Below are 461,373 nucleotides of genomic sequence, written 5' to 3' on the forward strand. Positions count from 1 at the left end.
GCACACCGTATTCGACCTCCCTGTTGATCCGAGGAAAGGAAGATCGCACGCTCATCGATTGCGGAGGCGGCCCTTCCGTGTACACCTACTTGTCCCAACAAGCGATCAAACAAATTTACGTCACGCACTACCATCCCGATCACATCGGAGGGCTTTCCCAGTTTCCCTCCGCGCAAATCGTTACGAATCCGTTTGATTACCAGCGACTGGCTGATCCAGCTGAGATGGCAAAGACGAGCCCGTTCGACCTTGACGAGATCAACAGTCGCCGTAAATACGCCCAGCCGCTAGGGAAGCCGCATCTGATCTATCCGTATCATCAAGAAATCATCCTTTCGGGTACCAGAGTGGTCATGATCCATGCGCCTGGGCATTCGGAAGGCTTTTGCTGCCCCTACTTTCCCGATCACGGCGCGGTTTTGGTCGGCGATTTTGACCTGACCTCATTCGGGCCCTGGTATTTCTCTCCTGACAGTGACATCGACCTGTTCATGGAGTCAGCCCGTGCCATGCTGCGCGTGGATGCGGACCATTACATCACATCTCATCAAAAGGGAGTGGTGAGCAAAGAAGAATATCGGGAGAAACTGGAGCCGTATCTGGACATCATCGAGCGTCGGGATGAAAAGATACGGAGGCTCGTGGAAGGGGGATGTCCGCCTGCGGATCTCGTGTGGCAAGACGTATTCTTCTTCCGGCAGCATCTCGAGAAAAGTCCAGGGTTGCTCTGGATGGAAAGGATGGGAGTGGCGAAGCACCTGACCCGCATGATCCGAAGGGGAGAGCCTTTCGGGGAATACCTGAAGCTGTTTGCCGCTGCTCATCGGCTGCGAGAGGAATACATCGATTGCTTTCGGCCTCCGAGCTTTACCGGAAACGCCTATATGCTGATGCAAAAATGACTTCCCGATACAAATTCGACTTGGTTTCCTGGCAATTCCCACACCTTTTTCCGTTCACGGTAAGTCATAAATAAATCAATAAGTTGGGGAGCGCCACGGAACCAGATGGGCGCTCTTCACTCCCCATGCATCTTCCTTTTGGTACGGGAATTGCTAGATTCCATAGTGACAACCATGGGCATGGCAAATGTGATCGCAGGGGAGAGGGGTGGAGAATTTGCGTTCAGAACGTATTGCGGCCATCGTCGGGGTGGCCGAGTCAGATTTGGGCGTGACACCGGGAAAAAATGTGCTGCAGCTTCAGGCTCAGGCTGCAAAGGCAGCACTGGCCGACGCAGGGTTTGAGAAGGAAGAGGTGGATGCGATCTTCACCGCCGGAAACTGGGCGTGGTCCCCGAATCTGATGCTGGCAGAGTACCTCGGGATCCAGCCCAAGTACACAGATGGGACCAATATTGGAGGTTCTTCATTCGAATCCCACGTCGGCCATGCGGTGGCCGGGATCCGTGCGGGTCTGTTCGACGTGGCGCTGATCACATACGGCAGCACGCAGCGTTCGGATCAATCCCGGAACAGGCCGACACCCGTCGTGCAGTTAACCGATCAGTATGAGCGTCCTTTTGGCTTGCCCCTGACGGTTGGGGCGTACGCTCTGGCTGCCATGCGGCACATGCATCTGTACGGGACGACTTCCGAACAGCTCGCGGAGATCGCCGTAGCCACCCGGAAATGGGCGACGCTGAACGAAAAGGCGTTCAAAAGGGAGCCGATCGAGATCAAGGACGTCCTCGAGTCCCGCATGATCGCGGAACCGCTGCACCTGCTCGATTGCTGCCTCGTGACGGACGGGGGAGGCGCAGTCATCGTGGCGTCTGCCCGAGCGGCAGCCAGGGCGAAAAAGAAACCGGTCTGGATCTTGGGGCACGGCGAGACTCACACGCATCAATCGATTGTCAACATGCCGGATTTGACAGTGACAGGAGCGCGTGAATCAGGGAAGCGAGCGTTCGAAATGGCAGGGGTCACACACGACGAGATCGACGTAGCCGAGATTTACGACTCCTTTACCATCACCGTGCTCCTGACGTTGGAAGCATTGGGCTTCTGTCAGCCGGGGGAAGGAGGAGCTTTTGTCAGTGGTCAGCGAACGGCACCCGGCGGAGATTTTCCGATGAATACCAATGGCGGCGGCCTATCCTACTGCCACCCCGGCATGTACGGGATCTTCCTGTTGATCGAAGCGGCCAGACAGCTCCGGGGCGAATGCGGAGCGAGACAGGTGGAAAACGCCAGATTGGCAGTGGTCAACGGGACGGGCGGGGTGCTCTCGTCGACATCGACATTGATTCTGGGGAGGGACTAATATGGCTGGACAATTTCCGAAACCGTTGATAGATACAGATTCCCGGCCTTATTGGGAGGGGCTGGAAAGGCAAGAGCTGCGAATTCAGCAGTGCGACGATTGCCATCGCCACATCTTTTATCCGCGCCTGCTCTGTCCGCACTGTTTCTCGGACCATGTATCGTGGACCCAGGCGAGCGGACGCGGGCAAATCTACAGCTTTACGGTCGTCCACAAGGCGTTTGGGCCATTTGCGGAGCAAGCCCCTTTTGTCGTGGCGATCGTCGAGCTGGAGGAAGGCGTCCGCATGATGACTCGGATCGTCGGAGAACGGGAGACCATCCAGATAGGCGCGTCTGTACAGGTCCTCTATGAAAAAGTCGAGGAAGACTTGGTGTTGCCTTATTTTGAGGTCATCCGGACGTAAGCAAGCAAGGATGGCCATTGTTCGTGCTCTTGGCTAGGCTGATCAGGGTGGGTTACGTTTTCGTGCCGATGACCACTGTGGCATCGAGCTCCTTTGCATGTGCCACTTTTGTGGAGAGGCCGTTCCGGGCAAATAAATCGACGGTTAGCGGTACCTGCCGCTCGCTTGTCTCGACGAGCAGGTGACCGCCAGCAGTCAGCCAGGATGGGGCTTCTTCAGCCACTCTTCGCTGGATGTCTACCCCGTCTTCTCCACCGTCCAGCGCTACCAGCGCCTCATAGGAACGAGCCTCATGGGGGAGCAGTCTGATCGAGTCGGTGGGTACGTATGGAACATTGGCAATCAGGATGCCGACGCGCCCTCGCAAAAATTTTGGCAGCGGATCGAAAAGATCGCCGTCATAGACGAGGCCGCCAAGTCCAGTTACGTTTTCCTTTGCGCAACGAACCGCTGCGGGGTCGATATCTACGGCATGCAGCTCGATTCTTTCCAGAGCAGCAGCCAATACGGCGCCCAGCGCTCCCGAGCCGCAGCCAAGGTCCACTGCAACGGAGGCTGACTGACCGAGAGCGATGGCCAGGCGTGCGAGAAATTCGGATCGTTTGCGCGGGATGAAGACTCCGGGTTCCACTGCAATCCGCAGACCGCAGAACTCCGCCCAGCCGATGATGTGTTCGATCGGCATCCCCGCAGCGCGCCTCTCGACCATGGAAGCGAGGTCCGTCGGATTCTGTGCGGCGGAGAGGAGCAGCCGTGCCTCCTCTTCAGCGTAAACACAGCCGGCTTGCCTCAGGCTCGTAACGATTCGGGACTCCATGTCAAACTCGCTGCTATCGATTGCTGCACTTTTCTTTACGACGGAAGATTGTTTCCTAGCCATCACGATATTCCTCTCTCCAAGGGGCATATCAAGATCCCTTGAGCCATTCGGCATGCGTATAGTGGGCTTACCAGGGAAGAACCCCAAACGAGCAAGGATCGGGCCGTTTGGGGTTCTTCTTTTGCTGCAGCCGGATGAACCCGGCGTCGCCCCTTCCTGAAAATCAACCGCGGGTCAATTCCCGTACCCCCTGGATAAACCGTTCCACCTCTTCTTGTGTGTTGTAAGGGGCGAGTCCGGCCCGAATCCAACCACCGCTTTCGTTGATCCCGAGTTTGTCCGCCAATGTCGTTGCATAAAAGTCCCCGTCAGCGATAAAGACACCGTACTCCTCGCACATCCGTTCACAGAAAGCCTGCGGGGTCCATCCAGAGACCCGGAAGGCAATTGTGGGAGTTTTGGGTACTTCAGACGACGCCTGATACAGGGTGACGGCACCGTTCTGGGACAAAGCGTCGCGGATGTTTTCCGCCAGGGCGTTTTCATAAGCCTCGATCGCTTCGTAACCGGAGCGAATGCGCTCCCGCAATTCTTGACCCTTGCCCAGACTGGCGATGAATTCGATGGCAGGACGGATGCCCGCGATCCCCTCATGATTTTGCGTCCCCGTCTCCAGCTTATCCGGTATGTAGGCAGGGGCGGGCTTCAGCTTGTAAGGCTGAATCTGCTCAAACAACGCTTGGCGGATCACGGCGATTCCCACGTGGGGGCCGAAAAATTTATAGGCCGAGCAAAGCAAGAGGTCGGCACCAAGCGCATCCCGATCTATCGCGAAGTGAGGTGCCGCATGTACGGCGTCTACGGCGACAGGGATGCCCAGCGCATGCGCTTTTTGCGAGATCGTGGCGATGTCATTGATGGTTCCGACTGCGTTGGAAGCCAATCCCACTGCGATCAGGCGGGTTTTCGGCGTAAGAAGCGAGTCCAGTTCTTCGAGGCGCAATGTAAGCGAATCGGGATCGACGGGGAGCCAGCGTACCTTCATGCCTCTATCCGCCGCAATGGTCAGCCAGGGATCGACATTGGCCCGATGGTCGAGCTCTGACACGATGATCTCGTCGCCCTCTTTCCAGTTGCGTCCCAATGCCCGTGCAATGGCGAACGTCAAGGTCGTCATGTTTGCGCCGAAAGCGACTTCCTGCGGCTTCGCGCCAAAGAGGGCAGACACGGCTTCTTTCGCCTCGGCGATGACCTGCTCGGTCTCCCTGCTGCTGGGAAAAGACCCGTGGAGGTTGGCACCGCCGTTCGCCATGTACGTGTAGATCGCATCCATGGAGCTCTTTACGACTTGTGATCCTCCGGGGCCGTCAAAATAGACGGCAGGCTTGCCATGATACGTTCGGCTCAGTGCCGGAAACTGCTCGCGAACCGCGGCAATGGGAAAAAGCTCAGTCGTTTTCGTCATCTTCCACGTCTCCTTTTGGCTACCTGTATTTTCCTACTACCTATATATTATCACAATTATTCATCAATTATGGGAAAACCGTGCAAGGGAAGGGCTCGAGTTTACCGGCAAACCGGAGAAAACCGGATCCCAAACCGATTTGTGCGAATGCATGGAAGGGGATCCGTGCTTTCAAAAAATGACTTCGCGATTGTACAAACCAGAAAAGGGTATCTATACTGGTAGAAGAAACGTATTACTACATAGGAAGACGACAAGTGCCTTCTTCGTACCAAGATGTTGATGAGAGGGATACCATGCAGACGTGGATTACGACTTTTATTGAGCAGTTCAGCTATATCGGCATTTTTTTGCTGATGGCTTTGGAAAATGTGTTTCCTCCGATTCCTTCCGAAGTGATTCTGACCTTCAGCGGGTTCATGACGACCTATACAGCCCTTTCGATCCCAGGTGTTATCGTCTCGGCTACCTTGGGGTCAGTGGCGGGTGCCGTTATTCTCTATGGTATCGGCTATTTTCTTGAAATCGAAAAAATAGAAGCCATCGTGGATCGTTGGGGGCACGTCCTGCGCCTGAAAAAAGAGGATATTGCGCGAGCGAACGCATGGTTTGACAAATACGGATACTGGACGATCTTCCTGTGCAGGATGGTCCCGCTGGTCAGGAGCCTGATTTCCGTGCCCGCGGGGATGACGAAAATGAATTTCTCGCTGTTTTTGCTGTTCACGACGCTCGGAACGCTCCTATGGAATGTGGCGCTGGTGCTTCTCGGCTCGTTTTTGGGCCAGTCCTGGGAAAAGATATTGAACTACATGGAAATGTACTCTACCGTGACCTACGTAATCATCGGAGCGGGAGCCGTCGTATTTCTCATCGTGTTTCTGCGAAAGAGAATGGCCAAATCGTAGAGAGGCATGCTGTTACTCCTATTCCGATCCCAGTAGCCTGATTCGCCGTCAGTGGAGGGGCAGCCGTTTAATCGCGGCCGAACCGGGAAAGCTATCTCCTAGGACATCAGTACATGGCCGAACGAAAGGGATAGGTCTATGATTTCGCTGCTCATTACGGTAAGGCATCTCATCCGCTCTTTCTTTCATGCGATGCGGGATAAAGAGTTTTTGGGTCTCTTGCTGCTAACCTTGACCACGCTCTTGTCGGGGACGATTTTTTACTCGACCGTCGAAGGGTTTCACTGGCTCGATGCGCTCTATTTCAGTGTGACGACCTTGACGACGGTGGGCTATGGTGACCTCTCGCCTAAGACCGAGCTGGGAAAGGTCTTCACGATTCTCTACCTGTTTACTGGTCTGGGAATCATCTTCGGCTTTGTCCGAAAGCTTACGGAGGCGAGGACGAACAGAAAAGGCGAAGAAGACGAATAGAAAGAATCAGGCAAGACGCGTTCTATGCGACGCGTCTTTTTTGTACAGATCGGAAAGTATCAAACTCCGGTCCCGTATAAGGGCACCCGCGGCTCCGCCAAAAGGCATGGCAAGTCAGATTTACCTCATTGCGAGGCTGGCGGTGAGAATGAAATAGTCAGGAGGCTTCCCGGCTGTCATCATGGAAGAAATTGGCATGATGCGATGGTGGGCACGAGGGGCGTATCGTTTATGTTGCGGAGGGAAATGGACAAGTAGCAGGCTGGACCCTTGCACACGAACGGATCTTGATCGAGTCCGAACCATTCATCGAGATCGGCGGGCATCGCTTTTGGCCGAGAGAAAGGATCGGGGCTCGGCTGGGTGCATCGTCGTCTTTCCGCTTTGGATGGCAAGAGAATGGCCAGCGCCTTTATCATTTCCTGGAAAGATGGTACCATGGACTCACTACGGAGTATGGGAAGTGATGTAGGATGAGCGCAGACAATTCCATGCAGACGATCAGCCGCACGATCCAGATCCTGCGATCTTTTTCCAGGGAGGAAAAAGAGCTTTCCTTGGCGGAGTTTCATCACAAGCTGGGGCTGTCCAAATCCAGTCTGCAACGGATTTTGAATACACTCGTGAACTATGGCTTTTTGGAAAAGGACGAGAAAAGAAAGACGTATCGTCTCGGAAACGAGCTGTATTACCTGGGCAAGCTCGTGGAGGAGCATTCTCACCTCCTGACGGTGACGAAGCCGTACCTGAAGACAGTGCGGGATCGGCTGGGCGAAAGCGTCTACCTGAACATCGTGGAACACGGCGAGAGAAAGTGCATAGCGTTTGAGGAAGGGAAGCATGACCTCATGACGATCTCGTACATCGGGCAGACATCGCCATTGTACGCCGGAGCGTCAGCCAAGCTGCTCCTCGCTTATCAGCCGCCGGAGAAGATGACGCAATATTTGGAGCAAACCGCACTTCGGCCCCTTACGAATGCGACGGTTACCGACAAGGACAAGCTGCTGGAAGAACTCCGCGAGATTCGGACCAGGGGGTATGCCAGCAGCCGGGGGGAACGCGTGATCGGCGTATGCTCTGTCAGTGCGCCCATTTTCAACCGGTGGGGAGAAACGATTGCGGGGGTCTCCATATCGGCGCCGATCATCCGTGTGCCGGAAGACACGTACCGGGAATTCGTGCGAATAATCACGGAAACGGCAAGGAAAATCTCGGAGGAATTCAAATTTGCCGATTCATGACAACCGATTTCGCAATAGAAAGCACTGTCTGCGGGCAGTGTTTTTTTCTGCCCCCAGCTCCGCTTCAGATTTGAATTATCTGCAAATTCAACAAATTCTGTTGATTGCACCATCCAGATCCTGTATTATTTCAATTATAGGTATGTCGTACCGATAAACGGTATGATATTGAATCAGTTGCCTTTATTCTTTGATGAGGAGGGACCGCATGGGCAGCCTGCACTTGCCAATACAGGAACGGTCGGAACAAACGGAAGAAATCCGTGGGCATGTTCGCGAATTTTTGCGTCAGGAGAGGGAAGCAGGGACGTTCGTTCCGAAATGCGATACGTGGCTGAGTGGATTTTCGCCTGAATTCAGCCGCAAGCTGGGCGAGCGAGGGTGGATCGGGATGACGTGGCCGAAACGATACGGCGGGCACGAAAGGTCCGCGATCGAGCGCTATGTCGTCATCGAGGAGCTGCTGGCGGCTGGAGCGCCTGTGGCGGGGCACTGGATAGCGGATCGACAGACGGGGCCGCTCCTGCTTCGCTACGGAACCGAACAGCAGCGCATGTCGTTTTTGCCGCGGATCGCACGCGGTGAGTGTTACTTTGCCATCGGGCTCAGCGAACCGAACGCAGGGTCCGATCTTGCTGCCGTCCGCACCCGTGCAGAGAAGGTAGAGGGTGGCTGGATCATGAACGGCAGCAAGACGTGGACGAGCGGAGCCCATCATGCCCATTACATGATCACGCTTTGCCGGACATCCCCTTACCATCCCGAAAACCGGCACGAGGGCATGAGCCAGCTGCTCGTAGACTTGTCGAGTCCGGGCGTTACGATCCGGCCGATCTTACTTATGACGGGCGAGCACCATTTCAACGAGGTGTTTTTTGAGGATGTGTTTGTGCCGGATGACATGCTGATCGGACAGGAAGGAAACGGCTGGAAGCAGGGGATGACCGAGCTGGCTTTTGAACGCAGCGGGCCGGAGCGCTTTCTGAGCACATTCCCTTTGCTGGAGGAGTTGGTGAACCGCTTGCGGCAAAGCGGTCAAAAGCATCTGATGGCTCAGGCTGCCAAGCTCGTCTCGCGGCTGTGGACGCTGAGGCATATGTCCATCGGGGTCGCCCACCTGCTCGAAAAAGGGGAGACGCCAGATGTTGCTGCAGCGCTGGTCAAAGAGATGGGAACCACTTTCGAGCAGCAGGTGGCCGAGGTCGTTCGGCTTCTTTTGCCGACGTCGCCATCCGTCGACGCGGCAGACCGTTTGGATCAGCTGCTGGCGCAGTCGATCCTCCACGCCCCGGGATTTACGCTTCGCGGAGGCACGACGGAAATCCTGCGCGGCATCATAGCCAAAGGGGTGATCGCGAAATGACCGACCTCACGAAAATGCTGGTTAAATCCACGACCAAGATCATGAAAGACATCTGCACCAAGGAATTCATTGACGAAGCCGAACGAGGAAGGTGGGCTGCCGAGCTGTGGGAGGTACTGAGCGAAGCCGGGATGTTGACTGTCGCCGTACCCGAAGAGCTGGATGGAACGGGCGGCACTTTCGCCGAAGCATATGAAATTCTGCGACTGGCAGGCAAATACGCAGCGCCTATTCCGCTCGCGGAGACGTACATGGGCAACTGGATCATGGCCGATCTCGGACTCGCGGCCACTTGCGAACCGCTGGCGATCTTGGCAAATGAAGGCGAGCCCTTCCAGTTCAAGAAAGAGGGGGCGGGATGGAGCGTTACCGGAAAAGCGAGAAGCGTGCCGTGGGGGAGGCATGCCAGGCTGCTGCTCGTCTTGGGGGAAACGGAAACAGGATCGGTGCTCGCACTGATGTCTCCGACGGAGGCGAAAGTAACGACGGGGCAAAATTTGGCGGGCGAGCCGCGGGATACCATGGTCCTGGAGGCGGCACCAGTCGCGGATGAACATCTGTTTGCCGTAGATGCGAGACAGGTGCATTCCCGACTCTTGTCTACGGGGGCGCTTTGCCGTTCGGTCATGATGGCCGGAGCACTGGAGAGGATCGCGGAATTGACGGTCAAGTACACCACGGAGCGCTCGCAATTCGGCAGGCCGCTGCATCGTTTTCAGGCCATTCAGCACCATCTGGCGTCGCTCGCGGGGGAGACGGCTGCGGCGAATACAGCGGCAAGCTACGCCGTGGCGGCAAGCAGGCGAGGACCGGACGAAAAGGCGATTGCCATGGCGAAAATCCGTATCAACGAAGCGGCAGGCATCGTCGCTCCTGTGGCCCATCAAGTGCACGGCGCCATCGGATTTACGCATGAACACGTGCTGCATCAGTGCACGCGGCGGGTCCTGGCATGGAGAGACGAATGGGGCACGGAGACACAGTGGGCCGAAAAACTGGCGGAGCAGCTGATGCTGCTGGAGGAGAATGGCCTATGGCCGTACCTTTCGGAATAAGGATAGCAGCATGGTAGAAGAAAGCGCGTACCTGCTCATGCGGATGGTCTCAGCAAGCCAGCTGTAAGCGAACGTATCGCACGATGGATGAAGATGAACAGGAAGGGGAGAGGGAAATGGCAGACCTGCTTTTTCGCGTGGAAAAAGGAATTGCCCGCATCACCCTGAATCGCCCGGAAGCGCTGAATGCCTTTAGCACGGAAATGATCGACTTGTGGATTCGGGCGTTGGAGACGGTGCGCGACGACGATGCGATTCGTGTCGTTGTGTTGACCGGAAACGGAAGGGCTTTTTGCAGCGGAGGAGACATCAAGGCCATGGCAAGAGGAGAAGGATTCCTGCACAAATCGGTGGAAGCGGACGAAGATCTCGCTTCGACGGGGCTCGCCCGCAAAAAAAGTCTGTGGAAGAGAGTGCAGCGCATCCCGCTGTTGCTGCAGGAGATTGACAAGCCGGTCATTGCCGTGCTCAACGGCCTCGCGACAGGAGCTGGGCTTGACATGGCGCTCATGTGCGACATCCGGATCGCGGCAGCGAGCGCAAACGTATCAGAAGGCTACATAAAAGCCGGTATCGTTCCCGGGGACGGCGGGGCATACTTCCTGCCGCGTCTTGTCGGGGTGGACAAAGCGCTGGAGATGCTGTGGACGGGTGACAGCTATACAGCCGAACAGGCCAAGCAGATGGGGCTCCTTACCCATGTCGTACCGGATGAAGAACTGCCCGCATTTGTGGAGGCTTATGTACAGCGGCTCGCCGAAGGGCCGCAGGAAGCGATGCGCTTCATGAAGAGAGCAGTCTATCAAGGGCTCTCCACGGACTTGCGCACCTCGCTCGACATGATCTCCTCGGCTATGGGGCTGGTGACGGAACTGGACGATTACCAGGAAGGCGTCCGTGCAATCGCGGAAAAACGGAAACCGACGTTTACCTAAACGGATCGGCAAGACGAGCGGAGGTGGAACCCTTGCAGGCATTGGATGGCGTACGTGTGCTGGATTTGTCAAGGACGTTGGCAGGACCTTTCTGCACGATGCTGCTCGGTGACATGGGAGCGGATATCATCAAAGTGGAGCAGCCCGAAGTAGGGGACGAAACGAGAAGATTCACTCCCCCGACCTGGGATGGCATCAGCAGCTACTACCTGGCTTCCAATCGAAACAAGCGCAGCTTGACGGTCGACCTGAAGTCGGAAGCCGGCAGAGAAATCATAGGCGCGCTGGCAAAGACGACAGATGTGCTGGTGGAAAATTTCCGCACGGGCGCGCTTGATCGGCTTGGACTGGGGTACGAGCAGCTCAAAGAGATCAACCCGCGCCTGATCTACTGCTCTGTATCCGGATTCGGGCGGACGGGACCGGAGAAAAACCGCGCAGGCTACGATCTGCTCCTGCAAGGGTACGGCGGCCTGATGAGCATTACAGGCGAAGCTGGCGGTCCCCCGGTCAAGGTCGGGACCTCGCTCGTGGACATGAACGCCGGGATGTTCGCGGTCTACGGGATACTGTCCGCCTTGATCGCCAGAGAAAAAACGGGCTTGGGCCAGTTCATCGATGTGAGCTTGCTCGACGGCCAGGTCGCACTGCTCAACTTCGTGGCCACCAGTTATTTTGCGACTGGCAAACCGGCGGGGCGCATGGGAACCGCTCATCCGTCCATCGTCCCCTACCAGGCATTCGCTGCGAAGGACGGGGACATCATCCTTGCGATCGCCAACAACAGGCTGTGGCAAAGGGCGTGTCAGGCGTTGGACTGGGGTGATCTGCAGGAAGATCCGAGGTTTTGCACGAACGACGAACGCGTCGCCCACCGGCACCTGTTAATCGGCATCATCCAGGAACGGATCGGGAGAATGGAAATCCGGGAAATCGTGGAGAAGCTCGATGCAGTCGGGGTCCCATGCGGCCCCATCCATACGGTGGATCAAGTCTTGAACCATCCGCAAGTGCTGGCCAGGGAAATGGTTATCTCCGTCGAGCACCCGGTTGTCCGCGATTTGAAAATGCCGGGTTTTCCGGTCAAGCTGTCGGAAACGCCGGCGCAGCTAAAAAGACACCCTCCGCTCCTGGGGGAACATACCGACGAGATTTTGCGCGAATTGGGCTATCACCCCGAACAGATCAACTCGCTGCGTGAGCATAAGGTCATCGGCTGAGAGGCATGCAGGAAGGATGATTTTGATTAGAGTCGTTTTTTCCCCACCTGAACGATCATCGCTCCCTTACAATGAAAAGAAGAGGAGTGATGATCATGCCAAACGAATCTCCCCAAGTGGAGTTCCAGCAATGGCTGGACGAGTGGAGCGCAAAAAGAGATGGGTGCGGAGTCCAGGTAGCCGCTTACGTCAAAGGCAAGCTCGTCATTGACGCCTGCGCCGGCATAGCCGACCCTGCTTCGGGACAGCCGGTAGATAAGGACACGTTGTTTATTGCCCAATCCTGTTCCAAAGGGGTGACGGCTACGGCCATCCATCTGCTGGTCCAGCAGGGAAAGCTGGCCTATGACGATCCAGTGGCAGCATACTGGCCCGAGTTTGCAGCAAATGGAAAAGCAGGGATTACGATCCGGCACGTGCTGTCCCATCAGGCCGGGATCCCGCATATGCCCAAACACGCCGATATGGCCTTGATCTGCGATTGGAACGCAATGATTCATGAGATGGAACAGCTTTCGCCGATTTGGGAGCCCGGAACCAAAACGGGGTATCATGGACTCACCTACGGCTGGATCCTGGCAGAAACAGCTGCACGGGCAGACGGACGTCCTTTCTCCAGAATCGTTCAGGAAGAAATTAGCGCCCCATTGGCGATTGCCAGCCAGCTTTACATGGGTGCTCCTCCGGAGGCGGAGAGGCGAATTGCCAAAATAAGCGGGGAAGCGGTGCCGATTGCCCTCTTGCCCGAAGATCATCTGTTGAGAAGGGTGCTGCCGCCAGCTGTGGTGCCGATTGTCAATCCGGAATGGAACGATCCGGCGTTTCATCAGGCCGTGATTCCGGCGGTCAATGGCGTGATGACGGCAAACGCGCTCGCCCGTATGTACGCTTCCCTGATCGGCGATGTCGTGGACTGTGTGCGTCTGCTTCAGCCAGCCCGCATGCAGGAGGCGACCAGTTTGCAAGCGGATCGGCTGGACGAAGTGTTCCAGGTGAGCAATCGCATCGCGCTCGGGTATTATTTGGGCAACCCGGCCAACATGCAGGCGATGGGCGACGACCCGCGTGCGTTTGGCAATGGAGGTATCGGCGGGATGATCGGATTCGCCGATCCGGCAAAAGGTTTTTCTTTCGCCGTATTGACCAATCACATGACGAGCGAGCGGGCCGCACAGCCTCTCGATGTTCAAATGGCGGCAAAGGTCAGGGAATTGCTGCAGCTTGATTCTACCAGGTGAAATGAGAGAGTCGCTTGCTGGCGGCTCTTCTTTTTTGTATGGGGTCATCCAGTTTTTTCCCATTCCACATGAAAGCGGAGGTGGTATACTTGGGAAAAGTTTGCAGGTCGTAAGGCAACAATCGGATCACGATTATGGGGAGGTGTACCCGGACATGGAAACAAACGGGGATGGGAAAGAGCGATTGATCGAGCTTCATCAAATCGGGAGAGCGGATACCCGCGATCTGGGGGAAGTGAAGCAGCTTTTTTTGGAATATGCGGCGTCCCTGGATCTCGATCTTTCCTTCCAAGACTTTGCGTCAGAAAGCGAGACTTTGCCAGGCAAGTACGGAGAGCCGGATGGCGCCCTGCTCATCATGCGAGTAGACGGAAAAGCGGCGGGATGCATCGCTCTTCGAAACATTGCGGATGGGATCTGTGAAATGAAGAGGCTATATGTACGGGATGCTTACAGGGGGTTGGGGCTGGGGAAAATCCTGATTCAGGCGGTTATGGAAAAGGCAGCTCAGCTTCAATATGCCTATATCAGACTGGATACGCTGCCTTCCATGGCAAAAGCGCAGACGTTATATCGCTCTTTTGGTTTCTATGAAATTGAACCTTATGTATTCAATCCGATAGAAGGAACCAAATTCATGGAGGCCAAGCTATTATCCAATGCCCCAGATCCGACAAAATAGGCACCCTCATTGGGCTCTTGAATAAGATAGCGAAGAAGTTCCCTTCTTCGAGTTTGATCCTTGCGGGGTGTACGAATGGGCAACAAAAACATCGGCCAAGATCTAACGCTGATAGGTGTGTGGTTAACATTGATGGCCGACTTCTTCGCTGCCATAGGGACGACTGTGTTGACCGAACCGGAAGGCGGTTCAGACAATAACGGACAGCAGCAAATGACCGATCTGCAATCGCAATTGAAAGATCAGCAAAAGCAAATCAAAAAACAGCAAGTCCAGTTCGAATTGCTTCAGATGCAAATCGAGCTTCGCGAATTGGAGCAGCAAGTCAAGCAACGAAAGAGGTAGCTTGATTCATCCATCACTTTTGGCAAGAAGGGGATCCCGATGTCGTCTTGTAAAGATGATGATGTAGCCGTCATCGCTCTATGGATCATCGCCATTGGCGTTATCATATTGGCGATCGATAAAACGACGAGACTGAACAATCAATCGGATAGCAAGCAAATGGCGCCACCCACCTGTGCCCCGTGTCATTCATCGGAAGACCAGCAATGGGATCAGATCCAGAAGCAACTCGCACAGCTAAAAGACGGGCTGAGCCAATTGAAGAAAATCTGCAAGTCAGAAGATTGACACCCCTTCACTCCTTTTGAGAAAAGTTGGACGAGTCTATGAACAAAAAGCGGCATGATACTGGCCAAGAACTCGACTGGTTCTGGCCTTTTTTATGGGAACGGGAGAGTGTGTTCGCGTCCTGATCCGCTTTCCGGAGATTCTCTCCACTTCTTGCAGAAAAAAAGGATATTTCCAAAAATGCGCCATAAAATGTATCACTATTCTGAAAAATGACAAGAAAGGTGCTTGGTGACGCGTGCACACACCCGTAGCGATCTGTGAGCTTTCTATCAAGATCAGCAGTTACGTCAAATCATTGACCAAGTCTGAAAAGAAAGTGGCGCTTTACGTTCTCGATCATTTTGAAGACATCCTCAACATGTCGGTGACGGATCTGGCCGAGCAGGCCAACGTCGGGGAGACGACCGTACTCCGCTTTTGCCGCAAGCTGGATTTCAAAGGGTACCAGGAATTCAAGCTGGCGCTCGCCAAAAGCACGGTCCACCCGCTCGCAAACCTGCACAGCCAGCTCACGGAAAGCGATCCGTTTCAGGTCATGCTGCAAAAGGTCAACGCGTCCAACGTGCAAGCGATTCAGGAAACGACAGGCATGGTCGATGCGAAAGAGCTGAATCGGGCCGTCGAGCTGATCTTGAACAGTCGCAAGATCCATGTATACGGGGCAGGCGTATCCGGGGTGACGGCACTGGATGCCAAAAGCCGTTTCATGCGGATCGGTTTGTCGGTAGACGCCTTTCTGGATGCGCATCAACAGGCGATGGCGGCGACGACGCTGTCCGAAAACGACCTGGCTATCGGCTTTTCGGTATCGGGAAGCACGAAGGATACAGTGGACGCTCTTCGCATCGCCAAGGAAAACGGCGCCAAGATTATTGCCGGAACTCATTTCGCCCGCTCACCCGTGACAAAAATGGCGGATGTCGTACTGCTGCACGGCGGGAGGGAGACGCCGTTGCAGGGCGGGTCGCTGGCGGCAAAAATCGCGCAGCTGCACGCAGTCGATTTGCTGTATACCGGCGTCGCGCTGCGGATGAAGGAAAAAGCGCTTTACTTCCGGGAAAAGGCTGCGAAAGCCGTCGCGGACAAAGCGTATTGAACGATGCGGCCAACTCCCAAACGAAATGATCAAACTGGCGAAGAAAGGATGCGACGATGCTGGAGAACTTGCGGGGCGGTCTGGTGGTTTCGTGCCAGGCTCTGGCAGATGAACCGCTGCATGGACCGCAATTCATGGAACGAATGGCGTTGGCGGCAAAGCAAGGCGGGGCTGTCGGGATTCGGGCGAATGGGTATGCGGACATCCGCGCCATCAAAGCGAGCTTGGAGTTGCCGGTCATCGGGATCAACAAACGGAACATCCCCGGCTTTGACGCATTCATTACCCCTACCAAGGAAGATGCGCGAATCGTGCATGAAGCGGGAGCGGATATCATCGCCGTGGACGCGACGAGTCAAAGTCGTCCGGAATCCTTGGCGGAGCTGGTCCGTTACATCCGATTCGACCTGGGCAAACCGGTGATGGCCGATGTGGCAACACTCGAGGATGGCGTCCGTGCCGAGCAGCTCGGCTGCGATCTCGTGGGAACGACATTGTCCGGCTATACGCCGGCTACTCGTGGAGGATCGGGAAGGGGGCCGGATTTCGAACTGTTAAAGGACTTGGTGGCGCGCCTGCGTATTCCAGTGATCGCAGAAGGACGGATCCACACGCCTGAGCAAGCGAAAGAGGCATTGCGGCTGGGTGCGTTTTGCGTCGTGGTCGGGGGCGCGATTACCCGACCCCAGGAAATCACCAGACGTTTTCTGGAAGGGATGAAGGAATGAAGAAAGCCATCGGGATCGATGTGGGGGGCACGAAGATTCGAGGGGGGATCGTTCGGGAAGACGGCCAGCTCCTGAAGGTACAGGAAGTACCGACGGAAGCGCACCTCGGAGGAAAGGAAATGGTGGAGAGGATCATTCGCCTCATTCATCAACTGGGCACAGTGGAAGTGGCTGGCGTCGGAGTGGGGACGTCCGGACAGGTAAGTCTGCAAGGCGAACTGCTGTCGGCGACCGATTTGTTTCCGGAATGGGCGGGAATTGCGCTGCAACGCGTATTGCAAGAGAGGCTGCAGCTTCCCGTTCGGGTCGTGAACGACGTGCAGGCAATGGCGCTGGGCGAACTGGCTTTTGGTGCTGGCCATCGCTACAAGGATTTTCTTTGCCTCGCGCTTGGAACCGGTGTGGGCGGGGCGATCGTTTACAAGGGCAGACTCATGCGCGGAGCCAATGGAGCGGCAGGCGAAGTCGGGCACATGCTGCTGCATCCCGGGGGCCGCCGTTGTCCGTGCGGCCAAGTCGGGTGCTTCGAGGCTTACGTCTCAGGCAGGGCGTTGGAGGAACGCTATCTGGAGAGGACGGGCGTTCGCCAGACAGGCAGTTCCATTCTCCAGAGTCCATGGGAGGGTGACCCGCGCGCGAGCGGTCTTTTGGAGGAATATCTCGAAGATTTGTGCAAAGGGATCGCATCGCTGGTCGCCGTTCTCAATCCGCAGGCGGTCATTCTTGGAGGCGGAGTCGCCCGGAGCTTGCCGCCCTATGTACCGCAAGTGGAGAAGAAGGTGCTCAGTCTCCTCAGCAGGGCTGCGGCACAGAACTTTTCTCTGGTTCTGTCGGAATTGGGCGACAGCTCGATGCTGCTCGGAGCAGGCAGTTTGTTGTTCGATCAGAAGGAATGAGGGCAAAGGAGGAAGGGGCATGAAACACCATGGAAAATGGCTGTCTGCACTCGTGACGGCAGGAATGCTCGTCGCGCTCAGCGGCTGCTCGGGCTCATCCGGTCAGCCATCGGCACCGAGCCAGCCAAGCACGGAGCCGGGGACATCGAAACCCGTCGAGAAACAAACGGTGACGATGCTGTACTGGCCGGGTCCGGAAAGCGACGCCATGCAGAAGGTCGTCGATCACTACAATCAGATGCAAGGGGCTACCGATGGGGTCGAGGTCAAAATGGCGCCTGCCCCTCGCGAAGGATTTTGGGAAAAGGAAGCCGCGATGATGGGGGCAGACAATAAGGATATCGACGTGTACTTTACCGCCAGCTACAAGATCGGGGAGCATAAAGACGACTTGCTGCCGCTCGACGAAAAGCTGGGCGACAGCCTCAAGCTGTACATTGGGACTACGATCGACTCGCTGAAAAACGGTGGGCAGACGTATGCGATCCCGACAGACGTATCCAACCATTTCATGTACTACCGAAAAGATTTGATCGACCGACTGCTCACCGATGCGAATTGGCAAGCTGCATACAAGGAAGTGAGCAAAAAAATAACAGGCAAGGAGCTTGTGCCCAAAAAACCGGAGGAGTGGAACTGGGACGACTTCACTGCGACCGCCGCCTTCTTTACCCAGAGCATCCATCCGGACTCTCCGACCCAATACGGCACGGTTCTCCAAGCGAAAAACCTGATCTACAACGTCATGATCTGGGATGACATCCTCTACTCTCTGGGCGGCTCGTGGTACACAAGCGACGGCAAAGCTAACTTTGATACCCCGGAGACGAGAAAAGCGCTGGAGGTGTACGCCAGCCTCACGAAAAACGGGATATCGCCGGCAGCAGCATCGACCTTTGAATATCCCGAGACCAATCAGGCGTTCCAGTCCGGCAAGGCAGCCATGATCCTGCAATGGAGCGCGGCCTATCACGAGCTGACGGATCAGGCCAAGAGCGGACAGATCTTCGACAAAGTCGGCATCGCTCCCATCCCTGGCGACCAGCACAAGACCCATGTGCATTCCCTCGGCGTAGGCATCAACAAGCATTCCGACAAGCAGGAAGCGTCCCTGAAGTGGATGAAATACCTGGCGACGAAGGAAGCGATGCAAACCTACGCGGAAAACGGCGGGATCCCGCCAGTGGCCGACGTCTTGAACGGCATGAAAGAGAAGCGGCCGGAGTTTCCCGCAATCGCGCAGCATGTGGATCAGTACGGGTATGTCGTCGACACCAGCGAGAAAGTGTTCCCCATTCTCGAAGTGCTGGCGAGGCATTTTTCGGCGGTCTGGGCCGGGCAAGCCGATGCGGATGCCGCAGCGAAAAATGCGCAGGCGGAAGTCACGACCTTGCTCGGGAAGTAGCGGCCGTTGCTGTACACGAGAAAACAGGCGTACTGGATGATGGCTCCTTTGGCAGTAGTGGTGATCGCGCTGGTCGCGTTTCCCACCCTGTACGCTTATTTCGTGAGCGTGCATGATGCCCGGCTGTCGGGAGCATCTGCCTCCTTTATCGGTCTAAATAACTACACGGCGACGCTGACAAACGGATCGTTTTACGGCTCCATTTGGTACAGTGCAAAGTTTGCGCTGTTTGCGACCATCGCGGAGCTGATCGCCGGAGTGGGGCTCGCCCTCTTGTTCAATCGGACGTTTCGGGCAAAAGGACTGTTTACGAGCTTGCTCCTTCTCCCGTTGATGGTGGCACCATCCTTGTTTGCCCTTATCTTTCGCCTCATGCTTAACGATTTCGTGGGAGTGGTGCCGTACTACTTGAACGAATGGGGAATAAGGGTGCAGCCCTTTGACCCCGCATTGGTAAACACGACGCTGATCGCGATCGACGCTTTGCAGTGGACGCCATTCGTTTTCGTGATCGTCTACGCCGGCCTAGCGACCATTCCCGACGAGCTGTACGAAGCGGCGCGAGTGGACGGGGCGAGTCCCGTGCAGAGCTTCGTTCGGATCACGCTGCCGCTGCTCGTACCGACGCTCGCGATCGTTGCTTTTCTGCGGGGGATCGACGCGTTCAAGATTTACGACATGATCTACGTCCTGACCAATGGCGGGCCGGGAGAGCTCACGACGAGCGTCAGCCTGTTCATTTACAAAAAGGCGTTTCTGGAAGGCAATATCGGAGAGGCAGCAGCCGCGAGCATCCTGTTGACCTTCATTCTGGCCCCGCTGCTGGGCCTGGCCGTGAAATTCATCGTGAGGAGGGGAGCCTAGCCATTGAAAACAGCAAGACGAATGGTGTTTTGGCTGCTGCTCGCGGCGATCCTGCTCGTGTTCCTGTTTCCCTTGCTGCTGGATTTCCAGACGTCGCTGAAAACGGAAGGCGACATCGCTTCATTCCCGCCCAAATGGGTGTTCACACCGACTCTGGAGCATTATGAAAACGTCTTTTCGGGCTCCGGTTATCCGTTTGGCCAGTTTTTCCTCAACAGCTTTGTCATCGCGTCCGGCACCAGTATCGTGACAGTACTCGTTTGCATTCCTGCGGCTTACGCAATGGTGCGGTTTGGGGTCGGCCTCAAAAAGTTCTTTTCGTTCATCATCAGCCTCAAGCTGCTTCCCCCGATCGTCTTTGCCATTCCGTACTTCGCCTTGTACCAGTTTGCCGGCCTCCTGGATACGCGAACGGGCCTCATCTGGGCAGCCGTCGTCATGAACGTGCCGCTCACGCTGATGCTCATGGTCGGGTTCATCCAGGAGCTTCCGGTCGAAATCGAGGAAGCAGCCCTGATGGACGGCTGCTCGCCGGGCGGCATTCTGGCGCGCATTGTCTTTCCGCTCATCGGACCCGGTGTGGCCGCTGCCGCTATCCTCACGTTTATTTTTACGTGGAACGAATTTTTGTTCGTTCGCATCCTCAGTGACGCGCGGGCGATGACGACCACGGTCGGTTCCACGCTGTTCATCCAGGCGTACGGCATACGCTGGGGGGACATCGCCGCAGCGATTGCCTTGTCTGTATTGCCGCCGCTCGTCTTTACGTTTTTCGTCCAACGCTATCTGGTGAAAGGACTCTCGATGGGGGCTGTAAAAGGATAGCCCGGAGGTAGGCACGCTGTCCGCAGCGTGTCTTTTCTTTTGAGAGCTGCTTCCCGCGGAGCGGCAGCTGCAAGACCCCGTTATTCACTGAAAATGAGAACCGCACTGTACAGCAAGAGGAGCCCCATAACGGTATGAAAGGCTTTATGGTATTTCGCCAACCATTTTTGAAAGAGAGCGCCGAAAATCGCCCAGCTGGACGTGCTCAAGAAGCCGACGAAACCGAGGAGCAGCGAAAACAGGAAAAGGCTCGAGCGGGAATGGTAGAACGGCAGGATGAATGTGGAGACGGTCGTGATCCCGTACAAAATGACTTTCGGATTGACGAACTGCAGCAGCAAACCAGCGAAGAACGAGTTCCCTTTTTCACGCTGCTCACGGCTTTCACCCGGCTTCGCTCGCAGCAGCTTGACAGCGAGGTAGACCATATAGCATGCTCCCAAAATGCTCAGCCAAAATTTGATGGAGGGAAGATAAGCCGCCAGCAGCAATTGGAAGAAGCTGCATGCGGCTGCGATCACTGCCGTACCGATGGCCACTCCCGAAATGAATCGCAGCGTCTGCCGATAACCAAACCTCGTCGCACTTACCATGGACATCATGTTATTCGGACCAGGCGTAAACGAAGTGACGAACACGTACAGCAAAAACGGAAACCATTCCATGTATGACCAACCCCTTTGTGTGTTATGATGAATAAAATGTACGTTTTAACGTATGTGCTATATGATTATACAATTTGTACGTTATGGAGCACAAGAGGGGGATTGATCGATGGAAAACATTAGCGCTGTGTTTGCAGAGAATCTGAAGGCTTTGCGTGTAAAGAAAAAGCTCAGTCTGGATAAGGTGGCCGAATTGACCGGAGTCAGCAAAACCATGCTCGGACAGATCGAACGGGGAGAATCGAATCCGACGCTGAATACGGTCTGGAAAATCGCCAATGGCTTGAAAATATCGTTCACATCTCTCATCCATCAGCAGCAGCCCGATACCGTGGTCATCACCAGGGAAGACGTCCAGGCCATATCGGAGGATCAAGGAAGATACCGGATCTATCCCTATTTTCCTTTTGAGGAAAGCCGAAGATTCGAAATGTACACGGTAGAAATCGAGAAGGGCGGATACGTTAGCGCGGATCCGCACGGGGAGGGGACAGAGGAATTGATTACGGTGTTCGATGGAGAAGTGACGATCCGAATCGAGCACGAGGAGTTTACCATTCGTGAGGGCGAGTCGATCAAGTTCAAGGCCGACCGTGACCATGCTTATCATAATTCAGGCGATACATTGACACGTCTGAGCATGGTTATTTACTACCCGGCTTGAAAAACGAAAAAACAAGAACCAACCCATTTCCGGACAGCAGAGATGGGTTGGTTCTTTTCCGGATCATCCTATAAGACGTGGGTGAGCTCCTTCAGTGAGTGGATTTCATATGTTGGTCGTATTCCCAGCGTATTCTCCTTGCGTTGGGGATTGAACCAGCAGGTGTCAATCCCGTAATTTACACCCCCCTGGATGTCGGAGGTGAGAGAATCTCCTACGATGAGCACTTTCTCTTTATCCACAATCTGCAGCTTGGCAAACAGATAGTCGAAAATCCCGGGGGCAGGCTTCTGGAACCCGGCTTCTTCCGACGTGACCAGCAGCTCAAACGAATCGCAAAGAGGCGAACCGGCGATCCTGGACTTTTGGACCTCGGTAAATCCGTTTGTAATGATGGCCAAACGATATGCCGAAAGGGAGTTGCACAGTTCGACGGCTCCTTCGGTCAGATGGACCTCTTTGCCCAGGTTACCCAGATACTCTCGGTTGAACAATTCCGGGTCGATTTCGAGATCGTTGGCGAGGAACAGCCTGCGAAACCGTTCCACCCCCAATTCCGCAATCGAAATGCCGCCTTGCTCCAGATCCCGCCATAACCCTGCGCTGATCTCTTTGTAGGGAGGCAGGTAATCGGTCCAGTCAGTCCCCGCGCCAAACAGCTGAAACGTCTTTTGCAGCGCCTCTCTCTCGGTTTTCGCAAAATCGAAAAGGGTATCATCCACATCGAATAAAATGATCTCGTATTTCATCATGATGCCTCCATTATCTGTCTCGTTCGATTCCGTACCTCGCCAAAGCCATCGCGGCGCTCTCCAGCATCCGCTGCTGCAGAATGCTGCCTTCGACGACCTTCACGCGCTTTCCCAAAAAGCGGAGACGCGACAGGATGTATTCGCGTTCGTCTGCCAGAAAGGTCAATGTAATGCGGTACGTATCCGTTTCATCGTCGTAGTCGACGTCTTTGTCAAAGCAGGAAAACGCGTAGAGGATGCGGGACAATTCCTTGTTGTATACAGGAATGACCTCGACCTTCGCCTGTTCTTTCCGTGACTCCCACATTCTATCGATTTGGGCGAAGAGGTCCATTGCCTTTTCGGAGGACAGCGCCTCTTCCTGAACAAACCGGATATGCGTGAACCGCGTGGACTTGATGGTCTCGTTACGTAAATCATACCAGAGCAAGTACCATTCCCTTTTCGCAAGGGAGTACTGCAGCTTGAAAGGGACACCGGAGCGAAAAGGACGTATGCGCCGGTGATTGTTGGTATAGGTGATACGGATCCCTTGTCGGCGTTCGAGAATCCGTCTCAGCTTGCGCAAGAGAGGATGGTAGACTTGCTTCTCCACGCTTTTTGCCTTTTCAATAAAGCTCCCGGAGAGGTCGATGGATTCTTCCTCCGCCAGCAGTGCTCGCAATTTTTCCAGGGTGGCCGGTGTAAAGGCGTCCGCAGCTGCCGGATGGGACAGCATCGTTTTCAACCAGGCTCGCTCATGCGAGGTGAGGGTGATCGCACCCGATTCTTTCAGGCGGGAGATGACCTGGTAGTTAAAGATTTTCTCGAAAGGATTCATAATACGATTGAATCTCCTTCCATTCCGCGATGAACTCCCTCCGCAGGTAGGCAGGCTCCAAGACCTCGCAGCTGGAGCCAAAGCTGCGGAGCCACGGTTTGATTTCCGTGGTTCCGTTCACCGTGATTTCGTAGACGAACGAGCCTTCGTCTTCCTCCGTGATCATCCCCCATTGTCCCTGAAGCAATACCCGTTCCTTGATGAAATTCGACCTCGACTCGGGCGGATTGTAGAAGCGTACTCTCACCAACACCTGCCTGCCCGTGTCCACAAGCCAACTATACCGGATGCTCTCCTCAAGCTTTCGGAGCTTGCCGGAAAACTCAAGCTCGGAAACGGCGTCCGCCTCCTCAATCTGGGTGAGTCCTTCCATCCGATATTTCACGATTCCAAGCCGAGGGACGTCTCCGAGCAAATACCAACGTCCGTATTGATGGTCATAGACTACCTTGAGCGGGAGGACGAGCTCCTGTTTGCCCGCCGACTCTTTTTCAAAGAGTGGATTCGTATTTTTTGAATCATAGCTTTGACGCAGTTTGGGCGAAAAGTAACGGAACCGAATCCTTCGCCGATGACGGATGGCATGGAACAGCGAATAGAGGTGGGCTTCATCCAGGATGCGGGAGTGATAGTGATATTTGTAAACGAGATGCTCTGTAAAGCTGTTGCGCTGGATTCGCGCTCGCTTGATCTGGTCGCGCAGCAAATAGCCTTGAACGGAGGGGACTTGCGTATTCGCCATGACGTCCACGAAGTCATACAGGTCCGTGAGCTCCTCATCCGTGAGCGCATTGATCAATTCGTTGCGAATGGAATAACGGACAGGACGGCCCGCGTTGGCTCGGGCGATCGCCCCGACTTCCTCCAAATACTTGAGATCGGAGCGAATGGTTTTTTCATCGGGCAAGGGCATCTCAGCCGGCAGAGCATTGCAGCACGCTTCCAACACTTCTGCTGCGGTCATGGCCTGCTCTTGCAAGGCGGTCAGGATCGCGGACAAACGAAAGCTCTCCGATTCCTTCAGCGACTTGGCCCGGAACAGAAACAGCAGGGCAGGGTCGGATGAGTCGGAATCGGGGGATTTGACCAGCTGGGTCATGTCCGATCCAAGCGGGTCGGCAGAATCCTTGTAGATCGTATGGAACACGTCTTTTAAACGCCGGATCGTCTTGTCAAACGTATGGACCGAGATCCCCAGTCGCCGAGCAAATTGCTGCCGGTTGTAAGCGCCGCTGGTGAGAAAGAGCATGCGCAGGAACTGGATTTCCTTGTCAAAGCTTTCTTTTGCCATGTGAATATCCTCACTTTTTGCACCAGTCTTCCATGCTCATTGTACCGGGCTGGAGGAACGATTGGCAAATTTCCGCCTCGTCGTAATACTTTTGCCATGTTCTTCCGGGAGCTTTTCAGCGAAGATGAGGGTGTGAAACAAGTAGAAAGGTGTGGCCTGCATGTCCGATTACCGGCAAAAAATCATGCGCGAGCTCGGCAAGATCGAACGGGAAGAAAACGTCCGCATCCTCTATGCCTGTGAATCTGGGAGCAGAGCGTGGGGATTTCCTTCCCGGGATAGCGATTACGATGTTCGCTTTCTCTATATACGTCCGCACGAGTGGTATATGTCCATTTTCGACAAGCGGGATGTCATCGAACGCCCCATTGACGATCTTCTCGATATCAATGGCTGGGATTTGCGAAAAGCGCTGCAGCTTTTCCGCAAGTCGAATCCTCCGCTCATGGAGTGGCTGTGCTCTCCGATTGCCTACATGGAATCGTACTCGGCAGCCGAGCGATTGAGGAGCCTGGCCGAGCTTGCCTATTCGCCCAAATCCTGCCTGTATCATTATCTTCATATGGCGAAAGGAAATGAGCGGGATTACCTTAGAGGGGAAGTCGTCCGGATCAAAAAGTACTTGTATGTCCTGCGGCCGCTACTCGCATGCTCCTGGATCGAAACATACGGGAGCCTTCCGCCTGTGGAGTTTGACCGGTTGGTGGAGGCGCTCGTCCCGGATGGGAGCGAACTGAAAAGGGCCATCGGCGATTTGCTCGAACGAAAGCGGGCGGGGGAAGAATTGGACGCCGGTCCGAGAATCGAGCCCATTCACGCTTATATCGATGAGAAGCTCGCCCATTTTGACAGTGTGACTGCGTCCATCGCGCATGGACAAAAGGTCAGTGACGATCAATTGGATCGGCTGTTTCGCTCGACGCTCCAGGAAGTATGGAGCGTCTGAGCCCCAAATTGAAACGAAAAGGAGGAGTGCCTGATGGCCATCGTACAAATTCGCTCGGAGAACCCCCAGTTCTCCTTTCTGATCAAGAAAAACCCTCGCTCCGGGCTCAGCCTGCGCTCGATCCGCAAGGGAATCGCTTACGGCTGGTACGCCGATGAATCCACGTACAATGTGTACTTCAAGGATGGGGATAATGAGATTTCCTACAAACAGTTTGAGGAGGAACGGTTCGAATACTTGAACGTGTCGCGCTACCAGACGCCTTTGTTCCCGCTGAATGCGATTTCCGAGTTTTTCTCGGCTCCGCTCAAATCACGGGATGAAAAAGACGCAGAAGGATTCGAGCACTCGTTTTGGATCAACATGATCCACATCGAAGTGCCGCACTACCTGGATTTTTTCGAGAAGCACGTAAAAGGGTTTACTTTCGAGACCCGTCATCTTGCGCACAAAAGCTACACGCTGCGGGTGACGACACGGCGCAGTCTGCACGAGCTGCTGCACGTAGTCAATGTGTTGTGCCTGTTCCTCGCCATGTTTGGCAAAGAGCATCTGGATCTGTCCGAAAGCGCTCTGGACAAATATGTAAAAAGCATCCTGGCCATCGAGGCGCCCTTCTACATCCGCAGCCTGTTCGCGAGAAATTTTCTGACCTCCCGCGAACGCTATCAGACGTATAAGCAAGAGCTGGAGAAGTCGTCCGCATACGAGATCCATCTCGCTTTTGGGAGCACGGCCCAGCAGCGAAGGAGCTACATCTCGCGCGTCCTCCCTTTTGACAAGGCGATCCTGGACATCGGCTGCGGAGAGGGGTTTTACGCGATCCCGTTCGCAGCAAAGCTGGAACATTGCTATTACGCCATCGATGTCCGCGAAGAGATGATCGAAACGGTCATGCGCAAGGCAGCCCGAAAAGAAATGGACAATATCATCCCGTTTCTTTCCCTCGAGCATTTCTTGGCCGATTACAACGGGGAGAGCGTGGATGTCATCTTGACCGAGGTCATTGAGCACATGAGCATGGAAGAAGCCAAACAATTGATCCTGTTGGTATGCGAGCAGATTGACTTCGACCATTTCATCATCACGACGCCAAATGCGGACTTCAACGTGTTTTACGAAATCAGCGGGTACCGCCACGAGGATCACAAGTGGGAGATGGGACAAAGCGAGTTCCAGGGCTGGTTCCAGTCGATTGCCCAAGAAGCGGGCACTCCGTTTGCATTCATCTCGATTGGCGACGAGGTCAACGGAATCCCGACGACACAAGGCGTCATCCTCAGAAAAAAGGAGGGATTATCGTGAGAATCACGACCAATGTCCACACCATCTTTATGCTGGTCGGGCCGACAGAATGCGGCAAAACGACCTTTGCCAAGGAAGTGCTGATCCCGGGATTGCGCTTCGAGGACGAATCCAGACATCTGCGGGCAAATGTACAGTACTTGTCATCGGACGGCATCCGTCAAGAAGTGCTCGGGCATGAGTACGACAAATACGATCCCGTCATGCTGGAGGCTAGCGAGCAGGCCTTTCACCTCTTGTTTGAAAAGCTGAAAATGGCCACGTCCTTTCCCATCAATGCCGAATTCATCGTTTTGGATACGACAGGACTCGCGGAAGATTTCCGGGAAAAGGTCCGCACGATCGCCAAAGAGAACAACTACCATCTGGAGGTCATCCTGTTTGACTACCGCAATCGGGAAGATTACTACGCATCCGAGCGTTCCCGAAAGCTCATCAGCAGCCATATTCATCGCATGAAAAAGGAGGTGTTGCGCGCTGTCACGAGAGAAGGGTACACACATGTCCACCGCGTACGTGCGAAAGATTTCTTTTCACCGAAAGACGCTCAGGCAAACCCGGCCTATGAAATTGTGATCGAGAATCGCGAGGAGTACCTGTCCACCATTCTGCCTGTTCATCAGAAATATGTGGTTGTGGGCGATGTTCACGAGTGCGTGGAGGAACTGAAAGGACTGCTGCTCAGCCATGGCTTCGCATGGGATGGAAGCAGGCTCGTGGAGACCGATAAAGTCCGCGACACAAAGGTCATTCTGGCGGGCGACTGGATCGACAAAGGGAAAAACACCCGAGAAATCATTTCCTTTCTCGCAGCGAACCAGGAGCACTTCCTGTTTGTGGCAGGGAATCACGAAAACTTCGTGTACAAGTATTTGCGGGGAGAGGCAAAAGGGGTCGACCCGGATTTGTTGGAATCGTTCTTCGATTCCATCCAGGTGCTGGACGAAGACGAGGAACTGAAAGAAACATTCTATCAGCTTTTCTCCCTGGCAAAGCCGTTCTATCGGTCGATCGCACGGACAGGGCCGTCCTTTTACGTGACACACGCTCCATGCAAAAAGAAATACTTGGGCAAGCTGGATGCCAACTCCGTCCGTCACCAGCGGAATTTCAGAATCGACCGCTCCGCTTCCCTGGAACAGCAGCTCTCGTTTTTGAGGGAAGAGGCGGTCAGCAATCACCCGTTTCATATCTTCGGGCACATTTCCGCCAAACAGCCGTTTCGTATCAAGAACAAGATTCACATCGACACGGGATGTGTCTACGGTAACACCCTGACCTCTGTCGTCATTTCGCACAAGCCGCTGTACAAATCGCAGAAATCCCGCAGGATGGTCCAAGCCGAAGAGCTGAATGCCTTGTTCCAACGGGAAGAGCAGGTGTCCATTCAGGAGCTGGAGCCGGCGGAGCTGCGGAAATTGCACACCTGCATGGCAAACCAGGTGAATTTCATCTCCGGGACGATGGCGCCGGCGGACAAAGAGGAGCAGGCGATGGAGCTGGAGTCCTTGCGGGCAGGCCTGCGCTACTACGAGGACCGCGGAGTCGAGCAGGTCGTGCTGCAGCCGAAATACATGGGTTCCCGCTGCAATCTGTATGTGCACCGTGAGATCGACCGCTGCTTTGCGGTCAGTCGCAATGGGTACCGGATCAACCAGGTCGATCTGACGGAAGTCTACCGCAGGATGCTAAGCCGGTTTGGGTCGTATATGGAGGAGAATCAGATCGAGATGCTTCTCCTGGATGGGGAGCTGCTGCCGTGGCGGTCGATCGGAGAAGGCTTGATCGAGAAACAGTTCCGAGTCGTCGAAAAAGCATTGGAGAGCGAGCTGGCCTTTTTGCAGGCCAATGGTTTCGAGCAGGCGTGGGGGAAGCTCGTGGAGGAGTATGAACAAAGCGGATTCGAAAAAGACCAGTTCCATCACCCCAAAGGAGAGTTGATCGAGAAGTACGGACCCGCTCTTTACCAAAACTACAAGCATATCCGGGAACAAAAGGAAATGTACGTCCCACTGGAGCAGCATATGGAAGCCTGCCAGACGTTCAAAAAGCAGCTGGAGCTGTACGCGGGAGAGGGCGAAATCGAATACAAGCCGTTTGCTCTGTTAAAAGCGGTCTACGCAGACGGAAGCGAACAGATTCCACAGGGGAAAACGTCCGAGCTGTTTTCGTTCGTATCGGATGACGAGTGTCTTGTCGTTACTTTGTCTGAGCCAAAAGCTTATGAGCGGGCGGAGCATTACTACTCGAACGTCACGCAGGATAGACAAATGGAAGGAATCGTCATCAAACCCGAGAGACATGACAGGGCGGTCGCTCCCTTTCTCAAGGTGCGCAATCCGGATTACTTGTCGATCGTCTACGGATACGATTACCGCTTCCCGCACAAATACCGGAAGCTGATGAAGCAAAAGAGCATCACCCAGAAGCTGAAAACCTCCATGCAGGAGTACAGACTGGGAACGGAGATGCTCGCCATCCGCTTTGCGGACATTTCGCCGGCAAATGACGCGTACCGGAATGTCGCCGCTTCTCTGCTGTTTGAAGTGGCGAAGGAAAAAGAGATCGACCCTCGCCTGTAAGGGGGCAAAATAGCAGTCAAACAAAAAGCACAGCTCGCGAAAAAGCGCAGGCTGTGCTTTCTGTTTCGGTTAAAAGGATTACCCGCTGTATCTTCCGAGGCGATCGAAGAACTCCTTGAGAAAATCGTAAAACAGCTTTTCCGAAGGCGGCAGCTCCCTGTTTTTCGGGATGATGATCCCGACCGTGCGAGTGACGTTCGGCTCCTTGATCCGCAGCTTTACGGTTTCCCGAGGCACGTTGTCGGCCAGGGTCAGCTCCGGCAGCAGGGTGACGCCCAAGCCGGCGGCAACCAGGCCCTTGATCGCATCGATGTCTTCCCCTTCGAAGGCGACCTTCGGCTCGAAGCCCATCTGGGCGCACGCATTTACAGCGATGCTGCGCAGGACGAAGCCGGGCGGGAACAGCACGAACGTATCCTGCATCAGCTCGTCAATGCGAATGGCCTTTTGACCCGCGAGCGGATGTTTTGCCGGCAGCAGCGCGACGATCTCTTCCGCGAAAAAAATGTGGCTGTGCACGTTTTTCTCCTGGGTCGGCACCGGGCCCAAAAATGCGATGTCGATTTCCCCCTTGATGACAGAATCGATCAGGGCGAGGTACGCGCCTTGGCGCAATTGAAACCCGATCTCCGGATACCTTGCGCGAAACGCCGAGATGACGGCGGGAAGCGGGTTGGCGGCAAGACTGCTCGTAAATCCGACGCGGATCGTTCCGCGCTCCGGGTCGAGCATTTCGTTGATCTTCTTTTTTGCCTTTTCAATTTCCGCCAGCGAAGACTCCGCATGCTCCAGGAAGATCTTGCCGATGTTGGTCAGCTTTACATTGCGGCCTTCGCGGATGAATAGCGAGACGCCCAATTCCTTTTCCAAAATGGCGATGTGCCGACTGAGCGCGGACTGGGCGACGTGCAAAGAATGGGCTGCCTCTGTGTAATGCTCGCGTTTGGCCACTTCGATGAAGTACTGGAGCTGTCTGAAATCCATTTTGCTACCCCTTCTACACGACTCATCTCATTTTGAGATTGATTATTCACTAATTATATATTGTTCAAATAATTTACTCAATCTAAAATGAATCCTAACAGAGAGAGTGAAGGAGTGGAGTAGGATGAATATGCGAGGATTGCCTGAACGACAGGGACTTTACGACCCGATGTACGAACACGATGCCTGTGGGATTGGCTTTATCGCCAACCTGAAAAACAAGGCGAGCCACGAGATGGTCAGCAAAGGATTGCAAATTCTCTGTCATCTCGAACACCGCGGAGGTCAAGGCAGCGACCCGGAAACAGGGGACGGTGCCGGGATATTGACTGGCATCCCGCACGCCTTCTTTAAAAAGTCGTGCGAATCGCTGGGCTTCAAGCTTCCAGCCCCAGGCAAGTACGGCGTCGGCATGCTGTTTCTTCCGATGGAAGAGACTCTCCGTCAAACGTACGAAAAGCAGCTGGAGGAGATCATCGAAAAAGAAGGACAGAAGCTCCTGGGATGGAGAACTGTGCCTATAAATGAAGAAAAAATCGGAAAGACCGCAAAGGCGAGTCAGCCTTTTGTCCGCCAGGTATTCATCGGAGCGGCGGGTGCAGGTGCGAAAGACCAGCTCGGCTTCGAACGCAAGCTGTACGTCATTCGCAAGCAAATGGAACAGGCCGCGGGAGAGGGCTTTTACGCCGCTTCCATGTCCAGCCGGACGATCGTATACAAAGGCTTGGTCACCCCGGAGCAGCTGGACCAGTTTTACACCGATTTGCAGGATCCGCACTACGCGTCCACCTTTTCCGTGGTGCACTCCCGGTTCAGCACGAATACATTCCCGACCTGGGAGCGCGCCCATCCGAACCGCTATTTGATCCACAATGGCGAGATCAACACCTTGCAGGGGAATATCAACTGGATGCGCGCCCGCGAGCAGATGTTCCTGTCGGAAGCATTTGGAGAAGATCTGCAAAAAGTGATCCCCGTCATCGATCTGGAGGGCAGCGACTCAGCCATTCTGGACAACTGCATCGAATTTTTCTCCCTCGCCGGACGCTCCCTGCCGCATGTGGCGATGATGATGATTCCCGAGCCGTGGGACCAGGATGGGAGCATCGACCCGGCCAAACGGGCGTTTTACGAGTACCACAGCTGTCTGATGGAGCCGTGGGACGGCCCGACGGCGATCTCCTTCACCGACGGAAAGCAGATCGGCGCGATCCTCGACCGGAACGGTTTGCGTCCGGCCCGCTATTACGTCACTTCTGATGATACGATTATTTTCTCGTCAGAGGTAGGGGTTTTGGACGTTCCGGATGAAAAAATCGTGAAAAAAGGCCGACTGAGCCCGGGACGCATGCTGCTGGTCGATCTCGAAGAAGGCCGCATTGTCTCCGACGAGGAAATCAAGCAAAAGATTGCCAGCGAGCAGCCGTATGCCGATTGGGTGCAAAACAATCTGGTGTCGCTGTCGAAATTGCCGAAAGCGGTTGCGCCCCAGCGGATCGCAGGGGATGCGCTTCTCGCCCGCCAAAAGGCGTTTGGCTATACGCAGGAGGAGCTGGGCAAAGTGCTGACGCCGATGGTCGCGGACAAAAAGGACCCGATCGGTTCCATGGGAATCGATACGCCGCTCGCGGTACTATCGGATCTCCCGCAGCTTTTGTATAACTACTTCAAGCAATCGTTCGCCCAGGTGACCAACCCGCCGATCGACGCCTTGCGAGAGGCATGCGTGACCTCTACTTTGTCCTATTTGGGGGCAGAGGGCAACCTGCTCGCGCCGGATGATCGCAACTGCCGGAGAATCCGCCTGAGCTCGCCGCTTCTCACCCATGAGGACCTGGCCAAGTTGGCATACAATCCGCACGGGGAATTCAAGGCAAAGACGCTGCCTATCCTGTTCCCGGCTGACGGAGGAGCCGCCGAGCTGGAAAAAGCGCTGGACGACTTGTTCGCAGGAGCGGACCAGGCGATCGCCGAAGGCTTTACCTTGCTGGTCTTGTCCGATCGCGGCATGAACGAAAAGCTGGCGGCCATTCCGGCACTGCTTGCAGGCAGCGGTCTCCACCACCATCTGGTGCGAAAAGGGACGCGGACGATGGCCAGTATCATCGTCGAATCCGGCGAACCGCGCGATGTCCACCAGTTCGCCATGCTGATCGGCTACGGTGTCGACGCGATCAACCCGTATCTCGCCATCGATTCGCTCCTGGAGCTGGCTGCTACTCAAAAAGCAAGCGGAATCACTGCTGAAGATGCGGCTGCGACCTATTTGCGCACGGCGATCGAGGGTGTCGTGAAGGTCATGTCGAAAATGGGCATTTCTACGGTCCAAAGCTATCGGGGAGCGCAAATTTTCGAAGCCGTTGGGATTGATTCTTCTGTCATTGACCGTTACTTCACGCGGACACCGTCCAAAATCGGTGGAATCGGGCTCGACATCATTGCCAAAGAAACGCAGCTTCGCCATGCCAAAGCGTTTTCTCCAGAACATTCCGAAGAATCACTGGATCCAGGAAGCGATTTCCAATTCCGCAGAGACGGGGAATACCACCTGTTCAATCCAAAGACGGTGCATGCTTTGCAAAAAGCGGTGCGGGAAGGCAGCTACGAGCAGTACAAGGTATATTCGGAGATGGCAAGCGAGCAGCAATTCGCTTTCCTGCGTCACCTGCTCGACTTCAAGTCCGATCGCAAGCCTGTCCCGTTGAATGAAGTCGAATCCGTCGATTCCATCGTGCATCGCTTCAAGACAGGTGCCATGTCGTACGGATCCTTGAGCAAGGAAGCGCATGAGACCCTTGCCATTGCGATGAACCGCCTGGGTGCGAAAAGCAACAGCGGCGAAGGCGGCGAAGATCCACAGCGCTATATCATGGATGAAAACGGCGATCTGCGGCGCAGCGCCATCAAGCAAGTGGCATCCGGCCGTTTCGGCGTCTCCAGCCACTACCTGGTCAATGCCAGCGAGATTCAGATCAAAATGGCGCAAGGCGCGAAGCCGGGCGAAGGAGGCCAACTGCCGGGGAACAAGGTGTATCCGTGGATTGCCGAAGTACGCAAGTCCACACCGGGCGTAGGACTGATTTCACCGCCGCCGCATCACGATATTTACTCCATCGAGGATTTGGCCCAACTCATCTTCGACCTGAAAAACGCCAATCCGCGGGCACGCATCAGCGTAAAGCTCGTGTCCAAGGCAGGAGTCGGAACAATCGCGGCAGGGGTCGCGAAAGGCCTGGCTGATGTGATCGTCATCAGCGGGCACGACGGAGGTACCGGCGCATCGCCGAAGGGAAGCATCAAGCACGCGGGCTTGCCTTGGGAGCTGGGACTCGCCGAGACGCATCAGACGCTGCTTCTGAACCAGCTGCGCGACCGCGTGGTGCTGGAGACGGACGGAAAAATGATGACCGGCCGAGACGTCGTGATCGCAGCCCTGCTCGGGGCAGAGGAATTCGGTTTTGCGACTGCGCCGCTCGTGTCGATCGGCTGCGTCATGGCGCGGGTCTGCCACATGGACACCTGCCCGGTAGGCGTCGCCACGCAAAACCCGGACTTGCGCAAGAAATTCAAGGGAGATCCGCAGCACGCCGTCAACTTCATGCGCTTCGTCGCGCGGGAAGTGCGGGAAATCATGGCTGAGCTCGGCTTCCGTTCGCTCGAAGACATGATCGGACAGAGCCATCTGCTCACGATGAACGAAAAAGCGAAGGCTCACTGGAAGGCAAAGCACGTGGACCTGTCCTTACTCCTGTTCCAGCCGAAAACGCCGGAAGACGTGGGGAGATTCCACCAGCGCAGCCAAGACCACAAGCTGGACGCGACGATGGACCGCAAGCATCTGGTGTCGCTGTGCAAGCCAGCGCTGGAAAGGCAAAGCCCGGTCGAGCTGACCCTCCCGATCAACAACACCAATCGGGTCGTCGGGACGATTCTGGGCAGCGAAGTGACCCGCCGCTACGGTGAGCACGGACTGCCGGAAGACACGATTCGCCTGAACTTCCGCGGCTCTGCAGGCCAAAGCTTTGGCGCATTCGTCCCGCGGGGGATGACCATGAAGCTCGAGGGGGATGCCAACGACTACGTCGGGAAAGGACTGTCCGGCGGCATTATCGCAGTCTATCCATCCCAAAAAGCCACCTTTGAGCCTGAGAAGAACATCATCATTGGAAACGTCGCTTTCTATGGCGCAACATCCGGCGAAGCCTACATCGGAGGGATGGCAGGCGAACGCTTCTGCGTCAGAAACAGCGGGCTTACGGCCGTAGTGGAGGGCGTCGGCGATCATGGCTGCGAGTACATGACAGGAGGTCGGGTCGTCGTACTCGGCGAGGTCGGGAAAAACTTCGCGGCGGGAATGTCGGGCGGCACCGCTTACGTGCTGACGGAATGCAGAGAGGCATTTGCCGCATCGTGCAACCAGGAAATGGTGCTGCTGGAAGCTCTCGATGACGAACGCGAAGCCGCAGAAGTCAAAAAGCTGCTGGAGAAGCACGTCGCCTATACCGGCAGCCAGCATGCGCAAAGGCTGCTCGATCAGTGGGAGCAGACGAAGGCGAAGTTCGTCAAAGTAATTCCGAAAGACTACAAGCAAATCGTCCTGACGATGGAAGAACTCCTGCAGTCCGGGATGAAGCGCAGCGAAGCGATTCTCGCCGCGTTTGAACTGAGCCAAAAGAATCATTCGGAGAAGTCTCCGAAAGCCCTAACCGAAAAGCAAGTGGCCGCTTCCTTAGGGAAGTGACGAAAAGCCGATCGTTTCCCGACGTCTGGGGGGCGGTCGGTTTTTTCTATGGGGGAAAACGATGCCTGTTCGCTAAAAGGGGCACGCTGCGGGCAGCATTTACCGTTTTCTGGGAGAAAAACCACTTGCATTTTTGCAAAGCCCAGTAGAAAATATTAGTGATATTGATAATTATTATCAATTATTCATTGGTTTCCCGTACTGTTTCCAAGCATAACGAACTGGATGGTGAAGACTGTGTCGAAGACGAACGTGCGAGTCACGATTGATTCCCGTGTAAGCAATGAGCAGGAGCGAGCAAAGCTGGTAGAGCTGCATCGATTGATCCTGATGCACGTGATGAGCCTGGAGCTCCGTGAATGTGTCAAGGTGTCAATGGAATTCGACCGCCAGCAAACGGCAGTGTCTGGAGAGCATGGCAAGGAAAAAGCCCGGATGTGGGCCAAGCTGAGCGACAGACAGCAGCAGATTGCCGGAATGCTATGCGATCATTACTCGATCAAGCGAATTGCAGACGAGCTTTACGTCAGTGTCAACACGGTGAAAAAGCATATCCAGAACATGAAAAAAGCGCTCCACATCGAACTGTCCGGAGCCGATTTCATATACGCGCTGGAGCAGATGATGAAGAGCGGCGCAGGTGATGGCGATACACGTACTTTCCCAAAATAACAAAGATTATCCATTTGGAGAATTTACTCTGACAGGGCCTTGTTGGTATTCTGGAAACGTAGCAAATGATATTGATAATCAATATCATAATTAAGATACAAGCGTCGAAGGAGTGGTTCGAGTGGGGCCCGTTTTTGCTATTGAACATTCTGGAAACGAACCGTTTTTGAGAAGCCAGGCAGCGAGGGAATCCAACGCGAGATCCTACCCCAGGAGAATCCCCATCGCCATCGGGGAAGCGGAAGGGATCCATGTCAAGGATATGGACGGCAAAGTCTATTACGACTGCTTGTCCGGAGCGGGCACTTTGGCCCTGGGACACAATCATCCCGTGGTCGTGGCTGCCATCAAATCGATGTTGGACAACAAGCGCCCGTTGCACACGCTGGATCTGACCACGCCGCTCAAAGAGCAGTTCGTGGATGAACTTTTCGCGAGTCTGCCGGAGGAATTTGCGAAAAACGCGCGCATCCAGTTTTGCGGACCGACGGGGGGCGATGCGATCGAGGCGGCGATCAAGCTGGTCAAGACCGCTACCGGCAGGCGCAGCATTTTGTCGTTCCAGGGAGGCTACCACGGCTCGACACATGCGGCGATGAGTCTCAGCGGTACATTGGGCCAGAAAGAAAAAATCAACGGTCTCGTCCCGGATGTCCACTTCCTCCCGTATCCGTACGCGTATCGCTGCCCGTTTGGAAAAGGCGGAGAAGAGACGCACCGGATCAGCAGTGCGTACATCGAAAAGCTGCTAAGCGATCCGGAAAGCGGAATCGTCTCGCCGTGCGGAATGATCCTGGAGGCGGTCCAAGGAGAAGGTGGCTCTATTCCCGCTCCGGTGGAATGGCTGCGAGAAATGCGCAGGATCACGCAGGAGCGAGACATTCCTTTGATCATCGACGAAGTGCAAACAGGGCTGGGACGTACGGGCAAGATGTTCGCCTTCGAGCATGCAGGGATCATCCCGGATGTCCTCGTCCTCTCCAAGGCGATCGGAGGAAGCCTGCCGCTGTCTGTCGTGATCTATCACCAGAAGTACGATGTGTGGAAGCCGGGTGCCCACATCGGGACGTTTCGCGGGAATCAGCTGGCGATGGCGGCAGGTCTCGCTACCTTGCAATACATAAAGGAGAACGAGATCCCGTCAAAAGTCGAGCAGCTCGGCAGCCGGCTTGCCAGTCATTTGCTTGCGCTGAAGCAAGACGTCGGGTATATCGGTGATGTCCGTGGACGCGGGCTGATGATCGGAGTGGAGGTGGTAAACATCCGGGAAAAGCCGGATGCAATCGGGACGTTCCCGGCATACCCGCAGCTGGCCAGCAGGATTCAGCGGGAATGCCTTGAGCGCGGCCTGATTTTGGAAGTGGGCGGCAGACATTCCGCTGTCATGAGATTCCTGCCCCCGCTCATCGTCACCGAGCAGCAGATCGATGAGATCGCCTGCATTTTCAGCGAAGCGGTCCATGCGGCTTGCACAGCCCTGCACTCGGCAGGGGCGGTATGACAATACGGAAAGACAGCCGCCTGCAAGGGGCTGCATCCACCATCCATGAGAAGGGGAGGCGGGAAGAGTGGCAGGACAACAGACGGACACAACCGTTTCGCTTCGCTCGGCAGAGCTGGCGGAGCAGGCAACCGTCCGCGCAGTTCTCAACAGTTATGTGCGGGAGACGGGGGCCGCGAATCTCCATGCGGATGGAGCATTCCTTCTTGCACTCCGTTCCGTCGGCAAGACGATCAGAGGGACACTGACATACGTATCCCTCATCGGCCAGCATGGGTACGGTCCACATTTTTACGAGGTCGGGCCGGATGGGCGTGATCGGCTGCTGGGTACCGCTGAACTTATCGAGCTGCTGTTGGAGGAGCTGAGCGTTCGGGCAGAAGGCGGTTTGCGCAAAGCGCTCGTGAACCAGATGAAGGAGCGAATCGAAAACAGCCGCCGCAAGATGGGCATTTACGTGGATCATGTGATGAGCCAGCATCGGCAGGCAGGAGACACCTTCGACTGCATCCGCTCAGAGCAATCCCTCTATTTCGGACATCCGTTCCATCCGTATCCGAAGAGCACGGAAGGGTTTGCCGAAGGAGATCTGGCGGCCTACTGCCCGGAGCTGGGAGCTGCCTTTCCCCTTCATTATTTCGCGGTACATAGAGAGTGGGTCAGCGAAGAGTGGCTGGATGGTCACGGCCCGGTTCTGCCGCCTGTCGTCATTGACAGCGCCGAGCAGCACTTGGGAGTCGAAGCTTCCGAGTATGCGATCGTACCGATGCATCCGTGGCAGGCCGATTACGTGTCGCAGCTGCCGGAATTCCAGTCGTTGCAGCATCGCGGCTATATCGTTAGCCTCGGACAGCTCGGGCCCTTTCTGTACCCGACGTCCTCGGTCCGCACGGTCTGGGATCCGGAGGGAGGGTACGGATACAAGCTGCCGCTGCATGTTCGGATCACCAATTTGCTGCGGGAAAACACGGAGGAACAGGTACGCCGGACGATGGATGGGGCGAAAGTGATTCACCACCTGAAAGCAGAGCTCGAAACGGACTCCTTTCAGATTCTGTCTGAAACAGGATACGTGAGCGTCCGTCTCGGAGCATCCGAATCCAGCACGTTTTCCCCGGCGCTGACCGTCCTGCATCGTCCGATGGCAGTGGACACTACTTCGACCTACGTCATGGCCTCTTTGCTGGAATGCTTTCCGGGCGAGGCGGAACCGAAGCTGATCCAGGCGATGAGGCAGAGTACTTCCGGCCGGGTGCCTGACCTGAAGATCTGGCTGGGACGCTATCTGGAAATCTCCTTGCTTCCCCAGCTCCGCCTGTTTGCGCAATTCGGAATCGGCTTCGAGGCCCATCTGCAAAACTCCTTGCTTTCCCTAAAGAACGGCCTGCCGCATTGCTACTACGTACGCGATCTCGAAGGAGTCAGCATCGTTCGTCACCTGGCTGAAGAGGCAGGCTGGATCGACACCCTCGTCTCTCGCGACAGTGCCGTCCTGTACGACGAGTCGGAAGTGTGGAGGAGGATCCAATACTATCTCCTCGTCAACCATTTGGGGTCGCTGCTTCATGTGATTGCCGCCTACCTAGGCGAAGGAGAGGAGCGCTGCTGGCAGGTCGTCCGAGAGCTTTTGCTTCGTGAACAGGCAGGTGCGAGCGGGAGGCTCTTCTCTTGCATAGACGATCTGCTCCATGCAGAAACCTTGCCGGCAAAAGCGAACTTCCTCAGTTGCTTTCTCGATCGGGGGGAGAGGCCGCTGTTTATCGGGATTCGAAATCCGCTGAAAGCGTAGCGAAACCCTCGAGCTCCTCCAGCCGTTGCCAAAGCCCCGCGATCGACCCGTTCCAGTCGTCTCGGGGTACGTGAGAAAGGAATGTGTCGCCGCCGTGGAAAAGTGGAAGCGAAACTTGTTTATCTTGTACGTCGGCCAATTCCTGGCTATGGCGTCGCTGAGCTGTGTGACGCCGTTTTTGCCTCTTTATCTGCAGGATATGGGAATGAGAAACCACGATGAGGTGGTCATGTGGTCGGGGCTGATTTATGGGGCGAATTTGCTGACCGCCTTCGTTTTTGCACCGCTCTGGGGCAAACTCGCCGATCGCTACGGCCGAAAGCTGATGATCGTCCGTTCCGGCCTCGGGATGGCCATCACCATTACGCTGATGGGAGTGGCGACCAGCCCTGTCCACCTCTTGCTCCTGCGCCTGGTAAACGGGGTGTTGTCCGGCTTCGGACCGGCCGCTGTCGCTTTGACTGCCACAAACACCCCAAAGGAAAAAAGCGGCTACGCGCTGGGCATTTTGCATTCGGGCTCGGTGGCAGGTACGATTTGCGGTCCGCTGATGGGAGGGTTGCTGGCAGACGAGTTCGGCTTCCGTGCCGTTTTTTTCTCGACCGGAGGCTGTATCCTCGTCGCAACGCTCATTGTGATTTTCTGGGTGAGGGAGCATTTCGAGAAGATCGAGCCGACTGAAGAGCGTACTGCCTTCGTGCAAGACTTCAAGCGCATTGTCTCTCAAAAGCCAATCGGCTCTCTGATCGTCTCCGCAGCGATTGTCCGTACAGCCATGATCGGCACGCTCCCATTGATCCCACTGTACGTTCAGCTATTGGCGCCGAACCAGGAAAACGTGGTCGTCTTTGCGGGGATCACTGCGGCGGCTATGGGGATCGCGAATATGATCACGGCGCCGCAGCTCGGGAAGCTGGGAGATCGGATCGGCTCCCACCGTGTATTCTTCGCTGCGGTAGGCGGGGCGATCTTGTTTTCCATCCCGCAGGCGTTTGTCCAGCATCTGTGGCAGCTCATCGTCCTGCGCTTTTGCACCGGGGCGTGCCTCGGCGGACTGATGCCTTCCGTCAATGTGCTGATTCGGCATTACGCGCCTGCCGGAATGGAGAGCCGCACGTACAGTTACGTGAATTGCGCCTGCTTTCTGGGCGGTTTGGCGGGATCGTTCGGCATGGGAGCCATTGCCTCCGGGTTTGGCCTGCCGATGATCTTTTTCTGTTCGGCGGGGCTCTTGTTCATCACGTTGGTCTGGATGAAATGGGCCGTCTATCCGCAGATCGGCCGGGTGGAGCAAGTCAAGCGATTAGACAGTGAAAAAATGGCAAAGTGAGGTGTGTCCATGATTACGCGTGAAGGGATTCAGCCGGATTTGTCCAAGATTGGCGAAAGGGTCCAGGATCGGGTTTTGTGCCAACTGATCGAAGCCGTAGCATACGAGGAAATCATTCTCCCCCGGGAGCTGCTGTTTCCAGGCGGCATGATGGGAGGACGGGTTGCGATTCCGGGAAAAACCAAGCTCGGAGAATCAGTCGACTACGTGTTTGAGGGCAAGCGGCAATTTACATTCGACCGGATTCGGGTGCGAAGAGGGACGGTAAGGCGCCGGGATTCTCGCGGCATGCAGACGGCAGCCACGCTGCCGCTGTTCGTCCAGGAAGTGCTGGGCCAAGTGCTGCCCGATGAGCGTCTGGCAATACTGCTGGATGAGCTGGAGCAGACGCTGGTGAAGGACATCCAGGCGCAAATGCACAGGGCTGCTGCTCCAGCGTCCCGCAACGAACCGACCTACGACGAGTGGGAAAGCCTTCTGGACGGACATCCCTACCATCCTTGCTACAAGTCGCGCATCGGTTTTCATTTGCGGGAAAACCAGCTGTACGGCCCGGAGTTCCAGGCGGATCTGCGGCCCATCTGGCTGGCGGTAGCGAAGACCGACAGTGTTCTTTCCTCTCTGGACGGCATCGATTATGTGGCGCTTGTCAAGGAGGAACTGGGGAGCGAGACCTTTGCGGCGTTTGCCGCCAGACTGCGCGAGAGAGGACTGGAGGAAGCGGACTACTGGCTGATGCCTGTCCACCCCTGGCAGTGGGAAAACGTCGTTCTTCCCGTTTTTCACTCGCAGCTGGCCGACCAGACGATCGTCATGCTCGGGACGGGAGAAGACGTGTACCGCGCCCAACAGTCCATTCGCAGCTGGGCCAATGCCACCGCTCCCGAAAAGTCGTATCTCAAGCTGGCACTCGGCATCACAAATACGTCGACCAAGCGGATGCTGGCCAAGCATACGGTGTTGAATGCGCCGCTCGTCACGAACTGGCTGCTCGCTCTGGCACAGGAGGACGAGACGATCCAAGAGCTCGGCGTTCAGTTCCTGGGCGAATTTGCCGGAATCACGTACGAGTATGAAAAGCTTCCTGCCGCCGCTCAGTTGCAGGCCTATGGAAGCCTCGGCGTCATCTGGAGGCAAAGCGTGCATCGCTTTGTAGATGCGGAGGAACAAGCACTCCCGTTTCACGCGCTCAGCCTGATGGTTCGGCAGGAGCCGGCGATCTCCCCATGGATCGGCAAGTATGGTCTGGAAGGGTGGACACGCCGACTGCTTGATGTGACGGTCACGCCTTTGATCCATATGCTGTATGCCCACGGGCTGGCTCTGGAATCCCATGCCCAAAACATCATCCTGATCCACCGAGACGGCTGGCCAGCGCGTGTGGCCCTCAAAGATTTTCACGATGGCGTACGGTTCTCCAAGGGACATCTGCCAAGGCCGGACGTTTGCCCCGACCTTCACAGGGAACCCGCCCATCATCGGGCAATCAACCGACATTCGTATATGCAGACCGACGATCTTCCAGCGGTCAAAGACTTTTTGCACAGTGCGTTTTTCTTCGTCTGCCTCGGCGAGCTGTCCATTTTTTTGGCGGAGTCTTACGGGCTGCCGGAAGAGGCGTTTTGGAAAATGGTTGCGGACGTCATCTATCGCTACCAGGAAGAACACCCGCAGTATCGGCAGGCCTACGACTGGTATGATTTGTTCTCGGAAACGATCATGGTCGAACAGCTAGCGCGAAGAAGAATGTGGAAGAATGCGGAAGTGGAGCCCAAGCCAGTGCCCAATCCGCTGTACCATTACCGAAGAAGGCGAGGAGGCGAAGCATGAGGATGAATGCGACAGGGAGCGATGCGGAAAGGCTCGTCATGGAGGATCTGGTCAATGCGCTGCTGGCGGAGCAGTTTTTCCTTGGGCTTCCAGATGCGGAGCTGTTGTCTCCGGAAGCGTGGCTGGCAACAGCTCCATGCCGTCCCGTGCTGCAAGCCCTGCGAGACTGCTTGGGAGCATCGTTGGATCAGGCTTACGTTTTCCATTGGAATTGCGGAGAGGAAGTAGAAGGAACGATTGTTTTTCCGTTGGAACCCGCAATCGTTCAGCCGTACCGTTTCAAGGCTGAGCTTGGACTGTATGAAGCGAGCCTGGATGAGCGCCATCACGTTATGCTCCAAAAGCTCGGACCGAAGGAGCTGATGGTGCGTTTGCGTGAGCGTTACGAGAGTCAGCCCGGCATCATCGATCCGGCCAGTCTCGAACAGTTTTTGCACATGCTGGAGGGGACGCTGCTGCAAACCTCTTGGTCGCTGGAAAACGAACTGCCCGAGCAGGTGCTTTCAGCTCCATCTTCCACCGCATTTTTGCAGGCGGAGAAGAAGGCCGCTTTCCGCGATCGCCCGTTTCACCCCGTATCCAAGGTCAAGCTGGGATGGGGGAAGGATGAGTGCCGCAGCTATACGGTGGAGTACGGCGGCCAGATTACTCTGCATTGGATGGCGGTGCATCGAGAGCGGTTGATTTGCGGCCAGCCCCAGGCTGCTGCTCCGATGACTCTGTTGCTTTCGGAAAAGGAACGCAACCCCATCCTTGAGGAAATGAACGAAAAAGGACTGGATCCGGAAAGCTTCGTTCTGCTTCCTGTCCATCCGTGGCAAATGGAGAACGTACTGCCTGGGCACCTGGCGAAGGAGATCAAAGAGGGGATTTGCATACCGCTGCGTGCGCAAGCCGGCGCATTCTCCGCCACCTCGTCGGTTCGCTCGTTGCTACCTGCCGACGCCGGCAGTCACCACGTCAAGCTGCCCCTGGGGATTCGCTCTTTGGGTGGGCTGCGCTACCTATCTGCGGTCAAGCTGATGAACGGCCAACGTGCGGAACAGCTGCTGAGGAAGGCCGTAGAAGGGGATGACGTACTGAACAAGCGACTGTTCTTGTGCGACGAGACGAACTGGTGGGCCTATTTGCCGGAGAACCGCGATTTGTTTGCAGACTCGCCGCGCCATCTGTCCGCGCTCGTTCGGCAGTATCCGGCTGCATGGATGGAAGACCCGAACATTCGCCTGGTACCGATGTCGGCTTTGGCTGTATGCGGGAGAGGCGAAGCCGGGCACTTGTTTGACGAATGGCTGGCGCTCATCGGGGAAAGGCGGAGCGAATCGGCGATTCATCAGCTGCTGCGCGAAGTCATCCAGCCGTTCTTTGACGTGTGCGTCCGCCTGTTCGCACGCGGGATGATGCCGGAGGTTCACGGGCAAAACGCGGTGCTGGTCTGGCGGGAAGGCAAGATCATCGGGCTGCTGCTGCGCGATCACGATTCGCTCCGGGTGCACGTTCCTTGGCTGCTGGGCAATGGTTTGGAGGATCCGAAGTACACCTTGCGTCCCGGAGTGCCAGAGTCGCTTTACCACCAGACGCCCGAGAGCCTGCTTTCCTTTTTCCAAATGCTCGGGATTCACGTGAACAGCTATGCGATCATCGAATGCTTGTCTCGCCACTACGGCCTCGGGGAAGACAAACTGTGGCAGACTTTGCAGGAATGCCTGGAGGCAGCCGTGAGTCAAGCGACTTTGGCAGAGGAAGTGCAAGCCGTTTTGCAGCAGGAGCTGTTTGGTAAAGCAACGTGGCCCTGGAAACAAATCATCCGGCCGCTCTTGAAGCATCATGCGAAGGTGCCCAGCAGCATGCCATATGGAAAAGGCGAAGCGCCGAATCCGTTTCATGCGAAAGCCCGCGTGTTTACCTAAGAGGACAGGGGAGGATGCCGCCATGTTTCATGTTCAACCGAGAGTGCAGGGAGTAACGCCGGAGCTGCTCGAGTTGTATCGTCAGATCAGTCCTTCGACGATTGGGCATTTGACTGATTTCGGCTTTCTGAAAGGTCTGCAGCCGTTGTTTCGACCGATCCGCCTGCTGGGAAACGCCGTCACCGTCCGAATCCCCCACATCGACTCGACGGCCATCCGCTACGCGCTCGAATTGGCTCAGCCAGGGGATGTCCTCGTGGTAGATATGTCAGGCGATGAGGAGCGAGCGTGCTGGGGGGAATTTCGGACCTATGCAGCCTTGCAGAAAAAGCTGGCGGGGGTGATCGTGTCCGGGTGCGTCGCCGATGTCCGCGTGATCGCAGGGCTGGGTTTTCCGGTCTACTCCAAGGGAATCAGTGCGCTCAATACCCGGGCGCTGGAGCTGCAAGGAGAAGTCAACACGCCCATCAGCGTCGGCGGGGTGAGCGTTCAGCCTGGCGATTTGATCGTGGGCGACGACGACGGTGTCTTTGTCGTACATCCTTCGCAAGCGGAGGAAATCGGGCGCCGGGCCATGGAAAAAGAACGCAGGGAAGCCGTGAAGCGGCAAGAGTATGGATATGCAGATCGGAACGGGGAGAGAGGGACGTGAACGAAGAGAAGAGAGAACACCCAATGCACGGTTTAGATCCGTTCACGCGGCTCGCTTCGTGCTTGTACCGCGTACTAGATATCCAGCACGAGACCGCTTGCCCTCTTGAATATCAACACGACAATTCGCACGATGGATGGCTGCTGATTCATGCAGCGGAAGGCCGGATTGCGGTGAACGGGCGGACGTATAGCCTGCGTCAGCCAACATTATTTTGGCTGACGCCGGGCGCAACCGTCCAGTTTTTCCTTCCCGCAGAGGACCAGGCTGCGTACGACCGCGTTCGTTTCCAAGCCTTTGAATCAGACGGCCACGGGGGTCTCGTCCCGGCACATCTGCCGAATTTGGAACCGATCTCTCCCGGGAATGTTGACTCTCTGGCCGAAAAGATCCGAGAAGCCAAGCAAATGCTGCAAAGGGGAGACGCGTGGGAAGCCATGCGAGCCAACATCCTCTTTCAGGAAATGATCCTTGGCCTCCTCCGTGAGCATGCTGCACCGCCAAAGCCTGACGCAAAGCGAGGGATCGCGCTGACCCTATCCTATATGGAAGAGCATTATCCCGCTGCGATCAGCCGGGAGCAGCTCGCTAGGTTGGCCGGACTGCAACCGGATTATTATTCACGGGCGTTCAAGAAGCTGGTCCGCCTGAGCCCGTTGGAGTACTTGACCGGCATCCGGATGAAGCACGCCAGACAGCTGCTTGTACAATCCAAGGGCGAGTCGCTGCGGACAATCGCGCACAAGGTGGGCTTTAGCGACGAGTTTTACTTTAGCCGCAGGTTCAAAGCCGAGACCGGACATTCGCCTGCCGCCTTCGTCAAAAAGATCCGGAGCGGCTGCAAAATTGCCGCGTTGAACCATCAGGCTACGGGCCATTTGCTGGCACTTGGGATCGAGCCGTATGCCGCCGTCGTGAACGGCGCTTTTCCACTCTCGGCCCGGCTGAAGCGCACCATCGCGATCGGAGATTCATTCCCCGACCTGGAAAAGCTGGTGAGGGCCCAACCGGACGTCATGGTCACCCGCATTCTGCCGGAGAGAGAACCGACGGCAAAGGAAAAGCTTTTGGAGCAGATTGCCCCGACGGTTGCCCTTTCCCAGGCAGACGACTGGAGAACGCACTTTCAGACGATCGCCAGCATTGTGGGAAAAGAAGAGAGAGCCCGGGAATGGCTGGAGCGTTACGACCATCAGGCGGCAGAGATTCGCCGGCAGCTCCAAAGGGTGATCGGCGATGAATCGATCCTGGTCGTCGGGATCGGGGTCGGGAAGATGTGCGTATACGGCATGCGAAACGTGGGAGCCGTGCTTTACGGAGACTTGGGAGTGCAAGTGCCGAAGGGAGTGGCAGAGATCGGACATTACCGGGAAGTGACGATGGCGGGGTTGACCGCGTTTGAAGCGGACCGGATTTTGGTTACGAGCTACAGGCATGATGGCAGCAAGCGCATGGACGAGGCTGTCGGAAAGGAAATCACAGCTTTGTCATCCTGCACGGAATGGCAAGGCTTGCAGGCGGTCCAAACCGGAAAGGTCTCCTTTTTGCATGACGCCCGGCATCTGTACACGAGCTACAACGCCCATTCCCATGACCTGCTCCTCCAAAAAATGGCCCAATTGCTGCTTCCTGCTTTTGCTGACCACAATCTGTTGACGAGGTGATAGTAGTGAGTCAAGCCAAGAGACAACTGCATCTGAACCTGTTTATTCTCAGTACCGGACACCATGAAGCATCGTGGCGCCATCCGGAAGCGTCGCCCCATCTCGCTACGAGCGTCGACTACTACCAAAAACTGGCGCAAACAGCAGAGCGGGGGAAAATGGACTCGGTCTTTCTTGCGGAAAAGTACCGGCTGACAAAAACGATCCAACACCGGGTCATTCCACAGATGGAAGCGTTCACGCTGCTGTCTGCCATAGCGGCCGTGACCGACCGGATCGGGCTGACGGCCACAGCATCGACTACGTACAACGAGCCGTACCACCTCGCCCGGAAGTTCGCTTCCCTGGACCACATCAGCGGAGGGCGAACGGGCTGGAACATCGTCACCTCGACAGGCGACGCGACGGCGCAAAACTTCAGCCGGGAGCGGCATCTGGAGCATCGGGAGCGCTACGACAAGGCCAGGGAATTCGTAGAAGTAGTCAAACGGCTGTGGGACAGCTGGTCCGAAGAAGCGCTGGTGATCGACAAGGAGTCGGGACTCTATGCGGACATCGAAAAAATTCGCCCCGCGGATTTCCACGGTAGCCATTTTTCCGTTCGCGGAGCCCTCAATATTCCGCGTTCCCCCCAGACTTATCCCGTTCTGGTGCAGGCAGGCTCCTCCGAGGACGGAAAAGAGTTTGCTGCCGAATTGGCAGAGGTGGTATTCACGGTCCAAAACACACGGGAAGACGCGATCGCCTTTCGCTCCGATGTGAAAAAGCGGATGAAAAAGTACGGTCGCAGCGAGGAACAAATGAAGATTTTGCCGGGCTTTATCCCGTATATCGGGGATACGGAAGCGGAGGCGAAGGAAAAGGAGCGGGAACTGAACGAGCTGAGCGTGTCGGCCTACGGCCTGCAATGCCTGTCGGACACGCTGCATACGGACTTGTCCGCTTACCCGTTGGACGGCCCCGTCCCTCTTGAGGCTTTGCCGGACATATCCCAGATCAAGGGCCAGCAAGCCCGCTTCCAGCTCTATGTCGATCTGGCACGGAGGGAAAGCTTGTCGATTCGGGAGTTGATCATTCGGACGGCAGGGGGACGAGGACACTTCACCTTTGCGGGTACGCCCGTACAAATTGCCGATGTGATGGAGAGCTGGCTGCTAAGCGGCGCGGCAGACGGCTTCAATCTGATGCCGCCGCTTTTGCCGATCGGTTTGGACGACTTCGTGAACAAGGTCATACCGGAGCTGCAAAATCGGGGGATATTCCGGACGGAGTACACAGGCCGTACGCTGCGCGAGCACTATGGGCTGACACGAGAGAGTCTGCACCAGAAGGTCTGAATTGTCCAAAAGAAAGTCGGTTTTCTCCATGTTCAAGTTGGAGTGTTCATCTCTATAATCAATAATGAGAATCAATATCATCCAAGAAGTTGAATGGGGGAAAACAGAGATGGATCAAAGAAAGATGTTCCCGTATGTCCTGGCGTTGATGCTTGCCCTTGTTTTCGCGCTCGCCGGGTGCGGGTCGGGAACGGAGAGTGCTTCCACTGCTCAGACTTCTACACCGCGATCTGCGGAAGCGCCGAAATCAGAGGCGCCGGGGCAGCAGGCGCCAGCGTCCGATGCGAAAGGCCAGGAGGTTCGCACTGTCAAACACGCGATGGGGACGACCGAAGTCAAAGGCACTCCAGTGCGGGTCGTGACACTGTATCAAGGGGCTACGGATGCCGCGCTGCTGCTCGGAGTCAAGCCGGTAGGCGCAGTCGAATCGTGGATCGAACAACCTTGGTACAACTACATACGGGACAAAATGGAGGGCGTCACCAATCTCGGCTCGGAGAATCAGCCGAATATCGAGGAGATCGTCGCACTCAAGCCGGATCTCATCATCGGCGCCAAAACCCGGCATGAAAAGATTTACGAACAGCTCTCGGCAATCGCACCCACGGTCATGGAGGAAGAAGTGCATCTGTGGAAAAACACGCTGCAGCTCTCTGCCGAAGCCTTGAACAAAAAAGAAGAGGAGCAAAAATTTCTCGCCGATTGGGGGAAACAGGTCGCCGATTTCAAACAAAAGATGGGTGACAAGCTGAATTTGAAGGCCGGGATTGTCGACTTCCGCCCCGACCACGCGCGCATCGTCTATACCGGCTTTTCCGCGCTCGTTCTGGACGAATTGGGGATCGCTCGCCCTGCGGCTCAAAAGGGGGAAGAGTGGGGAGTCAAGCTCACCTCCAAAGAAAACATCCCGCAGATGGAAGCGGATATCATCTTCGATCAGACAAGTACGACGAGGGATGACGGAAGGCTGGATTTGCGCAAGGAGTGGACCGGACATCCGTTGTGGAAAACCTTGACGGCTGTGAAAAACAATCGCGTCTACGAGGTAGACACGGCTGTGTGGAATAACGGATCAGGCCCGCTGGCCGCGCAAGAAATGCTGAAGGATTTGGTTGAGTTTTACGGTTTGAAATAGCGGGAGCCATTCATGAGGCTGTTGACCATCACCGGTGTCAACAGCCTCGGCTGGGTTTCCCGGCGTATCATTCGAATGCTTCGATAAAGGAGGGTGCTTGTGCGTCCGTTGTTTCACCAGACCTCGTGGAAAACAGCAGGGTTGGTGTTTGGTTTCCTGCTTCTGATCGTTTGCTTTCTGCTCAGCATCGCCCTCGGCTCGACGCCGATCGGCTTTCTGACGACGGTGGAGTCATTCATCCATTTCGATCCATCATCGACTGACCATGTCATCATCCTCACCACCAGACTTCCACGCGCCATCTTTGCCATGCTGATCGGGGCGAATCTGGCGGTAGCGGGGGCACTCATGCAGGCGTTGACGCGCAATCCGCTGGCCTCGCCGAGCATTTTCGGGATCAATGCAGGGGCCGTCTTCTTTGTTGTCTTGGCCCTGGCTTTCCTGCCGATCACCTCACTGGACCAGCTCGTCTGGGTTGCCTTTGCGGGGGCAGCCGTCGCCGCGATGGCCGTCTACTTCCTCGGTTCGCTGGGCAGGGACGGGTTGACTCCTGTCAAGGTCGTATTGGCCGGGGCAGCGATGTCGGCCTTGTTTTCTTCGTTTACCCAAGGCATGCTGGTGCTGGATGAAGCCGGCTTGCAGAGCGTCCTGTTCTGGCTGGCCGGGTCGATTGCGGGCAAAGCGACAGAAGGGATTGTTCCCGTGCTCCCATACATGCTGCTCGCCGGGGTCTGCGCGCAGGCGCTGGCTCAGCCAGTGAACATCCTCACGTCCGGAGAGGATGTAGCCAAAGGGTTGGGGCAGCGAACCTTCGCGGTGAAGGTACTCGTCGCCATCACCGTTGTTTTGCTTGCTGGCAGCTCGGTGGCCGTGGCGGGATCCATTGGCTTTGTCGGTCTCGTCATTCCGCATATTTCCCGCTTCTTCGTCGGAGTCGACTATCGCTGGATCATCCCTTATAGCGCGATACTCGGTGCCATATTGCTGCTGCTCGCGGACATCGCGGCGCGTTTTTTGATCATGCCGGGCGAAGTGCCGATCGGAGTGATGACGGCGGTGATCGGGGCGCCGTTCTTTGTCTGGATCGCACGGAACGGGTTTCACTCGAAAGGGGTCTCGTCATGAATCAACTGCTTACGTACCGTAGCAAAACAGGACTGGTTTCGTTCCTGGTGCAAAAGCGAACCGTCGTTGTGCTTGCTGCCCTGATCCTTTTCACCATTGTCTTCGTCATCTGGAGCATCGGGGTGGGCAACAAAGGAATCGCACCAATCGACGTGATCAAGGCGCTGGCAGGACGGGGGACTGCCGAGCACGCGATGGTGATCCATACCCTCCGGCTTCCGAGAATTCTGTTGGCGCTGTTGGTCGGAGCGGCTCTTGCTGTGTCCGGCTTGCTTTTGCAAGGGATGATCCGCAATCCGCTCGCGTCGCCGGATATCGTAGGAATCACAGGGGGAGCGACGATTGCCGCGGTTGCCTTTATTACGTATCTCGCCGGCACTGTCAGCATCCGCTGGCTTCCGGTTGCCGCCTTTTTGGGCGGTGCATTGGTGTCCTTCCTCATCTATGTGCTGGCCTGGAACAAAGGAGTCACCCCAACGCGGCTCGTCTTGATCGGTATCGGCTTTTCGGCGGCGACCGGTTCCTTGTCGATGTTCATGCTGATTCTCAGTCCGGCCCAAGCTGCGAGTCGCGCATACATCTGGCTTACGGGAAGCATTTACGGAGCCTCCTGGGAAAACGTGTATACGCTGCTTCCATGGGTGGCCGCATTCATTCCGCTCGCATTCGTCTTTGCCCGCAATGTCAACGTCCAGGAGCTCGGGGACGATCTCGCCAAAGGGTTGGGGGCATCCGTACAGCGGCATCGCTTTCTGCTGCTGCTGTTTAGCGTCGCGCTGGCTGGTTCGGCGGTAGCTGTCGCAGGGGCAGTGGGATTTGTCGGTCTGCTCGCACCGCATATTGCGAGAAAGCTGGTCGGCCGGTCCTTTGCCGCCCTGATCCCGGTGGCTGCGCTGGTCGGCAGCCTCATGCTCGTCATGGCTGATACGCTGGGCAGGACAGCGTTTCTGCCTCTTGATGTTCCCGCAGGCGTCTTTACGGCGGGAGTAGGCGCACCGTTTTTCATATATTTGCTGTATCGCAATCGGAATCGTTGAACATTTCCCCGTATCTCTTTCCTACCGAAATCTGCTATCATTTTCTTGGAACAAGACAACAGCAGATCGAGAAGATAGAAGGATGGATGAAACATGGCAGTGAACTTCTGCGTATCATGCGGTCATTCGATGGAGACCCGCATGATTGACGGTGTGGAGCGGAGAGCATGTCCGTCCTGCGGCAACGTCCATTGGGGAAATTACAGTGTCGGAGTGGGAGCGCTCGTATTCAAGGACCAGAAAATGCTGCTCGTACGAAGGGCGCAAGAACCGGGCAAGGGAAAGTGGACCAATCCGGGAGGGTACATCGAACAATTGGAGCCCATCGAGGAGACCGTCGCACGGGAAGTGTGGGAGGAGACGGGAGTCCGGGCGGAGGTCAGAAGCATCGTGGCGCTGCGGGATCAACCAAGAGCGGTTCACAACGTATACATCGCGTTCGAAATGGAATACATCGAGGGCGAGCCGAAGCCGGATGAGAGAGAAGTCGATCAAGCGGGATTTTTCTCCCTGGAGGAAATGCAGGACATGGACGTGGCCAGTTTTACCCGTTGGCTGATCGATGTCGCTCTCCATGCGAAAGAAGGAGGGCTTGCCATCGATCGGAAGGCGACGGGCCAGGGCAGTGGGGATGTCTATTTCAGGCTGTGACGTTGTCCTCTTTCATAATGAATAGGGAGGAATACATATGACAACCACTCCACATGAAATCGTCGTTCAGGAGGACGCGGTCCGCGGCGGCCATGTGAACAACGTCAAGTACTTGGAGTTTCTGGAGCGCGCCCGCCAGCCCTGGTACCAGGCTTTCGGACAGGTGGGCATCCGCTCGTTTATGGCCCATCTGAGCGCCTCGTACAAAAAAGAAGCGTTTCTCGGCGACCGTTTGCAGGTGCATACCGCTTTGATCCGTGTAGGAAATACGAGCTTCGTTCTCCAGCATACGATCGTCAACCAGAATGAAGAGCTCGTATTGGAAGCGGAGGCGACGCTCGTTTCCATCGATGCAAAAACCGGAGAAAAAATTCGCGTCCCGGATGAGATACGCCGGCTAGCGAGGTAAAAACGCAGATCAACCCCCGTGTGTTTCGGTAGAGCCCGACATGACACGGGGGCATTTGTATGTGCAGGGAGGACCGATGAACCATTGATGCAGCTGGGTGGGCTACGGAAGCAGGTTCTCTTCCCACGGTTGGCTTTCGTCTAAGCCCTCCGCTTTCGTCATGCGAATGAGACGGTATAAATAGGCGATACCCCGAATCTGGGATGCATTGACTTTATCGAGAAACGCGAGGATATTTGCGGCAAGCTCCTGGATTTGCGGGATATCGGTTTGTTCCGCTGCAGCTATGGATTGCTTGAGCTTCACGGTGGTCTCGGAATAGACGGCGCTTTGCAAGACTTGCAGCAACCGGATGACAAACAGATGAGGAGTTCGGTATCGCCTGTACTCATTCGCGGGATCTCGCTGCACGGCGAGAAGGCCAGCCTTTTCCCAGTAACGAATGGCGGACTTGGGAACTCCTGTGCGTGCGGCTGCTTCCCTGATCGTGAGCCACTCTTCTGCTTCAGAAGCCCCGTTGGCGCTCGCATACCGCTCCATTTCCCGGACCAGCTGTACCAGCTTCCCTTTTCCCTCGTACAACGACACTTCCTTTTCCTTGACGATCCACAACGCTTCATGCAGCTTGTCTTCGCGTAGTCGATGCAGCGCCTCGGTCGTCACTTCCATGCCAAAAGCCGGGGACATGGCTTGAATACATGCCAAGTAAGCCTCGTGTATCTCCGTAAACATCCGGTAGCCGTTTACCCCTCGCTCTGCGGGAGGGATCAATCCCTTGGCTTCGTAATTTCGCAGGGTGCTGGGGCTTATCATAAATTTCGCTGCGATTTTTTGCGGATAGCAAGTCAACGCTCCATCTTTCCCTTCCTGGTCATCCCATTATCAGTAAAGCTTACACTTGATTATAAGCTTTTGCAGAAATCTCGCCTAGTTTGTTCGCCAAAAAGCCGATAACCTTCCAATTGGCTTGCATGTTATACAATAAAGTGGCAGGTAAAAATTGGAGGTGCGTATTTGTGAAAGAACATTTCCCGACTTTCTCGCAAGACATGACCATCGAGGAAATTGGCGAAGCTGGTAACCGCTATATTGCTTTGCAATGGAGAGCGTTGTATGGGTCTATGCACAAACAACTGACGGCAGCCTTTCGCGAGATCGAGGACGCTGCCTACGGTCTCTATTTGGATCAGCTGATGCCTGTGCTGTTCGAGCGGCTGGAGGAAGCTGGCTTCGGCGTGATGGAAGAGACCGAGAAACATGACTTCGTGATCGGCAAATGCCTGGTTTTCCGAAACTCGCTGGAAAAATGGGGTGCGGAAGACAACCGATCCAGAGTGTTCTGGAATGTGATCCAAAATCCACAAGGCCAACCGCTCGGGACGCTGTTTACGGACATTCCCCACTCTCATCTGAAGTTCGATATTCCGTCGCCGCCGGTGCTGTACACATTGCGCGAGAGTGATCGGGAGCAGATCGTACAAGGAATTCGGCGTATCAAGGAATAATTGGTCACATAGGCTTACTGCGAACGGGCAACGTCTGGTAGACGATGTGTAGAAAGGTTGCCAATATTTGATTTGGCAGCCTTTTGCTTTCGGACTATATCCAAAAAAGGAAAAAGGGAAATCTTGTGAAATGGTTAAGAGGAAGAAACAAGCAGTCCAAAGCGAGAGGAGCAATTCCATGTTGAAAGACAGGAAAATAATCGTGACTGGCGCCGCTTCCGGAATCGGTAAAGAAATAGTCAAGCAGTGCTTACAGGAAGGCGCTTCCGTCATTGCCTGCGACATTCAGGAAGAGTCCATCCGCGAATTACAACGGTCAATGGATTCCCATCATGCGCTACATACCTATCGGCTAGATGTAAGCAAATATGAACAGGTCGCTGCCTTTTTTCAAGAGGTGGAAAGGGAGCATTCCGACATCGATGGTTTGGTGAATAATGCCGGCATTTATTTCGGAAAAAATATACTGGACTATCAAACCGCTGAAATCGATCAGGTCCTGGATGTGAATCTAAAGGGGTTTATTTATTTCTCCCAAAAATTCGGAAAGCATTTGCTCGAGAGCAAACGTAAAGGTGTGATCGTGAATATGTCATCGGTGTCAGGACTGGAAGGCAGTTCCGACGCCATTTATGGATTGTCAAAAGCCGCGATCCTGGGTTTGACGAAAAGCTGCGCGATCAATTTCTCCCCGTATATTCGCGTGAACGCAGTTGCTCCTACGATGGTGAAGACGCCCATGATGGAGATCATACCGGATTGGAGGAAACAGGAGTATGAAAGTCACCAGCTGATTGATACGCCGGTTTTACCCGAAGATGTCGCCGATACAGTTGTGTTCTTGCTGTCAGAGAAGTCGAAGCATTATACAGGGGCGACGTTCGATCTGAACAATGGAGGATATCTGAGGTAATTTTATGCTAGGTTCAACCCACTCCAAAAGCTGGAATTGCGAAAAGCAATGACCAACGGCTGTAGTGAGATGTAGGCTCTGCGCTGCAAAATCATGATCGTATTACTTGCAAAATGACTGGGAAAGAAAAGTGTCTGAGGATGACTCGCATTTGTGGGGCCATCTGCAGATGCTTTTTTTGTTCGAGATAGGGTACTGGGGGAAAGAGGATGACCTGCTCATACGGACATGGAGTTTCCCGTGAAATAAGCCGAGAACTAACGTTGACGTAAACGTTACCACTATGCTACCTTATACCTGATGAAGCACCAACAGTCGAAGGGAGCGATGTCATGAACATCTATAAAATCGAGGAAGTGGCAAAGGAATGCGGGTTGACGAAGCGCACCGTTCGCTATTACGAGGAAATCGGCTTGTTGTCTCCGCCAGAACGCAGCGAAGGGGGATACCGCCTCTATACAGACAAGCACGTGGAGATGCTGAAGAAAATCATCAGCGCGCGTGAGGTCCTCGGCTTTTCCTTGCCTGAACTTTTGGAATTCCTCAAGATGAGTGAAGAGTTCGACGCCCAGCGTACGGAAGCGAAGCAGACGGAAGACATCGCCTTGAAGCTGGAGAAAATTGCCGTGCTGGAGCAGACGCTGGGAAAACAGCTTCAGATGATCGACCAAAAGCTGGAGAAGCTCGCGATGTTTCGGACGGAATTGCTGGAATTGGAGCAACGCGTCCAGGCGGCTAAGGCGAAATACAATGCAATCCGGGAGTGAATCAGAAGATGGCGCATTCTTCAGAAAAAACGGCAATCCGTGATCATGCTGCCGATTTGCAGGAAGCGAGTCTGCTCAAGCAGCCTCGTTCGGTTTGGGCGGTTTTCTTTGCGGGCATCATCGCGTTTATGGGGATCGGATTGGTAGATCCGATCTTGCCGGCGATCGCGGAGAAGATGAATGCCACGCCGAGCGAGGTTAGCATGCTGTTTACCAGTTACAACGCCGTCATGGCCGTCGCCATGCTGTTCACAGGGACGATCGCTTCCCGCCTCGGTGTCAAAAAGACGCTTTTGACCGGAATTATCATTATTGCGTTATTCTCATTCCTGGGAGGTATTTCCAATCACATCTGGCTGCTTGGATCGCTGCGCGGAGGGTGGGTCTCGGGAACGCGCTCTTCGTCGCCACGGCACTGACCGCCATCGTGTCTTTGTCCAGAAGCGGTGTGACCAAAGCCATTATTTTATACGAGGCGGCCATCGGGCTCGGGATCTCGGTGGGACCGCTGCTGGGAGGCGAGCTCGGAGCGATTTCCTGGAGGGGCCCCTTCTTCGGGGTAGCGGCATTGATGGTGGTAGCGTTCATCGCGCTTACCATTCTGATGCCTGCGGAGGCAAAAGGCGCTGCATCGGTGAGGAAGAAGACGTCCCTGCTCGATCCGTTCCGCGCAATGAAGCATCGCTCCCTGGTCGTTTTCGGACTGACGGCGTGCCTGTACAACTTCGGTTTTTTCACCTTAATGGCTTACGCTCCGTTCGTGCTCGGCCTGGATGAACACGGTCTCGGATACGTCTTCCTCGGATGGGGGGTCCTGCTTGCCATCACATCGGTATTCATGGCGCCGAAGCTGCAGCAGAAATTCGGAACCGTCAAATCGATGTCGGCCATGCTGACCTTGTTTGGCCTGACGCTGCTTGCGATGGGCATCTGGACGAACACCCAGGCTGTTGTAATTGCGGCCGTCATCTTCTCCGGGGCATTGCTGGGTAACAACAATACCCTGATCACGACGGGTGTCATGAACGCTGCTCCGGTAGAACGTTCCACAGCGTCTGCCACTTACAGCTTCCTGCGGTTCATCGGAGGGGCGATCGCTCCGGTTATGGCGGGCAAATTGGCCGAGTGGTTCAATCCGCACGTCCCATTTATCGTAGGGGCAGGATTTGTACTGCTGTCCGTATTGTTCGTCACACTCAACAGCCGCTATGTCAAGCATGTGGACCAAGCCGGCTCCGGCCATTGAAAGCGGCCGCATCACCTAAACGAAATTTCAACCAAGACGAGAGCTCCGCGAATCTGCGGGGCTCTTTTGCTGATTGGACGAGATCAGAAAGGATGGGGAGGGGAATGGAAGAAACGGACATGTTATTTGACATGCAACCTTTTGGCTGCATATAATAGATTCCATGGACAAAGTATTCAAAGCTCTTGCCGATGCCAGCCGTAGACGTCTTTTGGACCAGCTCTTCCTGAAAAACGGACAGACACTGACCGAACTGTGCGACCATCTCGACATGAGCCGCCAATCCGTTACCAAGCATCTCGGAATTCTGGAGGAGGCCAATCTCATCGTCGTGGAATGGCAGGGGCGCAGCAAGCGGCATTATTTGAATGCGGCCCCCATCGGCGAAATTTACGACCGCTGGATCGGCAAGTTCGAGCGACACCGGGTTGCGGCCTTGCAGGAATTGAAAAGAACGCTTGAGGAGGAGAACAATGGCTGAGACGACTTTTGTGTACGTCACCTACATTGCGACTACACCGGAAAGACTTTGGGAAGCATTGACGAGCAGCGATTTTACAGAAAAGTACTTCTTCGGGAGCAAAATCGAGTCCGACTGGAAGGAAGGGTCGCGGATTACGTATTCGCGGGATGGAAAAGTGTCCGATTACGGAACAATTCAGAAGTGCGAGCCGTACCGCGTGCTTTCTTTTACGTGGACCTATGTCGGAGACAAAGCCATTCGCGATCAGCCGTCCCTGGTCACCTTTGAGCTGAAGCCATTGGAGGGGACGGTAAAGCTGACGCTTCGCCATGAAAATCTCGCACCGGAGGACATTGTGGACCGGGACGACACCTTCGAAGGATTGAACAACGGCTGGCCGGCCATTCTAAGCAACCTGAAGACACTGCTCGAAACGGGCAACACGCTTCCACCGGTAACGCTCTGATCCGCGTGGCTTGATACAGTACCGCGGAGCTGGGTAGCACAACAAGCTGGATTTATTGCAGAATGTGTCGGTTTTTCGCATGCTTCAAATGGGGCGAAGCGGCGCGAGATACCGTTCGGCGCAGCACCTTGATGACTCTCATCCTGCATGACAGGAGCTTGTTCCATCGGCCAATATCAACTCCTGTTCGAAGCAGCCGCAGCAAATGCGGCTGTTTTTCATTTCTTCCTCCATTTGGGGGAATTGCCACCCCTAAAATTGGTAATATTCTGACACCAGCAAAAATCATACACTTCTGGTAAAGAGCGTGAACCATTCGGGTAAAGGGGGAAGGAACATGGCATCTTTCCAGCAAACAGACGAAGGCGTGTCAACGACTTTTGATGCCGTCGTGGTAGGGGCTGGATTCTCGGGTTTGTACATGCTGCACCGGCTGCGGGAAGCGGGCTTTACCGTGCAGGTGTACGAAGCGGGAGAAGGCGTGGGAGGAGTATGGTACTGGAATCGCTATCCAGGGGCCAGGTGTGATTCCGAAAGCATCTATTACAATTACATGTTTTCTGAAGAGCTCTATCGGGAGTGGACCTGGTCTTCACGGTTCCCGGAGCAGCCGGAGATCCTTTCCTACCTCAATTTCGTGGCGGATAGGTTCGACCTGCGACGGGATATTCGCTTCCAGACTCGGGTCGTTTCCGCGTGCTTTGATGAAGAGAACAGCCGCTGGCAGATTGGGACGGATGATGGGGCCACGGTTTCCGCTACCTATTTGATTACAGCAGTCGGCTGTCTGTCCACCGCCAATGTTCCCACGTTCAAAGGTCTGGAGAGATTCCAGGGAAGGTGGTACCACACCGGTAACTGGCCGCACGAAAAAGTGGACTTTCGCGGGAAGCGGGTCGGCGTCGTCGGAACCGGCTCGAGCGGCATCCAATCGATCCCGGTGATTGCCGAGGAAGCAAGCCATCTCACCGTCTTTCAACGGACGCCTCAGTACAGCGCTCCTGCCCAAAATCACCTGCTGGAAGAGGAGGATATTCGAGAAGCGAAGGAACGCTTTCACGAGACGAAACAAAAGATGCGGGAATCTCCGACCGGTTTCCCAAGGGAGCGATCGGACCGTTCCGCATTGGAAGTCACCGAGGAAGAACGCCGGCGCGTCTACGAAGCCGCCTGGGAAAAAGGAGGACTGATCCTCTCCAGTACATTTAAAGACTTGACGATCAGCGCAGAGGCGAACGAAACGGTATGCGAATTCATCCGGGGCAAAATCAAGGAAACGGTCCGCGACGTAAAAGTGGCGGAGATGCTATTGCCGAGCTACTACTTCGCCACCAAACGACCGGTGCTGGACACTCATTATTTCGAGACGTACAACCGTGACAACGTGTCGCTGGTCGACGTGCGAAAGGAACCGATCGTCGAGATCACCCCCAAAGGGATCCGAACAGCGGAGACCGAATTCGAGCTCGACATCCTCGTATTTGCGACCGGGTACGAGGCGATGACGGGCTCGCTCCTCAAGCTGAATATCTCCGGAAGAGGCGGGGTGACGCTGCGAGAGAAGTGGGAGGACGGAGCCCGCCCCAAGACGTACCTGGGACTCGCCACCGCCGGCTTTCCCAATCTGTTCATGATCACGGGGCCGGAGAGTCCCTCCGTCCTAAGCAACATGCCAGTCTCCATCGAGCAGCACGTCGAATGGATCGGCGACTGCATCGAATACCTTCGCGAGCATGGACTGGACCGCATCGAAGCGAAGGAGGAGGCGGAAGAAGCCTGGAGCAGGCATTGCTGGGAGGTCGCCGATTCCACCTTGTTTACGAAAGCGCAGTCGTGGTACACGGGAGCGAATATTCATGACAAGCCGGTCGGCTTCCCCATCTATCTGGGCGGCGTCGGCCATTACCGAAACATTTGCACCGAGATCGCAGAAAAAGGGTACGAGGGCTTCGCCTTGCAATCCGCTGCGAAAAGCAGTCAAGCGCCGCTGTAAGAGTGACAAATTTCCCCTAATATGAAATGGGCTGGCTCCGCAAGACTGGAGACAGTCCTTTTTCTGTTCGGCCTCCTGAAAGCGCATTCAAGAATTTAGGAAAGGATCCCTTTGCGAAACAGTTCCGCTACCGCTTGCGCGCGATTGTGGGCCCCGAGCTTTTGGATCGCGGTTTTGACGTATTGCTTTACAGTCAGCTCGCTGATTTCCATGGCCTGCGCCATTTCCTTCAGGCTGGCTCCGTTTGCGACGCGTTGCATGACCTCCAGCTCCCGCCTGCTCAATTGAATGCTTCTTTCGGGAGGACCGCTCGTTTCCATGACCCGGCCTACCATTTTTCCAAACAGCGTACAGGAAGCCAGCAGGTCCTCGGTAACGGGGCGATTCTCAACAAACCGAGTGCTGACGATATAGCCGACGACCGTCGAACCGAAGAAGATCGGGGCGACCAGGAGGGAGTTCTGCGGCGTTGCGTATCTGCGATTCATCTCCTGCAAGTAGGTATGCTTGGAAATATAGCGGGCTTTTCTCTCGCGGATGGCCTGGTAAATGCCAGGAATGGAGCGAACGTCGTCCCGGATGCCGCGTATGTGGTCGATCCCTGTGACGTCCATCGAGATAATCCCTTCTGCGATGAAATCGAAAGGGGAGTATCGGAACAGAAGCGCGTTGGAAACGGGAAAAATGTCGATGAACGACTTCACGATCGATTCCAATTTCAGTTCGTGGGAGGAGAGTCCTTCCAGCCTGCGTACATGGATCTGCATCTCTGCCTGGGAGATCATCAGAAATCACCTCGTTCTCGCTTGTCCTCTTCTTTCCAGCAAGATCTGAATTCGGCCGGTACGATATTTCCGTTCGTTCGCGGAGCCCTCCCATCAGCGTATCTTCAGGCTCCGTTTCTTTCTGACCAAAGTCGAGATATTCACCCCGAGCTTGTCGGCACACTCCTGCAACGTACCGCTCTGCTGTAAAATGCGCTGGATGTACGCCCGCTCGAATTTTTCCACAGCGTCTTTCAGCGGCACGGCCTGGTCCGTTTCGGCGAGGTGGAGAGGCAGTGTCGCCTGTTTCGTCGTTCGAATGGGGGAGGGGAGTTGGTCAATGGCAATTCGTCCGTTTTCGCTCATGTGATATGCGCGTTCCACGACATTTTTCAGCTCGCGCGCGTTTCCCGGCCAATCATACTCCATGAGCGCTTCCAGTGCCTCCGGCTCCATGCGCATTTCCCGTTGGTACTTTTTCTCCAGCGAGCCGAGAAAGGTAAAGACCAAGGCGGATATGTCCTCGCGGCGCTCACGCAGGGGAGGAATCGTCAGGGCGAGCACATTGAGCCGATAATACAGATCCTGGCGAAATTGCTTTTTGGCAACCATAGCTTCCAGGTCGCTGTTGGTCGCAGCGATGATGCGCATATTGACGTCGCGCGACGATTTGGCCCCCAGCCTGCGGATTTTTCCATCCTGCAGGACATTTAGCAGCTTGACTTGCAGAGGGAAGGGCAGATCGCCCACCTCGTCGAGGAATATCGTGCCGCCGTCCGCTAATTCGAACAGACCTTCTTTCGCTTGGCTTGCTCCGGTAAACGCCCCTTTCTCGTACCCAAACAGCTCGGATTCGAGCAGGTGATCGGGTATGGCTCCGCAGTTGATCTTGACGAAGTCCCCGGTTCGCCCGCTTTTCGAATGGATATAGCTTGCCAGCACGTCCTTGCCGACACCGGATTCCCCCAGCAGCAGGACGGGGGAGTCGTTTTGAGCGAAGCGTTCCGCCAAAGAGACGATGCGAACCATGATTGTGCTGCGATAGACCAGCTGTCCTTCGACGTGCAGGTCGTGTTGCATCTGCTCCAGCGCCAGCTGATAGGCGGTGTTGACCTGGCGCGTCTCCTCGAGCTCCAGCTGCAGCTGGTTCAGCTCGGTGATATCCCGGACGTTTCCGACCACAAAGAGCAGCTCCTGATTCTCATCGAGCACTGGCGTGGCTGTATTGATGGCTTTCCTTCCGTTGGGGTAGTCGATGACGAGGCTGTGGGTCTGCTTCGTTGAGATCGCCTTTGCGGCAGAAGAGTCCGGTACCAGCTGCTTTTCTTTCTGTTCGACAAAGCTGTACCGGTTCAATACGTCTGCGGGTACGCCGGTAATTTGAAGATACGCCTCATTGTACAAGAGGACGTACCCGTTGCGGTCGCATATCGCCAGCCCGTCATGGGAGGTATGGAAAATGGTCGTGATCAGTTTGACGAGTTCCTCGTTGTCGCTCGCCTGATAAAAACGGGTTTGGTTCATGGGAGCCCCCTTTGTCCGCGGTTGAAATCAAAATAGTCAGAATTGATCATTCTTGCGCAAGATTGCCTATGCAAAAATGATCATAGAACCACAATTGCTGCGCAATTCGACATCGATTCCTTTGGCATGAAAATTGCTGATTTGAATTTTCGGAACGATTCGGAAAGAGAGGGATGTGTGAATGCTTCCATTATATCAGGTATTGACCCCGGAGGGTGAACTGGCGCAAGACATCCATGGATCGCTCGACGAAGCCACGATGATAAAAATGTATGAGAATATGGTGACTGTACGCATGTTTGACCGCAAGTCCATCAACCTGCAGCGGCAGGGGAGAATGGGCACCTATGCTCCGTTTGAAGGCCAGGAGGCTTCCCAGGTAGGAAGTGCGATGGCCCTCGCTCCCGGCGATTGGCTGTTCCCGACCTACCGCGATCACGCTGCGGCCATCGTGCACGGCCAATCCATGGCTCGCGTGTTTCTCTACTGGATGGGACATATGGAAGGGAGCCTCAGCCCAAAGGATCTGCACATCATGCCTCCGTGTGTGCCGATCGCGACACAGCTCGTCCATGCAGTCGGGACGGCCTGGGCGAGCAAGCTCAAGAACGAGCAACAGGTCAGTCTCGCTTACTTCGGCGATGGAGCGACTTCGGAAGGCGATTTTCACGAAGCGTTAAACTTCGCCGGCGTCTTTCAAACCCCCACGATCTTCTTCTGTCAAAACAATGGCTATGCCATCAGCGTACCTTTTTCGCAGCAGTCTGCTTCCAAGACAATTGCGCAGCGGGGGGCGGCTTATGACATTCCTGGAGTGAGGATCGATGGAAACGACATTTTTGCCGTTTGGATGACAATGAAGGAAGCGAAAGAACGTGCGTTGGCAGGAAAAGGGCCGACACTGATCGAGGCGATCACCTTCCGTTACGGTGCCCATACGACTGCTGACGATCCGAAAAAATACAGAGATCAGGAACAAGTGGCTGAGCAGTGGCGGCGGGAGCGCGATCCAATCGCACGGCTTCGGACGTATTTGGAAAGAAGCGGGCTCTGGAACGAGCAGAAGGAAAACGAGCTGACAGCAACAGCGGGAGCCAAAATCGATGCCGCGCTGGCCGAAGCGGAGAGCTACCCGAAATCCCGTCCGGAAGACATGTTCCAGCACGTCTACGCTGAACCGACGTGGATGGCATCGGAACAGAAAAACGAGCTCGTGCAGCCTGCCAAAAAGGAGGATATTCCTGCATGAAACGCAAACTGACGATGGTTCAGGCGATTACAGAGGCGATGGACCAGAAAATGGCGGAAGACTCCCGAATCATGCTGCTTGGTGAAGATGTGGGTATGAACGGTGGCGTGTTTCGGGCGACGGAAGATCTCCTGAACAAATACGGGGCGAATCGGGTGGTGGATACGCCGCTTTCGGAAGCGGGAATCATCGGCGCAGCCATTGGCCTGGCGATGAATGGGCTGATCCCGGTCGTGGAGATCCAGTTTTTGGCTTTCATCTATCCAGGCTTCGAGCAGATCGTCTCGCACGCTGCCCGCATGCGATACCGGACCCGCGGCCAATACCATGTGCCGCTCGTGATTCGTACGCCCTACGGGGCAGGCATCCGCGGGCCCGAGCTGCATTCGGAGAGCGTGGAGACGTTTTTTGCCCACGTACCCGGGTTGAAAGTGGTCGCCCCGAGCAACCCTTACGATGCGAAAGGTCTGCTGGTATCCGCGATGGAGGACCCGGATCCGGTCATTTTCTTGGAACCGACCAAGCTGTACCGGGCTTTCAAGGAAGAAGTGCCGGAGGAGTTGTACCGCGTGCCGATCGGGAAAGCCAAGGTCGTGCGCCAGGGAACCGACTTGTCCATTTTCGCCTGGGGGGCGATGCTCCGTGTGGCAGAAGACGCTGCGAAGCAAATGGAGCGTGAACAGGGAGTGAGCTGCGAGGTCATCGACCTTCGAACGATCTACCCGTTGGATCGCGATGCCATCGTGCAATCGGTAAAGAAGACGGGGCGTGCGCTCGTCGTGCACGAAGCCCACAAAACGGCAGGCATGGGGGCGGAGATCATCTCCATCATCAACGATGAAGCGCTGATTTACTTGAAGGCGCCCGTGAAGCGCGTCACCGGCTTTGACGTACCGGTTCCTCAATTCAGCATCGAGGACGATTACTTGCCGACCCCTGCCCGCGTCATGAACGGAATTATGGAAACGCTTACGTTTTAAAGGAGGAGCGAGGGCAATGGTGGAGTTTAAGCTTCCTGATGTGGGGGAAGGGATGCACGAAGGCGAAATCGTGAAGGTTCTGGTACAGGCGGGCGAAAGCGTCACGGAGGACCAGCCGCTGCTGGAAGTGCAGACGGATAAGGTCAATGCAGAACTGTCTGCGCCTGCTGCAGGCGTCGTTCAACAGATTTTCGTAACCGAGGGAGAGACGGTGGAAGTAGGCGCGACCCTGCTCGTCATCGATACGGGATCGGGAGCGGACTCAAAGGAGCAAGAGGATCCGGCTTTATCCGCTCCCACGCCGGATCAAGCGAAGGAAACGGCGGCTTCCGTACCTTCCCGCCACGAAGTGCGGCGCTCGCTGGCTACGCCGTATGTCCGCCAGCTGGCTCGGGAGCTGAATGTGGATATCGAGCAGGTTCAGGGTACGGGAAAAGCGGGAAGGGTGACGGAGGAGGACGTTCGCCGCTTCACAAATGCCAAGGCTGAAACAGTCAAAACAGCTGCTTCGCAAGCGGCTAAACATCCGCAAGGTACGCCCGGGGTGAAACAGACGGCAGCGGTCGCCTCTTCGCAACGGGAAAAGCCGGGACATGAGATGATCGAGCGCCTGCCTTTGAAGGGAATCCGGAAAAAAATTGCGGAACACCTGGTGAAGTCCGTTTCGGTCATCCCGCATGTCACGTCCGTCGACGAACTGGAAATGGAAGGGCTGTACGAATGGCGGGAGAGACTGAAGCCGTATGCGAGCAAGCGCAATATCAAGCTGACCTACTTGCCGTTTTTCATCAAGGCTCTGGTCATCGCCCTGCAGGAATTCCCGGTGATGAACGCTTCCATCGACGACGAAACCAATGAGATTTTGCTCAAGCGCTTCTACCATATCGGCATCGCGACGGATACGCCGGACGGGTTGATCGTCCCGGTCATCAAGGATGCGGACCGCAAATCGCTCTTTCAGATCGCTGACGAGATCAGTCGGCTCGCCCAGTCCGCGCGAGAAGGCAAGCTGACGCTGGATCAGATCACTGGCGGGACGTTTACGATCAGCAACGTGGGGGCCATCGGCGGACTGCAGGCGACTCCCATCATTAACCACCCCGAAGTCGCCATATTGAGCCTGCACAAAATGGAGAAGCGATGGGTCGTTCGCGACGATGAAGGTGTCATACGCCGGATGATGAACCTCTCTCTTTCCTTTGACCACCGCTTGATCGACGGAGTGACGGCCGTGCGCTTTACCAATCGAATCAAGGAATTGCTGGAAGATCCGAATCTGTTGTTTGCGGAGATGGTATAGATGGTAGTCGGTGAAGTAGCTGTGGAAACAGACGTAGTTGTCATCGGGGGCGGCCCGGGGGGATACGCTGCAGCGATACGGCTCGGTCAGTTGGGATTCTCCGTGGTCCTGGTAGAAAAGGAAGCGCTTGGCGGCGTCTGCCTGAATCGCGGGTGCATTCCATCCAAAGCGCTGATTCATGCTGCATGCGAGTTCGCGAAGCTGACGGGTTTGGCAAAGCTGGGAATTCACCTGCCGGAAGGAACGCCTGCGTTTCACATGTCGGGGTGGCAGGCGTGGAAGGAATCGGTTGTCGGGCAACTGAGCAGCGGAGTGGAACAGCTCTGCCACGCGAACGGCGTCACGGTGGTCAAAGGCACAGGAGCCTTTTTGTCAGATGATCGGATCGGGGTGGAAACCGGTCGCGATTTTGAGACCTACAAATTCCGCCATGCAATCATCGCTACAGGATCTCGTCCATTCGCGCCGGCATTTCTGAAACCGGACGGGAAAAACATCCTGGATTCTACGGATGCGTTGAATTTGCGGAAAGTCCCCGCGGCGCTCGCGATTATCGGCGGGGGATACATCGGAATGGAGCTGGGGATGGCTTTTGCCAAACTGGGCAGCAGCGTGACGGTGGTGGAGGCAGCGGAGCGCGTCTTGCCGCAGACGGGAGCACATCTCGTGCAGGAGGTAGTGAAACAGGCAAAAAAACGGGGCATGAAGATAAAAACCGGGACAAAGGTAGAGTCTGTCTTTGCCGGGGAGGAGGGGGTCTCACTCGAACTTGTATCCGAACGAGAGGGGCGTGAACAGATTTCCGCGGACAAGGCTTTGGTCACGATCGGGCGGTTGCCCAACACAGGCGAAATCGGTCTGACTCAGGCGGGGGTGGAGGTGGACGAGCGAGGCTACATCTGCGTCGACGAAGCGGGCCGCACAAACAAGCCGAACATCTTCGCGATTGGCGACGTGACGACTGGTCCTGCACTTGCTCACCGCGCCGCCAAACAAGGAATCGTGGCTGCCGAAGTGATCGCCGGAATGCCCAGCCGAATGGATTCACCCTATATACCCTACGTGATCTTTACGGAGCCGCAGATCGCCGGAGTAGGCTTGACGCGAGAAGAAGCACTGCAGCTAGGGTACCGTGTCAAAGCAGCCACGTTCCCGTATCGGGCCAATGGGAAAGCCTTGGCCATCGATGAGAAAGAAGGCTTCGCGGAAGTCGTCGTGGACGAGCAGACACATCTTCTCCTGGGGATGCACGCAGTAGGGGCAGACGCCTCCAACCTGATCGGCGAAGGCGTGCTCGCCCTTGAGCTGGCAGCGCGCGTGGAAGATCTGGCGCTGACCGTCCATCCGCATCCGACGCTGAGCGAGGTCTGGCTCGAGGCGGCAGAAGCTGCTCTGGGTCACGCCATCCACATCGTCAACAAGAAGTGAATCGAGCGAGGAAGCGTAAAGATGACAACCTCCTGAACGACACGCGGGTCGGAAAGGAGGTTTTTTGTCAGCCAAAACGCTTTCAGACAGTCGTCTGTTCCACGGACATGCCCTTCTACGGTCTCCTCCAGTTCATCCGGGTTATTCGAAGACTGTATCGATACAGTTGAGGCTTTCTCTATTATAATGTAGGGAGAGAGGGGGCGACGGCATGAAAAAATTCATGTCCATACAGTCCGATCTGGAGCGCAAACTGCAGGAAGGCCATTACCGGTCAGGGGAAAAGCTGCCCTCCGTTCGGGATGCCGCGAAAATGTACGGATGCAGCATCAGCACGATCATCCGGGCTTATGCCGAATTGGAAAGCCGCCATGCGATCTATTCGATACCGCAGAGCGGCTATTATGTGGTGGAAAAGCCGGGAGGTCAGGAACATGCCGTACCCAAAAAAGATATCGACTTCGCTTCCGCGTCGCCGGATGTGGATGCGTTTCCCTATTTGGATTTCCAGCATTGCCTGAACAAGGCGATCGATACCTATAAATACCATCTGTTTACCTACGGGGAACCGAAAGGACTGGAAAGCCTGAGGCACAGACTAGTCTCTCACTTGGCGGACCATCAGGTGTTTGCGCATGCCGAGCGGATTGTCGTGACGTCCGGTATTCAGCAGGCATTGGAAATCCTGGCGAAGATGCCGTTTCCCAATGGGAACCGAACGATTTTGGTGGAACAGCCGAGTTACGATCTGTATTTGCGATTTTTGGAGGCGGAAGAAATCCCGGTCACCGGAATCGCCCGCAGCGCGTCGGGAATCGATTTGCGAGAGTTGGAGGAAAAGTTCAAATCGGGCGGGATCAAATTCTTTTACACGATGTCGCGATACCATAATCCGCTGGGGACTTCTTACACTGTCGAAGAGCGGAAAGCAATCGCCAGCCTGGCCAGCAAGTACGATGTATATGTCGTAGAAGACGACTATATGGCCGACCTGGGGGAAGAACGGGGGTTTGACCCCATTTACGCATACAACCGAACCGCCCACGTCGTGTATTTGAAAAGCTTTTCAAAGATCATCTTCCCAGGTCTCCGTTTGGGAGCCGCCGTTTTGCCGGGACCGCTGCTGGATGCCTTTTCCGCTCACAAACGGTATGCCGACACCTCGCTGTTGTCCCAGGCAGCGCTGGAAGTGTACATCAAAAATGGCATGTACGAGAGGCATAAGCGGACGATTTCCAGGAAGTACGCCACACGGTTGAACGTACTCGCTGAGGCTTTGCAACCATACGTGAATGCCGGATGGGTCCACACGTCCGGTGTCAGCTCGTGGGTATACCTACAGCTGAGGCTGCCGCAAACGGTGAATGTGGAGCGGCTGACTCAGCGGCTTGCGGCCCGAAAGATCAGCGTGATGCCTGGAAAGCCGTTTTATCTTTCGAGCTGGATGGAACGGGAAAAGTTTTTGCGGATCAGCATCTCCCGGGCACAGGTTGAACAAATCCCGTCCGGGGTAGAAGCCATCATGGAGGAGATTCGCAGGGGAGGCTCGTAGAACGGAAGTGAAGATCGCTTTTCAGCAGGCAGGAAAAAGACTGAAACGGACAGAATGATCTGGTAAACGGGGGGTGTTGGATGATGATGGAAAATCCAGTGAAACAAAAACTGCGAAATGGCGAGAAAACAGTAGGAGCGTTTCTCGGAATCTACTGTCCCGAGCTGGTTGAAATGATCGGCTATTCCGGCTTTGAATTCATCATTATCGATGATGAGCACGGAGCTTTCAGTCCGAGGGAGCTGGAACACATGATTCGGGCGGCGGAAAACGTAAACCTCGTTCCGATCGTCCGCGTCTCCTACGATCCGTCCGGTATCCAGAAAGCATTGGACCGTGGAGCCAAAGGAATCCAGGTCCCGATGGTCAATTCAAAGGAAGAGGCAGAGCAGGTGATCCGCCGTGCGAAATTTCCGCCTGCCGGGCAGAGAGGGGCGGCTTTCATCACAAGACCTGCGCGCTACGGGCTTGATCACGGAAAGCCGTATGTGGATGCGGCAGATGAAAACGTCCTGGTGATTGTGCATATCGAGACGCCTGAAGCAGTGGAACGCTTTGAGGAAATCGTTGGCGTGCCTGGCATTGATCTGGCTTTCATTGGTCCCACGGACTTATCGATTTCCATGGGGTACAAAGAAGAGGGAGCGAGCCATCCGGAGGTGCAGAAAACGATCCGGCAGCTGCACGAACGCGCTCGCAAGCAAAACATCCCGCTCGGCACGATCGTAGCGAATGCGGCTGGCGTGCGCCAGGAACTGGAAGCGGGTACTTCTCTGGTGGCCGTGGTCGTTACGTCGGTCATCATGTCTGCTTTTACCGAATTGGTGAAGGCGGAGTCCGAGTGGAAATAGCCCGTCATTTGCGGGGGAGTGAGGAGACGGGGGGAACGGCTGCTTCTTTTGGGGAGCAAACCTCGGACCGAACTCAGAGAAAGAGAACGAGAAAGCCGGGGAGAAGCCGCTCCCCGGTTTTTTAGGTGCTTCGTTGGCTGGACATGAAGGAGTGCAAACGATTGCTCGGGTAAACGACTCGCGTATTTGCGAGAGTCTGCGAGTTTATACTACGACGACTACCTCCAGTTTCTCGCGGAGAGGGAAGGTCAGCCATCATGGTTTTCGACTTTGCATAGAAAGGAAGGCGCTGAGTGAAAGTCATCACGACCGGGCAGTGGGAAGAAGAGCTATGGTATCAGGCTGAAGCCATCTACAATGCGGCTTTTCCCGAGGATGGCCGGAAGAGCAGGGGCATCATCCGCAATATGTTTGCCCAAAACTTATGCTACCTCCACGTCGGTTATCTCCAGGGTCAGGCAATCGCAATGGCAATCACAGGCAAAACGGAGGATTCCCGCGCCTTGATCATCGATTACTTTGCGGTAGACGAGAAGCGGCGAGGCACGGGGATCGGGGGCACTTTTCTGGAGGAAATCAAGAAGTGGGCCATCGCTCTTCGGCGGATCCAGTTTTTGTTGATCGAAGTCGAATCGGATGAAAGCGAGGAGAATGACAGGAGATCGCGCTTTTGGGGCCGCCACGGCTTTCGCAGCACCGCGTACGTTCACCAGTATATATGGGTTCCCGAGCCGTACCGCGCGATGTATTTGCCGCTGATTCCCGGACAGTTTGCTTTCGATGGACAAGAGCTGTTTGCTTCCATCACCCGTTTTCACCAAAAGAGCTTCAAGTGGCGAAAAGAGGCTTTTGGTCCTGACCCGACGAATGGTTAGAGGACAGACCTTGGAATCCTTTCCATGGATGGCAAGTGAAGAAAGGAAGGTGTTTGCATGAAAGTCGACTTTGACGAAATCGTCAACCGCAGAGGCACGTATTCCCTCAAATGGGACGGCGGCGCGTTCATCAAAAGCGCGGGCCTGACGGAACGGTACGACGAAGAGACGTTGCCTCTGTTTACCGCGGACATGGATCTTCCCGTTCCCCAGCCCATGATCGATGCCCTTCATAAAACGGTGGACCACAGAATCTTTGGGTATTCGATCATTCCGCCGGAGTACTATGAGGCGATTCAATACTGGTTCCAGAAAAGGCATGACTGGGAAATCCGGCAGGAGGAGATCGTGTACAGTCCGGGGACGGTCCACGCACTGAACGTCGCGGTGAAGGCATTCACGGAACCGGGAGACGGGATCATCATTCAGCGTCCGGTTTATCCGCCGTTTACCGCCGTCATCGAAGGCAATGGAAGACAAGTGCGCAACAACGCCTTGCTCTGTGACGAAGACGGCTACTATACCATCGACTTCGAAGATTTTGAAGCAAAAGCCAAAGAGGAAAACACAAAGATGTTCATCTTGTGCAACCCGCACAATCCGACAGGCAGAATCTTCACTAAAGAAGAGCTGAAAAGAATGGCAGACATTTGCGCAGCAAATCAAGTCGTGATCGTCGCGGATGAAATCCATGGAGATTTGATTCGATGTAACCAGACGTTCATCCCCATGGCAAAAACCGTGGAGAATGCAGACCACATCATTACGTGCACGGCGATCAACAAAACCTTTAATGTGGCGGGTCTCCATTGCACCAATGTGATCATTCCAAATCCTGCTCTGAGGGAGACCTTCACCAAAGTCTTGGGCTTCCAGCTGGCGTCGCCCTTTACCATCTCCGCTCTCATAGCGGCTTACAGGGAGAGCGAGGATTGGCTGGAGCAATTGAAGGAGTATATCGACGGTACAATGGAGTATGTCGTTAACTTCCTGCGCGAAAACATGCCGCAGGTCAAGACGAGAATTCCGGAAGGCACCTACCTGATGTGGCTGGATTTTAGCGGGTATGGTTTGCCGCCCGAGGAAGTCCATGACCGGATTTACAACAAAGCGAACGTCATTTTGGAAGACGGAAAAATGTTTGGTGAAGAGGGCCTGCAATATCAGCGGATATGCATCCCTTCTCCCAGACCGATGATCCGCGAGGCGCTGGAGAGAATCGCGAGAGAGTTTTCTTGAAGGAAAGGCACCTGATCGACCCGGTACGGTTTCAAATCGCTCCGGTGTCAGTCGGGTGTTTTTTTTTGCCCACCAATTCACAATGGGCAACTTTTTTTCGAAATGGTAAAATATGCCCGAAGACTCACTGTTTCAGATTCAGGGGGGCACCATCATTAATGGCCAGCTATTTCAAAGATTTCCTATTGAACATTTTCATTATTTTTTCCCCGCTGTTCCTTTATTCGTACATGTACAAGCTTGCGGCAAACGAACGTAGTTATCGGCTTTGGGTGTGCATCCTCTTTACGTTGACGTTGATCCTGACGATGTCCTTTCCCGTACATGTCAATGGATTTACGTATGATTTTCGTTCCATTCCCTTGACAGTCGGCTCGCTGTACGGAGGTCCAGCCGTTTCCCTTTTCCTGTACGGATCACTGATTCTGTATCGCTTCTTGATGGGGAACCCGGAAAATCTTCTCTACGCTTTGTCGATCCTGCCCAGCTTTGCCTTTGTGTGGTTCTGGCAAAGAAGGTACTTTGGCATGAAGCTGTCACAAAAAATCGGGGTGGCTGTCGGACTGAACTTCGTGATTAAGGTCATCGCGTTTTTGCTGTATCTGTGGCTGACCCATCAGCAGGGCCTTCTGCTGGACAATCTGCTCGTTACTCTCCAAACCTACCTGCTCCAAGCCCTGATCGTCGGGCTGTGTGTCTACCTCGTGGAATTTCTTCATTCGCACTATCACATGCAGGAAGAGATGGTCAAAAACGAAAAGGCAAAAATCGTGAGCGAGATGGCGGCATCGGTGGCTCACGAGATTCGGAATCCGTTGACGACGGTGAGAGGCTTTCTTCAACTGTTCGGCTCGGATGACATCGATAGCGCCAAGAAACAGTTTTATCAAAAAATTTGTTTGGAGGAACTGGACCGCGCTCAAGCCATCATTACCGATTATCTCTCCTTGGCAAAACCCGATCCGGAAATGATAGAAAAGATTGAAATCAATGCCGAGATTACTTATCTTTCCAATGTGCTTCTTACATACGGAAATTTCAATAACATTGAAATCAGGCAAGATTTTCTGCCTGACGATTCCCTCGCAATTGTCGGAGACCGATACAAATTCAGACAAGCTTTGATCAATATTGGCAAAAACGCCATAGAAGCCTTGCAGCATGGCGGTTTGTTGGAAATCAGGGCCAGCAGCTCGAACGGCCAGATCCAGATCGTGATCCGAGATACTGGCATCGGGATGTCCGCAGAGCAAATCAAGAGGCTGGGAACTCCTTACTACTCGACGAAGGATAGGGGGACGGGCCTCGGGACCATGGTCTCATTCGGGATTCTTCGAAAAATGAACGGAAAAATTGAAATAGACAGCGAACTGGGAATCGGTACAGAGTATCGATTGACCTTTCCTCTTGCAGAGTAATGAAACTAAGCAACATTCGACAAACATCGAGAAAGGAAACGGGACGAAGCAGGTCGAAGTCGTGTGAAAGCGGGCGACGCACATACGTCAGATGCCGTTCTCATAAAAATGGAAGTAGCGTGCGCAACCGTTTGCTAGCCATGACCAGCCAAAAGCAGCGGCAGTCTCTCTTGTTTGGACAATGAATCGACAGGGGGAAAGGGAATGAAGAGTATCTCCGAGTTTAAAATGACGATCAACGGTCAAGCGGTCGGAACCAAAGACGTTCTGCCCGTCGTCAATCCGGCTACGGAAGAAGTCATCACGTATGTGCCGAACGCAAACGAGAACGATTTGAATGCGGCCGTTAAAGCTGCGAAAGAGGCTTTTCCGGAGTGGGCGGCGAAACGGATCGAGGAACGCAGCGAGTTCTTGTCCAAACTGGCGGACGCCATTTCTGTAAACAGGGAAGAGCTGGGAACGCTGTTGACGCTGGAAATGGGGAGACCGAGAGCAGCAGCGATCAGTGAAATCGACGGAGCCTGCTATTGGCTCAGAGAAGTAGCCAAGCAGCGATTGAAGCGGGAAGTCCTCGAGGAGACAGAAAATCACCGTGTGGAACGATATCACACGCCTCTGGGTGTCGTCGGCGCCATCGTTCCCTGGAATTTTCCGTTCGCTCTGTCCATTTGGAAAATTGCCCCTGCCCTGTTGACAGGAAACACCATTGTCGTAAAGCCATCTCCCTATACGCCGCTCACCGCACTCAAAATCGGAGAAATCGCGAGCGAGCTGCTGCCGCCAGGCGTTCTCAACGTCGTTTCAGGTGGAGACGACTTGGGAAGATGGCTTACGGAGCATCCCGATGTGAATAAAATCAGCTTTACCGGATCGTCTGCAACCGGCAAGAAAGTCATGCAAAGCGCAGCACGCAATTTGAAGCGGGTCACCTTGGAGCTCGGTGGAAACGACGCGGCGATCGTCCTTCCAGACGCTGATCCCAAGAAAGTCGCCAAATCGCTTTTCTGGGCCGCATTCCGCAACAGCGCGCAAATCTGCGTCGCGACCAAGCGCATGTATGTGCACGAAGACATCTACGACGAGGTGCTGGCCGAGCTTGTGGCTTATGCCGAACAAGTCAAGGTGGGCGATGGCATGGATCCGACGACAGACATGGGTCCTGTGCAAAACAAGATGCAGTATGAAAAAGTAATCGGATTGATAGAAGATACAAAGAAAATCGGTGCCCGTATCGTGACAGGCGGGCATATTGAAGACAAACCGGGCTATTTCATTCCGGTCACAATCGTCGACAACCCGCCGGAGGATTCCCGCGTCGTAGTGGAGGAGGCCTTTGGTCCAGTCCTTCCCGTATTGAAGTACCGGGATTACGAGGATGTCATCGCGCGTGTCAACAACACCAACTACGGACTCGGCGGATCGGTGTGGGGCGAAGATCTCGAGCTGGCCACCGCCATCGCGGACCGGCTGGAAACCGGAACGGTATGGATCAACGAAGTCGGCGTCATTTCCCCTCATTATCCGTTTGGCGGGCATAAGGAATCCGGTCTTGGCATCGAACATTCGCTGGACGGCCTCGCCGAATACACCAATTCCAAGACCATCATGGTGAACAAGAAGAAGAACCGATAAAGAATGGAAAAAGCTCCAGGGCGAGGCATCGGATGAATCCCGCTTCATGACAGGGGCGGAACTCGTCATCGTCGGCGGCTGGACGGCTTTGTAAACGAGAGCGGATAAACGGGCAGGCGGAATGCGCACTGCCCGTTTTTTTATGGCTTTTCAGCGAATCTGCTGCTTCTTAAATGACAAGCCAATTGTATTTTCAACATATCTTCGTGACTGTCAAAGCTGAGCGCGAGCCTCTCTTCGATCCGTTTTAAACGCTGGTACAGCGTATTGATATGAATATGCAGCTTTTTTGCGGTGGCAGCTGCTGAGCGGTTGGAGCTGATGTAGACCAATAGCGTTTTCTCCAGCTCGTTGCTCGTCTGTTGGTCGGAGCGCAGAGGGAGAAAAATCTCTTCGGTAAACTTCTCGATTTCTTGTTCGGATTGGTTCAAAAAGAAACGATTGACCCCGATTTCCTCGTAGCGCATCAGACCGGATTGGTTTCTCCCCAGCAAAAACGAAACGGTTTTTTGCGCTTCCTCATAGCTCTTCGCGATGTCCTCCATATTTTTGTAGGCAGTTCCGATCCCCCCGTAAAAAAAGTGCGAAGCCGTTTGGTTCCATTCGTTGACGATGGCCATCAACTGGGAGATGACCATTTTGATTTCCCATTCATTTTGAACCGAAAACAGCAAGGTTACTTTGTTATGAAACCCGTAAATCAGTTTGTTCACAACTGACAGTCTTTGATTGACTATCGATAAAAATCGCTGGATTCTCGCCTCCACCTCGTACGGTTCAAACGAGCCCGGGATTTCACAGAACGCCACAAAACTGCAGGAAGCGATTTTAAAGTTAAGAGACAGCCCTTGTGAAAGCAGCTTGTCGGGATCCTGCTTTTCCAACAGTTGAGTGAAAAAGTTGTGCGCTTTCTTGTAGGTCAACTCGGTCATCGAGATGTTTTTGACGACCTCCAGCGCGAGGACCGATCCACTTTGCTCGATTGTGACCATCTCCATTTGCGTTAGGGGGCTGGACAGCCTGACGATCATGCAGCCCAGCAGCACGGATCCGATGACGATCGGGTAAAGAAAGTAATCTTGCTGAGAAAAACTCGCGGTTCCCGCCTCGATTCGCTGGTGATCGAAATAGGCGGAGACCCAGTCGAATTGGATGGGCCATGGGTCGCTCTTTCCCGGATAAATACCGGTATCCAGAAAATCGACGTAGGCGACAGGCCTGTCCAGCATCCGGTTGATGGCGGCGATCAGCTGGTTGATCCCTTTATTTTTCAAGGATAGCTGGGTAAGCGTCTCGTGGACGCTGATTCTTTTTGCAAGCAACTGATTTTTCTCATGCAGCGCGGAGCTGAGCTGAGTGGCCTCATCCAGATGGGTCCGGGCTTCTTTGTAGAGGGTGGCGTTGTGGTAGGCGATTGCCACTTGGGATGAAAAGCCCTGCAATAGTTTGAGGTCTCGTTCCGTAAAATTCTTGCTCTTCGCAAATTGAAGAACAGCCAGTGTTCCGATGCAGCTTTCCCCGAGCAGCACGGGCACGACGATCATTGCTTTGGCAAACCTGCTGTTTCGCACAAACTCCTCGTTTTCCAAAGACAGATGGGTATGATCGGAACGCATTTCTTCTGTGGTGTTGTAGATACGGGGGGTCCCGTCCACGTACACTTTGCCCGAGACATTTTCTCCAGGCTTTGTCTTGTAGTGCAAATAAGCATCAGGAAGCCCGACGATTGCAAGCGGAGTCAACAGGTCGGAATTGGAGTCATACAGGCGGAAAACGCCGGCATCCCCGGCAGGAATTACATTCAAGGCGAGCTGGAGTATTTTTTGCAAGAGGTCGGACAAGTCCAGGGTGGACGTGAGCATGTGCATGCTGTCGATCATTTTTTCCAAATCCCGCTTGAGCGGTTTCTGGATCTCCTCATGGTACAGTCCGCTGCATAGCAGATAGAGATGGCTCTGTTCCGCTTCGGATAGAAGAGCGGTGTCCGTATCCGCAAGGCAAATGACAATCTGGTAATCCAAATCCACATCTGCCGCAAAAATAGCATCCTTGTCCGCTTGCCAAAACGAATAGGGATGGTTCAGACTGTCGCGTCGAAGCTTTGGCGGCTGCTCCTGTTTGCCGGGGCCATTCGAGTAGCACAGAACCAGGGAATCCGGATGACCGATCCAGATCCGATAAGGTGTCTGCTGTACGAGAGCGGCGTTGAGAAAGGTATGAAGTGGTTCGAGATTTTGCATGGCTTTCAACCCCTTATGTAAAAACCTACAAGTATAGATTGATTTTTCGTTTAAAAACTACATAGTGTTCCTCCTATCTTAATTGAATAATAGATTTGGGTAAACCAAATGATGAATATTCTGAAAGGGGACATCATTTGGAAAAAAGAAGGCGGGAGTGAACCGGATGAAGCAGGGGTCGTTCAGTCAGAAGAAGTACGTCTTATTGTTGCTGCTGTTCTTGGCACAGATTCTAAATTTCATTGACAAGACCGCGATCAATTTCGCGGTGATTCCGATCTCGAAGGAGTTGCAGCTGTCAACGGATCAGGTAGGGTTGATCCTTAGCAGCTTTTTCCTCAGCTATGCGATCATGCAGCTGGTGGGAGGATATTTGGCTGACCGATTCGGGATCAAAAAGGTTTTGAGCGGAGCCGTCTTTCTCTGGTCGGCCGCCACAGTCCTGACGGGGACAGCGCGATCGTACTTCTCCTTGATGGCGTCGCGTTTCCTTGTCGGCGTGGGGGAAGGAGCCTTTCCGGCCAGTACGTCGGTGGCGATCGTCGATCATTTTCAAAAAGAGGTGCGGGCCCGCGCCAAATCGGTGATATCAGCCGGTGCTTCCGTGGGGTTTATGTTCGGCTCCATCGTCGTGACGCTGTTGATTGCGACATTTGACTGGCGGCTGATGTTCACCATTTTGGGCCTGATCGGAGTGGTTTTGGCGGCCGTGCTCTGGTTTCTCCTGAAGCCTGGCGAAAAGAAAGGGGAACAGGATCCAGGGGCTGCCAGCAAGTCAATCGACAAGACTGCGATCAAGCTGCTGCTCAAGAATCCGTTGATCTGGAAACTCATGCTGGCCGCCATGTTCACGAACATTGTCTTCTGGGGCCTCCAGAGCTGGCTGCCGTCGTACTGGGTAAAAGTGAAACACATGGACATGGTGTCCATGGGCCTGTATTCGTCCGTCCCGTACATTTTGGGCTTCGTTTCCTTCCTGGTCAGCGGCTGGGTCTTGGACAAGTTCCTTCCAGGCTACGAGAAGTACATGTTTATTGGAGGCGCTTTCTTCTCCGCGCTGTTTCTCTTCCTGATGTTCCAGACGGATTCCATTGTTCTCGCCTTTGGCTACCTGTCCTTGTCCAACGTGTTTCTGAATGCGATGAACATCACGGTGTTCGTACTCCCCATGAAAATGATCAGCGAAGCTTCGGTTGGTACTGCCACAGGGATTATCAACACAGGTGGGCAGATTGGTTCCGTGCTGACTCCGACCATTGTCGGCTTCCTGATCAACGCGTTTGACCAGAACTACCATGCCGCTTTTATGTTCCTGGTCGCCTCTGCCCTTGTTGTGCTGGTCGTCGGCCTGAGTATCAGCACCCGCAAAGCCGCAGCGAACCCAGCAGGAAATCTGGATGGAGAGACCCTCTGACCTATCTATTCACAAGGAGTGTTGACACATGAACGATCAGCAATTCGTAACCGATTTGATCGAGCAAAAAAGACAGAACTTCATCGACATCAGCGACCAAATTTGGGAGTACAGCGAGACCAAATACGAGGAAGTGCAGTCTGCGGCGCTACTTTGCCAAGCGCTGGAGGAAGAAGGCTTTCATGTAGAGCGGAAGGCAGGCGGGATTGAAACTGCACTAGTCGGGAGCTACGGCGAAGGAAAGCCGGTCATCGCATTCTTGGGAGAGTTCGACGCCTTGTCTGGACTGAGCCAGAAGGCGGGCGTGCCAGAGAAAGATCCGCTCGTCCACGGCGGGAACGGACATGGGTGTGGACACAATTTGCTGGGGGCCGGTTCCTTGGCTGCCGCGGTTGCGGTCCGGCACTACCTGGAGCAGACCGGTCAAAAGGGGACGGTACGGTATTACGGCTGCCCTGCCGAGGAAGGGGGCGGGGGGAAGGCGCACATGGCCCGGGCCGGATTGTTTGATGATGTGGACATCGCGTTTACCTGGCATCCATGGGATGAAAACCTGGCATACAACTGCCGGATGCTCGCTACTTGCCAGATGTATTTCAAATTCAAGGGAGTGAGCAGTCACGCTTCCTTCAGCCCGCATATGGGGCGGAGCGCACTGGATGCCGTGGAGCTGATGAACGTCGGGGCCAATTTTTTGAGAGAGCACATCATACCGGAAGCCAGACTTCACTATGCGATTACGAATGCGGGCGGTTTCGCGCCGAACGTCGTCCAGGCGGAGGCGGAGGTCTTGTACAAGATTCGTGCCCCCAGATCCCATCAGGTCAGCGAGATCTTGGATCGCGTCTGCGACATCGCCAGAGGCGCGGCGCTGATGACACAGACCGAGGTGGAAATGCAATTCGATGCGGCATCGGCCGACCTGATCCCCAATATTACGCTGGGCTCGCTCATGCATAAGCACTTCGAACAGATCGGCGCAGAGAGCTATACCGAGGAAGAGAGGGCTTTCGCCAAAGCTATTCAGGATACGCTCTCCGAGGAAGAAAAGAAAACGATCCGCAAACAAAACGGCAAAGTGCTTTCAGAAAACGTGAACCCGTATTCTGTGGAGCCGGGCTTCATCCCTGCTTCCACGGATGTCGGCGATGTGAGCTGGATCGTGCCGACGGGGCAAATTTACGTCACGACCTGCGCGTTCGGTACCCCGTTCCACAGCTGGCAGCTGGTGACGCAAGGGAAAACGTCCATTGCACACAAAGGGATGCTGCTGGCGGGGAAAGTAATGGCTGCTTCCGCTATCGATCTCATGAAACATCCCGAGTTGATCAAGAAAGCGAAGGCGGAGCACAAGGAACAGTTGGGGGGAGAAGAATACCGATCCCTGATCCCGCTTGGAACCAAGCCCATGCCGGTAAAAAAAGGATAACCGGAAAAGACAAGCCTTCTGCACGGAGGCTTGTCTTTTTGCTGGAGTGGGGATTTTGGGCGATCAGTGGCTTGTGACGAACGGTACTGCGAGATTCGAGAGGGGAGTGCGGACTCTTCCCACGAGAGATTTCCGCCCCGGTATATCGCATCCCACGTCAATTTCACTGGAAGAGGAGCTTGCGAGAGGACTTTCATCAAAAGAGCTTCTGCCTCTGCATGCACCTGAGCCGGTTCGACGACCTGATTTACCAGTCCGATTCGGAACGCTTCTTCTGCGCTCTAGGTACAAGTAGCAAACAAACAAATAGACTGTCTTTTCAGTTTATTATATAATGTCATAAGACGTAATAGTAAATCTGGGGAGGAATGGCTATGAAACTGATTGCGATTGGCGATAATGTGGTGGATTACTACAAGGACCGCGGAGAGATCTTTCCGGGAGGCAATGCCTTGAATGTGGCGGTGATGGGCAAACGGTACCATGCAGCCTCTTCCTCCTATATCGGGATCCTCGGCAGCGACCGGGCCGCCGAGCATGTCAAACAGACCCTGCTTCGCGAAAACATCGACATTTCGAGAATCAGGCAAGCCGTCGGGCCAAACGGAGAAGCGGTAGTATCGCTCAATCCGGAAGGGGACCGCGTGTTCGTCGGCTCCAATGCCGGCGGGGTGCAAGCGTTCATGGGACTGCGATTGAATCAGGAAGACCTTGACTACATAAGCTCCCATGATCTTTTGCACACCAGCATTTACAGCAATCTGGAGCAATACCTTCCCACATTGCAGGAGCGGATCCCCATCTCGTTTGACTTTTCTACCCGCTGGACAGAAGCGTATTTGCAGAGAGTCTGCCCCTACATCGACTACGGCTTCTTCTCGGGGAGCGACCTTTCGGAGGATGAGTGCCACCAGTTGATCTCCCGCGCGCATCACTTGGGAACGAAGGTCGTCGGGATTACCCGCGGAGCGCTGGGCGCGATTTTTTCCGAGGAAGGAAAGCTGTACCGCCAGCGCATCGTAGAAACCGAGGTCGTGGACACCCTGGGGGCAGGCGATTCCTTTATCGCCATGTTTCTGATCCAGTATCACCAACATCGAGATGTGGCCGAAGCGTTGGAGCTCGCCGCTGCGGCTGCAGCCAAGACCTGCGGACATTACGGAGCATTCGGATACGGGATACCCAAAGTGGGGTAATCGGAATGGGATAAATTCGATCTGTACAAAAAAGAAGCTAGAGTATAAATCTAGCTTCTTGTTATCCTTTGATCCCGCCGGTCGTGAGCCCTCTGACAAAGTACTTCTGCATGAAGAGAAACAGGAGGATGATCGGCAGGGCCGAGATGGTCAGGCCCGCCAACAGGACGCCCCAATCCGTCTGCAGCATATCCCGGAAAGCCATGAGTCCGGACGGGATCGTCTTCAGTTTGTTGTCGTCGATGAAGATGATCGAGAAGAGAAATTCATTCCAGGAGAAATAGGCGGTAAGCAGGGTGGACGTGAGCAGAATAGGCGTGCTCAGCGGGAGAAAGACCCGCGTGAAGACACCAAAGCTGCTGCAGCCGTCCAGGTAAGCCGCTTCTTCAATTTCTTTCGGAATGGTCAGAAAATGCGCCCGGATCAGCAGGATCGTAAAGGGGAGACGGTATGCTACGTATGGAATAATCAGCGCCCAGTACGTATTGAACAGTCCCAGGTTTTGAATCAGCTTGTAAAGCGGGATCAGACTGACCTGCGGAGAAAGCATCAAGCCGCCGAGAATGAGGATGAGGATCACCTGTTTTCCACGGAACTGAAATCGAGTCAAGCCATATGCGCCAAGCGCACTGAGGAAGACAGTCAAAAAGCAGGTGACAGAGGTGACGATCACGCTGTTCAGGAAGTAGTCCGAAATGCCTTGCTGCCAGGCCGTCACGTAATTTTCGAACAGCCAGCGAGTCGGCAGGCCCCAGCTATCGCTGAAGATTTCCGAGGATTCCTTGAGCGAGCTCATCACCATCCAGAAGAGGGGATAGGCGATGGCGACGAAATACAAAAGCAGAACAAGAAACAGACTAGAGGTGCCCGCCAGTGAAGAGCGAGAAGCTCTTTTCTTTTTGGTGAGAGGCACGAAGGGAGTGGCGCTTCGCTCTGAAACCGTCTCCAATTCTCTGTCCATGCTCGTCACTCCTCTCCGGTTTTGGACAGCTTCATCTGGATCAAGGAAATGAGGAGAGTGATAGCCAGAATGACATTGGCGATGGTAGACGCGTACCCCATTTGATCGTTGATGAAAGCAGATTGATACAGATAGGTTCCCAGTACCTCGGAGGCATGTCCCGGGCCGCCGCCGGTCAATATGTAGACTTCGTTGAAGACCGTAAACGCGCCCGCAAGCGTAATGGTCGAGGTAACGAACGTCATCTCTCTGACTTGCGGTACGGTGACGTGGAAAAACATCTGGATTTTGCTCGCACCGTCGATTTCGGCTGCCTCGTACAGCTCTTGCGGGATTTTTTGGATCGCGACGATGAACAGCATCATGATGTAGCCGATGCTTTGCCATTGTGAAACCGCGATTGCCGCGAATATGGCCGTCGTGGAATCTCCTGCCCATGCTCTTGTCCAGCTTTCCAGGCCGATCGCCTCCAAAAAGCCGTTCAGAAGGCCGACCTGCGGATGATAGATGAAGTCGAACAAGAGAGCGATGACTGTGATGGAAATGATGACGGGCGTAAAGAAAACCGTTCGGAAGACGGGCGAGATTTTTCGAAAGACCCTATCCTCGAGTACTGCCGCCAGAACCAGGCCGCCGAAGACTTGAAAGATCAGGGAGATGATCGCGTAGTATATGTTGTTGGTCAGGGCCGTGTAAAAGATCGGGTCGTGGAACAATTGCACGTATTGGCTGAGCCCGACAAATGTCATCTCCGGGGAAAAGGCACTCCATTCGAACAGGCTGTACTCGATGTTTTCGACGATGGGGTAGTAGATGAAGACAAGAATCATCAGGAAACATGGAAGAACGTACCAATAACCGGTCATTTTCCGCTGGATCATACCATCCCCCCTTGACGGTGTAGGAAGAGACAGCGGAGCCGTCGGACTCCACTGTCATCTTCAAATGCGGCAAGTTTCCTTGCTATTTCTGCGAGCGAACCTGCTGCGCTGCCTTGCGTACGTCCTGCATGACCTCTTCCGGTGTTTTTTCTCCGTTCAGCATCTGCTGGGTCCCGGCCAGATAAGCATCGACGATCTTGATATCCAGATCGGTGTCGAGCCACAGCGCCAAGCCTTCCGCACTGGTCACCCGATGCACGGCCTCGATGCCGAGCGGTGATGCGGTGCTTTCATTGACGGCGCCCTTGACCGCACTGTATTTGCCGACTTCCTTGACGAATTTTTCGGCTTGGGCTTTGGAGGTCAAATATTTCAGGAACTCGAACGCTTCCTTCGGGTGTTTGGTAGCTGCGGAGATCATGAAGCCTTCCGGCGCGCCGGTCAAATAGTTGGGATTTCCTTTGCCACCTTCGATGGAAGGAAAGTCGAGGAAGCCCCACTGGAACTTTGTCTTTGGTTCTACCAGGCGGACTTCAGCCGTTTCCGCGTAGAGGATGGCTGCTTTTTGATCGATGAACATCTGCCGGGCGAACTCATGGTCCAAACCGTTTGCGTCTTTGTTGAAGTACGGGACGAGCTCCTGCAGTTTTGCAAGGGCCTCCACGTAAGCAGGATCCTCGAATGAGCCGGTAGCGCGGTTGTAGTCGTTCTTGCGGGTACTCTCGTCCACCATGCGCTGGTTCAACGTCCCGATGTAGTGGGAAGAGGCCCAGGGCGCCTTGTTTCCGAAAGCGATGGGGGTGTACCCGTTGTCTTTGATCGTCTGGAGCGTCGTGATAAATTCCGACCACGTCTTCGGAACTTGCAGGTTCAGCTTGGAGAAGATCTCCTTGTTGTAAAAGAACGTCTTCCCGTCGATGGTGAGCGGCACGCCATACAGTTTGCCATCCAGACTGAACGGCTCCAGCTGTGACGCCATCAGCTGGTCGTGCCACGCCTTGTCTTGCTGGGCATAGCTCGTCAAATCCAGTGCTTTGCCTCCGCGTACGAATTTGTAGGCGTATTCGCCACTCCAGGAAAAGTAGATGTCGGGTGGATTGTTCGTGCCCAGCAGTACGCTGATTTTTTCCTTGTAAGCATCATTGAGAACAGCTTCCGTCTCGATGTGAATCTGGGGATGCTCCTTTTCGAAGTCCTTTACCACTTGTTCAAAATAGGTCTTGTCCGGATCGCGCGGCCAGCGGTGGAAAAAACGCAAGGTGATTTGGTCCCCGGAAGCGGGGGAAACCGCGTTGCCATCGGAAGCGTTGGACGGTTGCTGCTTGGCCGAATCAGTGGTGGAACAACCTGTTGCGAGAGAAAAAACGAGCAGTAGACCAGTGGCGAATCTGGAAAACTTCTTCATGACAGTGCCCCCTTTTCATCTGGCAAGAACGAAAAACTTCTATATCATAATATAACATCATAATATGATATAGAATTGGCAATTGTCAAATAATTTGTACGCAGCCGATTAGTAGGGGACTTTCCACATGTATCTTCTCGTCGAAAGCGGATGATTGCGGGCTTCCGCAAGCTCATTGGCAAACTGGCGCAAGACGGTGTTGAGCACGAGGGGGGCGATGTAACCGCGCAGACCCTCATCTACGCCGGAGAGATCAAACTCTGTGGCATCGAGTACGGTGAGCTTTTCACCGTATTGCTTGCTGAATTGCAGGGCACGCTCTTCCAAGGGGCGTGTCTCGTCCAGACCGAGCAGCAGGATGATCGGAACGTTTTTGTCGAGGATTTCAAAAGGGCCATGGAAATACTCGCCGGCGTGAATCGCGTGGGAGTGAATCCACTGCATTTCCATCAGGATGCAGATCGCAAAAGAGTAGGCTACACCGAAATTGGCGCCGCTTGCCATCGTGTAGATGAGCTTCTCGTCCTTGTGAGCGGCAGCGAATGCTTTCGCCCTTTCCGCGAACTGGGATTTCGCACGGTCATACACGGCTTGCAGGCTTTGCAAGGAATGAAGGAGCTGATGGAACTTCTCATTTTCTTCCTTGATGGAGAGCAGTCCGACGACCAACTGGTACATGATCGAGTAATTGGTCTCGAAAGCCGGAGCTTCTGGCCCATACGAGTATGTAATGACGTGCTCGGATGCTTCGGCCAGAGGAGAGGTCGGTTCATGGGTGAGAGAAACGGTGAGGGCGCCTTTGCTTCGGGCAAACTTGGCTGCTTCGACTGTCTCCGGCGTGTTGCCCGAGTGGGAGCAGAGGATGACCAGGGAGTGAGCCCCGATCGTCGCCGGATTGCGATGGATGAACTCGTTGGAGCTGTACAGGTCGGAAGCGATGCTCTTCGCTTCGCGGTCCAGCAAATACTTGCTCGGATACATCAAAGCTGAGGAACCGCCGCATGCGACGAGAAAGACATTTTGAATTGTGCGGGTGCTCATCGCGTCCAAAGCTTGCTGTACTTGTGGATGGATCATGGAAAGGCCTCCTTAAATGGATGTAGTGATTATATAACAATATATAACATCATATCAAAATACATTCAACTGATTTTTTGGAATTGTTCTGAAACTGGTTTTGCAAAGCAAACAAAAAACACTGGATTGGCATCGTCCAGTGTCAATTGTTGCGACGGGGACCGGTTTGGCCGGTATTGATCGTGAAGGTGACGCGATCGGTTGGGATGAGTGAACACGAGGAGTGAAAGGGATGGCCGTCTTCATCATAGGCGACCTTGTCGATCTGGTACAGAGGCGTGCCGATGGAACAACGCAGCAGCTTGGCTTCGTCCTGCGTGGCCATGATGACATTCAAGGTTTTCAGGTTGTACGCCGGCTCGACGTCGTAGTATTTCTTCAGCACCTGATAGGTCGAAATGGATTCGGCGATATGCTTTTCGAGATCAGGGAATCTGGTAAGGGGATAGTACACGGTTTCCCAGACGAGCGGGACATCATTCACGTAATGCAATCGCTTCAGCTGGAGAATGGCAGTCCCGGGCGGAATTTGCAGGGGGGTGGCGATTGCTTCCTCTGCATCCATGATCGTCGTAGACACGATCTGGGGCTGCGGAGACTTACCGGTTTGCGTGAGAAATTCAGAAAAGCCGTTGACGGCGATCAATTCTCGTTGCAGCTTCATGGCCGTGACGAAGGTGCCTTTTCCTTGCTGGCGCTGCAAAATCCCTGCTTCCACCAGCTCGGTAATCGCCCTGCGCGTCGTGATCCGGCTGACTCCGTACATCTCGCACAATTCTCCTTCGGGAGGGAGCTGCTGGCCGACTTTGTATACACCACGGTTGATATCTTCTTTGATAATTTCTTTCAGCTGGAGATACAGGGGCTTGAGACTTGCGTTATTTAATTTCATCGCTTCGACTCCGATCAAAAAAATTTCAAATCGTCTTATAATAATATATCACATTTGAAACGAGCAAGCATTTTCCCGGCAGCTCAGCCCTGATTCAAGGTGGAAAAGGGAGGAACGCCTTGCTACACTTAGAGGATGGAGAGGAGGAGCCGGACGTTGGAAAAAAAAGTACCCATGCATGTCCAATTGCGCGAGTTGATTCGGGAAAAAATCGCAGAAGGAGAATACGGGTTCGGGCAGGCCATCCCTTCGGAACGGGAATTGGCCGCCATGTACGGGCTGAACCGCATGACGGTGCGAAACGCGATTGAAGCGTTGGTCAAGGAAGGACTCCTCAAAAAAGTGCAAGGAAAAGGCACTTTCGTCGCTCCCTCGAAAATCAGCTCCGATCTATACAAGCTGCAGGGGTTTGGCAAGATGCTTCTGACGAAGGGCATCAAGCCGTCAAGCAAGATTCTCTACACGGGAAAGCGCAAGGCCGGGAGCAAATACGCTTCCGTGTTCGGCCTCGACGAGGAGGCGGAGCTGTTTCGCATCATTCGTTTGCGGCTGGGGGACGATGAACCTTTCGCGTTGGAGGATACGCTCGTCCCATACGATCTCGTCAGCGAAATCGAGCTCGTCGACTTTCAAATCCATTCGCTTTACGACTTTTTGGCGGGGAGTGGAATTGAGCTGGAGATGGCTCACGAGACGCTGACTTTGGTGAAGGTCCGGGATGTCGAAGCGAAACTCCTTCAAGTACCGCCCGGAAGCCCCGTCTTTTTGCATGAATGCAAAAGCTGCGACCGCATGAATCGCGTCGTGGAATTTACGAAGTCGTACACCAACGGACAAAAGAGCTATTTCATTGCGGACAAGCCGTGAGCCATATCTATTTGACGGATTCACAGTCTACAATGAAATGGATAGGGAGGCCTCCTTTCCGTGACGCCAGCCGCGTGTAACGGAAAGAGAGGTTTTTTTGCATGGGCGGATTTCCATTTTTTTGTTGACGGAAGAATGCGACTGGTATAGTATTCGAATCAAGTGGTATGTATTTAAAAGTGGTATAGAGTCGTTTCTTGGTAGATGAGTATACCAGTTGGGAGATGGCAGGACCATGAGGAAGTACGATACTGTCCGTTCGGATCTCACGGAAAAGATCGAGGCGTACATCCAGGAGCACCAGTTGAAGGCACATGACAAGCTTCCATCGGAAAGGGAACTCAGCGAAATCTGGGACGTGAACCGGATGACCCTCAGAAGTGCCACCCGGCGTCTTGTCGACGAAGGGATTCTCTACAGTGTTCCTGGCAGCGGCACGTATGTCGCTGCCAAGAAAATCAACCGAAACTTGTGGCAGTTCCTCTCCTTTTCCGAAGCCATGAAAGAGGCAGGACTGGATGCCCGCACCAACGTGATTTCCTGCAGGCAAATCGAAGCGAACAAGAAGCTGGCGCAAACCTTCTCGATCCTGCTTGGCACACCAGTGATCGAGCTGAAACGAATCCGGATCGTGGAAGAGGAGCCTTTCTCGCTGGAGACGATTTACATCCCGTCCCGCTTTTGCCCCGGGCTCGAGAAACACGATCTGGAAAAACAGTCGCTGTACGCGGTTTTGCGAAACGTGTACGGCATTGAGCTCACCCGAAGCAGACAAGAAATCAGCCTGACGTACCTGACCGAAGAGGAAGCGGCTTTCCTTGGTGTGGCTGAGGGCGAAGCGGCTGTATGCACCAAAGTGGTGACAGCCACTGAGGAAAAGCTCCCTGTCGAGTACACGATTGAAATCGCTAGAGGTGACCGCTGCCAGTTCAGTACGATCCTGAGATGACTGGACGTGCAGCCCTGCCTGGTTTTAGAGCCAAGCGCTTTAAAATAAAAAGCCATTATCGTGGGGAGGAATACGGATGTTGAAATTCGATTCACAGCTGTTTCTTCAGACAGTAGGGAAGGACGCCATTGCGCAGCGGGAAAACATCGAGAAGATCGTCGACGAAATTTCTGCGAGAGGCTTCCGCAACCTGTTTCTGATTGGCGCAGGCGGCACCATCGCAATGATGTACCCGTACGAGTATATCTTCAAGTCCAGCTCCACGCTGAAAGTCCATGCGGAAATCGCTGCGGAATTCATGGTCATGAATCACAAGCATTTCGGCAAAGATTCCGTCTGTATTTTCGCATCGGTATCCGGCACGACCAAAGAAACGGTCGCCGCGGCGCAGTATTGCAAGGATAGAGGAGCCACGACAATCGGGCTGGTCGCGGATCCCGACACTCCGCTCGCAAAAATCGTCGATTACTGCATCTCGACCGGACATGAGAAGCATTCGTTTGACACGTTCTTCCTCCACCTGTACATGCTGACCTTCCGCTTCATGCACAACAACCGCGAATTCCCTCTGTACGAACAGTTCACCTCGGAGGTCGCCTTGCTTCCCGAAGCCATGCTCGAGGCGATGGAGTCGTTCGAGCAGCGCGCAGAGGCATTTGCGATCCGGCACAAGGATACGGATTACCATATGCTGGTCGGCGCTGGCAACCTGTGGGGCAACACGTATTCGTACGCGATGTGCATTCTGGAGGAAATGCAGTGGATTCGTTCGAAATCAATCCATGCAGCGGAATTTTTCCATGGCACGCTGGAGCTGGTCGAGGAGAATACCAGCGTCATTCTGCTCAAAGGGGAAGACGAGACTCGGCCTTTGGTCGAACGGGTGGAGCGTTTCGCCGAAAAAATCACGAAAGAACTGTTCATCCTCGATACAAAAGAATTTGCGCTGGAAGGGATTAGCGAGGAGCTGCGACAATATTTTGCGATCAGCCTCAACTGGGCGCTGCTGAATCGGATCAGCGTGTACCTAGAGCGCGAGCGGAACCATCCGCTGGAGACAAGACGATACTACCGCAAGATGGACTACTGACCGGCAGCCGTATTCAAGAGGAGCACTACAGAGGTAGTGCTCTGTTTGGCAAAGGGATGAAAGCGGTTTCGGGCAAAAGGGAGAAAGCGAGGAGGCAGCTACATGAAAGTAATCGGCTTTGGCGACAATGTCGCAGATGTCTATCTCCACACCAGGACGCGATATCCGGGAGGCAACTCCGTCAATTTTGCCGTCTATGCGAAGCAGCTGGGGATTCCTTCCGCGTATCTAGGCGCGTTTGGCAACGACGAGATCGCTGCTTTCATCCGGCAGGAGCTGACGTCAATCGGCATCGATCTTTCGCGCTGCTTGCAGCGAGATGGTGAAAATGGCTACGCCGAGGTCAATCTCGTCGATGGAGACAGGGTGTTTGTAGGTGGAAACAAAGGCGGCATCTCTACGCAGCTGCCACCCGTCCTGAGCAAGGACGATTTGACGTACATGAAAGACTTCGCACTCATCCACTCCGGCTGCTACGCCAACGTAGAGTCCGAGCTGCCCAAGCTGCGCCGCCTGGACGCATTGGTCGCCTACGATTTCTCGGAAGAGTCAAAATTCAGGACGGACGACTACTTGGGGCGAGTGTGTCCGCACATCGACTTTGCCTTGTTTTCAGGCGGGCATTTGACGGAAGAAGAAATTACACAGCTGGCCAGCCGTGTGAGAGTGTACGGAGTCGATGGGATTCTCGTCACGCGAGGATCGAGGGGACCGCTTTTCTTCTGCGGAGGAGAGACGTACGCCGGGACTGTCGAATACGTGGAGCCCGTCGATACGATGGGAGCCGGAGATTCCTATCTGACCGCCTTTCTCATCCATTTGGTGCAGTCTGGCTGGAAGAAAAACCAGCTTCCTTCCCGGGAAGCCATTTTGTCCGGCTTGCAAAAAGCCGCTTCGTTCTCGGCAAAAACCTGCCTGATTGACGGGGCATTCGGTCATGGGCAATCATTTTAAATACGAACTCGCCCGCACTTGACAGAATCGTCAGATAACTTCATGATCGCTATAAAGGTATATACCAATCAGGAGAAGGTTGAGTCGGCATGGAACCACGCACTAGTGATAGCACTCCATTCTATAAGCAGTTAAAGAACAAAATCCTGGACGAGATCGAGAGCGGAAAGCTTTCCAGCGGAGACAAGCTGCCATCCGAAAGGGAGCTTGCGGACTTGTACGGGATCAGCAGAATGACGGCCAGACATACCTTGTCCATCCTGGAGAGGGAGGGAGTGGTCGAGCGCAGGGTAGGATCGGGAACATTCGTTACCAACAAGAAGATCGAGATGGACTTCATTACATTCAACAGCTTTACCAAAAATATGCTTGGCAAGGGGCTTCGACCGAACACACAGCTGCTCTCCGTCCGGAAAGATCTGGCGAAGCCATCCCTGGCGAGGAAACTGAAAGTGCCGGAGGGGGAAGAAGTGATCGTGTTCAGGCGCCTGCGATTGGTCGACGGGACGCCGGTGGCCATCGAGGAGTCGTTCCTTCCGTACGGGTACTGCCCGGGAATCGAAGAGCACATCGCGGATGACACCTCTCTTTATCAAGTATTGGAAGACGTCTACCAAATCGTGCTGGTGAAAGCCCGGGAGTACATGCAAGTCACATTTTCCGACGAAGCGGAAAGCAAGCTGCTGCGGATCAAACCGGAGAGCCCCTGTATTTTGCTGGAAGCAGTCGCTTATGACAAAAAAGGGCGGGAAATCGAGTTTTCCAAGTCGATCACACGCAGCGACATTGTGCGGTATTACTCGGAATTACACCTCAAATGAAAGAATCGGAGGCAAACAAATTTTTTTAGAAATAATGGTATATACCATTAAGGGGAGGAATCGTCGTGTTGACCTGTACACGAAAGCTGGCTCTACTCGGTACGTTGGTTTTGTCGTTGATCGCAAGCGGTTGTTCCAGCCCGTCCTCCACGGCAGGCGAATCCGCGTCAGGATCCGGTGCCGACGGAAAGATCGAACTGAAAATCCTGCACAAGTGGCCCCAGCCTGAGTACGCTCCTTACTTTGAAGAAGTTGTCAAGGAATTTGAAAGCCAGAATCCTTCCATCAAAATCAAGATAGAGGCGGTAGCCGACGAACCGATGAAGGACAAACTGAGAGTCATCATGGGTGGAGGCTCCGTTCCGGACATCATGTTCTCATGGTCGGGAGAATTCGCCAGGAAGTTCGTACGCTCGGGAGCCGCCATGGATTTGACGGAAGCATTGAATGCCGATCCCGAGTGGAAAAACAGCTTCATTCCAGCCTCGCTTCAGCCGTTCGTCTCGGACGGCAAAAACTACGGGGTACCGCTGCGCTTCAACGGGAAGTTCTTCGTCTACAACAAGGAGATCTTTGACAAGTATCAGCTGCAAAAGCCGAAGACATGGGGTGAATTTTTGCAACTTTTAGACAAGTTGAAGCAGGCAGGGGAGACGCCCATCGTGCTCGGCAACGCGAGTCCCTGGGCAGCCATTCACTATTTGACGGGACTGAACCAGAAGCTGGTACCGGGCGACGTACGGATGAAAGACTACAATCCCAGCTCGGGAGAATTTACGGATCCGGGTTATATCAAGGCTTTGGAATATTTGAAGGAACTTAACGACAAGGGATACTTCAACGACAACATCAACTCGAGCTCCCATGATATGGCCACCCAGATGTTCTTTGCAGGGAAAGGTGCGATGATGTACCTCGAGCTGGAGGAATTCCAGGAAGCGCAAAAAAATATGCAGGCGCCGTTTGACTTCTTCCCGTTGCCTTCCATCCCGGAAGGAAAAGGAAATCAGAACTACATTACCGGAGCGCCCGACGGGTTTATCGTATCATCGAAAACCGAGCATCCGAAAGAAGCCATCGCATTCTTGAAGTTCTTGACCAGCAAGCAAAATGCGGAAAAGCTGGTCAAGAGTATCGGCTGGCCCAGTCCGATCGTGGGAGCGACGAATCCGGATACGGCAATGAAGCAAGTCGCTGAAGCCGTTGACATGATGAAGAGCGCCGAAGGCATGGCCGAATGGCTGGACACCGATGTGCATGCCAAAGTGGCGGATGCGTACCTCTCCAACATCCAGCTGCTTTTGGATGGCACCAAATCGCCGGAAGACGTCATGAAAGAAGTGCAGGCAGTGGCACAAGAGGTCAAACAGGAAGTGAAGCAGTAAGTCATTCGGGGGAAAGCAGCCCTTGCACTGCTTTCCCTCTCCCCAGGAGGGAGCATGATGTTGAAATCGTCATTTTCCAATGCCCGGTCCGCACTCCCTTTCATCATACCGGCCCTTCTCCTCATCGTGCTGTTCGTCTTCCTTCCGATCGTGTTCAATCTGTATTACAGCATGTTCCGGTGGAGCGCATTTGACATGAATGGCGAGTTTGTCGGGCTGGATTACTACACGAAGCTGTTCCGAGACCCCGTCTTCTACATCGCATTAAAAAACAACTCGCTGTATGCGGTCATCTCCCTTTTGTTTCAGGTAGGAGGAGGGCTGGTAATCGCCGCCATCCTCGAGGAGAAAATCATCCGACGCTGGCAGCCTTTTTTTCGGACCGTATTTTTTATGCCGGCCGTCATCTCTATATCGGTAGTCGGTCTCATGTGGCAGCTGTTGTACAACCCCGATATCGGACTGATCAATGGTGCGTTGAAAGCGATCGGCCACAACGACTGGGCGCGCTCTTGGCTGGGTGACAGCAAAACGGCGATTTACGCAGTCGTGGCTGTCTCTCAATGGCAGTATACCGGCTACATGACGATGCTTTTCCTGATCGCGATGCACAAAATTCCCGGAGAATTGTACGAGGCCGCGATGATGGACGGAGCCAGCCGGATCCGCACGTTTTTCCACATCACGATTCCCCAACTGAAGGAAATGATTTTGGTCGGAAGCATGATCACGGTCATCGGAGCGTTCAAAGTGTTCGATGAAGTGTACGTCATGACCTTCGGAGGACCCGGCCGTTCTACCGAAGTGCTGGGAACGATGCTGTACCGGGCAGCGTTCCGCAATGATGAAATGGGGTACGCTTCGTCCATCGGGACTGTGATTTTTGCCATTACGCTCCTTTTGTCTCTCTTGCAAATGCGCATATCCAAAACGGGCAGGGAGGTGTAAATCGTTCTGATGACCGGGCTGAACCGACTCTACCGCATAGCGATCTGGCTATGGTTTGCCGCCTATGCGATCTGTATCCTGTACCCGCTGTTCTGGCTTGCCATGAATGGCTTCAAATCCAATCGAAATTTCTTCCTTGACCCTTGGGGGTTGCCTGAGAAGTGGCAGTGGCAAAATTACGTCTCCGCCTGGAAGGCAGGGATCGGCCACTACTTCCTGAACAGCGCTTTCGTCACCGTCGTCTCGGTGTTCCTCGTGCTCCTGATCGGCTCCATGGCTGCATTCGGACTTAGCCGCTTTCGCTTTAAGGGAGCCAACCTTCTCTTGCTGATTGTCGTGAGCGGCTTGATGCTGGCTCCGCAGGTGAGCCTGATCTCCCTTTACAAAATGCTGCAGATGATCGGGCTGTACAACACACACTGGGGGTTGATCGTCCCGTATGTCGCTTTTCAGTTGCCGTTTTCAATCTTCCTGATGCGGTCGTACTTCCTCTCCATCCCGAGAGAGCTGGAGGAGTCGGCGACGATTGACGGCTGCAGCACCTGGCAGGTCTATTGGCACATCATTTTGCCTATGGGCAAGCCGATCTTGGCTTCTGCCGCCTTGCTCACCGGTATGAATGTCTGGAACGAGTTTATGTTTGCGATGGTATTCATCGAAGACTCCGCACTCCGGACGATTCCGGTCGGCCTCATGAACTTGAGGAGCCAGCTGAACACGGATTTCGGCGTCCAGCTGGCAGGTCTGGCGATTTCCGCTTTGCCCATGATCATCGTCTTCATCCTGTTCCAAAAACAGTTTGTACGCGGCATGATGGCAGGCAGTGTAAAAGGATAACCAATCGCTCGGGAGGGGTAAGATGGCTGCAATCAAACGATCGCAAATCACCGGCATGAACTTTCATTACCTTCACTATCCGTTGACCTACTTTCTGGATTCCATGGTCCGCTACCAATTCGAGCACATCGAGCTCTGGGGTGCGGCGCCGCATTGTTATGTGGAGGATTTGTCGTCAGGCGACCTCAAGCAAATCAGAAGAGAGCTGGATGTTCGCGGACTTACGGTCGTGTGCTTCACACCGGAGCAGTGCATGTATCCTGTCAACCTCGCCGCCAAAGAGAACGCAGTCAGGGAAAGAAGCCTGCAGTACTTTCAAAAGTCCATCGAGGTGAGCGCCGAGCTGCAGTCCCCGATCGTTTTGGTGACCGCAGGCTGGGGCTATCGCAATGAACCCAGAGAGGAAGCGTGGCAGCGGTCGTGCGATTCCTTGCGGCAGCTTGCCGAGTATGCGCAGCAAATGGGGATCACGCTCGCTTTGGAACCGCTCCAACGCATCGAATCCAACCTGGTTTGCGATCGGTCCGACTTGACGCGCATGCTTGGGGAAATTGGGTCTGCTTCTGTCAAAGGCATGGTCGATACGGTAGCGATGGCCGTGGAGGGCGAGGATTTGGAGAGCTATTTCGAGCAGTTTGGCGACGATCTGGTCCATATCCATCTGATCGACGGAAAGCCGGGCGGCCATTTGGCCTGGGGAGATGGACACCTTCCGCTCGCGGACTACATGGAAGCTTTGGGGAGAAACAGCTACACCGGTGCATTGTCGCTGGAATTCACATCATCGCAGTACCTGCTGGATCCGGACAGGGCAGTGGAAGCGTCTCTGAAGCTGCTCGAGCCGTATTGGGCGTAGGCAAAGCAAGTGACTAAAGACCCATCAATGGAGGAGGAGAAACACATGCTGTCTGAACAAGTAGGTCGCGTACTGGAGGAGCTGCAACGAAGAGAAATAGAAAAGGTGTACCTGGTCGCCTGCGGCGGTTCCTCTGCGCTCATGTACGCCAGCAAATATGCGCTGGACCGCGAAGCGAAAAGGATCGATTCGGACCTGTACAGCTCCAACGAGTTCGTCTACCGAAACCCCGCAAGGCTTGGGGAGAAATCGCTCGTCATCCTCTGCTCTCATTACGGAAAGACGTCCGAAACCGTGGAAGCCGCTCGCCACGCGAGAAAGAAGGGGGCGATGACCGTCTCTCTCACGAACGAGGCCGACTCGCCGTTGGCACACGCATCCGAATTCGTGATCGTGTATGAGGAAGGAAAGGAACATCCCTTTCTGAACGACCCGCACGCGATCATGTACGAGCTTGTCTTCGGTCTTTTGCACATCCAGGAGGGGAATCGGAAATTTGATACGTTGATTCGTTCTTTGGCGGAGCTGAGACCCGTGTTGGAGAAGGCGAAGGAGCAGGCCCGGGCGGCAGCGAAGGATTTCGGCCGCACCTTTCGGGAAGCAAACATCATCTACACTATGGGCAGCGGAGCCAACTATGGGATCGCCTACTGGTTTGCCATTTGCATCTTGATGGAGATGCAGTGGATTCACTCCCATGCGATTCATGCCGGCGAGTATTTTCACGGGCCTTTTGAAATCTTGGAGAAGGATGTGCCGATCATCCAGCTGCTCGGACTGGATGAGACTCGCCCTGTGGAAAAACGCTCGCTGGCATTCTCGCAGAAATACGGAGAAAACATCATCGTCGTGGACGCCAACGATGTTGACTGGGGGCAAATAGACGAAAGCGTACGGGGATACCTCGCGCCCATCGTCTTGCAGCGGGTGCTCAGAGTCTATGCCGAAGAACTGGCCGAAGCTCGCCAGCATCCCCTGAGCACCCGCCGTTACATGTGGAAGGTGCCTTACTGAAGCGAGAGAGATCACAGAATACTGGGGACGGCGCCTTTCGCGCGGGACTAAGTGGTCGGCTGACCTCGTCGTGCGAAAGGCGTATGCGCGTGGATGGTGGATAGGAGGAGAAAAGAGATGATCAAAGGAATCGTTTTTGACTTCGACGGTTTGATTCTCGATACGGAAACCGTCTGGTACGACTCGTTTCGTGAGGCATTCAGGCAATTGCATCTGGACCTGCCGCTGGAGGACTTTGCCTCCTATGTGGGCACACACGGCGCTGACTTCGATCGCTATCTGAAAGAACGGATCGGAAACGAAGAACTTCTGATGGCGGTCAAGCGCACGGCAAAAGAACTTCATCGCGAGAAGATCCAAAAGCTGGATGCGCGAGAAGGGGTACGGACGTATCTAGAGGAAGCAAAGGCACTGGACATGAAAATCGGTCTGGCGTCCAGCTCGGATCGGGCCTGGGTACGGGGGTTCCTCGGGCAGCTACAACTCCTCTCGTTTTTTGACGCGATCAAAACGGCGGATGATGTGGCGAGAGTGAAGCCAGACCCCGAGCTGTATCTGCAGACAATCGAGGCTCTCCAATTGACACCGGGTGAAGCAATCGCGTTCGAAGACTCTGCGCCTGGTGCAAAAGCGGCGACCACAGCCGGATTGCATTGCGTAATCGTCCCCAATCCGGTTACGGGTCACCTCTTATTTGAGCGGTACGATCTGCGGCTGACTTCGATGGCAGAGCGTCCTTTGTCGGAAATTGTGCGCGAACTGGAGAGAAAGGCGAGTGAACGACCCCGTGGCCTCATTTGAGAGGAAGCTGCTGTTCATTTCCCTCGCCAGCATGCTATTCTTCGGTTCGATTGATGCCTTGAGAAGCATGGTCACTCCTATGATGCAAGCGGACTTGCAGCTGAATTATCTGCAAATCAGCGCCGCCTTTTCTCTGGGATCAGTCGGATACTTGACCGGTTCGTTCACAGGAGGTCTCGCGGTAGACCGGTTCGGATTAAAGGCCGTGACCTTGTGGGGAGGCGTACTGATCGCCGCAGGGCTGCTTCTCTACATGAACGTAGCAGCCTATTTCTGGTTTGCAGCGGGTTTTGTCATTGCGGGCATCGGGGGAGGCATTCTGGAAATCGGCATCAACGGAGCCGTACCGGCTGTCTCGCGTTCCGCCGACGATCAGGCCCGCTATTTTAACTGGCTGCACGGTTTTTACGGGATCGGGGCGACGGGACTTCCGTTATGGAGTGTGTGGATCCTGGAGCATTTTAACAATTGGCGCAGCGGGTTTTGGCTCGAAATCTCCTTGCTGGGCTGTATCCTGCTCTTTGCGGTTTTCTTTCGCTACGGACATGTGACGACGAAAAGGCAGGAGAGAAGAAGCGATCCCGTTCCCATTTCGAGGGCAGGAGGCTATCCCAAACTCATGAGCCTGCTTGCGGCTATTATGACGTATGTGATGGCTGAGGTAGGTTTCGCTACCTGGCTACCATCCTATGTCGTTCAGGTGAGTAAACTGACATTGACAGAAGGGGCTTTCTGCTTGTCGGGTTTTTACCTGATCTTTACGCTCGGGCGTCTGAGCGCACACTGGTGGATGAACCGAATCGGTCAAGAGAAGGCTGTCATGATCAGTTCGACAGCAGCCATTGTAACGCTGGGGATCGCCATGTCGGGGAATCGGGCGACGCTTGCCTTGTTCATCGTGGCAGGACTGTGCTTTTCCGTCATTTTTCCGACCATAGCGTCGATTGCCTGTCATGTCTACGCCGATCACGCGGGGAAAGTCCTCGGCTACTTGTTTACCGCTTCAGGTATCGGGGCGATGCTGGGAAACGGTATCATCGGGCTCCTCGCCAACCATTTCGGGCTGAAAGCGGGCTTTTCCGTGATTTTGTTCTTTCTCGGCTGTGTCCTTATCTGTATGTGGATCGTCATTCGCTTGAACAAGTCCGCCGTGCTGGCAGTGAACGCAGGGGAGCGGCTCGAACGATAGGGTGATCGATAAAAATAGTGGCATGCTTGATCTACGGATCAGGGAGAAACGACGGCTCCATAAAAAAAGGCGCTTCCTAATGAACTGCACCCCATTTGTTAGACACATCTAACATTTGGAGGTGCAGTTTTTCTATGGCCAAATTTACATCTGACGATAAATTGTCGGCGGCTCAGCGCTATTTAGATGGTACAGAGAGTTATGAATCGATTGCTGCAATCCTAGGTACAACAGAAAGCGTCGTTCGGAATTGGGTGAAGCAATACGAGCACAATGGTGTAGAAGCATTTAGAAAATCCTATACAAGCTACTCAGCCCAATTTAAACTAGACGTACTCAATTATATGAATCATTTTGGGACGTCTCCGAATGAAACTGCTGCCATTTTCCAAATCACCTCTCCTGCCTTAATTCGGAAATGGATGAATAGACGCCCTACAATCAAAGAAAAAGGGGCGTCCAACCGTGAAAAAGGAAACCAAAAAGGGAATACCTGTTGAGGGATCAGTCGAGGCATTACGGGAAGAAGTAGAGCGTTTACGCATGGAGAATGCTTACCTAAAAAAGTTGAGTGCCTTAGTTCAAAGCAAGGAAAAATTACAAAGCAAGACAAAGCGCAAGTAATTTTTGAGCTAAGGACAGAATTTCCTATAAAAGCTTTATTGAAACTCGCTGGCATTCCACGCAGTACCTACTATTACTATGTGAAAATAAACAGTCGTCCAGATAAACATGCTGAATTAAAAGCAATCATTCAGGTCATTTACCATGAACATAAAGGGCGCTACGGGTACCGCCGTATTACTCATGAACTGAGGAATCGGGGATATCTGGTAAATCATAAAAAAGTTCAGAGATTAATGAACAGGCTAGGTTTAAAAAGCATAATTCGGATGAAAAAATATCGCTCGTATAAAGGGAAAGTTGGAAAGACGGCACCGAACATATTGAATCGTGATTTTCATGCAGAAAAACCAAACGAGAAATGGGTAACAGATATAACTGAGTTTAAATTATTCGGTGAAAAGCTCTATTTATCACCAATGTTGGATTTGTATAACGGAGAAATTATCGCTTATACAGTTGATTCAAGACCAAGGTATTCTCTTGTGTCTAAAATGTTGGCACAAGCGTGTCAACGACTAACCGCTAAAGACAGATTGCTGATTCACTCGGATCAAGGTTGGCATTACCAAATGAACCAATACCGACAGGTATTGAAAGACAATAACATCACCCAGAGTATGTCGCGAAAAGGAAACTGCTATGACAACGCTGTGATGGAGAGTTTCTTTGGAACTTTAAAATCAGAATTCCTGTACACGCAAGAGTTTGAAAGTGTGGAACAATTTAAACGAGAGCTAGCAAAATATATCTATTACTATAACAACAAGCGTATCAAGACAAAATTAAAAGGTCTGAGTCCAGTGCAATACCGAACTCAAACCTTACTCGCTGCTTAACAAAAACTGTCTAACCTTTTGGGGTCACTTCATAAGGGAGCGTCTTTGTTATTTCCGGAACGTATGTTCGTTTTGTGGAACATTCAAAAACATGTGGTGGATGTTCAACTCTCATATTATTAGTATAAAACATTCTGAATCATAAGTCTATATATTTTTTGATTGATGCTTTATAGTTTGGATACCCGGCCGGGAAATTACCATCACCTTTGTTTTGGGAAAAGGGGAGTGTCTCGTGCAAATAAGGCTATGGGATCACAATTTGAAAGTGCGGTTGATTGGAGAGGCTTTGTTCAATATGCTGTTTTGGATGTACTTTCCGTTTTTGGCCGTCTATTTTGGCGAGGCGCTCGGCCACCATATCGCAGGGCTGCTGATGGCAATCCCGCCGGTTTTCAGCTTGATGGGAAGCCTGCTCGGCGGAGCGATGGCAGACCGGTTCGGACGGCGCCCGGTCATGCTGTTCGGAGCTCTTCTCCAGACGCTGATGTTCGGCTGCTTTGCCTTGTCGACATCTCCTTGGTTTGATTACTTTGCCTTCATCGGCATCGGGCTGGGTGGAGCCGTCTATCGGCCCGCCAGCTCTGCGATGGTCGCCGACCTGGTTCCTGCACCCTACCGCCGCCAGATTTTTGCTACCTTTACGACTGCCAACAACGTCGGGGCCGTGCTGGGGCCAGCGCTGGGAGCTGTATTCTTTTTTCAATACCGCCAAGAGCTGTTGTGGACCTGCTCGCTGGTCTTGCTTCTGTACGTGATCGCGATTTTTTTCCTGGTACAGGAAACGCTGTCGCCAACTATGAAAAGTCAGGGAGGCAGTTCCTCGATCACTCGCGTATTCAAGGAGCAGTGGAACGGCTACGGCTTCATTCTTCGTGATCAAGTGTTCCTGGTTTATACGCTGGCGGGCATTTTTGCTTTGGTTCCCATCATGCAGCTCGACCTGTATTTGGCTGTCTATATCATCAATGAGGTACCTGCCCAACCGCTTCTCCCGTGGTTGAGCCATTCGCCCATGCTCACAAGTACGGACATATATGGATGGGTGTTAGGGTTGAACGGCCTTTTGTTCGTGCTGTTTATCCTTCCCGTGACGAAATGGCTCCAGCATTGGAAAGAGCGCGATGTATTCCTATTGTCGTCGCTGCTTTCCGGAATCGGTACGTTTGCCCTTGGGCTACATACCCAGCTCTGGTTCTTGTTTTTCGTAACGATCGTCTTTACGTTTGGCGAGATGGTCCGCTCACCGGTGACACAGAGCTTCATCAGTCGGTATGCCCCGGCGCATGCGAGGGGGCAATATATGGGAGCGGACAGTCTGCAGGCAACAGTCGGGCGTTTCTTGGCGCCAGTGACGGTCTTCCTTTCCAACTGGCTGTCTCCGTTGGGTATTTTCAGTATCATTCTTGGGTTTGCCTTGATCAGTATCGTGCTATACATCCAGCTATTCAGAATGGATGTACATACCCCAGAGACAATAGATGGACGGAAGGATTGAACGGTGGTGTCCAGCTCTCTTGTGGGATGGCGACCGAATAGGCATGGCTTATCGCAGACAAGCTGTTTCCATTTACAAGGCAGCAGCTTGTTTATTTTTTTGGGAATAAACGGCCGGGTTCGACCATGGCTCCCGTACGGACGATCTTCTATATTCCGGTTAATTGCAGCGATGGGAGGATATACTAATCCCTAATTGTTTCCGCGAGGGTCCGTCAAGCTAGGGAAAAGCCCATCAGGAGTGAATGTGATGAAGGAACATCGTTGGTTTTCCAAGACTGCCGACCTTCAAATCGAGCATATAGACGGAGTGGGGGGCCGTCTCCGGCTGTTCTATCTGGAGAGTTTGGCAGACAGCGACGTGGTCTATAAGCACTTGCTCCCCCTTTTGAAAAAATGCGATCTTTCGCATATCACCATTCACGATATTGAGCAGCAGATTGGCGTGACGCCCGATGAACGCCTGTACAACGAAGAGCAGGTCATCGAAAGCTTGATCAGGGGAGGCATTTACATCCACCTGGATCATGCGGAGTACGGGGTCTACTTTCCGTCGGATGGGACGCAGGATCGCCAAATCAATTCACCGGAAATCGAAACGAATATCCTGGGACCGCAAAATTCTTTTGTGGAAGAACTGAATGTCAACCTGTCCTTGATTCGCAAATACATTGTTTCCCCTCGGCTCCTTCATGAACGCATCGTGATCGGGGAGACGGCGCCAGCCGAAATTGCCCTGCTTTATATGGATGGGATCGCCAACGAGGAGAACGTTCAGACCTTGAGGCAGCGTGTACAAGAGCTGGTGGTGGAGAGTGTGGTCGATTCGAGTATGCTCGCCCAATACATCAAGGACAATGAGTACTCCGTATTCCCGCAATTGATGATGACGCAAAGGCCCGACCGGACAGTGGCGGGCTTGCTGCAAGGGCAAGTGGCTTTATTGGTGCAAGGCAGCCCGTTTGCGATTCTCGGTCCCGTCACCTTTATTCAACTGTTCCAGGCTACGGAGGACTCGTATTTTCGCTGGAGCATTGCCTCATTCCTGCGCCTCCTTCGCGCATGGGCGGTATTGCTTGCCTTGCTGCTCACCCCGACCTATGTCGCCGTTCTCACGTATCATTACGAAATCATACCTGCGGATCTCTTGATTTCGCTTGCCCAGTCCCGTTCACGAGTTCCCTTTCCGCCGATTATGGAGGCCATTTTGCTGGAGGGAATCATCGAGCTCCTGAGAGAAGCGGGAGCGCGGCTGCCGACCAAGATCGGGCAAACCATCGGTATCGTAGGTGGTATCGTTATCGGACAAGCCATCGTGCAGGCTGGCTTTACGAGCAACATCCTCATCATCATCGTCGCTCTCGGTGCGCTTTCGTCATTCAGTTCCCCCAACTATATATTGGGCGCCGCTATTCGGGTGCTTCGTTTCCCCATTATTTTGTTGGCGGGATTCTGGGGAGGATTCGGGATTGCCATCGGGATGAGCTGGCTGCTGACTCATTTGATTCGACAAACCAGTTTGGGACGGCCCTATCTCCATCCGGTTTATCCGCTTCGAATCATGGACATCAAAGACAGCCTCATTCGAATGCCCATTTCTTTTTTCGGAATACGGCCGCAAATTTTTCAGCCGAAAGACGACGTTCGGTTTGATCCGTCCAGGGGAAAGATGACAGAGGACATCGACGATTAGGGGAGAGAGTGCATGCAGATTAATGTGTATCCCAAGGAATCCAATCAAATTCCCGCCTATTTGATCGCCTTTCTCATTCACTCGAACCAAGTGGGTGTGGGTATTCTTGGCTTCCAGAGGGTCATCGCCAAAGAGGCCGGTCATGACGCCTGGATATCGGTTGCGATTGCCGGGATTGCGGTTCACCTCGTCGTGTGGGTCATCTTCATGACGTTGTCGAGATACCCGTCAGCCGATTTGTACGGGATCAACCGCGATGTATTCGGCAAATGGCTCGGCAATCTGATCAACCTGCTCTACATGATCTATTTCACCATGGCAGCGATCGTGGTCCTCCGCTCCTACACGGAGGTGGTACAGGCATGGATGTTTCCCGAAGTATCGACGTGGTCGCTGTCTGCCGTTATTCTAGGCCTGACTCTGTATACCATTTTGGGTGGAATCCGGGTGATCACGGGCTACACTTTTATCAGTCTGCTCGTGACCTTTTGGCTGATCACAGACCTCTACTTTCCATTGGAGTACGCAAGATGGTCATATTTATACCCCGTGCTACAGGCAAAAATGACGGAGATTCTGCACGGATCGGTTTCGATGAGTTTGACCATCATCGGCTTTGAAGTCGCCTATGTACTGTATCCGTTTTTAAAAGAGAAGCAAAAGGCAGGGGTTTTTGCTCAAATGGGCGTCCTCTATACGAACTTATCTTATCTCGTTCTGATGATTGTCTCGCTTACGTTTTTAGCAAAGAGCAATTGATGAAAACCATTTGGGCCACGTTGAATTTGCAGCAGATGGTTTATGTGCCCCTTCTCGAACGTTTTGAAATTCTGTTGACGCCTCTTTGGCTGCTGATTATTTTGCCGAATCTGATGCTTTATACATGGTCCGTTTCCCGCGGACTGAAAAGGATGTTCCAGTGGTCGCAAAAACGGAATATTTACCTGGTGATGCTGGTCGTTCTTGTTGTCTCACCGATCTTCGTTAGACGATCTGAGATTAATGCATTGGACAATATCGTGGCCAGAGTGGGGATCTACGCCGCCTTTGTCTACCCGCTTTTTCTCTTTTTGATGGTGGAAGTGAAACGCATCTGGCGCAAACGGGCGATGGGAGGGCAAAGCAGTGAGGATAAACAAGCGTAAGCCGCATTCGGGCAGTAAGGGACTGGCTTTCGTAATGACGCTCATGCTATCCATGACGCTCATTGGTTGTGAGCCCCCCCGGATACTGGATGAGACGGGCCTGATCACGGTTATCGGTTTTGATCAGTTAGAGAAAAAACGGATTCGGGGAACTGCCGCCATCCCGGTCGTCAATTCCATGGCGAAACAAAAAGTCCAGATCATTTCAGGGACAGAGACTACGCTGAGGGGGATCTTGAACGACCTCGATTTTCAATTGGACCGCAAACCGCGACTGGGGCAGATGCGAGTCGCAATTTTCAATGAAGACATGGCGAAGAACGGAATCATCCGCTTCGTAGGCGGATTGGACCGGACGGAAGTGGGAAGCCGTCCCTATCTGGCAGTGGTCCGTGGTAAAAGCTACGATCTGGTGAACGCATCCTTTCAGGAACAAGGGAACATTGGCTTGTATCTGTACTACTCGATTTTCAAAAACGTACGGGGCGAACAGCTCATCTCGCCGACTCTGCACGAGTTTTTGCGTGCGTATTACAGTGAGGGCAGCGACCCCTGCTTGCCATACCTTGAGCGAAAAGGCGATGACATCAAGATTCTGGGGCTCGCCCTGTTCAAGGATGATCGGTTTGTGGACTGGATTAAGCCTCATCAATCGTTTTATATCAAGCTGATCCGCGACCAGTTCCGCACAGGCACTTTCCAGACCACTCTGCCTAAGCATATAATCAAAGCGCGAGGCTACCCAAGCGTAAGCCCAACCCTGAAAGTGCAAGAAGTCCCGGTCGTCCTGGATACGATCGCCAGCAAATCGAAAGTGAAACTCACTTCTGTCAATCCGCCGGCATTTGATGTGGAAATCAAGATTCGCTCCCGTTTATCGGAAATCGGAATCAAGACGAATCTGGAGAGCACTCAGGTCCTGAATCAGCTCAACCACGGTATCGAAAAGAAGATGGAGAAGGAAATGGAACAACTGATCAAGTTTCTTCAACAAAAAGAGATCGATCCGATTGGTTTCGGAGAGCAATTCCGGGCCCAGACCCGAGCCGAGGAACTGAAAAAAGAAGAGTGGCGAAAACGGTACAAGCAGGCAAAATTTACGTTTCGGGTGCACAACGACATCATCCGCACGAGCATCACTGACTAACAGGCACGAGGACGAATCCATTCAATGGAAGGCGCTATAGGCGTCTTTTCCATCCCCAGCCGCGTTCGAGTATTTGCTTGCGTACGCACCTAGCATTCTGTTTGTGGAGCACGACCGTGAATTCACGAACCAGCTCGCCACGAAAGTCATCGAACTTGAAAACGGGTATTCATAAAGCATAGCCTCAGTCGTGCGATCTCAGAAATCGGCGGCTGCTGTCTGGTAGCGTGAACAAACAGCAGCCGCTTTCCCCTCACTTCTTCTATTCCAAACAGTCAGCCTCGTCTTCCGAAAACAAGTAGTTCCTTTGCAATTCGATCTCCTAGAAAGGAAATACTATAATGAAATAGAAATTTTATAAATATAACTAAAAATGTAGAAAAGGAGAGGGGAAGGGATGTATCCACATGTAAAGAAAGAAACGGAAGGCGGAAGTGAGACCCATTTGGTTCAGTTGGCGTCGGTAGGGCAAATTGCAGCAGGAATTGCCCATGAAGTGAAGAATCCTTTGACTGCTGTCAGAGGTTTTTTGCAGTTGCTGCAGGAGGAACACAATCAAGAGTATTTAAAAATCGCTCAATCGGAATTGAACAATGCACTGATGACCATCGAAAACTTGTTGCAGGTTTCCAAGCCCGATTTGGACAATGAGCCGTTTCAATTGATAAAGATTGCCGTGGAATTGGAATCGTTGATCTCCCTTTTTCAGGATCAAATGTACCGGGTATCGATCGAGAAGAGATTGCTGGATGGCGACGTCACCATCTACGGCAAGCGGAATCAAATCAAAAAGGCGCTGTTCAATTTGCTGAAAAACGCCTTTGAAGCCATTCCCGGGCAAGGCACCGTCAAAGTGGAACATTACGTAGAGCAAGACTACGTCGTGATCATCATCGAGGACACAGGGGTTGGCATTTCCCAGCAAAAGCTCAGCATGCTTGGAACGCCGTTCTTTACCACAAAGGTGGACGGAACCGGGATGGGGCTCACCCAGGTTTACTCTGTCGTGCATGAGCATAAAGGGTTTATCGAAGTACATAGTTCGGAAAATCGCGGTACTGCCTTCATTATAAAACTGCCAAAAGAGTCGAATCGGGAATACGCTGGGGTGACTAACTTGAATGTGGAATACGAGGATGACCAAGACCTGCAAAGCTTTTTTTCGAAAAACCGAAAGCTGTTCGAGAAGCGTCTCCTGAGCGAGGCTGTCACAGTCAAGGACAAAATCGACGAAATTTTGCAAATAGGGAACATCGACTTAGTCGCAAACGCCTATCGGCTCGTTCTGTACGTCGTCGAGGGGCGAGAGCTTGAGATGATTTCCTTTGCGAAACAGGAAGGAGTCGCGTGGGCAAAATATTCCTTGACCCTTGCTTTCAAATTGGAATGGGTCCAGACGGTGCGAAGGGTGCTTTGGGACTTTTTGTACAATTACGACCGGCTGAAAGAGACCGAAGCCGTTCGTGAACATTTTTTCATGCAGGAAAAACGGATTAATAATCTCATTGATCAATTCCTCAATCATTTCTTCGTGAGCTATTCCGAATACAAGGACAAATTGATCCAGGCGCAGAAGGAAATCGTCGATGGGCTGTCGGTTCCCATCATCCCATTGAACCGAACCACGTGCATCCTTCCATTGATTGGTCATATCGACGACCACCGGGTACATATATTGGAGGAAAAAGTCCTCCATTATATCGGGACATCGAGGATCGAGAGCCTGATTATCGACTTATCCGGAGTCGTTGAGATGGAGAGCGATGTGATCACCCAGCTGCTGCATTTGATCGATGGCATGAGCCTGATGGGATGCAAAACGGTGGTGACTGGCATGCGCGCAGAAGTGGTAAAAACCATCATTCGAAACGGAATTGCTTTTGACAATAAAGTGACCGTAAAAGGAACGCTGGAACAAGCATTGGGGGATTATCTCCATACATAGCGGTGTTCGAATGCAGCAGCAACATCCCTCAAGGGAAACTTCGCCTGCCCATTTTAAAGGCAGGTGTCGGTTAGCAAAAAGCAGCAGGAGTTCAGGACTTGTCTATAGTCCAGAGCTTCCGCTGCTTTTTCGTTTGGTCAGTTTCATGAACTTGGAAATGTTGACAGAATCTTCGCGTGTTTCCGCAGATTTTTTCGACGGGGCCATCAACCATCTAGCAAAATGGGGCTGCTTGCCTCTTTTCCATTCGACGAAAAAACGGCTGGATCATCAGTCGTGATGCCTATTTAACCCCTGCGAGTTCCTTCGCAGACTGGATATAGCGGGTCAACGTATCCATAAACGCCCGGGCGGCAAACCCCAAGTATTTATCGGAGCGATAGACCATACAGATATCCTGACTGGGGGTAGGATTCTTTAGCGAAACGACCGCAATCGCCTTGTTGCCCAAAGATTCCAAAAGAAGCCGCGGCAGGATACATGCGCCGATCCCTTGCTCCACAAGAGAAAGCAGGGAGGATAAGGTAGTGGTTTCGATATGGGGCTGCAAGCGAAAGCCTTCCTGCAGGCAGTATTGGCTAATCAGCTGCCTGATTTGGTGGTCGGGGGGAAACATGACCATTTTCAAGTCCCGAAGCCGTTCGAAGGCGACCTCCCTTTCCCTCGCAAGCGGATGATCCAAACGGACAGCCAAGGAGAATTCCTCGTGAAACAACGGCACAACCGTCATGCGCTCGTCTGGCGGAGGTGTCGTCGTGACGCCGATATCGATGGAGCCGGCTGCCACCTGATCGAGGATTTTGGTCGATTCGATAACGGACAAGGACAATTTGGGGTAAGTCTGGTGAAATTGCACGAGCAACGAATTGAACAGCAGGTCCGCATCCCCTGGCAGGACACCGATCGTAAGCGTGCCGCCCTGTATGTTTTTCATCTCGGCGATCGCATCACGCGCGTACGTGATGTGGGAAAAGACTTGGCGGCTTTGCTCGAGCATGACTTTTCCGGCATCTGTCAAGGCGATTCGTTTTCCCAACCGATCAAATAGGGGAACGCCCAGCTCATTCTCCAGGAGCTTGATCTGTTGGCTGAGATTGGACTGGGTGGTACATAGCTTTTCGGAGGCTCTTGAGAAGTGCATTTCTTCGCAAACGGCCATAAAGTACTCGAGCTGTCGAAGCTCCATGGATCCACTCTCCCGGTAAGAGATCATCACTGCTACTAATGATTATAATCGGAAACACGCGATTGTTGGATGTTTTTGTAAGGCGTACACTTGGTTTGACGGTAAGCACCGCACAGTCAATCAAGGAAATCGGAGGAGATCCATTATGTCGAAAAGCATGATTCATACTGCCATTTCTGTTCGCCAGCTTGCTCTGCATCAGATTCAATCGATTCCCGAGGAATTTTTTGATAAGCAGCCTCCGCAGTTTTCCAATACGATCAGATGGAATGTCGGACACATCGCGTTTTGTCTCGATTACTTTCTATCGCTAGGACTCCCTTACACCTCCAGCCTGCCGGAGAGCTACGCGGCCTTTTTCAATGCCGGGACGAAGCCGGCCGATTGGACAATGGGACCTCCAAGCAAGGAGGAGCTGGTCCAAGCTTTGTCGGCCCAGCTGGCGAGTTTATCCGAGATCTCCTCCGACTTGCTTGGGAAAAATCTGGAAACCCCCTTTGAAATGGGACCGCTGCGCTTCGAAACGGTGGGTGAGGTATTCAACTTCGCATTCATCCATGAAACGATGCACGTCGCGACCATATCCTGCATGTTGAAAGTGCTGCAGCACGAACCAGATGGGGAGCGGTGAAGTCATTCGCTATTTGTCCCGCTACGGTTCGGATCGTGTTTCCCGGCTTGCCATCCTGTCCGGCACTGCGCCGTTTTTGCAAAAGACGGAGGACAATCCGGAAGGGATCGAACCGAGCATGTACGATCAAATGGTCGAGAGGCGGACCCAAGATCGTCCGAAATGGTTCGCCGACAACGCCCCCCCATTTTTCGGTGCAGGCTTGCCAGGGATTTCCACATCGCCGGAACGGATGCAATGGGGCGTGCAAATGTGCCTGCAATGTTCGGCAAAAGCTACGATCGACTGTTGCGAAGCCGTTTACCAAACGGATTTTCGAGCAGAGATGACGGACATAAAACTGCCGACCTTGATCATCCACGGAGATGCCGACCAGTCGGCGCCCGTCCACCTATGCGGCAGAAAATCGTCGCAGCTCATCCTAGACAGTCGGTACATCGAGTATGAAAATGGACCGCACGGATTATTCATTACGCATGCAGACCGCCTGAATGCCGACCTGTTGCATTTCATTTGCGGTTCGTCTCGCATGGCAGCGCCAGCCTCTCGTTAGGCTGGCTTTTTCATGGCCAGAAAGTGCCTTCGCCGCACCCCAGATTTCAATTTCCAGCAGAAAGCGGCGATGGTAAAATCGAAAGGGAAATGGAAGTTCGTGAAGCGAAAATGGACCACTACTTACCGCACGGAGCGTGATGAAGATGACAAAGATGAGACGGCTGCCTCTGTTCGCATGGATCTTCCTTCCGATCACATTGATGGTTTCCTTCGTTTCCCCTGCATCAGGCGCCAGCCCAGTCCCTGTTCTCGAATACCACTCCATCCAGGACAACCAAAAGGACCCGTATTGTGTGGCCCCAGCCAAATTTGAAGAAGAGCTCAGATCGATCCTGCGCATGGGATACCATCCGATTACCGCTACGGAGCTCTTGCAGATGTGGACCAAGCATCAAGCCGCCGTGCCCAAGCCTATTTTGTTGACGTTCGATGACGGCTATGAGGACAACTATACTCACTTGTATCCAATCCTGAAGAAATATCACGTCAAAGCAACGATTTTCCTGGCTACATCCTTCATCGGCCGCCCGAACTTTTTGACGTGGGATGAAATCAAGCAAATGCAGCAAAGCGGAATCGTCGATTTCGAATCGCATACCGTTCACCATCCGAATTTGCTGAAGGAGAAGACAGATGAAGTCAAGGCTGAATTTGAGCAATCCAGGAAGGTCCTGGAGGCGCACCTGCACAAACCGGTTCGCGTATTGGCGTATCCTTTCGGGAATCACAAAACATACATGTACCCCATGCTGAAAAAGGCAGGCTATCAGATGGCTTTCGATTCGGATCCAGGGTTGGCCAGCGAAAAGCAAGGGATGTTCGCATTGCATCGGATTGAAACGACAACGGATCGCTTTTTCCCCATTGGATAAAAGCCGCTGTGTGCTCGAAAGTTTCAGGTACGATTCCCCCATATATGTCAGAATGAATAGAGGGGAGTCACATAGCTGGATTGTTCCCTGGTCATCCTACCATCAGGAGGGATGATGATGGATCACGATTTGCAATTGATGAAGGAATTGACAGAGACGGCGGGACCCCCGGGATTCGAGATGAGGGTGCATCGGTTCATGAAGGAGCGCCTCTCTCAAATCACCCCCAACACGCAAGAGGACAATTTAGGGAGCATCGTAGGACAGCATGGAGATAGCGGCCCGAAGATTTTGATGGCAGCTCACTTGGACGAAGTAGCTTTCATGGTCACCCACATCACGAAGGACGGGTTTCTCCGCATCCAGGCGCTTGGGGGCTGGTGGGGGCATGTCATGCTGGCTCAACGGGTGAAGGTTTTGACTCGAAAGGGAGATCTTACGGGCGTCATTGGATCGAAGGCCCCTCATGTCCTTTCCATCGAGGAAAGAAAAAACGTCCTGGACATCAGCAATATGTTTGTGGACATTGGAGCGACAAGCAAGGAAGAAGCGGAGAGCTTTGGTGTCGTGGTCGGCGATCCGATTGTTCCGATTTGTCCTTTTGAAGTATTGCCCAACCCCAAAATGCTTATGGCCAAAGCGTGGGACAATCGAGCCGGATGCTACGTCACCCTGAAAGTGCTGGAGCAAATTCAAAATGAATCGCATCCCAATACCGTCTTCTGTGGAGCTACCGTCCAGGAAGAGGTCGGGCTTCGCGGCGCTGTCACCTTGTCTCATCAGATTTCACCGGACATTGCGTTTGCATTGGATGTCGGCGTGGCGGGCGACACCCCGGGAATGAGCCAAAAAGAGGGGCATTCCAGATTGGGCGGAGGACCTCTGCTCGGTTTTTACGACAGCAGCATGATTCCGCATTTGAACCTGCGTGATTTCGTCATCGATACGGCGAAAGAACATCACATTCCGTATCAGACGGACATCATGCCAGGGGGCGGCACGGACGCGGGCAAGTTCCATATGACTCACAATGGCGTGCCCTCCATGGTCATCAGTGTGCCTGCCCGTTACATTCATAGCCATGTCTCCATCGTGAGTCGCGATGATTTGGATCTGGCTGTGAAGCTGTTGGTAGCGTTGATCAAGAAGCTCGACGAAAAAACCGTCAAGGAAATCAAGGGAATGGACAGACGGATTTAATAAAGAGGAGCCTACTGCATGATTGATGGCAAGGGGCTCCTTTTTTGTGGAAAACAGGCCCCGATCGTACCCAGAATAGCCCACTATGTGCAGGAGAGACTAGTACTGTTCATGCAACCCTACTGGAGGTGGTTTTTCTATGAATAAACTCACCCTTGCCGCACATGAATCGATGGAGCTCCATGAAGCCCTCAATTTCAAAACGCTTTGCCTGGCCAAATCCAAGCTGATGCAAGGGCTCGTTTTCGATCAGGAATTGAAGGCACTGATGCAGAAGGACGTCGAGCAATCCATTCAAGCGATAGCCGAGCTTCAGGCCGTCTACAAAAAGGCCCCGTTCGAAGCGCCTGTCCCTCAAAATCGTCCGACTCCCATTCTGAGTTGAAGGAGTGCTTCCCGTGAACGACTATCAAGATCCGAGCAATTCGCTTCACATGCCGGAAATGGCGGATATGACGTTCGCCATGGACTTTCTCATTCGTGCCAAAGAAGGCGTCCGCAATACTGCCATTGCCCTGACGGAAACGGTAACCCCGGAAGCGAGAGCGGTCCTGCGAAAGCAGCTTCACCAAGGAATCGCCCTTCATCAAGAAATTGCGGAGCTGATGATCCGAAAAAAATGGTTCCACCCATACGAACTGAATGAACAGTACCAACTAGACCAGCTGTCGGCTATGAATACTGTCCAGATAGGGCAAATGATGCTTTTCCCAGAGGATACCTCTCGCAAAGGCATGTTTGATCGGACGCCGGACGAGGCGTAAAGGGGGAGGAACGAGAGATGAAAGCCGTGACGTACCAAGGGATTAAGAACATCGCGGTCAAAGAAGTCCCGGATCCGAAGATCGAAAAGCCGGACGACATGATTGTCAGGCTCACGAGCACCGCAATTTGCGGGTCGGATTTGCATTTGCTGCATGGAATGATCCCCAATCTGCATGAAGACTATATTATTGGACATGAGCCGATGGGCATCGTGGAAGAAGTGGGTCCCGGCGTGACCAAGCTGAAAAAGGGCGACCGTGTCGTCATTCCATTCAATATCGCCTGCGGAGAGTGCTTTTATTGTAAAAACCATTTAGAGAGCCAATGCGACAATTCCAACCAGAACGGAGACATGGGCGCGTTTTTCGGCTATACAGGCACGACAGGCGGTTATCCCGGAGGTCAAGCGGAGTATTTGCGGGTGCCCTTTGCCAACTTCACCCATTTTAAGGTGCCGGACGACTGTGAAGTAGAGGACGAAAAGCTGTGCCTGATTGCAGATGCCATGACAACGGCTTTTTGGAGCGTGGATCATGCTGGCGTCAAAAACGGCGATACGGTGATTGTCCTGGGCTGCGGGCCGGTTGGCCTTCTCGCCCAAAAGTTTTGCTGGCTGAAGGGCGCAAAGCGTGTGATTGCGGTCGACTACGTCGATTACCGCTTGCAGCACGCGAAGCGAACGAACCACGTGGAAATCGTCAATTTTGAACAAGAGCAAAATATCGGGAACTACTTGAAAGAAATGACGCAAGGGGGCGCGGACGTCGTCATCGACGCCGTGGGCATGGATGGAAAAATGTCCGATCTGGAGTTCCTCGCGAGCGGCCTGAAACTGCAGGGAGGCGCATTGGGGGCCGTGATCATCGCTTCACAAGCCGTGCGCAAGGGAGGAACCATCCAGATTACCGGCGTTTATGGCGGGCGATACAACGGGTTTCCGCTCGGTGACATTATGCAGCGCAATATTACCATTCGCTCCGGACAAGCCCCGGTGATCCACTACATGCCGTACATGTATGAGCTCATCACGACGGGCAAGGTGGATCCGGGGGACATCATCACCCACGTGATTCCATTGAGCGAAGCAAAACGCGGCTATGAGGTTTTCGACACGAAAACGGACAATTGCATCAAGGTCATTCTGAAACCGTAAACCGATGAGAAGGGGGGGAGCACCGCGATGGCCTACGGATTGCACGAGCAGCTGGAGGTGCACGAGATTGCCGCATTCAAGACCCTTTGCATGACCAAGTCCAAGACGATGCAAGCTTTGGTATCGGATGAAGCGCTCCGACAAATTCTCGCGGACGATGTGGCAGTGTCTACACGTCAGCTTCAGGAGCTGGACACGATTTTGTCAAAAGCGACTACATAGGAGGAAGTAGCGATGACTGGCATTCTTCAAAGTTTGGCCGGTATGGGTGGTCTGACAGATCAGGTAGTGGCCATGGACTTGCTGATCTCGGCAAAGTCTGGCGTGAGGAATTATGCAATGGCGATCACCGAGACCGGCTCGCCGGAGATCAAAGCCACACTGGCGAAGCATTTGGACGAGGCAATTGACCTTCACGAAAAAATCAGCACGTATATGATCGAGCGGGGCTGGTATCACCCCTGGAATGTGGACGAGCAGATCAAGCTGGACCAGCAAAATATTCAAACCGCATTGAATTTGCCATGAAGCACCTCACGGGGTGCTTTTTTCTTTTGGGAGTTCTCCCGATTCATATGGAGTTCACATTGGCATAGTAAGTTGATTTCGGGAAACAAAAGTGTGAGAAATTGGGAGGAGAATCCAATGAAAAAAGTCATATTGCGTATCGTTCTTTATTTGGCCATGGTAGTTCTCGTCGTAGGCGGAAGTGGAGTCCTCGGCTATATCGCCGAGCAAAAAGCGTATTGGTACGCCTTTCGTCAGGAGCCAGTCCCTTTGGGGTTGCAGCCGATTTCGATCCCGAAATACGATCCGAAGAAGCCGACAGCGGCGGTTCTGTTGGGAAGCGCATCGACTGAAGTTTTCGATTTTATGGTGCCGTACGAAATGCTCGCCATGACAGAAGCTTACAACGTGTACGCTGTAGCTCCCACCAAGAGTGTGACGCCGCTCACTGGCGGACTCGACCTGATGCCGCATTATACGTTTGACGAAATGGATCAACTGTTGGGCAAGAGTCCGGATCTGATCGTCCTTCCCTACATGCCGCTCGGTGATCCGGAAAAATATCAGCCGGTGCGACAGTGGATTCAAAAGCACTCCCACACCTATATCCTGAGCATCTGCGGGGGTGCGATCAATCTGGCTGATTCAGGCTTGCTGAAGGGCAAATCATCCACGGTCCATTGGCAGTACTTCGATCAGACCAAACGCTTTTTCCCGGAGACGAATTGGATCCGAGATCAGCGGTATGTAATCGGTGCCGAGAAGATGGTTTCTTCGGCTGGTCTGACATCCGGGATAGATGCCACCCTCTATGTCATCTCCAAGCAACTGGGGGAGGATAAGGCCAAACAAATCGCTGAGACATTGAAATACCCGTCCTACCACTTTGTTCAACACCCGCAAGTCGATCCCTATTCCATTGATGGGAACGAAATCGTTTATTTGCTGAATCAAGCCTTCCAATGGAACAAGAAAAACATAGGTGTCCTCCTCTATGACGGCATGGATGACGGGGAGCTGTCTACAATCTATGATACGTATGCCGCGTCTGGTACATCGAGGGTGATCTCGCTCGCTGAAACGGTTCAACCCATCGTGACCAAGCATCATCTGAATTTGATTCCCAAATACGCAATGAAAGAAGCACCGGACCTGGATCGACTGATCGTCCCGGGCAAAGAGGCGGAGGCATTGGCGGCGGGGGCTGTGAAACAATGGAGGGAAAAAGCAGGGGCAACGAAGCCGGAATTTTTGCATCAAGGCTCGGCTGACCGATTCATGTTCGATGCTCCCCTTGAGGATTTGGCTAGGCAAGAGGATCAACTGACAGCCAAGTATGGGACCAAACGGCTTGAATATCGAGCGAATTCCTTGCGTTTCGAGGGGATGCCATTCTCTGTGGAATCGTTCGGTGTACCTCTACTGCTTGCTATTTCTGCGCTCGCAGCAGCCTTCCTGATTGAACGACGGTTTATCGGGAAGGATGGCAGGCAGATGGCAAGCCAGAAGTAACCCCGGCGACGTTTACCTTCCTTCTTCCCTCATGAGCTTCACCGTGGTTCAAAGGAAGGGCGTCAACCTTGATGCTGCCTGAGGGCGAAAAGCCCCTGGAGAGTGCGATCGACTCACTGCCCATTCGGAAGGAAACACGCTATCCATCGTTGAATGCGTGTTTCCCTGTACAAAGGGCCAAATACTGGGGGAGGCTGATTACAGATACGAGCCCCCGCTGGCATCAATACACTGGCCGGTGATCCAGCTCCCGTCCGGCGAGGCGAGAAATGCGGCAATGCTCGCGATGTCTTCTGGCTGTCCCCATCGGCCAAAAACGGAGAAATTCGCACCGAACTGCCGCATATTCGGATCTTGGAGCATCCCCGCATTCATGTCGGTTTCCACAAATCCCGGGCAAATTGCGTTGACTGTGATTCCGCGCTGTCCAAGCTGCTTGGCCAGCGTGAGTGTCAAACTATTGATCGCCCCCTTGGACATGCTGTAGGCGAGAATATCCGGAATCGCAATCCGGGTAGTTGCGGATGACGTGTTGATGATGCGCCCTCCATTCCTGAGCCGCGGCAATGCATGCTGGATCAGGAAGAACGGCGTTTTCGCGTTGACGGCCATCACTTGATCGTAAGCCGCCTCCGTCGTTTCCTCGATGGAGGACATCAGGGCTGCCCCCGCGTTGTTCACGAGGATATCCAACCGGTTTTCTCCCGTGCGCGCTTGCAATTCGGCATCAAGCGCCTCGTACAACGCCCCGATGCTTCCTTCGACGCGAAAATCAGCCCCCAATGCGAAAGCCGATCCGCCTTCCAGTTCGATGCGGCGAACCGTTTCGTCTGCAGCATCCCGATTGCTGCCGTAATGGACGGCGACCATCGCGCCTTCCTGCGCCATCCGCAACGCGATAGCGCGCCCCATTCCACGACTGGCTCCCGTGACCAATGCGATTTTCCCTTGCAACATACTCATGGATTCAGCTCCTCACAATCCGTTCTAGACGACTGCACAGCCTTCATGTGCATTTGAGTCGTCCTGTAGATGGTTATATCATGGAGTCTGTTTTGAAATGTTGCTGCCATATTGCAAGGGGAGAAGCGGGAAATGCCATTCAAACATGAAAAGCAGTCCCTTTGCGGTACCACGACGCATGGGGACTGCTTGTTTTTGGGCTTTACGAAGCGGATGTAGATTCCCCGCCAGTCGGTGCGGCTTTCCGATTCAGGACACCGCCCAGCAGGAACGTCCCGAGCGAAACTGCCAGGCACGCCGCAGCGAAGTAGCCGATCGACGAATAGCCTCCGGCGTAGGCATACAGCACCCCGGCCAACCATGCGCCCAGCGTATTTGCGCCGTTCATCGTCGAGTTGGCGAGACTGGAGATCGTTCCGCGAATGGAGGCGTTCATTGAAGTGAGCGCCCCCATGACGATCGGGAAGATCACCCCAAGTATGCCGAAAACAACCAGAAATACGATCGTCACGAAAGAGAGGTTCGGCAATTGTGGCAACACCGTGTACAGAACCACGAGTGACGACATTCCTGCCGCTACTGCTTTGATATCTCCCAGCCATTTTGTTGCATAGGGGCTGACCATGCTTCCGAGCAGCGTGCCAAATCCGAGGAACATCATGACGGTACCCACCTCCCCGATAGGCATTTCGAAGCGGTCGGACATCCACTTGCCTGCGAAGGCGAACGCTGTTCCGCTACCCAGGTGAAGGAGCAGGTAGGCAAGAAAGCCGCTCCGAGCCCTTCCGCTTGTCAGCAGCGGGACGTATCGTCCGAGAATCGATCGAAGGCCCCCCTTGCTCATGCCGGGTTTCATGTCGGGAAGCAGGAAAAAGGCCAGCGCGACCAACAGCAAAGAAGCGGAGCCAATCGCCCAGAAGGGGACAGACCAGTGTGCAGCCGCGAGCCAGCTTCCGATCGGAACACCTAGCGCTTGGGAGGCAGCGAGCCCCCCGAATGCAATACCCATCGTCTTTGACACGCTGGATGCCGGCATGACAACCGGAATGGAGGCCCACACCTGGGGTGCAGTAAACGCTGCGCTGACCCCGGCCAGGAAGCGAAACAGGCACATCGTCCAAAAGCTGTCCGCAAATCCGCATAAAATCGTCGACACAGAGAATCCAAGCAAGCCGCCGAGCAAAACCGTTCTCCGGTTCCAGCCATCGGACAGGGGGCCAGCGATCAAGGCGAATACGGCCGAACCGAGCGTGTAGGCGCCAATCATCCACCCGGCGTTACCCGTCGATACGCCGAATTCCGTCTGCAGAACCGGCAGCAAGGGAGAAATCAGGAACGTATCTGTGCCAATCATGAACATGATGAGGAAAAAGAGGGCGATATACTTCCCCATGGTGCATCACTCCTATTCAAATAGTGTTGCTTGCAGGATCTATCGTAAGACATAATGGTGACAGAACCTGTCATTGATTCTCTTTCTGATAAAAAAATAGGAGGGATGGGCATGCCCAAATCCCAAAGGCTAATGGAACTGATGATGGCCGTCAACCGCAAGCGGCGGTTCAAGGTCCAGGAGCTCGCCGACGAGTTCGGTGTCTCCAAGCGTACGATCCTACGGGACTTGCAGGAGCTGAGCGAGCTTGGAGTCCCTCTATACTCGGAAGTAGGGCCAAACGGGGGGTATCAGGTGCTAAGGGAAAGGGTGCTGCCTCCCATCGCATTCACGGAGGAGGAGGCCGTGGCGATGTTCTTTGCTGTTCACGCCTTGCGTCATTACTCGTCGCTGCCATTCGAGGCCGAATCCGTTTCGGCATTGAAAAAGTTTTACCTGCATATGCCCGGCGACGTGCGCGATCGCATCGACAGCATGAAGAATCGGGTCGACTTCGTCACACCGACAAGGCGGGGAGACGCCCCATGCTTGTCCGTGATTCTCGACGCGGCTGTACATCAGAAGGTGCTCCTCATCGAATACGAGTCAAAGGAGGAGGGGGAGAGCTGTCGGCGGATTCAACCCGTCTGTATTTATGCAAACAACGGCTTGTGGTATTGTACAGCTTACTGTTTTCTGCGCGAGGGCTTCCGTGTGTTCCGGTGCGACCGGATACGGGAAGCGATCGATGACCCGGGCACAGTGCCGCTAAACCTCGGCGACATTCGCCAAAGCCGTCGGGATGCCGCAGAGCCATCGGATCCCATCCGCCTTCGAGCTCAGCTGAGCCGAGCCGGTGTCCAGCGCTGCGAAGCCGAGCTGTGGCTAGCCCCCATGCTGCAGGTCCGCGACGATGGGAGCGGAACGATTGATCGCGATGTGTCGCGAGGGGACATCCCTTTTTACACGGAGTTTTTCATCGGACTGGGAAATGAAGCTGTCTTGGAGGGACCAAAGGAATTGAAAGAGGCGATTCGGCAGAGGCTTGCCGAGATGCTGGCACGATACCAGTGAATGGACTTCCGATGAGAATGGGAGGGGAGGTAAGAAAAAAGCCTTCACCTAAAGGTGAAGGCAAACATCAGTCAGCAGGGCTATTATTTTCTGCAGCACGCTCTCCTGGGGCGGAGAACATTTGATTTTGTTCTCTTTCCATTGCAGCAGATTCATCCGGTGAAGTGTTTTGGATTGCTTCCGATGCTTGATTAACAGTCATTGCTGCAGGTGTTTCATGTTCATCGCGATTTGCCATAGTTAGGTCACCTCCTCATCAATCATAATTTGCGCAAGTGTTGGGAGGATTATCCAAAATGTAAGGTGCATTTGATCACCGAGAGTTGGATCGTTTTCGTTCCTAGTATCGCTATCAGTAGCGAGGAGAAGGAAAACGGAAGCTTTCAATGGAAACCGGATAAAATGGTAGCTGGAACGCAACAATAATGGAAAATGCGTAGCAAAGGGATGAATCCATTTGCCTTACTGGCTGCAGGCTATCATCTTGTTTTTGGCGGCAAACGTGTTGTTTCGAATCAGTGGAAAACAGTCGATTTCATCCATGAGAGTGGATGAGGTGGTCATTATGATTGGGCTTGCCTCCGTTTTGGTTGAGCCCCTCAAATCAAAAAATTTGTGGATGTGTATTTATACTGGAGCCATTCTGATTTTTCTCATGTTGGGCATGACGTATTTGGAAATTTTTTTTCCCAGGTTGAAACGGTGGGTGATGGGAGATCCGATCGTTCTGATCAAGAATGGAGAAATGAATCTCCAGAATTTAAAACGAGCTCGAATGACTGTGGACGAGCTTAAAATGCGGGTACGTGTTGAAAAGATTGCGGATATATCCCAGATACGGTTTGCCACGCTTGAAGCAAGCGGTAGACTCGGAATTGACTTGGACCCTGAATACGCGGTTGCCACCAAGAAAGATATTGAAGATCTAAAGCAAGCGATTCAACTAATCGGTAGTCGATTAAACACTTCTGTACAGTATACGATCCCCCCAACCCATCCCGAAAAGAATCTCTTTATCCAGGCCGATCAAGTGCAGGAACAGGATCCGCTGCAATAAATGCTTTCAGAGAACGGTCACGGGGAAAATACATCCGACAAAACATAAATCAAGCAGCGGGTGTGTACTGCGAAAGGTATTGAGGCGGATAACGCCTTAAAACCAAATCCAATTCATCAAAAAAAATTGATGTAATGCTTGCGTGATCCTGGAAAACGTGCATATAATTAAAATATCAAAAAAAATTGATGAATGAGGTTGTATCCATGAACCATCCCAAACAAAAACTGGAGCAATATGAGAAGAAATTCAAAGCCCTCGCCGATCGGAAGCGCTTAGAAATTATGTATGAGCTTTGCCAGAGAGGAAAAACATGTGTCTGTGATCTTACGGAGGTATTTGATATGCCACAATCGAAGTTGTCCTATCATCTCAAGATTTTGTTGGATGCAAACCTCATTCGTAAGGAAACAAAAGGCACTTGGAGTTACTACGATCTGAATGATGCCGAAGTGAATCACCTTTTATCGGAAGAGCTCTGCTGTATATTCAGGAAAACCGGTAAGGGCAGCTGCTGCTAATTTTTTTAAGCATTTCATTAATTTTTTTTGATGAATACAATTTGGGGAGGAACTTGAAATGAAGTATGCTCATGTAGGGATTCACGTGACAAATCTCGAGAGTTCCATTGTGTTCTATCAGAAGTTATTCGCGGAGAAACCAGTAAAAGTAAAAGCAGATTACGCAAAGTTTTTGCTAGAAACTCCGGGACTCAATTTCACATTAAATCTTCGGGACACCGTCGGCGGAAATCAAGTGAGCCACTTTGGGTTTCAAGTGGAGAGCGCTGAGGAAATCACCATTCACAAGGAGAGGTTAGGAAAGGAAGGCTTCCTGACACGTGATGAGATGGACACAACTTGTTGCTATGCTTTGCAGGACAAATTCTGGGTCACAGATCCGGATGGCAATGAGTGGGAATTCTTTTACACAAAGGCAGATCGTGACGTTCGAAATAATGCCTCCTGCTGCGCAGATTCAAAAGTTGAAGTACGTAGCGCATCTTGCTGCTAAACTCATAAGCCCGGTTTCAATATTTTTGTGGGCCATCCTCTATCAATGGTCCTCTTATGGAAGTTCCAATGGTTCTCACGAAAGCACTTTGATGAAGCCCGTTCAAATTGATGCGCAAAAGAGGAATGACCATGGAAAACAAGAAAACCATCTACTTCTTATGCACAGGAAATTCCTGCCGTAGCCAAATGGCGGAAGCATGGGGAAAGAAATACCTAGGCGATCATTGGAATGTCTTTTCTGCAGGGGTGGAAGCCCACGGCGTTAATCCGAATGCGGTTCGAGCAATGCAAGAAGTAGGAATGGACATATCCAATCAAACATCTGATCTTATGAATCCTGACCTTCTAAGTAAAGCGGACTTGGTCGTGACACTTTGCAGTCATGCAGACGCCAATTGCCCCGTCACCCCTTCTCATGTAAAACGGGTTCATTGGGGATTTACTGATCCAGCCGGAAAAGAGTGGTCCGTGTTTCAACAAGTCCGTGATGAGATCGGTGCACGCATAAAAAGATTTAAGGAAACAGGGGAGTAATTCTTTGCGGAATAAAGGGCTGTCGAGAATACTCTCACAGCCCATCCATGATCTCTTTGTTCGTTCCCCTCGGTTTCATCCAAACGCTTCGCTCGTACCCCCCCGATAGTAATGAATGTGTCCGTCGTCGTAAGTGGTTTGTCCCGAAAACTCATGATAATGATTGCCGTTTGGCAAGGGGATGGGGGGACCGGTCCACCCTCTGTAATGGTGAACATGCCCATCATCGTAGGAGGTCGTGCCCTCGTAATAATGCACATGTCCATAGCCTGTGCCTTCTGGGGGCGATGTTCTTCCCCGCATTCGATGACGGTGCCGTCCTGTTACCGAAGTCTGTGTGTCATAGCCGTGGATGTGGCCAGGGTGCTCGAAATGCCTGACAAATCGCAACGAGTGACTGTGCTTCTCTTTCAACTGGGTGGACTCCTTTGCAGTTGAGATGGAAAACTCGCAGGAAAACGACCGAGCGACACTTTTATTCGTTTACTCGATGTATTTCTATGTGTGCACCCAATGATTGGAATGGATGTTTGCCCACCGTCTTCCATGCAATAAAGCCCATTTCGCACCGCGTCCCCGGCGGCATCACTGATATCATGATCGAGCGCCTCTCCCCTTGCACCAGGCCGGCCGCTTACGACTCCCTTCGCAAATGACATGCCAGCTGCACTTTTAGCACGTCATCTGGCTGACGTAGATCGATCAAAAGCAGTTCTTCAATTTTTCGCAGCCGCTGATAGAGCGTATTCACATGGATGTGGAGCTCGCGTGCAGTTTGTTGGGGGGATTGGCTGCACGCCATATAGGCGAGCAAGGTATGCTCCAGCTCTTGATGCTTTCCGCGGTCCTCCCAGAGTGGGCCGAACACTTCGAGGATGAAGGCATCGATTTCCTCCTTTGACTGATTGAGGATCAACCGGTTTACACCGAGATCCCCGTAGCGTGCCACTCCGAAACGCCCTCGGTTCAACAGGTAGTGCGCTGCCTTCTTGGCCTCATCAAAGCTTTTTCCAATCCGCTCGATGCCTGGGAAGACACTGCCGACGCCAATGGAAAGAGAGGCTTCCCCGCTTTGCTCCCAGTCTTCTACTGCACTGTGCAGCCGCGCCGTCATCTCTTTGAGCTCAGCTGTTGTTTTCGGCTGAGCCAGCATCGTCACGTGATTATGAAAGCCGTATACCAGGATTTGGCAGGCAGAGAATTCCCATTTCCATCTCGTAACCAGCCGATGGAGGTTCGCCTCGAGGACAGACAAGTCATGGCATCGGCTGACGTAGGCAAAGACGACGAGGGTAGGTGTGTGAAGGTGCAGCCCAAGAACCTGGGCGCGATCCTGCAGGTCGGCTCCTCTGCTGTCCAGAAGCCCCAAAAAGAGGTCGTGCGCGCGTTTGTACATAATGGAGCTGAGCGATTGCTTTTTTACCAAATCCAATGTCAGAACCGCACTGCCTTGCTCGATGGTGACGCGCTGGAGTTCCGTTAGCTCCCTGCCGGTCACCGTGAGGAGCAGGCAGCCCAAAAAGGCGCTGCCATTTCCCAACGGGTAGAGAACATACAGCTGATCGTCGTTGCCGACTGTTCGAAGACGGACCGAGACGGGCGTTCTTTTGTGCCCGACCAGCAAGAACAGTTCCTCCCAAGCGAACGGCATCCAGCTGTCCTCCGGATAGTGGCGCTGCTCCAGCCAATCGGCAAACAGGATGGTCGTGGAGGTCATCCGAGCCAACGCGCGAACGATCGTTTCCGTTCCTTTGTTCTGCATAGACAATTGCTTGAGCGATTCATGGATCTCGTTTCGTTTGACGAGGGCGTCATGCTTTGCCCGGGCGTCGGCGTACAGTTTGGCGTTTTGCAGCGCGATGGAGGTCTGGTCTGCAAAGCCTTGCAGGACGGACAGGTCATGATCGGTAAACACCTTGTCCTGATGAAACTGGTGAAGGACGAGGACACCGATCCGCTCGCTTTCGACGGTAATGGGAACGCACATGAGGCCGTTCAGGTCCCCGAGCTCCTTTGCCTCGTTTAAAAAGCGATAGTTTTCTTCCGAGAGGTCCATCATGGCCTCTCTGGTATCCGGATGGGTGCGATAGATTCGCGCTTTGCCGTCTTGATAGACTTTTCCCGCGATCGATTCGCCGATCCGCAGCTTGAAATATTGGAACACCCGATCGTGAAAGCCCACCGTCGCCTTCGGAACGAGCCGATCGATGGCTGAATCGTACAGATGGAGCAGACCGGCATCCGCTGCGGGAATGACAGCCAGCGCATTTCCGATGATGTCACGGACGATGCTGTCAATATCAAGCTTTGACGAGATCGACCGAATGCCTTGCAACAGCTTCGTCCACTCATCTTTTTGAGCGCGTATGGTTTCTTCCGCCAGATAGAGCTGAAAAGACAGCCAGAGGATCTCCATGCTATCAGAGGAGAGGGTACGCGTGTCATCGGGCGCCAGGACGACCGCGGCTTGACCCGCTTGGGGAAAGAAAAAACGAAGCAGGACGCAAGCGCCCAAGTGCTCCCATTGGTACCTTTCGCCATTGGCGGGGCTGGCCTCTCCCGCAGACTCCATGGAGGGCCTGTGAGCGTCTGCAAGATCCTCCTCCTGATACAGGAGTCGAAACCGGCGGTCATGGGGAGCGAGCAGCCATAGGGTGAATGGCTGGTGGGGGAATGCTTGACGGAATCGATCGAGCAGCAGGGCAAGAGCGTCCATGCTGGAACCCCCTTTATAGAGAATCACACACAGAAAGAAAGGGAATTATGTGCGCATCCACATTGTACGAAATGTTTTGAATATATACAATCCTTGTAAAAGCAAGGAAAGGTGGCTGACGAGATGACAAAAACCTATCAGAACTACATCAATGGGGAATGGGTAGCGAGCCATACCGGAAAGGTGTTTCCCAGCACGAATCCGGCCAATATCCATGAGGTTTTGGGCTATTTTCAGCAGTCGGACGGAGAGGATGCCCGTGCGGCGATCGAGTCTGCGGCCAAGGCGTTTCCTCAATGGTCAAAGACGGCTGCACCGGTTCGCGGAGAGTTTTTGTTTGCCCTGATCCGCTTGCTGGAGCAACGAAAAGAGGAGTTGGCCGAGATCATCACGCGCGAGGTGGGGAAAACCTTGCGGGAAGCGCGTGGAGAAGTGAACAAAACCATCGCGTCCATGAAACAGCTGACGGGCGAAGCTACACGACTGACGGGGCAAACGGTGCCATCCTTCGATGAGCGCGTGGTCGGCTATACCGTTCGGGAACCGATTGGCGTGTTTGCCATCATCGCACCATGGAATTTCCCATTGGGGATCGGGCTATGGAAAATCGTACCGGCCATCATCGCCGGCAATACCGTCGTCTTTAAACCGGCGAGCAATACGTCGCTGATCAGTGTCAAGCTGATAGAGCTCCTGATTGAAAGCGGAGTACCCGCCGGCGTCGTCAATATGGTGACCGGTCCGGGTGCCGTCATCGGCGAAGAGCTTGCGAACAATCCAACGATCAAAGGAATCTCGTTTACCGGCTCCTCCGAAGTGGGTCTGGCACTGGGCAAGGCTGTCGGCTCTCGCGGCGGCAAGATTCAGGCGGAGATGGGGGGCAAAAACCCGGCGATCATCCTTGCCGATGCGGATATCGATTTGGCGGTCGATTGCATCGTGACAAGCGGATTCTTCGACAACGGCCAACGCTGCACGGGTACCAGCCGCGTACTGGTTGTTCCGGAAGTGGCTGAACAAGTAAAGGCCAAACTGATCGAGCGTGCGAAAAGCATGAAAGTTGGCGACGGCTTTGACCCCGAAAGCCATAACGGCCCGGTCGTGGACGAGCATCAGTTGAACCTGTATTTGCATTACGTCCAAAAGGGAATCGAAGAAGGGGCGACTCTTGCCTGCGGAGGACAGCGTCTCACGGATGGAAAGCGGGGGAACGGCTATTTTGTCGCACCGACCGTGTTTACCGGGGTGACACAAGAAATGACGATTGCAAACGAGGAGATTTTCGGGCCAGTCATCGCCGTCATCGACGTGGAATCCTTTGAGCATGCCATGGAAATCGCAAATCAAGTGGAATTTGGCTTGTCCTCCACTATTTTCACCAACGATTTGCGCAAAGCGTTCGAATTCGTCAAGGGGATTCAATCGGGTGTGACTCATGTGAATATGCCATCGACGCACTTCGAATCGCAGTATCCGTTTGGCGGCAAAAAAATCTCCGGTTTGGGTCCGAGAGAACAGGGTGAATCTGCGCTCGACTTTTACGTGGAGACGAAAACGGTCTACATTCGGCCATAAGGCTTATCCTGATGGGGAGAAAGGAGGATTCGAGATGAATGCGGTAGGTGTGATTGGAATCGGAGCGATGGGCAAGGGAATGATCGGCAGTTTGCTGCAAAAAGGCTACCGGGTCTTTGCATACGATCCGATTCCCGCTGCCCAGCAATGGGCCAAGGAAAGAGGAGCTGAGGTAGCCGATTCGCCGGCAGCGGTGGGAAGAATGGCAGGAGTCGTCATTACTTCGCTGCCAGGTCCTGCGGTCGTGGAGCAGGTGCTTCTGGGGGCGGACGGACTGTATGCGACTCTAGCATCGGGCAGCTACGTACTGGATGCCAGCACGATTGATCCGGCGACAGCAAGGCGTATGTATCAGTCAGGCCGGGAAAAAGGAATCGCCTATTTTGATTGTCCGGTGAGCGGTGGTCCGGCGGGCGCTGCCGCAGGGACCTTAACCATCATGGTCGGCGGGGACGAATCCAAGCTGCCCGAAATCATTCCGTACTTGCAGGGAATTGGCAAAGAAATCTTTTACCTGGGGGAATCCGGTTCTGGCCAGGTCGCAAAGCTTTGCCATAATTCCGTGGTGGCGGTGATCACCGCTGCGCTGGGAGAAGCGCTCACCGTGGGTGCAAAGGCGGGGGTAGATCCGCATAAATTGGCGGCGGTCATGGACAAAGGCTCCGCCCATAACCGTGTCCTTTCCATTTTCGGCCCGAACATCTTGTACGGAACTTATGAAAAGACGATTTTTTCTCTGGATCATATGCACAAGGACCTTACGCTTTACACCAAGGCGGCTCAAGAACAGCAGGTTCCGGTCTTGGTCGGGGGCACGGTTTCCCAGATGTACGAAGCGGCAAAAGCGCAAGGGAAGGGCGCGTGGGACTCTTCAGCCGTATGTTCGGTTACGGAAGAACTGGCCCACGCCACCATATCCAAATCCTGACTCCATTTGCTCCTCCTCCCGCAATTGCTCCCTACTCAAATGGCCACGTCCATATCCGCGCTGAGTGCAGCGCGGTTTTTTCATGCAGAAAAGCATATTGCGATACCCCAAATGGGCAGAGAGAGGGGGCAAGACGTTTCTGCCTTTTTCACCTGAAAATCGATGGGGGAGTAGCGTTTACCGGTTGACAGCTCCGTTCTCCGCGAAATATTCGACGACGAACTCGCAAAAATTCCGGGCAGCCTGGGACAGATACCGTTTTTTATGCCAGATCATTTGAAAATGACGCTGGCAAACCGGCTCCGTGATCGGAAGCAAGACGAGCTTCGGGTCTGCCTCTTTGCTGACACAGCCAAATAGAGCTACTCCGAGGCCGGCCCGCACCAATTTTAAGATCGAGGCAGGATCGTCTACCCGGCAGGCAAAATTCGGGGTGAAGCCTGCCCGCTGAAAAAACGGATCGTACAGCTTCTGGGTGGGGAAGTCCTCCTTGTATCCGATAAACGGGTCTTCGGCAACGTCAGCCAAGCGAATGCTGCTCTGCCGGGCGAAACGATGGCTGCTGGGGACAGCCACATAAATTTCTTCCTTCAACACGGTCTTCACGTAGACATCCGGATGCTTAAGCGGAAGGTGGCTAAAGCAAACGTCGACTTCTCCCGACTCCATGAGGCTGGCCATTTCCTCCGAGTTGGCCTGCGTGATCTGAAAGTGGACGGAGGGATGAAGCGCCAAAAACTTGCCGAGGGGTTCCGCCAAAATATCCAGAGTCGAGACCGCCAGATGAACACTGCCTTGCTCCAGTCCGGCGAGCTCGGAAACCACTCTTTGCCCTTCCTCCAGCAGATTGAGGGCTTTTTCCACCCGCTCCAGGTACGCCTTTCCAAACGTATTGAGCCGAATTCTCCCGCGTTCCCGGTCAAAGAGGGGGACACCGATATCTTCCTCCAGACGCGCAATGGTCTTGCTAAGGGCCGGCTGAGCAATCCGCAGCTCTTGAGCGGCTTTTGTCATGTGCTGCCACTTCGCAACCGTCCGGAAATAATGCAGCTGCAACAATTCCATGGATCCTCCACTCCATATACTCAAGTATATAGACTACATATAAGAATATATATTTTCGTTTATTCAGAAAGAATTATAAACTACAACTTGCAAGGTATACAATCACCTTCCCGGGAAGCAATCTGATGAATTTGTGAGGTGCTTGGACTTATGCAAGACATATCCCAGCCGTATGCTGGCGACAAGCTGGTTCGTATTCTCGCGTTTACGCTGATCATCACGGTGATGAGTGCCACGATGTTCAATATCGTGCTGCCGGAAATCAGAAACGATTTTCATTTGACGTTTAGCCAGGTCAGCTGGGTGACATCCGCTTATTTGCTGATCTATGCGGTAGGAACTGTGATTTACGGGAAGCTGGCCGACACCTGGAAGCTCAAAAATTTGCTTACCTTCGGGCTCACGTTGTTTGCACTTGGCTCCTTGATTGGTTTTTTCTCTCACCAATTCGGAACTGTGCTCATCGGCCGTATCGTGCAAGCGATTGGAGCGGCAGTCGTCCCTGCCACGTCGACACTGATTCCGATCCGCTACTATCCTCCGGAAAAACGGGGGAAAGCCCTGGGCATCGCGATGACGGGAATGGCGATCGGGAGTGCATTGGGTCCCGTGGTTTCCGCCGTTCTCGTCAGTCTGCTCGACTGGAGATGGCTGTTTTGCATCCCGGTCTTGACGCTCGCCGCCATCCCATTTTATCGGAAATATTTGGATGATGCGATTCCGACGTCAGCCAAAATGGACTGGCTGGGCGGGTGCCTGATTGCCGCAACGGTTGCCTTGCTGCTTCTGTCTATCACCAATCAGAGTATGCTGCTGGCACTTGGTTTCGCCCTTTCATTCGGCTTGTTCCAGATCCGCATTCGCACCGCGGCAGAGCCGTTCATCCGGGCAGAGCTGTTTCGCAGCAAGCGCTTTTCGCTCTGTCTCGCGATTGCCTTTCTGATGACGGGCACAGGCTACTCCCTTCAGTTTGTAAGCCCCCATCTGCTTGCGAATGTCCATCATTTGGCTCCGGGGCTGATCGGCTTTATCATGGTCCCGGCAGCCATCGTGACGGCGTTCTTGGGTAAAAAAGGCGGGAGTCTGGCCGATCAGAAGGGGAATTCGTATTTGTTTTACGTGGCTTCCGCTCTGCTTTTGGCGTGCTTTGTCCTCTTGTCTTCTTTTGCAGGGACGTCTCCCGTCTCCATCGCGGTCTTCCTCATCCTGGGCAATGTCGGTGTATCGTTCATGATGATCGCATTGTCGAACGCGATCTCGCAGACACTTCCAAAAGAACATGCCGGAGTCGGGATGGGACTTATGTCGATGCTGAATTTCATTGCCGGAGCGCTCTCGGCGACGCTGTACAGCAAGGCGATAGACAGCGGTTCGGATCAGAGCTGGAATCTTTTCGAGCATCATCCGGAGGGGTACGTCTACAGCAATATCTACTTGCTGCTTGCGATTCTGATCCTCTTCCTGGCCTGCGTCTATTACGTCCAGTTCAATCGTGTGAAACCAAAAAAGAGAGTGTTGGGAAAAGGAGGGGGAGCATCATAGCAGTAAGAGGCAGTCGCTGCCCATCAAGGACGGAGAAAACGGGCATGGACAGGGCAAGCTCGTGCTCGTCCTGGAGTAAAAATTGATCGATCCAATCATCTTTTTCGGTATGTGGCATTGACAAGGCCCTGCAAAGCGAATAAAATTTCAAACAACAAGAGCAATCAAACGCGACGAACGGGAACAGTAAGTGGTCGGAGCTGTCAAGAGAGCTGCGGGTCGGTGCGACGCAGTCAGTGAAGCCAGTGAAGCTCGCCCGGGAGCGGCAGGACTGAAGACGATGTAGCGCTGCATCGAAACAGTAGGTTCTGACGGTTAACCCCCGTGATCAGGTGGCGCGGATCAACCCGATTCCGTGCATGAGGTGGACGTAGGCGTACAGCCGAAGTCAACGAGAGTGGTACCGCGATAGACCAGGTCTGTCGTCTCTTCGATGGAGACGGCAGGCCTTTTTTCATGAAAAATTACATACAGCAAACGCGACGAACGGGAGCTAGTAAAGCGAATTTCACGTCCAGAGAGCTGCGGGGTGGTGCGACGCAGTCGGGAAATGCTTGAATCTCACCCGGGAGCGGCCAGGTTGAACGCCAGCACGGCTGGCAGCTAGACCTGGACGGAGTACCCCACGTCATCGGGGCAACGAGGTGGATTCCTTTCAGAAAAGGGATCAATGAGAGTGGTACCGCGGCAGCTGACAGGCCTGTCGTCTCTTGCAAAGGAGACGGCGGGCTTTTTGTATTCCCCCAAAAAACAAACGACCATCCCTAGGAGGAGAGATTACCATGACAAAACGAATCCATATTTTCGATACGACACTGCGAGACGGCGAACAGGCGCCAGGAGCTTCCCTGCATCCGGAACAAAAGATCGTGATCGCGAAACAGCTGGCACAGCTCGGAGTCGATGTCATTGAACCCGGCTTCCCGATCTCCAGTCCCGGTGACTTCATGGCTGTGCAGCGCATTTCCCAGGAAGTGCACGGCGTAGAAATTTGCGGGTTTGCCCGTGCCGTGAAGGAAGACATCGACGCTGCCGTGCGTGCGACCCAGGATGCGGAGCGACGCAGATTGCACATGTTCCTGTCGTCCTCGAACATCCATCTCGATTTTCAGCTGCGCAAGTCACGGGAGCAGGTCATCCAGATCGCTCGTGCCATGATCGCCTATGGCAAACAGTTCGTGGACCGGATCGAATTTTCTCCGATGGATGCGACGCGTACAGGAGATGAATTCCTGTTTGAAATGATCGAGGCGGCCATCGAAGAAGGGGCGACGATCATCAACATCCCGGATACGGTTGGATACGCGTTGCCGGAAGAGTACGGTGCGATGTTCACCCGGGTCATGAAAAACGTCCGGGGCAGCGGCAACGTGGAGTTCAGCGCGCACTGCCACAACGACCTCGGCCTGGCCGTGGCCAACAGTCTCGCGGCGATTCGGGCAGGTGTGACCCAGGTGGAAGTGACGGTAAACGGAGTGGGAGAGCGCGCGGGGAACTGCTCTCTGGAGGAGCTGGTCATGGCGATCGAGACGCGCAAGGAAGCGCTGGATGCCGAGACAGGGATCCGGCCGGAGCACATCTACACGACTTCGCAAAAGGTGAGCCGCGCCATGAGCTTCCCGATTGCCTTCAACAAGCCGATTGTAGGCCGAAACGCCTTCCAGCATGAAGCGGGTATCCACCAGGATGGATTGTTGAAAGAACGCAGCACATACGAGATTATGGATCCGGAAAAGCTGGGCGTACCGCGCAACATGATCATTCTCGGCAAGCACTCCGGGCGCCATGCCATCAAGCACCGGGTCAGCGAGTTTGGCGTGCAGCTGACCGATGAACAGATGGAGAGCTTGTACATTCGGTTCAAAGAGCTGGCCGACAAGCAAAAGGTCGTACAGGATCATCAGCTGCTCGAGCTGGTCGGACATACCGTGAATGCCGTATTGGAGCCGTTTACGCTCGTGAATGCGCAGGTGCTGACGGGTACTTCCGGCAGCCGGATGGCTTCCTGCACGATTACCAACAATGCGACGGGAGAAGAGACGGTGTTCTCCGGTACGGGGGAAGGTCCGGTGGAAGCGCTGGTCGCCGGCATCAAGCAGGCGCTGCCGATCGAGGTGGAATTCACTGACATGGAGCTCTATTCCCTGTCCTCCGGTGAGCATGCGACAGGAGAAGCCATCGTGACGGTCAGTGCAAACGGCAGTCTTTTCAAAGGTGTCTCCGAGCATCGCGATGTCCTGATGGCGGTGGCCCAGGCGTTTATGGCTGCGAGCAATCAGGCGGTGAGAGATTTCGAAGCGACTGCCGGCCAAGAACAGGATCGGGTAGAAGCCTTTTTCTCCTGATCAAAGGGGAGAAGCTCCGTACCATAATCCACATGGAAAAAAGTCAGTCTGCAGCTGGACGCAGACTGACTTTTTCGTTTTCGCCATCACAAACGCTCAGCCATGGACCAGCGCCGCTCGCAATGTCGTGATGCCGTGTTCCAGATACCCTTTCAGACATGTGAGCATGTACACCCAGCCTTCTTTGTTTCCGACGAGCAGCGGAATCAAATCCTCGCCTTTGACAAATCCTTCCTCGTTTACTTCCACAATCGTACTGGTTTCGTTTTCCTGCGTCAGCGTAATGGTGACGAGATGCACGGTGCCATAATCCCATTCGAAAGCGACTTTTTTGTCCGGCACGATTTCCTTGATTGTGATGGTGCCCTCAGCGTTGTATTCCTCGTAGCGGAGCGTGATGGTTTTACCCGTTTCCCATCGTTCCGAGCTGGATGAGAACCAAAAATTCCCGATCTTTGCAGGGTCCACGAATGCTTCAAACACATCGTGGGCAGGCCTTGCGATTTTCATCTTCGTCAGGTTGTTCATCGTTATCCCTCTTTCCTTCATATGTGCCATACGTACATCTTACCCTACGGCAAGTCGCTTGCGATTTTCAAGCGCAACTTACCCGTGGAGAAAGCTTGCTGAGTGTAGTGTCGGCCTTGCGGAACATTATGATAAGATGAAGTCAGATATCAACCGCAGATGAAGAGTGCGACAAAGTTAAAACGGAAGTTTGAGCAAGAGGCTCCACTGTCCTTTCATGTGGCTTCGAGTTCAAAAGTCAGGGTGCTGAAAAATCTATCGGAAGATTTGAAAATGCGTTACGATGCGTTTTGGTAGGAGGGGCGGACGTGAAGCAACAAGCTAGGACTCCGGAAAGAAAAACGATTCAGAGCGGACTCGTCTTGAGCAGCGAGCCTTTGGGTTGGGAGCATGTTTCTTTAACGAAATGGCAAGGAGTTGAGCCTCAGGAAGCGTTTGAACCGGCTCTATCCCAGCATCTGATCGTCATTCACACCACTCCCCCCATTATCCGGAAATGTCGAATTGAATCACCAGCTCAGGATCAACGACCCGAGGCTGCTTCATTTAAGTCGATGGCTGCTGGACGACCTGCACAGCAACGGAGCAGGGGGGCAAGCTGTACATAGACTCACTTGCGAATCGGTTGGCCATCCATATTTTGCAAAATTACACATCGAACGCCAAAAGGCTGAAGGATTCCCCCAGTAAATTATCGGACCAACAAGTGGCCCGTGCAATTGAATATGTGCATGCCAACCTGGAGCGGGATAATTCGTTAGAGGAGCTGACGACCGTAGTGAATGTCAGTCAGTCGCATCTGGGAAGAATGTTTAAACAATCCACAGGGCTTAGTCCGCATCAATACTTGATCCATTTGAAGGTGGAAAAAGCGAAAACCATCATGAAACAAGGTTCGTGTACAATGGGGGAAATTGCCGCGGCGAGCGATTGTCCTGTTCCGCCTGCTCGGCAAAAATTACGACGCTGCCGTCATGGTCGCGGGATTTACCGGGCATGGACTCGGTGCTACGCCAAATGCGATGGCCAATATGGCTGCCGTGACCGAGCGTTTTGGACCTTCCCGCAAAGCGTATCTCGTCGTTCCCATTGTAGGAGCCTTCCTGATCGACGTGTTCGCCATGCCGATCATTATAACCACAATCAATCTGTTTAAGTAGAAAGACAAAGGAACATCCCTTCACGCATAAGGTGGAGGGATGTTTTCCGTTTCATGATTCAATCAGATTCCAGATGCCCGAGGATGTTGACGAGCTTGCCAAACGGGTCGCGGACGTAAAATCGGCGAACACCCCACGGCTCATCGTGCGGACCGTATTCGATCGGAATCCCGGCCATTCTCATGCGTTCCAAAGCAACGTCGACATCGTCCACCTCGATGGATAAATCGGGAGTAGGAGTGCCGGATCCTCCTTCCGAAGCGAAACTGACCTGGATGCTCATCTGGCCGTCCGTTCCGTAAGTGGCGATCCAGCCATGATCCATCAACATTTCGAGCCCTAAAAGATCTTGATAGAAATGTTTTGCCGATGTAATGTCCTGCGTCTCGATATTCGCGACGATTCGTTTTACCTTCAAGGGATCCCCTCCAGAGAGTGTTTTTTTATTCTGTAAAAGTAGGATAGACGCTGTGATGCTCCATACTTGTTTCACCGATGCGATAGTAAAACTCGTTGATCGTCTTGCAACCGAAGTGATAACACTGAACTTCGGTCCTGAGGTAGAGGACATTTTCGTCCGCTCCTGCCACTTTGTTCAGTACCCGTAGTGTTGCCAGCGTGCCAAACGTCGAGTTCGCTTTGGAAGGATGGATGATACATGTAAATGTGAGCGTTTTGTTGCAGCCATAACAAGTACGCGTGTCCTGAAACTGCAAGATGTTCCCCCCTTAGCGTTTTTGGATCGTTGACAGACCGAATGATTCTTCACGATGATCAGTCAGAGATGTACAGGGAACAAGATTTCGCATAATCTTCGGGGATCATTAAAAATCGACTCGTATCGGCTTGTTTCGAATCGGTTTGATCCTCATTTTGGCTATGCGAAGGCTCGGAATCCGCAGGGTGATTTTTCCGGATTTGGAGTCCAGGAGCCGCCCGTTTTCCATCCAACGGTGCTCCACTTCCTCGGAGGCATTGATCCATTCGGCATCCATCTTGTCGCCGATATCTACCCAGCGGTCATCCGCATACCGGCTCAAATCCAGCCAACGATCATCGATCCAGGTGAGGAGCTGCGATTTTTGCTTCTTCTCCAGCAATTCTTTTTCCCGCAAATAGGAGACAGCAGCCTGCAGCCGCTCATATTCGGCGGATACCTTGTCCAGCATCTTTTGTCTGGTATCGATCAGCTCTTGTTCTTCAGTCTGATACTGATTCCATACGTCATCGATAGTCTCCTGCATCCAATTGCTGTTTTCCTTGTACAACTCCTCCAGGTATTTCTTGAATACCTGTTCCAACGCCTGTTTATCCTTCACGGTGGTGTAAGTGCCGCCGCCCGCTTCGGCCACAGCCTTGAGCTGACGCTGCGCTTCATCATTGACGTCAAAGCCGATCAGGTTGACCACAGCCTTCAAATCAGACTGGTGGATTGATTTGGCCACTTCCACCGGGTTCCCGCCACACGTTTCGATGCCATCCGTCACCAGATAGATGATCGTCTCCGCGCCTTCCCTGTGAACGTTTTTCAAATCATCCCGCGCGGCTTCGAGAGCAGTGGCAATGCCAGTCCAGCCTTTGGGGTCGAATTTTTGCAGCGAGTTTTGGAAGCGAGCGGCGTCATAGCTTCCGAGCGGGTACACCAGCTCGGTTTGTGCACATGAGAGGGCTTTGTCTTTATCCGCTCCAGACCCTTTGTGTCCAAAAACGCGGAGTCCTACGTTTGATTGCTTGGAGCTGCTCGCCAGAAAGTCTTGAATCGATTTCTTCGCGAGCTCCATCTTGACCCCGCCGTTGACCTTTTCCGCCATGCTCCCGCTCGCATCCAGCACGACCTCGATGTTCATCTTTCTTTCGGTCTTCGGCGCAGAAGCCGGATCCGCGGGATCGAGAGAGAGAAGAGCTTGTCTGTAATTGACTTGCTCCAGTCGATCGAACGTGCTTTTTTCCTGTTGATAATTCTCGCCAATCAGCTGCAACAGCCGGGCGTAGATGTCCCCGTCGGCCATGCCTTTCGACAGCTTGTCCAGTTCAGCTTTCACCATCGATTCATCGTACTTGCTTCCTGCAAAAAGTCCTGCCGGTTCTTCGGAGGAAAGAATCTCATCCAAGGAAGTGGGGGCCTTTGGCAATGCAGGTGCCGGGCTTTCGGCTGATGCAGATGTAGACGAGGGTGCCGCGGTCGGCGGTTCAGAAGGGGGATTCTGCGTTTCTTGCGTTTCCTGCGATGGCAGTGCTTCTGTTTGGGCTGCATCCGGTACGGCTTCGCTGCAGCCTGAAGCCGACAGAAGAAGGGTGGCGACCAAAAATAGAATGGGCAGCTTTCTTTTTACCATTTCTCTCCTCCAGTGGATAAGTTCACTCTTACCTAACTATACCAATAGACCGAATGGAAGGATATAGGAGGAAGAGCGGTATTTTGGATTATGATTTTCCTGTTTCACCATCCTCCCAAATGGTTTATTCTGAATGTTACATCGATTTCAATAAGAGCGAGCAGCGGAGGAAAACTTCCATGAATAAAGAGAGGATATTCGAGCAGTTGCAGCACCTGACGATCCACCATGACTTTGATAAGCAAGCGGGAAGCTACGAGGTGTTTACAAGCAACCACCTGGCCCAGGCATTGGATAAAAAACGAAATTTCGTAAGCCAGCTCTTAAACGAAATGGTCCGCAGCGGAAAGGTCATAAAAGTCAATACAAGACCCGTCTACTTTTTTTGCAAAGAAGCGCTGGAGACGAAAACGGGAAGGCTGATGGATCAAAGCGAATTCGCCAGTTTGACCGAGTTTCATTCTTATTTGAACGACACGGCCAAGACGGTGGTCGACCCCTTTTCCAAAATGATCGGGTACGCCAGCACCATCAGTCACCAGATTGAGCAATGCAAAGTAGCGGTGAATTACCCGCACGGTCTGCCCGTCCTGATTCACGGTGCGACGGGAGTCGGAAAAAGCCTGATGGCCCAGCATATGTACGAATACGCAGTCATGAAGGAAGTGATCGAGAAAAAAGCGCCTCTTGTCGTCGTCAACTGCGCGGAATTTGCCAACAACCCGGAACTGCTTACCGCCAACCTTTTCGGCTATGTAAAAGGGGCTTATACCGGCGCGGATGAAAGCAAGACAGGCTTTATCGAGGAAGCGGACGGGGGCTACCTGTTCCTGGACGAGATTCACCGTCTCTCCCCGGAAGGACAGGAAAAGCTGTTTTTATTTATGGACAAAGGCATGTTCAGACGGTTGGGAGAAACACAGAAGTGGCGCAAGTCGAAAGTGAGATTTGTCTTCGCCACAACGGAGAATCCCCAGGACGTATTGATTCAGACGTTTTTGCGGAGAATTCCCATCGTCGTCACGATTCCATGTCTGGAAGAGCGGACGATCCGCGATAAAACGGAGCTGATCTCGCATTTTTTTACGGAAGAAGCCCGAACGATCGACCACGATCTGATGATTGACAAGCAAGTGATGAACATGCTGATCCATACCAGACTGGACGGAAATATCGGGGAGCTCCGCAACATCATCAAATACACGTGTGCGAATGCGTATTACAAAAAGGGGAATGAGTCCGCGGTGACAACCGCCGATTTGCGGATCAGTGTGAGTCACCTTCCCGATGAGTTCATCCGCAAAACGGAAAGCCTTGGCGATCACATGTGGGGGAAGGATGCTCTTTTTCACGATGGAAAGATCCGCAGGGATTCGCGGAAAAATGATTTCGGCCTGGCATTGGACAAAAGCAAGGTGTTGAAAGATCTGGTTATGGATGTGATTGGCGTCTACGACAATTTCAGAAAAGACATATTGGAGCTGGACGAACTGATTGCGGATGTTCACAAGGTCATTGATTTTTCCTTTGATTCCATGGTGGCTGAGATCAACGAGGACTACGCCCGTTACTCGGTCAGATTCTCCTACATGAAAAAAATGGTTGATAGCATCATGGAAATTATCAAAAACAATTACGGGCTCTCGTTTTACTCCAATACATCGAATGTGCTTTCGAATTTCCTTTACTACCGATCCAGAAATGGCTACGGCACAAGCAAGGAGTTTTCCAAAAAAATCAGGGAATTCCTGCACGTGATTCAGAAGGCGTACCCGAAAGAGTATGAATTGGCCGTGAAATTCATGGAGCTGATCAGCTCCCATGCAGGTGTCGAAACATCGGACGAAGATGTCCTGATCACCACCCTCTATATCAAAGGAACCAACAAGCACCTCGACATCAACCGAATCAGAGCCATCATTATTTCCCATGGCCATTCTACCGCAAGCAGTATCGCGAATGTAGCCAATCGCCTGTTGGGTCAGTATGTTTTCGAGGCGATTGACATGCCCTATCAGACGACACTCGAACAAATCACCCAGCAGTTGATCGATCATATTCGGGGTCTCAACACCAAAAAGGGAATGATTATTCTGGTGGACATGGGTGCCCTGGAGGATATCCATCTGAATCTGGAAGGGATCGTGGAGGGAACGATCGGTATGATGAACAACATCACGACATTCCTCGCATTGGATACCGGTACGAAAATCCTGCAGGGAATGGAAGTAGAACAAATCGTAGAACAGGTCGCCACCGAATGTCAGCCGAAATATAAATTGATCCGGAACAGTCACACCAGAAAAAAAGCCATCCTGACGACTTGCGTGACCGGGATTGGAACCGCTACGAAAATCAAAGACTTGATGTCCCAGAGCTTTGACGATTGCCATACAGAGCTGGAGATCATCCCGTACGACTTCTTGCGCTTAAAGAACAACAGCAAGAGCGACCCTGTCTTTCAAAACTTTCACGTGATAGCGGTGATCGGAACGGCCAATCCCCAAATCGAGCATATTCCTTTTGTCGCCTTGGAAGATATCATGATGGAAAAAAGCAATGATGCCTTCTTCGATATTTTGCGGGGGGTGGTCAAGGAAGAGGAGATTATCCGAATCAACCGAAATATGGTGAAGCTATTCTCCTTGCAAAGCGTGATCAATCATGTCACGATCTTACACCCGGACAAATTGATGAACCACATCGAACTGGTCACGGATCACATGCAGGCGGAAATGGGCATCGAATTTTCCAACAGTGTCAAAATCAGTTTGTTCGTTCACATCAGCTGCCTGGTGGAACGGTTGGTAAAGAATGAACCCATCAGTTCCTACGAAGACCTGGACTTGTTCGAAAAGTGTCACTATTCTTTTATCCAAACCGTAAGACGCAGCTTTAGTGTCATAGAGAACGTATATAGTGTAAGGATTCCAGTCGCGGAAATCGGTTTTATTTACGATATCATCAATCGACAAACCAAAGATCTCACGGATTAGACGCTATGCCGGGCGGTGTTACACTGCTTGGCATAGCTTTTGCATTATTTAGCGAGACAGAATGGGGAGGTGAATCTATGCGTCAATACATCATAGCATCCCACGGCAGTTTCTCCGAGGGGATCATGGATTCGGTGGGGATGATTATGGGTCACGTGCAGAATGTGACTTGCCTCACAGTCGTACCAGGCGACAGTCAGGAAACGGTTGTCGGAAAAATCGAAGAACTCCTGCAATCAAAGGAAGAGAACAGCGAGGTGGTTGTACTTACGGATGTCTTTGGAGGGAGTGTGACGAATCATTTCTTTCCGTACATGCAAACTCACAACATCCACGTGATTACAGGCGTGAACCTTCCCTTGGCTTTGGAGATTCTCGTTTCGGATGAGAATGACGAATTGCAATCCGTAATATTGGAAGCGATTGAGAGAGGCAGGGAAGGAATGAAGTATTTGAATCAAATTGCCGGAAGTTAAACCGGAAGAGAAAAAGGAGGGGTCTTGATGATCAAGTTGCTTCGAATCGATGACCGGCTGATTCACGGACAAGTCGCTTTCGCTTGGACCAAATATTTAGGGATTAATTGCATGTTGGTTGCCAATGATCTCGTCGTCAATGACGAATTGAAGAAAATGATGCTGAATTTAGCCAAGCCGCCTGGTGTCAAACTCATTCTGCTCTCGGTTGCGGATGCCGTTTCCTTCTTGAACGGTGAGGAGTCGGAAAAGTACACGACTTTCGTTCTGGTGGACAAAGCAGCGGATGCTCTGTCGCTGTGCCAGGGAACCAAACGGATCCCTTCCGTGAATGTGGGCGGGATGCGCATGTCGGAAGGAAAAAGGATGATATCCCCGGCTGTGGCTGTCGATGATGCGGATATCCAAGCGTTTGAGCAAATGGCTTCCATGGGGGTAGAAGTAGAAGTCAGGCAGGTTCCAACCGAAAAAAAGAAAACCATCACAGAGCTCATCGGATAAGGGGGCAAATGTATGTGGCTTGAGGCAATCCTCGTCGGTATCATCGCGGGATTTGGCATTCTCGACTCCCGAATTCTTGGGGACAACATGTTCGGGCGTCCCATTATCATCGGGCCTCTCGTCGGTTTGGTCCTTGGAGATTTTCAGACGGGTCTTGTAGTCGGAGGTACGTTGGAGCTTATTTTTATCGGTGCGGTACAGGTCGGCGCCTCTAGTACAGGAGATGTAGTGACGGCCTCTGCATTGGGAACCGCCTTTGCCATTCTGTCCCATCAAGGGGCCGCCGTTGCTCTCACATTGGCTGTCCCTGTCGCCTTGCTCGCGGATCGGGTGGGAGACCTCGCCAGGATCGTCAATACCCCGTTGATTCACAAAGCAGATCGATATGCCAGCGAAGGAAATATAGCTGGTGTGGAACGGATGCACAAAATCGGCTTCGTCGTTTTCTTCCTGAACGGGTTTTTGCCCACATTTACCATGCTGATGCTCGGGTCTCCATTCATGAATGCATTGATCCAATCATTGCCGCAATGGCTTCTGGATGGCTTGCTGTCCGGCGCGCTGCTGCTGCCGTCCATCGGCTTCGCCTTGCTTTTGCAAATGATGATTAGCATGAAGCTGGTTCCGTTTTTCATCCTGGGCTTCCTCTTAGCCGCGTATCTCAAATTGGACATTCTGGGTGTCGCATTAATCGGTCTGGTCATAGCCCTGGTTCTCTCTCAATACGATCGCGCTGACGAAGAAAGGATGACAGTATGAGCCATGACGTAGAGAAGTCGATCGGCAAGAAAGAGCTGTGGAAAGTCTTCTTTCGTTCGCTAACCTTGCAGGGGTCCTGGAACTTCGAGCGAATGCAGGCGTTGGGATTTGCGTATTCCATGATCCCTGTGCTCAAAAAGCTGTACCGGACAAAAGAGGAAGTAGCCGCAGCGTTGAAGAGGCATCTCGAGTTTTTCAATACGGCTCCATGGATGGGAAGCTTTATCATGGGAGTCACGACAGCGATGGAGGAGCAAAACGCGAGGGAGAAGGAGTTCAACCCAGACTCCATCAACGCAGTGAAGGCGGGATTGATGGGGCCGCTGGCGGGGATCGGGGATACGTTTTTCTGGGGGACTTTCCGGGTCATTGCGGCCGCGATCGGAGCATCGCTGACGTCCAAGGGCAGTGCCGTCGGATTGTTGTTCTATATCTTTTTGTTTAATATTCCGCATTACTTTGTCAGGATCGCAGGAATCATGAAGGGCTATCAGGCAGGCATCAAATTCCTGAGCAATGCTTCGCAAAGCGGACTCACGCAGAAAATCACCAAGGGCGCATCCATCGTCGGGTTGATGGCCGTGGGCGCGATGACTGCCACGATGGTGGAATTCCACACACCGCTTGCATTTGAGTTCACCGGCAACAAAATCGAATTGCAGGGCGTACTGGATAAAATCCTGCCGTCCCTGCTGCCGCTGCTCCTTACGCTGATTGTGTTCTATCTGCTGAACAAAAAACAGGTGAAAGTGATTTACCTCTTGCTGGGTCTGATCACGTTCGGCGTAATCGGGAAAGTCGTTGGCTTCCTCTAATCAAACTTCGCACAAGGGAGAGTTGAACATGGCGATCGAGCTGTATGATTACATTGTAGAGCAACCGCTTGTACTCAAACGGATGTTGGAACATTCCAAACAGATGACAAAAGAGTTCACCGATATTTTTGCAAGCCAAACCGTATCCCGGATCATTTTGGCCGGTTCCGGATCCTCTTATAATGCAGCTTGCTCCGCGAAGTATTTTATGCAAAAGCTGCTGCAAATCCAAGTAGACGTCCAGACCGCCCATACATTCACTTCGTATGAGAACATTCTGGACAAGGAAACTCTCGTGGTAGGGATCTCCCAAAGCGGAGAGAGTACCGCTGCGGTAAACAGCATCCGGAAGGCGAATGAGCAGGGATTGACCAGTTTGGGTGTCACAGCGGAAGAGGGCAGCTACATCACCGAGCATGCCTCCTGCAAAATGATTGTCCCGTCCGGGGAAGAAGAGGCGGGGGCGACGACGAAGGGGTATACGGCTACCGTATTGGCTTTCTATTTGGCGGCCTTGGAGACAGCCTACCGACTGAATCGCGTGGATGAACAGGAATATCAGTCGTACCGCGACGGCATTGCAAAGACCATCGATTCCATTCCCGTGGCGATTCGAAAAGCGGACGAATGGTACGAAAAACATCGCAGCGAGCTCTTGAAGGCCAAAACTCTCATCGTTTCCGGCTACGGAAGCAATTATGGCACTGCACTGGAAGCAGGACTCAAATTTTTGGAGACATCGAGGTTCCCGGTCAGTGTGTATGAGTTGGAAGAATTCATGCACGGGCCGTACAATGCCATCGATGAGGACAGCTATATTTTCTTCCTCGTCCCGGAAGGAACCGGCAAGGAAAGGGCGCTGCGGCTGAATGAGTTTTTCTGCCGCAAAACCGAGCATTCCTTTATGGTCCTCAAGGACGACGGGAACCCCGATGACAAAAACATACGCATTCCTTTCCATGAACACGCCGACTTCACTCCGCTCGAATACATCGTGCCTCTCCAGGTGCTGTTTTTCCGCCTGGCAAAGGATAAGGGCGTAGAGATGAGAACGGTACGCTATCCTGACTTCCATGGATACATGAACAGCAAGCGAAGATTTGAATAACAGATCGAAAACCAGAGGATAGGAGTTTGAATGATGATCGAGACAAAAGTCAAAGTGGTAAACGCCCTAGGATTGCATGCGCGACCGGCAGCTCAATTTGTAGAAAAAGCCAAAACCTATCGTTCTTCCATCACCATTCAAAAAGATGCCACAAAAGTAAACGGAAAGAGCATTATTGGGATTATGGGGCTTGGGATTGAACAAGGAACGACCATTACTATCCTTGCTGCGGGGGAAGATGAACGATCAGCGTCCATGGAATTGAAGGAATTGATCGAATCGTTGGAGGACTGACGGAACGTTTCCGGGCAGCATAAAGCAGTGCTTAGAATGCTTATGCTGCTCTCTTGAATTATCCGTGACAGGAGGGGAAGCGAAAGTGGAACAGCCAGTGATACCGCGAGGGCTTATTGTTTCTTGTCAAGCCGATCCGGGAGACCCTTTTTACGGTGCTGAAAACATCGCGAGAATGGCTTTGGCTGCCGAAGCGGGAGGAGCGGTCGGACTGCGTATCAATACGGTGGAGAACATTGTGAAGGTAAAGCAAACCGTTTCCATTCCGATCATCGGGATCCTGAAAAAAAGGTATGGCCACTCGGCCGCCTATATTACGCCAACGCTGAAAGAGGTGGAGGAGGTCATCGAAGCCGGTGCGGATATCGTGTGCATCGATGGCACCGCCTCGACGAAACCGGACGGAAAAACGACGGAGTCCTTTCTTCACGACATCAAGAAGCGCTTTCGGATACCGATCATGACAGATGTCTCCAACGCCCAGGAAGGTGTAACTGCCTGGAGAGCGGGAGCGGATCTGATCGCGACCACGCTGGCAGGCTATGAAGCGTTTTTGAAAAACCCGGTGTACGATCCGACTGAAAATTTTAAAGAGCCGGATTTTGAAATCATCGCCAGTTTGGCTGAGCAGGTGGACATACCTGTGGTGGCCGAGGGAAGATTTTGGACGCCCGAGGACGTGGTCAAGGCCATGAATCTGGGGGCCCATGGGGTCGTGGTTGGCTCCGCGATTACCCGGCCGCAATTGATCACCAAACGAATGGCGTTGGCCATCGACCGCTTCCTGGAACAATCCGGACGAATGGTCTGATCCCATACACCGCCGAAGTCGATTGGCAGGATGTGAAAATCCAGTTTCATCATGGCAGTGATCGACAACGCACATCAGGCGACATCAACAGAGCGCTGGCCCGCCAAAACAAAACGAACCGCGGGTGACTGACGCCCGCGGTTTGATCTGGTTCGACCTGTTATTGCATGGATTGTTTTCTCGATTCGATGACATCCTCGATCAGGATGGCTCCATGAGAAAACGTGCTTCCGCCGCCATATGCTCCTGCCACCGCTACGGTCTCCGCGATTTCTTTCTCCGTGGCACCTTCCTCCAGCGCTTGCTCCAAATGATACACCATACAATGCTCGTTTCCCGAAAAGAGCGATACGGCAATCGCCATCAGATGCTTGTTTTTCGATGAAATTTCCCCGGATTGAAAGCAGCGCGAAGTAAACTGATTGTACGCATCCAGAACATCAGGCATCAGGTGGCCAAAGGATTCGAGTCCATTGCGGTATTGTTCTGCCAGGATGTGCTCAGACATGTTCGTTCCCTCCTTATGTTTTTGCGTCCACCATATTCTGCATCCATCATTGGGAAATCATACCTCTTGAAGCAGCCTCCGAACCACTGTTTGCATAATTCCTCCATTGCGGTAATACTCAATCTCTACAGCGTTGTCCAACCGTACGATCACCTCAAACTCGAACGAGCTTCCGTCTGTACAGGTAGCTTTTTTGGCACAGCCGCTGTCGGAGGTCGCGTTGAAATTTACGCCAGCAGATGAATTTTCGCTGAAGATACTTGGGCTGTGTACCCTCATCGGACAGGCAGGAAAGTCCATCACCAAAACGCTGACCATGACCGTCATCGGCTTGCTGCTGGCTACCATCGGCATTGACTGTCTGCAGACCAGTGTACCGATTAGCGATGAAGTGGCCTGCAGCCTAGAGAAGAGATAGACAGCCGCTTTCCAGAGCAGTCGTGGAAATGGATGCAAGAAGGCATAGAGGCGAGGAGTCTTAAAAAAACGCATCGAAGTCATTCTCGATGCGTTTTTCCACCCACATGAAAGCGATTCTTTTTTGTTGGATTCGATGGTTACCAGCTGATTACTGGTGGAAGACGGAGTATCCAGCAGTCGGTTGATGGGGCTGAGCGATGCCAGGAAAGCTGCGGGATGCGCTGCTTGCCATTTGATTGCAGAGGCTCGAGATTTGCTGCAATTGCTGCAAGGCGGTTTGGTGACCCTGAAGGGCGGTTTGAATGATGTGGGCAGCTTGACGCTCGCGTTGAGCCAGCTGCTCGAGCTGCTCCGCATTTCGTTGCTCTTGCTGCAGCAGCTGTTGGTATTTCACCGATGCTTGCTGGGTTTGTTGCACGAGCTGATGGATGAGCTGTTCGCACTGTGCGAGCTGAGCGGAAAGAGATTGCGTATTCGAAAAGAGATTCATATCCTTAGAGTCCTCCTATTTCCACATAATTTGACTGTGTTAGCTTGTTCCACTTACCATCCTGTTATTCTTGAAATGGTCGAAACAGGCAGCTTGCTGTACAGCATGGCAAGGACGTGATCGCTTATGTTTCCGGATAACTTTCCCCATCCCCGTTAAAAAGCGCTCGTACTTTTCCATACTGCCTCGCCGGCAAATGGGGGAAGACAATCGCCAGCTGCCCTTGCCCGATCGGCAATCCTTCACTGGGATCCTCGATGACGTGGGGGATGCCCATTCTTTCCATTTCACGAGCGTATTCGAAAGCGTCGTCCCAAGATACCGGGTAATAGATGGATTTGTTTTCCAATGAACTCGTGCTCCTTATTGAATGATCAGGATCCGAACCGTTCTCACAGTCTACCGATATTTCTGCTTACTTCAAAGCCGCTTAGACTTTTCTTTTGGCCGACTTGATTCGCTTCATAGTTGGAAGGGATGCCGATATCCGGACCAAATTCATCGCTGGCTCCGGCTGGGCTCGACTGCTCCAGCGCCTCTACGTAATCCGTGCCTGCCTTGAAAATAGCGTTTGTATCCCTTTGTTTCTTGGTATCTTCTGAATTCATCACGCATTCCTCCTTTCCCAATGTACCCGTTGGCAGTTATACCACGTCATTCTGGTTGGCAATCGGGTTGGAGCCACTTTGAGAGGCCGCTTGTGTCAGCGTTTGGAAGCTTTCGACGACACTGTTCATCCTTTTTATATCTTGCTTCAGCTGGTCTGGAGAGTTCACATGCTTTTTTATATCCGAGGCGATCCCCTCCATTTGATCGGCCAGCCGGTGCACCAAACCCACATCGAATTGAGCCATTCGAATTCCTCCCTTTCTTCCTCAGCTTGTTTGCATCCTTGCTTACTATGGATATTTGTGAGATAGGATCACCATTTTGCTGGGAAGGTATGTATCCGGGGACAATTCCAGCAACCGAAAAGGCACCCTATGGAAACGGGTGCCTTCCTCTGATGAACTTCGCTTGGCTTTCTTTCGTTTATGTAAAAAAACTCAATACACGTTTATTTACGTATTCCGACTGTTCCATCGACAAAACATGGCCGGCATTTTTTACGATTTCTGCTTCAATACCGGGAACGAAAGTGGAAGCGCGATCCAAGGCAGATTGTGGGTCGTAAATGACTTCGTGCTCGCCAAGCAATAAGAGCATGGGGGCTTTTACTGATTGTAATTCGTTGTCAGTGAACACATACGGGAATCCATCGGCTTTCGGTTTTGAGTGTCTTCGTTCATCCTGCCACATAACTCCTGCATGAAACTGCTTTGCAAAATTTGCGTGCAGCACGTAACGATCTCCCATCATCCACTTTAAAAAATTGTCAACACCGTTTGGTTCAACAAGGCCAAGGGCGTATTTGTAGAAATTTTGATGAAAGGCTACAAATGTTTCCGCAGGACTAAGCAAAACTGCCTTTTCCACCCTTCCGGCCGCACGCAAAACAAAATTCATCACATGCAGCCCTCCAAGGGAGAGACCAACCATGTACGCCTTTTTGATCCCCAGATTGTCGAACACATCAAGAAGCCAATCGGCGTACCCCTTCCTCGTACCGTCTACATCCACAGGAATACTTTTATTCTTATCACCGATGATATCAATGGCATAGGTCCGGTATTTGCCGCTCCAATCGGCGATATTTGGATACCACATGGTGGAACTGAACAATGCTCCATGTAGCAATACGAGTGGGGGAGCATCCTTAGGTCCGCTCGCAATGATATGCGTTTGACCGAAACGGGTGGAAAGATAAAAGGCTTCGTAATCGACTGGCCAAAGAGCAAGGCTTTCTTCATAGGTTTGATAATAGGGAATGCCGCTGTCACTGCGTGATGGAATGATTGGTGGATGGTTAGACATAGGGATCTTCCTCCTAATCCTGTTGATAGTGATGTGTAAATGCGTGAGAAATCTGAAATTATAACAGGTTTAATAATCAGTATAATACAGTAATTTTGTTTGTCAAACTATCCTTTAAAATAACGATTAATTAATTGCAACAGATTTATTGTATAAAATATAACAGCGTCACTCGCTGACGAAGACATCGATTTTCAAGACTGCCGGAACCGGATCCATAAAGGGTAGGGCAGCAAGGAACGGATTGTTCCTACCCCCTGATATTCCATGAACTATTGGCGACAGAATCTCCGAAGCACATAGAAAAAGCTCGCAACGAGGCGAGCCTGCAGCGAATCCGCTTCCTTACACGGGCTTTCTTTTGTTTCTCGTGACTCGTCACGCGCCATCCGCTGCGTAATGGCGAATGAGCTCCTGGGCTTGCTTGCGAATGCGGTCCGCCATCTCGCGGGGCTCAATCACCTTGACGGCAGTTCCCAGCTGAAAAAAGTAGTCGGTAACGAAATCCCATTCCTCTTTGGCAATCACAGTCTCTACGTAGCCTTGCTCCGGATTGACCGTCACAATATGAGGTTCCAGCCAAGGCTGGCTGCGGCACTGCCGCAATCCTTCCCGAGTCAGCTCCACGTAGATGCGGACGGGCGTTTTTGGCGTTTGTGCCGTATAGCTGCCCAGCCAGTCAGGCAGAGAAACTTGTGGCGGGAACGATTTCAGCGTTCGTTCCATCGAGACAATCCGGTCTGTCCGAAACAAGCGGATTTCGCCATAGGCCTGATCATATGCTGGCATGTACCAGAAGCCATCGTAAGCGTAGATGCCGACTGGAGCGACTTCTCTCACCGTATTTTCCGATTTCGACACGTACTCGATGGCAAGCAGTTCGTGGGCGATGGCGGCCTCAATGATCTCCTTCAAAAAAGGAGAGGGGACGCTTCTTTTTTGATTCCAAAAGGCAAGAACCGAATCAAGACGGTCCACTTTTCTTTTCACATCGTCGGGAAGGCTGGCGTACAGCTTTGCGAAGACGGAACCGATGTGGATGTCAAAGGGCAGCGATTGATAATAATTCAATGCCTGAAAAGCGAAGAAAACGGCAAACGCTTCCTCCTCGTCAAACATGATCGGCGGAAGTGTCCGGTTATTCAGTACCCGATAACCGCCGCCCCTGCCTGGTTCCGTATAGATCGGGACCCCCATTTCTCCGATGTCCGCAAGATACCGGTGCGCGGTCCGGACGGAAATTCCGAATTCATGTGCGACTTCTTGTGCGGTAAAGCTGCGTTTCGTATTGACATACAGAATCAAATCGAATAAAAGTTTGGCTTTGGACATGAGTTTCCCTCTTCCGCTTAAAACATGACAGTTATTGACATGTTTTAAGCGTATACTTTTTTTGGCGAAAAGCAAGAGGAGGAGAGGCCCATGCAAAAAGAAGATGCCATACGCGTCACCGGTGCGAGGGAAAAAAATCTGAAGGGAGTAGATGTAACCATTCCCAAAAAGCGGATTACGGTTTTTGCAGGCGTATCGGGTTCGGGCAAATCCGCCCTCGTCTTCGATACGATCGCAGCAGAATCGCAGCGGCAATTGAACGAGACGTACTCCAGCTTTATCCGCAACCGGCTCCCTCAATACGGACAGCCGGAGGTGGATGCCATTGAACATTTGCCTGCGGTGATCGTCATGAACCAGAAAAGGATCGGCGGAAACGCAAGGTCCACGGTCGGAACGGTCACGGACATTTATGCGCTGCTGCGGCTTCTGTTTTCCCGATTCGGCAGCCCTTTCGTCGGATATTCGGACGTATTTTCCTTTAACAACCCACAGGGGATGTGTCCGGAATGCGAAGGATTGGGCAAGTCGAAAACAGTCAATATCCATCGGCTGATTGACCGGGAGAAATCTCTGAACGAAGGGGCTATCTTGTTCCCGACCTTCAGGCCCGGTGACTTCCGGTGGAAAAGGTACGTCAGCACCGGCCTTTTCGATAACGACAAAAAATTGAAAGACTATACGGATGACGAAATGGACACGCTTCTGTTCAAAAACGGATTCAAGCCGACGCATCCGACGAAGGAATGGCCGCCGACAGCCATATACGAAGGTGTTGTTCCGCGCATCAAGCGCACGTTTTTAAACAAGGATTCGAGAGATGCGGCGAGGTACAAGGAAGCGATCGATCGGGTCATGACCGAGGACATTTGCCCATTCTGCCGCGGCGGTCGATTGAATCCGCACGTGCTCGCTTGCCGAATAAACGGAAAAAACATAGCTGATTGTGCCACGATACATGTCAGCGAGCTGATCCGGTTCATACGAACGATCCGCGAGCCAGAAGCGCAGACAGTGACCGAAGCGATCGAAAAACGCTTGGCCTATTTGCAGATGGTGGGCCTCGGGTATTTGACCCTGAATCGCGAAACGTCCAGTCTCTCGGGCGGCGAATCGCAGCGAATCAAGATGGTCCGTCAGCTCGGCAGCAGCTTGAGCGATCTGCTGTATATTTTCGACGAGCCGAGTATTGGACTCCATCCGCACGATGTCCACACCATCAACCGGCTGCTGCTGCAGCTCAGGGATAAAGGCAACACGGTCCTGATTGTAGAGCATGATCCTGACGTCATTGAAATTGCCGACCATATCGTCGAGATGGGGCCGTACGCCGGAACAAGGGGTGGAAACGTCGTATTCGAAGGAAGCCTGCAGCGTCTGATGTCAGCAGATACATTGACCGCCGAGTGCTTGAAGCGTAAGCCCGCATTCAAAAGCGAGGTTCGAAAGCCTACGGGTTGGCTTGCTCTCGAGCATGCGGCTCTGAATAATCTGAGGGATATCAGCGTTCGCATTCCGACCGGTGCCATGACCGTGGTAACCGGAGTAGCAGGCTCGGGAAAAAGCACCTTGATCCGTCAAGTGCTTCCGAGGCACTACCCTGACGCGATCCTCATCGATCAAGGAGGGATTGGAGCGTCCAACCGCTCCAACCTGGCCACCTACATGGACATCTTCGACTCGATCAGAAATTTGTTTGCCAAAGAAAACGGCGTGAGCTCATCCTTGTTCAGCTTCAACTCGCAGGGGGCTTGTCCTCACTGCAAGGGTTTGGGGACCATCTACACGGATTTTGCCTTTATGGACACGGTCGCCAGCGTCTGTGAGGCTTGCCGCGGGATGCGTTATACGCAGCAGGTCCTGTCCTATCGCTTTCGCGGAAAAAGCATTGGAGACATCCTGGCGATGACCGTAGAGGAGGCACTCCACTTTTTTCATGAGGAAGATGTGGGATCGTCGCTCCAAAAAATGAAAGAGGTAGGCATCGGCTATTTGTCGTTGGGACAGCCGCTTAGCACTTTGTCGGGCGGCGAGCTGCAGCGTCTCAAGCTGGCTGCGGAGCTGGAGGGCAGCGGGACTCTTTATGTGCTGGACGAGCCGACCACCGGACTGCATATGTCTGATGTGGGGGTGCTGATCCGATTGATGAATCGTCTCGTCGAGCGAGGCGCTACTTTGATCGTAATCGAGCATAATCTGCACGTGATCTGTCAAGCAGACTGGATGATCGATCTCGGGCCTGGTGCGGGTGACGAAGGCGGCACAGTCATGTTTGAAGGCATACCGAAAGATAGTATCCATTGCGACGCCTCGTTGACCGGGACGTATGTAAGGAAAGCTGTCCTCGGAGTCCAGTAGGGAATCCCTCGCAAATCCCTCGCAGGAAGAACCACCGAAGGATGAAAAATCCAATGCGGTGGTTCTTTTTTTCTCGCGTCTTCAATGCCATCATGGTAGATGGGGGCGATGAACGATGTTCCAAGATTTCAAACTCTTCGGTGACCGACCGGTCGCCGTCCAAGTGAAAGAATACGTCCAGCGTTTGATTTTGAAGGGAGGGCTTCAAGCCGGTCAAAAGCTCCCCTCTACGCGAGAAATGAGCAGTCTGCTAAAGGTGAGCCGCAATACAGTCATCGCTGCCTATGAAAGCTTGGAGGATGATGGATTTGCGTATGCGATTCCGGGGAAGGGCAGCTATGTGGCCGCCATGGCGGGAAGCTCCGTCGCAGATGACGGAGGAGCTGACGGCTCTGAGGTCTGGCAAATCGACTGGCGTGCAAGAATGAACGAATATGCTGTTTCAGCCGTAGAGCTGGACAGGATGAAGAAGGGCATTCGCAGCGAAAAAGGAATCATCTCGTTTACCAGCATCGCTCCGGATGAGCAGCTGTTTGATCTGGGAGATGTAAAGCGTGCCTTTCTGGACCGAATGGCAATCGAAGGTCAGGTGCTGCTCAACTACGGCTATGCCAAGGGCTACAAGCCGCTGATCGATTACCTGATGCTTCATATGGAAAACAAGGGCGTCGATATCAGCGGCAAGGATATGCTGATTACAAGCGGGTTTACGGAAGGCTTTGATATCGTGCTGTCTGCATTGCGCCCCTCTGCACGGCGCGGAGGAGCCCTTTGTGAAAATCCGACGCATCATACGGCGATCAAAAATTTGAGGCTGCACGGATTTGAAGTGACCGGCATTCCGATGGAGCGCGACGGTATTGATGTGGGGCAGCTGGAGGCACAGCTGCAAACCAATCGTTTCGATCTGGCCTACTTGACTCCTTCCTACCACAATCCCACGGGCATCGTCATGTCCCCCGCAAAGCGCAGCGCCGTTGCGCAGCTCATGAAGCACTATCAGGTTCCGGTGATCGAAGATGGATTCAATGAGGAGCTGCGCTACTCGGGAGCTCATATTGCACCCCTGATAGCGACAGCAGGGAAAGGGAACGGGGTCATCTATATTGGCAGCTTTTCCAAGGTGCTGTTCCCTGGATTGCGAGTAGGCTGGGTGCTGGGAGACCGGGCGTTGATCGACACGCTGGAAAGCATGAAGCGTGCACGCACCATCCATACTTCAACCATCGACCAATCGATTTTATACCAATATTTGCTCAACGGAAACTTCGATTCGTATCTCAAAAAAGCACGTGCGGAGTATAAGCGCAAATACGAGTTGACAAAAGCCTTGTGTGAGGTCCATCTTCCGGAAGCCCAGCTGTCGGGAGACGGGGGGTTGCATTTGTTCCTTACCTTTCCCTCTGGCCTCAATACACACGAGCTGCTGGATGCATGCAAAGAGCAGGGCGTTATTTTTACGCCGGGAGACAAGTTTTTTCTTCAGGAAGGCGAAGGGACAAATACATTGCGGCTCGGCTTTTCCCGGGTGACGGATGAAGATATCGAACGGGGTATTCAGATGATCGGCAAACAGGCGCGACGCTTTCGTAAGTAGTAGAGCTTGTGAGACGAAATCACTTCGTCAGATCGCGCACCTTTCCCTCGGTGCAACAGCCATGGGATGTACTATTCATTGCCAGACTACGATTGAAAAAATGAGGTGTCTTGATGAAAATTGGCGTGATTATGGGTGGCATTTCCTCGGAGCGTGAGGTTTCTCTGAAGACCGGTCAAGAGATGATCCGTCACTTGGATGGCAGCCGCTATGAAGCGGTTCCCATCGTAATCGAGCAGAGAGCGGATCTAATCAAGCAGGTCCAAAGGGCAGGCATCGATATCGCGCTGCTTGCGTTGCATGGCCGGTACGGCGAGGACGGCACGGTACAGGGAGCGCTGGAGACGCTGGGCATTCCGTATACAGGCAGCGGTGTCTTGGCCAGCAGCCTGTGCATGAATAAGCAGCTGGCCAAGATGCTGCTAAGGGCAGCGGGCGTGCATGCTCCAGCCGGCCTTTACTGGAAAAAGATGGACGATTACGATCGACTAGCGGTAGAGCAGCTGGGCTACCCGGTTATTGTCAAGCCAAACACAGGAGGCTCCAGCATCGGCGTCCAGCTTGTACAGAATGAAAAGGAGCTGCTGCCCGCAGTCCAGGAGGCTTTCAGCTTGGATGAAGCGATCTTGATTGAGCCTTTTCTGAAAGGGACGGAGCTCACCTGCTCGATCCTGGAAGACGAGGTCTTGCCGATTCTCGGCATTCGTTCCGCTCATTCGGAGTGGTTTGACTACAAAGCGAAATACGAGGTCGGCGGCGCTGAGGAGAAGGTGATCCAGCTGCCTCCCGCTACTCTGCAGCGTGTACACGAGGCTGCACTTGCCAGCTACCGGCTGCTGCAATGCAACGTCTACGCGAGGGTCGATATGATTTTGCATGAGGATACGCCGTACGTGCTGGAGGTAAACACGTTACCGGGAATGACCGCGGGGAGCCTGCTTCCGAAGAGCGCGGAAGCTGCGGGTATGACCTTTTCACAGCTGCTCGACCGCATTATTGCCAGGTCGCTCTATGAGCGGAAACAGGAATGGGGTAAGTCGGAGAGATCATCTGATTGAAAAGGCAATTGCCTGCTTTTCCCGAATGGATGGATGTGCACGCAAAAACGAGGACCGCGGAACGGGACTTGTTCCGCGTCCAAACAGGCTTTCCAAACGCTAACTTCTACAAGGAAGCTAGCGTTTTTTTACGTGCGGGCTGCCTCTTGATCGAAGCGCATGTCGATGAAAGCGCGCAGGGCATTGCTGACGAACGAATCCTTGCGCATGATGAATTCGGTCTTCATGTGGCGCAGTGGATGGGGAATATCATGGGTGCGGATGGTCCCTTCCAGCTCATGTCGGGACGTGACGGTCCGCGGGAGCAAAGAGATACCGAGGCCGGCGGAGACCCCTCCGATAATCGCTTCGATTGTCCCGAACTCCATAATGACGGGAGAAGTCAGGCCGCGCGAATACAGAAAGCGCTCCAGGACTGCCCGATACGAACAGCCGGTGCTGTACACCAGAATCGGTCTGGCGAGCGCTTCATCAAGGTCGTCGATGGCTGTAGACGAAGCGATGACGAGCTCTTCTTCAAAGGCGGGTATGGACTGAAGCTCTGGATGGTCGCACTCGCCACCGATGAACGCTCCGTCCAGCTCGTAGTGCAGCACTTTTTCCATCAGAAACTGGGTATGCCCGGTCGTCAACGAGAGTAGGACATTCGGATACTGCTCGTAGTACGCAGCGAACAGTTTGGGCAACCGGACTGCTGCGGCGGTTTGCGTGGACCCGATCATCAAAGGTCCGTTGGGCTCGGAGGTGGAGGCGAGCGCCTTGGTTGCCTCGTCCAGCATCCCTACGATTTTATCTGCATAATCGAGCAGCGTTTTCCCGCTCGAGGAGAGTGTCATTCCTCGGTTATGGCGAAAAAACAGCACCGTGCCAAGTTCTGATTCTAACTGCTGAATACGGGCCGTGACGTTGGATTGGACATAGCCGAGCTTGGAAGCGGCTTTTGTGATCGAACCTTCACGGGCGACTGTTTGAAATATGCGAAGTTCCGCGCTCTCCATAGGATGGATCCTCCGTTTCTCGCTGCTATCATTTTAGGTGATATCAAACATCTGTAATGATCATTATATAAAAAACCAAACCTCCCTTACAATAAGGCTTGCAAATTCCACGTCGGGAGGACTTCATCATGCACAAGCTCAAGTATGCCTGTCTCGTCATTGTGACGACGTTTTTGATGGGAATCGCCTTTCCTGTAGGCAAGATCGGCCTGTCCTATGCCCCGCCCTTCCTTTTGATGGGCATTCGCTTCGTGCTCGCAGGAGGTTTGCTCGCTTTGCTCTGCGTCAAGAAGCAGCAGCCGCAAAGCGCAAAGCAATGGCTGCAAGCAATCGTCATCGGCCTGTTTCAGTCCGCCGGGGTGATGGGCTGCGTATTTTTCAGCATGCGCTGGATTACGTCAAGCGAGTCATCCATCCTCACCAGCTCAAGTCCGCTGCTCGTGATCGTCATGGGGACGCTTGTATCAGGAGCGGCTTACCGGATACACCAGTGGCTTGGTGTGATCATCGGCTTGGTCGGGGTAGCGGTTGCATTCGGCTTTCATCTCGGCCTGCAGCCAGGCACTTTCATCAGCCTGGGGGGCGCTGTCCTCTTTGCTTCCGCGACGCTGCTCATCAAGCGGTGGTCCCCGTCCTTTGACATGAATGTGCTGGCGGCCTATCAGATGCTGGCCGGGGGGATCGCCTTGCTCATCATGAGCGTGATCACGGAGCATCCTTTCTTCACGGTGACGCTCACCTCTGTATCGGTTGTGCTGTGGCTCGCCATCATGTGCTCGATCGTCCAGTTTACACTCTGGTTTTATCTGCTTCACCGCGGCGATCCCGCGAAGACGAGCTCGTTTCTTTTTCTCGTACCGCTTTTCGGGGTTCTCACCAGCTGGCTTTTGCTCGGCGAACGTATCGAATGGTATGTCGGAGCGGGGGGATTTTTGATTGGCATCGGAATTTTTTTGGTCAATCAAAAGGGGGATCGCGCAGGCACGACGACCGATGAAATGGCTCTTTACCCAAAAATGCTCAAGGAGTGACTGACAATGGACCTGACAAACCACGTAGCTCTCGTAACCGGCGGCGGTACCGGAATCGGAAGGGCGACCAGCATCGAGCTGGCTCGGCGGGGGGCTTTGGTCGCCGTGAACTATTCCCGTTCCGAGGCTGACGCAAAAGAGACCGTGCATCTGATTGCGAAAGAGGGTGGCACCGCCCTCTGTGTAAAAGCCGACGTATCCAGGGACGAAGAAGTGCGGCGAATGGTCGATACGGTTGTGGAACGATTCGGTACAGTCGATGTGCTGGTGAACAATGCCAGCATCACCCGCCACATCCCTATGGGCGATCTGGAAGCGCAGACAGAGGAAATCTGGGATGAGTTGTACGATGTCAATGTGAAGGGAATGTTTTTTTGTGCGAGAGCGGTGGCACCCTTGATGAAGCAACGAAAAAGAGGGGCAATCGTGAATGTAGGGAGCATAGCAGGTCTGACCGGGACAGGCTCGTCGCTGCCGTATGCCGTCTCCAAGGCGGCAGTGCATGGCCTCACAAAATCGCTGGCGCATGCGCTCGCTCCGGAAATCCGGGTATGCAGTATCGCCCCTGGAGCGGTCGCGACGAGATGGTGGGACGGACAGGAAGAACGGATGAAGCAGCTGGCCGGCCACCTGTTGCTCCAGAGGATCGCGACGGCGGAGGACATCGCCAAGCTGATTTGCGCAGTGCTGGAACAGGAAGCGATGACGGGACAAATCATCACCGCGGATTGCGGGCAGATAGGCCGGTAAACGACACGGCTGCCGGAATGACTGAGGGCCTCGTCGTGTGAGTGGATGCGATATAGTCAATATCTATCAGATCCATCGTTTCTATATATTTTACCAATAGGTGTTTCTCGCATATGATGAGGATACAAACACAGATTGGGTGGAGGCGGTTCAGGTGGAGAATACGAAAGAGGTTCGCACGCGATTCGATGAAGTGGCCCATCAGTACGACAACCAAAGAAGAAAGTTAATCCCGTGCTTTGACGATTTTTACGAGATAGCCGTATCGATCGCAAGGACGGATTCCACGTCCCCGCACATATTGGATCTGGGCGCTGGAACCGGCTTGTTTTCTTCCTTGATCTTGCAGAAATATCCGACAGCCAGCATTACGCTGATCGACATTTCCGAAAAGATGTTGGAAACCGCTCAGGAAAGACTCAAGGGATTTTCTAACGTCCGGTATATCGTGGGTGATTATACGAATTTTGTCTCACAGGAGACGTATGATATGGTCATTTCAGCCCTTTCCATTCATCATCTGTCCGATGCGAACAAATGGCAACTCTATCAAAACAGTTATGCAAATCTGAAGAAAAACGGTGTCTTCATCAACGCCGATCAAGTGCTTGGCCATACTCCATTTATTGAATCGCTCTATAAAAAGGATTGGAAGCAAAAAGTGGAAGCCAGTGATTTATCGAAAGACGAAATCGAGTCTGCGTATGAAAGAACGAAACTCGATCAAATGTCGCCGTTAGAAACGCAAGTCAAATGGTTGCAGCAAGCTGGCTTTTCAGATGTGGATTGCGTCTACAAGTATTTCAACTTTGTTGTGTTGCACGGAAGAAAAACGACCTGACGAATCGTGGGTATCGTTGTTTGCAGAGACAGGACGCGGTAGGACGGCCGATCCGCTTTCGAAAATGTTTGTCCCTTCATGTATATCTGTTGCCAAAACAGTCCAAACTGAGTAACGCTTACGGAATTGCATGATGCGTTTCTTCGTACCCTCGGGCTGGTTAAGCCGTCAATCATCAGAATAAAAAAGAAAACCATCGCTTGATTCCCGTATCAATAGCCTGTCATCCTCATCGTGGGGATGGCAGGCTTTCCTTCTTTCTATCAAACTGCTGTACCCGTACAGGATATCGACGCATTCTTTGAAATCAGGTATTCCCATCGACGCGATTTTCCGTTACGTTTACATTTGGCTTTTGTTATTTTTTCCATCATGCTGAACAAGGGTGGTATACATGAAACTGATTCACGTCTTGGGGCTCGTCCCTTTCCTCGGGATGCTGGGGGGCTTGCCCTATGTCAACAAGCCGGGAGCTTTCGTCCTGGGCATGCCGTTGAACCTGTTCTGGATCGTCCTGTGGGTCATTCTTACGGCGGTTATCATGGCGATCGTTTACGCCATCGATCCGGACAATCGAGAGGAGGAATCCTCGTGAACATCTCTTTGTACATACTGGCAGCGTTTTTGGTCCTGATACTGGCATTGGCCGTCCGGGCGGCAAAAGGAAAACAAATGAACATGGAGCAATGGTCGGTTGGCGGCAGAGGGTTCGGGGCTCTGTTCGTGTTCTTGCTGCTGGCCGGGGAATTTTTCACGACGTTTACGTTCCTTGGCGGCAGCGGAATGATCTATCAGAGTGGAGCGCCTGCCTATTACGTCATGATGTACCTGACACTTGCGTACGTCTTTTCGTACTACTTGCTGCCGCCAATCTGGCGTTACGCCAAGAAGCACGGCATCATCTCCATTTCCGGCTTCTTTGCGCACAAGTACAATAGCAGACTGCTCGGCATGCTGGTCGCCGTCGTCGGCATTCTAGGCACGGTGCCCAATATCGTCCTGCAGCTGAAAGGGCTGGGGATTATCGTCTCGCAAACCTCCTACGGTGCCATTTCGCCGGTCATGGCGATGTGGATCGGCACGATCGTGGTCACATTCTACGTCATGCTGTCCGGTTTGCACGGCTCTGCTTGGACGGCGGTACTGAAAGACATCGCAATCATATCGGTAGTCGTCTTCCTTGGCTGCTACCTTCCCTATCATTATTACGGAGGTTTTCAACCGATGTTTGCGGCAGTGGCAGCGGTCAAGCCCGCTCATCTCATTTTTCCGGACAAGGGCCAGAGCGTTTCCTGGGTCATTTCCACGGTAGTGCTGACGGTCGTCGCCTATTACCTGCAGCCGGGACTTTTCATGTCAGCCTTGTCTGCCAAAAGCCCCAAAGTATTTCGGAAAAACACGATCTATTTGCCCGTGTACACGCTCATGCTCCTCTTCGTCTACTTTGTCGGGTACACGGCCGTCCTGCAGGTGCCGGGCTTGCAGGGAGCGGAAGGGGACCTTGCCTTGCTGAAGCTGTCCATTCAGACCTTCGAGCCGTGGATGATCGGCCTGATCGGCGGTGTCGGGACCTTGACGGCATTGGTGCCGACATCGGTTTTTTTGCTCACGGCGGGCACGCTTTTCGCCCAGGACATTTACCAGCCGTTGTTCAAGCCTGCGAGCGAGCGGACGGTTGCGACAGCGGCGAAGACAGCGATTCCGTTTATTGCATTCACATCACTTTATTTTGTCATTACGGGGGGAGATGCCCTGTACATGCTCTTGCTGATGAGCTACAACCTGATCATGCAGCTGGTTCCGTCGTTCTTGTGCAGCTTGCTGCCGAAAAACCCTGTGACCAAGTACGGCGCAGGACTGGGGATCGCGGCCGGGGTAGCGACTGTGGCCTACATGACGATTGCCAAGACCGGACTCGCCACATGGTTTCCGCTGTTGCCCCAGGCAGTCAAAGATTTGAATGCGGGACTGGTGGCACTGGCGGTCAATATCATCGTGATGGCTGCGGTGAGCGTGTTTTCCAAGCAATCTGTCCAGGAGAGCGGCAGAGGAGAGGTAGGATGAAAGCCGATCAAAAATGTTGTTGACGCGACACCAAATGGTGCCCTATAATCAAAATGACACTAAATGGTGTCCGATTAGCCGTTCATCATTTGGAAAGTTTTCTGCCTGCCTATGTTTCACTTGAAAACCATGATGAGGAGGAAACAGATGAGTAAGAGTTTCGGTACGGAAACCGCGCTTGGAGCAGCCCGCCCCCGAGGAAACATGACTGCATATTGGTCAGTCACCTTATTGCTCGCAGCAGCTGTCATGGTAAGTGGTATCGGACAACTGATGCAATATGGCGGAAACATCGAGTTGGTGACGAGTCTTGGCTACCCCTTATACGTCTTGACCATTCTCGGGATATGGAAAGTGCTCGGAGCCATCGCTCTCGTCGTCCCAGGCTTTCCTCGGCTGAAAGAATGGGCTCACGCCGGCATCTTCTTTTTAATGACTGGTGCTGCGCTGTCTCATGCGTTTGCGAACGATTATGGGGATTACGGGTTTCATCTGATTCTTCCGCTTTTCTATGCTGCACTCAATATCGCTTCGTGGGGGCTACGTCCAAAGAGCCGAATACGGTAAGGAGGTGATAAAACGGAACAGGTGTCCCTTCGCGTACAGCCAATGGAGTTCGACAGCAGAAAATAAAAGTTTGGAGAGGGCGCTATGAGCGAGAACAACCAGTCGCGGGATGTGTTTGACGCGATCGCAGACCCGACTAGGCGCCAGCTGATTCGTTTGTTAGCAGAGGCAGAGGAGATGCCGCTTCATCTGTTAACGGCACAGTTTCAAATGGGTCGTACAGCGGTATCCAAGCATTTGACCATCCTGAAAGAGGCAGGACTCGTACTTGACCGAAAAGTCGGCAGAGAAACGCGTTATAGGCTAAACGCCTCTCCACTCAGAGAAATACAAGATTGGGTGGCTTTCTACAGCAAATTCTGGAGTACGAATCTGTTGCGCCTCGGCCAACTATTAGAGGAGGAAGAAGAATGAGTTTATCATTATCCTTGGATTTTCAGTACAAGACATCGATTGAGAAGCTTTGGTCCGCCTTAACCGATTCAAGCAAGCTGGCCAAGTGGGTGGTCAACATCCACAACGGCCAAGCGATGGAAAATGATTTTAAGCCCGTCGTCGGACATCGTTTTCAGTTCCGTACGCAGCCGACCGAATGGTGGAATGGAATTATTGAAGGAGAGGTGCTTATCGTGGAGGCACCCAATCGTTTGTCCTATACGTGGGCCAGCGGTGGGGAGAAGCACACGGTTACCTGGACGCTGCAGGAGGTAGGGGACGGAAAGGTAAATCTTCATCTCGATCAAACCGGTTTCTCCAATGCGCAAGGACTCGAAGGCGCGAAGTATGGCTGGAGCAAATGGTGCGGCGAGCTTGAAAAGGTGTTGGAACAATAAACGATTGGGGAGCCCCGCTTCCCGAATCAACGCAAACCGGCTGCATACTGTATGCAGCCGGTTACTTTCTACCTACCAATCAAGCCAGCGGCGAAGCCGAATTCTGACATGTGAATCCATGCCTTACTGGGCACCTTCTGAGCCCGCGTGAATCTCTTGGCCTTCCATTCGGTCCACAGCGCACTGGCTTGGCCTTTTTCGATAGCGGGCCAGCATCGCTGCGCCCAAGAGGGCAGTCAGAATGGCAATCAAGGCCATTGGGCTGGCGTGGTTCACCTGGTATAGCGTGGTGCCGAGAATGGGTGCGATGATGGCGGATATTCCCTGCATGGCCGCAACCAACCCGGCAACGCCTCCTTGCTGTTCATTCCTTACAGAAAAGGAGGCGCCTGCCATAAACCCGGTCATCATAAATCCGGACCCCAGTCCAAATACAAAAAATGCCAAATAGTAAAAGGGAAGGTGAGCAGTAAGAAGGAATAGGAGCATACTTGCGACGAGAATGAAGGAACCGAGCAGGATCATCGGCCGCGGCTCCCATTTCAGCCATTTGGATTGCACGACTTGTGAAAGGAGCATCGCTATACCTGTAAACATCAACCCGAAGGAAACCACTCTCGCCAATTGATCAGAGGGGAGACCCAGCTGATCCTGCAGATAAAACCCGCCCACGACCTGAATCGTAACAATCCCTGTCATCGTGATGAACGCTACTAGTAAATAAAACCGCAAGCCCGGTTGAAATGGACTGACTTTGACAGCCCCTTTTTGACTCGTCGGCTTCGTTGCAGGCATAAACAGGAGAAGGGCTGCAAACGCGGCAGCTGAAATCGCAATGCCAAAATACAAGGGCCACAACAGACCTATCCATGTGAAAATGCCGGAAATGGCCGGCCCCAAAACAAGTCCAAGCCCATTTGCGGCGCTAATGATCGCCATGCCGCCAGCTCTTTCCTTGCCCTCTGTCACATCGCCGATATAAGCCTGCGAGGATGAGAGAATGGCTGGGATGAACATGCCGACCAAGCTTCGTGCTCCAATCATCAGGAACAGCAGCGGTCCGCCGCTGATATAGTGATGGAGACCGAAATAAAAGGTCATCGCGAGCAAGAGAGTACTGATGGTCATGCCGATAAACCCAACCAGGATCACCGGTTTCCGACCCCTCGCATCACTGATATTCCCCCATATAGGAGCCATCACCGCCATCATAATCGATCCGGTTGAAATCAGGATACCGGAGTGGATTTCGCGGAGTCCTAATTCCCGTATAAGTGACGGTGTGATCGGAGCAAGGAGCATGAGCCCCAACATCGCTACAAATACACTGAAAAAGACGCTCCCTTTCATTTTCATCATTCGCTCACTCCTTTTTCAATTCGATCATTCAAGGTGGAGTATAAGCGAATGGGGGCGGTGTCTTCTCCCTCGATACGGATAGAAATGCGGTCAAACGGATAACTATTGTTTTTTCACCTCGGACGGCTTCATGCCGTATCTGCGAAAAAACTGCTCTGAAAACGCGCTGACGTTGCTATAGCCGACCATCATCGCAGCTTCGGTCACAGTAGCAGCTTGGTCTCGTAGCAGCTTCAGCGCGTGGTCGAGACGGATATGCCTTACGTATTCGAAAACGGTCATGCCAAAACAGTCCTTGAATCCCTTCTTCAGCTTAAAATCGTTAAGACCTACTTTCTTGGATAAGGCCAGCAGCGAAGGAGGGTCGACCATGCAGGCCTCAAGCACTTGCTTCGCCACATGCAATTTTCGGACATCTTCCTTGGACAAGCCGTTCGATCTTGGCGTCAGCTCAAATATTTGAAGCATATGCATGTTTAGCAGCTCCAACGCGGTTGCTTCCATCAGCAGCGGGGATCTGTGCACCTGATGAAAATTCTTCAGCAAATGATTGACCGCTGCCCTGCTTCTCGCATCCATAGCAAACGTAAAAGCACGCGATGTCTGCCGGTTGATGACTCGCTCAAAATCAAGACGCCTATATGCAGAAGCCGCCAATTGATGGGCTGCATAGTCGAATAGAGAAACCGGAATGCCAAGCGACAGGGAAACGTACTGCTCATGGGCAGGCGGATAAAACCGTGCGGTAAAGTCCTGCATAAAAGCAAGCGAGCCATGGCCGACCGGGAGTTCATGTTCCTGACCGGATACGAGCACCTTTCGCTGACCGGATAGCGCAAACTGAAGCTCAACCATCCGACCATTTGAAGCAAAACAAATGGGAGGTGGCTCATCATAGTGAAAATCGTAGTATACGATTTCGATTCCGCTGTATGTGGCTAGTTTATAGACACGCCCGGTGCCGACTTCAGGCCGCGGCATATACGCGATTTCATTTTGGGGGATAAATCATGCTTCGTCAAAATATCGCTGATAGATGGAGTTCAGCGGTTCCACACCCATCACCTCTGTACGAAATCGAATACGCATCGTAATCCTGCCATCACCTATGTTCTTCATTCTAAGTTCCTCTTGCTTTTTTTCAAAGCTTTTATTCAGACGCGGTGCAGGCGAACTGAAACCGGCGCAGGGCGCTCCCCGGGTGTGTTGTTGTCCTTTGATCTCGGGGCTGAAAATCTTTGCGTTCTTCTCCCACATTTACGTGAGGACATCTAAAAAAAGCGCAACACTTTACCGGCTTTTTCGTAAAATACGTGTGGCCTTAGGTCCCGTCGGCTGCCGGACCTTTCGTTCACGTGGAATGGTACAATGGAACCATGAAGTAGAAATTGCACGATCGAAGGGGTGTAAAGCATGAGCGAGTCCAATCAGGAGTATATCGTGATCGCGGGGGCAAGGGAAAACAATCTGCAGAATGTATCCTTGCGCATTCCCAAACGAAAGATCACGATCTTCACCGGGGTTTCCGGATCCGGGAAGTCCTCGATCGTTTTCGATACGATCGCCGCAGAATCGACGCGTTTGCTGAACGAAAACTTTAGCATGTTCGTGCGCAACTTCCTGCCGCGCTATCCGCAGCCGGATGCGGACGCGATCGAGAATCTCAGCATGGCTGTAATTGTGGATCAGAAGCGGCTAGGCGGCGGTTCCCATTCCACGATGGGCACGATTACCGACATCTCTCCCATTCTCCGTCTGCTTTTCTCGCGGGTGGGTCAGCCCTATGTCGGACAAGCGCATATGTTCTCGTTTAACGATCCGCAGGGCATGTGTCCCGAGTGCAACGGGATCGGCCGCAGGCTGGGCGTCGATATGAGCAAAGCGCTGGACATGTCAAAGTCGTTAAAGGAAGGAGCCATCCTGCTGCCGGACTATAAGGTGAACGGCTGGGAATGGAATATGCTCGTGCAATCGGGGTCCTTCGATCTCGACAAGAAGCTGAGCGATTACTCGGATGAAGAGCTGGATCAGCTGCTGTACGCCAAGGCGCGGAAAGTGGAGATGGATTTCGCCGGGAAGGCAATGAATATTACAGTGGAAGGTGTCATCGAGAAGTTCACCAACAAGTACATCAAGCAGGATGTGAAGACGAAGTCGGAACGCACGCAAAAAGCGGTAGCGCCGTACATCACCGAAGGTACCTGCTCCAGCTGCCACGGCGCGAGGCTCAATCAGGCCGCGCTCAACTGCAAGATCAATGGACGGAGCATTGCGGAGATGTCCTCCATGGAGGTCGGACAGCTCATTGGCGTCATACGTGAGATTGACGACCCGATCGCTGCGCCGATCGTCAAATCGCTGACAGAGCGATTGCAGCATTTGGTGGATATCGGGCTCGATTACCTGACGCTGGACCGTGAGACAGATACATTGTCCGGCGGCGAGTCGCAGCGCGTCAAGATGGTAAAGCACCTGAGCGGCAGTCTGGTGGATGTCACCTATATCTTTGATGAGCCCAGTGTTGGCTTGCACCCGCGAGACGTGCACCGGTTAAATGGATTGCTTCAGAAGCTGCGCGACAAGGGAAATACCGTGATTGTCGTCGAGCATGATCCCGATGTAATCAAGGTCGCCGATCATATCGTCGACGTCGGGCCTTATGCTGGAAGCCACGGCGGCACCATCGTGTATGAAGGAAGCTACCAAGGCCTGCTAGAGGCAGGTACGTTGACTGGCACCCATATGAAGCGGCCGCTTCTACTGAAGCAAGATTGCAGGCAACCGTCCGGCAAGCTGCCCATCAGGAATGCCACCCTGCACAACCTGCGGAATGTGAGCGTAGACATCCCAACCGGAGTGCTGACAGTGGTTACAGGTGTCGCCGGCTCAGGCAAGAGCACACTGATCAACGAGATATTCCTCAGCCAGCATCCGGATGCGATCGTCATCGACCAATCGGCCGTCGGAGTATCCACACGCTCGAATCCGGCGACCTACACGGGCATCATGGATGATGTGCGCAAGGCGTTTGCTTCCGCGAACAAGGTGAGCCCAAGCTTGTTCAGCTTCAACTCCAAGGGGGCTTGCGAGAACTGCCAAGGGCTGGGTGTTGTGTATACGGACTTGGCATTCCTCGACAGCGTGAAGCTGCCGTGTGAAGTGTGCGGAGGGAGACGTTTCAAGGAAGAAGTGCTCGCTTACAAATTGAACGGGAAGTCCATTGCAGAAGTGCTGGAGATGACCGTAGAGCAGGCATTGGAGTTTTTTGATCAAAAAGAGGTTGTTCGCAAGCTCCAGGCGATGAGTGATGTCGGGCTGAACTATATTACGCTCGGCCAGCCGCTCAGCACACTCTCGGGCGGGGAATGCCAGCGCATCAAGCTGGCGAGCGAGCTGCATAAGAACGGCAGCATCTACGTGATGGACGAGCCGACGACCGGCTTGCATATGTCGGATATCGGTCACCTCCTGGGGATTATGAACCGCCTCGTGGATGCCGGCAATACCGTGATTGTCATCGAGCACAACCTCGATGTGATCAGTCAAGCGGATTGGATCATCGATTTGGGACCGGACGGAGGAAGCAAGGGGGGACAGGTGGTGTTCGAGGGCACCCCTTCGCAGATCATCCATGCGGAGCAATCGATCACGGGAAGGTACTTGAAGGAATGATTCAACCAGTAAGGGATGAAGATGTACAGGCAGCTTGCCGTGCTCGGGGATGGATATGACGAAGCATAATACGAAAAAGCTGAGGACCTTTGCGATCTTCAGCTTTTTCGTTTGTTTCCCACATGAATCTAAGAGGCAGTATTTTGCGTGTTTAACGTTTTTTTGCTCGAATTTCCAGACCGAATGTTGCTGCTAACAATCCCAGTCAAAATAATGATGACTCCCATCCACTGGGCCATATTGATGGGTTCCGCTAGCACCAATGAGGACATGGCTATGACAACCGGCAGTTCAGATGCTGTCAGAATGGTTCCCAATCCAGAACCGACATGCGGCATGCCAATGGAAAACAATAGGGGAGGAAGGACGACCCCGAATATACCCAGTGCCAATCCATAAGGAATCAACCCCGCTACTACATTCCACTCCAATAAAAACGTGGGCGGGAAAACGACAAATACAGTGAAGAGTCCCCCCGATGAAAGCAGAGCACTTTTTAAAATGGGAGGAGTGGCTTTTTCCACGGAGCTACTCAAAAACACGAATGTGGAAAAGGTGAATGCGGCGAGCAGTCCCCACACGCTTCCTATCCATGACAACGACATCTGTTCCTGAAACAGTACATTCGCCGCTAAAAGGGAACCGATAAGCAGCAGTCCAATGGAAATTAGCTTGCTCGGTGTCGGCTTCTTTTTATGGAACACCCACTCCAAGAGGGCTCCGATCCAAACAAATTGGAACAATAAAACAATGGCCAGCGAAGCATTCAAAGTTTGTAAGGCTTGATAATAGAAGACGCCAGTCAATCCAAACGGAATGCCAGATAAAAGAAGCTTTGCGGTTTGTCGTAGAGTTAGTTTTTTCTTTTTGGTAAACACAACAACAAGCCACGTAAGCACAACTCCGAAAAAATACTGCCCGCCGGTTACGGCTGACACTGTAAAGCCTGCTGCATACGCCAATTTAACAAATGTGGATAAGATCCCATAGCAGCAGCCTCCTAAAAAAACAATCAGTGCATAGTGCCATAATTTCATAATCATCCTCCTTTTTGGAATGCAAAAAACCACACAAACGGCCAGGAAGGCCTTTGTGTGGCGAAAATAGAGACGACTCTCCAGAAAAGTCCACAACCCCAACAGGTTTTAGTATTCGACTTCGGTAACAGTATAAAAAACACGTAAATCCTTGTCAATGTTTGGACCTCTGTCAGGATGATCCCCCCCTAAACTCATATCTTATATGAAAGGATGCTTTTCATCCTGAGTCATACACATTTGTGATACTATAAGAAAAACAGGAGACGAAACACGAATGCAGAGACAGCGGTGAATCGAATCTGTGATCTGCAAGAGCTTCTTGTAAACTAGAGGGTGGCATCGATGTTAAAACGTTTGTTTGTTTCCGGATACAAGGCTCACGAGCTTGGCATTTTCCATGAAAAAAATCCGGGGTTAGCCATTATAAAAAAAGCATTGAAGCGGGAACTCGTAAGATTCCTTGAGGAAGATTTGGAATGGGTCATCATATCGGGTCAACTCGGGGTTGAAATGTGGGCAGCCGAAACGGTTCTGGAATTAAAGAAGGAGTACCCACATCTAAAACTGGCGGTAATTACTCCGTTTTTGAATCAAGAGGAAAAGTGGAAAGAAGAGACCCAGGATTACTACCGAAATATTGTGATGCAAGCCGACTATATGAATAGCGTCTATCAAACCCCTTACCAGGGGGCATGGCAGCTTGGAGAGAAAGACAAATTCTTGCTTTCCCATTCAGACGGAATCCTGTTAGTGTACGATGAAGAAAACGAGGGCTCCCCGAAATTTTTAAGTAAGCTCGCCGCAAAAAAAGCGGAGCTTGGCGATTATCAGGTATTTCGAATTAACGCATATGACTTACAGACCATTGCAGAGGAACAGCAGCAGGAATTGTACAATGACGATTTCTAAACAAAGGTGCCAGCTACGAAAAGCTGGCTTTTTTATTTTTGGATAGCCGCTCCAGGCGCAACTTGTCATTGATCGCCTTTCCCGACTGTTGAAAGCGATCGGCGTGATCTCGTTTGGCTCGCTTGAATAGCATCCCTAGTATACGATCGTGCATATGGAAACGAGATCCTCCCATTAGGGGATCTCCTTTGCAGATTTCAATTGCTCTTCAAAGTTTATACTTGGTTTCAGATGTATGTATAACCTTTAAATGTTAAAATATGTTGATATAAATTTTAAAAAAAGCAACTCCTTTTGGGCAAAGCCAAGCAATAATGGCTTCATGGTAAGCTTTTTCTGTGCGAAAAGAACAGAAACTATTCAGGAAGGCAAGGATATCCTATAAGCGATACTGAAAATGCCCGTGAATATAATTTGGGGGCTGGGGTGGATCCAGCCGTTCTAGAGTCTCTCTATTATGTCGGCTCGATTATAGGTGGTCTCGTAATTATGTCAATGTCGAAGAAGGTTCAAAATCGCTTAACCACCAGCATGCCCCAAAAAGGAACAAAGGCTATCAAGTTGGTAGTCTTTGTTTTCGTTTCAAGCTCAGAAGTGTGATTGGCTTTCAGAGGCAGAGGACTCGCTACTAAAGAATTAGTTCCATATCCTTGAATGAGCCGGCCAAACGTCAAGATGGAGGAGGAGTTGTGACCGCTTTTACCGGGTATTGAGATAGTGGGAGGATACGTTCGTTATTAAAAGACACATATGAAAAATACCTCAAGCATTGCATTAATGTAGTTCAAAATACAAAAAGTATTCTCGCAAAAATTGGTTCAAAATAAAAAATTCTTTCCATTGGAATTTTCAGGTAGATTCTGTGCATAATCCACCGAAAGGATTAGCGCTTGGACAAGAAAGAACAATCCGACATCAGTTCATGAAAATATCATTTCATGAACTGAAATCAAAACCAGTACATACATTGTTTATAACCCTGTTCCGGATTGTCCAATAAGTCATACGATGTGGGGACTATTGTCTGATCTGGGCAACGATGTTACTCTGACAATAAAAAATGCTTGATTTACTGAAGAAAACTAAGTGGAAAATTAGACTTCATCTAATAATCAGCATCGCCAATTTAGTAATGTTCATGTCAACGGTCATTACAAACACGAAATGGAGCAATGTTTCTGTCAAATATGGAGCAATGTTTACATCTACAGACATGGACAAAACTGGTACTACCAAGCAGCTCCGTTTTTTTTGGTTTTATAAGTTTACATAATATATATTATCGGACTCAATAAAATTCCGCAAAAACCCTAAGAGAGCAGCTCCACTCCCATGTGTAATCATGGCAATACTGTTCAAACCGGGAAAGGATTTTATATAGTGAGTCGATCCACAATCGCAGTTCGATCATCTAGGTGTCCAGCCGTAAGCAAACGTCAAGTTCCAGCTTGCGTCTACATAGCAAACTCGCATGACCATCGATAAACGATAGAAAAACAATTGAAGCCATCGATTCAAACAGCCTCAAGTTTTGACCAGGAAATTCAAATCGGATAAGTTCCAGGCGTAAAAAAAAATCCGAATGACCAATCATCGTGCATCCGTCAGCGTGAACCCGTACTCAACGAAATGGATACCATCATATCGGCTGGCTTCCATATTGGCTTGCCACATTCAACATCGTCGTATTTATCCGCGCTTTTATCCCCGTAGAGACCACTGTTATCGACATACACCAATAAGCCTCTGATAATTCACATGAAATAAAAAAATAGAGTTTTATTAAAATTATGAGTTTACATTTATTGGAAATTCACTTATATTATAATTAAGATAACTATAACGAAAAATGACCGGAGGCCCACGATGACCAATCTGAAAACGAAAACGACCGCAACTGCCACTCCCCCTAAAAAGAGATCGTACGAGGATACGTTAAACAATCTGGCCCACTATCTCGAACGCAACAAGAAGAAATAAAACGAAAAGAGTGCCAAAGAGCGGCACTCTGCTTCGTCGTGTTCGGGCATGTTTCGTTATCGACTTTTCTGGTTTAATCGGTTCTCCCTTCAGAGAAACAATCCGGGTCAATCCACCTTCGCTTCATGCTGAGCGTTCTTCCAAATCAGCTCCACGGTTTCCTCCGGGGACAAATCGGTCGAATCGATCCACATGCCAATCTGTGGTGTCTCCTCTCGCAGCCTCCGGTCCAGCTCGTCAACCATCCATACCCCGTAGCCGCTTTTCGCTCTCTCTGCTTCTCTCCTGCCCACTTCCACCTTACTGGGAGCGAGTACGATGACATACAGCGGGCGGTTCCGAATAAGCCCGATCATTTCCGTCAGCATGGATCCGATGATGACATCTTGCAGCACAACATCAAATCCCGCTTCGAAGTAAGCATCTGCTGCTGCGGCGGTCAGTTGATGGCGCAAACGCAGCTGCTCGATTGCTTCCGTCTCGGAATCTGGGAGCATTTCCACTCTTCCGCGAACGATCATTTTCCGGAAGCTGTCTCCTCGGACATGTACGCTTTTCTTGAGCCTTTCCGCAAGAAGCTGCGCGACCGTAGACTTTCCGGAGGCCATGATACCCGTAATCAAAAAGATGTGCCTTCCTGCTTCTTGCATTCTTCTTCCCCCTTCACGCCAGAAAAATGAAACAACAAGCACTCTATCCCTGGCTGATCAAAATAAGCTTGATCCCTTCGCTTCGATTCTCCATGCAAGGTCCCCCCTCCAGGAAAAGAACGAGAGACGTTACTTCGGTTCTCCGTCAATCTAAAAGTCGAGCGATTAAGGGATGCTCTTGTACTGCATCGTCGCCTGCACTGCTCTCTTCCAGCCAGTATACAGTCGTTGTCTCTTCTCTTCCGGCATGTTCGGGTCGAACGAACGTTCTACCACCTTATTGCGGACAATATCTTCCTTGCTCGTCCAGTATTGAACAGCTAGACCTGCCAAATACGCCGCTCCCAAAGCCGTCGTCTCGTTCACGCGCGGACGCTCCACGACCGTGCCCAATAGATCCGCCTGGAATTGCATCAGAAAATGATTGCCAACGGCTCCCCCGTCCACAGCCAATTTGTGCAGTCGGATGCCCGCGTCAGCTTCCATCGCTTCCAGGACGTCGCGCGTCTGATATGCCAGAGACTCCAGGGCTGCGCGGATCAGATGGTCTTCCGTCGTACCGCGGGTCAACCCGAAAATCGCCCCGCGCGCTTCCATGTCCCAGTAAGGCGCCCCCAGTCCCACAAAGGCCGGAACCAGATAGACTCCGTCCGTGCTGTCCACAGCAAGGGCATGTTTTTCCGAATCTGCCGCTCTCTCGATGAGCTTGAGCCCGTCCCGCAGCCACTGGATCGCCGCACCCGCGATGAAGATACTGCCCTCCAACGCGTATTCGACCTTGCCGTCCACTCCCCAGGCGATAGTCGTCAGCAGCCCGTTTTTCGAGGCGACAGCCCTTTCCCCCGTATTCATGAGCATAAAGCAGCCGGTTCCGTACGTATTTTTGGCGGAGCCTTCCGTAAAGCACGCTTGGCCGAAGAGCGCCGCTTGCTGATCACCCGCGATTCCTGCTATGGGGATTTGCGTGCTGAATATTTTTTCGTCCGTATGGCCGTACAGCTCGCTGGATGGGCGCACTTCGGGCAGCATCTGTCTGGGAACGCGAAGCATCTGCAGCAGTTCCTCATCCCATTCGTGCTTGTGAATGTTGTACATCAGAGTCCGGGAGGCATTGGAATAGTCCGTGACATGTATCCTTCCAGCCGTCAGCTTCCAGAGAAGCCACGTGTCCACAGTCCCGAACAGAAGTTCCCCTCGCTCTGCCCGCTCTCTCGCGCCCGCTACGTGATCGAGGATCCACGTCACTTTGGTGCCGGAGAAGTACGCGTCGATCAGGAGTCCTGTTTTATCCCGGACCATTTGCTCGTATCCTTCAGCTTTCAACTGATTGCAAATATCGATGGTCTGACGGCTCTGCCATACGATGGCACGGTACACCGGCTTTCCTGTCTGTTTGTCCCACACGACCGCCGTCTCCCGCTGATTCGTGATCCCGATGCCGGCGATTTGTTCAGGCTTGACATGGTTCTGAAGCAAGACTGCCCGCAGAACCTCCAGTTGCGTTTCCCAAATTTCCTCCGCGTCGTGCTCGACCCAGCCAGGCTTCGGGTAGTGCTGGGTAAATTCCTTTTGCGCCACTCCGATGATCGCTCCCGACTTGTCGAACAAGATCGCGCGAGAACTGGTAGTTCCCTGGTCCAATGAAAGCATGTAGGTTTGCCCCATACTAGCCGCGCCTCCTTCACCCGTTTTGGTATTTCCTTGTATTTATTCATACGAACGGGCAAATCCTCTTTTGTCAAAAGAAAAAAGCCGCTGCCCTCATAAGCTGTGGTGACAGCCATCGTTTGGGGCAGCAGCCGAACTCGGTCTTGTATGATTACTTTAGCAGAGCCGCATCCAATGCCACTTCGATCATCTCGTTGAAGGTCGTCTGGCGCTCATCGGCGGTCGTCTCTTCTCCCGTAAGGATGTGGTCGCTCACGGTGAGAATGGACAGGGCGTTGCGCTTGTACTTGGCAGCCAGCGTATAGAGAGCGGATGATTCCATCTCTACAGCCAGTACTTGATAGGCAGCCAGCTTCTTGTACAGATCGAGACTCTCACGGTAAAAGCTGTCGCTGGTAAAGATGTTGCCCACCTTGACATTCAGGTTTCGCTCGCTTGCCACCTGATACGCTTTATGTAACAAATCAAAGCTGGCCGTTGGGGCAAAATCGATCTGGTTAAACAGCAGCCGATTGGTTTGAGAATCGGAAGAAGCGCTCATCGCGAGGATGACGTCGCGCACCTTGATATCTTCCTGGATAGCTCCACATGTGCCTACACGAATCAGATTTTGCACATCGTACGATTGCATCAGCTCATTCACGTAGATCGAAATGGACGGCACACCCATGCCTGTCCCTTGCACGGATACCCGTTTGCCCTTATAGGTCCCGGTAAAGCCCAGCATGCCCCGTACGTTGTTATAGCATTCTGCTCCTTCCAGGAACGTTTCTGCGATGTATTTGGCCCGCAGCGGATCACCCGGAAGCAGGATGGTTTCAGCAATAGCACCTTGCTTTGCTCCAATATGGATACTCATAGCGTTTCTCCTTTGCTTTCGAAAAATGGCTTACCATGATATGGTACTATAAAAGCCGAACATTGCAAAACGAAACTTGAACACGAGTGAAAGGAGGCCGAAATGAGCGACTACGAGCGTGAAACACTCAGAAACAAGGAGCACGAGAGCCTTCCCAGCGGCCGATTGCGCGATGCGATTGATCAGGCCGAAATGGGCTCCCCACATGAGTTGGCACGAGGAGGCTGCTTGTCCAAGGTGCTTGTCCTCGCCGTCATTCTAATCAGTCTCGTGATCATGCGTTATTGCAGCTTGCCTGGGTGACCGCAAAACAGACATGGAGGAAACATGGCTCCCCGCATGGATCCGTCTCCTCCTCCGATTCTTGTCAAGCAGTCTGTTCTTTCCCTTCTCAATGACCATCACGGTGCTGCTCCGTCCAATAGGCGACAGCTTCCAGATGATCTCCCAGACAAGTCCTCTCTCTCTCCCTGCTCGCGCGAATCCCCCTGACTGTTCCCGTAAGCAAGTGGACCGCCTCGACTCGCAGTCCTTTCCGAAGCGCGATCGCCTGGGCAAGCGGCGGCACAAACAACTGATCGACGCCGATCTCGACCGATGCACGCTGTGTCATCGCATAGGGCAAATCGCTCATGGAGGAAGTCCCCAATCGCTCCTTCTCGAACAGACTGTTTACATATGCCCTGGCCAAGCTGACAGTCCAGCTCCCGTTCATCGTCTGCCTTTTGCGCAAAGCAATATCCACTCCCTGGTAACAGGCCTGGATGAATGGGAGCATGTCTTCTGCCGCAATCACTTCACCGGCCTGGAGAAACAGCCAGACATCTCCAGTCGCTTCTTTGGCGCCAACGGAACGCCAGAGCTCCTCCCCCAAGGGAAACGGGTAAATGTAGCAAGTGCTAGCACATGAGGAATTGTTCAGGATGATGTCGATGGAACGGTCTTTGCTCCCATGGATGACCAAAATCGTTTCTTTGGGAGACAATCTCCCCACCTGGTAGAGCAGTCTCTGGATCGTCTTTTCATCCTGCTGGACCGAGATAATGACGCTGAGTCGATCCATATTCTCGACCCGCTGCGCATAAGATATACCTTTATGTTTTTTTACGGCGGCCTTTTGCCGATTTCTTTTTTCGTTTCCCATCCCTGCTCCCCCCTCTATCTTCCCTGGGTGGTTGATAGTAAACCGAGCGCAAATGCAGCGTCCCGGGAACATGTAAAAGAGAGCGGTAGCGATCTCCATCCGGCGAGCCGCCTCGTTTACCCAACCTCTGCAGCAAGAGTTGGATGGCTACCGCATGATCGCGCAGGATACGATGTTTCCCTTTTTTCAATGGATATGCAGCACCTTTTTCCCACTGCAAAGCAGGCTTCGGCTCAACGCCAACCACGACCAGCTTTTCCAGAACGGCTTTGACAAACGCTGCAGGGGGCGTGGCGAGTGATTCGCAGCCCAAGACACCGAGAGCCTTGCGACTGCAGCCATACGGCACTCGTGACATCGTTCCGGCGCCAAGATCCGCCCTCCCTAGCAAGTGGTTGAGCAAGCGGTATGCATTGGGCAAGACCCCATTCCTTCTATTTGCACCAGATGTGCCTGCCATGGTCACGACGACGTCCGCACCGTTTTTCAGGGCAGTCATGTACGCTTTGAGCAGCAGCGGGGGGATGACGACCCTTTCGTCCAAAAAGAGGACAGACTCTCCTTTCGCATGACACGCTCCGATCGCTCTGCCTTCATCGTACGTATGGAAACGTTCATCTGAGACGATACGGACCCACGGTGCATGAGTCTGCGGACCGGAGAAGCGGGGCATCGGGGGACAGATCAGGATGACTTCTACAGATTGGGTGAGATGATTCAGGTGATCCAGCATAAGTAGAAGCCCTTTGCCATCACCGCTAAGCGGGATGACGACGGACAACTCGGGGCGTTCGGTTGAAAAGCTGTCCATCTCGCTTCCCCCTCGCCAATAATGGTTCTTTCCTTAGAGTACGCAATTTTCTTCAAAGTGGACACGGCGTTTCCGATCAGGAGGAAAAGTTGGCGCAAGGCCATGTCCGTCCGAAGGATCATGCTGCCGCCTGGTCTGAACACGAAAAAACAGGACGAAGGAAGCAGCTCCTTCGTCCTGTTATCAGTTGTCTTCAGTAAGCGCGCCGCTGCAAATCTCGCCTGCGTATTCTCCTCATTTTGCGCATTCTGCTTATCGTGAAGAGGAGCATGAAGAGGTTTAACCCGAGCCACACGAAGAGCAGACCGTACCCGATGGCTGGGTGCTCCTTCAAAGAGGGAGCGGCGATCGCTTTTTGATCTTCCGGCGGTGTCGGCGGATCGTGCCTTAGCAGCGGATAGGTGACAGTGAGATTCCCTGCTTGCACGGACAGTTGTCCATAGTCCGTGAGTTGGATCAGCGGCTCTGTTCCTTTTGGGACCGACGCGTACAAGTCGTCCATTGTGGTATACGTAATGACGTTTGCATCACCGGGTACGGCTGCACGCGTATACGCTTTCCCATCAGGCGCCACTTGCTTGGTTTCAAAATGAGCGAAGCCGTAGTCGAGCATTTTGGTGACATCTTTGTAGGCGTAAGCGCTGGCCGCCGCCTTCATGGTCACCGCGATGAATTCGGTGTTTCCCCGTTTGGCCGAACCGACGAGCGTGTGCATCGCCTGGTCCGTGAAGCCGTTTTTGATCCCCGTCGCCCCTTCGTAATCACGAAGCAGCTTGTTATGGTTGATGAGCTCGGATTTCCACTCCCGGCCGTTCCATGGCAAGCGATTCGTTCCGACGATCTCCCGGAAGGTCGGATTCGTCATTGCGTATCGTGCTATTTTCGCCATATCGGAGGCGGTTGTGTAGTGATTCGGGTCGTGCAGGCCGTGGGCATTGGCGAAATGCGTCTCCGTCACCCCGACCTTTTCCTGCAAATAGGCGTTCAACTGCTCCGCAAAACGCTCCGTCGTCTGGCTCATATGCTCCGCGATCGCCGTAGCGGCGTCGTTACCCGAGTGCATCAAGAGTCCGTACTCCAGCTTGCGAAGGGAAACCTGCTCCCCTTCTCCCAAATAGACGCGGGTTCCTTCTTCATAACGCGCCTTTTTGGAGACGGTGACGATATCGTCCGGGTTCCCGTTTTCGATGGCGTATATCCCGGTGGCAATCTTGGTGATGCTTGCCGGGTACAGCCTTTCGTGCGGGTTCTTTTCAAACAAGACTTGTCCTGTCGTAGCGTCAATCAATATGGCTGACTCTCCGTTGAGCTCGTCGGCAGAAAGGCCTGACGTGTCCTCCGCGAAAGCCACAGGTGCACCGGGACTCCATAGAGCCACGGCAACAACGAAAAGGTACGTAAGAAGAAAACGCATGTAGTCGGTTCCTTTCCATACTTGTCGCTATTTTTCCATCTTGCCCTATCAGTTCCTACCCCAGTCGTTTTCCCAACAAATCGTAAATCATTTTAAACTTCGGATTGTCTGCAAACGCCTCTTCAAATCCGCTGACGTGCTCGCGGTACAAGGCGGCAGCCGATTCCAGATCCTGCTTTACATACAGGGAGAAGATTTCCTCCAGCTTGTCCTCCAGCGTCGGGTCTACCTCAGCAGGAGTCAAAATTTCCTGACGCAAATTGTTCATCAGGACGTCCAACTGATGCGTGATGACGGAAGCTTCCTGCAATTGCTCCAGCACATCCTTCGGAATATTCCCGGCGTATTTGTAGCGCAGCTCGTGTTCATTGGTCGCCCAGAAGTTCATTCCAAGCGTCCGGATTTGAATCTCGCAGAACAGTGTAATCTTTTCGCTGCCGTGATACACCGTATACGATACAATCATGTGAATACTGCGGTACCCGGAATCTTTTGGCGAAGCGATGTAGTCCTTGACATCGTGAATGACGATGTCCTCCCGTTCCTGGAGAAGCTGCTGCACTTCGCGTACATCGTCAACGTAGCGGCAGACGACGCGGAGGCCGGCGATGTCGGAAATTTCCCCAGCGACACGCTCCTGCCAGTTGTCATGTTGAAAATCGATCCCTTTTTCTTTCGCCTTTTTAATCAAACTATCCACTTTTTTGACGCGGCCCACTACGAACTCAATCGGCGAGTAGCGGCCGCTCTTTTGAAATCCGTATTTGATCCCTTTCAATTTCAGTTTCAATTCATCAACTGCTTGCTCATAAGGTGCCAAGAAGTGCACCATATTGTTCAAAACTTTGCTTGGCACGTGTGAAATTCTCATGGTTCCTGCACCTCTCATTGCTTCCATTGGAAAGGCGATGCCTCAAAGAAAGGCTGCGGGTTCACATAGGTGTTCCCGATCAACATTCCGTAATGCAAATGGGGACCCGTAGAAAAGCCGGTCGTGCCCATTCGCCCGATGACTTGTCCTTGTTTAACCTCCTGGCCCGCTTTGACCTCCAGCTTGGACATATGCGCGTAAATGGAAAAGACTTGCATACCGTGATCGATGATGATTGTATTACCCGTCAAGTACAGGGAATCGGCCAAGACTACTTTGCCGTTGTTGCTGGCCCAGATGGGGGTGCCGGTCTTGTTGGCGATATCGATCGCAGAATGGCGGTTCGCCGGCACTCCGTTTACCACACGCTGATAGCCGTACGGAGTGGTCAGCGTCCCGACAGCCGGCTGGATGAACGCATCGGTAAAGTAAGGCACCTCAGCCGAACGGGAGCGGGCGGCGTTGATCTTTTTCTGATCCGCATTGATTCGATTGGTATCTTGACGCATGTCATTTAGCTGTTTGCTTACCGTCAAAACGTCAACGGCAAATTTTTTAGGAGCGATCGTCACCGGGACGCAAGCGCTTTTATTTGCTGACTGGATTTGATAGGTTCCGGGTTTGGCGTCAAATGGTACGGGAATAAAACGGGCATACTCTCCTTGGGAAGGCAACAGGCGGTACGTCTTGGAAAAGAGCGTGACCGATTGTTCCCGATTGCTGCGCACAAAAATAACGTCGCCTGGATACGTTGTTCCTGGCAACACGGTCAAAGGCGTCTGCTGTTTTTGGTACTGAACATGTGCTTCTTCGATGATTTCCTTGCTGTAAGTGCTTGTCCCGGACAACAGTGTCAGGGCAGTGATCAGCATGAAACCGACCATCGATTGTAACATAGCCGTTCCCTCCCAATTTCCAGTATATCAAAAGACGAAAGGAAAGGAAAAAGAAAAAGAAGGCTGTGCAGCTAGCCTTCTCCAATGGTTTCTCATTTTTTGGTGTAATCGGCCATCATATCCATGATGGATTGCACGCCGCTAAGCATCTCGCTTGCACGTCTTGTCTTTTGCGAGATGCTATCGAAATCGAGTCTGCCCTTTTTGCGATCGTTCCAACGTTTGAACAGATCTTCGGCTGCCCCAGGATTGCGGCGGACCTCTTTGACCCGGGCTTCATCTTCCTTCAGCCACGATTCAAATTCCGGGTGCTCCTTTAGCAGCCGCTTCACTTCTTTCCGTTTCATCGCGGACCTCCTCCTTTCGGTGTACAAACGTACGTAGTTATTTGTTCGTTACACCATATGACTAGTCCGCGAATATGCTTGTGTGTTTGCACTAGATGATAAATAAAGGGCGGAAATCAGACAAAGAGAAAGGCCCCGCTTAGGGACCTTTCCGTCATCCAGCTATTTACTTGTTAGGAGAGGAAGGCTTAGCGGCCTGCCATTTGGGATTCTGCGAAGCTCACCAGACGCTTGGTGATCTCTCCACCTACAGAACCGTTTTGACGAGAAGTAGTGTCTGCGCCGAGATTTACACCGAATTCGGATGCAATCTCATACTTCAGTTGATCCAGAGCTTGGTTCGCTTGAGGAACTAGCAGGTTGTTGCTGCTGCCACCGTTGTTCGCCATGATTGAATTCCTCCTGTCGCGTTTTTTGTCTTCCGGGACGGGGTTGAACCGTCAGCTCATTTGCTTCCCGCCGGTCGAGACCGGAAGATGTTTTGGGTGTTCAAGAGGGGCATTGACCTCTTGTGGTACTATCATCCCTCCGTCTCTCTCATCCATACGTCCCGGGGGAAATGTAAATTCTGACAAGGTGTTGCTTGGACCATGTGCTATAATGTTTGCGTAAAGTAGGTAACGAGAGGAGTATCCATCGTGAATCCATCCGGAAAAATTCTGCTCATTGACGGAATGAGCTTTTTGTTTCGCGCTTTTTACGCTTCTGCCTGGGGAGGCGGATATCGCCAGACAACCACAGGCGTCTATACGAATGCCGTCTACGGCTTCACCAAAATGATGCTTGACTATGCAGACCTGGTAAAGCCTACCCACTTGGTGGTGGGCTGGGACGTCGCCTCGCGCGAATCCCTCGTGCGCAGCCAGTGGTATGACGGCTACAAGTCCAATCGACAAGCACCTCCCGACGAGCTGATCCCGCAGTTCGATCTCGTCAAGGAAGTGACGGCTGCCTTTTCCATTCCCAATCTCGGCTGCCCCGGATATGAAGGCGACGATATTTTGGGCACACTAAGCACGACCCTTTCAGCGGACGGACATCAAGTAGTGATTGCCACCGGGGACTACGACAGCCTCCAGCTCGTCTCTGACCTCGTCAGCGTCAAAATCCTCAAAAACGGCGGGAAGCATGAGCACTACAATCCGGCGAGCCTGCAGAGCCTGCGCGGAATTGCTCCCGAGCAGGTCGTGGATGTCAAAGCGTTGATGGGTGACGCCTCCGATTGCATTCCGGGCTGCCCGGGTATCGGCGAAAAGACAGCGACGAAACTGATTGTGGAACACGGTGATTTGGAACGCCTATACTCCAATCTGGACAGCTGCACCGTCAAAATGCGCAGCAAGCTGGAAGAGCACCGCGAGCAAGTCTATTTGAGCAAAAAGCTGGCGACGATCATCCGCGATGTGCCGATCGAATTTTCGCTGGAGGAAGCCGCATGGGAATACGACAGCGCGGTTGTCCGCAGCAAATTCGACGAGCTGGAATTCGGCCGCAGCCTGGCGACCCGGGTCGGCTAATAGAGGATGGGAATGGAACATGAATACCGATTTGGCTAAAAAATTGCGCTGGAAGCCGGGAATGAACTTACTCCTGCTGAACGCCCCAAAAGAGCATCTCGTTCAGCTGATGCCCGCTTCGGAAGAGGGTGCCCTGACAAGCGCAAACGACCCGGAATCTGCCGTGAAGTCCTCATTTGAGCTCGTACTGCTGTTTGTCAAAAGCGCTGCCGAATTGAAGGAATGGTCGCGCCTCGCTGTTTCTTCTGTGGAAAAGGATGGGCTTCTCTGGATCGCCTATCCGAAAAAAACGTCCAAAATCAAAACCGACATCCATCGCGATCAAGGCTGGGAGCCAATCGCAGAGGCGGGGCTTGAAGGCATTGCGCTCGTCTCGGTTGACGATACGTGGTCCGCGATGCGGTTTCGCCCGATCGAGCTCGTGAAAAATCCGCGCTCGTCTCGCGTAAAGGAATCCACATCTTCGTCCGCTTCCACGCAAGAGCGCGTCGTAACCGTACCCGGCGATTTGCAGGACGAGCTGGACAAGCATCCCGAAGCGAAGACGTTTTTCGACCAGCTTGCCTATACGCACCGCAAGGAGTACGTGCGCTGGATTACCGATGCGAAACGCGAGCAGACGCGGACGGATCGAATCGCCAAAACTATCGAGCGGTTGCAGCAAGGCTTGAAAAGTCCTTTCCGCTAATTCAACCATGAAAAAAGCATCCCATGGCCATGACCGATCGTGGCCATGCAGGGATGCTTTTTATTTTGTTGCCGAAGTGGACGACAAAAGAAAGCCATGGAGAGCAAATAAATGGCTGCCAGCCGCGGGGGAGGAGCCAGATTCCTCCAAGGGGCTCGTCAATGCTGGAACACATCCAGCAGCATCCCCTTCGTCTCCTTCTCTTCCGTCTCCCACGAAGTGGCAAAACGAACGCGGTGGGACACGCCCATAATGTCGTAGGTCTGGACCAAATGCTGTCGGGCTGAGCCGATAATCAGGCTGTGCAGCCGAACGTTTTTCCGTTTTCCCAGCTCAGCCAGCTGCTCCTGCACATACGGGGAGATTCCTCCCACCCCATCCGTCACCATCACGAAGTCGGCGCCTGCGAGTGATTTGTCTTCATTCACCAGCTCGATGCCCCGTTTCATCGGAGAATCGAAATGCGTCCCTCCGCCGAAGGCCATCTGCGCCAGACTGTAAAAAGCCGGCCAGTCCGGTTTTTTGTGAAAAAGCGCTTGTTCGCGCAATTCGCCTTTCGCACCGAACAAGAGCAGGACAAAATTTCGCTTTTCCAGCATCGAGAGAGCTGCGAAGGTCATCACGAACAACTGCGCCAGCCGCAGCTTGGGACCCCTCATCGAATGGGACGTATCAAGCATGCAGATGACGGGTCCTTTCGGCGGTTCTTCTACCCATCCGGAAGTATCGTAGGTCATCAGCTTCTGTTCCACCCATTTCAGCATGAAGTACGTTTCATAGTCCGGATCTGCCAGCAGCACGGCGTCAGTCGGCAGCATATGCGCGACGTCACCGGATTGGCGCAGGTCGTAGTATTCCTCCGGAAGATGCCGCGATCGCATTTCTTTGCGTTTGACACGGAAAAGGTGGACATTGCGCCCCACTTCCTGCAGGAACGCCACCAGTTCTGGGTGCCGCTTCAGTTTTTCCACCCATTTGAGATACTGTTCAAAGCTCTGTCGACGAAGCTTGCCTAGATCATGCCCCCAACTGCGGTTCGCAAATCGCTGGCTGGCGGTAAACAGCTCCTCGACAAACAGCGTATCCAGCTCTTCCTCCGACAACGATTGCTTCAACGACCTCTCCAGCCATTGTCCCAATTCGCTCTCGAACGCAGCGATTGCCTCCCGCTCCTGCTTTTGCAGGCGGTCCAGTTGTTTTTCTTTTTGCGCCAGTTCCTCTTCCAGCTTTTTTACCTTCTGCATGAGCTTGGATCGCTTCGTAAACTGGGTGCTCATCTCTTCCCGGAGTCCGCGGATCCGCTCTTGCAATGCGAGGATTTCCGCTCGCACCAGCGGTTTGGTGTCCAATGCCTCTTGCTTGTCCTCCACCATGCGCTTTCCTTGCTGGAGGGTGTAGCCGACCAATTGCAGCTTGGCGATCTGCTTGTCCGTCAAAAACTCAGAGAGGCGGGCTTCCTGTGTGCCCTCTTGTCCTTTCTTCTCCTGAAGCCCAGCCACCAGCGGGGAGAGCTGTTGGTCTTTTTCGCGCTGTTTGACTTCCTCCGCGAATGTTTGGGTCAGCCACAGCAAAGCTTTGATGGCTGTCTTGAAGGCGGCGCTCTCCTGCCCAACCGTCCGCGGGTGTATCATACGAGTGAAGTACTGCTTCATGAGCGTCCGAATCATCCAATGGTGAAACGGATTCGCTTCCTGCGACAGGTCGATTTCCGGTTTTTCCAGGTAAAAGACGAGAAAAAAATCCGCCAGAAGCTCGAGATCAAACCAGGAAGCACGCGCACTCGCCTCCCGTACCCATTCCTGGGCCGTTCGCGAAGAAGCGAGGTACGTATCAAACAAATACCGGTCCACACGACTGGCGCGAATGATCACGGCTCCCATCTCCTATCGTGTGTAGTCGTACTCCGTGCCGGGAACTTCCTGGTCGAATACGGTCCGGTATGTCTTCTGGAGCTGCTGCAGGATCCGCTCTCCTTCGATTCGCAGGTACGCGTATTTCACCGTGTAGGTCTCGGGGTTGTGAATGAGCCGGTTCTTTTCTAAGACATACGCTTCCAGATCTCCTTCCCGCTTTTGCCACTGGAGCAGGCGATTGCGCAGATCGCGTGCGGTTTCTTCCACTTCCGAACGGCACTCTTCCAAAAGCTGGCGATTCCTCTCCAGCGCTTCCCTGCCCATTTTCGCTCCGACTTCTTTCTTGAATTGAAAGGCGTGCAGATCCGCTTCCCTGGTCGTCCATTTTTCAGCGATCTGGGAAAACTTGCGAAGCGGCAGGTCATTTTCCAGCTCTGCCTTGAGCATTTCCGTAAACTGTCGTTCAAACAGCTCCCGCATCACCGGTAGATCTTCCGGGACATCCCACATCATGTGCGGGGTGTAGACCGTATCCCATATCGACACCAGCTCCCGTCCGTGCAAAGCGGCTGACGTTTTCCAGACGTTGGCGATTTTGCTCCAGCGGCGATCGGAAAGCCGGTATTCCTTTTCTTCCATATCCTGCTTCACCCGGTACAGGAAGTAGATGATCGCTTCCGGTATGTCCACCTGTGCCGCTGCGGCCTGAATATCGCTGATGTCGTACAAGGAGAAGACCACCGGAAGCTGCGATTTCGGCAAAGAGAACATCTTTTCATAACTGGAAGCGAGCTGCAAATAACCGACCTCATAGCGAACCAAAAAGCGGTCGTACAAGGCGGCCAGCTGTTCGTCATCGTCTGGCAGTTCGTTCGAGGCCGCAATCAAAAACTGCAGCGGCACTGCTTCCCGCTCTCTCCCATTAAAGTAAACGCGCTCGTTTAGGATGGAGAGCAGCGCGTTGAGAATGGCGCTGTTCGCCTTGAAAATCTCGTCGAGAAAGGCAAACTGGGCAGCCGGCAGATAGCCGCTCGTTTTCCGGACGTATTGGTCTCGCTTGAGCTCCTGCAAGGATACCGGTCCGAACAGCTCATCAGGTGTCGTAAAACGCGTCAACAAATATTCGAACCAATGCTCGGTGCCAAACAGCTGCGAAAAGGCACGAGCCAATTGGGATTTCGCAGTTCCCGGAGGCCCGATCAATAGCGCGTTCTCCCCGCTGAGCATGCCCAGCATCAGCAGTCGAATCAATTCATTTCGCTCCAGAAAGCGGCGCTCCAATAGCGCAATGGCTTGTTCCACTTTTCGTTGAATCGCGGTTGGTGTGTTCATTGGCATGTGGTGCCCGCAAGCAAGTGTGCCGGAGCACCTGTCCCCCTTCGTGCTAAGATCGCAACTATGGATAAAATGTCTCATTTTATAGTCGCATACTGTGGTCAAAAATGCCAGTTTTCGAAAGGAATGCCCGCAGCCTCCGCTCTCACCCATGCCCACTGTCTCGCATATGTTGTGGCAAAAGGAATCCCAGACCGAAACAAGCATAAAAGGAGGGTTTGCACATGGGGATTGAGCTTGCTTGGCTGCATGGCGTCTACGTGCTGTTTGTGCTTGGCATTATCCTATTGATGGTTCTGCGGCGCGATACCAGTCTGATCAGCATCGTCGGAATTGCCGCTCTCGGGTTGGTGGCAACCGGATCAATCACCACCGCTATCGGCGGCGTGTTCGGCAGTTTCATTTACGCGATCACCGAACTGTTGCCCACGATCCTGGTCATTTGCATCATCGTGGCGATGAGCCACGTCCTGACGGATACGGGCGTGAACGAAACGATGATTCGACCGATGACGCACTTGATCCGCACCCCCTCACTCGCCTATTGGGTGATCGGGCTTGTCATGATGGTCATTTCCTGGTTTTTCTGGCCGTCCCCTGGCGTCGCGCTGATCGGAGCCGTCATGCTGCCTGTGGCATTGCGTGCCGGCCTGCCCGCGATCGGTGTCGCGATCGCCATGAACTTGTTTGGGCACGGGATCGCCCTGTCCGGAGACTTTGTGATCCAGGGAGCCCCCACCTTGACCGCGAAAGCAGCAGGCATCCCCGTACAGGACGTCATCTCGGCGAGCGTCCCCCTCGTGATTGTCATGGGGGTCGTCACGACGATCGCAGCTTTCTGGTATTTGCGAAAAGATATGAAAATCGGGAATATCCCGTCGCCATCCGAAGCGACCTCAGCTCCCGACGGGATATTCGCCTCGATCAAAGTGCCGCTTCCCGCCGCAGTCCGCCGTACACTCGCGGCTGCTGTTCCGATTCTGTTTCTTCTCGATGTCATCGCCATGTTCGCTTTTGATTTGCGCGGAGGGGATGCGACCGCACTTGTCGGCGGCACTGCCCTCCTGATCCTGATTGCGGCCACGATGCTCGCCCACAAACAAGAAGGGCTCGAGCAGGTCACCACCCACCTGATCCAAGGCTTTCAGTTTGGATTCAAAGTGTTCGGACCTGTCATTCCCATCGCCGCATTTTTTTACATGGGGGACAGCGGTTTTGTCACCGTATTCGGCGAAGTGCTTCCAGCGGGCTCCCACGGAATCGTCAACGACTTGGGTGTCGCGCTAGCCCATACGATCCCGATCAGCAAGGAAATCGCGGCTCTGACCTTGACTGCTGTCGGAGTGATCACAGGCTTGGATGGTTCCGGCTTCTCCGGAATTACCCTCGCAGGATCCCTTGCGCAATTATTCGCGACTGCGCTGGGCTCCGGTGTCGCAACACTGACTGCTCTTGGGCAGATCGCAGCCATCTGGGTCGGCGGCGGAACGATCATCCCCTGGGCACTGATTCCTGCTGCAGCCATTTGCGGTGTCGACCCGTTCGAACTGGCGAGACGGAATTTGTACCCGGTTGCGATCGGTTTACTTGTGACCACGATCGTTGCCATGTTCCTCTTGTAGGGACAGCAATCAAAAGGCGCCTGGCATGATGCATCCAGACGCCTTTTATCCTTCTGTTTTGGCAGCTCCCACCTGCACTTGTACCCGCGGTCTGTTTGGAGGAGACCAACTTGTATGAGCTTATGGGAAAACGTATTCTCCATGCCCTTGTTTTCCTTGCTGATCCTGGAAAGCTACTCCCGTAAGTACCGGTACCAGATTTCCTTCTCTTCATCTGTCATGTTTCCTGTCATCGTCGAAAAGTCGATTTTCCGGTCAAAACGGTCTTTCAACAGCGAAAACTGTTGATAGGATGCAGCGATTTTACGTAGAGAGGTCGAACGGGACAGCTCCTCCACATCCCCTACGTCGGGACACCCGTTCAACTCGAGGGTGGTCAAGGATTCGAGTCTGGACAAGGCAGATATATCGTTCACGGTGGAATGGACCAGCTTCACTTGTTTCAGCTGGCGGCAATTGTGCAAGAACGCTAGATTTTCCAGACAAACATCCTCCAGCTCCAGCTCGCGCAGATTCGGAAGCGATCCCAATTGACCCAGGTCCTTTGCCGTTACATCCCTAAGCCCGGCGATGGTCAGTTTTTCTATCCGCGGAAGCCCAAACAGGATATGCAGCTGCTCCCGATCCGGCTGGCTTACCTCTACCGCGCGCAAGCCCGGCATCTGTCGAAGGGGAGAATAATCTCGGATCGGCGCACGAGGAAAGCGCAGCTCCTGCAAGGAGGAGAGGTTCTCGAGCGGGGAAAGATCCTCGACCGCTGTGTCCGCCACATACAGCATACGCAGGTGCTGCAGCTTTTGAAGAGGCCGCAGGTCGGATACGGGATTCTTCCCCAAATACAACCGCTTCAACTGCGTACAACCGCGGAGCGGCTCGATCGAACGAATCTCGTTGGCGCTCAGCACCAACTCGCGCACTTCCTTGCAGTCTCCCAGAGGGACGATGTTGGTCAAGCCCTCGTTTATAAACAAGAGTCTTTTCGCCCGAAGAAAAGCCTCCGCGCTTCCGCTCCTTTGCAACACTCGGTCTCTCCACACGCTGTCAAGCCCCGCCAGCCATCCCTCCGCATCTTTCACAGCGGACTCTTCCCAGACTGGATCTAGTACAGGCAAGTCCAATTTGCGGATCGCATCGAGAAAATGGAGGTTGTCCTCTCTGCCAAAGCTCCAATACAGGCTGTCTTCCTCCTGATGGATGCTGAAGTTCCCTTGCTTTGCCGTATCGCGGATGAATCGAAGCAAATCCGTGACGGAGCGGGCAATCACATACTTGACCTCTTCGTCCCGGCCGAAGTTGATCACCTGACCTGCTTGTCCAAACTCATCCGGATCCATGTCGATTCCGAGGTGGTTACCTCCCCAGTCTCTGCTGATGGGCAGCCAGTAGCGATTGATGTACCTCTCCTTGATCCAGCGGGCGGGGACGGAATCGTGCTCGCCCATGAACGCGTATTCCTCCTCGAGCCCCACCCAGATTTTCCATTCCGCCATCATTTCCTCCACGGACAGGAATGGCAGGCCGAAAAACAAGCCCGGCCCGCCCTCTCGCTCGCCGTTATGGATCAAATACAGCTCCCGCACCTCTGCCGGCAGCGAAAAACCCAGCTCCTCTTCCGCTTTGCGAAGCTCCTCCTGTGTTGCGGGGGGATTGAAGAAAGCAGCCAGGTTGGGAAGGGTATCTTTCAAATGTTCAATGATTTCATTCAGCAGCGCTTTCATCCCTACGCTTCCTCCTTGATCCTTCCAAAATTCGTCTCGTTCTCATCCGATGGTTTTGCGAAACCAAGCCAATAGCGCCCACCGCCTTTCCGTGCGGCGCTTATACTTGGGCAATCCGCGGTATACGTCGATCGCCTCTAAAAATGATTGCTTGGCCTTCGCCTTTTGCTGCAGTTCATCGTAAAGGACACCCTGCTTGAAATAGACCTCGCAGGAGGACATGTTTATCTGTGCCAGCTCTTCCAGGCAGGCGAGGGCTTTCTCCCTTTCCTGCTGTCTCGCATATTCCTCGCCCATCCGCAGGTACGGCTCTCCGTATCGGACGCGTGGATTGATTTGCAAAGCCTGTTCGATCAAATCCACTCCCTCCTCCATACGTCCTACCTGTAAGAGATAGATCCCTTTGTCGCACAAATATTCGGGCGAATCCCGCATGACAGATGAAATGCCGTCCAGATAGGAAAGGGCCTCCTTGTACTGCCGCTTCTCCATATGCAGACGGGCAGCTTCCAGTTTCGCAGGCGTGTCGTGCGGATTGAGGCGCAGCTGGCTCTGAAGAGCGGACAAGCGTCTCCACCGCCTGATCGGTTTGGTAAAGTCGGGAAGCAGCCGGATGAAGCGAAGATCCAGCAGGTACAAAAGCACGAGAATGATCAGCAACGCAGCCAAAGGATTTCCCGTCAGCCACCACAACAGCGAAAACAATACAAATTTCCCCAACGATTTCTCCCTCAATCCTCTGTTTTTCCTATTACTATAGGTGGCTGCCTCGGGAAATGTCAAATCCTGTTAGCTGGCACGTTTCGTCAAGCTTAGCAGCATAGAGACCTCCATCTTTGGGCTTGTTGACAAAATAGTTATAGGTTACTATAACAGTAGTAACCTAAATACATTCCGACAGGAGGTTTGCATGCCGTAGTGGATACGAAAATATACATCCTGGCCATCGCTGCGTTTGTCGTAGGCACCGTAGAGCTGATCATCGGCGGAATCCTGGATGTAGTGGCGCAAGACCTGAACATTTCCATCAGCACAGCTGGCTGGCTGATTACCGCGTTTTCGATTGTCTTTGCGATTTCTGCACCGCTGCTTCTGACCGCAACGGCGAGAGTCGAAAGGAAAGCCCTGTACCTTTGGACGATGGCCGTATTCCTGATCGGGAGCGTCATTTCCACCTTCAGCCCGCATTACTCGATATTGATGCTGGGGCGGATCTTATCCGCGTCGAGCGGTTCGCTCATCATCGTGCTCTCCATCACGATCGCTTCTTCCATCGTGAAGCAAGAGTACCGCGCCAGAGCGATCGGCATCATTTTCATGGGCGTCAGCGGATCATTGGTACTGGGCGTTCCGCTTGGACTTGTCATCGGCAATGCGTTCGGCTGGCGAGCTCCGTTTCTCCTGATCTCTGTCTTGACTCTCGCTTCCATGGTCGGCATTTACGCCTGGTTGCCGAACATACCGCCAAAGCCGATGATACCGCTCAGACAGCAGCTGCTCACTCTGAGGAAACCGAAGATTGTGAGCGCCCAACTGACATCCGCCTTTATGCTGACCGGACACTTGACGCTTTACGCCTACTTCACGCCGTATGTCAAAAGCCAGTTGCACCTCTCGTCCGGCTGGGTCAGCATCGTCTATTTCATCTTCGGGATCTCGGCTGTCATGGGAGGAGGTGTCGGGGGCTGGGCAGCAGACAAGTGGGGCTCCGCCAAGAGCATCTTAACGATTATCGCTTCGTTTGCATTGGTGATGTTTCTCATTCCGGCGGTCTCTTTTTCGCTATCCCTGTTTCTCGTCGTCATGATTCTCTGGAGCATGCTGAGCTGGGCCATCACACCTGCCCAGCAAAATTACCTGATTGAAACCGCCCCTGAATCTTACGAGATCCAGCAAGGGTTGAACACAACTGCCCTGCATCTCGGGATTGCCCTCGGTTCGGGAGTCGGCGGTTTTGTCATCGAGCACCATTCCGTCGCAGACACCCCATGGGTTGGCGGATTGTTTGTCCTGATCTCGTTTATTTGCGCCGCTTTTTCCATCACCCGGCCTTCCACGGTCAAACTCGGTCAAACGATTTCCAAGATTTCCAACTAAGGAGGTGAAAGCCGCCACGGGTGAGGCTCCCTCGTCCGTGACGGTTCATTCATGAGTACGCATATCCAAGCCAAACCTGGCGAAATCGCCGAAGACATCCTTTTGCCAGGCGACCCTCTGCGCGCCAAATACGTCGCAGAGACGTTTCTCGAAGACGTGACTTGCTACAACCAGGTGAGAGGCATGCTGTGCTTCACGGGAACCTACCGGGGGAAACGAGTCTCTGTGCAAGGGACAGGTATGGGCATCCCGTCCATTTCCATCTACGTGAACGAGCTGATTCGCGACTACGGCGTACGGAATCTGATTCGCGTCGGCACATGCGGAGGGATCCAGAAGGACGTAAAGGTGCGGGACGTCATCATCGCCATGACGGCCTGTACAGACTCGAACATGAACCGCCTGACCTTCCCGGGGTTTGAATTCGCCCCTTGCGCGAGCTTCGATTTGCTGAAAAAAGCCTATGATACGGGGATGGAAAAAGGTCTGCCGGTCCGGGTAGGCAACGTGCTGACAGCCGATGTGTTTTACCGTGACAGTATGGAGCCCGTGCGAAAGCTGGGAGAGTACGGAGTCCTGGCCGTGGAGATGGAAACGACCGCCCTGTATACGCTCGCTGCAAAGTACGGCGTAAGCGGATTGTCGATCCTGACTGTCAGCGACCACATCTTCACCGGAGAGGAAACGACTGCGGAAGAACGCCAGACGACCTTCCAGGATATGATCGTCATGGCATTGGAAGCGATCACTCGAAAATCGTGAAACAAGGAAAGGGATCTGCACATGGGTGGCAGATCCCTTTTGCATGCGGGTCAATAACGCAGCTGCATCAGGATGTTTCTGATCTCGTCATCGCTCATCATGAGATCGTGGTGTTTGCGGCTGATTTTCGCGAGTGCAAGGTCGTGGTAGAAAAATTCGGTAAACACTTTTACAAACGGCTTGGACATCGTTTTGATCGCTTGCCAGGATCGATTTTCTTCACAGGCGAAGATAATTTCCCGCTCGTCGACGATGATCAGGCGGAAGCGCTCCAGCGTGTGATGCTCCTCCGCAGGGATGAGGGTATGGACTTTCGCGATGTTCGGCTTCAACGATCCTACCACCAGCACCTCCACGTCCACGCCATTTGCCTCTTTCTGTTCCAGCAGCGGCAAGTATTCCACCAGGTCGTCCTTCCACGCGGAGATCCGAACCGAGCTCTTCGCGTCTTGAATGAGTTGTCTGCTTTGCACCCGAATCGACGAGTCTACTTTCAGACTCCATACCAAATCCTCGGAAACGGATTTTTTGCTGGACTGGATTTTCAGCTGCTTGATATTGTCCTGGAATTCTGCTGTCAATTTCTCAATGGCGAGCGGCAAGGGCAGCGCGCTGTACAGTTTTTTCTTTTCCGACAAAGAGTCCAGGACCATGCCTTTCTCGATCATTCGCGAAAGCACTTCGTATATCTTGGCTTTCGGAACCCCGGAAAGCTTGACGATCTTCGTAGCGTCAAGCGGCTCCCCGCTCGTTACCAACGCTTCGAAAACCTTGCTCTCATACTGAGAAAAACCAAACTTTTGTAACATGCTTCCTCCTGCCCGTATCAACTGGATATTTATTACCTATCATAAAACATGAGTGGCGGGAAAGCCAATGCCTCTCCCGAATTGACATGCGACAGCGTTCTAGGTAATCTGTTAAATGGTTACTCTAAAGGTAGTAACTATAATTCTAAATGGTTGCACTTCTCTCTCAACAGCAATGGAATGCGAAAGAGTCTTGCACATCACCGAAGGATGGGAGTTCGTGCCATGAATATTGTCTTTTTGTTGACGGGATTCTTGCTCGTTTTTGGGATCGGCTACGCCGTCAGCCATCACCGGAGGGGAATCAGATACAAGCCGATTATCGCGATGCTTATCACCCAGCTCGTGCTGGCGTTTCTCCTGCTGAATACCGGGATCGGGATCGATCTGATCCTGTTTATTTCCAAAGCCTTCGACACGCTGATGAAGCTGGGAATCAGCGGGGTCGACTTTGTATTTGGCGGCCTGGAAAACGCGGGCAAGTCGACATTCTTCCTGGATGTCCTTCTTCCTATCATTTTCATCTCAGTCTTGATTGGCATTCTCAATTACTTCAAGATTTTGCCGTTCCTGATTCGATGGACAGGTCTCGTGCTCAGCAAACTGAACGGAATGGGCAAGCTGGAAAACTACATAGCCGTCTCCTCCGCTTTTCTCGGTCAATCCGAAGTGTTCCTCACAGCGAAGAAGCAGCTGGGACTCGTCTCCGGCAGGCGTCTGTATACCCTGTGCACGTCTGCCATGAGTGCGGTCAGCATCGCAATCGTCGGGGCCTACATGACGATGCTCGACCCGAGGTACGTCGTGGTAGCCATCGTGGTGAACATCTTGTCCGCCTTGATCGTGGCGAATATCATCAATCCGTACAAATTGACGGAGGAAGAGGATCTGATCGAACCGCAGGAGGAGGAAAAAAGGCCTGCCTTCTTCCAGATGATCAGTGAAAGCATCATGGATGGATTGAAAGTCGCGGTTATTGTCGCTGCGATGCTGATCGGCTTTATCGCCTTGATGAATCTGATCAATGAAATCTTCCTGTTGATTTTCCGCATCTCATTCCAAGACGTGCTTGGGTATATCTTTGCACCGGTCGCCTTCCTGATGGGGGTTCCCCAGCCCGAGATCGTTTCAGCGGGAAGCGTCATGGCTACCAAAATCGTCACCAATGAGTTCGTCGCCATGCTGAATTTCAAAGATATGGCGAGCAGCCTATCCCCGAAAACAGTCGGGATCGTGTCCGTCTTCCTCGTCAGCTTCGCCAACTTTGGCTCGATCGGGATCATCACGGGCTCCGTCAAAGCGCTTCATGAACGGCAAGGGGATCTCGTAGCCAAATTCGGCCTGAAGCTGCTGCTCGGCTCGACGCTCGCCTCTGTGCTGTCCGCGACTATTGTCGGCGTCTTTTTGTAAACAGAGAGCAAACCAAAAACAGGCACCTTGGTGTGCCTGTTTTTTTGCGGAAGCCCTGTTCAGCCGGGAAGCCTGCGCCTCGATTGTCTGTTCCCTGCCGCTTCAACAAGCTCGGTCAACAGGTCTGCTTTTACCCCTTTGGCCTTCGCAGCGGCGGCCGCAAGTTTATCGACACCGCCCCAAATCAGTTCGAGAAGGCGCTGCACTTCATGGGACTCTCGCCCACGCACCTGTGCAAGCAGCAGCCCGATGCTCTCTTCCGACTCCCATGCAGTCTTCATTTTTGGTCTCCAGGAATCCGAGCAATGGCGCATGCAGGTCACCAAAGCGGATACCGTTTCCGCACACACGCCGTATTTCTCCAGAAATGCCGTCGTGAACTGATCTTGAACGGATTGATGCTCTTCATCGACCATTCCCATGTATGCCTCCACAAGGGGAAAGTAGTGTCGATCCGCCAACCGAGGCCAAAAACGGCATACGTGCCAGGCATGCAATTTTTTTCCCCTTCGGCATCCCCATACCATTCAAACGGCTCCATCGCCTCGCGAGCATACTCCTCGAGAAGGGGGTAAAGATTCGGATAGGCCAGCGCATTGGCAAAAAAGCGATGAGTCCCCGACTTCGCCAGCCCTTTTACAGGCAAAAATTGTTTGGCGCCCGATTTCAGCTGAATCATGTAGCTCTTCGGAAACCCTTGCTTCAACAAATTCACCAGAAAACGCAACGCACGCCGATAGCTTTCCTCCGCTTCCTGCTTGATGACAATCGTGACCGTGGCAAAAACGTCGTTCGCCTGGCACTCCACAAGCTCATCTCGTCTTGACGCCAATTCAACGGGTAAAACACCGCTGCCTTCCTTCATGAAACGGGATGCCTTTTTGTTGCCCAGTTCTACGGCTCGTTCCAGAAAACCAATCCCTTTGGTTCTCATGTAGGAAGGCTCATACCGCAAGATCCAGACGGCGGTGTAAAGCAGCAGGTCGATCTGCCCTTCCTTGTCATCTTCCAGGCTAACCCCGATTTTTTTCGTATACTCGCTGGATCGCCACGGGGTTTGTTGCCGTTCGAAATAGCGGGGGAGAAAGGTTTCCTCCACCCAGTCCTGCAAGGCTCGGCCTATGTATCCGCTGTGTTCGGCCAGCCGCTCCCGATTTCCTCTATTTAATTCAAGGATTCTGTCGAACAAGGAAATGATCCTCTGCGGTTCCAGCTCGGGAAACAACCCGTCATCGAGCAAATGCCGCGAAAGAAAAAACGTCTCCAATGGCTTCGTCGGATGGTTCCCCGTATCGAGCCTCGTCTGGATATACGCGCAGATCGCTTGCAGCAGCTGCTCTCGTTTCCTGTCATCGACATACACGAGAATCGGGAGGTCCACTTCCCCCTCCTTGTGTGCAAACTTCCCCGCAAACGTAAAGCGGTAATCGATCAGCGCCGTGGAGGACAGGCTGTCCAACTTCTCCCGCACATAGGCAGCAAGCTGCGGGATGAATTGCTTCCTCACTTCGTCCTCAGTCAACTCCCCGACTGTTTCTCCATATCCGCCCATCCGATCGGACGAAGGAAAGTCGAGCGGGATGTCTGTCACGCTTGCCCTCCCATCTGTGTATTCCAGCAATGCGTAGTCATGCAATCCCGCTTGCAGAGTCGTCCGCTTCACAATCGCTTCCGCATCCGTGGCCCTGATGCAAGCAAACCAATCGTCGATCGCCTGCTTCATTTCCTCCAAAATCGTATCGTGGTTGGTATTCATTTCTCTCTTCGTCCCCTTCCCCACCCTCGTTCGCCCGGAAGATCATGTGGCACATGGGTATCAAACGGCGATACTCCCCGGGCTTTGTGCTACTTTGGCGCGAATCCGCTCTCCAAATACTCCTGCAGGACTTTGGCATTGTTGCAGTGCGGGTCCCGTGCGGCGTACAGGAGAGTAATACCGTCAGCAGCTGCCCAGTCTCGCAGCTGCGCTAGTGAAGGCTGCAAGGCTTCATTCGCCAATTCCTCCAAATAACGCGCTTTAAAATCAGCAAACCGCTCTGGACGATGGCCGAACCAGACCCGCAACGGAGCACTCGGAGCCACTTCTTTCATCCAAATCGTCAGCTTCGCCCGCTCTTTCGATATGCCCCTCGGCCAGACGCGATCCACCAGCACACGTTTTCCGTCCGTATGGCTGGGTTCGTCATATACTCGTTTTACATGGATGGTGTACATTCCTTTCACCGCCCTTCTGCTAGATTCCGGTTAAAACGACCTCTCCTGCCACTTCTTTCCTTACCCTACCATTCCTTTATTGGCGAGGGCAACCCATTTTCCCCGGTGGACGAACCCTGTCGTGAAAGGAAACAGACATGCCCGTTCGCTAGAGGGCATAGTCATAGTACATACAGACGATGGAGTTCTCCGCAGCTGCCACGTCCGTGACTCCTACCGATGCCTGCATTCATTGGTAGGGGTCTCGTTTTGGATAAGGACCCGGCAGCATATGTGAGCAAGGGGGTGATCCACATCGCAAAATCAGCTGCTATCGCACTCGGTTCGTTCCTGTTGGCCATCGGCATCAACTTTTTCCTGGTCCCCCACAAGTTTTTGGACGGCGGATTTATCGGAATCGCCTTGGTCCTCCATTACCTGCTGGGCCTCGATGTGGGGTGGATGACTCTTTTGTTCAGCGCGCCCGTTTACGCGTATGCCTGGTTCCGGCATCGCCCCTATTTTTACAAGAGCGTGTACGGGCTTGTCGCGTCTTCCATGTGCATCGATTTGATCCACTTCATCGCTGACCGGGTCTACCTCGCATCCGCAGAGAACCCTCTCATCTGCGCTGTAATCGGCGGGATTCTGGTCGGCTCGGGCTCCGGTCTCATGCTCCGTCACAAAATCAGCACAGACGGCTCAGATTTGCTGGCCCTCTTCCTTTCCGAGCGATTTTCCATCAATGTCGGATTCATCATTTTTTCCATCGACTTTCTCATCATCGTTCTCGGATCGGCTGCCATGTCGGACGAACCGCTTCTTCTGTCCACCATCATGATTTTGACGGTGAGCATCGTCACGAGCATCTGCACGTATTCCCCTCCGTCTCTGCCCTTCAGACCGACGATCGTTCTGATCAAATGGACACGGCGGAAAAAATGACAGGACCGCTCTTGTGCAAAACAAAAGACAAGTTGCCTGCCAAAGAGAAAAGGCACCGACTCGATGTCAGCGCCTTTCCTATCGAAGCAGGATTTTCCGTTACGGACTGGAAAAACCACCTGTATATGTGTATCTCACCTCTCCAATCTGCACCTGCTGCTTTCCGACAGGGCTCTCCAGTACGAGCATGTCGCGTGGCGCCGTCAACAGCAACTGCCTGCCGATGGGAGACAAGAAGGATATTCGATTTTGATCGGGATCAATTTCCGTGGGAAAGACCACAGTGAATAACTCCTCGTAGCCATCTTCTTCAAAGTGCACCCGCACACTGCTTCCCAGCAGCGTTACGTTTTGCAAGGATTGGGACAGAGCTCCGTCGTCCTTGGCCAAGAGCTCCTCCAGCGTCTCCCGGTACCGTCTGACCAAAGCATCGACAATCTGTTTTTCTCTTCCGTAGTCGCGGACATAATGATCAAAAAAGAGGGAATATTGTTCATCAAAAAAGACAAGCTGCTGAATCAACTGTTGACGGGTAGCGCCCATAATTCTATGGTTCATAGTAGATGTCACCCCCCGTTTGCTGTCCAGCCAAGCGTTTGATCGACACGACGTCTTTCATCTGCGATTCCTCCTTAGAAAAATAGCCCCCTTAAGGGACTTCTCACCATTTTATCAGGAATTCCCCTTTGTTTCCATGCTGTGGATGCAATCGAAGAGCATAAGAAAACCTCATCCATGCAGATGAGGTTTTCCGATCTTGGTTATTGGATATACGTCGTAATTTCACTGACCTCTTTGCGAGGCAGCTTTTTCGGAACATCTTGAGGATGTCCGAGCGCGATCACCATGTTCATTTGCTTATCGGCCGGGATATGCAGGAAGTCCCTGATTTTATCTGCGGCCAGCAAAACAGGTCCGGTCATCGGGCAAGTGCCCAGTCCTTTGGCGTACGCAGCCAGCATCAGGTTTTGCGTAGCCAGACAGCTGCTCTTGATACCTTCCTCTTCCCATACCGATTCATTCACCAGCTGGATCGGCTCGAAGATTTTTTCGCGGAATTTCGACTGGTACGGCGTCGCTAGGCAAATGATCAGGACGGGTGCATCGGAAAAGGCAGTGGCGTAAGGACCAAAGGAACGAACCAGCAGCTTCGCTTCCTTTTCAAATCCTCGTTCAGTGGCCTCGGCCGCCTTTTCATGCAAAGCATCCCAGGTCAGCTGCTCGATCGTCTTGATTTTTTCCTTGTTGGTGATGACAATAAACTCCCATGTTTGCGAGTTGGTGTCGCTGGGTGCGTAGCGAGCGCAATCGATGATGTCGTTGATGTCCTCAATCGTTACTTCCTGTTCGGTAAATTTGCGTACGCTTCTTCTTCCGTGAATAATATCTTTTAGTGCGTGAAAATCCATGTAATGTGCTCCTTTTGTTTATTTACACGATTACCATTATAACGTAAAACTAGCGAATGGCGAAACTACTCTATCGCTCCCCCCCCCGAAACATTCAATGAACGCGAAAAAGCACCGGGGAATCCTTGCAACACCCGGCGCTTCCTGTTCATTGAAGCTGAAAGACTTGCCATATACCGGGGTCTTCCTGCCCGATGTACCAAGCAGCAGTCCCTTTCAGCTTGTATTTGTTCACCAGATCCAGGCGATTCTTCATGGACATTTCATCCTCGATCCAGATCTGATGCTTTTCCCCGTTTTCGACAAACTCGACGTAGTTTTGCTTCGCTTTGTCGTCCCACTTCTTTTTCAGGTTTCTTTGGGCCAGCAGCTGCTCGGTCTCCACCATGCTGCGGTCGAACCGGGTGGATACGTTTGTTTGCAGATTGGTGACCCATTCCCTCGTATAGAAAGGAACCGCCAGAATCACTTTCCGCGACGGCACTTCCTTGAGCAGGAGCTGCAAGCCTTCTTCCACCCAGTCGAGCGAGGCGACGGAACCGACTCTCTCCCCTCCGCCCAGGTCTTCATCGTAACCCATCATCACGATGTAGTCAGCTGCCTTGCCCAGCTCTTTGCGGTCATAGCTGCCCGACCAGTACGGATCCGGATTCTCCCTGGTCACATCCACGGAAAGGACGATGCCATGGGGGGACAACGTCTTCTTCAGCGCCTTGATAAAGCCGACGAAATCGTCCTTGTTTTTGGGGTCGATGTTTTCAAAATCGACATTGAGTCCGTCGACCTTGGCAGGGACCATTTTCTCTGCGAGAAGCTTGGCGATTTTTTTATGGTTGTCCGGGTTGCCGATCAATGAATCCGTCAGTTCGGCGTTGAACTGATTTCCAAAAAAAGCCCACACTTTTCTCCCGGATTGATGCGCCCACTCCACATAACGGGTATCCACTTCCCCCGAAACGAGGCTCTCTGCATTCAGGGTGAACCAGCGCGGAGACACGACATTCATTTGCGGGGTGGGACTATTCAGCTGGATGTAACTATCGGTCGTTCCAAAAGCATTCCATCCCATGACAATTTGCTTTTTGTCATTTTCCAAGATCGTGTCATGTGTCTGGGGCGACGCCTGTTGCGGAGGATAGGCGGACCTTCCGCACGCGCAAAGCCCGAGCAAAGCGAAGAGAGTAAGGGATGCGATCCGTTTTCTCACAAGCACAATCCTTTCTGACATGAATTCGCTCCCTTAGTTTGTCCAACCCATCGGGGAAGTTACCCCGCCCTCTGCTCTCGTTGGCCGCTTCCATAAAACGCCTTCACGCTAGCATCCCTACTTCATCGAGAAAACTCAGCCTGTAGATCTGGCGGGGGCGGCCTTTCACGGAAATTTTCTCGATACCTACGATTTCGACCAGCTCGGCGTCCATCCATTGCAGCAAGATCCGGTGAGCGCTGCGAACCGTCACGCCCAGGATCGTGGCAAGCTCCGCGGCTGTATACTCCGTCTTACCCAGACGGGTCACCTGTGCCATGAGCTTGCTCAAATACGTTGCCGTCATCCCTGCCCTCTGGGCTCGCTCCAAAAAACGCTCATCCGTCACGGACAATTCATAGGTCATCGGGTGAGACATCTCGACTGGACCAATCACGGTCCTATCTTCGCGGACAAGAAAGCAAATGTCTCCCCCGAATTCCCGCGATTGGCGCAGAGCCAGCCTCGCGTGCGTGCCCGCTTCGTTTGCTGACCTTCCAAATCCGACACCTACACTGAGAGAGAGACCCAACGCCTTTTTCGATTCGGCGAGGATGGGCATCGTTTTGTAGCCTCGGGTTTCTCGTTCGAAGATTCCGCGCGTGGTCACAAACAAATACTCGCCGCCGCCGAGATTCGTCAGGTGGCCATCCAAGCAACCCACGTAATCGAGAAGCAAGCGCTGAATTTCCAGCTTCCAGCGTTGGACGGCGTGCTCGGATGAGCTTCTTTCCAAAAGCTGGCTAAAATCGTCAATCTGAATCAGACCGAAGACGATCTGCGAGTCTTTGTTTCGGCGTTTTTCAGTCGACAACAGTGCCCTTTCCAGCGCTACGGAGATGTCTTGTACGGTCGGCACCACCCAATCGTTGGGGATTTGCAGCCTCGTCAATGCTTCTGCCACCTTCTTCACTCCGGTCAACGCCCCATCGCTCTCTTTGTTTTCGTACTTTTCCTGATGAAACCTGACCATCTCATCCAGGTCGAACAGGGTCCCCTCATAAAGATGGACCTTTGTAAAAGGTTCTTCCACCTCCGCCAATACGCGCTCTACCGTGCGATTATCCAGCATATCAATGCTGAGCCGCTCCATTTTTTTATGATGGTGCATGCGGAACAGCGAGCGGAAAAGCCCCGTGCCCGTCAGCGGAATGTAATGGGCGGGTACGGTGAAGTCTACTCTTTCTTTGGCGATTTTGTAGGGATAGTAGCCGGAAAACAACAACACCTCCACCTGCCCCATGAGTTCGGATGCAAAGTCAGGAGCGTCCAAAATTTCATTGGACGCTCGAATGACAGGGGAGAAGTTCGGAAATGACTTCAGTACCTCTCTGATTTTGTCGACGATAATGGTCGGCCCGATGACACCGATCTTGATGGAATTTTGCATGGCTGCGCCTCCCCGAAAGCCTTGTATTACAGCAACAGATCCTTTACCGTCTTGCCTGCAAGGACTACCAAAAAGATCAGGGCCAAGATCACGATCCCGTTTTTGACGGGCGTATTTTTCAAGTCGCCCATCAGCCGCCGGTCGTTGGCCAAAATGAACAAGGCCAGCCCGATCAAAGGAACGACTACAATGGTAATCGGCTGTGTGATGAGGATAAGCTGTACGGGTACTTTGCCGAACAGGATGGCGACAAGACCTCCCAGGATCATGACCGCCATGATAAAGTATCGAACGGCCTGATTGCTCAGTTGACTGCCAAACCCGAGAGCATCGGCCAACATGACGCCGCCGATCGCTGCATTGCCTGTAAGGGAGGAGAACGCGGCTCCCCACAAGCCGATCATGAAGACAAGCGTCGCCCAGCTCCCAAACAGAGGCTCCAACGCCTTTCCCATGTCCGTCGCGGCATTCACCTGAATCCCTTGCGGATGAAGGACCGCTGCCGCGCTGATCATAATGAGCGCTGATATCAGTCCCAACAGAAAGATGCCGGTGTAGCTTTCCCGAGACCCTTCTTTTGCGTGAATGGCAGTCCAGCCTTTCTCCTGAACGAGATAAGACTGATAGAGCGCTCCGACGACCGTAAAGGTGGTAGCGACCAGCCCGATGATCAGCATGGCGGAGCCATCGGGTACTTGCGGGACGAGTCCGGTTAAAATACCCCCTAGGCTGGGTCGAACCAGCAGCACCGTGCAGGCGAACGCGGCAAGCATGATCCCGACCAATACCAGCATGAGCCTTTCAAGGACACGATAAAAATTGCGGTAGAACAGAAGGCCGATGCCCAGAAGCGTAAAAATGATTCCCCACACTTTCGCCGAGAGACCGGTCAGACTGGACAAAGCGACACCGGCCCCGATGACGTTCGCACCCTGAAAGGTAGAGGTCACCAGGAAACATCCGAGGCCCATAATGATCGAAGCCGCTCTACCCCATTTTTGCCGGACCGTGGCGAGCAGCGATTGATTCGTTGCCATTCCGATCCTGGCGCTCATCTCCGTGAAGCTCATCATGAACAGAACAGAGAGGACAATGACCCAAAGCATCTGGTAGCCATACATAGCTCCCATCTTGGAGGTCAAGGTGACACTCCCTGGCCCGACTACCAGGGCGGCGGTAATGATGGCCGGCCCCAGCGATTTTACCCATGACGCTGATTTTGGTTTCGTTTGCGCATTGCTTTGGATCTGCTCCACGAAAAAGTCCCCTTTCTTACACGGAAGTAGGCTTACCGGATAGCCAGCTGCTGAGATGCTGTTTGACAAACGCATCGTCATTCCAGGCCGGATACGCTCGATAGACGCGATCGATCTCTTCGGCTTGACCCTCTGACAATTCTTCCAGAGGATCGAGGCACCACCTTCCCTCGAGAAGCCCTTGCCTGCGCAGCACCTCATGTATGCCGGGTATGCAGCCGGCAAAGTCGTGTGCTGGATCGAAGAAGGCGGCATTGGCATCCGTTACGGCCACTCCATCCGCAAGCAGTTCCAGGATTCCCTCTCCGCTTGCCTTCGCCGCCTTTACCCGTTTCAGAAGCTCGACCGCACTTTTCGTCCACACTGCCCAATGCCCCAGGAGCCCTCCGACGATGCTTTTCTCTACTGTCCTCCCGTCGATGGTGAAACGATAAGTGGTGAGAAGATCGGCGACGATGTTGTCGTCGTTGCCCGTGTACAGAGCGATTTCATCTGCGCGAGCGGAGCTGCACACTGCCCTCACGACATCCAAGGTCTGGTAGCGGTTAAACGGCGCCATCTTGATGGCCATGACGCCCGGGATGTCGGCAAACTCTCGCCAGAAGGAGTAGCTCAGCACTCTGCCGCCGACTGCTGGCTGCAGGTAAAAACCGAACACAGGGATGACCTTGGCGATTCGCTCCACCCGCTTGAGACAATCGGCTTCGGACAAGTCTCCGAGGCCCCCCATGCTGACCAGTCCAAGATCGTAGCCGAGCTTTGCGGCCATCTCCGCTTCCGCCAACGCTTGCTCCACAGGTCCGCATATCCCCGCCACTTTGATAAACGAATCCGCAAGGCCGAGCATCTCCACCTCCTCTACGGCGAGGCGCAGCACGGTCTCGAGCAGGTTCACGCTCGGCTGCCGTATCTCAAATTGCGTCGTGTGCACACCTACCGCTATGCCCCCTGCTCCAGCTGCAGCATAATAGCGGGTCAATGCCCGCTGCCTGCGTTCATCCAAGCGGCGGGATCGGTCAAGCGCCAACGGATGCGCAGGAATGACGACTCCCTCCAGGAGCTTTTCCTGGATCGTTTTGCGTAGCTGAACGCCCATGCTAAAATTGCCCCTTTCTTTCCTGAAAGTGAGTCGGCTTATTGCTCGTCTCTCCGCCTGCGATTACCCACTTCGCAGTCCAGTCGATCATTTGTCCGAGCGAGACTCGCGGATATCCGAACAACTGATGCGCTTTGGCAGCGTTGTTGAGCAAGGCTGTATCCTGCTCCTGATTCGCGAACACGGGATCGACTCCGAACCGGGATGCGAACTGCTCCGCGAGCCACCGAACGGATGAAGTTTCCGGGCCGGTAATATTCAAGACCCGAGGCGGCGTACTGCACAATGAAAGGGAACGCAAAGCCATCTCATTGGCATCTCCCTGCCAGATGACGTTTACATGTCCCATAGACAGGTCGAGCGGCCGCCTTTCGTAGACTGCCCTGGCGATTTCCAACAGGACTCCGTACTTCATGTCGATGGCGTAGTTTAAACGAAAGTGCAGCATGGGAATGCCCCATTTTTCGGAGAAGTACGTAAAGATACGCTCCCGTCCCAGACAAGACTGCGCATATTCGCCTACCGGACCGACCGCCGCTTCCTCGGAAGGACTGCCTTGATGGATGGGGGAGAGCGGATAAATATTGCCGGTCGAAAAGGATACGATACGGGAATCGCGAAACTTTTCGGCTACTCGCCCAGGCAGGTACGTGTTCATTGCCCAGGTCAAAGCTTCTTTTCCCGTCGTCCCGAATTTTTGTCCGGCCATAAAGATGATGTTTGGGGTATCCGGCAGCTGCTGCAGCTGTGAATCGTCCAGCAGATCCGCCGAAATCGTCTGAACTCCAGCCTCTTCCAATTCAGCCCGCAGCGGGCCTGAAGAGAAACGGGAAACGCCGATCACTTTCTTGGAAAGTCCAGCTTTGTCGATTGCCTTTTTGGCCAGTTTGGCCATGCTCGGCCCCATCTTTCCGCCGACCCCCAGAATCATCAAATCGCCTTCCAGCTCCGCCATCGCTTTCACCAGCGGCTCAGACGGGTCTGTCATGATCTGTTCGAGCTCTTGTAACGTGTTCATGAGAATGCCTCCAAACGTATTCGGAATTGTCAAAAAACAGGGTGTATCTGTCGCTATTGTATGTGGGGGGGTTGGAAGAGACAAGTCTTTTAACTGTCTTTAAATACGCAACTCGGGCTCCCCTTTATTTACCAAGCGAACGAAAGGCTTTTCCTGCTCATCCTAGGAAGAGTCTTGGTTATGGGGGTCGTCATCGATGAGTACACTTTCGATCTTCTCCTTAGGTGGAGTCTACGAAATAGGCAAGAACATGTACGGCGTTCAATACGGGGACGATATCGTTCTGATTGACTGCGGCTCGAAGTTCCCCGATGAAAGTCTCTTGGGGATTGATTTGATCATTCCCGACATTACTTATTTGCTGGAAAACCCTGAGAAGGTCCGCGGTCTGATCGTAACGCATGGTCATGAGGACCACATCGGCGGGATTCCTTATGTGCTCCGCCAGTTCAACATGCCCATTTATGGAACGCGGCTCACACTCGGACTGATTGAGGAAAAGCTGAAGGAGCATGGCCTTTTGCAAAACACCAAACGGATTCCGATCGATTCCAAGTCCGTTGTCAATCTCGGCGCATTTACGATCAGCTTTTTTCAGACCAACCACAGCATCCCTGATTGCCTGGGAGTAGTGTTTGATACGCCGATGGGAACCGTCGTGCACACTGGCGATTTTAAATTCGACCTGACTCCTGTCCATAAACAATCGCCGGATTTGCACCGGATGGCAGAAATCGGGAAAAAGGGAGTTCTGGTTTTGCTCTCGGAAAGCACCAACGCGGAACGGCCGGGATTCACGCCATCCGAAAAGCACGTAGGCGACCATCTGCGGGAGGCTTTCGCCAAAGCCAAGCACAAAGTTTTCGTGTCCACTTTCGCCTCCAACTTGTACCGTCTGCAGCAAGTCATCGATGCGGCGATCCTGACCAACCGGAAGCTGATGCTGCTGGGAAGAAGTATGGTGAATGTGGTCCGGATTGCCTCTGAGCAGGGCTATTTGCATGTGCCGGAGGGCATGCTGGTCGAGCCGGAGGAGGCCAATCAGCTCGACCGCCATCGACTGGCCATCTTGTGCACGGGCAGCCAGGGCGAGCCGAATGCTGCCTTGTCGCGCCTTTCCACCTCCAATTACCGCCACGTGAAGGTAGAGGCTGGCGATACAGTGATCTTGTCCGCGTCGCCCATCCCCGGAAACGAAAAGAATGTCTCCCGGATCGTGGACAATTTGTTCATACTGGGCGCACATGTCATCTACGGATCGGGCTCCGCTACAGGCATGCACGTTTCCGGCCATGGCAGCCAGGAAGAGCTGAAGCTGATGCTTACGCTCATGAAGCCCGCCTATTTCATCCCCATCCACGGCGAGTACCGCATGCTCCATCAGCATCGCCTCCTCGCCGAATCCGTCGGGATGGAACGAGACGATGTCTTTATCGTCAACATCGGGGATGTCGTCGACTTTACGGACGGTGTGCCCAAGCAAGAGCGGAAAATACCGGCGGGAAGCACGCTCGTCGACGGCTTCGGCATCGGCGATGTGGGAACAGTCATTCTGCGCGACCGGAAACACTTGTCCCAGGACGGCATCCTTGTGGTCGTCGTTACGCGGAGCAAAGCAGATGGCAAAATCCTGCTGGGACCCGAGCTCATCTCCCGCGGGTTCGTTTTTGCTCCCGAGGCGGAAGGGCTGATGGAGGAAGCGAGCCGTGTCGGCCTGGAAGCCTTGCTGAAGCTGCAGGGCGAGGGAGTCAATCAATGGGGGCGTGTCAAGCAGGGGCTAAAAGAGTCGATCGGCCAGTTTTTATATGCGAAAACCAAGCGCAGGCCGATGATTCTTCCCATCATTATGGACGTGTAAGCTGCGATTGAGAAGAAGCCCAACACGGCTTCGCTCACCTGCCTGCCGAATGCGAATCAACCGTCCTTCGAGGGCGGTTTTCCTTTTTTTCGGACGCGAGCAACGAAAAGAGCCTCCCATTCGATCGGGAGGCTCTTGCCCGTACGGACAACTGCTTCAGCGCTTGCTTGCAGGTGGTCCTGCATCAGCATTATTTGTCCAACCCCAGCTTTCGACCTGGCTGGAAGCCGTTTGTCCATCATCCGGTTTCGATTGTGCTTGCCTGTTCTCCTGATTCTCTTCTTGTATCGTCCTCTTTTTGTCCACCGCAACACACCTCTGCTTTCCCACAGCATACGAATTCGAAACTCATTTTAGTTTGAGTCGTTCAGACAACCCGTATGCGGCGATTGAATCCACCTGTTGTCTTTCTTTGGAGCAGCACCCGTCATCGAATGAATCCCGCGGAGTTTATTCATACTATCATGGTACGCTACTATGGAAAGGGGTTGTCCTCTTGGTTCGTTTCCTGGTTAAGGTCGTGATGAACGGCATTATTCTGGTACCCTTCCTCTTGTGGTTTACCGAGGCGAGCGTATGGTCCAGTCTGGTAACATCGATCGTTTTTTCGATCATCGCCTATCTCGTCGGAGACAGGCTGATTCTCCGCACTTCCGGCAACCTCGTCGCGACCCTGGCCGATGCCGTCTTGGCTGCGATCTATCTGGGGGTCGTCTCAGCTTTCATGCACTGGTCTTTCACGGCAGGAAAGCTGCTGTTTACCGTCGTCGTGTTGGGTGTCGTGGAGCTGCTCTTTCACTTTTTTCTCAAGCGATTTGATTGGCATGAGAGACGAGAGAAAGCGTCGTAACTTGCAAAGCCAACCGGGAACCGGTTGGCTTTGTTCGTCCATGGTCCCGCTTAGTACAAGGCCGGCTGCTGCGGTTGTGGAGACTGCTGCTGGGTCATGGCCATTGGCTGCTGGAACGCATTGATCATGGTGTTCATCGTATGGTCTGCCAGCTGCGGCGCCTGGTAATACCCTTTCGCGTTCATGTACTGCCATGTCTCGTAGGCCATTTCCTGGCACATGTTGGCTCCATTGATATGATACTGTCTCACTTGCGGGTCGACGCATTCGCTTGCCCACAGCATCCCGACGGCCGAACCCGCTTTGTGCCAATTCAGCATGATCGTAGAGATCGTCATATCGGAAAGCTGGGTCGGCTGCGGATTGGGAGCTGCCATCTGAGGCTGATGTAGACCGACAGTCGGCTGCTCCACCGTTCTCATTTGGGCCATATGCGGCATTGCCGAGACATTGATGCCTTTTCCCATCAACAGATTGACACCTTGCTGATAAGCATTCAGGATAATCCGCTGATGGTTGCGAATCAAATTTTTCAAGGCAGGGTCTTGAGCCATTTCGGCAAACAGGCCGTGCATTTCGATTTCCGCGTGCTTGGAGCGCAAGGCTTCCTGCGTTTCCAAAAATTCGTGTGCCGCATACCGTATCATGAAATTGCCTCCTATATGGTGGAATCTTTCACTTACCCGTTTAACATTTCCGCTTTTTCCTCTACCAATACCCCATTGCATGCGCGGCCCATAAGCAAAAAATGGCCAGGTCGCTAGAAGCAACCTGGCCATGCTTTGTCTCAATACGTTCCCGATGAACCCGCTCCACCCGGGTGTTTTGGAGGCTCTACTGTCTCCCCTTCCTGCGCTTTCCGGGTTTCGAAGAGATCGGGGACGCCTGCCGCATGGGTACCGAGTGTTTTGAGCTCTTCATTGTCCAATTGCTGCTTGGATTCATTCGCCATCTCGTATCTCTCCTTGGGGCAAAATGCTGATGTACGGGTAGTTTGTCTCCCGTCATGATTCTTAGTCATTCCTCAATCCTTTCCGTGACCATACAGCTGCAAATGGAGCTCTTCGATTTCTTCCCCGGTCAAATCCCCGCGTTTGAGCAATTCTTCCGCGATAGCGTGGACGAAATCCGCATAGTCGAGAACCAGCTTTTTTACTTGCTGCATCTGCTGTTGCAACAGTTCGTTGATTTTCGGCCGAAGTGCCTTGAGTCCATCGATTCGGGATCCAGTCGAGAGCCAGCTGAACAGCTCATCCCCCATGCCGACGATTCCGAGATAGGCGCCGGCCAGTTCTGTTGCCCTTTGCAGATCAGACGTGACTCCGTTCAATTTCTTTCCCAAGAACTCTTCTTCAACGGCTCTTGCAGCGAGACATACCTGGATCTCTGCCAAAATTTCACTGTCACTGCGGTTGTATCTCTCATGCGTCGGCTTGGTGGCAGCGAGTCCGAGCGCTCCGCCCCGGCGAATGATCGTGACCTTCCAGACTCTTTCATGCGGCTTCAGCATGAACTGGGCGACTGCGTGGCCTGCCTCGTGGTAAGCCACATTGCGTTTTTCTTCGTCGCTCATCGAGCGAAGAGGCTGCTTGATCCCCCATTCATACGTCTCCATGGCGGCGCGGAAGTCTTCGTAATTGGCGACCTGCGCCCCCCGCTGATGCGCGATGACGACCGACTCGTTGACGATGTGCTTGATCTGCGCCGGGCTGTAGCCGATCGTGTCCAGCGCCGCTTTTTCGGGAGTGAGCGTATCATCGCGTTTTACCTTTTTCAAATAGTACTGAAAGACGTCCACACGACCGTCATAATCCGGAGCGTCGACCCAGAGCTGACGATCGAAACGGCCGGGTCTCAGCAGCGCAGAGTCGAGGATGTCGGGCAGATTGGTCGCCGCGATTGTCATGACAGCCGGACGCTCTGCTTTTTTGCGGCGCAGCCCCAGGAGTCGCAGCAGCTTGGCGATTTTGGTATTGTCGATGTTCGGCGGGTCCATCTGCAGGAGCAGCTCGTTCAACAAACCGGCGCCCCCCATTCCAAACATCCCGCCGCCCATTCCTCCCGCCTGCCGCTTCATCCCGATGGCGTCAATCTCGTCGATAAAGATAATGCACGCACCGTATTCGCTTGCCCGCTTCCTCGCTTTTCGATACAAGCTCATCACCTTGAGGTTGCCCACGCCAAAGAACATGTTTTGAAAGCTCGGTGCGGAGGCGTAGGCGAAGGGGACCTGCGCTTCGTTGGCAATGACTTGCGCCAGATAAGATTTGCCGGTTCCCGGTGGGCCGCAGAGGAGCAATCCGCGAATGGCTTCCCCGCCCATTTCCTTAAACTCCTTGACTCCTTTCAGCAAGGTGACGATCCGTTTTGCATTTTCCACAATTTCGGGGTTTCCTCGGTAATCTTCCCACGTAGAGCCTGTTTCGCCAGGCAAGATCCAATACGTGCGGCCACGTGCCAAAAACCAGAAGAGCGCGACGAACTGGATGATGACAAACAAAATGGCAAAGAGCAATTGAAAAAGAAGGGTAACAATCCCCCATGCGACAGCCCAGTAGGTAGGTCCACCTGCCACCAAAACGATTCCGAGCGTGACGATGACGACGAGCCAGAGGAGGATTTTTCGCCACCTGATCCACTGATATCTCCTCATGGCACCACCCCTTTTGCGAAATATTTGGATTATTGTAGGAGGAGACGACCCTCCGTGCTGCCTTGTCTCCAACCGCCCTTTATCGGGGTACAAGGCAGAGATGTCCGTGTTTCCCTACCAATATATACGGAGAGACAAGCCCTTCATGTCTGATTTCGTCCATGACTTGCTCGCTTGCTCCCGTCCATACTTTCCTTGTACAAAAAAGCCTTCCCGTCAGGAAGGCAGCTATTCTTGCGATCGAAAGCGCTTGACGATGTCCATGACGTACTTGATGATGACCGCGATTCCTCCGATGAAGTAGAACGTCACCAGCGTATACCCGGTAGGATCAATCGCTGTCATGGAGACAATCATGTTCAAGGGCAGGATATAGTACAAAACATCCTTCAAATAGCCGAGTACAAAGCCCGGGTCAAAGGAGCCCTGCCAAAACGATCGAAACAGGACAATCAGAAAATCGATGATCATGAGTCCAAAAATCGCCCACATGGTATAGATCATCCAGTCAGCCAACGAGTAGCCCATCCCTATCACCACCTTGCTCCATCCTATGCGGCAGGAAAACCGCAGGTGAGGATAAGCAATGTGGATTTTTTACCCGCACTGAACGAGAGGGACCCGATATCTGGCCGCAGGAGAAGCTGTTCGGCTGCTCTTATTTTGTGACGCTGACGATGTCCTCTACTTGAATCCAACAGGAGCGATCATCATCCACAAGTCTGACCAAATACTTCTCCGAATCGATTTCCCGTACGTAGCCCCGTGCGGATTGAACGGTCCCCCAAGCATCCCCTCCCCTTTCCCTGACGAACCATTTTACCTGGATCGGGTAGTTGTACTGCGTGCTGTCATAGATCCGGAAACACATCTCTCCAAACTCGTCGTCCGCGACGGCCGGACGCTGGACGACAGTTCCTTCCCGATCGTAGCGCCCCTCATCATTTTTGGTCATGGTGAACTCCCCCAAGAACAAGAACTTATGTTCTCATTATGGTCGATCCGCTTTCTATTTTCAAGAGGAAGATTGCCGCCAAACCTATTCACTGCCAGGACGGAAGAATAATGAGAGGAAAATGGTGGCAAAATACGTCAAACGAAAATTGATGTACAAACAGGTGCTTCCGATGAAAAAAACAGTTTGGACAAGACGCGGAAAAAAAACAATGGGATCGATTTTGATAAACGATGAACGGATCGACGATAAAATCGCTTGGCTCCGAGAGGTTTTTACGGATCGTACGGATGTGGTCATACACCAGTTTGTGGCAGGCATTTCCCAGCAGTGCGCCCTTGTCTATTTGCAAGGATTGGTCGATGTGACCATGCTGCAGGAAGAGCTGCTGCATCCTCTTTTCTCACTGCGAGTCTCGGATCCCCTGGAATTCCGTGCGATTCTCTTCGAGAGAAAGCAGCTGCCGATCTCAGCCTATCACACCGCACCGATACAAAGTGGCGCCTCTTCCATTCTAAGCGGACATGTCTTGCTGTTGGTTGACGGCGAGCAACCGGTTTTGGTGTTTCCTCTGCGCTCGTACCGCCAGCGTTCCATTGACGAACCGGCCAATGAAGCGACTGTCCGGGGGCCGCGTGAGGCTTTTGTCGAGAGTGCGGATGAGAATTTGTCGCTGGTCCGCAAACGGCTGAAAACACCTGATCTGAAAACGGAATCGCTCCGCATCGGGACGCTTACGCAGACCGAGATCTTGGTGGCGTACATCCAGGGGGTCTGCAAAAAAGAATTGATTGACGAAATCACGATGAGGCTTTCGCGCATCAACATCGATGGCATTCTCGGGAGCAGCTATATCGAGGAATTCCTGGATCACTCGCCTCTCTCCCCGTTTCCCCAGGTGCAGTATACGGAAAGGCCGGATGTCGCAGCGGCTGCTCTGTTGGAGGGACGAGCTCTCATCATTGTAGACGGCTCTCCGATGGTACTGCTTGCGCCCGTCACCCTGTTCATGCTGCTCCAATCGGCGGAAGACTATTATCAGCGCTATGTTGCGGGCACTTGGATCCGCTGGATACGCTATCTTTTCGTCCTGATTTCCTTGCTCTTGCCATCTGTTTACGTGGCCATCACCACGTTTCATCCCGAGATGATCCCGCCCAAGCTGCTCATCACCATCGCAGGTTCGCGTGAAATCGTACCGTTTCCGGCTTTGATCGAAGCCTTCATCATGGAGATTTCCTTTGAGGCGCTGCGGGAAGCAGCCGTGCGCATTCCCAAATCAATCGGACAGGCGGTATCGATCATCGGCGCGCTTATCATCGGCACGGCGGCGGTGCAAGCGGGGATTGTATCGGCGGCGATGGTGATTATCGTCTCCTTTACCGGGATCGCTTCGTTCATTATTCCTCACTTCGATCTCGGCTTGTCCTTTCGTTTCCTCCGCTTCCCGATCATGATCTTCGCTGGTTTATTCGGTCTGTTCGGGATCATTTGCGGGCTCTTGCTGATCTATATCCATCTGGTCAATTTGCAGTCCTTCGGCTCTCCGTACCTTGCCCCGTTGACTCCACTGGTGTCCAATGATCTCAAGGATACGTACGTCCGGGCTCCATGGTGGCGGATGTGGAAGAGGCCCTCCATGACAGGTGCGAACCCGATCAGGCAAGGTGAGCTTCGGACCATGACGGAATACAAAGGGGAGGATGGGGATTGAACAAGAAAAATGGCAGACGAACTTCCCTGCTTATTTTGCTGGGTCTCCTTTCGACCTCGTTTCTGACGGGATGCTGGTCCTCCATCGAATTGAACAATCGGAGCTTTGTCCGCATGATGCTCCTGGATAAAACTGCTTCCGGCATCGAATTGACCCTTTCCTTTCCGTTGCCCAATCGGCTGATTCCAGGGCAATCCGGGGGAACCGGTGAGCTGCAGGGCAAACCTTTCACTTTCGTATCGGCGACAGGCGACAACATCAGTGAGGCGTACCGGATCGTGCAATCCGATTTGTCGCGAAAAATCACCTTCGGGCAGACGAGCGTGATCGTGATCGGGAGCGAATTGGCCAAAGAAGGCATCTCACAGGTACTCGAGTTTGTTGCTCGGGAGCCCAGATTTCACATTAATGCCAATCTGTTTATTACCCCGGGAAAAGCCAAGGAGCTGATGCTGACGCCTGTTATTTTTGAACGGTTCCCAGCCGACATTCTCCTCGCATACACAAGGGAGCACGTCACAGTCGACATGACGACAAAGGACTGTCTGGCGGCCTCCTATTACGGCGGGGATATGATTATACCGATGCTAAAGTTCAAAACGATCACGATTCCGAGTGAGAAACAAAAACAACAAACCTGGATGGGGACGGATGGAGCTGCCCTATTCAGGGATGGAAAGATGGTACAGGTCCTCAATACGTATGAAATGCGCGGAGCGAAATGGATCCTGGGCAAAATGAAAGACGCAGAAATCTCCATCCCTTCACCAACGGACGGCAAACAGCTTAGCTATATGGTCAACCAATCCCGTTCCAAAATCCGCCCGGTCCTCTCCGGCGACGAACTCACCTTTCATATTGAATGCAAAGCGGACGCGTCCCTGATTGCCTCCAATTCGCTGATCAGGCTGCAAGAACCGGGTGTGGAAAGAAAGTTGAGCCAAAAGCTCGAAGCCATGATCGAAACGCGGATGAAAGACGCAATCGAAAGCTCGAAACGTATCGGAGCCGATATCTTTCAGCTGAGTTCCTATCTCGATTGGCACTATCCTCAGGAATGGAGAAATCGTGCCTCTCATTGGCGAGAAGAGTACCGCAGCAAGATCAAAGTGGTACCCCACGCATTTGTCACGATCAAGCGACTCGGAACAACGAAGCAGCCGGCTCGGTTTCTACATCCTGCGAAGGTAGGGGGATCCCAATGATCGTCATCGCTTTATCATTTCTCCTCATCATGATTTATGAGTGGAACTATTTGCGAAGGCACAGACGCAAGCCGCGCACATTTGTTCTCGTCATGGGATGGGCCTTGCTGATGTGTGTCTGCATTGAGCTATTGTATCATTTCCATGATCGCTTTCAGTTTGCGAGAGTGATTGAATTCGTGTTTGATCCCCTGGAAAAGGTAATCGTTTGGAGATACAAAAATGGGTAATTATCAAGTTAGCCAGATCTCACAATCCCAGCTTTACATGCTGTTCACGCTATATTTGTTTACGACGATCCTAGGATTTCGTATCGCCTCCCTCGTGACGGAAGCCGGTTTTTCCACATGGTTTCCCCTTCTGCTGGGGGCATTCGGCGGTCTTGTTCTTACATATTTCTCCTACCGCCTGGCGATCAGACGGCCCACTCAGTTTTTCGGCCTCTACGGGAAAGAGATTGTCGGGAAATGGATCCACTACCCATTGATCTTGATCATGATGTTCTCAAACTTGTTTTCCGCCTCTTACGTCCTGAGGGAAATGCAAGACTTCATGGTGGAAGTCTATTTGCCAGAGACACCGGACTGGGCTGTCACCATTCTGTTCGGTATCTGTATTGCCTATGCCGTGCGGTCGGGCGTGCAGACGATCTTCCGCTGCGCCCAGGGCATCTTTTTTCTCAGTGTCTTCGGCATGCTGCTGGTGCCGCTCTTCGTTTCCAGAGACATGAATGCGGAAATGCTCGTCGCATTCATCAATCACTTTGATTGGAAAGGCATCTGGAATGCTACGTATTTCGTTACCGCCCTATTCGGGGAAATGACGATGTGTCTCTTTTTCTTTCCGTACGTGAAGCAACCCGAGAAGACGATGCGATCGCTGAGATGGGCGGTGATCAGCGCTGTCATCATTATTTTGTCCAGCCTGATACCTTCCCTGCTGGTTTTCGGTCCGCATTTGACAGCCAACCTGATCTACCCGGAGCTGGAGCTGATACGCTATATCCGGGCCGGTTCTTTTCTGGAAAACATGGATCCTGTTCTCATTGCTGTCTGGCTGACGAGCTTGTTCATCAAAATCAGCCTCTTCCTGTACGGCGCAGTCCTGCTTCTGACGCAGACGTTTTCACTGCAGGATCACAAGCCGTTCACGTTGTCGATGACTGGCATGATGATCGGGCTCTCCTTGTATATGGCCAGATCGAACATGGAACTGGCGCATGTGTTGTTCCATGGTGAGATTACCTTCCTGTTCGTCACGGAGGTGATCCCGATACTCTACCTGGTGGTCGATCTGTTCCGATCCCCACGGCTCAAGCATTCGGCGAACAGCAATGGGAAGTGAAAGGCTCCTGCACACAAGGAAGCACCTGCCTGGCAACAACGAAGGCAGGTGCTTTTGCTTTTGAGAACAGAACGACGCTTGGGGGCAAAAGCTTAATAAGGATCGGCGGGATGCCCTTCTTCTGCTGCTTGACGGACTGCTTGACCGGGATTCGTGGCCCCCATCGGTCCGCCGATTCCTTTGCGGCTCCTGTTGCCAGCCGCTTCGATTCCTTGCTTGATCCGGTTTCCATACTCCGAATCGCACTTGAAGAAGTAGTTGAGCATCTTTTCCTGGACGCGCGGGTCGCAGCTTTGCATCGCGTTCGTCAGATTGGCGATCAGATCGTCCTTCTCCCAATCCTCCATCAGGCGGTACCGTTCGCCAGCCTGTTTGAAATCGTTCGTGCGATCGATTTTTTGGCGAACGATTTTTCCTTGCACGTACGGCTGGTGGTCTTTGCCCTCTTGCTCCGCTTCGTGCAGGCCGCCGACGGTGGATGGCTCATAGTTGATGTGCGGATGGCTGCGGTCGACCCGATACAGCATTTGCCCGCCTTCCTGATTGGTAGCCACACGCTTTTTGGGGGCGTTGATCGGGAGCTGCAGATAGTTGGCCCCTACCCGGTATCGCTGCGTATCCGAATAAGAAAACGTTCTTCCCTGCAGCAGCTTGTCGTCGGAAAAATCGAGCCCGTCCACGAGAACCCCTGTACCGAATGCTGCCTGCTCGACTTCCGCAAAGTAGTTTTCCGGATTTTTGTTGAGCACCATCTTCCCTACCGGGAGAAACGGAAACTGTTCTTCCGGCCACAGCTTCGTCGGGTCGAGAGGATCGAAGTCTAGCTCGGGATGATCATCGTCAGACATGATCTGGACACACAGCTCCCACTCCGGATAATCTCCCCGTTCGATCGCTTCGTACAAATCTTGGGTGGCGTGGTTAAAGTTTTTCCCCTGAATCTCTTCCGCTTGTTTTTGCGTCAGGTTTTTGATGCCTTGCTTGAGCGGCTCCCAATGGTATTTGACCAAAACAGCTTGGCCTTCCTGATTGACCCACTTGTACGTATTGACGCCGGAGCCTTGCATTTGCCTGTAGTTCGCGGGGATTCCCCACGGGGAAAACAGGAACGTAATCATGAGCATCGCTTCCGGGGTGTTGGAAATGAAGTCAAAGATGCGTCCGACATCCTGGATGTTCGTGACGGGATCCGGTCTGAATGCGTGGACGAGATCCGGGAACTTCATCGCGTCCCGAATGAAAAACACCTTTAGATTGTTCCCGACCAGATCCCAGTTCCCGTCTTCCGTATAAAACTTGACGGCGAATCCCCTGGGGTCACGCAGTGTTTCCGGTGAATGATTGCCGTGATTGACAGTGGAAAAGCGGACAAAAACCGGCGTACGCTTTCCTTTCTCCTGAAACAGCTTGGCCCTCGTATACGTGGAGACGGGCTCATTGCCTACCGTTCCGTAGGCCTCAAAGTAGCCGTGCGCCCCGGCTCCACGCGCATGCACCACGCGTTCCGGCGTTCGCTCCCGATCGAAGTGGGTAATTTTCTCCAAAAAATCGTAGTTCTCCAGAACAGTCGGGCCGCGGTTCCCCACGGTCCTCATACTCTGATTGTCCGTGATCGGATGGCCTTGCCTGTTCGTTAACGTCTGATTCTCATCTTGGCCCATCTCGTTCTTGCCTGTCGTTCCGTCCATTTGTTTCCTCCTTCGGGTAGAACATAGATCCACATGTAAATGTTTTCCTCAGGAGGAGTCCTTTATGCGAAGGAAATGCTCGTATACGCCATCTCCTGATTCAGGATCGGAACGGCGTCGCTGATATGAAGGCAAGCGGCTATATCCACATCTTCCGCATACCCTTTCGCGATCAATTCCCTCCCGGAACCGGTGCCGGCAAGGATTGCGGATAGATCACATTTGGCGCTCTGGTACACTGCAACCGCTAACTGCGCTTCGGGGGAAAGTCTGTGTTTTGGCAGTCCCTCCAAAACGGCACCGGCTCCGATCATGTCTTCGATTGCCGGTCTCAGTGCCCCGTTCTGCCATCTTTCTCCACTGGCAATCACGGTCACGCTTGCCCCTAGCTCCCGGATATAGCTGGAAACGGCAGCGGCGTTGCGCAAGCAGGCTGCGATTACCATGCCATTCAATTGCTGGGCCAAGACCGTGCATGTAGAGCCGTTGGGGGAAGGCAGGACGATACGGGTTCCTGCCGGAATGGAAGAGAGGGATGCCGGGGAGAGCGAAAAGGCCACGCCGCCTCGTTTGTCGGCCAGAATGGCCCCTTTTTCTTTGGCATAGGCAGCTGCCGTATCATCTCTCACCCGATAAGGGAACACCGCGCCCCCTCTTGCCGAAACAATATCGACACATGTTGTAAATGAGAGAATATCCACGATTACGACGATGTCTGACCCAGCACCTACTTGTGTCACCCCATCAGATCCCCACTCAAATCTGGCGGAATAGTCTACCTGTCTGAAGACGTGATCGATCGTCAACTATTTCCACTCCTCTCTATCAGAAATGGTTACTCGTCCCCATACGTTCGCCGTTACAAATTAAGACAAGGTGAAATAAAGTATAATGTCCCACTAAACTAACTAGGATGAATGGAGTGATTACGAATGGGAGATAAGCGCAAGTCCCGGTCTGGACGCAACTCTGAATCCCAAGAGAACCACTTGGAAAATTCAGACAGGCCAAGGTTCCGGGCTACACGCAGCACGGGAATCCTGCAAAACAACTTGGGTGTCGCTATCACTGCCCACCTCGATCTGGTCAACCTCAATCCCGACCCTGTCGAAGTGCGCGTGCAGGTGCTGAACTGGGGCAATGCTGTCACGCAAACAAACCCGGTCAGCACGTTGGTCGATGTCACCCAAACGATCGCCGGCAATACTCGTACCGTGTTTAATGCAACGATCCCTGCTTCCTTCCACTACGAAGTACGCCTGACTGTACTCAACGGCGGCGACAGGGAAGCTGAAAACGTCCTTCTCACCACGTACGGTCGTACGGCAATCGGCAGCGGCCAAGTTGTCGGCCTTTCCGTTTTGAATAGCCAGTTTTCGACGATCCGCATCGAAACCTGCTAATCAAAACCCGTGAATCGAAGACAAACCGAATGGGAATTATGGCTTCGGCCATAGTTCCTTTTTCTGTTTGCTACGAAAGATACCAGCGGGGTGTCAGTCTATGAAAACAGTCGTGTTCGTCCAAAATTCGCCGGATCCGCTCCAGCATCTCCCCGAGCTGATTGGGGACCACCCGGATCGTCCACACGACTGACGAAAACATCATCATGGCTGTATAGACGCTATAACGGTGCCAGAATGACGTGGGTGATATTCCTGTCTGTTCGCAATAGGCGGAAACCTGGCCATGGCAAAAAGCGTTGCTGCACTCTTGGCTAAAGAAGGCCAGCTTTGTGAAATCGTGCACGGGATCCCCCCAGTCAAAGCGATTCACATCAATCGCACCGGCATACCGATTGTTATGTACGATGAGATTGCCGACATGAAAATCATCGTGCAAAAAACAATCGGGGGCGTGATCCAGCCAAGACAAATGCTCATCGATGAACGATAAAAGCCGACGATCTTCTGGAAGCGAGTAGCCGCATGACCGATATGCCTGCACGTATCGCAAATGTTTTTGCATGCAGCGATCCTTCCATGGAATAAGCGACGCCGGAGCACGCAACGTGTGCATCAACGCAAGCTCCCTTCCCGCTGAGATCCCGATATCGTACTGCTGCTGCTCAGACAATTGCGGCAATTGATCCCGGGCATCCTCGCCTTCCACGTATGACAAAACCATAAAGCACAGGCCTTCATCGTCGGCAGTCCCCTGTTCAAGCGGGCGCGACGTTTTCACCCCCATGGATTCCAGCGCCTTCAAGATGGCGAACTCCTCCTGCTTTCGCTGCCAATCCGACAAGGGACTTACCCGTACCAGGCATTTCTCGCCATTCGCCAGATCCACGCGAAATTTTTGATCCGAAGAGAAACCTTTGTGGATTTGTTCCATTCGTACGGCATCGCGCAAGATCAAAGAAGCGCGGGTCAACCGCTCCAGTTTTTCTTCCATCGGACTACCCCCCCTTTTCAATCAACATGACGATTATACTTCCCATTGGAAAAAAATCACAGAGTGGAAAGGTCTGCAAGGAACAGCGGGCAAATAAAAAAACTGCCCGCTATGCGGACAGTTTTTTCTTCGGGAGACTTACAGTTTTACTACGTTTTCAGCTTGTGGGCCACGGTTGCCTTGCACGATGTTGAATTGAACGCGTTGGCCTTCATCCAACGTTTTGAAACCATCGCCTTGAATTGCGCTGAAGTGTACGAATACATCGTCTCCGCCTTCTACTTGAATAAATCCGAAACCTTTTTCTGCGTTAAACCATTTTACCGTTCCGTTCGTTTGCATGAAAAAAAACCTCCAAGAAAGTCAATTTTGAATATGCTAGTCATATTTACCGAAGCAAATAAAGCTCACATATCATGAAGAGATACCAAGAGAATCCTATGTGATATGTCTTCATGATATGTGAATACATACTTACTTCTTCTCATATGCGACAACCGTAATCTGGTACGAACTTTAACAAGGTACTTTTGAAAACCTAAAACAACGAAAGCCCTTCCTCTCTTTCATCCTTGCGGCTCCGATGACCGCGCCAGTGTGAATCGGGCATTCAAAAAACGTAATCATCGCACGAGCAAATAGCGGGAATTACGTATCGGACTTTTCAAGTAGCAACATCATTCTATCATGATGTGCGCACAATAGCAACTATCTCCTTTTTCTATACGATGCTCCATTGTCTCTGATACAATGGATAAGAGGAGTGATGGCAGTGGACAAGCAGACGATTAGCTGTCGAGAATTGAAGCAACTACGGGGACAAAAAGCGGATCTTTTCCTCTTGGATGTCCGGGACGAGCAAAAGTATGCCGCCGGGAGCCTGCACTTGGACGGGATTGTCACCCGCAATGCCCCTTATATACAGATGAAGGAGAAGGAACAACCGCTGGATGACGATACGATGCGTGCGTGTAAAGAAGCTCTGATTGTTACCGTGTGCACGACCGGAAACAAAGCGCAGAAGGCAGCTGCTCTTCTTCGTGAGAAAGGATTTCGAGCACTCGCGCTCGAAGGCGGTTTGACTTCCTGGAACGATTCTACTGAACTGGAATAAGCAGGTCTTGGGCACACCCTCTCCCCATCCGAGAGGGTCTTTCATTTTCGCTAGCAACCACAGTGCTTCCGGGCACTCTACCAAATATTACTCCTATCTTTTTCCGCTCGATCTCTGCTATTCTGGGTCATGCCAAAACAAACAGCCGAAACTTCCTCTCGAATGGAAGTGCGGGGGATCTTTTTTGCAGATGGGAAATCTGCATGGGGTGAATCGCCACGTGGGCGTAGGGTTGTTTCCTCAATCCGAATCCGTCAACTAACCTCGTAGGCCAAAAAAAGGAGACGATGTGAATATGAAACGCCTCGGTACAATTGCCATTGCGACTTTGGGATTGGGTTTTGCCCTCTCCGGCTTTTCTAACACAGCCGCCGCAGCCTCCAACTGCCCGTTCAAAGCTTCCTTGCCGACTCAAGTACAACAATTTCAAGGCATTCCATATATGCAGTTTGCTCAGAAGTTTGGCATGCAACCACAAATGATGCAACAAGCAAACCAACAGCAAATGCAGTTTCCATTTATGTCCATGCCTGTCGGCAATCAAGTACAGGCTCCGGTAGCCCAAGCACCAGCAGCTAAAGCGCCTGTTACTCAAGCGCCTGCAGCTCAAGCACCGGTCGCACAGCAACCTGCAAACAACACAGCGGCTCCTGCCAAACAGGCAGACAGCAATGTAGATGCTTCCGCCTATGCGAAGCAAATTACCGATCTGGTAAACCAAGAGCGTGCAAAAGCGGGTTTGAAGCCATTGGAGCTGGACTCTTCCCTGTCCAATGTAGCGCAAGCGAAAGCGGCAGACATGTCCAACAACCACTACTTCGACCACAACAGCCCAACGTACGGTTCTCCATTTGACATGATGAAACAGTACGGCATTTCTTTCATGACAGCTGGTGAAAATATCGCCATGGGTCAACGCAGTCCACAAGAAGTCATGACCCAATGGATGAACAGTGAAGGCCACCGCCAAAACATTATGAATTCGTCCTTCACCAAAATCGGCGTAGGTTATGTGAATGGTTATTGGGTACAAGAATTTATCGGGTAAAAACCGCGCGAGAATGGCGCGAAAGCCAAGCAACTCTTCTTCAGAGCGCTTGGCTTTCTTGGCGTTCTCTATTCCTGCTCGGATTCCGTGGCTCGGGTCTGCTTCGTCTGACAGTCGCAGTCCTCTCCTTCGAGCAAGGCTACATCTTTTTGGTGCATCTCTTGCTTGGTCGGATAGGCGGAAACTTGCTGCATCTCGGTGCTCACGTCGTTCTCTCTCGCCACTGAAACTCCCCCTTGCCACGGCAATTTCCTTGCGTGATTAGTATTCGCACGGGCAGGTTGTCCATTCATCGGAAAAAAGGGAGTGCCGGCCAAATGTTCAAGCAGTGGCTACCGGAATTGTCCGAGAATATGCTCCAGATCTTTCAAGGCCGCGGCGGCGGCGGCCACCGGGTCTGACTTGCCGCCCACGACCAGCAGATCGCCCATTACATCCGTCTGCACCCGGATGGCTTTGGTGGTACCGTTTACCCCCGCGAAGGGATGCTCGGCATCCACAGCTGTAAGCTCCACAGAAGCAGTGACCCCTTCTTCTGTTTTGCGGATTCTGCCAATCAGCTTCGGAGTCAATCCTGCCTGTTTCCAGCCCGAGATCTGATCCGGCGTTACCGTACGGACGCTCATTTTCGGAACGTCTGTCAGCTTGAGCTGTCCGCCAAAGGCTGCGTTGGCGAGGATCGTCACTTTGCATGCCGTATCCCACCCATCGACGTCAAAGGATGGGTCAGGCTCCGCAATTCCCATTCGCTGCGCCTGTTCAATCGCTTGCTCGCACGTCATTCCCTCGTTCATCATGCTCGAAAGGACAAAATTGGCGGTACCGGTGAAAATCCCTTCTACTGTCGCAATCTCACATCCGGCGAGGTTGTACTCGAGCAAATCGATCGTGGGCAAAGCTGCCGCTGTAGCCCCGCTGATTTTCAGCATGACGCCTCGCTGCTTGGCGAGCCTCGAAAGCCCCGCGTAATCGACGACCAACGCTCCTTTCGATACGGAAATGGCGTGCATGCCCTGCTCCAATGCTTGACGGATGTAAGCAAGGCCAGGTCCCCCTGTCTCAAACTGGGAAGGGCCCGTTTCGATCAGGACGTCGGCCTTGCTCGCAGCCAAAAACTCCGTTCCAGCTTTCATTTTTGCTGCTTTTCCGCTTTGAACAAGCGCTTCTAATGTTTGGGCGTCCAGGCCGTCAGAATTGTAGACAGCATGGGTCGATCTGGCCGCGCCCACCAGACGTACATCAGCGCTATACTTTTCACGGTAGCGTTCCCGGCGTTCTCCCAAGAGTCTCGCCACCTGCTTCCCGACGGTACCGTAGCCTGTCAACACGATATTCCAACGTTTCATCTGTCAAACCACCTCGTGCTGCCGTACGCTCAACGAAAAATCCTCCGCTGCTGCATCAGGATTGGGCTTGCGTCTTGCGGCTTCAATTTTTTCCCCGTTTTGGCGGAATAGAGCTCCTCTACATAATCGATGAACAGGATGCCTTGCAAGTGGTCCATCTCATGCTGGATGCAGCGGGCCAAAAAGCCTTCTGCTTCTATTGTCATGGTCTCGCCAGCGCGATTCAGGGTCTGAACCTTGACGTATTCTGCACGCTTGACGACCCCGACGACTCCCGGGATGGAGAGGCAAGCCTCTGGCCCCTCTTGCTCCCCGGACATTTCGAGCATGGTCGGATTGATCAACTCGATCAGGCCATCTCCGCAGTCCATCACGATAAGCTGTTTGGCTATGCCGATCTGGATGGCGGACAGGCCAGCGCGTCCTTTGTCGGCGTAAATGGTCTCCGCCATATCATTCAGGATTTTTTCGATGTTCGCGTTGACGACCGGCACAGGTTTGGACCGCTCGCGCAAAATGGGGTCGCCTAACCGAACGATGATCCGTTCAGCCATCTCATATCCCTCCGCTCCTTTATTGTGACGTTTTCAACGTAGCAAAGCCGCTTGAATCTGTCAAAGGGAAACCGTGCGGAAATCTGAAAAATCCTTCCGGTTAGGGTGACAAAAGGATGTAGATGCGCTATCTTTATTGGTAACCGATACAGATGTTCCACAGGAAGAGGGAGGCTACCATGCACGCAATTGCAGCACAGCTGAATGAAACCATTCAGCGGGAAAATCCACATGTTTTTGATATGTTGTCCAACCTGGCAAAGCTGATCTATTTTCCAAAAGAAGGGATTCTCAGTCAGTCCGCTGAAGCGAAAGCAAAAGCGAAAAAGTACAACGCTACCATCGGGATCGCGCTGGAAAACGGCCAGCCGATGCACCTCAAGGTGATTCAGGACCATCTTTCCGCCTTTCAGCCGAAGGACTTGTACGAATACGCTCCGCCAGCAGGCAAACCCGAGCTGCGTGCAGCTTGGCGCAAAAAAATGATCGAAGAACAGCCCGGTCTCGCAAACCGCTCTTTTAGCAACCCGATCGTGACCAACGCTCTCACACACGGGCTGAGTATCGTGGCCGATCTGTTCGCAGATGCCGGCGACAGCGTCATCATTCCCGATAAAAACTGGGAAAACTACGAATTGACTTTCTCCATTCGCCGCGGCGCGGAAATGGTTTACTATCCTTTGTACAATGCTGACATGAAATTCAACGCCGCCGGACTGCGCGACGCAATCCTGGCGCAAAAAGACAAGGGCAAAGCGATTGTCGTTCTGAATTTCCCCAACAATCCAACCGGTTATACACCGGGTCCGGAAGAGGGCAAAGAAATCGTAGCGGCCCTCCAGGCCGGCGCCGAAGCAGGCATCAACGTCGTTGCCGTCACGGATGACGCATACTTCGGACTCTTTTTCGAAGACTCCCTGCAAGAATCCTTGTTCGCGAGCCTGTGCGATCTTCACCCGCGCATTCTTCCAGTCAAAGTGGATGGAGCTACCAAGGAAGAGTACGTTTGGGGGTTCCGCGTCGGCTTCATCACGTACGCCTCGCCTTCCAGCGATCTGCTTGCAGCTATGGAGCAAAAGACGCTGGGAATTATCCGCGCCACTCTGTCCAGCGGCGCGCATCCATCCCAAACGTTTGTCTTGCATGCGCTGACTTCTCCTGAATTCCACGCCCAAAAACAGGAGAAATTCGAAATCATGAAAGGCCGTGCGAACCGTGTAAAACAGCTGTTGGACAGCGGCAAATTCGATGACGCGTGGGACTACTATCCGTTCAACTCCGGATACTTTATGTGCCTCAAGCTGAAGACCGTGGATGCCGAGACACTGCGCAATCATTTGCTCAACCAGTACGGCGTCGGGACAATCGCTCTCGGCGAGACGGACCTTCGCATCGCCTTCTCCTGCATCGAGGAGAACAATATCGACGAGCTGTTCGAGATCATCTACAGCGGAGTCAAAGACTTGGAAAAAGCTTTGGCCCAGTAAAGCAAGCAAAACCAGTCCTTCGCACGCCACCCACGTGCAGGACTGGTTTTTTCGTTTCTTGATTATTTTCTCAGCGATCCGATACTGATCATCCTCACCTCTGGGATCACCCTTACCTTTGCTTGAGAAAACGCCCTCCCCCAATCGTCTTCCACCTGCTTCCATTGCGGGTAGGCGTAAGCCCGGGCGTACTTCCCCAGCCCGATCGGATCCAGGTGATGCTTCTGAAATTTGGCGATAACCGCCTCCATCTTTTTTTTCATCTCGGAGGCAATGGCCTTTTCGAGCTTTTCTTTGTCCTGCATCGGATGAAGCTGCACCAAGAGCTCGGTCAAGACGATGGAGTAGCGAAAATGCAGGTCGAAATGAAACTGATTGCCTTCTACATACGTCTTGTAGGAGGAATGGGTATAGTCGATGGAATAGCTGATGCTCTGGCTCTCCTCGTCTTTTTTGCCGACATCCTTTCCCTTCAGCTGCACCGTCATGAAGATCGGGTGATGGGTGTCCTTTTGCAGGATCAGCAGTTGGATGCTCTCCTCCGTATCGAGCGAGGCGACGTAGTACCCCCTTTTATCCAAGAGGGCCGTACCCGAGATTTTCAGCTTGTTTTCGCTCAGCTTCATTTCCGTCACATAAGGGGTGATTCCCTTCTCGTAAAATTGGTCGTACGCCCTCCGCACGTTCGTGCTGACGGAAGCTTCGCTGATGTGACTGGATCGAACGAGCTCGCGCAAGTAGACGGGAAATCTCGGCTTGTCCTGGATGTCCACGTCCATCACTTGCTCGATGGGGTCGTCTGTCACGATCAGATCCGTCATGAGTGCGCTTTTTGGATCGCGGTAGATGACGTCCAACAGATCAAACAACCCCTTCCTCATCATGAGGCGTTTGGATATCAAGATATTTTGCACTTTTCCCGTTTCCACGACACCGTTTGCCTGATTGTCAAGCCGATCTCTTCCTTCCCGAAACGTAGAGGCACGAGTATGCAGCAGTTCCGTTTTTTTTCGCGCTTCTTTGTGAAAAACCGGAACGGCCGTATAGATCTCCATCTCGCCATTCTTCCCCTGGTCAACGCCGAAGGTCAGAACCAGCGTCAATTCATCCAAGCGATTTTGGCCCAGACAGCCGGACGTAATCAAGGTCAAGGAGAGCAGCGCATAAGCAAATGACTTCTTCATTCACGTTTTGTCCCATCTGCGAATTCGATCCACAACTCCTGCATACAGCCAAAAAGCGATCGGAAACAGGTACGCGACGAACATCCCGATATTCCCTCCCCACTTTTGCATCTGGTTGACTTGATAGAAGGTCGGATTGTAAATAAATGCAGAGACGATATAACCGAGGCCAAGCACTAGCATCGCTTTTTCCCGAATGGAGTCGCCAAACAGACGTTCGATGCCGGCTATGGCTGTATATAAGTAAGGGATGCCACTCGTGGAGATGAGAAACAAGTAAAAGGCAGTGAAAATCACTTCAATCCGCTCCACAAAAGGGAATTCGACCGTCTCAAACAAGTCTAGCGTCGGCCAAATATAAGTCAGGATTTGATAGGGATTGAATTGAATGTAGCAGGTGATGACCACGAGCATCTGCATACACATCGTGATGGTGTTGGCGATGATGATCCCCTTCGCCGCCTTGTTTTTCTGCCGCAGCAACGGGTACAGAATAAACGCCAGCTCAAAACCGAGAAAGGAAAGGACGGTCGTTTTCACTCCCTGAAATACGGGAAGCCAGCCCTCTTTCAAGACAGGCAGCAAATGGATCAGGTGTCCGCCTTTCATGGCAATAAAAAACAAAGGGATGATCACGATGGTGCCGAGCCCGACAAATTCGACATACCTCACCAGTATGTTGACACCAAAGTGCACCAGCATCAGAATCGGGATCATGAACAGGAGCATTAAAAAGAAGTTGGGCGTTTGCGGCAAAACCCACGTCTGAGTGATATGGATTTTGACCAAGATCGCGATCGTAAACACAAACAAACAATACAGGATGAAAAGAAGGACGGCACATGCACCGAGGCCCCTGCCCAGATAGCGAAAGAAGAGGTCGTAAATCGTTTCAGCCGGCTGGCGACTCATGATTCGAACGATCACCAGACTGATGACGATCGCGGCGATCCAGCCCAGAAGGATGGAGATCCATCCGTCCGTGCCCGCGACTTCCGCCAAATCAGTAGGAAGCGTCATCATCCCGACTCCGATTTGCACCTGCGAGATAAACATGACGTATTGAAAAAGCGAAATGCCGCCTTGAACCTTGTTGAATGTCATTTCTCATCGCCACTTTTGTCATGTTTTTCTTGCCGAACCTCCTGTTGTACCCGTATTGAACGTGGACGGTTCCGGAAGCTCCATATGGGAAGCCTCACCAAGTTGTCCTTCCAGGAGGAAGCCAGAAAGGGAGCAAACGGACTTCCGTAGGGTGTTCCCAACGATTCGAGAGCCAGCAAGTGAATAATGAGGACCATCATCCCGACCACAATGCCCACGATCCCGAACATATACGCCACGATCATCATCGGGAAGCGCAAGATCCGGACGGCCGCAGCCAACTCCGTGTTCGGCATGATAAAGGAAGCGATGGCGGTCACTGCCACCACGATGACCATGATGTTGCTGACGATGCCTGCCGACACTGCCGCCTGACCGATGACAATGCCTCCCACGATCCCCACGGTTTGGCCGATTTTGGAAGGCAGCCGAATCCCCGCTTCCCGCAGCATTTCCAGGGTGATTTCCATAATGATCGCTTCCATAAACGGAGGAATGGGCACCCGCTCGCGTGACTCGCCAATCGACAGAATCAAATTCAGCGGAATGATTTCGTAATGAAACGTCAGGGCTGCGATATAGAGGGCAGGCAGAAAGAGTGAGACGAGGAAGCCCGCAAAACGCAGCAGCCTGATAAAGGATGAAATCATCCAGCGCATGCTGTAATCGTCAACGCTTTGAAAAAACGAAGTCAGGGTAATCGGTGCAACCATGACCCACGGTGATTGATCCACGATGATGACAATGCGCCCCTGTAGAATTTGCGAGGCGGCAGAATCTGGCCGCTCCGTCGACATAAATTGTGGAAACGGCGTTAACCAATGAGTCTCGATCAACTCCTGCAATTCTCCGACGTTGACGATCCCATCAATGGTAATCCGGCTGATCCGCTCCTCCAGCTCTTTGACGAGCTCCAGATTCGCCACGTCTCCCAAGTAAAGCAAGGCCACCTTCGTCCGACTTCGGAGTCCGACGCGCAGCTCCTTGATTTTGAGCTCATGATGCGGGATGTACCTGCGAATCAAGGATACATTCTGTCCCAACGATTCGACAAAGCTCAATCGGGCACCCTTAATGACTGTCTCTGTTGCGGGCTCATCGACTGACCTTTGAGGTCCACCCTGCGTATCCAGAAGCAAGCAATGCTCTTCGCCGTCAACAAACAGGACGCTTCGTCCGGACAGAATCGCTCCCTCTGCGTGTGCCCAGGCTCGTGCCGTTTTCCGGCCGGTCAGCGAGAGCTCGAGATTGGATAGATCGGTGTACGCAAAGGTTTGGAACAGGAGCGGGCGCAGGATATGTTGATGGAGGACGGGTTTTTCCACCATTCCATCCAAGTAAACCAAAAGGGCAGGACGGTTTGTCTCTCCCATCAGGAATTGTGTCGTGATCAAATCAGGGGCATCCGCAAAACGCTCATGAAGCTTCCGCAGGTTCTCCCCCAAATCGGTGCTGATCATATCCGTGGTCTTTGCCAGGTTTTTTCCATATCGAGAAAACGTATAACGCATGATCACTGCTCCCTGGTGGTGGATCCTAGCCTCGCCAGTGTCTATCCTTATCGTTGCCTCTTGTTGGCAAAATTATCATGGTGTACAGTTCCCTCAGCGTCCCAGAAAAAAAGCGTTCTGGCACTCTGGCCAAAACGCTTTTATCATGCGTATCTCGATCAACTGTCGATGGGAAGCGCCCGTTCCCCTCCCCGCAACGTTCCGATGGCGATGGAAGCGAGGACGCACAGCATCCCGACCGCATGCAGCCATGTAAATGCTTCGCCCAAAAAGAATACCGCCACAGCCGCAGCGCTGATCGGCATCATTCCCGTAAACAAGCCTGCTCTGGATGCCTCTACCCTTGCCACTCCTTTGTACCATAGGAAAAAAGACAGGACACTGGCCGTGATCGCGTAGTAGAATAGGAGTCCCCAGACAGCCCCAGGTACGTTTCCCCAAGCGAAGCTCACTCCTTCTGCAATCGCAAACGGGAGGAACAAGACGAAGCTGATCGCATTAATGGCGGCAGTCATTTGAAACGGCGTGATTTTTCCTGAAAGCCGTTTGGCAAAAATCGTGAACAATGCCTCGCTGACAACCGCCAGAAAGACCAGCAGATTGCCCGCCATGCTTGCTGCAGACAGAGCCTGGCTCTCGCCTGAGAATGTAATCAGGCCAATCCCGCACACCGACAGCAGGATCGCCCAAAGACCGTTTCGCTTGAGGCGTTCTTTGAGGATCCAGAACGACAGAAAAGCGATGCATGCAGGAACTGTACTGGTAATGATCCCAGCCGCAGTTGCAGTCGTCCACTGAACCCCGAAGAGCATACAGATGCTGAACAAAAACACACCGAAGAAAGACTGCCAAAACAGGACCTTGCCCTCCTCCCTGCTCCACGATGATTTCCACTCTCCCCGCAAGGACAGCAGCGGCAGCAAGATGAGAATGGCAATCAAAAAGCGAAGCTCGGAGAACAGGAAAACCGGTACGTAGGACACAATTTCTTTGCCAATGGAAATATTGATCCCTACCAATGCCATCGACAACGCCAACTGAATGTAAGCCAGCAGCATAACGAGTATCTCCTCCCTCTCTATATGCTACTATTTACCATTCCTGGCATAAATACCTTCTTATCCCGCGTTGGACCATTCTTTTTGCGGCAAAGGCGGCGCCTTTCTTTTTTTATCCGCAGCACCGACCAGCCACGCACCAAAGGGGAGTTTGCCCAAGCTGTAGGAGATGGCAAACGAAATGGCGGTACACAATAGAAACACGACACAGCTGCCCAGCACGCTATTGTGGAACAGTCCCAGCCAAGTCATGGCTTTCATCGTGTACGTCAGGACCAGCGCATGGATCAAATACGCACCGTACGAAAATTTGCCGAGAGTCTGAAGCCAGCGGCCGCCGTTTCCTTTCCCGACCCAGAGCGCCAATCCATATACGAGAAGCAGCTGGGCCACCGTATAGAAAAACATGGATGGCTTCAGGGAAGTAGCCACATTCAGATTGATCATCCCTCGGCCCGAATCGCGCAGGAGCTCGTAACCGATATACACGTACAGGACGACGAAGCTGGCGAAGGTCCATGGCCAGTAGCGGACGATTTTTTGTCGAAACGCTGCCAGTGTGACCGCTGCCATGCCGCCCATAAGAAAGTAGAAGAAATAGTAGAAAGCATTGCGGTCCCGGTATTTGATCCAGTATGTATCCAGAAGGACAATGTCAAAGCGGAACTGGTGGGCCGGAATATACCGTGCCGAGAACCAGAGGAGCCAGGCGTACAGTAAAGCAAAAAGCCCGATCGCGCATGCTAGCCGGACACGATGGCTTCCCGTCCACTTCCGAACGGCGTGGAACATCCGTTGCCAGAGCGGATACAACAAGTAAAACTGAAAGATCATGACTACGAACCAAAGGTGGTACGATGCGCTCCCGGTCAAAATGGCTTTCAGGATCCCCCAGGCACTCCGCCCTGCACTATCCGAGGAAATCGGCTGCAGACTCAAATAGACCGCCGACCACACGAAATAAGGGACCAGAATTTCCTTCGTCCTTTTGCGGATAAAAGAGAAGTAGTCGACTCGTTCCCAGTAGTTGTAAAACAGGACCAGACCCGTAATAAAGATAAAAGCAGGAACCGCGAACTTCAGCAAGTGAAACAGCATCCCGTATATGACTGCTGTCTGCTCGTCTAGTCCCGGCCTTCTCATGAACACGCCAATGACATGCTGGTAGACGACAGCGAGAAAAGCGAAGGAGCGAATGAGGTCGAGTTCGGAGATTCTTTCTTTACTATTCATGCTAAGTACCCCAAACCTTTCCAATTTTTTGTTGTTTTGGCATCCTTCTCATCTTACTCCTCCCCTCTCCCCGCAGCAAGTCTGCCTCGCGCAAAAGTTTGAATCGTCTGCGGCAGAAGGCCTCGCTTGGCTGATTGAACATTTCACCCGCAAACGGATTTGATCGGTATGCATGCAAAAAAAGCCGACGACCGCCGGGATACGGCTTCTTCGCGGCTTCATTTTGCTTCGGGCGAGGGCAACGTGCTGGCAGGCCTGGTCTTTTTGCCTGTACGCAGCTTTGCTACGACCCACAGGAACAGCGGAATCAAGGTGAAAAAGACGGTCGTCTGAAACCCGGCGATCGCTTGGATATTGGCTGACAGTTCGGTAAGGTTTGGGGCAGTCCAAAGACTGAAAACCACCAGCAGAATGCCGAGCGGAAGTACGAGGGGTCGGTAGTCATCAAGTTGGAGCCATTGGGCGGTTCCGAGAGCCATCGCATAATAAAAGAGGGAAATTTTGATGAAGCCCCCTATCACCCACATGGCGATCACCACCGAATCGATATTTTCGAAGAAGTCGGCATAGCTGATCAGCTGGATCGCATTGTAGAAGGAGTACGTCATATACGTCGTTTCTTGTCCCATGACGAGCCAAGTCGATAGATTGATCCCTGTCAGAGCGATCATGCCCAGAAAAACGGCGACGATACCCGTGCCCATGTCTTTATCCTGCTCTCTCCGAAACGGCAGGAGAAACGAGAAGAGAATGACCTCGCTGAACCAGCCTTGGGGGGTAAGGGCTCCCTTCAGCACGGGTACGAAACCGTGCTCCAGCATGGGAAACAAGTGCTCGATTTTCATAAACGGCATCATGAGCAAGAACAATGACGCATACAAAATCACCAGGACCGGTACGAAGACTTGGGCCGCTCTGGCCAGCACCTCCAGTCCCGCTTTTACGGCGTAGGCGCAAAGCAAGACCATCGAGCTTATTACGGCCAGCAAGGGAGTTTGGTAGAGAGACGTACCGACGATAAACTCCCCGTATTGCCTGATGATGTTTCCGTTGCTGTAGAGGAAATCATAGAGGATCAAAAAACCGCACACTTTTCCTAATAACGTACCGACGATTCTCGTACTGTACTGGATAATGCTCTCGCCGGGATAGAGCCTGTGCAATTGAAAAACGAGAAAGACGGTGACAAACCCAGTCAGAGACGCGACCAACGGCGTAAGCCACATATCCTGAGTTGCCTGCCTTGCCGAAATGCCGGGAACGAGCAAATCTGCAGTCGCGATCATGACCGGAAGTACCAGGATCCCCATTTGGGTCGAAGAGATTCGCATGTTTTTTTGCATTTCGTTTCACCCTGCTGTTATTTGAGATTCATAGAAGAAGACAACGGTTTAAAGGCTTTCAGAAAGACTTGGGTAGGACCCGGCATACCAGGATAATGGACGAGTGCGATAGCGATGCCCCACCCCGCCAGCAGCAGCACAGCATAGGCCGCCTTCGTTTTCCACGGACTCTTTTGGAGGGTGGACCACTCAAACGATATCGTGAGGACAATGACCAAGGTGATCCCGAGGATGGCCCCCCATTTCATTATGGTTTCACCTCGGATTCCGTCAATCCGCCAGGAACGGTGGCAAGGCCAGGCCTGCGAATGGAAGCGGACACCTTCAAGCTAACCTCCACTTTCGGGAAAACCTCTTCCCATCTGTCTTTTACTCTTGCGAATTCCTTCGGATATTTGCGGTGGAACTGGGTGGCAAACCCGAATATATCCGCCTTCAAGCCATGCTGCACCTGTTGTAAGGTCAGCTTCAGCCGTGTTTCGATGTCATCCTGCAACGCCATTTGTATCTGTTTCATCCACTTCGGGTTCACGAGATTGAGATGAGTGCCATTTTGGATCAAATCGCCTTCCGTTTCGACTACTACGAGCATTTTCCACTTGCCGTCTTGGATGGAGGGGACGAGCTTGGTCCGCTCTCGAAAGGGATTTAATGAAACAAAGCCTTTGACATTTTTGGCCTTGACTGTCACAGTCGTAGAAGCGGCTTCGTTGCGCAGCCACATGACTCCTCGAGTCACACGCTGAGTCAGCAGCCCGACCATCTTCCCGTCTTTAAGGACGGCGCTGCCGAACAAATACGGATCGGTGCTCTCCGGCTTTTTCGGATCGCTGGGAGGCAACACGGCAATGACGGGAAGAACGGCTGCTTTTGATTTGCCCATAAACATATTTATCAGGTCTACCAGTGTGATTTCCATCCCGATCTTCAGTCCGGACAATTCACGGACGGCTTCCCCTGAATACCGTTCCAAATCCGTTTTGAGATTGAGCACATCCGCCGCTTTGCCTTTGCTCACATACATGAACGCGCGATTTCTCGGCTGGGGATGGCGCGCCAAATAATCCACCAGCTCCGACACGCCAGCCTTTGCCAACTCTTCTCCGTAAATGTACACTTTGCAATGCCCCCAGAAGATCCTCCGCGGAAGGTTCATCTGGAGCTTTGACATCGCATCGGCAATATCGACTCCCCGGGCCCGCCGCACCAGCGTAACGGTTTTCACCCCACCGCCCTGCATGCTTCCCACGCTGAACGAACGAGGGATAAAAATTTGGACGGAAAGCTCAATTTCTTTATTCTCGGCTTTGTCAATCCCGGCAGCTGTCACAATGGCGATGTCGTTCACTTCGATCCTGTCCCAGCAGCCGCCGAGCAAGAGAGAGCATGCAACCACGATCACGACCGTTTGCAGTTTCAATGCGGCAGCCCTCCCTCTGGTCCACAGGTCTTCCGGATCGGCCAAACGAAGCTTTGCACGCCACGGGAATACAGGAACAGCCCGGGGTGCTCCGCCGAGGGAAAAAGGTGCTCGGTCAACGTGTTTTCCCGATATTGCACCGCTGCTTTCTGCAGCTTCCAAGGCTCGTGATAGACATCCGCGGAATACATATTCCGTGTTGTCTTGCAGTCGCAGAACAGGGTATACCTCTCCGTCAGCCAGTGCTCCAAAGAGCCTTTCTCGGCAAAAAACACATCGGAGTCCGGGCGGTAGGAAACGGAAAAGCCCTTTGCGGCTGGGGAGGTCAGCCTGCGAGACTGGAAATCGATCGAGTCGCTGCTCGTCCGAAAGTGGATGGATGCAGGGTAATAGGGAAGGCGGTACCATTTTTTGGCGATCGTAGTGACTAGCCAGTTGGAGGCGTCCAGCGAGAGAAAGTAGATCCCTGATCTTCCCTTTCTCTTCACATATGTCCGTACGTTTATCTCCGGAAATCTGGTCGTAAAGGGAACCGGCGGCATGCGGCGGATGCGTACGCCCGTCAAGAGAAACGGGATGATGCCCAGCCAGGCGTTCCCGTCGTACGTATCGAGCTCGAGCTCAGCCGGTACCAGGGGGCGCAGGACGGAAGGCTGAATCGCCCAGTGGGCAAACAGCAGATGTTCCCATGTCTGCGTCATGATCCATCCTTTTTGGAGTGCTGGACTCTCGATCCGGGTGACCGTCGGTTTCATCGGAACCCCTCCTTTTCCCGACATGGGCTAAGAATGTGGCCATCATTGACCTGCCTGTGCTTCCTTCGGATAAAAAGCAAGCGGAACCTGGGTGACCTTGCTGGTCATTTCATCAAGGGCGATCAGGTCGTCTGCTGTCACTTCTTTCAAAGATGTCTTCCCGAGCGCGAGAATCGCGATTTCCATTTCCTCCGCGAATGAAGCGAAAAAGTTCGCCAAGTACTTGGCGGCTGATTCGACATCAAACTGATCCTTCATTTTTCCCGGATACCACGTCAATTCCGTCGGCGGTTCCCATGGAATCGCCTTGGTCACTTGATCATGGGTCATCGCCCAGATCACGGCTGTTCCCATGAAAATGCCGTCAGCACCAAGAGCCAATGCTTTCAGGCATTCTCCCGGCGTACAGTAGCCGCCGCCAGACAGCAGGGTAATCCGATCCTTTACTCCCCTTTGCTTCAGGTAACGAACGGCTCGGGACAGCGCGTAAATCGTAGGAAGTCCGAAGTCGTCCTCCAAAATGGGCGGACTGCCCTTGGTTCCCGCCTGCCCGCCGTCGATGCTGATAAAGTCCACACCTGCCTGTATGGCGATCTCCATGTCCTGCTCCAGAATGGCGCTGGCACAAATTTTCACCCCGATAGGCACCCCGTCCGTAATGGTTCTGAGCCTGTCGACCAGCTTCGTCAAGTCTTCCGGGCTGAGGACGTCCGGATGCAGCGATGGGATCACGACTACTTCCTCGTCTGCCACCCCCATGATCTGGCTGGCTCTACCCTCGATGTACTCGGCCGGGATAAAGCTCGCCGCACCGGCGGATGCGCCCTGGCCAAAGTGGATTTCGATCGCATCCGCCTGCCGCAGCGTCTCCAACTCCTTGCCCCACGTCCCTGAGTTGTACTGGATGATGAGATGCTTGGCATACCTCCGTTCCTCCGGCAATAACGGCCCTTCCCCGGTATTGGATAATGTCCCTGCTTGCGCGGTCCCTTTGGCAATCGCGATCTTGACTCTCTCGCTAATCCCAATGCCGTACCCCATTCCACCCGGCATGATGGGAATGTCCAATGTCAACGGCTTTTTGGCCATCGGACCGATCGTAATGCGAAGGTCGACATCCGAGTCCTCGGGTGAAGGCATGACCGCCAATTGGGCCGGGGAAAAAATCAAGCCATCAAAAGTCAGATACGTTCGAGGACTTCCAAACGGCCGTTCAATGACTTGCCCAGAGGCTGCCCGCAAACTGTTTTCCAGGACGATCTGCGGATGGATTTTCCTCATGGCTGACACCATCTCGAACACATTTTCCGGGTAGCGGTCCCCCATCAGTCGCTTCATGAAGGTGGCCAGCAGCCATTTGGACAGAGGCCGAAACGAGCAGAACAACAGCAACCCAATACAGAAGCTGGCGAGTATCGTTCCCACGAATGAACCGATCAGGAAAGGAAGCCATTTTCCATCCATGTGTTACCTCCCTTTGTGTCCGCATCGGAAAGCCTTCTCCTACTAGACTGCCCCATATTGGAAAACAGAACACGATGCCGTATCCCTAATGGTCTTTCACTTCGGATTGGGGGATACCGGCGGGAATGGAGATCAACCCCGGTCTGCGGATATCGACATTGATGTGCGTATTTACCTCGATCTTAGGAAAGATTTCATCCCATCGTTTTTGGGCGTCCTCCCATTCCTGCGGATAGTTGCGGTGAAAAGCTGCCGCAAAATTGACGACATCGGCCTTCAGCTCGTCCTGGAGGATGTGCAGCGCCATTTTGATCCGGTGATCGATGTCTTCCCCCACCGCTTGTTGTACCTGGGCCAGCCATTCCGGCTTCAACAGATTCAGCCTGGTTCCGTTTTCTACCACGTTCCCCTCAGTATCCACCTTTACCAGCATGGACCATTTGCCATTTTCGATGCGAGGAGTCAGCCTCGCCTTCATCCGTATCGGGGTCACGGAGACGACTCCCTCGGTATTTTTGATCCGGACCGTTATGGCGGCCCGCGAAATTTCATCGCGCAGCCAAAGCAGCCCGCGCGTAGGAGTCGGGGGTATCAATCCGACCATTTTGTCACGTTTAAACACGGCCGTACCGGCCAAAACATTTTGGACTTCTTTTCCCTCCTTTCCTCCGAGTCTCTTTCCGTTCTCGATCACCGGCAAAACTACTGCTTCTCCTTCTCCTCTCAGCATGTTTCGAAAATCGACTAAAGTCACGGACATTCCGATGTGCAAATCGGCAATTTCCCGCAAGGTTTCTGCAGTCGATCTCTCCAGGACGGGCGTGAGCTTTAGCATATCGACCGCATCTCCCCTGGAAACAAACAGATTGGCCCGGTTTCGCGGTTCCGGATGTCGGACGAGATAGTCGATATGGTCCGCCACCCCTTTTCTGGCTACCGCCTCCCCGAACATGTACACCTTGCAATGCCCCCAAAAGATTTGTCTGGAGATCTTGGTCTGCAGCTTGGACATCGCATCCGCCATATTGACGCCCTCACTGCTCTGTACCATGGTCAGTTTTCCACCGCTGCCGTCTCCTCCCGATCCCGTCCCTCCTCCCCCCAATGCCCGCGGAACGAAGATTTGCACACTCAGCAGAACATTGTCGTTTTTCCCTTTGTCAATAGCCGCCATCGTAACGATCGCCAGGTCATTCACTTCCGTACGGTCCCAGCACCCTGTGAGAAGCGACAGGCTGATGCTCGCAACAAACCACAGCTTTTTCATCCCGCTTCGCCTCTCTTTGCCGAGCTGCGCCTCTGAAAAACAACGGACAGGAGCAGGAGCACAGCAGGGATGATCACGAAGCTGAAGGCCAAATAGAACGGAATGGTCAAGTTGTTCCATTCGCTCACGGTAGAGAAGTTTGCAATTCCCCAAAAACTGAACAGCACCGTCATCCACCCGATTGGGATGACGGTCACCCGATAATCGGAAAGCTGCAGCCACTGGGCAACCGCCAAGGCCGTCGCGTAATAGAATATCGAAACTTTAATGAAAACGCCGATGACAAGAATGGCCATCACACCCGACTCCAGGTTTTCAAAAAACGAAGCGACGCTGATGTACCTGGCGATATCCATCAGAGGAAACAACATCGCAATCGAGGAGTCTCCCATCAAGAACAACGTCGTCAAGTTCGCAATCACCATGGTGAGAACACAGGAGCAGAGCATCAAGATCAGAACGCGTTTGGCTTTCTGCTCGCTGCTGACGGAAGGGAGGAAAAACGAGAGGAGGAACACCTCACTGAACCAGCCTTGAGGCAGGACAGCTGCTCTCAAAGTGGGGAGAAGCCCGTTTTCCATGAACGGCAAAATGTTTTGCGGCTCCATGTCTTTCATTACCAAGAGAATCATCACGAGGAAGGGAACGACCATGAAAGGGAAAAAAAATTGCCCCGCTCGCCCGATGACTTCGATCCCCCCATATGCTGCAAATGCGCACACCATCACGAAAACAGCGGAGACGACTGTCAAGGGAGTTTCCTGCAAAAAAAAGGCGATGAATTCAGCGTATTCCCTGACGGTAAATCCATTGATTTGCAAAAGGATGTAAACATAAAAAAGACCGATGATCTTGCCTGGGACGGTCCCTACAATCTGTACGCTTTGTTCGATCACGCTCATATTCGGATATCGACTATGCAATTGAAATGCGAGCCATACAGCGAGGAGCCCGGCGATCGAAGCCCATACCGGCGTGAGCCACATGTCCTGCAGGGCTCGTTTTGCCATGATGCTGGGTCCCATCACCATCGCAGTAGACATGATGACCGGATACAAAACCATCGCAGCCTGCATTGGTGATATCTTTCCTTTCTCCAGCATGGATCTCCCTCCTCGCATGGACAAGTCGAAGACAGACACCCTACTCATGTCTGCCCTATGCATTCCGCTCCCGTTTTCTTCGGATAGAGCCTACTCCGAGCAGAAGCAGAGGAAGCAGCGTCTGAATCAATGTCGCATAAAACGGAAACGTAAAGGTGTTGAATTGGACGATTCCGTTGAAGTCGGGAAAGGACCAGAAACTAAGCACCCCGACAAAAACCCCCAACGGCAAGACGAGGGTCCGGTATTCGCTCATTTTCAGCCATTGGCTGGCTCCGAGCACGCTCGCGTAGTAAAACACCGAGATCTTGACAAACATCCCATAGATCCAGATCGCCATGATCAGCGATTCCATGTTCTCGAAAAAGTCTGCAATACTGATATACCGAAACGCAACCATGACCGGGAAGAGAAAGTCAGGCGCCTGTTTTCCCAGAACGAGCAGGATGAATAGATTGACGATCGTAAGCAGCAGCATGATCCCGAGGAGGCTGACCAAACTGGCGCGCATGCCTTTGGTTTGATTGTGAACGAACGGCAGGTAAAAGGACATCAGGAACATTTCGCAAAACCACCCGCTCGGCACCAATGCTCCCTGTAAGGAAGGAATGACCCCGTGCTCCAGAATCGGAAAGACATTCCCCAGCTTCATCTCCCTCACCAAGAGCGGCATGAATAAGACCGGTATCAAAAAAATAGGAACAAAAAGCTGTGCCGTCCTGCCCAGCACCTCGACTCCCCCACTTACAGCAAAAGCGGAAACGAGGATCATTGTGACGATGACCGCGGTAATCGGGGTTTTGTGCAGAAAATTGGCCACGATAAACTCCGCATAGCTGCGAACGATAAATCCCGTGATGTGAAGATAAAACAGGACGATGACCAGCCCGACGGCTTTACCAGACAGACGCCCCAGTATCTCTTCACTGTATTGGATCGCGGTCCGTTCGGGGTACAGGACGTGGAGCCGATACGCGACCAGCACGGTCAACAAGCCGGCGAAGGATGCCCACAACGGCGACAGCCACATGTCGGCTTTGGCATACTTACCCGAAATGCCCGGGATCCACATCACTCCGGAAGCAACGACTGCCAAAAACAACATCATGCCCATCTGTGCAGCAGAGATCTTCCCTTTGTCCAGCATCTTCTCACCCTCTATTTTTATGGCTCCAACACGCTCCCGATCGGTTTGAAGAGAGCATTCAACGCCGTAGCCGGCCCAGGCAGATTCGGCAAATCCTGCAGAGAAAGGATCCACGCCAGGAAAATCAGGACAAAAAATACCACCTTGTCTTTTTTCGGCACCTTTTTCATTCGCGGCCACTCAAACAAAATCAAAAGGACAGCCAAGGCCGTCATGCTGAGAATGACGCCCCATTTCAAGACGATTCTCCCCCTTCCGTAGGATCCGGCTTCAACCCGGGTACCTGCCTGTACTCGTTTGACTCCCCAGTCAGATGCGGGCGTGAATCCATGAGCCACCAAGGCGCACGGATGATCGTGTCTTTCAATTCACTGGTCTTCAACGGTCCGACAGGGCTCAGGTAAGGCACGCCCAGAGAACGAAGCGAACAGAGATGAACAACCACTGTAATGATTCCCAGCATAATCCCCAAGAGACCCAACGTTCCCGCCAGCAGCATCATCGGAAACCGCAGCAAGCGAATGGAAATACCCGCAATGTAATGCGGAATCATAAACGAGGCAATCCCGGTAATCGCCACGACGATGACCATGGGCGCCGATACGAGTCCAGCCTGCACAGCAGCCTGACCGATAACGAGAGCTCCCACGATGCTGACTGCCGCCCCGACTTGTTTCGGGAGCCTTACCCCTGCTTCGCGCAAAGCCTCAAATGTAACTTCCATTATCATCGCCTCGACTAGAGCGGGAAACGGGACCGCTTCACGGGAGGACGCCATGCTGATGAGAAGAGAGGTCGGCACCATCTCATGATGAAACGTGATAAGAGCCACATACAGGGACGGCAGGATGAAAGACATCGTGGTGAAAAAGTAACGCAGCCACCGGATGGCAGTGCTGGCCATCGAACGCTGGTAGTAGTCTTCGCTGGACTGGAGCATGGAGAACAACGTGGCCGGAGCGATCAACACAAAAGGCGTCCCGTCCACTAAGATCGCCACTCGTCCTTCCAGCAAATTTCCGCATACCACATCAGGCCGCTCCGTGCTCAAGATTTGCGGAAAGGGAGAAGACGGCTGATCTTCAATAAACTCTTCGATGTAGCCGCTTTCCAAAATGCCGTCAATTTCGATGCGATCCAACCGCGAATGGACTTCCTTTACCAAGGTCTTGTCCACCAGCCCTTCGATGTAGGCCACGATCACAGCGGTCTTGGTGTAACCCCCGATGTTTCTTCGTTCCATTTTGAGGGCAGGCGTCTTGATGAGTCGGCGCAACAAAGAAGTATTGACCGTGATCGATTCAGAGAACCCTTCCCTCGGCCTTCGGCGACCGGCTCTTCGATGGCTCGTTTTTCCCATTTGGAGAGGCCGATGGAGATCGCTGCCTGTTGCTGATCGATGAGCAGCACCGGATACCCATTGGCGATCGAATCCACACACTCTTCGAGAGAATTCAACTCCTGCATTTTCGAAACGGGAACGGCTTTTTGGAGAAACGCATGCACGTCCCACTCTTGATTCCCTCTGCCATGCATAAGCGGCGAAAGCACGCGGCCATCCAGTTCTTCAATATTGGCAAGGCCGTCAACATAAATCAGGAGAGCCGGGATCGTCCCGAAAATAAGAAATGAGCGAAACACAATATCGGTGCAATTGTCGTATAACGACCGCAGAAGGTCTTCATTGTTGGCAAGGTTTTTATCCAAAGCGGTGCGAGAAGGAGTTTGCTGCTGCTGTTTGACTTTGCTTCTGTTTGCTCTCCACCACTTGCGAGCATTCCCACGCACTGTGCAACCCTCTCCTGCCTCATCCAGGTTACGGAAATTTTGCCCAACAGGTGGGACTTTTATCCATCGTCGAAGTAGAGTCAATGAATGAGCAAACAAAAAAACGCCCGTGTAACCGGACGTTTTTTCTCTGAAACGAGCTACGAATAAGAGCAGTGGCGACTAGGACGAACCGCCTTTCTCGTAAACGGACAGAACTTTTTTCCCGAAGTCGAGCAGCATACCGGCGCACCCCGCGAGCAACGCAGGCATGATCCATCCTGCACCCTCCCCGTAAAAGGGCAGGAAAAGCAGCCAATCATCCCAAGCATGTCGCAAGAAGGTGACATTCACCATGTCGATTACGCCGAAGCAGGCGACGACTCCCACTGTGACGGGATATACCCATGACGTGGATGGAATCAGCCCCTCCAGCACTGCCAGGCCAATCAGGACGATCGCGACAGGATAGATCGCGCCCAGAATCGGAACAGACACACTTAAAATTTCCGTCAGACCCAAATTGGCGATCGCCATGGACAGCAAGCACAAAATGGTGACCCATGCCCGGTAAGACAGGGTGCCAAACAGACCTTGAAAGTATTGGCTGCAGGATGTGACGAGCCCGATCGATACACAAAGGCATGCGACGGTAAACACGATACCGAGAAGAATCGTCCCGGCTTGGCCAAACAAATGCTGCATGACACCGGTCAAGATCTGGGCGCCATTCTCGGCATTGCCTACGAACGAGCTGCGGGAACCAAGTACTCCGAGAATCACATAGATGATGGTCAACAAAACACCGGCCCCTACACCCGCCATGATCATGTGGGCGGACACCGACTTCGGCTCGTCAACGCCTTTATTTCGAAGCGTGCCAGCGATCACAATGCCAAATACGAGCGCGGCCAGAGCGTCCATCGTCAAATATCCATCCAGGAACCCTTGGATAAACGGGTGCTCGGCATACTTGGCGACAGGCTCTGTGCTTGGCCCCATCGGCGTCATCAGACTCTTGAGGAAGATCAGGGCGATCAAGGCCAGCAGCGCGGGAGTCAGCCATTTTCCAAAGCGATCGACCAGCTTGGAGGGAGATAGACTCAACCAAAAGACGATGCCGAAAAACACCAACGTGTACAGGAACAGACTGATGGGCGAGCTGACCCACTCCTCGGACAGGAATGGTGCCATCCCCATTTCGAATGCCAAACTGCCTGCACGGGGAATGGCGAGCCCGGGTCCGATCGACACGTAGATCAGAAACGGAAAAATGACGGCGAAAAGCGGATGGACGCGACTAGCCAGGCGGTGAAAGGTCCCTGCTTTCGCGATTGCCACTACTCCCAGGATCGGCAAACCCACGGCGGACAAAATGAATCCTGCCAGAGACACCCAGACACTCATCCCGGCTGACTGTCCCAGAAACGGCGGAAAAATGAGGTTGCCTGCGCCAAAAAACATGGAGAAGAGCATAAAACTGACCAAGATCAGTTCACGTTTGGATAAGGTTATCATCGGCGATCATACTACCTCCCATCATAATGAGAGGCATTCTACCAAGTTTCCGCGCCAGATACTAGTGATTCGCCCGTATTCGCAATTGCAAAATCATTGCAAGTTTTCGTATTCCGCTACGCGCTCCAGCCATTCCTCCACAAGCTCGCGAAACAGGTGGCTTTGCTCGATTTGCAGATTGTGTCCGGCCCGATCAAGGACGGCAAAGCTCGCACGAGGATAACGATCCAGAATGGCCCACACATCTGCATAGCCCGTGACGTGATCCTGCCTTCCTGTCAAGAACAGCGCAGGCTTGTCAAAGTGCTCGTGGTCCAAATCAAAGGAGAATGCGTAACGCTTGCTGATTCTCCTCAGAAACTCCCGGTCAGCGACTTGCAGCCCTGGCAGGATGTCTCTCGCGAACTGTTCCCAGTTGGTTCGGTCCTGGACTACCGCTATGGAAGTAAACTGGTCCTGCTGTTCTTTGGGCAGCGTGGCGACAAACGCCTCGTCTCTCGCAATCACCGAAGCGGGAGGAACCATTCGGTTGGAATCGAGAGGCTGGATAAGCGGACAAAGGAATAGAAGGCCGGCGATTCTTTCTTTTTTCCTGGCAGCCAATCCTCTCGCCAAGTATCCGCCGTACGATTCACCAGCCAGCAGATACGATCCTTCCGGGACCACCCTTTCAATAAAGCGCTCCACGACATCGAGCATCTCGTCGGAGCTTTGGATCCACTCTTCTCCTTTGGTACGCCCCATTCCCGGCAGATCGAGATAGATTCGCTGATAACCTGTCCGCTTGGCGAATAATGGCTCAAAGCAGCCTTTCATCAACCGGTGGTCAGGGGTGAATCCATGAATCAACAGTACAGGAATCCCTTCCCCGTGCGTTTCATAGTAAACCGATACATCGCCCAAATCGCAAAACATGCCAACACCCCTCCAAGCGGAACAAACGTTCCTTTTTTCTTCATCTTAGCGGATTCCCCACAAAAAGGAAAGCGAACATCAGCAAAAAACCACGCGGCCCTAGGTGTAACTCTGGACCCGTGGTTTTTCCTTCATTTTTTTCGCATAGCAATGATCTGCTTGTAAAAGGTTTGATCCTTTAGCTTTCGAAAGAGGGAGAGAGACGGACGAAAATTGGCTTCGATGATCCATGGCTTTCCCTCGATATCGATTCCCAGGTCAAATCCGACTTCCCTTAGAGTAGGGTACGCTTTTCCCAACGTGTCGGCCGCTTCCAGCGTGACATGGCGGATCTCGTCAAGCAAATCGTCTGACGCTTCCACATTGGACAAGCGGATGGCGGTATGAAGCGGGAGCACTTTCCCTCTGCTGCGTGCGACATTCGTCACCACATAGCCGGGGCCTGCCAATTTGGCGACCCATCCGGTGACAGTCCAAGGTGACTTCTTTCCCGATCGCTGCACCATCACCCGCACATCAAACGGCCGTCCATCGATCCTTCCAAGCGATATCAGCGGCTGCAGAAGGTACTGCTTTGGCCTGAACAGCGATTTTACGTAAGAAACCGTCTTCTCTCGACCTTCCACCACTCGCTTCGTACTGCCAGCGTGTACGAGGTACCGGTCATTGCCTTTGTCCGTGAGCTGGATGATGCCGGCTCCCCCTCCACCTCCCGACGGCTTCAGCATGACTTTCTCATAGTCCTCGACGTATCTCCACAGCATGTCGGGCGAGAACAGCTTGGTTGCGGGCAAGTATTCCCGCAGGAACTCATGCTTCACCATATGCTGATGCTTGCTCCACTTTCCGACGTTTGGCGCTTTTATGACGATGTCTCCCCATTCGTAATGAGATGATGCTCCTCTATCTTGGTGATTTGGTTTTGTTCATCGACAAAAACGACCCGTGGTACCAGCTTTGCTGCTTCTTTTTCCTCATACATCCCCATACTGAGGATGATGACCAGATCGCCGGGTGCAAATAAGTGGGCGGGCGGTCCGTTCAAGCATATTTTCCCAGATCCTTCCGGTGCCGGCAGAGCGTACGTCTTCCACCGTGTGGCGTTGCGAAGGCTGGTGACCTGTACGATTTCATAAGGCATGATGTCAGCCGCTTTCAAGAGAAGGGCGTCGATCGTGATGCTTCCGACGTAGTTCAGTTCCGCCTGCGTCACTGTCGCTCGATGTATTTTTCCTTTGCACATATGCCTTTGCATGAGCCATCCTTCCTTTCCAAACCGATGACACCAGTCTATGTGCAAAAGGCTGTCTGTGAAACTGATGGCCGTCGTTTCCTCTCACTCTTCGATACATGCATCCCGCAAGTCGAGCCCGATCTCCGCGCACAAGCGTTCAAGCTCTTTTGCGATGCCTGTCGCCAGCGTGATTCCTTTCGACTTCTGACTCTCCATGTTCCGTCTCTCGATCTCCCCGGGAATCATGATTTCTTCGATTCCCGCTCTTCGGGGTACGGACTTGATTTCATTGATGTACGCGTCCATCCTTCGTTGAAAAACAGAGAGCGGCCAGAATCGTTCGATGTCAACCGCCATAAAAACGTGACCGATATTTTGCGGATGTTCCAGATTGTCGTACAGGCTGCGGACACCCGGCCCACAGGCGGCTCCTGTCAATATGCCGCACAGAATATCGATAAACATGGCAAGACCGTACCCTTTCGCCCCGCCGATGGGCAAGAGGGAACCAGCCAATGCTGCCTGCGGACTGGTCGTCGGGTTGCCTTCCGAATCAATCGCCCAGTCTGCCGGGATGCTCTCGCCTCTTTTTTCCGCCAGCGCAATCTTCCCTCGAGCTGCGACGCTCGTCGCCATATCGAGCAAAAACGGTGGCTGCTTTCCCGCCGGAATCCCTACGGCAACGGGATTCGTCCCGAAAAATGGGCGAATGCCGCCGGTCGGGGCCATTGCTTCCGGCGCATTGGACAGCACGAGCAAGATCTGTCCTCTCTCGATTGCCTGTTCCGCATAGTACGAGCAGCTGCCGAAATGATTGGAATGACGTACTCCAACGAAACCGACTCCCATCTGTCTCGCCAGGGAAATCGCTTGATCCAGTGCCGCCATCCCAACTACGGCACCCAGGTGGTTGTCACCGTCGATCAGAGCTGTTGCGCCCTCCTGCATGATGACTTTCGGTTCGCTGTCCAATCTGATGACACCGGCATTTATGCGTTCGAGGTAAATCGGCAAGCGGGCAAGTCCATGGGATTCGATTCCCCGCAGGTCTGCGTGTACCAGCGATTGGGCAACCGTTCGGGCGTGCTGTTCGGACGCCCCCGCCCGGACAAGCAGATTCGTGGCCAGTTCCTCCAGCCGTCTCCAATCAAAGTGTCTCGGTCCCACTGATCTATCTTCCCTCCCCAGCTACTTCTACCGTTCGCATCCGTATGCACCTGGATATAGATATGATAGCAGTCTCAGCACCGACACCGTCATTGGCCCAGCGTCCGGAAAAAGCGAAAGGAAGAGGACGTTCTTTCGGAAAAAGAGAACGTCCTCATGAAAATGTGCATTATTCGCTGGAAGAGAGACTCGTGATGATTTCATCCTGCAAGCCGGTCATCACTTTGCTGCTTTCGGCGTAACCGTTCAATACAATTGAGAAAACGAGCTGCTCGCCGTCTTTGGTCGTGAAATAGCCGGACAAACTGTTGACGCCCGTCATCGACCCCGTTTTGCCGTGCACGTTGTTCTCTGCCCCCGTCCCCTTCAAACGGTTCTTCAAGGTCCCATCCACACCGGCAATCGGCAGCGACTCGTAATACACGGCAAAGTCCTTCGACTTCGTCATTCCTTCGAGCATGGCCGCGATATGCCTTGCGGAAATCAGATTGTAGCGGGTCAAACCGGAGCCGTCTACCATGTCAAAGTTCGTTTGGCCACCCAGCGATTTCAGCGTTTCCTGAACGACCTCGGCTCCAGCTGCCGAACTTCCTTCCCCTTTGATTACCGCTCCGAGCGTTTTGAGCATCATTTCCGCATAAAAGTTGTCACTCTGTTTATTCAAATAAAGAAGGATATCCTTTAGGGGCAGCGAGGCAAACTCGGTCCACTTCGCAGCAGATGGCGGAACCGTCCCGATTTCGACATTGCTGTTCGGAGAAAAGCTGACTCCCGCTTTGACCAACGCTTCTTTCAGGGCCGTTCCAACGTACTTGGCAGGTTCTTCGACAGGTACGCGTTCGTAGTCGGCGCTTTGGTCCAACGGCAGGCTCCCGGTGAGGCGAATCGTATTCGTGGCGCGGTCACGCGCGATGGCAATTGTATTTTCCTCTCCTGCAGATGCGGTCGTGGCCTGATTGATGACGGTTACGTAGGACGTTTTCGGCAGCACATTGATCCTTACGGGCTCCCCTGCATTCTTCGCAGGTTCGTATTGAATCATGACGGTTCCGCGGTTTAGCGCCAGGGCTCCCAATGTCGGGTTATACGAATAGCTCTCGTCATCCCAGGCCCACCCCAAACCCAATCGCTGCTGGTCGAAAAAGCTCTCGTCCATGACGAGATTCCCGCTCACTCGCTTGATCCCTTGGGCCTTCAGCCAGGCGGCAATTTCCTCGATCGAGACGCCCTCCTGCACCTTCAAGGCATCTTCAGTGTGAAGAGTGGGGTCACCATAGCCTTTGATGTAGACATTGCCCGTCTGAACTCCGTTCTTCGCGATAGGAGCATCTCCGTAAAGCTCCGTCTTAAAAGTGTAGTCCGGCCCCAGTCTTGTCAGCGCGGCACCGGTCGTCAACAGCTTGAGATTGGAGGCTGGCGTGAGCAGCGAGTCGGCGTCCCTCTCGTACAGGACCTCGCCACCCACCTTTTTCACGATCAGACCCGCAGTCAATCCGGCTGCCTCGGGCTTGTCGAGGATCGGGTCGAGCACGGCGGACAGCTGGTAGGTCGCAGGTGTTTTTGGTGCATAGCCATCCGGCGTACGGTTGTCAGGGTAAGTGGCCAGCTGGACCGCGATGTAATCCTGCAGATCCTTCGCGTATTTGGATTTGTAAATTCCATTGATCAGAATGGAAAAGAGGAGCTTGTGTCCATTTTTCGCCGTAACGTAGCCGGACAAGCTGTTTACTCCGCCCATAGAGCCGGTCTTGGCGATCAACCGGCTTTCAGCTGGCGTGCCGATCAGCCGGTTTTTCAACGTGCCATCTACGCCCGCGATCGGCAATGACGCCTCCAGCGCTTCCCGATAGTCCTGGTCTTGAAGGAACGACAGCAGTTCGACGACCTGCTCAGGCGTGACGAGGTCAAATCGGGAGAGACCCGAACCGTCCGCTTGACGATAGCCCGAATCGATGCCAGCCCGCTTGAGCACATCGGACACGGTCTCGACGCCCGCCTCGAAGCTGCCTTTCCCTTTTTGCGTTGCCCCCAAAGTCTTGAGGAGCATCTCCGCGTAGAAATTGTCGCTCTCCTTGTTCAGCTCGACAATGATCTCCCCAAGCGTCGGAGAGAGGTGCGATGTCAAAGGCACCCCTTTGGTCACAGCCGTCTTCATTACCTGTGCTTTCGGACCCAGCTTGACGCCCTGAGCAAGCAGCTGTCTTTTCCAAATCTCCCCGACGAACATTGCCGGGTCCTCCATCGTCACATCCTCCTGGTATGGCGCCGCCTTCGTTCCGATCGTCCCGGTTACGATGACCTCGTTTTTCCCCCGGAGACGCTCCACCGTCAGGTCGGATTTGCTTCCCTCTACGGTCTTGGCCCGATTGGTTAGGGTCAGGTAGGAAGTGGCGGGTTCGAGGGCAATCTTCGCGGCATCGCCGATCTTTTGTCCCGGAGCGATTGTAGCCGTAACGAAGTTTTTGTGAACCGCAAGCGCACTCAGTTGGGCGCTGTACCCGTATGGCTCGTCGTCCCACATCCAGCTCGTGCCGAGCCGGACATCGTCGAAGTAGCTTTCATCCAACAGCAGATTTCCGTTCACCTGCTTGATGCCTTTTTCTTTGACAGCGGCCGCCAGCTCTTGCAGTCCTTCCTCGGTCAGACTCGGGTCCCCGTTCCCTTTCAAGATGAGATTGCCCTGCAGGATCCCTCCGGCATTTACCTGTCCGTCTATGTACACCTCGGTCTTCCACTGGAAGGCCGGTCCCAAACGATCGAGGGCCGCAATCGTCGTAAACAGCTTCATGTTGGAAGCCGGTATATAATGGCGCTTTTCATGATGGGTGTAAATATATCTTTTGTCCGTCCAGTCGTACACAGCGATCCCCGCATACAACCCCATGTTCTCTTCGCCTTTTTGCAGATCGGACAAAAATTTTTCCACACTGGCGGCGAGCGGGCTCGCAGCTGCCGTTGCTTCCTGGGCAAGTGCAGGCGCAGCTGCCGCCTGGAACACGAGCAAAAGCATCAGGATCCACGCGAACCCATGTCTGATACACCGTACGTTCATAACGTCCTCCTCGTCTTCTCCTATTCTTCTCTCTCTTGTGAGATCCTCTAGCGATATGAACACATCATAGCACGACGCGTTTATTTTCGAAATATTACCATAATACCAAAAAGTACAATCCGGTTAACTTGCCAACCGATGACCATACTAAAAGCATTCGGAAAAGAAGGGAGAAATCTAGTGTGTTCTATCGTGTTTCTCTCATCCTGCTGCTATTTTGCACCATTGCCTTTCCGGCTGCCGCGGCACGCGACATCGGAAGCATTCGCGTCGATCCTACTTTGGCAAGGTCTTGGCAGGAGCTGGTCAAGCGAAGCGATTGGATCGTCGCTGTGAAAGCCGATGCTTCCTATCGGGCCTTTGCGACGGGCCGATCCATTCGCGAAGGAAAGTTGGTCAACTACGTACAGACCCTACAGGTCACACAGACAATCAAAGGAGCTCCCTCTGCCTCCATCAAAATGGTCAGCACGGGAGTCGATCCTTTGCCCGACGCCCGCAGCCCTCTAAACCAGATCTATCCGGGTCCGCTGGCTGAAGGCAGCTACCTTCTGTTTCTCCATCGGGTGCAAGGAACCGACTTGTCCAGCACGGTCGGACTCTGGCAAGGCGTCTATCCGCTTCACCTCGGCAAGACGGTAGCGCTTCAGGGGGCGGGCTTCGCCGAACTGAATCAGCTCACGGTAGACGAACTCGCCGCCAAAGTCAAAGCGGTCTCCAGATAATCCAAACAAAAAAGAAGCCGGCACGGTGCGCAAGCTTCCTTTTTCGGTAAACGAACTCCGTCAGCTTCTCATGACGTAAATGAAAACGACCATGGACAGCGCGCAAGCCAGGATCGTGCCGACAAATCCCCAGATAACCAGCTTGTTGCTGCCTTCACGATTATCACTCATGCCAACTACTCCTTACCGTTTCGTTCTCATCCATTATAAAACGGATCGAGCCGGAAGGGAAACGGGAATGTCCGAGCAGTCATCTGCAGCGAATATTTTCCTCCTGAAAGCGAAATGTTATCGAATATGCCTGTTTTAAAGGGGGAAGTGAGAACGTGAATCCAGACAAGCAGCCTACCCGCTACGCCAACATCATCTATATGAAGGAACTCGCGCGGGAAGAAGATCAGTTGTTACCTTTTCCGATTTATCGAAAGCTCCGTGAGAGCACGCCGGTCCGCTTCGATGAGGATCGCGAGTCGTGGGATGTGTTTCGCTATGAGGATGTGCATCGCATCTTGAAGGATCCTGCCACCTTCTCTTCCCGGCGCGGATTGGAAGTCCGGGGCGAGACTTTGCTGACGATGGACCAGCCCAAGCATACGCACATGCGCAACCTGGTCAACAAAGCGTTCACGCCGAAAGCGATCAACGACCTGGCGCCGCGCATCACGTCCATCACGCATGACCTGCTCGATCAGGTTCTTTCGAAAGGCCAGATGGATATCGTCCACGACTTGGCGACTCCCTTGCCTGTCATTGTCATCGCTGAGCTGCTGGGCGTCCCTTCCAAAGATCGAAAGCTGTTCAAGGATTGGTCCGATACGTTGGTCAAGGGAGTGGAAGGAAACTCCCAGGAAGCATTCGCCAAGATGGTAGCGGAACGCGATGTAGCAGTTAGGGAGCTCTCGGAGTACTTCCGTGCGATATTGGCCGAGCGGCGCAGCAAGCCTGAAGACGATCTGGTCTCCGCCTTGCTGGAAGCCGAAATCGATGGGGAAAAGCTGGAGGAAGACGAAATTTTACAATTCTGCATCTTGCTGCTCGTCGCCGGAAACGAAACGACGACCAACCTCATCACCAATGCGATCCGCCTGATGACCGAGCAGCCCGCTATTCAGGAACAGGTGCGGACCCATCCCGAACTCGTCAAAACGACGGTGGAGGAGACCCTGCGCTACTATCCTCCGATCGTAGCGATCGGCCGCGTCGCCACTGAAGACGTCGAGATCGGCGGCCAGCAAATCCAAAAAGGGCAGCAGGTAGTTTCATGGGTGGGCTCTGCCAATCGCGATCCGGACAAATTCGAGGATCCCGATACTTTTCTGCCGGATCGCAAGCCCAATGCACATATGGGCTTTGGGTTTGGCATCCACTTCTGCCTTGGGGCGCCGCTTGCCCGGTTGGAGGGTCAAATCGCGCTCGAAATCTTGTTGTCCAAGCTCGGCGATATGCAGTTCACAAAGTCCAAGCTGTCGCCTATTCCTAGCCCTTTCGTGTTCGGTGTGAAGAGCTATCCCATTACATTTACAGCACGTACATAGCACCACAAGACGCCCCTGTTTGCATGAGAGAACGGGGGCTTTTTCCATGATTCGCGTTGCAATCGCTTTCCATGATCCCTTTACACTTTTCTCAAACTTTTTTTCCTCTCCTGTCTTTCCATCTTCCGCGATGAGTGGTAAAGTCATTACTTGTTTGAAGCAACCACTCGGAACAGCATGAAAGTTAGGAGACTTACGAAATGGACAGTTTTAACAGTCAATTTTTATCATCGGTCTTGATCATCGCACTCGGGTATCTGCTGAAAAGATTCCGCATCATCAAGGAAAAAGACGGAGAAGGGCTGGCCCGCATCATCTTCAACCTCACCCTTCCTTGTCTGATCATCCACACGTTTCACAACATCTCCTTGGACAGCTCCCTGCTGCTCTTGGTTGTCATCGGTTTTTTGTACGGAATTCTCGCCGCCGTCCTCGCCTACTTCGCATTCCGTAACGAAAACCGGAAGACAAAAGGGATGCTTGGCATGATGATACCCGGCTTCAATGTCGGTCTGTTCGCTTATCCCCTCGTGCAAGGAATCTGGGGAGAGAAAGGCCTCGCGTATTTCGGGATGTTCGACATCGGCAACGCTCTGGTGGTCTTTGGGGTCAGCTATTTGATCGGCAGCTACTACTCGGCGGAGGACGTCAAGCTGGATTTCAAGCAGGTGCTTGGAAAAGTATCGAAGTCGATTCCGCTCCTTACGTACCTGGTGATCTTTGTCATCAACCTGGCGCACATTCCTCTTCCCGATTTGCTTCTCGGCGTGACCGGGACGATTTCCAAAGCGAACATGCCCCTGTCCCTGCTCTTGCTCGGCATTTATCTGAACTTCTCGTTTGACAAGCGTTACCAGCACCATTTCTGGAAAGTGCTCGGCCTTCGCTATCTCGTCGGTTTGGCGATCGGGATCGTCTGCTTCATGCTGCTGCCTTTCGAAGACATGTTCAAGTATACGCTATTAGTCGGGTTCATCTTGCCGATGGGCGTTTCCGTCCTCGCCTATTCCGTCGAATTCAAGTATGATCACAAGTTCGTCGGGATGGTATCGAATACGACCATCCTCATCAGCTTCGTGCTGCTGTGGGGAATTTCCAACATGCTGCTGTGACAAAAAAGCAACCCGTGGAGATGGGGCTGATGGCCGTCCGTCTCACGGGTTGCTTTTTCGTTACTTCGTCAGATCACGCATGACTTCTTCCACTTTGACATCTTGGGCAATCAGCTTTTCTTTCTTCATCCAATCGATCAGCGTCTGCCACGACTCTGTTGTTTGGCTTGCGAACGGTTTGTCTTTCGCGTCCATCAACGGGAGCAAGATATCCAGACTCTTCGTCTCGATGTCTTTTTCCAGCGGGAATTCGTTGGCCTGCTTGCTGAGGAGCAGATCCAGCGCTTTCTCCTTGTTTTCCTGGACGTACTTTTGGCCTTTTCCAGCGGCGCGCAGGAACGCTTCAATAGCCTGCTGCTTTTGGCCGAGCGTATCGTCGCTGGTTGCCAAGACGAGCTCGTAGTAATCCGGTACACCGAAGTCAGTCGGCGCGAATACGTTGACCGGAATGCCGTTTTTCTCAAGAATCAGCTGCTCGTGGTTTTTGTACCCGCCGACGACCGCATCTACTTTTTTACCGGTCAGTGCCGGCACGATGTCGAATCCGATATCGGTAAAGGAAATGCCGGAATCGTCTGCGCCGGTGTGCTTGACCACATTGCGAACGATCGATTCGTCCAGCGGAACGGACGGGTAGCCGACGTTTTTGCCTGCGAGCTGCTGCGGGGAATCCAGTCCGCTATCTTTTCTGGTCATGATGACATTAAGCGGATGGCGAACCAAAGCACCGACCGAGACGACCGGGATCCCTTCGGCGCGCGCTTGCACCACTTGCGGCTGATAGCTGATCGCCAGGTCCACTTTGCCGGCCGCTGCCATTTTCAGTGGATCGTTCGTGTCGGATGGCATTTGCAGATTGACTTTCAGATTTTCTTCTTTGAAGTAGCCTTGTTCCTCGGCTGCGTACAGGAAGGAATGGACGGCGTTTGGATACCAGTCCAAGGCGACGGTCAATTCTTGCGGAGCGTTCGCTTGATTCCCTGCCGGCGCGCTCTGGCCGGTACTCGGCTGATTGCCGCACGCTGCCAGACCTGCTGTCAGCAGCAATGCGATTGCGGCTTTGCTCCAATGCTGGATACGTTTCATGTTTATGACTCCCCTTACATTTTCTTCGATGTTTTTCGTTTCGCTCTCGCCTGCGGGGTAAAATACCTCTCGAGCCTCCCGACCAGCCAAAACATCAGCATGCCGAGCACGGAAAGCAGCAAGACGGAAGCAAAAAGCGCCGGTGCCTGAAAATTGCCGGAGGCTCTGCGGCCGAAATAGCCCAGACCTTCGCTCGCCCCGAGCCACTCCCCGATTGTCGCGCCGGCCACACTGTAGGTTGCCGCGACCTTTAGCCCACTGAAGAAGTGCGGCAGGCTGGAAGGCAGCTGCAGCTTGGCAAACAGCTGCCACCGGTTCGCGCCCATCGTTTTGAGCAGCTGGAGCATTTCCTTGTCCACTCGGCGCAGACCGTCGTAGGTACTCACCACGATCGGGAAGAAAGTAAACAAGATCGTAATCGCAATTTTTCCGGAAAGGTCGTACCCGAACCACAAAATGAAGACGGGAGACAAGGCGATAATCGGGATCGTTTGGGAAATGACGATATACGGATAGACCAGCCGCTCCACGATGCGGCTCATACTCATCGCAAAAGCGAGCAGCATGCCAAACAGGATCGAGACCGCGAGCCCGAGCAGCACTTCCTTTAGTGTCACCCATAGATGCAGCCCCAGGAGAGTCTGGCGCAGCTCCCAAAGCGACAAGACGACCGCGCTGGGCGGCGGCAAAATAAACGGTGGCACATGCAAGAGCCGGCACCCGCCTTCCCATGCTGCCAGGAAAAGCGCAATCGAGATGGCAAACCATGTCCCCTTGTTCCATCGGTCCACTACGCTTCCCTCCTGCCCGGCTGTTTGCCGTTTTGTTGCCGCAGCAGCTCCCAGATCTGCTCGCGCAGGGCAAGGAACGCTGCCTGGTTGCGGCAGCTGGACGTCCGGGGACGAGCGATGTCCACCTTCAGCTCCACAGGCTTTTCAATCGGCTTTCCCGTGAGGACGACCACCCGATCGGCGAGCAGAATCGCTTCGTCGATATCGTGGGTGATCATCAGCATCGTACTTCCGGTCTCTTGCCACATCGACATCAGCCATTCCTGCATCTCCATCCGGGTGAGTCCGTCGAGAGCGCTGAACGGCTCGTCCAGAAGCATGATGTCCGTCCCGGAGAGCAGCGCCCGCAAAAAAGAGACCCGCTGACGCATGCCGCCGGACAGCTCGGACGGGTACGCATCCGCCCATTCGCTCAGTCCGTAGCGCGGAAGCTCCCCGCGTACGCGAGCCTGTGCCTCCATCTTCGATACCCCTTTGATTTCCAAAGGAAGGGCCGCGTTTTCCACGACTGTGCGCCAAGGCAGCAGCGCATCCCGCTGCGGCATATAGCCGACCATCCCCAGACGGTTTTCCACAGGGGCACCGTTGATTGCGATGGTCCCCGCCTGCGGTTCCAGCAAACCGGCGATCAATTGAAAGACCGTGCTCTTGCCGATGCCGCTGGGGCCAATCAGGCTGATGAACTCGCCTTTCCCGATGCGCAAATCGAAGTCGCGGAGGATGGGGGCATCGCCGTAGGAGAACCGGACTTCGGAAAAGGCCAGCTGCTCTAGCACGGCCAAAGTTCCTTTCTGTACGCCATATCCCAAAACAGGTACTCCATCCGCGATGTCGTGAGGAAATGCTCTTCCAGGATGGAAAGCTCCCTTTCCGGTTTCCCCTCTGCCAGTTGGTTCATCACGTCGATCAGCCAGGATGCCAGCTGCCCAAACTCTTCGGAGCTGTAGGTCCGCACCCATTCGCCGTACAGTTCGTGCTCCAGTGCCCCCTCTACCTTCGCCAGCTGTTTGCCGATCTCCCAATAGCCCCACATGCAAGGAAGAAGAGCGCTGACCAGCTCAGCGAGAGAGCCTTGATGGGCCACCCTCAGCATGTAACTGGTGTACGCGAGCATGACGAATGACGGCTTCGTCGCTTCCAGCTCTTCCCGCGAGATGCCGAACCGCTCGGCATACTGGCGGTGCAGGGCCATTTCCCCGTTCAGTGTCGCTTCCTGCAAGCCGGCGAACTTCGCGCTCGTCGCAAGGTCATTCGCTTTGGTACTGGCAATCGCAAAAATTTTGGCGTAATCGATCAGATAGACGTAGTCCTGCTTCATGTAAAACTTGAACGACTCAACGGGCAAGCTGCCGTCACCCAATCCCGTTACAAACGGGTGCTGATGTGTCTTTTCCCAAATGGGAGCAACGCTTTTCCAAAGACGATCGGTAAATACTGCCATTGTCAGCTTTACCCCTTTCCCACTTTTTCTGTATTGCACCAGGAAGCGATAAATCGCGCCATGACCTGGGCGAACTGGACAAGCTGCTGCGGATCTATCGATTCATCCACGGCATGGGCCTGCTCGAGTTCACCCGGTCCGAACAGCACTGCAGGAATTCCGGCGTGAGCAAACCAGCCGGCGTCCGTCACGGTCGGCGACATATCCGTCTTGGGAGGCTGTCCGAGCTGCTGCTCGTAGGCGGTTTGCAAAGCGGATAACCCGGGATGGTCGCGATCCAGCTCCAAAGACGGAAAAATCTCGCCCCGCTCCTCAATCATGGAGCGGCCTCCCCAGCGAAACGTCGGCGGATGTTCCCGCAGCCATACGTCGGCAGCTGCGGCTCTTCGAACATGCTCCTCGATTTCACGAATAATGTCCTCGTGCGATTCGTTCGGATAAAAGTGAACGGTGATCCACAAGGAGCATCGATCCGCGATAAAGGCGGCGTGGCGACCGCCTTCGATCACGGCCGGATTGATCGTATTGCTCCCGGGGGCGAAGCCGGGGTAAGCCTTCATCACTGCCCAATGGCGTTCCAGCTCCTGCAGGGAGGCGATGACCTTCATCATTTTTTCGATGGCAGAAGCGCCGTGGACACGCCCTCCGGCATGGATGGTCTTGGCCCGCATGCCATCATGCAGCGTCGTCGGGCTCTCAATCGTGATCCACCCGGTGATGACGCCCCCCTGGCCTTGCATGTGCAGATCGCTCGTATCCACGACGACCGCGTAATCGGCACGGTACCCCCGCTCGATCGCAGCCAGCGTCCCCGCTTCTCCCGCCTCTTCGCCGATGACCGATTGGAACAGAAGGTCGCCAGCGAGCTTTACCCCGTGCTCGCGCAGCATTTTGATCGCGAACAGACTGGCGGCCAGTCCGCCTTTCATATCTGCTACCCCGCGACCGTACCAGCGTCCGTCGCCGCCTTCCGTCAAGGCGAAGGGCGGATACGTCCACCCGGCATCGTCCCCGACTTCCGCGACGTCGATGTGACCGTTGATAATCAGGCTCTTGGCCTTCCCAGGCGAAGTTCCAGGCAGCCTGCCGACGACATTGTCGTCACCGGGGAAAACCGGCCAGCGATCGACGGTGAAGCCAAGCCGCTGCAATTCGCGGGCGATCAAGCTTTGCGCTTCGGTGCTGTTGCGGGCAGGCGGGCTGACAGTAGGATGCGCGATCAGCTCGCCGAGAAGCCCGAACAACTCCTTTTTTCGTTGGGCGATCGCTTCGACCGCCGCCGCGATCCGGTCCATCCTACTCGATCATCCCTTCCGTCGGGCTGCTTGCGGAAGCGTACCGTTTCTTTGCGATCCGCCCGGCGAGGAAGCCTTTGCGGCCAGCCTCCACCCCGAGCCGCATCGCTTCCGCCATCAGTACCGGGTTGTCGGCAAGTGCGACAGCGGTGTTCAAGAGCACCCCATCTGCCCCAAGCTCCATCGCTTTAGCGCAATCCGCAGGGGCGCCGATCCCCGCGTCGACGATCACCGGCACCTTCGCGTCTTCGATGATGAAGCGCAAATTGTTTTCGTTGAGGATCCCTTGGCCCGAGCCGATCGGAGAGGCTCCCGGCATCACTGCGTGCACGCCTACTTCCTGCAAGCGGCGAGCAAGGATAGGGTCGTCGTTGGTGTACGTCAGGACGATAAAGCCTTCCTCCACCAAGATCTTCGAGGCTTCCAGCGTCCCGATCGGATCGGGCAGCAAAGTTTTCGGATCGCCGATCACTTCGACCTTGATCATGTCGCACAGTCCGGATGCCTTCGCCAACCGGGCGATGCGCACCGCTTCCTCCGCCGTGTAAGCCCCCGCCGTATTCGGCAGCAGGGTGTACTTTTTCAAGTCCAGCTGTTCCAAAAAGTTCGGCTCTTGCGGATTGTCCAAATTCAGCCTGCGAATGGCGAACGTGAGAATTTCCGCCTGTGAAACATCTACTGCCTTGCCTTGCGTCTCGAGATCGGCGAACTTCCCTGTTCCCAGCAGCAAGCGAGAGCGAAATTCATACGGTCCAATTTTCCAAGTATCCATTCCAATCATCCTCCTCCGACAAAATGAACGATTTCAATGCGGTCTCCATCTGCGATCGGTGCGTTTTCATAGCGGGAACGGTCAATAATCTCTCCGTTTTGCTCCACGACGACGATCTTTTCCTGCAGCTGATACGAAGCGAGCAGGGCGCGGACCGTGGTGATCTCTTCCGCGAGCTCTACCTGCTTGCCGTTTAGTACAACTACCATCCTCTTCCCCCCATCCAGAAACCCTCGATCGCGGCCGGCCAAAACTGAACGACCGCGAAAAAGGAAAGGTAACAAAAAAACGACTCCTTCCTTCACTGGAATTCTCCAGCAAACAGAAGAAGCCGTCTATCCAATCATCACGTACGGCAGACAGAAAAAACCATCCGCCGTGGATGGTTTGGTTCATAACGATTCGTTATACCTCTTCCTCCGCTGGCATGACCCAGTTCAGGTTCAACGGTCAGTAGCACTCTCGCTACAATCTCAGCCGACGATGCTCGGCCCCCGTTTGGTAATCTTTTTATGCGATTGTCGTTCGTTCGAGTTCTACACTACCACTCTACTTCGAATTTGTAAAGGCTTCCTTGTGCATGGCCTCGAGCTCCACCAGACAGCGCTGAGCCCACAAGGACATTTTTTTCAGCTTTTCCATTTCCCGCTCCATGGCGACACGGACGGATTCCTTGTAGTCCGGGATCGGTCCGTTGTAGCGGATCGCCGATTGGCTTAGGGTCATGAACTTCTCTTGGTAAGAGAGGGCTGGACGCTGATGAAACAAAGGCACGTCCACTTCAAAAGAGGTATGCAAGTCGCCCTGCGTCGGAAACTTCGTGACAGCGAGCACCTTGACGAGCAGCTTGGTGTCATGGACTTCCAGCACTTCGGTGATGTACTCTCCTGTTTTTTGCGTGACGCGCACAATATCTCCCGGGTTCCACATCGTGGCTCATCTCCTCTTCACTTCTTTTGTCAGTGTCCGGCAGTCGCGAGGGCTGACTCGAGCAGCTGCCGGGCATGAGCCAGAACGTCATCCGCCGGCACGCTCGGTTGACCGCCGCCTTGCGCCATGGCCGGATTTCCGCCGCCCTTGCCGGCGATCAGGGGAAGTGTTTCCTTGATCAATTGATTGACGGGCACGTTCACGTCGGAGCCTCGGGCGAAGACTAGCTGCAGCTTCTCCCCTGTCGCCGCCAGCAAGCAAACGGCATCCGGTGCCAGCGCAACCGTCAGCTGGGCAAACTGCTGCAGCTCCTGAATCGACCGTCCTTCAAACGAGCGCTGAATCAAGCGCACAGGGCCGAGCAGACTCGCCTGCTCCAATTGCTGGCGGACTTCCCCTTCGAGCAACAGGCGCTCTTTTTCCTGCAACGCTTGCCGGAGGGCATCACGCTCCGCGACCAGCCTTTCCGACTGCGCGACGAGCTCGGCTTCGCCGGTCATCAGCAGCTTGGACACATCGCGGATCGTGGCTTGCTTTTTGCTGTAATCACGCAAAGCGCGCCACCCGCAAATAAACTCCAGGCGAATGTTCCCCCGATGGCGCTCCCAACCCAATATTTTGATCATCCCGACTTCCCCGGTGCCCGCCGGATGTGTCCCTCCGCATGGATTGTAATCGAAATCGGGGATAATCACGACACGGACATTTTCCGTCACAGTCGGCTGCTTTTTCAGCGGCAGCGTCGCTAGTTCCTCATCATCAACGAAACGGGCAGAAATCGGACGGTTTTCCAGGACGACCTGGTTGGCCCGCCGTTCAACGGCTTCCCAGAGCTCTGCCGACAGCTCGTCAAGTCTGACATCGATGGTGACTCGCTCTTTCCCCAAATGAAAGGCGACTGTCTCGGCACCCGCCACTTCCAGAAAGGCTGCGGACAGGATATGCTGGCCGGCGTGCTGCTGCATATGGTCGAAGCGGCGATCCCAATCGATCGAGCCAACGACTGTCGTCACCTGCTCCGGCATCGGCTCTAAGAGGCGATGACGAATCTCCCCGTCCACTTCTTCCACGTCCAACACCTGAATGTCCCCAAGCGTCCCTTGGTCGGACGGCTGCCCGCCGCCGGTCGGGTAAAAGGCGGTCTGGCTGAGCACAACGAATGGAACACCGTCCTCCTCCACTCCGCGCCTGGTCACTTCCGCCGTAAAGCTTTGCTGATATGCATCCTGATAATACAATCTGTCTTTCATTCTGACGACTCCTTGCCGCATGGAGCAAAAACTGCCACTGGTATTGCCCCAGCCATTTTCTCCCGTACGGGGTAGCTAGTATAATAGGGTCAGGAGGTGGTACTCTTGACCAAGAAATATTTTACACGCGATGAGGCCAATCAGTTGTTGCCGTATGTACGCGAAGAGCTCGCCTTTTTACAGGAAGCCAAACGCCGTTTTTATAAGCTGTACCAAGAGCGTGAACAGATCAGAAGAAAGCAGCCCGCTTCCGAAAAGGAGCTGTTTGACGTGGAGTGCCGCCTCGAATTCATGGAAATGGAAGCCCAGATGCACATTTCCAGCCTCATTGGCAAAGGGATCCAGGTCAAGGACATCGACATCGGGCTCTTTGACTTCCCGGCAATTATCGATGGCGAAGAAGTACTCCTATGCTGGCGGGCCGGTGAAGACTCCATCACGTACTACCATGGGCTGCACGACGGCTTTAGCGGGCGCAAGCGGATCGACTGATCTCTCCTCCAGGGGAGGTTGAACGGCTTATCCGAGGAGCTGCTCCATTTTTTCTTCCCGTATCGCGCGCTCTTCCGACGTCGCCAAGTCGTATTTCTTCAAAAGGTGGAACAGCTCGTTCAGCTTTTCTTGAGACAGACCGGTTTCAAGCAGCGCCCGCAGCTGTTCCACCCGCTCCTGCGGCAAAAACGGCGACTGTTCGGCCAATTTCTTTTGCACATCCTCCGTACTGTGATCCAGTTTGCACTCTCCCATCTTCTCTCTCCTCCCGTTTTTTCCGATCGATGACTTCCGTGTTCTTGTTGCCATCATACCACGATTTGGGCGGATGGGAAAACACGCCCACCCTTTTCCGTCCGCGCTCAAAACGAGCTCTGAAACCTCTTTTGGCGGATGTGTCAAGTAAAGAAGGCGTACAACCCGATGGATTGCACGCCTGCCGGTTACGCCCTTTTGCGAACGCGAAAATTCCCTTCGATCAACAGCCAGTTTTGCGGAAAGGGAAGACCGAGCTTCCAGTAGCTGACGCCGCGCAGTCCCATTTGTTTGACGAGATCAAATTTGGCCTGGATCGATCGGGCATCTTCAAACCAGACCTGATGCTTCCGGTCTTGGTCATCCGTGTATTCAAAAAACGGAGCCTGTGCCCGGTAGTCGTACTGAATGCGGACGTTGTGCTCGGCAGCCAGGGCAATGGCGGCTTGTGGACTGAGCGCTCTGGCAGTGGTGCCGCGCTGGTAGGGCAGCGTCCAGTCGTAGCCGTACAAATTTTGGCCCATCATGATCTTTTCGGGCGGCATTTCGGTAACCGCGTAGTTCAGCACGCGTCGAACCGGTCCAATCGGGGAGACGGCCATGGGCGGTCCGCCGCTGTACCCCCACTCATAGGTCATGATCACCACGAAGTCGGCTATTTCTCCGATCGCCCGGTAATCGTGGGCCGCATACCATTTGCCTTGCTGCTGAGCGCTTGTTTTCGGCGCGACCGCGACGGACATCATCATCCCTGCTGCCCTAGCCCGCGCCTTGGCCCGGTGCAAAAAACGGACATACGCTTCCCGGTCCGTAGCCGGCAAGGCCTCCATATCGAAATGGATGTCGCCCATCCCCAGCTCCTGGGCAGTCGCGATGATGTTGTCCAGCAGCTTGGATTGCAGGTCGTTGTCATTCAGCACAAGGCCACCCAGCTCCGAACTGAACTGGCTCCCCTCCAGATTGGTGACGACCAGCATCATCACGACGTGATTATCGCGCGTGATTTGATGAAAATGGTCGAGGGGCGGGCGCGCCAGAGTGCCGTCCCGCTTGATCCGAAAGCTGAACGGAGCCAAGTATGTCAGATGAGGAGCGGCCTTTCGCACATCGGTTTCCAGAGCCTCCGAGACTCTCCTCCTCGGCTCCGCGTACGCGTTGAAATCTGCCGCCCGTCTGGGACGGGGCGGAATGTACAGCCTTTGCCCTACTTGCAGAGGGCGGTATTGGGAGATCCCGTTTGCGCGTGCCAGCTCAGCCGCGCTTATGTGATAGCGCTGTCCAATGGTATACAGCGTGTCTCCTTGCTTCACCGTGTAGTAGCTGCCCTCGATGGGAATCACGAGCGCCTGTCCGATGACGAGATTTGCCGGGTCAGGCAGCTCGTTCGCTGTCGCTATTTCAGCAGCTGTCGTATGGTATGTCTCGGCGATGCCAGACAGAGTCTGCCCCGTCTCCACCACGTGAATTTGCATACGCCTCCTCCTTCGCCACGTTTCTCTTTTTCTATGTATTCCGTGGGAAGGAAATGGGTGTATGTCTAGAACCATTCTTTGAGCCGTTCAAACAGGAACGCAGCCGATTGTATGGCGTAATGCCGCTCGATCAGCTCCCCTTCACGAAACAGCAGCAACGCAGGTACGCTGGTGATTTCCCACATCCGAGCCATGTCGGGAGCCAGATTGATGTTGATGCTTCTCGCATTCACTGCGGGCAGCGCTTCCAGCGTCACGGACAGCATCCTCTCGGCGAGCTTGCACGTGCCGCACATGGGGGTATAGATGAACAGAACGAATGTCAATTTTTCTTCTACGGCTCGGCTGAACTCCTCCGCCTTCCATTCCTGCACGCATTTCTCCCCCTTGACTTCGAGTAAACTCTAACACCTACAATACATCCTACGTCCCAAGAGGAAAAGGAGAAATCACCATGAACCGTTCAAGCATCATCGTTACCCGCTACGGAGGACCTGACGTCCTCGAAGTCATATCCGAGCCTTTGCTAGCACCTGGAAGAGGCGAAATCCGCGTAAAAGTGGAGGCATCAGGGGTCGCCCTCGCCGATCTCATGCGCAGGGAAGGTCTGTATCCACTGTCGCCCGAGCCGCCCTTTATTCCGGGTTACGACGCCATCGGTATCGTCGATGCGATTGGCCCGGACGTGGAGAATCACAAAATCGGCGACCGGGCGGCGGTCTTCTTTAACGGAGTCGGCGGCTACTCTTCACATGTCATTGCCCCCGCCGAGGAAGCGATCCCGGTCCCGGAAACGCTGGATCCCGCTGCCGCAGTAGCCCTATTGCTGAATTACGTGACGGCTTACCAGATGCTGCACCGCATCGCCCGGGTATCGGCTGGGGACCGCGTCCTCATTCACGGCGCAAGCGGCGGCGTCGGTACCGCGCTGCTTGAGCTGGGCCGGCTTGCCGAACTGGAGATGTACGGCACCGCTTCGGCAGCCAAGCGTTCCGTTGTCGAAGGATACGGAGCCGTTGCGATCGACTACCGGTCTTCCGATTTTGTGGAGGTACTCGAAAAGCTGGCACCGAACGGAATCGATGCCGTCTTCGATCCGATCGGCGGCAGGAATTGGGACCGCTCGATGCGAACCTTACACAATCAGGGCACGTTTGTTGGATACGGGTACACCTCCGTATTGGAACCAGGGACGGAAAACGACTGGGCGGCCCGGTGGAAAAGCTTGGCCGAGTCAAAGCGGACAAAAAAAGGCAATCCCGTCCATCTATACAGCATCACGAGCTTGAAGCGTGAGCATCCCGACTGGTTTATGGAAGATGTTCGTCATTTGTTCACGCTGCTTTCGGCGGGACAAATCCAGCCGTTGATCTCCCATCGTATTCCTTTCCAAAACGCCGCCCAGGCCCACGAGCTGCTGGCAACATCCAGGGCAACGGGAAAAGTCGTTCTTGTCCATTCTTGAAGCGATAGAAAGGAGTTTTTTCATGTACTCCATCGGTGAAGTGGCGAAGCTAACGGGGGTATCTCCTTACACGCTGCGCTACTACGAAAAGATTGGCGTGCTGCCGGATCCGAACCGACAGGCAGGCAAGAAAAACGGCATCCGCCAGTACACCGATCAAGACTTGCGGTTCATCCGTTTTATCCACGGATTGAAGCAGACGGGGATGAAGCTCGAGGAGATCGCTTCTTTCGTGGAGGACGGCTGCCTCATGGTGGACGATTTTCCACAGACGGAGGTTCGTCCCACGCTTGAGAAAAGAATCGAGATGCTGGATCGCCATCTCGAACAGCTGGAGCAGCAAATGGAGCAGCTTCGGTCCGTGCAAAGCTACGCGGAAGAAAAACGGTCCTTCTACACCCAACTGCTTTCATCCTACGGAGAGGGGCAAAAACAGGACTGAGTACCGGCACACACGCAAAAACCAGCGCAATCCTTCACGGTTGCAGCTGGTTTTTTCTCTTCTTATTTGCGTAAGGAACGGCGCAATATTTTCCCCGTGCTGTTCTTGGGCAGTTCAGGCACGAACTCCACTTGACACGGTACCTTGTATTTAGCGAGCTTATCCGAGCAAAACGCTACAATTTCTTCCTGCGACACCGCGACTTCCTTCAGGGCGACAAACGCTTTCACTGCCTCGCCATGCACTTCGTCCGGTACGCCGATGACAGCCGCCTCGATGATGGCCGGATGCTGGTAGAGCACTTCTTCGACCTCGCGCGGATAAACGTTGTAGCCGTCTACGAGGATCATATCTTTTTTCCGGTCGACGATGTAGATGTACCCCTCCTCGTCCATTCGAGCCAAATCGCCCGTATGCAGCCAGCCGTTTTTCAAGGCGGCAGCCGTCTCATCCGGCAGTCCGAGATAACCGAGCATCACGTTGGGTCCCTGGACGACCAGCTCTCCCACTTCTCCACGAGGCAGCTCGTTACCCTCCGGATCGACCACCTTGTTGACCACCCCAGGCAGATCGATGCCGACGGACCCGGGCTTCCGCGTCCCGCGAATCGGGTTGAAAGCCGTAGCCGGGGCAGCCTCGGAGAGACCGTACCCCTCCATGATCTTTACCCCGTATTTTTCCTCGAACTTGTGCAAAAGCTCCACCGGCATCGACGCTCCTCCCGAGCAGCATACGCGGATGGTCGCGAAATCAGCGCGAGTGGCATCGGGGAGCTGCAGCATGTAATTGTACATCGTGGGGACGCCGGCAAAGCAGGAAGCCTTTTGTTCCCGGATGACATTTACGACTTCTGCCGGATGGAACTTCTGGACGATCAGCATGGTCGCCCCGGAGCGAATCGGTCCGTTCAGGCACACAGTCATGCAAAAGACATGAAACATCGGCAGGACCGCCACGACCCGATCATCGGGCTCAAGCTCAAACAATACGCCCATGGCTTCCGCATTGGAATCCATATTGAGGTGGGAGAGCATTGCCCCTTTCGGCTGTCCGGTCGTACCCGATGTGTACAGGATTACCGCCAGGTCGTTCTCGTCTTGCTGAGGCGGCTCAAAACCGGTCTGCTTTTCGGAAATGAGCTGGTCGATTGTGAGGCCGTTCACCGCTGGTCCCGCGTAGATGACCATTTGCAGGTCAGGGAGCTGGTCGCGAAGCGGTGTCAGGACCGGCTCCAGAGCGGCCAAGGCGACGACCGCTTTCGCTTTGCTGTTGGACAAGATAAAGCCGATCTCTCTCGGAGTATAGATGGGATTCATGGGGACAACCGCTGCTCCAGTCCTCAAGACTGCGTAGTAAGCGCTCACAAATTCCGGGCGATTGTCCAAAAGGAGCGCCACGGCATCCCCTTTTCCGATCCCGCGCTGCGCCAGGGCAGCAGCCAGGTACTCGACCTGCTGGTCCAGCTCCGCATAGGTCGTGGTCTCCCCTTGGAAGACAAAGGCGGCGCGATCAGGAAAAAGGTGAGCGCTGTGTTTCAAATTTTCATTCAAATGAGCCATCACACATCTACCTCCTTTTGAAAAATTTTAACATTCCGAATAGTTCTGCGAAAGCACAACTTTTGGATCAGAAGGGAGTCTCTACGAGTTTTTCATTCAAAGCGTACGGGAGGATTCGACACAACTCATGTCGAATCTTGAAAATATTAGCAGACTGTTAGTTGATCATGGAAAGTTGGAATGATGATGCCTCGCTCACCTCGCTCTTTAGCTGTAATCATGTCTATTACCACTGTCGTTCTTGTTCTGGGATATGTGTATCTTCTGACGTTCCCCGGACACCGAACGATGTGGATTTTCCCTCGCTTTCACTTTTACGTGATAACTCCAACACTTCTTGCGCTGGCCATCAGTGCGGTTGCCGTTGGATGGACGGGGATTCGGCTTCGGGATATGAATGTGCTTATGCTGGCATTAGCTATCGTATCTCTGACCGGTTTTTTTCTCATTCACGGGCTTTCGACCCCTGGATTCATTATTGATGATCCATCCCACTTGGCAGGTGTTTCCTCGCAAGTCGGGATGACCACGTGTGCTGTCTGGATTTTTCTCTCGACCCTTCCATCGGACCACTCCTTTATCCGCTTTATATCGAAACATCGGAGGAGTGTTGTCGCCGGTTGGGTAGCCATGATAATCCTGTTGAATATCGCAGCACTGAACTATCCTGGCATTTCCGGCTTCATTCCGATCGATTTCATGCCGATGAATTTTCTGCTGGCTTTTTTCACCGTGTTCCTGTATCTTTGGGCGGCCAAGAGATATTTTCAGCAATATCGGTTCGTCAAGTTTCCTTTGCATGCGGCAATCGTGTTTGGCTCCGTTCTGCTTTCCATCACCGAATGCGTCATGGTCACAACAAGGATGTGGACCTTGGCCTGGTGGCTGTATCATGCCATTCTTGCCGGCTCGGCCCTGATGCTGTTGTACGGGATCATAGCCCAGTACCAATCGAACCTTTCTGTAACCCAAATCTTTCAACAAGGATTTAGGTACCCATTCTTGGATCAACTACACATCCGTATCTCCAGCAGCATGCAAAATCTGATAGTGGCCACGGAAACCAAAGATGAGTATACTGCAGGTCACAATTACCGTGTAGCCATGTATGGATTGCAGCTGGCCCGGGCTATGAATCTCGACTCGGAACAATTGCGAGCCCTGACTCGGGGCGGTCTCATTCACGATGTGGGGAAAATACAGATCCCTGGTGAAATTCTGAATAAACCGGGAAAGCTAAGTCCGGACGAGCGAACCGTGATCGAGCAGCATCCGGTAATCGGTTACGAAATGTGCAAATACATTGGCTTCATGACGGAAGAACTGTCGGCTATTCGGCACCATCACGAAAAATGGGATGGGACGGGTTATCCGGACAAACTGAAAGGAACAGAGATTTCTCTACCTGCAAGAATCCTGGCGATTGCGGACGTATACGATGCGTTGACCTCGCGAAGATCCTATCGCGAGCCTTGGTCGCAGGAACGCGCGCTGCAAGTAATTATCGAGGGCAGCGGCACCCACTTTGATCCCGAATGCGTTTCCGCCTTTGTGCGACTCTGTACTGAAGGTGAATTGGTTGTTCCGCAAGCCATGGAACAGATTCAGGGAACAGCAGCAACTCAATGACCGATTCAAAATGGCTTTTCATGGTCAAAAAAATAAGACAAGCTGCTGCGCTCCACTCGAACCGTAGAAGCTTGTCTGCAGTCTGGGCAGCCGATATTCCGGCTGCTTTCTTTTTGAAGCAAACCGTGTTTTGGGCATTTTCTTCCTGAACGTAGATATCCTTTTTTGTTAAGAAGGTGAGAGTTTTTCGAGAATGTATAGGGGCTCCCTCAGCTGGGAGAGGCCAAAGGGAGTCATCCCGAGGGCGAAGTGCATGAAAAAAGGGAGAGCATTTACTCTCCCTCAGGGCCATGGGGTTCTATTCCTTTTAAAAATTCCTAGTCCTTGCAATTCCCGATACGTTTTAAAAATGTCTTTCGCGATTTGTACATTATTTACCACTGCGCCCAAATCTATGTCGCTTATGCTTGGAATCATCTGAAGCAATGAGGGTCTCCCCGTCCCTTTTCTTCTCATCGTCTTCATCCATTCCTGATGATACTTATCCAATGCTGCCGGTTCTCTTTTCAGCTGACGTCTGGAGATGTTGTTCTGCTTGAGCCATTGCATGAATTCCGGCGCGAGACGATCCTGACTCGCGATTGATTGCTGTTTTCTCAAGGATGTTCCTCCTTTCCCTTCAAAATTCAAAGGAGCAGAAGGAACCTGGCTCCTCCAAAAACAAAGATACTGAATACCATATGTCATTCGGACTACATTTGCTTGTACGCTTGCCTATCGATGAAGGGCAGACCCTTCGTTCCTTACTTGATTGCACCCCCTGCAATGCCGGCCTTTGCAAAGAAAGCAGCCGCAGACTCTGCTTCTTGAAACGCCTTGGCTACTACCTCCTCCCTTTTCAAGGAATGATTCCCTTGTGCACGGATGATTTGATAGTCGACTCCCATAAAGTTGAAAATGGATTGTAAAAATTTGTGAGAATACTCAACTTCCGTGTACCAATCTTGGTTTGTATAGATCGCGCTGCTTGCTTGAATGACAAGCACGTTTCTGCCGTCGTATAGCAGACCGACCGATCCCTTGTCCGTAAAGGCGTACGTTTCTTTCGGGATCAGAATGTTATCGATGTAGTCCTTGAGCTTGGATGGAATGTTAAAGTTATGCAGCGGCATGGCGATGACGTACTTTTTCGCACTTTTAAATTGATGGAGAATTTCTCTCATCCGGGAGTCCAGCACCTGTTCTTCTTCCGTCAAGCGCTCTCCTTTTTTCTTTTTTTCCTGTAGGCTCAGATAGGTACGATCAATGCAAGGAATGTGTTCCCGATACAAATCGATTTGTTCGATAGGCCCTTCCGGATTCATTTTTTTATATGTCTCCAGAAAATGATGAAGGACTTGCAGACTTACGGACGTGTCGCTATCCACATTCGGATGCGCATTGATCACCAGCAGTTTTTCCAACTTCGATCTCTCCCTTATCCTCTATTTCGATACGTATATGAGACAAATCACGAATCGATTTTGTGACCGGATCGCTTGGGACACCACATAAAAAAACCGACCCGAAAATCAGGTCGGTTGTTTCTCTGTTTTGACAAGCAGCAGTTACCTTCCATTCAAAGAGACATGTTTCAGCTTATCTGGATTCGAAATGATGAACAACCTCACAGGCCGCGAATTGCTGTCGAATTGGAATGACAAGACTCCAAAGACCTCGCCGTCCCTTTTCAACAGAAGGCCAGGCTGCCCGTTAACGTTGACAAACAGCTGATTCTTCAACCCAAAGCTTTTGGATGCGATCCCATTGAGAAAGGCTAGGATTCGTTCGCTTCCGATAATCGGGAAGACAGCTGCCCGTACCTTGCCGCCTCCGTCCATGTACAAGCGCGCCTCATCCGCCAGCATGCCGACAAATTTCTCGAAATTCCCGGTAAGCGCTGCGTTCATGAAGGAGCGTGCGAGTTCCTCCGCTTGCTTGACGTGCGTGGAACTGGCGCGAACCTCTTCAACAGGCAGGGCAATGGACGCTTCCTGCGAAGTCGCTCCCTGATCTTTCTCCCGAACCCGCCCTGGGTTGATTTTTCGCTTCGCCCGGCTGTGCAGCTTCCGGCAACTCTCATTGCTCTTGCCCAACATCTCCGCAATGTCCTGATAATCATAATCGAGCGTTTCGCGAAAGATGAAGACAGCCCTCTCCAATGGCGATAGCTGTTCAAGCAGGACGAGAAGCGCGTAGGAAATCGATTCCGTCCGCATCGCCGTTTCTTCCGGTGACCCAACCGTATGACTCACCTCAGGCTCCGGCAGCCAGGGACCGGTATAAACTTCACGAGTTTTGCGGGCTGATTTCAAGAAATTAATGCAACGGTTGGTAACCATTTTCACTAGATAGGCCCGAACGTTCAAGATATGCTAGAAACGCTTTGTCTCCAGCTCAGCGAAAACGTCCTGCACGATATCCTCGGCATCCGCTCGCGAGCCAAGCATTTTGTATGCGAGGCTGCTTAGCAGCGGTTTATACTCGAAATACAAAGCGTTTGTATCCACTCTGATCGTCCCCCCTCTGTTCAACGAATGTTTCCACGTATGGTATCATAATTCACCTGGGCTGCTTTGTTCACCATGAATCATCAAAATGCAGGAAGCACCCTAATGAGGCGATGGCCGAACAATTCGAAGTTCAATTCGGAATGTTTGCCCAACTTGGGGACGCTGATTTTCGGGTGAGGTCTTTGCTTATCCTCCACTCTGCATGGGGCGATGCTGCTGGTCTCATCTTACCCTGACCAATGCCCTGTCGAGGACATAGAGGACATCATAGAACAGATCGTACGACAGTTCTGCTATGCCCTTCACCGTTCGGGGATGGATTTCCAGGCGGGCAGCTAGGACGGAAGGATAGAACGAATCTCTCTCTTATGCTATACTTGATACTTAGTTCCATAATTTCCAAATCATTCTATCCTTAGGGAATTGTCACGCATCGGCGGTTCAGCCTTCTTTGCCTTCGCGATGACCACCCTGTTTCGAATTGCAGGTGATTTTTTTGATCAGTATAGGGCACGCCGACCCAGGTTTTTTCATGCTTTTCCCGATCCTCTTTATATTGCTGGCGAACGTGCTGAATATCCTCATCAGCATTTGGGCGTACCGGGATGCGAGGAAAAGGGGGAACAGCAAGGAATATGCCATCATCGTCCTGATCGCGCTCCTGTTTTTTCCGCTCATCGGACTCATCGTCTACCTGGTGATTCGGAAAGATTGAATCAGGAAGAAGGATCGCCTTCCCTTCTTGGTCATGGGGAAGGAATCCTCGTGTTTAGTTGGCAGCAGGGATTGAATCTGCTGATCTTCCGGACGAAAAGAACCCGTACCCATAATGGTCAAGACCCCATTTAGTGGACAGTAAGAAAAAACCCGACCGTTAGACCGACAGCTGACGTCTGAATTCAACAGGCGTCAGCCTTTTTAATTTTCGTTGTGGTCGACTTTGGTTGTAGAATTGAATATATTCCTCAATTCGCCTTTGTGCCTCATCCACACTTCGGATATCATAAGGGTAGAGCCCTTCCGTTTTGAGATGCGAGAAGAAGCTCTCCATCGAGGCATTATCATAACAGTTGCCTCTCCGAGACATGCTGATTTGGGCGCCAACCTTCGGCAACATGTCGTGGTAAGCGTAGGACGTGTACTGGAATCCCTGATCGCTGTGAACGATCAGTCCAGTCACGTCTTTCGTCTTTTTAAAGGCTTTCTCAAAGGTCCGTAGGACCAACTGATTGTCGTTGCGAACTCCAATGTGGTAAGCCACAATCTCATTATTAAACAAATCCTTAATAGCAGACAGGTAGAGCCACGTATCCGCGACACGATACTGTGTGACATCGGTTACCCATTTTCGATTAGGTGCATCCGCTTTGAAATTCCGCTGCATCACATTCTCAGCGACTCGTCCACCTTCGGTTGAAGCATAGTGACCTCGATATTTGCGGCGTATTCGAGAACGGAGCTTCATTTCTTGCATCAGACGTAGTACCTTCTTATGGTTGACCCATACCCCGTGATCTCGTAAGAGAAACAGCTGGGTTTGTCGATACCCATATTTACCATCATACTTCTTATAAACTACTTTGATGAGGTCTTTCACGGGCTTGTCCCGGTCCGCTTGTTGCCGTTTCAAGTATGCATAGTATCCACTTCTTGAGACTCCAAACAGGTTGCAAAGTTCACTAGTCGTATACTCACCAGCTACTTGCTTGATCGCCTCATACTTATGGGCTGCACCTCCCGCATCCAGATTTTCAAACACTTTTTTAGCATCGAGTTCTCTCGTTTTAGCTTTTTAACATATCGATCTTGGTCAACATATTCTTCACGTCTACCTCGTTGATCCATCAACCCAAATTCGCCTAACTGTTTATATTTTTTCATCCATACTTTAAGCCGGTGGCGGTCCGGAATCCCCAGATGCTCCATGATTCGACGGTATGTCCATCCTTCTTCGATATGCAGTCGTATGGCTTCCACCTTTAATTCGTGAGAATAACTTCTAAACGTTTGCCCCTCTTTCACCATAAAAAATGCACCCCTTAAATTTCATCGGATTTACCAGGGGTTTAATCCAATGTCCATTCTAAGGGGTGCACTTCATAAGGGAGCGGGTTCTTTTTTCTTATGCATCCTGTGATCAAAAATCGAACCGGAAATCGTCATCCGACAACGGCTCGATGTGAATGGAGCGGACGTAGCCATTGCCTTTTTTGGAGAAGAAGTCGTGCTGCTTCGTCTGCGTGCGGATTCCGTTGAGGACGATCGGATTGACCTCCTCCTCCGGGAAAAGAGGGTCGAGTCCCAGATTCATCAACGCTTTGTTGGCGTTGTACCGGACGTAGGCATGCACTTCCTCAGCCAAACCGATGGAGGAGTACAGCTCGGCGGTATACGCTTCTTCATTGCGATGCAGGTCCTGCAGCAGCTCGTACAGTTCCTCCTTGGCCTCACGCTGCTCTTTTACACTCAGGCGCTGAAACACTTCCTGCGCGAGCACGCCCACATACAAGCCGTGGATGCTCTCGTCGCGAACGATCAGGTCGATGATCTCGCCGCTGCTCGTCATTTTGCCCTGACCCGACAGGTAGAGCGGATAGAAGAAGCCGCTGTAAAACAGATAGCTCTCCAAGAAGACGGAGGCCACCATGGCCATGTACAAGTCTTTCTCTGTTTGGATTGACTGATATCGGCTGGAAATACGGTCTGCCTTGTACTGCAAGTGTGGATTCTGCTCGACCCAGCGGAAAATCTCGTCAATTTCCTCCGTCGACGCCAACGTGGTAAAAATGCTGCTGTACGACTTCGCATGGATCTGCTCCATCATGCCCATAAAGGCGAGTACGGCTTTTCTTTGAAGGCCGTCCACATGCTCCATGATCTTCGGCATCCCCACGCCGCCTTGGACCGTATCCAGGAGCGTAAGGCCGCCAAGCACCTTTTTATACGTATCCCGCTCTGCCTGCGACAGCTCGATCCAGGCCATTTTGTCATCCGACAGCGGGATTTCATCGTCGGTCCAGAACTGCATGATGTTCTGGTTCCAAAACGTCATCGTAAAATCGTCATCCGGCCTGTTCCAATTGACTGCTTTCATCTCGTCGTTCCTCTTCTCTGTTTTGCTTGTATCGATCTCTATGGGACACAGCCCATGACCCGATCTCCAAATCCTCTCACATCCGCCAAATAATCGTAGCCGGGAGGGGAACCGAAGCTGTTGAACATCCGTACCGCCACCAGATCGCGGGAAGGAACCACGAGCAGCGTCACGCCTGTATACCCCAATATCTGGTAGGATCCCTTGGGCACCCGCTCGCCGATTTCCGTTTTTCGTGCGGGCAAGTCTTTAACGAACCACAAAAAGCCGTTTTGCGGCAAGTCCTTGTCCTGCAAGGGAGGACTTTGCAGCGAGGTCGCCATCTCGATGATTTCCTTCGGCACGATCTGCCTGCCAGCCACCAAGCCTTTTTTCAAGTGCACGTACCCCCAAAAGGCGAGCTCGCGTGCCGAAACGTACAGATTCATTTTGTCGCCCTCGGTGCTCGTGCTGGTGTACCAGCTCGGGTGATTCGGCTCGCGGATAACCTCTGCCATCTTTTCATTCATCGCGGCCCGCCAGCCTGTTTCGGCAAATCCCAACGGTGCAAATATTTGTTCGCTTACGATTTGCGCAATCGTTTTGCCTGTGGTCCTTTTGACAATGTCGGCGAGCATGTCGATGCCTACGCCGCGATACGACCAGCCCTGCCCGGGGGGAAACTCGCGGATGATCTCGCCAGTATAGGTGCCGTTCAATCCGTGTGTATGCGTAAGGAGATGGCGGATCGTCGTCCCGGTCATCACCTTCGCATCCACGTGTGTAAGGTAATCTGTCACCGGATCGTCGATCGATCGGATCGCCCTCGCAACTACGGCATAGGCGACGGCGTAGCCGATGTAGCTCTTCCGTACCGACGCGACGTGAAACTGCGTATCCGCCTGGATTTCACGAGAATCCGGCTCCAGGGAATGCCTGCCCCAGTATTTTTCCGCCGCGATCGCATCGTTGTGGATGACCATCATCGCTGCACCGGAGCAAACCACTTGCTGATACGTATGTTCCACATGCCGGACTACGGGTTCGAACTGCATCGTTTGCTTTCGGCTCAAATCCATAATCAGCCCCCCAAATGTTGGTACGTCAATTGTACCATTTCTTGATGAGGGGACGATTCGCTTCTTGCGTTACACCGCGCAGCTGATGCACTCTTCTACCGTCAAATGCTTGGTCCGGGTGTAGTAGAGAGATTTCAGCCCTTTCTTGGCCGCGTAGATGTAGTAGCGGGCCAGCTCCCTCGTCGACACGTTGCTGTTCACGTGCAGGACGGTCGAGATGCCTTGGTCGATGTGCTCCTGAATTTCTGCGATCAAATCGATCACCTTGAACTGGTCGATGACATAAGCCGATTTGTAATAGAAGTAGTTCTCCTGCGACAAGTACGGCATTGGATAGTAGGTCGTGGAGTTGGCGTACGTTCTCGTTTCGATGTGCTCGACGATCGGCATCACGCTCGACGTCGCGTTTTGGATATACGAGATGCTTTGGGTAGGGGCGATCGCCAGGCGGTATGCATGATACAGACCATGCTGACGGACGTTTTCCTTCAAGGCAGCCCAGTCCTCCGGAGTCGGAATGTGCATCCCCTCAAACAGCTCTTTGCCTCTTTCCGTCCTTGGCCGGTAATCGGTACCCAAATACTTGTCGAAGTAGGTCCCTTTCGCATATTCGGACTTCTCGAATCCGAGGAAGGTCGTTCCTTTCTCCTTCGCGATTTCCATGCTCTTTTCCAGCGAGTAATAGTTCATCATCATGAAGAAGGTTCGGACGAAATCTTTTGCTTCTTCACTCTCGTACGAGATTTTGTTTTTCGCCAAATACCCGTGCAGGTTCATCGCTCCAAGGCCGACGGAATGCAGCTCCCGGTTCGCCTTTTGCACGCCCGGCGCGTTTTCTACGGCGGTCATGTCGCTCACGGCCGTGATCGCCTCGATCCCTTCGTAGACGGACTCGCGGATCATTCGCTGTTCCATCACATTCACGATGTTGAGCGACGCCAGGTTGCAGCTGATATCGCGGCGGATGATGTCTGCCTCTCCGTAGTTGTTGATCGTCGAGGTGTCCTGCAGCTGGAAGATTTCCGTGCACAGATTGGACATTTTGACCGAGCCAATGTCTTTTAAGGCATGCTGGCGGTTGGCATTGGTCTTGTTCATGATGTACGGATAGCCGGATTCGAGCTGGATCATGGCGATCTTGGTCAGCATCTCGCGTGCGCTCATGAGCGTCTTCTTCTTGATGCGGTCATTGGCCAGCAGCTCTTCGTACATCTCGTCCAGGTCAAGATCGTCCAGGTGCTTGCCGTATTCCTTATAGACGGAGTACGGAGCAAAGACGGTCAGCGGCTTGTTTTCCTCCGCCAGCTTGTAGAAGATGTTCGGAACGATCAGCCCGATGGAGAGAGTCTTGATCCGTGATTTCTCATCCGCATTGATCTTTTTGGAGTCGAGGAACTCGCCTACATCCCAGCCAAAAATGTTGTAGTAAGCAGCTCCGGAGCCTTTGCGCTGGCCCATCTGATCGGCGTAGGAAAAAGCGTCTTCCAGAAGCTTGAGCACTGGCATGATTCCTTTTGCCGCCCCTTCGACTCCCTTGATCGGCTCTCCACGGCCGCGCAGCTTGGACAGATTGACGGCAACGCCTCCCCCGATCTTGGAGAGCTGCATGCAAGTACCCAGAATGTAGTTGATCGAGTTGAGCGAATCGTCCATTTCGAGCAGGAAGCAGGATACCATTTCGCCGCGCCGGCTTTTCCCCGCGTTCAAGAAGGTCGGAGTCGCTGGCTGCAGCCGCTGGTCCATCATGGAAACGGTCAGCCGCTTGGCCTTCTCGAAGTCTCCTTGTGCCAGAGACAGGGCGACGATGGCCACGCGATCCGGGTACTGCTCCAGGTAATACGCTTTGTCGTCGGTTTTGAGGGCGTAATCTTTATAAAACTTGGAGATCGCCATGTAGGAAGCGAATTGGAACGAAGCGTCCTTCGCCAGTCGGAACACCTCTTCTACCTCGGACTCCGAGTACCGATCGTAGACGTTTTCGTAGTAGTCGTTTGCGATCAGGTAATCCATCCGTTCCTTGACGCTGCCGAAAGTGAGCGTCTTCTCCTGCACTTCCCGCATGAATTCCTCGACAGCTTCGCGATCTTTCTCCAGTTGGTAAAAACCGTCTGCGCCTCGCTGCATGAGTTCGTTGTTCAGTTCAATATGCCGCAATGGTGGCCACCCCGCTCGTAAAATGTTCGATATCCCGGCTGGTGCCGGACAATTCAAATTTGGAAATCACCGGAACGCCGTACTTGCTTGCGATCGTATCGGCGCTTTTGGCGAAGGTCGCGCCCCAGTTGCGATTGCCGCTGGCAGACACCCCGCGCATGTATGTATGGTTTCGTTTCAGAAAAGCGTCTACCTTAGCGGGGACTTGTCCAAATCCGGTCGTATACGTCACCAGGACAAACGGCTCCTCGATGACCATCTCCGGATCGATTTCCACGCTTCGCATCGGTAATTTGTTTACAAACCTTCTGACGTTCCCTGTCTTGGAATCGTACGCGATGAGCATCTGTTTCCATCCTTTCCTCGCGCTTGTCGCAAATGAAAAGCGCATTCGACCTTGGAGATAGTCGAATGCGCTGTCGATCGTAAAGCAATGCCTGTCAACCCGTACGGGCGAATCGAGCGCTCCAACACTTCCCTATCTCCCGTAGGTTCACGTGTCAGCGGGCAGGCAGGTCTCCTGGCTCCCGGCTCATCGCTTCATTCCTCCTTCCCAATCAGACATGATCAGTGGCCATTTTCTGGAAAGAAGCTCCCCGGTTACAGTGGCGGGACCGCGCCGGACTCTCACCGGCTTCCCTATTAAGTCTGCCAATATTTTGTGGCTAGACACCTATCCGCATCAATATGTAGTTGGTAAAACCCACTTTACATCAATATGTCGTGGTAGTCAAGATAGACAAAACAGTTTCCGACACTCCGGCTGCTAGTTTCGTCCCGTCCGGTTTTTTCCAAGAAAGGAAAAAGCAAAAAACCGCCCGCTCCTGAGCGGACGGTAGCTTCAAGTTTACAGACAAACCAATTATTTCAGGGAAACAACCTTGGTGATCTGTGGCAGCTCTTCAATGGCCGAAACGACAAGGGGAGTGATTTCTTCATCCGTCACCGAGACGAGCAATGCGTTTTTGCCCTTTTGCTCCCGCGAAACGTTGAGCTTGGAGATGTTGATTTCATGCTCCGCCAATTTCCGCGAAACGTCGTAAATCACACCCGGATAGTCGATATGATGAACCAAAAGACCGAAAGCACCCGGCGGTATGCGGCATGCGCAGTAATTGATTTCGCTGATGTACACTTCCCGCCAGTCCTGGGCAAACGTGTACTTGTTGGTGCCGACCCGCAAGATAGCCAAATGGTTGGCGTACTCTCCCGAGCTGTGCTGCACAGCGATACGGGTGCCCAGTCCCTCCAAGAGTAGATTTGCGATTTCATCCCTGTTGTCGTGAGCCAAAATGCTCAAGGACGCTCCAGCCAGATTCGGCTCGATCCGCTTGATGAGCATGGCCAACTCGCGAAGACCTGCAAGTTCGGTCATGATATACCCTCACTCTCCCAGTTTGGTAGCGCGTTTATTACGGATTCACGGAGTCCGGAAATATCCATCCCTCCGGCTCTTTGAGGATGGAGGAATGATTTTCGGAGCGATACCATGCAGTGAACGGCCTTCCATCTTTTGTAAATTCAATCCTGTAGATCGTGTTTCCTTTCCCGCTTTGCTCAAAAGGACTCTCGTCAACCGGTACGGCGGTGATCCCGCCAGCTACGATCACTCCGCCTTTTTCTTTGATCGCTTTCTGAATGATCGCCATATGCTCGTTGCCGGTAGCCGACATGCCCATGTATGCGACAAAACCGAGAAGAATGGCTCCAGCCACAAACGAAACGATGATCACTTTTGATTTTTTCACTGCGTCCACTGCGTTTCCTCCGATTGGTTAGTTCTCTTTGTCCAGCAGAGTGATCTTATCGATCGTACCGCCTCCGAGGCAGTATTCTCCGTCGTAAAAGACGACAGCCTGTCCGGGCGTCACGGCTTTTTGCGGTTTGTCGAACACGACTTCCACCTGGCTGCCTTCGCGCAGGTGTACCGTGACACCTTGATCCGGCTGACGGTAGCGGAATTTGGCGGTGCAGGTAAAGGTGTCAGCCGGCTTCCGGCCGCTCACCCAGTTCACGTCTGTCGCGATCAGGCTGGTCGAGTAGAGGCGCGGATGATCGGAGCCTTCTCCGACGATCAGCACGTTGCGTTTCAAGTCCTTGTCGACGACAAACCAAGGTTGGCCGGTCGTTCCGTGTCCGCCGCCAATACCGAGACCTTGTCGTTGGCCCAGCGTGTAGTACATCAAGCCGTCGTGATGGCCGATAACCGTCCCGTCCACCGTCTCGATGTTGCCCGGTTTCGCAGGCAGGTAGTTCTGCAAAAATTCGCGGAAGTTGCGTTCCCCGATGAAGCAGATGCCTGTGCTGTCCTTTTTCTTTGCGGTCGCGAGCCCAGCTTTTTCCGCAATCTCACGCACTTCGGCCTTCGGCAGATGACCGATCGGGAACATCGTTTTGGACAGCTGCTCTTGGCCCAGCACATTGAGAAAATAGGTTTGATCTTTGTTGGAATCTACCCCGCGGATCAGCCTGTACTCGCCATCCACCTCTTTCACCTGCGCATAGTGTCCGGTGGCGATGTAATCAGCGCCCAAATCCATGACCTTGGCGAGCAGCTCGCCGAATTTGATTTCCCGGTTGCACATGACGTCCGGATTCGGGGTGCGACCCCGTTTATATTCATCCAAAAAATACTGGAATACTTTTTCCATGTATTCTTTTTCAAAGTTGACCGTGTAATATGGAATGCCGATTTGTTCACAGACGCGCCGGACGTCCTGGAAGTCATCTTCCGCCGTGCAATGGCCGAATTCATCGGTATCATCCCAGTTTTTCATGAAGATGCCGATGACGTCATATCCCTGTTGCTTGAGCAGGTAAGCCGTCACGGAGGAGTCGACTCCGCCGGACATGCCGACAACGACGCGTGTATCCTCTGGTCGTTTCATGGTCTTTCTCCTCTATTTTCAATTTGTTCCTCTAACAGATTACCACGTTTCGCAAAACAAATCATGTGTTCTTGCACTTCTGCCGGAAATGAGTCAGACGCGCTTTGGTTTCCCTATAATAAAACGCCTGTCGCATGAAGGCAACAGGCGTTTGCATTTGCTTACTCGGCTTCCGAGACTTCATCCTTGATCTCCGAGCGATACCCTTCAATACTCTCGGCGCGGCGCTCGTTTTTTTCTTCGAGATTCGCCCGCTCTTCCGCCGACATTTCCTGCGAGTGAGCAGCTATATACGCTTGTGACTCGCGAATGTTCTCCTCCGTATTTTGCAGCATCTCCTGGAGCTTTTCTGCGTTGTCTGAACGATCATCCGGTTTCGCCATGTGAAAAAGCACTCCTTCGCAAGGTGTTTTCGTGGTGGATGCACCTATCCCATTTTGCTCCATTCGTGGCTGAATTATGTAAGCTCGTGCTATAATGCTGATACCCAACCCATCACGTAAAAGAAGGTTTCCAACATGGCATCTCTCGACCTCTTGGAGCGCAAACTGCTCAAGATCATTACCGACACGGACCCCGTCCGGTTGAAACGTCAGCGAATGAATCCCGACAAACCGCGCGAAACGGAAGCGGAACAGCGGCTGCGCATCGGACTCTTGCTGCGCAGACTGGACAAATTGCCGCAGGACAAGCGGCAGGAAGTGCTGGAGCTGCTGAAATGGTTCAACTGGTAGTCCTCAGCGAATGCTCGGTCCGATAGCCCAATGACCCTCTTTTCGCTCCATGCGCCTCATGTCCACGATCGCCTCTTGGTTCAACGGGCCGTAAATGTGCGGATACAGAAGTCCGTCCTTGGCCTGCTCGTACTTTACCGGGGATGAGGTTCTGTCTTCGTCAACGACAAGCACGAACAGCTCCCCCTCGTACGCCGCATACACGCGGTTTGCGACCTTTTCGAGCAGGTCATCCCCTTTGGTCGCGTGGATAAAGCCCTCCTGCTCATAATCGCGGGGGAGGTAGTGATCCCGCCCTTTCCATTCTTCCCAGTATCCTTTTGGCACCAAGCAATAAATCGTATTCATCGTCGTCTCTCCCTCTTTTGCAGCCGATGCTACCGGCCTAGATGTCTGTCGATGTGGCGAATGGCTTTGCCGTAAAACATCTCGTCAACCCGCCCCTGATCCCGTCTCCATTGAATGAAGTTGCGCAAGGAATGCAGGTCGATCCAAGCGTCTTTGGATTGCGGATTGTTTCCAGGCACCTCCCCGGATATTTCCCCGTCATGCACCAGCCTGGCCATCTCGTTCGGGTGCATGCCAATTTGGTACGCAATTTGATGCAACGCTATTTTCATGGAGTCTCACCTCCCGTGTACCTGCTAGACTTTCTCCTATTGTGCCAGTCTTTTGCAGCGCTGCCAAGCATCCAGATGCAGCGACTGATTTGACCAAATGGTCTGCCATTTTTCTAAAACTGCCCGATTTGTTACAATTGATAAACCTTGTCCACCTTTTTGGAGGTTTGCATCTGATGAATAAAAGAAATTCCGGGCCGCGCAAGCCCATATGGAAACGAAAATCCCTGTGGATCCTTCTCTTCTTTGTCGCATTTGTCTACGTCAACAACAGTTCGCTTCTCGAAGGTCCATCCGGCCGAGAACCGTTCTTGCTCGCACATCGGGGAATGGCGCAAACGTTTCATATGGAAGGAATCACCAACGAGACATGCACCGCTGAACGGATTTACCCACCCGAGCATCCGTTTCTGGAAAATACCATTCCGTCTATGCAAGCGGCATTCGATGCGGGCGCCGATATCGTCGAGCTGGACGTCCAACCGACGAAGGATGGCAAGTTCGCCGTCTTCCACGACTGGACACTCGGGTGTCGGACGAACGGCGAAGGTGTGACCCGCGACTTTTCCTTGGCCGAATTGCAAAAGCTGGACGTCGGGTACAACTATACCCCGGATGGAGGCGCTACCTATCCTTTTCGCGGGAAAGGCATCGGATTGATGCCGTCCCTGGATGAAGTCTTTTCGCAATTTCCCGCACAGCCGTTTTTGATTCACGTCAAGAGCAATGACCCGTCGGAAGGGGTAATGCTGGCCGACTACCTTCAAAAGCTTCCCGCAGAACGTCTGGCCTCCCTGACTGTATACGGCGGAGACGAGCCCATCGCTACCTTGCATGAAAAGCTGCCCCAGATGCGGGTCATGTCCATGGCGACATTGAAAAGCTGCCTCATACCTTACATCGCAGTGGGGTGGTCGGGGTACGTCCCCAACGCCTGCAGTCATACACAGCTGCACATCCCAGACAAAATCGCTCCGCTGCTTTGGGGTTGGCCGAACCGCTTCATGGAACGGATGGATGCCCAGGATACGCGCGTGATTCTCGTGGCAGGAAGCGGAGACGTATCCAGCGGCTTCGATACGCTGGAGGATCTTCAGCGCATCCCTGACGGGTTCTCCGGAGGGATCTGGACCAACCGCATCGATCGTATCGCGGCAGCATATAAACATGGGGAGAGCAGCTATTTTGTACCCAAATCAGAGTGAAACCAATGCTCTTCATATTCGTATTCCCTACTATCGACACCATAAGGAGTGATTGGGATGCTTAAAAAATGGTTGAAGAGCCTGATGGGACAGCATTCGTCGTCTCACCACTACCGAAAATTCAGCAGCAGCGACCACAACTATCGAAAGGGGCACGGATATCCCAACGACTCCGGCTACGGACGCGGCCATTCGTATTACGGCAGTTCCCACTACAAGAAGAAGCGATCCAGTCGCAGCTTTTTCAGCAGTTAAACAATCGTTTAAAATTACTGCAACATAAAGCGGCAGTTCAGAACAGCAAAGAACCAAGTCTGTCTGGACTGCCGCTTTTATTGGAGGATTCCCGGATGTTTTTGCAATACCCATTGAAGCAGTTTCAGATGAGGGAATGGTTCGAGCCGCAAATGCAGGGGCAGCTCTTCCTGCATGATTGCTTTTCCTCCCGCATTCAAATATTGGCCCAGCGTCATGCCCTTCCCGACGATCCTCGCAATGTCTGCCGGGGCAAGTAGCAGGAGCCCTTTCGTTTCGTGGGCGGGTACCGGAGTGTCGTTCGAAACAGCCAAATAGATCGGCGTGATCTGACTGCGATTCAAATGCCTGCCGACCAGAATCGGCTCGATCTCCGCAGCGGGCCAAGTGTCCTCCAGCAATGCGGGATAGCCGGATGACGCTGTCGCGTACCAGTACGTCGCAGGCGGCCGAATTGCTGTGATATGAAGCGTCGCTTCTTCGTACGCCTCACGCGCCGCACATTGCCATCCTGTCTCCTTTCCTTCCCGATGTCCCCCCAGACGCACGACCCCAAGAGCATTGCCCGCCCGTGTAGGTCCCACCTGGAAAGGAAATCGGCCGTCTACCATCACATATGCCCCAGCCGTCACGATCACTTCATTGGAAATTTTGAAATCAGCTCACTCCTTCCTGTATAACCTGTGCGACAGGGACACCATGGCGCTTGCCCTTCCTCGTCGGTCTGCGCGCTTGGCTATCCTTCACCCCTTCCTGCTGAGTTTGATCTCACCACCGTTTTCCTGCCCACAATCCATCACGGAAAATGTCTAGAATAGTTTATGCACGCGTACAAAAACTCGAGAACCGCTACCCTCTTTCTGTCGTGCAGCGCTCCGTGTCCAAGCCAAGCTTCTCCTGACTTTCGTCTATTTTCCTTCTGGAACCGAGGCAAGCTGTGTTCTCCTCGTCATTTCTTCATCGACTCTTCACAGTTATTGAACGTCCGTTCTGGTACATTTAGGAAGAAGACATCTGTTCTACGACGATGAAAGGAGATGTGCGCGATGGGTCAACTAGGTTTTCTCCCTTGCAATGGGGCCGAGATTTATTACGAATTGGCAGGAGCCGGCGAAACGATCGTTCTTCTTCACGGAGCCCCACTGGACAGCCGTATGTGGAGGCCGCAAATGGAAGCGCTTTCTCAAAAGTACCAAGTCTTGCGCTTCGACATGAGAGGAATGGGACAGTCTCTCGATCCAGGAATTCCGTTTACCTTGTACGAAGATCTGCATTCCTTGCTCGCACAATTGGGGATTGAATCCGCCACTTTTGTCGGGGCGTCTTTCGGGTGCTACGCTGCCGTCGAATACGCTCTCGCTTTTCCCCATCAGGCGAATGGCCTCGTTCTCCTCTGTCCCGGAGGCTTTGCGCCTCCATCTGCGTCTTATCAGCAACGGTTGCAGCCATTCCAGGAACAATTCGGCATGGGAAATATGAAGGAAGCAGTGGAGATCATCCTGCACATCGTTTTGGACGGCCCCGATCAAGAGAGAGGACGAGTCCAACCCCATCGCCAATGGCTAAAAGAAATTTACGCGGATATTTATCGGAAGGCGCAACCCGCTACCATGCCGAAATGGCTGGAGCCGGATCCGCGAAGTCGCTTAGCCGAGATATCCGTTCCTACCCAGGTCGTAATCGGCGAGCTCGACCATTCCGATTTTCTGAAAGCCGCTGATACGCTGGTACAAACGATTCCTGGTGCGGAGCAGATTCGACTCCCACAATCCGCCCACTTGCCCAGCATCGATAATCCGGACGCAGTTAACCAAATCATCGTCGATTTTTTGTCTTCACATACCTGTACCGACAAGTAAGAGACATGTACAATTGCGGGGACTACCTGTCACGGGAGGTCCCCTTTCGTTTGACTTGCCTTTGGACCTTCTCTGCATTCGGTGTCGAGTGCGTGTTCCCGTTCCTTTTCAAGCGAGAATCGTCAATGACCCTTTACCTTCGAGTGATGTCCGCAGTCTTCGAAAAGGGATGCCTGGGGGTACATATTCTCTGTAAGTTTACATAACATTAATTATGTTGCGTTCTATTCCTCTCCCGCTCTATGTTACAATATATAGAAAGGAGTGAGCCCACATGAACTCTTCCAAATCATTTTATTATACGGTTGAACCGGATATGGTGGACGAATACAAAAAGATGCTGGATTTAATGAAAATCCCGTATCAGATTGAGGCGCCCGTGGCTCTGCTTGCGAATGGAACCCATCATTACTCGTTCGTCTTCCCGAACATGCCCGGCAGACTTTACGCGATGGTAAGAAAACTGTTTCAGGCTGATGCGAAGCCCTACCCCCAATGAGAGGTGTAGGGCCTTTTTCAACAAAAAAAAGGACCCATTGCTGGGTCAAAGATAGGAAGTGGAGAGAATGCATGCTATGTAATATATACTAACATATGCCAACCATATGTCAATCCATTTTTCGAATTTTATGTAAGAATATCTAACATAAACAAAAAGAAGCAGACTTTGCTTTGTATTAAATGTCATATTTCCGTACATAAATGAACCATCCTGCAGGACTTTAGTCAGGCCCGCCTATCCTCTCTCGCCCTGACCCATCCCAACCGGTACAGATCGTTTACAGCCTTGCGCAATCGACGATCCGCAACCACAGCCGAGACCTCCGCGCCGTTCACCAGCATGTTGAACGCCTTCAAGTGCACAGGTGTCAAGACAGGCACCCGTTTCAATCTTTTGTTAACCGGAACCATGATCGTTTTCAGCATGAGCCCACCCCTCATCGAAATGGATTGAACAGGAGAGATCTGACCGACGCGAATCCTCTCCTCTTTCCCCTTTCCATCATTATACAAATACGAACACATGTTTGCAATCATGTTTCGAAGGGTGATTCGTTGCGTTACGATCGGTTACCCGGCCTTTTCACTCATCACGATGTTCTCATCTGTTGTCGTTCCCTTTTCAACTGCGGCCAGAAATTTTCCGAACGTCGAAGCCAACGTCTGCTGGAACAGCATGCCAAGCACGACGGGAAGCGCCACGGGTGCCGGAAAATAGGAAATGGCCATGACAGCCCCGGCTGAGATGTTGCGCATGCCTGAGTTGAAGGTCAGCGCCACGATCACATCTCGCTTCCAACCAAACAGCCTGGCGACCAGCCAACCCATGAGGTAGCCGCAAATCGCCAAGGCGAGGACCAAAGCAGCCAAACGGATCAGCTCCCCATCTATCCGGTGCAAGTAAGGTGCCACGACCGAGCTGTTGATGGCGACCACTACCCCCATCCCCAGCTTGGAGAACGGAGCCAGCTTAGGCGCCAGCGTCTGCTTCACGCGACCGTGCGTAAACTGGTTCAAAGCCATGCCCATGAGTGACGGAAGCACAATCATGAAAAACATCCCTTGCATCATCGAAGCCGCATCCATTTCTACCTTTGCCCCCAAAAACAGAGCCATGCCCAGTGGCACGACAAGAGGCGAAAGCATCGTATCGATCAAAATAATGGAGAGCGTCAACGCGATGTTCCCCATGTAGATGGAGCTCCACAAAAAACTGGAGATGCCGGTAGGAATGACAGCCCCCAGGATCAGACCCGTGACGATATGGATGTCATCCGGGTAAAAAAGCAGCGCTGCTCCCCATGCGATTAGCGGCATCATGGCGTGTAAAATGAGCAGGTTGGCCAGAAGCGGGAGCGGCCGCGCAAGTACCCGGGCAAACTCCCTGAAGCCAGAGCCAAGACTGCCGGCAAATGTGATGAACGCAAATATCCAAGGAGAAAGAAATGTGAAAGACTGCAAATACCCTGCAGCCAGCACGCCGATGACTACGCTGGCTGGCGTGAGGATCGGCATGATTTTCTCCAGTGCCTTATTTAGCTTTGTCAGTTGATTCACCTTTTGTCCCCCCGATGCCTCCCAATCTGACGCAAGCCAGATTACTGATGTGAGGTATGTTACCATGAATCAAAAAATCGAACAAGACTAAAGGTCATTCATATACTCGGTTAATTGATCCAATCGACTCGATTGACTCGGTGTTTCCGTATACTTTCCGCAGAGCAGGTAAAGCCTATGATTGGAAAGGAGGAATTTCATGAACGGAATGGATTGGGTGGAATTTATCCGGAAAACCGAAAACAAGATGTTTCATATTCACCGGGCGATAGATGGGATCTGTAACGAGCCCGAGTACAAAGAGTCCGTTGCTGCATTGACAGAGGTCGTACGGGACTATCAGGTGCTCGTGGAAAAGGCAAAGAACGAGCTGCGCAGCGTCGACTTGCACCATGACCACCACGTGGATTGACCTGCCCCTTTGACTTCTCAGACAAGGGATGATCGAGATAGGAAGGCTCCCTCACGCAGGGGAGTCTTCTTTTTGCATCTATTCCCACGACCTTGACAATGGAATGTCACAATCAAACACTCTCAACACCATCGTGGACGAAGATGAGCCAGAAATCTTTAGTTAAGAGTGGTTCACGTGAGTCCTGGGAGCTGATTTGCACGTGATCACTGGGCTCGCAGCCTTGTCGCTCGGACAGAAGCCAAGCAAAAAAGCGCATGGCCGTCGCCTGCGCTTTTTATCCAACGATGATGTTGGCACGAATATGCGAATTTACTCACCCAAGTCAACGTTATGGTACACTTGCTGCACGTCATCCAGATCTTCCAGGGCATCGATCAATTTTTCAAACTGTGCACGTGCATCCTCCGGCAAGGTGATCTCGTTTTGCGCGAGCATCGTCAATTCCGCAACGGTAAACTCGGAAACCCCCGCCTTTTTGAACGCTTCTTGCACGGCATGGAACTGATCCGGCTCTGCGTAAACGATGACCGCGTCCTCTTCTTCGATGATATCGCGTACATCGACGTCAGCTTCCATCAAGATTTCCAGCGCTTCTTCCGCCGTTTTTCCTTCAAGGCCGATCACCGCCGTCGGATTGAACATGTATGCGACCGAACCGGTTACCCCCATGTTGCCGCCGTTTTTGTTAAAGGCTGCGCGCACTTCCGGTGCCGTACGGTTTACGTTGTTGGTCAAAGCATCCACGATGATCATCGAGCCGTTCGGACCAAATCCTTCGTAGCGCAATTCATCGTAGGTTTCCTCGGAACCGCCTTTGGCTTTTTCAATCGCCCGGTCAATGATCGCTTTTGGTACGCTGTATGTCTTGGCACGCTCGAGCACGACTTTCAGAGCGCGGTTGGACTCTGGATCGGGTTCACCCTGTTTCGCCGCGACGTAAATCTCTTTTCCAAACTTTGCGTAAATGCGGCTGGTGCTGGCATCTTTAGAAGCCTTCTTCTCTTTGATATTGTTCCATTTACGACCCATATTTTCCCACTCGCTTTCAATTCCAGAAGATTAGTAAATGAAATAACAGACAAATGGCAGTCGGGGCTTCGGCCCTTTCACGATCACTGCCAAAAAGCGCAAACGTGATTTGCACTCTTTCACAAGACTATATTATACCTTACTTCGCCCGTTATTATAAGGTAGATTCTCAAAAAAAGACAGCATCAAGGTGCTTCCCGCTTCCTTTCAGAAACGCAAAAGATCCCCTGCTTTCCGTGAATGGGGCGATGGATCCGCTTGCTCGCTTTCTATCAAAAACCGCCCGGAGATGATAGAACCCCGAGCGGTTTGCTTGCGCAGCACTTATTTGGCCACGGGCTGTTGGACTGTTTTCCCGAACGGCTTCGCCAGCATTCTCTCCCACATGGGGATAAACTGCTTGATCAGCGGTCCAATCGCTACGGCCGTAACCACCGTCCCCACAGATACCGGACCTCCGAGCAAAAATCCGCTCAATGCAACGGTACACTCAATGCCGATCCGCACCTTGCTGATGTCCCAGCCCGTTTTCTCGTGCAAGGCGAGCATGAAGCTGTCCCGCGGACCCGCACCGATGCGCGGCGAGATATACATCCCCGTGCCGCATGTATAAATGAGCAAGCCAGCTCCGAATAGGACGGCTCGTTCGAGCACCGTCTGGCCGATCGGGATCCATTTCAACCACATAAAGAGATCGATGAAGAGCCCGAAGAAAAACATGTTTAAAAACATCCCTGCATTCGGCTTGATTCTGCCGATGAGGTAGGACGAGACAATGATCAGCAGGCCGACAATTTGCGACCACATCCCAATCGTCAGTCCGAACGTCTTTTGCAAACCGATGTGCAGCGTATCCCACGGAGCTACGCCCAAGTCTGCTTCAATCATCATGCCGATCCCGTACCCCATGACGGCCAGCCCGAGCATAAACACCCCGTATCGTATCGTCACCGGGTGAACGAAAAACCTCTTTACCATTCTGGTTTCCCCCTTGAGGGTGGTCCCTCATTGATCCTGCCTTCTTTAGAAGGCTGCAGGGGGCGATTGGGCGATTGCCAACATCCATCTATCCATATGGGTCACCTTCTTTCCTTCCTGATGAAACGTACCGTCCTTCCCGAGGACCCGAGTGGTACGGGTGTCGGCATCGGTAAGGGAATACCCTTCATTTTCATATAATTTGCACAAATTGTCTAGTACGATCCCTGTCGCACAGAGGCAACAGGATGTATCAGCGTGGTCGGAAGTGTGCTCTACCCCAATAACAAAGGAAGCATAAAATGGCGCTGTTTTCCACACCCTACGATGGAGAGGTGATGGATAGAACATGGACGCAAAAAAACATGCCCGCAAACACGAACCGACCGTAGCCCCCAGCATGAATGGCCATGATCCGCTCGAAGCAGAGGCCAGCTCCGAGGAAATTGAAAAAGGGGACTACACCTCGGTAACCAAACTGTTTCTGGATCGTACGCCGGAGGACTGATCGAAAGAGGGATTTGTTCCTCTCTCTGCTCGGCTTTTCCCCGACCGCCTATGAGAACATGGCTCCTGTCTGTCCACGCGAAGATGGATCAGGAGCTATGAAAAGCTAGGTTGAATCCTTGAGGCCACCAGTGCAAACAAAGAGGCAAAAACGAAACCATTGCTTTCCAATAAAAAAGAACACTGCAATGAACTACAGTGCCCCTCTCTAAGGGTTTCCATTAACCCTGTCTTTGCTTGTGTTTCGTATTCTCACAAATCACCATGACCGTTCGGCGCCTTCTAACCGTTTTGCATTTTTCACACATATGTTTAACAGATGGTCTGACTTTCATGATAAAATGCCTCCTTTGCCTTATTGGGCAATTATAATAAAGCATAACGTATAGACAAGAAGATAGATAACCGTATTGAAAATCGTATAGCAACAAACAAACCCAGTCAATTGATAATCGTTGGTACAAATGATGCAAGCCCAAATTTTCGGTAATATGCAATGCGAAAAGGTTACTCCACAAGTATGCCCCTTCTAATTCATTATGGTTCAGAACGAATAACCATTTCGCTTCACCCCTGGCAATCACTCCTTCACGATGAAACGATACGCGGTGGAAGCCGTTCCACCTCTTGCATCACTTGCAGTCACGATAATTGCTACCTTCCCCGCTTTCCGCGCCATTACTTTAATCAAATTCCCTTCCACACGGACGGTTGCTATCGCCTGACTCTGGGACAATGCTGAAAACACCAGTTCATCTCCATCAACATCCGCAAATATGTGGCTTGCATCAATTTCGTACTCAACCCAAGGAGTAATCGTCTCGGGATCCGGCATTTCTTCTACTACTAGGGGAGGATGGTTGGCTCCTTCTGATCCGGATGCTGAAACCCCCCCACTGATTAGAAAACCTGTCATTGTTGCTATCAAAGCCTTTGAAAGTATCCATGCATGCATCATAACAGCACTCCATTCCCGATCATTCATCCCGTGCTACGTTTAGGATATCATACTTCCTCCCTACACATAACTGAGCTTCTACAAATGACCTCCATTTCGTTTGGGATGGAGGCTATCATTCTATTTTTCGCGGACACTATCGTGCCAAGCTCGAGCACTTGCAGGCTTGATTCTCTAGCGAGCAGCTTTGGATTCTGCACAAACGCTCCGTTCTCCAGTTCGTCTGCTTGAATCATGGCATCATTTGGGGTATGGGAATTCATACCTTTTTTAAGCATAAGAATCCCCTCCAAGTAGCGTGTACCACCCACCGTTAGACGGGCGGACTTTTTACACTGCCTACTGAAAAGGGGATTCGTACCACGAGCATATTCTTGTCAGCTGTTCGATAGACCCGGTCCGGGATCATTCGTAAAATCGGCTGGCTTGCCATACGTTGGTGCAGGGATTTCCGAACTGTACGTCAGTTGTTCCAGCTGGTGGCTCAGATCCATCAGATGGGAGTTAAGCTGATGAAATTGGTCAAGAAGCTGTTCCTCTTGCCGATATGTCTGAAGAGATTGATACGCTGTCATGTTCATGGTTTGCTGTTCGGTGTCTGAGGCTTTCTCAAACTCCTCCTTGGAAGTACCCACGGAAGAACGGTACATGTTCACAAGGGGGCCTTGCGCTTGTTCCACCTCATCGGTCAACGTATGCAAGTTTCGACGAATTTGCGCCAATTGCTGCCGAACCGCATCCACATGCGCCTTGTTTCCAACTCCTGAAAAGCCGTTGACTTGAGAAGCAATGCCTTGAATTGATTGCGTCACGTTTTGTATTTGATTGGAAAACGCATGGTTTCCCGTGGCCATCTCCAGCCTCTGAACAGATTGTTGCAAGCGATTGAGGACCTCGGTGATTTGCTGATTTTGCATGTCGTTCACCCCTCATGAATCATACACGGTGCATTGCTACACGTACCGTCCCATCCATGTTAGAGGCCAGACTTCTCCCCCACTCACGGTAGTGACAGGCTGCTACAGGAAATCTCCTTACACCGATTGGCTTATTGTCCCCCAAAAACCTGTTGCGTATGTGGTGGAAAAACCCAGCATCTTCATCAGTCTGTCTGCCTCACGTTCCTGTCCTCAAAACGACAGCACGTTTACGTCCAGATTAAACAGCATCCAGCTAACTCTAATTCGAAGTCAATAAAAATACCCAGATCACCCAAAATATTCCACGAGGGATATCCGATTTGGTGTGAACACTGTAACTGGAATCTCGCCATCCCTTCAAAAGAACGCCAAGGTACAACTTGGGAACGCCTCGAGAGGAGAATGCAGGCAATTCATTGACCTCGCAGGATTTCCTATACAGAATGAGACAAGTCATGTGTTATATAAAATAATGATCCGATCCTCCATGGTATCATTTACATGTATTGCTGCTACCAAATAGGTTAACTTTCGTTAGCAGACCGTATTGAAGGCTCTGATGTATGCTAAAGATGCCCGTTGTAAATTTTCACTTCTGATCCGTTGATGGAACGCCGTGTGCGATGAAAGTCGCCTGCACGGTGTAGGCTCGAACGAAATCCCTCACAAATAAAGGGAATAAGTCGAGAATAGCGATACGAAACCAATTCATGATGTTGTAATTTTTGGGTCTGGTTGGCATGTGTCTCATGGAAGATTTGTTGATTTTTACTACACCGCCCCGCAGGACGCCACAGCTGAGAAAGTCTTACAGTCTACGGACAATGGAGAAACTTGGGAGGATGCTTACCTGCCATTAGGGATTAATTCCGGCTCCGCTAATGGGATTCCCAAGCATATTGTACGTGCTGCTCAGTTACAGGCAGGAAAAACCTATCTATTTAAGGTGGTCATTACAGGTGGTAAGAATGAAGGCGAATCAAATATGATTACTCAAACTGTCATGTAATCCATCAACGGCCCTCGGAATATTCCGGGGGTTATTTTATGTGACGGGAATACGGCAATTACAATCTTTATTAACAAATTTTGCAAATTAAGATGAGCCCTCGTGTATCCTCTCTTACTATTGCCATCCCTTACTCATTGTTATTGGAAACATTTTGCAGATCATTTCGTCTTACCTTTTAAACGAGAAGGAGTGGCAGTGATGAAGAAGCTTTACTTGATGTCGGTCCTTTTACTAGCATCAGGCTGTTCTACTAACTCTCCTGAATTACAATCAACCAAAATTGTGTTAGAACAGGTGAAACAACAAAATGCCGAATTGGAGCTTCAGTTAAATAAACTCAGTAAGGAACTAAAGCAAGAGAAATATTCCGCCTAATGAAGATTCCTTCGTTACCGGTTATGAGGTTTGGCACCCGGGTGGTACTCTGTCCATTCTGATTCTAAATTTTGTTCGCAAAGACGACGTCTGGATGCTAGATGAAATCAATACTGACATCTGACGATTTTGACTCTGGGCAAATCACGGGGGGTTTATTTTGTCGAGGCGATTAACCGGGGTAATCTTTTGTTTTATAGCTGCATTCCTTTTTTGCAGTTACTATATCACGGCTGCCATATTTGCTTCCGGGGTTTCTAGTTGGAACCCTGAACTTTTCCAAAACATGCTTTTAAGCGTCGGTGACGATCTACCTACGTGCGCTGGGTTTTCATTGACCATTGGGATCGGCTATTTGATCTGGGCTGAATTCGGAAAAGAAAAGTGACATTTAACATAATTGAACAATGGTTCCCACTCTGGGTGTTCCTTCTTACCGCTCAAGTTAGGCATCCGACCCGTAAGTTGATTCGATTTTTCGGTCAAATCCAGAGCGTGTATGGCCATCTCGTTCTGATGCCGTCTCGCGCCCTTAGGAATTTCCACAATGGCCGAGTTGTGTGATTCATTATCATAGCGCTTACCGAACAACCTATGACGATTTTCCTGGTCTGTACCAAACGTATTCATCTTTCACTGTTCTTCAGGGATACAAAATCATAAAAAAACAGGTGCTTCGTCGAATGTGGCGAGGCACCTGTTCTATCCACCCTGAAAGATCGCTACCGCAATAACTGTTGGACCGTCAGCAGCTTTTTTTTCTTTTGCAGTCTTGCTTCAATCGCCTGATCGACCGTTACGGACAAAAAACGCGTCTTGGCATGGGGGCGCGATTGGGAAATGAGGTCCAGATCGGCGTTGATTGCTGTACCGATGGTGACAAAACCGCCGCCCGTCGTGGCATCGCGCAGGAGGAGGATCAGCTCGTGCTCGCTGGGAGCCATGATGGCGCCGATCGGATAGACAATATCGACCGCATTGGATGCATGGTTCCCTGCCCCGAACGGCGGCTCCGCAGGATTGAACGATACACTGGATCCGAAATACCGATAGGCGATGTTGTTCGACTCCAGCCCTACCTGCCACTCGGCATTCAAAAACGCCTTGAGCCCTTCGTCGCTCAGCCGATAGCTGGAAATTCCGAGAACGATGCGCACATCGAGGGAGGAGGAGAACTTCGGGATGTACTCCTCCGGTATCCGTTTGCCGATATGATGAAACACGCCGGGCAGCGGCTCTCCGATGGGAATCTCGTCGCCCGCCTGCAGCTTTCGCCCGTGAAAGCCGCCCAGCTGGCTAAGCGTATAGGTCGATTTGGAACCAAGCACGTCCGGCACCTGAATGCCGCCCGAAACGCAAAGGTATGACTTCACACCCTTGCTCGTCGACCGGAGCGACAGCACGTCCCCTTCTTGCACACAGATGGTCTCCCACATCGGCGCGGGCTGGCCGTTCACTTTGATGTCGATCGGCGCGCCCGTCACTGCCATCACCGTTTTTTTGCGGACCTCGATGACGGGCCCGAGCAGCGTAATTTCCAAAGCGGCATAGTCAAAGGGGTTGCCCAGCAGGATATTGCCCAGCAGAAAGGAATAGCGGTCCGCCGCACCGGATGGCGGCACTCCCAGGTGGTAATACATGTGGCGTCCGGTGTCCTGAACCAACGTTTGCAGCCCGCCGTCCCGGATGTGCAGCATACTAAAATCCCTCCATCAATCGTTTCAGATAGCGGGTTTTGTCCCAAAAATACTCTTCCGTGGAAAAGTCGACGTGCTTGATCCGATACCGGTACGTCCCCTCCTCCACCTGCCGGCCGATCTGGCGGTATTCCGCTTCTTCCACCGGCCGATGCTTCCAGATGTCGCCCGGTCTGGCCAGGAAGAACGAATCCTGAAGGTCTGGCAGCCGCTGAGACTGATCAAACACCGGGACAGCCGACATCCCGATCAATTGATAGCTGCCTGGCGCCTGCAACGGATAAATGACGGTAAACGCGCCTCCGAGTCCGACCGCCCTTCCTGGCGTGTCGGTACGCGGGCTGATGTACTTGGGGGTCTGGATGATCTGTTCCTTGGCCAGGCCGAGCGGATATTCCCATGCCGTTCCGGGAATGAAGCCCATCATCGTGATCAGATAAGGGCTGGCCGCGTGCGCCTCGATGAACCGCTGCTTGTCGGAAAAGCCGTTCAGTCTCATCACCAGTTCAAAATTGCTGATCGGATCGCGGACGACGTTGCGCTCCTGGAAGCGGCGGCTGTATTCCTGTGTCAGCGGATCATCGTACCAGATCGGGATTTCGACGATGCGCACCCGCAGGTTCAGCTCGGACGGATTGCTCTTGGTGATGTCGATCTCCTTGAGATATTCCAGCAGGTCCGCCGCCGATATCGCTTCCGGGTCGAACCGGATGATATAGGAGGAGTTGGACGGGCAAATGTCCAAAATTCCCGGGATTTGCCGCTTGCGCAATTCATGGGTGACGGCCAGCGCCTTGAAGTTGCTCTCCTCGCTCATATCGCGGGAAATCTCCGCATAGATGTATTCGTCTCCTCCGAAATCGAATCGGGTCTCCGGCAGGGTAAACATTGCTCATCTTCCTCTCTATTGCAACCGTTTCTGCATGCGCCGGCTTACTGTGGCGGGACTGACGCCCAGGATCTTGGCCACTTTGGAGGCAGTGCCGTATTTTTTCAAGGCAAGCGATATCAACTGGCTTTCCACTTCCTCTACCGCTTCTTTCAGCGGCATGATGTCGAGGACCACGGTCCTGCTTTCCCGCGCGAAGCACTCCTCCCGGTACAGATTGCCGAGCACATCCTGTGCGCCGATGCTGTCCGCTCGCACGGTCGCGATCAGCCGCTCGACCATGTTTTGCAGCTCCCTTACGTTCCCCGGCCAGGCGTATCCTTCGAGTGCGTGAAGCGCTTCCCGCGTGAGCACTTTTTCCATCCCGTACATATTGTTGAAATATTTGCAAAAATGAATCGCCAGCGGAATGATGTCGGCAGGCCGTTTGCGCAACGGGGGGATCTCAAACGGAATGACATGGAGGCGATAGTACAAATCTTCCCGAAACCTCCCCTGTCTGACCAATTCCCTGATGTTCTGGTTGGTCGCGACGATCACCCGGACATCGACGCGCAAGGAGCGTGTGCCGCCTACGCGCATGATTTCCCGCTCCTGCAGGACCCGAAGCAGCTTGACCTGCGTGGAATACGGAAGCTCTGTCACTTCATCGAGAAAAATGCTTCCTTTGTGCGCCAGCTCAAACATCCCCGGCTTGCCTTTCTGATCGGCTCCGGTAAAGGCCCCTTTTTCATAGCCGAACAGCTCGCTTTCCACCAGATTTTCCGGAATGGCTCCGCAGTTGACGCGAATGAAGGGCTCCCGTTTGCGCTGGCTGAAGTCATGAATCGCCTGCGCGAACACCTCTTTGCCCACTCCGGATTCGCCAAGCAAGAGGACGGTGGAGTCCACCTTGGCGATATGCTTCAGCTCTTCGACCAGACGTTCCATCTCGCGTGAGCGGTAAATCAGCTTTCGATGATGGTCCGTTTTGGAGAGCGTGTCCTCGAGTTCGCTCTCGTGCTCTTTTGGCTTCCGCGGAGCGATTTCCAGCTCCGGCCGCAGTATGTGGATGCCCGTCACGTCGCGGGAGAGGATCACCACCTTTTCGATCCGCTCGCCGTGAAAGACGGGGGTAGCTACGGACCACACCATCCGGCCGTTTTGGGACTCCTGGATCATGGACAGCTTTTTCCTTTGCGCGATACACAGGTCGGCAATATTGGGATAAAACGTCCCGGCTTTCTCCAACTGGTAGACGTCATTGTCAATCAGCTGCTCCGGTTGATCCACTCCCCAGAATTCACGCAAAAAGGTACCGGCAATGCGAATAATCTTGCCGTCCGGATTGACGACGAGAATCTGTTCATTCTCCTGGGAATATATCGCCTGCAGATCGTCGCTCAGATTACGGACAAACTCCAACTCGTTCACGGCTTCCCCCAATCGCTCGCGGGGCGAAAAAATGTGGACGATCCCGACCATTTTCCCGTTTTCGTACAGCGGAGAAAAATTGCCGCTGATCCGCTTGTAGTTGATCGAGCTTTCCACGCTGAGCAGCTGTTTTCCCGACAGCACCTCTTCCAGATCCTTATCGAGGGTCAGGAGCGTTTTATAGTTGCGGTACTGCAAGACGCTTTTCGGCAGACCCAGAATTTGCTCGGCGGTTTCGTTCATAAAAGTGATTTCAAAAGACGAATCGGTGGTGATCATGCCGATGCCGGAGCTGTTGAAAATGTGATTCAGCTGCTCCAGCTTGTAGCGGCTCAGTTGATTCTTCGCTTCCTGCGTTCCGATGTACCCCGCGATGCCGCCTTCCGGGTCGATCCCGAGCACAACCGAAATGTTGTGATAAAAGGTAATCGGGCTGTTGGCGGGCACCTTCAGCATGTCCTTGTTGTACTCGATCCGCCCCAGAATGCTGCCGGACGCATGAATTTGCCGCAAAAGGGAATGACGGTCGACATATCCGACGACACCTTGCTGCTCCTCGTGCACCAGCAGCAGCTCCGCCTTGCTCGCATCCAGACAGGCAAGCGCTTCCCGTACGGCGCTCTCTTTCGGCAATAGGAATGAAACCGGCTGCAAAATGTCTTTCCAAACCAGCAAACTATCCCCTCCGAAGAATCACGAATCAGTGAATCGTACTACCATGATACCAATTTTTTCATGATCTGGGGGAGGTGCAAACAAATTTCCGGTCCGGAAAAATCGCGGGAAGCTGACCGCTACTGCGATCAGCTTCCCTGGACCGGCTCTACGGCAATGCCTGCCTCCGCAAACGCCTGACGGATGTGCCTGATCAATTCGACAGCCCCCGGCGTATCAGCGTGAATGCACACCGTTTCGGCGCATATCTCCGCTTCTTCCCCATCCGGGGTGACCACGATGCCCTCTTTCACCATGCGCACCACCCGCGCGGCCATCTGTGCATAGTCTTGAATGGCGGGTCCGGTGCGGGTGAGGACGATCGATCCGTCTTTCGTATGCTCCCTGTCGGCGTATACTTCCCTCGCCACCTGGATGCCCATTTGCCTGGCGACCAGCTCCATCGCGGAATTCTTCAGGACAAACACTATCATCCGGTCCGAGACGCTGGCCAGCCCCTCCAGAATGGCGCGGGCGATCTTTTCCTCCTGCATCGCCATCATGTACAGGGCGCCATGCGGCTTGCAATGATGGAGCTCCATCTTAATGGAAGCAGCAAATTCCCGGAGCGCCCCTACTTGATAAAGTACGTAGTCGCGGATTTCGTCCGGCGTACAAGTCATATAGCGGCGGCCAAACCCCATCAGGTCGGGAAACCCGGGGTGCGCACCGATGGCGACGCCGTGCTGTTTGGCCATCTCGACCGTTTTGCGCATCACATGCGGATCGCCGGCGTGATACCCGCAGGCTATGTTGGCGGAGGAGATATGGCGGATCATCTCCTCGTCATGGCCCAGCCGGAAAAGCCCAAAGCTCTCTCCCATATCACAGTTCAGATCCACCTTCACGTTCGCATCTCTCCCTGACCACAGTCCTTCAGAACGGTTTCCACAAATTTGGTCGTGTACGCCCCCGCCTGGAAGTCGGGATGATCCATCACGTTCACCAGCAGCGGAATGTTGTGCTTGATTCCGCTGACCACGCAGCGCCCCAAGGCTTCTTTCATCTTCCGAATCGCTTCCGGCCGGTTCGCGCCGTGTGCGATGATTTTGCCGATCATCGGATCGTAAAAAGGAGTCACCTGGTCGCCTTCCGTCACGGCGAATTCCAGACGGACGCCGTCGGGCAGCCGCAGCGTCTCGATTTTGCCGGGAGACGGCATGAAGGTGCGCGGGTCTTCCGCATAGACACGGCATTCGATCGCGTGTCCCTGCGGAGCCGACGGCAGCGCTTCCCGCTGAAGCGGGCGGCCTTCCGCGATGCGAAGCTGCCATTCGACCAGGTCCACGCCGGCAATCTCTTCTGTCACCGGATGTTCCACTTGAATGCGGGTATTCATTTCCAGGAAGTAAAACTGCCCCTGTTCATCCACGATGAATTCCATCGTCCCGACGTTTGTGTACCCGATGCTCCGTGCGCCCCTGACCGCTGCTTGGCACAACGCTTCCCGCCGCGATTCATCCAGGAAGGGAGAGGGCGCTTCCTCGATGATTTTCTGGTTTCGCCGCTGGACGGAACACTCGCGTTCCCACAGGTGCACGACATTTCCATGCTGATCGGCCGCGATCTGCACCTCGATATGGCGGGGCGCGGCGATGAATTTTTCCAGGAACAGCGTATCATCTCCAAAGTAGGAGCCGGCCCGCTGAGCGGTGCTGGCAAACGCTTTTTCCAGCTCGTCGTCGCTGGACACGACCTGCATGCCGATCCCTCCGCCTCCCGCGCTCGCTTTCAGCATGACGGGATAGCCGATCTCCTGTGCGGCCTGAATCGCTTCCTCCACGGATGACAGCGCGCCGTCCACGCCGGGAACGATGGCGACGCCAGCCGCTTTCATCTGGCGACGCGCCTCGATTTTGTCCCCCATCAGCCGAATGACCGAGGCGCTCGGGCCGATGAACGTAATGCCCTCTGCTACGCAGCGTTCGGCAAAAGCGCTGTTCTCCGCGAGAAAACCGTACCCGGGGTGAATGGCATCGGCACCGGTTTCCTTCGCAGCACGGATGATGTTCTCCATGTCGAGATAGCTTTTCTTGACGAGCGCAGGTCCAATGGCCACCGCTTCATCCGCTTCCCGGACAAACAACGCATCCCTGTCCGCGTCCGAATACACGGCCACGGTCGGAATCGACAGGCGCCTGCAGGTACGGATGATACGCCGGGCAATTTCTCCACGGTTGGCAATTAACACTTTTTTGAAATCGCTCATGGCATCCTCCTCCGTTATTTCAGGCTGACAATTTCTTGTCCGACGTCCACGATGCTCTCGTTCTCCACGCAAAACTGGTCAATGACGCCGTCTTCCTCCGCTTTCACCTCGTAAAAATTTTTCATGACCTCGATGAGACCGACGACATCCCCTGCCTTGACGGTGTCGCCTTCTTGGACGTAATCCGGTTTTTCCGGGCTTGGCTTCCGGTAAAATACGCCCGGCAGCGGGGAAAGAATGGCTTTTTTGTCACTCATGCTAGCCCCTCCTGTCCTTTTATAGCGAAGCGGCGATCCGCATCAGCTTCTCCTCGGTTTCCCTGCGCGCCTGAAGGGCTTCCGCCAAGGAAACTGCCGCAAAGCGGACCTTCTCATTTGTTTTGATTTGCCCCATCCGGTTCAAGTCGCTGCTGATCACCGTCGCGATCGTGGCGTACCCGCCGCCTGTGACGGCATCGTGCAGCAGAACGATCGGTTCCACACCGTCCGGCACCTGAATCGAACCGATCGGATAGCCGAGGTCGGTCACGTTGGACGGATTGCTGCCCGCTCCGAACGGCTGCTCGCGCTCGACGAACTGCAGGCGCTCCCCGCGGTGCCGGTAGCCGATACGGTTGGCCTCCGGGGTAACCGTCCATTCGGTCTGCAAAAACGTCTGCTTGCTTTCTTCCGTCAGCCGGTAGCTGCACAAGCCGACGACGACCCGTATTTCGTGCGCTTTCCCGAAGACGGGAATATACGCCTCGTCGATTCGGCTGCCGACCGGAACGTCCTTTTCCTTCATGTCCGCCGTATGCAGCACATCCCCGGCGGCAAGCGCCCTGCCGTTGTATCCGCCAATCCCGATCAGCGTGTAGGTCGAACGGGAATTCATGATGACCGGAACGTCAATGCCACCCTCTACGGCCAGATAGACCCGTGCGCCGGACTTGACGAAATCAAAGCTCAGGATATCTCCCGGTTTAACCTCGAGCGTTTCCCACATCGGGACCGGCTCGCCGTTGATTTTCGGCGGCATGTTGGCGCCGGTCAGGCTGATGCGCATCCCTTTCTCAAACAGCAGCTCCGGTCCCAGATAGGTGATCTCCAACACCGCCGCATTCGGATGGTTTCCTACCAGCAAATTGGCCGCCGCAAAAGAGTATTTGTCCATCGCCCCGGACGGAGGCATCCCGATTTCATACAGGCCGATTCGTCCTTTGTCCTGCACCGTCGTTTGCAGACCTGGTTTGATTACCTTAATCATGGTACAGCCTCCTCATCACGTTCTCGGAGAACGCCTCCGGATCGGCCAGCACATCCCCGGGCGTGAACGAAAAGTCTTTTTTGCGGTAGACAAAGGTCCCGTCCTCCACCTGCCGGCGAATGTCTTCGTACTCTTCGCGCGTGATGCTCCGGTAGCGGAAAATGTCTCCCTGCCTCGGAAACACCATGGAATCCTGGAAATCGGGCAAGGTCTGCTCCTTCTGGTAGATGGGCGCCGGCGCAATCCCGTACAATTGATACCCGCCCGCTCCCTGCACGGGATAGATGACCGCGAAGGCCCCGCCAAAGCCAAACGCGCGCTCGGGCGTATAGGTGCGCGGACGAACGTATTTGGGCACCTCGATCTGCTTCTCCCGCGAAACCATCTGGAAGCACCACGGCAAACCGGGAACAAAGCCGATCATGGAGACGAGAAACGGCGCGCCGGTGATCGCCTCGATAAACTTCTCCGTACTTGCATAACCGTTGATTTTGGCCGAGTATTCCAGATCGGTCGCTTCCGGATCCTGATGGCGGTCGCGAAATCTCATCAACGCCTCATGCGTCCACGGGTCTTCGAACAAGACCGGGACATCCACGAGTCGACTGGCAATCGTCACGTCATCCAGCCGATTCGTTGTCTTCTCGATTTCCTGCAAGACGTCCATGAGCTCTTCTGAATCCAGCACATCCGGATTGTATCGGACCATGTAGGAAGCATTGGACGGGCAAATATCCAGGATCCCTTCCAGCTGCTTCTCCTTCAGCTTGCGGGTGATCGCCATCCCTTTGAAGTTGGATTCGAGGCTCATTTCCTCGGAAAACTGAACAAAGATGAATTCGTCGCCACCGTATTCATAGCGTGTCGGCACGCCGCTCACTCCCTTCGCCCCCATACTTGGCGCGCTTTCTCAACATCTTCTTGTGTATCCAGATCCACGTGAATGCCGGGATCGTCAATGGGAAGAAAGACGCGGTGTTTGATCGATGCCAATATCGGTTTTGCACCCTGATCGCCATAGACGGCATCCAGCAACAGGGCCTCTGGGTTCCCGAAAAAGACGGGATGTCCCGGCTTCTGCTCGAAAACTGGCTGCAGCACAAACGGTTCCGCCTGTCGGAAAAGCAGTTCGTCTCCCGCTCGTTTCACCTCCCCGACGCTTTGCCTTCGGATAAACGGCTGATCGCCGAGGAACATCATGACAGCAGAAGCGCGAGACTCCATGGCGGCTTGCATTCCCAGACGAAACGACGTGCTTTGTCCCAGCCGATACGCCGGGTTGAAGACCCACTGAAAGCGCGGGTCGCGGATGGCGATGGTTTGCTCGATCTGCTCCGCCTCATGCCCGATGACGGCGATGACCCGCGAAAAGTCCGCCGAAAGAACAAGCCGGATCACGCTCTCCAAAAGATACTCGCCGTCCAGCTCCAGCAGCTGCTTCGCCGCCCCCATGCGAGTGGAGCGGCCCGCTGCCAAAATTACGGCCCACGTCTGATTCATACTGCCGTCCTCCCCCTTCGCAGCTTAGCCGGAACGGACCGCAGCAAGGTGAATGCGGTCTTTGTTTCGCAGAGGACCGCCGCCATGGCCGCTGCGCAGCGCCACAATCTCGGCCAGGATGCTGACTGCAATTTCGTCCGCACTATCGGCCCCGATGTCTAGTCCGATCGGGCTGAACAGACGGTCCATCTGGCTTTTGGCAAACACGCATCCTTCGTTTACCAGCAATTCGAGCAGGCGGTTGCGGCGGGAGAGGGGCCCCAACAGACCGATGTACGGCGCCTTCGAGGAGATGGCGAAACGCAGCGCTTCCTTATCCCGCTCCAGATGATGGTTCATGATAATCAGATAGCTCCGATGTGTAACGGCGACCTTCTCCGCGTACCCGGCTGGGGTCACTAGCAGTCTCGCCGCTCCCGGAAAACGCTCCTCGGTATTGTAGGACTCCCGCGGATCAATCACGACAGTGGAGTACCCGAGAGACTGGCTGAGCCTTGCGACCGGCATGGCGTCATGGCCCGCCCCGAAAATCATGACAGTCGGCTCCGGCACCGCGATGTCGATAAATACGTCGGCAGTCGTTCCGTCCGCGAGCGTGAAGCTCTGTCTGACCGGTCGCGGATGCTGCTTCCGAAGCAGGGTACGGGTCCACTCGGCTGCCATTCGGTTGAGTCCCACATCTCCGAGGGAGCCGGCGGCGCTCCCCGTCTCGGGAATCCACAAACGCCGCTCCAGGGAGAGGGCATCTGAGTCCTGGTTCATTACCGTACAAAGCGCGCCTGCTCTGCCGCGAAGCACATCCTCCGTCCACAGGGCAAAGGCGGGATGCGTTTCGTTCGAGACGGGCTCTATCAGGATCTCGACCGTGCCCGGACATCCCAGCCCGAGACCCCATACGAGGTCCTCATCCAGTTCGTACCGCTTGATCACCGGCTGCCCTTGCTCGATTACAGTACGGGCCGTCTCCGCCACATCCCGTTCCAGACATCCTCCGGAGATGAGCCCGGTAAACCGGCCGGATTCCTCCACGTACATTTTGGCACCTTCCCGCCGATAAGCGGAGCCGCGCACGCGAATCACGGTCGCAAGTGCGCCTTTTTTTCCTTCCCTTCTCGCTTCCTCTATCGCCCGAAGGACATCAACATTTTCCCGCATCACGTCACCCCCGCCCCGTCCTGACTAGGTTTCCAGGAGAATTTGTCTCAGCGCGCGTTCGGTATACACCTGGCACAGATGGCGGCGATATGATTCCGACGCGAACAGATCATGGCCAATCTCCCCGTCCTCCGCCGCTAAGAGAGACGCCTGGCGGATCGTTTCTTCCGTCGGCTGTTCACCCAAGAGCGCCTGCTCAACCGATGCTGCCCGGTAGGCGATGTCAGCGGCGCCGTTGATCCCGATGCGCACAAAATCGATTCGTCCTCCTTCGTCCACCCCGGCAATCGCACACACGCCCACTACGGCATATCCGGAGGCGGGATGCGCGTATTTCAGGTACACGCTTCTTGTATGAGGGGGCGGAATCAGGAAAGAGACAGACGTCAGCACGCTCGTTTCAGAAAGCGCGGTGACGAGCGGCCCTAGGAAGAACCCCTCGACCTCCATCGCCTCTTTGCCGTCTTCGCCGTGGACTTCAACGATCGCCTCCAGGGCGAGAGCCACACCCGGAAGGTCTGCGGCGGAATCCGCGTGGGCGAGATTGCCGCCTACCGTTCCCTTGTTGCGTACCTGCAAGTCCCCAATCGTGCGGGCAGCCTCCCCCAGGACCGGGATGTGAGCCTGAACCAAAGCGTCCTGATAAAGCGCCCGATGCGTCGTCAAAGCTCCCACGACCAGCCGGTTTCCTTCTTTGCGAACGCCTCTCAGCTCGGTGATCTGGCTGATATCGATTAGCACGCCCGGATTGGTCAGACGAAACTTCATCAGCGGGAGCAGGCTATGTCCGCCGGCAAGAAACTTTCCTTCCCCATTGCTCTCGTGCATCAGATGAATGGCTTCCTCGATCGAACCTGCGCGAACGTAGTCAAACGAGCTGGGTATCATGCATTCTCCCTCCTGCTTTGCATCGCTCTCCACACCTTTTCCGGCGTGAGCGGCATATCCAGATCCTTGATGCCAAACGGACGCAGCGCATCCATCACCGCATTGACCACAGCCGGCGGCGCTCCCGTCGTGCCCGTCTCCCCGACTCCTTTTGCGCCAAGCGGGTTCACCGGGGACGGATTCTCGGTAAAGCGGGATTCGATGGTGGGGAAAAACCTCGCTTTCGGCATGGCGTAGTCCATGAACGTGCCGGACAACAGCTGTCCGTTGTCGCTGTAGACCGCGCCTTCCCACAGCGCCTGACCGATTCCCTGGGCGACCCCGCCGTGCACCTGGCCCTCCGCCAGCAGCGGATTGATGACGCGTCCGACGTCATCGACGGCGACGTACCGTTTCAATTCAATTTCGCCCGTCTGCCCATCCACTTCCACGACGCAGATGTGAGCGCCGAACGGATAGACGAAATTGGGTGGATCAAAGAACGACTGCCCTTCCAGTGCCGGTTCCACGCCATCGGGAAGGTTCCAGGCAAAGTTGGCCGATTTGGCGATTTCCTGGAAGGTGCGGCTTCGTTCTGGAGCACCGATCACCCGGAATACGCCCTCGGAAAACTCCACATCCGTGGCTGAGGCTTCCAGTTCGTGCGCGGCAATCGTTTTCGCTTTCGCAACTACGCGGTCGGCCGCGATGGCCACCGCCGCCCCTCCGACTGCCGTATTGCGGGACCCGTACGTCCCCCAGCCCATGGAGACGCTGCGTGTGTCGCCGGATATCAGCTCGATGTCGTCGATTGGGATGCCCAGCTTCTCCGCAACGACCTGGGCGAACGTAGTTGCGGTGCCCTGGCCGTGGGGGGAGGTTCCGGTGAAGACCGACACCTTGCCGCTCGGATGGACCCGAACCGTGCTGTTTTCCCACACGCCGCCCATAAATCCGATGGCCCCCGCCACTTTCGACGGACCGAATCCGCAGAGCTCCACATACGTGGAAACGCCGATCCCCAGCCATTTGCCTTCCTGGCGCAAGCGCTCCTGCTGCTTGCGAAGACCCTCATAGTCGACGATCTCCAGCGCCTGACCCAGCGTATCTTGGTAATTGCCGCTGTCATAGGCCACGCCCATCGCCGTACTGTACGGGAACGCCTCATGCGGGATCAGGTTTTTGCGCCTGACCTCGACCGGATCCATTCCGATCTCCTGCGCGAACAGATCGACGATGCGCTCGATCTGGTAAGCCGCTTCCGGCTTGCCCGCTCCCCGGTACGCGTCGGTCGGAGTCGTGTTGGTGTAGACGCCGTACGTGACGACAGCTGCTTTCGGAATGGTGTAGGCGCCAGTCACCATCAGTCCAAAGTCGATCGTCGGACAGCCTCCGCCAAACGTGGACAGATACGCTCCCAGGTTGGCGGTATTTTTCACGCGGATCGCGGTAAACGTGCCATCCCGCTTCCCGGCCAGCTCTACCTCGATCACTTCGTCACGGGCATGCGTGGTCGCCATGAAATGCTCTTTCCGCTCTTCGATCCATTTGACCGGGCGCTTCAGATCGCGCGCGGCATGGCCGATGACGGCTTCCTCATTGTAGGTAGCGATTTTGGAGCCGAATCCCCCGCCTACGTCAGGAGACACCACGCGCAGCCTCGTTTCCGGAATCCCCAGCACATCCGCATACACCATCCGGTGGATGTGCGGATTTTGCGAGGTGCACCAGATCGTCAGCTCGTCGCTGCCTGGATTGTACTGCGCGACCGCTCCCCGCGTTTCGATCGGATTGGGGATGACGCGCTGATTGTAGAGGCGCTGTTTGACGACCACCTCCGCCTCTGTGAATTCCTCGTCCGGCACCTCCCCTGCCTTCCACAGCAGGGCCAGATTGTTTTCCACATCATCGTGGACAAGCGGTGCTCCTTCTGCAAGCGCTGCTTCCTGGTGCACGACCGCAGACAATTCCTCGTACTCCACTTCGATCAAATCCACGGCGTCCCGGGCGATGTATCGGTTTTCGGCAACGACCAGGGCGACGCACTCGCCGGCGTAGCGCACTTTGTCCACGGCCAGGGCGCTGCGGTCCTTCGCTTTCAAATTGGCACCCGTCACATACCACATCGTGGGCACCGCTTTCACTTTTCCGATCAGATCCTGCCCCGTATAAACGGCAACCACTCCGGGAAGCGCAAGCGCCCCGTCAGCGTCGATCGCTTTGATCCGCGCATGCGCATGGGGGCTGCGGACAAATGCACCGTACAGCATGCCCGGCAATTTGATGTCATCCGTAAAGCGCCCGTTCCCAGTGATCAGTTTGGGGTCTTCCTTCCGCTTGAGCGGAGCTCCGATCATCTTGGCCATTGTTAACGTCCCTCCCCTGCATTGGCCATCGCTTGCTTCGTCTCCTCGGCCTCTCGGATCAGCTTCGCCGCGTGCTGCACCGCGCTGACGATAAATTGGTAGCCGGTGCACCGGCAAATAACCCCTTCCAGTCCGTCGCGGATCTCTTCCTCGGACGGATCGGGGTTCTCTTTGAGCAATCCGACCATCGCCATCATGACGCCGGGCGTGCAAAAGCCGCACTGCAGGCCATGCTTCTCCCAGAATCCCTGCTGGATCGGATGCATCGCATCCATCTGGCCAAGTCCTTCCACCGTGGTGACCGCAGCCCCGTCGGCCTGCACTGCGAGCATCGTGCAGGATTTGACCGCTTCGCCGTTGACCATGACTGTACAGGCTCCGCATTGGCTGGTGTCGCAGCCGATGTGAGTGCCCGTCAGATCAAGCACGTCTCGCAGAAAGTGGGCCAAAAGCAGACGCGGCTCCACCTCCGCTTGCCGCAGGGCGCCATTTACCGTTACCGAAATGTGTTTGGTGACCGTCACCATCAAGCACCTCCTTGTTTCTTCCTCATTCGGAATGCGATGCTGCCAGCAGCTTCATTTCCTTGTCTGCCGCTTTGAAAAATTGGCCCACGATCATTTTGGCAACGCCCCCCATCACCCGCTGTCCCACCGATGCGAGGACGCCCGTTACTTGCACGTCTGTTTTGCACGTCAGCAAGGTCCCTTGTTCCACTTCGTCCAGCTGCATATCAGCCACCGCGTCAATTTCCCCCGGCAGTCCTTTGCCGTGAACGAGCAGACGGTAGGAGGCCGGCTGCTGTTGGTCCACTTGTTGTACCTGGCCGGTAAACAAGCCTTTTACCGGGCCAACGCTGATGCCCATCTCCGCTCGGTAAATCCCCTCCTCCATCCGTGAAAACGATTTACATCCTGGAATGGACTTCCTCAGGACCTCTTCATCCTGAATCAGCTTCCAAACGATGTCTCTTGGTATGTCGAAGGTGTATGTATGCTCCAGCTTCACTATGCTCCCTCCCCGTTCGGACTTGTGGTCTGGAGGTTTGAACATGCTGTCGCCTAGAAACAGAGCAACAATCGTGCCATTTGCATTTACCTGAATTTTCACTATTTTATCTGCGCGCTTTTTCATTTTTGAAACGTTGCCTTTCAGTTTTGAAAAGGCCTTGTCATGCAAAGCGGGGCCATCTCTTTGCGGTTATTCACCGCTTTGGGACAGCCCCTTTTATTCTATCGCATCGCTGGCGGTGACGGAGCAAGACGCGCGGGAAGCGACAGGTGGTTGGAGAGTCCGCAGAGCAAAGTCGAGGCCCATTCGGTTGTTCCTCTTTCCGCAAATAAAAAGACAGCTGCTGCCATGGGCTTGAAAGTAACGTCCCAGGCTGCAGCTGCTTTTCCTCACAATCGAGCCTATTTATTGAGAGGCACTCCCTCTCCCCGTCACGAATGATGGCGTCGATTCCTCCACCTATATCGCTGCCATGAAGCTCGTGTTCGCCTATTCTTGTGCCAAGGGTCAAAATGCTATCTCTCAGCCGTTTGCGTTTGAACACGATTGCATGAAAAGGCACGGTGACGAGGGTGCTCGGGAAGAATGGACGAAATCAGGCTTTTCACAGCAGGATGAGAAGAGGCAAAAATCCCATCTTTATCGTGGCACATCTCGACGACTTCCCCCTTTTCCATTACCGCTACCCGATCAGAGATAGTGTAGGCCGCTTTTATATCATGAGTAATAAAGAGGTACGAAAGGCCAAATACCGACTTCAATTCGCCAAACAAGCGCAGGATGTGCATTTGATTCACCATGTCCAAGCTGCTTACGGATTCATCCAGCACGATCAATTTCGGCTTCAAAGCAATGGCCCGAGCAATATTGATTCTCTGTAACTGTCCACCGCTAAATTGGCGAGGGTATTTCCGCATATCCGCAGGAGTCAATCCCACCATTTCAAGCAGTTCCCCAATTCGTCGCTTTTGCTCGCTTATCGTCAACTTCTCATAGTTATCCAACGGTTCTCCGATGATCTGTTCAGCGGACATTCGTGGATTTACTGCTGAGTAACAATCCTGGAAAACCACTTGAAGATCCCGGCGGAGTTCTTTGCGGGTACTGGAATCCGCTTTATACAGATCTTTTCCTTGAAAAATAACCTGTCCTTGCCGGGGCCTCATCAATCCTAAGATCACTTTGCCCAGTGTACTTTTCCCGGCACCGCTCGTTCCCAGGAGTCCCAAACACATTCCTTGTTCGATCGTCAGAGAAACGTTTGAAAGAACCGGTTCGCTCCTGCCTGATCGATGAAACAGCCCTGTCTTCCCATAGGCATGGGTTACTCCTTTTACCTGAAGTAACATGTGCTCACCTCCACTTGCGAAAAGTCACGGGGTAGACTGTAGAATTTGAAAAAATAGTTAACGATCATTGTACTGCCTCAAAGGGAACGCAGGTCTGTGATTCAGCAATTCTTTCGTATACGAATGCTCGGGGTGGTCAAACAGGTGAAAGACATTCCCTTTTTCCACAATACGTCCATGTCGCATGATGGCGACCTCGTCAGCCAATTCAGAAATGACACCCAGATCATGGGAAATCAACAGGATCGACGTACCGCATTCCGAGCGAAGCCGGTCAAGCTGTTTCAGCACCTGTTTCTGATTGGTTACATCCAACGCGGTAGTAGGTTCATCTGCAATGACAACGGATGGCCGCAGGCACATGGAAATCGCGATCATTACTCGCTGCAGCATCCCGCCGCTCAACTGGAAGGGATACATTTTCATCAATTTGCATGGCTCCGGCAGGTTCATATCCGTCATCGAAAGAACCGCCAACTCGCGGGCTTCCTTTTTAGTCAGCGAAGTATGGATGCGAATCGTTTCTATGAATTGGTTACCGATCGTATAGACCGGTGTAAAGGCATTCATCGGATTTTGCATGATCAAAGCCATTTCCTTGCCGCGTATCCGCCTCATTTCCTCCGCTCCGATGCCGTTCAGCTCTCGACCATTCAATTGAATGCTGCCTTCTACTATGGTATTTTGGCGATCCAGCAGCTGCATGATGGAGTGACAGGTCACCGTTTTCCCGCAGCCGCTCTCCCCTACAAGACCTAGCACTTGACCACGCTTCAAGTCAAACTCAACATCCTGAATCAAGGAGAACGTCCCTTGCTCCCCTTTTCCCTTTACGCACAGCCCGCTGACCTGCAGTACCTTATCTGCTTTTTCGTTCATTCTCTCAACCCTATTCAAAAACGACGTTTGACTCCAAACCGCTCCGATAAAGCTTCTCCTAACAGATTGAAAGCAATGACGACAAACAAGATCATCAATCCCGGATAAATCATTAATTCGGGGTGGCTTCGGATAAAGTTTTTTCCTTCGTGGATCATGCTCCCCCATTCGGGAGTGGGCGGCTGAATGCCCAGTCCCAAGAAAGACAGCGCAGAGATGTCCATGATCGCCCATCCCATTTCCAATGTTCCCATCACGAGAATCGGTGGCAGCACATTGGGAATCAAGTGCTGCCTGATGATCTTCCATGGGGAAGAGCCGCTGATTCTGGCGGCAGTTATAAAATTTTGCTCCATCAAGCTGACAACCATGCTGCGGAACATGCGAGCGTAGTATACCCATTGTACCATCATCAAAGCGAGAACTACCTGAATCAGCCCGGGGCCGAATATCCCCACAACCCCCAAAACAAGCACGAGATTCGGAAAAGCCATGATCCCTTCGCAGAACCGCATCAGTACGGCATCCACCCAGCCGCCTTTATATCCCGCGATGGTACCAACGATTAAGCCGATTCCGATTGCCGAAGAAAAAATCAGGAAGGCAAACCCTAGCGATATTCGGGTAGCATGCAATAGTCGAGAGAAAACGTCACGTCCCAAATGGTCGGTCCCCAGCAGATACTCGGATGAAGGAGGCTTCAATTTCATCGCCAGATTGACTTTGATTGGATCGTGAGGGGAAATCCAGGGGGCAAACACGGCAATACCGGCAAACATGATCAATATGATAGAGCAGATGGCAATGGTTTTCTGACTCTTGAGGATGGTCCCTATTCTCGCGATCACTGGTCGGTTCATCCTTTCACAGAAATTCGGGGGTCCATGTATAGCTGCAAAATATCCACAATCAGGTTGCATAGGATGAATAAACAGGCAGCAAAAATAACATAGCTTTGGATGACCGGAATGTCCCGATTAAAAATCGCCTCGACAAAATAACGACCAAACCCTGGCCACGAAAACACTTGCTCCACAATAATCGTACCTGTCATCAATTTCCCCATGTTCATGCCCAGGCCTGTGATGACCGGGGCAATGGCAATTTTCAACACATGCTTCAGCATGATCGATCTCTCTCGCAAGCCGCGCGTTCGCGCATACAAGACATACGACTCCTGCAATTGCTCCAGTACGCTCGCCCGCAGAAGCCGGGTGTAGATCGCGATCAGAGCCAAAGACAACGTCACGGACGGAAGCACCAAATGCTCCCAGGAACCCCTTCCTTCAACCGGCAGCAAGTCCAGCTTGACCGAAAAGAAAAAGATCAGTAAGTATCCCAACCAAAATTGCGGAATCGAGGCTCCGAAAAAAGAAAGAAGTCTACTGAATTTATCAATCAGGCTGTTTTTATAGACCGCAGACAAAAAACCGAGCGGGATGCTGATCAAAACGGCCAGCACGATACTGCTGACAGCCAGTTGCAACGTCGCAGGGATTCTCGCAGCAATTTCATCGATAACAGACTCATTCGTCAAATAAGATTTGCCGAAATCAAGTCGGCAAATCTTTATAACGGTTTGAAAATACTGAACGTACAGAGGTTGATCCAAGCCAAATTCATGCCTTTTCTGGGCCAGAAGCTCCTCTGTCGGATGAATATGGGCTGCTGTCAAATACGCCTCAGCCGGGTCTACCGGCGAAATGCGAATCAGCACAAAAGTAACGAAGATGGCGAAAAGCACGATGGGAATGACAGCAAGAATTCGCTTCCCGATATAGCTGACCATGAAGTTCCTCCTTGCTGTTTACTCCCCGAACTCAATCCCGTCAAATGGGTGTTCATCCCGATTCGCCGGGAAACGGAATGCTTTCACGTTTTTCTGGTAGACCACGGTTTTCTTGATGTACGAGACTGGGACAATTGCCGACTGCTCTTGCAATGTCGTCAAAATCGAAGCATACAACTGCTGCCGCTTCGCCTCATCCGTAGAGGCCAGTGCTTCCCGTACCTTCTCGTCCAACTCCTGTTTCATCGGCAAGCGCGAGTGTGCCTCCGAAACTCCCCAACCTTTTTCCGCGACCACATTGATGAAAGAGTGCGGATCGTAAGGAGCTCCGTAATTGTACCAGAAGTCAATGTCAAATTCGCCTGCTTTTCTACGCTTGATTTGAGCCGTTAATTCAAGGCCCGTAATGTTCAGCTTGACGCCAATTGCTCCCCATTCTGCTTGCAGCGTTTCTGCCATCGCTTTTTGAATCGGGTCCGTTTTATCGTAAATCAATTCAAGCTCCAGTGGCAGCCCGTCCTTTTCACGGACTGTTTTGCCTGCTGGCAGCTTCCATCCTGCTTCTTCCAGAGATGCTATCGCTTTGTCAACATTGTATTCAACCGGCTTGCTCTCCACATTTGTATACGGGAAGTTCTTGGACAAAATATTGTCAGCCTTCTCTTCCAAGCCAAGCGTGATGCCTTCTACCATCGCCTGTTTGTTAAAGCCTTGTTGAAGCGCCATGCGTACCCTCAGGTCAGCAAGCTTTTCATTGGTGGTATTCAACAGCAAACTTCTTGTTCCGACTGGTTCCGAAAGTTCGGAACCATACTTGCCGGATTCTCTCAATTGATTGAAAGAATCCATGCTGATAACGCCTTCCCCATAAATCAGATCCAGCTCGCCTTTCTCAAAAGCCATGACCCGCGTCTCGGCGTCAGGGATAATTTTCACGGTCACCTTATCGATCTTTGGACTTTCTCCCCAATAATTTGGGTTGCGGGTAAACACTGCATACTCATCTTTTTTGTAATCAGCCAGCAACCACGGGCCGGTTCCGACAGGTTTTTTTACTCCTTTGGAAGTGTCGCCGTCATCAGGAAAACCAGCTTCACCCAAAAAACGAACAGGACGGACCAGCGACAAATCCTGCAATGTCGGATAATAAGGTTTCTTCAGAATCATTTTGAAGGTGTGCTCGTCTACCACCTCTGTTTTGTCCAGAACGTTGATAACCCCAAGCCAGCTATGTAGTTTGGGATTGCTCATCACCGCATCAAAGTTCTTTTTCACAATGGCTGCAGTAAATGGCGTCCCATCCGAAAATTTCACATTTTTGCGGAGGGTAAACGTATATTCTTTTCCATCCTTCGATATCGACCATGATTCGGCAAGAAGGGGTTCCAGCTTGCCTCCTTCTTTGTAGCTCACCAACGGTTCATAGATCATCGATTGGGCAAATAATTGGGAAGGGTTATATGTATGTGGGTTCATTTGCCCGATATCCCTTGGCCAAGAGATTGTGACCCCCTTCTCAGCTGGAGAAGCTCCTTGTTCCACTGTTGTTGCATGTTCTTGTTTCGTGCAACCGATTAGAGCGGTCGATACGAGTAGGATGATTCCTACCATCAACAAAAATGCCCTTTTGCCTCCATTAGACATAAAATAAAGTCCCCTTTTGACTAATTAATAATGATTATCACTCCTGATAATAATAAGTGAGAACGATTTTCACGTCAACTGAAATGATGGGTTTCTTTTCATTTTCTTATTGATCGCAAGTAGGCTGGAATTACACCCACAGAGAAGGAGTACTTCACCAAGATAGTAAGCATTAAACGTATTTCTCTCTAGTAACGATGGCATTACAAAAGTCGGCGATTTTGGATTAACCTGATTGATAGCCTTTCAATTACACAAGGTTATTTGATCATCCGATAGAATGGGAATATATTTTAAAACATCTATTCGATGGCGTGAAACAACTGACAGCCCAAAAGAGGAAAATGAATAATCTGGATGAAGAAGATGCTAAGGAAGCTATTGCAGCTCTTTACAGCGGGCCTGAGATATGGCGTGTTTACTTTCTGGGTTGTAAGTTGGGAGGTTTTCGACGCGGAGAGTTACTGGCAGTCGATTTGAGACATCCAATGATTTTGAGGTATTCTGTATCGAGCGGGTGATGGGGAGCGAACCCACGCTACTAGATTGGGAAACTACATTTTAGTACATATGATACCCGAGCAGATTGTAAGAACCCTTGAATTACAAGGGCTTTTCTTATTCGCATTCGTTTGTATCTATGCTGATTTTTGGGCTTCCAAGAAAAATGCCTATGCAGTCCAAACAAAATACCAGCCTTAGTGCAAGCTACCTTGCTTTATTCAAAACAAAGATCGATGAACACCGGTGAGCCCTGCATCCCACTATTCGTCCAGTTCCGGAATTTCACCGTTCCCGTCCAACTTGTATTTCAAGTTCGATGTCGTGGATGGGAGATCACCCTTTCCCACTTCTAAAGAGAGGTTTATTGTATGAATCTAAGGCGGCTGCTAAAATACCCTATTACTAGTGAAAGATTTAGGAGGACAACTGATGTTCGAGTAAAACCTCCTTTCCTTTTATGCCTTTCTTTCATAGGGATGAAAGGACCAATACTGTCTGTAAGAAAGCCACTTCAACTTTACGCGCGAAGAGAGGAATAGGTGAAACATTTTGAAAGCGAATCGGATGGAAGCGTTTAGCGATGGCGTGTTGGCGATTATTATTACGATCATGGTCCTGGAACTTAAAGTGCCTGAAGGCCATGACTGGTATGCGCTGATCGAGCTTGGCCCCAAAATTTTAAGCTACATCTTCAGTTTTGTATATATCGGCATCTACTGGAACAATCATCATCATCTACTGCACATGGTTCGAACGATGAACGGGCGTTTAATGTGGCTCAACTTGCTGCTTCTTTTCTGGTTATCCCTTGTGCCGTTCACAACAGCTTGGATGGGGGAAAGCTATTTTGCAGCCACACCAACGGCGCTGTACGGTATTATTTTGCTACTTGCGGCGTTCTCGTACTGGCTTCTTCAGCGCGCGATTATTAGCCAGCATCCCGGAGATTCCTCATTTGTTCTGGCGATGGGCAGAAACTTGAAGGGGAAATTATCTCCCGTGCTCTACTTGATCGCGGCCTTGACCGCATATGTGAGTCCATGGATATCCGGCTTCTTTTTCCTCCTTGTTGCAGTAGTCTGGTTCTTACCGGATAAGCGAATCGAGCATGCCCTGCGAGGCCATCAAAATTGAACAAGTTGTTCGAGCCCCGAAGCAGTAACCTTTACGTTTTCCCCGACATTGTACTGTGTTTTATCTGTCTGAATACCCCCGATCGGTCGTTGGGTTGTGGTGAAATGTGCGACACCTGCACGCCGATCCGGGCAGGACGGAAGGAATCGGAACACCCTTACCTCCTCACATTTCAGCGACCTTTGCCAGAAAATATCCCGTGTAGCGACAACGGTTCACATTACCACGCAAAATGCCGACGGAGACTTAAAGTGAAATATGAAATTGCTTGGCGATCTTTTCCCCTTCCTTAATGCCCAAAAAGTCCCTATGAAGATTGTAAGGAGCTAAGGCTTGTTCCCTACGACTCAAAGTGCCTGTTGTGCCGTAACGTGTCGTTGAAACTCCGTTAGGAAAGACTCCCGTTCTTGGAGGAATCCAACCTGAATCCACGGCATAGGCAACAAACCCCTTTAACAATAGACAAGCTGATAACCAAATCCGTTTGCGTTCCCGGTCGATTCGGTCGGAAATTCCCGACTGGATACAGCCACATCGGGCCGGATCATCTCCTACGAAAGCACTAACAGAAAAAAATTGATTTCTCAAGGCTTTTTTCACTTTCTGTATGGAGCGGGTGATGGGAATCGAACCCACGCTACTAGCTTGGGAAGCTAAAATTTGGTGCTTATTATATCCGAGCCAATCTTAAAAACCCTTGATTATCAAGGGTTTTTCTCGTTCGCATCCGTTCGTATCCGTGTGAATTTTTGTGGTTCCAAGTAAAGCTCGTCCCCAAACCGTCCCCCGTCCGTCAGCGCTGGCCAAACAAAAAGCCCGCCTTGTGGCGAGCTAACTTGCTTTATGCAAGACAAAATCTACGAACACCGGCGACCGTAGCATCCCGCTCTTGGTCCAGTTCCGAAACTTCACCGTCGCCTGCAGCCTCGGCTCCAGGTAGACGAAGTTTTTATCCTCACCGCTCACCAACTGACTACACACTCGACGGAATGCCTGCTTGTGGATTGGAGGCACACCCAATTCAATCACACCAGCCGGCCGGAGTCGCCCGTTCATACCCATCACGGAGGCGATCCAACCGAAGTCCTCTTTCCGATACCCGCTGATATACACGTCCGCATACTGGTAATTGATCACCTTCACCCAGTCCGCCGATCGCTTCTCGATGTACGTACTTTCCTTCCGCTTGCAGACGATGCCCTCCTGGCCCTGCTGTTTGATGGCCTCGAACAATGCGGTACCTTCTTTCTCGACGAATTGGATCTTGTCAATGTGTGGCGTATCCGGAACGACGGAGTCCAGGATCTCCTTTCGCTCCAGCAAGGGTAGCCCTCGCAGACCCTTGCCGTCGTAGTGCAGAATATCGAACACCATAAGGCCGACTGGTTGCCTTTTTGCCGCTGCTGCGATCCGCGAAGTTCCTTTGGTATGGAACCGGCTCATCATCAGTTCGAAGTCGATCTGATCGTTCTGATCGATGCAGTAGACCTCGCCATCCAGAATAACATCCTGGTTGATCGGCAGGATGTGCAGCTCTGGATACTGTGCTGAGCATTCGTTGTGATGCCGAGTGTACAGCGTAGTTGCTCTGCCCATCTTGCTCAAAATCAGCCTGTGCCCATCGATTTTGGGCTCGTATATGAATCGGCCGTCGTCAAACGGTGTTTCTTGTTGCTCCAATAGCATAGGTTCTAGGAACATTAACATCACCTTATGCCATTGTAGCAATCGATTCATCCTGCAAGGTTGGGAATGGCTGGGTGCCTGTTGAGCAAAATTTAAAGTGAGAATCTCTTACAAATTTTCCTACTCCAGAAAATCCCACCCTGCTTCCGAGGCGGTATGAAGGAACCTTCCACGAAATTAATTACCTATCGCTCTTGGAACAGCGGTTGAAACCATTCCTCTCAAGGGGATCTCGCCCAACAAATCGGGCCCTCCAATTAAATTCATGATTGGGAAGGGTAAGCTTGTTTGCTTCGAATTCTACCGATTATCAACAGTAAAATAAAACTTTACTCAAGATGAACGACTCTGAACTAAATGTCGTCCTCACCCTTATAGGAAAAATTAGCACCAATTTTACAAGCAGATTTGATAAATTTTGCAGAAAATTTTATTTTTAAGTTGTGCCCACCGTTACTTCCAGTTTATAGAAAATGTATTATATTATGGTATTCGTTAGTGATCATACACCGTTTAATTTTGTTGTGAAATAGAAAAATGAGGTGATTATATTGAAAAAGATTAGGAATTGGATCATTGGAGTTGCTCTTACTTCAATTGCATTGACCGTTTTTTTTCAATTCAAAGACTTACCTGGCAATATGGGAGCGCTTCTTACAGTTAAAGAATTAATCAATAAACACAACAAAGAATCAAATGAACTGATAAATGAAGGCGCTGAAAACCATACCAATATCCAGTTTGCAGAAGGTAAGTATTTTGTTGATGTTAATAAAAATGTCACTACAAGTGAAGGGAAAAAGCGCGTAAATCACTACGAATATGTTCTAGTATACGAAGATTTGAAATGGAAAGTAATCAGCGAGAGATTAACATACACAGATGAATAAACTATTATTGAAAATAAAATATTGTAATATTTTCCATATAGTTGCAATATAAAGTCGATTCAAATATATGGAAAATATAGGAGTGGATTTCTTGTGAAAAAAGCAAAGTTTGCCTTATTCGCTGCTCTGTCATTAACCATTGGTTTTAGTGCAGTCTCATCAGAAGCTCTAGCTGCAAAGGTTGAAATTAGTAATACCAAGACAAATTCAGAGATTAAAACCACATTAGACAATTACTTCAAAGAAAGGGAGAACTCAATTAATAATGGAGATATAACTAGTCTTCCTTTCGATAAAAATGATGAAACATATATTTACTTCAAGTATATAAGGGAAGTTGATAATTTCGAAATCTCTGATTACAGGATATCATATGATATAAAAAAGATTACTGAGAATGAAAATGATATCGAGGTAGACATTTATCTTACTCAAGAATTTGTTATCAATGGCTCTATTGACTCGGGATTTGCAGATGATGTAACAATTACTCTTAAAAAATCAAGTACAGTCGGGAAAAGAGCTAGTTACTCTGCAAGTGAATCCTCCGAAAATTTAATGATTGAAAAAATGTCATCTGAAACTTTGGAAACAGATTCAAGCAGTGATGATGTCATCAAAAAAGGAAAAAAATGAAAACTAAGTTAAACCAAAAAAATACAAAAAAGCAGCTCCAAAATAATGCACCCAAAGCTACACTGGCATCTTATTCATATGACGGATCAGATGCAGCTTCCTATGCTTTAGACTATGCTCTGACCCCAAATCCTGACTATTATTATTGGAACAACGATTGCACCAACTTCGTTTCACAGGCTTTAAATTATGGTGGAATACCTGAAAGGGGTACTACTTCTGGAAATTATAAGAAATGGTACTACCGTGATAGATGGGATGTATCTACAAGCTGGATTAATGTAGATGATTTCTACGATGTACTTACAAACTCATATACAATCTTTGCCTCCGAAGTGGACTACGCTAGCGACCTTAGTTTAGGTGATGTCGTACAATATGACATTGATAGCGATGGAGACTGGAATCATACTGCTATTGTAACGAAAATTTACAATAACGGTCGTTACGATACACCGCTTGTCTCCTATCATTCATCTAACAAAAAAAATGTTGCTTGGGATTATTTTGTTTCAAAATACGATGAATGTGATTACAGATTGATTGATGTTCATGAATAATTCGTTACCAATAGGCTAACTTCATGGACAGATAGTAAAGTTAAACCCGTCTCTTTAATTAAAGGGACGGGTTAGCTATTTGATGATTGCATACGAATAAAACATTTACCGCTGTTTTACTGCAAAAGGACAAAAAGAAAAGCGTCCCTTCGAGTCTGTAAAATAACTTGTGTAAACTCTCAACCTCTAAACTACAATTAGTATTAGAAAGGTTGGGAGATTTTTATGATGTCAAAAGAGCAGATCAAGCAGTGGATCAAGGAGAAAAACATGAAGTCAGTGGACGATGTTCAGTCAGCGTTAAAGGATCTATTCGCAGACACGATCCAGGAATGCTGGAAGCTGAAATCGAGTCCTCTCTTGGATACGCTAAGCATGACATGAAAAACAAGCGGACAACCAACAGCCGAAATGGATACAGCAAGAAAACTGTCCGTTCCGAATACGGGGATGTTGACATCCAAGTCCCTCGAGATCTAGACGGTGATTTTGAGCCGAACATTGTAAAGAAACATCAATCCAATGTGACAGGGATCGAAGATCAGATTCTTGCCCTCTATGCCAAAGGCGTATCCACACGCGATATCCACGACCATCTGCAGCAGTTCTATGGCATCGACGTCTCACCAACGCTCATATCGAATGTAACGAATAAGATTGTGCCGATGATCAAAGAGTGGCAAAACCGCCCCTTGCAAGCGGTTTATGCTGTTGTTTTCCTTGACGCCATTCACTTTAAGGTAAAACAGGACGGAGCTATCGTCAATAAAGCCGCCTATATGGTAATTGGTATTGACCTTGACGGTCATAAAGATGTGCTTGGGATATGGATTGGGGAGAACGAATCGGCGAAATTCTGGCTGCATGTACTCAATGAACTGAAAAATCGTGGGGTCCAGGATATTCTCATCACAAGCGTCGATAACCTTCGTGGTTTTACAGAAGCCATTTCAGCATGTTATCCGAAGACGGAGATTCAGAAATGTGTCATCCATCAAATTCGAAATTCCATAAAGTACGTTTCCTATAAGGATCTAACAAAGATTACGTCCGAGCTGAAACCCATTTATAAAGCTCCAACGGAGCAAGCCGCGTTAGAAGAGCTCGAGCAGTTTGAGCAAACCTGGGGCAGTAAATATCCCTTAATGGTTCGTTCCTGGCGGAATAACTGGGACGAAATTGCCACCTTCTTTAAATATCCCCCAGAGATTCGAAAGCTGATCTATACAACCAACGTCATCGAGAGTTATCATCGACAGCTTCGAAAGGTGACAAAGGGAAAAACCATGTTTCCTACAGACGATGCTCTTATGAAGATGCTGTATCTCGTAACCATAGATGTTCTGCGAAAGTGGACGGGACGAGTCCAGAACTGGAGCCAGATTCTCTTACAGCTATCTGTTTTCTTTGAGGATCGTGTACAACCGTACATCCGCTAACCAATGAAAGGCTTCATCCCCATAGGGATTTTCTTTCTCTCCACCAATGCGTCCAGGGTTCGCTTCGCCTTACGCCCTTGACTCTATTGGCTTCGTAAAAGACGTCTCAATTAGGGGGAGGAAACCTTTTCATATATCGGTTGATTGAGTTTACACAAAAATCTTGACAGACCCCCCCTTTTCGTCCGACCGAGCGGAACAGTACAGGCATCACGACTATCGCCCACAATTTACCAACCGTATCCCGGTAAATCCCAAGCGGCTTGTCTTTGTCTTCTTGGAGATCCCCTCCCGCGCAAAAATCGTCACCTGTATGCGAAAGCAGGATCACCCGCGCTTCAGGATCGGCACCTCGCAGCCGGAAAGCGTTCAGGATGGATATTGTATTGTTCATCAAATCGAATGTAAGTTTACATCTGTAATGTAGAATGGTTGCCTCCTTTAGAATGCGTAACTGACGTTCTTGATCCTGTCTTTTCGGAACAACAAAAAAGAAGCTGTCATGGACGACAACAGCTTCTAAAGGAACCTTGCATGCTCCTATTCACGTTATTACATATAGTCCTCCTTACAGATTTCTCTCCAAGAGTCTCCCCAGTTGCTCAGCCAAGACTTTATGATGAATGGGTCTTCCATTCGCAAACCACCATTCTACTAAGCCGACTTGTGCAGCTGCGATAAAATGAACGAGTACGTCTTTACGAAAACCCTCGTTCTTTCCTTGTGAAACATCTACCTCTTTGGTAACCTCTTCAATCAAGTAATTCAAAAATCGTTTGTGAAAATAAGGAGCTCCCTTACTGGTTAACATCAACGAAAAGAAGGAATAATGTTCTTCAAAGTATGCGGTCCAGATCTGAGTTGCCTCTATATATTCCAAGTCTGCTGTAACCTCACACACTTCCCGAAGCTGATTGATATGAGACTCGATCAGTTTGTCCAAGAGGTCATATTTATCCATATAATGAAGATAGATCGTTCCTCGGCTTACATTTGCTTTATCCGAGATATCTTGAATGGTAATTTCGTCAAAGTTTTTATCAGACATTAGCTCAATCACCGCATTCCTTAGAGCCTCTTGTGTTTTTTGTATTCTTCTATCCACTTTTGTCATAAAGTTGGCCCCTTTCTTAGGAAGATAATAAACAACTAATACGAATTTGTTCAGTGTTGTACAAACGGCGTAATTCTAACCATAGAAGGTTTTCTGTATCTGCTTATAATAATAAACATAAGTTGATTAATGAATCAACGTTAGTTATCTTTCTTGCTATCGTATTTCATCAAAAGAAGGAAATCATCAAGGGAACGATTATGATGTGTGAAAAAAACAATAAAACGATAAGGAGAAGTAAGATGAAAAAATCCATCACATTTCAAAATAGCTCTATTACAATGGCGGGAGATCTCTACTTGCCATAAGGATTTAATGAAAATAATCAGTATGCAGCAATCGTTACGGCCCATCCCGGCGGAGGTGTAATGGAACAAATTGCTGGCTTGTATGCCCAAAGCCTTGCCAACCAAGGATTTGTCGCTTTAGCATTTGATGCGTCTCATCAGGGAGAAAGTGGTGGGGAGCCCGTTTGCTTGAAGATCCTATCGCTCGAGTGGAGGATGTGCGGTGACCAAGCTAACAGAGTTCTTTGGAAAGCACGTATAAGAAGAAATGCCCTTAACAGCAAGTGAAGGAAAAAGCCGTTTTCCAGTTTAATAGGAAAACGGCTTTTTCCATGGATACCATATGCGATTATTGAACGGTTTGGTCCATCTATTGCAACATCCCATAGAAAACGACAGACGCTCGTTCGCGACTGCCGTCGTTATTTCAACTGCCTATCTCGTTGTTGAATCGATTTAGCAGCGTCCTCTCTAAACAGTTGCATTAGCTAGCAATTTACCTTTCTCCCCATTGCTTTTTCGCCTAGCCGTTGATGAATTCCAACTGGTTGGGATCGAGTCGGTCCCAAAGACAGAGCTTACTACAATGAAATCGAATTTTCCCCCGCTCTTAATCCTAGGAGTGTTCCCTTCCAAAATCTAACTTATTTAAAAATTGGTGTTCGCTTTTCGGAAATAGCCTTTATTCCTTCATGGTAATCATCCAACTCGGTTACAATCCCCATAGCAGATGAGATATAATCGAGAGAACTCCGAAGGTCCATCCGTAATCCTTGATAAACGGCTCTTTTGATAAAGCGCATGACTTCCTGCGGCCCTTCCACCAATTTTTGGATATAACTCTCAACAAAATCATCTAGTTCCTTATCGGGAACCACATGAGTGACCAAGCCCAATTTTTTAGCCTCTTCCGCTGACACGAAATCTCCTGTCCAAAGCATTTCCAGAGCCTTATCCAAGCCGATCAGTCGGGGTAACAGAAAAGCGCCTCCATCCCCGGGAACAATACCTGCCTTTACATAGCTCTCCGCCATTTTGGTGCTCTGAGCAGCAATGCGGATATCGCAAGCAAGAGCCATGTCCAACCCTGCGCCAATGGCCAATCCATGAATGACTGCGATTACGGGCTTATCAATCTCTTGGAGGATGAGAGGGATTCGCTGTACTCTCTTCCACAAGCTATTTTTGCGCGCCAAAGCGTTCGTAACCAAGTCACCAGCATCTGTATTGTTATAGAGAAACCCTTCTCCATTGATCATCGATTTGACGTCCCCGCCGGAGCAAAAGGCGCGTCCATTCCCGTTTAACAAAACAACCCGAATATCGTCTGAATCGCGAACCGTCTCCAGCGCATCAATCCACAAATCAATCATTTCCGTACTAAAGGCATTGAGCTTGTCCGGCCGATTCAAGGTAATACGGGCTATCCCGTTCTCCACTGAAAAAAGCAGATCACTCATCTCTTCCACTCCTTTTCATCAAAACCGCTAGCTTACGATCGAGTAAGGAAAGGCCATAGTCCATCGCGGCCGTTTTCCATGTATTCTTCTGCCAATTTTTCCGACCACTCGGTCTCTGTCCCAAATTCGTCTCTCCAAGACCATAGGCGACGGGTCGTTTGATGAAGGGTATGCTCATAAGTGAAACCAATCGCACCATGAATTTGATGAGCCATAGGCGATGCTGCCCCTACCGCTTCATTGATTTTGATCTTCGACATCGCAATTTCCTGTGATAAGAATCCGTTTTGAAAAGCTTGAACCGCGTAATCGGCGGCTGTGCTTGCAGCAGCTGATTCTCCTGCCAGCAAGGCGAGTTGATGCTGAACAGCCTGGAAACGGTGAAGCGGTTTGCCAAACTGGGTTCGTTCTGTCACATACGTCGCACATAATTCCAGCAACCGCTCAAGGGCACCCGCCATCATGACTATTCGAGCAACCGCTCCGCTGTATAAAAGCTTGTTGACGACCGTCTTCGCATCTACGGGAATCACCCGGCACTCCTTAACCAACCGATCCTCAAAGATCACGTTATCTCTCGCTTCCCCAGCGAGATTTTTTCCGTGCTCAATTCTTCCCTGCTCGGGGGAGATCAGGACCAAAACATCCTCCGAGTCGGTTCTTCCTAGCATGATCATCCGTTTGGCAAATCGTGCCCATGGAACAAAATTCGCTTTCCCAGAGATCACCCAGCCGTCCTCTTGCTTCTGCAAATAAACCCCATTTTCACTGCCAGGATATGCGACCGTAATCGGTTCATCGAAAACCTGCTCGCCTAGATCCGCCAACAGCCAGTTACCCAAGAAGGTCTCTGCCAATGGCACAGGAGCGGAATATTTCCCTGCTAGGCGGAGAATGCTGAAAGCATCCAGGTAGCTGCAGCCATTGCCTCCCAACTCCTCCGGAACGCCAACGGTTATCATCCCTGAGTCTGCAAGTGTACACCACAACTTAGCAGCCCAAATTCCTTGCTCTGATTCATTAACCAATTCTTTCGTACAAACATCCTTTAATATTTTCGTTGTAGATTGCATCAGCATTTGTGTGATGTCATTCATTGTCCGATTACCCCCTTTGCCACAATACCACGAAGTATTTCAGTAGTACCTCCGCGTAGTGTAAATCCAGGGGAATGTAGAATCGATTCTGCCATAAATTTATCAAACTGAGAAGACGAAGTGATCGATGGAGAGCACGCCACCAACAGACGGGCTACCTCAGCAACCTGCTGTTCAAATTTTGTCCCCATATCTTTTACCAAAGCGGCTACTAAATCTGGTGTTACTCCTTGTTCCAACATATTTGCAATACCAATAGACATTTGACGCAAGGTCCATAGACGGGATAGCATGGGACTGACTTGGGCGATTAAGCGTTTGTCACCCTTTTCCCTGAGGGCCCTTAGCAATTCTTCCAGCAAAGGAAATGTACTTAGAAAACGTTCAGGACCGCTGCGTTCGTAAGCCAGCTCAGCCATACCCTGTTTCCATCCATTTCCGATCTGGCCAACAACCATCTCATCAGGAATAAACACGTTATCGAAGAATACCTCATTGAAATGATGTTCCCCGGTCATTAGTTCGATCGGGCGAATCGTAACTCCAGGAGCCGCTAAGTCCACCAATAGCTGACTCATTCCTTCATGCCGTTTTTCCGGATTCATCGGCGAAGTCCGGCAAAGGGTAATCATATAGTGAGCATGGTGGGCACCACTGGTCCACGTTTTGCTTCCATTGAGAACCCAGCCGCCTTCTACTTTAACCGCCCTCGAACTTACGGCAGCCAGATCCGAACCGGCATTGGGTTCGCTTAGTCCAATGGCAAAGAAACATTCTCCTTTGGCGATTTGGGGAAGGAAGAACTCCTTCTGATGTTCCGTTCCAAATTTCAAGAGCAATGGGCCGGTTTGGCGATCCGCAATCCAATGGGCAGATACCGGGGCTCCCGCTGCCAATAATTCTTCAATGACGACATATCTTTCAATGGATGAACGTTCATGTCCACCATAACGTTTCGGCCATGTCATCCCGATCCAACCGCGTTCCCCCAACATACGGGAAAATTCAGCCGAATATCCACTCAGCCAGCTGTCACATCTGGGTTGAATGGTTCCTTTCTCAAGCTCTTGAAAGATAAATTCCCGTATTTCCCTTCTTACTTTTCTGATTTCTTCAGAAAGTTCTACGACCGGTAATTGTAAACTTTTCATTCGCTTCTCACCCCACTTTGAATGGTTCCGTTAACATGGCTGGCATGAATCCTTCTTCCACTAGGAAGCTGCCTATTTTTATGCTTCAATCCCTTTGGAAAACATTTCCTTTGCAACCATAATGGCAGACATCGCCTTTGGCCATCCGGCGTAAAAAGCAAGATGAGTGATGACTTCAATCAGTTCTTCTTCGGAGAGACTGTTTTCTTTCGCCAAATTCAAATGAAATTTCAGTTGCTCCGTATTGCCACCAGTTACCAAAGAAGCAATGGTAATTAAGCTGCGATCGCGGTTCGAAAGCTGCTCGCGCTCCCACAAATCTCCAAACAGAACATCATCGGTAAATCGTACTAGCTTTGGAGCGAAATCTCCTATCATTTTCTCGGCGGCAGAAGGTTCTTTTGTATTGGACATTTTTTTCCTCCTTTCTTCTTACCTGATAAATCAATTCGCACCAACTCATAGTTCCGGTGCACGAAGTAGTGGAGCCATTTAGGATGAAACAGCAGCTTCGCTCAAAACTTTTTTACATTCTTCCGTCAATAAAGGTACGACCTCAAACAAATCTCCGACAATCCCATAGTCCGCCAGCTGGAAAATAGGTGCCTCAGGATCTTTGTTTATAGCGACGATTACTTTGGAGTTTGACATCCCTGCTACGTGCTGAATCGCACCTGAAATTCCGCAAGCAATGTACAAATCAGGCGTGACCACTTTCCCCGTTTGTCCAATCTGCATGGAATAATCACAATATTCTGCATCGCATGCACCGCGAGATGCCCCTACCGCTCCACCTAACACATCAGCTAACGCTTGTAACGTTTGAAACCCCTCCGCACCTTTCACCCCGCGACCTCCAGAGACGACGACTTTCGCTTCACTTAAATCGACTCCGCCAACCGCTTTGCGCACCACTTCTTTCACGATTGTCCGCAGGTCCTTAATCGTAGGTTGGAAGGATACGATTTCGGTTCGTACAGGTGACTCTTTCACTGCGAAGTTGTTCGCACGTAGGGTAGCAAAGAGTATACCTTTCTTGAAGCTCTTTTTTTGGAAGGCCTTCCCTGCGTAGATCGGACGGGTAAAGATGACATTCCCATCCACGGATTCAACTCCCGTACAATCGGTAACTAGACCCGCTCCCAATCGGGCGGATGCTCTTGGAGCCAAATCTTTGCCGACACCTGTATGTCCCATTAAGACTACTTCGGCCCCTACCTCTTGAATCAATTGAACGAGCGCTTGGGTGTAAGCGTCTGTCGTATATACGGACAGGCTTGCCTCCGTACTGGTATACAGCTTATGTGCGCCGTACAGGGAAATCTCCGAAAGAATTTCTGTAGAATCATCCCCAAATAAAGCTGCGATAATCTCTTCTCCATCAGCAATCTGCTGGGCAACGGATAAAGCTTCCAATGATACCTGGCGCAACTTTCCATCTTTCACTTCTGTCAAAATGAGTACTTTTCTCCCCATTACTTTTCCCCCTTAGACCACTTTGGCTTCTGTACGTAGTAATTGGGCAAGCTCATAAACCTGCTGATTCAGGTCACCCTGCAATATGCGTCCTGCCTGTTTTTTTACGGGCAAATACTGATCGACGACCATCGTTCGCGACTGCGATTCTTCTTCAGATAAGCCAAGATCGGCGATTGAAATAATTTCCAATGGCATTTTCTTCGCTTTCATAATTCCGGGCAGGGACGGATAACGAGGTTCATTCAACCCTTGTTGGGCTGTAACTAACACCGGCAAGGAGACCTCAATCATTTCCAGATCCCCTTCTACGTCTCGTTCGACGGCTGCCTTTCTATCCACGAGTACGAGTTTCGTTATGCTCGTGACATGGGCAATGTCCAATTCTTCTGCAACACGGACAGCTACTTGACCGGATCCCGAATCCACCGCCATATTCCCTCCAAGGATCAGGTCAAACGGACGATTACGTATCGCTGCCGCTAACCATTTCGCGACAGAGAATTCATCGTATTCTCCGACTCCCGGCTCAATCCGCACAGCTTTATCCGCCCCCATCGCCAACGCCGTACGAAGTGCATTCTCAGAACGTGAAGGACCAACTGTTAAGACCGTAACCTCTCCACCGTTTTTTTCCTTTACTCTCACAGCTTCTTCGATGGCATATTCGTCATAGGGATTGATGACAAATTCTACACCTTCTTCACTGATTCTGCCATTTTGGATGGAAACTTTTTCCTCAGTATCAAACGTCTGTTTTGTCAAAACCAAAATATTCATACTACTCACCTTCTCTGGATAAATTTCACACAGACTCGATAAGCACCACATTTACAAAAATGGCAGCTGCAATTTTTAAACCTGGTGAGATTTGCTTACCAGATCGTATCCTTTGTAGCCCGCTTCCGCGACATTATCACAGATCGCACGGTATTTTCCTAAACCCCCAACGTATGGCATAAACACTTTGGGTTTTCCGGGAATGTTCGTACCGCTATACCATGATGAAGCGAGAGAATACAGTGTCGCATTGGCCTCCTTGTTAACCTCTTCCACCCATGCATTTTCCGCTTCAAGTGTTGGCTCAATACGATCGATCTTATGCTCGTAAATGAATTTGATACATGCTGTGATCCAGTCAACACCCTGTTCGATGGTAATCGGCAAATTAGCGAGCACGGACGGGCTGCCTGGCCCAGTGATAACAAACATATTTGGGAATTGATGGACTGTCATTCCGAGATAAGTAGATGGACCATTCTCCCATTTCTGTTTGAGAGTTATCCCGCCTCGGCCACGGATATCCATCCTGACGAGCGTACCGGTTATCGCGTCAAACCCGGTTGCAAATACAATGCTGTCCAGCTCGTATAGATCTTGTGTGGTTTGTATACCCTCTGGCGTTATCTTTACGATTGGCGATTTTTTGATATCGACTAGGCTGACGTTCTCTCGGTTAAATGTCTCATAATAATCCCAATCCAGCAGGGGGCGCTTTGTACCGTAGGGATACTCTTTCGGGCAGAGCAGCTCGGCGACTTCAGGATCGCGTACAATTTGACGGATCTTGGAACGAATGAACTCGGACGCAGTATCATTCGCCTCTTTGTTATACAGCAGATCACTGAAGCTATAGAGAAAATGATAGCCGCCTATTTTCCAAAGCTCCTCATAGATTTGATTTCTCTCTTCAGGTGTTACACCCAATGCATGCTTCGCCTTGGTCTCGTACGGAAAACCTGCATGTGCATTGCGCATTTTCTCAACCAATTTATCGTAGTTGGCTTTGATCTGCCGATCTTCTTCAGGAGTAATCGGACGGTTCTGCGCTGGACTCGCATAATGAGGTGTTCGTTGAAAGACGATGAGCCGCGCTGCGTCCTTGGCAATCTCAGGGATACACTGTAAGCCACTGGCACCTGTACCAATCACCCCTACCTTTTGGCCCTGAAAATCAACTGGTTCATGTGGCCACTTGCTGGTATGGTACCAATTCCCCGCAAAGCTCTCGAGCCCCTCAAATTTCGGTACATTTGCAGTGGAGAGGCAACCTACAGCATTGATGAAAAACTTCGCTGACATGCTGTCGCCACGATCAGTGCCCACCACCCATTTTCCTGATTCTTCATGAAAGACCGCTGAAGTAACACGCGTATTGAACTGGATGTCTTTCCGTAGGTCAAACCGGTCAGCAACATGTTTCAGATAACTCAGGATCTCTGGCTGAGTAGCGTAACGTTCACTCCAGCTCCACTCCTGGAGAAGTTCCTTGGAGAAAGAGAAGCAGTAATTATAGCTCTCACTGTCACAGCGAGCACCAGGATAACGGTTCCAAAACCATGTACCACCCACGTCATCGGCGTTATCAAAGACACGGATCGAGAGTCCTAATTCACGCAAACGGTAGAGCATATACAACCCTGAAAAGCCTGCTCCGACGACAATCGCATCAAATTCCGACCTTTCGTCTGTAGCTTTTTCAGAGTTTTGATGAATAGATGTCATCTCTATTGCCTCCTTTTTAGACACATAATTTTATGTTCGACACTTTGCGACTTGGAGAAGAAATCAGTCGAATGGTGATCGATTTTATTATACCGACCGGTTGGTATTTTAATATTATTCGGATAATTTTTTATTGTCAATATTCTGGAGATAAAAAAACAAGCTTGATCGTCAAGGGCTTATCATTTCCGTCTTCAACTTGCCAAGATATATGTCAAGCTCGCGTTTTTTATACAGTCACCTGGCGTAACATCCACGTAGCCGCTACTCCAATGACTACATGGTTAAATGGCAACCCTTTACTGCTTTATCCTCCCATATACCACCCACCATTCACATGAATCACTTGTCCGGTAATAAAAGCCGCTTCCTCTGACAGTAAAAAGGAGACAGTCGCAGCAATTTCCTCTGGTCTTCCTGCCCTACCCACAGGTGTATTTTTTATCCAGTCATTTAGCGTCTCTTCCGTAAAATAGGATTTTAGCCCCTCATGAAAAATAAAGCCTGGCGCAATGCAATTTGCAGTTACCCCCCGTGATGCCAAATCAAGAGCGATCGATCGTGTAAAACCAATGACTCCTGCTTTGGAAGCCGCGTACGGAGATTCCCCTTTATCAGGTGTATAAGCAAATTTAGAGGAAATGTTGATGATTCGACCGAATCCTTTTTCTGCCATTGATTGACTGAACGCTTTGGTTACATAAAAATTACTGTATAAATTAACGCGCATCACTAAATCCCAAAGCTTCGGATCAAAATCCCATACGTTATTCGCGGCTTTAATCGCTGCATTATTAATTAAATAAGCGATGTCAATTCCTTTATTGGCGAGTTCTTTCTGCAATTGTATAACCTGATTTTGATCAGTTACATCCACTTGATAAAAGGAAAAATGATGAGAAATCTTTTCATTGTCTTCCTTTCGTACCCATTCTTCTAACCCTTCCTTGTTTCTGTCACACCCCACTACGTAATACCCGTTATCTACCAATCTCCGTATGATCGCTTTTCCCAAACCCCCGGAGGCACCCGTAATGAAGACAGCTCCTCTTTCAGACATTTCCTATTCTCCTCCTTATCATCTTCATTCAAAACCTCGCTCCTAGCATGGATCAGATACTATACATTGTCATATCGCTGTAGTATACCAACCGGTTCGTATAGAAATATTATACAGCAGCCCCCTCTGACGAGCCAACATAATTTTATGAATATTGCTGCAAATCAAAATACATAACCATTCATTATCGACGTGCTACATTGACTTTTTCTATAATATTATTTTATATAGAAATCTGAATTTTTGAAATTATATTGATTACCCCTGAAAACAAAAGTAATATTATTATACAAACCGGTTGGTTTAATGTGAAAATGGGGTGAGTCTATTGACATTATTAAAAAATCTCAAAATACTAGATTTTTCGACATTGTTACCGGGACCGTACGCTTCGTTGATCCTTGCTGATTTAGGTGCAGACGTGCTGCGAATTGAAGCTCCAAACCGACCCGATATGGCGAGAATGGTCCCGCCTTTGGATGGTGACACTTCTGTCCTTCATCAATATGTAAACCGATCGAAACGCTCGTTAGCCCTGGATCTGAAAAAACCGGAAGCGGTACAAATCGTGAAACGATTAATCCAACAATATGACATCGTGTTGGAACAATTTAGACCTGGAGTTATGGATCGGTTAGGTTTGGGATATGAGGAGCTAAAGAAAGTCAATCCTCAGATCATCTACTGTTCACTTACCGGGTATGGGCAGACAGGGCCATACCGGGATCGTGCGGGACACGATATTAACTACCTTTCCATTGCTGGTGCGGCCAATTATACAGGTCCTAAAGAAGTAGGGCCAAAATCTCCTGGTTTGCAAGTAGCCGATTTGGCGGGAGGATCCTTATATAGTGTCATTGGAATTTTAGCTGCAGTCCTGCATCGAAATGAATTAGGCGAAGGGCAGGCCATTGATATTAGTATGTCGGATTCTACCTTTGCTTTGAATGCAGCAAACGGAGCCGGTTTTTTAGCTGGCGGAGTAGAACCCGAACGAGAAAGCCTGCTGCTAAACGGCGGAACTTTTTACAATTACTATGAAACAAAAGATGGACGCTTTTTTTCGGTTGGCAGTATTGAGCCAAAATTCAAAAAGCAGCTCTGCGAAGGGATTGGTCGACCCGAATTATTTTCTATTGGAATGAGTGAAGATCCAGAAGATGTGTTCACTTTTAAAGAGGCTGTCCGTGAAGCTTTCCTTTCAAAAACATTTGACGAGTGGTTGAGTATTTTCAGCGATCTTGATGCCTGTGTAGAGCCTGTACTGAAGTTCAGTGAAGCTTGTATGCACCCCCATATCCAGGAACGAGAATTAATTGTTGAGGTCCCCAAACCAGACGGGACTTCACAGAAACAATTGGCAAATCCCTTGAAATTTACCAGTTTTCAACCAGAGTATAAATATATCGGAAGAGAACTCGGTGCCGATACTACGCAGGTACTTAAAGAATTAGGCATGAGCGATAAGGAAATCGAACAATTGCAAGAGATAGGTATATTCGGTACGCCAATGTCCTAAACATGATCCCTCACTGCCAATTCTCACTTATAAGGAGGTTTTTCTATGACAGAATGGATTAACGGAGTTGCCAAACTATCAATACCGACACCCTTTCCAGTTGGTGATGTAAATGTGTATCTTCTGAAAGGGGATCGATTAACTCTTGTCGATACTGGACCGAATACGATCGATGCATGGGACTCGTTGCGTCAGCAGTTGAAATATCTAGGTGTAACAACGAGTGATATCGAGCAAATCATTTTAACCCACCATCATCCGGATCATGCTGGCCTTTTGGAATTTTTTCCCGTTTCAACCGAAGTTTACGGCCATCCCTTAAACGATAGATGGTTATCGCAGTTTGATTCTTTTTTAGCCGAACAGGACCCTTTCTTTGTACAACTTTGCAAAGAATTTGGAGCACCTGTTGAATATCCAAGTCAACTTGTCCGTGAAATAAAAAGGGATTATACCTATTCCAGTAATCGCGATCTTACCGGCCATTTGGTTACCGGAGCCACTCCACTCGGTCAAGGTGATTGGGTAGTGTTGGAAACCCCAGGCCATGCACAAAGCCATATCTCCTTATACCGAGAGAAAGACGGGGTTTTCATTGGGGGGGATCACTTGCTTCACCATATTTCCCCTAATCCTTGTCTGGAGCCTCCGTTACCTGGGGAAACTGAACGCCCCCAATCGATCTTTCAATATAACCAATCACTCTATGAACTTCTCAAATTGCCCATCCGGCTCGTATACGCGGGTCATGGAAAGGAAATTTACGATACCAACCAAAGAATCCAGGATAGCTTTTTACATCAACAGGAACGGTCAAGCAGAATAATGAAATGGTTGGAAACAGAATCATTAACAGCGTTTGAAGTCTGTCAGCGTCTTTTCCCCCATAATTATCAGCACCAATTATACCTTTCGATGTCTGAAACGGTTGCGCAATTTGACTATTTAACGGTTTTAGAGGGAATTCGTGTGTTTAAAGAAGGAAGCGGAGAGTACCGTTATTCGGCTCATTCAGGATAAACCAGCAATCACCAAAGACCCTCTTTCAAGGATGGAATAAAATTTTCGAATGAAGTAGACATTTAGAGTGTGAGGCATAGGAAAAGGGGGCCTACGTAGAGGTCCCCTTTCCTATGCAGTCGGCGCAAGATCTACTTTACTTTACCTCCATTCAATGAAACCTTTTTCGAGAGCTGGCTTACCGGTAGACAAGTCAACAAGCCTGAAATATGCTCTGTATTCCGCAATTTTCCAAAGTTGAAGCTCCATTTCTGTTCCTGGAAAGAGTGGGTTTCTCATTTGCGCTCCAATGCGCTTCATTCTTTCCGGTTCTTTTGGAAAAAGAAAGTTTATCGACATTCGGCAGGCGTATCCCAAAGTACATAACCCTTGCATATTGGGTTTAGGAAAGCCTGCTTGAGCCGCTGTTTCGGAATCAACATGAAGAAGATTCGTATCCCCGCTTAATCTGTATAACAGGTTTTGCGTACTTGGGATCAGATCTCTTTCCATAAAGTCGGGAGCCCTGTTAGGAAATACAACCTCACTTCTTGGGTAGATCTCTGAATCAGGAGCAAAGTAATCGCGAAAATAGGTATCGCCAATATTTGTAAATACCTTTTCTCCATCCGTATCATAAGCGGTCAGTTCGCTTCTAATCACCGCACCTTTACCGCCTCGGTCAAAAATATCAGCAACCACATCATCGAAAGTAAAGGTGGCGCCCATCGGAGGTATCGGTTTATGAAGGATTAGTTCATGAGACATATGAAGGCTGCCTTCCAAATTAAGGTTCAGAGATATAACCACATTACGAGGAATTGCACGGTAAGGAGTGATTCCAAATGTTCCCCAGTAAGGGACGGCACCAAAAGTAGGAATTGCCTTAAGGCTTTTTTCGTAAAGATACTCCATTTCATTCTCTTTCGCACCCACTCCAAGGGCATATAAGACCATGTCCCTCCACGTATATTCAAATGTGTGCTCGCCGATCGTGGTTCCGATAACTTCTCTACTAATGGGATGCAAATTAATCGCCCCCTTTACTTGTAATATTATTCTGTGAAAATCCATCGAAAAAAGACAGTAGAATGCCCGGGCCATCCAATACCTGGATGCCTGTACCATTCCGTAAACAAGTTGGGAATAAGGAGGAAGTTTATGATGAAACGGTGCTTCCTAGACACGCATGTAGACAGGGCACATCGAAACCCGAGGTCACACTCAATTCATGGTTATTCCGCCTGAGACGCTCAATGTTTGACCGGTAATATAATCTCCCTCATAAGAGGCAAATAAGCAGACAGTATTCGCAATATCTTCCGGCTCTGCAAGACGTCTCAAAGGAACGAGCTTTTCCAGCTTCGCAATTAGTCCCGGCTTACCCGATTCTAATTCATTTAATAAAGGAGTTTTGGTAACACCTGGGCTTATGGAATTGACGGTAATATTATGTCGTGCCATTTCTCTTGCCAAAGCCTTCGTAAAAGAAATGACTCCCCCCTTTGCTGCTGAATAAACCACCTTACTGGCAGCTCCCACCACTCCAGCTTCGGAACTTATATTGATTACTTTTCCATATCCTTGTTTCATCATGATTGGTAAAACTGTTTTGCATGTATATAAAACTCCCTTTAGGTTTATATCGATCTCCTTATCCCATGTACTTTCATTACTTTCCAAGAATGATTCTACGGATGACCAGCCAGCATTGTTTACAAGAACATCGATTCGATCAAAAACGTTCTCCGCTTTCTGTACCATTTGCTTCACGTCTAAAAATTGCGTGACATCAACCTGAATGGGTACAGCTTCCCCGCCCTCAGATCGAATTTCATCCGATACCATTTCCGCTTTTTCTAATAGGAGGTCAGCTACGATGACTTTCGCACCCTCATTGGCAACTTTTTTACAGATAGCTTTCCCAATTCCACTACCACCACCAGTAACAAGACAGACTCGATCCATTAGTCTCAAGATAATCGCCTCCTTGACATCATTCATGCCTACATGGACACATGAAGCTATTGAGGAATTTCCAATGTGATTTTGCCGAAGTTTGCCCCTTTGTTCACATGCAGCAGTGCTTCTGTTGCGCACTCTAACGGAAAGGAACGGTCAATTACAGGGCGAATCTTATAGTTATCAAAAAATTTTAACATCAACAAAAAATGTCGAGGGCTGCCCATCATCGCACCTCTAATGTCCATATTCTTGAAAAATATTCTAGGGAGAACAAATTGATCTACCGGTCCGTTAGTTGCACCGTAGGTAACGATGCGTCCACCCTGTTTGGTTAAGTAGATAAAATCGTGAAAACTTGCTCCCCCGACCCCGTCTATAATTAAGTCCGCCCCTCCCATCTTGCTGCGAAGCTGCTTTACCCAATCTGACGACCGATAATTCACCCCATCAATGGCTCCTAGTTGTTTTGCGCGGGCTAGTTTTTCTTCGTTTCCAGACGTCACATAAACGTTCGCCCCTTTTGCAACCGCTATTTGCAGGGCATACTGTGCCACACCGCCTCCAATGCCCGGGATTAAAACCGTTTCCCCTTCTTTTACGTCACCCTTTATAACGGCAGCGCTAAAAGCGGTTACACCAGCAAGAGGAAGAGCTGCGGCTTCTTCCCATGAGAGATATTCCGGCTTAGGAAAAAGATCCTCCTCCGAAACCACGATATATTGAGAAAATGTGCCGTTTTTAGGCATACCTAATGTATGATAGTCTGGACTTGTCTTTGTATCGTCTGGCCCCCAATTCATTGCTGGATTAATGATGACTTCACTACCCATCTGAAGTCCTTTCACTTCTCCACCGATAGCAATCACTTCTCCTGCCCCATCGGATCCTAGAATACAAGGAAGCATTATTTTCGGATACAATCCTTGGGTAATAAAAAGGTCTCTACGGTTTAAGCTAGCATATTTTAATTGAACGACCACTTCATTTGCTTTCGGCTTCGGTGTCTCTACCTCTTCCAGACACAGATTCTCTGGACCTCCAATTTTGCGTAAGACGATCGCTTTCATTTTATTGTCCCGCCTTTCTTGACATGGAACTCGTAACCGTTTACACCTGTGCATGACCCCAGTTCCCTAAACAACTTTCGGTGATTGTACGTCAGCACACCGTACGTTATTGACTCGATAATGTCTCGGAGTTGGTGGCTTGCCACATTTTCAACAACTGTATCTTATCGAATTTCCCCATTAGATTCTTTGGAATTTCTTCAATAAACACGACATGTTTTGGTTTTTTATAACTGGCAAGAAACTTCCGGCAATGCTCTACAATATCTTCTTTTATAAGAGTAGCCTGTTTTTCAGGTACAACATATGCCAAAACAGACTGTCCCCATTTCTTATCTGGAACTCCTATAATCGCTACTTCTCTTACCGTACTAAGCCCTGCGATGACATTTTCGACTTCAGTTGGATAGATGTTTTCCCCTCCGCTGACGATCATATCTTTTATTCGATCAACGACAAATAATTCTCCATCTTCATCAAAAAAACCGCAATCACCCGTCCGGAACCAACCATCTACTATGGTCGCTTCCGTTAATTCCTTATTGTTGTAATATCCGTTCATCAGAACAGGCCCTCTCACAGCAATTTCTCCAACCTGTCCTCGTTGTACTTCCTTTCCATTTTCATCGGCGATCCGAATTTCCATGGAAGGCGTTAATTTTCCAGCCGATTTGCTTTTCCTAACAGTTGGATTCGCATTCAAAGTAGCCCCAGGCGATTCCGTTAAACCATAGCTGCCTCCAACTGGTACTGGAAAGCCCCGCAATTCAAGTTGAGAGACTGTCCATTCCGGGATCGTCATTCCTCCCCATAGGGCATGCTTCATGTGAGAAAGGTCATATTTGCTGAAATCTTCTACATAGTCTAGCAGTATATCCCATGCTGTTGATGCTAATAGGGTATGTGTAATTTGTTCATTCACAAGAAGCCTCATGCACTCCTCTGCATGGAAATCTTTTAGTAAAACAACTTTTCCCCCTACTAGAAAAGCAGAAATAGCTAAACCATAAAAGGAAGAGCTACTAATAGGAAGTGTATAAAGCCAATTGCAAGTATGATTGGGAAAGATATGTAAGAGAAATGCAAATTCAATAGCCATTGCCATATTACTTGCGTGTGTTCTCATAACACCCTTAGGTGTCCCGGTTGTCCCCGAGGTAAAATAGATCGAGTGGATATCTTCGTCTTCCATATCTGAATCCGGTTCGGAAGTCGTTCTCGATTCGATGAAAGATTCATAGGAAACATATTCCGTTTCTTTCTTCGGCTGAATACATACGGCCAATTTTATACTATCTACTTCCTGGAGGATTCGTTGTACGGAATCCAGATAGTTATCATCAAAAAAGAGTGCTGATATTGGTATTATCCCCTTAAGGTAGACAGTGAAAAAAGAGTTCATGCTATCATGAATTCATCACTGTTGACCGGAGGGGATTTTTCATGCCACCAAAGAAAGGGCAAACATTTAATCGTTATGACGAGGTGACCAAGAAAGAAGCCGTTCGCCTGCGTTTGGAAGAACAGTGGAGCTATCCGATGATACGGGGAAAACTCGGGATTAAAAGTGATGCACAAATTATCAGTTGGGTACGGAAGCACCAGAATGGTGAATCATTTGAGGATTACCGTGGGCGTTGGAATAAGAAACATTTTAGCAGCATGGAAGAGGAAAATGCTTACTTGAAAGCGCAGGTAGAATACCTAAAAAAGCTCAATCCGAATCTGCACGGGGAGGGAAGTTGGATCAGCAAGCCCGGTATCGAACCATCGAAAAAATGAGCAAGAACCATCCAATCGTCATGTTGTGCAAGATCGCTGAAGTATCCCGGGCTGGTTTCTATAAGTGGAAGGCCACTATGGGATGCCGCGAAGCTCGCATCGAAAAAGACAGCGATCTCAAAGAACATCTTTTAGCGATTCATCGTATCAGACCATATTTCGGCTACAAACGTATGCGTACCGCTCTGTACAAAGAAGGGTTTCATGTGAATCACAAGAAAGTGCGACGACTCATGCGAGAGCTGGGAATTCGCTCCGTGATCCGCAAGAAACGACCGTTTGCGGGTTGTAAACCATCCGTAGTCTTTCCTAATGTTCTTAACCGCGAATTTACCGCAGAAGTGGTCTTGCACAAATTTGTAACGGACATTACCTATGTTCGGGTCGGACACGATTTTGTTTATTTATCGGTTGTGTTAGACCTGTACAATAACGAAGTCGTAGCCTGGGAGCTATCTGCGCGCAACGATTTGCAGTTGGTATTGGATACGGTAAAACAATTGAAGGCAAAAGGCGCCATTCTCCATTCAGACCAAGGATTTCAATACACAACGAAATCATACAGCAATCTTTTGGAGGAAAAAGAACTGATTGGAAGCCATTCCAGACGTGGAAATTGCTTTGATAACGCATGTATCGAGTCGTTCTTTTCCCACCTGAAAACCGAAAAGCTTTACCTTGAAAAGCCAGGATGTGAGGCTACTGCGCGCAAATTGATTACAGATTATATCGATTACTACAACAACGAACGTTTCCAGAAAAAACTGGGCGATCTCTCCCCGGTGGAATACCGAGCAGCGATCGCCGCATAGGAAAACCTTCTTTTCTTACTGTCTACTTGACGGGGCTATGACCATATCTCCGCTTCCTTATAGACTCTTATTAACTCCACGGGGGACAATCTTCTATTGGACGGCAAAACAATGATGCCTACTTTACCCGCACCGAAAAGGATTTCTACCGTCTCATTCGTGTTATAGCAAATAAACGCAATGCGATCGCCTTTTTGAATACCAGACTCCAAAAGCGAATGAGCAAATTGATTGCATCTATTGTTAAACTCTTCGTACGTGTATCTGCGATTTTGACTGACCAATGCGACCCGATTGCCAAACTTTGAAGCTCCCCTTCTAGCCAAATCTCCCAAAGTCATCTGCCTCATGAATTTTCCCCCTCGCATCGTATTTCGGAAGGCAAGGTTTATGCCTCGATCCATTTCATAGCGGCCTGTCAAGGTCAAACAAATTCATTTCACCTTGACAGACCGGTTTCGCGCAGGCTCATCCCGGTGGGTCCATCCCTGAATCCCTACCGGAAAAGGACGGCTAGAAAAGATCCCACAACGAGTCGCTTTTCATTAATTGAGAAGAATGTCCATTGTAAATCATTTTTCCTCGTTTAATGACAATCGCACGATCCGTTACCCTCAATGCTTCCCGGACATTCTGTTCGACCAAAACAACGGAGGTTCCCATTTCTTCATTAATCATTTTTATGCTATCCAGTACTTGTTTTACCAAGATTGGGGCAAGGCCGGTAGAAGGTTCATCTAAAAGCAACAATTTTGGTTTCGACATCAAACTAATGCCGATTGCCAGCATTTGTTGTTGACCACCACTCATCGTTCCTGCGATTTGTTTCGATCTTTCGCGAAGAATGGGGAATAACTGATAAATGGATTCAATACGATTTTCCTTCTCTTCTTTCGAAATATTCCTTATTTGGTACACACCTAAAGATAAATTTTCTTTTACCGTTAATGTGGGGAAAACATTATGTCCTTGTGCCACGTATGCCATTCCAAGGTTCACATTTTGGGCAGCTGTATTTTTGATGACATCCTTTTCCTTGAAATAAATATTTCCTTCAGCTAAATGATGCAGACCAAAAATGGAACGAACTAATGTTGTTTTCCCTGCCCCATTGTGACCAATAATTGCCAAATTCTCCTTTTCCCCCAGAGAAAAAGAGATATCCTCAATTACTGGCCGCTTGACATATTTTGCAGATAAGTTCTGAACAGCTAGTAACATAGCTTCAACTCCTTTCTGCGTAATCGATCAGGTACCAAAATAAAGATTCGTCAGTTCTTCATTCTTCATGATTTCTTCCGGGGACCCTTCGGCTATAACCTGCCCACCGTCCAAAAACATGACGACATCACATGTTTCAGCGATAAAATCAATGTTATGCTCAATGATACAAATCGCCTTCTTTTCTTCCATTGCAAGCGTTTTTAATAAATTCTTTGTTTTTAATAGGGTTATTTCATCCATTCCGGACAATGGTTCATCCAACAATTGTTTATGGCAGGATAAAAGTGCAGAGAATTGCGGCGGAAAACTGCAGAGTTCCACCGCAATTCTGAGGCCATGAAAAAGGCACTTGCCAACATCCCCCTACAAAATCTACCCTTGGATTTGGCGAAAATCTGAGGGAGTGAGAGGAATGTTGAAAGTGCCACAACAACAGTATATCCGATTTTTGCGAGAAGTCGAAGGGTGTTCGATTCAGGAAATTGCGGAACGTGTCCAGGTGAATTGGCGAACCGCCAAGAAATATGCGGATCGCGACGATTGGAATGAACCGGTATGCAAGCGAAAAGGCCGCCATCCGGTGTTGGGACCGTACTTAGAGATTATTGACACATGGCTGGAGGATGATGAGCGTCTTCCACGCAAGCAACGCCATACAGCCGTCCGCATGTTTCAGCGGTTACGGGATGAGTACGGCTTCCCTGGCGGGCAGCGAACGGTATCCGAATATGTCTCCAAACGGAAGAAAGCCATGGCAGCCGAACGAGCCGAACATTTTGAGCGTTTGGAGCATCCAGGTGGAGAAGCTCAGGCTGACTTCGGGACGGTGTACGTGGTCAAGTCGGGAGAACTGGTGGAGCGGAAAGTATTGACCCTGTCGTTTCCGTACAGCAATGCCGCCTTTGTGTTCCCGGTTCCGAAAGAAAACACGGAATGCTTTCTGGAGGCCTTAGGGCGGCTATTTCAGCAAATGGGAGGGGTTCCTCGCAAGATTTGGTTTGACAACTTGTCCGCTGCTGTTGTGTCCATCCAGCAAGGCGGAAAACGAGAGTGTACGGAAGCGTTTCGGCGTTTCTGCGCCCATTACCGCTTTGAGCCCCTGTTTTGCAATCCATACAGCGGCCATGAGAAAGGCCATGTGGAAAACAAAGTGGGGTATGGACGCCGGAACTGGTGTGTTCCGCCACCGGTTATCGATACGCCGGAACAACTGGAGACGTATTTGGCGGAAGCTGCCCGTGCGGATATGCAGCGCCCTCACTATGTGAAAAAGCAAACCATTGCCGAGTTGTGGGAGCAAGAAAAATGCAAGCTGCTGACGCTGCCGACGACACCGCTGGAGATTTTCCGGCTGGAGACGTGCCACCTGAACAAATACGCTGAGCTGTCGTTTGACGCGGCTCTCTTCCCGTTGCCGCAGTGTCGGGCCATGCAGCCGGTTTTGGTGAAAGTCAAGTGGGATGTGCTGGAGGTGTTAACGGCAGACGGGACATATACCCCGATTGTGACATTGCCTCGTCCCTATACGGAGAAAGTCATTTCAGTAGATTGGAAGGCGGTATTGAAGAGATATGAAAAACGCCCGCGGGCGGTGATGTATTCTTCCTTTACCAACATGATGCCTCAGGCGCTCCAAACGTTTTTGACGGTGGAAGACATGAATGCACGAAAAGCACGAATTCGCCTGCTCCATCGATTGCTCGACACCTATACGTTGGAGGAAATCGGGCAAGTACTGGGAGAATTGTCGCATCAGCAAGAGCATCTGGCTGTTGCCTTGGAGCATGCCCTTTACGCGATAAAACACCCTGTTTTCCGCCCGGAACCGTTTTCAGAGTCGCATACACCCCCTGCCCTTCACGGGCAGATACCCATGCTGGATGAGTACGACCGGATCCTGGGGGTGAGGGTGGAATGAGAGAAGAGCTGGCAAAGGTGTGCAAAACTTTGCATTTGGCGCATGTGATGGAAACCTATGAACAGGTGCCGTTTGAAGATCGGGAGAGCTTCTTGCTGGGAGTCTTGCGGATGGAGATTCAACGGCGGGAGGAGACAAAGCTGAAGCGACTGATAAAGAAAGCCGCGTTTCCCCAACTGAAGACACTGGAAGATTACGCTTTTGAGGCAGTCACCTTACCGGAAACATGTACAAAGGAGGGATTGATCGACCTACGTTTTTTGGAGCGCAAGGAAAATGTGCTGATGCTGGGAAAAGTGGGCACGGGGAAGACCCATCTGGCAACAGCGCTTGGCGTAGAGGCGTGCCGAAGGGGATATGCCGTTCGATTCTTCCGTGTTCCCGATCTGGTTGCGCTCTTGCAGGAAAAACACGCGAATGGGGCACTGATGCGGTTTCAAAAAGAACTGGCAGACTGTGAGTTGTTGATTTTGGACGAGGTTGGGTTTGTTCCCTTTCACCAAACGGGGGCTGAGCTGTTGTTTCATGTTATCTCGGCCTGCTATGAGAGAAACAGTGTGATTGTGACGTCGAATTTGGAGTTTGGGCAGTGGAATACGGTGTTTGGAGATACGCGATTGACGGCAGCCCTTGTGGATCGCCTCGTCCACCACGCCCATATTCTGGCGTTTACCGGAGAAAGCTACCGACTGCGCCATGCTCTATCCAGCATGAAGTCTTCCTAAATTCTTTTGTATTGATGTTGGCAGTGTTCTGCATAAATTGGCCGCCAAACTCTGCATTTTTGAGTTGCAAAATACAAACAATAAGCATTCTGATTCTGCGATTAGCCCAATTCCTAAAACTAATAGCTTTTGTTCTGCATAGGACAAGTCAGCTGCAATTACATGAGCCTTTTTGTGCAACTCGATGAATTGCAGGACTTTTCTTGCCTTTTCTTTGTTTTCTGCTTCTTTTATTCGGGTCAAGCCTGGTAGAAAAAGGGTGTTCACTAAGCTTTCGCCCGGTTGATCTTGGCAAGCGATCAACAAATTTTCCTCAACGGTCATTCCCATAAACAACCGCAGATTTTGCCACGTTCGCCTCACACCCATTCTGGCAATTCGGTGTGGAGCCATTGCTGTAATGCTATTTCCCTTATACGTGATGGAACCGCTGTCGGGCTTTAAATGGCCCGTAATCAAATTAAAGGCTGTTGTTTTTCCGGCACCATTGGGTCCAATTAAACCAATAATTTTTGCCGGATACAGCTTTAAATTTAGCTCTTTCGTGGCTTGAATCCCGCCAAAGCTTTTTTTCACATTCTTGCATTCAAGGATTGGTTGATTCATCGTATCACGACACCTTCTTCTGTACTTTCCAGCTTCGTTTGTTCTCCGCTCTCCTTACATTTGCTTTTAACCCCAATAATCCCATTAGGTCGTAGATAGATGAATAATAATACAATGACGACGAACAAGATTTGTTGCAGAGGGCCAATCATGTTTGGTGGAAGAGTCAAAAACCGGAGTAATTCCGGTAAGCCCATAAGAATAAAAGCACCGATAACAGGACCCCACAGTGTGCCGATGCCGCCAATCACAACCATGCAAATGATCGTAATGGTGTTTGACAGTCCAAAACCATCCGGACTTAAGAAGCGGAAATAGTGAGCATACAGACCACCCGCCAAACCTGCTAACGCAGAAGCCATTACAAACACGCTTATCCGAATGAGGAATACATTTTTTCCCAATCCCATCGTAGCTGTCTCGTCTTCGCGGATTCCTCTCAATAATCGTCCAAAAGGGGACTTCGCAATCCAATTGATTAATGCTAGAACAAGAGCTGCTATCCCCCCTGTAAAAACAGCAAACATCCAACTCTCAGTAAATCCCCAACCAAATATCTCAATTTTTTTAATCCCGGTTAAACCTGCCGAACCACCGGTAAATTCGAAGTTTGACAGCATATCAATAAGTACGATCGAGAATCCTAGGCTGGCAATCGCTAAATAATCCCCTGATACGCGTAAAGTGGGTATGGCCAGTAAAAGGGAAAACATCCCGGTAAGGATCATGGACAACAACATCGCAAGTAACACTGGCATTTCCGTGTGGGCAACCAACAAGGCGGAAAAATAAGCTCCCAGGCCGTAAAAGATAGAATGAGCTATTGAAAATAAACCGCCCAATCCTAGCAATAGGTTAAAACTTGAAGCAAGTATGATAAAAATAAAACTAAATATGAAGATTTCCATGATATAGTTCATGTTTTAACCTCCTGTCCTTTGCCCCATAAGTCCTCGTGGACGAAAAATGATGCATAAAAATAAAATTCCGAACACAATGGAATGCTGCCATTGGGAAGAGATCTGCCAAATCCCTATATTTTCAACGATCGCTATGAGGAACCCAGCTATCATGGCACCGGTATAATTGCCGACACCGCCAACCACCGTGGCAACGATTGAGGTCAGTAACACTCCAAATCCCATCGTGGGCTCAATACCGGATTTTTGCCCGACCAAAAATGTTGCAGGTACAGCCATAACCGAGGCAATAATGACTGCTGTGGCGTAGATGCTTTTCGTATTGATCCCGACGGTTTCAGCCATCTCTGGATTCGTTGCCACTGCGTTAAGTGCATGCCCAATTTTCGTCCACCTGATCATAGCAAGGAAAGCCGCGATCAAGATCCCACAAACAATAATGACTCTGAGATCCCAGCTGGTAAGATTGACAAATCCTAAATCATAACGCTCCTCGTCCTCTAAAGAAAAGGTTTGGGTCTGATTACCAAAAAAGATTGAAATCAAATTCTCAAATAAGGTTGTAAGCATAAGGGAAACAATAAAAAATATGAGCACTCCCGACTTTCTTTTCCTTAATGGTTGATAACCAAATCGATCAATCATGAACCCTACAGCGATCATGATCATCAGAGTTAGTGAAAATGAGAGCCAGAGTGGAAGTTGAAGCATATTGTAAAATAAGTAGATCATATAAGCCGATACGCTCATGACACCCGCATGGGCAAAGTGCCATACTTTGCAAACGGATAAAACGACTGCAAACGAGAGGGCCAACAATCCATATAAAAAGCCAGTAACAATTCCATTCGTAATCAATTGTAAGAATAACAAGACGTATCACATCCTTTACTTCTCTCGTCCAGAGTGATTGATTTCCTTGTCCTTGTGGTAAACTTTGTGTTATATTTAAATTAATTTCCTTTTCTATTTCAAGACAAGGAAGAGCAGGTTAATCCTGCTCAGGTTCTATGACATCAATCGTCGTAAGATTTCCGTTTTTTACTTGTTTGATATAACCTGTAGATGTAACGGATCGATCCTCTTTAAATATAGTTGTACCAACAATTGGTGTACTAAATTTTTTAATTTGCAAAAGGGCATCCAAAGCGTTTGCACCTGAAATTTCTTTGTTTTCACTGGTCATTTTTTTGATCATATCACTTGCCATGTAAACGACATCATTGTAGGCTGCAATCAAGGTTAAAGTAGCTGGTTTTCTTCCGTAAGTAGTGCTAAATAATTCCTCCAACTCTTTAATTTTTGGATTCGATAAATCATTTGTATTTTGTGTTACGATGATTCCCTCAGCATCAGCTCCCGCTTGTTTTACAACAGCTTCCCCGATCAGTGTAGCGGCAGTTGTAATTTGCGCATTAATTCCTAATTGGCGGGCTTGTTTTATTGCAAAAGCCTGTTCGCCTGGCTGCGCTTGGATATGCAGGATGTCAGGATTTGCAGACTTAATTTTTATGAGCTGGGCGGAAAAATCTTTTGTTTGCGGTGGATATGACTCAAAAGCAACCACTTCACCACCGTTTTTGGTTATCGTATCTTTAAAGACTTGTGCCGGATAAGTTCCGGAGTCATTGTTGATATACAAAACCGCGCCTCTTTTGACTCCAAATTTTTTCGTAACATATTCAATCGTTTTTTCAACATCAAAATCTGTCAAAATCGTTGACGTACGTGTAAAGTTCCCTAATTTTTTCGTATTCGGGGATCCAGCTCCGGTACTGAGTACCAATACTTTATCTTCTTCGGCAAGTGGTGCGATAGCACTGACAACGGAGCTCCAACCTGAAATGATAATGGGCACTTTATCAATATCAACAAGTTTTCTGTATGCTGTAATCGCACGTTTCGGATCGGCAGCAGAATCTTCAAAAACAGGTTCTAATGGGACCCCGTTCACTCCCCCATTGTCGTTAATTGATTTTACTGCCAACTTTACAGCATCTCTTAAATCCTCCCCAATAAAGGCTTCTTGACCTGTCAATGCGACTAATACTCCAAATTTATACGACTTGGCTGCGCCAGTTCCCTGATTATCCTTTGGCGATGAACCACTAGACTGGTTTGAATTTGCACAACCGACCATTGTAACCACCATAAGGAGTGTCAACAAAAAGATGAATATTTTTTTCCAATAGAGAAAATTCATGCTAATTCCCCCTTCATCACATTGTTTTTCCCATCTTTTAATTGCAATGCCATTTGACGCAATTCTACTTTTCGAATTTTCCCTGAAGGCGTCATCGGAAACTCGTCAGAAAAAACAATGTGTCTCGGAATTTTAAAGCTGGCAATTTTCCCTTGGCAATATTCGATTAACTCCTGTTCTTCAACCTTTTGGCCCTTCGCCAGTTGTACGAAAGCAAAGCAAACTTCACTCAATCTCGGATCCGGGTAAGCAACAACGCTGCAACGATAGACTGCAGGATGCGTTGTTAAATAGGCCTCGACTTCAACTGGATCAACATTCTCCCCTCCAACTCTAATCATATCTTTCACTCTTCCTACGATATGGTAATATCCCTCATCGTCTACGTATCCTAAGTCTCCTGTATGGAACCACCCCTCCGAATCGATTGCTTTTGCCGTTTCTTCTGGATTTTTGTAATAACCTTGCATCACTGTGAAAGCCTTGATGCAAATTTCCCCGTGCTGATTGGTTGGCAGTTCTGCCTGTGTTTCCGGATCTACAATCTTCATTGAGATATCTGGAAGAGGTCTGCCACAGGAGGTCATCCGCTTTTCTACCGGATCTTCAATGGAAGACAAAGTCGCTATGGCTGCAACCTCAGTCGAGCCATATGCATTGAATACAGGCATCATGTTTTCCTGTATCATTCGTGCAGCGTATTCCGGTACCGCACATATTCCAAATCGAAGGGAATCAATGGAGTATTTATTGAAATGAGGGTGTTGTATCATGTCCAGGATCATCGCTTCAAAGGAAGATGCACTGGTGGCTTTTTCTTGATCCATTAACTGTAGTGCTTTTTCGGCCTCAAAGTGTTCCATGAGAATGATTTTGGCGCCCTTGGTATGCGCAGTTGTCATGACCGTTATCAGCGCATACGCATGGAACAGCGGAAGATACAACATGATTCGGTCATCACTCGTGACACGCAGTCTTTCGGCTACGCTTTTGATATTCTTTAAAAAACGGTGACAATGCATAACCCCTTTTGGAAAGCCTGTCGTCCCAGACGTATACATGATCATGAAAGTATCGTCAACGTTTACACTGGCTTCTCTACTAACCAAAACTTCATCGTCCACATACCTCCCACGTTCAATCAGTTCATCAAAAGTGTAGGTTCCTGGACGTTCTACTTCGTTAATGGTAAGCACGGTTCTCAATTTAGGGATTCGTTCGGAATGTAAATTTCCAGGTTCCGCCTGCATAATTTCCGGGCATAACGTTAACAATCTGTCAAAATAACTGATATCTTTGAAATTAGGTTTCCCGACGATGAGAAAACCTAGATCGGATTGGTTCAAAATGTACTCCAAGTCTTTCTCTCGAAATCTGGTATTGATGGGAAGGAGTATCGCGCCAACTTTTGCAATTGCATAATGTAAAAAGATCCATTCAGGCGAATTAGAGAGCCATACACCAACCTTATGCCCTTTTTCTATCCCAAAAGCGATTAACCCCTTTGCCACCTCATCTACTCGTTCTTTCAGTTGACTCCATGTATAGCGTCTGCCATCCTCGTAGAGCAATGCTTCCTGATCCCTATTTTCTGCTGCAATCCTATTGAAAAGTTCGCCAAACGTTTCGTTATGAATAGGATACATACAGATACCCCTTTCAAATTTGACCTCTTACAGTTATTGGTTACGACTATGACAATTCTCCTAACTTCAACTACATTTGGAGACAATAGAAGTGACATGAGCTCAAAAGTAAAGCGGTTTCATAATAGAAATGTAAGGATTCGGTTTTCATCCAGTCGCTTTTTACCAACCGGTTTGTATAGTATACACGATAGGTATTTTTCAGTAAATTGTAAATATTCCAATTACATTTGTCCTGCTAAGGTTATAGATCAAAAACTTGTTTCATCCTCTCATAATCTTTAGATCTAGGCATTTGATATTTCATCGCACGGCTTACTGGTGGCAAACCCAGGCTATTTTTCAGTTTCACCCGAAACTCCGCAGCCTTAAGGCCAATCGATACAGGATCTAAGATGGGTACCTTCGTGCCCTCTACTTCTTTTAGCCCAGCCAAAGAAGCTAAAGGGCCTAGTCCAGCGCAACCGATGATGATCATATCTGCTCCATATTTGACTCCAATTTTAGCCGCCTTTTCGATTTCTGCAGCAATAACCTCTACATTATTTATTCCATTTTTCATCCATTCAATCGAAGGCAGGTCAATGGGAATGATCCTCTTCGTCCAGTCATTACACCCACATGAGTTCTTTTTCATAACATGTTCCAACTGGAGATTTATTTTGGGTTCATGTAAACCGACAATCGCACATCTCTCACCCATTTGAGCTGCCAAGCTTAATGAAAATTCATTGATCCCAACAACAGGGATGTCCACCATTTCTCTTGCTTCCTGGACCCCTGTGTCAAAAAAACAACCGACAACTACGGCATCAAAGCCTTCTTTTTCCGCCTCGATAATAGCATGAATGACTTGTACTTTATTCAATAATTCAAAGTAAGAAGTTGAAAAGTCTGTCGCGCGATTACAACCTACTTTAGGAAATCTGAAACCAATTTGCGTTCCTTCATCCTTAATCGGATCAAGAGTCTTTTCTAGTACTTTTACAAAGTCTCCCGATACAGACTCAGGGTTAACATTCATAAAACAAATTTTCATAGAAAGTTTCCCCTTTTTTTATCTTTCTAAAAATGGACCCATCCACCGTCTACAAAAATGGTTTGTCCTGTTATATGTTTAGCCCGTGAAGAAGCTAGAAAAACTACCGCCTCTGCAATATCCCTAGCTTCTCCAAACTTTCTTAATGAAATATCATGCTTCATCGTTTCTCTGACGGAAGCAGTAAAGCCTTCTTCCAACATTCTCGTCCCAATACCAGCCTCAATCATACCTGGACCTACACAATTTGCTCGTATGCCAAATTTCCCCTCCTCCCTTGATACTGCCTTCGTAAGCATTTCTACAGCAGCTTTCGGAACCGCAGAAAGTGAGTCTCTCGCTGGATATTTATGAACGGCTGCTGTAATCACACTTATATAGGTGCCAGCTCTGTTGTCTCTTAAATGCGGCAGTGTTGCATGGATAACATTAAAAAACCCATTCACATCTGTATCTATGACTCGTCTCCATTCATCATGTGTAACTTGATTAATATAACCCAATGCAATATCTGGTCCAGAAGTATATACAACTGTATGAATACTGCCGAAATTTGCTATTACGTTATTCACGAGCTCCTGTACCGAGTTGACATCCTCTATTTTCATTTGTTCAAACATGCTCTTTCGTCCCATTTCTTCTACCATGGACGAAATTTTTGCCGCTTCCTCTTTATTTTGCCGATAAGTTAACGCAACATTGGAACCGCTTTCAGCCATCAGGCAAGAGATTTCTTTACCCAAACCACCGGTCCCACCAATGATCAATGCTACACCCTCACTTGGGAACATTGAATGTCGAGTCATCCAAAAAATCACCTTCCATTCATTTATAAGAAAGCTGGGATTAATGATTTTCTATCCCATTTAAAATCATGTCCAGATATATTTTGTTAATCTCTTTTACGGATAATGGGCCATCTTTCCGATACCATTGGGTTCCCCAACCGGTTAGCCCAACGATTCCAAAAGAGATAATTTTCGGGTCTGTATTTGACTTGAATTCTCCCGCTTTTATCCCATCTTCGATTACTTGGGTGATAATATTTGCAAATTGATCCCTTTTCTCCCGAATGACTTGAAATTTATCATCGGCTGCGATGTATTTGTACTCTTGAATAAATATCGTGAAATTATCCTTATATTTGTACAAGCTGTCCCAGAGCAAAGAGACTAACTGACTCAACTTTTCCTTATTCGTTGTGTTCTTACTATTAAAAATCTCCTGGGAATCATACAGTAAATTTTCTATAAACGACTCATGAATGAGATATAATAGATCTTCTTTAGACTGAAAGAAGTAATAGAAAGAACCCTTAGTTAATTCAGCTTCATTTAAAATGTCATTTACGGAAGTGCCAGAGTAACCATTTTTTTCAAACAGGGACAACGCTGAATTTAATATTTTTGTTTTCGAATCTACCGTGTTGGAATTTCGCAAATGTAACTACCCCTTTTAGTGAATTATTTTCCAAAACTTTTGTTTTACCAACCGTTTTGTATATTCAATTAAATAAAATAATTCCAAAAGGGTCAACTATATTTCTTTCCCTTATCCCTCATCCTTTATGCGTTAGGGAATTCCAGTTGAATACCTTAATGATACTTTTTCCAAACCGTAGCCGTCGCCATCCCATGAGCAGCGCACATTGTCTGTAGTCCGTAAGCCGCATTCGAATCCTCCATGATGTTGAGCAACGTAGCTGTTATTCTCGCGCCACTTGCCCCGGTGGGATGACCCAAGGCAATGGCTCCTCCTCGTAAATTCACTCTATCCTCAGGAATTCCCAGCTCTTTCATCCAAGCCAGCACAACGGATGCAAATGCTTCATTAATTTCAAAAACATCAATCTCTTCAAGTGTTACATTTGCCCTATTGATCGCTTTTAAGGTAGCCGGGATCACACCCGTTAACATTTCTTTAGGATTTACACCGACAGTGACTTGGCTCACGACCTCTCCTTTCGGTTTAAAGCCAAGTCTGATAGCGGTCTCTTTTTCCATTAAAACCAGGCCGGAAGCACCGTCAGATATTTGGCTTGAATTTGCGGCAGTGACCTTACCGTTTTCCATGAAGGCAGGTTTCAATTGAGCCATTTTTTCGAGCGATACGTTCGCTCGAACCCCTTCATCCCGATTAAAAACCGCACCCCCAATCTCAATATCTACGATTTCTCTGGAAAACTCCCCTGCTTCTGTCGCTTTAGCTGCCTTTACATGACTCATATACGAAAATCGGTCAAGTTCCTCACGGGAAATGTTCCACATTTCCGCTATGAGTTCGGCGGAATTTCCTTGATGAACCATTTCATACTGCTCAAGCAGCTTTGGACTATATTCTATGCGGTCAATGGCCGAGGGTACTAGAGACATATTTTCAACACCACCAACGACGATAATATCCGCATATCCAGTCATGATCTTTTGGGTTGCAATGTGAAGAGCCTGTTCACTAGAGGAGCATTTTTGGTTCAGCACAAACGCAGGAACACTGTCTGGAATCCCTGCCATCAACGAAGCTAACCGACCGATACAATTTCCTTGGGAGTTCACTTGTGTCGTACAGCCAACAATAACCTCATCAATTAGGCTTTTATCAAAATTCGTACGATTCAATAATGCCTCTAACACAAGGGCTAACAACTCATCGGAGCGATAGCTGCAAAGCGAGCCATTACGTTTCCCAATGGCAGTCCTGACGCCCTCTACCAATACGACTTTTCGCATGGTTTCTTCTTCTCTCCTCTCCGTTATTCGCCTTTAAAATTCGGCTTTCTTTTTTCCAGAAAAGCAGAGATTCCCTCTTTTGTATCCTCACTGTTCATCAAATGTCCCTGATACAATTTCTCAAGCAAGTATCCTCTGTTGTCATATGTAATGGTAGAATTCATGATCGTTTTCGCATATTCGACCGCAAGCGGGCCATTTTTCAAGATACTTGCCGCTTTCTTTTCTGTTTCCTGCTCAAGCTCTTCAAATTCACAGAGTTGGGAAATCAATCCGATTCGCAGTGCTTCCTCCCCGTCAATCACTCTTCCGGTAAAAATTAAATCTTTCGCCATACTTTCACCGATGATTCGTGGCAAGCGCTGCGTCCCGCCACCGGCCGGAATTAAAGATAACAACACTTCCGGCTGACCAAATTTAGCGTTTTTACTGGCGATGCGTATATCGCACGCCAGGGCCACTTCACATCCTCCACCGAGTGCAACCCCGTTTATAGAAGCAATGTATACGATTCGGGATTGCTCCATTTTCATTAATACCCTTGGGGCGTTGGAAGATAAAATATCTTTCGCTGTCCTTTTTTGCATCGCTTTCAGGTCGGCTCCAGCCGCAAATGATTTATTCCCCGCTCCGGTAACAATGGCAACCTTTATATTAGGATCATCCTCAAAATCGTCTATCGCCCACTCCAGCTCTTTCCAGGTATTTGGACTGATCGCATTTCTTTGCGCTTCACGATTAATAATAATTTTCCCAATACCGGATTCCTTTTTTACGATCAAGTCTGTGTATGCCAGATTTTTGCTACTCATAGTCATACCAGCCTTTGCCGGTTTTTCTTCCTAAACGATTGGCATTCACCATGTTTTCCAAGAGTTGAGGCACTTTGAATCTTTCTCCGTATACCTCTTCCATCGATTTAAATGCTTTATACCCCAGATCTAACCCATTAAAGTCATTTAATTCAAAAGGACCCATTGGATGATTAAAACCCAACCGACAGGCTTTATCGATGTCTTCAACCGTACCTACGCCTTCCTCAAGCATTCGAATGGCTTCTGCTCGGAATGCCAGAATCAATCGGGAAGTTAAGAAACCGTTTCGATCCTTTTTGCAAACAACTGTTTCCTTATTCACCATTTTGCTGAACTCCTGTACTTTTTGCAGTGTTTCGTCGGTTGTTTCCAATCCTCTTATAATTTCAATTAAATTCATCATCGGCGCAGGATTAAAGAAGTGAATGCCAATTACGCGACCCGGATTTTTTACGACGGAAGCGATAGAAGTGATACTGACTTGTGAAGTGTTGGTGCCTAAAACGACATCATCGCTTGTAAGCCCATCTAGTTCGCGAAATATATTCTGTTTCACCTTCAAATCCTCCACAGCTGCTTCAATCACCAGGCTGCTGCCTTGTACAGCTTCTTTTAGAGAAACCGAAATGTTGATCCGATCCATTATCGTTTCAATACTTTCAGAAAGCCTTCCCTTTTTCTCAAACCTACCCAGACTTGTTTTCATAGTTACCAGTGCTTTTTCGATTTGTTCTTCATTAATATCAAAGATGGAAACAGATAACTTCTCCATGGCACAAACTTGAGCAATGCCACTCCCCATGATTCCTGAACCTATTACAGTAACCTTCATCTTCGAAACCCTCCCATCAAACAAAATGATTCAATGGCTTTATCGACAACTTCTTTTACACTTTTAGTCAAAGTTGGTGAACAAGTTCAATGCTGGCATTACAGGTGCAAATTCCCAATAACCGACAATATACCAACCGGTTTGTATATAAGCATTATACAAAGGCGTTGTCTCCCCTGTCAATTAGATATCAGAATATTTATTACTGTTTGAATATATCGTCAACACGCAACTTGTCAGCGAAAATGCCACTACGGTACAGGAGAAACTAACATTTCCCGAAAGGATACCACACTCTGGACCGAAGAATTCCTCGGCTGAAAGAAATATACCGGCAGAGGTAAGAACGAACACTCGTCACGTGAGACAGTAGATAAAAAAGGATGACAACAATTGCTGCCACCCTTTTTGTTTCTCATTCATGTTTTGTTTTGTACTAAACAGTGTCTTTATAGGTTTCCATTATAGAAAGCTTCCAGTTTTTCAACTGCCTGACTTACATACTCTGGTTTGTCGTACAAATCATAGTGACTTGCACCTTCAATAACTAAAATATCCTTTTTATCGGAAGCTGCTCTCTTATAGAGTTCATGCCCATCTTTATAGGAACCGAATCCACCTTGGACACTTCCGACAATGATCTGTAAAGGCTGCGTTAGCAGCTTCTCTACCAAGTGGAAAGCATCAAAACCGACAACAGATCCTACGCTCGTAAATTTCAGCTTATTAGGTGAATTAGAGCACTGTCCTCTAGGTGTTGTGTAATATTCAACAGCTTCTACTATATCGATATCCGTAATACCGGCCTTTTCCCTTTCTTCACAACTATTAGGTATCCAGTTCGTAATCAGTGGTTCCGCTCCACGGGCTTCCGCAGTACGTTGTTTCGCAACCGCCTCCAGTGTTTGAATCGCTGCATCAGGAGAACCATCACCTTCCCGATATAGCCTGCCGATATTGGCTCCAACGACTGTACCAACTGCTTTGATTCTGCGTTCTGTCATTGCAGCATTTACCGCATACCCCCCTCCTGCACAAACGCCTAATACACCGATACGATTTTCATCTACAAAATCGAGTGTAGTCAGGTAATCCACCGCACAACGCACATCCTCAACGCGTGCAGCTGGCTCCTCAATATATCGAGGTTCACCTTCACTTTCGCCTTGATAGGACGCATCATAGGCAAGGGTTACATATCCTCTTTCAGCAAGGTTTTCAGCATAGATGCCCGCGGTTTGATCTTTACAACTACTCCCCGGATGAACGCTGACAATGGCAGGGTATTTTTTATTCTCATCAAATCCCTCTGGCAAATAAAGATGACCAGCCATTTTTAAAGTACCATTTTTAAATGCGACAGATTTTTTCACGTTATTTTCTCCTTATTTTTTTATTGTCTGTTACAATTTGACTATTTATTTCGTATCCGACCCATCTATACAGTATCTCCTTTAAGCAAGTATTATCCTCCTTCCATCATTACTGGCGAAGTAGAGTGGAGCGAAATAATAGACATGATTTGATTAATGTCCTTTCGTTCATTATTATAAATGAATATATAAAAATCACCATGATCAGATTTGCACTAAAAGTATAGTAATAAACAGTACTATGCCATTTGTTTATTATAAAACGTGAGTGAAATGAAGAAGCATCTACTTCCGTCTCTTATCAGATGGAAATAGATGCGTCCCTTTAAGTTATATGGTATAACTTAAAATTTTCGTTAACTTGTGTACCCGTAAGCTACTCCCATTCTTATCCACCAATGCGCGGCAAGATATTGTTACTTATTCACTGGCCGTTTCTAGCGCACTTAAGTCCTTCCCTCGCGTTTCTGGTGCCCATGCTATCGTTACGATTGCACCAAGAACACACGCGAATGAAATCATGAGAATAACAGCACTTACCCCGTACCCAGATTGTACGATTGGGACCAAAAACGAACCGATAACCGAACCAACTCTACTTAGTGCAGTAGAAAGACCCTTTCCCGCCCCCCGCAGATTCGTTGGATACATTTCAACTGGATAAATATTGGTAAGTGCTCCTCCTGCATAGGAAGAAAATTGAGCGGCTATATAAAGGATGATAATGAGAATAGGTGGCAGCATATCTGTCCATATACCTATAATGATAAGAGGAATTGCCATAAACGTCAGAGAGAAAATAGCAAGGGTCCTACGCTTAAACTTGTCTGTAATCGCGGCTGCAACGGTGCTAAAAATGATGTTGCAGAAATAGGTAAGAACGGTTGCTCCAAATGCAGCAGTACCGGAAAAACCCATGCTCATAAAGATAATCGGCAGAAACGGACCAAGCGCGAAGCTCGGCAGTACACTAATCATGTAATAGATGCCGATGAAGAGTGTTGACTTCCAGTATTTTTGACTGAATAGCTGGCGGATTCCCGAAAGTTCTTGACCAGGAGCTTGCGTGGCCAACTTTTGGTCCTCAATGAGATTATCGATGCTCACCTCAGGTCCAATGTACTTCCTTACCACCTCTCGCGCTTCATCTATTCGCCCTTGGCTAATGAGCCATCTTGGGGATTCGGGAGCACCTGCTCGAAAAAACATCGTAATGATCCCTAGCACTCCGCTGCTAGCTAAAATCCATCTCCAGGCATCGGGACTCATGTCGATCGTAAAATAACTGACGAGTCCACCTATCGTAGACCCTATGGCAAAAGTAGAGAGATTCAGTCCTAGAAAAAGCGAGCGTGCTTTCGTTGGTGTGAATTCGGCAAGAAGAGTCACCCCGACCGCATATTCGGCCCCAATGGATATTCCCAGGATCAGTCTCAGAACAAACAACAGAGCTGCGTCGTTTACGAAAAACTGCAGAAATGAGGCAACAATCAATACAACAAAATGCCACGTATATATTTTCTGCCTGCCGATTGTATCGCATAATTTTCCGAAGATCAGACTCCCTAGGAAAATACCAATCAAAGGCGAGCTACCAATTAATCCTTGCCAAAGCGGGCTCATATTCAATGCGGGAATAATTTTTACCATAATAAACGACATCATAGCAATGATATAACCGTCAATCGAATGGCCAATCAATGTATACGCTGCCATTTTATAATGAAATTTATTAAGTGGCGCGTTGTCCATTGTTACTGCTTGTGCATTTCTCATTAAGTATGGCTCCCTTCACTCTTGTTGATTCTTTCATACGCGCTGTTAACTTGCTGTTTTGCAGCGGCTAACCATTTTGTCTCCTCCTCTAAAACAGAACGATTTTTCGTAAGCATTTTTTGTGAATCCGCTGGTTTTGGTGTGCCTCCAGTTACTTTTCCTTGTAAACAGTAGAGGGGATCCATCATACTTGCAACTTCTTCGTCTGTCATCATAATTTCAATCCCCATTGTTTCCTTGGCGACTTCAGACAGTAGGGCTCCGGTCATATTCTTCACATCAAGGGATCCTTGATTCATTAACCTTCTGATCATTCCGCCAATGACATGGTGGCTATCTTCAAAAGGAATGTCATACTTTTGGGAAAGAATTTCTGCCATGGTGGCCGCACTTGTAAAGTTGTTTTTCGTTCTTTCATAGGATTGCTCTTTTCGTACTTCAGAGTAGTTCAAAACATCTTCAAAAATAGCCAACACCCGAGTTGCTTCGCTGATCCCATTCCAGAACGTCGACCTGGCTTCCAATGAATCATAATTCGGGAACATGCTGGTATTGCGATTTGCCATCAAACCATCCATCAGGACCCCCGCGCAATGCGCAGATTTGGAGCGAATAAGCTCGAGCGCGACTGGATTTTTTTTCTGCGGCATGATACTGCTTCCATCGGAAACTTCAAATCCGCATTCTAATGTACGGCATTCGTCCGTAGCCCAAAAAAAATGATCCGATGCGGCCTTGCTGATGTTGCTCATCAGTAAGGAAAGCGCCATTTCTATTTCTAGTAAATAGTCTGTGCTTCCGATCGAATCCATACTGTTTTCGATAACGCTGTCAAAACCCAGCAGGTCACAAACAAATTGCCTGTCAAGGGGGTAGCTTGTCCCTATCCCCGCGGCAGCTCCCATGGGAGAACGGTTCGTGTTTAAATAGGCGGCTTTCAGTCGTGTAAAGTCCCGTGACAGCGCATCAAAGAGCATCAGATAATAGTGAGCGATAGTACCTGGCTGTGCAGGCTGACCAAACGTATAAAAGGTAATAACCGTATCAAGATTTTCCTCCGCTTTTTTAAGGAGAGTACGTTTGAGTGACAATAAATGCTCCATTACCTGCCAAAGAGCTCTTCTCGTCTCCATTCGATAAACAGCGCCCAACATATCATTGCGGCTTCTGCCTAAATGGATTTGACAGCCGACCTTCTCCCCGACGAATTGGTACATCGCCAATTGAAGGTTAAAATAAAGGTCTCCTTTCTGTCCATCCAGATCTTCTGCCCGAAAAGAATTCAACACTTTATCCAGTCCATCGGCAATCTTTCGATACGATTGTTTATCCAGAAGGCCCTGCTTGACCAGCATGAGCCCATGAGCCTTATTCATCATCGTCATTTCATAGCGATGAGAATGAAAATCCATCATCAATGTAGGGACTACCCCTTCGTTTACAAACACTTCTGATAGTCTCATCCGTGAACCCTCTTCCCTAATAATAGAACGATAGCTTGACATGTTTCTCTTCTATACAATTATCAAGCCGCTTGTCCTTGTTCGCATGGTATTCCATATCGATTTTGTTTATTCTGTTGCAGCCTCTGCATGTCTTACCCCTGACAGAGCTTTAGTATTCATTAAAATATTGCTGGATCTTTTTCGGATCTGTTGTTTTGGTAAGCGCCAGTTGAAGAAGAATTCTTGCTTTTTGGGGATTGAGTGAGTTACTCTCTACGAAAGAATCTTGCTCATAAAGTGTTTGCCCAGTTGCTTGGTAAAAGGATTTGACTAATACCACGCCCCGCAAGTTCCCCATTTTTTCATCTGCCGACGATGCTGCCCACCCGCCAAGAACCACTCCTTTTGCCCCGCTTTGAATGGCTGCATTCAACAACGCGAGATCGTTGCTTCCATAAGATTCGGCAAGGATATCGACTTTTGGCAGCATAGCAAGGTTTGCGATATCAAACTCCGTCTGGTACGTATGCTTGGTCAACGGTTGTTGATAGAACCTAACTTTCCCGCCAACAATATCCCCCAAAAACCCCTGCTCTAACGATTTAAAGGAATCTGTCGTCCAATTGCTTGTTTTGCTTATAAATCGAGCGGAACCAATCCGATCATTGAGAACAATGAGGACTCCTTTTCCCTGCGATTGTCGGTCACCCGCTACTTTGACTGCGTTGTAAAAATTTATCGGTCCATCAGTGCTAATTGCCGAAGCCGGTCTCATGGAACCAACCAGAACTACCGGTTTGTCGCTTTTCACGACCAGATTTAGGAAATAGGCTGTTTGTTCCAGAGTTTCCGTTCCGTGAGTGACGACAACGCCATTCACATCATCTTTTGCTAGAAGCTCGTTCACGCGTTTACCTAATGCAAGTCTGTCATCATCGCTTATATCTTGGCTGCTTACATTGATTACCTGCTCTCCGGTGACAGTAGCTATGTTTTTTACTTCTGGAACAGCGTTTATAAGCTCGTTCACTCCATTGGTAACTTGGTAGTTTGAAGAGTCAGTATTTGATTCTGCTGTGGAAGCGATCGTCCCTCCCGTTGCCAGAACCATTACATGAGGCAGATTCTTCTTCACCGCTGTCTCTTCCGCATGTACCCTTACCAAAGACCCGTTTGTGGAATAACAGAACGCCATACCAGTGGCAATAAGAAGGAAAAGCCATTTTTGTTTCATTCTCATGTATACCCCTCTCTGATTTAGGCTTTGATCCGATAATCATCGCGATGCAAAATCGCGTGCCACCCTTATGTCCGTCAAACGGAACGGTCATTCGTCTGCAACACGCTCCGAATCATTCGTTTTTTGCGTCCCTCCTTCTCCTTATAAAGGCTGTGCCATGTCATTCCAGCAAGCTGATCAACTGATTATGCCAAAATCTTCAGATGTCTCTCAGCTATTAAGCACATAATAAGGAATAAAATATACCGTGTCAATCGATTTATCTATTATACGGTATATTTTATTCCTTATTTTGAAATAAAAAAAACCGTTTTTCCTCATAAATTGAAAAAAGAAATAAAGCGGTTTATAATATTCCGTAACACTACCTAGTTGTACGATGGAGGGCTTCAAATGGGAGACAATTTAATCGACCGCATCCGCTCCGCGAGTACGATGCTTCCCAAAAAACAAAGGCAAATTTGTCAATACATCAATGCCAATCTATTTGAAGCCAGCTCTCTTACCGTTGCGGAGCTGGCTCAAAAAGTCGGGACTGGAACCACAACAGTGATGAGACTGGTTGAGTCGTTGGGTTACACCAGCTACAGCAACTTTAAACGAGACCTGCGTCATGCTGTTGTCTCCAGTGCAGGAGAGTCCTACTCCACATTTTGGGAACTGCAGCAAAAAAGACTTAGTGTCAACTTGGAGAGTGGTAGCTCCCGCTTTGCTGGCGTGCTGTTTGAGGGTGAAGCACTATTTCGAAATCTCAACAATCCACATTTTTTTGCTCAGCTCGAGGCAGGGATTGAAGCTATCCTTTCGGCAAAAAGGGTCTATGTTCTTGGTTTGCGCACCTCGAAGCCATTTGCGCTCAATCTTGAGTATCTACTCAAGCACCATATGGACAATGTCTATCAACTGAGTGACGAATCGGAGTTTATGATTGAAACGATCGCAAGGATGAAGCAACAAGATCTTGTCATTGTCTTTGCCGTTCGTCCTATAATTAAAAAAACAGGGGAAATGGTAAGACTTTGCCACAAACTAGGGATTCCAGTGATGCTTATCACTACTGGCAACCAAGATCAGCACCCTTTGACCAGTCTATCTCGCGTGGTGATCACTGCCGGTGAAATCGACAGTTTGCTCTCATGCGTGCCGCTCATTTTGATTAATGAATTGTTGGCACACGAAAGCGGCCGCAGGTTGGAAGGACAGGCCAAACAAGACTTCCAGCGGCTTGAACGGATCCTAGAAGAAAACAATCTCACCATATGGGAACAATAGCATGTGTAACACCGAAGCGGGATTATCATCACAAGAGCTGGGGGTAGAACAGCTAAACCCACAGGATGTCTCAAACCTCGGATCTCTACTATTGGAAACTATGTTTATGGTCGTTGCTGCCACTCATATCGCCATGTATGATTTACCAGCCTTGTTTTCTTTAACAAGACGGATGGTCAAGCTAAGTGCGACAGTTCATCCATGAAGGCTTCGTAAGCTGATTTCCAGCCAAGGCATTTTCGAGGTCTGTGGTTGATGAGGCGAACAGCCTCTGCCAGTTCCTCATCTGACACCGTGGCGAAATCTGCTCGAGTGACCAGGTCAGCTCTAGCTTCTCCTGCAATTCCTTGGCTGCTCAGGTGTGAACTTACCTGTCGGCACGCAGGAGGCTCTCCGCTGCTGATACGCTTCCTGTGCGGGCGCAGCTTCATAACACGAATCTATTCGCCCTCTATTAAGTTCTCGGGCGATGGAGGAGTGATGGGCGACCGAGATGCTGGCCAATGGCTCTCGTGGACCAGCCAAGCCGGTGCAACGTCTCTAGTTGTCCACGTTCCATTATGCTAAGATGGGAGTAGCTCATGATGGGTCCTCCTGTAGAAAATGGTTGTGTGGTAACTTCCATTTTACACGAATCCATTCATGGGCTTCCTTTTTTCTAGCTGTCGCACTTCATATTACAATCCGTCAATACAAAATCAACGAACACCGGCGACCGTAGCATCCCGCTCTTGGTCCAGTTCCGAAACTTCACCGTCTCCTTCTACAATGAATCAGGTGGCCCCTATTATTACACTACTCCTACGTCGACATGGAGAAAATTTCTAAAACGAAACGGCTTTGAACATATCCGGCATCACGATCTACGGCATACTGCGGCTACCCTACTGATCGAAGCTGGCGCTGATCTGAAAGCCGTACAAGAACGGCTGGGGCACTCAAAGTATCAAACCACTGCAGACCTGCATGCGCACGTTACGAAAAAGATGAGCCAAGAGACAGCTAAGAAGCTAGAAAAATTTGATCCTCGAAAAAGCACCCTGTGAATTTCGTCCCCAATCCGTCCCCACTAGATGATTGCCCCTCGCTTTATCCCCCACCTTACACGAAGCCATAAATACAAAAAAACCTTGATTTCTCAAGGTTTCTACGTACTAAAAACGATGGAGCGGGTGATGGGAATCGAACCCACGCTACTAGCTTGGGAAGCTAGAGTTCTACCATTGAACTACACCCGCATGAATGTATAGTGTTTGAAAAGTATTTTCACTTCGTAATGGTCCTGTTTCACCGCGAAGCAATTGTTCCATCTGCTTACAATTATATAACGTTCGATTAAACTTGTCTAGTGGCTCAGGAATTTTATGTCTTTTTGTATTTCCTTGATTTCATCTTAATGACGATGTCACATGAATCTGTTCCTTTATTATGTAAATAAGTGCGATGTCCATAAATATCATCAATCCGGCAAGAAGTGTACAGCTCATCTCCCCCATCGCCTGTACCTCCAGTCATATCTATGCGGTTGAGCGACGAATGAGATCAGGAAGCCCGCCGGACGAGTCCGACGGGCCATCACCTGCAGATCGCTACTTGCCTAGTTCGTCGGCGGTCGGGCCGTAAACGCCAGGGACCGGCTGGTCGAGCAGACGCAAGTATACGCCGAGCTGCGCGCGGTGGTGAATCATGTGGCTCATGCCGATCGTACGGAACGCCATCGCCTTCGGCTGAACGGCCATGATCGTATCGCCGCGACGGAGCGTCCAGTCCGAAGCCAGCGCCGCTTCGTCGATGGCGTCCAGCGTCCGCTCGAGCTCCACAATGTTCGCGTCGAATTCATCCAGCAACGCCTGGCGACTCGTTAACGCTTCCCTTCGAGTAGCCGCGATCGCCAGGTCAATCCCCGTATCACGAAGAATGCCCAGTTGCCAATTTACTAGGTTGACGACATGCGTCGCCAATTCCCCGAGCGTGAAAGACTTCTCGTGCGGCTTCCAACCGAGATGCTCGTCCGGCAAACTTGCCAACAGTCGGCGTGTCCCCGCCCACTCGTGCATGACATCCCCGATCAGCAATGCTTTGTTCAACACCGGCTTGTCCCTCCTCGCGCGAGCAAGACATCTCGCCCTGCGCCTCTGGTATAATTTCCCGATACAAGCTTAATCGGAGCTACTATTTTTGTAAAGCATCGTGTAACAGTTGAACAAGACCCGCTTCTGCAAGTAAACGAGCGCCCACAAAACGTTTGACATTCCCCGTCAAAATGAAGATTCCGCTTGCATTCATTAACCTCTTGTCGTACATTTATTCCATTTTCATCTCGAATCAATCGCTGCGCTAACTATTCTTGATCATCATGGAAAACCTCTTCTATCATTTTACGTACAATCTCTCTTTCAAATTTCGCTACTCCACTTCCCATTACACACTGACAATTCACCTGGTGTCCAATGATATCTTCTGTCGCTTGAAGCAAGTCACCATTTACGATTTTTACAGCCATCTTCCGCCCTCCGATCAACTATGCCGTTTTAATTTTTAAATCTCGATGGATTTTCAACATAACTCTCGATCACATACCCGCAATTTGTACAGATTCTATGAAAGATAGCCGAACCAAGAGCAAACACTTTATGTAAGGGGTGCACGGCCGCATACCCAGATTGTCTCCCTTTTCCGATCTCTTGGCTTCCACATTTCGGACACTGCTCTTTTTGATTTTCCATTTGCCCTCGCCTCTCTCCATTCCTATTTCCATTCTGTGGATCCATATGGTTATAGATCGATTGCCTTACCAATTATGCAGTATGGTTCATGTTCATAACGGAAAGAAGACACAGAATCCACTGGCGGCGCAACTCTGCAAATTCCTATTCGAAGTAGATTGTCGACTGCTCCTATGATTTTTCAGATATGAGGCTTTCTTTACTGTGAGGGAGCCTTTCCGTCAATCATTCGTACTTTACATCCGATAAAAGATAGATAAAAAATATGAATGTTAGGATTACTCATCGTTATCTAGCAGATTAATACTACCATAATTTTCATCTTTTATCGATAATGCCTAGACTGTTTGTACGCTAAAGGACCATATGGAAAAGTACACCGTCCATGTATTTGTTAAGCACAATGGTTAGCGTGCCGGTTATTCAACATACGATTTTCAATGTACACATAATGTTTTTAATCATCACCATAATTTTCAAGTCAAGGTGGGGTTTTACTTTGGGGTGTCGCCCGCAGGAAGCCAATTATCTAAAGGGTGTTTCCCTTGATCTCGGTTTGAGCCGGTTGAGCTTGCCGTCCATGACGAAACGACACCCAATCGATCAACCGTTTGCGATCGCAAGCGCAGACGGAAGACGACAAATCGTATTCCATTCGGAATCGATTCGGGCTCCTGATACCCCCCAATACTCTGCTTCACCAAGGCAAGTTGAGAAGGGGAAGTGTTATTCCGGGTCCGAAAAGTCTCTCTCAGTTGCTGCTTCCACCTGCTTGATACGAAAAGAAATCGCAAGACTCACGAAGACGAAAAGCATTTGAAGAGCCAAAGCCGACAGAATCCCACCTTCAGGAAGGGCGACTATCAGCATGACCGCTGCCACTCCGAAAAGGATCCGGATGAACCCTGCGGTTTTCAACAAAAAAAGCTCTTCAGGACGATTCGCCCAAAGAGCTTCGTTGACATATATGGTGCCGGTGAAGGGACTTGAACCCCCACGGTTTCCCTCACGATTTTGAGTCGCGCGCGTCTGCCATTCCGCCACACCGGCGAGTGAAAACTGTATGGCTATGATAGCACGACCATTCCGTAAATGCAATGGCATGTGGAAGAGCTCTACGACTTTTCAATCTGTTGCAAAATCTCCTCCGCCCACTGATGAAAGACAGACAGTCCTTCTTCCACATTCGGAAAAAGCCGCTCAGCCTCGCAAACAAAATCCGGAAATTCCGTGATTCGATTCTTCCGGATACGTACCCCCTCCGCCTCGCAGCGAATATCCAGGAAATAGGGAACAGACTCGTCTACCCCGTAGCTGTTTTCCAAAAACTCGTAGGTCCTGACCCATTCCAGAATACGCACCTCAGATGGTTTCAGTCTCAATACTTGCTCCAAAGACATGATTGTCTCATTTCCGTAGTAATGCACTTCCATTCAACCTTTCCCTGGTTTGTTCAGGTCCACAGGCGGAGATACCCCCGCCTGCTTCCATCAAAAAACCGTTATATCGACGACAGCAGCTCTCGCAGTTCCTTTACGATAACCGTCTGGTAGCCAGTCCCCTCACCGTATTGCTCCAGCATTTGCGCCCGAGCGATTTTGATGTTGTCGTCGTAGTCGGGAGCATTGCGATCCGGGTTTTGCTGTTTGAAAGCGACCATCACATCCTGAACATGCTTCGGACGTGGCCCCCATTTGGCCAGCACGTGCCCGCCGGTATCAGCGAAGAGAACCACAGGAATGGAGCGCCCGCCCATGGTAAGAAACTCGTCCATCAAATCGAGGTGCTCTTCCATGATCATGATCTCCGTGGGAATCTCGGTGTCCTTCAGTGCTTCGAGAACCACTGGCACGTTGCGGACCACATCGCCGCACCAATCGGCCGCGATAATCAGGCAGCGCAAATCGTCCCGATGTGCCAGCGAAGCGAAAAACTCGCGGTCTTCCTCGCTCGGCCACACAAAGGCGGCTTTCCATTCCTGGAATTTCTCCTGGTTTTTGGTCATCCCGTCGATAAACGCCTGTGGTTTGATCCCCGTCCGAAACTTATGAGCAATATTTGTTGCCATATCCCGCATCCCCCTTTTATGTATGTGGGGAAGAGACACATCCTTCCCCATCGTAGAACCCTGCTTATATGTAACCCCGCTTACTCTTCTTTCTTGTTCTCCTCTTCCTGCTTGGCCAGCTCCATCATTTTTTGCAGCAGGATGTGCTGCGGCATGTGCATGAGCTGTTCCAGTGGAACCTTCAGCTTTTCAGCCAGCTTGACCGCGGTTTCAGGCGATATTTGCAAAGGGCGCACGAGCTCCCTCTCCTTTCGTAGACATGGTGGAAGTCTCTTTAGTATAGCACGCGAAGCGGCCCTGCCATAGAACGGATTGGAAATCCTTGTTCTCTTAGCGACCTGGAATTGCGGCAGGGAAAAAAACGAGATCATCCTGCCAGCTATCCTAGCGGGATGATCTCCCCACAGATGCAATCCTGTCCATTCATCAAGGCTGTCGCTTGGTCAAAATGCACGGGACACCGAATCCGATCGCGCCGGGCTGGGACATTTGCTCCAGATATGCCAACCCCCGGGCGCATTGCTGCTTGCAGACCTGACAGGTGGAAGATGTTACGATTTTCAAGTTCAGCTGATTCGGGTGTTGCCGGGAATTTTTCTTCTTTACCTTTTTCGCCTTGGCCATCCGCTCTCCCCCTTAGCCCTGGATCACTCCAGTCTATGAAGGAGAACAACCCTACTCCTTAGGCAAGGGCACAAAACCGGTCAGATTGCCGCAAAATGGGCCATGCGCTCCCGCAAAAAAACGCCGTGCCCAGGCACAGCGCTTCTCTAAAGAAACCTCTTATGGCTTTTCCCCCAAAACCTGCTTCAATTCCTGCTCCAGGGTGTAGGAATCGATCATGCCGATTATTTTTTTCCGGACGATGCCTTGCGTGTCCACCACATAGGTCGTCGGGAAAGCCTGGACCAAATAGCGGTTGGAAACGGTACCGGCGACATCCATCGGAATCGGAAAGGTGAGCTTGTACGCTTCGACGAAGGCCTTTGCCGCCTCCGGACTGTCGCTAGTGGTAACGTTTACCCCGTAAAAGTCGACCTTGCCGCCGTATTTTTCGTAGAGCTTTTGCAGATCCGGCGCCTCCATGCGGCACGGCCCGCACCATGATGCCCAAAAGTTGAGTACCACGGGTTTGGACCTCTTCCCTTCGACCTTGTATACCTGATTGTCTAAGCCTGTCAACGTGAAATGAGGGGCCTGAAATCCCACTTGCGGCTTTTGTACCTCCGTCACTACGGCGGCAGATTCCTTGGGCTCTTGCCAGACGGCAAAGCCGACACCCACAGTCACCAGCAGCGCCAGGGCCAGCTTTTTCATGTTGTCACCTCTGCTTATGCTCGATCAAAATCCTGTAAAGCCGCCGAACAATTGAATCAGGACACGCGTAATATCCGTCAACTTGTCTGTGTACAAAAGCACCCCGAACAAAATCATGACGCCTCCGCCCACTTTCATAAACTGATCGGAGTATTTGACGATGGCGCTCACCTTACTGATAAAGAATGTCATCACAAAAAACGGGATGGCAAACCCGAGCGTGTAGGCGATGGTGTAGGTCAAGGCACGGGAGGGGTCCGACACTCCCATGACGATGATCCCGGACAAAATGGGGCCAACACACGGCGTCCAGCCCGCAGCGTATGTCATTCCTACCAGTATGGACCCAGTATACCCGATTGGGCGGGATTTTAAATCAATCTTGAACGATCGCATCATCCAGTCCATCTTGAATACTTGGAGCATGACAAGGCCGATGACGACGAGCAAAATGCCGCCAAGCTGGCGAATCAAGTCCTTTTGGTTGACGAAGAGACTTCCGATCCAGGAGGTAGACAGACCTAACGCAATGAAAATAATGGAAAAACCGATGATAAAGAACAACGTGTGCAGCAAAGCCTGTTTCTGGAATACCGTCCGCCCTCTCTTCACTTCATCGACGGTAATCCCCGTTATGTATGATAAAAAAGACGGATAAAGGGGCAAGCAGCAAGGCGAAATGAACGACAGAAAGCCCGCGCCAAAAGCCAGCAAAATGGAAATGTTTCCAGTCATACATACCTCCGAAGGTTGTTTCATCCACTATATTCCTTATTGTAGCGAAACTTGCCCCTTGCCAAAAGTGGAACGGACACTTTGCCTTAAATCCGTGACATTGTGTTTACGGAATATTTATTATGTCACCTTAATGAAGCTACTGCTGCTGCGACTAACCGTCTTGCCACTGAGGGAACAACCGTATGCTTTCTTCACAAAAAAAAAGAGGCGGATACGATACCGCCTCTTTCTCCTGTGTCTATTACTTCTGGATGGTCACTTTTCCGCCGTCTTGCAGCAGCGTCTGACCCTTCACCACGACTGTATCTCCAGCGGCCAGACCGGAGACAATCTCGATGGTATCGCTGGATGCTGCCCCTGTCGTCACTTCCACCTGTTTGGCGACATCGCCTTCCAGCTTGAAAACGTATTGTTTACCCGAGCGCTCGAAAACGGCTTTGCGGGAGATAATCAAGCTGTTCGATTTTCCGCCCGTGCTATTCGGGAACGTCACGTTCACGACCATGTCCGATTTCAAAGCATTGTCCGGATTCGGAATGGTGATTTCAACCGGATACGCTTTGAGCTGCGAATCCATGACGGGGCTGATTGCCGTGACTTTGGCATCGATTGTTTTTCCTGTCGATTGCACATTCACTTTGACAGGCGTGCCCACCTTCACTTTGGTAACATCTGCTTCGGACAGGTTTGCTTTCACCAACAGCGGGTTCGTGTTCACGAGTACGACCACGGGCTGTTGACCCGCCATCTGACCTACAGCGCCGTTCACGCTGGAGACAAATCCGCTGATCGGTGCCGTCACGGTCGCATTTGCCAGCGACTCGCGCGCGTTTTGCAAGCTAACAGCTGCTTGGTTCACCGATGCTTCCGAAACTTGCGTGCTGGTTTTTTGCTTGGCTACCTGCAGAGATTGTTGCGCATTCGCATACGAAGTCTGGGCGTTGGTCAGCTCCGTGTTCGCTTGTTCCATCTGCTGGGACGAAATGGCTCCTTGCGAGAACAACTGCTGCATCCGCTGCTGGTTGACTTTGGCATCCTGCAGGGCTTGCTCTGCCTGCTTCAGACTGTTTTGCGCTTGAACCAGTCCTTGGTCCGAACTGCTGGATGCCTGTTTCAGATTGGCTTGAGCCACCCGATAAGAAGCCTCTGCCTGTTGGACGCTGTTGCTCAAATCCTGCTCGTCGATTTTAAACAAGAGCTGTCCCTTTTGGACGTACTGCCCCAGTTTAACCGGAAGCGACGTGATCTTGCCGCTTACCTTCGGGGTGATTTGCACTTCCTCGCTTGGTGCGAGCTTTGCGGTCAGCCCGGAATCCGAGCTGACTGTACCTGTCGAAACCTGCTCTACCTGAACCGGTGTGACGGACTCCGTCTTTTCCGAAGGTGTTTCGGCCGCTTGCGGGCTGGAACAACCTGCCACCAGTGTGATGGCGAGCAACGCTAGTATGACGGGTTTATTGGCTTTAAACATATATGTCCCTCCTTATCCCACAAACGATTTACACTTCCAGAGCGGGAGCTTTCTTTGCGTTTTTCTTGGCTTCTTTCTTCGCTTTGCGCAGAGCGCGTTTTTCCCGGCGTTTTTTGCCTCGTTCATCGAACGAAGTGGTGACGACCGGCACCAAAACGAGAGTAATCAAGGTAGCGAAGCTGAGGCCGAAGATTACCGTGATGGCCATCGGCGCTTGCGTCTCTGTACCCGAACCGCCACCGAATGCAAGCGGTCCGATTGCCAAGATCGTCGTCAGCGTGGTCATCAAGATCGGGCGCAGACGGATCGGTCCGGCATGGAGAATCGCATCACGCAGTTCCCAGCCCTGTGCACGCAGTTGGTTGACATAGTCGATCAGTACGATCGCGTTGTTCACGACCAGACCGATCAGCAGGATGTAACCGATCAAGACGGATACGCTGATCGGTGTTCCCGTCACGAGCAAACCAAGCAGCACGCCTGTAACCGTCGGTGGTACGGAGAACATGATGATGAACGGGCTGTACAGCGACTCGAACTGCGATGCCATGACCATGTAGAGCAATACCACGGAGAGGACAATCGCAAGTGCCAGACTGCCGAACGATTCCGCCATATCCTCACTTTGACCGCCAAATTCCAGCTTGTATCCATCTGGCAGATTCAACTTATCCACCTTGGCTTGAATATCTTTCGTGACCGAGTTCAGATCCCGCCCAGCCAAGTCACTCGTAATTTTCACTTCACGAGTCATGTTGGAGCGGTTGATCGTCAGCGGCACGTCTACCTTGCTGATCGATGCCACAGAAGAAAGTGCCACTTGAGCTCCGCCTGGTGCAGAAATGCGCAGATTGTTCAAGTAGTTAATATCTTCCTGATAATTCTCAGGCAATTGAAGCTTAATGTCAATTTCATCGTCGCCCGTACGATACTTCGTAACAGTCTGCCCTTGGAAGGAAGTGCGCACGGCAGAGAGAATTTGGCCGGTTGTCAGGCCGTACAGGCTCGCTTTCTCCGCGTCCACCTTCACTTCGAATTCCTGTCTGGACTCTTCCAGACTCGTCGTTACGTTGTTCGTGCCAGGAATGCTTTCTACTTCCCCTTTGATGATCGAGCTGATGTCTTTGAGGACATCGAGGTCATCCCCGCGAACCGTCAATTCAATCGGCGAACCGGTGGACATGCCCTCGGCTGCACTGACAGTGATCTCAGGCCCTGCAATGGATTTCATCTTTTTCGTCAAGTCGATCACGATGTCTTCCGAGGAGCGCTGCCGCTGCGTGACGTCCACCAGCTTGAGCGAAATCGTCGCCTGGTTGGAGGAAAGCGTGCTGGCAAGCGGAGAACCGTTGCTGCCGATGGAGGTCGCCACAATGTCCTTCTCCGGTACCTGGTTGACGATTGCTTCCACTTGTTTGGCCACTTTTTCGGTTTCGGCAAGCACCGTACCGTTCGGCATTTTGATGGAAACCGAGATTTGTCCTTGGTCCATGCTCGGAATGAACTCGGCACCGATCATCGGCGTGAGGGCAAGCGAGCCCACCATCATGACAATCGCCGAGATAATTACTGTCTTACGGTGTCCCAATGCCCAGCCGAGCAATTTTTGATACGCCTTTTCCACTTTGTGGAATCCGATGTTGAACCAAATAACCGGGTTGATGCCTCGGTAATCTTTTCGGTTCGCGTGATCCGGCACCTTTTTCAAGATGCGCGAGCTCAGCATCGGGACCAGCAGAATGGAGAACACGAGCGCTGCAATGTGGGAGAACACCACTGTCAATGCAAGCGGTCCGAACAATTCCGCCGCGATCCCCTCCGTCAAAGCGATCGGCAGGAATACGCAAATCTGCGCCAATGCCGAAGCCATAACGGCCGTTCCCACTTCCTTCGAACCGTCAAGGGCCGCTTGCATCATACTCTTGCCTTGCTCCCGCTGACGGAAGATGTTCTCAAGCATAACGACCGCAAAGTCAATCAGTGACCCCAGACCCAGGGTCAAGCCGGACAGGGAAATCAGGTTGATCGTCTGCCCTGTCATGTACATGAGAAGGAACGTCGCCACGATCGACACCGGCAATACGATAATGGCGATGATCATGGACTGGATGCTTCCCAGGAAGAAGAACAGCAGGACGATCCCGACCAGACCACCGAGCAGGGCGTGCTCTGCGGTCGTGTAGATGGAATCCTTGATATACGTTGACGTGTCAAGGGTGGTCGTGACCTGGATGTTCGCAGGCAGGTCCTTTTTGATCTTTTCCATCTCTTTTTTGACTTCGTCTGCGACCTCGATGGTGTTGCCGCCCGATCCCTTGGTGATGGAAATGCCAAGGCTCGGCTTGCCGTTCACATAGCTCAGCTGCGTGACTTCCTCGGTCGTATCCTTCACCTGGGCAATGTCGCTCAAGCGAAGGGAGCTGCCGTTTCCGAGCGAGATGGGAGCGAGTGCGATCTGCTCTACGTTGGCGTACTCCCCTTGCACCCGGATGTTGAGTTTTCCGTCACCCTCGCGAACAGCCCCTGCGGAACCCGACAGGTTGCTGCTGCTAAGCGCTTGCTGTATTTGATCGAGAGTAAGGCCATAAGCGGACAGCTTTGCCGGGTCCACAATGACATCGATGATGCGATCTTGACCGCCGCTAATCGATGCGGACGCCACGCCATCGATCCGCTCCAGCCTGGATTGGATCAAATCTTCCGCCATTTTTTTCAACTGGTTGACATCTTGATCGCCCGTCACCGCGAATTGGATAATCGGCTGGCTGTTCGGGTCGATCCGCAGTACGCGCGGTGCATGAGCAGAGTCAGGCAAAGCGCCGCGAACCTGGTCCACTTTCTCGCGCATGTCCAGGGTCGCCTGATCCAGGTCTGTACCCCAGTTGAACATCAGAATGACTTGGGAAGCTCCCTCCACGGATACGGAGGAAATACTGTCCAAATCTGAAACTGTGCCCAGCGCGTTTTCGATTGGCTTCGTTACGAGCTTTTCCACCTCGCTCGGCGAACCACCGTCGACGGAAGTAACCACGACCGCGACCGGGAAATTCAAATCCGGCATCAGGTCGATGGCGAGTCGTGGAAGCGAGACGAAACCAAAAATCAGCATGGCCACCGTCAGCATGATCATCGTGACGGGGCGTTTAATGGATAGTTCTGACAGATTCAACTTTACTCACCTCTTCTTTAAATCAGCTAGTCAGTTTCTTTTTTTGTGAAATCATTTCCTGCAACGCATGAAGAGATGAGATTGCATGAGGATCCTCCAACTCCATCCCCTCCTGTACCCGTTCAGTCAGGGAAACCCACACGATGCGGCGATCACTACTATCTCGAAACCTCCTCACCAAATTTTCTTGCTCCAGCCGGTTGATCAGCCCCGAAGTTGTACTGTATGAAAGATCGACAGCTTTGGTTATGTCTCCCATCGTTTTTGGCCCTTTCTCAATCTGTTCCAGGATCAGGACCTGTTGCCATGTGACGTCGCCGCTATCCAGTTCCTTCTTCGAAATCGATGAAAACAAGGCACTTGCTTCCCGCAGGAGCTTTGCCAGCTGAATCAGTTCTTTCATGAAAGCCTCCCCTTGCATTCACTACGTGACCCGTGACTCATCCTTGTTACTCGTCATTTCACCAACCTTATTCTACCGATAGTCCTAGGTAGTGAAGTCTACCACCTGGTTGATTTCCAGAAGGGGAGGGTCTATCTGGAGATAGATGACAACGCATGCTAGAATGAAACTAAGTGATAATCCAGAACAGAGAAAGAAGGATGTCTCTTTGTGGAAAGTTAGCCTTAAAGCAATTCAGAAGCGCTTATTGATCATTTGGTTCTCCGTATTGATCGTGCTGGCCTTATTGCCGAACTCATTTATTCACGAAACCCCCTTACAGTTTTTCATTACAATGGTACTATTCTTTTTTTATATCGTCGTCTTCTGGGCGTCTAAAAAAAATTGGAAGCCCTTCCAGATTGAACTGGTCACGATATTGCTCGGCTCCGTTTCCCTGATCAAGAGTTTGGTCGTAGGCGGAGAAGGCTTTGGCATGATGCTTCCGCTCGCCGTGTTCATCGGCTTTCATATCGAAGGGAAACGCTCGCTTGCGTATGCGACTTTTTTTGGTGTCTGCACGACCCTGTCGATGTACTTCGAGGGCATTTTGTCCATCGCCCACCTCGTCCCGTTTATCCTGACCTACATCGGTTGCTATATTGGTGGGCGCGGGTACCGTATTCAAAACACGGCGTACCAGATGAACCAACAGCATCTGGAGGAGCTGCAAAAAGCGCACACCGAGCTGCGTGAAGCCCACGACCAATTGCAGGAGGCGGCGCTCCATACCATGCAGGTGGCGGTATTGGAGGAACGTACCAGAATCGCACGGGACATCCACGATGCACTCGGCCACAGCCTCACATCGCTTATCGTCCAGCTCCATGCGGTAAAGTACATGCTGCAAGACGGCCCTCCCCAAGCGCAGGAGGCCGTTCGGAATATGCTCAGCGTAGCCAAGCAAAGTCTGGATGACATCCGTTCTTCCGTTCACACCCTTGCTATGGATAAAACATCGTTGGGGCTCGCTCCCCTGCGGGCACTTTTGTCCCAGGCGGAAAAGCACACCGGCGTGAAGATGAATTTGATCAGCAACAATCTCGAGAGCACGTTGTCCCAAGAGGTGACTGTCACGGTATATCGCATTTTGCAAGAAGCGATTACAAATACCTTGCGTCACTCCGATGCGAAAACCATCGATGTCCACGTGGAAACGAAGCCGGAGTCCATCGCGATCTCCATTCGAGACGATGGCAGCATCACTCCTGACAAGGCGATCCAACCCGGCTTCGGACTGAACGGAATTCGGGAGAGACTGCAAAAATGGAATGGAAAATTTCACTACTTTGTTCGGGATCCGCACGGTTTTCAAATCGATGTGGAAATCCCGCTGACATCACTTCGAACGAAGGGGGCAATCGGCGATGACTGATACATCTCAGCAAGAGAAAATTCGCGTCGTTCTGGTAGATGACCAGACGATGATTCGTCAAGGACTTGGTTACGTCATCCAGATGCAACCTGACATGGAGGTTATCGGGGAAGCGGCAGACGGCAACGAAGCCGTAAACATCATCGGGGAGCTCGTTCCCGATGTCGTCTTGATGGACGTACAAATGCCGAACAAATCGGGGATCGATGCGACCAGGGAAATCATGCTAACGCACCCCACGGTGAAAGTACTCATCCTCACTACTTTTGACCATCACAACTACGTGGTAGACGGCATCCGCGCCGGAGCCGTCGGCTACATGCTGAAAGACGCAGATTCGCAGGAAATGCTGGATCTGATCCGTCGCGCGTACCAGGGAGAAGCGCTGTTCCATACCGTGACAGCCGCCAAAGCGCTGGCGGAAGTCCTCAAAGCCCAGCAGCCCGCTCCCGAAAGTCCGCCATCCGCATCGGTCCTCCTGGATGATTTGACGGATCGCGAGCTCGATGTGTTGCAGCAGATTGCATACGGCTACCGAAACGACCAAATCGCTCAAAACCTGTTCATCAGCGAGGGCACGGTCAAGACCCACGTCCATCGCATCCTGCAAAAAATGGGCGTAGAGGATCGCACGCAGGCTGTAGCCATGGCGCTCCGCCATCGGCTGGTCAAATAGAGCGACGAAAAGACGGAAGCGCTACTTCCGTCTTTTTTGCTATTCTCTTTCAGATTTGACCATTCTGGCAAAGCGGAAGTCTGATCTCAAAGCGAGCCCCACCCAGCTTGGGAGAATCATCCGCAAAAATTTCTCCGCCGTGATCATTGATGATGCGCTGTGTCGTGGACAGGCCGAGTCCTGTCCCTTCCTGTTTCGTCGTGTAAAATGGCACGAACAGATTTTGCTTCGCTTCCTCTGATAGCCCGATCCCGTCGTCCTCGACGGTAATGACGACCTGATTAATCGAGGCGAATACGCTTACCCGCACCAACGTTCCTTTGCCCATCAATGCTTCGAATGCGTTCTTCAGGATGTTTAAAAACGCTTGCTTGATCCTCGGACGATGACCGTATATGTACCAATCCCCTTGTCCAATCTGCACGTCCAGCCGGATGCCTCTCCTGTTTGCCTCCGGCTCCAGCAGGCGAACGACCCCGTGGACTTCCTCCATCACGAGGAAACGCTCGGAGACGATCTTGTCGTCCCGATAGCGGGCCAGCACGAGCACGTCATTCAACAAGCCATCGATCCGCTCGATTTCCGTCAAAATGACCGAGAAGTAGCTCTCCCGGCGCTTGTTGTCCCCCTGCTCCCTGAGCAACTGAATGAAGCCTTTGATCGAAGTCAGAGGATTGCGAATCTCATGCGCCATGCCTGCTGCCAATTGTCCTACTGCGGCCAGCGCCTCCCGCTTCGTCAGCTCTTCCTCGTAGCGCTTGCTATCCGTGATATTGCGCATTACCGCGATCGCCCCGCACAGCTCCCCGTTTCGATAAATCGGACTCGTGCTGACTGTCGTCCACTGCGAATTGTATTCCGCTACATAATGCCCGGATTGCCCACGCTCGATCACCCATTGGACGAAACGTTCGCTGTCGTGCGGACAGAACGCTTCGTCGATATTTCTGCCTATGATCTGGTCGCGGTCTACTCGAAACAGTCGGGCAAGCTCATAGTTTGCCTCGATAATGTTCTTTCGCCTGTCAATCATGAGCACCGCGATGTCGTTGGATTTTAAGACGAGCTGGACCAATTCCTGTTCGGCCACTTCGGAGAAATACTCCTCGGCTCCCCCCTCTTCGGAGCCGTGGACAGCCTGAAGGTTTTGAATGCCGCCTGCTTGTCCGACGTGGAACAAGCGGGCAAGCACCTGATCAACCACCTGGTAGAGCTGTACCATTGCTTGCAAATACGGCTCCCGCTCCGTTTCGGTACCTGCGATGGCGGCGAGGTCGCCATTCAGGCGGGCAAGCACCGCATCCCTCCCCAAGCGAATCCACTCAGCGGCTTCGCGGGCAGGCGCTCTCCCATCCGCACAAGCGGCATACAGCTCCTCCGATAGCCTGTCCAGATCGCGATGTCCCTCTGCCCCCGCACAATCCGCAAACGTCGCAAACATTTTGACAAGCCATGATGTTGATGGAGCGTACTCCCTCTGCCCGCTTTCTGAGCTGGAAGAAAGCACGTTGGCAGCCAAAACAGGTGCCAGTTGAACAAGATAAGTGCGTATCCGATTTTTCAAGTCGCTCTGGCTCCTTTGCCTTTACTTTACCGCGTGGCTAAATTTTCCAACAGACGATACTTTTATTATGAGCGTTATGTACCTGTGATGTAAAGCGGTACGAATGAGCTCGTTAGCGTATTATCGGAAGCGATAAAAAGGCATTTGCCCACCTGTTGGCAAATGCCACGGCCCGTTACGAGTGCGCCTTTACCGCGTATCCCTCAAGCGTCGACGTTACCGGGCTGTTCGGGTTGCTGCCAGCGTGTGCGCGCTGGAATGCCTCGCTTTGCGTCCAATTTTGAAAATCTTGTTCCGTCGCCCATTTCGTGAAGACAATATACTCGTTGCCTTCCGCGGGTGCGAGAAACAGGAATTCCAGAAAACCCGGAACGTCCTTCATCCTTTCGCCGCCACCTGCGAAAGCCCGCTCCAAATGCGACTGGTAATCGGCCGGAACCTTCAATTTGTTCATGGAAACGTACATGCGCTTCACGCCCTTTCCCGATTGGATACCTTTCCCATTATAGCAGCGAACCCTCGAAAAACCAAAAAGAACCGCAGACGATATTAGTCTCGCCTGCGGTTCATTTGCTGTTCCAGCATGATGTCCATGAGGAGCGTATCCTGCAATGGATCTTTTGGATCCGTCGTCAACAAAGCAGCTACCGCCGCCATCGCGCTGCGGACCGATTGATAGGAGTAAAAAGCATCCCGTTCCGCATCGCTGAACAAAGAAAGGTCGGAGCGTTCCTGCACCGGGTACGGAAAATCCGTCTCTACTCCCGCGCGATCCAGTACAATCAGCGCCTGCTTGATCGCCAGCAAGGCTGCACTTACGCTGATTCCGTACTCTTTGCGCAGATCGTCCCATACCTGAAAGGCGGACTTTTCTACCCGCTCCTGATTGGGCCGCGTGATGATACCTGTCTTGCGTCCCTCTTTCAACAGCCAGTCTACAAAGATGTCCGGACGTGGGGGAAACGCATAGACCTGGAGCTTCATCTCCAGCTCGGTCGGATAGTCTTTGGCAAATCGCGCGTGCGACAAGGACATCTCATAGCGCCGAGAGGGATGGCCCGGAACCGTCACAAAGACCGTGTCTTGCCGCACCGCAGCGACCTGCAGCTTGGTGCGGGCAGGGATCCTGCCTTGGGGAGCCTTTTCCCTGCGGATATTTCCCGGTATGAGCTCCGTACCGAACTGATGGTACTCTAGCGGAGAGTCTATCCACGGGATTGGTTCCCGTGTCTGTATTTCATACAGCCCGTTGAACGTCACCCATTCGCCCGGCCGGCGCTGGCTGCGGATCAGAACCATATGGCGTTCGTCCTCCGGCGGGACTTCGGCATCCGTATCTTCCGGCGGCGGGAACACGCGTTTGTGTTCGACGAGAACGCTTTCGTGCAGAAGCAGTCGCTCCAACAGCTCTCGTTTGCTTACCCATTCGTATCCAATCCGGTAAATCCGGTTCTTCATCGGCTCCACCTCCTTCTTGTCGCCATCTGGTGTGATTTCTTCCAGCCGAGTTTTTGTTAACCTACCATATGTATCAACCGACCTGTCCGTGCCGGGCAGATCGTACAATTCCCTGCAAGGAGTGCGCTGCCTCGCGCGGGGAAGCCGCTCTGCTGATCGCACTGATGACAGCCACGCCGTCTGCCCCGAAGCGAATTACTTCCGAAGCGTTTTCCAGTGTAATTCCACCGATCCCGACGATTGGGAGCTCCGTTCCTACCGCATCGCGGATTGCCTTCAAACCCGCCGGCCCGATTGGCTCACCGGCATCCGCTTTTGAGGAAGTGGCGTACATGGCTCCGACCCCGATGCAGTCTACCCCGCCATTTTTCGCCGCCAATGCTTCTTCTACTGTCCCTGCTGATACGCCGATGTACATATCCGGTCCGACGATCCGTTGCACCTCGGCAAGGTGCATGTCGTCCTGTCCCACGTGGACTCCGTCCGCCTGCAGACGAACGGCGAGATCGACGTCATCGTTGACGAAAAACAGCGTACCGTGCTCGCGGCAAAGTTCCTGCAGCTGGCGGCCAAGCTCAAAACGCTCATCGGCAGTCAGCTTGCTCCCTTTGTCGCGGAGCTGCAGCGTCCCCACTCCGCCCTCAAGTGCTTCTCTGACGATCTGGACGGTACGCTCCACGGAATATCCGCAATCTTGCGTTCCGATGACAACATACACACCCATTTTCTCTCGCAATATGCTTCTGTCTTTCATTTACATTCGCCCCTTCCCACTGTCGAGCGCCTCTCGGTATGCACGCGCGGCCTGCTTGACGTCCTGGGCATCCGTAATCCCGGAAAGCACGCCGATGCCCGAGCAGCCCGCCCCCAATACTTGACTGGCATTCTCCGGAGTAATGCCTCCGATCCCGATGACCGGAATCTTCAGTCTCGCCGTGATACGGGCCAGCTCTTCCGTACCTCTCGGCGGGATCCCAGGCTTGGAACCGCTCGCGAACACATGGCCGTACAGCACATACGAAACCCCTTCGCCTGCCGCTTGCTCCGCCTCCGCCAAGGAATGCACGGACCGGCCGATCCATTGCTCGTCCCTCAGTACAAGGCGAGCTTCCGCCGGGGTCAGGCTATGGTAGGCCAGATGTGCGCCGCGGCACCCTGCCGCCGCCGCCACATCCACTCGATCGTTGATGATGAGACAGCCTTTGGGCAGCACGTTGGACAAAGCGATCGTCCAGTCCATACACTCCCGCGCTGTCCGCTGCTTTTCCCTGACATGCAAATAGTCCATGCCCCCGGCATAAGCTGCTTCCGCCATAGCGAGCACCTCATCCAGCGATTGACGGCCGCTGGTTATGACATGAAGCTCAGGAGTGCGAGTCATTCGTCAGTCCACCGCCCCCCGACAACGCTGTCAAGCATTCCTGCAGCCATTGCCTCGTCTTGTCATCTCCCTCGGCAGGAGCGTGCGCGAGCAAATCCGCGACGAGCCTGCGGAGAAAAAACGACTGCTGCAGCGTCAAGGGGAATGTGATATTTTTCGGTTTCGTCTCCTGCTTCTCCAGCGTTTCCACACCGGCGAGCATTACGCCCGCGATCGATTCCACCAGATCCGAGAGCGACTCGTTTTGCTTTAGTTCGTCGTAGCATCCGTCATAGAGACGGCACAATATCAAAAACGCCTGTGACGACAAGGTCACCGGCTGTACCTCCTGCATCGGTTCCGTCACACTCTTCCCTCCACTCGCGTAAAAAACTTCTTTCTTTGCCTCTCAATGCGGAGCGACTGCGATCAGCGGAAAAGCGCGATGCGCTCCAGAAAAAACAAAACCTATTATATCATAATCGCCCTGAAATCGAGCCCTTTTGAGTCGCAATCCGCGAGAAAAAGAAAAGCCGCTGAAAGTCAGCGGCTTTTGCTCGTTCCTTCATTGCGGTCATTGTGATGGGACTGTCGCAGGTTCGTGTTCTTGTCGTTCTCATCCAGCGTCTGACCGCGATTTTTACCCAAATCCTTGCTGTTGTTATTTTTGCCCATAAGGTCCACCTCCCTGACGTCGTCAAAGGATAGCGTAACCAATATCGGTGTCTTTACTCCTTCAACTGCCCACATTTACACGTTGGTGCGCTTACGAATGGCATAGCCGATCGCAAAAAGAATTCGCCAGCCAAGCAGGAATGCCAGAGTAATCAGGTATGCAACCCAAGTGAAAAGCCACGTCATCGGAATGCCCGTCCACCACGTTCGTAGGACAAGTCCGATCGGCGCTGCTACCGTCCAGGTGAGAAACGTCGACAATAGCAGTCGGCCAAATGATTCGTAGGCGTTTTGACGATAACTGCGGAAAAGGAAGCATGCGACGACCCACCCTGCCAAGAACGGAGCCAGTGTGTCCAGGATGCCGAGGACAGTCACGGGCAAATGATGGGCCAGCTTTCCGTAGTAAGCGAAGAGCAGGAAGGCGACCAGATCTCCGACCAGCAGTACATAGCCGGCAGGCGAGATACGCAGTCTCATGAATACCCTCTTTTCTCATGAAGCGTTACTGTACTGTTTTCATGTACCTACCTATTGTACACACGCTTCCTTCCGCCCCACAATCTTTCCGACCGTTTATTCACCAAACAGCAACATTTGCAGCTTTGCATCGACAGAAGGCCACTCGCGATCCACGATGCTGAAATAGACGGAGTCCCTGATATAGCCATTCGGCAAAACCATGTGGTTGCGGAGCACGCCTTCCCGGGTACCCCCGATCCTCGCGATCGCTCGCTGCGAGTTCTCGTTGCGCGAATCGGTTTTGAGCTGTACGCGGATGCAGCCCAGCTCTTCAAAGCAATGCCGCAGCAACAGCCACTTGCATTCGGTGTTGACGAGCGTCTTCCAAACGGACGGAGTCAGCCAGGTGGAGCCGATTTCCAACCCGCGGTCCTGGCGGGAAATGTTCAGAAACCGCGTACTGCCGATTACCTTCCCATCCTGCTCGCGAACGATGGCAAAAGGCAGTTCGGTTCCCTTTTCCTCATGTTCTAGCGCCTGCTCAACGAACTGCCGTGCGTCATCGAGCCGAACAATGCGATCTTTCATGTACGTCCAAATTTCCTCGAACTGTCCCGCCTCCCAAATTCCTTGCGTATGCCGTTCGCGCAGCGGCTCGAGCCGGACGAGTTTTCCTTGCAAGGTGACCGGTGTGATCGAAAGCATGTGTGTCGCTCCTTTGACTGTTCTGCCGCTCGCTCTTGGCAGAACAGCTCCCATAAATTTTTCCAATGATAATGGGCGGAGAGCCTGCTGTCAATCCTTTTTCTGCCGGGCACCAGCCTGCTTGTCCGGTTTACTGCACGCAGCCTCTTGCATCTACCTTCCATTTGTCCACGACCTGCCCTTCCCGCACCACCAGGTAGTGGTCAAACAGATTCGCGACCGTACAAGCATGGTTGGGGATGATTCGGACGCGATCCAGCAGCCCGAGCTTTGTCTCTCCTTCGAGTTGAACGACGCCATGCTCCTCGGACAAGCGAGCGATGACCAATTCCGGATGGCCGATCACATGCCCGAATCCTCTGACGGTAGCATTCCCGTGTGCCCCCTGGTCCAGCGAGAGCGATTTGCTTCCCGTGTCGAGTACGAGCCTCTCTCCCTGCTTTACACTGACCACCGTGCTGACCAGGCTAAGGGCGCATTGCTCGTAAGCCGCGACACCCAGACCGACCTGAATGGCATCGTAAAAGACGGCGTTGCCCGGACGAACTTCCGTGATCCCCGGCACTTGGCCGGAAAACGTGTATGTCGGTGTCGACCCCACGCTGCGTACTTCGATCGGAATCCCGTTTTTCTCGCAAAGCTCGGCGGACTCCACGATACACCTTCCCTCGTACTCCCCGATGTCCCGGATCTGCTCATAGGAAGAAGCCGCATAGGAATGTCCGGCATGCGTAAACAGCCCCTTGAGCCGCAAATTCGGGCAACGGCTCACGTACCGTGCGAGCTCGAGGGTGTGCTCTCCGGGCGCGACTCCGCAACGTCGCAAACCTGAATCCACCTTGATCCAGACGTCGATGGCTTTTCCCAGTTGCCCGAAAAAGTCCTGGATATGCTGTGCCTGTTCTGCGGAATCGACGGTCAAAATCATCGTGGCGATGGGCATGAGTGCGGCTACGCGGGCCAGCTTGGTGGAAGAGGCCAACGGATAGGCAATCAGTATGTTGTCGATTCCAGCGCGGGCCATCACCTCCGCTTCCGATACTTTCGCGACCGTGATCCCTGCAGCACCACTGGCGATCTGCCGTCTCGCGATTTCGACCGACTTGTGGGTTTTGATATGGGGCCTCCACGAAATGCCTTGCTGTTTGGCAAACCGGTCGATTCTTCTGAGATTGGCTTCCATGATGTCCAGATCCAGCAGCAGCGACGGCGTGTCCAGTTGGTTGATGTCCACTTTGCATCCCTCCCGATTGTCTCATTGAAAACGGATTGAAATGAGTTCCTTACGTTCATCATACCTTGGCTCTCTTTTGCCGCGCTACCGTTTGCTCGCATTCCTGATGTTCGGATGGTTTCCCGAACATCCCCCTGACGCCCGTCAGGTCTCTTGTTCAGATGAAAAACGTCCCTTTCCGCTTTTCATCATGTTGCGGAGGGACGTCCATTGGTTCGGGCAAAGCCGTACTTACGCTTCTTCGCTCACAACGACCTGCTTTCCCCGTTTTTTCAGCAAGATCGGGATGAGCAGCCAGAGCAGGGCGCATACGAGGAATACAGCCGAGATCGGTTTCGTGACGAAAATCATGAAATCGCCGTTGGACGTAGTCAAGGCGCGGCGCATGTTGTTTTCAATCATGGGGCCGAGGACCAGTCCCAGGACGAGCGGAGCCAGCGGAAAATCGTTCTTGGACAGGAAATAGCCAGCGACTCCGCAAACGACCAGCAGCACGAGGTCAAAGGTGCTGATCTGGACGGCGTATACGCCAAAGACGGAAATGGCGATGATCAGTGGAATCAAGTACTCCGTGGGAGTCTCAATGATTTTGGCATAGACCTTGACGAGCGGCATGTTCAGCACGAGCAGCATGACGTTTCCGATGAACATGCTGGCGATCAGCCCCCAGGCGACCTGCGGATGGTCGGTGAACAGCAGCGGTCCAGGCTGGACGTTGTACATCAGGAGGGCTCCCATCAGGATGGCAGTCGTACCCGATCCGGGAATCCCCATCGTCAGAAGGGGCACCATCGCCCCGCCCGAAGCGGCGTTGTTCGCGGATTCCGGTGAAGCGACTCCTTCGATCGCTCCTTTTCCAAAACGAGACGGATCTTTGCTCAGCTTTTTCTCCAGAATGTACGCGAAGAACGAAGCGAGCGTGGCCCCTGCTCCCGGCAAGACCCCGACAAAAAAGCCAAGCAAGGAGCCGCGCGCGATGGGAGCTGCGCTTTGCTTCAAATCCTGCGCCGTCGGCAGCACCCGGCCCACTTTGATGATTTCCTGCGAAGACGCGTCTGTCTCGAGGATAGTTTTGAATACTTCCCCGAGAGCGAAGAGGCCGACTGCTATCGTCAAAAACTCCAGTCCTTGGTACAAGTCGGGAATGTCGTACGTAAAGCGTGCCACACCCGAGACGTTGTCGATGCCGATCGTGGCAAGCAGCAGACCGAACACCGTCATGATCAAGGCCTTGGTCATGGACTTTCCACCCAACCCGCTCACTGCGCACAGCCCGAGAATCATCAACGAAAAGTACTCGGCAGGTCCAAACTTCAAGGCGAGGTCGGAAAGCGGATCAGCCAGAAACACCAGAGCGATGAGCGCCACGATCCCAGCCACGAACGACCCGATCGCGGAAATCGAGAGGGCGGCTCCAGCGCGGCCTTGCCTCGCCATCTGGTAGCCATCCAGCGTCGTCACGACGGATGAGGACTCCCCTGGCGTATTCAGCAGGATAGAAGTAGTCGAACCGCCGTACATCGCTCCGTAATAGACACCAGCGAGCAAAATGATGGCGCTGGCTGCCGCTTCTTCAGGCGGAAGACCGGCCGTCAGTGAAGCCGTGACAGGCATCAGCAAAGCGACACCGCTCATCGGACCGATCCCGGGCAATACGCCTACCGCGGTCCCGATCAACACTCCTACAAACGCGTATACCAGATTGTGCCATTGCATGGCGAGGAGGAAGCCATCCCCCAAATATTGCAGCGCACTCATATCTCTTCCTCCTTACACGCCCAGCCAGGCTGGAAACGGCGGCAGCGTACCTTGCAGCAAATGGACGTACACGTAATAGACGCCCGCCGCAAAGACAAGGGCAACAACAGCCGCCTTGACGATCCCGCTTCCCATGACCCGAAACGCAAACGTGAGAAAGAGAAACGTTGCGATCACATAGCCGAGACTCTCCAAGATGAAGACGTACAAGAGCGTCGCGGCCAGGATCAAAAGAAAACGTTTGTAATGCAGCGCGACGGCCGCCGCTCCCGTTCCACTAGCCTGTGGCTGCCGCCTGAGCGACTCCCAGAACAGACGCAAGCTCAGCAGGATCAACAGGATGCCGAGCCCGAGCGGAAATATGTTCGGACCGACTTCGCTCCCGTACGCGCTAGTGGATATGGATCGGCTTTCCATCACGAACAGGGCTCCGATCAATGCAAAACAGACGCTGCCGATCCGGTCAAAGGTCAGATTCATTCGGGTACCTCCTACTCGAATGAAAAAGGAGAGGACTCCCCCTCCTTTTTCTTATTTCGCCATGCCGAGCGATGTCAGCAACTCTTTCACCAGCTTGTCTTGCTCATCCAGGAACGAAGTAAAGGCGGCGGCATCCTTGTATTCACTTTCCCATCCATTGGCTGCCAGCTCTTTTTTCCACAGGTCATTGTCATTGAGCGCCTTCAGCTTGGCATCCCAATACGCTTTCGCGTCGGCAGGCATGTCAGCCGGTCCAAAAACGCCGCGCCAGATCGTGAAGGTAGCGTCAATTCCTTGCTCCTTCAAGGTAGGGACGTCGCTCAGCGGGCCGGACAAGCGCTCCTGCGAAGTGACGCCGAGCACACGCACTTTCCCCGCTTTCAAATACTCGCCGACTCCGGATGCGTCGGTCGCAATCATGTCGGCGTTGCCGCCCAGAAGCGCAGCGATTGCCTCTCCTCCGCCGTCATAGGAGACGTACTTCACGCTCTTGGGGTCGATCCCGTATTTGGCAGCTGGCAAAACGCTGACCAGATGGTCCATCGATCCGGGTGCAGATCCTCCGGCAAGAGTGATCTTGGTCGGATCAGCCTTGATCGCATCCAGCAGGCTCTTGATATCTTTGTAAGGAGAGTCCGCCTTGACGACGAGTGCCCCAAAGTCTTTGGTCATTTGCGCCAATGGCGTGACGTCGCGGTATCCGTACGGGGTATTTCCTTCCTTCTTGTCGTTGTTGATCAGGATGGGCGGCGAGCTGACGAACAGCCGGTACGGATTGCCCTTGTCCTTGTTGACATACTCTGCCATGAATACAGTTCCGCCGCCGCCCGGCTTGTTTTCCACCGTAATCGATTGCGTAACCAGCTTGCTTTCGTTGAGTACCTTTGCCAAGGAGCGTGCGGTCTTGTCCCAGCCTCCGCCCGCACCCGACGGGGCGACGATGACGAGCGGCTTCTCGGGGTAGTTCGATGCGGCCGGCGTCCCCGAACCGCCTCCTGTCCCAGAACCAGCTCCTCCTGCCGCTCCTTGTCCGCTAGCGCCTCCCGACCCTGCGCTTCCGCCACCGCCGCCGCCACAGGCTGCGAGCGCAACCGTCAGCAATGTGGACAACGCAAGTAGCGCCATTCTCTTTTTCATTTTGCATCCCCCTTTGGTATCCCTTCATGTAAGCGCATTCACCGCTTGCGATAAACGTACCATGGGGATACAGAGGTGGATAGTTTTCGTGCATAAGGTCTATTTTGAATTTTGCGAACGTTTTGTTCATATTGTTCACAGCGACAATCAGTTCAGGAAGCGGTATTTCCTCTCCGGCCGCCCGACAGTACCGTAGAGCAATTCCGCGCGCGCTTTTTTCTCGCGGACGAGGTACTCCAGATAGCGTCGTGCCGTCGTTCTGCTCGTCCCGATTTCCTTTCCGATTTCTTCCGCGGAAACGCCCTTTTCTCCAGTTCGCTGGATCGCCTCGAGCACTTTTTCCAGCGTCAAGTGATCGATCCCTTTGGGCATGGCTGTTTCCCGTTCTCGAAGCTTGCTGTGCGCGAGGCTGCGGGTCATGATCTTGTCGATGACGTCCTGATCGACCTCCCCCGCCTCCTTTGTCCTCCACAGGTGCTCGCGGTAAGCGTCCAGGCGTTCGCGGAACCTCTCGAATACGAGCGGCTTGACGATGTAGTCGAACACTCCGCCTCGCAATGCTTCCTGCACCATCTCCATCTCTTTCGCCGCCGTGATCATGATAATGTCCACGTTCCGGTAGTGCTGCCGAATGTACCAGACGAGCTCGGTGCCGAGCATGTCCGGCAAGTACACATCGAGCAGGACCAGATCGGGGTGCGTCAAAGAGAGCAGCTCCTTTGCCTCCGCTCCATTGGTCGCTGTCGCGATGACCTCGAATCCCTCGATTTTGCTGACAAATCTCCTGTTGATATCGATGATTCGCAAATCGTCCTCCACGATAAGCACTTCAACCTTCTGCATATTGACCACTCCGTTCTTTTGGCAGCGAAACCGTAAATAATGCCCCTCCCCATTCGCTTTCGCCCACCAGGATGTACCCGTTGAGCTCTTGGATGATCCCTTGAACCTTGGCCAGACCGATGCCCCTGTGCTCGCCGGGCTTGGTCGAAAAACCATGCTGGAAGATTCGCTCCCGAAGTTCCTCCGGTACGCCGGGACCTGAATCTTCGACCTCGAACAAGATGTCATCGCCTGTATCGGACAGATAGCATTCCACCACTTTTTGCTGAGCCCCTGATTCGTTGATCGCTTCCAGCGCATTCTGGATGAGGGTGCCGAGCAAGACGATCAGCTGCTGCCTGTTAAAAGAGGGCGGAAGCTCCTTCAAGCGGCTGTCCTGATTGATTTGAAACTGAATTTTGAGCTCCTTGGCGCGGTTGTGCATCCCCAAAAGCAGCGCTCCAATCAAGGGATCCGGAATTTGCTTGGCCAAAAACAACATCATCTCCTGCTGAGCCGATGTCTCGCTCGTAATCAGCTCGACCGCTTCCTGGATGGATCCGAGCTGCAGCAATCCGGAAATGGTGTACAGCAGGTTGTGAAACTCATGCGTTTGCGCCCGCAGCACATCCGCATACCGCCGGGCCTGGGAAAGCTCCCTGGCAAGCTGGTCGATCTCCGATTTGGGCCGGAAGCTGCTTACGACCCCCACTACTTTTCCTCCCAGCCTGATGGGCACCCGGTTGACGATGACCTCCTTTCCTCCGAGGCTGGCTTCCCGGTCCAGCTGGTGTTCCCCCGTTTCCAGCACTTCCGGCATGCGGCTGTCCGGCAAAACGTGAAAGATCTCTTTGCGGTGCACATCTTCCTGGGGAAGGTCGAGGATCCGGACTGCCGCCTTGTTCATCATCGTGATCCGGTTGTTCCGGTCAATCGCCACGATCCCTTCGCGGACGGACTCCAGAACCGCGTTGCGTTCGACGTACAGGGCGGCAATCTCTTCCGGCTCCAGCCCCAGGATGACACGCTTCAGGTAACGGCTTACCCCGATCGCTCCCACCACGCCGACCAGGAGACCGAAAACGATGACAAAAAAGACCTTCTCCTGATAGGCGCGAACCGCCAGCTCGATGTCTTCCAGCAAAAAGCCCACGGAGACGATCCCGATGACCTTTCCTTCGTCGTCCTTGATGGGGACCTTTCCCCGCAAGGACGGCCCCAGACTCCCCACTGCCTTGGATACGTACGATTGGCCGTACATCAGCCCCAGCTCATTGTCCCCTCCGACCATCCCTTTTCCGATTCGGTCCGGCAACGGATGCGCATATCGGATTCCTTCGCGGTTGCCGACGACGACAAATTCTGCTTCCGTCTGCTTGCGCACATTTTCCGCGATCGGCTGGATCAGTGCAGACGGATTGGGCGCATGAAACGCGCTGCGCAGCTCGGGATCGTTCGCGACGATTTTCGCCACAGAGAGTGCCTTTTTTCCCAGTTGATCCTCTACCTGGGAACGGATGATCGAAGAAAAAATCGCCCCCATTGACCCAATAATCAGAATAATGACAAAAGTAAACAGCATGATCATCCTGGTTTGCAAAGACAAGCGCAGCTTTTTCGACGTCACAAATATTTCACCCCTTGGTTTATATTACCACCCAGTTGGAGGAAAAGGATAGCTTGCCTGCTTGGGTCCAATCGCCGTCCCCCGATCCGGCATCTATCTGTCGAATGACAAGCGTCGATTCTTGTCTGCCTCCCGCGAAAATGGTGGAATTAGGTCTTCTTTCCCCCAATATAATGTTACAACTTGGATTCGAGACAAACTGGGGGCGGTTGTCCGAATACCGGGATTTCAACGGAAAAGGAGGGACTTGGGTTGAAAACACAAACGGAATCGGGCGGCATCGTCACCTTGACAAAAGAAGGCGAAAAGCTCGTCCAAGACAGTCCGCTGTACAACGAAGGGCTCCGGCCTACGACACAGGCAGAGCATTCCTGGAGCTCGTACAACTTCGCCAGTCTCTGGATCGGCATGTCGATCTGTTTGCCCACGTACGCGATGGCAGCAGGCCTCATTTCGCTTGGCATGAACTGGTGGCAGGCCATTATCACCATCATCCTCGGCAATTGTATTGTCCTTATTCCCATTCTTCTCAACTCACACGCCGGGACCAAATTCGGAATTCCCTATCCCGTGTACGCCAGGCTCTGGTTTGGCTCGAAGGGAGCGCACATCCCAGCCGTAGCCCGCGGCCTGATAGGAGCCGGCTGGTTCGGGATCAACTGTTGGTTCGGCGGAGCCGCGATCGACACGCTGCTGATGTCGATGACGGGATGGGCCAGCGTTCCCGGTCATCTCTGGATCGCCTTCTTCGGCTTTTGGCTGCTGAATGTATACGTCGCCTACCGTGGTCCGGAAGCGATCAAAAAGATGGAGGCCTGGGCCGCTCCTGTCCTGATCATCATGAGCCTGGCTTTGCTGGTTTGGGCTTTGACCAAAGCCGGCGGATGGGGCCCGATGCTCTCCGCCCCCTCCAAGTTCACGTCGACGGGTGAGTTCCTCAAAGTGTTCTTCCCGGCTTTGACTGGGGCAATCGCCTTCTGGGCCACCATGGCGTTGAACATTCCCGATTTTTGCCGCTATGCGAAGAGCCAGAAGGCACAGATCGTCGGCCAGTCGGTTTCGCTGCCGACCACGATGGGTTTTTTCTCCTTTATCGGGGTAGCTGTCGCCTCCGCTACCGTCGTCATCTACGGGGAAGCCATCTGGGATCCGGCTGCCGTGCTTGCCAAGTTCTCGGCTTTCGCAATCTTCCTCGGAACGATCGGGATTGTCCTCGCGACGCTGACGACCAACGTCGCGGCCAATATCGTCGCCCCGGCCCGCGCGGTGGAAAACCTCGCTCCGCGCCGGCTCACCTACGAAGCGGGAGCGATCATCGCGGGTGTCGTCTCCTTGCTGATGCAGCCTTGGTACATTCTTGAGAATTTCGGCAATTACATCTTCCTCTGGCTCGGGACGTACGGTGCCCTGCTCGGACCCATCGACGGAATCGCCATCGCCGACTACTGGCTCGTGCGCAAGAGAAGGATTCACTTGACGGAGCTTTACAAGGTCGACGGCATGTATTCTTACAAGAGCGGCTTTAACTCACGTGCGATCTGGGCGATGCTGATCGGGATCGCCATTCCGTTCATCAGCAAGTACACCCCCGGACTGAACCTCATCTGGGACAACGCCTGGACGATCGGGCTGCTCATATCCCTTGCCTTGTACACCTGGATGATGAAAAATGATTCTACCATCCTGAGCGTAAAGGACTACGAAAAAATAACAACTGCCGCAAGCAAATCACAGGCTTCCTGATGAATCCTGCAGCCAAACAGCAAAAAGACTGGCTTCCGAGTAGGGAATGCCAGTCTTTTGCTTTCGAGCGGTTTCTACCATTTAAATTGGCTAATCGATTCCTGAAGCTCGTGGGAGAGCTGATTCAGGTTGACACTGGAACGTGCAATTTCCTGCATGGAAGCCAGCTGCTGCTCGGCACCTGCAGATACACCGTGCGTATGCAGTGCTGCCTCTTCCGACAACCGGTACATTTCGTCCATGGCGGACGCTACCTGCTGGACGCTAGCTGACATTTGCTCCGTAGCAGCGGAAACTTCCTGGATCTGGTCCGCCACTTCCTGGGAAGATTCCACGATCCGCTGGAAGGTTGCACCCGCCTCTTTGACGACGCTGGCCCCTTTCTCGGCTTCCCTCGTTCCGTCCTGCATGACGCCTACGACCTGTGAGGTCTCGTGCTGGATTTCCCCGATCAGCCGGGCGATTTCCCTGGCAGATTCTTCTGACTGCTCGGCCAGTTTTCGCACCTCATCGGCTACCACAGCGAAGCCTCTGCCATGTTCGCCTGCCCGTGCCGCTTCGATTGCGGCGTTCAGGGCCAGCAAGTTCGTCTGCGACGCGATCCCGGTAATGACATCGACGATTTGGCCAATCGCTTCGGAGCGGACGCCCAAATGCTGGACAAGCTCGGCAGCGTGATTGACGGAATCCGAGATCGCCCCCATTTGGGAGACCGCCTTCTGGATGTGTTCGTTTCCTTGCTCCGCTTCCTTCGCAGCCTGTACAGATGCCTCGGAAACTGCGCTAGACGTATCCGCGATGCGCTGAATGGCAATGGACATTTCTTCCATGACACGGACACTTTCCTGCGCACGCTGAGTTTGCACTTCGGAGGCGCTAGCGATCTGCTGGACGCTGCCGATGGACTGCTCGGTAGCGTGAGCGGATTCTTCCGCACTGGCTGACAGTTCCTCTGAAGAAGCTGCCACTTGCTCGCCAGCCACTTTGACTTGCTCGATCAAGCTGCGGAAATTGCTTACGAGATCGTTGAACGCGATTCCCAGCTTCCCTACCTCGTCACGAGTTACATAGCCGACCGGAGCGACGGCCAGATTGCCATGAGCCAGCTCTTCCATCCGTTTTGCCACCGTCTGAAGCGGCACCGAAATCATCCGGGAAATCAGATAGCCGAGCCCCATGGCAATGACGAGAGACGCCACTACGACGATGGCCAAGATCAACACGGCCTGCTGGGCGTCTGCCTCGTTGGCCTTGCGGATTTGCTCGGCCTGCTGCGACTTGTAGTTCGCCCAGGTCAGCAGTTCCTGATTGATCCAGTTGAGCGTCTTGTCGGTAGCACGATAAAAAGCATAGGCCTGCTGCGGCTCTTGGGCTTCAATCATCTTGAGCACTTCTGTCTGATCCCCGTTGTATTGATTCAACAGCTCCTGCAGCATGTTGACGCTTTCCTGCTCGGTTTTGTCCAGGTGCGTCTTCTTCAGTTGCTCGAAAGTCATATTGGCATCGCTTGTCCGTTGGTCCAGCTCTGTTTTGTACGTCGCGTACACGGCCGGGGACGGATCCAGGATCATTTTATAAATCAATCCGTCGATAGCACGAATCTCCTGACGCCAGTCGTTGATCCACTTGACGGGGAGAAGCTGTTCTTCATACATGGATTGAATCCGGTCCCCCGCTACTTTCAGATGATAGTAGCCTGTAAAGCCGACACCAACCAAAAATACAGCCATCATGATGATCAAACTAAACAGCTTTGCTCTGGTGCTTACGTTCCGAAAGAGACTCATCGTTGTTTGGCAATCCTCCTGTTTGAAAATGACTGAAAAAGTAGAAAAAGCTCGAATATTGTCTAATCTTACCAAATAACAGTAGACAAGTCGATAGTCTTAGGTTATTTCTCTTACATCCAGCACAGACAAAATGGAAATCTCGGAAATTTGCACCTCAGGCTGGTAGCAAACATAGTAAGTTAGTTCAGGGCTGATCCGGTACTGTAGTCCCCTGTATCCTTTCGCCAGCAAATAGGAGCGCACTTCATCGCCTGTCCACTCCAGCCATTTCGGATACCCCATGCTCTCCGACCGCCGCATTAGAGCTACGGGAGAGTGTTTGGCCCGCAGAGCGTCGGTACGCAATTCGTTCTCCCCATAAAACTCGTCCAAACAAAACAGACCCGTCACGTCCAGTTCCTGCCGCAAGACAGCAGCCTTGTCCCACTCGGTCTCCGCGTGACAAATGGCGTACTGGGCCGCCACTTCCGGATTGCTCACCAAATAGACGCCGGCTCCGAACACTGCCTTGGCGCTGGCCCCGTTTACAAAATGGCGCCTCTCCTCCCGTTCATACCGCTGGGAGCGCACGACCCGCAATGCCTCCCGGTACTCCACACCGCGATACACGATTTGTCCCATCTCTGTACTCCCCTTACGTTCCAGTGATAAGAGCCTCCATTCATGCGAAAAGGAGGAAGGCGCTGTCTCAGGCGCCTCCCTCTCCTTATCACGGCAGGAGTTTGACCATGTCGTCATACGTTTCTGGACGGCGATCGCGATAAAACTGCCAGGTGTCCCGAACTTCCTGGATTTTGTTTTTATCCATTTCGGCGACGATTACCTCGTCCTGATCCCTGGTCCCGACAGCCACGAACTGCCCGCGAGGATCGACGAGATAGGATTGGCCGTAGAATTCACCCATATTCCATGGCGCTTCGGTACCGACCCGATTGATGGCGGCGACGTAATAGCCATTGGCGACAGCATGTGCAGGCTGTTCCAACTTCCACAAATATTCGGACAGTCCAGCGACAGTTGCCGAAGGGTTGAAGACAATTTCCGCTCCGTTCAGTCCGAGCAGTCTGGCTCCCTCGGGAAAGTGGCGGTCGTAGCAGATGTACACCCCGACTTTGGCAAATGCGGTATCGAACACCGGATAACCGAGATTTCCCGGCTTGAAGTAGTACTTTTCCCAAAACCCGCATCCACTCTGGCCGACACCTACGTGCGGAATATGCTGCTTTCGGTATTTGCCGAGGTAGGTTCCATCCGCATCAATGACGGCAGCCGTATTGTAGTAAGTGCCGATTCCTACCCGTTCGTAGACGGGCAGAATGATCACCGTACCGAGTTCGCGAGCCAGGGAGGAGAATAGCTGCACGGTGGGGCCATTGGGTACTTCCTCGGCGGATTCGTACCACTTGGTGTTTTGCTCGGCGCAAAAGTAAGGACCGTAAAAAATTTCCTGAAGGCATATGATTTGCGCTCCTTTGGCGGCGGCTTCCCGTACCAATCTGACGTGCTTTTCGATTGCCTTCTCTTTGTGCAGATGCACCGGCTCGTCGCCATGTACATCATTCTTCGCCTGAATCAGCCCAATGCTTACTTTATTTACCATCCGCACCCTTCTCCTTTCTATACCCGAACCTACGGACGCGTAAACCTCGATCGCTTCAAATAACGTCCGGCCCCAGCCTGGCCGACGAACTGCTTTTCCCGAACCACGAAAGAACCGCGCGAAAGAACGGAGACGACCTCCCCGTATACCTCCATCCCTTCAAACGGATTGTAGTCAACATTCATATGGTGAGTCTCGGCGGAAATGGTTCGTTTGACTGCCGGATCAAACAGCACGATATCCGCATCCGATCCGACCGCAATCGTCCCTTTTTGCGGAAACATCCCAAACAGTTTGGCCACCTTGGTGGACGTCACGTCGACAAACTGGTTCAGGCTGATCCTTCCCTTCCGGACCCCTTCCGAAAAGAGCAGGGTCAAGCGGTCTTCCACGATCGGGCCGCCATTGGGAATTTTGGTGAAGTCTCCGCGGCCCAGCTCCTTTTGACCCGTAAAATTAAAGGGGCAATGGTCCGATCCGACCGTTTGCAGGATGCCGTTTTTCAGTGCGCTCCACAGCACTTCCTGATTCCATTTCTCCCGAAGCGGCGGAGACCACACATACTTGGCCCCCTCAAAGTCCGGACGATCCAGGTCGGTGATGTCGAGCACGAGGTATTGCGGGCAAGTCTCTCCGTAAATATTCCAGCCCTTTTCCCTTGCTTCCGCGATTCTGCGTACGGCGTCCGCACACGACACGTGGACGACGTAAAGCTGGGCATCCGCCAAGGCCGTCAGGGCGATGGCGCGGCCTGTCGCCTCTCCTTCCGCTTCCGGCGGCCTCGTATACGCATGGTAGACCGGATCGGTATTGCCTTCAGCCAGCGCTTGCTTGGTCAAATAATCGATCACGTCCCCGTTTTCCGCGTGCACCTGGACGAGCGCTCCCAGTTCCTTGGCTCGGATCAGCGTTTTGAACAGCGTTTCGTCGTCCGCCATCAAGACGTTTTTATACGCCATGAACACCTTCAGTGAAGTGATCCCTTCGTTCGCAATCACCGTTTCCAGCTCTTCCAGCACCTGATCGTTTGCATCGGAGACCATCAAGTGAAAGCTGTAGTCGATCACCGCTTTCCCCCTCGCCTTCTCGTGCCAGGTGGAGATGGCCGATTGAAGCGACTCTCCTTTGCTGGTGAGGCAAAAGTCCACGATGCTGGTCGTTCCGCCAAAAGCCGCCGCTTTCGTTCCCGTAAAGAAATTGTCCGAGGTGACCGTGCCCCCGAACGGCATATCCAAATGCGTATGGGGATCGATTCCGCCCGGCAGCACGTAGCAGCCTGTGGCGTCGATCTCCTCCGCTCCCGCCGTGTCGAGATTCCGTCCAATCGCGACGACCTTCTCGCCTTCGATCAGGACATCTGCCTGGTACGTATCGGCAGCCGTCACGATGGTTCCACCGCGTATCCACTTTTTCATCCTTGCCCCTCCTTTTTTCCAACAGCCGCTCGGCACTCAAAACCGGGCTGCGCCGCTTCCCATCGGCGCAGCCAATCGTGCTGACCATATCCTTGCTTAGTACAGGCTATGCGGCCCGATCCGGAAAGATTACGCCCGCGTAGTTCTTACGACTCACTGTTCCCCTTTGGCTGCAAGGGCCGCCTGTCGCTGATTCCAGCTCAGCGGCAGCAGGTCGCTGGGGATTTCCACCATATCGATCGCACCGTCTACCGGGCAAACAATGGAGCACAGGTTGCAGCCCACGCAATCTTCTTCGCGGACGACGAGCCGCTCCTTGCCGGTCGCCTCGTCGGAGACGATGTCGATGCACTGGTGGGACGTGTCTTCGCAGGCGATATGGCATTTGTTGCAGTTGATACAGGTCTCCTCGTTGATCCGGGCGACGACCTTGTAGTTGAGATTCAGGTGGCCCCAATCGGAGTAGGTGTGGACGGCCTTGCCCACGAGATCCATGACGGAGGCGATGCCGCGCTGGTCGAGGTAATTGTTCAATCCGTCGATCATGTCCTCCACGATCCGGAAGCCGTGGTGCATGGCAGCGGTGCACACCTGTACGCCTGTGGCGCCCATCAGCAAAAACTCGACGGCATCGCGCCAGTTGGAAATGCCGCCAATGCCTGATATCGGTACGCCTACCAGCGGGTCGCGCGCGCACTCCGCAACCATGTTGAGGGCGATGGGCTTCACGGCAGGACCGCAATACCCGCCATGCGCGCCTTTTCCATCGACATGGGGAATCGGCAGCCACGAATCCAGATCGACGCCCATCAAGCTGTTGATCGTGTTGATCATGCTGATCGCATCAGCTCCGCCTTCGGAGGCAGCCCGAGCAGTAAAGCGGATATCGGTGATATTGGGCGTCAGCTTGACGATGACGGGTGTTTGCGCGACCTCCTTGACCCATTCGACCTGCTGCCGAATCAGATCGGGATGCTGGCCGACCGCCGATCCCATGCCTCTCTCCGCCATACCGTGCGGACAGCCGAAGTTCAGCTCCAGCCCGTCGACCCCGATAGCCTCTACCTTTTTGACGATTTCATGCCACGCTTCCTGTTTGTGCTCGACCATCAAGGAAGCGATCAGGGTATGCTTCGGGAAACGCTTTTTGGTTTCGTCCATTTCCTTCAGATTGACATCGAGTGGTTTGTCGGTGATGAGTTCGATGTTGTTGAATCCGAAAACCCGCTGCCCGCCAAAGGTAAGACCCGCGAAGCGCGAAGACACGTTGATGATCGGTTCCCCGAGCGTCTTCCAGACTGCTCCGCCCCACCCCGCTTCAAACGCGCGCTGCACTTGGTAGCCGGAATTCGTCGGCGGTGCGGAAGCCAGCCAAAACGGGTTGGGGGATTGAATGCCTGCCAGATTGATCCTGAGATCTGCCATGATCCGCTCTCCTCCATCTCTTGATTTGCAAGCGCCTTACACAGGCTGCTTTTGATCGGTCAAAGCGCTGTGGATGGCATGAGCCGCCCGCTTGCCATGATTGGCAGCATCGACGACCATGGCATCCGTCTTCCCCCCGCCGAAAATGAGGTCCCCCGCCGCGAACACTTTCGGGTGACTGGTACGATACGTGCCCTCTTCGATCGCGACGACGCCATTTGTGTGGCGGATGCCGAACGCGTCAATCAAAGGCAAGTGTCTCTTCTGCCCGATCGCCTTGACTACAAAATCGACCTCCATCACAAATTCGCTGCCCGGAATCGGAACAGGTCGTTTGCGTCCCTTGGCGTCCGGCTCGCCCAATTCCATCCGGATCAATTCCAGCCCCGTCACGTGCCCACTCTCTCCCAAAATGCGAGACGGCGCAACCAGCCAGCGGAATTCCACCCCGTCCTGCTTGGCAAACTCGTATTCAAACTGATAGCAAGTCATTTCTTGAACCGTGCGGCGATACAAGATCTGCACGTTCTCCGCCCCCAGCCGCCTGGAACAGGTAGCCGCGTCGATCGCCGTATTGCCAGCCCCGATGACGACGACTTTTTTCCCGAGCATCTCGTCGGTCAGCGGCTTGGTTTTGGTCTCCTCTACCAACGAAATCGCATCGAGGACACCATCCAGTTCTTCCCCTTCGATTTGGAGGGCAGGGACGCTTCCCATCCCGGCTGCGAGCAAGACGGAGTCGTAGCTGGTAAGCAGCTCTTCCGCTTGTATGTCTGTCCCGACTCTCGTATTCGTACGAATCTCTACGCCAAGCGCTTCAACCTGTTCCACTTCCCACAAAGAGATCTCCTGAGGCAGCCGGAAGGAGACGATTCCGTACGTGTTCAAGCCGCCAGCCTTTTCCTTCGCTTCAAACACCGTTACCCGATAGCCCAGCCTGGCCAGCTCCCGCGCGGCCGACAAGCCTGCTGGACCTCCCCCGACGATGGCGACCCGCTTTCCGTTGTCCTCGCCCTTTGCGAACAGCTTCGCGTTGGTTTGCATCGCCCAATCCGTCGCATGGCGCTGCAACAGCCCGATCATGATCGGCTTGGAGGCGTGGTTGAGCACACAGGCGCCCTCGCATAGCTCCTCTGTCGGACAGACGCGGGCACAGCTGGCACCGACCGGGTTGGATTCCATGATGGTGCGGGCCGAGCCGTATAAATTGCCCGTCGCAATTTTTTTAATGAAGGATGGAATGTCAATCGAGGTCGGACAAGCCTTGATACAGGGTGCATCGTAGCAGTACAAGCAGCGGTTTGCTTCGTCGATAGCTTCTTTCGGCCTGAGCGCAGGCACTACTTCCCTGAAATTGTTCTGCAAATCATGCGGGACGCCCATCTTTTGCACAACCTCCTCGCAGGTTTCCGGATTAAATAGCGTGCTTCTATTAATCAATGTACGGAAAAACCATTTTATGATTGTTTCGTTGCCTTTTGACGTTCGCGCGGGGCGATATCAATGTCCCCATGCTGGAATGATTGATTTCATTGGTGAATAGGGATATACAAACGAGGAGAGGAGGCCGGAGATGAGAGACTACGAGCAGCGAATCGCACGGTTGAAGAGCCAGCTTGCCGAGCTGTCCCAGCAGCTCGCACAGCTCGAGGACGAGTTTTCGGCTTATTTAGAGCAGCGGGAGCGTCGCAAGGCATACCTCTCCTCCCGGCAGGTGCTGGACTTGATCGAAGCGTGCCATGGGCGAAATGGCAGCATGGCCACCATCAAACGTTGGGCAGACAGCGGCTACCTCGGAGAAGTCGTCGATGAGCGCGAATTGTTTCCACTGCTCGAAGGCAAACAAGGCAACAAGCGATTTCTGTACCCGCGCGAAACCGTCTGCCGCTTCCTGTACGAAAAGGGCTTGCTTCGCCCTGCCTTCGACATATTGGATCGGGTCTGTGTCTCTACACCTGCCGGCTGTATTCGAGGGCTCGTCACCTCGTTTGATAGGCGGGACGATCGGTTTACGTACCAAGTCCAACTGGAGGAAACGGGAGTCGTACTGGCGGACGTGTCCGAAAGCGAATTGTCGCTCCCGTGAGGAGGTTGTATGAATCTGGCAGTGATCACCATGGAAAATACGGTAGCCAATCAGGAAGTTTCGCGTACCATCCGCGATCTCCATAAAAAAAAGGGGCAGCCCCTCGCGATCCGATTCAGCGAAGAACTGACCCATATCATATTGGAAGCACCGTGCCTTTACATTCTCGAGCCGGAGCTGCTTGACGAAAAAGCAGTGGTAGACGGACAATGGCGGAAAGCTGCCCACGGCTACGAAATCCACCCGAAATGCAGAGGCAAGACCGTGCATTTGCACCTCGATTCGGAACTCGTCGCCGAGCTGGAGCTGATCCGCAACCGCGTCAACAGCAAGACGCAAAGCGAAGTCATCCGGGAGCTGTTCATCCGCGGCATGCGCTCGTACTTGGAGGAAGAGGAAGGACTCGAAAGGACGCCGGACGTTCCGAAGCGAGAGTAGAGCGTCTTATCGCTGTCTCCAAGCCGGAAGGTCTGTTGGCTTTTCCGGCGACCATCGTTTTTTCCGCTCGCGCTGTGTCCACCACCCTTCCAACAACGTGGTCCAAACGTCGCAGGTGGCCCACAGCAACCGGAATGCCAGCTGAGTACCGTGCCGTGCGATTGCCGCAAGTGCATTCCACGCGTCCAACAAATCCATGCTCTCGCCTCCTTTCTGTTCTGTCATCCGCCTTTTTCACGCGTGCTGGCGGTAACTCCATTTGTAATCGTAGCTTTTCTGATACAAAGCCATGATTTCTTCATGGCTGGGTACCCGCGGATGGTTGGCGGGGCTTCCACTGTCCAGCGCATCGGCAGCCATCTTGGGCAGCGCCCGCAAAAATGTGTCCCCGTCGATACCCCATTCCTGCATATTCGGAATTCCGAGCTTCCTGCACAGCCCTTTTATCTCGTCCATGATCCGGTCCGCGGCTTCGGCAGCGGACATGCCCCTCCACTCTGGATGCAGCATGCGGCCTATGCTCGCCAGCTTTTCCTCAGCACTGTCCCTTGTGTAATCCAGAACCACCGGCAAAAGCATGGCGTTGGAGATCCCGTGCGGCACGTGAAAAAGGGCGCCAATCGGGCGAGACATTCCGTGCACCAGCGTGACGGACGCATTTGAGAAGGCTGCTCCCGCAAGCATAGCCCCGAGAGCCACCTCTTCCCGCGCTTTCAGGTTCTCTCCGCTTTCATAGGCGATCGGCAAGTACGTCATGATTCGTTCGATCGCAGCCAGTGCGAAGGTATCCGTCACTGGCTGCGATTTTCTCGACCAGTAGGCCTCCACGGCATGGCATAAGGCATCTACCCCGGTAGCAGCTGTCACCGCCGGCGGGCAAGAGAGTGTCAGCAAAGGATCGACGATGGCGACCGCGGGCAACAGCTCCGGCTGTGAGATCATCATCTTCACTTGGGTTTGCACATCGGTGATGACCGTGACCTTGGTGACCTCCGATCCAGTCCCTGCCGTTGTCGGACAGGCAATCAAAGGTAACGGCTTTGCAGCGAACACCCTTTGAGTGCCGCGATAGTCCCCGATCTCTCCTTCGTTTGTCGCCATCACTGCGACTGCCTTTGCCGTATCGATGCAGCTTCCTCCCCCTACCGCTACGATGACGTCACACTGATGCTCCATACAAATCGCCAGCGCTTCCTTCAGATGAAGGTCAGTAGGCTCTGTGTCGATCCCCGTATACGTGGTGAAGTCCATCCCCTGTTTGTGTACATACGTTTCACAAAGCGAGACGTTTCCTACTTTTTCCATGACGGGATCACTGATGATCATTACCTTGGTCCCCAGCCTCGCCGCCTCGATCCCCACTTGCTCGAATGAACCTTTGCCGTACAAAATCCTCCCAGGCATCAGCAGTTGATGAAATCCTCCCAGCATCATAAGACCTCCTTCAGCCAAATGCTTGCATGGTCTTTTCCACCTATACCTTGCAGTTTGCTACATACCGTTCCTATTGTAAACAATTTTCCGAAAAGTCAGTACAACTTCTTGGCTGACGATAGAAACAATCCGACTAAAGAGGCTATGCGGACGGTCATACTAACAGCATTACCCAACACGCATTCGAACGTAGGCACAAAGGAGGTTGACCGGATGACACAATCCGAGGAGCGGAAGCAGTCCAGACGAATAACATCCAACATCTTCAAGGGATCGCTGGGAAACCTCATCGAATGGTACGACTGGTATGTCTACTCTGCTTTCGCCGTGTATTTCTCTGAAGAGTTTTTCCCGAAAGGAAATCCGACCAGCCAGCTGCTCAATACGGCCGCGATCTTTGCCGTCGGCTTTCTCATGCGTCCGATCGGCAGCCTTGTGATGGGACGCTATGCCGACCGACGGGGAAGGCGCGCGGCTCTGACGCTATCCATCACCATTATGGCAGCCGGCTCCCTCGTCATCGCCTGTACGCCGAGTTTCCATACCATTGGCGTCTTTTCTCCGATCATCCTGGTCATCGCCCGGCTGCTGCAAGGGCTGTCTCTGGGCGGCGAATACGGGACCTCGGCCACCTATTTGTCGGAAATGGCCAGCAGCGGCAGGCGCGGCTTTTACTCGAGCTTCCAGTACGTCACGCTGGTCGCAGGTCAGATGGTGGCGCTGGGCGTGCAAATCATTCTCCAGCTGATGCTGAGCGAATCCTCGATGACGGCGTGGGGCTGGCGCATTCCATTTGTGATCGGGGCTTTGGGGGCACTCGCCGTACTGTGGCTCCGGCGCACGATGGACGAATCCGAGCAGTTCGAGAAGATGGGATCGGAAAGCAAGAAAAAAGCGGGGACACTGGAAGCGCTGATGAAGTATCCGAAAGCCGTGCTGACTGTCGTTGGGCTGACACTCGGCGGGACGGTCGCCTTCTACACGTATACGACGTATTTGCAGAAGTTCATGGTCAATACGGTCGGGCTCGATAAAAAAACAGTGAGCTGGATTAACTTTATCGCCCTCCTTATTTTTGCCTTGCTTCAGCCGTTGGCAGGCATTCTTTCCGACCGAATCGGGCGAAAGCCCCTTCTTCTCGGCTTTGGCATATTCGGAACGCTGCTTACCGTGCCGCTGTTCCTGCTTCTTGAAGGTGCTTCCAACCCGTTTTCTGCTTTTCTGCTGATGATGATCGGGCTCATCATCGTCACTGGGTATACATCGATCAACGCCATCGTCAAAGCAGAGCTGTTCCCCACGGAGATCCGGGCGCTCGGAGTCGGTTTTCCGTATTCCCTCACGGTTGCTATCTTCGGGGGGACAGCCGAATTTATTGCTCTGTGGCTAAAGAGCATCGGGAGCGAATCGCTCTTTTACTACTATGTCTCCTTCTGTATCTTGATCAGCCTTTTTGCTTACTGGCGCATGGGCGAGTCCTCCAAGCATTCCAAGATCGAAGCGGAGCAAGGACATCGAAAGCATTGACCGCAGGAGGACGAGTGCCTTCGGGTGAAAATAAAAGCGAGGAGCCCGTTGCCGCTCCTCGCTTTTTTATGGGGTGACAAATTACGCCTCGAAGATACTGCTGATCTTCTCGATCTCATCCGCCGACAGCCGCACGTTCAGCGTCTTCAGCGTATCGCCTACCTGCTCGGGCTTCTTCGCGCCGGGAATGAGGGCATCGATTCCGTCTACCGTCAAATACCAGGCCAGTACGACATGGGCGACTTCCGCTCCCTTTTCCTTGGCGATCTCGCGCACCCGCTCGACCTTTTCCAGATTGCGGGCGAACTCCTCCCCTTGAAACAGCGGATTTTTGCTGCGCCCGTCCGCAAACGTCGTCTCTCTCGTATAGGCTCCGGCCAGCAGCCCAGCGGCAAGCGGGAAGTACGGCACGAACGAGATGCCTTGCTCCACGCAATACGGCAAAATCTCTTTCTCTACGCCCCGCCTAAGCAGATTGTACTCGGATTGCAGGACATCCACGTGTCCGTCTGCGTTCGCTTGCCGCAGCTGCTCGATCGAAAAGTTGGAAACGCCGATTGCCCTGATTTTGCCTTCTTCTTTCAGGCGAGCCAATGCGCCTACAGCCTCGTCCTTCGGAGTCGTCTCGTCGGGAAAATGGATGTAGAAAAGGTCGATGTAATCGGTCTGCAGTCGCCGCAGGCTATTCTCTACCGATTCTCGCAGGAAGGCTGGCGAATTATCGAGGACGATCTTGCCGTCGACGAATTTATGAGCCCCTTTGGTCGCAATCACGACATCGCCGCGGCTGCCTCTTTCCTTGATGACCTCTCCGATCAGCTCTTCGGAACGCTCGGGCCCGTATATGTATGCCGTATCCAGAAAGTTGATCCCGTTGTCCAGAGCCGCTCGCACGACTGCTTTGCCTGTTTCATCGCTCAGGTTTGGGTAAATGTTGTGTCCGCCTACCGCATTCGTGCCCAGTCCGATTGGATTCACGTACAAATCCGTTTTTCCGATGCGCGCCTTTTGGGTCATCCTTCGTTCATCTCCTCTATAGTCTCGTTTTCATTCCCTCACCGTTTTATTCGGATTGAACAGATGGGAAAAGTGAGGGATTCTGTCAAAATTATAGCACCGAAACGGAGAGGGTGTCTAACGAACAGGCGCAGTTCCGCACATGCCAAAAAAGGCAGAGCGCGAGGCCCTGCCTGATTTTTCGCCACTGTTACAATATCCCTTCCAGACTGGCGCCTTTCGCGAACAAGCGCTCGATGTTCCGCTCCACAGTCGGATCGGGAAGGAGCGGCGGCGCATGGTGTGGCTTGATCCGTGCGTCGATGATGACGTTGTCGCAACCCCAATGCTTGAATTCGTATCGGCTGTTTACTCCGTAGATATCGTGGGAAGGATTGCTGCGGGTAAAGGTCACCCATAAAAAGTTGCTGAGAGAGTGGCTGATGAATTCGCTGTCGTCGGTCAGGATGATCATCGGGCAGCTGGCAAGCTCTCCTCTGGAACGTATGGCTTCGATACATGCTTCTATTTCCCTCTCCGCCTCTGCGTAGCTCGTAAAGGAAGCTCCTTGCATGGCCACGACTCCCGGCATGATCAGGCGCGGCTGCCCAAACTCGCGCAGTTCTTTCAGGGAATGGGGTACCTCTGTGCACAAATCCCTTTTCTTTTCTCCGTACGCTGCGAAAATGACTTTGGAGCCACAGTTCAGTCCCGTACCTGAGTAGTCGAGCGTGTCGATCGTCGTATTGGTCTGAAAATGAATGTCGCGCCGCAGATCGATCCGCTCGAGAATGTACGTCAAAAACTCCGTCTCGCGGTGCGTATCCAGCGGCTTGCCATCTTCCGCCGTGATAAACAGGTACTTCGCCAGACTCAGCTGCCCGGTGCCCAGAATCCGGTTGGCGATCGTAAGCAGCTCGGCCGGCTGTTTCACTTGTTGGTACGGCGTATACCGTTCGCTGCCGATGGCAAAGAGCAACGGATGAACGCCTGCAGCATCCACCGCGTGCACTTCCTTCACGCCGGGAATTTCCTTGGCGACTGCATCTCCGGTCAGCTCGTGGATCAAAGCGCCGAACGACGTATCCTCCTGAGGCGGCCGGCCGACGACGGTAAACGGGAAGATCGCATTCGGTTTGGCGTACACTTTTGCCACTTTCATCACAGGAAACGGGTGAACCAGGCTGTAGTAGCCCAGATGGTCGCCGAATGGACCCTCAGGCTTCGTATCCCCGGGATGGATCTCGCCCGTGATGACAAAATCCGCGTCATTGCTGATACAATAGCCGTTTTCGTAGCTGTACTGGAAACGGCGTCCGGCAAGAAGTCCGGCAAAGGTCAGCTCGCTCATTCCCTCGGGCAAAGGCATTACCGCCGACAACGTATGGGACGGAGGCCCGCCGAGAAAGACGCTCACTTTCAACGGTTTGCCTTGGCGATTCGCTTTCTCCTGGTGAACGCCGATCCCGCGGTGAATTTGGTAATGCAGACCGATTTCCTTGTTCAGCTCATACTCGTTGCCATTCAATTGCACACGGTACATCCCCAGATTGGAATTCATGATCCCCGGTTTTTCCGGGTCCTCGGAATACACCTGGGGAAGAGTAACGAAGGCCCCGCCGTCCATCGGCCAGCTATGGATGAGCGGCATGTCGGAGATCGCGATTTCCTGGAAGGCTTTCCCTCCCGGAGTTTGCTGAGGAAGCGCCTTCCATGCGGCAAAAGCGCTGCCTGCGTGGGCAAACGGATTTTTCAAAGCCTTCATCGGATCGTTGCGAAGGCCGATGATCCGCTCCGCTGCTTCCCACGTGTCCCGGAAAATAAACTTGCTTCGCTCGATCGTACCGAAAAGGTTGGACACCGCCCGGAACTTCGAACCTTTCACATTTTCAAACAAAAGCGCGGGACCGTTTGCCGCGTATACTTTCAGATGAATCGCCGCCATTTCCAGATACGGGTCCACTTCTTCCCGGATGCGGACGAGGTGACCGTGTCTCTCCAGGTCGACGATGCACTCTTCCAAATTTCGATAGCTCATGGAAATCCTCCATTCTAAGACAGCAAGCCATAAGCGCCAATTGCCAGGAGGCGATGTAAGGTCGCTGCTTGTTCGATTGCAGCCCGATTAGCCGACTGTACCATGATTTTCAATCCCATTGATACATTACATGATTGGCGGCATACCTGTCCACATGTCCTGTCCCTGTTCATCGCCGTTTCCGTCTCGACCTCATAAAAAACCGCCCCGGCTCATCGGATGATCCGATGAACCTGGAGCGGTGCTGATTCGTAGCCTTTTACTTGTAATCTCCCAGCAAATAGTTGTAGAACGGCTGATCGACCCAGAACTGGTACGTCTCGACCTGGATCTTGTCGTCCAGTTTTTTGAAGCCTGCCACGACTTTGGCCGACTGGTCATTCAGCGAGAACGACTGTACCACAAAGCGGCCTTGCTTCAACAAATTGTTCGTAATGACCGGATAGTCGGCCAGCTCCGTGCGGGAATGGTAGAGCGGCTGCCACCAGGAGCCTTTCAACAGCCCCGTGGCGTCCTCTTCGTTTTTCTTGGCGTATTTGAGAATCAGCGGCTGGAACTGTTTTTTCTCCTCGACGCTGGAAAATTCGAAGCTCAAATCGTATTCTTTCGCATAGGCGATATAATTGCCGTTGTCGATTTGGACCACTTGATAGTCCTCTGTCTGGACAGGCTCTCCCCACTCCTTCAAATAGATGAAGGCGGACGTCTTGGGTTCGAATTGCACTTTCGCGTCAATGCCCTCGCTTCTCAGAAGTCCGATGAGCTGGATGGCGTGTACTATGTCGCTGTGACCGTACGTAATTGTCCGCTCCGGATCGAAGTGGGGGTCAAAAGTGGCGTCCTTGAGGTTGTAGCCCGTGATAAGATTTTGCTTCAGCGCGTTGTCCACCAGCTCTTGCAGCTCGCCTGCCTTGATGATTTGGGACTCGTGCCAGGCTTGTGCGAGCTTGCCGTAAATCCCGTCTTCCGATACCGTTCCCAGGAAGTTTTTGTAGTGGCCCCCGAATTCCGCCACTTTGCCGAGCAACTGATAGGCAAGTTCTGCTGAGACAGCCCCGGCTTTGCCTTCTTTCAGCTGGGCTGGAAGTGCGAGCCCTGTGTCGATGGCCACAGCCAGTTCTTGTGCATTTGCGAGGGACAGAGCTCCTCCCTTCGCGTACGCGATGCCTGCCTTCTTCAAGGCTTCAGCCGTTTTTTGTTCACTGTATGTAGAAGCCAGCTCCTTCAGATCCGCTGCTTTCACAGCGGCGCCGACCGCTTCGTTCACCGTCAGCGCCTTTGTACCCGCCGACAAGAATCCTTTGGAAGCTGCGTCCTTTTCCGTTATACTGGAGTTGATCGCCACGACTTTGGCCAGTGCCGCACCGAACTGCTCCCGCGTGACGCTTCCAGCGAGCTGGATGCCGTATTGCTGCTTGACAAAGCTCGTCCATTCTGCCGAAGCGCTGTTTCCTTGTTTGGAAGCCGGCGCAGCCGCAGCAGTCGGCACAGCAGCTTGCCCTGCTGCCAGCGCAGCCTGGGGAAGTACGATCGTGGCCAGCAGCGCTGCGGAAGCGGATAGCTGTACCCATTTTTTTGATGAAATCATGTGAGTTCCTCCTCTGTCTATATGGAACAACGCCGAGTATTCCTATAAAAATGCTCGGTTATTTTATTACTCCAAATTACCACTTGCCTTTATTCTTTGTCAAGAAATTTCTCCCATGTATAAAAAGCAGTTCGCCGGTTTTCCGAAGCGAACTGCTTTTGTTATGTTGGTATGGCTTTGACAAGGACTTACAGGGACATCGGGTCTTCGCGATTGCCGCTTCGTCGTCGCCTTGGTTCCCTCATGAGACTTCTCCCTTCACCTCGAAGGAACGATGGCTCGCAGCAGGATGTCCGTTGGAAGAATCCTTGCCAGGCGAATCACTTCACGTCCAGTTCCGACCACTTGTTGACTTTGGCGGGTGGCGTGTAATCGCGCATTTGATCAAGCAGTACGCCCGGATCGCTCTCGCAGAGGATCAGCTCCCCTTGCGTGACGGGGATAAACCCTGCTTCTCTGGCGTGGTTGACCATATCCATCAGTGGCGTGTAAAAACCTTCGACGTTCAGGAGTCCGATCGGCTTGGAGTGAATGCCGATTTGTCCCCAGCTCACCACTTCGAATATTTCCTCGAACGTCCCAAATCCGCCCGGAAGCGCGATAAAGCCGTCCGCAAGATCGCCCATTTTGGCTTTTCTCTCGTGCATGGTCCGTACTTCATGCAGCTCGGTCAGTCCGGTATGTACGATCTCTCCGCGAAACAGTCCTGTCGGCATGACTCCGATCGCTTTTCCGCCCGCCGTCAGCACCGTATTGGCTACTCTTCCCATGAGTCCCATGTTGGAACCGCCGTACACCAAGTCAAGATCTCGCGCTGCCAGCTCCTGCCCCAATCGCTCCGCCATTTCAGCAAAAGCCGGATTGACTCCTGGATTGGAGCCAGCGAATACACATATACGTTTCATGATATCCTCCCCGAGACTTGTTACGTGCTAAACTGTTTGTCACATCTGTTAGTGTAGCGCAACACTTTTTCACAATCCAGCCATGCGTGTAAAAAATCGGTTAAAAATCCTTGTTCAAACAGGCTCCTCGGATGGAGCAACTCTCATGCAAAAAATGGACGTACCGCAAGCGGGCAGCATGTGCGCCCGTATGCGATCGTCCATTTGCAAAGAGGATCCGTTCTGTTTTACAGCAAGGTGTCAAACGCTTCTTTCATGACCTGCGCAATAAAGTCGATATCGTCACTTGTGGTGCTGAATGGCGGAGACAGCGTCAGGACGTTGTTGAAGCTGGGGATCGTATCTCCGTTTTTCCCGATGATCAGTCCCCGTTTTTTGCATTCGGCGATCACCTGTGTCAGCTTGGCAGGAGCGGCCGGTTCTTTCGTTTTGCGGTCTTCTACCAGCTCGATGCCCATGAGGAAGCCGAAGCTGCGAATGTCCCCTACGTACGGATGGTCAGCCAGGAAAGCGAGCTTTTCGCGCAGCTCCGCTCCCAGCTCTTTCGCACGCTCCACCAGCTGCTCTTCCTCCATCAGCTCGAGGTTTTTCAGGGCGAGCGCACAGGCCGCCGGATTGCCGCCGAACGTGTTGACGTGACGGAAGTGCAGATTGGTGCCCTGTTCATTGAATTTGTCGGCGATTTCCGCCCGGACTGCTGTCGCCGACAACGGCAGGTATGCGCTGGTGATGCCTTTTGCCATCGTCACGATATCCGGCTTGACGCCGAAATTTTGATGACCGAACCGTTCCCCGGATCGCCCGAATCCGCAAATCACCTCGTCGACGATCATCAGCACGCCATACTTGTCGCAAATCTCCCGGACTTTTGGCATGTACTCCGGAGCAGGCACGATGACTCCCCCACCGGTAATGGTTGGCTCCATGATGACTGCCGCTACTGTCTTTTCCCCTTCCCAGTTGATGACCTGATCGTAAAACTGGGCGCACTCCATGTTGCAGTTGCCGTACGATTTCCCCACCGGACAGCGGTAGCAGTAAGGCGGGGGCACATGCAGGAACCCCGGGGCGAGCGGTTCGTACTTTTCCTTGCGAATCGACTGACCGGTCGCTGCCAGGGCGCCCATCGTATTGCCGTGGTAGGCGCGGTGGCGGGAAATGAATTTGTAGCGGCCCGGTTCGCCGTTTTGGTGATGGTACTGGCGGGCGATTTTAAAGGCGACTTCATTCGCTTCCGAACCGCTGTTGGAAAAGAACACGCGGTATTCCTCTCCCAGCCACTCGCTCACTTTTTCCGCCAGCCGGATCGCCGGGACGTGGCTCTGCGTGAGCGGGAAATAGGCCAGCTGCTTCAGCTGCTCGTAAGCCGCATCCGCCAGCTCTTGCCTTCCGTAGCCGATATTGACGCACCACAAGCCTGACATCCCGTCCAGGTACCGGTTGCCGTCGATATCCGTGATCCAGGAGCCGCTCGCCTCCGTCACGATCATCGGGTTTGGATTGTAGGGCGACATGTGGTGCCACATGTGCGAGCGGTCCGATTCCAGCAGGCTATCCTTGTCGAACGATTTGGTCAATTGCTCTTCCATGGTACGCGCCTCCTTATTTCACGAATACTTTTTGCGAACCGATGCTGGTGTCGCCATCCTCGAACCAACGGGATGTCACCGTCTTTTTCTTCGTGTAGAACATCACACCGTCTTTGCCGTTCGCGTGCAAATCGCCATAGAAAGACTCCTTCCAGCCGGAGAAGGCGAAGAAGCCCATGGGAGCCGGTACGCCGACGTTGACCCCAACCATGCCCGCCTCTACACGCTGTACGAACTCACGGCCCCACTTTCCGTTGTTCGTGTAAATGGTGGCGCCGTTGCCAAAGCGCGAGCGGCTGATCGTCTCGAGACCTTCCTCGAAGCCCGAGACCCGCATGACGCTGAGCACAGGGGCAAAAATTTCATCGCGGACAATCACCATCTCTGCGTCTGCCTTGTCAAAAATGGTCGGGCCCAGGAAATAGCCGTCCGGCAGTGCTTTGGCGTCCTCTCTTCCATCACGTACGAGGTCCGCCCCGGCCGCGACTCCTCTTTCGATGTAGTCGTGCACCTTGGACAGGTGGGTGTCGCGTATGACCGGTCCAAGATCGACGCCTGTCTCCAGACCGTTCCCCATCTTGAGCGCATCCGATTCCTCGATCAAGTACTGCACGAGCGTATCGGCGATCTCCTCGACGGCGACAACTGCGCTCGCGGCCATGCAGCGCTCTCCTGCACAACCGAAGGCGGAGCTGACGATCGTCTTTGCGGCGCGGCGCAAATCGCAGTCCGGCATGACAAGGTGGTGGTTTTTCGCCCCGGCAAGCGCCTGCACGCGCTTTCCGTTCGCAGCTGCCGTCTTGTAGACGTATTCGGCTACCGGCTGCGAGCCGACGAACGAGATCGCCTTTACGTCGGGATGCTCCAGAAGGCCGTTCACGACATCGTGGGCTCCGTTCACCACGTTGAACACTCCGTCGGGCAGCCCCGCTTCCTTCAACAGCTCGGCGATGCGGATGCAGGAGACCGGCGTGCGCTCGGACGGCTTTAGCACGAAGGTGTTGCCTGCCGTGATCGCGATCGGGTACATCCACATCGGCACCATGATCGGGAAGTTGAACGGAGTGATTCCCGCCACGACCCCGAGCGGGAAGCGGAGGACCTGCCCGTCGATTTGAGAGGCGATATTCGGCAACGTCTCGCCCATCATCAGCGTAGGCATTCCGCAGGCAAACTCCACCATCTCGATTCCGCGCAGCAGCTCGGCTTGGGCTTCCGGCAGGTTCTTGCCATTCTCACGTGTGATCATCTCCGCCAGTTCATCCTGGTGCTGCAGAAGCAGACTGTGGAAGCGGAACATGATTCGCGCCCGGTCAGCTACCGGAGTCGCGCTCCAGCCTGCGAAAGCTGCCTTGGCCGCTTGAACGGCCTTGTCTACATCCTCCTTGGTAGAGAGCGGCACCCGGGACAAAAGCTCGCCGGTTGCCGGATTGGGGATATCCTCGTAGCGGCTGGTCTGCGATTCCACCCACTGGCCCCCGATATAGTTTTTTAATGGATTGCCGGCAGTTATTGTACTCATCCTCCCACTCCTTCACGATCATTTGTTTGACAATTTCATTTTATCCAAAAACAACACCTGCCATCACTAGACAAAGTGACAATGATTGATTAGCATTCATCATACAGAGTGTCAAACTGCATGCACGTCGTGCCGTGGGCAGCGATTTCAAACAGTGAGGTGTGGTGTTTATGAGCAGCGACTGGCGTCTGACTGTCGCAGAGTCCATCAAGCGGCCCTTGTTTCAGCACGCAGAGGTCGTGGCGGGCAGCAGAGGGCTTTCTCGCCCCGTGCGTTGGGTACACGTCCTCGAATCAGCTGATTCCTGCCAATATTTAAACGGAGGAGAACTGATTCTCTCCACGGGCCTCGGCTTCGGCGGAGCGAGAGAAAAACGCTTGGCCTACTTGTCCGAGCTGATTCGCCGCAAAGCGGTCGGTCTTTGCATGGAGCTAGGCGAGTACATCCCGCACATCCCCGAGGACATGCGGGAAATGGCGGACCACCACGAGTTTCCGCTGATCGTCTTTCACCGCCCCGTCCGCTTTGTCGACATTACGCAGGACTTGCACGAGCATCTGATCAGCCGGCAGATGCAGGCCTTGCGTGATCTGGAAGCCTATTCCCGCAGCCTTCAGCAGCTAAGTCTGCAAACACAAGGAATTCCCAAGGTTTTGCAGCAATTTCAGACCGCCGTGCAGACCCAGGTTTTTTTGTATCCCCCAGACGGCTTGGCGCAATTCGTTCCACCCCTGCCGCAGAGCGTGCAGACCGAGCTGGTCGAGTTGATGCGCGGCCATTTTTCACGGGGCGAGCAGACGGATACGGCAGCTGTCACCTTCCCTCTGACAGACAGCAAGCAGCTCGTCTACCAGCCGATCATGGCGATGGGGCATCTGCTCGCCTACGTCGGACTGATCCTGTACGAGCGGCAAACAGACGAGTATTTGCTTCTCACGCTGGACAGCACAGTCGGTGCGCTTGCACAAATCATGATGCGAAAAATGTTCGTGGAGGAACAGGCGCTGGCGACGGAAAACCGCCTGTTCGACGACTTGATTGCGAACCGCCCCATTCCCGAAGAGCTGATGCGATCGCTCATGGGACTCGCCAGCACCGGAAAGCCTCCCCTTTACCACGCCATGCTGCTGTCGTTTGCGAGGCAGCCCGCCGATGGACAAACGGATTTGCTGCCGCCGCACGACTTGAACGCCGTGTTTCGTTCCGTTCTGTCGCGCCTGGGATATCGGGCATTCATCCGCTGCACAGGAAACCGCTTTATGTTTCTTTTGGTCGAAAAACAGACCATAGCGGATTCCCGGCGGCAATTGCAAAAGGCCATGCAGGAGCTCGCGCGCATTTGTAAGCAAATGCTTGGACAAAGCGTCCAAATCGGATTTGGAATCAGCAGGGCAGGCAGGCGCCTGTCCGATGCAGGGAAGCATTTGGCGGAAGCGGAGCAGGCGCTCGCCTTCCAGCATGAAGCCCAGAGCCCGTTTTTTGCGGATCTCGGACTGTTTCGCCTGCTTTTTCACATCCCGCACGACCCCGTGCTGAAAAATTTCATCCACGATTATCTCGAGCCGCTTCTCGCACACGACAATGAGCACGGCTCCCAACTGGTCCAGACGCTTCGTGTTTATCTCGATACCAACCAGTCCAAGCAGGAGGCGGCCGAGAAGCTTTTCATCCACAGACAGACGCTCTATCACCGCCTGGAAAAAATAGCGGAATGTCTGGGCGACGACTTTCTTCAGCCTCATCGCCGCCTGTGTCTGGAAATTGCACTGAGAGCGCTCGACTGGCTGCAAAAGGAAGACGCTTCCACGACAAATTAAAATCCGGTACGCAACCAAGCTTGTTGCGTCCGGATTTGCTCTTGCGGTGAAGGCGGGGCTGCTTCACCCCCTCATCTGATGATCCTAGTAACCCGGGTAGGCGATCCGCAGATGGTACTTGGCTTGCTTCCCTTTTTTCAGCTCCACCCGTATTTTGTACACGCCTGACTTCTTCAGGGAAATCTCCAGTTGCTCGGGATTGTCCTCCCTTGCCGCGGAGGCGAGCAGATTGTTCCTGCTGTCGTAGAGGTACACGTCCACATCGGCATCTTCTTCCCAGGCAGCTGACACGGTCAGTATCCCTTTTTTCATCGCTCGTACCCGATACTCCTGATACGGCTTTTTCACGGTAAGCGTAGCATTGTACTCTCTCACCTTGGAAGGGCTCTCTTCCTCCGGCTCCGAGCGGGTCCATTCGCCAGTCGTTGCGATCGCATACGGCTGGGGCCCCTTCGGAATATTGTAGCCTTGTACGGTCACGGTGTACGTCCCTTTTTGCGGTTCTTTGATCCAGATCTGCTCGACGTTGTTCAAATTGTCGACCTCGTCGTTATAGGGTGCTTCGAAAAAATCGTTTCCGTTCAGTTTTTCGCCTTTTGGCGTCGTGACCGTCAGATTCAGGTCGTTGACGAGAGCTCGTTTGGCAGCCAGCGAAGCCGGATAATCCGTCCAGGCCAAGGTAATGGCCAATGGTTTGGAACGATCTGACACCTTGACGCTGTATGTGGCTTTCTCTCTAGTCTTTATGCCTTCCTTTACGTCCTTGTAGCTCGTCTTTGTCGCGTTGACCAGATTGGCCCTGCCGTACCCTTGCAGGCGCATGTCTTCGGCCAAATCGTCGGCGCTGCTGAGCAGAATCGCTTTTACGAGCGCTGCACTGGGGCTCTTTTCCCCTCGCTCCTCCAGGAACTGCCGGATCTGGGCGACTCCTCCTGCCAGGATTCCGGCCGACATGCTTGTCCCTGTCATGTAAGCGTAACGGTCGTTCTCGATCCGATCAAAGTTCTTGCCGGGAGCGAGCGCAGAGCGGGCGGAGAGGATGGAAGTCCCCGGTGCCACGATGTCCGGCTTGATCCGACCGTCTTCGGTCAGGCCGCGGCTGCTGTACCTCCAGACCTCGTCCGGATCGTCTGCCTGGCTGCCGAAGCGACGCCGGTCACTTTCGCTCGCTCCTACCGCAATCACATTTTTCGCAGTGGCCGGGCTGCCGATCGACTGATAGCCCGTATCTCCGACATTGCCAGCCGCCACGATGGCGGTCATATCGGGATGCTCCCACAAAAACTTGTCAAACAAATACGAAGTGATACTGTACGCCCCTTCGTCGTCGGCTCCCCACGAATCGGAATGAATGCGCGCCCCGTCTTCATACGCCTGACCCAATAGCGTCGGGACATCCGTTTCCAGACCGCCGTCTTCGGTTTCGACCGCTTGCATGACTAGCCGTGCATCCGGGGCCATGCCGCGGTATTTGCCGTCAGACGCCGCTCCCGTTCCGAGGATCGATCCGGCGATATGTGTGCCGTGCCCGGACAGATCGCTTGTGTCACCCGGCCTGCCCACCGCATGCAGACGCTCAATCCTTCCTCGAAAGTCCGGGTGAACCGTCGCTTCATCGCCAGTATCCAGGCCCGTATCCGCCACACCGACAAGTTGCCCCGCTCCAGTGTAGCCGCTTGAAGAAAGCTCGTCCGCATGGATGATCCCCGACGCCACCTCGTTTCGCAGCCGGTTGGCCGGTACGGGCACGACTGCGATGACATCATCCGAGGCGATGACGTCTTCCAATGCTTCCCCGCTCATCGTGCCGATCGAGATGTGCTCCGAATCGTCCGGCGTCTGCATATCCTCTACGTCGTCGCGCAGAGTGAGACTGTTTACGGTTCGACGCATGTCCACTCGTCGGTCGAACCCGATCACCGCCACCTCGACATCCCTTTTTTTGCCGAGTGTGGAGCGCAGCGCGGGAGCGACTTTGGACACTGGCTGAAACGGCGTGACTTTCGTGACATACGCGAGCTTCTCCAGCTTCCTTTTCACCTGCGAGCGGTCCAGCTTGCCGATGTAGGCGTAATCCGGTAGGTAATCACCCAAAGTGACTCCCAGCCCTTCGATTTCATCCACCCACTCCTGACGCACCGGTCCGCTGAGCTGGATGACCATCAGCTCCGATCTGCCCGGTTTTGCAGAGGCGGTGTCTATCGACAACTCTTCCCGTGCTTCGATCTGGATATGTCCGCGCCGCTCGCCATCCTGCTTTGCCCACACAGGCACGCCACTGGAAAGCAGGGAAAGCACGACTGTAGAGGTAATGACCGCTTGCCATCGACTTCGCAAACCCAACACCCTTTCCCAAATTGGCGTAATGTTTCCATTATACGGGATAGAGTGAAAAGAAAAAAAGAGCGGGAAGATAGAGGAATGAGACAAAAATCATGTCTCCGTCCTCTTCTCTTCCCGCTTCCAGTCAAGCAGCGGCGAAAAGTCTGCCCACTCGAGCGTCGTCAACATTTCCCGGGTCCATTCTTGCTTGGGGACCGCCGTCAAACGTATGGCCTGCTGCTGCATCGCTTCCGAAAGCAGGTTGCGGCTAAACCGTGCATTGCCTTCCAATGACTGCAACGCTGTCACTTCCTGCAGCTTCTGCTTGATCCTGTCCGAAACGCCCGATGCCAGCACATATCCGGCATCCTTGGCTGCCTCCTCCAGAATCAGGATCAGGTCATCCACCGAATAATCGGGGAATGGAATGTATTTTTTAAACCGGGACAATAGGCCGGGATTGCTCGTCAAAAGCTGGCTCATCTCAAGCGGATACCCGGCTAGTACGACGACCAGGTTCTCCTCGTGTCTCGTCATCTCTTCCACAAGCGTATGGATGGCTTCTTGTCCGAAATCATTGTCGCCATGGCTGAGCAAGGCGTATGCCTCATCGATAAAGAGGACGCCCCCCAGCGCTTCCCGCACCTTTCTCCGGGTGAGTGCAGCGGTTTGCCCGACGTAGCCTGCCACGAGGTCTGCTCGGCTCGCCTGCACCAGATGTCCTCGCTTCAGGTAGCCGATCTCTCGTAAAATCTGGGCGTACAACGCAGCGACCGTCGTCTTGCCCGTCCCCGGATTGCCGGTAAAAACGGCGTGCAGTTCGACCGGACTTGTGGGCAAGTTGCGGGCACCCCGCTCTTGCTGCACATCGACGAAGGCGGCAATCTTCTTCAATTCCGCTTTGACCTGATCCAGTCCGATCAGCCTCTCCAGACGCTGCGAAGCGGACGGGCCTTCCGCAGCCGTCTCTTCCTCGGCCACATCTTCCGGAGACAGGACGGTGTAATCCTCCCAGTGCAGTTCTCTGCCAGCCGTCGCCCTTCCTTTCGCGAAAATCGCGTCCAGAACGATATTCGTGACGGTTCGAGCATTGCCGAAGGTGTCGTCCACCTGCGCTTTTTCGATCCTCTTCCGCAAGGCATGCTTGGCAGGAGCAGTCAAGGAGAAGTCGTTGCGGCTGGCCACGTGTTCGGCGATTTGCAGCAGCTCGTCCGGCGTGTAATTGGGCAAGAGGAAGTGACCGGTTTCCGGGAACCGGCTGTATAGTCCGGGATTTGCCTGCAGGAAATGGCGCATTTCCTCGGGGTAGCCAGCCAGAATGACGACGAATCGCCCTGCATACTCACCGCTGGTCATCGCTGCGACCAGCGTGTCGATCGCGACCTGTCCGTAGTCGCTCCCGGAGCTGTCCGGACGCTTCAGACTATATGCCTCATCGATGAACAAGACGCCTCCGTCCGCCTGCTTGACCGCCTCCATGACCCGCTGCTCGGTCTGGCCGACGTAAGCACCGACCAGGTGAGAGCGATCTACTTCGATCATTTGGCCCCGCTGCAGCAGGCCCAGCTCGTGGTACAAACGGGCGAGGAGCCGCGCCAGCGTGGTTTTCCCCGTCCCTGGGTTGCCCATGAGAACCACATGCAGCGGCAGCTGATCCTGCATGTGCCACCCCTTTTCTTCCCGCTGACGGCTGTATTGCAAAAACTGGGCGAACTGCCGCACGCGGTGTTTGATCTCAGACAGCCCGATCAGTTCTTCCAGCTGCTCCAGGGCGCTCCACTCGCAGTCAGTGTCTGCTTTTTTCTCCTCTGATGGAGGAGCAGGCAATAGCAGCGCCTTTTGCTCATGCTGACGGGAAAGGGCACGGATCGTCTCCTGGAGCTGGGTAAGCAGCTCGGTCGAGAAAAAGACGCCGGACAGCGAACCGGCGTAGGCTTGGACCCGCTCGGTCAATTCATGCAAAAGCCTCTCTCGCTCCGCGTAGAGCTGTTCGACCGCCAACGCCGCTTGCAGCTGATTGCTGTCCCCCAGTGTTTGCGCGATGGTCGTCGCCTCGGCGGCCATTCCCCGCCAGTTTCCGATATCTGCCAGCTCTGATGCGGCAAGAGCCGACAAGACCTCCACCGTCCTTCTGCGGGTAACGACGTTGTCGGTCTCGCGTATCGCCGGGAAGGCATCGGCGAGTACATGCTCCCGCAGCTTCGCAAAATAGATCCGGATATGAAGCTGGAACGCCTGCCGGTTGGCTGGATCCAGTACTTCCGCCCTTCTCAGCCATTCCTCCGCCAATGTCTCCCCACCCTTTTTGCCCATCCGCAGCTCGGCCATCCGCGTAAGTACGATCGATTCTGCCGGATCCAGGGCAGGGTTATCCGGATTCACAGTGCGCTGCTGCTCAATTTGCCGCAGCAGGGTGATCCATTCGCCTTCGGTCCATTCGGTTCCCGCCGTCGGCTGATTGCGCAACTCTTCTATCATTTTCATCGGATCTCGTTCTTCTTGATGCTGCATGTCGGTTATGCTCCTCCCGATCCATTCTATCTCTCCTGTTGTAGCATATTTGGCGGATCAAGAAAAGAAGCGCGTCTGTTTTACGCCGCCTGAACGGACGATTTTTGCTCTTTTCGGATCTGTCTGTTCGCAAACACTCCTGCGCAGGCAATCACCGCTCCTGCCACGCCGAATTCAAGCCAGCTCCCCCCGAAGCTGTACAGGGCCGCTCCACCGACAGGGCCCGCTGCCATCCCGAAGTAACGAATGAAGTTGTACACACCGATGGCGGTGCCCCTCTCTTGCTCAAACACTTCGGAGAGCAGCGTGGTATGCACGGGCATGCCGATTCCCAGTGAGAATCCGAACAGGGCGCTGGCAACAATCATCGAGGGCAGCGAGAGGTCCGTCACCGCCATGAACAAAAACGTCGCCGCAGCATGACCGCATGCTGTAAGCACCAATGACCTCCGGGTTCCCACTCGCCGCTGCAGCCGCCCGGAGAGCTTGCTGCTGACCACAAACAGGCCGGAGATGAGCAGGTACATGAGGCCGATCTGCGACGCAGACCAATGGTATAGATGTGTCAGCTGCACGGGCAAAAAGAGGAGAAACGCATGGTAGGCAAACATCTGGGTGAAGCCGGTCAAAATGACGGAGGCTCCCAAAGGCTGAAGGAGAACATTCCGGAATGCTCCCAGCCCAAACCTTTTTGCTGCCGTTTGCTCGTTTCTCGTCTCGGGTAGCCAGAAGGAATTGGCTCCCAGAAGACACAAGGCGCTGATGGCAAGGAACAAGAAAACGGCACTATGCCCTCCTGCCCCTCCGATCCAGCCTCCGAGAAGCGGGCCGATCGCCGGGCCAATTCCCAGCATCATCTGGTACGTTCCCATCGCCTCCGCTCGTTTGACTCCGGTGAAAACGTCGCCGATCACGGTCGCAGCCACGATGGGAATGGCCGCGAATCCGATGCCCTGCAGCGCCCGGAAAAATAGCAGCGATTCAATGGATTGTACGAGATAGCAGCCGACAGAGGCGAGCACATATAAAACGAGGGCCGGAATCAATACCTTGCGCCGCCCGTACTGGTCGATCAGCGGCCCATACACGACCTGCATGATCGCGAGGGCAATGGTAAAGACGGACACCGTCCAGTTGATAATCGTCGCCGTCGTGTGAAATTCTTCCTGCATAGAAGGCAGGATCGGCATAAACAAATTTTGGGCAAACGTCCCCACCAATATCGATGCCCCTAGCAAATACAAGATCTTGTTCGGGTTCACGCCAGTTTCCCCTCTCATTTTACGTTTTGTGTCCAAGGAAACAATCATGGTATAAAAAATGACTAGAGAAGACAAGAAAATTATAGATCTGGCATCGTCTTTTCCAATTCGATCGCCGCTTCGCGGATGACTTTTTCCAAAAACTCCAGCTCCGCTTCCGAATACCTTCCCAAAAATTCGCGCATATGACGCTCTAAGCGTGTGTGAAAGCGCTCGTGAAACGCAAACACTGACTCACCGCCGGGTGCCAAACGAAAAAACACTTCTTTTTGGTTGTCTTCCAATTGATAGCGCTCGATCAGCTCTTTCTTCAGCAGTTTGCCCGTAATTTTGGATATGGCGCTCTTCGTCACGCCGATTTCCTTGGCGATAGAGGTCACATTCATTTTTTCCTGCGAACCAATCGCCTGTATGACATGCAGCTCCGTAATCGAAAGGTTCAAACCGCCTTCATAGTCAGGCATGCTTTTCTTGATTTGCTCCAGAAGCAAGGATTCGCGCCGTTTGCTCCGATCCTCTTGCTTGTGCAGCATCAAGATCCATTGATTCCAGACTTTCTGCTTGAGATCCACTTTCTTGTACAGCCCCTTTTGGTGTCCTTGGAAACATTGCTACTTTACCACTTCTCTCCCGGATTTGCAACGTCCTTCTTCCCGATAGCAAACGAAAAGAAACCGCAGCCCCGATAGCTGAGGCTGCGTTCCTGGTATTCTTCATGCTCAAACGCGGATGTTGCCCATCTCGATGTCTGCCGAGAAATGGGCAACAGCGGCATCGAACACATCGCTCTCCGAGTCAGCCGCTATTTTGAACATCGTCACCACTTTGTTACCGCTCCGCACTTGCACATTGTACTGCGAATCCCCGTCATACGTGGTGGCAAAGTTGTACTCTCTGCCGTTAACGTTCATGTTTCGTTCCAACGTGGTCACACCTCCCGCCATAGTGTGACCGATCCGCCCCCTCTTTATCCATGATTAGGAAGAACCGACACGGTTTTCCCCGTCTCCGCCGAACGGATGGCTGCCTGTATGATCTCCAGTGCGCGAACCCCATCCTCGCCAGTCACAGGGGGTCGTTCTTTCATCCGGATCGCTTCGACGAAGGCGTCAATGACACCGCTGCTTGTCTGATTGTCATTCGTCTGAATGGCGCCGACGTTATAGCTTCGCTGCTCTCCGGCAGAGGTCATCAATTGAAGGGCCGCATCCGGATCGGCGAAGATTTTCAAAACGCCTTTTTCCCCGTACAAGACCGTGCTGTTGTCTTCGTCACCGTAATAGCTCCAGCTAAAGGCAGCGGTCCCGATAGCTCCTGACTGCGTGCGCAGGAGGCACACCATGTTGTCGCACACCTCGATCGGTTGTCCGTTTTCATCCTTTTTGTCCAGGGCCCCCGCAAATGCGCTCACTTCGATGATGTCTTCATTCAGTAAATAGCGCAGCAGATCGACCTTATGGATTCCCAAATCTCCGGCGACTCCCAGTGCGGAGCGGCTCTTCTTGAAAAACCATGTCGAGTTGGAAGCGTTGATGCTCCAATACTCGGGACCTTTATGGCCAAAGGTCGTTTTAAACGAGAGAATTTTGCCCAGTTCTCCATCCTCCACGATCTTGCGTGCCAGCTGATGGGCGGCGACCAACCGCTGATTGTGATCGATCATCAGCACAGTACCTGCTTCTGCGGCCGCTGCTACGATACTCTTCGCTCCTTCCAGCGTCGTCGCAATCGGCTTCTCGCACAGGACGTGCTTGCCCGCCCGCAGCGCCCGTGTCGTAATGATCTGGTGCATTTCATTGGTCGAGCAGTCGCTGATGGCATCTACCTCGGGATGATCGACGATCTCCTCCCAGCTCGCCGCCACCTGGCCGCCGAAGCGCTCGGCCAGCCGTTTCGCCCGGTCCGGATTGGGGTCGTAGACGTGGGTCAGTGTCACATGCGGATTGTCGGCGTACTCCGGTGCATGACGCTGGTTTGCGATCGAGCCGCAGCCGATGATTCCCACCCTGATTGTCATGGTCATACCTCCAGTATGCGTGCCTATTGCTGTTCCTTCTTTTGCAACAGGACCGCGATAATGATGATCAGCCCTTTCACCAGGCCTTGCAAATACGGGGAAATATTCATCAGGTTCAGCATGTTGTTCAGCACACCGAGGATCAACACGCCGAAAAACGTCCCGACTACCTTTCCCCGTCCTCCCGACATCCGCGTCCCGCCGATGATGACAGCGGCGATCGCGTCGAGCTCGTAGGAAAGCCCTGAGCTGGCCGAGGAAATCGAGTTCAGGCGCGACGACTCGACGACCGCCGCCAATGCAACGAACGTGCTGCACAGCATGTACACGCCCATTTTGACGCCATTTACGCGGATCGTCGACAATAGCGCTGCCTTCTCGTTGCTTCCAATGGCATACACGTAGCGGCCAAAGCGGGTCTTGTGCATGAGAACGTACACAAGCAGCGTCATGGCGAGAAAGATATAAACCGGTACCGAAAGCCCCAGCCACTCCGTGTTGGCGATGGCGGTGTACGCTTCAGCTTTCCCCGACAAGCTGCCGCCTTCTGCGAAGTAGAGCACGATCGATCTCGCGGATGCCATCATTCCCAGCGTGGCGATGAAGGAGGGAATCTTCCCCCTCGTCACCATGAGGCCATTCAGAGCGCCCACACCGGCTCCGGCGAGCAATGCCGCCAAAAGGGCCAGAAGCACGCTTTGCGTCGCATTGAGGACACTGACAGAGAGGGCGCCCAGAAGCGCGAGCACCGCACCTACCGACAAATCGATCCCCCCGGATAGCATCACGACCGTCATGCCCAGCGAAATGATCCCGATGATCGAAACCTGCCGCAAAATATTCGCGAAATTATCCAGGCTTGCGAAATGGCTGTTCACGAGAGAGGCGATCAGAAATATCGCCACGAAAGCGACGACGACGCTGTACTCCGACCAGACCGCATGTCCGCGCGCTCTCCACGAGGCAACACCCGTTTCCTTGGCTGTCGGTGGCGTGTTTATCATACGGCTTGATCCTCCTTTTTTCTGAATCCGTTTGTATCAACTACGTTTGTTCCACTTCCATTTTAGCTGTTCAACCATGCACCGGATTCGCTACAGCGTTTCTTGCGCCTGTCGCATAGAGCATGATCGACTCTTCGTTCATCTGCTGGCGCAACAGCGTCGCAGCGATTTCCCCCTGGTACATCACCATGACCCGGTCGCACAGCCGCAAGATTTCCGGCAGCTCCGAAGACAGGACGATGATCGCCTTCCCTTGACTCGCCAGTTCCCCGATGAGCTGATAGATTTCGCTCTTGGCCCCCACATCGATGCCTTGCGTCGGATTGTCGAAAATCAGGATGTCCGGGTCGGCCTGGAGCCATTTCGCCAGCACGACCTTTTGCTGGTTCCCTCCGCTCAAACTGACGATGGGGGCGTACGGATCTACCGCTTTGATCGAGAGCATTTGGCGATACCTTTCATACGCCGCCTCTTCCTGTTTTCCGTCGATCAACCCATTTCGTTCAAATTGCGAGAGAGACGCCAAACTCAAATTTTCCAAAATGCTCATGTCCTTGATAATGGCGTTTTCCTTGCGGTTTTTGGGTACGAGACCGATACCTGCCTGCAAGGCTTGGCGAGGGTGGGTCAGCTTGCGTACTTGTCCATTGACGCGTATTTCTCCTTCGTACGGGCGGCACCCGAAGATGGCCTCGAACAATTCCGTACGCCCGTCACCCGCAAGCCCCGTAAATCCGAGGACTTCTCCTTTCATGGCCGTGAACGCAACGTTTTGAAACCATTTGCCGCTGCTTAGGCCCTTGACCTCGAGACAGACTTCTTCCGTCCGACCGGAGCCATTCCGCTGTGTGCTGTCGATTGTTTTTCCAACCATCAGGCGGGTCAGCTCTTCCTCGTCTGTGTCCGCCACGCGCCCCGTACCTGCCAGTTGCCCGTCCCGAAGCACCGTGTAGCGGTCACAGACGCTAAGCACCTCTTTCAGCTTGTGCGAAATGTAGATGATGCTGACGCCGCTGTCCCGCAGCGTACGCATCGTGTCCATGAGATGTTCGATTTCGTAGTTGGTGAGCGCTGTTGTCGGCTCATCCATGATGATCAGCTTGGCGTCGGTCAACAAAGCTTTAGCGATCTCGACCATTTGCTTGAACGACGGTTCCAAATCGCGAACGAGCGTTTTCGGATGAAGAGATGCCCCCATCATACTCAGCAGCTCTTCCGTTCGCCTGCACATGTCTTCCACGCGCAGGAAGCCAAAACGATCCGTCCATTCCGCTCCCAGAAAAATGTTTTCATAGACAGTCAAGTCTGCGACGACATTCAGCTCCTGGTGTATAAAACGGATGCCCGCCTGTTTGGAAGCTCTGGGGTCTGTCATGCGGGTGCGCTGTCCCTCGATGTACATTTCGCCTGCGTCCGGCTGCAGGACCCCTCCGAGGATGTTCATCAGCGTGGACTTCCCCGCTCCGTTTTCCCCCAGCAGCGCGTGGATTTCCCCTTTTTGCAGGGAGAAGTCCACTCCTTTTAATACCGGGACTCCATTGAATGCTTTGTGGATCCCCTTCATGACCAGTACGTTTTCCGTCATGAGCTCCTCCTGCCAACCGCTTTGATGCCTAGAAGAAAGGACGGCCATTCTCGGACGATTGATCCCATCCACTGCCGTCCTCTTCGCATTCAGGCATGCCTCGCGCTTAATAGTTCGCGTTCGGATCGTAGAACTTGTCGATGTTGTCCTTCGTGATCGGCGTCGCTTCCAGCATCTTGACCTTTTCCGCCGGGGTCTTGCCGCCCACGATCTCCGCTGCGAGCTTCACCGCATCCTTGACCATCAAAGGGGAGTAGGTGAAAGTCGCCTGCATCAGCGGATCGTTGTCCTTGATCAGCTTGTAAATATCCTTGTGGCCGCCCGCCCCTGTCACTACCTTGATGTCTGTTCGCTTCGCCTCCTTGATCGCCTGCAGCACGCCCAGCGCCATCTCGTCGTCGTGCGTGTACACGGCATCAATCTGCGGCTGAGATTGCAGAATATTCTGCATAACATTCAAAGACTTTTCCTTCTGGAAGTCTCCAGACTGACTGACAATGATCTGCATGTCGGGGTGATCTTTGATCGCTTCGCGGAACCCATCGCTGCGCATCGTCGTGACAGAGCTCGGCACACCGATGATTTCCACGATCTTGCCTTTTCCGCCCAGCTTGTCGGCCAAATATTGGCCCGCATGTGTTCCGATGCCCTTGTTGTCCCCTTTGACGAGCGCCGTGAAATCGTCGCTTTCCAGCTCGCGGTCCACGACGATCAGCGGGATGCCCGCTTCCTTCACCTTCTTGGCGACAGGCGTCATCGCTGCGGACTCGATCGGCAGCATGACGATGGCGGAGACCTTTTTGGAGATCAAATCTTCAATATCGTTGGTTTGCTTGTTCGGATCAGCTGCCGTGGTGATCACGTACTTGAGACCTTCCGCTTTCGCTTCGTCCTCCGCATTTTTGATGACAGCTCCCAGCCAACCGTGGTCGGCCGCCGGGAAAGACATCCCGATTACTTTTTCCGCCGGAGCACTCCCGCCTCCCTGCGGCGCTTGCCCGGATTGTCCCCCGGACGAACTCCCTCCGCCGCTGCATCCAGCCAGCGCCAGCAAACCGGCCAAGGCGAAGGCGGCCCATCTCCCCAAACGTTTCATGTACTCTCCCCCTTATGGTATGAATGGATAACCCGGATCAGCTTGCCCACGTTGGAAGCGGTTGCAAGAAATCCGGGAAAAGCCCTTTCCCACATCTTCCGGTCAGCCCATGGTCGACTCGCGGATAATCAGTTCATAGTCCATGACAATGCTTTCAACCCTCTCCTGCGGCGACGCGATGCGCTTGATCAGCATCCGGGCCGCCTCGCAGCCCATTTCGTACATCGGCTGGGCTACTGTCGTCAAACTCGGATTCATCATGCTCGCAAACGGAATGTTGTCAAAGCCGACTACAGCGATGTCGTCTGGCACTTTCAGTCCCGCTTCCTTGATGCTCCGCAGCGCGCCGATCGCGAGGGTGTCAGACACCGCAAAGACGGCTGTCGGGCGGCCTTCCTGGGCCAAAAGCGACTTCATCGCGCGATGACCGCTCTCAAAATGCAGATCGGTATGAAGGATATAGCGATCCTCTGCAGGTATGCCGAACTCTGAAAGTGCCCGCAAATACCCTTCCTTGCGAAGCCTTGCGTACAGAAAACGCTCGTCCGAGTTGATGATCGCCACCTTCCTGTGCCCCATCGTCAAAAGGTGCTTCACGGCCTTGTAAGCCGCCGTCTGATTGTCGATGGACACGTAGGGCGTTTCGTCCACTTCACTGTACTCGCAGCACTGGATGACCGGATACTCATCGCCGAGCTGCCTGATATGAGCCAGGTCGACGGCAGGATCCATCGAGATGACGCCATCTGCCATGCGGTTGCGCAAAAGGTCCAGATAGACGTTTTCCCTCTCCACATCGGAGTCTGTCGTGCAAAGCAGCGTATTGTACTGGTGGCGCCTGGCGATGTCTTCGATGCCCTGGACGATTTTGGAGTAGAATGGGTTGGAAATACTGGGGACAAGGACGAGCAGCATCCGGCTTTCCGCACAGCGGAGGTTGCGTCCGAGCATGTTGGGATTGTACTGGAGCCGCTCGATGACCTCTTCGACTTTTGCTCTCGTCTTTGGGGACACCGAAGCATGATGATTCAATACGCGGGATACGGTAGCAACAGAGACTCCCGCTTCCTTCGCTACTTCTTGAATGGTTGCCATGAGTCTTGGTTTTCCCTTCAATTTGTAATCGATTACAAAATTACTGTAGCGGAGGGGACTACTAGCTGTCAACAATAATTTCGAATATTTTTATGATATTGACGATTCTAATAAAGGTGCTCTACTATGGTTCATGTAATCGATTTCATTTCATAGACTCGGGAGGTGTTCTTCATGCAGTTGGGAGTTTTCACCGTCCTCTTCTCCCAAAAACCGCTGGAAGAGATGCTGGATACCGTCGCCGCCCATGGCCTCTCCGCCGTAGAGCTGGGAACGGGCGGATTTCCCGGCGACGCGCATTGTCCGCTTGATGAGCTCTTGGCCAGCAGCGCGATGCGGAAAAGCCTCTTGGACGCCGTCTGCTCCAGGGGACTGCGTATCAGTGCTCTCAGTTGCCACGGCAACCCGCTCCACCCCCAGAGACGGATCGCCCAGGAGGCAGATGCGCTCCTACAAAAGACGATGCAATTGGCCGAGCTGCTCGAGGTACCCGTCGTCAACACGTTTTCCGGTTGTCCCGGCGATTCTGATGACGCACGCTATCCGAACTGGCCGGTTGTCCCCTGGCCCCACGACTTTCAGGAACTGCTCGCCTGGCAATGGAACGAAAAGGTTTATCCGTATTGGACGAGGATCGCCCAGCTGGCACAGTCCCGTCAGGTCAAAATCGGCCTGGAGCTGCACGGCGGCTTTTCCGTCCATTCCCCCGGCACGCTCCTGCGGCTTAGAGAACGAGCGGGAGAAGCTATCGGGGCCAATCTCGACCCGAGCCATCTGTGGTGGCAGGGCATCGATCCGGTGGGAGCGATCCGCATTCTCGGGCGGGAAGGAGCCATCCACCATTTTCATGCGAAAGACACCGCCATGGACCCGATGAATCTGCCCATGCACGGCGTGACGGATACCCAGCCTTACACCAACATGCTGGGACGGGCTTGGCAATTCCGGACGGTGGGGTACGGGCACGATCTCAAGACGTGGGCGGACATCATGAGCGCCCTGCGACTGGTCGGCTATGATTACGTCGTCAGCATCGAGCATGAAGACGGATTGATGTCTGTCGAGGAAGGGTTCGGCCGGGCTGTGCGGCACCTTCAGCAGGTGCTGATTCGCGAGCCGCTGCAGGAAATGTGGTGGGCATGACAAAGGGCGATCCCCAGGCCTCTCTCGACCAGGGATCGCCCCTTGTCTATTCGGTTACACCGAATAGACTTTTTTGCTCGGCAGTTCCAGACAGTTCAGCCGTCCGCCGAAAACGGCGCCGCCATCAATTCCGATGATGTTGTTGCTGCCGAAATAAACATCGTGATTGCCTTCGCCATGGAAATTTTCCGTCGGCGTATGACCGAAAACAACGGTCTTTTCGCCTTGGTAGCCATCGTGAAACTCGCTTCGGATCCACATCAGCGTATACGGATCGGTGTCACAAACCGGGGTCGTCGGATGTACGCCACCGTGGACAAAAATATAATCGTCCGTCTCGTAGTAGCAGTTCAGCCTTCGCAAAAAAGCGATGTGTTCTTCCAGTATCGGCGACAGCTCCAACGATTCCGGCGCACCGTTCGCAAGCTCGCTTGCCGGATGCCCGTAGCTGGCGAGTGTCTTCTGTCCCCCGTTGCGAAACCATCGCTCGATAAACACCGGATCCTGCTCAAACGACTTGATCATCATATGATCGTGATTCCCCAACAGGACGATCGCCCCTTTTTCATGCAGCTGCATGACTTTCTCCAGTACACCTTTGGAGGAAGGTCCGCGATCGACGTAGTCTCCCAACAGAATCAATTGATCCTTGGCTGGGTCGTACTTCACCTGTGCCAAGAGCGATTCCCACTTTTCCAGTTCCCCGTGAATATCGCTGATTGCCAAAATGCGCTCCATTCTTGAAACCTTCTTTCTCTAGCTTGCTCGATCCTAGTGTAGCCTTGGGTCTGCTCATTTCCATGACAGCTTCACCCAAGAAAACAAGGCAGCCTTGCGGTGATTCCCAACCGCAGGGCTGCCAGTCTGTCTTGCTTATACGGGAGAAAACTGCGAGAGAATGGTCTCTTGGCGCACCGTATCTCCATCAGGCAAATGCACGACGAGGACGCCGATGCCTTCTTCTGCACCATCCTCCCACATCAGGGAAAACGGCACGCGTGCATGGGCATCGTCTTCCTGCAGGCGGCTGAGCATTGCCCGCAAGGTGTCCGCCGTCAGCGGCACGGGTACGCTCGCTCCCTGTTCGCTTGGGATGGACAGCCATTTCGGAGCTTCTTCGAAATATTGGACCGTATCCAGCAGAAGCGATACTTGCTGCCAGCTCAATTGCGAAACAAACGGTTCAAATGCTTGGGCCATTTCCGTATCACTCCTTCCCATCGTCAGAGTGGCCATCAAAGAGCCCGTACCGATCCTCTGAAGACTTCGATGCGGAGGAAGCCGCGCCGTCACTAGAGCCTTTCCCAGACGGTTCCTCTTTCCCTTCCTCTGTCGGCAAGACGGTTTCGAAAGCGACAGCCTTCACGCCGCCCTCCACAACGGAGCGGCCGATACCGCCTTGCTCGTTCACGTTCACCTGCTCTGTCGCAACGAGACTCCACTCGCTATGCTGCGTCCACGCGTACATCGTTTCATCGATGCTGATCGCGATCAGTTGATGCGGGTTGTTTTTGCGCTTGCGGATCAATTGCACGCCTTTTCCGGCCCGGCCTTGGAGCGGGATATCTGCAATGATCGTCCGTTTCACTACCCCTTCAGTCGTCAGCAAGCTGAACGCCCGGGCATCCTCCGCTTCCACCGGCAGCATGGCGATGACCTCATCCCCTTCCGCCAGCGAAATGGCTTTAACCCCACTCGAAGCACGTCCGGTCGGGCTGACCTCGTTTCGCGGAAAACGAATTCCCATGCCATCGCGTGTCGCTCCCAGCACGCAGCCTTCGTCGTCTCCCAGAAATGCCGTAATGAACTCATCGTCATCAGTCTTGAGCTTGGCAGCTACCAGCGCATTCGAACGATTCGTCTCGTATTCGGAGAGCGCCGTCTTCTTGATCAGCCCCGAGCGGCTGACGTGATACACGTACAGCGGCTGTTTGAAGCTCTCCACGATCGCGAAGCCGACGATCTTCTGCTGTTTTTCCAGAGGAATTACGTTCACGAGCGCGGAGCCGATATCCTTCCACTTGTCGTCCGGGAAGGAATTCACCAGCGTCGCGAAATATTTTCCGTCCTGGGTAAAGAACAGAGCCGTGTGCGATGTGTTGGTCTCGACGAAGTGACGGACTCTGTCCCCATCTTTTACCCCGCACGTCTCGATGGTACCGCCCATCGACTTGAAGGAGCGCGGGCTCGTCCGCTTGATGTACCCTTCGTTCGTGAGCGTCACGATGCAATCTTCCGCATTGATCTGCATCGCAATGTCGATCTTGATTTCCTCGATCTCGCCCTGAATCTCCGTCAGACGGGGCTCCGCGTACTTTTTCTTGATCTCGTTCAGTTCGCCCGTGATCACCTGGATCAGCTTTTTCTCGCTGGCCAGAATCGATTTGAGCTCTTCGATGTCTTTCGCCAAAGCGGCCAATTCCTTCTCCAGTTTGACGATGTCGAGGCGAGTCAGGGACGCGAGCTGAATGGCCAGAATCGCGTCGGCCTGCAAATCGGTAAAGCCGTACTTCTCCATGATGTTGCGCTTTGCATCGGCTCGATCCTCGGAATCCATGATCGTCTCCACGATTTCGCGCAAAATGGATTTCGCGCGGATCAGACCCTGAACGATGTGCTCCCGATTCTGTTTTTTATCGAGATCGAACTGGGAACGACGGGTGACAACCTCTTTCTGATGGTCGATGTAAGCACCGAGCAGCTCCTTGAGGCCCAATTGCTTGATCGTTCCCTCGTGGATCACGTTCATGTTGTAGTTGTAATAGATTTGCAGATCGGTATTTTTGAACAGGTAGTTGAGAATGGCCTGCTCTTCCGCCTCTTTGCGAATGTCGATGACGATTCGGACTTTTTTCTGCTCCGCCTCTTTTCGTCCGGTTTCGTCGCGGACGGCGATAGCACCCTCAATTTTCCGCTCCATCACGAGCTCGTCGATTTGTCCCACCAGCTTGGATTTGACGACTTCGTACGGAAGCTCGGAAATCACGATCTTTTTGATCTTGCCGCCCTTCGGCTCCTCGATGTGGGTCTTCGCTCGAATGATAAACTGGCCCCGCCCGGTTTCAAACGCCTTGCGGATGCCGGAAATGCCCTGAACGATGGCGCCTGTCGGAAAGTCCGGGCCTTTTACATACGTCATCAGCTGATCCAGCGTTATCTGCGGATTCTTCATCTGGGCGACAGCAGCGTCTATGATCTCGCCCAGATTGTGGGTCGGGATGTCTGTGGCAAACCCGACGGCAATTCCCGATGCGCCGTTTACCAGCAGGTTCGGAAAGCGCGATGGCAAAACGGCAGGCTGCTGAGCCGAGTTGTCGTAGTTCGGGATAAAGGTGACCGTATCTTTTTCGATATCGCGCGTCATTTCGTTTGCCAGCGCAGACAGGCGGGACTCCGTATAGCGCATCGCCGCCGGCGGATCGGCGTCCAGGCTGCCGAAGTTCCCATGCCCCTGAATCAGGACGTGGCGCATTTTCCACCATTGCGCCATCCGTACCATCGTTTCATAGATGGCCGTGTCGCCGTGCGGGTGGTATGTCCCCATCACAAACCCGACGGTCTTCGCAGATTTGCGATACGGCTTGTCATTCGTGTTGCCTTCTTCGTACATCGCGTACAAAATGCGGCGCTGAACCGGCTTGAGTCCATCCCTGGCATCCGGAATGGCCCGGGACAGGATGACCAGGTTGGCGTAGTCGCCAAAGCGCTTGCCCATGATTTCTGCAAAGCTTTGCTCGATAATTTGATTGGACAGCATGCTTATTCATCCTCCCCCATTTCAAAGGTGACATGGCTTTCGATCCATTCGCGTCTCGGGGGAACTTTGTCGCCCATCAGCACGGTGACGAGCTTCTCCGAATGAGCCAGGTCTTCGAGCTGCACTTTGATCAGCTTTCGCGTCTCGGGGTTCATGGTCGTCTCCCACAGCTGGTCGGCGTTCATCTCGCCCAAACCTTTGTACCGCTGCACTTCCGCTCCGCGGCCTGCCTGCTTCAACGCCTGCTCCAGCTCCTGGTCGTTCCAGCAGTAGATGGATTCCGGCTGCTTGCTTCCTTTCGCCTGCTTCCTCACCTGATAAAGCGGCGGCTGGGCGATGTACAGGTGTCCCGCCGCAATCATCGGGCGCATGTAGCGGAAGAAGAACGTCAGCAGCAAGGTTTGAATATGAGAACCGTCCACGTCCGCGTCGGACATGATGATGACTTTGTCAAAGGCGCAGTTTTCGATGGAAAACTCTTCGCCGATATCCGTCTCCAGCACTTCCAGAATGGTGCGGAACTCTTCGTTCGCCAGGACTTCGGAGAGCTTTGCCTTTTCCGTGTTGAGCGGCTTTCCGCGCAGGCTGAACAGAGCCTGAAACTCGGAGTTGCGCGCCTGCTTGGCGGATCCGCCCGCAGAGTCCCCCTCGACGAGGAACAGCTCATTGCGCTTTGAGTCCTTGTATTGCGGCGGCGTGAACTTCTCGGAAATGGACTTGCGCTTTTTGGCCGTTTTGCCTTTCTTGTCGCCGCGCAGCGCTTCCCGCTGCTTTCTCAGCTCCTCGCGAATTTCCGCGGAACGCACCGCTTTGTCGATGAGCAGCTTGCCGATCTCCGGATTTTCCTCCAGAAAGAATCCCAGCTTCTCGGACACGATCTGTTCGACGATGGTCCGCGCTTCTTCATTCCCCAGCTTGTCCTTCGTCTGCGACTCGAACTGGACGTCCGCCATTTGCAGTGACAGCACGCCGAGGAAGCCTTCGCGCAGATCGTTTCCCGTGAGGTTGGGGTCCTTGTCTTTCAAATACCCTTTTTTCCGGGCAAATTCGTTGAAGATTCGGGTCGTGCCGTTGCGGAAGCCCGTGACATGCGTCCCGCCGTCACTCGTCACGATCGAGTTTACGTACGAGACGAGCGTTTCCGCGTAGCCGTCGTTATATTGAAAAGCCAGCTCGACGTAGACATTGTCCTTCTCCCCCTCGAAGTAGACGATGGGATGGAGCGTATTTTTTCCTTCGTTCAAATAGGCGACGTACGACTTCAGGCCGTCCTCGAAGTAAAATTCATCGCGCTTCTTTTCGGGGCCGCGCTCGTCAATCAGCACCATCTTCAGCTTTTTCAACAAAAAAGCGGTTTCGCGGAAACGGTCGCGGATCGTTTCATAGTCGAAACGGGCGTTGCCAAATACCGCTTCGTCTGGCAGAAAACGGACCGTTGTCCCTGTTCGCTTCGTGTTTCCGACGATTTCGAGGTCCGTAACCGGCTTCCCGACGTGCTCGACTCCTTTTCCATCCACCACGTATTCGAACCGCTGCTTATGTATTTTCCCTTCGCGGTGAATCTCGACTTCCAGCCATCTGGACAGGGCGACAACGACACTGGAGCCTACTCCGTGCAAGCCACCGCTTTTTTTGTACCCGCCTCCGCCAAACTTGCCGCCTGCGTGCAAGGTCGTAAATATCACTTCCGGTACCGGACGCCCTGTTTTGTGCATGCCGGTCGGAATTCCCCGGCCGTGGTCTTCCACGCTCACACTGCCGTCCTTGTACAGCGTGACAATGATCGTATCGTTAACGCCTGCCAGCGCCTCATCCTTCGCGTTGTCCACGATCTCCCACAGGAGATGATGCAGCCCTCTGCTGCCCGTGGAGCCTATGTACATGCCTGGCCGTTTGCGAACGGCAATCAAGCCCTCGAGGACCTGAATATCTTCTTCGGTATACGTCAACGTATGGAGTGTGTCTGTTTCCTTCAATCGAGTTCTCCCCTCTACATTCAGCAACTTCCCAAAAATCTTCTGTTCACCGAAGTGCTCTCGAAGAAGCTGGTTACCTTCTTGAGAAGATGGCCAAATTGCCAAAATACCTGTTCTCCATTCGGGTGCCCAAAAAAGCGAACACTTAATCGCTATTGTACCGTATGATTCCCAATGTATTCAATCCTGGCGTCCAAATGAGCTTGAAACTTGGCGTTTGCCACCTAGTTGAGCAAAGGCTTTCGCCTAAAGATGGTATCGCTTTCTTTTCCAAAGCCTCTTCGTCTCGCGCACTCGCACGGGAAAGCATACGGGATATGACAATCCCCGCTCTGGAAATCCTATCGGAGCAAAAAAGCCACCTCGCCCGTGCGAGATGGCCGATTTCGCTAAAGTTTGCAGATATAAGTTTAGCATTTCTGGCAAAGAAAGGTCAAAGAGAAAGCACAAGTTTTTCCATTCATCCCGCTTGAGCCGCTGGGCAACCTAGTAAGGCATCGATACCTGAGGCGAACAAGGGGGGATCAAGAGTGATTAGTGCAACGAAGCCGTTTGTGAAATTCCATCGGTACGACGGTGAACTCGTTTCGGATATTCAAGCGTTGAACTCATCGGGTTACCACAAGGATGACATTTGGGTCCTGAAGTGGAATCCCGATAAAAATCACTCCAATCAACGGAACAATTTTTATAAATACAGCACCCATTTCGAAAGCGCGAAAGGGGACATCGACAGCAAGGCCCATTTTTTTGACAACGGCGCTGAAGAACTCCGCACCCGCTTAGAAAAGCTCGGGCTGACAAAAGACGAATGCTCTTCGCTTGTCCGTGAGCTGCAAGAGACCGACTACACGTGTCTGCTTGTCGTGCGGGATCTGAAAGACAACATCATCAAGATGAACGATTGACCCCAAGAATGCCGAAAGCCACTGCCTGGCGGATGCCAAGCGGTGGCTTTGTCTTGCAGGAGGAAGCAATCAGTCTTCCTTGATCAGTTCGATGCCTTCGAGGACTTCATTCAGCTTTGCGTAAACGACGCTCTCTTCGCCTTCTTCCAGAGGCACCATTTCTCCGCCATCTACTTGGAACACGAAAATATCCACTTCTTCGTCCAGTTCTTCTTCGCTTTCCTCATCTTCAAGCGCTTCCGTCAAGGCAATATATTCTTTACCGTTCAGGTCGAACAATGCGATTACTTCAAAATCCCCCAACGGTTCTCCATTTTCGTCATCCAGGGTAATGATATCGCCCAGTTCCAGGTCTTTGTTTTCTTCCGTCAATGAGTTCACGTCCTTACGATGTTATTGGTACTCGTATCCATCATACCGTTTTTTTCCGGCGGAAGCAAACAGGCGAACAACATGATCAGGTCGGGAGCTGCACCTCGAACGATGTGCCTTCTCCGATCCTGCTGTTCACCTTGATATCACCGCCATGCTGGGCCACGATCTTGTAGCTCACCATCAATCCTAGACCTGTTCCCGCTTTTTTGGTGGTAAAAAACGGCTCTCCCAGCCTGTCCAGCAGCTCCTCCGGAATTCCGCAGCCCTGGTCGGTGAAACAGATGTGGAGCCTGCCACCCTCCTGTCTCGCAGCAACCGTCACCACTCCGCCGTCCGGCATCGATTCGATCGCATTTTTCATCAGATTGAGAAAGACCTGCTTGAGCTGATTCTCGTCGCACATGACCGCCGGAAGCTGAGGGGGGCAGAGCGTCACGATCTCGATGTTGTGCATAATCGCCTGGGTCCTTGCCAGCATGATGATGTCATCGAGCAAGGGCCGGATCTCCCGTCTCTGGTAGAAAACGACTTGCGGCTTGGCCAGCACCAGAAACTCGCTGATGATGAATTCGATGCGATTCAGCTCCGAAAGCATAATTCGGAAATACTCTTCGTTGCCGTTCGCATCCGATTGCAGAAGCTGGACAAAGCCTTTAAGCGACGTCAGCGGATTGCGGATTTCATGGGCGACCCCTGCCGCCATCTGGCCGACCACGGAAAGCAATTCAGACTTTCGTACCATTTCCTCCGCCTGCTTGCGTTCTGTCACGTCCTGCAGAATCCCGATCACGGCGGGCTTCCCTTTGTATGTCGTCGTCTTTTGCACGACTTCCACATCGATCACGCTCATATTTTTGCACAATCCGCGGAATTGCTGCCGGATGTTCGACCGATCGCCCTTTGTACGGCGCTCCTGGTGGGTGAGAACCACCTCCCGCTCTTCCGGAACCACCAGGTCAGCGGCTGTCAGCTTGACCATTTCTTCTTGGGTATAGCCGAAGATGTCTGCCAGACGGGGATTGACGTAAACGAATCCCGCCTCTTCCACATAGGCAATATAGACTCCCACGAGCGTGTCTTCGACGAGACTGCGGTACAGTTCCTCCGTCTCCAAGAGTTGCAGCTCCATTTGCTTCCGCTCGGTAATTTCCGTCGTGGTTCCGAATACTTCCCTGACCACACCTCCTGAATAAATGGGAGAGAGTGTGGTCCAAAACGTGCGATCTCCGATGGTCGACTCCACTTCCATCGCTTTGCCCTGCCAGGCTTGGTGATAGGCTAAGAGCAGTGCACCCACCCTCTCGAGGTGAAGCACATCCTGAATCCTTTTTCCTTTGACGGCATCGGTAGTCAACCCAAACTCGTGCGCCAGTTTTCCTTCCGACATGATCGCGATGAGGTCGCCGTTCTGATCCTGGGTATAAGCAAAAACATGGTTATGTACGTTTTCCACAGCTTGAAATGGTCCTTGCCTTGGCGAATTCGTCGATTGCCCCACATAGTGAATTTGCAAACAGCATGCACCTCTTTAGTCGCGCGTCTATGGGAAAACAATTCACCGTTTTCTGTCTATTCCCTCTTTTTCAGGATGCCCTGCAACCGTTGTGATTAGAAAGCCTGGCTGCGCCATGCCTTTTGGGCGGAGCCGCGTCTGTACAAAAAAAAAACAACCCACCGTCCGGCAGGTTGTCTTTGGTTACTCGCTCATCTCTTGCAATACACCTTTTTCCAGCAGGAACGCTTCTTCCGCCTGCAAAATGGTGATGATTGCTTCCCGTTTGACGTACGTACCGGCTGAAGCGAGACGTTTTTCAATAAAACGCAGCATTTCTTCAAAGTCGATGATTTGTACCTCTTGATCGCCCACGACATTACCTCCCTTTTCACACGTCCTTATTGTACATGATTCGGGCGTTTCTTCCAACTCACCCATTTACGGCGGACCGGCCTCAGCAAATAGGAGCTCCACCCTACGAATACAGCTGTCAGCACGAGGTAGAAGCAAGAGAAAAACAGCCACGGGGAAAACGCAATCTGATCGACATCGGCAAGCGATTCACCTAGAATGCCGAAGAGGACGATGACCGGATTGATGCCAGCCAGCATTTGCAGCTGAGGCAGATTCCACACCGCTGCTTCCGGAAACATTTCGGGATACGCTTGCTGGAGAGACTCCCCGATAAACCAAAAAAGCAGTCCTGTACCCACGACAAAAAAGAAGGCAATACCGTAGGCGGTGATGGTGCTGACCGATGTTCGTTTGATCCAGGTGGAACAAAAGAGCCCCAGTGCCCCCAGAAACAGGACGTTGACCGCGAGAAACACCACCAGCTGCGCCATCTGTTCCGGAGATACGCTGCCGTACAGAATGACGATGCTGTACAAAGGCATGGAAGCTACCAGCAACAGCGACGAAAAGGCCAGGGAGGTGATCAGCTTGCTCAGTACGATCGTCCCGGGAGATAGCTGAGTCGTAAGCAAAATGTGCAGCGTCTGCCGCTCCCGCTCCCCGCTGATCGCTCCTGCTGTCAGTGCAGGCGCTACAAAACAGACCATTGCGTAGTGGATGGCAGCGGAAATCAGAAACAGATTGCGATTTTCACCGAGCGCTTCCGCCCGTATCGGGTCCATCAGCAAAAAACCGAGCGGAATCCCGCCCATGACAAGCAGGTAGAGCGCGAGGATCCAGAACGTTTTTTTTGAGCGAAACCGCTCTCTCATTTCCTTGACGAGAATCGGGTTGAAAAAAAAGCTTTCCATCAGCCACCCACTCCTTCCGTGATGGCCAAGAACACATCTTCCAAATTCTCTTTGGCTTCTCCGAAAAAAACCACGGAAACGCCCTCGCTGATGAGCTGCTGAAGCAGTTCCGCCTTTTGCGAATCCGTCCCGTCGAAGCGGAAACGGAAGCCATCGACGTACTCCTCCAGCTGGCTCACAAATGGGGAGCTCTCGAGGACAAAGGCAGCGATCTCTTCATTCGCTACGGCCTTCACTTGCATGGAGCAGTGGCCCCGATCGCGATGGCTCACCTCTCGAACCGAGCCGCAGGCGATCAAACGTCCCCGCTCGATCACTCCGATCTCGTCGCACAGTTCGGCCAGTTCCGGCAAAATATGCGAGCTGATCAGGATCGTTTTCCCCATGCCGCGGAGCTGCTTGATGATTTCTCTCAGCTCGATGCGGGCCCGCGGATCCAGACCGGAAGCAGGCTCATCGAGAATCAGCACGGAAGGGTCATGAACCAGGCAACGCGCCAATCCAAGACGCTGCTGCATTCCGCGGGACAAGGAATCCACATACGTGTCGGCTTTGTGCGAGAGATTGACCAGCTCCAGCAAATCGGCGACCAGTGCGGGCCTCTTTCTGGCAGGGATCTTGAATGCTCCTGCGTAAAACTCCAAATATTCGACCGCCGTGAGATTGTCGTACACCCCGAAAAAGTCCGGCATGTAACCGAGAGACTGTCGGACGGCCTTCGGATCTTTCCTCACATTGTACCCGCATACAAAAGCTTCGCCTTCCGTCTGCTCCAGCAGCGTGGACAGAATGAGCATCGTCGTCGACTTGCCTGCGCCGTTCGGTCCGATAAAGCCGAACACTTTTCCTTGTTCAATGGATAGGTTCAAGTCAGTCAATGCCTCGAGTTGTCCGTATCGTTTCCCTAGGTGGACGGTTTCGATCACCATGTCCGCTCCCTCCCTTCTACCTGGAAGAATGGCGTCGGCAGTGTCAACCGAGGTGTTCCACTATGAGAAAAACGCAGCAAAACCGTCCCTCTGGGTGTAAGCGTGTCCTCCAGCTGTCCCTTGTCCAGCACCAGCTTTTCGCCCCGCCCCAGCGACGTCCACTTTCCGTATTTTTGCCGGAAAATTTCAATCTGGAACGGTCGAAACGAACTATGCTCCAGCGGTACGATCAATCGCTCGAGATCGAGTCGAGCGTCGTCCGCATTGAGTTCGAAGGTGATGCTTCCTCTGCCCAGCTCCCACAAATAGGCTGATTTGGCATCGACGTCACCTGAAGTTTCCTGAACAGAGACATCCAACAGTCCGTATGGATACGTGACAATCCCTTGCCCATCCGGCTTCAGCCGGATCGATTGATGAACCACGTTCCAATAATGTGCCTGGTGAGGTTCCTGCATAGTCAGGAGCTGCAGCGGTTCCGTGCTGATCCCCACGATGCGCACCTCGTGTCCGCGTCCGTATGACAAGACGTTCTCCTGCAGCTCCTTGATCCGCTCCTGTTCCGTCTCTCTTTTGCCCGATTCCGGCTGCCGTGGCATCAATAGCGGATCCAGCCTGACGTCCACCGACTTCTCCGCTCCTTTTGCCAGAGCCCCAAGCGGAATCCTCTGCAGGCCGATTTCGATGTATGCGGCATCCAGCGGGAAGCTCGTGCTGTTTTTTACGGTTCCCTGCAAGTGATCGCCCGTAACCGTCAGGTCAGCGGAGTACTGGCCCACATCTGTGAGCATGCCGAATCCGATGGCTTGCTTCGGCGTGAGGTAAGGAACGTTTTTATAAGACAGAAGCGTATCATCCGCTGTGATCCCAGTCGGTTCGTAGTCGTTTCTGCCAGTAGTCAGCGGAAGCGCCACGAAAGAATGATTGACCTTGACGTCATACTGATCTTGATCGACGGCCAAAAAAGTAGAGGCCGTTCTCGTTTGGGCGAGCTGCTTATCGACAATTTTTACCTCGGAAACAGCGTAGCTGGCGCTTTCTTTGACCACGAGCGGTTTGCCAATGCCAATCGTGCCCAATGTCAGGAGAATCGCTGTACCGGGTATGATCCCCCATGCCCATTGGCGCTTATCTCTTCGCTTGAGGATGTAATACGTCAATGGAGCGATCAGCACCACATAACCTGTCCAAAGAACGACCATCCATAGCGGGGCAGGGGTATGCACGCCGGGAATTTGTTTGCTCAGCTCCAGAAAAGGCCGGGTCATCTGATCCCAGTACGTCTGGTCTTCCAAGACTTCCTGGGCCCCGTGCCTCATCAGCACCGTTTGCCAGAGCTGCGAATTGTATTGCCAGGACGCCAAGGGCTCAGCTGCCACGTCGTAATTGACGAAAAGCACGCGCCCTTGCCCCACCTCTTTGGACGTGAACAACGGCAGTTCCTGATTGTAGACGCCGATCTTCCCCTCAGGAATCGCTTTTTCCCCCGCGTACGGCCGCAGGGCATCCCTCAGCTCTACTTGACCGCTGTGTCCTGCTTGGACGGGCAACACATCCTTGAAAGTCTGTACGATCCCATCCTGGCCGGGACCTGCCGACAAAATCAATACGCCTCCCGTTTTGATCCACGCCTCAATCGCGTGAACTTGCGATACGGAGAGCTGAGTCACTTGCCTGCTTCCCAGCGCGAGCACATCGAGGCTTTGATAGATCCATGATTCTTCCGGCAGCGCCTGTACAGGCAGACTCTGGATCGAATACGTCGTACCTGGAGCGATCTGCGACTGCTGTTTCGCCAAAAAATGGTAGGCGCTGGGAGACTCGTGCAACACTCCGATGGTTTTCCCATCCTTCGGGTAAGGCAGTCGAACCTTCTCCGTCTTCACGACTTGTCCATTTTCAGTCAGACGGATGAACCACTCGTCCATGAGAAGCTGTGTCGGCATGTCGAAGTGAAGAACCGCGCTCTTCCCCGACCCAAGCTCCACCTCCTGGCGCAGCGCGGAATCATGCGTGCCCCGAGCCGTCTTTTTTTTGGACATCTCGACAAATCCATGAAAAGGCTGCTCCTGTGCTGCCACGCTCACTTCCAAACGAGTCCACGCCTCGTATTTCATGATGCCGCCAAGCGGCACATCCACGTTTATTTCTATGTTGCTCTCGGCCGAGACCGGCTGAACAGTTACCAGAAGCCAGGTCACAGCGAAAAGCAACATCCGTTTCCATCTCATGCTTGTTCCTCCGCTCATTATCGTGACGCCAAGGAAATGACCAATGAATCCGGCTGTCTGTCATGATGGACCAGGAGCAGTTGCGTGCCATCAGACGCCCAGTTTCCACGTACAATCTGATCGTCCGTCGGGCTCATCAAATCGCGTTCCTTTACCGCCACCAGACGATCTTCGTCCAGCTCAGCTTCCGCCAGATGCCCGTTTGGCGTCGTATACGTAAGGTTCGAATCGCTGCTCCACGATGGCCAGGACCCTTTTCCCAAGACTTTCATTTTTCCTGTCCGAAGCTCCAGGATCTGCACGTTCCCCTCCTTGGTGAACGCGAGGAATCGGCCGCTCGGCGACCACGCCGGCTGCGAGCCTTCCGCCATCTTCCACTCCTGAAAAGAGACGGTGCTGCTCATCCAGATCTCCTCCACCCCGTTTTTGATCCGGGTGTAAGCGACGGTGTCATCGGTTGGCGACCATGTCGGAGAGCGGTACATAACCCCTTGCTCCTCTTTGAGCAGCCGGCTGCTGCTCGTACCCGTCTGATCGGGGATATCCACGATCCAGATGCGCGACTGCTGAGCCGTTTGCTCCACCACAGCGACCTGCTTGGAATGGTTGGCCCAGGCGAGGGCTTTATACTCCCCCTTGGTAGGCGGCAGCGCGATGGACAACGGCTTTTTCTCTTCCAGGGAAAGCGTTCGGATGACGGACTGGGGAGCCAGGTACGCTACCGTATTGCCTGTGGAATCGATGTCGACCTGTTCTTCCGTGGCATGGGCCGGCAGTGCCAGCAATCCCTTCGCTTCGACCGTCAGCACGTCCTTTTGCAGGCAAACCAAGCTGCCGGCGACCACAACCGCGGCCACGGCGGCGACAACGATACGCGCCCATTTTTTTCGTTTGCTTTGAGGGGCGATGCCATCCATCTTCCTGTTCTGCAGCTCCAGCTCACTCATGCGTTGGAGCAGCTGCTTTTTCAGATCCGCCTTGAGCTGGTAGTTTACCGGGACAGCCCGCCGCATGTGCTGCAAGTGGCTCAAGAGCGACACGATCGTCTGCTCTTCCGGGTGGTCGTGGGGGTATTGATCCTCCTCTTTCATTCGGATCCCCCCTTCTCGTACATCTTTTGCAGTTTTTGCAATCCACGGTATGAGATCATCTTTATACTCGACTCCGTTTTGCCCAAAACTTCGGCCACCTGACTGATTTTGAGATCGGCAAAGTAGCGGAGCATCAGAACGTCTTTCTGATCCTGGGACAACAAATCGAGCCGGTCACGAAGCAGGCGAATTTCTTCCTTCGTCAACGCCTGCCTCTCCGGCTGCCACGTGTCGTCCGGTTCTGCTCCCAGCAAATCTTCCTGATCTACCGGCACTTCCCTGTTCTTCCGCACGAAATCGACATACGTATTGTGCGCGATGCGAAAGATCCAGGAAGCGAACGGACTTGTTCGACTGTATTGTTCAAATTTTTCCAGCGCTTTTAAAAATACCACTGTGGTCAAATCGTCTGCATCCCACGTATTTTGAACACGGCATCGCAAATAACGGTTGACCCGGTCAAAATACTCGTCATACAGTTCGGTAAACGGACGCGATTCGTAATAGTCCCCACTCGATTGGGCCGATGGTTGCGCGGAACGCTCGATTGCCATTCCCACTATCGTTTTCCTCCAGCCTGACTGCCCAGATCTCTTACTCGATCGAACCAGCAGTTTAGACAGTCTGGTTCTACTCTAACTAAGTACTACGATTGGAACTGGAAGAAAGTAACGCTTTTTTGGGAAAATGGTTCCATTTATTTTCCGAGCGCCCGATCCAGTTCCGCGATAATGTCTGCCGCCGACTCGATTCCTACAGACAAACGGACCAAACCCATGGTAATGCCGGTCGCTTGCCTTTGCTCCTCTGTAAACGCGCGGTGCGACGTGGTCACCGGGTGCGAGACACTCGTTTCCACTCCTGCCAGCGAAGGCGCGAATTTGATCCATTGCAGTTTGCGATAAAAGTCGTAGATGGCCTTCTCGTCCACCAGTGTAAACGAGACCATCGCCCCCTGCTTTGGACGACAGAAAAACGAAGTCGCTTCCTTAGCGGGATAGTATACCGTGCCGACAGCCGGGTGCTGCGAAAGGAAATCGGCGACCTCCCTTGCGTTGTCACATTGCCTGTCCATCCGCAGCGCAAGTGTTTTCAAACCGCGCGAGGTGAGCCATGCTTCAAACGGACTGAGTGACGCGCCGTAGTTGACGACAATTTCTCGCGCTCTCCCGATCAGTTCGGACGCTCCCACGAGCACCCCGGCAGTCACATCGCTGTGCCCGCCTATGTATTTCGTCGCGCTGTGCACGACCAGATCGGCGCCGAGCGTGACCGGCTGCACGAGGTAAGGCGTCGCGAACGTATTGTCTACCATCACCTTGAGCCCGAGCTCTTTCGCTTCCCGGATCCAATATGGCATGTCTGCGACGGTCAAGAGCGGATTCGTGATGGTTTCCATGAAAAACAGCTTCGTCGTCGGCCTCACATGGTCCGCGAGAGTACGCAGCTCTTGCAAGTTGACGCACTCCAGATCGATCCGGAAGCGGGAAAGCTCCTTGTGCAGCAAGGCGTAGGTGCCGCCGTAAATCTCGTGGGAGGCCAGGACATGGTCTCCCGGTTCCAGCACAGCGAGGAGTCCAGCCATGATGGCGCCCATTCCGGACGCAGCGCTTACTCCCGCTTCCGCCCCTTCCAGAGCTGCGATGGCATCGGAAAGCTCAGCCTGATTGGGATTACCGTTTCGCGTATACAGGTACTCCCCTTCTCCGGCATAAAACTGTTCAACTTCTTCCAATCCTGGAAAGGCAAAGACGGACGTTTGGTAAATCGGAGTCGACTTGCTCGCCACCTGGCGCAGAGGCTGATGGCCGATATGAACGGTTTTCGTCTCGAATCTCTCTCCCACGCTGATCACCCCAACCTTTTTCTACCATCATAGCACGCTCAAAGCGACAGCGACTAGTGGATTGGCATTCCGCCAGTGACTTGTGCTATAATCCGAACCGAACTCCCCTTTTTGGGAAGAAGCTAAGGAAGGTGCTTGAGATGAAGAGACTGATACCTACTATTTTCGCTTGTCTGACAGCTTTTGCATTGGTTGCAGGCTGCTCCAGCGGCGGCAACGAGACGGCTCCACCAACTCAGCCTACGGCTCCCGCTGAAAAGCCCGCATCCAAAGAGCCTGCTCAACCGCCTGGTCCTACTGGCGCGAAAAAATATGAGAAAGCGCCAGCCATGCAAATTGACAAATCGAAATCGTATCAAGCGAAAATATCGACAACAATGGGTGACATCACGGTAGAACTGTTCGCGAAGGATGCGCCGATCGCAGTGAATAACTTCGTGTTCCTCGCGAAGGACAAGTTCTATGACGGCATTACGTTCCACCGCGTCATCAAAGACTTCATGATTCAGACTGGCGATCCGCTTGGCAGCGGTATTGGCGGGCCTGGCTATACGTTCGAGGACGAGCTGAACAACGGTCACAAGTACGAAGTGGGCGTCGTCGCCATGGCAAATGCCGGTCCCAACACCAACGGAAGCCAATTCTTCATCGGATCCGGTAAAGATGTGGAAGGTCTGAAAAATTCCCCGAACTACACAATCTTTGGGAAAGTGGTCGGAGGAATGGATGTCGTGCAAAAGATTGCCAGCACCAAAGTGAAGAAGAATCCGCAAACCAGCGAAATGAGCGTTCCGGAGCAGACGATCAAAATCAACACCATCACCATTACCGAAAAGTAATGCCCACGAGAAACACCACTGCATGTTCTGCAGTGGTGTTTCTTATTTAGTCCGATCTACTCTCTTGCAGGAACGATAAATAGTTCCGTGGAACCAATTTCCTCTTGCGCCACCCGGACAATGCCGATAGACTTGCTAAAGACCCGATTCGCTTCCGCAGATTGACGCAAAGAGCGAAAAGGAGTGGTTCCTGTCGTGATGACACGAGAAGCGCGCATGCGCCTTTTTTTCTGGTTGAACAGCTTTGGTTTGATGTTACTATGCCTCTTCGTCACACCGACAAGCGCTACGGCGCCTCATTCCAACGAAGCAACGCCTATTCCTACCTCTAAGCCAGTCCCCCTTGGCCCAGTTGTTCAAACGGAAGCAAAAGAAAAACCGAAAACCATACATTCAACCGCTGTCCGCAAGTCCGTTTCGGTTAGCCGAGACGAGCGGCGAAAAGTGATACGCAATGGCAGAGTAAAAGTATCCGAGCGGGATATGGAACTGCTTGCCCGGCTAGTTTACGCGGAAGGCCGGGGTGAACCGTATGAGGGACAAGTGGCAATTGCCGCTGTTGTATTGAATCGGGTAGCGTCTCCTCAGTTCCCGGACACGGTTTCCGAAGTCATATTTGCCCGGAATGCCTTCTCACCGGTACAGAACGGCAAACTATCCCACAAGTCCAACGAAAGTACCCGCAAAGCCGTGCGGGATGCTGTGAATGGAATGGACCCGACAAATGGTTCCCTTTATTTTTTTAATCCGAAGACAGCCACTTCCGATTGGATCTTGTCCAGACAAAAAACGGTCGCGATCGGGCATCATCAGTTCGCCAATTAGCGCTAGCAAAGCTGGTCGAACAAGAGAGAACGGGATGTTGAATCAGTGGACCATGCCAAGAAGATCGCAATCAGTGCGTGCAGAAAAATTTAATAATACTTTATTTTTATTTTATCTGCATTTTACTATTGTTTGCTATCTTAGTCATCGTAAGCACTTTTTCAACGCATTGAGAAAAAGTCCGATATTCATTTTGAATGACTTCTCCGTGCAAGCACGACTACCGTACTTGCCTGATCTAGTTGGCTTTCTGGCCTGTTTTGGGTGAGAGCAAAACGGACCTTAGCGAAAGCCGATCGGTATTTTTCTCAATCGCCCCCAATACTTAGGCCTTCCCATTATGGGAAGGCCTCTTTTTTGCCTGGAGCTTCAAACCAGCTGCTTTCTCATATATGCCGTCGGTATTCCCTGCGTGCCGGAGCGCTCGACGATTTCCTGCTTCACGATTTGAAACCCCGCTTTTTGATACAGCCTCACATTCCTTTCCATTTCCATGCGAACGCGGCACGTCAACGCCCTTTTCCCACGCTCGAGGGCCTGCTGCTCCAGCCAGGCGAGAAGCGTCCGTCCGATTCCTTGTCCCTGAGCATCAGGGCTTACGGACAGTCGAAAAAAGTACAGGGCCTCTTCTTCCCAATGAAAACGCACCATCCCGACTGCTCGTCCTTCGACGGTCGCGACAGCTGCCTGCTCTTCTCCCGATTCCAGCTTCCCAGCTACCAGCTCTTCCGTTTCCAGAAGAGCGCTGGATGGCGGCTGCGTGTTGCGAAAAGCGGCGTGCATCAGCGAAGTAAGGATGGGGGCATCATTTTTGCCAGCTTCTCGAATGTCTGTCATGTCTTTCACCTCTTGCTGCTAAAATCCGTATACAGACATACCGCCGTCCACCGCGATGGTCTGTCCGGTGATGTACGCTGCCGCATCGGAAGACAGGAAAATAGCAGGTCCTACCAAGTCCTCGACATCGCCGATTCGACCGCTAGGCGTGCGCTGTAAAATTTCCTGCAAATACGCCTCGTCGCTTAGCAATGCTTCCGTCAAGGGGGTACGGAAATACCAGGGAGCGATCGCATTGATGTTAACCCCGAATTTGCTCCATTCCAGCGCAAGCACACGAGTCATCTGAATGACTCCCGCCTTGCTGGAACCATACGCCACTCCCGTCCGCATCGCGACCTGTCCTGCCACGGAGGCGATGTTCACGATTCGGCCGTAGAGCTGCTCGCACATGATTTTACCGGCCGCCTGGCTCATGAAAAAGGTCGCTTTCAAGTTCAGATCCACGACGCGGTCCCAGTCTTCCTCCGTCACCTCATGCGCCTTTTTGCGCAGGTTCATCCCTGCATTATTCACCAAAATATGCAGGCCTCCCAACGCTTCCACTGTTTGGGAAACCACTTTATCAGCCGCCTCGGCTTCCGTCAAATCAGCGGCAATCGCGTGCGCTTTTCCGCCGTTTGCCTCGATCGTCTCTACGATCTCGTGCAAATCCGTCTCTGTGCGCGCCACTACGGCTACCTGGGCACCTGCCTCTGCAAGCCCCAATGCCAGCGCTTTTCCGATTCCTCTCCCTGCTCCTGTTACAATGGCTGTTTTTCCACTCAGATCAAAACGAGTCATGTTTTCCAGTCCCCTTTCTGTCCCCTAGATCATTCGGCATCCATCGCCATTTCCCTTGTCTTTTGTTACAATATTCGTGTCAGGAAGGGAGGCATGTAACGTGCGTTTGTACAGTCAAATGACACTAGCCGAATTACAGGAAGAGATGGAACGTCTCCGCCTGCAGGCAGAAGAAAAAAAGAAGGCAGGGGACGAGTCCCAATTCGCCATTCTTCAGCAAAAATACTTTATGGCCAAGTCGTATTACCTCGGTACGGATGAGTTTCGCATCGGGGGTACATACAGCGTTGCTGACCATGATGAACCGTTTACGATCGACTATTTTAACGGCGTCTTTGCGTGGGGGCGTTTTCCCTCTTCCACTGAACCGACCGGTTTTCCCGTCGGCATGCTGGAGGACTGGTTCGGTTAAGTCACACGCATGAAGAAGAGGGACAGGTAGCTGGTTACCCGTCCCTCTTCCTGTTTTGGGGTGCCTCAGTCACGAGGCTTTCGCCCTGCGGATATACTAACGAAAAAAGAAAGCGAGCACATCAAACCATGGACTGGATCAATGTCACACTACTTGCGCTGCTTGCGCTCGGCGTTGTTGGTAACAATTCGACTGTCTCGATCGCCGTTGGAATTCTCCTGCTGCTGCGGCTGGTTTCACTCGAGAGGGTCTTTCCCTTTTTCGAGCAGTACGGGCTTCATGTCGGAATCATCGTGTTGACGATCGGCATTCTTACCCCGCTTGCGAGCGGAAAAATCAAACCGGAATCGATTTACCAGCTCTTTATCCATTGGCAATCCCTTCTCGCCGTGCTCATCGGAGTCTTTGTCGCTTACCTGGCCGGGAGGGGGACGACGCTTATGTCGGAAAACCCACTAATCGTCACCGGACTCCTCTTGGGAACCATTATCGGTGTCACTTTCTTCCGCGGGGTGGCGGTAGGCCCGCTCATCGCAGCAGGTATCCTCGCCTTCATCCTGCAATTCGTTCCAAGGTGAGAGGCCCTTTACCCCCAGCGTTCTTTCAGCTTGAGGCCGTACGCCAAAATCTGTTGCGGGGTCACAAGCCGAAAGCCTTGCTGCGGTCGATAATCGATCACCAGTCGGTCTGAATCGATATATTCCTTCGTCGACGGATCGATTGCCATGGTCAGCGAATCGACCTGCAGCAGCTCGTCGGCGGGATGAGCTTCGTCCCACCACAAGGCGTACTCCACGTTCATGCCGCAACCGCCAACCAGCTCTCCATTTATGCGAATCAGCTTACCTTCGTGACCCGCCGCAGCGTGGATCTGCTCCTTGGCTTCGTTCGTCACTGTGACTTGCATCTGTCTTTCATCCTTTCTGTCGGTACAATTGCCTGTATTTTGTATGAATCATTCCTATCATGATAGCATACAATGCTTGAAAGGCAGCAGAAAGGACGATCACCTATGAACATTTACGAACGAGACGGGATTTTTGTCGCGGAAACCGAATACCAATCCGAGCATGTGGTCATTTTTGCAGATACATGGGAAGAGGCGAAAGAAAAGCTGTTCGTCAGACTTCTTGTATTGGAAATGATCGGATGAAAACAGGCGGGTCGCCTCCAGACCTGCTTTTTTCTTCCTATACTAGGCCGAGGAGCTTTGCCATGACAGACACTCTCTCCACGCTAGGTCAGCATGAGCTGGTGGCCAGCATCCGCCGGAAGACAGCGGAAGCCAATCGCAACAACGTGACAAGGACAGACGCGTATCTCCGGTTTTACCAAAAGCATGAAGAAATTCACTGGGCCTTGCTCGCGCATCTCGTGTCTCGCAACGGCGGGTGGAGCATGACAGACCTGAAAGGGGAATGGCTCCCGCTGCTTATGGACGAGCAAGCGATTCAGCCGTTTTTTTGGTTTTTGGAAAGGAGCAACTGGCTTATCTTTCACGACGCCTACGCCCAGTTGCTATTGTACGAAGAGATGAAGCGAACCGGGCAGGATCTCACCTCACTTTTGCCCCCTCTTGGCGTCTCCTCGTTCATGATGCGGTTCTGGAGGGATTTCCTTAAAACGAGAGATTCCCGGCGTTTGACCCATGCGCTGATCGTGAACGAACAGCAGTACGTGGAACAGCGAGTCGTCCAAAAACGGTTTGCGTACCATCGGGTTTTCGCAACATTCGCCTATGCGGCCCAATCGGTATTTTCGCTCAACCAGGTTTTGTTTCCGTACAAGGCGCATCCGACTGATCGCAGGCTGAGCCTTACAGGGGTCAATGTGCAGGAATTCCCGGAAGTCCAACAGCGAATTGCCACGGGCAAGACTTTGTACAGGCTGCTGTACGCCGATCCGCACAGATTCGAGCAAATCCGGCGTTATGCTAACCGTATCCCCCACTCCGGCTCCAGAGCCGATTACTGGCCGCATCTTTTCACGCCGCGCCCTCCCGATGCCCCTGCCTCTGCAGAATACCGCTTGCGTCTGGACGGCATGGAACTGCGGCATGGACAGAAAAAGCTGTACAGTCCTCCCCTGGCTGCCGCTTGGCCCGATATCGTGCATGATGCAGCAGATGGCGTGGACTGGTTTCGCGATGAAAAATGGCTTGATGTAGTCGACCAATCCGCCGATTTGTCCCTGATCGACGAGGATGACTACGCACGAGCATTGCGGTGGACGGAGTACGGAGTCAAGTTCGTGACTTTATTTTCATAAGAAAGGAAGAGCACGCCGATGAATGCGATGGTGGAAAACCAGAGAGCGTATCTTCTTTCATGCAGGCTGCCAAGCGGAACGTTCAGGCTTTCTCCACGGAGCGACCAGATCAACCCGTACTTTACCAATCTGGCATTGATTTCACTTGTCCGCTTGCAGGAGTGGGAATCCGTTCGCAGCCATGTCGACTGGTACCTGCACCACGTCGATCAAAACGGATATGTAAACGACTACCGGTTGGAAGGAAATGCCGAAATCGATACAGGCAAGGCGGACAGCGAAGACAGCTACCATACCACTTTGTTTAGTCTGATTGCCGAGCTCATGCGTGCGACGGGGGAAACCGACTGGATTGCTCAGCGAAAGGACGAGCTCGTCTTTTTGATGGAAGCGGTAGGTAGGCTGCAGCAAAAGGACGGACTGACATGGGCTAAGCGTTCCTGGAGGGTGAAATACCTCATGGACAATTGCGAGGTAGCGAAAGGATTTGAAGATGCTGCTTCCATCTTCTACGAGCTGGGTGACGATGAAGCTGCGCGGGAAGCCGGCAGGCGTGCTGCTGCCTGCCGGGCCGGCATTTCCTCGATGTACAGCGGACTTCGCAAGTCTTACGCGATGTATGACAGGTCCTATCCCGGTTGGCGCAAATGGTACCCGGATGTCACCTCCCAGGCCTTTCCCATCTTGTACGGGATGACCCGTCCCGGGGAAGATCTATCGCTTTACGAGCAGATCACACGGGCCTTCCCGCATTTTGATACGTTCCAGACGGGTGATTTGTACCCCTGGATGGCAATGGGGGAATGCGCGAGGATAATGGGAGACTCTCGCCGGGTCGAATCGATGATCGCTACTGCCGCCGACCTTTACATATTCGGGCCACGATCGTCGTACTGGCTCATTCATGAGGCGGGACGATACGTGGAGCTGTCCCTCTTCTACGGTTCGCCATCCTAGACAAAGCAGCTCCCCGCATTCCTCTGCTCACAATCTGTACTTTTCGACCAGCGGGATCCCAAATCGGTTCAGCAGGAATGACAGCGCCTGCCAGATCACGCTCCGGGATTTTGGCAGATGTCCCAGGTACACCGCCGTGTACTCTACCTCCCCTACCGCGCCTCTATCTGCTTTGAAAGCTCCGACTCCTGCGCTTTGATGGAGCAATAGCCCCTGCCTTTCCGCCTCTTGAACCAGTAGGCTGGACAGCATCCGATACAGTCCGGTTTCCTTGGGCAGCGTGACATCATAGCCAAACAGAGGGGTCGTCATCACGCCGTTTCGCTGAAAGTACCCCAGAATGCCGTCGAGCCGCCCTTCCTTTTCCAAACCGATCAGATTCAGCGTCCGCTGCTCCATGGCCAGCCTGATAAAGGCAGGGGTAAACTGCGGATTATGCCGCGAGTATTTGTCCAGATACAAGGCATTGTACAATTCGATGATCCGCGGTACCTGCTCTTTCTTCAGTTCGTCGTGTACCACGACTCGGTATCCGGACTTCTCCAGCATGCGGCGGTCGCGCTTTAGAGTGTTGCGGACTCGCCACCCTCCCTGCTTTGGCCAGTCAGGATGAAACAGGTAGACGTAACGGCTCGGGACCATGATATATCCGGCGGCTCTCAAGCCTTCGTACATGGAGGGCTGCAGCCTGGGGCAAACCGAGCGAAAGGCAATGGCATGACGGGGAAATCGCTCCGTGCAAAACCGTGTGATACGACAAACCTGCCAAGGCGTCACATCCGGATACAGATTGGTGGACAAGAGCCAATTGTTAATACAGGCGATCTGGTTGACGCCGCTCTTCTTCATCATCCAGCCGAGCACGTCCAACCCCTTTGCTATCGTCCCTTCCCAGAATGGCGTTTGCAGCATGCGCAGCTCCTCTTTTGCGTACGAGATGTAGTGCGTATAGGGTGAGCATACATAGGAATTGTCGTATCCCGTTTCATTGACGGTCAAGGGCATGACGAGATCGTCAACCGTAATCGCCAGGAACCGGGTTCGCACATTTTTGACATAACGATCGGATGCTTCTTGCATGAAGGCAGACAAATACGCTTTGGCATATTCCCCATCCTTCATGCTCTCCCATGGCAGTGTGCGGCTTTCGCTCGCTTCGTACACGGTTACGAGATCACTCTTGCTCACTTGGGGTAAACACCCTTTCCACACGCCTCAATTTTCTCCCGCCGGATACCCGCTCGTACGGCGTAAAGCGAATTTCCGGGAGCTGGCCTCCATGCTGCCTCACGATTGCGTGCAGATGGCTGGTGATCTGCTTCTGCCATGCATCCATACTGGAATCTGGATCGGTCCACACAGATACCTCCAACAGCCATGGGGCGATTTGCCGAACTCGATATTCCCGGATCTCGTCGGAAGCCGCCATCACTGCCCTGCGAATGAAGTCAGGGAAAACAGGCACCCACCCATTCCCATCCACCTGATGGAACAAAAACACGTCATCCGCTCTTCCTTCGATCGTCTCCAGCGCGGTGTAGACGGAACCGCACGGGCAAGGCGTCTTTTTTTCCGACAGGATGTCATTCAACCGATAGCGTATGATCGGCTGCGTCGTTCGGGAAAAATCCGTGATAATCGGGTAAAAGCGCTCCCGCTTCTCGTCCAGGTATTCCTTTTCCATCACCACGATGTCTTCGTTTACGTGAAGCGTGCCATGCGGACAAGTCACAGCCAGAAAGCCCTCCGTGCACTGATAGATCTGGTGAACCTCCTGTTGAAATGCCTGGCTGATGTACACCTGGTCCAACGGGTCCAACACTTCCGCGACGGAGATCACTTTGCCGGGAGAAATCTGCAAGCTCCCTTTTTCCTTCGCCTCCGCCAGCAGCCTGAGCATGGAAGGAGGAGCGACGAGAATGGTGGGGGAAAACACGTTCAACCTGTCAAGATGCTCGGCCAAAGGGATCAGCAAGTCAAAAAAAGAAAAACGGATCCGCCTCCGGTCCACGGAGGTGTAGAGATTGCTGTTGGCACGCAGGAAAAACGCGATCCGATGTTCATCCCGCAGCCGTCCCGGCAAAGCCTTGGCCAAAATCACGCCCGCCCATCTCGCCCGCTCCGCTGGCCCGACCAAAAATATCCCCCGGTTTCCCGAAGTTCCCGACGACAATCCAACCGTCACGTTACCGATCGCTGGTGTGAAATCCCGCGATTCCTCTGCCAGAAAGGCCACGTGGAAAGCCTGTTCTTTGTCGATGCCCAGAGTGTTAAGCTCGCTGAAGGACTCCATCATGAGCTGCTTGTCGATGGGCTCCAGCTTTCTCCACTCATCCGGCCGAAGCGTCCCGAAGCGCTCTCGATAGAATGGGGAGCGAGGAAGCACGCAGCGAAGGAGCTTTTGCACTTGCCGCTCTTGCCATCGCTCCAGCTGGGCGCGTGTTTTCCATTTCTTTCCCAGACGCTTGGTCGTCCAGTATTGCCACAATATTCTCAGGATCTCCATGCAAACTCTCCTTGGCTCATCTTCCATACTTCCGGACAATGGGTCGGCAAAATCTTCAGGCTTGGCCAATGGCCGAAGAGCTCGTGCAGCCGTAGCAGATTGTCCCGATAGGCGGGGCCGTCTGCCATGATGGACTGTGCAAGCGGGTGCGGCAGGACATGACGCCTGTACGCTTCGCTCGACCAGGCGGCGTCCGCGCAAAGAAAGACGTCGCCATGCTCCTCGTCACGCACGAACATCCCAAACTGCCCGATTGCATGTCCACCCAGCTCGACCAAGAGCATGCTCCCGTCTCCGAGCAAGTCGTAGGCTTCCCCGAACGGACGGTATCTCTCAAGAAGCTCGACTGGCAAAGCCCGGTCGACGAAAATCGCCCGCTCTTCAAAATCGTTCGGCATCAAGTCAGGCAGAAAGCCTTCCCGCAACGCCTGCAGGCCTCTTTTCCCCCGTACGTGTGCATAAGCCGAAGAAAAGCAGTACAACCGGGAGTCGGGGAAATCCCGCAAGCCTCCGATATGATCCGCATGAAAGTGGGAGAGCAACACTCCGCCGATTTGATCCGCCCGGATACCGTGGGCTTCCAATTGAGCCTTTACACTCTGTTCCGGTCTCGTCACGACAGGTGTGATGGTGGCGTACAGCCGATATGGAAACGAGCGCGTAGCCTCGAAGAAGCGAGGCGAATAGCCGGTATCGAACAGGAACAGGCCGTGGACGGGATGCTCGATCAACGCTGCAATGGCATGGAATGAAATGCTGCGCGGCCTGCCTCCCCGGATCGAAAACATCTCCAGTTGCCGGCAATACCCCGTATCCAGCAGGGTAAGCTTAATCTTCATGCTGCATCCGCCACCATTTCGTAAAAGCCTCGATTCCTTCCGCGATGCTCACCCTGGGCTTGTAGCCGAGCTTCTCTTTTGCCCGGGTGATATCCAGCGTTTGGCTTTTCGCCAGCACGCCCACCGAGTATCTCGTCAGTATAGGCTCTTTGTAGTTCAGTACCGCTTTGGAGGCCAGCTCCATCACCCATGCAGCCGCGTACGCCCGGCGGTACGAAATCTGCCTGGTCCGAAGCGGCATACCCAGGCGCCGAAACACCTCTTTGAGCACCTCGATCATGGTCACTGGCTCTCCGTTTGTAATGTTGTACGCTTGTCCCCACGTGCTGGAAGGCGAATCGATACAGAGCAGCAAGGCGTCAACGACATTTTCCACATACGTCAGATCGACCGTCGCCCGTCCTCCGCCTATCAGCGGTACGAACTTTTCTTCATTCGCCCGGATCAGGCGCGGGAGGATCGCATTGTCCCCCGGTCCAAACAGCGCTCTCGGACGAATCGTAACCGTCGCCAGCCCTTCTTTGAAGGCTTTGTCTACCAGTAGTTCGGCCAGATACTTCGTCTGGGCGTATGTATTGGCAAAGCGCCTTGGCAGAGGATCGGATTCTTTGATGCCCAGACGGTCTTCAAAGCCGAAATAGATGCTGGGCGTCGACACGTGGATCAGCCTGTGGACTCCCTGTGACTTGCAGCCAGCGATCACGTGGGCTGTTCCCGCTACATTTGCAGCATACATGTCTTTGTATTTCCCCCACGGTGACGAAAAGGCAGCGGCATGAAAGACGATCTCCTGATCTCGGCACGCCCTCCGAACGGCTTCCTTGTCCGTGATGTCCGCTTGCACGAATCCGATCCCGCGCTTGGATAGCAGGAGCCCCACCTCTTCGTTCCGCCCTAAGGCTGTCACCAGGTAGCCGTTTTCCTGCAAACGGGCAGCCAGCTTTCGCCCCAGGAAGCCCGTCCCTCCCGTCACTAGTACACGTTTCTTCATTCTTCACCATTCCATTCGATATCGCTTGTGCTGCATTCCGCCATGCTCATGCCTGTACGGAAGCTCATCATGGCCAAATCGGCAAGCATGCGAGCCTGTTGAAAAAAAGGAAGCGGGTCCGAGCTGTGCCACACGACATCCCGGGACCTCCGAAAGTCGCGCAGCCAGCGCCTCCCCTCAGCCGCATTTCGAACAGCGGGGAGTCCGAACCCCACCATGGCCAATCCCAACATGAAGGATCGGTTGCCGCGGGGAACGACGACCTCGCCACTTTCTCCAAAAAATGCCTCCGCCGCTTCCGGTTGGCCAGAAAACAGATGGATGCCGCTTGTGAGGCGCGGATTGCACTCCAGGACGTACAGCCTGCCTGCCTTATCCTCGATGAAATCGAAAGCGACTTGACCCGAGATGCCCCGGAGCTTCACAAAGCGGCTGACAAATTCCCTCACTCCCGGGTGATTGGCATACGAAAAGAAAATGGATGCACCTTTCCCCGCTGTATGGATGGTTTCGTAGTCGGCATAAAGCGCGAGCTGGCCCTGGTGAGCCACAGCATAGCTGCACAGCTGCCGCCCCCGGATGAATTCCTGAACAAGCCACGGCTGCTGACGTGAGATGGCCGGCAAAGCTCCCTTCGCTGCTGATGCCGGATCTTGCTCGATACGTACGCGTGAGGCGAAACGGGAATATACGGGCTTCAACACCAGCGGTCCGCTCGCGTTTTTCAGTGCTTCCCGCATCTGCTCCTCCGTCTCTGCCCAGATCGTACGCGGCACGGTCGCTCCCGCCTCGCTCGCCAGTTTTCCAAACATCCATTTGTCATGAAGAGGCCGCAAGCTCTCGATTCCCTCCGCGAGGACTCGCCCGACGCAGCCCAGGCGATCAAGTCCATGGGAGACGTGGAAGATTTCCTCGCAAGTGGGGATCAACAGGTCTGATTTCTCCTGTTCCATGATCCGCATCAGGGACCGAATATACGCATCCGGCTGCTGCCGGGGAGGGGGAACCGGATAGCAGCGTGAAACGGCCCTTGATCCTTTGCAAAGGTGATGGCGCGAACTCTCGGCCACGACGACACGATGTCCCGCCTGGTTCATGAGACGAGCCAGTTCCAGCGTGGCTGGCGCTCTCCCCCCCGTCAGCACGACGTTTTTTCTAGTATTCAAGCAGCAGCCCTCCGAGCGAAAGGCCCGCCGAGGTACCCAACAGCAGCATGATATCTCCGCGATTGACCCTCTTTTGCACGATCGCTTCATGCAGAGCCATAGGGATGGAGGCGGCGATCACATTTCCGTGGTTCTCGATAATATTCATCATGTGACTGCCGGCAAAACCGAGTTTATTTCCCATGATGCGCATGGCCATCCCGCTTGCCTGATGAGGGACAACCAAACCGATCTCTTGTCTGGTTATCGAAGCGGCATCCAGCAGCCGCTCCACGAATCCGGTGATCAACTGGGACGTCAGGCGAAAGATTTTTCGTCCATCCATGTCAAATTGGAAGTCCGCTTCTCTCCCCTTCGCGTATTCACCCGGATGAATCAGGGTCCCTCCTCCTCTGATCTCGGAGTAATGGGCCCCGTCACTGTAGGTCTGCATACGGGAAGCGAGAATGCGGGATGTTTCCGCTTCCGGAGTACGGCCAATGACGACGGCTGCCGCCCCATCTCCAAAGAGTACGCAGCTCTCCTTCTGCCCCCAGTTCAACCCTACGGAGGAAATTTCCGTAGAGACGATTAAAATGCGCTGGTAGCATCCCATCGCCAAAGATGCAGATAATACATCCATCGCCGTGACAAAGCTCAGGCACGTGGAGTTTATATCAAAGCAGGGAACCCCTGACTTCGACTGTCTCATCTCTTCCTGGATCAATGCTGCTGTACAGGGAATCTCTTGTTGAGACGTTCCGCTGGCACATACGAGGCAATCGACATCGGAAAAAGAAAGGCCCGCGTCCTCCAGTGCCCGTTGTGCGGCGATGGCTCCCATTTTGGCTGAAGTCTCGTCCGTCACGAAATGTCTCACGCGGACGCCTGATTTTTTCGCAACCCAGCCTGGGGGAAGACGCAGCTTTTTCTCGAGTTCCTCAGCGGTTACTTGCTGCTTGGGCAAGTATTTTCCTGTTCCCAGGATTTTGACTTTTCTCTCCATTGCGGTGGTTCTCCTCTACCATGGTAAAATCATTCTTCGATCCCTTCATTTTACATAACTTTTGTCGATTGGTCCGTGAATCTTTTTTCCTATTCGCCTATTCCGACAAATGGTGACAGCAAAGAGAGCCAAGAACAATTTCTTGGCTCTCGGATGATTCCCTATTCCTCCCTGTCTTGGCACGGACGCTTTCTTCGATGCTGCCGTCGATCACACCACTTCTCGCTTTGCAGGCTAATCAAAGATTGATACGCGAGCTCCCAGAGCATTTCGACCGGAAAACGTGCGAGAATCGAATTGATCGACACATAGTACTTCCGAAACCATCAAAGGCCGGTTGGAAAGAAGCTCCTGCAATTGTGAGTCACTGTAAAACTCGTACGCGTAACGATGGAGAAAGCGGATCCGCCAGAGTTTCTGTCCGTGCAAGCGGGTAAAAAACTGGGAGAGGTGCGGACACAGCTCCGCTTCCGTCTCAAAAACATGCTGACAGGTCTGACAAAAATATTCCATGCGCTCATCCCCTTCAACATTCTGAATACGAAAAAGACTCCATCCCGCCTGCATCTGACACATGCGTGAAGGAGCCTTCAGTTTACTGATCGGCTTGACCATTCTGGTTCCTCTGTTACCCAATAGTTTAAACCAACAAAACCTACAGATCAAGTAGGGATATGTTTAGCCTGCTCACGTACAATGCCATTTGCCAAATGCGAGCCAAGCGATTGGGCTACTGCGACAAGCGGCGCTGTCTAATCATCGAACGGATGGAGAGCAGCAGCAGCACGAGACCGATACCCAAATACCATCCCTTACCCTCGTATGAGATCATCAGCAAGAGCTCCCAACTATTGGACGGGCCTGAATGCGCACAGTCCTGACAGTATGGATAGGAAAAGAGCAGCGGCAAGGTTCCCATCACCGCAGCCACCGCACCTGAAATGAGCCATGCAACGGAAAGGATTCTCATACACATTCCTCCTGTTTTTTTCGTTGAGTCAGAAATTTTCCCCCCCGCCGCTTCGGGCAATCGCTTACAATTGCGTAAAGGAGGTGCTTTTTGGCATGACCAAACATCCAGCACAGGTAGTAGCCGTAAGTGTCAGTGGGACTCACTCGTTCAGCAAAACGAACACAGACGCCATCCGTTTGCTCGCGGGACTGGGCGTGGAGGGCGACGCTCACTTGGGAGAGACAGTCAAGCACCGCTCGAGGGTCGCACAGGACCCGACCCAGCCGAACCTGCGGCAGGTGCATCTCATTCATTCCGAGGTGTTCGAGGAACTGCGGGATTCGGGCTTTTCTGTCTCTGCCGGCCAGATCGGAGAAAATATAACGACGAGCGGTCTCGAATTATTGAGACTGCCGAGAGGAACGATCCTGCGCATCGGGGAAGACGCTGTCGTCCAGATTACAGGCTTGCGCAATCCTTGCCAGCAATTGAACCAGTTTCAGCCGGGATTGATGAACGCCCTGCTGGACCATGACGAACACGGCCAACTTGTTCGCAAGGCCGGAGTGATGGGTATCGTCGTTGCCGGCGGTATCGTTCGCCCCGGGGATCCCATCCTCGTCGAGCTTCCGCCGGAGCCTCACCAACCTCTGGAGCGGGTCTAGATCGTCTCCCCGAAGGAATACTGGTGCTTTTGGCCGGCGGGCGCTATGGCTGGTTCATGATGCGATCGATCCATCTGTAACAGTCATCCAGCTGTTCGTCCGAAATCCGGTCCGAGCGATGCTCAAATACGATCTTCACTCGGGGATTTTCCCTTTTGATGATCCGCAAATACTCTTCGATCGGCGCCCAGCCATCCTCCGGCTTGCAAGAGGGCAGAGCGGGATGATGGTTGTACTCGAACGCGTCTGTGATCTTCATATTCCAAAGATGGACGGTCAACGCGTATTTCCCGTACATCTCCAGTACTTTTTTCGCATCAAAGAATGGGTCGATTCGCTCCTGCACGTAAAGCCTTCCCACATCCAGGCACAGCCGGATCTCGGGGTATCGGTCGAGCAGGGATGCCAGAAATGGCGACTCATACACATACCGGTTCAACGCGTCAAACTCCAAAACCGGCGTAACGCGGTATTCCCTCGCCTTGACCGCCAGCCACGAAAACAGCCGTTCGGTTTTGTCCGCCCATTCTTCTTGACCGTACTCGCTTTCGTACACGTATTCCCGTGGATCCGTGAAATTCCACCGGCTCCAGTCGACTCGATCGTCCAGAATCACTGGTTTCGGATAATGGAAAAGCATGTACGCAGGCTGAATCTCAGCCACTGCAGCCAATTCTCGATCAATGTAGTCCAGCGCGTCCTGACGCACGTGCTCCTCCTTCGCGAGGAAAAGGGCATCGCGCAGTCTGGCGGCATCCTTCCGTAGGGGAAAGTGAATCCCGATCTGAAAGTGGCGTTCTTTGGAGGCAGCCGACAATCTCGAAATGTCCGCTTCCGTCTCAAACAGGCAAGCCTCGATCCCGTAAAAGCCCTGCCGAAAGTCCCTCTCGTACTTTTTTTCATCGAACCCGCCGTACAGTCCTATGATAAATGTGTGCATCGGAACCACCCTCTCCTCCTAGCTGTTTATCATACCACAAACTGGAAAAGGGGGAGAAAAAAAGCTGCCGACTGGACGTACGGCAGCATTCGGAGTACATGATTCATTTTTGAGGCGGGCGCGTGCCCCGCTCGATCGTAGTGTTCCCCCCGCGCGACACGACCAGATACGGCGTCAGCTCTCCGTCTTCCCAGAAAAAAGGCAGCACCGAGATTGGCACCTGGCCTTTGGAGGCGAAGTCGAAGGTCAAGCGGGCCAGCAAATGGGCGCCCGTATCGGAATCAAGCTCAGCCACAATCAAAACATCCTGATGGGGAATCGCCACTCCGAGCTGACTCGTTCGCTTGTTGCGGTCAAAATCCTGCAAGAGCGATGTCAGCAAAATCCGGCTGGCCGCGTAGCCATCCGGTGGACTGATGAAATGGATACGGCTGTCGCCCACCTCCTGGGTCTTGACCGTAAAGGAGAGAGCCTGCAAATTCGCCAGGGCATAGTCATGCAGCTGTTCGTTACTCCAGCCGGCCTCCTTCAGCATGCTCGTCTCGATCAGACTGTATCCTTCCCCTTCATCCAGGGCGTACAGGATCGCCGTATCGGCAGTATGCGGGTTTGTCACCCAGCGGTCCGGATATTTCTGGATCATGGAAACGTGACGGAGAACCGGATAGATGTTGTTCTCCTGACCCGACAAGCTCCTTTTGGCAGAACGGTTTGGCGATGCTGGCTCATTCCCACTCATATCAAAATACTTCCTCCTTTACTCCCAAGGCGGCCGTTCCTCCTCGGACGGCGCAAGCGCAGGCGCTGCTTCGCGCTCCGCCAAGCTTCGCGACTCGATTTCCCGGACGAGGTCTGCCAATGCCTTCGGTTTGACAAATTCAACCGGCGACACTCCACGTTCGAACTGAAGCTGTTCGCCTTCGAGCAACACCAAGTATCTGCCGTTCACTTTCGCGATGTGAAGATTCGTCCCGTAGTCGGCCAGAAGCGTGCGGATCTGCATGTGATCCAGCTTGAATTTCAGCTCCACTTCAGGCTGGCGATCGGTGATGATCTGCATCGCCTCCATCACTGTCTCATGCTCCCACTTCTCCGCCAATTCGCGCTTCGGGCTGGCGGCGATAAGCTCGATCGCTTCCTCCTCCCGAAGCCGCTCCTCCGTTTCCTCCGGATAGGTGTACTCGATATGCTGCCGGGCAAGCGAAATCACTTCATCGGACACGATCTGCGTCACCGTCTGCGGATATTCGATAAACCGCAAAAACTCTTCAAAGTACCGTGCATGGGAAAACTGGTGAATTTTCACATGGTACGGATCGTTCATGCCCGACTCGATCATGTGTGGATACATCAGCGATTTCATGTTTTTCGCGTTGATCGCCATCTGCACATTCGAGATCAGGCTTTTTTCGTCGGTGATGACCGCTGTCTTTTGCTCGAAGTCGCACTTCAGGATAAATACATACCGTTCGTCGAGCAGCTCCAGTCTCGTTCTGGCCACGATCATGACGCCGCCGCGCACCTGAGACGTCCGCAAATACGACTGGATCAGCTCCTGGCATGGCGCCTGGCTCTCTCCTGCGGTGTCCGCCTGCAGCAGCCGCGACAGCAGAGCGTAGTTCGGGTTCGATTCCAGCGGGTGTCCCGGTTCCAGTACGAATTGTCCCAGCTTCGTCGGCGTCCCTTCCGTCTTTGGATTCAATTCGACCTTTCGCTTGGCGATACGTGCGTATTCCCCTTCCAAAAAGTCTCGCAGCTCGCTTTTTTGGTAGTCGTCATGGCTCAAGTAACGGGCCATTCTCACTGTTTTTGGGGCTTCCTCATCCTGCGGCTGTTCAATCAGGAAAAAGGCAAGCCAATCAACCGTAAAATTCATCTCATTTCCGCTCCTGTCTGCATGTAACGAGATGATTATAGCAAACCTGAGCAAAAAGCGGTCAGTCATTTTTCTTCCGCATGGTATGATAGAAAGGAGGGGGGATGGAACGCACATGTGGAACAAACTCATGAATTGGTGGAACGATCACGTCCGAGACCGTCCGTATTCCCCAGGACGCCGGATCCATCAATACCGGATATCAAACGTGCTGGGAATGGGCAGCTACGGGATTGCCTATCTCGCAGCCGATTTGACGAACCGCACACAGGTCGTTCTCAAACAGGTAAAGCCCAGCCTTCGTCGCTCCCCGAAAGGAGAAGCCATGCAGGACTACGAAAAGAAGGTGCTAGCAACGCTCTCCCATCCCCGAATTCCCCGTTATTTGAACTCCTTCACCTACCGTGGAGACTCTTTTCTTTGTATGACGTTCATCGAGGGACCCACACTGGAGGAGGCCTTGTTCGAGCAGCTGGTGATCCTGGACGAGCGCTCAGCGGCTCGCTTGATGCAGCAAATCGGAGAGATCGTCGCTCATTTGCACGACCACGGGATCATTCACCGTGACGTGCGCATTCCCAATGTCATTTGGCACGATGACGCGCCATACCTGATCGACTTCGGCCTCGCCCGATTTGTCGGCGACAGTCCGACCTACACAGCCGACGCGCTCAGCGACTATCCTTCCGAGAAACAACTGAAGAGGGCAGTCGCTCCGACCAGCGATTTGTATGCATTGGGGCATTTTTTCCTGTTCTTGCTCTACTCCGGCTACGACGCGGACGACCATGCACCGGAGCGCAGCTGGGAAGAAGAATTGAACTTGTCCGAAGATGTTCACGGAATAATCAGGCGCTTGCTTCAGATCGATGCCCCGTACGAAAACGTCCGGCAGCTCCTGTCCGACCTTGAGCGTTACCTGAACAGGGACGAAGGCGCGTCAGTCGCCGGCCTCTCCATGTAAAAAGAGCAGATGCAGCCTGAAGTGGAGTCCCACTTGCAGCGGCTCTGCTCTTTTTCTTTTACTCCGCGATCTGCTCGTTCTTGGCTTGCTCGATCTTTTCCTTGAGTTCGCCCGCTTCCCGCCGCAGCGTCTGCCTTTCATGCTTGGACAAGACCTCGCCGCCGACCGTGCCGTTTACCAGCAAGTCTTCTTCGTACAAACGATCTTTGCGCATGGAAACCTCCTAGAGACAAGAGTATGCTTCTCTCGTCCTACTTTGTTCCAAAGCCGCCTTTCTTATGTACGCGGTTTGCATCTTTCGCGGGTCTTGCCGCTTCCGGCTTGGACTTTGGCGCTCCCCCGGTCCTTGGTTTTGCACCCGGTGCCTTTTGGTACGGCCGCGGATCTTCCAAGGCACCGTGCGACATGACCTTCTCGTCGATCGGCAATCCGGTCTGCTTGGAAAACTTTTGGACGATAAACCGCTCCTGGCTGCTGATGATGGAAAACACAAGCCCCGCTCTTCCCATCCGACCGGTGCGCCCGCTGCGGTGAACATACGTATCAGCATCAGGGGCAGGATCGTAATGAACGATACACTCCACTTCCGGAATATCGATGCCACGAGCAGACACATCCGTGGTGATCAGCACGGGAAAAACTCCTTCCCGGAATTGCCTCAAGGTAAGGGCGCGCTCTTCTTTCGTCGCATCCCGGTGCAGCAGCCTGCAAGGGAGGTGGTGGAAATTGAGCTTGGAGACGATTTCATCGACTTTCTCGATCTGGTTGACGAAAACGATGGAAGACCGGACGTTGACCAGCCGCAGCAGCCGCCTCAGCGTATCCACTTTTTTGCGGGGGTCGCTCACCAGATACATGTGTGCGACGCCTGCCGCACCCTCAGGCGCAGCGGCGCGAATCACGACCGGGTCTTTCGTAAACGCTTGCGAAGCCCCGATGACGCCTGCTGGAAGCGTAGCGGAAAACAGCAAACGCTGTGTATCCCGCAAGGTGCGCTTCATGACTTCGCCGACCGGCTTCCCGAAGCCGGCGTCCAGCATCCGATCCGCCTCATCGACCACGACCGTTTTGACCTCGTGTACCTTGAGCTTGCGCTGCTCGAGGAGCTCGAGCAGTCTTCCCGGTGTAGCAACCACGAGCACCGGCTTCATTTTTTTCAGCCGTTCTACCTGGCGCTTGACGTCCACGCCGCCGATGATTGGCAGCACAGCGAGTTCCTGCCCGGCAAGCAGCCGATCCGCTTCCTGTGCGATCTGCATGACCAGCTCATGGGTAGGAGCCAGTACCAGTGCCTGGACGTCTTTTTGTTCCGGATTCACTTTGGACAGGATCGGCAGCAAATAGGCGTACGTCTTGCCCGTTCCTGTCGGGGATTCCACCAATGCATCTCTTCCTTCCAAGATCAGCGGAATGGCCTGCTCTTGGACGGGAGTCGGTTTTTCCATATTTCTTTCGCGCAATACGTGGAGCAGCGGCGCGCTAATGTGCAAATCAGCAAACGTGGTACTCACAAAAACCCTCCTGGCATGAAAAATGTTGCATTGGGTAAGCTTACCACACTTTGCCCGAGGGGAACAGAGGATTTGCCGCCAAAGCAAAACCAGGCGAAAGCCTCTGCGACTTCGCCCGGCGACCCATTACCCGTTGTTCGTGTCCATGCGGGTCTCCTGCATTTCTCCCTGGTCCTGGCGATCCCGGCTGGTGGTTTGGTTCCGGGTACCTTTTGGCCCCTGTTGGTAAGCCTCTACTTCTTTCTGAAACTCTTCATCGTAGCCTCGCACGCGGCTCACCTCCTGCCGGTAGTGTGCCCACTGGCCGCTTCTGTTATTTCCCTGAAACTTTTTACCTACTGATACGTCCATTCTTGTAGAATGATTATTTTCTGACGGACAGGTGAACCACACATGCAAACACTATCCCGCACTCGCTCCTACAAACGAACTGCCCGCCGACCTTTGCGCTGGGTCAAGCGCCTGGTCTTGGTCAGTGCCTTGACCTTCACAACATTGGCACTGGGGGGAATCATCTTTTTATTTGGCACACAGACAGGAGAGGATCTGCGAGAATGGGCTGCCGGTACACTGCTGACGACCCAGCACGATTACTGGGCCCCTTATACCTTCATTCCCGAGGAGCGCCTGAACGCCTTGAAAGAGCAGATCAGGCATCCGCAGGTCATCAATTCCGAGCCGGAAACCACCGAAACGGAGCTTCCCACTACCAAGTCCGCTGTCGTACCGGTCCCGGAGAAGCCGAAAGAACTGGTCGAGGTCGAAGAAATCAACGAAAAGAAGGACAATTACTATTTCAAAGGAAAGATCATGTACATCCACGATCCTGACCGCGTCCATCTGCTCGTGACAAACCGCAAAGAACGCGGAGATCTGCTGGACGAGTTCGTCAAAAAAACCAACGCGATCGGCATTGTAAACGCCAGCGGTTTTGCAGACCCAGACGGTTACGGGCAAGGGGCCAAAGCGTACGGGCTCGTGATTCACGACGGAAAGATCCTGCAGGGGTACAATCCGCGGAGCGGAGAAACGGCGCTCGGCATCACCTATGACGGCAAGCTGGTCACCGGAAGCTACTCGGCCGAACAGCTGGTGAAGATGGGGGTGCGGGATGCCATGAGCTTCCGCCCTCAGCTGATCGTGAACGGCAAAAACCTGTTCGAAGGGAAGCCGGCCCGCAGCTGGGGCATCCAGCCGCGTACTGCCATCGGGCAAACGGCGGACGGCACGATCGTGTTTGTCGTTATCGACGGACGGCAGCCCGGCCATTCCATCGGCGCGAGTATGAATGATTTGGCCGAGCTTTTGCAGGAAAAAGGAGTCGTCACGGCGATGGCCATGGACGGCGGTTCGAGCTCGATGATGCTGCACAATGGCGAGGCGATCACCAAGACATCCTGTCCGTATTACCGGGGGCGCTACCTGCCAAACGCCTGGGCTGTCATTTAAGTAGTGAGAGGCAGGAGGGCACGCACGTGTCGATGATTCGAATGCGAAATGCAAAGCGATCCTAGCCACAAAAAACAGGCAGCCCCGCTTTATACAGGGCTGCCTGTTGGCATTTTTCCTCGATTTTGCCTTTACAGTTTGATGGGAGTCTTCGCTTGCTCCAGGCTCCACTTTTCCACGTCCCAAACCTGGGTGACCCAATCTTCGTAGAACTCCGGCTCATGGCATACGAGAAGGACCGTGCCTTTAAACTCCTTCAAGGCCCGTTTGAGCTCCTCTTTCGCTACGACGTCCAAGTGGTTGGTCGGTTCGTCAAAGACAAGCCAGTTGCTCTCCCGCTGCAGAAGTTTGCACAGGCGCACTTTCGCCTGCTCGCCCCCGGAGAGCGCGTTCATATTGCGGTTGATATGCTCGTTTTTCAATCCGCAGCGGGCAAGAGCTCCGCGTACCTCATGGTTATTCATCGAAGGAAACTCGTTCCATACCTCTTCCAAGGCCGTAATCGGCTTCGCTTTGACTTCCTGCTCGAAATACGCGGGATGCAGGAAATCGCCCTGGTCCAGCTTCCCGTTCAATGGTTTGATCACACCGAGCAAAGTCTTGAGCAGCGTGGATTTCCCTACCCCGTTCATCCCGACGATCGCGACCTTTTCGCCGCGCTCCAGCTTCACGCTCAGCTTTGGCAAAAGGGGATGGGTGTAACCAATTTCCAAGTCTTCCGCTTCCACGACAAAACGGCTGCTCGCACGGGCTTCCTTGAAAGTGAAGGTCGGTTTGGCTGCCGACTCCGGCTTGTCGATCCGCTCCATCCGTTCCAGTTGTTTCTGCCGGCTCTTGGCGCGGCCAGTCGTTGAAGCACGAGCCTTATTGCGCGCGATGAAGTCTTCCATGCGCGCAATTTCCTCCTGCTGCTTTTCAAACGCATCAAGATGCTGGTTACGCTTCATTTCGGACTGGGCGAGGAACGATTCATAGTTTCCGGTATAACGGTTCAGTTTGGTAAACTCCAGGTGGTAAATCACGTTGACGACTTCATTCATGAATGTCGTGTCGTGAGAAATGAGGATGAACGCATACGGATACTCTTTCAGGTAGTTCTTTAGCCAGACGATGTGTTCTTCATCCAGGTAGTTGGTCGGCTCATCCAGCAGAAGCACGGTTGGCTTCTCCAACAGCAGCTTCGCCAGGAGCACCTTGGTACGCTGTCCGCCGGAGAGAGCAGCGACGTCCCGATCCAGGCCGATTGCACTCAGACCGAGTGCATTGGCGATCTCTTCCACCTTGGCATCAATCAGGTAAAATCCGCTGGTCTCCAGACGGTCCTGAATTTCTCCCATGCGCTCCAGCAATTCTTCGAGCTCCTCCGGCGAGGCATCCGCCATCTTTTCCCCGATCGCCATCAGCTCGGCTTCCTGCTCCAGAAGCGGGAGAAAAGCGTCCTTGAGCACATCGCGGATGGTTTTGCCCGCTTCCAGCTTGGTATGCTGATCGAGGTAACCGTACTGGATTTTTGGCATCCATTCGATCCGTCCGTTATCCGGCATATTTTGCCCGGTCAAGATACTCATCATGGTCGACTTTCCTGTGCCGTTCGCGCCGACGAGGCCTACATGATCTCCAGGCTGCAAGCGGAATGACACATCGCGAAACAAAACGCGGTCCCCAAATCCATGGGACAAATTTTCCACAATCAAAACACTCATGTTTTTCCTCCTGCTTTTCGTTTCCTCGGAAGAGGCTTACAAAATAATTCTCTCAAAGAATGACGGATCATAGCGTGTGAAATAGCTATCCCCGGTCAAAATCAACTGATCCAGGCGAACGCGCAAATCTTGGAGGCTGATCCCTTCCATGGCTACGTTCAAGATCGCCGCACGGGCCATCAGGCGCAAAATGCTGAC

Annotated in this window: 443 protein-coding genes, 2 tRNA genes, 11 pseudogenes, 3 riboswitches and 2 other annotated features (2 of these 461 cut by a window edge); of the genes and pseudogenes, 185 read left to right on the forward strand and 271 right to left on the reverse strand. The window is 52.5% G+C overall.

Annotation, left to right across the window (positions count from 1 at the left end):
- From RGB73_RS14615 to RGB73_RS14625, 3 genes are all read left to right on the forward strand, one after another.
- Nucleotides 1-902 carry the 3' portion of an MBL fold metallo-hydrolase gene (locus RGB73_RS14615; RefSeq protein ID WP_310773663.1) on the forward strand. Its footprint begins 55 nt before the window's first position, so only the last 902 of its 957 coding nucleotides appear in the window; its start codon lies beyond the left edge, outside the window; the stop codon is at nt 900-902.
- Nucleotides 903-1,110: 208 nt separating this feature from the next.
- On the forward strand, nt 1,111-2,265 hold the full coding sequence (locus RGB73_RS14620; RefSeq protein ID WP_310773670.1) for an acetyl-CoA acetyltransferase: 1,155 nt from the start codon (nt 1,111-1,113) through the stop codon (nt 2,263-2,265).
- A gap of 1 nt (nt 2,266) precedes the next feature.
- Nucleotides 2,267-2,671, forward strand: a complete 405-nt coding sequence (locus RGB73_RS14625) for a Zn-ribbon domain-containing OB-fold protein (protein ID WP_310773675.1) — start codon at nt 2,267-2,269, stop codon at nt 2,669-2,671.
- A 52-nt stretch (nt 2,672-2,723) separates the two neighbouring features.
- Here RGB73_RS14625 and RGB73_RS14630 read toward each other — a convergent pair whose 3' ends face one another.
- Both RGB73_RS14630 and RGB73_RS14635 read right to left on the reverse strand, forming a co-directional pair.
- A complete protein-coding gene (locus RGB73_RS14630; RefSeq protein WP_310774313.1) occupies nt 2,724-3,488 on the reverse strand; it encodes a putative protein N(5)-glutamine methyltransferase in 765 nt (254 codons plus the stop codon).
- Nucleotides 3,489-3,714: 226 nt separating this feature from the next.
- Nucleotides 3,715-4,956 carry a cysteine desulfurase-like protein gene (locus RGB73_RS14635; protein WP_310773680.1) on the reverse strand — a complete coding sequence of 414 codons (1,242 nt, stop codon included), beginning with the start codon at nt 4,954-4,956 and terminating at the stop codon, nt 3,715-3,717.
- 296 nt (nt 4,957-5,252) lie between these two features.
- Between RGB73_RS14635 and RGB73_RS14640 the strand changes: the two genes are divergently transcribed.
- From RGB73_RS14640 to RGB73_RS14720, 17 genes are all read left to right on the forward strand, one after another.
- Nucleotides 5,253-5,864, forward strand: coding sequence for a DedA family protein (locus RGB73_RS14640; protein WP_310773684.1), 612 nt, complete (start codon nt 5,253-5,255; stop codon nt 5,862-5,864).
- A gap of 138 nt (nt 5,865-6,002) precedes the next feature.
- Complete coding sequence (locus RGB73_RS14645; protein ID WP_310773689.1) at nt 6,003-6,338, forward strand: potassium channel family protein; 336 nt, start codon at nt 6,003-6,005, stop codon at nt 6,336-6,338.
- Between the two features lie 473 nt (nt 6,339-6,811).
- Nucleotides 6,812-7,582, forward strand: coding sequence for an IclR family transcriptional regulator (locus RGB73_RS14650; RefSeq protein ID WP_310773695.1), 771 nt, complete (start codon nt 6,812-6,814; stop codon nt 7,580-7,582).
- Nucleotides 7,583-7,790: 208 nt separating this feature from the next.
- The gene (locus RGB73_RS14655) at nt 7,791-8,945 is read left to right on the forward strand and encodes an acyl-CoA dehydrogenase family protein (RefSeq protein WP_310773708.1); all 1,155 of its coding nucleotides are present in this window, start codon (nt 7,791-7,793) and stop codon (nt 8,943-8,945) included.
- Entirely contained in the window at nt 8,942-10,000 is a 1,059-nt protein-coding gene (locus tag RGB73_RS14660) for an acyl-CoA dehydrogenase family protein (protein ID WP_310773717.1), read from the forward strand. Before RGB73_RS14655 ends, RGB73_RS14660 begins: the two co-directional genes overlap by 4 nt.
- A 116-nt stretch (nt 10,001-10,116) precedes the next feature.
- Nucleotides 10,117-10,935: an enoyl-CoA hydratase/isomerase family protein gene (locus tag RGB73_RS14665; RefSeq protein WP_310773720.1), complete on the forward strand. Its 819-nt coding sequence runs from the start codon at nt 10,117-10,119 to the stop codon at nt 10,933-10,935.
- Between the two features lie 32 nt (nt 10,936-10,967).
- Complete coding sequence (locus RGB73_RS14670) at nt 10,968-12,155, forward strand: CaiB/BaiF CoA transferase family protein (RefSeq protein ID WP_310773724.1); 1,188 nt, start codon at nt 10,968-10,970, stop codon at nt 12,153-12,155.
- A gap of 95 nt (nt 12,156-12,250) precedes the next feature.
- On the forward strand, nt 12,251-13,393 hold the full coding sequence (locus RGB73_RS14675) for a serine hydrolase domain-containing protein (RefSeq protein ID WP_310773731.1): 1,143 nt from the start codon (nt 12,251-12,253) through the stop codon (nt 13,391-13,393).
- 154 nt (nt 13,394-13,547) lie between these two features.
- A complete protein-coding gene (locus RGB73_RS14680; protein ID WP_310773737.1) occupies nt 13,548-14,075 on the forward strand; it encodes a GNAT family N-acetyltransferase in 528 nt (175 codons plus the stop codon).
- 75 nt (nt 14,076-14,150) lie between these two features.
- Nucleotides 14,151-14,420, forward strand: a complete 270-nt coding sequence (locus RGB73_RS14685) for a hypothetical protein (RefSeq protein WP_310773741.1) — start codon at nt 14,151-14,153, stop codon at nt 14,418-14,420.
- Between the two features lie 39 nt (nt 14,421-14,459).
- Nucleotides 14,460-14,708 (forward strand): hypothetical protein, encoded by a 249-nt coding sequence (locus RGB73_RS14690; RefSeq protein WP_310773745.1) that lies wholly within the window; start codon nt 14,460-14,462, stop codon nt 14,706-14,708.
- A gap of 238 nt (nt 14,709-14,946) precedes the next feature.
- On the forward strand, nt 14,947-15,807 hold the full coding sequence (locus tag RGB73_RS14695; protein WP_310773748.1) for a MurR/RpiR family transcriptional regulator: 861 nt from the start codon (nt 14,947-14,949) through the stop codon (nt 15,805-15,807).
- A gap of 56 nt (nt 15,808-15,863) precedes the next feature.
- Nucleotides 15,864-16,535 carry an N-acetylmannosamine-6-phosphate 2-epimerase gene (locus RGB73_RS14700; RefSeq protein WP_310773752.1) on the forward strand — a complete coding sequence of 224 codons (672 nt, stop codon included), beginning with the start codon at nt 15,864-15,866 and terminating at the stop codon, nt 16,533-16,535.
- Entirely contained in the window at nt 16,532-17,431 is a 900-nt protein-coding gene (locus RGB73_RS14705; protein WP_310773756.1) for an ROK family protein, read from the forward strand. The genes RGB73_RS14700 and RGB73_RS14705 overlap by 4 nt, the downstream gene beginning before the upstream one ends.
- A 19-nt stretch (nt 17,432-17,450) precedes the next feature.
- The gene (locus RGB73_RS14710) at nt 17,451-18,836 is read left to right on the forward strand and encodes an ABC transporter substrate-binding protein (RefSeq protein ID WP_310773759.1); all 1,386 of its coding nucleotides are present in this window, start codon (nt 17,451-17,453) and stop codon (nt 18,834-18,836) included.
- A gap of 6 nt (nt 18,837-18,842) precedes the next feature.
- The gene (locus tag RGB73_RS14715; RefSeq protein WP_310773771.1) at nt 18,843-19,700 is read left to right on the forward strand and encodes a carbohydrate ABC transporter permease; all 858 of its coding nucleotides are present in this window, start codon (nt 18,843-18,845) and stop codon (nt 19,698-19,700) included.
- Between the two features lie 3 nt (nt 19,701-19,703).
- The gene (locus RGB73_RS14720; protein WP_310773774.1) at nt 19,704-20,525 is read left to right on the forward strand and encodes a carbohydrate ABC transporter permease; all 822 of its coding nucleotides are present in this window, start codon (nt 19,704-19,706) and stop codon (nt 20,523-20,525) included.
- Between the two features lie 80 nt (nt 20,526-20,605).
- On the opposite strand, the gene RGB73_RS14725 is transcribed toward RGB73_RS14720, so the two are convergent.
- Nucleotides 20,606-21,190, reverse strand: coding sequence for a LysE family transporter (locus tag RGB73_RS14725; protein ID WP_310773777.1), 585 nt, complete (start codon nt 21,188-21,190; stop codon nt 20,606-20,608).
- Nucleotides 21,191-21,299: 109 nt separating this feature from the next.
- Here RGB73_RS14725 and RGB73_RS14730 point away from each other — a divergent pair, with 109 nt between their 5' ends.
- On the forward strand, nt 21,300-21,854 hold the full coding sequence (locus RGB73_RS14730) for a helix-turn-helix domain-containing protein (protein ID WP_310773784.1): 555 nt from the start codon (nt 21,300-21,302) through the stop codon (nt 21,852-21,854).
- Between the two features lie 68 nt (nt 21,855-21,922).
- Here RGB73_RS14730 and RGB73_RS14735 read toward each other — a convergent pair whose 3' ends face one another.
- Genes RGB73_RS14735 through RGB73_RS14745 form a run of 3 tightly spaced genes read right to left on the reverse strand, consistent with a single transcriptional unit; the run spans nt 21,923 to nt 24,717 of the window.
- Nucleotides 21,923-22,603: a YjjG family noncanonical pyrimidine nucleotidase gene (locus RGB73_RS14735; RefSeq protein ID WP_310774316.1), complete on the reverse strand. Its 681-nt coding sequence runs from the start codon at nt 22,601-22,603 to the stop codon at nt 21,923-21,925.
- Between the two features lie 13 nt (nt 22,604-22,616).
- Entirely contained in the window at nt 22,617-23,426 is an 810-nt protein-coding gene (locus tag RGB73_RS14740; protein WP_310773788.1) for a WYL domain-containing protein, read from the reverse strand.
- Nucleotides 23,401-24,717, reverse strand: coding sequence for a helix-turn-helix transcriptional regulator (locus RGB73_RS14745; RefSeq protein ID WP_310773793.1), 1,317 nt, complete (start codon nt 24,715-24,717; stop codon nt 23,401-23,403). The genes RGB73_RS14740 and RGB73_RS14745 overlap by 26 nt, the downstream gene beginning before the upstream one ends.
- A gap of 160 nt (nt 24,718-24,877) precedes the next feature.
- Here RGB73_RS14745 and RGB73_RS14750 point away from each other — a divergent pair, with 160 nt between their 5' ends.
- The 3 genes from RGB73_RS14750 to RGB73_RS14760 are packed head-to-tail and all read left to right on the forward strand — an operon-like array spanning nt 24,878 to nt 29,550.
- Nucleotides 24,878-25,663: a nucleotidyltransferase domain-containing protein gene (locus RGB73_RS14750; protein ID WP_310773796.1), complete on the forward strand. Its 786-nt coding sequence runs from the start codon at nt 24,878-24,880 to the stop codon at nt 25,661-25,663.
- Nucleotides 25,664-25,696: 33 nt separating this feature from the next.
- Complete coding sequence (locus tag RGB73_RS14755) at nt 25,697-26,968, forward strand: class I SAM-dependent methyltransferase (protein WP_310773804.1); 1,272 nt, start codon at nt 25,697-25,699, stop codon at nt 26,966-26,968.
- Nucleotides 26,965-29,550, forward strand: a complete 2,586-nt coding sequence (locus tag RGB73_RS14760; RefSeq protein ID WP_310773806.1) for a metallophosphoesterase — start codon at nt 26,965-26,967, stop codon at nt 29,548-29,550. The genes RGB73_RS14755 and RGB73_RS14760 overlap by 4 nt, the downstream gene beginning before the upstream one ends.
- A gap of 78 nt (nt 29,551-29,628) precedes the next feature.
- Here RGB73_RS14760 and RGB73_RS14765 read toward each other — a convergent pair whose 3' ends face one another.
- The gene (locus RGB73_RS14765) at nt 29,629-30,534 is read right to left on the reverse strand and encodes a glutamate biosynthesis transcriptional regulator GltC (protein WP_310773808.1); all 906 of its coding nucleotides are present in this window, start codon (nt 30,532-30,534) and stop codon (nt 29,629-29,631) included.
- A 124-nt stretch (nt 30,535-30,658) separates the two neighbouring features.
- Between RGB73_RS14765 and gltB the strand changes: the two genes are divergently transcribed.
- The 15 genes from gltB to RGB73_RS14840 all read left to right on the forward strand — a co-directional run bounded on the left by gltB (nt 30,659) and on the right by RGB73_RS14840 (nt 52,317).
- Nucleotides 30,659-35,275, forward strand: a complete 4,617-nt coding sequence (gene gltB / locus RGB73_RS14770; RefSeq protein ID WP_310773810.1) for a glutamate synthase large subunit — start codon at nt 30,659-30,661, stop codon at nt 35,273-35,275.
- Between the two features lie 237 nt (nt 35,276-35,512).
- Entirely contained in the window at nt 35,513-35,947 is a 435-nt protein-coding gene (locus RGB73_RS14775; RefSeq protein WP_310773812.1) for a helix-turn-helix transcriptional regulator, read from the forward strand.
- A gap of 121 nt (nt 35,948-36,068) precedes the next feature.
- Complete coding sequence (locus tag RGB73_RS14780; RefSeq protein WP_310773814.1) at nt 36,069-37,448, forward strand: aspartate aminotransferase family protein; 1,380 nt, start codon at nt 36,069-36,071, stop codon at nt 37,446-37,448.
- Nucleotides 37,449-37,515: 67 nt separating this feature from the next.
- Nucleotides 37,516-39,237: an IucA/IucC family protein gene (locus RGB73_RS14785; protein ID WP_310773816.1), complete on the forward strand. Its 1,722-nt coding sequence runs from the start codon at nt 37,516-37,518 to the stop codon at nt 39,235-39,237.
- Nucleotides 39,238-39,331: 94 nt separating this feature from the next.
- Complete coding sequence (locus tag RGB73_RS14790; RefSeq protein WP_310773819.1) at nt 39,332-40,567, forward strand: MFS transporter; 1,236 nt, start codon at nt 39,332-39,334, stop codon at nt 40,565-40,567.
- Nucleotides 40,568-40,576: 9 nt separating this feature from the next.
- Nucleotides 40,577-42,397, forward strand: a complete 1,821-nt coding sequence (locus RGB73_RS14795) for an IucA/IucC family protein (RefSeq protein WP_310773823.1) — start codon at nt 40,577-40,579, stop codon at nt 42,395-42,397.
- The gene (locus tag RGB73_RS14800; RefSeq protein WP_310773824.1) at nt 42,394-44,307 is read left to right on the forward strand and encodes an IucA/IucC family protein; all 1,914 of its coding nucleotides are present in this window, start codon (nt 42,394-42,396) and stop codon (nt 44,305-44,307) included. Before RGB73_RS14795 ends, RGB73_RS14800 begins: the two co-directional genes overlap by 4 nt.
- Nucleotides 44,308-44,329: 22 nt before the next feature.
- Nucleotides 44,330-44,959, forward strand: a complete 630-nt coding sequence (locus RGB73_RS14805; RefSeq protein ID WP_310773829.1) for an RraA family protein — start codon at nt 44,330-44,332, stop codon at nt 44,957-44,959.
- A 23-nt stretch (nt 44,960-44,982) separates the two neighbouring features.
- Nucleotides 44,983-46,623, forward strand: coding sequence for a helix-turn-helix domain-containing protein (locus tag RGB73_RS14810; protein WP_310773832.1), 1,641 nt, complete (start codon nt 44,983-44,985; stop codon nt 46,621-46,623).
- A gap of 5 nt (nt 46,624-46,628) precedes the next feature.
- The gene (locus RGB73_RS14815) at nt 46,629-47,960 is read left to right on the forward strand and encodes an LLM class flavin-dependent oxidoreductase (protein WP_310773838.1); all 1,332 of its coding nucleotides are present in this window, start codon (nt 46,629-46,631) and stop codon (nt 47,958-47,960) included.
- Nucleotides 47,961-48,069: 109 nt separating this feature from the next.
- Nucleotides 48,070-49,095: an ABC transporter substrate-binding protein gene (locus tag RGB73_RS14820; RefSeq protein ID WP_310773840.1), complete on the forward strand. Its 1,026-nt coding sequence runs from the start codon at nt 48,070-48,072 to the stop codon at nt 49,093-49,095.
- Between the two features lie 99 nt (nt 49,096-49,194).
- A complete protein-coding gene (locus RGB73_RS14825) occupies nt 49,195-50,220 on the forward strand; it encodes a FecCD family ABC transporter permease (RefSeq protein WP_310773842.1) in 1,026 nt (341 codons plus the stop codon).
- Nucleotides 50,217-51,257 carry a FecCD family ABC transporter permease gene (locus RGB73_RS14830; protein ID WP_310773843.1) on the forward strand — a complete coding sequence of 347 codons (1,041 nt, stop codon included), beginning with the start codon at nt 50,217-50,219 and terminating at the stop codon, nt 51,255-51,257. The genes RGB73_RS14825 and RGB73_RS14830 overlap by 4 nt, the downstream gene beginning before the upstream one ends.
- 93 nt (nt 51,258-51,350) lie before the next feature.
- Entirely contained in the window at nt 51,351-51,908 is a 558-nt protein-coding gene (locus tag RGB73_RS14835; protein WP_310773846.1) for an NUDIX domain-containing protein, read from the forward strand.
- 37 nt (nt 51,909-51,945) lie between these two features.
- The gene (locus RGB73_RS14840) at nt 51,946-52,317 is read left to right on the forward strand and encodes an acyl-CoA thioesterase (RefSeq protein ID WP_310773849.1); all 372 of its coding nucleotides are present in this window, start codon (nt 51,946-51,948) and stop codon (nt 52,315-52,317) included.
- Between the two features lie 102 nt (nt 52,318-52,419).
- Here the strand turns inward: RGB73_RS14840 and RGB73_RS14845 are convergent, their stop codons facing one another.
- On the reverse strand, nt 52,420-53,166 hold the full coding sequence (locus RGB73_RS14845; protein ID WP_310773854.1) for a MerR family DNA-binding transcriptional regulator: 747 nt from the start codon (nt 53,164-53,166) through the stop codon (nt 52,420-52,422).
- 167 nt (nt 53,167-53,333) lie between these two features.
- Here RGB73_RS14845 and RGB73_RS14850 point away from each other — a divergent pair, with 167 nt between their 5' ends.
- The 8 genes and pseudogenes from RGB73_RS14850 (at nt 53,334) to RGB73_RS14885 (ending at nt 59,670) form a co-directional block, all read left to right on the forward strand.
- Nucleotides 53,334-53,822, forward strand: coding sequence for a DUF6022 family protein (locus tag RGB73_RS14850; protein ID WP_310773857.1), 489 nt, complete (start codon nt 53,334-53,336; stop codon nt 53,820-53,822).
- A 178-nt stretch (nt 53,823-54,000) separates the two neighbouring features.
- A complete protein-coding gene (locus RGB73_RS14855; protein WP_310773859.1) occupies nt 54,001-54,735 on the forward strand; it encodes an SDR family NAD(P)-dependent oxidoreductase in 735 nt (244 codons plus the stop codon).
- A 332-nt stretch (nt 54,736-55,067) separates the two neighbouring features.
- The gene (locus tag RGB73_RS14860; RefSeq protein ID WP_310773862.1) at nt 55,068-55,502 is read left to right on the forward strand and encodes a MerR family transcriptional regulator; all 435 of its coding nucleotides are present in this window, start codon (nt 55,068-55,070) and stop codon (nt 55,500-55,502) included.
- 128 nt (nt 55,503-55,630) lie between these two features.
- Nucleotides 55,631-56,280, forward strand: a pseudogene (locus RGB73_RS14865) (MFS transporter); the annotation flags it as partial.
- On the forward strand, nt 56,263-56,748 hold the full coding sequence (locus RGB73_RS14870) for an MFS transporter (protein WP_310774320.1): 486 nt from the start codon (nt 56,263-56,265) through the stop codon (nt 56,746-56,748). The pseudogene RGB73_RS14865 and the gene RGB73_RS14870, both read left to right, overlap by 18 nt.
- Before the next feature lie 163 nt (nt 56,749-56,911).
- A complete protein-coding gene (locus tag RGB73_RS14875) occupies nt 56,912-57,229 on the forward strand; it encodes an ArsR/SmtB family transcription factor (RefSeq protein WP_310773864.1) in 318 nt (105 codons plus the stop codon).
- Nucleotides 57,222-57,677 carry an SRPBCC family protein gene (locus RGB73_RS14880; RefSeq protein WP_310773866.1) on the forward strand — a complete coding sequence of 152 codons (456 nt, stop codon included), beginning with the start codon at nt 57,222-57,224 and terminating at the stop codon, nt 57,675-57,677. Before RGB73_RS14875 ends, RGB73_RS14880 begins: the two co-directional genes overlap by 8 nt.
- Before the next feature lie 337 nt (nt 57,678-58,014).
- A complete protein-coding gene (locus RGB73_RS14885; protein WP_310773868.1) occupies nt 58,015-59,670 on the forward strand; it encodes a flavin-containing monooxygenase in 1,656 nt (551 codons plus the stop codon).
- Between the two features lie 95 nt (nt 59,671-59,765).
- Here RGB73_RS14885 and RGB73_RS14890 read toward each other — a convergent pair whose 3' ends face one another.
- Both RGB73_RS14890 and RGB73_RS14895 read right to left on the reverse strand, forming a co-directional pair.
- Nucleotides 59,766-60,455 (reverse strand): helix-turn-helix transcriptional regulator, encoded by a 690-nt coding sequence (locus RGB73_RS14890; protein WP_310773870.1) that lies wholly within the window; start codon nt 60,453-60,455, stop codon nt 59,766-59,768.
- A gap of 93 nt (nt 60,456-60,548) precedes the next feature.
- On the reverse strand, nt 60,549-61,958 hold the full coding sequence (locus RGB73_RS14895) for a sigma-54 interaction domain-containing protein (protein WP_310773872.1): 1,410 nt from the start codon (nt 61,956-61,958) through the stop codon (nt 60,549-60,551).
- A 181-nt stretch (nt 61,959-62,139) separates the two neighbouring features.
- On the opposite strand from RGB73_RS14895, the gene pdhA reads away from it, so the two are divergent.
- The 10 genes from pdhA (at nt 62,140) to RGB73_RS14945 (ending at nt 74,482) form a co-directional block, all read left to right on the forward strand.
- Complete coding sequence (pdhA, locus tag RGB73_RS14900) at nt 62,140-63,207, forward strand: pyruvate dehydrogenase (acetyl-transferring) E1 component subunit alpha (protein WP_310773875.1); 1,068 nt, start codon at nt 62,140-62,142, stop codon at nt 63,205-63,207.
- Complete coding sequence (locus RGB73_RS14905; RefSeq protein ID WP_310773878.1) at nt 63,204-64,187, forward strand: alpha-ketoacid dehydrogenase subunit beta; 984 nt, start codon at nt 63,204-63,206, stop codon at nt 64,185-64,187. Before pdhA ends, RGB73_RS14905 begins: the two co-directional genes overlap by 4 nt.
- 16 nt (nt 64,188-64,203) lie before the next feature.
- Nucleotides 64,204-65,487, forward strand: coding sequence for a dihydrolipoamide acetyltransferase family protein (locus RGB73_RS14910; protein ID WP_310773881.1), 1,284 nt, complete (start codon nt 64,204-64,206; stop codon nt 65,485-65,487).
- A complete protein-coding gene (gene lpdA / locus RGB73_RS14915; protein ID WP_310773883.1) occupies nt 65,488-66,915 on the forward strand; it encodes a dihydrolipoyl dehydrogenase in 1,428 nt (475 codons plus the stop codon). It abuts the gene before it with no gap.
- Nucleotides 66,916-67,126: 211 nt separating this feature from the next.
- Nucleotides 67,127-68,467, forward strand: coding sequence for an aminotransferase-like domain-containing protein (locus tag RGB73_RS14920; protein WP_310773887.1), 1,341 nt, complete (start codon nt 67,127-67,129; stop codon nt 68,465-68,467).
- 80 nt (nt 68,468-68,547) lie between these two features.
- Nucleotides 68,548-69,318 (forward strand): HpcH/HpaI aldolase family protein, encoded by a 771-nt coding sequence (locus tag RGB73_RS14925; RefSeq protein WP_310773892.1) that lies wholly within the window; start codon nt 68,548-68,550, stop codon nt 69,316-69,318.
- Between the two features lie 293 nt (nt 69,319-69,611).
- The gene (locus RGB73_RS14930; RefSeq protein ID WP_310773896.1) at nt 69,612-70,193 is read left to right on the forward strand and encodes a GNAT family N-acetyltransferase; all 582 of its coding nucleotides are present in this window, start codon (nt 69,612-69,614) and stop codon (nt 70,191-70,193) included.
- 57 nt (nt 70,194-70,250) lie between these two features.
- On the forward strand, nt 70,251-71,432 hold the full coding sequence (locus RGB73_RS14935; RefSeq protein WP_310773898.1) for a MalY/PatB family protein: 1,182 nt from the start codon (nt 70,251-70,253) through the stop codon (nt 71,430-71,432).
- A 158-nt stretch (nt 71,433-71,590) separates the two neighbouring features.
- Nucleotides 71,591-72,850, forward strand: a complete 1,260-nt coding sequence (locus RGB73_RS14940) for an ATP-binding protein (protein ID WP_310773901.1) — start codon at nt 71,591-71,593, stop codon at nt 72,848-72,850.
- A 204-nt stretch (nt 72,851-73,054) separates the two neighbouring features.
- Entirely contained in the window at nt 73,055-74,482 is a 1,428-nt protein-coding gene (locus RGB73_RS14945; RefSeq protein WP_310773904.1) for an aldehyde dehydrogenase family protein, read from the forward strand.
- A 140-nt stretch (nt 74,483-74,622) separates the two neighbouring features.
- On the opposite strand, the gene RGB73_RS14950 is transcribed toward RGB73_RS14945, so the two are convergent.
- Nucleotides 74,623-76,722 carry a helix-turn-helix domain-containing protein gene (locus RGB73_RS14950; RefSeq protein ID WP_310773908.1) on the reverse strand — a complete coding sequence of 700 codons (2,100 nt, stop codon included), beginning with the start codon at nt 76,720-76,722 and terminating at the stop codon, nt 74,623-74,625.
- Between the two features lie 166 nt (nt 76,723-76,888).
- On the opposite strand from RGB73_RS14950, the gene RGB73_RS14955 reads away from it, so the two are divergent.
- The 3 genes from RGB73_RS14955 to RGB73_RS14965 all read left to right on the forward strand — a co-directional run bounded on the left by RGB73_RS14955 (nt 76,889) and on the right by RGB73_RS14965 (nt 80,761).
- Nucleotides 76,889-78,136 carry an MFS transporter gene (locus tag RGB73_RS14955; protein ID WP_310773911.1) on the forward strand — a complete coding sequence of 416 codons (1,248 nt, stop codon included), beginning with the start codon at nt 76,889-76,891 and terminating at the stop codon, nt 78,134-78,136.
- 28 nt (nt 78,137-78,164) lie between these two features.
- Nucleotides 78,165-79,565 carry a M20 family metallopeptidase gene (locus tag RGB73_RS14960; protein ID WP_310773914.1) on the forward strand — a complete coding sequence of 467 codons (1,401 nt, stop codon included), beginning with the start codon at nt 78,165-78,167 and terminating at the stop codon, nt 79,563-79,565.
- Between the two features lie 374 nt (nt 79,566-79,939).
- Nucleotides 79,940-80,761 carry a PfkB family carbohydrate kinase gene (locus RGB73_RS14965; RefSeq protein ID WP_310773917.1) on the forward strand — a complete coding sequence of 274 codons (822 nt, stop codon included), beginning with the start codon at nt 79,940-79,942 and terminating at the stop codon, nt 80,759-80,761.
- Between the two features lie 61 nt (nt 80,762-80,822).
- On the opposite strand, the gene RGB73_RS14970 is transcribed toward RGB73_RS14965, so the two are convergent.
- The 5 genes from RGB73_RS14970 to RGB73_RS14990 all read right to left on the reverse strand — a co-directional run bounded on the left by RGB73_RS14970 (nt 80,823) and on the right by RGB73_RS14990 (nt 85,977).
- The gene (locus RGB73_RS14970) at nt 80,823-81,722 is read right to left on the reverse strand and encodes a carbohydrate ABC transporter permease (RefSeq protein WP_310773919.1); all 900 of its coding nucleotides are present in this window, start codon (nt 81,720-81,722) and stop codon (nt 80,823-80,825) included.
- Nucleotides 81,723-81,727: 5 nt separating this feature from the next.
- Nucleotides 81,728-82,603, reverse strand: coding sequence for a carbohydrate ABC transporter permease (locus RGB73_RS14975; RefSeq protein ID WP_310773921.1), 876 nt, complete (start codon nt 82,601-82,603; stop codon nt 81,728-81,730).
- An 82-nt stretch (nt 82,604-82,685) separates the two neighbouring features.
- Nucleotides 82,686-84,008 (reverse strand): ABC transporter substrate-binding protein, encoded by a 1,323-nt coding sequence (locus RGB73_RS14980; RefSeq protein WP_310773924.1) that lies wholly within the window; start codon nt 84,006-84,008, stop codon nt 82,686-82,688.
- Nucleotides 84,009-84,116: 108 nt separating this feature from the next.
- Nucleotides 84,117-85,085: an SIS domain-containing protein gene (locus RGB73_RS14985; protein WP_310773927.1), complete on the reverse strand. Its 969-nt coding sequence runs from the start codon at nt 85,083-85,085 to the stop codon at nt 84,117-84,119.
- Between the two features lie 142 nt (nt 85,086-85,227).
- Nucleotides 85,228-85,977: a GntR family transcriptional regulator gene (locus tag RGB73_RS14990; RefSeq protein WP_310773929.1), complete on the reverse strand. Its 750-nt coding sequence runs from the start codon at nt 85,975-85,977 to the stop codon at nt 85,228-85,230.
- Nucleotides 85,978-86,133: 156 nt separating this feature from the next.
- Here RGB73_RS14990 and RGB73_RS14995 point away from each other — a divergent pair, with 156 nt between their 5' ends.
- From RGB73_RS14995 to RGB73_RS15080, 18 genes and pseudogenes are all read left to right on the forward strand, one after another.
- Complete coding sequence (locus RGB73_RS14995) at nt 86,134-86,844, forward strand: GntR family transcriptional regulator (protein ID WP_310773932.1); 711 nt, start codon at nt 86,134-86,136, stop codon at nt 86,842-86,844.
- A gap of 235 nt (nt 86,845-87,079) precedes the next feature.
- Nucleotides 87,080-87,793: a GntR family transcriptional regulator gene (locus RGB73_RS15000; RefSeq protein ID WP_310773935.1), complete on the forward strand. Its 714-nt coding sequence runs from the start codon at nt 87,080-87,082 to the stop codon at nt 87,791-87,793.
- Nucleotides 87,794-87,869: 76 nt separating this feature from the next.
- On the forward strand, nt 87,870-88,883 hold the full coding sequence (locus RGB73_RS15005; RefSeq protein ID WP_310773938.1) for an SIS domain-containing protein: 1,014 nt from the start codon (nt 87,870-87,872) through the stop codon (nt 88,881-88,883).
- A 102-nt stretch (nt 88,884-88,985) separates the two neighbouring features.
- Nucleotides 88,986-89,837 carry a PfkB family carbohydrate kinase gene (locus tag RGB73_RS15010; protein WP_310773940.1) on the forward strand — a complete coding sequence of 284 codons (852 nt, stop codon included), beginning with the start codon at nt 88,986-88,988 and terminating at the stop codon, nt 89,835-89,837.
- An 89-nt stretch (nt 89,838-89,926) separates the two neighbouring features.
- On the forward strand, nt 89,927-90,658 hold the full coding sequence (locus RGB73_RS15015) for a GntR family transcriptional regulator (RefSeq protein ID WP_310773943.1): 732 nt from the start codon (nt 89,927-89,929) through the stop codon (nt 90,656-90,658).
- Between the two features lie 65 nt (nt 90,659-90,723).
- Nucleotides 90,724-92,043 carry an ABC transporter substrate-binding protein gene (locus tag RGB73_RS15020; protein WP_310773945.1) on the forward strand — a complete coding sequence of 440 codons (1,320 nt, stop codon included), beginning with the start codon at nt 90,724-90,726 and terminating at the stop codon, nt 92,041-92,043.
- Between the two features lie 54 nt (nt 92,044-92,097).
- Nucleotides 92,098-92,991, forward strand: coding sequence for a carbohydrate ABC transporter permease (locus RGB73_RS15025; RefSeq protein WP_310773947.1), 894 nt, complete (start codon nt 92,098-92,100; stop codon nt 92,989-92,991).
- A 9-nt stretch (nt 92,992-93,000) separates the two neighbouring features.
- Nucleotides 93,001-93,828: a carbohydrate ABC transporter permease gene (locus RGB73_RS15030; protein ID WP_310773951.1), complete on the forward strand. Its 828-nt coding sequence runs from the start codon at nt 93,001-93,003 to the stop codon at nt 93,826-93,828.
- 22 nt (nt 93,829-93,850) lie between these two features.
- A complete protein-coding gene (locus tag RGB73_RS15035) occupies nt 93,851-94,684 on the forward strand; it encodes a sugar phosphate isomerase/epimerase family protein (RefSeq protein WP_310773954.1) in 834 nt (277 codons plus the stop codon).
- A 27-nt stretch (nt 94,685-94,711) separates the two neighbouring features.
- Nucleotides 94,712-95,698, forward strand: coding sequence for an SIS domain-containing protein (locus RGB73_RS15040; protein WP_396136219.1), 987 nt, complete (start codon nt 94,712-94,714; stop codon nt 95,696-95,698).
- Between the two features lie 120 nt (nt 95,699-95,818).
- Nucleotides 95,819-96,499 carry an HAD family hydrolase gene (locus RGB73_RS15045; RefSeq protein WP_310774323.1) on the forward strand — a complete coding sequence of 227 codons (681 nt, stop codon included), beginning with the start codon at nt 95,819-95,821 and terminating at the stop codon, nt 96,497-96,499.
- Nucleotides 96,474-97,688: an MFS transporter gene (locus tag RGB73_RS15050; protein WP_310773959.1), complete on the forward strand. Its 1,215-nt coding sequence runs from the start codon at nt 96,474-96,476 to the stop codon at nt 97,686-97,688. Before RGB73_RS15045 ends, RGB73_RS15050 begins: the two co-directional genes overlap by 26 nt.
- Nucleotides 97,689-97,822: 134 nt before the next feature.
- Nucleotides 97,823-99,151 (forward strand): annotated as a pseudogene (locus tag RGB73_RS15055) (IS3 family transposase).
- 235 nt (nt 99,152-99,386) lie between these two features.
- The gene (locus RGB73_RS15060) at nt 99,387-100,649 is read left to right on the forward strand and encodes an MDR family MFS transporter (RefSeq protein ID WP_310773962.1); all 1,263 of its coding nucleotides are present in this window, start codon (nt 99,387-99,389) and stop codon (nt 100,647-100,649) included.
- A 249-nt stretch (nt 100,650-100,898) separates the two neighbouring features.
- Entirely contained in the window at nt 100,899-102,341 is a 1,443-nt protein-coding gene (locus RGB73_RS15065) for a spore germination protein (protein WP_310773965.1), read from the forward strand.
- A 12-nt stretch (nt 102,342-102,353) separates the two neighbouring features.
- Nucleotides 102,354-103,486 (forward strand): annotated as a pseudogene (locus RGB73_RS15070) (GerAB/ArcD/ProY family transporter).
- Nucleotides 103,467-104,633, forward strand: coding sequence for a Ger(x)C family spore germination protein (locus tag RGB73_RS15075; RefSeq protein ID WP_310773967.1), 1,167 nt, complete (start codon nt 103,467-103,469; stop codon nt 104,631-104,633). The pseudogene RGB73_RS15070 and the gene RGB73_RS15075 overlap by 20 nt, the downstream one beginning before the upstream one ends.
- A 397-nt stretch (nt 104,634-105,030) precedes the next feature.
- Entirely contained in the window at nt 105,031-106,578 is a 1,548-nt protein-coding gene (locus RGB73_RS15080) for an ATP-binding protein (protein ID WP_310773970.1), read from the forward strand.
- Between the two features lie 283 nt (nt 106,579-106,861).
- On the opposite strand, the gene RGB73_RS15085 is transcribed toward RGB73_RS15080, so the two are convergent.
- On the reverse strand, nt 106,862-107,764 hold the full coding sequence (locus RGB73_RS15085; RefSeq protein ID WP_310773973.1) for a LysR family transcriptional regulator: 903 nt from the start codon (nt 107,762-107,764) through the stop codon (nt 106,862-106,864).
- A 145-nt stretch (nt 107,765-107,909) separates the two neighbouring features.
- Between RGB73_RS15085 and RGB73_RS15090 the strand changes: the two genes are divergently transcribed.
- The 10 genes from RGB73_RS15090 to RGB73_RS15135 all read left to right on the forward strand — a co-directional run bounded on the left by RGB73_RS15090 (nt 107,910) and on the right by RGB73_RS15135 (nt 114,959).
- Nucleotides 107,910-108,395 carry a DinB family protein gene (locus RGB73_RS15090; RefSeq protein ID WP_310773975.1) on the forward strand — a complete coding sequence of 162 codons (486 nt, stop codon included), beginning with the start codon at nt 107,910-107,912 and terminating at the stop codon, nt 108,393-108,395.
- Nucleotides 108,382-108,948, forward strand: coding sequence for an alpha/beta hydrolase (locus RGB73_RS15095; RefSeq protein ID WP_310773978.1), 567 nt, complete (start codon nt 108,382-108,384; stop codon nt 108,946-108,948). The genes RGB73_RS15090 and RGB73_RS15095 overlap by 14 nt, the downstream gene beginning before the upstream one ends.
- Before the next feature lie 145 nt (nt 108,949-109,093).
- On the forward strand, nt 109,094-109,822 hold the full coding sequence (locus tag RGB73_RS15100) for a polysaccharide deacetylase family protein (RefSeq protein ID WP_310773981.1): 729 nt from the start codon (nt 109,094-109,096) through the stop codon (nt 109,820-109,822).
- Between the two features lie 117 nt (nt 109,823-109,939).
- Nucleotides 109,940-111,022, forward strand: coding sequence for a M42 family metallopeptidase (locus tag RGB73_RS15105; RefSeq protein ID WP_310774326.1), 1,083 nt, complete (start codon nt 109,940-109,942; stop codon nt 111,020-111,022).
- Between the two features lie 139 nt (nt 111,023-111,161).
- Nucleotides 111,162-111,407 (forward strand): spore gernimation protein GerQ, encoded by a 246-nt coding sequence (locus RGB73_RS15110; protein WP_310773984.1) that lies wholly within the window; start codon nt 111,162-111,164, stop codon nt 111,405-111,407.
- 49 nt (nt 111,408-111,456) lie between these two features.
- A complete protein-coding gene (locus RGB73_RS15115) occupies nt 111,457-111,786 on the forward strand; it encodes a spore coat protein (protein WP_310774329.1) in 330 nt (109 codons plus the stop codon).
- Between the two features lie 17 nt (nt 111,787-111,803).
- Nucleotides 111,804-112,940, forward strand: coding sequence for a zinc-dependent alcohol dehydrogenase (locus tag RGB73_RS15120; protein WP_310773985.1), 1,137 nt, complete (start codon nt 111,804-111,806; stop codon nt 112,938-112,940).
- Nucleotides 112,941-112,967: 27 nt separating this feature from the next.
- Entirely contained in the window at nt 112,968-113,162 is a 195-nt protein-coding gene (locus RGB73_RS15125) for a hypothetical protein (protein ID WP_310773987.1), read from the forward strand.
- A gap of 12 nt (nt 113,163-113,174) precedes the next feature.
- Nucleotides 113,175-113,468, forward strand: coding sequence for a spore coat protein (locus RGB73_RS15130; protein WP_310773991.1), 294 nt, complete (start codon nt 113,175-113,177; stop codon nt 113,466-113,468).
- 117 nt (nt 113,469-113,585) lie between these two features.
- Complete coding sequence (locus RGB73_RS15135) at nt 113,586-114,959, forward strand: DJ-1/PfpI family protein (protein ID WP_310773993.1); 1,374 nt, start codon at nt 113,586-113,588, stop codon at nt 114,957-114,959.
- Nucleotides 114,960-115,157: 198 nt separating this feature from the next.
- Here the strand turns inward: RGB73_RS15135 and RGB73_RS15140 are convergent, their stop codons facing one another.
- On the reverse strand, nt 115,158-115,916 hold the full coding sequence (locus RGB73_RS15140) for an SDR family oxidoreductase (protein ID WP_310774331.1): 759 nt from the start codon (nt 115,914-115,916) through the stop codon (nt 115,158-115,160).
- Between the two features lie 208 nt (nt 115,917-116,124).
- The gene (locus tag RGB73_RS15145) at nt 116,125-117,315 is read right to left on the reverse strand and encodes an MFS transporter (RefSeq protein ID WP_310773995.1); all 1,191 of its coding nucleotides are present in this window, start codon (nt 117,313-117,315) and stop codon (nt 116,125-116,127) included.
- A gap of 111 nt (nt 117,316-117,426) precedes the next feature.
- Between RGB73_RS15145 and RGB73_RS15150 the strand changes: the two genes are divergently transcribed.
- Nucleotides 117,427-118,368, forward strand: coding sequence for a helix-turn-helix transcriptional regulator (locus tag RGB73_RS15150; protein WP_310773997.1), 942 nt, complete (start codon nt 117,427-117,429; stop codon nt 118,366-118,368).
- Nucleotides 118,369-118,435: 67 nt separating this feature from the next.
- On the opposite strand, the gene RGB73_RS15155 is transcribed toward RGB73_RS15150, so the two are convergent.
- Complete coding sequence (locus RGB73_RS15155; protein WP_310774000.1) at nt 118,436-118,606, reverse strand: hypothetical protein; 171 nt, start codon at nt 118,604-118,606, stop codon at nt 118,436-118,438.
- Between the two features lie 219 nt (nt 118,607-118,825).
- Here RGB73_RS15155 and RGB73_RS15160 point away from each other — a divergent pair, with 219 nt between their 5' ends.
- From RGB73_RS15160 to arsC, 4 genes are all read left to right on the forward strand, one after another.
- Nucleotides 118,826-119,425, forward strand: a complete 600-nt coding sequence (locus tag RGB73_RS15160) for a DUF421 domain-containing protein (protein ID WP_310774004.1) — start codon at nt 118,826-118,828, stop codon at nt 119,423-119,425.
- Nucleotides 119,426-119,631: 206 nt separating this feature from the next.
- Entirely contained in the window at nt 119,632-119,946 is a 315-nt protein-coding gene (gene arsR, locus RGB73_RS15165; RefSeq protein ID WP_310774007.1) for an arsenical resistance operon transcriptional regulator ArsR, read from the forward strand.
- Nucleotides 119,947-120,004: 58 nt separating this feature from the next.
- Complete coding sequence (locus tag RGB73_RS15170; protein ID WP_310774008.1) at nt 120,005-120,439, forward strand: ArsI/CadI family heavy metal resistance metalloenzyme; 435 nt, start codon at nt 120,005-120,007, stop codon at nt 120,437-120,439.
- 131 nt (nt 120,440-120,570) lie between these two features.
- Nucleotides 120,571-120,975, forward strand: a complete 405-nt coding sequence (gene arsC / locus RGB73_RS15175; protein ID WP_310774009.1) for an arsenate reductase (thioredoxin) — start codon at nt 120,571-120,573, stop codon at nt 120,973-120,975.
- 75 nt (nt 120,976-121,050) lie between these two features.
- On the opposite strand, the gene RGB73_RS15180 is transcribed toward arsC, so the two are convergent.
- Nucleotides 121,051-121,278 carry a YmaF family protein gene (locus RGB73_RS15180; RefSeq protein WP_310774333.1) on the reverse strand — a complete coding sequence of 76 codons (228 nt, stop codon included), beginning with the start codon at nt 121,276-121,278 and terminating at the stop codon, nt 121,051-121,053.
- A gap of 331 nt (nt 121,279-121,609) precedes the next feature.
- Complete coding sequence (locus RGB73_RS15185) at nt 121,610-123,691, reverse strand: helix-turn-helix domain-containing protein (RefSeq protein WP_310774011.1); 2,082 nt, start codon at nt 123,689-123,691, stop codon at nt 121,610-121,612.
- A gap of 123 nt (nt 123,692-123,814) precedes the next feature.
- On the opposite strand from RGB73_RS15185, the gene RGB73_RS15190 reads away from it, so the two are divergent.
- Nucleotides 123,815-125,266: an aldehyde dehydrogenase family protein gene (locus tag RGB73_RS15190; RefSeq protein ID WP_310774013.1), complete on the forward strand. Its 1,452-nt coding sequence runs from the start codon at nt 123,815-123,817 to the stop codon at nt 125,264-125,266.
- A gap of 34 nt (nt 125,267-125,300) precedes the next feature.
- Nucleotides 125,301-126,194, forward strand: coding sequence for an NAD(P)-dependent oxidoreductase (locus RGB73_RS15195; RefSeq protein WP_310774015.1), 894 nt, complete (start codon nt 125,301-125,303; stop codon nt 126,192-126,194).
- Nucleotides 126,195-126,371: 177 nt separating this feature from the next.
- Here the strand turns inward: RGB73_RS15195 and RGB73_RS15200 are convergent, their stop codons facing one another.
- Nucleotides 126,372-127,259, reverse strand: coding sequence for a LysR family transcriptional regulator (locus RGB73_RS15200; protein WP_310774016.1), 888 nt, complete (start codon nt 127,257-127,259; stop codon nt 126,372-126,374).
- 150 nt (nt 127,260-127,409) lie between these two features.
- Here RGB73_RS15200 and RGB73_RS15205 point away from each other — a divergent pair, with 150 nt between their 5' ends.
- Entirely contained in the window at nt 127,410-128,801 is a 1,392-nt protein-coding gene (locus RGB73_RS15205; protein ID WP_310774018.1) for an MFS transporter, read from the forward strand.
- Between the two features lie 164 nt (nt 128,802-128,965).
- Nucleotides 128,966-129,234, forward strand: a binding site (T-box leader).
- 40 nt (nt 129,235-129,274) lie between these two features.
- Nucleotides 129,275-129,515 (forward strand) — a binding site (T-box leader).
- A gap of 68 nt (nt 129,516-129,583) precedes the next feature.
- Nucleotides 129,584-131,146: a 2-isopropylmalate synthase gene (locus RGB73_RS15210; RefSeq protein WP_310774020.1), complete on the forward strand. Its 1,563-nt coding sequence runs from the start codon at nt 129,584-129,586 to the stop codon at nt 131,144-131,146.
- Between the two features lie 96 nt (nt 131,147-131,242).
- On the opposite strand, the gene RGB73_RS15215 is transcribed toward RGB73_RS15210, so the two are convergent.
- Complete coding sequence (locus RGB73_RS15215) at nt 131,243-131,674, reverse strand: SRPBCC family protein (RefSeq protein WP_310774022.1); 432 nt, start codon at nt 131,672-131,674, stop codon at nt 131,243-131,245.
- An 808-nt stretch (nt 131,675-132,482) separates the two neighbouring features.
- On the opposite strand from RGB73_RS15215, the pseudogene RGB73_RS30620 reads away from it, so the two are divergent.
- A pseudogene (locus tag RGB73_RS30620) lies at nt 132,483-132,542 on the forward strand (hypothetical protein); the annotation flags it as partial.
- A gap of 64 nt (nt 132,543-132,606) precedes the next feature.
- Nucleotides 132,607-132,834 (forward strand): annotated as a pseudogene (locus RGB73_RS15220) (sodium/glutamate symporter); the annotation flags it as partial.
- Nucleotides 132,835-132,892: 58 nt separating this feature from the next.
- Here RGB73_RS15220 and RGB73_RS15225 read toward each other — a convergent pair.
- The 3 genes from RGB73_RS15225 to RGB73_RS15235 all read right to left on the reverse strand — a co-directional run bounded on the left by RGB73_RS15225 (nt 132,893) and on the right by RGB73_RS15235 (nt 135,170).
- On the reverse strand, nt 132,893-133,252 hold the full coding sequence (locus tag RGB73_RS15225) for a VOC family protein (protein WP_310774024.1): 360 nt from the start codon (nt 133,250-133,252) through the stop codon (nt 132,893-132,895).
- 25 nt (nt 133,253-133,277) lie between these two features.
- Complete coding sequence (locus RGB73_RS15230) at nt 133,278-133,550, reverse strand: hypothetical protein (RefSeq protein WP_310774025.1); 273 nt, start codon at nt 133,548-133,550, stop codon at nt 133,278-133,280.
- 108 nt (nt 133,551-133,658) lie between these two features.
- Nucleotides 133,659-135,170 (reverse strand): VWA domain-containing protein, encoded by a 1,512-nt coding sequence (locus RGB73_RS15235; protein WP_310774027.1) that lies wholly within the window; start codon nt 135,168-135,170, stop codon nt 133,659-133,661.
- A 179-nt stretch (nt 135,171-135,349) separates the two neighbouring features.
- On the opposite strand from RGB73_RS15235, the gene RGB73_RS15240 reads away from it, so the two are divergent.
- The 8 genes from RGB73_RS15240 to RGB73_RS15275 all read left to right on the forward strand — a co-directional run bounded on the left by RGB73_RS15240 (nt 135,350) and on the right by RGB73_RS15275 (nt 142,930).
- Nucleotides 135,350-138,166 carry a sigma 54-interacting transcriptional regulator gene (locus RGB73_RS15240; protein WP_310774029.1) on the forward strand — a complete coding sequence of 939 codons (2,817 nt, stop codon included), beginning with the start codon at nt 135,350-135,352 and terminating at the stop codon, nt 138,164-138,166.
- 77 nt (nt 138,167-138,243) lie between these two features.
- The gene (locus RGB73_RS15245; RefSeq protein ID WP_310763367.1) at nt 138,244-138,642 is read left to right on the forward strand and encodes a PTS sugar transporter subunit IIA; all 399 of its coding nucleotides are present in this window, start codon (nt 138,244-138,246) and stop codon (nt 138,640-138,642) included.
- Nucleotides 138,643-138,669: 27 nt separating this feature from the next.
- Nucleotides 138,670-139,143: a PTS sugar transporter subunit IIB gene (locus RGB73_RS15250; protein ID WP_310763368.1), complete on the forward strand. Its 474-nt coding sequence runs from the start codon at nt 138,670-138,672 to the stop codon at nt 139,141-139,143.
- Nucleotides 139,144-139,155: 12 nt separating this feature from the next.
- Nucleotides 139,156-139,902, forward strand: coding sequence for a PTS mannose/fructose/sorbose/N-acetylgalactosamine transporter subunit IIC (locus tag RGB73_RS15255; RefSeq protein ID WP_310763369.1), 747 nt, complete (start codon nt 139,156-139,158; stop codon nt 139,900-139,902).
- Nucleotides 139,899-140,717 carry a PTS system mannose/fructose/sorbose family transporter subunit IID gene (locus tag RGB73_RS15260; protein ID WP_310763370.1) on the forward strand — a complete coding sequence of 273 codons (819 nt, stop codon included), beginning with the start codon at nt 139,899-139,901 and terminating at the stop codon, nt 140,715-140,717. The genes RGB73_RS15255 and RGB73_RS15260 overlap by 4 nt, the downstream gene beginning before the upstream one ends.
- Nucleotides 140,718-140,745: 28 nt before the next feature.
- A complete protein-coding gene (locus RGB73_RS15265) occupies nt 140,746-141,825 on the forward strand; it encodes an SIS domain-containing protein (RefSeq protein ID WP_310763371.1) in 1,080 nt (359 codons plus the stop codon).
- A 30-nt stretch (nt 141,826-141,855) separates the two neighbouring features.
- Nucleotides 141,856-142,119, forward strand: coding sequence for an HPr family phosphocarrier protein (locus RGB73_RS15270; RefSeq protein ID WP_310763372.1), 264 nt, complete (start codon nt 141,856-141,858; stop codon nt 142,117-142,119).
- A gap of 85 nt (nt 142,120-142,204) precedes the next feature.
- The gene (locus RGB73_RS15275; RefSeq protein ID WP_310763373.1) at nt 142,205-142,930 is read left to right on the forward strand and encodes an N-acetylmannosamine-6-phosphate 2-epimerase; all 726 of its coding nucleotides are present in this window, start codon (nt 142,205-142,207) and stop codon (nt 142,928-142,930) included.
- A 160-nt stretch (nt 142,931-143,090) separates the two neighbouring features.
- On the opposite strand, the gene RGB73_RS15280 is transcribed toward RGB73_RS15275, so the two are convergent.
- Nucleotides 143,091-143,438 carry a carboxymuconolactone decarboxylase family protein gene (locus RGB73_RS15280; protein WP_310763374.1) on the reverse strand — a complete coding sequence of 116 codons (348 nt, stop codon included), beginning with the start codon at nt 143,436-143,438 and terminating at the stop codon, nt 143,091-143,093.
- A gap of 178 nt (nt 143,439-143,616) precedes the next feature.
- On the opposite strand from RGB73_RS15280, the pseudogene RGB73_RS15285 reads away from it, so the two are divergent.
- Nucleotides 143,617-143,796, forward strand: a pseudogene (locus RGB73_RS15285) (tripartite tricarboxylate transporter permease); the annotation flags it as partial.
- Between the two features lie 210 nt (nt 143,797-144,006).
- Here the strand turns inward: RGB73_RS15285 and RGB73_RS15290 are convergent.
- The 6 genes from RGB73_RS15290 to RGB73_RS15315 all read right to left on the reverse strand — a co-directional run bounded on the left by RGB73_RS15290 (nt 144,007) and on the right by RGB73_RS15315 (nt 147,594).
- Nucleotides 144,007-144,348 carry an AMP-dependent synthetase and ligase gene (locus RGB73_RS15290; protein WP_310763375.1) on the reverse strand — a complete coding sequence of 114 codons (342 nt, stop codon included), beginning with the start codon at nt 144,346-144,348 and terminating at the stop codon, nt 144,007-144,009.
- A gap of 124 nt (nt 144,349-144,472) precedes the next feature.
- Nucleotides 144,473-144,697: a hypothetical protein gene (locus RGB73_RS15295; protein ID WP_310763376.1), complete on the reverse strand. Its 225-nt coding sequence runs from the start codon at nt 144,695-144,697 to the stop codon at nt 144,473-144,475.
- A 43-nt stretch (nt 144,698-144,740) separates the two neighbouring features.
- A complete protein-coding gene (locus RGB73_RS15300; RefSeq protein WP_310763377.1) occupies nt 144,741-144,956 on the reverse strand; it encodes a hypothetical protein in 216 nt (71 codons plus the stop codon).
- Nucleotides 144,957-144,992: 36 nt separating this feature from the next.
- Entirely contained in the window at nt 144,993-145,202 is a 210-nt protein-coding gene (locus RGB73_RS15305; RefSeq protein WP_310763378.1) for a hypothetical protein, read from the reverse strand.
- Between the two features lie 178 nt (nt 145,203-145,380).
- Nucleotides 145,381-146,262 carry a carboxylesterase gene (locus tag RGB73_RS15310; protein ID WP_310763379.1) on the reverse strand — a complete coding sequence of 294 codons (882 nt, stop codon included), beginning with the start codon at nt 146,260-146,262 and terminating at the stop codon, nt 145,381-145,383.
- 378 nt (nt 146,263-146,640) lie between these two features.
- On the reverse strand, nt 146,641-147,594 hold the full coding sequence (locus RGB73_RS15315; protein WP_310763380.1) for a helix-turn-helix transcriptional regulator: 954 nt from the start codon (nt 147,592-147,594) through the stop codon (nt 146,641-146,643).
- Between the two features lie 90 nt (nt 147,595-147,684).
- Between RGB73_RS15315 and RGB73_RS15320 the strand changes: the two genes are divergently transcribed.
- The 3 genes from RGB73_RS15320 to RGB73_RS15330 all read left to right on the forward strand — a co-directional run bounded on the left by RGB73_RS15320 (nt 147,685) and on the right by RGB73_RS15330 (nt 152,607).
- Nucleotides 147,685-149,952, forward strand: a complete 2,268-nt coding sequence (locus tag RGB73_RS15320; RefSeq protein ID WP_310763381.1) for an ATP-binding cassette domain-containing protein — start codon at nt 147,685-147,687, stop codon at nt 149,950-149,952.
- A gap of 115 nt (nt 149,953-150,067) precedes the next feature.
- On the forward strand, nt 150,068-151,549 hold the full coding sequence (locus RGB73_RS15325) for an aminotransferase-like domain-containing protein (protein WP_310763382.1): 1,482 nt from the start codon (nt 150,068-150,070) through the stop codon (nt 151,547-151,549).
- Nucleotides 151,550-151,662: 113 nt separating this feature from the next.
- Nucleotides 151,663-152,607, forward strand: coding sequence for a D-alanine--D-alanine ligase (locus RGB73_RS15330; RefSeq protein WP_310763383.1), 945 nt, complete (start codon nt 151,663-151,665; stop codon nt 152,605-152,607).
- A gap of 128 nt (nt 152,608-152,735) precedes the next feature.
- On the opposite strand, the gene RGB73_RS15335 is transcribed toward RGB73_RS15330, so the two are convergent.
- Nucleotides 152,736-153,605, reverse strand: a complete 870-nt coding sequence (locus tag RGB73_RS15335; RefSeq protein WP_310763384.1) for a LysR family transcriptional regulator — start codon at nt 153,603-153,605, stop codon at nt 152,736-152,738.
- 128 nt (nt 153,606-153,733) lie between these two features.
- Here RGB73_RS15335 and RGB73_RS15340 point away from each other — a divergent pair, with 128 nt between their 5' ends.
- From RGB73_RS15340 to RGB73_RS15375, 8 genes are all read left to right on the forward strand, one after another.
- Nucleotides 153,734-154,636 carry a DMT family transporter gene (locus RGB73_RS15340; RefSeq protein WP_310763385.1) on the forward strand — a complete coding sequence of 301 codons (903 nt, stop codon included), beginning with the start codon at nt 153,734-153,736 and terminating at the stop codon, nt 154,634-154,636.
- 6 nt (nt 154,637-154,642) lie between these two features.
- A complete protein-coding gene (locus RGB73_RS15345) occupies nt 154,643-155,386 on the forward strand; it encodes an SDR family NAD(P)-dependent oxidoreductase (RefSeq protein WP_310763386.1) in 744 nt (247 codons plus the stop codon).
- Nucleotides 155,387-155,540: 154 nt separating this feature from the next.
- Nucleotides 155,541-156,227 (forward strand): class I SAM-dependent methyltransferase, encoded by a 687-nt coding sequence (locus tag RGB73_RS15350; RefSeq protein ID WP_310763387.1) that lies wholly within the window; start codon nt 155,541-155,543, stop codon nt 156,225-156,227.
- 394 nt (nt 156,228-156,621) lie between these two features.
- The gene (locus tag RGB73_RS15355) at nt 156,622-156,822 is read left to right on the forward strand and encodes a DUF3311 domain-containing protein (protein WP_310763388.1); all 201 of its coding nucleotides are present in this window, start codon (nt 156,622-156,624) and stop codon (nt 156,820-156,822) included.
- Nucleotides 156,819-158,291 (forward strand): sodium:solute symporter family protein, encoded by a 1,473-nt coding sequence (locus tag RGB73_RS15360; protein ID WP_310763389.1) that lies wholly within the window; start codon nt 156,819-156,821, stop codon nt 158,289-158,291. Before RGB73_RS15355 ends, RGB73_RS15360 begins: the two co-directional genes overlap by 4 nt.
- 147 nt (nt 158,292-158,438) lie before the next feature.
- Nucleotides 158,439-158,858: a DoxX family protein gene (locus RGB73_RS15365; protein WP_310763390.1), complete on the forward strand. Its 420-nt coding sequence runs from the start codon at nt 158,439-158,441 to the stop codon at nt 158,856-158,858.
- Nucleotides 158,859-158,942: 84 nt separating this feature from the next.
- Nucleotides 158,943-159,272, forward strand: coding sequence for an ArsR/SmtB family transcription factor (locus RGB73_RS15370; protein ID WP_310763391.1), 330 nt, complete (start codon nt 158,943-158,945; stop codon nt 159,270-159,272).
- Entirely contained in the window at nt 159,269-159,691 is a 423-nt protein-coding gene (locus RGB73_RS15375; protein ID WP_310763392.1) for an SRPBCC family protein, read from the forward strand. Before RGB73_RS15370 ends, RGB73_RS15375 begins: the two co-directional genes overlap by 4 nt.
- Before the next feature lie 123 nt (nt 159,692-159,814).
- Here the strand turns inward: RGB73_RS15375 and RGB73_RS15380 are convergent, their stop codons facing one another.
- The 3 genes from RGB73_RS15380 to RGB73_RS15390 form a co-directional block, all read right to left on the reverse strand.
- The gene (locus RGB73_RS15380; protein WP_310763393.1) at nt 159,815-161,050 is read right to left on the reverse strand and encodes an MFS transporter; all 1,236 of its coding nucleotides are present in this window, start codon (nt 161,048-161,050) and stop codon (nt 159,815-159,817) included.
- Between the two features lie 102 nt (nt 161,051-161,152).
- A complete protein-coding gene (locus RGB73_RS15385) occupies nt 161,153-162,031 on the reverse strand; it encodes a helix-turn-helix transcriptional regulator (RefSeq protein ID WP_310763394.1) in 879 nt (292 codons plus the stop codon).
- Nucleotides 162,032-162,058: 27 nt separating this feature from the next.
- Complete coding sequence (locus tag RGB73_RS15390) at nt 162,059-162,307, reverse strand: hypothetical protein (protein ID WP_310763395.1); 249 nt, start codon at nt 162,305-162,307, stop codon at nt 162,059-162,061.
- 156 nt (nt 162,308-162,463) lie between these two features.
- Here RGB73_RS15390 and RGB73_RS15395 point away from each other — a divergent pair, with 156 nt between their 5' ends.
- Nucleotides 162,464-164,722, forward strand: a complete 2,259-nt coding sequence (locus RGB73_RS15395; RefSeq protein ID WP_310763396.1) for an ATP-binding cassette domain-containing protein — start codon at nt 162,464-162,466, stop codon at nt 164,720-164,722.
- Nucleotides 164,723-164,850: 128 nt separating this feature from the next.
- On the opposite strand, the gene RGB73_RS15400 is transcribed toward RGB73_RS15395, so the two are convergent.
- Nucleotides 164,851-165,759 carry a DMT family transporter gene (locus RGB73_RS15400; protein ID WP_310763397.1) on the reverse strand — a complete coding sequence of 303 codons (909 nt, stop codon included), beginning with the start codon at nt 165,757-165,759 and terminating at the stop codon, nt 164,851-164,853.
- A 345-nt stretch (nt 165,760-166,104) separates the two neighbouring features.
- On the opposite strand from RGB73_RS15400, the gene RGB73_RS15405 reads away from it, so the two are divergent.
- Entirely contained in the window at nt 166,105-166,671 is a 567-nt protein-coding gene (locus tag RGB73_RS15405) for an SLOG family protein (protein ID WP_310763398.1), read from the forward strand.
- Between the two features lie 13 nt (nt 166,672-166,684).
- Here RGB73_RS15405 and RGB73_RS15410 read toward each other — a convergent pair whose 3' ends face one another.
- From RGB73_RS15410 to deoD (RGB73_RS15425), 4 genes are all read right to left on the reverse strand, one after another.
- Nucleotides 166,685-166,846 (reverse strand): hypothetical protein, encoded by a 162-nt coding sequence (locus RGB73_RS15410; RefSeq protein ID WP_310763399.1) that lies wholly within the window; start codon nt 166,844-166,846, stop codon nt 166,685-166,687.
- Nucleotides 166,847-168,758: 1,912 nt separating this feature from the next.
- Nucleotides 168,759-169,301, reverse strand: coding sequence for an AAA family ATPase (locus tag RGB73_RS15415; RefSeq protein WP_310763400.1), 543 nt, complete (start codon nt 169,299-169,301; stop codon nt 168,759-168,761).
- Nucleotides 169,302-169,466: 165 nt separating this feature from the next.
- Entirely contained in the window at nt 169,467-170,966 is a 1,500-nt protein-coding gene (gene glpK, locus RGB73_RS15420) for a glycerol kinase GlpK (protein WP_310763401.1), read from the reverse strand.
- Between the two features lie 154 nt (nt 170,967-171,120).
- Nucleotides 171,121-171,828, reverse strand: coding sequence for a purine-nucleoside phosphorylase (deoD, locus tag RGB73_RS15425; protein ID WP_310763402.1), 708 nt, complete (start codon nt 171,826-171,828; stop codon nt 171,121-171,123).
- A gap of 102 nt (nt 171,829-171,930) precedes the next feature.
- Between deoD (RGB73_RS15425) and RGB73_RS15430 the strand changes: the two genes are divergently transcribed.
- The gene (locus RGB73_RS15430) at nt 171,931-172,131 is read left to right on the forward strand and encodes a DUF6366 family protein (protein ID WP_310763403.1); all 201 of its coding nucleotides are present in this window, start codon (nt 171,931-171,933) and stop codon (nt 172,129-172,131) included.
- Nucleotides 172,132-172,219: 88 nt separating this feature from the next.
- On the opposite strand, the gene RGB73_RS15435 is transcribed toward RGB73_RS15430, so the two are convergent.
- The 7 genes from RGB73_RS15435 to RGB73_RS15465 all read right to left on the reverse strand — a co-directional run bounded on the left by RGB73_RS15435 (nt 172,220) and on the right by RGB73_RS15465 (nt 177,700).
- Nucleotides 172,220-172,891, reverse strand: a complete 672-nt coding sequence (locus RGB73_RS15435; RefSeq protein WP_310763404.1) for a glycosyl transferase — start codon at nt 172,889-172,891, stop codon at nt 172,220-172,222.
- Between the two features lie 31 nt (nt 172,892-172,922).
- Nucleotides 172,923-173,783, reverse strand: a complete 861-nt coding sequence (locus RGB73_RS15440) for a hypothetical protein (protein ID WP_310763405.1) — start codon at nt 173,781-173,783, stop codon at nt 172,923-172,925.
- 193 nt (nt 173,784-173,976) lie between these two features.
- On the reverse strand, nt 173,977-175,197 hold the full coding sequence (locus RGB73_RS15445) for a D-alanyl-D-alanine carboxypeptidase family protein (protein WP_310763406.1): 1,221 nt from the start codon (nt 175,195-175,197) through the stop codon (nt 173,977-173,979).
- 55 nt (nt 175,198-175,252) lie between these two features.
- A complete protein-coding gene (locus RGB73_RS15450) occupies nt 175,253-176,068 on the reverse strand; it encodes a GTP pyrophosphokinase (protein ID WP_310763407.1) in 816 nt (271 codons plus the stop codon).
- A 14-nt stretch (nt 176,069-176,082) separates the two neighbouring features.
- The gene (locus RGB73_RS15455; RefSeq protein WP_310763408.1) at nt 176,083-176,964 is read right to left on the reverse strand and encodes a M23 family metallopeptidase; all 882 of its coding nucleotides are present in this window, start codon (nt 176,962-176,964) and stop codon (nt 176,083-176,085) included.
- 92 nt (nt 176,965-177,056) lie between these two features.
- Complete coding sequence (locus RGB73_RS15460) at nt 177,057-177,311, reverse strand: hypothetical protein (RefSeq protein WP_310763409.1); 255 nt, start codon at nt 177,309-177,311, stop codon at nt 177,057-177,059.
- A gap of 188 nt (nt 177,312-177,499) precedes the next feature.
- Nucleotides 177,500-177,700 carry an alpha/beta-type small acid-soluble spore protein gene (locus RGB73_RS15465; RefSeq protein ID WP_310763410.1) on the reverse strand — a complete coding sequence of 67 codons (201 nt, stop codon included), beginning with the start codon at nt 177,698-177,700 and terminating at the stop codon, nt 177,500-177,502.
- A 249-nt stretch (nt 177,701-177,949) separates the two neighbouring features.
- On the opposite strand from RGB73_RS15465, the gene RGB73_RS15470 reads away from it, so the two are divergent.
- Together RGB73_RS15470 and RGB73_RS15475 are read left to right on the forward strand one after the other, a co-directional pair.
- Nucleotides 177,950-178,828, forward strand: coding sequence for a 5'-3' exonuclease (locus tag RGB73_RS15470; protein WP_310763411.1), 879 nt, complete (start codon nt 177,950-177,952; stop codon nt 178,826-178,828).
- 19 nt (nt 178,829-178,847) lie between these two features.
- Nucleotides 178,848-179,516: a YdeI/OmpD-associated family protein gene (locus RGB73_RS15475; RefSeq protein WP_310763412.1), complete on the forward strand. Its 669-nt coding sequence runs from the start codon at nt 178,848-178,850 to the stop codon at nt 179,514-179,516.
- A 158-nt stretch (nt 179,517-179,674) separates the two neighbouring features.
- Here the strand turns inward: RGB73_RS15475 and RGB73_RS15480 are convergent, their stop codons facing one another.
- Together RGB73_RS15480 and RGB73_RS15485 are read right to left on the reverse strand one after the other, a co-directional pair.
- On the reverse strand, nt 179,675-181,387 hold the full coding sequence (locus RGB73_RS15480) for a hypothetical protein (protein ID WP_310763413.1): 1,713 nt from the start codon (nt 181,385-181,387) through the stop codon (nt 179,675-179,677).
- 12 nt (nt 181,388-181,399) lie between these two features.
- Nucleotides 181,400-182,701, reverse strand: coding sequence for an AAA family ATPase (locus RGB73_RS15485; RefSeq protein ID WP_310763414.1), 1,302 nt, complete (start codon nt 182,699-182,701; stop codon nt 181,400-181,402).
- 227 nt (nt 182,702-182,928) lie between these two features.
- Between RGB73_RS15485 and RGB73_RS15490 the strand changes: the two genes are divergently transcribed.
- Complete coding sequence (locus RGB73_RS15490; protein WP_310763415.1) at nt 182,929-184,326, forward strand: hypothetical protein; 1,398 nt, start codon at nt 182,929-182,931, stop codon at nt 184,324-184,326.
- 173 nt (nt 184,327-184,499) lie between these two features.
- Here RGB73_RS15490 and RGB73_RS15495 read toward each other — a convergent pair whose 3' ends face one another.
- Entirely contained in the window at nt 184,500-186,044 is a 1,545-nt protein-coding gene (locus RGB73_RS15495) for an SMI1/KNR4 family protein (protein WP_310763416.1), read from the reverse strand.
- A gap of 42 nt (nt 186,045-186,086) precedes the next feature.
- Nucleotides 186,087-186,764, reverse strand: coding sequence for a tetratricopeptide repeat protein (locus tag RGB73_RS15500; protein WP_310763417.1), 678 nt, complete (start codon nt 186,762-186,764; stop codon nt 186,087-186,089).
- A 198-nt stretch (nt 186,765-186,962) separates the two neighbouring features.
- Here RGB73_RS15500 and RGB73_RS15505 point away from each other — a divergent pair, with 198 nt between their 5' ends.
- Nucleotides 186,963-188,141: an MFS transporter gene (locus tag RGB73_RS15505; RefSeq protein WP_310763418.1), complete on the forward strand. Its 1,179-nt coding sequence runs from the start codon at nt 186,963-186,965 to the stop codon at nt 188,139-188,141.
- Between the two features lie 51 nt (nt 188,142-188,192).
- Nucleotides 188,193-188,903 (forward strand): purine-nucleoside phosphorylase, encoded by a 711-nt coding sequence (gene deoD / locus RGB73_RS15510; RefSeq protein ID WP_310763419.1) that lies wholly within the window; start codon nt 188,193-188,195, stop codon nt 188,901-188,903.
- Between the two features lie 50 nt (nt 188,904-188,953).
- Here the strand turns inward: deoD (RGB73_RS15510) and RGB73_RS15515 are convergent, their stop codons facing one another.
- Complete coding sequence (locus RGB73_RS15515) at nt 188,954-189,712, reverse strand: TrmB family transcriptional regulator (RefSeq protein ID WP_310763420.1); 759 nt, start codon at nt 189,710-189,712, stop codon at nt 188,954-188,956.
- A 225-nt stretch (nt 189,713-189,937) separates the two neighbouring features.
- Here RGB73_RS15515 and RGB73_RS15520 point away from each other — a divergent pair, with 225 nt between their 5' ends.
- Nucleotides 189,938-191,122: a NupC/NupG family nucleoside CNT transporter gene (locus RGB73_RS15520; RefSeq protein WP_310763421.1), complete on the forward strand. Its 1,185-nt coding sequence runs from the start codon at nt 189,938-189,940 to the stop codon at nt 191,120-191,122.
- 59 nt (nt 191,123-191,181) lie between these two features.
- Here the strand turns inward: RGB73_RS15520 and RGB73_RS15530 are convergent.
- Both RGB73_RS15530 and RGB73_RS15535 read right to left on the reverse strand, forming a co-directional pair.
- Nucleotides 191,182-192,878: pseudogene (locus tag RGB73_RS15530) on the reverse strand (DUF6138 family protein).
- 89 nt (nt 192,879-192,967) lie between these two features.
- Nucleotides 192,968-193,336: a DUF488 domain-containing protein gene (locus tag RGB73_RS15535; protein WP_310763425.1), complete on the reverse strand. Its 369-nt coding sequence runs from the start codon at nt 193,334-193,336 to the stop codon at nt 192,968-192,970.
- A gap of 249 nt (nt 193,337-193,585) precedes the next feature.
- On the opposite strand from RGB73_RS15535, the gene RGB73_RS15540 reads away from it, so the two are divergent.
- Nucleotides 193,586-194,260 carry a YitT family protein gene (locus tag RGB73_RS15540; protein ID WP_310763426.1) on the forward strand — a complete coding sequence of 225 codons (675 nt, stop codon included), beginning with the start codon at nt 193,586-193,588 and terminating at the stop codon, nt 194,258-194,260.
- 99 nt (nt 194,261-194,359) lie between these two features.
- On the opposite strand, the gene RGB73_RS15545 is transcribed toward RGB73_RS15540, so the two are convergent.
- The 7 genes from RGB73_RS15545 to RGB73_RS15575 form a co-directional block, all read right to left on the reverse strand.
- The gene (locus tag RGB73_RS15545) at nt 194,360-194,818 is read right to left on the reverse strand and encodes a GreA/GreB family elongation factor (protein WP_310763427.1); all 459 of its coding nucleotides are present in this window, start codon (nt 194,816-194,818) and stop codon (nt 194,360-194,362) included.
- Nucleotides 194,819-195,021: 203 nt separating this feature from the next.
- Entirely contained in the window at nt 195,022-195,669 is a 648-nt protein-coding gene (locus RGB73_RS15550) for a nitroreductase family protein (RefSeq protein WP_310763428.1), read from the reverse strand.
- 148 nt (nt 195,670-195,817) lie between these two features.
- Nucleotides 195,818-196,897, reverse strand: a complete 1,080-nt coding sequence (locus RGB73_RS15555; RefSeq protein WP_310763429.1) for a glycosyl hydrolase family 18 protein — start codon at nt 196,895-196,897, stop codon at nt 195,818-195,820.
- Between the two features lie 82 nt (nt 196,898-196,979).
- Nucleotides 196,980-198,305, reverse strand: a complete 1,326-nt coding sequence (locus RGB73_RS15560; RefSeq protein ID WP_310763430.1) for a hypothetical protein — start codon at nt 198,303-198,305, stop codon at nt 196,980-196,982.
- A 26-nt stretch (nt 198,306-198,331) separates the two neighbouring features.
- Nucleotides 198,332-199,561 carry an Nramp family divalent metal transporter gene (locus RGB73_RS15565; RefSeq protein WP_310763431.1) on the reverse strand — a complete coding sequence of 410 codons (1,230 nt, stop codon included), beginning with the start codon at nt 199,559-199,561 and terminating at the stop codon, nt 198,332-198,334.
- Nucleotides 199,562-199,577: 16 nt separating this feature from the next.
- Complete coding sequence (locus RGB73_RS15570) at nt 199,578-200,657, reverse strand: dihydrodipicolinate synthase family protein (RefSeq protein WP_310763432.1); 1,080 nt, start codon at nt 200,655-200,657, stop codon at nt 199,578-199,580.
- A 1-nt stretch (nt 200,658) separates the two neighbouring features.
- Complete coding sequence (locus tag RGB73_RS15575) at nt 200,659-201,675, reverse strand: NAD-dependent epimerase/dehydratase family protein (RefSeq protein ID WP_310763433.1); 1,017 nt, start codon at nt 201,673-201,675, stop codon at nt 200,659-200,661.
- Between the two features lie 196 nt (nt 201,676-201,871).
- On the opposite strand from RGB73_RS15575, the gene RGB73_RS15580 reads away from it, so the two are divergent.
- Together RGB73_RS15580 and RGB73_RS15585 are read left to right on the forward strand one after the other, a co-directional pair.
- Nucleotides 201,872-203,533, forward strand: coding sequence for a ribonuclease J (locus RGB73_RS15580; protein WP_310763434.1), 1,662 nt, complete (start codon nt 201,872-201,874; stop codon nt 203,531-203,533).
- Nucleotides 203,534-204,029: 496 nt separating this feature from the next.
- Entirely contained in the window at nt 204,030-204,383 is a 354-nt protein-coding gene (locus RGB73_RS15585; RefSeq protein WP_310763435.1) for a DUF2512 family protein, read from the forward strand.
- A 50-nt stretch (nt 204,384-204,433) separates the two neighbouring features.
- On the opposite strand, the gene RGB73_RS15590 is transcribed toward RGB73_RS15585, so the two are convergent.
- The 5 genes from RGB73_RS15590 to RGB73_RS15610 form a co-directional block, all read right to left on the reverse strand.
- On the reverse strand, nt 204,434-205,030 hold the full coding sequence (locus RGB73_RS15590) for a spore coat protein (protein WP_310763436.1): 597 nt from the start codon (nt 205,028-205,030) through the stop codon (nt 204,434-204,436).
- A gap of 140 nt (nt 205,031-205,170) precedes the next feature.
- Nucleotides 205,171-205,335: a hypothetical protein gene (locus tag RGB73_RS15595; protein WP_310763437.1), complete on the reverse strand. Its 165-nt coding sequence runs from the start codon at nt 205,333-205,335 to the stop codon at nt 205,171-205,173.
- A gap of 72 nt (nt 205,336-205,407) precedes the next feature.
- Nucleotides 205,408-207,036: an AAA family ATPase gene (locus RGB73_RS15600; protein WP_310763438.1), complete on the reverse strand. Its 1,629-nt coding sequence runs from the start codon at nt 207,034-207,036 to the stop codon at nt 205,408-205,410.
- Between the two features lie 228 nt (nt 207,037-207,264).
- Nucleotides 207,265-207,564: a hypothetical protein gene (locus RGB73_RS15605; RefSeq protein WP_310763439.1), complete on the reverse strand. Its 300-nt coding sequence runs from the start codon at nt 207,562-207,564 to the stop codon at nt 207,265-207,267.
- A gap of 130 nt (nt 207,565-207,694) precedes the next feature.
- The gene (locus RGB73_RS15610) at nt 207,695-207,991 is read right to left on the reverse strand and encodes a YolD-like family protein (protein ID WP_310763440.1); all 297 of its coding nucleotides are present in this window, start codon (nt 207,989-207,991) and stop codon (nt 207,695-207,697) included.
- Between the two features lie 211 nt (nt 207,992-208,202).
- On the opposite strand from RGB73_RS15610, the gene RGB73_RS15615 reads away from it, so the two are divergent.
- From RGB73_RS15615 to RGB73_RS15625, 3 genes are all read left to right on the forward strand, one after another.
- Nucleotides 208,203-209,705, forward strand: coding sequence for a spore germination protein (locus RGB73_RS15615; RefSeq protein WP_310763441.1), 1,503 nt, complete (start codon nt 208,203-208,205; stop codon nt 209,703-209,705).
- Nucleotides 209,702-210,910, forward strand: coding sequence for a Ger(x)C family spore germination protein (locus tag RGB73_RS15620; protein WP_310763442.1), 1,209 nt, complete (start codon nt 209,702-209,704; stop codon nt 210,908-210,910). Before RGB73_RS15615 ends, RGB73_RS15620 begins: the two co-directional genes overlap by 4 nt.
- A 222-nt stretch (nt 210,911-211,132) precedes the next feature.
- Nucleotides 211,133-212,254 (forward strand): GerAB/ArcD/ProY family transporter, encoded by a 1,122-nt coding sequence (locus RGB73_RS15625; RefSeq protein ID WP_310763444.1) that lies wholly within the window; start codon nt 211,133-211,135, stop codon nt 212,252-212,254.
- A gap of 92 nt (nt 212,255-212,346) precedes the next feature.
- Here the strand turns inward: RGB73_RS15625 and RGB73_RS15630 are convergent, their stop codons facing one another.
- Nucleotides 212,347-213,942, reverse strand: coding sequence for a catalase (locus RGB73_RS15630; RefSeq protein WP_310763445.1), 1,596 nt, complete (start codon nt 213,940-213,942; stop codon nt 212,347-212,349).
- 62 nt (nt 213,943-214,004) lie between these two features.
- A complete protein-coding gene (locus RGB73_RS15635) occupies nt 214,005-214,748 on the reverse strand; it encodes a 2-phosphosulfolactate phosphatase (protein WP_310763446.1) in 744 nt (247 codons plus the stop codon).
- 183 nt (nt 214,749-214,931) lie between these two features.
- Here RGB73_RS15635 and RGB73_RS15640 point away from each other — a divergent pair, with 183 nt between their 5' ends.
- A complete protein-coding gene (locus RGB73_RS15640) occupies nt 214,932-215,345 on the forward strand; it encodes a hypothetical protein (RefSeq protein ID WP_310763447.1) in 414 nt (137 codons plus the stop codon).
- A gap of 70 nt (nt 215,346-215,415) precedes the next feature.
- Here RGB73_RS15640 and RGB73_RS15645 read toward each other — a convergent pair whose 3' ends face one another.
- Together RGB73_RS15645 and RGB73_RS15650 are read right to left on the reverse strand one after the other, a co-directional pair.
- Nucleotides 215,416-216,339: a phosphotransferase family protein gene (locus RGB73_RS15645; protein ID WP_310763448.1), complete on the reverse strand. Its 924-nt coding sequence runs from the start codon at nt 216,337-216,339 to the stop codon at nt 215,416-215,418.
- Nucleotides 216,340-216,477: 138 nt separating this feature from the next.
- Nucleotides 216,478-216,681 carry a cold-shock protein gene (locus tag RGB73_RS15650; protein ID WP_023556900.1) on the reverse strand — a complete coding sequence of 68 codons (204 nt, stop codon included), beginning with the start codon at nt 216,679-216,681 and terminating at the stop codon, nt 216,478-216,480.
- Nucleotides 216,682-217,111: 430 nt separating this feature from the next.
- Here RGB73_RS15650 and RGB73_RS15655 point away from each other — a divergent pair, with 430 nt between their 5' ends.
- On the forward strand, nt 217,112-217,453 hold the full coding sequence (locus RGB73_RS15655; protein ID WP_310763449.1) for a rhodanese-like domain-containing protein: 342 nt from the start codon (nt 217,112-217,114) through the stop codon (nt 217,451-217,453).
- A gap of 133 nt (nt 217,454-217,586) precedes the next feature.
- Nucleotides 217,587-217,741, forward strand: a riboswitch (cyclic di-AMP (ydaO/yuaA leader).
- 7 nt (nt 217,742-217,748) lie between these two features.
- A complete protein-coding gene (locus tag RGB73_RS15660; RefSeq protein ID WP_310763450.1) occupies nt 217,749-218,501 on the forward strand; it encodes a CAP domain-containing protein in 753 nt (250 codons plus the stop codon).
- Between the two features lie 68 nt (nt 218,502-218,569).
- On the opposite strand, the gene RGB73_RS15665 is transcribed toward RGB73_RS15660, so the two are convergent.
- From RGB73_RS15665 to def, 3 genes are all read right to left on the reverse strand, one after another.
- Nucleotides 218,570-218,725, reverse strand: a complete 156-nt coding sequence (locus tag RGB73_RS15665) for a hypothetical protein (protein WP_310763451.1) — start codon at nt 218,723-218,725, stop codon at nt 218,570-218,572.
- Between the two features lie 108 nt (nt 218,726-218,833).
- Entirely contained in the window at nt 218,834-219,847 is a 1,014-nt protein-coding gene (locus RGB73_RS15670) for a homoserine dehydrogenase (protein ID WP_310763452.1), read from the reverse strand.
- 29 nt (nt 219,848-219,876) lie between these two features.
- On the reverse strand, nt 219,877-220,401 hold the full coding sequence (gene def, locus RGB73_RS15675) for a peptide deformylase (RefSeq protein ID WP_310763453.1): 525 nt from the start codon (nt 220,399-220,401) through the stop codon (nt 219,877-219,879).
- A 179-nt stretch (nt 220,402-220,580) separates the two neighbouring features.
- On the opposite strand from def, the gene RGB73_RS15680 reads away from it, so the two are divergent.
- Complete coding sequence (locus tag RGB73_RS15680) at nt 220,581-221,888, forward strand: aminotransferase class I/II-fold pyridoxal phosphate-dependent enzyme (protein WP_310763454.1); 1,308 nt, start codon at nt 220,581-220,583, stop codon at nt 221,886-221,888.
- A gap of 62 nt (nt 221,889-221,950) precedes the next feature.
- Here the strand turns inward: RGB73_RS15680 and RGB73_RS15685 are convergent, their stop codons facing one another.
- The 21 genes and pseudogenes from RGB73_RS15685 to dacB form a co-directional block, all read right to left on the reverse strand.
- Nucleotides 221,951-223,072 carry a Ger(x)C family spore germination protein gene (locus tag RGB73_RS15685; RefSeq protein ID WP_310763455.1) on the reverse strand — a complete coding sequence of 374 codons (1,122 nt, stop codon included), beginning with the start codon at nt 223,070-223,072 and terminating at the stop codon, nt 221,951-221,953.
- The gene (locus RGB73_RS15690; protein ID WP_310763456.1) at nt 223,073-224,176 is read right to left on the reverse strand and encodes a GerAB/ArcD/ProY family transporter; all 1,104 of its coding nucleotides are present in this window, start codon (nt 224,174-224,176) and stop codon (nt 223,073-223,075) included.
- A complete protein-coding gene (locus RGB73_RS15695) occupies nt 224,173-225,687 on the reverse strand; it encodes a spore germination protein (RefSeq protein WP_310763457.1) in 1,515 nt (504 codons plus the stop codon). Before RGB73_RS15695 ends, RGB73_RS15690 begins: the two co-directional genes overlap by 4 nt.
- 158 nt (nt 225,688-225,845) lie before the next feature.
- The gene (locus RGB73_RS15700; RefSeq protein ID WP_310763458.1) at nt 225,846-226,745 is read right to left on the reverse strand and encodes a DMT family transporter; all 900 of its coding nucleotides are present in this window, start codon (nt 226,743-226,745) and stop codon (nt 225,846-225,848) included.
- 60 nt (nt 226,746-226,805) lie between these two features.
- Nucleotides 226,806-227,978: an acyltransferase gene (locus RGB73_RS15705; protein ID WP_310763459.1), complete on the reverse strand. Its 1,173-nt coding sequence runs from the start codon at nt 227,976-227,978 to the stop codon at nt 226,806-226,808.
- A gap of 218 nt (nt 227,979-228,196) precedes the next feature.
- Nucleotides 228,197-229,321: a GerAB/ArcD/ProY family transporter gene (locus tag RGB73_RS15710; protein ID WP_310763460.1), complete on the reverse strand. Its 1,125-nt coding sequence runs from the start codon at nt 229,319-229,321 to the stop codon at nt 228,197-228,199.
- 17 nt (nt 229,322-229,338) lie between these two features.
- Nucleotides 229,339-229,569: a hypothetical protein gene (locus tag RGB73_RS15715; protein ID WP_310763461.1), complete on the reverse strand. Its 231-nt coding sequence runs from the start codon at nt 229,567-229,569 to the stop codon at nt 229,339-229,341.
- Entirely contained in the window at nt 229,569-230,741 is a 1,173-nt protein-coding gene (locus tag RGB73_RS15720) for a Ger(x)C family spore germination protein (protein ID WP_310763462.1), read from the reverse strand. The genes RGB73_RS15715 and RGB73_RS15720 overlap by 1 nt, the downstream gene beginning before the upstream one ends.
- Nucleotides 230,738-231,496 carry a YqjF family protein gene (locus RGB73_RS15725; protein ID WP_310763463.1) on the reverse strand — a complete coding sequence of 253 codons (759 nt, stop codon included), beginning with the start codon at nt 231,494-231,496 and terminating at the stop codon, nt 230,738-230,740. Before RGB73_RS15725 ends, RGB73_RS15720 begins: the two co-directional genes overlap by 4 nt.
- Nucleotides 231,497-231,538: 42 nt before the next feature.
- Nucleotides 231,539-232,960 (reverse strand): FMN-binding glutamate synthase family protein, encoded by a 1,422-nt coding sequence (locus RGB73_RS15730; RefSeq protein ID WP_310763464.1) that lies wholly within the window; start codon nt 232,958-232,960, stop codon nt 231,539-231,541.
- A gap of 85 nt (nt 232,961-233,045) precedes the next feature.
- Nucleotides 233,046-234,227 (reverse strand): Ger(x)C family spore germination protein, encoded by a 1,182-nt coding sequence (locus RGB73_RS15735; RefSeq protein WP_310763465.1) that lies wholly within the window; start codon nt 234,225-234,227, stop codon nt 233,046-233,048.
- Entirely contained in the window at nt 234,224-235,330 is a 1,107-nt protein-coding gene (locus RGB73_RS15740) for a GerAB/ArcD/ProY family transporter (RefSeq protein ID WP_310763466.1), read from the reverse strand. Before RGB73_RS15740 ends, RGB73_RS15735 begins: the two co-directional genes overlap by 4 nt.
- Before the next feature lie 55 nt (nt 235,331-235,385).
- Entirely contained in the window at nt 235,386-236,477 is a 1,092-nt protein-coding gene (locus RGB73_RS15745) for a GerAB/ArcD/ProY family transporter (protein WP_310763467.1), read from the reverse strand.
- Nucleotides 236,478-236,494: 17 nt separating this feature from the next.
- A complete protein-coding gene (locus tag RGB73_RS15750; RefSeq protein WP_310763468.1) occupies nt 236,495-236,716 on the reverse strand; it encodes a hypothetical protein in 222 nt (73 codons plus the stop codon).
- Nucleotides 236,713-238,265: pseudogene (locus tag RGB73_RS15755) on the reverse strand (spore germination protein). The gene RGB73_RS15750 and the pseudogene RGB73_RS15755 overlap by 4 nt, the downstream one beginning before the upstream one ends.
- A 162-nt stretch (nt 238,266-238,427) precedes the next feature.
- Nucleotides 238,428-239,762, reverse strand: coding sequence for a branched-chain amino acid transport system II carrier protein (gene brnQ, locus RGB73_RS15760; protein WP_310763469.1), 1,335 nt, complete (start codon nt 239,760-239,762; stop codon nt 238,428-238,430).
- 93 nt (nt 239,763-239,855) lie between these two features.
- Nucleotides 239,856-240,677 carry an alpha/beta fold hydrolase gene (locus RGB73_RS15765; RefSeq protein WP_310763470.1) on the reverse strand — a complete coding sequence of 274 codons (822 nt, stop codon included), beginning with the start codon at nt 240,675-240,677 and terminating at the stop codon, nt 239,856-239,858.
- 131 nt (nt 240,678-240,808) lie between these two features.
- Complete coding sequence (locus RGB73_RS15770; protein ID WP_310763471.1) at nt 240,809-241,501, reverse strand: YheC/YheD family protein; 693 nt, start codon at nt 241,499-241,501, stop codon at nt 240,809-240,811.
- Nucleotides 241,502-241,539: 38 nt separating this feature from the next.
- Nucleotides 241,540-241,932, reverse strand: coding sequence for an aspartate 1-decarboxylase (gene panD / locus RGB73_RS15775; RefSeq protein WP_310763472.1), 393 nt, complete (start codon nt 241,930-241,932; stop codon nt 241,540-241,542).
- An 81-nt stretch (nt 241,933-242,013) separates the two neighbouring features.
- Nucleotides 242,014-243,078: an Ldh family oxidoreductase gene (locus RGB73_RS15780; RefSeq protein ID WP_310763473.1), complete on the reverse strand. Its 1,065-nt coding sequence runs from the start codon at nt 243,076-243,078 to the stop codon at nt 242,014-242,016.
- A gap of 169 nt (nt 243,079-243,247) precedes the next feature.
- A complete protein-coding gene (dacB, locus tag RGB73_RS15785; RefSeq protein ID WP_310763474.1) occupies nt 243,248-246,130 on the reverse strand; it encodes a D-alanyl-D-alanine carboxypeptidase/D-alanyl-D-alanine endopeptidase in 2,883 nt (960 codons plus the stop codon).
- 182 nt (nt 246,131-246,312) lie between these two features.
- Between dacB and RGB73_RS15790 the strand changes: the two genes are divergently transcribed.
- From RGB73_RS15790 to RGB73_RS15800, 3 genes are all read left to right on the forward strand, one after another.
- Entirely contained in the window at nt 246,313-246,855 is a 543-nt protein-coding gene (locus RGB73_RS15790) for a hypothetical protein (RefSeq protein ID WP_310763475.1), read from the forward strand.
- A 371-nt stretch (nt 246,856-247,226) separates the two neighbouring features.
- The gene (locus RGB73_RS15795; RefSeq protein WP_310774336.1) at nt 247,227-248,390 is read left to right on the forward strand and encodes a cytochrome P450; all 1,164 of its coding nucleotides are present in this window, start codon (nt 247,227-247,229) and stop codon (nt 248,388-248,390) included.
- Between the two features lie 200 nt (nt 248,391-248,590).
- Nucleotides 248,591-249,502, forward strand: a complete 912-nt coding sequence (locus RGB73_RS15800; RefSeq protein WP_310763476.1) for an AEC family transporter — start codon at nt 248,591-248,593, stop codon at nt 249,500-249,502.
- Between the two features lie 60 nt (nt 249,503-249,562).
- Here the strand turns inward: RGB73_RS15800 and RGB73_RS15805 are convergent, their stop codons facing one another.
- The 9 genes from RGB73_RS15805 to RGB73_RS15845 form a co-directional block, all read right to left on the reverse strand.
- Nucleotides 249,563-250,588, reverse strand: coding sequence for an ABC transporter substrate-binding protein (locus RGB73_RS15805; protein WP_310763477.1), 1,026 nt, complete (start codon nt 250,586-250,588; stop codon nt 249,563-249,565).
- A gap of 14 nt (nt 250,589-250,602) precedes the next feature.
- Complete coding sequence (locus RGB73_RS15810) at nt 250,603-251,379, reverse strand: ABC transporter permease (RefSeq protein WP_310763479.1); 777 nt, start codon at nt 251,377-251,379, stop codon at nt 250,603-250,605.
- A complete protein-coding gene (locus RGB73_RS15815; RefSeq protein ID WP_310763480.1) occupies nt 251,379-252,155 on the reverse strand; it encodes an ABC transporter ATP-binding protein in 777 nt (258 codons plus the stop codon). The genes RGB73_RS15810 and RGB73_RS15815 overlap by 1 nt, the downstream gene beginning before the upstream one ends.
- Entirely contained in the window at nt 252,149-252,820 is a 672-nt protein-coding gene (tenA, locus tag RGB73_RS15820) for a thiaminase II (RefSeq protein ID WP_310763481.1), read from the reverse strand. Before tenA ends, RGB73_RS15815 begins: the two co-directional genes overlap by 7 nt.
- 8 nt (nt 252,821-252,828) lie before the next feature.
- The gene (locus RGB73_RS15825; protein WP_310763482.1) at nt 252,829-254,115 is read right to left on the reverse strand and encodes an acetylornithine deacetylase; all 1,287 of its coding nucleotides are present in this window, start codon (nt 254,113-254,115) and stop codon (nt 252,829-252,831) included.
- 1 nt (nt 254,116) lies between these two features.
- The gene (locus RGB73_RS15830; RefSeq protein WP_310763483.1) at nt 254,117-254,887 is read right to left on the reverse strand and encodes a thiazole synthase; all 771 of its coding nucleotides are present in this window, start codon (nt 254,885-254,887) and stop codon (nt 254,117-254,119) included.
- 5 nt (nt 254,888-254,892) lie between these two features.
- Nucleotides 254,893-255,096, reverse strand: a complete 204-nt coding sequence (gene thiS, locus RGB73_RS15835) for a sulfur carrier protein ThiS (RefSeq protein ID WP_310763484.1) — start codon at nt 255,094-255,096, stop codon at nt 254,893-254,895.
- A gap of 188 nt (nt 255,097-255,284) precedes the next feature.
- Nucleotides 255,285-255,395, reverse strand: a riboswitch (TPP riboswitch).
- Nucleotides 255,396-255,436: 41 nt separating this feature from the next.
- Nucleotides 255,437-255,817: a sporulation phosphorelay system protein KapB gene (gene kapB / locus RGB73_RS15840; RefSeq protein ID WP_310763485.1), complete on the reverse strand. Its 381-nt coding sequence runs from the start codon at nt 255,815-255,817 to the stop codon at nt 255,437-255,439.
- Nucleotides 255,818-255,846: 29 nt separating this feature from the next.
- Nucleotides 255,847-257,067: an alanyl-tRNA editing protein gene (locus RGB73_RS15845; RefSeq protein WP_310763486.1), complete on the reverse strand. Its 1,221-nt coding sequence runs from the start codon at nt 257,065-257,067 to the stop codon at nt 255,847-255,849.
- Nucleotides 257,068-257,163: 96 nt separating this feature from the next.
- Between RGB73_RS15845 and RGB73_RS15850 the strand changes: the two genes are divergently transcribed.
- The gene (locus RGB73_RS15850; protein ID WP_310763487.1) at nt 257,164-257,559 is read left to right on the forward strand and encodes a DUF2203 domain-containing protein; all 396 of its coding nucleotides are present in this window, start codon (nt 257,164-257,166) and stop codon (nt 257,557-257,559) included.
- A gap of 27 nt (nt 257,560-257,586) precedes the next feature.
- Here the strand turns inward: RGB73_RS15850 and RGB73_RS15855 are convergent, their stop codons facing one another.
- The 3 genes from RGB73_RS15855 to RGB73_RS15865 form a co-directional block, all read right to left on the reverse strand.
- Nucleotides 257,587-257,814 carry a hypothetical protein gene (locus tag RGB73_RS15855; protein ID WP_310763488.1) on the reverse strand — a complete coding sequence of 76 codons (228 nt, stop codon included), beginning with the start codon at nt 257,812-257,814 and terminating at the stop codon, nt 257,587-257,589.
- 188 nt (nt 257,815-258,002) lie between these two features.
- A complete protein-coding gene (locus RGB73_RS15860) occupies nt 258,003-259,286 on the reverse strand; it encodes a glycoside hydrolase family 18 protein (protein WP_310763489.1) in 1,284 nt (427 codons plus the stop codon).
- 65 nt (nt 259,287-259,351) lie between these two features.
- Nucleotides 259,352-259,660 carry a thioredoxin family protein gene (locus RGB73_RS15865; RefSeq protein ID WP_310763490.1) on the reverse strand — a complete coding sequence of 103 codons (309 nt, stop codon included), beginning with the start codon at nt 259,658-259,660 and terminating at the stop codon, nt 259,352-259,354.
- Nucleotides 259,661-259,740: 80 nt separating this feature from the next.
- Here RGB73_RS15865 and RGB73_RS15870 point away from each other — a divergent pair, with 80 nt between their 5' ends.
- Nucleotides 259,741-260,751, forward strand: coding sequence for a medium chain dehydrogenase/reductase family protein (locus tag RGB73_RS15870; protein WP_310763491.1), 1,011 nt, complete (start codon nt 259,741-259,743; stop codon nt 260,749-260,751).
- 22 nt (nt 260,752-260,773) lie between these two features.
- Nucleotides 260,774-261,193, forward strand: coding sequence for a MerR family transcriptional regulator (locus RGB73_RS15875; protein ID WP_310763492.1), 420 nt, complete (start codon nt 260,774-260,776; stop codon nt 261,191-261,193).
- A gap of 62 nt (nt 261,194-261,255) precedes the next feature.
- On the opposite strand, the gene RGB73_RS15880 is transcribed toward RGB73_RS15875, so the two are convergent.
- Nucleotides 261,256-262,752 (reverse strand): long-chain-fatty-acid--CoA ligase, encoded by a 1,497-nt coding sequence (locus tag RGB73_RS15880; protein ID WP_310774338.1) that lies wholly within the window; start codon nt 262,750-262,752, stop codon nt 261,256-261,258.
- A gap of 180 nt (nt 262,753-262,932) precedes the next feature.
- Between RGB73_RS15880 and RGB73_RS15885 the strand changes: the two genes are divergently transcribed.
- Nucleotides 262,933-264,381, forward strand: coding sequence for an HD-GYP domain-containing protein (locus RGB73_RS15885; RefSeq protein ID WP_310763493.1), 1,449 nt, complete (start codon nt 262,933-262,935; stop codon nt 264,379-264,381).
- Nucleotides 264,382-264,663: 282 nt separating this feature from the next.
- Here RGB73_RS15885 and RGB73_RS15890 read toward each other — a convergent pair whose 3' ends face one another.
- The 4 genes from RGB73_RS15890 to RGB73_RS15905 form a co-directional block, all read right to left on the reverse strand.
- Nucleotides 264,664-264,981 carry a hypothetical protein gene (locus RGB73_RS15890; protein ID WP_310763494.1) on the reverse strand — a complete coding sequence of 106 codons (318 nt, stop codon included), beginning with the start codon at nt 264,979-264,981 and terminating at the stop codon, nt 264,664-264,666.
- A 143-nt stretch (nt 264,982-265,124) separates the two neighbouring features.
- Nucleotides 265,125-265,784: an FMN-dependent NADH-azoreductase gene (locus RGB73_RS15895; protein WP_310763495.1), complete on the reverse strand. Its 660-nt coding sequence runs from the start codon at nt 265,782-265,784 to the stop codon at nt 265,125-265,127.
- A gap of 144 nt (nt 265,785-265,928) precedes the next feature.
- Nucleotides 265,929-266,702, reverse strand: coding sequence for a sigma factor-like helix-turn-helix DNA-binding protein (locus RGB73_RS15900; protein WP_310774341.1), 774 nt, complete (start codon nt 266,700-266,702; stop codon nt 265,929-265,931).
- A 33-nt stretch (nt 266,703-266,735) separates the two neighbouring features.
- Nucleotides 266,736-266,870, reverse strand: a complete 135-nt coding sequence (locus RGB73_RS15905; RefSeq protein WP_310763496.1) for a sigma factor — start codon at nt 266,868-266,870, stop codon at nt 266,736-266,738.
- Nucleotides 266,871-267,405: 535 nt separating this feature from the next.
- Here RGB73_RS15905 and RGB73_RS15910 point away from each other — a divergent pair.
- Entirely contained in the window at nt 267,406-267,588 is a 183-nt protein-coding gene (locus tag RGB73_RS15910) for a PLDc N-terminal domain-containing protein (RefSeq protein ID WP_310774346.1), read from the forward strand.
- A gap of 159 nt (nt 267,589-267,747) precedes the next feature.
- Here the strand turns inward: RGB73_RS15910 and RGB73_RS15915 are convergent, their stop codons facing one another.
- The 10 genes from RGB73_RS15915 to tlp all read right to left on the reverse strand — a co-directional run bounded on the left by RGB73_RS15915 (nt 267,748) and on the right by tlp (nt 276,450).
- Nucleotides 267,748-268,632 carry an IS3 family transposase gene (locus tag RGB73_RS15915; protein WP_310763497.1) on the reverse strand — a complete coding sequence of 295 codons (885 nt, stop codon included), beginning with the start codon at nt 268,630-268,632 and terminating at the stop codon, nt 267,748-267,750.
- Nucleotides 268,572-268,898, reverse strand: coding sequence for a helix-turn-helix domain-containing protein (locus tag RGB73_RS15920; protein ID WP_310763498.1), 327 nt, complete (start codon nt 268,896-268,898; stop codon nt 268,572-268,574). Before RGB73_RS15920 ends, RGB73_RS15915 begins: the two co-directional genes overlap by 61 nt.
- Before the next feature lie 112 nt (nt 268,899-269,010).
- Nucleotides 269,011-269,967, reverse strand: coding sequence for a class 1b ribonucleoside-diphosphate reductase subunit beta (gene nrdF, locus RGB73_RS15925; protein ID WP_310763499.1), 957 nt, complete (start codon nt 269,965-269,967; stop codon nt 269,011-269,013).
- 38 nt (nt 269,968-270,005) lie between these two features.
- A complete protein-coding gene (locus RGB73_RS15930) occupies nt 270,006-271,025 on the reverse strand; it encodes a serine hydrolase domain-containing protein (RefSeq protein ID WP_310763500.1) in 1,020 nt (339 codons plus the stop codon).
- 69 nt (nt 271,026-271,094) lie between these two features.
- Entirely contained in the window at nt 271,095-273,179 is a 2,085-nt protein-coding gene (gene nrdE, locus RGB73_RS15935; RefSeq protein ID WP_310763501.1) for a class 1b ribonucleoside-diphosphate reductase subunit alpha, read from the reverse strand.
- Complete coding sequence (gene nrdI, locus RGB73_RS15940; RefSeq protein ID WP_310763502.1) at nt 273,166-273,525, reverse strand: class Ib ribonucleoside-diphosphate reductase assembly flavoprotein NrdI; 360 nt, start codon at nt 273,523-273,525, stop codon at nt 273,166-273,168. The genes nrdE and nrdI overlap by 14 nt, the downstream gene beginning before the upstream one ends.
- Nucleotides 273,526-273,672: 147 nt before the next feature.
- Nucleotides 273,673-273,871: riboswitch (cobalamin riboswitch) on the reverse strand.
- A gap of 170 nt (nt 273,872-274,041) precedes the next feature.
- Nucleotides 274,042-274,554, reverse strand: a complete 513-nt coding sequence (locus RGB73_RS15945) for an ACT domain-containing protein (RefSeq protein WP_310763503.1) — start codon at nt 274,552-274,554, stop codon at nt 274,042-274,044.
- 37 nt (nt 274,555-274,591) lie between these two features.
- Nucleotides 274,592-274,936 carry a hypothetical protein gene (locus RGB73_RS15950; protein WP_310763504.1) on the reverse strand — a complete coding sequence of 115 codons (345 nt, stop codon included), beginning with the start codon at nt 274,934-274,936 and terminating at the stop codon, nt 274,592-274,594.
- Nucleotides 274,937-274,954: 18 nt separating this feature from the next.
- A complete protein-coding gene (mnmA, locus tag RGB73_RS15955) occupies nt 274,955-276,067 on the reverse strand; it encodes a tRNA 2-thiouridine(34) synthase MnmA (protein WP_310763505.1) in 1,113 nt (370 codons plus the stop codon).
- A 161-nt stretch (nt 276,068-276,228) separates the two neighbouring features.
- The gene (tlp, locus tag RGB73_RS15960) at nt 276,229-276,450 is read right to left on the reverse strand and encodes a small acid-soluble spore protein Tlp (RefSeq protein WP_310763506.1); all 222 of its coding nucleotides are present in this window, start codon (nt 276,448-276,450) and stop codon (nt 276,229-276,231) included.
- Between the two features lie 135 nt (nt 276,451-276,585).
- Between tlp and RGB73_RS15965 the strand changes: the two genes are divergently transcribed.
- Entirely contained in the window at nt 276,586-276,801 is a 216-nt protein-coding gene (locus tag RGB73_RS15965) for a hypothetical protein (protein ID WP_310763507.1), read from the forward strand.
- 3 nt (nt 276,802-276,804) lie between these two features.
- On the opposite strand, the gene RGB73_RS15970 is transcribed toward RGB73_RS15965, so the two are convergent.
- On the reverse strand, nt 276,805-277,149 hold the full coding sequence (locus RGB73_RS15970) for a DUF952 domain-containing protein (protein ID WP_310763508.1): 345 nt from the start codon (nt 277,147-277,149) through the stop codon (nt 276,805-276,807).
- Between the two features lie 29 nt (nt 277,150-277,178).
- Complete coding sequence (locus RGB73_RS15975) at nt 277,179-277,421, reverse strand: hypothetical protein (RefSeq protein WP_310763509.1); 243 nt, start codon at nt 277,419-277,421, stop codon at nt 277,179-277,181.
- Between the two features lie 176 nt (nt 277,422-277,597).
- Between RGB73_RS15975 and RGB73_RS15980 the strand changes: the two genes are divergently transcribed.
- Together RGB73_RS15980 and RGB73_RS15985 are read left to right on the forward strand one after the other, a co-directional pair.
- Nucleotides 277,598-278,626, forward strand: a complete 1,029-nt coding sequence (locus tag RGB73_RS15980; protein ID WP_310763510.1) for a glycerophosphodiester phosphodiesterase family protein — start codon at nt 277,598-277,600, stop codon at nt 278,624-278,626.
- Between the two features lie 57 nt (nt 278,627-278,683).
- A complete protein-coding gene (locus RGB73_RS15985) occupies nt 278,684-278,881 on the forward strand; it encodes a hypothetical protein (protein ID WP_310763511.1) in 198 nt (65 codons plus the stop codon).
- A gap of 77 nt (nt 278,882-278,958) precedes the next feature.
- On the opposite strand, the gene RGB73_RS15990 is transcribed toward RGB73_RS15985, so the two are convergent.
- Nucleotides 278,959-279,492, reverse strand: coding sequence for an NUDIX hydrolase (locus RGB73_RS15990; RefSeq protein ID WP_310763512.1), 534 nt, complete (start codon nt 279,490-279,492; stop codon nt 278,959-278,961).
- Between the two features lie 435 nt (nt 279,493-279,927).
- On the opposite strand from RGB73_RS15990, the gene RGB73_RS15995 reads away from it, so the two are divergent.
- Together RGB73_RS15995 and RGB73_RS16000 are read left to right on the forward strand one after the other, a co-directional pair.
- Nucleotides 279,928-280,740, forward strand: a complete 813-nt coding sequence (locus tag RGB73_RS15995; RefSeq protein ID WP_310763513.1) for an alpha/beta fold hydrolase — start codon at nt 279,928-279,930, stop codon at nt 280,738-280,740.
- 274 nt (nt 280,741-281,014) lie between these two features.
- A complete protein-coding gene (locus RGB73_RS16000; protein ID WP_310763514.1) occupies nt 281,015-281,239 on the forward strand; it encodes a hypothetical protein in 225 nt (74 codons plus the stop codon).
- A 227-nt stretch (nt 281,240-281,466) separates the two neighbouring features.
- Here the strand turns inward: RGB73_RS16000 and RGB73_RS16005 are convergent, their stop codons facing one another.
- Both RGB73_RS16005 and RGB73_RS16010 read right to left on the reverse strand, forming a co-directional pair.
- Nucleotides 281,467-281,667, reverse strand: a complete 201-nt coding sequence (locus RGB73_RS16005; RefSeq protein ID WP_310763516.1) for a hypothetical protein — start codon at nt 281,665-281,667, stop codon at nt 281,467-281,469.
- A 144-nt stretch (nt 281,668-281,811) separates the two neighbouring features.
- The gene (locus RGB73_RS16010; RefSeq protein ID WP_310763517.1) at nt 281,812-282,798 is read right to left on the reverse strand and encodes a bile acid:sodium symporter family protein; all 987 of its coding nucleotides are present in this window, start codon (nt 282,796-282,798) and stop codon (nt 281,812-281,814) included.
- 199 nt (nt 282,799-282,997) lie between these two features.
- On the opposite strand from RGB73_RS16010, the gene RGB73_RS16015 reads away from it, so the two are divergent.
- On the forward strand, nt 282,998-283,210 hold the full coding sequence (locus tag RGB73_RS16015) for a hypothetical protein (RefSeq protein ID WP_310763518.1): 213 nt from the start codon (nt 282,998-283,000) through the stop codon (nt 283,208-283,210).
- Between the two features lie 312 nt (nt 283,211-283,522).
- Here the strand turns inward: RGB73_RS16015 and RGB73_RS16020 are convergent, their stop codons facing one another.
- Nucleotides 283,523-284,242 (reverse strand): YebC/PmpR family DNA-binding transcriptional regulator, encoded by a 720-nt coding sequence (locus tag RGB73_RS16020; RefSeq protein ID WP_310763519.1) that lies wholly within the window; start codon nt 284,240-284,242, stop codon nt 283,523-283,525.
- 324 nt (nt 284,243-284,566) lie between these two features.
- Nucleotides 284,567-285,220 (reverse strand): YczE/YyaS/YitT family protein, encoded by a 654-nt coding sequence (locus tag RGB73_RS16025; RefSeq protein ID WP_310763520.1) that lies wholly within the window; start codon nt 285,218-285,220, stop codon nt 284,567-284,569.
- A 349-nt stretch (nt 285,221-285,569) separates the two neighbouring features.
- Between RGB73_RS16025 and RGB73_RS16030 the strand changes: the two genes are divergently transcribed.
- Nucleotides 285,570-285,728, forward strand: coding sequence for a hypothetical protein (locus tag RGB73_RS16030; RefSeq protein ID WP_310763521.1), 159 nt, complete (start codon nt 285,570-285,572; stop codon nt 285,726-285,728).
- Between the two features lie 220 nt (nt 285,729-285,948).
- Here the strand turns inward: RGB73_RS16030 and rpmJ are convergent, their stop codons facing one another.
- The 3 genes from rpmJ to RGB73_RS16045 all read right to left on the reverse strand — a co-directional run bounded on the left by rpmJ (nt 285,949) and on the right by RGB73_RS16045 (nt 287,602).
- A complete protein-coding gene (gene rpmJ, locus RGB73_RS16035; protein WP_310763522.1) occupies nt 285,949-286,062 on the reverse strand; it encodes a 50S ribosomal protein L36 in 114 nt (37 codons plus the stop codon).
- Between the two features lie 245 nt (nt 286,063-286,307).
- Complete coding sequence (locus RGB73_RS16040; RefSeq protein WP_310763523.1) at nt 286,308-286,685, reverse strand: hypothetical protein; 378 nt, start codon at nt 286,683-286,685, stop codon at nt 286,308-286,310.
- A 377-nt stretch (nt 286,686-287,062) separates the two neighbouring features.
- A complete protein-coding gene (locus RGB73_RS16045) occupies nt 287,063-287,602 on the reverse strand; it encodes a hypothetical protein (RefSeq protein ID WP_310763524.1) in 540 nt (179 codons plus the stop codon).
- Between the two features lie 1,213 nt (nt 287,603-288,815).
- On the opposite strand from RGB73_RS16045, the gene RGB73_RS16050 reads away from it, so the two are divergent.
- Nucleotides 288,816-288,992, forward strand: coding sequence for a hypothetical protein (locus tag RGB73_RS16050; protein WP_310763525.1), 177 nt, complete (start codon nt 288,816-288,818; stop codon nt 288,990-288,992).
- 722 nt (nt 288,993-289,714) lie between these two features.
- Here RGB73_RS16050 and RGB73_RS16055 read toward each other — a convergent pair.
- The 19 genes from RGB73_RS16055 to nikA all read right to left on the reverse strand — a co-directional run bounded on the left by RGB73_RS16055 (nt 289,715) and on the right by nikA (nt 309,719).
- Nucleotides 289,715-290,689 carry a 5-oxoprolinase subunit C family protein gene (locus tag RGB73_RS16055; protein ID WP_310763526.1) on the reverse strand — a complete coding sequence of 325 codons (975 nt, stop codon included), beginning with the start codon at nt 290,687-290,689 and terminating at the stop codon, nt 289,715-289,717.
- A 1-nt stretch (nt 290,690) separates the two neighbouring features.
- Entirely contained in the window at nt 290,691-291,578 is an 888-nt protein-coding gene (locus tag RGB73_RS16060; protein ID WP_310763527.1) for a 5-oxoprolinase subunit B family protein, read from the reverse strand.
- A 15-nt stretch (nt 291,579-291,593) separates the two neighbouring features.
- Nucleotides 291,594-293,666 carry a sigma 54-interacting transcriptional regulator gene (locus RGB73_RS16065; protein WP_310763528.1) on the reverse strand — a complete coding sequence of 691 codons (2,073 nt, stop codon included), beginning with the start codon at nt 293,664-293,666 and terminating at the stop codon, nt 291,594-291,596.
- A gap of 128 nt (nt 293,667-293,794) precedes the next feature.
- Entirely contained in the window at nt 293,795-294,553 is a 759-nt protein-coding gene (locus RGB73_RS16070; protein ID WP_310763529.1) for a LamB/YcsF family protein, read from the reverse strand.
- Nucleotides 294,550-295,914, reverse strand: a complete 1,365-nt coding sequence (locus RGB73_RS16075; RefSeq protein WP_310763530.1) for an acetyl-CoA carboxylase biotin carboxylase subunit — start codon at nt 295,912-295,914, stop codon at nt 294,550-294,552. Before RGB73_RS16075 ends, RGB73_RS16070 begins: the two co-directional genes overlap by 4 nt.
- A gap of 14 nt (nt 295,915-295,928) precedes the next feature.
- Complete coding sequence (locus RGB73_RS16080) at nt 295,929-296,171, reverse strand: acetyl-CoA carboxylase (RefSeq protein WP_310763531.1); 243 nt, start codon at nt 296,169-296,171, stop codon at nt 295,929-295,931.
- 19 nt (nt 296,172-296,190) lie between these two features.
- Nucleotides 296,191-297,159, reverse strand: a complete 969-nt coding sequence (locus RGB73_RS16085; RefSeq protein ID WP_310763532.1) for a 5-oxoprolinase subunit C family protein — start codon at nt 297,157-297,159, stop codon at nt 296,191-296,193.
- A complete protein-coding gene (locus RGB73_RS16090) occupies nt 297,152-298,054 on the reverse strand; it encodes a 5-oxoprolinase subunit B family protein (RefSeq protein WP_396136108.1) in 903 nt (300 codons plus the stop codon). The genes RGB73_RS16085 and RGB73_RS16090 overlap by 8 nt, the downstream gene beginning before the upstream one ends.
- The gene (locus RGB73_RS16095; RefSeq protein WP_310763534.1) at nt 298,036-298,659 is read right to left on the reverse strand and encodes a nucleotidyltransferase family protein; all 624 of its coding nucleotides are present in this window, start codon (nt 298,657-298,659) and stop codon (nt 298,036-298,038) included. Before RGB73_RS16095 ends, RGB73_RS16090 begins: the two co-directional genes overlap by 19 nt.
- Nucleotides 298,660-298,683: 24 nt before the next feature.
- Nucleotides 298,684-299,814, reverse strand: coding sequence for an XdhC family protein (locus tag RGB73_RS16100; RefSeq protein WP_310763535.1), 1,131 nt, complete (start codon nt 299,812-299,814; stop codon nt 298,684-298,686).
- 24 nt (nt 299,815-299,838) lie between these two features.
- Nucleotides 299,839-300,702 (reverse strand): FAD binding domain-containing protein, encoded by an 864-nt coding sequence (locus RGB73_RS16105; RefSeq protein WP_310763536.1) that lies wholly within the window; start codon nt 300,700-300,702, stop codon nt 299,839-299,841.
- Entirely contained in the window at nt 300,699-303,047 is a 2,349-nt protein-coding gene (locus RGB73_RS16110; RefSeq protein WP_310763537.1) for a xanthine dehydrogenase family protein molybdopterin-binding subunit, read from the reverse strand. The genes RGB73_RS16105 and RGB73_RS16110 overlap by 4 nt, the downstream gene beginning before the upstream one ends.
- A 2-nt stretch (nt 303,048-303,049) precedes the next feature.
- Nucleotides 303,050-303,574, reverse strand: a complete 525-nt coding sequence (locus RGB73_RS16115) for a (2Fe-2S)-binding protein (protein ID WP_310763538.1) — start codon at nt 303,572-303,574, stop codon at nt 303,050-303,052.
- 22 nt (nt 303,575-303,596) lie between these two features.
- The gene (locus tag RGB73_RS16120) at nt 303,597-304,055 is read right to left on the reverse strand and encodes an SRPBCC family protein (protein ID WP_310763539.1); all 459 of its coding nucleotides are present in this window, start codon (nt 304,053-304,055) and stop codon (nt 303,597-303,599) included.
- A gap of 518 nt (nt 304,056-304,573) precedes the next feature.
- Nucleotides 304,574-305,407, reverse strand: coding sequence for a nickel import ATP-binding protein NikE (nikE, locus tag RGB73_RS16125; RefSeq protein WP_310763540.1), 834 nt, complete (start codon nt 305,405-305,407; stop codon nt 304,574-304,576).
- A gap of 57 nt (nt 305,408-305,464) precedes the next feature.
- A complete protein-coding gene (nikD, locus tag RGB73_RS16130; protein ID WP_310763541.1) occupies nt 305,465-306,286 on the reverse strand; it encodes a nickel import ATP-binding protein NikD in 822 nt (273 codons plus the stop codon).
- A 14-nt stretch (nt 306,287-306,300) separates the two neighbouring features.
- A complete protein-coding gene (nikC, locus tag RGB73_RS16135; RefSeq protein WP_310763543.1) occupies nt 306,301-307,134 on the reverse strand; it encodes a nickel ABC transporter permease subunit NikC in 834 nt (277 codons plus the stop codon).
- 8 nt (nt 307,135-307,142) lie between these two features.
- Complete coding sequence (gene nikB / locus RGB73_RS16140) at nt 307,143-308,075, reverse strand: nickel ABC transporter permease subunit NikB (protein ID WP_310763545.1); 933 nt, start codon at nt 308,073-308,075, stop codon at nt 307,143-307,145.
- Between the two features lie 18 nt (nt 308,076-308,093).
- Complete coding sequence (nikA, locus tag RGB73_RS16145) at nt 308,094-309,719, reverse strand: nickel ABC transporter substrate-binding protein (RefSeq protein WP_310763546.1); 1,626 nt, start codon at nt 309,717-309,719, stop codon at nt 308,094-308,096.
- 1,053 nt (nt 309,720-310,772) lie between these two features.
- On the opposite strand from nikA, the gene RGB73_RS16150 reads away from it, so the two are divergent.
- Entirely contained in the window at nt 310,773-311,357 is a 585-nt protein-coding gene (locus RGB73_RS16150) for a TMEM175 family protein (RefSeq protein ID WP_310763547.1), read from the forward strand.
- A gap of 831 nt (nt 311,358-312,188) precedes the next feature.
- On the opposite strand, the gene RGB73_RS16155 is transcribed toward RGB73_RS16150, so the two are convergent.
- Nucleotides 312,189-313,058, reverse strand: a complete 870-nt coding sequence (locus RGB73_RS16155) for an ATP-dependent DNA ligase (protein ID WP_310763548.1) — start codon at nt 313,056-313,058, stop codon at nt 312,189-312,191.
- Nucleotides 313,059-313,594: 536 nt separating this feature from the next.
- Between RGB73_RS16155 and RGB73_RS16160 the strand changes: the two genes are divergently transcribed.
- From RGB73_RS16160 to RGB73_RS16175, 4 genes and pseudogenes are all read left to right on the forward strand, one after another.
- Nucleotides 313,595-313,933, forward strand: coding sequence for a hypothetical protein (locus RGB73_RS16160; protein ID WP_310763549.1), 339 nt, complete (start codon nt 313,595-313,597; stop codon nt 313,931-313,933).
- Nucleotides 313,934-314,026: 93 nt separating this feature from the next.
- Nucleotides 314,027-314,569: a hypothetical protein gene (locus RGB73_RS16165; protein WP_310763550.1), complete on the forward strand. Its 543-nt coding sequence runs from the start codon at nt 314,027-314,029 to the stop codon at nt 314,567-314,569.
- Complete coding sequence (locus RGB73_RS16170; protein WP_310763551.1) at nt 314,566-315,129, forward strand: amidase domain-containing protein; 564 nt, start codon at nt 314,566-314,568, stop codon at nt 315,127-315,129. The genes RGB73_RS16165 and RGB73_RS16170 overlap by 4 nt, the downstream gene beginning before the upstream one ends.
- A 225-nt stretch (nt 315,130-315,354) precedes the next feature.
- Nucleotides 315,355-316,568, forward strand: a pseudogene (locus tag RGB73_RS16175) (IS256 family transposase).
- A gap of 568 nt (nt 316,569-317,136) precedes the next feature.
- On the opposite strand, the gene RGB73_RS16180 reads toward RGB73_RS16175, so the two are convergent.
- From RGB73_RS16180 to RGB73_RS16220, 9 genes are all read right to left on the reverse strand, one after another.
- A complete protein-coding gene (locus tag RGB73_RS16180; RefSeq protein WP_310763552.1) occupies nt 317,137-317,682 on the reverse strand; it encodes a TetR/AcrR family transcriptional regulator in 546 nt (181 codons plus the stop codon).
- Between the two features lie 931 nt (nt 317,683-318,613).
- Nucleotides 318,614-319,429: an enoyl-CoA hydratase/isomerase family protein gene (locus RGB73_RS16185; protein ID WP_310763553.1), complete on the reverse strand. Its 816-nt coding sequence runs from the start codon at nt 319,427-319,429 to the stop codon at nt 318,614-318,616.
- 32 nt (nt 319,430-319,461) lie between these two features.
- Nucleotides 319,462-320,526, reverse strand: coding sequence for an acyl-CoA dehydrogenase family protein (locus RGB73_RS16190; protein WP_310763554.1), 1,065 nt, complete (start codon nt 320,524-320,526; stop codon nt 319,462-319,464).
- Nucleotides 320,523-321,677 (reverse strand): acyl-CoA dehydrogenase family protein, encoded by a 1,155-nt coding sequence (locus RGB73_RS16195; RefSeq protein ID WP_310763555.1) that lies wholly within the window; start codon nt 321,675-321,677, stop codon nt 320,523-320,525. Before RGB73_RS16195 ends, RGB73_RS16190 begins: the two co-directional genes overlap by 4 nt.
- Nucleotides 321,678-321,755: 78 nt before the next feature.
- Nucleotides 321,756-322,091: a carboxymuconolactone decarboxylase family protein gene (locus RGB73_RS16200; RefSeq protein ID WP_310763556.1), complete on the reverse strand. Its 336-nt coding sequence runs from the start codon at nt 322,089-322,091 to the stop codon at nt 321,756-321,758.
- A gap of 78 nt (nt 322,092-322,169) precedes the next feature.
- A complete protein-coding gene (locus tag RGB73_RS16205; RefSeq protein WP_310763557.1) occupies nt 322,170-323,153 on the reverse strand; it encodes an electron transfer flavoprotein subunit alpha/FixB family protein in 984 nt (327 codons plus the stop codon).
- A 12-nt stretch (nt 323,154-323,165) separates the two neighbouring features.
- Nucleotides 323,166-323,933, reverse strand: a complete 768-nt coding sequence (locus RGB73_RS16210; protein ID WP_310763558.1) for an electron transfer flavoprotein subunit beta/FixA family protein — start codon at nt 323,931-323,933, stop codon at nt 323,166-323,168.
- A 75-nt stretch (nt 323,934-324,008) separates the two neighbouring features.
- Nucleotides 324,009-325,658, reverse strand: coding sequence for a flavin-containing monooxygenase (locus RGB73_RS16215; RefSeq protein WP_310763559.1), 1,650 nt, complete (start codon nt 325,656-325,658; stop codon nt 324,009-324,011).
- Nucleotides 325,659-325,965: 307 nt separating this feature from the next.
- Nucleotides 325,966-326,718: an SDR family NAD(P)-dependent oxidoreductase gene (locus RGB73_RS16220; protein ID WP_310763560.1), complete on the reverse strand. Its 753-nt coding sequence runs from the start codon at nt 326,716-326,718 to the stop codon at nt 325,966-325,968.
- A gap of 328 nt (nt 326,719-327,046) precedes the next feature.
- Here RGB73_RS16220 and RGB73_RS16225 point away from each other — a divergent pair, with 328 nt between their 5' ends.
- Together RGB73_RS16225 and RGB73_RS16230 are read left to right on the forward strand one after the other, a co-directional pair.
- The gene (locus RGB73_RS16225) at nt 327,047-328,237 is read left to right on the forward strand and encodes a CaiB/BaiF CoA transferase family protein (RefSeq protein WP_396136109.1); all 1,191 of its coding nucleotides are present in this window, start codon (nt 327,047-327,049) and stop codon (nt 328,235-328,237) included.
- Nucleotides 328,238-328,282: 45 nt separating this feature from the next.
- A complete protein-coding gene (locus tag RGB73_RS16230) occupies nt 328,283-329,257 on the forward strand; it encodes an MBL fold metallo-hydrolase (protein WP_310763563.1) in 975 nt (324 codons plus the stop codon).
- Nucleotides 329,258-329,398: 141 nt separating this feature from the next.
- Here the strand turns inward: RGB73_RS16230 and RGB73_RS16235 are convergent, their stop codons facing one another.
- From RGB73_RS16235 to RGB73_RS16250, 4 genes are all read right to left on the reverse strand, one after another.
- The gene (locus tag RGB73_RS16235; RefSeq protein ID WP_310763565.1) at nt 329,399-330,265 is read right to left on the reverse strand and encodes a MaoC/PaaZ C-terminal domain-containing protein; all 867 of its coding nucleotides are present in this window, start codon (nt 330,263-330,265) and stop codon (nt 329,399-329,401) included.
- Between the two features lie 195 nt (nt 330,266-330,460).
- Nucleotides 330,461-331,204, reverse strand: coding sequence for an SDR family NAD(P)-dependent oxidoreductase (locus tag RGB73_RS16240; protein WP_310774351.1), 744 nt, complete (start codon nt 331,202-331,204; stop codon nt 330,461-330,463).
- A gap of 56 nt (nt 331,205-331,260) precedes the next feature.
- The gene (locus RGB73_RS16245) at nt 331,261-332,268 is read right to left on the reverse strand and encodes a quinone oxidoreductase family protein (RefSeq protein WP_310763567.1); all 1,008 of its coding nucleotides are present in this window, start codon (nt 332,266-332,268) and stop codon (nt 331,261-331,263) included.
- A gap of 106 nt (nt 332,269-332,374) precedes the next feature.
- Nucleotides 332,375-333,670, reverse strand: coding sequence for a class I adenylate-forming enzyme family protein (locus RGB73_RS16250; RefSeq protein WP_310763568.1), 1,296 nt, complete (start codon nt 333,668-333,670; stop codon nt 332,375-332,377).
- A gap of 41 nt (nt 333,671-333,711) precedes the next feature.
- Here RGB73_RS16250 and RGB73_RS16255 point away from each other — a divergent pair.
- A protein-coding gene (locus RGB73_RS16255; protein ID WP_396136110.1) for an IS3 family transposase occupies nt 333,712-334,862 on the forward strand; the annotation gives its coding sequence in 2 pieces (ribosomal slippage) (nt 333,712-333,973 and nt 333,973-334,862; 1,152 coding nt in all).
- A gap of 35 nt (nt 334,863-334,897) precedes the next feature.
- Here RGB73_RS16255 and RGB73_RS16260 read toward each other — a convergent pair.
- The 3 genes from RGB73_RS16260 to RGB73_RS16270 all read right to left on the reverse strand — a co-directional run bounded on the left by RGB73_RS16260 (nt 334,898) and on the right by RGB73_RS16270 (nt 336,335).
- Complete coding sequence (locus RGB73_RS16260) at nt 334,898-335,212, reverse strand: AMP-binding protein (protein ID WP_310763569.1); 315 nt, start codon at nt 335,210-335,212, stop codon at nt 334,898-334,900.
- Nucleotides 335,213-335,375: 163 nt separating this feature from the next.
- On the reverse strand, nt 335,376-336,083 hold the full coding sequence (locus RGB73_RS16265; RefSeq protein WP_310763570.1) for an ABC transporter ATP-binding protein: 708 nt from the start codon (nt 336,081-336,083) through the stop codon (nt 335,376-335,378).
- Between the two features lie 27 nt (nt 336,084-336,110).
- Nucleotides 336,111-336,335, reverse strand: coding sequence for an ATP-binding cassette domain-containing protein (locus tag RGB73_RS16270; protein ID WP_310763571.1), 225 nt, complete (start codon nt 336,333-336,335; stop codon nt 336,111-336,113).
- Nucleotides 336,336-336,498: 163 nt separating this feature from the next.
- Here RGB73_RS16270 and istA point away from each other — a divergent pair, with 163 nt between their 5' ends.
- Nucleotides 336,499-338,004 (forward strand): IS21 family transposase, encoded by a 1,506-nt coding sequence (istA, locus tag RGB73_RS16275; protein WP_024985199.1) that lies wholly within the window; start codon nt 336,499-336,501, stop codon nt 338,002-338,004.
- Nucleotides 338,001-338,729 (forward strand): IS21-like element helper ATPase IstB, encoded by a 729-nt coding sequence (istB, locus tag RGB73_RS16280; protein WP_023555238.1) that lies wholly within the window; start codon nt 338,001-338,003, stop codon nt 338,727-338,729. Before istA ends, istB begins: the two co-directional genes overlap by 4 nt.
- Here the strand turns inward: istB and RGB73_RS16285 are convergent.
- From RGB73_RS16285 to RGB73_RS16355, 15 genes are all read right to left on the reverse strand, one after another.
- Nucleotides 338,706-339,335 (reverse strand): ABC transporter ATP-binding protein, encoded by a 630-nt coding sequence (locus tag RGB73_RS16285; RefSeq protein ID WP_310763590.1) that lies wholly within the window; start codon nt 339,333-339,335, stop codon nt 338,706-338,708. The two genes, istB and RGB73_RS16285, sit on opposite strands and share 24 nt — an antisense overlap.
- Nucleotides 339,332-340,255, reverse strand: coding sequence for a branched-chain amino acid ABC transporter permease (locus RGB73_RS16290; RefSeq protein WP_310763592.1), 924 nt, complete (start codon nt 340,253-340,255; stop codon nt 339,332-339,334). Before RGB73_RS16290 ends, RGB73_RS16285 begins: the two co-directional genes overlap by 4 nt.
- Before the next feature lie 3 nt (nt 340,256-340,258).
- Nucleotides 340,259-341,128: a branched-chain amino acid ABC transporter permease gene (locus tag RGB73_RS16295; RefSeq protein WP_310763595.1), complete on the reverse strand. Its 870-nt coding sequence runs from the start codon at nt 341,126-341,128 to the stop codon at nt 340,259-340,261.
- Nucleotides 341,129-341,246: 118 nt separating this feature from the next.
- Nucleotides 341,247-342,458, reverse strand: a complete 1,212-nt coding sequence (locus tag RGB73_RS16300) for an ABC transporter substrate-binding protein (protein ID WP_310763597.1) — start codon at nt 342,456-342,458, stop codon at nt 341,247-341,249.
- Nucleotides 342,455-344,104, reverse strand: coding sequence for an AMP-binding protein (locus RGB73_RS16305; protein WP_310763599.1), 1,650 nt, complete (start codon nt 344,102-344,104; stop codon nt 342,455-342,457). Before RGB73_RS16305 ends, RGB73_RS16300 begins: the two co-directional genes overlap by 4 nt.
- Nucleotides 344,105-344,348: 244 nt before the next feature.
- Entirely contained in the window at nt 344,349-345,143 is a 795-nt protein-coding gene (locus RGB73_RS16310; RefSeq protein WP_310763600.1) for an aspartate/glutamate racemase family protein, read from the reverse strand.
- Between the two features lie 26 nt (nt 345,144-345,169).
- A complete protein-coding gene (locus RGB73_RS16315) occupies nt 345,170-345,949 on the reverse strand; it encodes an SDR family NAD(P)-dependent oxidoreductase (protein WP_310763602.1) in 780 nt (259 codons plus the stop codon).
- Nucleotides 345,950-345,989: 40 nt separating this feature from the next.
- Complete coding sequence (locus tag RGB73_RS16320) at nt 345,990-346,583, reverse strand: TetR-type transcription factor C-terminal domain-containing protein (RefSeq protein ID WP_310763604.1); 594 nt, start codon at nt 346,581-346,583, stop codon at nt 345,990-345,992.
- Nucleotides 346,584-346,738: 155 nt separating this feature from the next.
- Nucleotides 346,739-347,869, reverse strand: a complete 1,131-nt coding sequence (locus tag RGB73_RS16325; RefSeq protein ID WP_310763606.1) for a thiolase family protein — start codon at nt 347,867-347,869, stop codon at nt 346,739-346,741.
- A 23-nt stretch (nt 347,870-347,892) separates the two neighbouring features.
- Nucleotides 347,893-348,681 (reverse strand): enoyl-CoA hydratase/isomerase family protein, encoded by a 789-nt coding sequence (locus tag RGB73_RS16330; protein ID WP_310763608.1) that lies wholly within the window; start codon nt 348,679-348,681, stop codon nt 347,893-347,895.
- The gene (locus RGB73_RS16335) at nt 348,674-349,516 is read right to left on the reverse strand and encodes a 3-hydroxyacyl-CoA dehydrogenase family protein (RefSeq protein WP_310763610.1); all 843 of its coding nucleotides are present in this window, start codon (nt 349,514-349,516) and stop codon (nt 348,674-348,676) included. The genes RGB73_RS16330 and RGB73_RS16335 overlap by 8 nt, the downstream gene beginning before the upstream one ends.
- A gap of 449 nt (nt 349,517-349,965) precedes the next feature.
- Nucleotides 349,966-350,850 carry an alpha/beta hydrolase gene (locus RGB73_RS16340; RefSeq protein ID WP_310774354.1) on the reverse strand — a complete coding sequence of 295 codons (885 nt, stop codon included), beginning with the start codon at nt 350,848-350,850 and terminating at the stop codon, nt 349,966-349,968.
- A gap of 459 nt (nt 350,851-351,309) precedes the next feature.
- A complete protein-coding gene (locus RGB73_RS16345; protein ID WP_310763612.1) occupies nt 351,310-352,665 on the reverse strand; it encodes an MFS transporter in 1,356 nt (451 codons plus the stop codon).
- On the reverse strand, nt 352,665-354,128 hold the full coding sequence (gene argH, locus RGB73_RS16350; RefSeq protein WP_310763614.1) for an argininosuccinate lyase: 1,464 nt from the start codon (nt 354,126-354,128) through the stop codon (nt 352,665-352,667). Before argH ends, RGB73_RS16345 begins: the two co-directional genes overlap by 1 nt.
- A 151-nt stretch (nt 354,129-354,279) precedes the next feature.
- The gene (locus tag RGB73_RS16355) at nt 354,280-355,344 is read right to left on the reverse strand and encodes a type II asparaginase (RefSeq protein ID WP_310763616.1); all 1,065 of its coding nucleotides are present in this window, start codon (nt 355,342-355,344) and stop codon (nt 354,280-354,282) included.
- Nucleotides 355,345-355,743: 399 nt separating this feature from the next.
- Between RGB73_RS16355 and RGB73_RS16360 the strand changes: the two genes are divergently transcribed.
- Nucleotides 355,744-356,622, forward strand: a complete 879-nt coding sequence (locus RGB73_RS16360) for a MurR/RpiR family transcriptional regulator (protein WP_310763618.1) — start codon at nt 355,744-355,746, stop codon at nt 356,620-356,622.
- Nucleotides 356,623-356,798: 176 nt separating this feature from the next.
- Here RGB73_RS16360 and RGB73_RS30740 read toward each other — a convergent pair.
- Both RGB73_RS30740 and RGB73_RS30745 read right to left on the reverse strand, forming a co-directional pair.
- Nucleotides 356,799-356,930 (reverse strand): annotated as a pseudogene (locus tag RGB73_RS30740) (IS30 family transposase); the annotation flags it as partial.
- A pseudogene (locus RGB73_RS30745) lies at nt 356,915-357,205 on the reverse strand (transposase); the annotation flags it as partial. The pseudogenes RGB73_RS30745 and RGB73_RS30740, both read right to left, overlap by 16 nt.
- 148 nt (nt 357,206-357,353) lie before the next feature.
- Between RGB73_RS30745 and RGB73_RS16370 the strand changes: the two are divergent.
- Nucleotides 357,354-357,668: a tyrosine-type recombinase/integrase gene (locus RGB73_RS16370; RefSeq protein WP_310763622.1), complete on the forward strand. Its 315-nt coding sequence runs from the start codon at nt 357,354-357,356 to the stop codon at nt 357,666-357,668.
- A 118-nt stretch (nt 357,669-357,786) separates the two neighbouring features.
- On the opposite strand, the gene RGB73_RS16375 is transcribed toward RGB73_RS16370, so the two are convergent.
- The 13 genes from RGB73_RS16375 to RGB73_RS16435 form a co-directional block, all read right to left on the reverse strand.
- A tRNA-Gly gene (locus tag RGB73_RS16375) sits at nt 357,787-357,860 on the reverse strand.
- 351 nt (nt 357,861-358,211) lie between these two features.
- Complete coding sequence (locus tag RGB73_RS16380) at nt 358,212-358,709, reverse strand: DinB family protein (RefSeq protein ID WP_310774357.1); 498 nt, start codon at nt 358,707-358,709, stop codon at nt 358,212-358,214.
- Nucleotides 358,710-358,963: 254 nt separating this feature from the next.
- The gene (locus tag RGB73_RS30625; RefSeq protein ID WP_396136111.1) at nt 358,964-359,125 is read right to left on the reverse strand and encodes a macro domain-containing protein; all 162 of its coding nucleotides are present in this window, start codon (nt 359,123-359,125) and stop codon (nt 358,964-358,966) included.
- A gap of 1,191 nt (nt 359,126-360,316) precedes the next feature.
- Nucleotides 360,317-360,398 (reverse strand) — tRNA-Leu (locus tag RGB73_RS16390).
- A 65-nt stretch (nt 360,399-360,463) separates the two neighbouring features.
- Nucleotides 360,464-360,775, reverse strand: coding sequence for a hypothetical protein (locus RGB73_RS16395; RefSeq protein WP_310774360.1), 312 nt, complete (start codon nt 360,773-360,775; stop codon nt 360,464-360,466).
- A 74-nt stretch (nt 360,776-360,849) separates the two neighbouring features.
- Complete coding sequence (locus RGB73_RS16400) at nt 360,850-361,416, reverse strand: thioredoxin family protein (protein WP_310763625.1); 567 nt, start codon at nt 361,414-361,416, stop codon at nt 360,850-360,852.
- An 80-nt stretch (nt 361,417-361,496) separates the two neighbouring features.
- Nucleotides 361,497-361,652 (reverse strand): YycC family protein, encoded by a 156-nt coding sequence (locus RGB73_RS16405; RefSeq protein WP_310763626.1) that lies wholly within the window; start codon nt 361,650-361,652, stop codon nt 361,497-361,499.
- A gap of 190 nt (nt 361,653-361,842) precedes the next feature.
- Nucleotides 361,843-362,040 (reverse strand): hypothetical protein, encoded by a 198-nt coding sequence (locus tag RGB73_RS16410; RefSeq protein ID WP_310763629.1) that lies wholly within the window; start codon nt 362,038-362,040, stop codon nt 361,843-361,845.
- A gap of 159 nt (nt 362,041-362,199) precedes the next feature.
- Complete coding sequence (locus RGB73_RS16415) at nt 362,200-362,733, reverse strand: TlpA family protein disulfide reductase (protein ID WP_310763631.1); 534 nt, start codon at nt 362,731-362,733, stop codon at nt 362,200-362,202.
- A 24-nt stretch (nt 362,734-362,757) separates the two neighbouring features.
- Nucleotides 362,758-363,468 carry a cytochrome c biogenesis CcdA family protein gene (locus tag RGB73_RS16420; protein ID WP_310763633.1) on the reverse strand — a complete coding sequence of 237 codons (711 nt, stop codon included), beginning with the start codon at nt 363,466-363,468 and terminating at the stop codon, nt 362,758-362,760.
- A 244-nt stretch (nt 363,469-363,712) separates the two neighbouring features.
- Nucleotides 363,713-364,942 (reverse strand): efflux RND transporter periplasmic adaptor subunit, encoded by a 1,230-nt coding sequence (locus RGB73_RS16425; protein ID WP_310763635.1) that lies wholly within the window; start codon nt 364,940-364,942, stop codon nt 363,713-363,715.
- A gap of 28 nt (nt 364,943-364,970) precedes the next feature.
- Nucleotides 364,971-368,111: an efflux RND transporter permease subunit gene (locus tag RGB73_RS16430; RefSeq protein ID WP_310763637.1), complete on the reverse strand. Its 3,141-nt coding sequence runs from the start codon at nt 368,109-368,111 to the stop codon at nt 364,971-364,973.
- 22 nt (nt 368,112-368,133) lie between these two features.
- Nucleotides 368,134-368,514 carry a MarR family transcriptional regulator gene (locus tag RGB73_RS16435; RefSeq protein ID WP_310763639.1) on the reverse strand — a complete coding sequence of 127 codons (381 nt, stop codon included), beginning with the start codon at nt 368,512-368,514 and terminating at the stop codon, nt 368,134-368,136.
- 163 nt (nt 368,515-368,677) lie between these two features.
- Between RGB73_RS16435 and RGB73_RS16440 the strand changes: the two genes are divergently transcribed.
- Both RGB73_RS16440 and RGB73_RS16445 read left to right on the forward strand, forming a co-directional pair.
- Nucleotides 368,678-369,928: a sensor histidine kinase gene (locus RGB73_RS16440; RefSeq protein WP_396136112.1), complete on the forward strand. Its 1,251-nt coding sequence runs from the start codon at nt 368,678-368,680 to the stop codon at nt 369,926-369,928.
- Complete coding sequence (locus tag RGB73_RS16445) at nt 369,921-370,604, forward strand: response regulator (protein ID WP_310763643.1); 684 nt, start codon at nt 369,921-369,923, stop codon at nt 370,602-370,604. The genes RGB73_RS16440 and RGB73_RS16445 overlap by 8 nt, the downstream gene beginning before the upstream one ends.
- A gap of 49 nt (nt 370,605-370,653) precedes the next feature.
- Here RGB73_RS16445 and RGB73_RS16450 read toward each other — a convergent pair whose 3' ends face one another.
- From RGB73_RS16450 to RGB73_RS16520, 15 genes are all read right to left on the reverse strand, one after another.
- A complete protein-coding gene (locus RGB73_RS16450) occupies nt 370,654-372,168 on the reverse strand; it encodes a two-component system sensor histidine kinase NtrB (RefSeq protein WP_310763645.1) in 1,515 nt (504 codons plus the stop codon).
- Between the two features lie 175 nt (nt 372,169-372,343).
- The gene (locus RGB73_RS16455; RefSeq protein ID WP_310763647.1) at nt 372,344-372,634 is read right to left on the reverse strand and encodes an antibiotic biosynthesis monooxygenase family protein; all 291 of its coding nucleotides are present in this window, start codon (nt 372,632-372,634) and stop codon (nt 372,344-372,346) included.
- Nucleotides 372,635-372,717: 83 nt separating this feature from the next.
- Entirely contained in the window at nt 372,718-373,626 is a 909-nt protein-coding gene (locus tag RGB73_RS16460) for a hypothetical protein (RefSeq protein ID WP_310763649.1), read from the reverse strand.
- A gap of 73 nt (nt 373,627-373,699) precedes the next feature.
- Nucleotides 373,700-374,380 carry a thiamine phosphate synthase gene (gene thiE, locus RGB73_RS16465; RefSeq protein ID WP_310763651.1) on the reverse strand — a complete coding sequence of 227 codons (681 nt, stop codon included), beginning with the start codon at nt 374,378-374,380 and terminating at the stop codon, nt 373,700-373,702.
- On the reverse strand, nt 374,381-375,007 hold the full coding sequence (locus RGB73_RS16470; protein WP_310763653.1) for a thiamine phosphate synthase: 627 nt from the start codon (nt 375,005-375,007) through the stop codon (nt 374,381-374,383).
- Complete coding sequence (locus RGB73_RS16475) at nt 374,991-375,353, reverse strand: hypothetical protein (protein WP_310763655.1); 363 nt, start codon at nt 375,351-375,353, stop codon at nt 374,991-374,993. The genes RGB73_RS16470 and RGB73_RS16475 overlap by 17 nt, the downstream gene beginning before the upstream one ends.
- A gap of 176 nt (nt 375,354-375,529) precedes the next feature.
- The gene (locus tag RGB73_RS16480; protein WP_310763658.1) at nt 375,530-375,661 is read right to left on the reverse strand and encodes a hypothetical protein; all 132 of its coding nucleotides are present in this window, start codon (nt 375,659-375,661) and stop codon (nt 375,530-375,532) included.
- A gap of 75 nt (nt 375,662-375,736) precedes the next feature.
- A complete protein-coding gene (locus RGB73_RS16485) occupies nt 375,737-376,141 on the reverse strand; it encodes a DUF3054 domain-containing protein (protein WP_310763660.1) in 405 nt (134 codons plus the stop codon).
- A 96-nt stretch (nt 376,142-376,237) separates the two neighbouring features.
- On the reverse strand, nt 376,238-376,828 hold the full coding sequence (locus RGB73_RS16490; RefSeq protein ID WP_310763661.1) for a GNAT family N-acetyltransferase: 591 nt from the start codon (nt 376,826-376,828) through the stop codon (nt 376,238-376,240).
- Between the two features lie 130 nt (nt 376,829-376,958).
- Nucleotides 376,959-378,062 carry a D-TA family PLP-dependent enzyme gene (locus tag RGB73_RS16495; protein ID WP_310763663.1) on the reverse strand — a complete coding sequence of 368 codons (1,104 nt, stop codon included), beginning with the start codon at nt 378,060-378,062 and terminating at the stop codon, nt 376,959-376,961.
- 231 nt (nt 378,063-378,293) lie between these two features.
- Nucleotides 378,294-379,820, reverse strand: a complete 1,527-nt coding sequence (locus tag RGB73_RS16500) for a tripartite tricarboxylate transporter permease (RefSeq protein WP_310763665.1) — start codon at nt 379,818-379,820, stop codon at nt 378,294-378,296.
- Between the two features lie 12 nt (nt 379,821-379,832).
- A complete protein-coding gene (locus RGB73_RS16505; protein WP_310763667.1) occupies nt 379,833-380,300 on the reverse strand; it encodes a tripartite tricarboxylate transporter TctB family protein in 468 nt (155 codons plus the stop codon).
- A gap of 51 nt (nt 380,301-380,351) precedes the next feature.
- Entirely contained in the window at nt 380,352-381,437 is a 1,086-nt protein-coding gene (locus RGB73_RS16510) for a tripartite tricarboxylate transporter substrate binding protein (protein ID WP_310763669.1), read from the reverse strand.
- A gap of 147 nt (nt 381,438-381,584) precedes the next feature.
- Complete coding sequence (locus tag RGB73_RS16515) at nt 381,585-382,280, reverse strand: response regulator (protein ID WP_310763671.1); 696 nt, start codon at nt 382,278-382,280, stop codon at nt 381,585-381,587.
- On the reverse strand, nt 382,267-383,886 hold the full coding sequence (locus tag RGB73_RS16520; protein ID WP_310763673.1) for a sensor histidine kinase: 1,620 nt from the start codon (nt 383,884-383,886) through the stop codon (nt 382,267-382,269). Before RGB73_RS16520 ends, RGB73_RS16515 begins: the two co-directional genes overlap by 14 nt.
- Before the next feature lie 252 nt (nt 383,887-384,138).
- On the opposite strand from RGB73_RS16520, the gene RGB73_RS16525 reads away from it, so the two are divergent.
- Nucleotides 384,139-385,629, forward strand: coding sequence for an NCS1 family nucleobase:cation symporter-1 (locus RGB73_RS16525; RefSeq protein WP_310763675.1), 1,491 nt, complete (start codon nt 384,139-384,141; stop codon nt 385,627-385,629).
- Nucleotides 385,630-385,703: 74 nt separating this feature from the next.
- Here the strand turns inward: RGB73_RS16525 and RGB73_RS16530 are convergent, their stop codons facing one another.
- From RGB73_RS16530 to RGB73_RS16555, 6 genes are all read right to left on the reverse strand, one after another.
- Complete coding sequence (locus RGB73_RS16530; protein ID WP_310763677.1) at nt 385,704-387,416, reverse strand: methyl-accepting chemotaxis protein; 1,713 nt, start codon at nt 387,414-387,416, stop codon at nt 385,704-385,706.
- 99 nt (nt 387,417-387,515) lie between these two features.
- Nucleotides 387,516-388,040: a hypothetical protein gene (locus RGB73_RS16535; protein WP_310763679.1), complete on the reverse strand. Its 525-nt coding sequence runs from the start codon at nt 388,038-388,040 to the stop codon at nt 387,516-387,518.
- A gap of 88 nt (nt 388,041-388,128) precedes the next feature.
- The gene (locus RGB73_RS16540; protein WP_310763681.1) at nt 388,129-389,019 is read right to left on the reverse strand and encodes a nitrilase-related carbon-nitrogen hydrolase; all 891 of its coding nucleotides are present in this window, start codon (nt 389,017-389,019) and stop codon (nt 388,129-388,131) included.
- 29 nt (nt 389,020-389,048) lie between these two features.
- Nucleotides 389,049-390,434, reverse strand: a complete 1,386-nt coding sequence (gene hydA, locus RGB73_RS16545; RefSeq protein WP_310763682.1) for a dihydropyrimidinase — start codon at nt 390,432-390,434, stop codon at nt 389,049-389,051.
- Nucleotides 390,435-390,587: 153 nt separating this feature from the next.
- Complete coding sequence (gene preA / locus RGB73_RS16550) at nt 390,588-391,859, reverse strand: NAD-dependent dihydropyrimidine dehydrogenase subunit PreA (RefSeq protein ID WP_310763684.1); 1,272 nt, start codon at nt 391,857-391,859, stop codon at nt 390,588-390,590.
- Nucleotides 391,860-391,895: 36 nt separating this feature from the next.
- On the reverse strand, nt 391,896-393,242 hold the full coding sequence (locus RGB73_RS16555) for an NAD(P)-dependent oxidoreductase (protein ID WP_310763686.1): 1,347 nt from the start codon (nt 393,240-393,242) through the stop codon (nt 391,896-391,898).
- A gap of 190 nt (nt 393,243-393,432) precedes the next feature.
- On the opposite strand from RGB73_RS16555, the gene RGB73_RS16560 reads away from it, so the two are divergent.
- Nucleotides 393,433-393,945: a hypothetical protein gene (locus RGB73_RS16560; protein ID WP_310763689.1), complete on the forward strand. Its 513-nt coding sequence runs from the start codon at nt 393,433-393,435 to the stop codon at nt 393,943-393,945.
- A gap of 9 nt (nt 393,946-393,954) precedes the next feature.
- Nucleotides 393,955-394,383, forward strand: coding sequence for a hypothetical protein (locus RGB73_RS16565; protein WP_310763691.1), 429 nt, complete (start codon nt 393,955-393,957; stop codon nt 394,381-394,383).
- Between the two features lie 6 nt (nt 394,384-394,389).
- Here RGB73_RS16565 and RGB73_RS16570 read toward each other — a convergent pair whose 3' ends face one another.
- The gene (locus RGB73_RS16570) at nt 394,390-394,581 is read right to left on the reverse strand and encodes a hypothetical protein (RefSeq protein WP_310763693.1); all 192 of its coding nucleotides are present in this window, start codon (nt 394,579-394,581) and stop codon (nt 394,390-394,392) included.
- A 36-nt stretch (nt 394,582-394,617) separates the two neighbouring features.
- On the reverse strand, nt 394,618-395,814 hold the full coding sequence (locus tag RGB73_RS16575) for an iron-containing alcohol dehydrogenase (protein WP_310774363.1): 1,197 nt from the start codon (nt 395,812-395,814) through the stop codon (nt 394,618-394,620).
- A gap of 216 nt (nt 395,815-396,030) precedes the next feature.
- On the opposite strand from RGB73_RS16575, the gene RGB73_RS16580 reads away from it, so the two are divergent.
- The gene (locus tag RGB73_RS16580; protein ID WP_310763695.1) at nt 396,031-397,344 is read left to right on the forward strand and encodes an MFS transporter; all 1,314 of its coding nucleotides are present in this window, start codon (nt 396,031-396,033) and stop codon (nt 397,342-397,344) included.
- A gap of 81 nt (nt 397,345-397,425) precedes the next feature.
- Here RGB73_RS16580 and RGB73_RS16585 read toward each other — a convergent pair whose 3' ends face one another.
- The 6 genes from RGB73_RS16585 to RGB73_RS16610 all read right to left on the reverse strand — a co-directional run bounded on the left by RGB73_RS16585 (nt 397,426) and on the right by RGB73_RS16610 (nt 405,982).
- Nucleotides 397,426-398,361, reverse strand: a complete 936-nt coding sequence (locus RGB73_RS16585) for an aldo/keto reductase (protein ID WP_310763697.1) — start codon at nt 398,359-398,361, stop codon at nt 397,426-397,428.
- 190 nt (nt 398,362-398,551) lie between these two features.
- Nucleotides 398,552-400,378, reverse strand: a complete 1,827-nt coding sequence (locus RGB73_RS16590; RefSeq protein WP_310763699.1) for a UbiD family decarboxylase — start codon at nt 400,376-400,378, stop codon at nt 398,552-398,554.
- A 259-nt stretch (nt 400,379-400,637) separates the two neighbouring features.
- Complete coding sequence (locus tag RGB73_RS16595; RefSeq protein ID WP_310763701.1) at nt 400,638-401,966, reverse strand: hypothetical protein; 1,329 nt, start codon at nt 401,964-401,966, stop codon at nt 400,638-400,640.
- Between the two features lie 320 nt (nt 401,967-402,286).
- On the reverse strand, nt 402,287-402,871 hold the full coding sequence (locus tag RGB73_RS16600; RefSeq protein WP_310763703.1) for an LOG family protein: 585 nt from the start codon (nt 402,869-402,871) through the stop codon (nt 402,287-402,289).
- Between the two features lie 227 nt (nt 402,872-403,098).
- On the reverse strand, nt 403,099-404,460 hold the full coding sequence (locus RGB73_RS16605) for an aspartate aminotransferase family protein (RefSeq protein WP_310763706.1): 1,362 nt from the start codon (nt 404,458-404,460) through the stop codon (nt 403,099-403,101).
- A 13-nt stretch (nt 404,461-404,473) separates the two neighbouring features.
- On the reverse strand, nt 404,474-405,982 hold the full coding sequence (locus RGB73_RS16610) for a CoA-acylating methylmalonate-semialdehyde dehydrogenase (RefSeq protein ID WP_310763708.1): 1,509 nt from the start codon (nt 405,980-405,982) through the stop codon (nt 404,474-404,476).
- Between the two features lie 170 nt (nt 405,983-406,152).
- On the opposite strand from RGB73_RS16610, the gene RGB73_RS16615 reads away from it, so the two are divergent.
- Nucleotides 406,153-407,799, forward strand: coding sequence for a PucR family transcriptional regulator (locus RGB73_RS16615; RefSeq protein ID WP_310763710.1), 1,647 nt, complete (start codon nt 406,153-406,155; stop codon nt 407,797-407,799).
- Between the two features lie 84 nt (nt 407,800-407,883).
- On the opposite strand, the gene RGB73_RS16620 is transcribed toward RGB73_RS16615, so the two are convergent.
- From RGB73_RS16620 to RGB73_RS16665, 10 genes are all read right to left on the reverse strand, one after another.
- Nucleotides 407,884-410,145 (reverse strand): S8 family serine peptidase, encoded by a 2,262-nt coding sequence (locus RGB73_RS16620; RefSeq protein ID WP_310763711.1) that lies wholly within the window; start codon nt 410,143-410,145, stop codon nt 407,884-407,886.
- A gap of 87 nt (nt 410,146-410,232) precedes the next feature.
- Nucleotides 410,233-412,632 carry an AAA family ATPase gene (locus tag RGB73_RS16625; protein WP_310763713.1) on the reverse strand — a complete coding sequence of 800 codons (2,400 nt, stop codon included), beginning with the start codon at nt 412,630-412,632 and terminating at the stop codon, nt 410,233-410,235.
- Between the two features lie 80 nt (nt 412,633-412,712).
- Nucleotides 412,713-413,894: an MFS transporter gene (locus RGB73_RS16630; RefSeq protein ID WP_310763715.1), complete on the reverse strand. Its 1,182-nt coding sequence runs from the start codon at nt 413,892-413,894 to the stop codon at nt 412,713-412,715.
- A gap of 80 nt (nt 413,895-413,974) precedes the next feature.
- A complete protein-coding gene (locus RGB73_RS16635; RefSeq protein ID WP_310763716.1) occupies nt 413,975-414,466 on the reverse strand; it encodes a MarR family transcriptional regulator in 492 nt (163 codons plus the stop codon).
- A gap of 147 nt (nt 414,467-414,613) precedes the next feature.
- Nucleotides 414,614-414,817, reverse strand: a complete 204-nt coding sequence (locus RGB73_RS16640) for a hypothetical protein (protein WP_310763718.1) — start codon at nt 414,815-414,817, stop codon at nt 414,614-414,616.
- 44 nt (nt 414,818-414,861) lie between these two features.
- Nucleotides 414,862-415,911, reverse strand: coding sequence for a Gfo/Idh/MocA family protein (locus RGB73_RS16645; protein WP_310763720.1), 1,050 nt, complete (start codon nt 415,909-415,911; stop codon nt 414,862-414,864).
- A 23-nt stretch (nt 415,912-415,934) separates the two neighbouring features.
- On the reverse strand, nt 415,935-416,915 hold the full coding sequence (locus RGB73_RS16650) for an ABC transporter permease (RefSeq protein WP_310763722.1): 981 nt from the start codon (nt 416,913-416,915) through the stop codon (nt 415,935-415,937).
- A gap of 70 nt (nt 416,916-416,985) precedes the next feature.
- Entirely contained in the window at nt 416,986-418,500 is a 1,515-nt protein-coding gene (locus tag RGB73_RS16655; RefSeq protein WP_310763725.1) for a sugar ABC transporter ATP-binding protein, read from the reverse strand.
- A gap of 106 nt (nt 418,501-418,606) precedes the next feature.
- Entirely contained in the window at nt 418,607-419,596 is a 990-nt protein-coding gene (locus RGB73_RS16660) for a substrate-binding domain-containing protein (RefSeq protein ID WP_310763727.1), read from the reverse strand.
- Between the two features lie 102 nt (nt 419,597-419,698).
- Nucleotides 419,699-420,691, reverse strand: coding sequence for a LacI family DNA-binding transcriptional regulator (locus tag RGB73_RS16665; RefSeq protein ID WP_310763730.1), 993 nt, complete (start codon nt 420,689-420,691; stop codon nt 419,699-419,701).
- Between the two features lie 174 nt (nt 420,692-420,865).
- Between RGB73_RS16665 and RGB73_RS16670 the strand changes: the two genes are divergently transcribed.
- Nucleotides 420,866-421,834 (forward strand): sugar phosphate isomerase/epimerase family protein, encoded by a 969-nt coding sequence (locus RGB73_RS16670; protein ID WP_310763731.1) that lies wholly within the window; start codon nt 420,866-420,868, stop codon nt 421,832-421,834.
- Between the two features lie 54 nt (nt 421,835-421,888).
- On the opposite strand, the gene RGB73_RS16675 is transcribed toward RGB73_RS16670, so the two are convergent.
- The 4 genes from RGB73_RS16675 to RGB73_RS16690 all read right to left on the reverse strand — a co-directional run bounded on the left by RGB73_RS16675 (nt 421,889) and on the right by RGB73_RS16690 (nt 427,567).
- Nucleotides 421,889-422,572 (reverse strand): metallophosphoesterase family protein, encoded by a 684-nt coding sequence (locus RGB73_RS16675; protein ID WP_310763733.1) that lies wholly within the window; start codon nt 422,570-422,572, stop codon nt 421,889-421,891.
- 135 nt (nt 422,573-422,707) lie between these two features.
- Nucleotides 422,708-423,034 (reverse strand): hypothetical protein, encoded by a 327-nt coding sequence (locus tag RGB73_RS16680; protein ID WP_310763734.1) that lies wholly within the window; start codon nt 423,032-423,034, stop codon nt 422,708-422,710.
- A 7-nt stretch (nt 423,035-423,041) separates the two neighbouring features.
- Nucleotides 423,042-425,591 (reverse strand): DNA topoisomerase IV subunit A, encoded by a 2,550-nt coding sequence (parC, locus tag RGB73_RS16685; RefSeq protein WP_310763737.1) that lies wholly within the window; start codon nt 425,589-425,591, stop codon nt 423,042-423,044.
- Nucleotides 425,592-425,593: 2 nt separating this feature from the next.
- A complete protein-coding gene (locus RGB73_RS16690; RefSeq protein WP_310763739.1) occupies nt 425,594-427,567 on the reverse strand; it encodes a DNA gyrase/topoisomerase IV subunit B in 1,974 nt (657 codons plus the stop codon).
- A 530-nt stretch (nt 427,568-428,097) separates the two neighbouring features.
- On the opposite strand from RGB73_RS16690, the gene RGB73_RS16695 reads away from it, so the two are divergent.
- Entirely contained in the window at nt 428,098-428,475 is a 378-nt protein-coding gene (locus RGB73_RS16695) for a YflT domain-containing protein (protein WP_310763742.1), read from the forward strand.
- A gap of 69 nt (nt 428,476-428,544) precedes the next feature.
- Here the strand turns inward: RGB73_RS16695 and RGB73_RS16700 are convergent, their stop codons facing one another.
- The 9 genes from RGB73_RS16700 to RGB73_RS16740 all read right to left on the reverse strand — a co-directional run bounded on the left by RGB73_RS16700 (nt 428,545) and on the right by RGB73_RS16740 (nt 437,707).
- A complete protein-coding gene (locus RGB73_RS16700; protein WP_310763744.1) occupies nt 428,545-428,847 on the reverse strand; it encodes a DUF1292 domain-containing protein in 303 nt (100 codons plus the stop codon).
- Between the two features lie 85 nt (nt 428,848-428,932).
- Nucleotides 428,933-430,363: a PAS domain S-box protein gene (locus tag RGB73_RS16705; RefSeq protein WP_310763746.1), complete on the reverse strand. Its 1,431-nt coding sequence runs from the start codon at nt 430,361-430,363 to the stop codon at nt 428,933-428,935.
- 183 nt (nt 430,364-430,546) lie between these two features.
- The gene (locus RGB73_RS16710; RefSeq protein WP_310763748.1) at nt 430,547-430,717 is read right to left on the reverse strand and encodes a hypothetical protein; all 171 of its coding nucleotides are present in this window, start codon (nt 430,715-430,717) and stop codon (nt 430,547-430,549) included.
- A 26-nt stretch (nt 430,718-430,743) separates the two neighbouring features.
- A complete protein-coding gene (locus tag RGB73_RS16715) occupies nt 430,744-431,610 on the reverse strand; it encodes an ABC transporter permease (RefSeq protein WP_310763749.1) in 867 nt (288 codons plus the stop codon).
- Nucleotides 431,610-432,539: an ABC transporter ATP-binding protein gene (locus tag RGB73_RS16720; protein ID WP_310763751.1), complete on the reverse strand. Its 930-nt coding sequence runs from the start codon at nt 432,537-432,539 to the stop codon at nt 431,610-431,612. The genes RGB73_RS16715 and RGB73_RS16720 overlap by 1 nt, the downstream gene beginning before the upstream one ends.
- The gene (locus RGB73_RS16725) at nt 432,533-434,770 is read right to left on the reverse strand and encodes a hypothetical protein (protein ID WP_310763753.1); all 2,238 of its coding nucleotides are present in this window, start codon (nt 434,768-434,770) and stop codon (nt 432,533-432,535) included. Before RGB73_RS16725 ends, RGB73_RS16720 begins: the two co-directional genes overlap by 7 nt.
- A gap of 17 nt (nt 434,771-434,787) precedes the next feature.
- A complete protein-coding gene (locus RGB73_RS16730; RefSeq protein WP_310763754.1) occupies nt 434,788-435,861 on the reverse strand; it encodes a TolB family protein in 1,074 nt (357 codons plus the stop codon).
- Entirely contained in the window at nt 435,858-436,415 is a 558-nt protein-coding gene (locus tag RGB73_RS16735; RefSeq protein ID WP_396136221.1) for an RNA polymerase sigma factor, read from the reverse strand. Before RGB73_RS16735 ends, RGB73_RS16730 begins: the two co-directional genes overlap by 4 nt.
- 143 nt (nt 436,416-436,558) lie before the next feature.
- Nucleotides 436,559-437,707, reverse strand: coding sequence for a trans-sulfuration enzyme family protein (locus tag RGB73_RS16740; protein ID WP_310763758.1), 1,149 nt, complete (start codon nt 437,705-437,707; stop codon nt 436,559-436,561).
- A 140-nt stretch (nt 437,708-437,847) separates the two neighbouring features.
- On the opposite strand from RGB73_RS16740, the gene RGB73_RS16745 reads away from it, so the two are divergent.
- The gene (locus tag RGB73_RS16745) at nt 437,848-438,546 is read left to right on the forward strand and encodes a peptidylprolyl isomerase (protein WP_310763759.1); all 699 of its coding nucleotides are present in this window, start codon (nt 437,848-437,850) and stop codon (nt 438,544-438,546) included.
- 195 nt (nt 438,547-438,741) lie between these two features.
- Complete coding sequence (locus RGB73_RS16750) at nt 438,742-439,371, forward strand: cell wall hydrolase (protein WP_310763761.1); 630 nt, start codon at nt 438,742-438,744, stop codon at nt 439,369-439,371.
- A gap of 369 nt (nt 439,372-439,740) precedes the next feature.
- Here the strand turns inward: RGB73_RS16750 and RGB73_RS16755 are convergent, their stop codons facing one another.
- Together RGB73_RS16755 and RGB73_RS16760 are read right to left on the reverse strand one after the other, a co-directional pair.
- Nucleotides 439,741-440,208 (reverse strand): GNAT family N-acetyltransferase, encoded by a 468-nt coding sequence (locus tag RGB73_RS16755; RefSeq protein WP_310763762.1) that lies wholly within the window; start codon nt 440,206-440,208, stop codon nt 439,741-439,743.
- An 18-nt stretch (nt 440,209-440,226) separates the two neighbouring features.
- The gene (locus tag RGB73_RS16760) at nt 440,227-440,991 is read right to left on the reverse strand and encodes an SDR family NAD(P)-dependent oxidoreductase (RefSeq protein WP_310763764.1); all 765 of its coding nucleotides are present in this window, start codon (nt 440,989-440,991) and stop codon (nt 440,227-440,229) included.
- Nucleotides 440,992-441,091: 100 nt separating this feature from the next.
- On the opposite strand from RGB73_RS16760, the gene RGB73_RS16765 reads away from it, so the two are divergent.
- Nucleotides 441,092-441,403, forward strand: a complete 312-nt coding sequence (locus tag RGB73_RS16765) for a YfhH family protein (RefSeq protein ID WP_310763765.1) — start codon at nt 441,092-441,094, stop codon at nt 441,401-441,403.
- Nucleotides 441,404-441,531: 128 nt separating this feature from the next.
- Nucleotides 441,532-441,981, forward strand: coding sequence for a DUF441 domain-containing protein (locus tag RGB73_RS16770; protein ID WP_310763766.1), 450 nt, complete (start codon nt 441,532-441,534; stop codon nt 441,979-441,981).
- Nucleotides 441,982-441,989: 8 nt separating this feature from the next.
- On the opposite strand, the gene RGB73_RS16775 is transcribed toward RGB73_RS16770, so the two are convergent.
- A complete protein-coding gene (locus RGB73_RS16775) occupies nt 441,990-442,310 on the reverse strand; it encodes an iron-sulfur cluster biosynthesis family protein (protein WP_310763767.1) in 321 nt (106 codons plus the stop codon).
- 105 nt (nt 442,311-442,415) lie between these two features.
- Here RGB73_RS16775 and RGB73_RS16780 point away from each other — a divergent pair, with 105 nt between their 5' ends.
- The 3 genes from RGB73_RS16780 (at nt 442,416) to RGB73_RS16790 (ending at nt 444,628) form a co-directional block, all read left to right on the forward strand.
- A complete protein-coding gene (locus RGB73_RS16780) occupies nt 442,416-442,556 on the forward strand; it encodes a hypothetical protein (RefSeq protein ID WP_310763768.1) in 141 nt (46 codons plus the stop codon).
- A gap of 62 nt (nt 442,557-442,618) precedes the next feature.
- The gene (locus RGB73_RS16785) at nt 442,619-443,671 is read left to right on the forward strand and encodes a DUF2515 family protein (protein ID WP_310763770.1); all 1,053 of its coding nucleotides are present in this window, start codon (nt 442,619-442,621) and stop codon (nt 443,669-443,671) included.
- A gap of 18 nt (nt 443,672-443,689) precedes the next feature.
- The gene (locus tag RGB73_RS16790; RefSeq protein WP_310763771.1) at nt 443,690-444,628 is read left to right on the forward strand and encodes a hypothetical protein; all 939 of its coding nucleotides are present in this window, start codon (nt 443,690-443,692) and stop codon (nt 444,626-444,628) included.
- 27 nt (nt 444,629-444,655) lie between these two features.
- Here the strand turns inward: RGB73_RS16790 and RGB73_RS16795 are convergent, their stop codons facing one another.
- The 8 genes from RGB73_RS16795 to RGB73_RS16830 all read right to left on the reverse strand — a co-directional run bounded on the left by RGB73_RS16795 (nt 444,656) and on the right by RGB73_RS16830 (nt 452,085).
- Complete coding sequence (locus RGB73_RS16795) at nt 444,656-445,816, reverse strand: GNAT family N-acetyltransferase (protein WP_310763773.1); 1,161 nt, start codon at nt 445,814-445,816, stop codon at nt 444,656-444,658.
- Nucleotides 445,803-447,134: a F390 synthetase-related protein gene (locus RGB73_RS16800; RefSeq protein WP_310763774.1), complete on the reverse strand. Its 1,332-nt coding sequence runs from the start codon at nt 447,132-447,134 to the stop codon at nt 445,803-445,805. The genes RGB73_RS16795 and RGB73_RS16800 overlap by 14 nt, the downstream gene beginning before the upstream one ends.
- On the reverse strand, nt 447,122-447,973 hold the full coding sequence (locus RGB73_RS16805; RefSeq protein ID WP_310763776.1) for an MBL fold metallo-hydrolase: 852 nt from the start codon (nt 447,971-447,973) through the stop codon (nt 447,122-447,124). The genes RGB73_RS16800 and RGB73_RS16805 overlap by 13 nt, the downstream gene beginning before the upstream one ends.
- Nucleotides 447,963-448,964, reverse strand: coding sequence for an NAD-dependent epimerase/dehydratase family protein (locus RGB73_RS16810; protein ID WP_310763777.1), 1,002 nt, complete (start codon nt 448,962-448,964; stop codon nt 447,963-447,965). Before RGB73_RS16810 ends, RGB73_RS16805 begins: the two co-directional genes overlap by 11 nt.
- A complete protein-coding gene (locus RGB73_RS16815; RefSeq protein ID WP_310763779.1) occupies nt 448,961-450,130 on the reverse strand; it encodes an ATP-grasp domain-containing protein in 1,170 nt (389 codons plus the stop codon). The genes RGB73_RS16810 and RGB73_RS16815 overlap by 4 nt, the downstream gene beginning before the upstream one ends.
- Nucleotides 450,120-451,115 (reverse strand): beta-ketoacyl-ACP synthase III, encoded by a 996-nt coding sequence (locus RGB73_RS16820; protein WP_310763780.1) that lies wholly within the window; start codon nt 451,113-451,115, stop codon nt 450,120-450,122. The genes RGB73_RS16815 and RGB73_RS16820 overlap by 11 nt, the downstream gene beginning before the upstream one ends.
- A gap of 234 nt (nt 451,116-451,349) precedes the next feature.
- A complete protein-coding gene (locus RGB73_RS16825; protein WP_310763782.1) occupies nt 451,350-451,730 on the reverse strand; it encodes a hypothetical protein in 381 nt (126 codons plus the stop codon).
- A 115-nt stretch (nt 451,731-451,845) separates the two neighbouring features.
- Nucleotides 451,846-452,085 carry a hypothetical protein gene (locus RGB73_RS16830; RefSeq protein WP_310763784.1) on the reverse strand — a complete coding sequence of 80 codons (240 nt, stop codon included), beginning with the start codon at nt 452,083-452,085 and terminating at the stop codon, nt 451,846-451,848.
- Between the two features lie 95 nt (nt 452,086-452,180).
- Here RGB73_RS16830 and RGB73_RS16835 point away from each other — a divergent pair, with 95 nt between their 5' ends.
- A complete protein-coding gene (locus RGB73_RS16835) occupies nt 452,181-452,732 on the forward strand; it encodes an MOSC domain-containing protein (protein WP_310763786.1) in 552 nt (183 codons plus the stop codon).
- Between the two features lie 43 nt (nt 452,733-452,775).
- Here the strand turns inward: RGB73_RS16835 and RGB73_RS16840 are convergent, their stop codons facing one another.
- The 3 genes from RGB73_RS16840 to RGB73_RS16850 all read right to left on the reverse strand — a co-directional run bounded on the left by RGB73_RS16840 (nt 452,776) and on the right by RGB73_RS16850 (nt 455,548).
- Nucleotides 452,776-453,672, reverse strand: a complete 897-nt coding sequence (locus RGB73_RS16840) for a sugar phosphate isomerase/epimerase family protein (RefSeq protein ID WP_310763787.1) — start codon at nt 453,670-453,672, stop codon at nt 452,776-452,778.
- A gap of 103 nt (nt 453,673-453,775) precedes the next feature.
- Nucleotides 453,776-454,411 (reverse strand): DUF1444 family protein, encoded by a 636-nt coding sequence (locus RGB73_RS16845; RefSeq protein WP_310763789.1) that lies wholly within the window; start codon nt 454,409-454,411, stop codon nt 453,776-453,778.
- An 18-nt stretch (nt 454,412-454,429) separates the two neighbouring features.
- The gene (locus RGB73_RS16850) at nt 454,430-455,548 is read right to left on the reverse strand and encodes a DUF3900 domain-containing protein (protein WP_310763791.1); all 1,119 of its coding nucleotides are present in this window, start codon (nt 455,546-455,548) and stop codon (nt 454,430-454,432) included.
- A 115-nt stretch (nt 455,549-455,663) separates the two neighbouring features.
- Here RGB73_RS16850 and RGB73_RS16855 point away from each other — a divergent pair, with 115 nt between their 5' ends.
- On the forward strand, nt 455,664-456,512 hold the full coding sequence (locus RGB73_RS16855) for a serine/threonine protein kinase (protein WP_310763793.1): 849 nt from the start codon (nt 455,664-455,666) through the stop codon (nt 456,510-456,512).
- A gap of 58 nt (nt 456,513-456,570) precedes the next feature.
- Here the strand turns inward: RGB73_RS16855 and RGB73_RS16860 are convergent, their stop codons facing one another.
- The 3 genes from RGB73_RS16860 to RGB73_RS16870 form a co-directional block, all read right to left on the reverse strand.
- Nucleotides 456,571-456,726 carry a hypothetical protein gene (locus RGB73_RS16860; protein ID WP_310763795.1) on the reverse strand — a complete coding sequence of 52 codons (156 nt, stop codon included), beginning with the start codon at nt 456,724-456,726 and terminating at the stop codon, nt 456,571-456,573.
- 37 nt (nt 456,727-456,763) lie between these two features.
- Nucleotides 456,764-458,023 (reverse strand): DEAD/DEAH box helicase, encoded by a 1,260-nt coding sequence (locus tag RGB73_RS16865; RefSeq protein ID WP_310763796.1) that lies wholly within the window; start codon nt 458,021-458,023, stop codon nt 456,764-456,766.
- A 126-nt stretch (nt 458,024-458,149) separates the two neighbouring features.
- Entirely contained in the window at nt 458,150-458,293 is a 144-nt protein-coding gene (locus RGB73_RS16870; RefSeq protein WP_310763797.1) for a hypothetical protein, read from the reverse strand.
- Nucleotides 458,294-458,416: 123 nt separating this feature from the next.
- Between RGB73_RS16870 and RGB73_RS16875 the strand changes: the two genes are divergently transcribed.
- On the forward strand, nt 458,417-459,472 hold the full coding sequence (locus RGB73_RS16875) for a phosphodiester glycosidase family protein (protein ID WP_310763798.1): 1,056 nt from the start codon (nt 458,417-458,419) through the stop codon (nt 459,470-459,472).
- Nucleotides 459,473-459,603: 131 nt separating this feature from the next.
- On the opposite strand, the gene RGB73_RS16880 is transcribed toward RGB73_RS16875, so the two are convergent.
- The gene (locus tag RGB73_RS16880) at nt 459,604-461,175 is read right to left on the reverse strand and encodes an ABC-F family ATP-binding cassette domain-containing protein (protein ID WP_310763799.1); all 1,572 of its coding nucleotides are present in this window, start codon (nt 461,173-461,175) and stop codon (nt 459,604-459,606) included.
- Between the two features lie 36 nt (nt 461,176-461,211).
- On the reverse strand, nt 461,212-461,373 hold the 3' end of the coding sequence (locus RGB73_RS16885) for a HEPN domain-containing protein (RefSeq protein ID WP_310763800.1). Its footprint extends 696 nt past the window's final position; only the last 162 of its 858 coding nucleotides appear in the window; the start codon falls outside the window, past its right edge — the gene reads right to left on this strand; its stop codon occupies nt 461,212-461,214.

It is taken from the genome of Brevibacillus brevis (assembly GCF_031583145.1).
Lineage (GTDB): Bacteria > Bacillota > Bacilli > Brevibacillales > Brevibacillaceae > Brevibacillus > Brevibacillus brevis_E.

What these genes read in the sequence shown, in the direction of transcription:
- RGB73_RS16305 (WP_310763599.1), bottom strand. Translation starts at nt 344,104, where the DNA reads ATGTATCCTATTCATAACGAAACGTTTGGCGAACTTTTCAATAGGATT.
- RGB73_RS15040 (WP_396136219.1), top strand. Translation starts at nt 94,712, where the DNA reads ATGGAGGAGGAGAAACACATGCTGTCTGAACAAGTAGGTCGCGTACTG.
- RGB73_RS15320 (WP_310763381.1), top strand. Translation starts at nt 147,685, where the DNA reads ATGCAAAAAGAAGATGCCATACGCGTCACCGGTGCGAGGGAAAAAAAT.
- RGB73_RS15100 (WP_310773981.1), top strand. Translation starts at nt 109,094, where the DNA reads ATGACAAAGATGAGACGGCTGCCTCTGTTCGCATGGATCTTCCTTCCG.
- RGB73_RS14795 (WP_310773823.1), top strand. Translation starts at nt 40,577, where the DNA reads ATGATTACGCGTGAAGGGATTCAGCCGGATTTGTCCAAGATTGGCGAA.
- RGB73_RS16730 (WP_310763754.1), bottom strand. Translation starts at nt 435,861, where the DNA reads ATGAAAGAGGAGGATCAATACCCCCACGACCACCCGGAAGAGCAGACG.
- RGB73_RS14990 (WP_310773929.1), bottom strand. Translation starts at nt 85,977, where the DNA reads ATGAAATTAAATAACGCAAGTCTCAAGCCCCTGTATCTCCAGCTGAAA.
- RGB73_RS14880 (WP_310773866.1), top strand. Translation starts at nt 57,222, where the DNA reads ATGGCTGAGACGACTTTTGTGTACGTCACCTACATTGCGACTACACCG.
- RGB73_RS15690 (WP_310763456.1), bottom strand. Translation starts at nt 224,176, where the DNA reads ATGACATTCAACAAGGTTCAAGGCGGCATTTCGCTTTTTCAATACGTC.
- RGB73_RS15135 (WP_310773993.1), top strand. Translation starts at nt 113,586, where the DNA reads ATGAAAAAAGTCATATTGCGTATCGTTCTTTATTTGGCCATGGTAGTT.
- RGB73_RS16825 (WP_310763782.1), bottom strand. Translation starts at nt 451,730, where the DNA reads ATGGTCAAGCCGATCAGTAAACTGAAGGCTCCTTCACGCATGTGTCAG.
- RGB73_RS14955 (WP_310773911.1), top strand. Translation starts at nt 76,889, where the DNA reads ATGAAGCAGGGGTCGTTCAGTCAGAAGAAGTACGTCTTATTGTTGCTG.
- RGB73_RS15010 (WP_310773940.1), top strand. Translation starts at nt 88,986, where the DNA reads ATGAAAGTAATCGGCTTTGGCGACAATGTCGCAGATGTCTATCTCCAC.
- RGB73_RS15325 (WP_310763382.1), top strand. Translation starts at nt 150,068, where the DNA reads ATGTTCCAAGATTTCAAACTCTTCGGTGACCGACCGGTCGCCGTCCAA.
- RGB73_RS15740 (WP_310763466.1), bottom strand. Translation starts at nt 235,330, where the DNA reads ATGCTGGAGAAAGGAAAGATATCACCAATGCAGGCTGCGATGGTTTTG.
- RGB73_RS16050 (WP_310763525.1), top strand. Translation starts at nt 288,816, where the DNA reads ATGAAGAAGCTTTACTTGATGTCGGTCCTTTTACTAGCATCAGGCTGT.
- RGB73_RS14685 (WP_310773741.1), top strand. Translation starts at nt 14,151, where the DNA reads ATGGGCAACAAAAACATCGGCCAAGATCTAACGCTGATAGGTGTGTGG.
- RGB73_RS15715 (WP_310763461.1), bottom strand. Translation starts at nt 229,569, where the DNA reads ATGAAATGGGGGGCCATCCTCGGGATCACCTTGGTCATTGTCCTCACG.
- RGB73_RS15035 (WP_310773954.1), top strand. Translation starts at nt 93,851, where the DNA reads ATGGCTGCAATCAAACGATCGCAAATCACCGGCATGAACTTTCATTAC.
- RGB73_RS16245 (WP_310763567.1), bottom strand. Translation starts at nt 332,268, where the DNA reads ATGAAAGCGATCGTCTTACGCAAAATTGGAGGTCCAGAGAATCTGTGT.
- RGB73_RS15015 (WP_310773943.1), top strand. Translation starts at nt 89,927, where the DNA reads ATGGAACCACGCACTAGTGATAGCACTCCATTCTATAAGCAGTTAAAG.
- RGB73_RS16265 (WP_310763570.1), bottom strand. Translation starts at nt 336,083, where the DNA reads ATGTTACTAGCTGTTCAGAACTTATCTGCAAAATATGTCAAGCGGCCA.
- RGB73_RS15180 (WP_310774333.1), bottom strand. Translation starts at nt 121,278, where the DNA reads ATGCGGGGAAGAACATCGCCCCCAGAAGGCACAGGCTATGGACATGTG.
- RGB73_RS14980 (WP_310773924.1), bottom strand. Translation starts at nt 84,008, where the DNA reads ATGAAGAAGTTTTCCAGATTCGCCACTGGTCTACTGCTCGTTTTTTCT.
- RGB73_RS14625 (WP_310773675.1), top strand. Translation starts at nt 2,267, where the DNA reads ATGGCTGGACAATTTCCGAAACCGTTGATAGATACAGATTCCCGGCCT.
- RGB73_RS16230 (WP_310763563.1), top strand. Translation starts at nt 328,283, where the DNA reads ATGACAGAATGGATTAACGGAGTTGCCAAACTATCAATACCGACACCC.
- RGB73_RS15625 (WP_310763444.1), top strand. Translation starts at nt 211,133, where the DNA reads ATGGGTAATTATCAAGTTAGCCAGATCTCACAATCCCAGCTTTACATG.
- RGB73_RS15515 (WP_310763420.1), bottom strand. Translation starts at nt 189,712, where the DNA reads ATGTTACAAAAGTTTGGTTTTTCTCAGTATGAGAGCAAGGTTTTCGAA.
- RGB73_RS15975 (WP_310763509.1), bottom strand. Translation starts at nt 277,421, where the DNA reads ATGAAAATAGCGTTGCATCAAATTGCGTACCAAATTGGCATGCACCCG.
- RGB73_RS16540 (WP_310763681.1), bottom strand. Translation starts at nt 389,019, where the DNA reads ATGGTAAATAAAGTAAGCATTGGGCTGATTCAGGCGAAGAATGATGTA.
- RGB73_RS15710 (WP_310763460.1), bottom strand. Translation starts at nt 229,321, where the DNA reads ATGCAAAAAAACATGCGAATCTCTTCGACCCAAATGGGGATCCTGGTA.
- RGB73_RS15430 (WP_310763403.1), top strand. Translation starts at nt 171,931, where the DNA reads ATGAGCGACTACGAGCGTGAAACACTCAGAAACAAGGAGCACGAGAGC.
- istA (WP_024985199.1), top strand. Translation starts at nt 336,499, where the DNA reads ATGTTGAAAGTGCCACAACAACAGTATATCCGATTTTTGCGAGAAGTC.
- RGB73_RS15250 (WP_310763368.1), top strand. Translation starts at nt 138,670, where the DNA reads ATGATCAAGTTGCTTCGAATCGATGACCGGCTGATTCACGGACAAGTC.
- RGB73_RS15670 (WP_310763452.1), bottom strand. Translation starts at nt 219,847, where the DNA reads ATGAAACGTTGGAATATCGTGTTGACAGGCTACGGTACCGTCGGGAAG.
- RGB73_RS14660 (WP_310773717.1), top strand. Translation starts at nt 8,942, where the DNA reads ATGACCGACCTCACGAAAATGCTGGTTAAATCCACGACCAAGATCATG.
- RGB73_RS15705 (WP_310763459.1), bottom strand. Translation starts at nt 227,978, where the DNA reads ATGAATAGTAAAGAAAGAATCTCCGAACTCGACCTCATTCGCTCCTTC.
- RGB73_RS15375 (WP_310763392.1), top strand. Translation starts at nt 159,269, where the DNA reads ATGAGTTTATCATTATCCTTGGATTTTCAGTACAAGACATCGATTGAG.
- RGB73_RS15370 (WP_310763391.1), top strand. Translation starts at nt 158,943, where the DNA reads ATGAGCGAGAACAACCAGTCGCGGGATGTGTTTGACGCGATCGCAGAC.
- RGB73_RS16095 (WP_310763534.1), bottom strand. Translation starts at nt 298,659, where the DNA reads ATGAATCAGACGTGGGCCGTAATTTTGGCAGCGGGCCGCTCCACTCGC.
- RGB73_RS15615 (WP_310763441.1), top strand. Translation starts at nt 208,203, where the DNA reads ATGGGATCGATTTTGATAAACGATGAACGGATCGACGATAAAATCGCT.
- RGB73_RS16735 (WP_396136221.1), bottom strand. Translation starts at nt 436,415, where the DNA reads ATGGCAATCGAGCGTTCCGCGCAACCATCGGCCCAATCGAGTGGGGAC.
- lpdA (WP_310773883.1), top strand. Translation starts at nt 65,488, where the DNA reads ATGGTAGTCGGTGAAGTAGCTGTGGAAACAGACGTAGTTGTCATCGGG.
- RGB73_RS16585 (WP_310763697.1), bottom strand. Translation starts at nt 398,361, where the DNA reads ATGACCCAAAAGGCGCGCATCGGAAAAACGGATTTGTACGTGAATCCA.
- RGB73_RS14655 (WP_310773708.1), top strand. Translation starts at nt 7,791, where the DNA reads ATGGGCAGCCTGCACTTGCCAATACAGGAACGGTCGGAACAAACGGAA.
- RGB73_RS14860 (WP_310773862.1), top strand. Translation starts at nt 55,068, where the DNA reads ATGAACATCTATAAAATCGAGGAAGTGGCAAAGGAATGCGGGTTGACG.
- RGB73_RS16290 (WP_310763592.1), bottom strand. Translation starts at nt 340,255, where the DNA reads ATGAACTATATCATGGAAATCTTCATATTTAGTTTTATTTTTATCATA.
- RGB73_RS15475 (WP_310763412.1), top strand. Translation starts at nt 178,848, where the DNA reads ATGAATACCGATTTGGCTAAAAAATTGCGCTGGAAGCCGGGAATGAAC.
- RGB73_RS16535 (WP_310763679.1), bottom strand. Translation starts at nt 388,040, where the DNA reads ATGGGACAAATCGTGTATCGCGGTGTGGAGTACCGGGAGGCATTGCGG.
- RGB73_RS15085 (WP_310773973.1), bottom strand. Translation starts at nt 107,764, where the DNA reads ATGGAGCTTCGACAGCTCGAGTACTTTATGGCCGTTTGCGAAGAAATG.
- RGB73_RS15210 (WP_310774020.1), top strand. Translation starts at nt 129,584, where the DNA reads ATGACAAAACGAATCCATATTTTCGATACGACACTGCGAGACGGCGAA.
- RGB73_RS14755 (WP_310773804.1), top strand. Translation starts at nt 25,697, where the DNA reads ATGGCCATCGTACAAATTCGCTCGGAGAACCCCCAGTTCTCCTTTCTG.
- RGB73_RS15235 (WP_310774027.1), bottom strand. Translation starts at nt 135,170, where the DNA reads ATGGTAAAAAGAAAGCTGCCCATTCTATTTTTGGTCGCCACCCTTCTT.
- RGB73_RS16180 (WP_310763552.1), bottom strand. Translation starts at nt 317,682, where the DNA reads ATGACAAAAGTGGATAGAAGAATACAAAAAACACAAGAGGCTCTAAGG.
- RGB73_RS15595 (WP_310763437.1), bottom strand. Translation starts at nt 205,335, where the DNA reads ATGGCGAATGAATCCAAGCAGCAATTGGACAATGAAGAGCTCAAAACA.
- RGB73_RS15495 (WP_310763416.1), bottom strand. Translation starts at nt 186,044, where the DNA reads ATGAAAGCGCTGCTGAATGAAATCATTGAACATTTGAAAGATACCCTT.
- RGB73_RS16570 (WP_310763693.1), bottom strand. Translation starts at nt 394,581, where the DNA reads ATGGATTTGTTGGACGCGTGGAATGCACTTGCGGCAATCGCACGGCAC.
- istB (WP_023555238.1), top strand. Translation starts at nt 338,001, where the DNA reads ATGAGAGAAGAGCTGGCAAAGGTGTGCAAAACTTTGCATTTGGCGCAT.
- RGB73_RS16515 (WP_310763671.1), bottom strand. Translation starts at nt 382,280, where the DNA reads ATGCAGAAGGTTGAAGTGCTTATCGTGGAGGACGATTTGCGAATCATC.
- RGB73_RS14975 (WP_310773921.1), bottom strand. Translation starts at nt 82,603, where the DNA reads ATGATCCAGCGGAAAATGACCGGTTATTGGTACGTTCTTCCATGTTTC.
- panD (WP_310763472.1), bottom strand. Translation starts at nt 241,932, where the DNA reads ATGCAAAGGCATATGTGCAAAGGAAAAATACATCGAGCGACAGTGACG.
- RGB73_RS15770 (WP_310763471.1), bottom strand. Translation starts at nt 241,501, where the DNA reads ATGGTGAAGCATGAGTTCCTGCGGGAATACTTGCCCGCAACCAAGCTG.
- RGB73_RS15845 (WP_310763486.1), bottom strand. Translation starts at nt 257,067, where the DNA reads ATGAAAGACAGATTGTATTATCAGGATGCATATCAGCAAAGCTTTACG.
- RGB73_RS15240 (WP_310774029.1), top strand. Translation starts at nt 135,350, where the DNA reads ATGAATAAAGAGAGGATATTCGAGCAGTTGCAGCACCTGACGATCCAC.
- RGB73_RS16000 (WP_310763514.1), top strand. Translation starts at nt 281,015, where the DNA reads ATGAACTCTTCCAAATCATTTTATTATACGGTTGAACCGGATATGGTG.
- RGB73_RS16210 (WP_310763558.1), bottom strand. Translation starts at nt 323,933, where the DNA reads ATGAATATTTTGGTTTTGACAAAACAGACGTTTGATACTGAGGAAAAA.
- RGB73_RS15155 (WP_310774000.1), bottom strand. Translation starts at nt 118,606, where the DNA reads ATGGCAAATCGCGATGAACATGAAACACCTGCAGCAATGACTGTTAAT.
- parC (WP_310763737.1), bottom strand. Translation starts at nt 425,591, where the DNA reads ATGCTGTCCAATCAAATTATCGAGCAAAGCTTTGCAGAAATCATGGGC.
- RGB73_RS16835 (WP_310763786.1), top strand. Translation starts at nt 452,181, where the DNA reads ATGACCAAACATCCAGCACAGGTAGTAGCCGTAAGTGTCAGTGGGACT.
- argH (WP_310763614.1), bottom strand. Translation starts at nt 354,128, where the DNA reads ATGAGACTATCAGAAGTGTTTGTAAACGAAGGGGTAGTCCCTACATTG.
- RGB73_RS15090 (WP_310773975.1), top strand. Translation starts at nt 107,910, where the DNA reads ATGTCGAAAAGCATGATTCATACTGCCATTTCTGTTCGCCAGCTTGCT.
- RGB73_RS14800 (WP_310773824.1), top strand. Translation starts at nt 42,394, where the DNA reads ATGAGGATGAATGCGACAGGGAGCGATGCGGAAAGGCTCGTCATGGAG.
- RGB73_RS16460 (WP_310763649.1), bottom strand. Translation starts at nt 373,626, where the DNA reads ATGAAGAACCGGATTTACCGGATTGGATACGAATGGGTAAGCAAACGA.
- RGB73_RS15005 (WP_310773938.1), top strand. Translation starts at nt 87,870, where the DNA reads ATGTTGAAATTCGATTCACAGCTGTTTCTTCAGACAGTAGGGAAGGAC.
- RGB73_RS16810 (WP_310763777.1), bottom strand. Translation starts at nt 448,964, where the DNA reads ATGAAGAAACGTGTACTAGTGACGGGAGGGACGGGCTTCCTGGGGCGA.
- RGB73_RS16725 (WP_310763753.1), bottom strand. Translation starts at nt 434,770, where the DNA reads ATGAGATGGAAACGGATGTTGCTTTTCGCTGTGACCTGGCTTCTGGTA.
- RGB73_RS15485 (WP_310763414.1), bottom strand. Translation starts at nt 182,701, where the DNA reads ATGAACACACCAACCGCGATTCAACGAAAAGTGGAACAAGCCATTGCG.
- RGB73_RS14890 (WP_310773870.1), bottom strand. Translation starts at nt 60,455, where the DNA reads ATGATCTCCCAGGCAGAGATGCAGATCCATGTACGCAGGCTGGAAGGA.
- RGB73_RS15355 (WP_310763388.1), top strand. Translation starts at nt 156,622, where the DNA reads ATGAAACTGATTCACGTCTTGGGGCTCGTCCCTTTCCTCGGGATGCTG.
- RGB73_RS14745 (WP_310773793.1), bottom strand. Translation starts at nt 24,717, where the DNA reads ATGGCAAAAGAAAGCTTTGACAAGGAAATCCAGTTCCTGCGCATGCTC.
- RGB73_RS15645 (WP_310763448.1), bottom strand. Translation starts at nt 216,339, where the DNA reads ATGGAAGAAAAACTGGAGCGGTTGACCCGCGCTTCTTTGATCTTGCGC.
- RGB73_RS15885 (WP_310763493.1), top strand. Translation starts at nt 262,933, where the DNA reads ATGATGATGCCTCGCTCACCTCGCTCTTTAGCTGTAATCATGTCTATT.
- RGB73_RS15970 (WP_310763508.1), bottom strand. Translation starts at nt 277,149, where the DNA reads ATGAATACGATTTATTGCTTGGTGCCAAAAGGATACTGGGAAGAATGG.
- RGB73_RS14635 (WP_310773680.1), bottom strand. Translation starts at nt 4,956, where the DNA reads ATGACGAAAACGACTGAGCTTTTTCCCATTGCCGCGGTTCGCGAGCAG.
- RGB73_RS15870 (WP_310763491.1), top strand. Translation starts at nt 259,741, where the DNA reads ATGAACCGTTCAAGCATCATCGTTACCCGCTACGGAGGACCTGACGTC.
- RGB73_RS16205 (WP_310763557.1), bottom strand. Translation starts at nt 323,153, where the DNA reads ATGGGGAGAAAAGTACTCATTTTGACAGAAGTGAAAGATGGAAAGTTG.
- gltB (WP_310773810.1), top strand. Translation starts at nt 30,659, where the DNA reads ATGAATATGCGAGGATTGCCTGAACGACAGGGACTTTACGACCCGATG.
- RGB73_RS15385 (WP_310763394.1), bottom strand. Translation starts at nt 162,031, where the DNA reads ATGCCGCGGCCTGAAGTCGGCACCGGGCGTGTCTATAAACTAGCCACA.
- RGB73_RS14645 (WP_310773689.1), top strand. Translation starts at nt 6,003, where the DNA reads ATGATTTCGCTGCTCATTACGGTAAGGCATCTCATCCGCTCTTTCTTT.
- RGB73_RS14970 (WP_310773919.1), bottom strand. Translation starts at nt 81,722, where the DNA reads ATGGACAGAGAATTGGAGACGGTTTCAGAGCGAAGCGCCACTCCCTTC.
- RGB73_RS16310 (WP_310763600.1), bottom strand. Translation starts at nt 345,143, where the DNA reads ATGAAAATTTGTTTTATGAATGTTAACCCTGAGTCTGTATCGGGAGAC.
- RGB73_RS15685 (WP_310763455.1), bottom strand. Translation starts at nt 223,072, where the DNA reads ATGAAGAAGTCATTTGCTTATGCGCTGCTCTCCTTGACCTTGATTACG.
- RGB73_RS16610 (WP_310763708.1), bottom strand. Translation starts at nt 405,982, where the DNA reads ATGAGTACAATAACTGCCGGCAATCCATTAAAAAACTATATCGGGGGC.
- RGB73_RS16420 (WP_310763633.1), bottom strand. Translation starts at nt 363,468, where the DNA reads ATGACTGGAAACATTTCCATTTTGCTGGCTTTTGGCGCGGGCTTTCTG.
- RGB73_RS14830 (WP_310773843.1), top strand. Translation starts at nt 50,217, where the DNA reads ATGAATCAACTGCTTACGTACCGTAGCAAAACAGGACTGGTTTCGTTC.
- RGB73_RS16670 (WP_310763731.1), top strand. Translation starts at nt 420,866, where the DNA reads ATGCAGTTGGGAGTTTTCACCGTCCTCTTCTCCCAAAAACCGCTGGAA.
- RGB73_RS14710 (WP_310773759.1), top strand. Translation starts at nt 17,451, where the DNA reads ATGAAACACCATGGAAAATGGCTGTCTGCACTCGTGACGGCAGGAATG.
- RGB73_RS16775 (WP_310763767.1), bottom strand. Translation starts at nt 442,310, where the DNA reads ATGCAAGTCACAGTGACGAACGAAGCCAAGGAGCAGATCCACGCTGCG.
- RGB73_RS16055 (WP_310763526.1), bottom strand. Translation starts at nt 290,689, where the DNA reads ATGCTGCACATCCGGGACGGCGGGCTGCAAACGTTGGTTCAGGACACC.
- RGB73_RS15735 (WP_310763465.1), bottom strand. Translation starts at nt 234,227, where the DNA reads ATGAAAAAGCTGTGGTTTGTTGCGAGCATCAGCCTGTCGCTTCTCACA.
- RGB73_RS16400 (WP_310763625.1), bottom strand. Translation starts at nt 361,416, where the DNA reads ATGGCAACAAATATTGCTCATAAGTTTCGGACGGGGATCAAACCACAG.
- RGB73_RS16220 (WP_310763560.1), bottom strand. Translation starts at nt 326,718, where the DNA reads ATGTCTGAAAGAGGAGCTGTCTTCATTACGGGTGCCTCCGGGGGTTTG.
- RGB73_RS15990 (WP_310763512.1), bottom strand. Translation starts at nt 279,492, where the DNA reads ATGGTAGACGGCCGATTTCCTTTCCAGGTGGGACCTACACGGGCGGGC.
- RGB73_RS15580 (WP_310763434.1), top strand. Translation starts at nt 201,872, where the DNA reads ATGAGTACACTTTCGATCTTCTCCTTAGGTGGAGTCTACGAAATAGGC.
- RGB73_RS15930 (WP_310763500.1), bottom strand. Translation starts at nt 271,025, where the DNA reads ATGGATTTGAGCCGAAAGCAAACGATGCAGTTCGAACCCGTAGTCCGG.
- RGB73_RS15550 (WP_310763428.1), bottom strand. Translation starts at nt 195,669, where the DNA reads ATGGATTTTCACGCACTAAAAGATATTATTCACGGAAGAAGAAGCGTA.
- RGB73_RS16855 (WP_310763793.1), top strand. Translation starts at nt 455,664, where the DNA reads ATGTGGAACAAACTCATGAATTGGTGGAACGATCACGTCCGAGACCGT.
- RGB73_RS14855 (WP_310773859.1), top strand. Translation starts at nt 54,001, where the DNA reads ATGTTGAAAGACAGGAAAATAATCGTGACTGGCGCCGCTTCCGGAATC.
- RGB73_RS16285 (WP_310763590.1), bottom strand. Translation starts at nt 339,335, where the DNA reads ATGAATCAACCAATCCTTGAATGCAAGAATGTGAAAAAAAGCTTTGGC.
- RGB73_RS16800 (WP_310763774.1), bottom strand. Translation starts at nt 447,134, where the DNA reads ATGGAGATCCTGAGAATATTGTGGCAATACTGGACGACCAAGCGTCTG.
- RGB73_RS15115 (WP_310774329.1), top strand. Translation starts at nt 111,457, where the DNA reads ATGCCGGAAATGGCGGATATGACGTTCGCCATGGACTTTCTCATTCGT.
- RGB73_RS16185 (WP_310763553.1), bottom strand. Translation starts at nt 319,429, where the DNA reads ATGAGTGATCTGCTTTTTTCAGTGGAGAACGGGATAGCCCGTATTACC.
- RGB73_RS15545 (WP_310763427.1), bottom strand. Translation starts at nt 194,818, where the DNA reads ATGAACCATAGAATTATGGGCGCTACCCGTCAACAGTTGATTCAGCAG.
- RGB73_RS16240 (WP_310774351.1), bottom strand. Translation starts at nt 331,204, where the DNA reads ATGGATCGAGTCTGTCTTGTTACTGGTGGTGGTAGTGGAATTGGGAAA.
- RGB73_RS16415 (WP_310763631.1), bottom strand. Translation starts at nt 362,733, where the DNA reads ATGAAAAAGCTGGCCCTGGCGCTGCTGGTGACTGTGGGTGTCGGCTTT.
- nikE (WP_310763540.1), bottom strand. Translation starts at nt 305,407, where the DNA reads ATGTTACTTCAGGTAAAAGGAGTAACCCATGCCTATGGGAAGACAGGG.
- RGB73_RS15520 (WP_310763421.1), top strand. Translation starts at nt 189,938, where the DNA reads ATGAATATTGTCTTTTTGTTGACGGGATTCTTGCTCGTTTTTGGGATC.
- RGB73_RS16445 (WP_310763643.1), top strand. Translation starts at nt 369,921, where the DNA reads ATGACTGATACATCTCAGCAAGAGAAAATTCGCGTCGTTCTGGTAGAT.
- RGB73_RS15280 (WP_310763374.1), bottom strand. Translation starts at nt 143,438, where the DNA reads ATGTCTGAGCACATCCTGGCAGAACAATACCGCAATGGACTCGAATCC.
- RGB73_RS15395 (WP_310763396.1), top strand. Translation starts at nt 162,464, where the DNA reads ATGAGCGAGTCCAATCAGGAGTATATCGTGATCGCGGGGGCAAGGGAA.
- RGB73_RS15880 (WP_310774338.1), bottom strand. Translation starts at nt 262,752, where the DNA reads ATGGCTCATTTGAATGAAAATTTGAAACACAGCGCTCACCTTTTTCCT.
- RGB73_RS16595 (WP_310763701.1), bottom strand. Translation starts at nt 401,966, where the DNA reads ATGATTTCATCAAAAAAATGGGTACAGCTATCCGCTTCCGCAGCGCTG.
- RGB73_RS15065 (WP_310773965.1), top strand. Translation starts at nt 100,899, where the DNA reads ATGAAGGAACATCGTTGGTTTTCCAAGACTGCCGACCTTCAAATCGAG.
- RGB73_RS15600 (WP_310763438.1), bottom strand. Translation starts at nt 207,036, where the DNA reads ATGAGGAGATATCAGTGGATCAGGTGGCGAAAAATCCTCCTCTGGCTC.
- RGB73_RS15695 (WP_310763457.1), bottom strand. Translation starts at nt 225,687, where the DNA reads ATGCGTTATACGTTTTCTCGATATGGAAAAAACCTGGCAAAGACCACG.
- RGB73_RS14935 (WP_310773898.1), top strand. Translation starts at nt 70,251, where the DNA reads ATGAAAGTCGACTTTGACGAAATCGTCAACCGCAGAGGCACGTATTCC.
- RGB73_RS16555 (WP_310763686.1), bottom strand. Translation starts at nt 393,242, where the DNA reads ATGGGCGTCCCGCATGATTTGCAGAACAATTTCAGGGAAGTAGTGCCT.
- RGB73_RS16485 (WP_310763660.1), bottom strand. Translation starts at nt 376,141, where the DNA reads ATGAGACTGCGTATCTCGCCTGCCGGCTATGTACTGCTGGTCGGAGAT.
- RGB73_RS15725 (WP_310763463.1), bottom strand. Translation starts at nt 231,496, where the DNA reads ATGAAACCGACGGTCACCCGGATCGAGAGTCCAGCACTCCAAAAAGGA.
- RGB73_RS14725 (WP_310773777.1), bottom strand. Translation starts at nt 21,190, where the DNA reads ATGGAATGGTTTCCGTTTTTGCTGTACGTGTTCGTCACTTCGTTTACG.
- RGB73_RS16470 (WP_310763653.1), bottom strand. Translation starts at nt 375,007, where the DNA reads ATGACTCGCACTCCTGAGCTTCATGTCATAACCAGCGGCCGTCAATCG.
- RGB73_RS16355 (WP_310763616.1), bottom strand. Translation starts at nt 355,344, where the DNA reads ATGAAACAAAAATGGCTTTTCCTTCTTATTGCCACTGGTATGGCGTTC.
- RGB73_RS15560 (WP_310763430.1), bottom strand. Translation starts at nt 198,305, where the DNA reads ATGCAAAATTCCATCAAGATCGGTGTCATCGGGCCGACCATTATCGTC.
- deoD (WP_310763419.1), top strand. Translation starts at nt 188,193, where the DNA reads ATGAGTACGCATATCCAAGCCAAACCTGGCGAAATCGCCGAAGACATC.
- RGB73_RS16040 (WP_310763523.1), bottom strand. Translation starts at nt 286,685, where the DNA reads ATGATGCATGCATGGATACTTTCAAAGGCTTTGATAGCAACAATGACA.
- RGB73_RS15245 (WP_310763367.1), top strand. Translation starts at nt 138,244, where the DNA reads ATGCGTCAATACATCATAGCATCCCACGGCAGTTTCTCCGAGGGGATC.
- RGB73_RS16480 (WP_310763658.1), bottom strand. Translation starts at nt 375,661, where the DNA reads ATGGGCAAAAATAACAACAGCAAGGATTTGGGTAAAAATCGCGGTCAG.
- thiS (WP_310763484.1), bottom strand. Translation starts at nt 255,096, where the DNA reads ATGGTAGTTGTACTAAACGGCAAGCAGGTAGAGCTCGCGGAAGAGATC.
- RGB73_RS15730 (WP_310763464.1), bottom strand. Translation starts at nt 232,960, where the DNA reads ATGGATGGAAAATGGCTTCCTTTCCTGATCGGTTCATTCGTGGGAACG.
- RGB73_RS16190 (WP_310763554.1), bottom strand. Translation starts at nt 320,526, where the DNA reads ATGAATGACATCACACAAATGCTGATGCAATCTACAACGAAAATATTA.
- glpK (WP_310763401.1), bottom strand. Translation starts at nt 170,966, where the DNA reads ATGGGGCAAACCTACATGCTTTCATTGGACCAGGGAACTACCAGTTCT.
- RGB73_RS15985 (WP_310763511.1), top strand. Translation starts at nt 278,684, where the DNA reads ATGCTTAAAAAATGGTTGAAGAGCCTGATGGGACAGCATTCGTCGTCT.
- RGB73_RS15335 (WP_310763384.1), bottom strand. Translation starts at nt 153,605, where the DNA reads ATGGAGAGCGCGGAACTTCGCATATTTCAAACAGTCGCCCGTGAAGGT.
- RGB73_RS16170 (WP_310763551.1), top strand. Translation starts at nt 314,566, where the DNA reads ATGAAAACTAAGTTAAACCAAAAAAATACAAAAAAGCAGCTCCAAAAT.
- pdhA (WP_310773875.1), top strand. Translation starts at nt 62,140, where the DNA reads ATGCTTCCATTATATCAGGTATTGACCCCGGAGGGTGAACTGGCGCAA.
- RGB73_RS15310 (WP_310763379.1), bottom strand. Translation starts at nt 146,262, where the DNA reads ATGTCTAACCATCCACCAATCATTCCATCACGCAGTGACAGCGGCATT.
- RGB73_RS16250 (WP_310763568.1), bottom strand. Translation starts at nt 333,670, where the DNA reads ATGAACTCTTTTTTCACTGTCTACCTTAAGGGGATAATACCAATATCA.
- RGB73_RS15825 (WP_310763482.1), bottom strand. Translation starts at nt 254,115, where the DNA reads ATGGACCGGATCGCGGCGGCGGTCGAAGCGATCGCCCAACGAAAAAAG.
- RGB73_RS16315 (WP_310763602.1), bottom strand. Translation starts at nt 345,949, where the DNA reads ATGACTCGACATTCAATGTTCCCAAGTGAGGGTGTAGCATTGATCATT.
- RGB73_RS16650 (WP_310763722.1), bottom strand. Translation starts at nt 416,915, where the DNA reads ATGATAAACACGCCACCGACAGCCAAGGAAACGGGTGTTGCCTCGTGG.
- RGB73_RS14690 (WP_310773745.1), top strand. Translation starts at nt 14,460, where the DNA reads ATGTCGTCTTGTAAAGATGATGATGTAGCCGTCATCGCTCTATGGATC.
- RGB73_RS14885 (WP_310773868.1), top strand. Translation starts at nt 58,015, where the DNA reads ATGGCATCTTTCCAGCAAACAGACGAAGGCGTGTCAACGACTTTTGAT.
- RGB73_RS14765 (WP_310773808.1), bottom strand. Translation starts at nt 30,534, where the DNA reads ATGGATTTCAGACAGCTCCAGTACTTCATCGAAGTGGCCAAACGCGAG.
- RGB73_RS16410 (WP_310763629.1), bottom strand. Translation starts at nt 362,040, where the DNA reads ATGGCCAAGGCGAAAAAGGTAAAGAAGAAAAATTCCCGGCAACACCCG.
- RGB73_RS15445 (WP_310763406.1), bottom strand. Translation starts at nt 175,197, where the DNA reads ATGCGTTTTCTTCTTACGTACCTTTTCGTTGTTGCCGTGGCTCTATGG.
- RGB73_RS15190 (WP_310774013.1), top strand. Translation starts at nt 123,815, where the DNA reads ATGACAAAAACCTATCAGAACTACATCAATGGGGAATGGGTAGCGAGC.
- RGB73_RS16490 (WP_310763661.1), bottom strand. Translation starts at nt 376,828, where the DNA reads ATGCTTTCGATCACACCGGTCACCTTGCAAGGAAAACTCGTCCGGCTC.
- RGB73_RS14985 (WP_310773927.1), bottom strand. Translation starts at nt 85,085, where the DNA reads ATGATCCATCCACAAGTACAGCAAGCTTTGGACGCGATGAGCACCCGC.
- RGB73_RS15855 (WP_310763488.1), bottom strand. Translation starts at nt 257,814, where the DNA reads ATGGGAGAGTGCAAACTGGATCACAGTACGGAGGATGTGCAAAAGAAA.
- RGB73_RS15410 (WP_310763399.1), bottom strand. Translation starts at nt 166,846, where the DNA reads ATGGGAGGATCTCGTTTCCATATGCACGATCGTATACTAGGGATGCTA.
- preA (WP_310763684.1), bottom strand. Translation starts at nt 391,859, where the DNA reads ATGGCAGATCTCAGGATCAATCTGGCAGGCATTCAATCCCCCAACCCG.
- RGB73_RS15330 (WP_310763383.1), top strand. Translation starts at nt 151,663, where the DNA reads ATGAAAATTGGCGTGATTATGGGTGGCATTTCCTCGGAGCGTGAGGTT.
- dacB (WP_310763474.1), bottom strand. Translation starts at nt 246,130, where the DNA reads ATGAACGTACGGTGTATCAGACATGGGTTCGCGTGGATCCTGATGCTT.
- RGB73_RS15800 (WP_310763476.1), top strand. Translation starts at nt 248,591, where the DNA reads ATGGACAGTTTTAACAGTCAATTTTTATCATCGGTCTTGATCATCGCA.
- RGB73_RS16755 (WP_310763762.1), bottom strand. Translation starts at nt 440,208, where the DNA reads ATGACAGACATTCGAGAAGCTGGCAAAAATGATGCCCCCATCCTTACT.
- RGB73_RS16090 (WP_396136108.1), bottom strand. Translation starts at nt 298,054, where the DNA reads ATGGGGGCGAAGGGAGTGAGCGGCGTGCCGACACGCTATGAATACGGT.
- RGB73_RS16030 (WP_310763521.1), top strand. Translation starts at nt 285,570, where the DNA reads ATGGACGCAAAAAAACATGCCCGCAAACACGAACCGACCGTAGCCCCC.
- RGB73_RS15305 (WP_310763378.1), bottom strand. Translation starts at nt 145,202, where the DNA reads ATGGCTCAATTCGATGTGGGTTTGGTGCACCGGCTGGCCGATCAAATG.
- RGB73_RS14965 (WP_310773917.1), top strand. Translation starts at nt 79,940, where the DNA reads ATGAAACTGATTGCGATTGGCGATAATGTGGTGGATTACTACAAGGAC.
- RGB73_RS16085 (WP_310763532.1), bottom strand. Translation starts at nt 297,159, where the DNA reads ATGATTAAGGTAATCAAACCAGGTCTGCAAACGACGGTGCAGGACAAA.
- RGB73_RS16005 (WP_310763516.1), bottom strand. Translation starts at nt 281,667, where the DNA reads ATGCTGAAAACGATCATGGTTCCGGTTAACAAAAGATTGAAACGGGTG.
- RGB73_RS15795 (WP_310774336.1), top strand. Translation starts at nt 247,227, where the DNA reads ATGAAGGAACTCGCGCGGGAAGAAGATCAGTTGTTACCTTTTCCGATT.
- arsC (WP_310774009.1), top strand. Translation starts at nt 120,571, where the DNA reads ATGGAAAACAAGAAAACCATCTACTTCTTATGCACAGGAAATTCCTGC.
- RGB73_RS16565 (WP_310763691.1), top strand. Translation starts at nt 393,955, where the DNA reads ATGAATCTGGCAGTGATCACCATGGAAAATACGGTAGCCAATCAGGAA.
- nikA (WP_310763546.1), bottom strand. Translation starts at nt 309,719, where the DNA reads ATGTCTAATGGAGGCAAAAGGGCATTTTTGTTGATGGTAGGAATCATC.
- RGB73_RS16440 (WP_396136112.1), top strand. Translation starts at nt 368,678, where the DNA reads ATGAAACTAAGTGATAATCCAGAACAGAGAAAGAAGGATGTCTCTTTG.
- RGB73_RS16080 (WP_310763531.1), bottom strand. Translation starts at nt 296,171, where the DNA reads ATGAGTGACAAAAAAGCCATTCTTTCCCCGCTGCCGGGCGTATTTTAC.
- RGB73_RS16790 (WP_310763771.1), top strand. Translation starts at nt 443,690, where the DNA reads ATGAATGCGATGGTGGAAAACCAGAGAGCGTATCTTCTTTCATGCAGG.
- RGB73_RS16720 (WP_310763751.1), bottom strand. Translation starts at nt 432,539, where the DNA reads ATGGTGATCGAAACCGTCCACCTAGGGAAACGATACGGACAACTCGAG.
- RGB73_RS14675 (WP_310773731.1), top strand. Translation starts at nt 12,251, where the DNA reads ATGCCAAACGAATCTCCCCAAGTGGAGTTCCAGCAATGGCTGGACGAG.
- RGB73_RS15980 (WP_310763510.1), top strand. Translation starts at nt 277,598, where the DNA reads ATGAATAAAAGAAATTCCGGGCCGCGCAAGCCCATATGGAAACGAAAA.
- RGB73_RS15570 (WP_310763432.1), bottom strand. Translation starts at nt 200,657, where the DNA reads ATGGGCGTTCAGCTACGCAAAACGATCCAGGAAAAGCTCCTGGAGGGA.
- RGB73_RS15315 (WP_310763380.1), bottom strand. Translation starts at nt 147,594, where the DNA reads ATGTCCAAAGCCAAACTTTTATTCGATTTGATTCTGTATGTCAATACG.
- RGB73_RS15860 (WP_310763489.1), bottom strand. Translation starts at nt 259,286, where the DNA reads ATGCAAATTCACGTGGTGGAGACGGGGCAGACTCTGTCTGGCATCGCC.
- RGB73_RS16260 (WP_310763569.1), bottom strand. Translation starts at nt 335,212, where the DNA reads ATGAGGCAGATGACTTTGGGAGATTTGGCTAGAAGGGGAGCTTCAAAG.
- RGB73_RS15460 (WP_310763409.1), bottom strand. Translation starts at nt 177,311, where the DNA reads ATGAAACGGAAAGAAGTGAAGCGGCTGCTAAAGGAGCACCCGGAATTT.
- RGB73_RS14820 (WP_310773840.1), top strand. Translation starts at nt 48,070, where the DNA reads ATGGATCAAAGAAAGATGTTCCCGTATGTCCTGGCGTTGATGCTTGCC.
- RGB73_RS14950 (WP_310773908.1), bottom strand. Translation starts at nt 76,722, where the DNA reads ATGCAAAATCTCGAACCACTTCATACCTTTCTCAACGCCGCTCTCGTA.
- RGB73_RS16850 (WP_310763791.1), bottom strand. Translation starts at nt 455,548, where the DNA reads ATGAATTTTACGGTTGATTGGCTTGCCTTTTTCCTGATTGAACAGCCG.
- RGB73_RS16805 (WP_310763776.1), bottom strand. Translation starts at nt 447,973, where the DNA reads ATGAAGATTAAGCTTACCCTGCTGGATACGGGGTATTGCCGGCAACTG.
- RGB73_RS15365 (WP_310763390.1), top strand. Translation starts at nt 158,439, where the DNA reads ATGAGTAAGAGTTTCGGTACGGAAACCGCGCTTGGAGCAGCCCGCCCC.
- RGB73_RS14920 (WP_310773887.1), top strand. Translation starts at nt 67,127, where the DNA reads ATGAAAAAATTCATGTCCATACAGTCCGATCTGGAGCGCAAACTGCAG.
- RGB73_RS15405 (WP_310763398.1), top strand. Translation starts at nt 166,105, where the DNA reads ATGTTAAAACGTTTGTTTGTTTCCGGATACAAGGCTCACGAGCTTGGC.
- RGB73_RS16785 (WP_310763770.1), top strand. Translation starts at nt 442,619, where the DNA reads ATGACAGACACTCTCTCCACGCTAGGTCAGCATGAGCTGGTGGCCAGC.
- RGB73_RS16105 (WP_310763536.1), bottom strand. Translation starts at nt 300,702, where the DNA reads ATGATACCCAGCTCGTTTGACTACGTTCGCGCAGGTTCGATCGAGGAA.
- RGB73_RS16580 (WP_310763695.1), top strand. Translation starts at nt 396,031, where the DNA reads ATGACACAATCCGAGGAGCGGAAGCAGTCCAGACGAATAACATCCAAC.
- RGB73_RS15575 (WP_310763433.1), bottom strand. Translation starts at nt 201,675, where the DNA reads ATGAACACGTTACAAGAGCTCGAACAGATCATGACAGACCCGTCTGAG.
- RGB73_RS15095 (WP_310773978.1), top strand. Translation starts at nt 108,382, where the DNA reads ATGGGGAGCGGTGAAGTCATTCGCTATTTGTCCCGCTACGGTTCGGAT.
- RGB73_RS15440 (WP_310763405.1), bottom strand. Translation starts at nt 173,783, where the DNA reads ATGGACAGCTTTTCAACCGAACGCCCCGAGTTGTCCGTCGTCATCCCG.
- kapB (WP_310763485.1), bottom strand. Translation starts at nt 255,817, where the DNA reads ATGTGGAACCCGGGAGATATTGTGCGCGTCACGCAAAAAACAGGAGAG.
- RGB73_RS16500 (WP_310763665.1), bottom strand. Translation starts at nt 379,820, where the DNA reads ATGAGTGCGCTGCAATATTTGGGGGATGGCTTCCTCCTCGCCATGCAA.
- RGB73_RS15400 (WP_310763397.1), bottom strand. Translation starts at nt 165,759, where the DNA reads ATGAAATTATGGCACTATGCACTGATTGTTTTTTTAGGAGGCTGCTGC.
- RGB73_RS15590 (WP_310763436.1), bottom strand. Translation starts at nt 205,030, where the DNA reads ATGATACGGTATGCGGCACACGAATTTTTGGAAACGCAGGAAGCCTTG.
- RGB73_RS15660 (WP_310763450.1), top strand. Translation starts at nt 217,749, where the DNA reads ATGAAACGCCTCGGTACAATTGCCATTGCGACTTTGGGATTGGGTTTT.
- RGB73_RS16020 (WP_310763519.1), bottom strand. Translation starts at nt 284,242, where the DNA reads ATGGGTCGTAAATGGAACAATATCAAAGAGAAGAAGGCTTCTAAAGAT.
- RGB73_RS16340 (WP_310774354.1), bottom strand. Translation starts at nt 350,850, where the DNA reads ATGGCTGGTCATCTTTATTTGCCAGAGGGATTTGATGAGAATAAAAAA.
- nrdF (WP_310763499.1), bottom strand. Translation starts at nt 269,967, where the DNA reads ATGAAAGCAGTCAATTGGAACAGGCCGGATGACGATTTTACGATGACG.
- RGB73_RS15630 (WP_310763445.1), bottom strand. Translation starts at nt 213,942, where the DNA reads ATGGACGGAACGACAGGCAAGAACGAGATGGGCCAAGATGAGAATCAG.
- RGB73_RS16715 (WP_310763749.1), bottom strand. Translation starts at nt 431,610, where the DNA reads ATGGAAAGCTTTTTTTTCAACCCGATTCTCGTCAAGGAAATGAGAGAG.
- RGB73_RS16845 (WP_310763789.1), bottom strand. Translation starts at nt 454,411, where the DNA reads ATGAGTGGGAATGAGCCAGCATCGCCAAACCGTTCTGCCAAAAGGAGC.
- RGB73_RS16335 (WP_310763610.1), bottom strand. Translation starts at nt 349,516, where the DNA reads ATGAAGGTTACTGTAATAGGTTCAGGAATCATGGGGAGTGGCATTGCT.
- RGB73_RS16155 (WP_310763548.1), bottom strand. Translation starts at nt 313,058, where the DNA reads ATGTTCCTAGAACCTATGCTATTGGAGCAACAAGAAACACCGTTTGAC.
- RGB73_RS16665 (WP_310763730.1), bottom strand. Translation starts at nt 420,691, where the DNA reads ATGGCAACCATTCAAGAAGTAGCGAAGGAAGCGGGAGTCTCTGTTGCT.
- RGB73_RS16045 (WP_310763524.1), bottom strand. Translation starts at nt 287,602, where the DNA reads ATGCAAAATCAGCAAATCACCGAGGTCCTCAATCGCTTGCAACAATCT.
- RGB73_RS14630 (WP_310774313.1), bottom strand. Translation starts at nt 3,488, where the DNA reads ATGGAGTCCCGAATCGTTACGAGCCTGAGGCAAGCCGGCTGTGTTTAC.
- RGB73_RS14960 (WP_310773914.1), top strand. Translation starts at nt 78,165, where the DNA reads ATGAACGATCAGCAATTCGTAACCGATTTGATCGAGCAAAAAAGACAG.
- RGB73_RS15900 (WP_310774341.1), bottom strand. Translation starts at nt 266,702, where the DNA reads ATGGTTACCAACCGTTGCATTAATTTCTTGAAATCAGCCCGCAAAACT.
- RGB73_RS15260 (WP_310763370.1), top strand. Translation starts at nt 139,899, where the DNA reads ATGAGCCATGACGTAGAGAAGTCGATCGGCAAGAAAGAGCTGTGGAAA.
- RGB73_RS16770 (WP_310763766.1), top strand. Translation starts at nt 441,532, where the DNA reads ATGGACTGGATCAATGTCACACTACTTGCGCTGCTTGCGCTCGGCGTT.
- RGB73_RS14640 (WP_310773684.1), top strand. Translation starts at nt 5,253, where the DNA reads ATGCAGACGTGGATTACGACTTTTATTGAGCAGTTCAGCTATATCGGC.
- RGB73_RS16110 (WP_310763537.1), bottom strand. Translation starts at nt 303,047, where the DNA reads ATGGCCAAGATGATCGGAGCTCCGCTCAAGCGGAAGGAAGACCCCAAA.
- RGB73_RS16075 (WP_310763530.1), bottom strand. Translation starts at nt 295,914, where the DNA reads ATGAGCGATTTCAAAAAAGTGTTAATTGCCAACCGTGGAGAAATTGCC.
- arsR (WP_310774007.1), top strand. Translation starts at nt 119,632, where the DNA reads ATGAACCATCCCAAACAAAAACTGGAGCAATATGAGAAGAAATTCAAA.
- RGB73_RS15435 (WP_310763404.1), bottom strand. Translation starts at nt 172,891, where the DNA reads ATGGATCGACTCAGCGTCATTATCTCGGTCCAGCAGGATGAAAAGACG.
- RGB73_RS15920 (WP_310763498.1), bottom strand. Translation starts at nt 268,898, where the DNA reads ATGGTGAAAGAGGGGCAAACGTTTAGAAGTTATTCTCACGAATTAAAG.
- RGB73_RS16575 (WP_310774363.1), bottom strand. Translation starts at nt 395,814, where the DNA reads ATGCTGGGAGGATTTCATCAACTGCTGATGCCTGGGAGGATTTTGTAC.
- RGB73_RS16605 (WP_310763706.1), bottom strand. Translation starts at nt 404,460, where the DNA reads ATGGAAGAGCAATTGACCAAATCGTTCGACAAGGATAGCCTGCTGGAA.
- RGB73_RS16325 (WP_310763606.1), bottom strand. Translation starts at nt 347,869, where the DNA reads ATGCGAAAAGTCGTATTGGTAGAGGGCGTCAGGACTGCCATTGGGAAA.
- tlp (WP_310763506.1), bottom strand. Translation starts at nt 276,450, where the DNA reads ATGGCGAAACCGGATGATCGTTCAGACAACGCAGAAAAGCTCCAGGAG.
- RGB73_RS16600 (WP_310763703.1), bottom strand. Translation starts at nt 402,871, where the DNA reads ATGAAACGTATATGTGTATTCGCTGGCTCCAATCCAGGAGTCAATCCG.
- RGB73_RS16760 (WP_310763764.1), bottom strand. Translation starts at nt 440,991, where the DNA reads ATGACTCGTTTTGATCTGAGTGGAAAAACAGCCATTGTAACAGGAGCA.
- RGB73_RS15030 (WP_310773951.1), top strand. Translation starts at nt 93,001, where the DNA reads ATGACCGGGCTGAACCGACTCTACCGCATAGCGATCTGGCTATGGTTT.
- RGB73_RS16345 (WP_310763612.1), bottom strand. Translation starts at nt 352,665, where the DNA reads ATGAGAAATGCACAAGCAGTAACAATGGACAACGCGCCACTTAATAAA.
- RGB73_RS14735 (WP_310774316.1), bottom strand. Translation starts at nt 22,603, where the DNA reads ATGAAATACGAGATCATTTTATTCGATGTGGATGATACCCTTTTCGAT.
- RGB73_RS16195 (WP_310763555.1), bottom strand. Translation starts at nt 321,677, where the DNA reads ATGAAAAGTTTACAATTACCGGTCGTAGAACTTTCTGAAGAAATCAGA.
- deoD (WP_310763402.1), bottom strand. Translation starts at nt 171,828, where the DNA reads ATGAGTATCCATATTGGAGCAAAGCAAGGTGCTATTGCTGAAACCATC.
- RGB73_RS15000 (WP_310773935.1), top strand. Translation starts at nt 87,080, where the DNA reads ATGAGGAAGTACGATACTGTCCGTTCGGATCTCACGGAAAAGATCGAG.
- RGB73_RS14650 (WP_310773695.1), top strand. Translation starts at nt 6,812, where the DNA reads ATGAGCGCAGACAATTCCATGCAGACGATCAGCCGCACGATCCAGATC.
- RGB73_RS15205 (WP_310774018.1), top strand. Translation starts at nt 127,410, where the DNA reads ATGCAAGACATATCCCAGCCGTATGCTGGCGACAAGCTGGTTCGTATT.
- RGB73_RS14840 (WP_310773849.1), top strand. Translation starts at nt 51,946, where the DNA reads ATGACAACCACTCCACATGAAATCGTCGTTCAGGAGGACGCGGTCCGC.
- RGB73_RS16200 (WP_310763556.1), bottom strand. Translation starts at nt 322,091, where the DNA reads ATGTCCAATACAAAAGAACCTTCTGCCGCCGAGAAAATGATAGGAGAT.
- RGB73_RS15465 (WP_310763410.1), bottom strand. Translation starts at nt 177,700, where the DNA reads ATGGCGAACAACGGTGGCAGCAGCAACAACCTGCTAGTTCCTCAAGCG.
- RGB73_RS15150 (WP_310773997.1), top strand. Translation starts at nt 117,427, where the DNA reads ATGCCCAAATCCCAAAGGCTAATGGAACTGATGATGGCCGTCAACCGC.
- RGB73_RS15120 (WP_310773985.1), top strand. Translation starts at nt 111,804, where the DNA reads ATGAAAGCCGTGACGTACCAAGGGATTAAGAACATCGCGGTCAAAGAA.
- RGB73_RS15965 (WP_310763507.1), top strand. Translation starts at nt 276,586, where the DNA reads ATGGCATCTCTCGACCTCTTGGAGCGCAAACTGCTCAAGATCATTACC.
- RGB73_RS14925 (WP_310773892.1), top strand. Translation starts at nt 68,548, where the DNA reads ATGATGATGGAAAATCCAGTGAAACAAAAACTGCGAAATGGCGAGAAA.
- RGB73_RS14680 (WP_310773737.1), top strand. Translation starts at nt 13,548, where the DNA reads ATGGAAACAAACGGGGATGGGAAAGAGCGATTGATCGAGCTTCATCAA.
- RGB73_RS16680 (WP_310763734.1), bottom strand. Translation starts at nt 423,034, where the DNA reads ATGGCCCAAGCATTTGAACCGTTTGTTTCGCAATTGAGCTGGCAGCAA.
- RGB73_RS16100 (WP_310763535.1), bottom strand. Translation starts at nt 299,814, where the DNA reads ATGCGGGAAAATGTTGATGTCCTTCGGGCGATAGAGGAAGCGAGAAGG.
- RGB73_RS15170 (WP_310774008.1), top strand. Translation starts at nt 120,005, where the DNA reads ATGAAGTATGCTCATGTAGGGATTCACGTGACAAATCTCGAGAGTTCC.
- RGB73_RS16780 (WP_310763768.1), top strand. Translation starts at nt 442,416, where the DNA reads ATGAACATTTACGAACGAGACGGGATTTTTGTCGCGGAAACCGAATAC.
- RGB73_RS15490 (WP_310763415.1), top strand. Translation starts at nt 182,929, where the DNA reads ATGGGGATTGAGCTTGCTTGGCTGCATGGCGTCTACGTGCTGTTTGTG.
- RGB73_RS15450 (WP_310763407.1), bottom strand. Translation starts at nt 176,068, where the DNA reads ATGAGAATTTCACACGTGCCAAGCAAAGTTTTGAACAATATGGTGCAC.
- RGB73_RS16360 (WP_310763618.1), top strand. Translation starts at nt 355,744, where the DNA reads ATGGGAGACAATTTAATCGACCGCATCCGCTCCGCGAGTACGATGCTT.
- RGB73_RS15700 (WP_310763458.1), bottom strand. Translation starts at nt 226,745, where the DNA reads ATGCTGCTGGCTTACATTCAGTTGGCGTTGTCGATGGCATTGGTAGGG.
- RGB73_RS14910 (WP_310773881.1), top strand. Translation starts at nt 64,204, where the DNA reads ATGGTGGAGTTTAAGCTTCCTGATGTGGGGGAAGGGATGCACGAAGGC.
- RGB73_RS14705 (WP_310773756.1), top strand. Translation starts at nt 16,532, where the DNA reads ATGAAGAAAGCCATCGGGATCGATGTGGGGGGCACGAAGATTCGAGGG.
- RGB73_RS15125 (WP_310773987.1), top strand. Translation starts at nt 112,968, where the DNA reads ATGGCCTACGGATTGCACGAGCAGCTGGAGGTGCACGAGATTGCCGCA.
- RGB73_RS16510 (WP_310763669.1), bottom strand. Translation starts at nt 381,437, where the DNA reads ATGAAAAAGAGAATGGCGCTACTTGCGTTGTCCACATTGCTGACGGTT.
- RGB73_RS15145 (WP_310773995.1), bottom strand. Translation starts at nt 117,315, where the DNA reads ATGGGGAAGTATATCGCCCTCTTTTTCCTCATCATGTTCATGATTGGC.
- RGB73_RS16115 (WP_310763538.1), bottom strand. Translation starts at nt 303,574, where the DNA reads ATGGTGACGGTCACCAAACACATTTCGGTAACGGTAAATGGCGCCCTG.
- RGB73_RS14730 (WP_310773784.1), top strand. Translation starts at nt 21,300, where the DNA reads ATGGAAAACATTAGCGCTGTGTTTGCAGAGAATCTGAAGGCTTTGCGT.
- RGB73_RS15765 (WP_310763470.1), bottom strand. Translation starts at nt 240,677, where the DNA reads ATGTTTTGCGATTTGGGCGATGTATCGGTTTACTATGAAACGCACGGG.
- RGB73_RS15910 (WP_310774346.1), top strand. Translation starts at nt 267,406, where the DNA reads ATGCTTTTCCCGATCCTCTTTATATTGCTGGCGAACGTGCTGAATATC.
- RGB73_RS16615 (WP_310763710.1), top strand. Translation starts at nt 406,153, where the DNA reads ATGAGCAGCGACTGGCGTCTGACTGTCGCAGAGTCCATCAAGCGGCCC.
- RGB73_RS14665 (WP_310773720.1), top strand. Translation starts at nt 10,117, where the DNA reads ATGGCAGACCTGCTTTTTCGCGTGGAAAAAGGAATTGCCCGCATCACC.
- RGB73_RS30625 (WP_396136111.1), bottom strand. Translation starts at nt 359,125, where the DNA reads ATGGCTGTAAAAATCGTAAATGGTGACTTGCTTCAAGCGACAGAAGAT.
- RGB73_RS16505 (WP_310763667.1), bottom strand. Translation starts at nt 380,300, where the DNA reads ATGAATCTGACCTTTGACCGGATCGGCAGCGTCTGTTTTGCATTGATC.
- RGB73_RS15265 (WP_310763371.1), top strand. Translation starts at nt 140,746, where the DNA reads ATGGCGATCGAGCTGTATGATTACATTGTAGAGCAACCGCTTGTACTC.
- hydA (WP_310763682.1), bottom strand. Translation starts at nt 390,434, where the DNA reads ATGAAAAAGTGGATACGCGGTGGAACCATCGTGACGGCTGCCGATACG.
- mnmA (WP_310763505.1), bottom strand. Translation starts at nt 276,067, where the DNA reads ATGAAACGACCAGAGGATACACGCGTCGTTGTCGGCATGTCCGGCGGA.
- RGB73_RS15185 (WP_310774011.1), bottom strand. Translation starts at nt 123,691, where the DNA reads ATGGACGCTCTTGCCCTGCTGCTCGATCGATTCCGTCAAGCATTCCCC.
- RGB73_RS15535 (WP_310763425.1), bottom strand. Translation starts at nt 193,336, where the DNA reads ATGTACACCATCCATGTAAAACGAGTATATGACGAACCCAGCCATACG.
- RGB73_RS16880 (WP_310763799.1), bottom strand. Translation starts at nt 461,175, where the DNA reads ATGAGTGTTTTGATTGTGGAAAATTTGTCCCATGGATTTGGGGACCGC.
- rpmJ (WP_310763522.1), bottom strand. Translation starts at nt 286,062, where the DNA reads ATGAAAGTCAGACCATCTGTTAAACATATGTGTGAAAAATGCAAAACG.
- RGB73_RS16840 (WP_310763787.1), bottom strand. Translation starts at nt 453,672, where the DNA reads ATGCACACATTTATCATAGGACTGTACGGCGGGTTCGATGAAAAAAAG.
- brnQ (WP_310763469.1), bottom strand. Translation starts at nt 239,762, where the DNA reads ATGATAACCTTATCCAAACGTGAACTGATCTTGGTCAGTTTTATGCTC.
- RGB73_RS15025 (WP_310773947.1), top strand. Translation starts at nt 92,098, where the DNA reads ATGATGTTGAAATCGTCATTTTCCAATGCCCGGTCCGCACTCCCTTTC.
- RGB73_RS16645 (WP_310763720.1), bottom strand. Translation starts at nt 415,911, where the DNA reads ATGACAATCAGGGTGGGAATCATCGGCTGCGGCTCGATCGCAAACCAG.
- RGB73_RS15105 (WP_310774326.1), top strand. Translation starts at nt 109,940, where the DNA reads ATGGATCACGATTTGCAATTGATGAAGGAATTGACAGAGACGGCGGGA.
- RGB73_RS14905 (WP_310773878.1), top strand. Translation starts at nt 63,204, where the DNA reads ATGAAACGCAAACTGACGATGGTTCAGGCGATTACAGAGGCGATGGAC.
- RGB73_RS14940 (WP_310773901.1), top strand. Translation starts at nt 71,591, where the DNA reads ATGGCCAGCTATTTCAAAGATTTCCTATTGAACATTTTCATTATTTTT.
- RGB73_RS15110 (WP_310773984.1), top strand. Translation starts at nt 111,162, where the DNA reads ATGAATAAACTCACCCTTGCCGCACATGAATCGATGGAGCTCCATGAA.
- nrdI (WP_310763502.1), bottom strand. Translation starts at nt 273,525, where the DNA reads ATGCTCATCGCGTACGATTCCAAGACAGGGAACGTCAGAAGGTTTGTA.
- RGB73_RS14875 (WP_310773864.1), top strand. Translation starts at nt 56,912, where the DNA reads ATGGACAAAGTATTCAAAGCTCTTGCCGATGCCAGCCGTAGACGTCTT.
- RGB73_RS15995 (WP_310763513.1), top strand. Translation starts at nt 279,928, where the DNA reads ATGGGTCAACTAGGTTTTCTCCCTTGCAATGGGGCCGAGATTTATTAC.
- RGB73_RS15270 (WP_310763372.1), top strand. Translation starts at nt 141,856, where the DNA reads ATGATGATCGAGACAAAAGTCAAAGTGGTAAACGCCCTAGGATTGCAT.
- RGB73_RS16425 (WP_310763635.1), bottom strand. Translation starts at nt 364,942, where the DNA reads ATGTTTAAAGCCAATAAACCCGTCATACTAGCGTTGCTCGCCATCACA.
- RGB73_RS16675 (WP_310763733.1), bottom strand. Translation starts at nt 422,572, where the DNA reads ATGGAGCGCATTTTGGCAATCAGCGATATTCACGGGGAACTGGAAAAG.
- RGB73_RS15140 (WP_310774331.1), bottom strand. Translation starts at nt 115,916, where the DNA reads ATGTTGCAAGGGAAAATCGCATTGGTCACGGGAGCCAGTCGTGGAATG.
- RGB73_RS14810 (WP_310773832.1), top strand. Translation starts at nt 44,983, where the DNA reads ATGCACGGTTTAGATCCGTTCACGCGGCTCGCTTCGTGCTTGTACCGC.
- RGB73_RS16025 (WP_310763520.1), bottom strand. Translation starts at nt 285,220, where the DNA reads ATGGTAAAGAGGTTTTTCGTTCACCCGGTGACGATACGATACGGGGTG.
- def (WP_310763453.1), bottom strand. Translation starts at nt 220,401, where the DNA reads ATGGCTGAACGGATCATCGTTCGGTTAGGCGACCCCATTTTGCGCGAG.
- RGB73_RS15080 (WP_310773970.1), top strand. Translation starts at nt 105,031, where the DNA reads ATGTATCCACATGTAAAGAAAGAAACGGAAGGCGGAAGTGAGACCCAT.
- RGB73_RS15610 (WP_310763440.1), bottom strand. Translation starts at nt 207,991, where the DNA reads ATGACCAAAAATGATGAGGGGCGCTACGATCGGGAAGGAACTGTCGTC.
- RGB73_RS16300 (WP_310763597.1), bottom strand. Translation starts at nt 342,458, where the DNA reads ATGAATTTTCTCTATTGGAAAAAAATATTCATCTTTTTGTTGACACTC.
- tenA (WP_310763481.1), bottom strand. Translation starts at nt 252,820, where the DNA reads ATGGCAGTATTTACCGATCGTCTTTGGAAAAGCGTTGCTCCCATTTGG.
- RGB73_RS15650 (WP_023556900.1), bottom strand. Translation starts at nt 216,681, where the DNA reads ATGCAAACGAACGGAACGGTAAAATGGTTTAACGCAGAAAAAGGTTTC.
- RGB73_RS16560 (WP_310763689.1), top strand. Translation starts at nt 393,433, where the DNA reads ATGAGAGACTACGAGCAGCGAATCGCACGGTTGAAGAGCCAGCTTGCC.
- RGB73_RS15215 (WP_310774022.1), bottom strand. Translation starts at nt 131,674, where the DNA reads ATGAACAACCTGACGAAGATGAAAATCGCAAGGCCTGCCCACGATGTG.
- RGB73_RS15415 (WP_310763400.1), bottom strand. Translation starts at nt 169,301, where the DNA reads ATGCAAGAAGCAGGAAGGCACATCTTTTTGATTACGGGTATCATGGCC.
- RGB73_RS14895 (WP_310773872.1), bottom strand. Translation starts at nt 61,958, where the DNA reads ATGAACCAAACCCGTTTTTATCAGGCGAGCGACAACGAGGAACTCGTC.
- RGB73_RS15200 (WP_310774016.1), bottom strand. Translation starts at nt 127,259, where the DNA reads ATGGAATTGTTGCAGCTGCATTATTTCCGGACGGTTGCGAAGTGGCAG.
- RGB73_RS15380 (WP_310763393.1), bottom strand. Translation starts at nt 161,050, where the DNA reads ATGATGAAAATGAAAGGGAGCGTCTTTTTCAGTGTATTTGTAGCGATG.
- RGB73_RS16435 (WP_310763639.1), bottom strand. Translation starts at nt 368,514, where the DNA reads ATGAAAGAACTGATTCAGCTGGCAAAGCTCCTGCGGGAAGCAAGTGCC.
- RGB73_RS15195 (WP_310774015.1), top strand. Translation starts at nt 125,301, where the DNA reads ATGAATGCGGTAGGTGTGATTGGAATCGGAGCGATGGGCAAGGGAATG.
- RGB73_RS16330 (WP_310763608.1), bottom strand. Translation starts at nt 348,681, where the DNA reads ATGAGTAGCAAAAATCTGGCATACACAGACTTGATCGTAAAAAAGGAA.
- RGB73_RS15290 (WP_310763375.1), bottom strand. Translation starts at nt 144,348, where the DNA reads ATGAATCTCTTTTCGAATACGCAATCTCTTTCCGCTCAGCTCGCACAG.
- RGB73_RS15130 (WP_310773991.1), top strand. Translation starts at nt 113,175, where the DNA reads ATGACTGGCATTCTTCAAAGTTTGGCCGGTATGGGTGGTCTGACAGAT.
- RGB73_RS16215 (WP_310763559.1), bottom strand. Translation starts at nt 325,658, where the DNA reads ATGACATCTATTCATCAAAACTCTGAAAAAGCTACAGACGAAAGGTCG.
- RGB73_RS14835 (WP_310773846.1), top strand. Translation starts at nt 51,351, where the DNA reads ATGGCAGTGAACTTCTGCGTATCATGCGGTCATTCGATGGAGACCCGC.
- RGB73_RS16860 (WP_310763795.1), bottom strand. Translation starts at nt 456,726, where the DNA reads ATGCGCAAAGATCGTTTGTACGAAGAAGACTTGCTGGTAAACGGCACG.
- RGB73_RS15390 (WP_310763395.1), bottom strand. Translation starts at nt 162,307, where the DNA reads ATGTGGGAGAAGAACGCAAAGATTTTCAGCCCCGAGATCAAAGGACAA.
- RGB73_RS15805 (WP_310763477.1), bottom strand. Translation starts at nt 250,588, where the DNA reads ATGAAACGTATCCAGCATTGGAGCAAAGCCGCAATCGCATTGCTGCTG.
- RGB73_RS16660 (WP_310763727.1), bottom strand. Translation starts at nt 419,596, where the DNA reads ATGAAACGTTTGGGGAGATGGGCCGCCTTCGCCTTGGCCGGTTTGCTG.
- RGB73_RS14700 (WP_310773752.1), top strand. Translation starts at nt 15,864, where the DNA reads ATGCTGGAGAACTTGCGGGGCGGTCTGGTGGTTTCGTGCCAGGCTCTG.
- thiE (WP_310763651.1), bottom strand. Translation starts at nt 374,380, where the DNA reads ATGAAAGACAGAAGCATATTGCGAGAGAAAATGGGTGTGTATGTTGTC.
- RGB73_RS14805 (WP_310773829.1), top strand. Translation starts at nt 44,330, where the DNA reads ATGTTTCATGTTCAACCGAGAGTGCAGGGAGTAACGCCGGAGCTGCTC.
- RGB73_RS16060 (WP_310763527.1), bottom strand. Translation starts at nt 291,578, where the DNA reads ATGTTTACCCTGCCGGAGACCCGATTCGATTTCGGAGGAGACGAATAC.
- RGB73_RS14945 (WP_310773904.1), top strand. Translation starts at nt 73,055, where the DNA reads ATGAAGAGTATCTCCGAGTTTAAAATGACGATCAACGGTCAAGCGGTC.
- RGB73_RS15745 (WP_310763467.1), bottom strand. Translation starts at nt 236,477, where the DNA reads ATGCTGGACAAAGGGAAGATCTCTGCTGCACAGATGGGCATGATGTTG.
- RGB73_RS15680 (WP_310763454.1), top strand. Translation starts at nt 220,581, where the DNA reads ATGCACGCAATTGCAGCACAGCTGAATGAAACCATTCAGCGGGAAAAT.
- RGB73_RS16745 (WP_310763759.1), top strand. Translation starts at nt 437,848, where the DNA reads ATGAAGAGACTGATACCTACTATTTTCGCTTGTCTGACAGCTTTTGCA.
- RGB73_RS15875 (WP_310763492.1), top strand. Translation starts at nt 260,774, where the DNA reads ATGTACTCCATCGGTGAAGTGGCGAAGCTAACGGGGGTATCTCCTTAC.
- nikD (WP_310763541.1), bottom strand. Translation starts at nt 306,286, where the DNA reads ATGAACGAAAAAGCAGATAAGGTACTGCAGGTCAGCGGGCTGTGCGTA.
- RGB73_RS15345 (WP_310763386.1), top strand. Translation starts at nt 154,643, where the DNA reads ATGGACCTGACAAACCACGTAGCTCTCGTAACCGGCGGCGGTACCGGA.
- RGB73_RS16820 (WP_310763780.1), bottom strand. Translation starts at nt 451,115, where the DNA reads ATGGAGAGAAAAGTCAAAATCCTGGGAACAGGAAAATACTTGCCCAAG.
- RGB73_RS15455 (WP_310763408.1), bottom strand. Translation starts at nt 176,964, where the DNA reads ATGTTACAATCGATGGTCGGTTTCATGCTGATCACTGCCCTGACACTG.
- RGB73_RS16015 (WP_310763518.1), top strand. Translation starts at nt 282,998, where the DNA reads ATGAACGGAATGGATTGGGTGGAATTTATCCGGAAAACCGAAAACAAG.
- RGB73_RS14740 (WP_310773788.1), bottom strand. Translation starts at nt 23,426, where the DNA reads ATGAATCCTTTCGAGAAAATCTTTAACTACCAGGTCATCTCCCGCCTG.
- RGB73_RS15340 (WP_310763385.1), top strand. Translation starts at nt 153,734, where the DNA reads ATGCACAAGCTCAAGTATGCCTGTCTCGTCATTGTGACGACGTTTTTG.
- RGB73_RS16590 (WP_310763699.1), bottom strand. Translation starts at nt 400,378, where the DNA reads ATGAGCTATCGAAATTTGGAAGAGTGCATCGTCGACCTGGAGAGACAC.
- RGB73_RS16625 (WP_310763713.1), bottom strand. Translation starts at nt 412,632, where the DNA reads ATGCAGCATCAAGAAGAACGAGATCCGATGAAAATGATAGAAGAGTTG.
- RGB73_RS16655 (WP_310763725.1), bottom strand. Translation starts at nt 418,500, where the DNA reads ATGACGGAAAACGTACTGGTCATGAAGGGGATCCACAAAGCATTCAAT.
- RGB73_RS15605 (WP_310763439.1), bottom strand. Translation starts at nt 207,564, where the DNA reads ATGGGCTACTCGTTGGCTGACTGGATGATCTATACCATGTGGGCGATT.
- RGB73_RS16830 (WP_310763784.1), bottom strand. Translation starts at nt 452,085, where the DNA reads ATGAGAATCCTTTCCGTTGCATGGCTCATTTCAGGTGCGGTGGCTGCG.
- RGB73_RS15555 (WP_310763429.1), bottom strand. Translation starts at nt 196,897, where the DNA reads ATGTCAGAAAGGATTGTGCTTGTGAGAAAACGGATCGCATCCCTTACT.
- RGB73_RS15945 (WP_310763503.1), bottom strand. Translation starts at nt 274,554, where the DNA reads ATGACCGAACTTGCAGGTCTTCGCGAGTTGGCCATGCTCATCAAGCGG.
- RGB73_RS16530 (WP_310763677.1), bottom strand. Translation starts at nt 387,416, where the DNA reads ATGAGTCTCTTTCGGAACGTAAGCACCAGAGCAAAGCTGTTTAGTTTG.
- RGB73_RS15300 (WP_310763377.1), bottom strand. Translation starts at nt 144,956, where the DNA reads ATGAATTCAGAAGATACCAAGAAACAAAGGGATACAAACGCTATTTTC.
- RGB73_RS15255 (WP_310763369.1), top strand. Translation starts at nt 139,156, where the DNA reads ATGTGGCTTGAGGCAATCCTCGTCGGTATCATCGCGGGATTTGGCATT.
- nikB (WP_310763545.1), bottom strand. Translation starts at nt 308,075, where the DNA reads ATGGTCAGCTATATCGGGAAGCGAATTCTTGCTGTCATTCCCATCGTG.
- RGB73_RS16455 (WP_310763647.1), bottom strand. Translation starts at nt 372,634, where the DNA reads ATGTACGTTTCCATGAACAAATTGAAGGTTCCGGCCGATTACCAGTCG.
- RGB73_RS14750 (WP_310773796.1), top strand. Translation starts at nt 24,878, where the DNA reads ATGTCCGATTACCGGCAAAAAATCATGCGCGAGCTCGGCAAGATCGAA.
- RGB73_RS15830 (WP_310763483.1), bottom strand. Translation starts at nt 254,887, where the DNA reads ATGGATACTTGGAAAATTGGACCGTATGAATTTCGCTCTCGCTTGCTG.
- RGB73_RS16875 (WP_310763798.1), top strand. Translation starts at nt 458,417, where the DNA reads ATGCAAACACTATCCCGCACTCGCTCCTACAAACGAACTGCCCGCCGA.